This window comes from Mesobacillus maritimus (assembly GCF_044803185.1).
GTDB lineage: Bacteria > Bacillota > Bacilli > Bacillales > Cytobacillaceae > Mesobacillus_B > Mesobacillus_B maritimus_B.
The window spans coordinates 115,343-576,715 of the sequence record NZ_CP085225.1; the positions used below are offsets into that span (position 1 = coordinate 115,343).

The window sequence follows — 461,373 nt, forward strand, 5'->3', positions numbered from 1 at the left end:
CTCATCTAATTTGTGGGGCTAATCAAGGCGCTTGCGCTTTAGTATAAAGAAAGGAAATTAGAAAAGTTTTGACTTTGGGAGTTGTCTAGCTCCAGCGCCCTAGCAGCTAGTGTCCTTCGCTCTCCGAGTAAAAATCGGCCTTTGGATTTTTACCGCCCTACGATAAGTCAAGCACGAATGCGCTAACGCTCTTCGTGTTTCCTTTATCTCGGTTGGAGCGCTCCAGGCCATACGCCGCTGAACAGGATGCTTGCGCTTTTATTAATTTGGAGATACTGGGGGATGGTAATGATGTTTAAAGTACTGAAAGAAGATATTGAAGTTGTATTTGATCAAGATCCTGCTGCCAGAAGTCGTTTAGAAGTAATCTTAACCTATGCCGGCCTCCATGCAATCTGGTCTCATCGACTTGCCCATGCATTATTTAAAAGAAAGCTCTATTTTATTGCAAGAATCATATCGCAAATCAGTCGTTTTTTTACCGGAATTGAAATTCATCCTGGTGCTAAAATTGGCCGGCGGTTATTTATTGACCATGGCATGGGGGTTGTCATCGGGGAAACTTGTGAAATTGGTGATAATGTCACCATCTATCAAGGTGTGACATTAGGTGGAACAGGGAAAGAGAAAGGGAAACGTCATCCGACTGTTAAGGATAATGCCCTCATCGCTACCGGTGCAAAGGTACTAGGCTCCATCACGATTGGAGAGAATTCCAAAATCGGTGGCGGATCTGTTGTATTAAAGGATGTTCCTCCAAACTCGACCGTTGTTGGGGTACCTGGTCGAGTCGTTATCCAAGATGGAGTCAAAATCAGAAAAGACTTAAATCATTCAGATCTTCCAGATCCAATTTCTGACCGCTTTAAGACGCTTGAAGCCGAAGTTGCTTTTCTACAAGAAGAGCTTAGGGGATTGAAGGAAGAAAGGAGTAAGATGAATGCCAATTCAAATATATAACACATTGAAACGTGAAAAAGAAGAATTTATCCCGCTCGAAGAAGGAAAAGTAAAAATGTATGTGTGTGGGCCAACTGTTTATAACTATATTCATATTGGAAATGCGCGCCCAGCAATTGTTTTTGATACAGTCCGTCGTTATCTAGAATTTAGAGGCTATGATGTGAAATATGTTTCGAATTTTACGGACGTTGATGATAAGTTGATTCGTGCCGCCAAGGAACTAGGCGAAGATGTTCCTACTATTGCTAACCGCTTTATCAATGCTTATTTTGAAGATACATCGGCACTAGGGTGCAAACGAGCTGACGTTCATCCTCGTGTTACGGAAACGATGGATCTAATTATTGAGTTTATCAAAGCTTTAATTGACAAAGGATATGCCTATGAATCAAACGGCGATGTTTATTTTAGAACGAGAAAGTTCCCTGACTACGGGAAATTATCACACCAGTCCATTGATGAATTAAAAATAGGAGCAAGAATTCAAATTGGAGAAAAGAAGCAGGATGCGCTTGACTTTGCTCTTTGGAAAGAAGCGAAGGATGGTGAGATTTCCTGGGAAAGTCCATGGGGGCAAGGTCGACCAGGTTGGCATATTGAATGCTCGGCAATGGCAAAGCAATACCTTGGAGATACAATTGATATTCATGCAGGGGGCCAGGATTTAGCCTTTCCGCATCATGAAAATGAGATTGCTCAATCAGAAGCATTAACAGGAAAATCCTTTGCTCGATATTGGATGCATAATGGTTATATTAATATTGATAACGAGAAAATGTCCAAATCGCTTGGGAACTTTGTGCTTGTTCACGACATTATCAAGCAACATAATCCACAGGTATTGAGATTCTTTATGCTGTCAGTTCATTATCGAAATCCGATTAACTATAGCGAAGAGTTGCTTGAGAATACGAAGGCCGCTTTTGAAAGATTAACAACTTCCTATCAAAACCTAGAGCATCGTGTGAAATCAAGTACAAACTTAACAAACAATAATCAGGAATGGCTTGATAAAATAGCAGTTCTCCATCAGCAGTTTGTGAAAGAAATGGATGATGACTTTAACACAGCAAATGGTGTATCTGTATTATTTGAACTATCAAAGCTTGCGAACCTTTATTTAGTGGAGAAAAATACAAGCGAAATAGTAATTAAAGCCTTTATGAACGAATTTGAAGAGTTACTAGGTGTTTTTGGTATAACCCTAGGTACTAACGAACTCCTAGACGAAGAGGTCGAAGCTTTAATTGAAAAAAGAATTCAGGCTAGAAAAGATAGAGATTTCAAATTGGCTGATGAAATTCGAGATCAGTTAAAAGCGATGAACATCATTTTAGAAGACACTGCACAGGGTACCAGATGGAAAAGAGGATAGGGAATGCTATCAAATAATCAAAATGTGGATGAAAAGCAATTAAATAGCCTTGCACTTGCCTATATGGGGGATGCCGTATATGAAAAATATGTACGGCTTCACCTCCTGCAGAGTGGAAAGGTGCGACCGAATAAGCTTCATCGTGAAGCAACCAAATACGTTTCTGCAAAAGCACAGGCAATGGTCATCCATTCTTTTATCGACGAGCAAAAGTTATCTGAGGAAGAGGTAGCTGTTCTTAAGAGAGGGAGAAACGCAAAATCCGGAACGGTTCCAAAAAACACAGATGTTCAAACGTACCGATATAGTACAGCTTTTGAAGCATTGATTGGGTATCTGTTTTTAGGGGGAAAGGAGCAGCGGCTAGAGGAATTAATCGAGGCTGCTTTTGCAATTGTTGAAGAAGGAGGAAGGGTATCGTGAGCGAGGAATACATCGGCGGGAAAAACCCTATAATAGAGGCACTAAAGTCAAATCGGGATATTAATAAAATTCTAATTGCTGAAGGTTCCCAACGTGGACAAATGCAGCAGGTAATTGGACTTGCAAAAGAGGCTAATGTCATTGTTCAGTTTGTGCCGAAGAAAAAAATAGATCAGATGTATGAAGGAAGTCACCAGGGTGTTATTGCTCAAGTTGCAGCGTACGAATATGCGGAAATGGATGATTTATTTTCTGTAGCTGAAAAAAGAAATGAGACACCATTTTTTCTAATTTTAGATGAAATTGAGGATCCGCATAACCTTGGTTCCATTATGAGAACTGCTGATGCTTCAGGTGCGCACGGAATTATCATTCCGAAAAGAAGAGCGGTCGGATTAACGGCGACCGTTGCGAAAGCTTCTACTGGTGCAATCGAACATATCCCTGTCGTACGGGTTACGAATTTATCTAGAACAATTGATGAGTTAAAAGATCGTGGTATTTGGGTTGCAGGGACGGATGCAGCTGGGAAAGAAGATTATCGTGCTTTTGATGGGACAATGCCGCTCGCACTAGTCATTGGGAGTGAAGGAAAGGGCATGGGAAGAATTATTCGCGAAAAATGTGACTTTCTTCTACGTCTGCCGATGGTTGGAAAGGTTACGTCTCTAAATGCCTCAGTGGCAGCCTCTTTATTGATGTATGAGGTTTACCGAAAACGTCATCCCCTAGGGCAGTAAGATGGATATCCTGTTAGTTGATGGCTACAACATTATCGGTGCATGGCCGGAACTTAGAGTGTTGAAAACGAAAGACCTTGCTGCCGCAAGGGACCTCTTGGTTGAAAAGATGGCGGAGTACAAGGCGTATACTGGCTATCGTGTAATTGTTGTTTTTGATGCTCATTATGTACACGGGACGGAACAACGCTACAAGAATTATAAGGTTGAAGTGATTTACACCAAGGAAAATGAGACGGCAGATGAATGTATTGAAAAGCTGGCCATTGCACTAAGCAACCGTAAAACGCAAATTCATGTGGCAACTTCTGATTTTACCGAGCAATGGGCAATTTTTGGTCAGGGAGCCTTAAGGAAGTCCGCGCGGGAATTATATACAGAGATGAGCGTGATGGAGCAAAAGATTGAAAAAAAGGTACAAAAAATCCAGAAAAAAAAGCCGTTGAGTAGAATACCACTTAGCGATGAAATTGCTGAAATATTTGAAAAGTGGCGTCGTGGAGGGCAATAACTGGGTTGACGCTAAAAAAATTCCTGCTGTATAATATTTCTATCCTTGGAAAAGTCCGGTGGAGGGATCTAAGTGAAAGCAGATTTCGGATCAAAGCAGGCTAACAAATATAATGAGCTTGAAGATGAAGAAGTAGTAGAGGCTGTTCACAATGGAGATAGTGAGGCTCTAGATTATTTGATCAAAAAATACCGAAATTTTGTACGAGCAAAAGCTAGGTCTTATTTCCTGATTGGTGCAGACAAGGAAGATATTGTTCAAGAGGGAATGATTGGACTTTATAAAGCAGTGCGTGACTTTAGAGAAGATAAGCTTACCTCTTTTAAAGCCTTTGCTGAACTCTGTATTACGAGGCAAATCATTACCGCCATTAAAACCGCTACAAGACAAAAACATATTCCACTTAATTCTTATGTATCCCTAGACAAACCGATTTATGACGAGGAATCAGATCGAACCTTGATGGATGTGATCTCTGGAGCTAAAATTATGGACCCTGAGGAGTTAATTATCAATCAGGAGGAATACGTTCAAATTGAGGTAAAAATGGAAGAGCTTTTAAGTGACCTTGAACGAAAGGTGCTTGCTTTATATCTAGACGGCCAATCCTATCAGGAGATATCTGAAGAGTTGAATCGTCATGTAAAGTCAATAGATAATGCACTTCAGCGGGTTAAAAGGAAACTAGAACGCTACATTGACCTAAGGGAAATTTCGACTTAAAGTTGATAGAATATAGCCATAAACCTGCCTTGTATTCTATTCGACAGTTATTGACACTAACATCCTACCATGATAAAGTTTTAAAGACATAAATTAGTAGGTGCAATATGGCAAAAAAGATAACGCTTGCTTGTTCTGAGTGTGGAGCACGCAATTATACGAGCACAGCCAATCAAGAAAATCAAACAGAACGACGGGTACTTAAAAAGTTTTGCAAGAACTGCAATGCTCACACCGTTCATCGGGAAACAAAATAACGTTATAGATAGATTGTTTGCTATTCACAAGTTGGAGGTTACAGAATGAACATCACAAAGTTTTTACCTGAAGTTGCCCGTGAAATGCGGAAGGTTAGTTGGCCAAAGCGCAGGGAACTTGTTCGTTATACAATCGTTGTTTTAACGACAGTTGTTTTTATGGCATTGTTTTTTACTGTGATTGACCTCGGATTTTCTGAATTGATTCGCTTAATCCTTGAATAACCTATGTGGTCTCATGGTATAATGGAGAATAACGCAGGAATTTTTTACAAAAGCCCGGATGACGGGTTTTTTGTTTGCTGAAAAAAGGGAGGGACGGACGTTAAAGTCCTCTAAAATGGAAAAGAATTGGTATGTTGTTCATACGTACTCAGGATATGAGAATAAAGTTAAGACAAACCTTGAGAAACGTGTAGAGTCAATGGGTATGCAGGATAAGATATTCCGAGTTGTCGTACCTGAAGAAGAAGAGACAGATTTTAAAAATGGCAAAAAGAAAGTTGTTAAGCGAAAAACATTCCCAGGGTATGTTTTAGTCGAGTTGGTCATGACAGATGACTCTTGGTATGTGGTAAGGAATACACCAGGTGTAACAGGGTTTGTTGGTTCTTCGGGTCATGGATCAAAGCCGTCACCATTATTACCAGATGAAGTAGCGATGATTTTAAAACGTATGGGTGTGGACGAGCAACGTGTCGATATCGATTTCGAATTAGGCGAAACGGTACAAGTAAGCGAGGGACCATTTACAAACTTTACTGGGTCCATTGAAGAAATTGATAAAGACAAAGGAAAGCTAAAGGTTTTAGTAAATATGTTTGGCCGGGATACTCCGGTAGAACTTGAATTTTCACAGATAAAAAAATTATAACTTGAAATTAAAAACAAAAAGTGATAATATTTCATAGGTCAGTATGTCTCGTAACCGGGACAAACATATATTATGTTCTTTATCTAAGAGGATAAAGACTGAGCTGAGTGGGAGGGGAACACCCTATTACCACATCACGGACTTTAAGGAGGTGTGTCTCGTGGCTAAAAAAGTAATTAAAATTGTAAAATTACAAATCCCTGCTGGTAAAGCAAACCCAGCGCCACCGGTTGGTCCTGCACTAGGTCAAGCAGGTGTAAACATCATGGGATTCTGTAAGGAATTTAACGCACGTACAGCTGATCAAGCTGGTTTGATCATTCCTGTTGAAATTACGGTTTTTGAAGACCGTTCATTTACATTTATTACGAAAACTCCTCCTGCTGCCGTTCTTTTGAAAGTAGCAGCTGGAATTCAGTCTGGTTCTGGTGAACCAAACCGTAATAAAGTAGCAACAGTCAAGCGTGACAAGGTACGCGAGATTGCGGAGCAGAAAATGCCTGACCTGAACGCAGCTAGCGTTGAAGCAGCAATGCGCATGGTCGAAGGTACTGCCCGCAGCATGGGTATCACGATCGAAGACTAATTGCTAATGCAGGAGATGTAGGGGTTGCGACGATGAATAGATTTCTCTCGCAACCTTTAGTTTGTCTGTTCGTCCTACTGTTCGTTAGAACACTGGGCTTTTCTAGATGTCTGGCTGCGGCGCCTAGCCCCTCGGGTCATAAGTCAATCCGTCATTAAGGTTAAAGAACAACCTTTATGCCGGCTTGACTTATGCCTGTCGGGGCTGAACAGGCGCCTCCGCTTTTCAGAGTGGGAGGAAATTCCGCTAAAACCACAATCAAGGAGGAAATTATAATGGCTAACAAAGGTAAAAAATATCAAGAAGCCGTTAAGCTAGTAGATCGCACAAAGGCTTACGATGTTCAAGAAGCAATTGAATTAGCAAAAAAGACTAGCGTTGTTAAATTTGATGCTACTGTTGAAGCTGCTTTCCGTTTAGGCGTAGACCCTAAGAAAGCTGACCAGCAAATCCGTGGAGCAGTTGTGCTTCCAAATGGTACTGGTAAAACTCAACGTGTTCTAGTTTTCGCTAAAGGCGAAAAGGCAAAAGAAGCAGAAGCTGCTGGCGCAGATTATGTAGGTGATTCTGAATTCATCAATAAGATCCAACAAGGTTGGTTCGAATTTGATGTAATCGTAGCGACACCTGACATGATGGGTGAAGTTGGTAAGCTTGGACGTGTATTAGGACCTAAAGGCTTAATGCCAAACCCTAAGACTGGTACTGTAACTTTTGACGTAACAAAAGCTGTTAATGAAATTAAAGCAGGTAAAGTTGAATACCGCGTTGATAAAGCTGGAAACATTCATGTTCCAATCGGTAAGGTTTCTTTCGAAGATCAAAAGCTTGTTGAAAACTTCAACACAATCTTCGATACAATGATGAAGGTTAAGCCGGCTGCAGCAAAAGGAACATACATGAAGAATGTAACTGTTTCTACAACTATGGGACCTGGCGTAAAAGTTGACCCATCAACTGCAACTGCAAAATAATTCCAATTGACAACAACGAATATATTATCTATAATATATTTTGTTGCTAAAATAAAATAACATTTGTACCGCAGACAGCAGGTGCCCATAAAGCTTAATTTCCTGCCGAGGTCATACGATAGACTCAATTGTTTTACTATTGTATACTACCTCCTTGTCTGTTAGACTCGGAGGTTTTTTATTGACCGGTATGAGTGTAGATAAATCTACAGGAGGTGTAATGATGAGCACTGTTATTGAAAAGAAACAACTACTAGTTGACGAAATTGCTGATAAACTAAAATCTAGTGTATCTACAGTCGTTGTTGACTACCGTGGTTTAACTGTTGGTCAGGTAACTGAACTTCGTAAACAACTTCGTGATGCAGGTGTTGAGTTCAAAGTGTACAAAAACACTATGACTCGCCGTGCGGCTGAAGCTGCTGGCCTTGCTGGTTTAAACGAAGTGTTAACTGGTCCTAACGCAATTGCATTCAGCACAGAAGATGTTGTTGCTCCTGCGAAAATTCTTAGTGATTTCGCTAAGAAGAACGAAGCGCTTGAAATTAAAGCGGGTGTTATCGAAGGAAATCTTGCTTCCGTTGAAGATGTTAAAGCTCTTGCAGATCTACCATCTCGCGAAGGTTTACTTTCTATGCTACTCAGCGTGCTTCAAGCACCTATCCGCAATCTTGCTCTTGCTACAAAAGCTGTTGCAGAACAAAAAGAAGAACAAGGCGCGTAAGCTAATCTACGTATATTAAATAAAAACAAACAATCCTAAGGAGGAAAATTACAATGACTAAAGAACAAATCATTGAAGCAGTTAAAGCTATGACTGTTTTAGAACTTAACGATTTAGTAAAAGCAATCGAAGAAGAATTTGGTGTAACTGCTGCAGCTCCTGTAGCTGTTATGGGTGGAGCTGCTGGTGGAGAAGCTGCTGCTGAGCAAACTGAATTTGATGTAATCCTAGCTTCTGCTGGAGATCAAAAAATCAAGGTTATCAAGGTTGTACGTGAAATCACTGGCCTTGGACTTAAAGAAGCAAAAGAAGTTGTTGATAACGCTCCGAAGCCACTTAAAGAAGGTATCTCTAAAGAAGAGGCTGAAGAACTTAAAGCTAAACTTGAAGAAGTTGGAGCTAACGTCGAAGTTAAGTAATTTAAAACCTGGAAAAGCTCGCTATCAAGCGAGCTTTTTTTGGCTATATCCGTATAGTATGACGGGCTTTCAAGAATAATAGTTTTTGGGGAATAAGTCATATGCTTTTCAGGGTGGTGGATTCGTGTCAAATCATTATTATTCAAAGAATCCGGAAGTTGAAAGTAATCCTGTTTATTGGGACTTCAGTTTAAGGGAACATACCTTTCGATTCAAAACGGACCGGGGAGTCTTTTCTAAGAAAGAGGTTGACTTTGGATCACGATTGTTAATTGAGACTTTTAAGATTGATAAGAACGAAGGGAAGATCCTCGATGTAGGTTGCGGTTATGGTCCAATTGGGCTATCTCTAGCTAAGTCATTCCCTAAAGCGGTTATACATATGGTTGATGTTAACCAGCGGGCCTTAGACCTTGCTAAAGAAAACGCAAAACTAAATCAGCTTGAAAATGTTAAGATTTATGAAAGTGATCGCCTATTACAGGTTGAAGAGGGCGATTTTGACTCCATTCTAACCAACCCACCTATTCGGGCAGGAAAGAAAACGGTTCATGAAATTTTTGAACAAAGCTACGACCATCTAGCAGATTTTGGCGAACTATGGGTTGTCATTCAAAAGAAGCAGGGGGCGCCCTCTGCGATTGAAAAGCTTGAAATGATGTTTGGCCAAGTGGATGTAGTAGAGAAGAAGAAGGGGTACTTTATAATCAAAGCAAAAAAAGTTGACAGATAAATTTTGCCTATGATAGTATTATAAAATGCCATAGATTAGTTTTCTTTAAAATGCTAAAAATAAGCTTTATACGTATATTTTAGGATATTTGGGGAAAACTAACAAAATAATTGTACGTCAGAAAATGTGGTTTTTAAACGTGAAAACCCTTTTTCTTTTTGTCTTATGATTGTAGTATGCAGGAAGAACACGAATAGTGGAATAATTACGCTTGATTTGAGGGGTGAATCAGTTGACAGGTCAACTAGTTCAGTATGGACGACACCGCCAGCGAAGAAGTTACGCACGCATTAGTGAAGTTTTGGAGCTGCCGAATTTAATTGAAATACAAACAGCATCCTATCAATGGTTCCTTGATGAGGGATTAAGAGAAATGTTCCAGGATATTTCTCCAATTGAAGACTTTACAGGAAACTTATCGCTAGAGTTTATTGATTATAGTCTTGCCGAGCCAAAATATCCGGTAGACGAATCAAAAGAAAGAGATGTTACGTACTCTGCTCCATTAAGGGTTAAGGTGCGTCTTGTCAATAAAGAAACAGGTGAGGTAAAGGACCAAGATGTCTTTATGGGAGATTTCCCGCTTATGACAGAGACAGGTACCTTTGTTATTAATGGTGCCGAAAGGGTTATCGTATCTCAATTAGTGCGTTCTCCTAGCGTATATTACAGTGCGAAAATGGATAAGAACGGTAAGAAAGGCTTTACCGCTACTGTTATTCCTAACCGCGGAGCATGGCTTGAGTATGAAACCGATGCGAAAGACGTTGTATATGTAAGGATAGATCGTACGAGGAAACTCCCTGTTACGGTTCTTTTGCGTGCTCTTGGGTTTGGTTCAGACCAAGAAATCATTGATTTGATTGGTGATAATGAATATATCCGAAATACGCTTGAAAAAGACAACACAGAAAGCTCAGAGAAAGCACTTCTTGAAATCTATGAGCGTCTTCGTCCAGGTGAACCACCAACAGTCGATAACGCAAAAAGTCTCCTAGTCTCAAGATTCTTTGACCCAAAACGCTATGATTTAGCAAATGTTGGTCGTTATAAGATTAATAAGAAGCTTCATATTAAGAATCGCTTGTTTGGGCAGAAACTAGCAGAAACCCTTGTAGATCCTGAAACAGGAGAAATTGTTGCAGAGCAAGGTGTTACGCTTGATCGTAGAACCCTAGATAAAATTCTTGATAGCCTAGAGAAAAATGTTGGTTTCGAAACTCATAAGCCTTTTGGTGGAGTAGTAGAGGATGATATCCTATTACAATCTATTAAGGTGTATGCTCCGAATGATGATGGAGAAAAGGTTATTAACATCATCGGAAATGCGTATGTGGAAGAGCCAATTAAAAACATCACACCTTCTGATATTATTGCTTCGATAAGTTATTTCTTTAACTTATTGCATGGTGTCGGTGATACCGATGATATCGATCACTTAGGAAACAGACGTCTTCGTTCAGTTGGAGAGCTATTACAGAACCAGTTCCGTATTGGTCTTTCAAGAATGGAGCGTGTTGTTCGTGAAAGAATGTCTATTCAAGATACGAACACAATTACACCGCAGCAGTTGATTAATATTCGTCCGGTAATCGCTTCGATAAAAGAATTCTTTGGTAGCTCCCAGCTTTCACAGTTCATGGATCAGACGAATCCATTGGCAGAGCTAACACATAAGCGTCGTTTATCTGCGCTTGGACCTGGTGGTCTAACACGTGAACGTGCAGGCTTTGAAGTTCGTGACGTTCATTACTCCCACTATGGCCGTATGTGTCCGATTGAAACGCCGGAAGGTCCAAACATTGGGTTGATAAACTCGCTTTCTTCATTTGCGAAAGTGAATAAGTTTGGTTTTATTGAAACACCTTACCGTCGGGTAGACCCTGAAACAGGAAAAGTAACTTCTCATTTTGATTATCTGACTGCCGATGAAGAGGATAATTATGTAGTTGCTCAGGCGAATGCATTATTGTCTGAAGAGGGTGCTTTCCTAGATGAGATGGTTGTTGCCCGTTTCCGTGGTGAAAACACCGTAGTTCGCCGCGAGCGAATTGATTATATGGACGTATCACCAAAACAGGTTGTTTCTGCTGCGACAGCATGTATTCCTTTCTTGGAAAATGACGACTCCAACCGTGCTTTGATGGGCGCGAACATGCAGCGTCAAGCTGTTCCGTTATTACAACCTGAATCTCCAAGAGTTGGAACAGGTATGGAGCATGTTTCTGCAAGAGACTCTGGTGCTGCAGTTATTTGTAAGCATGAAGGAATTGTTGAACATGTTGAGGCACGTCAAGTTTGGGTCCGTCGAATTACAGAAGTAGATGGTCAAGAAGTTAAGGGTGACCTTGATAAATATAAAATGCAGAAATTCATCCGTTCTAACCAAGGTACTTGCTACAACCAACGTCCGATTGTGAGCGTTGGTAACCGTGTGACGAAAGGTGAAATTCTTGCAGACGGTCCTTCCATGGAAGCTGGAGAACTTGCACTTGGAAGAAACGTGCTAGTAGGCTTCATCAACTGGGATGGTTATAACTATGAGGATGCTATCATCATGAGCGAACGCTTAGTAAAAGATGATGTCTATACCTCCATTCATATCGAGGAATATGAGTCAGAGTCTCGTGATACAAAGCTTGGACCTGAGGAAATTACTCGTGATATTCCAAACGTTGGGGAAGATGCTCTGCGCAATCTGGATGAGCGTGGAATTATCCGCGTTGGGGCTGAAGTAAAAGACGGTGATTTGCTCGTTGGTAAGGTAACGCCTAAAGGTGTTACAGAATTAACGGCAGAAGAACGTTTATTACATGCAATCTTTGGTGAAAAGGCTCGTGAGGTCCGTGATACATCACTTCGTGTACCACACGGTGGTGGCGGGATTGTTCTTGATGTAAAAGTCTTTAATCGTGAAGACGGCGATGAACTCCCTCCTGGTGTGAATCAATTGGTTCGTGTATATATTGTTCAAAAACGTAAGATCCATGAAGGCGATAAAATGGCTGGACGTCACGGGAATAAAGGGGTTATCTCTCGTATCCTTCCTGAAGAGGATATGCCGTTCTTACCAGATGGTACCCCGATTGATATTATGTTGAACCCTCTGGGTGTTCCATCGCGGATGAATATCGGACAGGTGCTAGAGCTTCATTTAGGAATGGCTGCACGTTATCTTGGTATTCATGTTGCTTCACCAGTATTTGATGGTGCAACTGAGGAAGATGTTTGGTCAACAATCGAGGAGGCTGGTATGGCACGTGATGCCAAAACAGTCCTTTACGATGGACGTACAGGTGAGCCTTTTGACAATCGTGTATCGGTAGGAGTCATGTATATGATTAAACTTGCCCACATGGTTGATGATAAACTTCATGCGCGTTCTACAGGTCCATACTCTCTTGTTACGCAACAGCCGCTGGGTGGTAAAGCTCAGTTTGGTGGACAGCGTTTCGGGGAAATGGAAGTTTGGGCACTTGAAGCTTACGGTGCTGCCTATACGCTTCAGGAGATTCTTACTGTCAAATCTGATGATGTTGTCGGTCGTGTGAAAACTTACGAGGCTATCGTTAAAGGTGAGAATGTCCCTGAACCAGGGGTTCCAGAATCCTTCAAAGTATTAATGAAAGAGCTTCAGAGTCTTGGTATGGACGTTAAAATCCTTTCAGGTGATGAAAAAGAAATTGAAATGCGTGACTTCGATGATGACGAAGAGCTACAGCAACCTGAAACATTAACAATTGCGACTGAAACCGAGGATGTTGACTCAGAAAAAGTTGGTTCTAAGGAATAAAAGATATAAGGTGTGATGCCAAACTGTCTAAAAGTAGTTTGGCATCACATAATCATATTTTAATTTTAGCTAGTACTACTAGATGGTACATAAGCTTTGTCTAGCTGCAGCGCTTAGCCCCTCGGGGCTGACCAAAGCGCTTCTGCTTTTCATTCGGGTAAAACCCTAGATTAAAAGGGAGGTAGGCCCCTTGCTGGATGTCAATAATTTTGAATACATGAAGATCGGCCTTGCTTCACCAGATAAGATTCGTTCATGGTCCTTTGGTGAAGTGAAAAAACCAGAAACAATTAACTACCGAACATTAAAACCAGAAAAAGATGGTTTGTTTTGTGAACGGATATTCGGTCCAACTAAGGACTGGGAATGCCATTGTGGAAAATACAAGCGTGTCCGTTATAAAGGGGTAGTCTGTGATCGATGTGGTGTTGAGGTTACTCGTGCAAAAGTGCGTCGTGAACGAATGGGCCATATCGAACTAGCAGCACCTGTTTCACATATTTGGTATTTCAAAGGAATTCCAAGCCGTATGGGGCTTGTCCTTGACATGTCTCCTAGAGCGTTGGAGGAAGTTATCTACTTTGCTTCTTATGTAGTAACTGATACCGGTGATACGGCTCTAGAGAAAAAGCAGTTACTCTCTGAAAAAGAGTATCGTGCCTATAAGGATAAATACGGAAACAAATTCCAAGCATCCATGGGTGCGGAAGCGATTAAAAAGCTTCTTTCCGATATCGATTTAGATAAGGATGTCGACGGGTTAAAGGAAGAGCTGAAAACTGCTCAGGGTCAGCGTCGTACACGTGCGATTAAGCGCCTGGAAGTTCTTGAAGCATTCCGTAATTCTGGTAACGAACCATCATGGATGATTCTTGACGTTCTTCCAGTAATTCCACCAGAGCTAAGACCGATGGTACAGCTTGATGGTGGTCGCTTTGCTACATCTGACCTAAACGATTTATATCGTAGGGTAATTAACCGGAATAACCGACTCAAGCGTTTGCTTGACCTTGGAGCACCTAGTATTATCGTTCAAAACGAAAAGCGTATGCTTCAAGAAGCTGTCGACGCTCTAATTGACAATGGTCGCCGTGGCCGTCCGGTAACAGGTCCAGGAAATCGTCCATTAAAATCTCTTTCACATATGTTGAAGGGAAAACAAGGTCGTTTCCGTCAAAACCTACTTGGAAAGCGCGTTGACTATTCCGGTCGTTCGGTTATCGTTGTTGGTCCAAACCTAAAAATGTACCAGTGTGGTCTTCCGAAGGAAATGGCACTGGAGTTATTTAAGCCATTTGTAATGAAAGAGCTTGTTCAAAAAGGACTTGCCCATAACATTAAATCGGCTAAAAGAAAGATTGAAAGAGTTCAACCGGAAGTTTGGGATGTGCTAGAGGATGTTATTAAGGAACACCCTGTGTTACTTAACCGTGCCCCTACACTTCATAGACTAGGAATCCAAGCATTTGAGCCAACGCTAGTAGAAGGACGTGCAATTCGTCTTCACCCACTCGTATGTACTGCCTACAACGCAGACTTTGATGGTGACCAAATGGCTGTTCACGTACCTCTTTCAGCAGAAGCTCAGGCAGAAGCACGCTTGCTTATGCTTGCTGCACAGAACATCTTAAACCCTAAGGATGGGAAGCCAGTTGTTACTCCATCTCAGGATATGGTACTTGGTAACTATTACCTAACACTTGAGCGTGAGGGTGCAGTTGGAGAAGGAATGATCTTTAAAGATAGGAATGAAGCGTTAATAGCCTATCAAAATGGATACGTCCATCTTCATACACGTGTTGCTGTTCATGCAGGTTCATTAGGGAACCAGACTTTTACTGAAGAACAAAGCAATCAATTGCTTATGACTACAGTCGGAAAGTTAATTTTCAATGAGATTTTACCAGATACATTCCCGTACATTAATGAGCCGACAAAAACCAACCTTGAAGAGAAAACCCCTGAAAATTATTTCGTGCCAAAAGGAACCGATGTTAAGGCTGTTATTAAAGAGAGACCATTAGTCGATCCTTTTAAGAAAAAAATCTTAGGGAACATTATTGCAGAAGTCTTTAAGAAATTCCAAATTACTGAAACATCAAAAATGCTTGACCGAATGAAGGATCTTGGATTCCGTTATTCTTCTAAAGCGGGTATTACAGTTGGTGTTGCGGATATTGTGGTCCTTAAAGAAAAGGGAGAAATTATTAGTGATGCACAATCTAAAGTAGATAATGTCATGAAGCAGTTCAGACGTGGTTTAATCACCGAGGATGAGCGATATGACCGTGTTATCTCTATCTGGAGTGCAGCAAAAGATACGATTCAGTCTAAATTGATGAAATCCTTGAGTAAAACAAATCCTATCTTCATGATGAGTGATTCTGGTGCTCGTGGTAATGCATCGAACTTTACCCAGCTTGCAGGTATGCGTGGACTGATGGCCAACCCAGCTGGACGAATCATTGAGTTACCGATTAAATCAAGTTTCCGTGAAGGTCTTACTGTTTTGGAATACTTTATTTCCACACACGGTGCGCGTAAAGGTCTTGCTGATACCGCACTTAAGACAGCGGACTCTGGTTACTTGACTCGTCGTCTCGTAGATGTTGCACAAGATGTTATCGTTCGTGAGGATGATTGTGGAACTGACCGTGGCTTGAACGTTAAAGCGTTGCGAGATGGTACAGAGATCATTGAAGCTCTTGATGAGCGCTTAATCGGACGATATGCGAGAAAGACCATCAAACATCCAGAAACAAAAGAAGTGATTATCAGGGAAAACGATCTGATCACTGAAGATTTAGCAATTGAAATTGTTGATGCTGGATTCGAAGAAGTGTGGATTCGTTCTGCCTTCACATGTAACACTCGCCACGGTGTATGTAAGAAGTGTTATGGTCGCAACTTGGCTACAGGTCAAGAAGTTGAAGTTGGGGAAGCAGTTGGTATTATTGCTGCTCAATCCATCGGTGAACCAGGTACACAGTTAACAATGCGTACATTCCATACCGGCGGTGTTGCAGGAGACGATATCACTCAAGGTCTACCACGTATTCAGGAGATTTTTGAAGCTCGTAACCCTAAAGGGGTCGCGGTTATATCTGAAATTAGTGGGGTTGTTGTGGGTATCAATGAAGGTCGTGATCGCCAGCATGAGATCATCGTACAAGGTGATGTTGAATCACGTACGTATACTGCTCCATATACAGCAAGATTAAAAGTTGCAGTTAATAGTCAAGTAGAACGAGGCCAAGAACTTACTGAAGGTTCAATTGATCCAAAGGAATTATTGCGAGTTAAAGACGTGAAGTCTGTTCAAGAGTATCTCCTCAGCGAGGTTCAAAAGGTATACCGTATGCAAGGGGTAGAAATTGGCGACAAACACGTTGAAGTTATGGTCCGTCAGATGATGAGGAAGATTAGAGTCATTGATGCTGGTGAAACAAATGTTCTCCCAGGTACATTGCTTGAAATCCATCAGTTTACGGATGCTAACCGTCAGGCACTTCTAGAAGGTAGATTGCCGGCTACTGGACGCCCTGTTATTCTTGGGATTACAAAAGCTTCCCTTGAAACAGATTCATTCTTGTCAGCTGCTTCCTTCCAGGAAACAACAAGAGTTCTTACGGACGCTGCCATTAAAGGAAAGCGCGACGAACTTCTTGGCTTGAAAGAAAATGTTATTATCGGTAAACTGGTTCCTGCTGGAACGGGAATGCAACGATATCGTAAAGCAGAACCGGTCTTGGTGGAAGAGACGCCTGATGATGCAGTACCAGTTGAGTAGTTCTAAAGTGGTTGGATAGCTCAGTTAAAGAAAGCGGTACTTCCAACTCATAAGGGAGTACCGCTTTTTTATGAATGATGAACCACTTAAAATAATTTATGAATATAATGTTGACATATTATTTTTGAGATGCTATTATAGCAAAGGTGTTCCTACTTACTTGATATCTTGTTTTTGAAAGGTCAGGAAGTTTTATTGGGGAACAGTAAGTGTCTCTTTTACTCTGTAAAAACTGTTTTTGTGGCGTACAGATCCGCAAAGACTTTGTTTTTTAGCAAAAAATGAACCACCTGGATGTGTGGGTCTACCAAAGTAACGAAAGGAGGAAAAACAATGCCTACAATTAATCAATTAGTACGCAAACCTCGTAAGTCAGCCGAGGAAAAATCAAAATCACCAGCGCTAAACAAAGGCTACAACAGCTTCAAAAAAGCGCAAACCAACCTTACATCTCCACAAAAACGCGGTGTATGTACTCGTGTTGGAACAATGACACCAAAGAAGCCGAACTCAGCGCTTCGTAAATATGCCCGTGTTCGTTTAACAAACGGAATCGAGGTAACAGCTTATATTCCTGGTATCGGCCACAACCTACAAGAACACAGTGTCGTTCTTATCCGTGGCGGACGTGTAAAAGACTTACCAGGGGTACGTTACCATATCGTTCGTGGAGCACTAGATACAGCAGGCGTAAACAACCGTATGCAAGGTCGTTCTAAATACGGTACTAAGCGTCCTAAAGCAGCTAAGAAATAACAACAACTATTAAAAGCCTTTTTGAAAGGAGGAAATAATATGCCACGTAAAGGTCCTGTTGCGAAAAGAGATGTATTACCGGATCCGATTTACAAATCAAAGTTAGTTACTCGTTTGATTAACAAAATGATGGTTGACGGCAAGAGAGGTAAATCTCAAAAGATTTTATACTCTGCATTTGATATCATCGCTGAGCGTTCTGGAAAAGAAGCTATCGAAGTATTCGATCAAGCATTAAAGAACATTATGCCAGTATTAGAAGTTAGAGCACGCCGTGTTGGTGGTGCGAACTACCAAGTCCCAGTTGAGGTGCGTCCAGATCGTCGTACTACACTAGGTCTTCGTTGGTTAGTAAACTATGCTCGCCTTCGCGGTGAGAAGACAATGGAAGAGCGTTTAGCTAATGAAATTCTTGACGCTGCTAACAACACTGGAGCGTCTGTCAAGAAGCGTGAAGATACACACAAAATGGCAGAAGCAAACAAAGCGTTTGCTCATTATCGTTGGTAATCTAACCTTCAAAACTAAAACACTCATACATGGAAGGAGAAAGACCAAATGGCAAGAGAGTTCTCCTTAGAAAGAACACGTAATATTGGGATCATGGCTCATATCGATGCCGGTAAAACGACAACTACTGAGCGTGTCCTCTATTATACAGGCCGTATCCATAAGATCGGCGAAACACACGAAGGTGCTTCTCAAATGGACTGGATGGAGCAGGAGCAAGAGCGTGGAATCACAATCACATCTGCTGCGACAACAGCTTCTTGGAAAGACCATCGTGTAAACATCATTGACACTCCGGGACACGTAGACTTCACTGTTGAAGTTGAACGTTCCCTTCGTGTCCTTGACGGAGCGGTTGCAGTACTTGATGCACAGTCTGGTGTTGAGCCACAAACAGAAACAGTTTGGCGCCAAGCGACAACTTATGGAGTACCACGTGTGGTATTCGTTAATAAGATGGATAAATTAGGAGCAGACTTCTTATATTCTGTTAGCACAATCCATGACCGTCTTCAAGCAAATGCACATCCTATCCAGTTACCAATCGGAGCTGAAGATGAATTCAGCGGTATTATCGACTTGGTAGAAATGAATGCTAGATTCTATGCGAATGACCTTGGTACAGAGATTACTGAAGGTGAAATTCCAGAAGAATACAAAGCACAAGCTGAAGAATACCGTGAAAAGCTTCTTGAAGCGGTAGCAGAACTTGATGAAGAATTAATGGAAAAATACCTTGGCGGTGAAGAGTTAACGGTCGAAGAGATCAAAGCTGCAATCCGTAAAGGTACTACTAACGTTGAATTCTATCCAGTAATCTGTGGTTCAGCATTCAAAAACAAAGGTGTTCAGTTAATGCTAGATGCAGTTATTGACTATCTACCATCACCTCTAGATGTTCCTGCGATTCAAGGTCATCTACCGGATTCTGAAGAGGTAGTTGAACGTCATTCAGATGATAACGAACCATTCTCTGCTTTAGCATTTAAAGTTATGACTGACCCTTATGTAGGTAAATTGACATTCTTCCGTGTGTACTCAGGAACTCTTGATGCTGGTTCATACGTTAAGAACTCAACAAAAGGCAAACGCGAACGTGTTGGTCGTATCCTACAGATGCATGCAAACAGCCGTCAAGAAATCTCAACTGTATACGCAGGGGATATTGCTGCAGCGGTAGGTTTAAAAGATACAACAACTGGCGATACTCTATGTGATGAAAAGCAAGAAGTAATTCTAGAATCTATGCAGTTCCCAGAACCTGTAATTCAACTTTCTGTAGAGCCTAAGTCTAAAGCCGATCAGGATAAAATGACTACAGCATTACAGAAGCTACAAGAAGAGGATCCTACTTTCCGTGCACATACTGACCAGGAAACTGGACAAGTAATCATCGCCGGTATGGGTGAGCTTCATTTGGATATCATTGTTGACCGTATGAAACGCGAATTTAAGGTGGAAGCAAACGTAGGTGCTCCTCAGGTTGCATATCGTGAGACTTTCCGCGGTTCAGCTCAGGTTGAAGGTAAATTTGCGCGTCAGTCTGGTGGACGTGGACAATTCGGACACGTTTGGATTGAATTCTCTCCAAATGAAGAAGGAAAAGGCTTCGAATTTGAGAACGGCATCGTCGGTGGGGTTGTTCCACGTGAATACATCCCGGCTGTACAAGCTGGTCTTGAAGATGCTCTAGATCGTGGTGTTCTTGCTGGATACCCACTAGTGGACATTAAAGCTCGTCTATTTGACGGTTCATACCATGATGTTGACTCCTCTGAAATGGCGTTTAAGATTGCTGCTTCAATGGCACTTAAAAATGCCGCTTCAAAATGTCAACCTGTTATCCTTGAGCCTGTAATGAAAGTCGAAGTTGTTATCCCTGAGGAATACCTTGGAGATATCATGGGTATGATTACGGCTCGTCGTGGACGCGTTGAGGGTATGGATGCTCGTGGTAACGCTCAAGTAGTTCGTTCGATGGTTCCACTTTCTGAAATGTTCGGTTATGCAACTGCTCTTCGTTCAAGTACACAAGGACGTGGTGTGTTCTCAATGCACTTCGACCATTACGAAGAAGTTCCAAAATCCGTTTCTGAAGAAATCATCAAAAAAAATAAAGGTGAATAATTGATTTTCAACCTTTAATCAAGTATAACTACTAGTGTAGGACATAGCTATGGGGAAGGAACTCCTTTTCCATAGCCTAAAATATACTTAAAACTTTCCAAATAATAAGGAGGATTCCTAAAATGGCAAAAGCTAAATTCGATCGTTCTAAGCCACACGTAAATATCGGTACAATCGGTCACGTTGACCATGGTAAAACTACTCTAACTGCTGCTATCTCAACAGTTCTTTCAAAAGCTGGTGGCGGAGAAGCACGCGGATATGATCAAATTGACAACGCTCCAGAAGAAAAAGAGCGTGGAATCACAATCAATACTTCACACGTTGAGTATGAAACTGCTAATCGTCACTATGCACACGTTGACTGCCCAGGCCACGCTGACTATGTTAAAAACATGATCACTGGTGCTGCGCAAATGGACGGCGGTATCCTAGTAGTATCTGCTGCTGATGGTCCAATGCCACAAACTCGTGAGCACATCCTACTTTCACGTCAGGTTGGTGTTCCTTACCTTGTAGTATTCATGAACAAGTGTGATATGGTTGACGACGAAGAGCTACTTGAATTAGTAGAAATGGAAGTTCGTGACCTTCTTTCTGAATATGACTTCCCTGGTGATGACATTCCAGTAATCAAAGGTTCTGCACTTAAAGCTCTAGAAGGCGAAGCAGAATGGGAAGAAAAAATCATTGAACTTATGAATGCAGTTGATGAGTATATTCCAAACCCAACTCGTGACACTGATAAGCCATTCATGATGCCAGTTGAGGACGTGTTCTCAATCACAGGTCGTGGAACAGTTGCTACTGGACGTGTTGAGCGTGGACAAGTTAAAGTCGGTGACGTTATTGAAATCATCGGTCTTGCTGAAGAACCAAAATCTACAACTGTAACTGGTGTAGAAATGTTCCGTAAGCTTCTTGATTATGCTGAAGCTGGTGACAACATCGGTGCTCTTCTTCGTGGGGTTGCTCGTGAAGAAATCCAACGTGGACAAGTACTTGCTAAGCCAGGTTCAATCACTCCACACACAAACTTCAAAGCTGAAGTTTACGTTCTATCAAAAGAAGAAGGTGGACGTCATACTCCATTCTTCACTAACTACCGCCCACAGTTCTACTTCCGTACAACTGACGTAACTGGTATCTGTAACCTTCCTGAAGGTGTAGAAATGGTTATGCCTGGCGATAACATTGAAATGACAGTTGAGCTTATCTCTCCAATCGCAATCGAAGAAGGAACTAAGTTCTCTATTCGTGAGGGTGGCCGTACAGTAGGCGCTGGAGTAGTTGCAAGTATCCAAGAATAATCATTCTTAATTTATAAAAAGGTAGATGAGTCCGCTCATCTACCTTTTTTTAGTTCTGAGCCATTTCTAATTGATCCTGTTGGTGGGTATAAGCATGAATCACTTTATGTAGATTGAACTTTAGCATTAAATGAGGCGGTTTTTTTCATCTTAGTTCAGGATTTGTCTACTTTCTTCTATATATATAAAGCGCAAGAATGATTTATGTTTACTGGAAAGAGTTTCTGCTTATAAACTGAGGATTATATAGAAACTTTACTTGAATTCCGTGGTTTTTGCGTCTATAATAGAAAAAGTGTGTTAGACATACAAGAAAAATTAAAAGGTGTTGCAATCACCAAAGTTTTTCTGTATAATAGGCAATGTTGGTCTTTGACTGCGTTGATGCGGAAGGTTACCGACACACCCGGCCGCTTTGCCATGGCGAGTGTGCGGAAAATTTTCGCGGAGAATGTCTATTTTAAAATAGGCGAAAAGGAGGGAAAATAATGGCAAAACAAAAAATTCGTATCCGTTTAAAAGCGTATGATCATAGAATTCTTGATCAATCCGCTGAAAAGATTGTTGAAACAGCGAAACGTTCTGGTGCAGCTGTATCTGGACCGATTCCGCTTCCAACTGAAAAGAATGTTTACACAATTCTTCGTGCGGTTCATAAGTACAAGGATTCACGTGAGCAGTTCGAAATGCGTACGCATAAGCGTCTAATTGATATCATCAATCCAACACCACAAACTGTTGATTCATTGATGCGTTTAGACTTGCCGTCAGGCGTAGATATCGAAATCAAATTATAAGTGAAATAAATTAAAAAACAAATTGTAGGAGGTGTGACGAATGACCAAAGGAATCTTAGGAAGAAAGATCGGTATGACTCAAGTATTTGCTGAAAATGGTGATCTTATCCCGGTAACAGTTGTTGAAGCTACTCCAAACGTAGTACTTCAAGTTAAGAACGCTGAAACTGATAGTTACGAAGCTATACAGCTTGGTTTTGAAGATAAGCGTGATAAGCTTTCAAACAAACCGGAAAAAGGACATGTTGCAAAGGCTAATACTACTCCTAAGCGCTTCGTACGTGAATTTAACGGAGTTGACTTAGCAGAATATGAGGTTGGTCAGGAAGTCAAAGTTAATATTTTCGCAGAAGGCGATTTAGTAGATGTAACAGGAATTTCTAAAGGTAAAGGATTCCAAGGTGCAATTAAGCGCCACGGACAATCACGTGGACCAATGGCTCACGGATCTCGTTACCACCGTCGCCCAGGTTCAATGGGTCCTGTTGCTCCAAACCGCGTTTTCAAAGGAAAATTATTACCTGGACGTATGGGTGGAGAACAAATCACAGTTCAAAACTTACAAATCGTTAAAGTTGACGAAGAACGCAATCTTCTTCTAATCAAAGGAAATGTTCCTGGAGCTAGAAAAGCATTGCTTAAAATTAAGACTGCTGTAAAAGCAAAGTAACGTTTAGAGAAAGGAGGAAAAAGGAATGCCTAAAGTAGCATTATTTAACCAAGCTGGATCAAAAGTTGGCGATGTAGAACTTAATGATTCTGTATTTGGTATCGAGCCAAACAACCATGTAATGTTCGAAGCGGTTGTTATGCAAAGAGCTTCCTTACGCCAAGGAACTCATAAAACAAAAATTCGTTCTGAAGTAGCAGGCGGTGGTCGTAAGCCATGGCGTCAAAAAGGTACTGGTCGTGCCCGTCAAGGTTCTATCCGTTCTCCACAATGGCGTGGTGGTGGTACTGTATTCGGTCCTGTTCCACGCAGCTATAGCTACAAACTTCCTAAAAAGGTTCGCCGTTTGGCAATCAAATCTGCATTATCAACAAAAGTTGTTGCAGAAGAAATCTTGGTACTTGAAAGCTTAAGCTTTGATGCACCAAAAACTAAGGAATTTACAAATGTGTTAAAAGGACTTTCCGTTGACAGCAAAGCGCTAATCGTAACTGCTGGTCTTGACGAAAATGTTGCTCTTTCTGCACGTAACATTCCTGGTATCACAGTTGTTTCCGCTGAAGGAATCAATGTACTGGATGTCTTAAATCATGATAAGTTAATCATGACTAAAGCAGCAGTTGAAAAAGTAGAGGAGGTGCTTGCATAATGGATGCACGCGATATCATTAAGCGCCCCGTAATCACTGAACGTTCATCTGACCTTATGGCTGATAAGAAATACACGTTTGAGGTAGATGTCAGAGCAAATAAAACTCAAGTTAAAGATGCGGTTCAAGAAATCTTTGGTGTTACAGTTAAGAATGTAAACATCATGAACTATAAAGGTAAATTTAAGCGTATGGGTAAATTCGGTGGTTATACTAACAAGCGCCGTAAAGCCATCATTACGTTAACTCAAGATAGCAAAGAAATCGAATTATTCGAGGTCTAAATTAGCTAATTAGAAGAGGAGGGAAAAGAAATGGCGATTAAAAAGTACAAACCTACCTCCAATGGTCGTCGTAACATGACAGCGTCTGATTTCGCTGAAATCACTACTGACAAGCCCGAAAAATCGTTGCTTGCACCGTTGCATAGAAAAGGCGGCCGTAATAACCAAGGTAAGTTAACTGTTCGTCATCAAGGTGGCGGCCATAAGCGTCAATACCGTGTCATCGATTTTAAACGTAACAAAGATGGCATTCCAGGACGCGTTGCCACGATTGAATATGATCCAAACCGTTCCGCAAACATTGCGTTAATCAACTACGTAGACGGTGAAAAGCGTTACATCTTAGCACCTAAAAACCTAGTGGTTGGAATGGAAGTTATGTCTGGACCAACAGCTGATATTAAAGTAGGTAATGCTTTACCACTTGTAAATATCCCTGTAGGTACTGTTGTTCACAACATCGAATTAAAACCTGGTAAGGGTGGACAATTAGTCCGTTCTGCTGGAACAAGTGCACAAGTACTTGGTAAAGAAGGAAAATATGTTCTTATCCGTTTGAACTCTGGTGAAGTACGCATGATCCTTGCAGAGTGCCGTGCGACTGTAGGTCAAGTAGGTAACGAACAACATGAACTTATTAACATTGGTAAAGCAGGTCGTTCTCGTTGGTTAGGCAAGCGACCAACTGTACGTGGATCTGTTATGAACCCTAACGATCACCCACACGGTGGTGGTGAAGGTCGTGCTCCAATCGGACGTAAGTCTCCAATGTCTCCATGGGGTAAACCAACTCTTGGATTCAAAACTCGTAAGAAGAAAAATAAATCCGACAAGTTCATCGTACGTCGTCGTAAAAAATAACGGGATTGAGCTACGGTTCATAAGAACCGTAGGACAATCACGAAGGGAGGTTCAATCATGGGTCGTAGCTTAAAAAAAGGACCTTTTGTTGATGATCATTTAATGAAAAAGATCGAGAAGCTAAACGAGACTGAGGGTAAGCAGGTTGTAAAAACTTGGTCACGCCGCTCAACGATCTTCCCGCAATTCATCGGACATACAATTGCCGTTTATGACGGACGTAAACATGTTCCGGTTTATGTGACAGAAGACATGGTAGGCCATAAGCTTGGAGAATTCGCTCCAACAAGAACATACAAAGGCCATGCCGCTGACGATAAGAAAACAAGACGTTAATGAGAGGAGGCTATTCATATGCAAGCAAAAGCTGTTGCTAATACAGTTCGTATTGCTCCTCGTAAAGCTCGTTTAGTACTAGATTTAATTCGAGGAAAGCAAGTTGGTGAAGCGGTGGCGATTTTAAAACTCACCCCGAAAGCTGCTTCTCCAATCGTTGAAAAGGTTCTGAAATCTGCTCTTGCAAATGCAGAACACAACTATGAAATGGATGTAAACAATCTTGTAGTTTCTCAAGCTTATGCAAACGAGGGACCTACACTGAAGCGTTTCCGTCCACGTGCACAAGGTCGTGCAAGTGCAATCAACAAGCGCACTAGCCATATTACAATCGTTTTATCAGAAAAGAAGGAGGGATAATTAGTGGGTCAAAAAGTAAATCCTGTCGGTTTGCGTATCGGTGTCATCCGTGATTGGGAGTCAAAATGGTATGCAGGCAAAGACTACGCTGATCTTTTACACGAAGATATTAAAGTTCGTGAGTACATCACTAAGCGCCTACGCGATGCTTCTCTTTCTAAAATTGAAATTGAGCGTGCAGCTAACCGCTTAAATGTAACAGTACACACTGCTAAGCCAGGTATGGTAATTGGTAAAGGTGGAACAGAAGTAGAAGCACTTCGTAAAGCCCTAAATGCACTTACTGGCAAACGTGTTCATATAAACATCTTAGAAATCAAGAGAGCAGACCTTGATGCGAAATTAGTAGCTGAGAATATTGCTCGTCAACTTGAAAACCGTGTTTCATTCCGTCGTGCACAGAAGCAAACAATCCAACGTGCGATGCGTGCTGGTGCAAAAGGAATCAAAACGCAAGTATCTGGTCGTTTAGGTGGAGCAGATATTGCTCGTGCAGAACATTATAGCGAAGGAACAGTTCCTCTTCATACACTTCGTGCAGATATCGATTATGCTACAGCTGAGGCTGATACAACATACGGTAAGCTTGGAGTTAAAGTATGGATTTATAAGGGAGAGGTCCTTCCAACGAAGAAGAAAACTGAGGAAGGAGGCAAATAATATGTTATTGCCAAAACGCGTTAAATATCGCCGCGAACACCGTGGAAAAATGCGCGGACGCGCAAAAGGCGGCACTGAGGTAGCATTCGGTGAATACGGCCTACAAGCTACTGAAGCCTCCTGGATCACTAACCGTCAGATCGAAGCAGCTCGTATTGCGATGACTCGTTATATGAAGCGTGGCGGTAAAGTTTGGATTAAAATCTTCCCTCATAAGCCTTACACTGCAAAACCACTAGAAGTCCGCATGGGTTCCGGTAAAGGTTCTCCAGAAGGATGGGTAGCGGTCGTAAAACCAGGGAAAATTATGTTTGAAATCGCGGGTGTTTCTGAAGAAGTTGCTCGTGAAGCATTACGTCTTGCATCCCACAAACTTCCTGTAAAAACGAAGTTTGTAAAACGAGAAGAAATTGGTGGTGAATCCAATGAAAGCTAATGAAATTCGTGACCTTACCACTGCTGAAATCGAACAAAAAGTGAAATCTTTAAAAGAAGAGCTTTTTAACCTGCGCTTTCAATTAGCGACTGGGCAGCTTGAAAACACAGCTCGCATCCGTGAAGTACGGAAGGCGATTGCCCGTATGAAAACTGTGATTCGTGAAAGAGAGATCGGCGTTAATAATTGATAACCAGAGAGGAGGCCCTTCACAATGAGTGAACGCAACCAGCGTAAGGTCTATACTGGACGTGTAGTTTCTGACAAGATGGATAAAACAATCACTGTTCTTATCGAGACTTACAAAACACATCCACTATACGGCAAGCGCGTAAAATACTCTAAAAAGTTTAAAGCTCATGATGAGCAAAATGTAGCAAAAACTGGCGATGTTGTTCGTATTATGGAAACTCGTCCGCTTTCTGCGACAAAACGCTTCCGCTTAGTAGAAGTTGTAGAAAAAGCAGTTATTATCTAAATCGTTCGGATAAAGGCAATTCCGAAGGGAGGTTACTCGCATGATCCAACAGGAAACTCGTTTAAAAGTTGCTGATAATTCAGGTGCACGTGAAGTTCTTACTATTAAAGTACTTGGTGGTACTGGACGTAAGACAGCCAATATTGGTGATGTTATTGTTTGTACAGTCAAACAAGCAACACCAGGAGGCGTTGTTAAAAAAGGTGATGTTGTTAGAGCGGTTATCGTTCGTACAAAAACTGGCGCTCGTCGTTCCGATGGAACATACATCAAGTTCGATGAAAACGCATGTGTGATCATCCGTGACGATAAGAGCCCACGCGGAACTCGTATCTTCGGACCAGTTGCACGTGAACTTCGTGAAAACAACTTCATGAAAATCGTTTCATTAGCTCCAGAAGTAATCTAATTTAAATACAAATGGCTCTAAGGAGGTGCAGCAGATGCATGTCAAAAAAGGTGACAAAGTAATGGTCATCTCTGGTAAGGACAAAGGCAAAACTGGGAATATTCTTGCAGCATTCCCTAAGCAAAGCCGTGTTCTAGTTGAAGGAATCAATATCGTGAAAAAACACGCTAAGCCTTCACAAGAAAATCCGCAAGGCGGAATTCTTAGCCAAGAGGCACCTATTCATGTATCAAATGTTATGCCTATCGATCCGAAATCTGGCAAACCAACCCGAGTTGGTTATAAAGAGGAAGACGGTAAGAAGGTACGCGTAGCAAAAAAATCCGGTGAAGTTCTAGATAAATAGTTTATAAAAGAAGGGAGGTACTCATAAATGAACCGCCTAAAAGAAAAGTTCAACAAAGAAATTTCTCCTGCTCTAATGAGCAAGTTTAACTATAAATCCGTAATGGAAGTACCAAGATTAGAAAAAATCGTAATCAATATGGGTGTGGGCGATGCAGTTGCCAATGCAAAAGCATTAGACATTGCTGTTGAAGAACTAGCTTTGATCTCTGGTCAAAAACCAGTTGTTACTAAAGCTAAGAAATCAATCGCTGGTTTCCGTCTTCGTGAAGGTATGCCTATCGGCGCGAAAGTAACACTTCGCGGTGAGCGTATGTACGAATTCATTGACAAATTAATTTCAGTATCACTTCCACGTGTACGTGACTTCCGCGGTGTTTCTAAGAAATCATTCGATGGTCGCGGAAACTACACTATGGGTGTTAAAGAGCAATTAATCTTCCCTGAAATTGATTACGATAAAGTAAGTAAAGTACGTGGCATGGATATTGTTATTGTAACGACTGCTAACACTGATGAAGAAGCTCGTGAACTATTAACATCATTCGGAATGCCATTTAAGAAGTAATCTCTAAATAGAGGGAGGCGAAAACGTGGCTAAGAAATCAATGATTGCGAAACAAAAACGCACGCCTAAATTTAAGGTACAAGAGTACACACGCTGTGAGCGCTGCGGACGTCCGCACTCTGTATACCGTAAATTCAAGCTTTGCCGTATTTGTTTCCGTGAATTAGCATACAAAGGACAAATTCCTGGTGTGAAAAAAGCTAGCTGGTAAAACCCAAGTTATGGGAAGGAGGTAAAAACAATGGTCATGACAGATCCAATTGCAGATATGCTTACTCGTATTCGTAATGCGAATATGGTTCGTCACGAAAAATTAGAAGTACCTGCTTCTAATATGAAAAAAGAAATAGCTGAGATTCTTAAGCGTGAAGGTTTCGTACGTGATGTAGAATATATCGAAGACAACAAACAAGGTATTATCCGTATCTTCCTTAAATACGGTGCAAATAATGAGCGTGTTATTACTGGTCTTAAGCGCATCAGCAAACCTGGTTTGCGCGTTTATGCTAAGTCTAACGAGGTACCACGTGTACTTAACGGTCTAGGAATCGCACTTGTTTCAACTTCAAATGGCGTACTATCTGATAAAGAAGCCCGTGCTAAGCAAGTGGGCGGAGAAGTATTAGCTTACGTCTGGTAATAGAATTTTCAAAAGAATGGAGGTGCAATGAATGTCTCGCGTAGGTAAAAAACCAATTGAAATCCCTGCAGGGGTTACTGTTACGAACGAAAATAACTTTTTAACAGTAAAAGGTCCAAAAGGCGAATTATCTCGTTCTTTTAACCAAGATATCCAAATCGTGATTGAAGAGAATGTTATTACAATCTCTCGTCCAACTGATGCTAAAGAACACCGCGCGCTGCACGGTACAACTCGCGCAGTTCTTGCAAACATGGTAGAAGGTGTATCTAAAGGATTCGAAAGATCTCTAGATTTAATCGGTGTCGGTTACCGTGCTGCTAAGCAAGGTAAGAAGCTTGTATTAAGTGTGGGATATTCTCATCCAGTTGAAATCGAGGCTGAAGAAGGCCTTGAAATCGAAGTTCCTTCTAACACTAAGGTTATTGTTAAAGGAGCAGATAAAGAGCGTGTAGGTGCACTTGCTGCTAATATTCGCGGAGTACGTCCACCAGAGCCATATAAAGGCAAAGGTATCCGTTACGAAGGCGAATTCGTACGCCGTAAAGAAGGTAAGACTGGTAAGTAAGGCCTTATAGGTTAAACGAAAGGAGTGACGTAAATGATCACGAAGGCGGATAAAAACGCTACTCGCCGTAAAAGACATGCTCGTGTCCGTTCTAAAGTTAGCGGTACAGCAGCTCGTCCTCGTTTAAATGTGTTCCGTTCAAATAAACACATTTATGCTCAACTAATCGACGATGTTAATGGAGTTACTTTAGCGAGTGCTTCTACAATGGATAAAGAAGTTAATCTTGAATCTACAGGCAACCTTGATGCTGCAGTAAAGGTCGGAGAACTAGTAGCAAAGCGTGCAGTAGAAAAAGGCGTTAGCGAAGTTGTATTTGACCGTGGAGGATATCTATATCATGGCCGTATTAAGGCTTTGGCAGATGCTGCACGTGAAAACGGCTTACAATTTTAATATAAAAAGGAGGGACATAAATAGATGCGTCGCATTGATCCAAACAAACTTGAACTTGAAGAACGCGTAGTTACGGTAAACCGTGTAGCGAAAGTTGTTAAAGGTGGACGTCGTTTCCGTTTCACTGCTCTTGTAGTAGTTGGTGATAAGAACGGTTATGTTGGTTTCGGAACTGGTAAAGCGCAAGAAGTACCAGATGCTATTCGCAAAGCAATTGAAGATGCGAAGAAGAACTTGATTCACGTACCTATGGTTGGTACAACAATTCCTCACGAGGTAATCGGACATTTTGGTGCTGGTGAAATCCTTCTTAAGCCTGCTTCAGAGGGTACTGGAGTTATCGCTGGTGGACCAGTTCGTGCGGTATTAGAATTAGCAGGTGTTCAAGACATTCTGTCTAAGTCACTTGGTACAAATACACCAATCAATATGGTTCGTGCTACTATTGATGGTTTAACACAATTAAAGCGTGCTGAAGACGTAGCGAAGTTGCGCGGTAAATCAGTAGAAGAACTGTTAGGATAAGGAGGGAAATTAAATGGCAACTAAATTAGAAGTTACCCTCACACGCAGCTTGATCGGTCGTCCGCAAGATCAGCGTGAAACAGTTAAGGCCCTAGGATTGAAAAAAATGCACCAAACAGTTGAGCACCAAGATAATGCTGCTATCCGTGGCATGATCAATAAAGTGTCTCATCTTGTAAAGGTGAACGAAAAATAAATAATATAGTTTTAAGAACAAGGAGGTGCCAACATGAAACTTCACGAACTAAAGCCAACAGAAGGTTCTCGTCAAGAACGTAAACGTAAAGGCCGTGGTATTGGATCTGGTAATGGTAAAACAGCTGGAAAAGGTCATAAAGGTCAAAATGCTCGTTCAGGCGGTGGTGTACGTCCAGGATTTGAGGGTGGTCAAACACCTTTAGCTAGACGTCTACCTAAACGTGGATTTACGAATATTAATCGTAAAGAATACGCAGTGGTGAACCTTGATGCTTTAAACCGATTTGAAGACGGAACCGAAGTGACTCCAGAACTTTTGATTGAAACAGGACTAGTCAAAAAGGAACTTGCAGGAGTAAAGATTCTTGCTACTGGTAACTTGGAGAAAAAGTTAACTGTTAAAGCTCATAAGTTTTCCTCTGCAGCTCAAGAAGCAATCCAAGCTGCTGGGGGTCAAACTGAGGTGATCTAATGTTTCAAACAATCTCCAATTTTATGCGCGTGGGTGAAATCAGAAGCAAAATTCTCTTCACCCTTTTAATGTTGATTGTATTTCGCCTTGGTGCCTTTATTCCGGTCCCAGGGGTGAATTCTGATATATTAAAAGCACAAGATACTTTAAGTGCTTTCGGTGTACTAAATGTATTTGGTGGCGGTGCACTTCAAAACTTCTCCATCTTTGCGATGGGAATCATGCCATACATTACAGCATCCATTATCATTCAATTGTTGCAAATGGATGTTGTTCCAAAGTTTACTGAATGGTCTAAACAAGGGGACGTTGGTCGTAGAAAGCTTGCGCAATTTACGCGCTACTTCACGATAGTTCTTGGTTTTATCCAGGCTTTTGGAATGTCCTATGGATTTAATAATTTGGCTGGTGGTTTGCTGATATCTGACAGTGGAATTGCGAACTACCTACTAATCGCAACTGTATTAACTGCCGGTACTGCATTCTTAATGTGGCTCGGTGAGCAAATTACAGAAAAAGGTGCGGGAAACGGGATCTCAATCATTATCTTCGCAGGTATTGTTGCAGGACTCCCAACCATTGTAAACCAGATTTATACACAACAATTTGAAGGTGCTGGGGAAGCTATTTTCTTACGTATTCTTACGGTTGTACTAATTATTCTTGCGATCATTGCGATTATCGTTGGGGTAATTTTCATCCAAGAGGCGTTAAGAAAAATTCCAATTCAGTATGCAAAAAGGATGTCTGTTGGGAATAATCCTGTTGGGGCACAATCCACACATTTACCATTAAAGGTTAATGCTGCGGGTGTTATTCCTGTCATCTTTGCAATTTCGTTTATCATTGTACCTCCAACGATCGCTCAGTTCTTTGGTACAAATGATGTGACGATATGGATTCAAAATACATTTGATTATACGAGACCTCTCGGAATGATCATCTATGTTGCATTAATCGTTGCGTTTACTTACTTCTATGCCTTCATTCAAGTAAGCCCTGAAAAGGTAGCTGAAAACCTGAAGAAGCAAGGTGGGTATGTTCCTGGTATTCGTCCTGGTGCGAATACTCAAGAATACTTGACAAAGGTTTTAACTCGGTTGACTTTTGTTGGCGCAATTTTTCTTGCAGTCATTTCTGTATTGCCGGTATTCTTCATAAAAATTGCTGGTCTTCCGCAAAGTGTACAAATTGGAGGTACTGGTTTACTAATTGTCGTCGGTGTAGCACTAGACACAATGAAAAAACTAGAAGGCCAATTAGTGAAACGACACTATAAAGGTTTTATTAAATAGATGGTTTAGGGGACAGATGTTCCCTATTCCTTCATTAGAGAACTGGGGGGAATTCTTGTGAATTTAGTTCTTATGGGGCTCCCGGGTGCCGGAAAAGGCACACAGGCCGATAAAATTGTTTCAAAATACAACATCCCTCATATCTCAACAGGAGATATGTTCCGTGCGGCTATCAAAGATGGAACGGAACTTGGGCTGCAAGCTAAGTCATTTATGGACCAAGGTGCGCTTGTACCAGATGAAGTAACAATTGGAATTGTCCGTGAACGCTTAAGTAAGCCTGACTGTGATAATGGCTTTTTGTTAGATGGATTTCCTCGTACTGTTGCTCAGGCTGAAGCACTTGAACAAATTCTTGCAGACTTAAATAAAAAAATTGACTTTGTCATCAACATTGATGTTGACCAAAGTATTCTGATGGAGCGGTTGACAGGACGTAGAATCTGTAAAGATTGTGGCGCAACCTATCACCTTGTTTTTAACCCACCGGCTAATGAAGGTGTTTGTGATCGTTGTGGTGGAGAGTTATATCAACGCGCAGACGATAATGCAGACACAGTTCATAACCGTTTGGAAGTTAATATTCAACAAACCAAACCACTTTTAGACTTTTATGAAGGCAAAGGCTACTTGCGCAATATAAACGGTCAGCAGGAAATCAATACGGTTTTCACTGAAGTTGAAAAATTGCTTGGGAGCTTGTCTTAATGATTCATTGCAAAACTTCTCGTGAGATTAAAATCACGCAAGAAGCTGGGCGAATGACAAAGGAACACCTCCCATGCCATTCAATCATATGTGGAAACAAACGGCTTTCTGTTTGTGCGTGAGTATGTCGGACATGGAATCGGGCAAGAATTACATGAGGAACCACAAGTTTTTTAGATGATTGATTGGTCATTCGGGTTCGAACTAGCAATCAACAATTGCTAGCAACTTATTAGCAGACGGAATCAGACCAATATGATATAATCATAAGGTTGACGAATGCCCTGTTTGTAAACCACATATGACGTGAAGAAGGGAGACGAAGTTCAATGGCAAAAGACGATGTAATTGAAGTGGAAGGCACGGTGCTTGAGACTTTGCCAAATGCCATGTTTAAGGTAGAGTTAGAGAACGGTCATACAGTGTTAGCTCATGTTTCAGGGAAAATCCGGATGCATTTCATCCGTATCCTGCCTGGAGATAAAGTAACAGTTGAGCTTTCTCCATATGATTTGACTCGCGGAAGAATTACCTACCGCTTTAAATAAACTGGTTGCTCCGTACTATTAAGGAGGTTAGAGTAATGAAAGTGAGACCATCGGTTAAGCCAATCTGCGAAAAGTGCAAAGTAATCCGTAGAAACGGCAAAGTAATGGTGATCTGTGAAAACCCTAAACATAAACAAAAACAAGGCTAAATTAGAAGGAGGTGCGCATTAATGGCACGTATTGCTGGTGTAGATATTCCACGTGAAAAGCGTGTAGTTATTTCATTAACTTACATTTTTGGAATTGGCAGACCAACTGCTGAAAAGATTCTTGCTGAAGCTGGTGTTTCTGAAGATACTCGCGTTCGCGATTTAACAGAAGATGAGCTAACTAAGATTCGTGAAATCGTAGATAAATTAAAGGTTGAAGGTGACCTTCGTCGTGAAGTTTCCCTAAACATCAAACGTTTAATGGAAATCGGTTCATTCCGCGGATTACGTCATCGTCGTGGACTTCCTGTTCGTGGACAGAACACGAAGAACAATGCTCGTACACGTAAAGGTCCTCGTAAGACTGTAGCTAACAAGAAAAAATAATTGGTAAAGGAGGTCAACAGTTAAATGGCTCGTAAAACTAATACACGCAAACGCCGCGTCAAAAAGAATATTGAGGCAGGAGTTGCGCATATTCGTTCAACTTTCAATAATACAATCGTGACTATTACAGACGTTCATGGTAATGCAATTTCTTGGTCAAGTGCAGGTGCTCTTGGATTTAGAGGTTCACGTAAATCTACTCCATTTGCTGCGCAAATGGCTGCTGAAACTGCGGCTAAAACTTCTATGGAACATGGAATGAAGACTCTTGAAGTAACTGTAAAAGGTCCTGGTGCTGGTCGTGAAGCTGCTATCCGTGCGCTACAAGCTGCTGGACTAGAAGTTACTGCAATCAGAGACGTAACTCCAGTTCCACATAACGGCTGCCGCCCACCAAAACGTCGTCGTGTTTAATTTTTCTGTATAGAATTTGTATCTGTGTCAATAATGGGATATGATACAAAATATTCGTGCAGATAATTAGTTCAGTTGTTGTGCACATACGGGAACGTATACATGGGGACTTTCGGTTAGGATACTAGCCTGCCGGGGTTTCGACGTTTTGAAGGAGGGTATATTTGATGATCGAAATAGAAAAACCAAAAATCGAAACGGTTGAGATCAGCGATGATGCCAAGTACGGCAAGTTTGTCGTAGAACCGCTTGAGCGTGGATATGGTACAACTTTGGGTAACTCCTTACGTCGTATCCTATTATCCTCACTTCCAGGTGCCGCTGTAACATCCATTCAAATCGATGGAGTACTTCATGAGTTCTCTACAGTTGAGGGTGTTGTAGAAGATGTCACTTCTATCATTCTAAATGTAAAGAAACTTGCATTGAAAATTTACTCTGATGATGAGAAGACACTCGAAATTGATATGCAAGGCGAGGGAGCAGTAACAGCTGCCAACATCACTCATGATAGTGATGTTGAGATTTTAAACCCAGATCTTCATATTGCAACTCTTTCAAGCAAGGGTTCACTTCGGATGCGCCTAACTGCTAAAAGAGGACGTGGGTATACACCGGCTGATCAAAATAAACGAGAAGATCAACCGATCGGGGTTATCCCAATCGATTCCATCTATACTCCAGTTTCACGTGTTTCTTACCAAGTGGAGAATACACGCGTGGGACAGATGACCAACTTTGACAAGCTGACATTTGACGTATGGACAGATGGAAGCAATGGTCCTAAAGAAGCTGTCGCTCTTGGGGCAAAAATTCTAAATGAGCATTTAAACCTCTTCGTCGGTCTTACTGATGAAGCACAAAATGCTGAAATCATGGTTGAAAAAGAAGAAGATCAAAAAGAAAAGGTTCTTGAAATGACAATTGAAGAACTTGACCTTTCTGTTCGTTCATATAACTGCCTAAAGCGTGCTGGTATCAACACTGTTCAAGAGCTTGCTCATAAAACTGAAGAGGACATGATGAAGGTACGTAACTTAGGAAGAAAATCGTTAGAAGAAGTAAAAGCAAAACTAGAGGAACTAGGCTTAGGCTTACGTAAAGATGACTAGTTAATTGCGATTAACTAGGCATTTTACTGTCACCTCTGATATTACTTCTACTGAACTTCAAAAAAGGAGGGAAAACTCATGGGATACAGAAAGTTAGGACGTACAAGTTCACAGCGTAAAGCTATGCTGCGTGATTTAACTACAGACCTAATCATCAATGAGAAAATCGAAACAACTGAAACTCGTGCGAAGGAGCTTCGTTCAGTTGTTGAAAAAATGATTACTTTGGGAAAACGTGGTGACCTTCATGCACGTCGTCAAGCTGCTTCTTGGGTTCGTAATGAAGTTGCTAATGCAGAAACTAACCAGGACGCACTTCAGAAGTTATTTGCTGACATCGCTCCACGTTATGCGGAACGCCAAGGTGGATATACTCGTATCATGAAGATTGGACCACGCCGCGGTGACGGTGCGCCAATGGTTATCATCGAGCTAGTTTAATAATTTAAACTCTCAAAACAAGGGCGATGGACAGTTTATAGAAACTTGTTTCATCCCCCTTTTTTTATAGATAACCGAATTTAATAGATCGTACAAGCCAATACGAGCGTTACGATGAGCATACTGATAAAAAAGAAAAGTGAGGCTAGCTCTTATTTTTCCAAAACTTTGTTTCTACAAGTAGGCATTATTTCTTATAAGTCTAGCTGTGACTACTAGGAACTGTGTCATCGTTTATAGCCTTTTTAAAAATAGGAAATTCGATGTCGTTCCTCGTGTTGTTGCCTACACTATTCTTGTGTGTCTCGTCTAGCTCATGCACCTCTTCCCCATCCATTATGGATGTCATGCTATATTGCGGAATCTACTTTCCGCTGGGAATAGGTGCAGGCTTTTTTTGTATTTAGAGATATCTTCTGATTTATTTCAATTTTGTTAGTAATAGTAAAAGACTAGATGAGTTGAGGGGAGGAAGGCAATGAGATCACCTCTTGTTGTACTAAACGATGTAAGCTTTCAGTATGAGTCTCAAGAAACTCCCGCATTAAGTCACATTAGTATGGAAGTGTATGAGGGTGAATGGCTTGCCATTGTTGGTCATAATGGGTCTGGAAAATCTACATTAGCTAGATTATTGAATGGCTTACAATTTCCGAGAGAGGGAACCATTACTGTAGCTGGTATTACACTCTCAGAGGAATCAATTTGGGATATTCGCAAACATATTGGCATGGTTTTTCAAAACCCGGATAACCAATTTGTTGGAACGACCGTTCAAGATGATGTGGCTTTTGGGCTTGAAAATAATGGGATAGCTGTAGAGGTTATGAATGACCGTGTTGTAGACGCATTAAAAAAGGTTAATATGGAATCATTTCTGGATCAAGAGCCACACCATCTGTCTGGAGGACAGAAGCAAAGAGTGGCCATTGCTGGTGTACTCGCCCTAAGACCGTCTATTATTATTCTTGATGAGGCTACCTCTATGCTCGACCCTAGGGGCCGTGGTGAGGTAATCGAGACAATCATGAATTTACAAAAAGAAGAGAAGATTACGGTAATATCCATTACTCATGACCTTGAGGAAGCATCTAAAGCAGATCGAATCCTTGTGATGAATCAAGGGAAAATCTATCGTGAGGGAACGCCTGAAGAAATATTTCAGATGGATGAAGAGCTTGTAAAGCTAGGTCTTGATATTCCGTTCTCAGTTAAAATCAGTAAGAAGCTACGTGAAAAAGGAATAAGCCTTGATAGACATTATCTTACAGAAGAAGAGCTGGTGGCACAATTATGGACATCTCACTCAAAAATGTAGAGTATCGTTATTCCGCTGACACACCTTTTGAACGGTTAGCCATTAAAGATGTTTCAATTAACATCCCTTCAGGCTCCTATGTAGCGATTATTGGTCATACAGGCTCGGGGAAATCCACCGTCCTACAGCATCTTAATGCGCTGTTAAAACCGACTAAGGGAGCCGTATTAATTGGTAGCCGGGAGATAAAGGCTGGGCGGAAAGAAAAGAATTTAAAAGGGATCCGGGAAAAGGTTGGGATTGTTTTTCAGTTTCCTGAGCATCAGCTATTTGAAGAAACCGTTGAGAAGGATATCTGCTTTGGACCGATGAACTTTGGCGTTTCTGAGGCTGAAGCGAAAAGGCGGGCAAGAGAGGCCATTAAGCAAGTGGGTTTATCTGAAAATATTCTTGAAAAATCCCCATTTGATCTCTCTGGAGGGCAAATGCGACGGGTAGCGATTGCAGGGGTATTAGCGATGGAGCCGGAGTGTATCGTTTTAGACGAGCCTACAGCAGGCTTAGACCCTCGAGGTCGCAAGGAAATCATGGATCTATTTTATCGCCTTCACAAAGAACAGGGCTTGGCAACTGTCCTGGTCACTCACAGTATGGAAGATGCAGCTAGGTACGCAGATGAAATTGTGATCATGCATCAGGGGACGGTTTTGAAAAAAGGAAAACCGCTTGAAATCTTTTCGAATCCGGAAGAGTTATTAGCACATGGTTTAGACGTCCCTGAAGTATTACGCTTTCAAATGAAGTTAGAAAAAACCTTTGATACTAAATTTGACAAAATTTGTCTTACAGAGGATGAACTAACAGATGTAGTGGCTAATTATCTAACAGGGAGGATACCACGATGATGGAAAAAATGATTATCGGTCGGTATGTCCCCGCAGATTCGATTCTGCATAAAATGGACCCCCGTTCAAAATTAATCATCGTTTTTTTATTTGTTTGTGTTATTTTTCTTGCAAATAATTTTTGGACTTATGGAATTTTAGTTCTTTATACCTTTTTAATGGCTGGTTTTTCAAAAATACCTGCACGTTTTTTAATTGGCGGCTTGAAACCCGTGCTCTGGTTGGTTATTTTTACTTTTTTCCTTCATTTATTTTTAACAAAAGAAGGAGAAATCATCCTAGATTTAGGATGGCTTAAAATTTATGAAGAGGGATTAAGGCAAGGTATTTTTATCTCGCTGCGTTTCTTTTTGTTGATTTTAATTACTTCCCTGTTAACCTTGACGACTACTCCTATCGAAATTACGGATGGGTTGGAAAGATTGTTGGGACCGTTAAAAAAGTTGAAGTTTCCAGTTCATGAACTAGCATTAATGATGTCAATTGCTCTACGTTTTATTCCCACATTAATGCAGGAAACGGATAAAATCATGAAGGCTCAGACAGCAAGAGGAGTCGAGTATTCAAGTGGTCCAATCAAAGACCGTCTAAAGGCGGTTGTTCCCTTATTAATTCCCCTGTTTATTAGCTCCTTTAAGCGAGCTGAGGAGCTTGCTGTTGCAATGGAGGCACGCGGGTATAAGGGTGGAGAGGGTCGAACAAAATACCGTCAACTCTCATGGGCGGTTGCCGATACTTCAATGATCATTGGTTTATTATTCGTTACAATTCTATTATTGATATTTAGAGGATAATGAGGTTTGGTTATGAGGATAAAATGTACGATTGCTTATGATGGAACCGGCTTTGCTGGATATCAGGTCCAACCTAATAAACGAACTGTGCAGGGTGACATAGAGGCAGCACTTGCAAGGCTTCATAAGGGCCAGAGTATTAAAGTTAACGCTTCTGGTCGTACAGATGCTGGCGTCCATGCAAAAGGGCAAGTGATTCATTTTGACACCACTTTGAATATTCCAGAGGACAAATGGGTGGTAGCAATGAATGCCCACTTGCCTGACGATCTTGTCATTCTCCAGGCTGAAATGGTGGCTAGTGATTTCCATGCTCGTTTTGATGCTACTGGAAAAGAATATCGTTATTTTATCAGTCAAACAAAGCAACGAGACCCATTTTTGCGGCATTACGCCTATCATTACACCTATCCAATTAATGTTAATTTGATGGAAAAAGCAGCGGTTGCTCTAGTTGGAACACATGATTTTACTAGTTTTTGCTCAGCGAAAACAGAGGTAGAGGATAAAATTAGAACGCTAGAAACCATTGATTTTTTTGAAGAAAATGGGTTGCTAGTTGTCCGTTTTGTTGGGAATGGATTTTTATATAATATGGTTCGAATCCTTGTGGGTACGCTTCTTGAAGCAGGACGAGGCGAACGAGAGCCGAGCACGTTTAAGGAAATACTTGATAAAAAAGATCGGCAGTATGCCGGGAAGACAGCCCCTGGACATGGATTATATCTTTGGGAAGTATTTTATTAGGTTTTTTATAAAAAACCTATGACAACTAATCCTGGTGTTGACATTAGGACTCTAAAGTTATATCATATTCAGGTATGATATTTTTAAACCCACTGATAAGCCCCGGAACTTATCTGTGTAGTAATATATCAAATGACACGCGAAACGAAAAAAGATTTTTATGGATAATTTAGGAGGGACATTCATGCGTTCAACTTTTATGGCTAATGCCAAGAATATCGAGCGTAAATGGTATGTAGTAGATGCAGAAGGCCAAACTCTTGGTCGTCTTGCAAGTGAAGTTGCAGCCATCTTGCGCGGTAAACATAAACCAACTTTTACTCCAAATGTTGACACTGGTGACCATGTCATCATTATCAATGCTTCAAAGATTCATTTGACTGGTAATAAAATTAACGACAAAATTTACTACCGTCACACAATGCACCCAGGTGGTTTAAAGCAAAGAACGGCTCTTGAAATGCGTACAAACTACCCTGAAAAAATGCTTGAACTAGCAATTAAAGGTATGCTTCCAAAGAACTCTTTAGGACGTCAAATCTTCAAAAAGCTACATGTTTATGCAGGTAGCGAGCACCAAAATCAAGCACAAAAACCTGAAGTTTACGAACTTCGCGGATAATTATTAAGGAGGTTATACACTTGGCACAAGTTCAATATATCGGAACAGGTCGTCGTAAGAGCTCCGTAGCTCGTGTACGTCTAGTACCTGGCGAAGGCAAAGTTATCGTTAACAATCGTGAAATCGAAGATTATATCCCATTCGCAGCTTTACGTGAGGTTGTTAAGCAACCTCTAGTGGCAACTGAAACAGTTGGCGTTTATGACATTCTTGTCAACGTAAAAGGCGGCGGCTACACTGGTCAAGCTGGCGCAATCCGCCACGGTATCGCTCGTGCGTTACTACAAGTTGACCCTGAATACCGTCCAGCACTTAAGAGTGCAGGATTATTAACTCGTGACGCTCGTATGAAAGAACGTAAAAAATACGGTCTTAAAGGCGCTCGTCGTGCACCTCAGTTCTCAAAGCGTTAATTTTTACGCTACGGAAGACTCTCAACCGAATTGGTTGGGGGTCTTTTTTTATTTGTGGTGTTAAAATCTTAATTTGTTAGAATACGTGGAATGGAGTTGTGTACCTGATTTCCCTGAGATCATGGGATATCGGATGAGAGGTAACGGTGGAAGGTCTAGCGTGGGCGCAAAAGGGGTGGAGAGGCAGTAAAGGTAACGGTGGGGAATCCAGCGTGCCCGAAAAGAGGTGGAGAGGTTGGAAAAGGTAACGGTGGATAATCCAGCGTGCCCGAAAAGAGGTGGAGAGGCTATAAAAGGTAACGGTGGAAAGTCCAGCGTGTCCAAGAAAAGAGTAGTGAATAAAAAGTGCTCGATGAAAGGTTCATGAAGCCCAAAAAGAGTGAAGTAGAGGAAAAAAGTGGTCTATGAAACGTTCATGAAGCCCAAAAAGAGTGAAGTAGAGGAAAAAAGTGCTTCATGAAAGGTTCATGGAGCCAAAAAGGGTCCGTAAGAAGAAAAAAGTGCTCCATGAAATCCACCCATGAATCACATACGATATCTCTAATCCCTCACCTCAAGCGCCAACCTTAAATATTCAACAAACAAGATAGATTGTTCTTTCAGCTTTATATCTTCTTTTGGAAGAATGGCGTTATCTAGTGCGAGGCCATCTATGAAGGCTATTATTGATCGTGCAATCATCTCACTACTGTATTTGGTACTAAACTCTCCGCTTTGTTGGCCGGCTTTAATAATGTTAGCATAAAGCTTAAGTGCGTATGAATATCGTTCCTGGGCATAACTCCTTCTTCGCGGATTATTCCGTCCAGTGATAAAAAACTCTAAGTTACTAGCAGCCAACGGATCCATTTTATCGTCCGGTTCTTGGCCCTCACCAAATAGTCTTGTTAAAAGTAAGACCCAGTGAGATTCCACTGTATCCTTTAGTAATTCGTCCGTTTCCAATACCTGACTAGATAATTTTTCAGCTAAGATTGCTTCAAATAAATCCTCTTTATTAGAGAAGTATTGATACAAACCTCCTCTGCTAACCTCTGCTGCATCCATTACATGTTTCATGGTAGTCCGTTCGTAACCATGTTCGATAAAGACTTTTGTTGCCGCTTCTACTATTTTAGCTCGTCGTTGTTCTAGGTGTTCCTTGCTGACTTTTGGAGACATCTTGATTCCCCCGATTAATTTTGTTTTTAGCTAGATACCCGATTACTGCCCCTACTATTAAAAGTGATGCTGTAATAATAAAGGTCGGCACAACTCCTAATACCGTTGCAAGGTATCCGCCTAATAAAGGTCCGATAATCGTTGCAGTGGTCGTTACACTATTAATAACCCCAAATACTCTCCCAGTCAAATGAACAGGGGTATCGAGTTGAACGGCTGTTTGAAAGGGGACAAATACGAAAGTCGCTGTGAAGCCAGCTAGAAATCCTAAAACGGGTCCCCAAAGGATGCTATACCCTAATTCAAAATGTGTGAAAACAGCCATCAGACCAAAGCTTAGCCCAATACCACAAACTCCAGTCAACATCAAAGTATAGGCTTGATAATCAGTCTTTTTTGCTAACAACATACCGGACCCAAGCATGCCTATACCTGAGGCTGTCACGATATAACCGAAGAGGTCTGGAGATACTGAAGGAAGCTCCCTAAGTAAGACGATAATTTGCGAATCGGAAAGTTGTAGAATTAAAAGGCTAACTCCTAGAAAAACCATACCTACTAGCAAATGCAGCTTGGATTTAATAAAAGTAAACCCTAAAATCATTTCAGTTTTAAAGGAAGGCTGTGTTTCATTAATACTGTCCGTAGCTAAGGGAATCGACTGCATCGCCTTCGGTAACATCATGATTAAGCACGCTGAAGCGATAAACGTAAGTGAGTCAATAAAAAAGACTGTCTTTGCCCCAAACATAGTAACGAGGGCTCCACTTAATAAGGGACCGAGAATTTTGGTGCTGGAGTCGATCATTGAGGTTATCGCCATGGCACTTTTCATATCATCTTGAGGGACCAACTCTTTTAATTTTGCATTTTTTGCAGGAACAAAGAACGAAGAAAATACTCCAATTGTAAACAAGCAGATATACACAATCCAGATGGTGTCAGCTACAGCCAAAATAAGAATCAGTCCTGCCCGTACCAAGTCCGATAAAATCATTAATCCTTTACGGTTAAACCGGTCTGCGAGTGTTCCAGTAAACGGTCCAAATAAGGCCATAGGAATGGCCAAACATAATATGATGAAGGAAATTTCCATTGGTGAAGCATGCCACTTTATACCTACCAGGGTAATAACCGCGATCATACTTAGCCAGTCCCCGATACTAGATATAGCTTGAGCAACCATAAGTGTGATATATCCTTTGTTCCTCATTAATTCGTTTTTCATTAAGCCCAACTCCTCCTTTTAACGAAACAATTTCCCACTCGATAGCATTATAATGACATTAGTGTCGTTTATTTATCTTTATTATAACGACATTAATGTCGTTTTGATAACACTATTTATGGATTTTTATTTTAAATTTGGAAATGGAATACCAAGTGAAGTCTGTATTCTTCGGACATGCTGGTATCACACTAGTGGCAAGAGGTGAGTATCCATTGAATGTAGTAACGACTTTTAATGAGAAAAAGCGTGAAAAGCAAATCAAATATGAGCGCTCGTTGTTGCGTGAGTTATCCATTCAGAGATTACGTGAGAGTGTGAAGGGCTGTTTTGGTTCATCCCGCCTTGCATCAGGCCTCCTTATGAACTCTGGTATTGAAGAAGCTTGTTATGATGTTGCAATCGAGGCCTACTTGCTTGGAGGGAGATACAGTCGCTTTGGCTACTTTGGTGAATCACTTGAGATGGCTCGTAATCGATGCCGTGAAGAGGAAAAACATCTTGTTGACACCTTATATAACTTTTTCCTATTCTGGGGGAATGGTGATGAGGGTATTGCTGGTGAATCCCTTTATTACATGTGTGAACAGTATGTCGATGGCTGGTGGAGAGAAGGTTTCCAAAAAGGAGAGAAGCGACATAAGCTAAAAATGCACTAATACGGGGTTCTAAACAGCCTTCCTGTCCCATATATTTTTAAAAAATGGGACGAGTGAGTGGAAGGATGGTTAGTGCCTAATGAAGAAGTTTCGAGTATTGCTTTATGTAATTGGACTTATGTCGTTATTTATAATCCTGCAATACGATTTTGAAGAAGACGATGCATGGAAGATGCAGAACTTACCTCTTTCCGGTCAAATAATTGTTCTAGATCCTGGCCATGGTGGTCCAGACCCTGGGGCGGTTCAAGGAGAGGCGATTGAAAAGGATATTTCATTAAGCGTCAGTCTTAAGCTTCGTGACTATTTACAGCAACAGGGTGCCCTTGTTGTCATGACACGGGAGACCGATATTGATTTAGCCGATAAGGAGCTAAAAGGGTACAGCCGCAGAAAGGTACAGGATTTAAAAAGAAGGCTCGAGTTAATTAATCACTCTGAAGCTGACTTTTTTGCGAGCATACACCTGAATGCTATTCCTTCTTCAAAATGGAAGGGTGCTCAAACCTTTTATTCGGGTCAATTTAAAGAGAGTAAACGAGGGGCAAAGTTTATTCAAGAAGAACTTCGCCGAAATTTAGAAAATACAAATCGAGAAGCAAAAACATCGAACAGTATCTATATATTAAAAAACTCAGAAGTCCCTGGTGTTCTTGTTGAGATAGGATTTCTTTCAAACCCAACAGAAAGGGAAATGTTGAGGCAGGATGAATATCAGGAACAAGTTGCAGCCTCCATTTATCAAGGAATTATGAGATATTATACAAATGAGCGGAAAATATTTAAGTGAAGGAGAGCAATCTCCTTCTTTTTTATGAGATAAAAAAGTATATAAGTTTTGACTTAGAGAAATGTCCAGCTACTATCTTAAGGCTGCTTATCCCGATTCAAAACATAGCCAAACTAGACAGAATGCGTTAAGATAATGGAAAACGGTTTCAATGTGTGATTGGAATAACATCTTGCAACAATGACATTATGTTATACTGATAATTGAGACACTACAAGACTAGGAGGGTTTACTTTATGGTAACGGATACACAGGTAAGAGAACTTATAGGTGGATTAAATGAACCTTTTTTACATAAAACGCTTGGTGAATTAAATGCGATTGAAGAAGTAAAAATTAAAGAAGAAAAGAACCACGTTAGTGTTAAAATTGCTCTTACCAAAACAGGTACTGCCGAGCAATTGCAACTACAGACCCAAATCGTCAATCTTTTAAAGGAAGCGGGCGCTGCTACAGTTGGTCTAAGATTTATTGAACTACCACAAGAGGTTCTGGCGAAGTATCGTTCAGAAAGTGATAGCAATAGCAACGAGGAAGGACTTCTTTCTCCAGCAAGTAAGACAACCTTTATTGCCATTGCAAGCGGTAAGGGTGGCGTAGGTAAATCAACAGTTTCTGTTAATTTAGCGGTATCGCTTGCTCGTTTAGGAAAAAAAGTAGGACTAGTTGACGCCGATATCTATGGATTCAGTGTTCCTGATATGATGGGAATTACTCAACGACCTGTCGTTCGTGGCGAGAAAATCATTCCTGTAGATCGCTTTGGTGTTAAAGTCATTTCAATGGGGTTCTTTGTTGAAGATAATGCCCCAATCATTTGGCGTGGACCAATGCTAGGAAAGATGCTCAATAGCTTCTTTAATGAAGTAGAGTGGGGCGAGCTAGACTACTTGCTATTAGACTTACCTCCTGGTACAGGGGACGTAGCTTTAGATTTGCACTCAATGCTTCCTGCATGTAAAGAAATTATTGTCACAACTCCACACCCTACCGCAGCATTTGTAGCAGCTCGTGCAGGGGCGATGGCATTACGTACAGATCATGAGCTTCTCGGAGTCATCGAGAATATGTCCTATTTTGAAAGTAAGGTAACAGGTGAAAAGGAATACGTATTTGGTCAAGGTGGCGGTGACAAACTAGCGGATGAACTTAGTACGAAGGTATTAGGAAAGCTACCACTTGGACAACCTGATTGGAATACAGAAGATTTTGCTCCTTCCATTTACCAGGAAGACCATAAAATAGGCTCACTTTACCTTGATATTGCTAAGCAAGTTGTAAGTGATCTAGAAAAATAATCATGAAAAAGAAGCCTTTCCTTGTGGAAAGGCTTTTTTGAACTGATTTATCGCTCTCCAGGCCATACGCCGCTGACCAGAGCGCTTCCGCTTTTCTATTGTCCAGCTCCTGCGCCTAGGGGCTCGGGTCATAAGCCAACCCGTCAAGAAGGTTAAAGAACAACCTTCTAGCTGGTTCGTCTTATGCCTGTCGCCCCTGAACAAGGCGCTTCCGCTTTTCTATTTACTCCTCTTCTTTTTTCTTTTCTTGTTGTTTGCTTATATCATCTGCTGCGGTCACAATGATTTCCTGTATTTTAGCCTTAAATAGTGGGCTTTCGAAAGTCTCAGTGATTACAGTTTGCATTTGTTGACGATACTCACTGCTTTTTAGCAAGGTGAGCATTTCTTTTTCCAACTCAGGGTCCTTTAAGAGCTCAATCATCATGGTTCGATACTCAGGGTCCTTCATCAGATTTTTAATTAATTTCTCATGTTCTTTCTGCATGCTTTTTGCATAAGCTTCTGCAAATTTAGGATCCTCAAAGGCGGTCTTCCAAAACTCGGTTCCCTTTTCAGAAACGAGTGTTTTTTCAATTGTATCGGAAACCACTGATTGTTCCATAATGAGGTTCTGTTGCATTTCCTCTTCCTTCATCATTTCTTGTATTGCTTTTTTACCATCATCTGTTTTTAAGATATCGACAACCATTTTCTTAGTAGCATCGTAATCCATTTCCTCCCCGCTGGTTTCCATAGGTGCACAACCGGAAATGAAACCTAAGAATAATGCTGGGATTAGGAACTTAATGGCTTTAAACATATTCATTCCCCTTTCGCAAAAGACAACCTTACCTTTATAATGGATTGTTCTTTAAATATTATACAGGCTAGTGGTCTAAACCTAGATTTTTCTAGTGCTGATTGGTACAATCAAGGAGTGAATTTTATTATTGGGGGAAAATATAGTGACAAGTAGGAACTGGGTAAAATTATTTATTTCCACCTTACTAATTGGCGGCATTACGACAGGTATAACTGGTTTTATTGTGCGCTGGGATGAGTTTGCACCATTTTTTATTGATTTTAACATCGTCGAAATACTTGCTATCCTATTTTGGCTCTTTGGTGTCGGTCTTATTTTTAGCCTTTTAAGTCAGGCAGGCTTTTTTGCTTATCTTACCTTACACAGGTTTGGGCTTGGGATTTTTAAATCCAATAAACTTTGGAATGCGGTCCAATTAGTTTTGATTGCTGTTGTGCTATTTGATTTAGTCTACCTTAGATATGAAGTATTTGCGGGAGAGAACGAAAGTCTCCTTCCTTATATCGGTTTAGCGTTACTAGTTTTAATAGCGGGATCTTTAGTAGCCTATTTAAAATCGAGGCAGACAAATAAGACGGCGTTTATTCCGGCCTTATTTTTCATGATTGTTGTAACTGTAATAGAATGGGTTCCAGTCTTGAGAGTAAATGAGGAAAGTTGGGTTTACTTAATGGTTTTTCCATTATTAGTATGCAATGCCTACCAACTTTTAATGCTTCCTAGGTTAAATGAAAAATCACTTCAAGAACGTGAAAACATACAAAGAAGAGCGAATTCTAAAAAGAAAACTACACAGAAACCGTCCAATGCTTAATGGACGGTTTTTTATTTAACCTAATGCGATAAGATTGTTTTTTATTTATTTTACCTCTGATGATTTAGTCTGTCCGTTTGCAATCATCTCAGAAACAGTAACCATTTTTAGATTTTTGTTTTTAATTTCACTCAGTATCGCAGGGAGTGCTGCAGCTGTTTGTTTAGCTGAATCTGATGCGTGTAAAAGGACGATATCACCTTTTTTAGTCTTTTTAATATTTTCAACAATGGCTTCTACACCTGGATTTGTCCAATCTTTTGAATCTAGACTCCAATGAACGACGGTATAGCCCATTTTGTCAGCTATATTCAATGTTCGTTTATCAAAATGCCCAGTAGGTGCTCTCATCAACTCGATATCTTCAACATTTAACTTTTTAAACGCCTCTTTTGCTCGTGACAGATCCTGCCTAATTTTCGACTCTTCAATCTCTGTGTAATCCTTATAATCATACCCGAGGATTCCAATCTCATAACCTTCCTTGACAATTCGGCTAACTAAATCAGGATGCCTCTCAGCCCACGCTCCTGAGAGAAAAAAGGTTGCGGCAGGGATATTCTCCTTTTTCAAGGTATCTAGGATAGGCTCTGCTTTTTCATCTCCCCAGCCAATATTAAAGGTCAGTGCAACATCCTTTTCCCCTTTGTAGATTGCCTTTGGTCCATCTTCAGTTGAGAAAACAGGGACCTGGGCTATGCTTTCAACATAAAAAAACCAAGCGGTAAAAAAAGCAGCGATGAGAATGACTAATGCTTGTTTAATCGATTTTCCATTCAACACAAAAAAGAATTTCATTATTATTCACCTCGTCCATGGACTCCTTGTCTAATTTTTATGAGGAAATCGGGAGGATATGTATAAAATTTGTGAATTATAAAGCGACTAGAGGGAAAAGATACAATCACTAACAACTTGAATAGGAGTGTTGTTATGCTTGGATTTATAATTAACCAAAAGGAAAGTAAAGAATTAGAGTATCTAATAAAAAGGGAAATGGATGAAATATTATTTGATTTAAAGGATGAGCGTATTGATCACGTAGTAAAGAGGTCAATGAAGGAACGATACAAAATACTATTTTCTCTATTTAAAAGAGTAGCTTCGCCAGCAGAATGTATGAAATATATGTCTTCAGACAAAAAGGCTTCTAGGAAATCCTATTAAAATTAAAAAAAGGGTAAAAACCGTTGACATCTTTTTTATTAGCTGTTATATTAATAAACGTCGCTGCTAGGCAACGACAATAACGAAAAAAGTTATTGACTTAAATTTAATCTTGTGTTAAATTTTAAAAGTCGCTTTTGGGCGAAGATGTTCTTTGAAAACTAAACAAACAAGCGTCAACAAACAATATTTATCATGTCTTCTATTATAGAAGTTCATGAGCCAACGTTTTATTTTATGAGCTAATCACTCACTCTTTATTGGAGAGTTTGATCCTGGCTCAGGACGAACGCTGGCGGCGTGCCTAATACATGCAAGTCGAGCGAATCTGAGGGAGCTTGCTCCCAAAGATTAGCGGCGGACGGGTGAGTAACACGTGGGCAACCTGCCTGTAAGACTGGGATAACTCCGGGAAACCGGGGCTAATACCGGATAATTCATTTCCTCTCATGAGGGAATGCTGAAAGACGGTTTCGGCTGTCACTTACAGATGGGCCCGCGGCGCATTAGCTAGTTGGTGAGGTAACGGCTCACCAAGGCCACGATGCGTAGCCGACCTGAGAGGGTGATCGGCCACACTGGGACTGAGACACGGCCCAGACTCCTACGGGAGGCAGCAGTAGGGAATCTTCCGCAATGGACGAAAGTCTGACGGAGCAACGCCGCGTGAGCGATGAAGGCCTTCGGGTCGTAAAGCTCTGTTGTTAGGGAAGAACAAGTACCGGAGTAACTGCCGGTACCTTGACGGTACCTAACCAGAAAGCCACGGCTAACTACGTGCCAGCAGCCGCGGTAATACGTAGGTGGCAAGCGTTGTCCGGAATTATTGGGCGTAAAGCGCGCGCAGGCGGTCCTTTAAGTCTGATGTGAAAGCCCACGGCTCAACCGTGGAGGGTCATTGGAAACTGGGGGACTTGAGTGCAGAAGAGGAGAGTGGAATTCCACGTGTAGCGGTGAAATGCGTAGAGATGTGGAGGAACACCAGTGGCGAAGGCGACTCTCTGGTCTGTAACTGACGCTGAGGCGCGAAAGCGTGGGGAGCGAACAGGATTAGATACCCTGGTAGTCCACGCCGTAAACGATGAGTGCTAAGTGTTAGAGGGTTTCCGCCCTTTAGTGCTGCAGCAAACGCATTAAGCACTCCGCCTGGGGAGTACGGCCGCAAGGCTGAAACTCAAAGGAATTGACGGGGGCCCGCACAAGCGGTGGAGCATGTGGTTTAATTCGAAGCAACGCGAAGAACCTTACCAGGTCTTGACATCCTCTGACAACTCTGGAGACAGAGCGTTCCCCTTCGGGGGACAGAGTGACAGGTGGTGCATGGTTGTCGTCAGCTCGTGTCGTGAGATGTTGGGTTAAGTCCCGCAACGAGCGCAACCCTTGTCCTTAGTTGCCAGCATTCAGTTGGGCACTCTAAGGAGACTGCCGGTGACAAACCGGAGGAAGGTGGGGATGACGTCAAATCATCATGCCCCTTATGACCTGGGCTACACACGTGCTACAATGGATAGAACAAAGGGCAGCGAAGCCGCGAGGTCAAGCAAATCCCATAAATCTATTCTCAGTTCGGATTGCAGGCTGCAACTCGCCTGCATGAAGCCGGAATCGCTAGTAATCGCGGATCAGCATGCCGCGGTGAATACGTTCCCGGGCCTTGTACACACCGCCCGTCACACCACGAGAGTTTGTAACACCCGAAGTCGGTGGGGTAACCTTTTAGGGGCCAGCCGCCTAAGGTGGGACAGATGATTGGGGTGAAGTCGTAACAAGGTAGCCGTATCGGAAGGTGCGGCTGGATCACCTCCTTTCTAAGGATAATGCCGTAAGGGCATTCGGAATGCGAACTTTCGGTTCGTACTAAGCAAATTTAAAAATTTGCACTGTTGATTAGCTTGTTTGTTTAGTTTTGAGAGTGCAATTCTCTCAAAGCTTTTTAATTTGTTCCTTGAAAACTAGATAATCGTAAGTAAGAAGGCAAAAGTAAAACACACATTTGTATCGCTTTTTTAATTTTTCTCTCTTTTAATAAAAAGAGAAACCAAAGACATGATTGTCTTATAGAGACGAATAAATTCGTCCATAGGTTAAGTTAGAAAGGGCGCACGGTGGATGCCTTGGCACTAGGAGCCGATGAAGGACGGGACTAACACCGATATGCTTCGGGGAGCTGTAAGTAAGCTTTGATCCGGAGATTTCCGAATGGGGAAACCCACTGTTCGTAATGGAACAGTATCTTTACCTGAATCCATAGGGTATTGAAGGCAGACCCGGGGAACTGAAACATCTAAGTACCCGGAGGAAGAGAAAGCAAATGCGATTCCCTGAGTAGCGGCGAGCGAAACGGGATTAGCCCAAACCAGAAGGCTTGCCTTCTGGGGTTGTAGGACACTCAACATGGAGTTACAAAGGAACGGGGTAAATGAAGTGGTCTGGAAAGGCCCGTCAAAGAAGGTAAAAACCCTGTAGTTGAAACTTCGTTCCCTCCTGAGTGGATCCTGAGTACGGCGGGACACGTGAAATCCCGTCGGAAGCTGGGAGGACCATCTCCCAAGGCTAAATACTCCCTAGTGACCGATAGTGAACCAGTACCGTGAGGGAAAGGTGAAAAGCACCCCGGAAGGGGAGTGAAAGAGATCCTGAAACCGTGTGCCTACAAGTAGTCAGAGCTCATTAATGAGTGATGGCGTGCCTTTTGTAGAATGAACCGGCGAGTTACGATTACATGCAAGGTTAAGTCGAGAAGACGGAGCCGCAGCGAAAGCGAGTCTGAATAGGGCGAATAAGTATGTGGTTGTAGACCCGAAACCAGGTGATCTACCCATGTCCAGGGTGAAGGTAGGGTAACACCTACTGGAGGCCCGAACCCACGCACGTTGAAAAGTGCGGGGATGAGGTGTGGGTAGCGGAGAAATTCCAATCGAACCTGGAGATAGCTGGTTCTCTCCGAAATAGCTTTAGGGCTAGCCTCACGAAGTGAGAGTCTTGGAGGTAGAGCACTGTTTGGACTAGGGGCCCTCATCGGGTTACCGAATTCAGACAAACTCCGAATGCCAATGACTTATCCGTGGGAGTCAGACTGCGAGTGATAAGATCCGTAGTCAAGAGGGAAACAGCCCAGACCACCAGCTAAGGTCCCAAAGTATACGTTAAGTGGAAAAGGATGTGGAGTTGCTTAGACAACCAGGATGTTGGCTTAGAAGCAGCCACCATTTAAAGAGTGCGTAATAGCTCACTGGTCGAGTGACTCTGCGCCGAAAATGTACCGGGGCTAAACGTATCACCGAAGCTGTGGGTGGACATCTTACGATGTCCGCGGTAGGAGAGCGTTCTAAGGGCGTTGAAGCTAGACCGTAAGGACTGGTGGAGCGCTTAGAAGTGAGAATGCCGGTATGAGTAGCGAAAGATGGGTGAGAATCCCATCCACCGTATGCCTAAGGTTTCCTGAGGAAGGCTCGTCCTCTCAGGGTTAGTCGGGACCTAAGCCGAGGCCGAAAGGCGTAGGCGATGGACAACAGGTTGATATTCCTGTACCACCTCTTTATCGTTTGAGCAATGGGGGGACGCAGGAGGATAGGGTAAGCGCACTGCTGGATATGTGCGTCTAAGCAGTTAGGCTGGTAACGAGGCAAATCCCGTTACCGTGAAGGCTGAGCTGTGATAGCGAGGGAAATATAGTACCGAAGTTCCTGATTCCACACTGCCAAGAAAAGCCTCTAGCGAGATAAAAGGTGCCCGTACCGCAAACCGACACAGGTAGGCGAGGAGAGAATCCTAAGGTGAGCGAGAGAACTCTCGTTAAGGAACTCGGCAAAATGACCCCGTAACTTCGGGAGAAGGGGTGCTTTTTAGGGTGTTAAAGCCTTGAAAAGCCGCAGTGAATAGGCCCAGGCGACTGTTTAGCAAAAACACAGGTCTCTGCGAAGCCGCAAGGCGAAGTATAGGGGCTGACGCCTGCCCGGTGCTGGAAGGTTAAGAGGAGAGGTTAGCTCACGCGAAGCTTTGAATCGAAGCCCCAGTAAACGGCGGCCGTAACTATAACGGTCCTAAGGTAGCGAAATTCCTTGTCGGGTAAGTTCCGACCCGCACGAAAGGCGTAACGATCTGGGCACTGTCTCAACGAGAGACTCGGTGAAATTATAGTACCTGTGAAGATGCAGGTTACCCGCGACAGGACGGAAAGACCCCGTGGAGCTTTACTGCAGCCTGATATTGAATTTTGGTACAGCTTGTACAGGATAGGTAGGAGCCTTGGAAGCCGGAGCGCCAGCTTCGGTGGAGGCGTCGGTGGGATACTACCCTGGCTGTATTGAAATTCTAACCCGCACCCCTGATCGGGGTGGGAGACAGTGTCAGGTGGGCAGTTTGACTGGGGCGGTCGCCTCCTAAAATGTAACGGAGGCGCCCAAAGGTTCCCTCAGAATGGTTGGAAATCATTCGCAGAGTGTAAAGGCACAAGGGAGCTTGACTGCGAGACCTACAAGTCGAGCAGGGACGAAAGTCGGGCTTAGTGATCCGGTGGTTCCGCATGGAAGGGCCATCGCTCAACGGATAAAAGCTACCCCGGGGATAACAGGCTTATCTCCCCCAAGAGTCCACATCGACGGGGAGGTTTGGCACCTCGATGTCGGCTCATCGCATCCTGGGGCTGTAGTCGGTCCCAAGGGTTGGGCTGTTCGCCCATTAAAGCGGTACGCGAGCTGGGTTCAGAACGTCGTGAGACAGTTCGGTCCCTATCCGTCGTGGGCGCAGGAAATTTGAGAGGAGCTGTCCTTAGTACGAGAGGACCGGGATGGACGCACCGCTGGTGTACCAGTTGTCTTGCCAAAGGCATCGCTGGGTAGCTATGTGCGGACGGGATAAGTGCTGAAAGCATCTAAGCATGAAGCCCCCCTCAAGATGAGATTTCCCATAGCGTCAAGCTAGTAAGATCCCTGAAAGATGATCAGGTTGATAGGTCAGAGGTGGAAGCGCGGTGACGTGTGGAGCTGACTGATACTAATCGATCGAGGACTTAACCAATTATTGATACAAATCGTTTTACCTTTACTTCTTACACATTATCTAGTTTTGAGGGAATGAAAAATTTCTCTTGCAAAATCTGAAAAAGATATTATAATAATAATTGTCTTTTACAAATAGTCTGGTGGCGATAGCGAGAAGGTCACACCCGTTCCCATGCCGAACACGGAAGTTAAGCTTCTCAGCGCCGATGGTAGTTGGGGGTTTCCCCCTGTGAGAGTAGGACGTTGCCAGGCGTTATTTCTAATAACACTGTTCCGCAGTAGCTCAGTTGGTAGAGCATTCGGCTGTTAACCGAACGGTCGTAGGTTCGAGTCCTACCTGCGGAGCCATTTCTTTTAATTTTATAATAACCAAGCTATGCTTCCATAGCTCAGTAGGTAGAGCACTTCCATGGTAAGGAAGAGGTCAGCGGTTCGAGCCCGCTTGGAAGCTCTCGTATAAAATTTTTATCGGCCCCTTGGTCAAGCGGTTAAGACACCGCCCTTTCACGGCGGTAACACGGGTTCGAATCCCGTAGGGGTCACCATAGTATTTTCTCGATAGAGAAAATAACTTACCTTATTATTAAACAAGTTAAAACAAATAATTTTATTTTCGGAGGATTAGCTCAGCTGGGAGAGCATCTGCCTTACAAGCAGAGGGTCGGCGGTTCGATCCCGTCATCCTCCACCATATTTTTTACACAATAGTGTATTAGTTTTTCATAATGCCGGCCTAGCTCAATTGGTAGAGCAACTGACTTGTAATCAGTAGGTTGGGGGTTCAAGTCCTCTGGCCGGCACTCTTTGGAGGGGTAGCGAAGTGGCTAAACGCGGCGGACTGTAAATCCGCTCCTTCGGGTTCGGCGGTTCGAATCCGTCCCCCTCCACCATTATAGTTTTAAGCAAAACTGGACAAGATTATAATGTCCTTTTTATTTTGTTTTTGGGCTATAGCCAAGCGGTAAGGCAACGGACTTTGACTCCGTCATTCGTAGGTTCGAATCCTGCTAGCCCAGCCATTTCTTTGAGCCATTAGCTCAGTTGGTAGAGCATCTGACTTTTAATCAGAGGGTCGAAGGTTCGAGTCCTTCATGGCTCACTTTAAACACAAATTAAAATGGTTTTATCTAACTAAATTATCGAGGTTAACACCTTTATAAAGCGGAAGTAGTTCAGTGGTAGAATACAACCTTGCCAAGGTTGGGGTCGCGGGTTCGAATCCCGTCTTCCGCTCCATTTTAGTTTAGGGGGCCTTAGCTCAGCTGGGAGAGCGCCTGCTTTGCACGCAGGAGGTCAGCGGTTCGATCCCGCTAGGCTCCACCAATTACATACTATTACTACGTCATAAATCCTTGAATTTATGACGTTTTTTTATGAATAATTTTAGCTTATCGGAAGAGGCTTATAAAAAAAGGAATGCAGTAGTTGGCTTCAACTACTGCATTCCTTCTCACTATTTAAGAGCATTTGGTAGATACTTTAGAATACAGATTTAATAGATGGTCTAGACGTTTACTTGTTTCAATTACACGCTGGTCAGACATTGAGGTTTTTATAGCTAACTGCACCATTTCTTCTCGGCAATGTTCAATATCCCTCTTTAAGATAGATACGTTCATTTATCTTCACCACTTTTCACTGGTATATTATTTTTATATCCTTTTCAAGTCTTTTTAAACAAAAGAATCAAAAATTTGTTAGAATGTTACATATTGAGGTTTCTTAAAGTGAAACCTTTTTAGCTATCAGTTCGTAAATAGGATAGCCGCAGGTAGTAGAGCGGAGGTTTAGTATGGAAACAATCGTTAATTCGCGGATTAAACAAGTTTTAAAAGGTGACCAGAATGCATACGGGGAAATTGTTGAGCTATATAAGGATAAAATTTTTCAACTCTGTTACAGGATGCTAGGGAACCGTCATGAGGCTGAAGATGTTGCACAAGAAGCTTTTATTCGTGCTTATATAAATATTCACGGATTTAACCAAAGTAAGAAGTTTTCTTCATGGATCTATAGAATTGCGACTAATTTATGCATCGACCGAATTAGAAAGAAAAAACCTGATTACTTTCTCGACGCGGAGGTACCAGGAACAGAAGGATTGACGATGTATTCTCAAATAGCTTCGGATACAGATATGCCTGAAGATCAATTAGCTCGTTTAGAGCTTCAGGAAGTAGTGCAAAGAGAAATATCGAATCTTCCAGAAAAGTATAGAGCAGTTATCGTATTAAAATACATCGAAGAGCTCTCTTTAAATGAAATTAGTGAAATTCTAGATTTACCATTAGGGACTGTGAAAACCCGAATGCACAGGGGACGGGAGAACCTAAGGCAGCGATTAAAAAATCTTTAAAGCTGAGGTGAAGGAAAGTGAGTTGTCCGGAAAAATATTTTGCATATATGCATGATTTTTTAGATGAAGATATATCCGAGGAAAATGAAAAGGAACTTATGGAACACTTGCGGACCTGTCCGGCTTGTGAGCAACATTTTAAGGAATTGAAAAAGGCGATTGCCTTTGTCCAAAGTACCGCGCATATTAAAGCGCCAGATGATTTTACATCGGGAATTATGGCAAATCTTCCTAAGGAGAATAAAAAGATTGAAGTGAGTCGTTGGTTGAGAAATCATCCTTTGCTCTCCGCTGCTTCATTGTTTATATTGCTTATGGCTGGGAGTCTCTTTACGAGTTGGAATCAAGACGAGCAGTTTTCGTTTTCCAAGCAACCGAATTTAGTTGTTGAGAACAATACGGTAATTGTCCCTGAAGGAGAAGTGATTACAGGAGACATTGTTGTTCGCAATGGTAAAGTGCAAATTGAGGGTGAGGTCCAAGGGGATGTAACAGTCATTAATGGAGAGAAGTACTTGGCATCCGCTGGGCGAGTTACCGGAGAAATTAGGGAAGTGGATGCACTTTTCGAATGGATTTGGTATCATTTAAAAACGACAGCTAAAAAAACATTAAACCTAAATGATGATAGTGAGCAGTCACTCCAATATGAGTGGCTTTCTTTTTCGAAAGATAAGGAAGTATAAAATTTTTAACTTAGAAAACGGTCCAGCTCCAGCCCCCCTAGTCGCTAGTGTCCTTCGCCCTCCGAGTAAAAATCGGCTTTTGGATTTTTACCTAGTAAAAATCGGCTTTTGGATTTTTACCGCCGCAACGATTGCGTCAAGCACGAATGCGCCTCCGGCTCTTCGTGTTTCCTTTGTTGCGTTCTTACGGGCAGTAGCTTCTCAACTGCCCGTAAGAACCCGATTGATTTTTCTAAGGGCTGAAGCCCTTAGAAAAAACTTATCTCAGTTGGAGCGCTCCAGGCCATACGCCGCTGAACAGGGCGCTTGCGCTTTTCTATTTGGCTTCAAACACAGTATTCATAAAAGTATCATCCAATGTGATATAATAGTAAAGTTACAAATAATCTGGATACATTCAGAAAACTGTACATCGTGTTCTAACTAAACTTTTGGAGGAAAGGCAATGTCATTTGCTGATTATGATTTAGTAAAATATCTAGCCAATATTGTTGACATTCTCCTTGTTTGGTTTGTCATATATAAGGCGATGGGATATATACGTGGAACGAAAGCAGTGCAATTATTAAAAGGGATTTTTGTCATTCTGATTATTAAATTCACCAGTGACGTGTTTGGGTTAAACACACTAGGATGGATAATGGAACAAGCAATCACTTGGGGTTTTCTCGCGATCATTATTATCTTTCAGCCAGAATTTAGGCGTGCGCTTGAACAATTAGGAAGAGGTCGTCTGTTTTCAAGGTCAGCTGCTAACGAGGAAGAGAACGAAGGGAAAATGGTGGAGGCCATTATTAAGGCAACAGATTACATGGCCAAACGAAGAATAGGTGCCCTAATTTCCATCGAAAGAGAAACCGGAATGGGGGATTATATTGAAACTGGTATTCAGCTTGATTCAAAGATATCTTCTGAATTGCTTATCAATATCTTTATACCCAATACCCCACTTCATGACGGAGCGGTCGTCATTCAAAAGGGGCATGTAGCTGCAGCTGCTTGTTATTTACCCTTATCGGAAAGTCCTTTTATTTCTAAGGAACTAGGAACTAGACATCGGGCAGCACTCGGAATCAGTGAGGTGACCGATAGTGTTACAGTCATTGTCTCTGAGGAGACAGGAAATATTTCTCTTACAAAAAATGCGGAGTTATATCGGGATGTAAGTATGGAGCGTTTAACCGAGCTACTACAGAATGAATTAATGTCGTTTTCGAGGACGAATAGTGCGACTCCAACCCGGTGGAATTGGAGGGTGAAGAAGGATGGATAAATGGTTGGATAACCCATGGTTCCTAAGGGGTGTTGCCCTTCTTTTAGCCTTTTTATTGTTTGCATCCGTTCCAAAAACAGACCCGGACAAACCGGGAAATATAAATGTACCATCAAATGAAAATACAGAATTGATTTCTGAAGTACCAGTAAAAAGTTACTATGACTCGGAAAATCTTGTTGTTACAGGGATTCCAGAAACCGTTGATGTGACCATCCAAGGTCCAAGAAATATCGTACAACAGGCAAAGGCATTAAGGGATTTTGAAGTTTATGTGGATTTAACTGAACTAGAAATGGGCGAACACCAAATTCAAATTAATATTCGAGATATATCTGAACGGTTGACCGTGACAATCGATCCTTCTAACATCACCGTTTCTATTCAGGAGCGTGTAACGAAAGAGTATCAAGTAGATGCTGAATTTAATTCAGCGATGATTGCGGATGGATTTATATCAGGGGCTGCAAGCATAAAACCAGAGAAAGTAAAGATAACTGGGGCGAAAGATGTAGTGGATAGAATTAGTTATGTTAAAGCCAATGTCAATGTTGGGGAGAAAACCCGGGAAGCCATAGCCAAGGGAGCTGAAGTCTTGGTATTGGACAAGGACATGAATAAGCTTGATGTGACTGTGGACCCTAGAGTGGTTGAGGTAACAATTCCTGTAGAACGGTCAAGCAAAAAAGTACCCATAGATATTATTCCTAAAGGAAATCCGCCTGAAGGAGTAACAATCGATTCAATGACTTTGGATGTAGAGGAAGCTACAATAACAGCAAAGCCTGATATATTAGCAGAAGTGAAAAAAGTCAGGGTTGAAGTGGATATTAGTAATATTACAGAAGACTCAGAGGTAACTCTCCCAGTTATTATTTCAAATGGTGTCGTTGAGGTCTCTCCACAGACAGCTAAACTCACGATTAAGGTGAAAAGGCAGGAGGAGGTAACGATTTCTGATATCCCAATAAATGTTTCGGGACAGACTGAGGACCAAGAGATACAATTTATCAATCCGGTCAATGGTCGGACTAGCCTTCAGGCTAGTGGACAAACAGGGGTGGTAGAGTCTTTAGAGCCTTCCAATTTTGAATTGCTTATTGATATATCGGGTCTTGTCGAAGGAGAGCATAGTGTGGATATCCAGGTTTCAGCACCAGATGAAATTAGTTGGAAGTTAGCATCGCAAAAGGCAAATATCTCAATCACTAAAAAAGAAACTTAAAATGACTATTTCTATTTCTAAAACACAAATGATATAGAGAAGAAGGCTGGATTGAAAGTACGGCCGTTAAATAAGGAGCGATTAATAGAATGGGAAAATATTTCGGTACTGATGGAGTACGCGGAGTGGCAAATAGTGAACTAACTCCTGAGTTAGCTTTTAAACTAGGTAGATTTGGAGGATATGTTCTAACGAAGGATAAGGAAAGACCAAAAGTATTAATTGGTCGTGATACGCGGATTTCTGGCCATATGCTGGAAGGCGCATTAGTAGCGGGCCTCCTATCCATTGGCGCTGAAGTTATGCGACTGGGTGTCATTTCTACCCCTGGGGTCTCTTACCTGACGAAAGCTCTGGGTGCCCAGGCAGGAGTGATGATTTCCGCTTCTCATAATCCAGTTGCAGATAATGGAATTAAATTTTTTGGACCTGATGGCTTTAAGCTATCAGATGAACAAGAATTAGAAATAGAAGGTTTAATGGACCTCGAAGAAGATCAGCTGCCCCGCCCGGTTGGTGCTAACCTAGGACAAGTAAATGATTACTTTGAAGGTGGACAAAAATACTTACAATATTTAAAGCAAACAGTTGATGAAGAATTCTCTGGTATTCATGTAGCTTTAGATTGTGCTCATGGTGCAACATCTTCATTAGCCATGCATTTGTTCGCTGATTTAGACGCAGATATTTCCACGATGGGAGCATCTCCAAATGGTCTCAACATTAATGATGGAGTAGGTTCTACTCATCCAGAAGGACTTGCTGCGTATGTGAAAGAAAAGGGAGCAGATGTGGGACTTGCATTCGATGGGGATGGGGATCGACTCATCGCGATTGACGAAAATGGACAAGTAGTTGATGGAGACCAAATCATGTATATCTGCGCAAAGTATTTGAATGAAAAAAATCGTTTGAAGCAGAATACAGTTGTTTCAACAGTGATGAGCAACTTGGGCTTTTATAAAGCATTGGAATCAAAAGGAATTAAGAGTGTTCCGACAGCGGTTGGAGATCGTTATGTAGTCGAAGAAATGAAGCGAAATGGCTATAATCTTGGTGGGGAACAATCAGGACATATTATATTCCTTGATTATAATACTACTGGGGATGGCCTACTCACCGGCTTACAATTAGTTAATATTATGAAATTGACCGAAAAGAGATTGTCTGAGCTTGCGGCTGAAATGAAAAAATTCCCACAGGTTCTAGTGAATGTTAGGGTTGTAGATAAACATCATGTGACAGACAATGAGAAGGTAAGCGAGGTCATCAAGCAGGTAGAGGAAGAAATGAACGGCAATGGCCGTATCCTCGTCCGTCCATCAGGTACAGAACCTTTAGTCAGAGTAATGGCTGAGGCACCAACAGAGGATCAATGCAGAGATTATGTTAACCGAATCGTTGCTGTCGTTGAGCAAGAAATGGGCTTAAAAGAATAGCAAATCGTAACTAAAAAAAGGCATAGGAGGGCTATTAAGCCCCTCTAATGCCTTTTTATTTTGGCTGTTTACATTGGTTTGTCTTCGTCCTTTAACTTCTTATACCATAATGGGTGACGATGCTTAGCGTAATCCCTATCAACATACCCATGAAACATACCAGGTAATAGCTTGCGATTTGCCTTTATTCCAAAAGCCGCCAAGTGTGCAATGATTAGGAATATAAGGACAAATGTTGCAGCATTATGGATAGCGGTTGACCAGTAAACAATGGGGTGGGAGATAGCAATAAATGCCACGTTTTTTGCTACTTTCACCATTCCAGTTAGAACTAAAGCAAGAATGGTAAGACCGAGTGCTGCATAAGCAAGTCTTTGCTCAGCAAGGTATTTTTCACTTGGTGGCTCTTCTCCCTTTGTAAGCATAGCCTTGATAATTTTAATCGATTCTTTCCCATCTCCACGTTTTGGTACGGCATCAAATTGTTTTTGGAAGGTGTGAACAAAAATATGATAGAACACAACAAAAATGAGGACGATGGCCGCGATGTAATGCATGACAAGAGTCAATGAATATTCCCCTAGCCATTCAGCACCGGGGAGTTTCACGATATTATATCGTTTATACATAGGCATTTGACCAAAACCACTGATGATCAAGGCAAAAATGGAAATGGCTGTACCCCAGTGGACTAGGCGGTTGGATAAGCTTTGCCGATAAACCTTATTCTGTTTTTTCTTGTTCATGAGTCTTTTTTGGTCCTTTCAGTTTATTATAAGCGGCAAATCCGGCTGCTGCGATACCAGCAACAGGTGCAATTGCAGCACTTAGAGCCATTCCACTTAAAGTATCTAGTTTATTCTCGGCTTTCGCCCCCATAGTTGGACGCCCAGGCTTTATATCACCTTTTTCCTGTTTGCTTTGCTTTATCGCTGCATCAATCTTTTCAAAGGGTACCTTAGACACATAGAAAGTAGCTGTTCCGCCATTTTCTTTATCCCCATACACGTGGCCAGAAATTTCAGCTGCTCTTTTATATGAAAGCTCTCTCATTTCCTGTTTTTTACCAAATGAGATTGCACCTCTTGGACAAGCAGTTACGCAGGCAGGTTGTTTCCCCTCTGCAAGAAGGTCTGCACAGAAATCACATTTAAACATTACTCCTCCACCTAAGTAATCTGGTGCTAAGTTCATATAAATACCGACACCAGCTTGTCTTTGTGGGATATCCCAAGGACATACATCACGGCACTTTGCACCGCCCATACACTGATTTTCATTTATAACAACCGCACCGTTATTGTCCTTTTTAATGGCTGAGAACGGACAAAGCCCTGCACAAGTTGGATTTTCACAATGCATACATCTTCTCGGAACAAATACTTCTTCTTCCTTTCCTTCATGTTCAACAGTTACATGATCGATGAATGTCCAATTATATGGAGTCAAACGATTGGTGTTATCCTGTTGGTCAGACCAATCTTCGAAATTCTTTTGAGGCCAATAAGGCTTTAACTCACTTTTATTTACCTTAGGAAATTTGTCAGCATTTTTTGTCCGGCAAGCTAATACACATTCAGGAGTATCTTTTGCAGAGCAGCCATCACAGATTGTTAAGTCAATCATCGTTCCCTTTTCTTCGCTTAGATTACTGATTGCCAAGGCCTTATCCGTTCCGGATAGAATCACTGTTCCTACTGTAAGTGCTCCTCCCGATCTTTTCAGGAACTCTCTTCTTGATACTTCACTACTCATTTTCATCCCCCTCCAATACCTTATAGGGTATATCCCTTTACTTGTTTATACCATTAGGGGTATAATGTAGGCAAGGTCATTTACTCTATTGAAACGTTACTTTGTCCATGTTTTCACTAAATTGTCACAATAACTAGACACAATAGGATGATGACGAATGGGAAATAGTAAGGAAGTAAAGCAAAAGAGAGGGTGAGTTTTCTTGGAATTTCATTTTACATTAGAAACGAACAAGTCAGTGGATCAGGCTATTCAATCTTTAGAAACAAACTTAAAAGAAGAAGGTTTTGGGGTACTATGGACGTTCAACATCAAAGAGAAACTAGAGGAAAAAGGTTTTAACTTAGATGAGGAATTTTTGGTCCTAGAGGTTTGCAATCCGAAGGAAGCTGAGCGGGTAATAAAGGAGAACAAGCTGGTAGGGTATTTCCTTCCTTGTAAAATGGTAGTTTATAAAGAAGATGGTTCAACAAAAATTGGGATGCCCAAGCCAACTGCTCTTATGAGTATGATTGAGAATCAAGAATTGAAAGAGATGGCAGTGGATATTGAACAACGGTTGATAGGCTGTATGGAAAAGAGTATATAAAAAAGGTGTTAGCTTGACTGATTCAAGCTAACACCTTTTATTTCTGAAAGATTTTTCTAAACTTAACAATTAAGGATTCTCTCTGGGAATGCTCAAACATCAATTCAGGACTGTAAAATTGATAATTGCTCTTTCCATTGCTTTTCGCAGCATACATGGCCTTGTCCGCATGATCCACTAAGGAGTCTATCTCATCTCCATGCTCAGGGAATAAGGCGATGCCAATACTTGGCGTAACATGGGCCTTCTTTTCAGAGATATAATAAGGGTTTCCGATATTTTGAATAATTCGAGATGAGATAACCTCTAGTTCTTCCTTACTTGTTTCCTCAAATACGATGATAAACTCATCCCCTCCGATTCGGGAAACAAGATCTTCCTCTCGAACACTAGAGGTTAAGCGAACCGCCACATCTTTGAGGAGCGCATCTCCTACATCGTGTCCAAGCGTGTCATTTACATCTTTAAACCCATCTAAGTCTATAAACATAATGGCAAAATCATGGTCTTTCCGTTTCGCACGAGACAAGACCTTTTTTAAATGGTTTTTTAGCATTAACCGGTTGGGTAATTCGGTTAAATTATCATAAAAGGCCATTTGAGCTAACTTCTCTTCCTGTAACTTTCTATCAGAAATGTCAATGATAATACCTGAGATTCTTTCAACCTCATCAAAAGAATCCATAATCGGATATGGACGCAATTCTTTCCAATACACTTCTCCATTAGGCTGTAAAGTTCGGTATTCAAAGGCCGCAAACTGTCCAGAGAGCCATTGACTTGTTTTCTTTGTAAAATGCATCCTATCATTAGGGTGGACATTTTTTTCAATTAAGTACAATCCTTCATGAATATTATCCCGCGCTGCTTTACTATTGGCATCGGGAAAGATAGACCATTTGTTTTTTGTTAAATCGAAGGTAAAAGCAAAAGTGTCAAGGTCTTCAATGACGGTTTCATATTCTGATAAACGTTCTTGGAAAGACAGATTGTTTTTCGTTAATTCATCCATTTCAACTTGTAGTTCATGGTTGTGAGCAGATAGATGTTGATTCTTTTCCGATAAAATTTTAATCTTACGGTATTCTAATATAGATGGAATAAACAAGGAAAGAACAAGTAGGGAAAAAAAAGCTCAACCCCGAAAGTATTTATTTGAAAAAATTGTAAAAACAAAGTACTAGTGATTAACCCTACTGTAATGATTAATCTTTTTTTACTATCTGCCATTTCCACACCTCAATTAAAAAGATAATCCTAGCGTAGCATAAAACCATGGGAAATAAATCAGCGATTTTTGACAAACACATTTATTTGGACATGGTAAATCCTGTTTTAGTGCTGCCTTTTTCAGGCGAATTTCAAGGTGTGTATGATATTATAGGATAGGAAATTTTTTAGGGGGTTAGAGGGATGTTCTTCTTGGGGACATGGTATTCATATGAAGTATTAATAAACATAGCCATTTCAATTGGTATCTTTGTTTTATTTATGATCTTTAGGAAAATCTTTTCAAGGTATGTATTTAAGTTTTTGCTTTGGGCTGTGAAGAAAGCACCAAGTGACTTCTTTTCACAAGTGATGTTAGCTTTCGAAAGACCATTACAATGGGTTTTTCTAATATTGGGTATTTATCTTTCAGCCGAGTATCTTCCATATTTTAATGAATCGAATCCATTCTTTCTAAGCTTAATTAGGTCCTCACTAATCTTTTTGATAGGTTGGGGCTTAGTGAATTTATCTTCATCCTCCTCAGTATTTTTTAAAAGGTTTAATAGTAAATACAGCATGGAAATTGATGAGATTTTAATTCCATTTTTATCTAAAGCATTAAAAATTATTATCATCGCTATATGTTTCAGTATTATTGCTCAAGAGTTTGGCTACAATATCAGCGGCTTTGTAGCGGGATTAGGAATAGGTGGCCTTGCGATTTCGCTTGCAGCTAAAGATGCACTTGGCAACCTGGTTGGAGGCGTTGTGATTATTACAGAGAGACCCTTCTCCATTGGTGATTGGATTATGACTCCAAGTGTCGAAGGAACGGTAGAGGATATCAGTTTTCGTAGCACAAAAGTGAGAACCTTTGCCCAGGCACTTGTAACCGTCCCAAATTCAACTTTGGCTAATGAAAATATTACGAACTGGAGCAAAATGGGGAAGCGACAAATTAGCTTTAATTTAAGAATTGCTTATGATACGCCGAGGGAAAAGTTGGAAGATGTTGTTAAGCAAATAAAGTACTTAGTCAATCAACATGAGGATATTGATCCTGAAACGATTTTCGCGACCTTTGATAAATATAGCGAAAGTGGTTACGAAATCTTTCTATACTTTTTTACGAAGACAACTGTATGGGGAGAATTCCTACGAATTAAAGAAGAGATTAACTTTGATATTATGAGGATTCTGGAAAACGAAGGGGTGGCCATTGCTGTTCCAGCAAGAAAGCTGTATACGGAAACAGGTAGAGAAGATCAGTATAAAGCAAGAACGCTCTTAGGGAACGGTGAATAATTTAACAATAAAGCTTCATTTGGATTGATAACCAAATGAAGCTTTATTTATAAAAGGACTTGTTACTACATTTCTGAATTATTATTTTCCTTGGCTTCATGTACAATTTTCTTTATATGCAGAATCACTATTCTTCTTCCTTGTTAAGTTTTTTTGCAAATGTTCGCTCTTTTACATCTAGCTCTAATACAAACCCAATTGGATATGGTATGATAATAAATAAGAAAATATTGGTGGGTCTGGATAAAACTTCTTAAGGGGGATTTCATGAGAGCGCGTGTGAGAAGAAACAATGTTATTTCACTTGAAAAATTGAAGGACTTTTTTGCAACGGTTCTTTTGCATCTCACCTTTTATGCCTTCATTATTTTTCTTGTAATGTTTTTTATAAATAACTTTTCGTAGGTTTGACGCATACATAATTTGATAATAAAGAGCGCCTTTTATGGACAAAGGGCGCTCCTACTATTTGTAATAATAACACCTAAAAAAATGAGGTATTCAAAGTATTCACGATGTTCTATGGCAGAAATTATGATTATCAAACTGCTAACAATATTAGATTGGGTCAACATAAGAAAGAGACCAAGGAAAAATTAGCTTCAAAATGCTAGATGGAAGGCTAGGGGGATAACTTTGAAGAGAAATCATCCGAATAACCATGAACTCTTATATATTCATTTAAACGATAGGGATCAATACGTTTTATCATCCGGGATTGAGTTCTTTGAATTTGCTCGCTCCTTGTCTGATTCACTTAACTACATTCTGCTTTTAAAGCATCAATTTGAGGAAGCAGATTTTAATACTCATACGTTGCTTCATTATGTTACGGAAGATAGTCTAGAAAAGCTTATGGGAGAAAATATTGCAGGATATGGGGATTTTTGTTGGCTAGACTTCGAAGAAATAGAAGGACTTAACGTTCTCTCCGCTCAAGAAATTGCCGAGGTTTTGTACCTAGGACATACTAAACATCACCTAAAGCTTCCATTTTATAACCAACTTGGAAATAGATTTGCATACATGTCACATGATGATGGTTGGTTTAGCAAGGTGTATTACCGGAATATGAATGATTTTTATCGAATGCTTAGTCAGGTAATCTCCGGAAAACTTACGGGAATTAGAACGGAGAAAAATCTCCTTGGCTTTAGGAGAAAGCGGGAATATCCACCTGTTAGCAAAGAGGTTCTAAAATCCTTAACAAGTGTATTCAAGGAAGGTGCAGTATTCTCACTAAAAAAGGTCGAACAAAATCGCAACCGCTTGGATATTCCTCTCTGGGTTATTGGTGATTTTACCAATATGGATGATATGTTTGATGAGTATATAGAAGCAGGAAACAATCCTCCTGATGGGAGACTCGTCTTCGATAAGAAACTGAAGGAATGGAGCTTAGCGGCGGAGTAAGCAACGTCTATTTTTACTAATTTCATAATGATTCCATTCGTTTCGAAAAGAGTCGAGACAACTGTCATGTAAGTAAACAAGGAAGACGCTTAGGTAAATGACCTAAGCGTTTTTTGTTTACCTTTTTAAAGCGAAGTGCCTGGAGCAGAAATCAATCTATGGTAGGTATGCCGTATATATTCTAAAACCATGGTTGTGAATCAAGCTGGGTGGGTCATACGATAAAAGGGAAGAATAACTTAAATAGGTATAGATAAATGTAATAAGAATGTATCCCTATCTTATTTGAGATAGTGTTAAAATAGAAAAAGTGATTGATAAATTGGAGGTTCGATTTATGAAGATTAAAATCGGTTTGCTTTACGGTGGCAAATCAGCAGAACATAAAGTATCTATGCAGACAGCACTTGCTGTAACAAAAGCACTTGATTATGAAAAATTTGAAATACACCCAATCTATATATCAGTTGATGGAGAGTGGATTAAGGGGCCACAGTTAAATAGCCCCGCAGAAAACGTGGGAGCATTAGAATTTTCAACATCTGCCCATTCTTTAGGGTCACCTGGATTTAGTCCAGCCCTATTAAATGCAGAAGAGGAGAGACTGGATGTTATCTTTCCATTATTGCACGGACCAAATGGTGAGGATGGAACCGTCCAGGGAATGCTCGAACTGCTAAACCTCCCATATGTAGGTAATGGTGTACTTGCTTCAGCAGCAGGTATGGATAAAGTGATAATGAAGAATATTTTTGCACAGGCCGGTCTGGCTCAAGTTGACTATGTTTCATTCATTCGTAGTGAGTGGGAGAAACAACAGGAAACATCTTATCAGCAGGTTGAAACAAAGCTTGGTTACCCTTGCTTTGTGAAGCCGGCAAATCTTGGTTCAAGTGTAGGGATTTCAAAGTGTACAAATCGCGCAGAACTTGAGGAGGCCTTTAAAGAAGCCTTCCAATTTGACCGTAAAATTATTGTCGAACAAGGGGTTACAGCGAGAGAAATTGAAATTGGAGTACTTGGCAATGATGAGGCAGAATGTTCGGTTGCTGGGGAAATTGTTCCGAAAAAAGCTTTCTATGATTATAAGGCAAAGTATGAAGATGGAGATACAGGGTTAATTATTCCAGCTGATATATCTAAAAGTCAGTATGAAGAACTTAAAGAATTAGCCGAGAAGGCTTACAAAGCCTTAGACTGTTCAGGTCTAGTGAGAGCAGACTTTTTCCTTACAGCCAAAGGGGAATTTTTGATTAATGAAGTCAATACTATGCCAGGATTTACTCCATTCAGCATGTTCCCTCTCATGTGGAAACATACTGGTGTCGAATATCCACAGCTTATTGAAAGACTCGTAAATTTGGCGATAGAGCGCCACGAGGAAAAACAAAAGATTAAGTATACATTTTAACCATGAGGGAACACGGTAAGAAGGAGGTATTCTTCAACTGTGTTCCATTTATGATGTTGAAATTAGAAATTTTAGGAGGAAGATTTTGTGATTCAAAGATCACTCGCTGAAATTGCAGCCATGATTAAACATGAAGATGAGTTATCTTCAATTAAAGATGTCTCGGTACGAGGCGTGACGATTGATTCTCGTAACATTGAAGCTGGGAACCTGTTTATCCCATTTAAGGGGGAAAACGTCGATGGTCACCGATTTGTTGAGGATGCGATTAATAGAGGAGCGGCAGCTGCTTTATGGCAAAAGGATGTTCCGAACCCTCCCGTTCATCTCCCAATTTTGATTGTGGAAGACACATTAATAGCTTTACAAGAACTTGCCAGAAACTATCGCCAACAATTAACAATAAAGGTTCTTGGCATAACCGGAAGTAATGGCAAAACAACTACTAAGGACATGGCCGCAAGCCTTTTAGGTCAAAAATACCAAGTCCAAAAGACAGAAGGAAACTTCAATAACCATATAGGACTGCCATTAACCATTTTGCGTTTAAGAGCAGAAACTGAAATTGCTATCTTAGAAATGGGAATGAGTAGTAGAGGGGAAATTGAATTTTTATCCAAACTTGCTCAGCCAGATGCAGTAATCATAACAAATATCGGTGAATCCCATCTACTTGACTTAGGCTCTAGGGAAGCCATTGCAGACGCAAAGCTTGAAATTATTCTTGGTCTTCAAAATGAGGGATTAATTGTTTATCACGGTGATGAACCATTGCTTCAAGAGCGTTTAGATTCCTATGATGGAACTGGGAAGTTGCGAACTTTTGGAAGGTCAGCGCAGAATGATCTTTATCCGGTGGAAATTACGCAAACATCAGCTGGGAATACGTTTACGACGAACCGAAGTAGCATTTCATTTCACTTACCGGTCCTTGGAACCCATAATGTTTTAAATGCTCTTTCTTCGATGCTTGCTGCAGAGTTCTTCGGAGTTCCCTATGAGAAAATGAATGAAGGCTTCGCAAGCTTGAAACTGACAAATATGAGGATGGAGCTTGTGGAAGGAGCGGATGGAATCAATATTATTAATGACGCTTACAATGCAAGTCCTACATCCATGAAGGCTGCAATAGATCTTATCTCAAATCTTGAAGGATACGAAAGAAAAATCCTTGTGTTAGGCGATATGTTAGAGCTTGGACCTCTTGAAGAAAAGTATCATTATCAAATTGGTGCAACCCTTGATGAGAATCAGATTGACTATGTTTTCACATATGGAAAACTGGGTGCTTTTATGGCAGAAGGGGCTAAGAAAGTACTTGGAGAAAATAGAGTTTTCTCCTTTGATGACAAAGAATCTATTTCCAATAAAATAAAGCAGTTAGTACAACCCAATTCGACGCTAGTATTGATTAAAGCTTCACGTGGAATGAAGCTTGAAGAAGTTGTATCCCATTTACAAAAGAAATAGAACCAAGTCTCTGTCCTTATTTGGCAGAGGCTTATTTTCGTGTGTGAAATGAACGAGAATAGGGAACAATTATAGAAGCAATGGATGCTTTTTAATTGCAGTTGGTTTGCTTTTATCAGAAAATAAATAAAGAATAATGGGTTTTATGGCTGTTTATTCCAGTTATATACAGAGGTTTTACACACAAATAACTGCGCAAATCCCAACTAGATGCTGGGGGAGCCGTAGCACTAGCCTATAGGTTTATAGTTCTAGCGAAGATTAAGTTTGTCAATATATAAGGACGCATTGATTGCATTCACTTCCATCAGGTGGTAAGATTAACATCAAGTGTCTACGTAAGAAAATCCTGTAAAATGACAGGCTCAATCGTTTGGAGAGTATTTTTGCTCCTAGCTGAACGATACTTCTGGCGACCAGCCTCATTTGGACTCTCGCAGTGAACTACACCAAATCCTCCACCTAGGTGTACGAATTTACCAGATAAGGCAAATAGTTGAGATAAACTTAAACAGCCACTTAAAAAATATATCATTTGAACAAGAAAAAGGAGAATGAACAAATTTGACATTGTTTGAAGAATTGGGCATAAGTCCCGCCACACTAAAGTCTCTAAAAAATATGGGTTTTGAAGAAGCAACACCAATCCAGGCCGAAACAATTCCAATGAGTCTGCAAAATAAGGACTTAATTGGTCAAGCGCAAACTGGTACGGGGAAAACAGCGGCATTTGGTGTTCCTCTAATTGATAAGATTGAGAAGGAACGTCGCCAAATCCAAGGGATTATTATCGCCCCTACTCGTGAATTGGCTGTACAGGTTTCTGAAGAGCTTTATAAAATTGGTGCTGGTAAACGTATTGGCGTTCTTGCAATTTATGGCGGCCAGGATATTAACCGCCAAATCCGTGCTCTAAAAAAGGGACCACATATCATTGTAGGTACTCCAGGTCGATTACTTGACCATATTAATCGTAAGACCATTAATCTTGAGAATATCCATACAGTCATTTTAGACGAAGCGGATGAAATGCTGAATATGGGCTTCATTGAAGATATCCAAAGCATCCTTGCGAGTGTTCCTGAAGAGCGACAAACTTTGTTGTTCTCAGCAACAATGCCTGGTCCAATCCAAAAAATTGCTGAAAAGTTTATGAAAGAACCTGAAGTCATTCGTGTAAAAGCACGTGAAATGACTGTTCCATTAATTGAACAATATTATGTTGAAGTTCAGGAAAAAAATAAGTTTGACGTGTTAACAAGGTTACTCGATATCCAGTCACCAGAGCTTGCAATTGTATTCGGTCGTACAAAGCGCCGGGTAGATGAGCTTGCTGAGGCCTTGAATCTTCGCGGCTATACTGCAGAGGGAATCCACGGAGATTTATCCCAAGCAAAAAGGATGTCTGTCCTTCGTAAGTTTAAAGAAGGTTCAATCGATGTTCTTGTAGCAACGGACGTTGCAGCACGTGGATTAGATATTTCTGGCGTTACACATGTTTATAACTTTGACATTCCACAAGATCCAGAAAGCTATGTTCACCGTATTGGCCGAACTGGCCGCGCTGGTAAGCAGGGTATGGCATTGACATTTGTAACACAAAGGGAAAAATCTTATCTGTCAGTTGTTGAAAGAACAACAAAGAAGCGCATGGAACGTATGCAAGCCCCAACACTTGACCAAGCGCTAGAAGGACAACAAAAAGCGGTTCTAGATAAGATTGTTCAGACAATCGAGTCCAATAATCTGCAATATTACCGTCAAACTGCGGAAGAATTACTCCGTGATCATGATGCTACTACGGTTGTTGCATCAGTACTCAAGATGTTGACAAAAGAGCCTGATACAACACCAGTAAAACTAACAGAAGAAAAACCGTTACCTAACCGTGGCGGAAGAGATAAAAAGCCGCAAGATCGTAGAAGAAGTTCGGATTACAACCGCAACAAGAACTACAAACCGCGGACAGCGACGAAAAGAACAGGTGGTAAGCCTTCTCGCTCGTCAAGATAATAAGTAAAAGAAGAGAGCATTCGACATGCTCTCTTTTTTTTGGCTTTTTTTATGATTTTGTTTTATTGAAGGCATACTACGAAATAAAAGATTAAGGTCCATAGCCTATAAATCCTTCAGAGGGGAGACATAGTATGACAATCGTGAGACTTGGTTATGTTGCGATGAGTGTTGAACTTCAAAACTGTTCACCTTCACAAACCATGACCTTTAAACAATTCCAGAGCATTAAAGATCGAGATGCCGCTATCAGGAGGCTTGAACGAATTGCGATATCCAACCTTGAGAACTGTTTGCGTTTGCTTAAGCATAATACAGTAAATGATATTTCATTCTTTCGCTTGAGTTCACGGTTAATTCCGCTAGCAAATCACCCAGAACTAACGGACTGGAAGTATATGAAAGCTTTAAAAGCGCCCTTAAAGTCCTTAGCAGAGTACATAAGGATGAATTCCATGAGAATCGATTTTCACCCTGATCATTTTGTTCTTTTAAATACAACAAGTAAAGACACTTTAAATAATTCTATAAAAACACTTGCCATGCATGAAGCCCTTTTAAAGGGAATGGAGATCAAACCTCAGCATCGCTGTGTTCTTCATGTTGGTGGTGCGTATGATGATAAAGAGAAGGCCCTTGAACAATTCATCCACAACTGGGGGCTGCTCCCTTACCATCTTCAGGATTTAATCATGTTAGAGAATGATGATACCACTTTTACCATCAATGATACGTTGTATCTTTGTGAAAAGCTGGGGATTCCACTTGTGTTTGATTATCATCACCACCTTGCCAATTTTGAAAATGAAGATGATTGGGAAACAAATTGGGAGCGCGTGGTTGGAACATGGAGCCACTCCTCACTCCCCATAAAAATGCACATATCAAGCCCGCGGTCTGAAAAGGACTTTCGCGCCCATGCTGACCATATTGATCCCGATATGTTTATGACCTTTTTGCAAAAAGTACAGGGCAGTGTCCCTGAGATACACTGTATGATTGAAGCAAAACGAAAGGATGAGGCCCTGTTCAAATTGGTTGAAGACCTTAAAGGCAGGGACGGAATAGAGATGATTGATCAAGCCAGTTTTCAGGTACAGATTTAAGTAGGAGTGCTGTGGTTTAGATTGTAGTTCGATGCTGAAATTGCGTCTTCGTGAAAGGTAGGGTTTGTAGATAGCCGGGTAATTTACGTAGATAGAAGCTGGAATTGTGTAGATAGCGGACTGATTCGTGTAGATAGAACGTTGAAATTTGTAGATAGAACCGATAAACGTGAAAATAAAAGATAACTTTAATGATTTACAGGAATACCCTCTCTATTCCAACTAAATGGATTCGATTTTTCCCCATTACCGAAAATACATGTATACTAATAAGTACATAAAAATGGGAGATCTGGAGGAATGTGTTTATGGTGCCTGAGCCGCAAACAAGAATTTCAGAACGGGCGTTGGTGGTGTGGAGAATTTCTGGCGCCATTTCGTCTTTGTTTAGTGGGGTAGTAGGCGGTGGAATCGTCACGCTTGGCGTTCTTTTCGACTGGCCAATCTGGATTATTGCTGGTGTGATTGTCCTCGTTCTAATTTATAGCTATTTAAACATTTTTTTTATTCCGAAGCTAAGGTGGAAACGTTGGCGTTATGAAGTAAGAGAGCAGGAAATTGAGCTTGAGCGCGGTGTATTTATTATTAAAAGAACGCTTATTCCGATGGTAAGGGTCCAGCATGTTGATACACAACAGGGACCGTTATTAAGGAAATATCGGCTCTCAACAGTAATGATTTCAACGGCTGCGACGGTTCATGAAATCCCTGCTCTTGACATGGAAGAGGCAGAAGAATTGCGGCAATCGATATCACGATTGGCAAGGGTGGCGGATGAAGATGTCTGACCCGAAAAGATTACATCCGATTGCAGCAATTATTAATATGCTCCGACAGTTAAAGGAATTAATTGTCCCGATTTTATTCATCACGATTTTTGGAGGCAGAGGCAATGAAGGCCTTTTTTACTTCATTGCTGTTGGTGGGGGTCTTGGACTTGTCCTATTGTCAGGGTTTTTATCGTGGTATCGATTTACCTATCGAGTAGAAGAAGGGGAGTTAAGGATTGAACATGGACTCTTTGTCCGCAAAAAAAGGTACATTCCATTTGAGCGAATTCAAAGTATAGATGTATCAGAAGGGATCCTACAACGCCCGTTTGGACTCGTAAAAGTAAAGGTGGAAACAGCGGGTGGGGCAAGAACTGAGGATGCGGAAGCTGTTTTAACGGCAATACGAAAAGAAGAGGCAAACCATATCCATGAACTCTTGGTATCGGTGAAGAATTCCCAGTTGGGGAATGAATCTTCGGAAGAAGAGGTGCCTATTCGAGAATCAATAATCTATAAATTATCACCTGGAGACTTGCTTCTGCTTGCTTCAACATCCGGTGGTGTTGGCGTAGTGATTTCCGCTGTTATTGCCTTCTTTTTTCAGTTTGAGGAAATCATTCCTTATGAAAAGCTCTATAATGAAGTAGAACATTTCATCGCAAATGGAATCTTTTTCATTAGTATTGTAGTTTTTCTTGGGTTTTTAGTGGCTTGGGTGATTTCTGTTATTATGACTATGCTTAAATACGCGAATTTCACGCTAAAAAAAGTGGACCAAGATCTCATCATTACAAGAGGATTACTAGAAAAGCGGCAAATTACCATCCCATTGAAACGAATTCAGGCTATTCGTATAAGTGAGAACATACTGAGACAGCCACTGGGCATGGCCTCTGTTTATGTAGAAAGTGCTGGTGGTTCAGCGTTAAATGAAGAAGGCTCAAAAGTGCTTGTACTTCCCCTTATAAAAAAACAGCAAATTGCGAAAACCCTTGAGCCGTTTTTAGAGGGTTATCCGTTTAGAACACAGCTAAATAAACTTCCTAGTCGGGCTTTTAGCCGTTATCTAATAAAGGGTGTCGTGCTAGTTATTCCTATAGTAATCGTTGTTAGTTACCTTTTTAGGCCATGGGGTTATGCATCATCTTTATTAATCCTGCCCTCAGTCATCTGGTCAGCATTAAAGTTTAAGGATGCAGGATGGGCATTAGAAAAGGACTCTCTAACTTTAAGGTATCGAACGCTTGTGAAAAGTACAGTCCTTATGAGAAGAGAAAAGGTTCAATCATTAACAGCGCGCAAAAGCTTCTTTCAAAATAAAAAAAGGCTTGCTACCATTGAAGCTGTGGTGAAATCCGGGCATAGTGGTTCGGGAGGCTGTGTAAATGATCTAGAAGATAAAGATGTGGAAGTTATTTATCATTGGTTTTCTCGAGATGTGCACCATTAAAAATACGACCAAAAAAGCGCCGATTTCGGCGCTTTTTAAACAAGGTAAAGTGGGCTTAACTGATAGCTTTCGCTATCGTTTTAGAAAGAACACTCTTCCTGTTAAGAAACCGGCGATTAAGCCAAAAATGTGGGCGGTGATATTGATGTTTGATTGGACAAATGTCATGATGACGCCAATAACAGCGATGGTTACAATAATTTGCGAATTCTCTTTTGAAAGTAACTCTTTTCTAAACATACTAATCGCAAGGTAAAAACCAAATAAGCCAAAAATTGCGCCACTTGACCCCACGTGGGTATAAGTAGGTGGCTCAAGGATAAGAGTGGCTACATTAGCGGCAATTCCTGTCAATAAATAGACCAATAGGAATTTAGCTTTGCCCAGTATTCTCTCTAATGCAGGACCGAAAAGAACTAAGGAAAAACTATTGAAAAGTAGATGTGTGAAGCCAGAATGGACAAAGATGGGAGTGAAAATCCTCCAGATTTCTCCTTGTAAAATGTATAAATTAACTCCGGCTAATAAAGTGAAAATTTCTCTGCTTGGCAACAGTGGTAGTGTCGTGGCGAGGTATACCAGCAGATGAATAAATAGAATCAAGGTTATGAGTGGATAGAAACGAATAAATTCTCGAAAACTCTCGGTTCGGACGAACATATAATACCTCCTATTAACTTCCTTCGTAAGAAAATTCTTGGGCGAATTAAAAAAACAACTATTTTGTTTAGATTAACCTATAGTTAAAAGTATAAGTTGTGGCTTGGTTTATTGTCTACTCCAGTGACTAGCACTCATGTACCATGCTAGTGACTTTATCAATAATTTATTAGAAGGTGGCTGAAGATATGATTGCAGGAATTGGCCTGGATATTGTTGAACTTAGCCGGATTGCAGCATTACTTGAAAAACAAACGCGATTTCCGGAACGAGTTTTAACTGAGTATGAAAAAGATGTTTTTATAAAATTAAATAATAGAAGGAAGATTGAGTACCTAGCCGGTCGCTTTGCAGCGAAGGAGGCTTTTGCGAAAGCAAATGGTACAGGGATTGGTAGGGAATTATCGTTCCTAGATATTGAAATCCAAACAGACCAAAAAGGAAAGCCGTTCATTGTAAAACCACTTTCAGACGGAGTTCATCTTTCCATCACCCATAGCCGTGATTACGCTGCTGCTCAAGTAATCATTGAAAAAGGCTGATTTCGTAAACATGGATGTTAAAATCCTAAAGCCGATTTTAACGTAGCATACTCTTTTTGGTACGTTATAGTAAGTTTGAAAGCTCTTTTCTCAGAGAATAGCAGCTATTTTGGAGTGAAATAAAGCTTATATCATTCGATTTTTATATCAGTTAGCAACAACGTTTAAGAAAAGAGCCTTGAAAAAGGCTGATTTCGTAAAGATTGTTGTTAAAATCCTAAAGCCGATTTTAACGTAAGGTAAGCTATTTTGTACGTTATAGTAGGTTTGCAAGCTCTTTTCTCATAATTAAGAAGCTATTTTGCAGTGAAATAAAGCTTCATCCATCCTATTTTGTATCCAAGAGCAGCAAGGTTTGAGAAAAGAGCCTTGAAAAAAAATAAAACAGGCTTTCAGAAAGCTTGGTCATAAACCCTTAGGTTGTCTCATATATTCATAGTGCAACAGGGGAGACAAGACCAGGCGGCGGGAATATGGCTGTAGACTGTCTTTTCTTTCCCTTTCCACGTTGAAATTAGACTAAAAAGGGGTTGAAGGAATGAAGAAAAAGTTTTGGCTGTTTCTCGCTGGGGTGATGGTTATATTCGTTTTGGCTGCATGTGGTGCTAAATCACAGGAAACAGTGGTTAAGGACCTTGATAAGAACTTATCTGAGTTGAAGAGTTACAAGGCGAATGCAAAAATGACCCTCCAAATGGGGACAGATCCACAGGTGTATGAGGTTGAAATTTGGCATAAAGACCCATCCTATTATCGGGTAAACTTGAAAAATGCCGAGAAGGATCAAAGTCAGATGATCCTGCGTAATGATGAGGGAGTGTTTGTCTTAACTCCGGCGTTGAATAAGAGCTTCCGCTTCCAAAGCAGTTGGCCGCAAAATAGCAGTCAGGCTTACTTATATGAATCCTTAGTAAATGACATTCTTGAGGATAAAGAAGCAAAGTATACGGAGACAGAAAAACATTATGTCTTTGAAACAAAAACTCGCTATCAAAACAATCAGATGCTGCCAATTCAGGAAATTAAATTGAATAAGAAAGATTTGACCCCAGCAAGTGTAAAAGTCATGGATACTGACCGCAATGCTCTTGTTACAGTTGAATTCTCCGATGTGGAATTCGGGGCAAGCTTTGATGACGATGCTTTCGATATGAAGAAAAATATGACGGCTTCCCAATTAGAAGTGCCGGTTATGGCGGGCGGGGAAGATAACCAGTTTACAGTGAAATATCCTCTAGCTGAAATACCAGGCGTGAAGTTGTCCGATGAGCGGGAGATGAATACTGAAAATGGCAAGCGAATTGTCTTAACCTATGATGGGGAAAAGTCCTATACACTAGTTCAAGAAAAGGCGGACGTAATGAATGATGGTGCTCACCCAGTTTCGATGGATGGAAATCCAGTTGACCTAGGGTTTACAATTGGGGCGCAGTCAGATAATACCATTCGCTGGACACACTTAGGTGTGGAGTATATGCTAGCATCCTCCGATTTAACACCTGAGGAAATGGTAATGGTTGCGAAATCGGTTCAGGGTGATGTGATTAAATAATCGACCTAATAACAGGCTCATATAATGGGCCTGTTTTTTCTTGAAAAGATAAGAAAGTATATAAGTTTTGACATTGAGAATTGTCCAGCTCCAGCGCCCTAGCGCTTTTCTCATTATATAGAGTAGCTTCTTAGAATAAATGATGTCGGTAGGAGAAATGAAGGATCATAATGAATTTGTTTAGGGATTCACTGCTAAAAACTTTCTCTTTGGACAAAATGTTGTAGTATGCATTTGACATTTCCTACTTCCTGGTTCGATAATATTACAGATAAGCAATGGGACGTATTATAAGGAAGTGTATTTACGTGAATGAACAGGCTTTTTTTTACCGAGATACATGGGTGGAGGTAAACCTCGATTGTATCGCAGCAAATGTTTCCGCAGTTAGGGCAAGGCTTCCCCAAGGTGTAGCCATAATCGGCGTGGTCAAAGCAAATGCCTACGGGCATGGTGATTACCAGATAGCCAAAGCGGCCCTTGATGCTGGAGCTTCAATGCTCGCTGTAGCTTTTATGGATGAAGCGCTCTCCCTTAGAGGGAAAGGAATTTCCGCTCCAATTCTTGTGCTTGGAGCAACTCGGCCGGAGGATGTGAACATCGCTACGGCTGAAAACTTGACGCTCACTGTTTTTGAACCAGAATGGATTGAAAAGGCGAAAGAACATCTAGATTCAAATGAAACCTTGTTCTTGCATGTTAAAGTGGATACAGGAATGGGGCGTATAGGAGTTAGAAGTATAGAAGAATTATCAAAGATTGAAATGATGATTGAGTCGGATCCGCGATTGATGTTTGATGGCATCTTCACGCACTTTGCAACAGCGGATGAATTGGAAGATTCCTACTTTCATGAACAGCTGGTTCGGTTTGAGGCGATGGTTGCTAGCCTGCGCTCGCGCCCAGCCTGTATTCACAGTAGCAACAGTGCTGCTGCGCTTCGCTATGGAGAGGCAAACTTTAACGCAATCAGATTAGGAATCGTCATGTATGGACTTTCGCCTTCGCCAGAAATAAAACCCGAGTTGCCGATTCCATTAAAAGAAGCGTTTTCCCTGCATTCAAAGCTTACTCAAGTGAAAAGGGTAAACAAGGGTGAGAAAATTAGTTACGGTGGTACCTATGAAACCACTGAAGAGGAGTGGATTGGGACCATTCCGGTAGGTTATGCTGATGGTTGGATAAGAAAACTGCAGGGCCAAGAAGTGTTGGTTAATGGGGTTCGCTCTCCCATTGTTGGTCGTATCTGTATGGACCAATGTATGGTCAAGCTTCCTTACCAAGTACCTGTAGGGACAGTGGTAACCTTAATAGGGGAACAGCAGGGGTCAATTGTTCCAATTGATGAAATTGCCAGTAAATTAGAGACCATTAATTATGAAGTTCCATGCCTGATTGCTTCAAGAGTGCCAAGGTTGTACAAAAGAGATGAAAAAATCATCGATATGAAGAATCCGTTGCTTCCCTAAAGGTTGTTTTTGTGAAAATTGTTGTTAAAATCCTAATGCCGATTTTAATGCAGGAAAGGTAATTTTGTGCGTTAAATTAAATTTCTAAGCTCTTTTCTCGCAAATTAAGCTATTTGTAATGAAACATAAGCCCATCAATCACATTATTTTCCGTAGGCAACAAAGTTTGAGAAAAGAGCTTCCCTAAAAAATAACAAATGAAGGAATCTATGCATAAAATAATCTTTTCTTGGCGGATAATACAATAGAATTGCCAATGCATCTTTGCATCTGGCTGAATTAATGTTAATATTAGAAATGGTAAAGAAAAATAACAAAACGTGAAACGGTATGTAGTGATGATGGTGGAGGTGTATGTTTGTGTCTGAATCCAGCGCAACAACTGAAATCCTGGTAAGGTTACCGCAAAACCTATTAATGGAACTAGATGGCTTTGCAAAACAGGAAAACGTAAACCGAAGTGAATTCATTTACCAAGCAACAAAAATGTACCTGCGCGACAGGAAAAAGAGACAAATTCGTGAATCCATGAGACGTGGGTATATGGAAATGGCCAAGATCAACCTAACGATTGCATCTGAAGCATTTCAGGCAGAGTACGAGGCAGAGCACACTGTCGAACGTTTAGTAAGCGGAGGATAATCCGTTGATTGTAAAACGTGGTGACGTATATTTTGCGGACCTATCCCCAGTTGTTGGTTCAGAGCAAGGCGGCGTCCGCCCTGTACTTGTCATTCAAAACGACATCGGGAATCGGTTTAGTCCCACAGTAATAGTTGCAGCCATAACCGCTCAAATCCAAAAAGCGAAGCTGCCGACGCATGTTGAAATTGATGCGAAACGTTACGGCTTTGAACGAGATTCGGTCCTATTATTAGAACAGATTCGTACAATTGACAAACAACGCTTAACCGATAAGATTACCCATCTCGATGATGAAATGATGGAGAAAGTGGATGAAGCGCTTCAGGTAAGTTTAGGCCTTATCGAATTCTAATATATTCATTAAAAACGCTCTTATCAGGGGCGTTTTTTTATTTGGAAAATTTTAAAGTGGGATGATTGGTGCGACCGTTTTAATAGAAATAATATTTGACGTTCCCCCTAGATACCTTTAAATTGGTATATAATAACGATAATTTTCAATTGTTTAGCAATTTATTTGTTTAAGTTAATAGAAATCCGGGTAAAAGAAAAACTTGTAAGCATCTGTGGGGGGATGAGGAATGAATAAGTTGATTTTTGAATTTATCGAGGCCCATAAATTAGATATTCTTGATGAATGGATTAAAACAACAAAAGATGAAAATGACGACAGAGTCGTTAATGTTATTTCCGACCAAGTATTTAACAGTACAAGCCGTGAATTTGTCGATTTAATTATTACAAATTTAAAGGGGTCTAAAGGCGATTATCATTCAAGATTAAAGGAATTTGCAGAAAAAGTTGTTCGCCTTGGCTGGCCATTAACATTTGTATCGAGTGGGTTGCATACATTTGGAGTAATTGTATTTAAACGGATGGAACAAAGTGGTGTGATGACGATTGAAAACCAAAGGAGTCTTTTCCGTGAATTTGATGAATGGATGACGTCCTTGAATATCGAAATCATTGGGATTTATGCTACTACATGGGAAAAGACTGTTTCACTGCAGAAGATTGCTCTTCAGGAACTATCTGCTCCTCTAATTCCAGTGTTTGAAAGAATTACCGTTATGCCCTTAGTAGGCACGATTGATACAGAACGAGCTAAACAAATTATGGAGAACCTATTAAAAGGAGCTGTTAAGCATCGCTCTGAGGTTGTTTTAATTGATATAACAGGTGTTCCTGTAGTTGATACAATGGTTGCTCACCATATCATTCAAGCAGCAGAAGCTGTGAGGTTAGTTGGTGCGAAATGTATGCTTTGCGGCATTCGCCCAGAAATTGCCCAAACAATTGTAAGCCTAGGGATTGATTTAACGCAGTTTACAACCAAAAATTCTCTCCAAAAAGGGATTGAAGCGGCACTAGAATTAACGAATCGCAAAATAGTTAGTGTGGAGGGTGTAAAGTGAGAATACCCATTCTAAAATTATACAACTGTCTCTTGGTATCAATCCAGTGGGAATTAGATGATCAAACCGCCCTTCAATTTCAAGAAGACCTTCTCCAAAAAATCCACGAAACAAGTGTTAGCGGGGTTGTGATTGACCTAACCTCTATTGATTTTATTGATTCCTTTATTGCAAAGGTACTAGGTGATGTAATTGATATGTCCAACCTGATGGGAGCCAAGGTGGTTATTACAGGGATTCAGCCTGCGGTTGCTATCACGCTAATTGAGCTGGGTATTGGGCTTAATAATGTCCTAACGGCTATTGATTTAGAAAAAGGGTTGGAGAAATTACAACAGGAATTGGGGGAGTAATGAATGAGCATCCAATCCTGTGTGACAATCATTAATGAATGGGACATTGTGGCTGCAAGGCAGCTGGGGCGCAATGTTGCGAAAGAGCTTGGGTTTGGAACAGTTGACCAAGCAAGAATCACAACCGCAATTAGTGAATTAGCTAGAAATATTTACTTATACGCAGGGAAAGGACAAATCTGCATTGACAAATTATATGATGGGGGAAAACCCGGTGTGAAAATCAGTGCGATTGATAGTGGTCCTGGGATTAGTGATATACGCCAGGTTATGGAAGATGGCTACTCAACATCAGGTGGGCTTGGGGCAGGATTGCCTGGAGTCAAACGATTGATGGACCAATTTGAAATTGAGTCTATTCCTGGAGATGGAACAAAGATAAAAGCAACGAAGTGGCTTCGTTAGGAGGGGGTTTCATGGATTTTCGAGAAGTAATGGAACCAAAGTATCGAGAGCTTCTTGAAAACTATATAATGGATCAGTCGGAGCAGGCCCTCTATGCAGGTCAAAAGTTTAGTCGGAAATCGATTGAGCATAAAATCTCCCCTGAAGAAATTGTCAGTCTCCACAAAAGTCTGCTCATGCAGATGCAGCCTGATCTTCCAAAGACTGTGTTAAATTCATTTGATATCCTTCTTGAAGTGATGATTGGTTATGGTTTAGCTTATCGGGAGCACCAGAGTCTTCGCCATAAACAAGAAGAACTTAGATCGGAGATGGAAATCGCCGCCAATGTCCAACAGACGTTGCTCGGGACAAAAATTCCAGAAGTCGATGGGCTCGATATCGGAGCAATCAGTGTTCCGGCAAAACATATGAATGGAGACTACTTTCATTTTGTTCAGGATGAGAATAACTGTATAAGTGTGGCAATTGCAGATGTCATTGGGAAGGGAATTCCTGCTGCTTTATGTATGTCAATGATAAAGTATGCGATGGATAGTTTGCCTGAGAACAGAATGGGGCCAGGAAGTATCCTTGAAAATCTCAATAGAATTGTGGAGCAAAATGTTGATCCAAGTATGTTTATCACGATGTTTTACGGAATGTTTAATCCAGAAAACAACCTATTATCCTATGCGTCCGCAGGACACGAGCCAGGTTTTTACTATAATGCAGCTAAGAAGGAATATACCGAACTGAGTGCAAAAGGACTCCTTCTAGGAGTTGAAAAAAGAACGAAATATAGCAATTATCAAAAAGAGGTTCATCCTGGTGATATGATTATCCTTTTATCTGATGGTGTCACAGAGTGCAGAACAGATGAGGGATTTGTTGAGAGAGGAATATTAATTGACTATATTAACAAATACATTCATTTAAGTGCTCAAGACATTGTGAATAAGGTATTTAAGGACTTAGAAAAACTTCAACATTTTCAACTGCGGGATGATTTTACCCTAATTATCCTAAAAAGGAAGGTTTAATGCCTAATTTGAAGGGGTAATGATTAACAGCATGAATGTAAAAAGGTGGGTCTAATATGAATTTAACCATAAATATTAAAGAGACCGATATTTTACTGGAGATATCTGTAGAAGGTGAGATTGACGCATACACTGCTCCTCAGTTACGTGATCGGTTATTTCCGCTCTCAGAAAAGGTTGGAGTGAACATGGTTATAAACTTATCTGGTGTTTCTTATATGGATAGTACAGGACTTGGAGTATTTGTTGGCGTTTTTAAAAACGTTAAAGCGAATAACGGTCAATTTAAAATTAACGGACTTTCTGGGCGTCTACAAAGACTCTTCGAGATTACTGGACTTTCCGATATTATTGATGTGAACAGCCAAGTAGAGGGTGAAGTAAAATGAATAGGCCTTATGACTATGTCGAAATGAAAATCCCTGCAAAACCGGAATTTGTGGGTGTCATTAGGCTGACCTTGTCTGGTATCGCTAGTCGAATGGGCTTTTCCTATGATGAAATAGAAGATTTAAAAATTGCAACAAGTGAAGCATGTACAAATGCTGTACAACATGCTTATAAAAAAAATGAAAAAGGCGAGGTTGTGATTGGCTTTGGCCTCTATAAGGACCGTCTTGAGGTCATGGTAGCAGATAGTGGTCAAAGCTTTGATTTTCACTCAGCTCGTAAAAGTATTGGTCCCTATGATCAAAATGAATCCGTTGAATTCCTTCGAGAAGGAGGCTTGGGGCTCTACCTAATCGAAACTTTGATGGATGAAGTGAGAATTCATCATAAAGAGGGTGTCACGGTCTTCATGACCAAGTACCGAGAAGGAGAGCGGGTGGAGACTGATGCAAAAACAATCTCAACCTAATCATAATCCTAAGTCTGATGTGAATGAGTTAATTCATTCATATCAAAAAAATGAAGATGAGAGTGCCCTAAACGAATTAGTCATCCAGTATAAAGCGTTGGTAGAAGCCATTGCTAAAAAATATTCTAAGGGGCGTTCATTTCACGAAGATATTTACCAAGTGGGAATGATTGGTCTTCTCGGGGCAATCCGGAGATATGATGAATCATTTGGAAAAAGCTTTGAAGCTTTTGCAGTTCCAACCATTATTGGTGAAATCAAACGTTTCCTGAGAGATAAAACATGGGACGTTCATGTTCCTCGAAGGATTAAAGAGCTTGGACCTAAAATTAAAGTGACAGTAGAGCGTTTAACAACGGAGTTGCAACGATCTCCAAAAGTGGACGAAATAGCAAAAGCCTTGGGAGTTTCCGAAGAAGAGGTTTTGGAGGCTATGGAAATGGGGAAGAGTTATCAGGCACTTTCCGTTGATCACTCGATTGAAGCAGACTCTGATGGTGGGACAGTAACACTATTAGATATTGTCGGGAATATTGATGTTGGCTATGAAAAGATTAACCAGCGGCTAGTGCTTGAAAAGGTTCTCCATGTATTATCGGACCGGGAAAAACAAGTCATTCAATATACTTATCTAGAAAATATGAGTCAAAAAGAAGCTGGTGATAAGCTTGGAATATCACAAATGCATGTGTCGCGTATACAACGGCGGGCAATAAAGAAGCTTCAAGAGGCAATTAATGCTGAGAATAATAACCCGGAGTGTCCTACATGATTGAAAATGTTGGCAATAAACTTGAGTTGTTTGTCCACCAGACGACAAAGGCTGGAAATACAGAATGTGGAGATAGTTATTTTTATAAAGCCACGGACGAATACTTTATCTGCGTAATGGCAGATGGGTTAGGAAGTGGGAAGTATGCACATGAGGCTTCCTCTGCCGTTGTTTCAGTGGTTGAAGAATACCATCATGAAAATTTGGATAGCCTTATGTCCCGGTGTAATAAGGTTTTATATCAAAAAAGAGGAGCGGCCGTATCTATCCTAAAAGTCTTTTTTGAGAGAAAAGAGTTTGTCTATAGCGGTGTGGGGAATATTCGCTTCTATTTATATTCCCCTCAAGGCAAACTCACCTACCCTTTGCCGGTTAGCGGCTATCTATCAGGGAAACCCCAAGCATTTCATACACAGTGCTTTGCTTATGAGCCGGAATCAAAGTTCCTGATCTATTCTGATGGCTATGATATTCACGGCGCAAAGTCTTTGTTGGGAGGATATCGTTCTACCAAAGCGATTGCAGGTGAAATAAAACGAAACCATGTTGATGGAATTGATGATGCGACATTTATTCTAGGAAGCTTGCTGAATTAGTAGGCTTTTTTTTTATCATTAGAATTTCGATGAATTATCCAGTCTGAGGATTGCTAAAGTATTGCGCTAATTGTACTTCAGCTTTTCTATTTCATTATTTGGCAAGAACCCACGCGACTTCAGTCATGGGTTGTTGACATTCCTTAACTGATCTTTGGTAAACTATATAGGGAGTAAGGGTCGAATAAGGCTGATTGAGGAAGTCTTATACTAGTACTGGAGGATGGTCACTTTTGAATGAAACAATAGATAAACAAGAGCAATATATAAAGCTAATTGCAAATGAACAATCTCTTAATACAAAGCAAGTAAAAAATGTCATATCTATGATCAATGAGGGCAATACGGTCCCGTTCATTGCGCGGTATCGTAAGGAACAGACAGGGGCGTTAGATGAAGTTCAAATACGAGATGTCATTGAAAGATGGCAATACATACAAAACTTAGAACAGCGTAAAGAAGAAGTTATAAGATTAATTGACGAGCAGGGCAAATTAACACCCGAGTTAAAAGCAGGAATTGAAAAATCAGTTAAGCTACAAGAAGTGGAGGACTTATACCGTCCGTATAAGCAGAAGAGGAGGACGAAAGCGACTGTAGCGAAAGAAAAGGGCTTGGAGCCTCTAACGGAATGGATAGTAACATTTCCTATACAAGGTAGCCTTGAAGTAGAGGCTAGTAACTACCTCTCTGAAGAAAAGGGTGTTACTACTATTGAGGAGGCCATTTCAGGTGCCCAAGACATTCTTGCTGAAATGATCTCTGATGATGCGGGCAGTCGTAAATGGATTCGTACCGAGACATCTAAGCGTGGTATGGTTGAATCTGAGGTGAAAGACAAAGAGAAAGACGAAAAAAATGTTTATGAAATGTACTATGAATATGCAGAGCCGATTAGTAAAATTGTTCCGCATCGTATTCTTGCCTTGAACCGTGGTGAAAAGGAAGGGATTCTTCGTGTCGCAATTAAGGTGGAAACAGACTCTGTAATCAACTATCTAAAGCGCAAGTGGATCCATAACCCAAAATCCTTTACGGTTCCTACAGTAGAGGAAGCCATAAGTGATGCATATAAACGATTAGTGCAGCCTTCAATTGAAAGAGAGATAAGAAATGAGCTGACAGAAAAGGCTGAGGAACAGGCCATTCATATTTTTTCGGAGAACCTTCGTAAGCTATTGCTTCAACCGCCGTTAAAAGGGAAGATGGTTCTGGGGGTAGATCCAGCTTATCGTACAGGGTGTAAATTGGCATTAGTGGATGAGACAGGCAAGGTGTTAAAGATTGATGTAATCTATCCTCACCTTTCCGCGTCAAGAGTAGATGAAGCGAAGCGCAAATTTATACAAATTCTTAATGATTTCCAAGTGGAGATGGTGGCAATTGGAAATGGTACAGCATCACGAGAAACGGAACAGTTCGTTTCCGATATCCTCAAAGAATTCGATAGAGAAATATTCTATCTTATTGTAAATGAAGCGGGAGCTAGTGTTTATTCTGCATCGGACCTAGCGCGTGAAGAATTCCCTGATTTACAAGTTGAAGAAAGAAGTGCCGTGTCTATTGCACGACGACTTCAGGACCCGCTTGCGGAGTTAGTGAAAATCGATCCTCAGTCAGTCGGAGTTGGTCAGTATCAACATGATGTTAGCCAAAAGAAGTTATCCGAGTCATTGACCTTTGTGGTTGAAACAGCGGTTAACCATGTAGGGGTTAATGTAAATACAGCCTCTTCATCCCTGCTTCAGTATGTGTCGGGATTATCGAAAACGGTTGCCAATAATATCGTAAAAAAACGGGAAGAAGAGGGAAAGTTTTCAAGCAGAACGCAGTTAAAGAAAATCCCCCGTCTCGGAGCGAAAACCTATGAACAGGCCATTGGATTCCTCCGTGTTATGGATGGCAAGGAGCCACTCGACCGAACTGCTATCCATCCTGAGAGTTATGGAGAAGTAAAGCAGTTGTTAAGTAGTTTAGGTTTTAAAACGACTAGTCTTGGGTCATCGGAGCTAAAGGACAAGCTAGAAAAATTAGATATTCAGAAAACAGTAGAGGAATTGGGGATTGGTGAGCTTACATTGAAGGACATCATCGACGCCCTTGTTAGACCAGGGAGAGACCCGCGGGACGATCTCCCGGCACCATTGCTAAAAAAGGATGTACTTAAGTTAGAGGATTTAAAGCCGGGAATGGAATTGCAGGGTACGGTTCGAAATGTGGTTGATTTCGGTGCCTTTGTAGATATTGGGGTTAAACAAGATGGCCTCGTTCATATCTCAAAACTAAGCAAAAAATTTGTTAAGCATCCTTTAGACATCGTTTCAGTAGGGGACGTTGTGAACGTATGGGTTGATAGTGTCGATATGAAAAAAGGGCGTGTGGCACTAACTATGTTACCGCCAAGTGAATAAAAGAGAAGTCTGCTGTCGTGGCAGACTTCTCTTTTATTTGGACGATAAAGTCGCAAATGTTTGAGGTAGAACAATGGGGTGGGTGTAACATGTTGAGGCGTCTACGTTCTATGAACCTTGTTTTTCCCTATAAAAGAACCAACATTGGTTAAGCAGTTTGATTTGATAGCGATCTTTCTGTTGGAAAGCCCTCATCATTTGATTCTGAAACCAAACAGGCATAAACATACCTCCAGAATGGTAAATGGTATCTTAATATATGCTATAATAGGTTGTCATGTTCATAATATTGAAAGGTGATTTCCTATGGATGATAAGGAATTGCAGAATTTAGTTGAAAAAATTTCGCTTCATGAATTTGGGAAGCCGTTTCGCCATATAGCTACATTCAATTCGAAGCTGCGGACTACTGGAGGACGGTACCTACTCCAAAGTCATAATATCCAAATCAATAAAAAATATCTGGAGCAACTTGGCAGGCAGGAACTAGAGGGGATCATTAAACACGAGCTTTGCCATTACCACTTGCATCTTGAAGGAAAAGGATATCAACATCGTGATCGGGATTTTCGTGATCTTCTTACCAAAGTGAATGCGCCTAGATTTTGTTCAATGCTGCCAGAGCGGAAGGAACAGAAACGGTCGCAAAAAGTATTAATCTATCGTTGTACAGACTGTCAGCTGGTTTACCAACGTAAAAGAGCGATAAATACGAGTAAATATGTTTGTGGAAAATGTCGTGGGAAATTAAAATTCATAAAAGAGTTGACAAACAGTTAGAGTCATGGCAAAATAGGAAATCTGATTGAGTCCTTGTCAATTTTATTAAAAAATGATTGTTGACATATGGAATTCAAGTCATTATAATATGAAGAGTCGACAACAGACGTTGACTTAATTATCCATTTTCTATTCAGATAACGAGAGTGGTTATTATTCCGCAGTAGCTCAGTGGTAGAGCATTCGGCTGTTAACCGAACGGTCGTAGGTTCGAATCCTACCTGCGGAGCCAAATTATGGGGAAGTACTCAAGTGGCTGAAGAGGCGCCCCTGCTAAGGGTGTAGGTCGGGCAACCGGCGCGAGGGTTCAAATCCCTCCTTCTCCGCCATCTAAAAAATAAATAGGCCCCTTGGTCAAGCGGTTAAGACACCGCCCTTTCACGGCGGTAACACGGGTTCGAATCCCGTAGGGGTCACCAATAATAATGTAAGTTATTTTCAAACGAGTTTGAAAAAACTTTGGTCCGGTAGTTCAGTTGGTTAGAATGCCTGCCTGTCACGCAGGAGGTCGCGGGTTCGAGTCCCGTCCGGACCGCCATTTTTTAAAAAAATAACATTGGGCTATAGCCAAGTGGTAAGGCACCGGACTTTGACTCCGTCATTCGCAGGTTCGAATCCTGCTAGCCCAGCCATTTAAAGAGCCATTAGCTCAGTTGGTAGAGCATCTGACTTTTAATCAGAGGGTCGAAGGTTCGAGTCCTTCATGGCTCACCAAGATTTTTTCGCGCTAGCGAAAATGATCATCCATTTACTTCACGATAGTGAAAATATTATTTTGCGGGTGTGGCGGAATTGGCAGACGCACTAGACTTAGGATCTAGCGCCGCAAGGCGTGGGGGTTCGACTCCCTTCACCCGCACCATTGATTTCCTCACTCAGTTATAGTGTCTAAGATAGGATAACATGCGGTCGTGGCGGAATGGCAGACGCGCTAGGTTGAGGGCCTAGTGGGGGCAACCCCGTGGAGGTTCAAGTCCTCTCGGCCGCACCAAAAAAATACTTGACTTAAAACAAGTGCTTGTGTTATTATATAAAAGTTGCTTCTCGCAAATGCGCCCGTAGCTCAATTGGATAGAGCGTCTGACTACGGATCAGAAGGTTATGGGTTCGACTCCTTTCGGGCGCGCCATTTAAATTCCGATTAAATTTAGCAACAACGGGAAGTAGCTCAGCTTGGTAGAGCACTTGGTTTGGGACCAAGGGGTCGCAGGTTCGAATCCTGTCTTCCCGACCATTGCTTATTTTATAATCATATACGCGGGTGTAGTTTAGTGGTAAAACCTCAGCCTTCCAAGCTGATGATGAGGGTTCGATTCCCTTCACCCGCTCCAAAATTGTTCTTTGAAAACTAAACAAACAAGCGTCAACAAACAATATTTATTCATGACTTCTATTATAGAAGAACATGAGCCAACGTTTTATTTTATGAGCTAATCACTCACTCTTTATTGGAGAGTTTGATCCTGGCTCAGGACGAACGCTGGCGGCGTGCCTAATACATGCAAGTCGAGCGAATCTGAGGGAGCTTGCTCCCGAAGATTAGCGGCGGACGGGTGAGTAACACGTGGGCAACCTGCCTGTAAGACTGGGATAACTCCGGGAAACCGGGGCTAATACCGGATAATTCATTCCCTCTCATGAGGGAATGCTGAAAGACGGTTTCGGCTGTCACTTACAGATGGGCCCGCGGCGCATTAGCTAGTTGGTGAGGTAACGGCTCACCAAGGCCACGATGCGTAGCCGACCTGAGAGGGTGATCGGCCACACTGGGACTGAGACACGGCCCAGACTCCTACGGGAGGCAGCAGTAGGGAATCTTCCGCAATGGACGAAAGTCTGACGGAGCAACGCCGCGTGAGCGATGAAGGCCTTCGGGTCGTAAAGCTCTGTTGTTAGGGAAGAACAAGTACCGGAGTAACTGCCGGTACCTTGACGGTACCTAACCAGAAAGCCACGGCTAACTACGTGCCAGCAGCCGCGGTAATACGTAGGTGGCAAGCGTTGTCCGGAATTATTGGGCGTAAAGCGCGCGCAGGCGGTCCTTTAAGTCTGATGTGAAAGCCCACGGCTCAACCGTGGAGGGTCATTGGAAACTGGGGGACTTGAGTGCAGAAGAGGAGAGTGGAATTCCACGTGTAGCGGTGAAATGCGTAGAGATGTGGAGGAACACCAGTGGCGAAGGCGACTCTCTGGTCTGTAACTGACGCTGAGGCGCGAAAGCGTGGGGAGCGAACAGGATTAGATACCCTGGTAGTCCACGCCGTAAACGATGAGTGCTAAGTGTTAGAGGGTTTCCGCCCTTTAGTGCTGCAGCAAACGCATTAAGCACTCCGCCTGGGGAGTACGGCCGCAAGGCTGAAACTCAAAGGAATTGACGGGGGCCCGCACAAGCGGTGGAGCATGTGGTTTAATTCGAAGCAACGCGAAGAACCTTACCAGGTCTTGACATCCTCTGACAACTCTGGAGACAGAGCGTTCCCCTTCGGGGGACAGAGTGACAGGTGGTGCATGGTTGTCGTCAGCTCGTGTCGTGAGATGTTGGGTTAAGTCCCGCAACGAGCGCAACCCTTGTCCTTAGTTGCCAGCATTCAGTTGGGCACTCTAAGGAGACTGCCGGTGACAAACCGGAGGAAGGTGGGGATGACGTCAAATCATCATGCCCCTTATGACCTGGGCTACACACGTGCTACAATGGATAGAACAAAGGGCAGCGAAGCCGCGAGGTCAAGCAAATCCCATAAATCTATTCTCAGTTCGGATTGCAGGCTGCAACTCGCCTGCATGAAGCCGGAATCGCTAGTAATCGCGGATCAGCATGCCGCGGTGAATACGTTCCCGGGCCTTGTACACACCGCCCGTCACACCACGAGAGTTTGTAACACCCGAAGTCGGTGGGGTAACCTTTTAGGGGCCAGCCGCCTAAGGTGGGACAGATGATTGGGGTGAAGTCGTAACAAGGTAGCCGTATCGGAAGGTGCGGCTGGATCACCTCCTTTCTAAGGATAATGCCGTAAGGGCATTCGGAATGCGAACTTTCGGTTCGTACTAAGCAAATTTAAAAATTTGCACTGTTGATTAGCTTGTTTGTTTAGTTTTGAGAGTGCAATTCTCTCAAAGCTTTTTAATTTGTTCCTTGAAAACTAGATAATCGTAAGTAAGAAGGCAAAAGTAAAACACACATTTGTATCGCTTTTTTAATTTTTCTCTCTTTTAATAAAAAGAGAAACCAAAGACATGATTGTCTTATAGAGACGAATAAATTCGTCCATAGGTTAAGTTAGAAAGGGCGCACGGTGGATGCCTTGGCACTAGGAGCCGATGAAGGACGGGACTAACACCGATATGCTTCGGGGAGCTGTAAGTAAGCTTTGATCCGGAGATTTCCGAATGGGGAAACCCACTGTTCGTAATGGAACAGTATCTTTACCTGAATCCATAGGGTATTGAAGGCAGACCCGGGGAACTGAAACATCTAAGTACCCGGAGGAAGAGAAAGCAAATGCGATTCCCTGAGTAGCGGCGAGCGAAACGGGATTAGCCCAAACCAGAAGGCTTGCCTTCTGGGGTTGTAGGACACTCAACATGGAGTTACAAAGGAACGGGGTAAATGAAGTGGTCTGGAAAGGCCCGTCAAAGAAGGTAAAAACCCTGTAGTTGAAACTTCGTTCCCTCCTGAGTGGATCCTGAGTACGGCGGGACACGTGAAATCCCGTCGGAAGCTGGGAGGACCATCTCCCAAGGCTAAATACTCCCTAGTGACCGATAGTGAACCAGTACCGTGAGGGAAAGGTGAAAAGCACCCCGGAAGGGGAGTGAAAGAGATCCTGAAACCGTGTGCCTACAAGTAGTCAGAGCTCATTAATGAGTGATGGCGTGCCTTTTGTAGAATGAACCGGCGAGTTACGATTACATGCAAGGTTAAGTCGAGAAGACGGAGCCGCAGCGAAAGCGAGTCTGAATAGGGCGAATAAGTATGTGGTTGTAGACCCGAAACCAGGTGATCTACCCATGTCCAGGGTGAAGGTAGGGTAACACCTACTGGAGGCCCGAACCCACGCACGTTGAAAAGTGCGGGGATGAGGTGTGGGTAGCGGAGAAATTCCAATCGAACCTGGAGATAGCTGGTTCTCTCCGAAATAGCTTTAGGGCTAGCCTCACGAAGTGAGAGTCTTGGAGGTAGAGCACTGTTTGGACTAGGGGCCCTCATCGGGTTACCGAATTCAGACAAACTCCGAATGCCAATGACTTATCCGTGGGAGTCAGACTGCGAGTGATAAGATCCGTAGTCAAGAGGGAAACAGCCCAGACCACCAGCTAAGGTCCCAAAGTATACGTTAAGTGGAAAAGGATGTGGAGTTGCTTAGACAACCAGGATGTTGGCTTAGAAGCAGCCACCATTTAAAGAGTGCGTAATAGCTCACTGGTCGAGTGACTCTGCGCCGAAAATGTACCGGGGCTAAACGTATCACCGAAGCTGTGGGTGGACATCTTACGATGTCCGCGGTAGGAGAGCGTTCTAAGGGCGTTGAAGCTAGACCGTAAGGACTGGTGGAGCGCTTAGAAGTGAGAATGCCGGTATGAGTAGCGAAAGATGGGTGAGAATCCCATCCACCGTATGCCTAAGGTTTCCTGAGGAAGGCTCGTCCTCTCAGGGTTAGTCGGGACCTAAGCCGAGGCCGAAAGGCGTAGGCGATGGACAACAGGTTGATATTCCTGTACCACCTCTTTATCGTTTGAGCAATGGGGGGACGCAGGAGGATAGGGTAAGCGCACTGCTGGATATGTGCGTCTAAGCAGTTAGGCTGGTAACGAGGCAAATCCCGTTACCGTGAAGGCTGAGCTGTGATAGCGAGGGAAATATAGTACCGAAGTTCCTGATTCCACACTGCCAAGAAAAGCCTCTAGCGAGATAAAAGGTGCCCGTACCGCAAACCGACACAGGTAGGCGAGGAGAGAATCCTAAGGTGAGCGAGAGAACTCTCGTTAAGGAACTCGGCAAAATGACCCCGTAACTTCGGGAGAAGGGGTGCTTTTTAGGGTGTTAAAGCCTTGAAAAGCCGCAGTGAATAGGCCCAGGCGACTGTTTAGCAAAAACACAGGTCTCTGCGAAGCCGCAAGGCGAAGTATAGGGGCTGACGCCTGCCCGGTGCTGGAAGGTTAAGAGGAGAGGTTAGCTCACGCGAAGCTTTGAATCGAAGCCCCAGTAAACGGCGGCCGTAACTATAACGGTCCTAAGGTAGCGAAATTCCTTGTCGGGTAAGTTCCGACCCGCACGAAAGGCGTAACGATCTGGGCACTGTCTCAACGAGAGACTCGGTGAAATTATAGTACCTGTGAAGATGCAGGTTACCCGCGACAGGACGGAAAGACCCCGTGGAGCTTTACTGCAGCCTGATATTGAATTTTGGTACAGCTTGTACAGGATAGGTAGGAGCCTTGGAAGCCGGAGCGCCAGCTTCGGTGGAGGCGTCGGTGGGATACTACCCTGGCTGTATTGAAATTCTAACCCGCACCCCTGATCGGGGTGGGAGACAGTGTCAGGTGGGCAGTTTGACTGGGGCGGTCGCCTCCTAAAATGTAACGGAGGCGCCCAAAGGTTCCCTCAGAATGGTTGGAAATCATTCGCAGAGTGTAAAGGCACAAGGGAGCTTGACTGCGAGACCTACAAGTCGAGCAGGGACGAAAGTCGGGCTTAGTGATCCGGTGGTTCCGCATGGAAGGGCCATCGCTCAACGGATAAAAGCTACCCCGGGGATAACAGGCTTATCTCCCCCAAGAGTCCACATCGACGGGGAGGTTTGGCACCTCGATGTCGGCTCATCGCATCCTGGGGCTGTAGTCGGTCCCAAGGGTTGGGCTGTTCGCCCATTAAAGCGGTACGCGAGCTGGGTTCAGAACGTCGTGAGACAGTTCGGTCCCTATCCGTCGTGGGCGCAGGAAATTTGAGAGGAGCTGTCCTTAGTACGAGAGGACCGGGATGGACGCACCGCTGGTGTACCAGTTGTCTTGCCAAAGGCATCGCTGGGTAGCTATGTGCGGACGGGATAAGTGCTGAAAGCATCTAAGCATGAAGCCCCCCTCAAGATGAGATTTCCCATAGCGTCAAGCTAGTAAGATCCCTGAAAGATGATCAGGTTGATAGGTCAGAGGTGGAAGCGCGGTGACGTGTGGAGCTGACTGATACTAATCGATCGAGGACTTAACCAATTATTGATACAAATCGTTTTACCTTTACTTCTTACACATTATCTAGTTTTGAGGGAACAAAGAGTTTTGCGACAGCAAAATATCTACCCTTTAATTAAATAGTCTGGTGGCGATAGCGAGAAGGTCACACCCGTTCCCATGCCGAACACGGAAGTTAAGCTTCTCAGCGCCGATGGTAGTTGGGGGTTTCCCCCTGTGAGAGTAGGACGTTGCCAGGCTATATAATTGATTCGCAAATTTTGTGAATCATGCATATATAGTATTAGGTGCTAACATAGAGCATAAACAAAACTATGTAAATAATATTGCCGCGGGGTGGAGCAGTTCGGTAGCTCGTCGGGCTCATAACCCGAAGGTCGCAGGTTCAAATCCTGCCCCCGCAATTAAAGTTTTTTTCAAGCTTGCTTGAAGAAACTTCGGTCCGGTAGTTCAGTTGGTTAGAATGCCTGCCTGTCACGCAGGAGGTCGCGGGTTCGAGTCCCGTCCGGACCGCCATTTTTAATAGAATAATATTCTATTATAAACGGAACAATGTTTCGTTTTTTTTTATGCATAAATTTAAATTAAAAAGTCGAGAATGAGTAGCTGTCTCTGTGTTCTTCCTTTGCTCCCTCGAAAAAAAAAGTGTAAACTACATATAGATTGTTATTCCTTAGGAGAGGGATCCTAAGGTTTTTTTGTATTTTAGCAGCTCTATTAAGAGAATTGTGGGTAAAATGGATAGATAAAGAAGGAATAAGGTGATGATATATAATGACACCGTTTGAATTCGTAGCAGCTACACCTGAACAAACACAGGAGTTTGCTAAGCGGCTTGCTGGCCTCCTTCAACCAGGTGACGTCATTGCACTTGAAGGCGATTTAGGAGCTGGGAAAACAACGTTTACGAAAGGGTTGGCACAAGGTTTAGGAATTACCAAGAATGTCAATAGCCCTACCTTTACGATAATAAAAGAATACCAAGGAAAACTGCCATTATATCATATGGATGTATACCGGGTAGAGGACTCCTTTGAGGATTTGGGTTTTGAAGAGTATTTTGAAGGCAATGGAGTTACAGTTGTCGAATGGGCTCATTTAATAGAAACCCAGTTACCAGAAAACTTACTAACGATTCATTTATATCATGGAGATAATGGGATAAGAAGGATTGTTTTAGATCCCAAAGGTCCTAGGTTTGATCAGATATGTAAGGAGCTTTTTTAATGAAAATCTTATCAATTGATACATCTAATTATGCATTAGGTATTGGCTTATTAGACGATTCTCAAGTAATGGGTGAATATATTTCAAACATTAAGAAAAACCATTCTGTAAGGGTTATGCCTGCTATTCAAACGCTAATGAACGAATGTGGGGTAAATCCTAAAGACTTAACGAAAATTGTTGTTGCTAAAGGGCCGGGCTCCTATACTGGAGTTCGAATCGGGGTTACAATTGCCAAAACTCTTGCATGGACATTAAACATTCCGATGACGGGTGTTTCAAGCTTGGAGACATTGGCGGCGTCAGCAGGACGATATTTTAATGGGTATATATCTCCCTTATTTGATGCTAGAAGAGGTCAAATCTATACAGGATTATACCAGTTTAAGGATGGGAAACTTTTAACGGTTGAAAGTGATAAACTCGTAATGACTGCTGACTGGGCTCCGAAGTTAAAGGAACTGGATCGGGATATTTTATTCATTGGCACTGATTTGCCTTTACATCGTCAGGTTATCAAAGATTTATTAGGAACCAAAGCGCAGTTTGCGGAGGTAACCGAACATAATCCTCGACCAGCTGAGCTAGCACTTTTGGGAAGTGATAAACCGGCTGAAGACCCTCATTCATTTGTCCCTAATTATATCAGGCTAGCTGAAGCAGAAGCTAAGTGGCTTGAATCGCAAAAAAAACAATAATTGATTAGGAAGATGGAGATGAATAAAACGATCGCTTTTCGTCCAATGGAATTGCGGGATATCGACTCAATCTATAAGATTGAGTGCAAGGCCTTCTCAACACCTTGGAGCAAAGAAGCTTTTTATAATGAATTAACGAAAAATAAGTTTGCTTTCTATACAGTATTAGAAGTGGAAAATGAGGTTGTCGGATATTGTGGTTCATGGGTCATTGTTGATGAGGTCCATATTACCAATATTGCATTGCTCCCAGAATTCCGAGGAATTAAGCTTGGAGAGGCTCTGCTTTGTAAAGTGATGGATATCGTAAAAGGAATGGGGGCTAAGACGATGACGCTCGAGGTTCGCGTTAGTAATATCTCAGCTCAGTCTTTATATCGCAAACTAGGATTTCAAGAAGGAGCTATTCGGAAAAAATATTATACGGACAATATGGAAGATGCTATCGTGATGTGGGTGAATTTATGACAATAAAAAAAGATCAGTTGATATTAGGAATTGAAACAAGCTGTGATGAGACTGCAGTAGCTATAGTTAAGAATGGAAAAGAGATTGTCGCAAATATCGTTGCCTCCCAAATTGAGAGTCATAAAAGGTTCGGAGGCGTCGTTCCTGAGATTGCTTCAAGACATCACGTAGAACAGGTTACGCTCGTGTTAGAAGAGGCCTTTCGCCAAGGGGAAGTGGGGATTGAAGATATTGATGCAATAGCTGTGACCGAAGGCCCTGGCCTTGTAGGTGCATTGTTGATTGGGGTTAATGCAGCCAAAGCGCTGGCATTTGCCCATAATATTCCGCTTGTGAATGTTCATCATATTGCCGGTCATATTTATGCCAATCGTCTCGTTGAGGAAATGAAATTCCCACTTTTATCTCTCGTTGTTTCCGGAGGGCATACAGAGCTTGTTTTTATGAAGGAGCATGGACACTTTGAGGTGATAGGAGAAACAAGGGACGATGCGGCAGGTGAGGCATATGATAAGGTCGCTAGGGTACTAGGGTTACCTTACCCTGGAGGTCCACATATAGACTGTCTTGCACATGAAGGCACACCGGATTTGGACTTGCCGAGAGCTTGGCTGGAAACGGGATCTTATGACTTTAGTTTTAGTGGGTTAAAATCAGCGGTTATCAACAGTGTCCACAATGCAGAACAAAGAGGAGAGAAGATAGCACCGGAAACCCTTGCCGCTAGTTTTCAAGCAAGTGTAGTGGATGTACTAGTTACAAAGGCTGTACAGGCTGCGAAAGAATATAAAGTAAAACAAGTATTGCTTGCTGGTGGTGTTGCGGCAAATAAAGGGTTGAGGACAGCTTTAACTACTGCATTTAATGACTTAAAAGATGTTCAGTTGGTTATTCCACCTCTTTCGTTATGCACCGATAATGCAGCCATGATTGCTGCAGCGGGAAGTATTTTGTTTGATAAAGGAAAGCGTGCCGACCTTACGTTAAACGGAAATCCAGGTTTAGATATTTCTATCCACAATTAATAGGTTTAAATAAGGGTTATCCACTAAAATCGTGGATAACACCTAGGAATCCTGTATAAAACTCTTGGTCTTGTTGACAATGTGGATAATAAATACGTTTTCTGTGGATAATGTGGATAAATGAAAATAAAAACTGAATATTATTAGCTTACCCACAGAATTTCACTTGTGGATAACTTTTTTGCAGTGGATAATAAACAGATAGTTTTTAATAGTAAATAAAAAGTCCCGGGAGTTTTTACTCCCGGGACTTTTTCATTCAGCAAGCTCTGCCCATTCGTCCATAAGTTGTTCTATTTCTTGTTTAACTTTTTCTAAGTTTGTATTTAAATCGCTCACTTTTTCGTGGTCTTGAAAAATCGTAGGGTCACAAAGTTGTTCTTCGATTTCGGATGCAGTAAGCTCTAACTCCTCAATGGAAGACTCTATCTCCTCAATCCGACGTTTTCGTTGGCGCTCTAACTTCTTTGTTTCTTTATCTTGATGATAACTAGTTTTATCCGATAACACAGGTTCGTTTACGGCTTTATTACCTTGATTTAGATTTAGGGCTTCTAGTTCTTCTATTTCAAGTTTTTTTTCAAGATAATAATCATAGTCCCCTAGAAACTCCGTGATTCCGTTCCTTTCGAGTTCAAGAACCTTTGTCGCAATTCGATTAATAAAATAGCGGTCATGGGATACGAATAATATGGTACCTGGATAATCAATTAAGGCATTTTCAAGGACTTCTTTGCTGTCCAAATCAAGATGGTTGGTCGGTTCGTCAAGAATAAGGAAATTAGCCTTTTCCATCATTAATTTAGCCAAGGCAAGTCTAGCCTTTTCACCACCGGAGAGGGTGGACACTGATTTTAAGACATCGTCCCCTGAGAATAAGAAGTTTCCAAGGACAGTACGAATATCCTTTTCAGGTTTTAAAGGATAATCATCCCATAATTCATTCAATACTTTTTTATTTGAGTTGAGTTCTGCTTGTTGCTGATCATAATAACCGATAGAAACATTTGATCCAAGGTGAATTGAACCAGCTAGGGCTGGGAGTTTATCGACAATTGTTTTTAAGAGCGTGGATTTCCCTACGCCATTTGGTCCAACTAATGCTACGCTATCGGCTCTGTTAATACGGAAGGAGATTTGTTCGGAAACCTGCTCAGAACCATACCCAACAGCAACGTTCTCGGCTTTTAACACATCATTTCCACTTTGCCGTTCAATGTCAAAAGAAAAGGTTGCCGATTTTTCATCCCCAGATGGTCGATCAAGTCGGTCCATCCTTTGTAATTGTTTGCGCCTGCTTTGTGCTCTTTTTGTTGTCGAGGCACGAGCAAGATTGCGCTGGACAAAATCCTCTAACTTTGCTATCTCATCCTGTTGTTTTTCATATTGCTTTAAATCACGTTCATAATTCTCTGCCTTTTGATCTAAATAGGAGCTGTAATTCCCAATGAATCTTGTCATTTTCTGTCGTGAAAGTTCGAATACTTGATTCACGACCTTATCAAGGAAGTATCGGTCATGGGAAACAATTAAAATTGCTCCAGGATACCCCTGAAGGTACTGTTCTAGCCAAGATAACGTTTCGATATCAAGATGGTTAGTAGGCTCGTCCAATATTAGGATATCCGGACGTGACAGCAACAGTTTTCCTAAGGCTAATCTTGTCTTTTGTCCCCCACTTAACGTTGATATTTTCGTACTATAATCAAATGAGCCAAAGTGAAGACCGTGTAAGACAGAGCGAATATCGGCCTCATACTGATAACCACCATCATCCTTAAACTTCACCTGTAAATGATCGTACTCTTTTAGGATTTTTTCATATTGAGTATCATTAGAGAAAACTTTAGGGTCAGCCATTTGTCCTTCGAGGCTTCGTAATTCCTTCTCCATTTTACGAAGATGGTCGAAAACAGTCAGCATTTCGTCCCAAATGGACTTCTCTGATTCAAGCCCAGTGTTCTGAGCCAAGTATCCAATCGTAACATCCTTGGGTTTAATAATTTCGCCGTTATCATAAGACGATTGCCCAGCAAGGATTTTAAGGAGGGTAGATTTTCCTGCCCCATTTCTACCTACTAGTGCAATTCGATCTTGTGATTGTATTTCAAGCTTAATATTCGATAAAATAAGTTCAGCTGCAAAATATTTCGATAATTGGTTAACCTGTAATAATATCATGTTTTTCACCTCATATTGCCCTATTAAATAGTGTAACCGATTCAATATGTCCCGGCAACAGAGGGAAACTTCCAAATTTAGATGGTTCATTATGTGAAAAGTGATACAATGTCCATACACAAGCTTGTAAAAATAGTGTATAGTTTTGTTGAAAGGAGCTAAATCATGGCAGAGTTTACACACTTCAATGAAGAAGGTAGAGCAAAAATGGTTGACGTTAGTGAGAAACCGGAAACAGTTCGAACAGCCGTTGCCCATTCTAGCATAACGGTAAATAAGGAAATTTATGAAAAGATTACACATGATAAGATGAAAAAAGGTGATGTCCTAGCTGTTGCTCAGGTTGCGGGTATTATGGCATGTAAAAAGACATCCGAGATCATTCCTATGTGCCACCCCATCCCATTGACTGGGATTAATATAACTTTTGCTTGGGAACAGGATGGAGATAACTATAGATTAGAAATTACTGCTTCTGTGAAAACGAAGGGAAATACAGGTGTCGAAATGGAAGCGTTAACAGCCGCTTCTGCTACTGCCTTAACGGTCTATGATATGTGTAAGGCCGTTGATAAAGGCATGGTCATTGGTAAAACATACCTGGTCGAAAAGACCGGTGGAAAAAATGGCGATTTTAGTCGAAAAGAAAAACTTAGATAAAGAACAATAAATACTTAGAGAGGGGGGTTAGATATGGCGAATGAGACAATGAAAATCCCGCAGGCGACAGCCAAACGGTTACCACTCTATTATCGATTTCTATCAAATTTGCACTCTTCCGGAAAGCAAAGAGTATCTTCAGCAGAACTAAGTGAAGCAGTGAAGGTCGACTCCGCTACAATTCGTCGTGATTTTTCCTATTTTGGAGCCTTAGGAAAAAAGGGATATGGTTATAATGTTAATTATCTCTTGTCATTCTTTAGAAAAACTTTGGACCAAGACGAATTGACAAAGGTGGCCTTAATTGGCGTCGGAAATCTCGGAACAGCACTTTTGAATTATAATTTTTCTAAAAGCAACAATACAAAAATTGAGGTTGCTTTTGATGTTGAAGAAAGCAAGATTGGGACACAAGTTGGCGATGTGAAAATTCATCATATGGATGATTTGGAAAAGGTGGTTCGTGACGAAGACATTCAAGTAGCGATTTTAACGATTCCTTCAGGTGCAGCTCAAACCATCACGGACCGATTGGTAAGTGCAAATATAAAGGGGATACTTAATTTTACCCCTGCAAGACTAACTGTTCCGCCTGCTATCAGGATCCATCATATTGACCTTGCAGTCGAACTTCAGTCTCTAATTTACTTCCTAAAGCATTATCCAATAAGTGAAGAAGAATAATTAGAAAAGCGCAAGCGCCCTTTTCAGCTGCGTATGCCCTGGGGTAGACAATTCTCCAAGCTTTTTATCTTAAACAAAGGCCTCTTCCAATCGGAGGAGGCCTTTGTTTTGTTTACATGTGGCTAGTACTTAAGACTTTTTTTGTATTTGTTTAAGCTTGAAATGGAATTGAATCATCCGAATTCCGGATCCAATATCAAATGTTGCAAGTAACACTAATACATAAGAGAAAAAGCCCCAGCCTGTTTCACTAACAGTTGCAACAGCGAGATAGGTGAAAAGTAGACCTAGCGCAATATAGACAATGCCTGAAAATAAAGGCGATTGTTTCATAAAAAGAATCCTCCAATAAAACTTTGAATTTGTTCAGCTTCTTTAATCATTCTCTCCAAATCTTCGCGAAATACCGATTGCACGAGCACGACCATCGTATTCATCGCTACATGGGCAAAGATTGGAACTAAAATCCTCTTTGTTTTTACATACAGGTAAGCAAAGGTAAATCCCATTGCTGAGTATAGGATTACATGCTCCGGTTCAAAGTGGGCCAAAGCAAAAATCACTGAACTGATAAGCGCTGACAGGAAAAAACCCAATCGTTTATGTAGACTACCGAAAATAATTTTCCGAAAAACAATTTCCTCCAAAATAGGGCCAATAACAGAACTAATTAAAATCACAATAGGGAATGTCTCAATTAGTTGGATAATCTGTTCCGTATTTTCAGAACCCGTTTCAATTCCCAGTGCCAACTCAATATTAGCAGCAACAGTTTGAGCAAATAAAGCGAGGAATATGCCGAAAATCGCCCAGGATATAGAAGTTGGTACGGGTGCTACATTTCTAATTTCAGTCCCCGTTTTCATTTCATTCCTAAGGAGGTACAAGATAATGATTAAGGTAGTAGAGAAGCTAATCACTAGCCAGTAGGGTATGGAAAGAGATTGCATTTCAACCGTACTCTTCCCCATAAAAGTCCCGATTAATAACACGAGGGGAACCCCAATATAACTAGATAATTGCATAATGACATAGGCAATTAAAATAAACCCGTATTCCTTTTTCAATAGTTTTATCTCCTTTGCAAGGCTATTTATTTATTTTACAGGGAAAACAGGTTGAAGTTCAAATAATGTATGTTTCTCCACATATTATTTTTAACTGGTATGAAGTTTATCTTCTTGGCAATATTGATAGAGGGCAATGAAAAGTGATCTACTAGTCCTTAAACTGCACAATATTTACAAAAAAAGGTGGGAAAAATTAAAAAAATTTTAGCTTGAAGCTTGCAAAATTGTAGGCGATTATTTAATATATAAATTGTGTTAGCACTCTGCAGAGGCGAGTGCTAATAAATAAAAATATTACATATTATTTGAGGAGGTTGTTTAACTTGATCAAGCCACTAGGAGATCGTATTATTATCGAGCTTGTTGAGTCAGAAGAAAAAACGGCAAGCGGTATTGTTTTACCCGACTCAGCTAAAGAGAAACCTCAAGAAGGTAAAGTTGTAGCTGTAGGTTCTGGTCGTGTTCTAGAAAGCGGAGAGCGTGTAGCTTTAGAAGTTGCTGTTGGGGACCGCATCATCTTCTCAAAATACGGTGGTACAGAAGTGAAGTATCAAGGTACTGAGTACTTGATCTTACGTGAAAGTGATATTCTCGCTGTAGTAGGTTAATAATCTACCTGAATAAATAGACTAGAATTTTGACAATTTGAGGAGGTAAATAGTAATGGCTAAAGAGATTATGTTTAGTGAAGAAGCACGTCGCGCAATGCTACGTGGTGTTGATACACTTGCAGATGCAGTAAAAGTTACTCTTGGACCTAAAGGACGTAACGTGGTTCTTGAGAAGAAATTTGGTTCGCCACTTATTACAAATGACGGTGTTACCATTGCAAAAGAAATTGAATTAGAAGATGCATTCGAAAACATGGGTGCAAAGCTAGTTGCTGAAGTTGCTAGCAAAACTAACGATGTTGCCGGTGACGGTACAACAACTGCAACGGTTCTTGCTCAAGCGATGATTCGCGAAGGTCTTAAGAACGTAACGGCAGGCGCTAACCCAATGGGTATCCGCAAAGGAATCGAGAAAGCTGTTAAAACGGCTGTAGAAGAGCTTAAAGCGATTTCTAAGCCAATTGAAAGCAAAGAATCCATTGCACAGGTTGCAGCTATTTCTTCTGCTGACGAAGAAGTTGGCCAATTGATTGCTGAAGCAATGGAGCGCGTTGGCAACGACGGCGTAATCACAATCGAAGAATCTAAAGGCTTCACTACAGAATTAGATGTAGTAGAAGGTATGCAGTTCGATCGTGGATATGCATCTCCTTACATGGTAACGGATTCTGATAAAATGGAAGCTGTTCTAGATAACCCATATATCTTAATCACTGACAAGAAAATCGCGAGCATTCAGGAAGTTCTTCCTGTTCTTGAGCAAGTCGTTCAACAAGGCAAGCCATTATTGATGATTGCTGAGGATGTTGAAGGGGAAGCACTAGCTACATTAGTAGTGAATAAGCTTCGTGGAACATTCAATGCAGTAGCTGTTAAGGCTCCTGGTTTCGGTGACCGTCGTAAAGCTATGCTTGAAGACATCGCAGCTCTAACTGGTGGAGAAGTGATCACTGAAGAGCTTGGCCGTGACTTAAAATCAGCAACAATTGACTCTCTTGGACGCGCAGTGAAAGTTGTTGTTACTAAAGAAAACACAACAATCGTAGAAGGTGCTGGAGACTCTGCTGAAATCGGTTCACGTGTTAACCAAATTCGCGTTCAATTAGAAGAAACGACTTCTGAATTTGACCGTGAAAAATTACAAGAGCGTCTTGCTAAATTAGCAGGCGGCGTAGCAGTTATCAAAGTTGGTGCCGCTACTGAAACTGAATTAAAAGAGCGTAAACTTCGTATCGAAGATGCCCTAAACTCAACACGTGCTGCAGTTGAAGAAGGTATCGTATCCGGTGGTGGAGTTGCCCTTCTAAACGTATACAATAAAGTTGCTGAGCTAGAAGCTGAAGGCGACGTTGCTACAGGTATCAACATTGTTCTTCGTGCAATGGAAGAGCCAGTACGCACAATCGCTCACAACGCTGGTCTTGAAGGATCTGTTGTCGTTGACCGCTTAAAGCGTGAAGAAGTAGGCGTTGGTTTCAATGCTGCTACTGCTGAGTGGGTAAACATGATTGATGCTGGTATCGTTGACCCAACTAAAGTAACTCGTTCTGCGCTTCAAAACGCAGGTTCTGTTGCAGCTATGTTCTTAACAACTGAAGCAGTTGTTGCAGATAAGCCAGAACCAGCAGGTGCAGGCGGCGGAATGCCAGACATGGGCGCTATGGGCGGCATGGGCGGCATGATGTAATAAACGTTCCATCTGGAATGAATATTCTTCGGTGTTTATTCGAGAATATTAGTAGAGGCTTCTCAAAAGTTAAGCAAACTTTTGGGAAGCCTCTTTTTTATTTTTTTCGTTAGTCTGGAATTTTTTCGTAGGCCATTTTCCTGATTATATCCTTATGTTGAGGGTACTTTAGCAATAGTTCACTTTGTGTGAATAACTCAAAGTCCTTATATTCAAAACCTGGCGAAACCATACATCCAACTAAAGAGAATGTATCCTCATCCATAACGGATGATCCAAAGATGGAATTTTTCGGAACTAATGCTTGCGGGATTTCCCCTTCATCCAGATTTAATCCTAATTTCATTTCTTTATACTCCCCATTTTCCTCAATCATGTGAATCGTTAGAGGGCTTCCCGCATGAAAATACCATAATTCGTCCGATTTTAATCGATGAAAATGGGAAATATCATTCGAAGTTAATAGAAAATAAATACTTGTATATAGTCTGCGCTTCCCTTCGAAATCCACAATTAACTCTTTATCAGAAGTCATCTCTGTAGATTGAAATGTTTCTCTATAATATCCACCTTCTTGATGTGGGGTTAGTCCAAGTTTTGAGATATAAAATTGCGGGTCACGACGATTCAATGCAGATACCTCCAATTAGATAAGTAAGTTTTTTTAAAATAACAGAAAAATTATTTTTAGACAACATTCTATTCCGGGTTTTCAAGAATCAATTATTCCAGTAGCCATATTAATCCATATAATCCATGAATTCACTTGTTATTATTGGGGTAATGTTTTGTTATAATGAAAAATTTGTATTGATTATTAGCTTATATTCCTCTTTTTTTATGTCTCCCGTTCGTTTCCACCACATATGTGTTTCCACAAAGTCTTGTTGAATGTTGATCATCTTCAGTCCATTATCTAAGCGATCTAAAGGAACATAGACCCAGTTTACGGTTTACAAAAAAAATTCACTATGATATATTAAAAATGTTAAATATGTTAAATAAAAATTTAACAAAATTAACGACAGGGGTAAAATTTCCGTAAAATGGAAAAGGTTGAGGCTTATTCCGGAAAAACGAGTGAAATCACCTATATTTTACACGAGGTCAAACAGTCCGGTATTGGACGTAGAACAGGAAATCCGGATTGAAAGAATACATACAATTGAAACATATATCGGAATTGCAAGCCTAAGCCACTAATTGGTTTATGTGAATTTTAAATAAAATTCTAGCAAACTAGTAATTTCAACATCCAAGGAGGCCCAAATGATGAAAGAAACATATGATATTGTTATCGTAGGTGGCGGTAGTGCGGGTTCTGTACTCGGCGACCGTCTAAGTGCAGATGGGACACGCAGTGTTCTTGTTTTAGAGGCAGGACGTAAGGATTTTTCATGGGACCTATTGATCCAAATGCCAGCAGCCTTGCCATTCCCAGCAGGGAAGGCATTATACGACTGGAGATACCAATCTGACCCAGAACCTTATATGAATGGACGACGTATCAAGCATGCTCGGGGAAAGGTGCTCGGAGGTTCGGGTTCAATCAACGGCATGATTTTCCAACGAGGCAACCCACTGGACTATCAACGTTGGGGAGCAGACCCTGGTATGGAAACATGGGATTTTGCACACTGTCTTCCATATTTCAAGCGCATGGAGAATGCTTTAGCTTCGGACCCAGATGATGAGCTTCGTGGTCACGATGGTCCGCTTAAATTGGAACGAGGACCGGCTACTAATCCTTTATTCCAGGCCTTCTTTGACGCAGCTGTCGAGGCTGGCTACTCAAGGACCCCTGATGTAAACGGATTTCGACAAGAAGGATTCGGTCCGTTTGATAAACATGTATATAAAGGTCAAAGGTTTGGACCTTCACGTGCCTATCTGCATCCGGCTATGGAGCGGGAGAACCTCACGGTAAAAACTCGTGCTTTTGTTGCAAGTATCGATTTCGATGGTACCCGAGCAAACGGTGTGACCTATCAACGGGACGGAAAAACCTATCAAGTCACTGCAGGAGAAGTGATACTCGCTGGTGGTGCAATCAATACGCCTCAGCTACTTCAACTGTCAGGTGTAGGCGATGCTGAACACTTGCGTTCCCTTGGTATTAAACCAGTAGTTAATCTTCCGGGGGTAGGGGAAAACTTACAGGATCACCTTGAAGCCTACATCCAATACTCTTGTCCGCTACCAGTTTCTGAGCAGCCTAACTTAAATAAAGCGAAGATGCCTTGGATTGGTTTGCAGTGGATGCTAGGACGCAAAGGGCCAGCAGCAACCAACCATTTTGAAGGTGGAGGTTTTGTTCGTTCGAACGAGGACGTCGAATATCCTAATTTGATGTTCCACTTCCTACCGGTAGCAGTACGGTACGATGGAAAAAAAGCGGACACGAAACACGGATTCCAAGTACACGTTGGACCTATGTACTCTGATGCGCGCGGGTCATTAAAGATTCGTTCGACAGACCCTAAAGAACATCCGAGCATGGTCTACAACTATCTATCTACGGAGCAGGATCGACGAGAGTGGATTGAAGCGGTAAAAATTTCACGTGAAATCATGTCCCAGCCAGCTATAGCACCTTACAATTCGGGAGAAATCTCACCTGGTCCTTCCGTTCGTACAGACGAGGAGATTTTGGACTGGGTGGCGAAAGATGCCGAGACGGCACTTCATCCGAGTTGCACGGCGAAGATGGGGCCCGCCTCAGATCCAATGGCTGTCGTAGACCCGCTGACCATGAAGGTTCATGGGCTCGACAATGTACGAGTGGTAGATGCTTCTGCCATGCCATATGTCACGAACGGCAATATCCATGCACCGGTGTTGATGTTGGCGGAAAAGGCATCAGACATCATCCTTGGACGTAAACCTCTAGAACCGATTAAAGCCGACTTCTACCGTCATGGCGTACACCCAGCCGATGCTGGCACAGTAAAAGCTTAAACCTAAATAATACTTACCATGAGAAGGCCTTTTAAAATGTATTTGCTCCTCAAAGCAAACATTTTATGAAAGGGTGCCTTCTCTTTTTTTGTGCTATGCAATAAACTCAGCGAGGTTCTGAGAAAACAAGGAGGCAGGTTTGTCCATGAGAAGGGCCCTAAAGGACATTTTGAGCCAAATGGAGGAGATTTTTGTCCATGAGAAGGTCTCTAAAGGACAATTTGAGGAACAAGGAGGCAAGTTTTGTCCATGAGAAGGTCTCTAAGGGACAATTTGAGGAACAAGGAGGCAAGTTTTGTCCATGAGAAGGTCTCTAAAGGACAATTTGAGGAACAAGGAGGCAAGTTTTGTCCATGAGAAGGTCTCTAAAGGACAATTTGAGGAACAAGGAGGCAAGTTTTGTCCATGAGAAGGTCTCTAAAGGACATTTTGAGCAAAATGAAGGCGGATTTTGTCCGTGAGAAGGTCTCTAAAGGACAATTGGAGCCAAATGGAGGAGATTTTTGTCCATGAGAAGGGCTTTAAAGGACATTTTGAGCAACAGTGAGGCAAGTTTTGTCCATAAGAAGGCCTCTAAAGGACACTTGGAGCAACAAGGAGGCAATTATTGTCCATAAGAAGGGCTTTCAAGGCCATCCATACAGGCTTAAACAGACTCCAAACCGAAAAAAACAGACTTAGCTCTAAAAATAGAACTAAGTCTGTTTCTCCTGCTTTATTTTACCCATTCATCAACCAATTCTTGATTCTCTTCAATCCATTTCTTAGCGCCATCAAGAGGTTCTTCGGCACTTTCTACATAGTCGATTAACTGACCAATTTGTTGGTCATCCATCTTCCAGTTGTTCAACCATTCGCTCACTTCTGGATAATCTTCCTCGAATCCATGTCTTGTAGCATGATGAATTTTCTCGACGCCACCGTATGTATTTTTCGGATCTTCTAGAAATTTCAAGTCATAGTTGGCGAATACCGAGTGAGGACTCCAAAGTGGTGACACAATCGGTTTTTCATTTTCTACTGCCTTTCCAATCTCAGATAACATTGCAGGTTCTGAGCTTGATATTAATTCAAATTCAAGCTGATAATCTTTAATGATTTGTTCCGTAACTTCCATCGTACCTGCACCAGGATCAAATCCGACAATTTCGCCATTAAACAGTTCTTTATGTTCATTTAAGTCTTCTACACTATTAATATCTTCTAGATAGGTTGGAACAACAAGTCCTACTTTTGCCTGGTCAAACCAAGTAGATTCTGAGAAATTAACTGTATCGCTGAATTTTTCCAAGTAAACAGCATCTTGGACCGGCAACCATATTTCTAAACTAGCATCTAGGCTGCCACTTTCTAAGGCCTTCATCGTAGCACCCATGTTCAATACACTTAACTCTACGCTATAACCTTTTTCTTCTAAAATTGCTTTCCACATATTGGTTACTGCAATATTTTCAGCCCAGTTAATTTGGCCAATTGTCAATTCTTTATTACTTCCCCCTGTTTCTGAACCTTGCTCTCCATTTGTAGTGCTCCCGCATGCTGAAAGTACAGCAACCATTAGTAACGCTAAGATAAAACTAAGTTCTTTTTTCCATTTGTTCATGTAGAAAAGCTCCCCTTTGTTTTGTTATGTAATTTAAATTAAAAATACCTTAAACATTTAATCTGTTAAAAATATTTTTAACGATAACACAATACCAATTCATCCCTTATTTTTAAAAAAGGGATAGGTATACAGGTAGTCTATAGCCATCCTTTCTATAGACTACTTGTCATTACAGTTTCAGATTAATTCTGCTGTTGATCTTTTGGTAAAAACTCAAATATTTTTCCGCTTTTTATGCTTGCAACTAAGTCTTCCAACCAATGATAGTAGGTTTTAGATTCTTCTAACTGATCGTAGTATTGTTTTGCCTCTGCAACAATTTCTGGTGTGCTAGTGGAATCTTTAATGACATTTATGAAATCTTCTTGAGCTTCCTCAATTGCTTCCATATTCATTTTTACTTCTCGTTCCCACATCTGACAATAAAACACCATAAAAGACCGGAAGAAATTTTTCTCAGCTACATAGGTATGTTTTCTTGAACCGCGTGTAAATGTCTTTTTCACCATTTCTATTTCTTGGAGCTTACGGACACTAGTACTCATACTTGGTTTACTCATTCCAAGCTCCGTGCGCATTTCATCAAGAGTCATCTGGTCTTTAAAGTACATCGTCGCATATAAATTTGCAGCAGCGGGTGTTACACCATATAAGTCCATGGTCTCTGCAATAGCACCGATGACTTTATCCTTGGCCTCTTCTATTTTAATTCTAGATTTTTCAGTAGAATCGCTCATAAAGTCGCTCCTCCAATATAAAGTAAAGCGCGTTAAATACTTTTTAAATCTTCTTCACAAACTTTATGATACCGTGTTCAGATTAAATGTCAAATAGAAAACGGATTTTTAACCAATTTCAGATGTCGACTAACATAATCATTTCAAGGATTAAAGCAAATATAATACTTATAAAATTTGGTGGTAATGATTAGTTTTGACAGCCTTAAAAAGACATGTTACTATTTTAAGAACGTTAAATAAATTTTTAACAAACTTAATTTACATAAAAATTGGAGTTGATAGATTTGAGTCTAAACCAACAACAATACATTAATGGCAAATGGGTGGGAGCCATTTCAGGTAGTACGCGTGATATTATTAATCCATTTAACCAGGAGATTATTGCGACTGTTCCAGAAAGTGATGAATCAGATGCAAAGGCAGCTATCACTGCAGCGAGGGAGGCATTCGATAACGGTGAATGGTCTTCGACTCCAGCAACCGAGCGAGGGAGAATCGTTAGAAAAATTGCTGAATTGATAGAGAGAGATAAAGAAGAACTTGCTAGATTGGAATCTTTAGATACTGGTAAAACAGTAGAGGAAAGCCGTGGAGACATGGATGATATCGCTGGCGTATTTCGTTATTATGCCGAGCTTGCAGATAAAGATGGTGGGGAACTGATTAATTCTCCAGTAGCTAACTCAATCAGTAAAGTCGTTCGCGAACCTGTGGGAGTTTGTGGTCAAATTACCCCATGGAATTACCCCTTACTACAAGCATCGTGGAAATTGGCACCAGCATTAGCTACAGGTAACACACTAGTTATGAAGCCGAGTGAAATCACACCGCTTACTACGATAAAAGTATTCGAACTTATGGAAGAGGCAGGTGTGCCTGCCGGTGTTGCCAACCTAGTACTTGGTGCTGGCCATACAGTTGGGGCAGAGTTAGCTAGTAACGTTGATGTCGATCTTATTTCCTTTACAGGTGGACTTGTTACTGGGAAGAAAATTATGCAAGCAGCTAGCCGCAATGTGAAAAAGCTTGCACTTGAACTAGGTGGGAAAAACCCTAATATCATCTTTGCGGATGCAGACTTTGAAACAGCTGTTGACCAAGCATTGAACGGGGTATTCTTCCACGCAGGACAAATTTGTTCAGCGGGGACAAGACTGATTATAGAAGAAAGCATTCACGATGAGTTCGTGAACGCGCTAGTTGAGCGAGTGAAAAAATTTAAACTAGGAAGCGGATTTGCCGAAGAAACGCAAATGGGTCCACTTATTTCAGCTGAGCATCTTGCGAAAGTAGAAAAGTATGTAGAAGCAGGCATTAGAGAAGGTGCTACATTAGCAGTTGGTGGTAGCCGTCCAGAAGAGCCGGAACTACAAAAGGGTTTTTTCTTCCTACCGACGATTTTTACAGACTGTACAACAGATATGAGCATTGTTCAAGATGAAGCGTTTGGGCCAGTTATCACGGTTGAGAAATTCCGTACTGAAGAGGAAGCGGTAAAGATTGCGAATGATTCAATTTACGGACTTGCCGGTGGTGTTTGGACAAACGATATTGTAAAAGCTGAGCGTTGTGTAAAAAAGATGCGCATGGGCACGGTGTGGATTAATGACTTCAACCTCTACTTCCCACATGCACCATGGGGTGGTTTTAAACAGTCTGGTATTGGACGCGAACTAGGTAAACTAGGGATAGAAGAATATACCGAAACCAAGCATATATTCCAAAACCTTAAACCGGAACCAATCAACTGGTTTTAAGCTACCAATGATTTAATGCTAATGTTAAAATCATAGAGGAAGAACATAGTGTTTTTTGGTGATATAGTTTGGAACATTGAGCTTTTAACAGAGGCTTCTCACAAGTTGACTAAACTTATGAGGAGCTTTTTAGTTGGGATAATAGCAGGAAAGGGACAAGGGAACATCGTCTCAATTAGTTCAGAAATGTGGGACGTTGTACCTGTAATATCCCTGTCCCCCTCAATTCAATCATTCTGTCTACTCATTTCAAACACCCTTCGTGCTATTTCTTCTAGTATAAAGATAACTGGCATTTGCGTGGTAATATTCGAAGTGTCAAAAAATTCTTCCGTCACATAATAGGACACATTCTTATCAGAAAGTTTGGCAATCGTGGACTGTTGGTTGTTTGTAATGCTTAAAATCTTACTGCCTTTTTCTTTTAACTTGTGGATGTGGGAGATGGTAAACTCACTTTCTCCTGAGACAGAAAGAACAACGGCGATGCTATTGTGTAAGTCAGCGTGAATCGGCATATACCAGTCTTTTAAATACATAGAGAACTTGCCTAAACTTGAAAGATATCTTGAGCCATATTCGGCAAGGATTCCTGAACTGCCCATCCCAATGAAAAAAACATGATCCGCTTTAGAGATCGCTTCTGCGGCCTCCGCTAACTTTGAAATGAATTTCTCATTTTGAGTGCGTTCAAAAAACTCGGCTAACACATACTGGCCGCTTTTAACCGTATGGGTATTTTTTTCATCAAGTAAAAGCTTCAATTTTACTTTAAACTCCGAAAAACCTTCGCAATTTAACTTCCTACAAAACCTCATGATGGTAGAAGTAGAAACAAGAGCTTCATCCGCAAGATCCCGAATCCGCATATAAACAACTTTTTCTTTATTTTGCATGATGTATTTGTAAAGTAGCATCTCAAGTTCATTAAATGTTGCAATAACCTCATTCGTAAACAAATGCTTTTCTCCCTTCAGGTGAACGTTCTTCTTTCTGATAGTATACCCTATAGAGAAACACAGTGTTATTTTTATGAAACAAATTCCTTTCGGTGAAAAACAAATCTAACGCTTTCAAAACTATATCTAATTCGCTTGTTCACCTCTAGAATAGGGGATGTAAATATTCATTATTCATTAAGGAGGATGTTCCATGAGTAAAGGAATTAAGATCGTAACCATCGGCGGAGGTTCAAGTTATACTCCGGAATTAGTAGAAGGCTTTATTAAAAGATACGATGAACTACCTGTAAGAGAATTATGGTTGGTTGATATAGAAGCAGGAAAAGAAAAGTTAGAAATCGTTGGGAATCTTGCAAAAAGGATGATTGAGAAAGCAGGTCTTCCGATTAATGTTCATTTAACACTTAATCGAAAAGCAGCTTTAAAAGATGCAGATTTTGTTACGACACAATTTCGCGTAGGATTATTGGATGCTCGTGCGAAGGATGAAAGAATTCCTTTAAGCCATGGGGTATTAGGCCAAGAAACAAATGGACCTGGTGGACTGTTTAAAGGATTACGCACCATTCCAGTCATTTTAGACATTGTAAAAGATATAAAAGAACTATGTCCAGATGCTTGGTTGATCAACTTTACAAATCCTGCCGGCATGGTAACCGAAGCGGTTCTTCGTTACACGGACCATAAGAAAATTGTTGGTTTATGTAATGTTCCAATCGGAATTGAGATGGGAGTAGCTAAGCTATTGGATGTCGACCATTCTCGTATTCGAATTGATTTCGCTGGGTTAAATCATATGGTCTATGGGTTAGATGTGTATTTAGATGGAGTAAGTGTGAAAGATAAAGTCATCGAACTGTTATCGAATCCAGAGAACAGCAGCTTTGTGAAGAACGTAGAGGGACAAGGCTGGGAGCCTGAATTTATTCGCGCATTAAATGCTTTAACTTGTCCATATCACCTTTACTATTATAAGAGTGATGAAATGCTAGAAAAAGAGTTGAAAAACTTTAATGAAGGCACAACGAGAGCAGAAGTCGTCAAGAAATTGGAAGAGGAATTGTTCGAGCTGTACAAAGATCCTAACTTAGCGATCAAACCTCCGCAATTAGAGGAACGTGGCGGAGCATATTATAGTGATGCAGCGGTTCGTTTAATTTCATCGATTTATAACGACAAACGTGATATTCAGCCGGTTAACACCGTTAATAATGGAGCAATCGCTAGTATTCCATATGATTCTGCTGTGGAAGTAAGCTGTGTCATCACGAAGGAAGGGCCAAAACCAATCATAAATGGAGATCTACCAGTGGCAGTCCGTGGATTGGTGCAACAAATAAAATCGTTTGAACGGGTAGCGGCTGAGGCGGCTGTAACAGGAAACTATGATACGGCTTTACTTGCGATGACAATCAATCCACTCGTTCCTTCTGATAAAATAGGGAAAGCAATTTTAGATGAGATGCTCGAGGCGCATAAAGAGCATTTACCACAGTTTTTTCAAGCAGTAGAAGTGTAAGTTAGATTTTTTATGATCATATTTTAGGATTGTTACTGATCCTACAGGCAAAACCTAAATTGTACCTTATCCGTTTGAAGGGCAATTTAGGTTTTTTTGCTTTTATTAGTATTCTTGTATTTTGTCTAAAACTAGTAGGGACTTGAAAAAAGTAGTTAGAAGGTGTAAATATGCAAAAAGTTATTTTCATTGATGTGGATGGTACGCTGATTAATGATTATGGTGTGGTTCCAGAGTCGGCTAAACATGCCGTTCGAAAGGCTAGGGAAAATGGCCATCTTGTTTTTTTATGTACGGGGAGGTCTAAAGCCGAACTATTTCCTGAAATCCTAGAGGTTGGATTTGATGGGGTTATCGGTGCAGCTGGCGGTTATGTCGAGATTGACCAAGAAGTCCTGTTTCATGAAAGAGTAAAAAAAGAGGACGTTCAACATTTGGTAGAGTTTTTTAACAAGCATGGCATAGATTTTTATTTAGAATCCAACGGAGGATTATTTGCTGGTGGAAACTGTAAAATGCGAATCCGTTCCATTATAGAAAATTTATTAACCGAAAAACCTGAAGCTAAAGAAGAAATTGAAAAAGGGCTTCAGCCATTTCATGATATTTTGATTGAGGATGAAGACTTAATTAGAGAGGATATTAATAAAATATCTTTTTTAGGGTCAGATTTACCGTACGAGACGATTCGAAAAGAATTCGAATCAACATTCACTGTCATCCCCAGTACGGTATCTTTTTTCGGCAACAACAGTGGAGAGTTATCTATTCCTGGTATCCACAAAGCAACAGCTATTGCGAAGCTGCTTCAACATTTGAAAATAAGGAAAGAAGATACATTCGCATATGGTGACGGCTTGAACGATTTAGAAATGCTTGAATTTGTCCAACACGGTATTGCTATGGGGAATGCAAAAGAAGTGGTTAAAGAAGCAGCCGATGATATTACAAATTCACATGATGAGGATGGTATTTATAATAGCTTTAAGAAGTATGGAATAATCTAAAACCTAAAAAAAAGTTATTGAAAACGTTTTACTAGCATGCTATACTCTGGTTAAATTCAATAAAACATTTAGGAATGTTACCAATTACGGGCATAACCTGAATGGATAGAAATGCACTATGTGTGTTTTCTATCCATTCAGGTTTTTTTATTTCCTAAAAACAATACAATACAAAAATCATAATAGAAAGAAGGTATCAATGATGAAATACGAACAATTAGCCAAAGATATTATTAAAAATGTCGGTGGAAAAGAAAACGTTAACAGTGTTGTACATTGTATTACTCGTTTGCGTTTTAAGTTGAAAGATGAAAGTAAAGCACAAACAGAGGTTTTGAAAAACATGGACGGTGTTGTAACCGTAATGAAGAGCGGTGGGCAATACCAAGTAGTTATTGGAAACCATGTATCAGATGTTTTTAAAGCTGTTGTAGAAATTGGAGGCTTTGCTAATAGCCAAAGTCAAGATGATGTAGAGGAAAAAAAGGGGAGTTTATTTAACCGATTTATTGATATGATTTCTGGTATCTTCACTCCAGTACTTGGGGTGTTGGCTGCATCTGGTATGATTAAAGGTTTTAATGCTTTATTTGTTGCACTTGGTTGGCTTGATAATACAGGCGGAACGTACCAAATTTTAAATGCAATCGGAGACGCACTATTTTACTTCTTACCAATCATTTTAGGATATACAGCGATGAAAAAGTTTGGTGGAACACCATTCTTAGGTATGGTTATCGCAATGGCACTGGTTTATCCAGCGCTTGAAGGAATACCTTCAGCGGGAGATCCTTTATATACACTATTTGCAGGAACCATTTTTGAATCACCTGTTTATATTGAATTTTTCGGAATTCCTGTTATTTTAATGACTTATTCAATGTCCGTTATACCGATTATTGTATCTGCGTTCTTCGGAGCAAAGCTAGAAAATTTCTTAGCAAAAGTTATCCCATCAGTTGTTAGAATGTTCTTAGTTCCAATGTTTACTTTATTAGTCATTATTCCTTTAACATTTATTGTAATCGGTCCAATCGCAACTTGGGCAAGTCAACTATTAGGACAAGCAACTGTTGCAGCTTATGCATTAAGCCCTATTATTGCAGGAACCTTTGTAGGCGGTTTTTGGTTAATATTTGTTATGTTCGGATTGCATTGGGGACTTGTCCCGATCGCAATCAATAACTTCACAAGTCAAGGTTTTGATCCAATTTTAGCAGTAGTATTCGCTCATTCCTTTGCTTTAGCAGGTGCTATTTTAGCAGTATGGATTAAAACAAAAAATCAAAAAACAAAGTCACTTAGTGCACCAGCCTTTATTTCTGCTATCTTTGGTGTTACTGAACCAGGGATGTATGGTATTGCTCTTCCACTTAAGAAGCCGTTTATCTTCACGATTATCTCATCAGCAATTGGTGGCGCTTTACTAGGATTCTTTGGTTCAACTGGATATGTAATGGGTGGCCTTGGTGTATTCCAACTTCCAAGTTTTATTCCACCAACAGGGATTGATATGTCAGTTATCGGAGCTATTATCGCAGCTGTGGTTGGAATGGTTTTAGCTTTCGTATTAACTTACTTCTTTGGTGGTATTAATAAAGTTGAAAACACAGTTGTAAGTAATGAAGCAAAAGCTGAAATTGCTGCAACTTCATTGGAAAAAACCGAAAAAATAGAAATTGTTAGCCCGTTAAAAGGTGAAATTATCCCATTGAATGAAGTTGCTGATGAAGCATTTGCATCAGGTCTTCTAGGGAAAGGGATTGCAGTTGAACCTACAGAAGGTAAATTAATTTCGCCAGTATCTGGCACAGTAAGTGCATTATTCCCAACCAAGCATGCACTTGGTCTTACAACCGATGAAGGAGTAGAATTATTGATTCATATCGGAATGGATACGGTTAATCTTGGAGGTAAATTCTTCACGGGGCATGTAGCACAAGGGGACCGCGTGGAAAAGGGAGCATTACTTGTAGAGTTTGATATTGCTTCTATTAAGAAGGCTGGTTATAAACTTACGACACCTGTACTTGTAACGAATCATGACGTTTATGAGCTGACAACTACAGATCAAAAACAAGTTAATGTAGATGATTTATTAATCTTAGTTGAAAAGGTGTAAAACGCTCTATATAAAATAAGGAATAGATCAGCGAGCTTCCTTGCTGATCTATTGCTTTATTAAAACAAAATAGTAGGGGGATAAACCATGACGAATAAATTAAGGTTTCCAGAAAATTTCCTTTGGGGTGGCGCTATTGCGGCAAATCAGGTTGAAGGAGCTTACCTAGAAGGTGGGAAAGGCTTAACAACGGTAGATCTTTTACCAACTGGTGAAGAGCGTTTTAATATTATGCTAGGAAATATTGACAATTTTGTGCCTAAAGAAGGTGTTTATTATCCTTCTCATGAAGCAATTGATTTTTATCATCGTTATAAAGAAGATATTGCCCTTTTTGCAGAGATGGGATTTAAGAGTTTTCGTATGTCGATTGCATGGTCTAGAATATTTCCGACGGGTGAAGAGGAAGTCCCAAATGAAACTGGTCTGCAGTTTTATGATGATGTATTCGACGAACTTTTAAAATATAATATTGAACCTGTCGTAACCACTTGCCACTTTGATGTGCCTGTGCATTTGGTAGAGAAGTATGGTAGTTGGAAAAATAGAAAAATGGTCGAGTTATATGAAAAGTACACAAGAACCATTTTTGAACGCTATAAAGATAAAGTGAAATATTGGATGACGTTTAATGAAATCAATATGTTGCTACACCTTCCATTCATCGGAGCAGGAATTGTTCTAAATGAAGGTGAAGATAAAAATCAAGTCCTTTATCAAGCAGCACACCACCAATTAGTGGCAAGTGCATTAGCGGTTAAAGCCTGTCATGAAATCATTCCAGATGCCCAAATAGGCTGTATGCTAGCAGCGGGCATGACGTATCCATTTTCATCGAACCCAGAGGATATATGGGCTGCAATGGATAAAGATAGAGAATCATTCTTCTTTATTGATGTGCAATCAAGAGGTGAATATCCTGGATATGCAAAAAGATTTTTCGAAGACCACAATCTTGATATAAAAATGCAGCCTGGTGATGAACAAATCCTAAAGGAAAACACGGTGGATTATATTGGTTTCAGTTACTATGCTAGTCGTTGTACAAGCACAGATCCTGAAGTGCTAAGTGATCAAACAGCCGGTAATGTATTCGGTTCTGTTAGAAATCCATATTTGGAAGCATCAGAGTGGGGTTGGACGATTGATCCTAAAGGTCTTCGAATTACTGCGAATCAGTTACACGATCGGTATCAAAAGCCTTTGTTTATTGTGGAAAATGGTTTAGGTGCTATTGATGTGGTGGAAGAGGATGGTTCGATAAACGATGATTACAGAATTGATTATCTACAACAACATTTTGTTGAAATGGCTGAGGCAATCAAAGATGGTGTAGACATTATCGGCTATACAAGCTGGGGACCAATAGACCTCGTTAGCGCAAGCACTGGAGAAATGAAAAAGCGATATGGTTACATTTATGTAGACCGTGATAATCAAGGAAACGGAACATTAAAAAGAACGAAAAAGAAAGGTTTTGATTGGTTAAAGCAAGTGATTCAAACCAACGGTGCCAGTATTTTAAATAAATAATAAATAATGCCTCCATGAATAATGGAGGCTATTTGTATTGAGAATAAGGAAGGAATTATCATTGACAATAGCTTTATAGAATGATATAAAAGTGTAATAGAGGTAACCGTTTACAAAATATTGGATTGTTACTGTTCGGCAGGCAAAACCTAAATTTGTAGAAGAATATTGATTTTCGATATTCTTTATACTTATTTGGGTTTTTTTATTTCAGAATAACTAATACTATAAAGTACTTGACTATTGAATTTTTAATAAAAGCAAAAACGATAGCGTCTAGCATTTGTAAAATTTTAAAAAACGTAAATTTTAGCTACAATAAATTTTTTGCAAGGGCTGATTATAATGGAAATCAAAAAAATATTTAATAATAATGTGGTTTTAACCGAGAATGACCAGCAACAAGAAATGGTCGTAATGGGGAAGGGATTAGCGTTTCAAAAGAAGGTTGGACAACCGATTGATTTGGAAAAAATCGAGAAAAAATTTGTGTTAGAGGATCAAGGGTTGTCAGATAAATTAGCTGTTTTACTAGTAGATACGCCAGAAGAGTACTTAGAGCTTTCACATCGTATTTTGGATTATGCAAAGTCCCAGTTATCATATAAACTCGATGATTATCTTTACGTAGCTTTAACCGATCACCTTCATTTTGCTGTTATAAGACAAAAAGAGGGAATTGAGCTTAAAAATCCACTAGTTTGGGAAATTAGAAAGTATTATAAAGAAGAATTTCAGATTGGATTAAAAGCCCTTGATTTTATAGAAGAGGAGACAGGGGTAAGGTTTCCTGAGGATGAAGCTGGGTTAATCGCATTACACCTTGTAAACAGTCAGTTGACTGGGGACAATATGGATGCTGCCATCCAAGTAACCAAGATGGTCAATAATATATTAAATATAGTCAAATACCATTTCCATATGAAACTTGATGAAAGCTCTATTAATTACGAAAGATTTTTAACTCACCTGCGCTTCTTTGCCATGCGTTTTGTTCGTAAAGAAAAGGAGCAGGAGAGTCAGACGGATGAATTTTTATTTGAGCAAGTGAAAAAGAAATATGAGCAAGCTTATTTGTGTAGTGAGAAAATTGCCAAGTATGTTGCGAAAACGTATGATTGGGATATTTCAAACGATGAAAAAGTATATTTAACCTTGCATATCCATCGCGTAACAAACCGTCAAGAGTGGACTAATAAATAAATTATAGAATGACTCTATAGAAACTAAATTGGCTTTTTAAGTATAGGTAAAAGGGGACATACCTTTACTGATACTTGGAAAAGTCAGTTTAGTTTTTTGTATGTGACAAATTACTCTTGCTTCCCTAAAATTGAAATAATACAAAAGGAGGAACGGTACGGTAATGGACCATGCTCAATTAGCTAAAGATATAGTAAGGTATGTAGGTGGAGAAGAAAATATAATTTCATTAGTGCATTGTACAACTCGCCTAAGATTTAAACTAAAAAATGCTGACTTAGCTGACAAATCCCTAGTTAGTAAATTAACAGGCGTTATTAAGGTGAAGATTATAGCTGGCCAATTTCAAATTGTAATAGGAACAGAAGTCAATGATGTTTATCGAGAGATAATGAAGCTGACACAACTAGAAAATACGATTAAAAAGCACAATAGCGACGAAGGAAAAGTATCTCTATTTAATGAAGCTATTGATATCATATCAGGTATTTTCACGCCTTTATTAGGGGCGATGGCTGGTGCAGGTATTTTGAAAGGACTCTTAATCGTAGCGGTATCGCTAGGTGTTTTAACGGAGGTCGATGGAACGTATATCATTTTGCATGCTGCAGCAGATAGTCTATTCTACTTTTTGCCAATTCACCTTGCCTATACAGCTGCTAGGAAATTTGGTGCTGACCCGCACGTGGCGGTTGCGATTGCAGGTGCACTATTTTATCCAGATATCATTAATGCGTATAATCAGGAGGTACACCTCTCATTCTTAGGCATCCCTGTTGCGTTAATGAAGTATGCCACTTCGGTTATCCCGATTATACTAGCGATTTATGTTACATCTAAGCTTGAGTCAGTTTTGAATAAAGTATATCCGAAAACCATAAAGAAATTCTTCACACCCTTAACCTTAATCGCGATTATGGTCCCTTTGACTTTATTAATATTTGGTCCAATTGGAAATACTGCCAGCGAATGGCTAGGTATCGGTTATTCCTTCATTTATGAAAGTAGTGCACTAGTTGCTGGAGTATTATTGGGATCTTCTTGGCAAATTTTAGTCATATTTGGATTACACTGGGGTCTTGTCCCAGTTGCCCTGAATAATCTAAGTCAATTTGGACAAGACACATTTACCGCGATGATTACACCAGCTATTTTTGCCCAAGCAGGTGCTGCTTTGGGTGTTTGGCTAAAAACGAAATCAAGGAAGATAAAGTCCATTGCTGCACCCGCGGCGATTGCGGGTTTATTTGGTGTAACAGAGCCAGCAATCTATGGAATCACGTTGCGTTTTAAGAAACCATTTATCATTGGTTGCGTTGCTGGCGCAATTGGTGGTGCAATCGTAGGTGTCTCAGGTGCAGGATCTAAATCAGTTGGGGTACCAGGTATTACTACATTACCTATTTTCTTTGGTGAAGGATTTATGTTGTTTTTATTTGGCGTAATCATTTCCTTTTTACTGGCGATGATCGGTACTTATCTCTTAGGTTTTCAAGAGCATATTGAAAATGAAAAGGGTAAGGAAATTGACGAGGGTTTCAAAAGTGAGAGCAAAAAGATTGATGACTCGATTGTACTTAGTCCACTAACCGGTGCAGTCATTAGCTTAAAAGATGTAAAAGATGATGTATTTTCCTCGGAGGCGATTGGACCAGGCGTTGCTATCGTTCCAATTAATGGGGATTTACATGCGCCATTTACAGGGTCAGTCACATCCGTGTTCCCAACGAATCATGGCATTGGTCTCACTTCAGATGCAGGTATTAAAGTTCTTATCCATATTGGTATCGATACAGTCCAATTAGACGGTAAGTTTTTTGATATGAAGGTACATTATGGAGAAAGGGTGGAGCAAGGACAGTTGCTGGGGACGTTTGATCTTGAGGCAATTACGAAGGAAGGTTATGATATCACTTCTCCAGTTGTCATTACAAACTCTCATCAATACTTAGATGTAATTAGTGGAGACGATGAAAATATAGCGGCTGGCGACCGTTTATTGACAGTAATAACACAATTATAAAAAGTTGTTTTGTATAATAGAAATTAGGAAGTAAACCTTTACATTGTAAGGGTAGAATGCTATATTAGGTTTATAAATTAATATAACTTTTGGATTGTTACTGATGAGCAGGCAAAACCTAAGTTGCTTTAGAAATGGGAAGATATCCTTCTGATTTTCTTAAGCAACTTAGGTTTTTTTATTGAGAAAATACTGTTTCTATTAGTTAATAATCAACTAACTCTTTAAAGCTAGAGAAAAATATTATATGAGGTGAGGAACAATGACAGTTAAATTTCCAGAAGGATTTTTGTGGGGCGGTGCAACTGCTGCTAACCAACTAGAAGGCGCATACAATGAAGGTGGGAAAGGGCTTAACTTAGCTGATGTACTACCTGGTGGTAAAGAAAATAGATTAAAACTTCTAGCATCAACTGGATTCGATTTTGAAATTAACAAATCAAAATACACTTATCCAAATCATGAAGGGATTGACTTCTATCACCGCTATAAAGAAGATATTGCCTTATTTGCAGAAATGGGCTTCAAAACGTTCCGTTTGAGCATTGCTTGGTCTCGTATTTTTCCGAATGGGGATGAATTAGAGCCAAACGAAGAAGGCCTCGCATTTTACGATCGCGTGTTTGATGAACTTGCGAAATACAATATTGAACCATTAGTTACAATTGCGCACTACGAAACACCATTACACCTAATCAAAGAATATGGTGGTTGGAGAAATCGTAAATTGGTTGAATTATTTGAGCGTTATGTAACAGTGCTTTTCAATCGATACAAAGATAAAGTGAAATATTGGTTAACGTTTAATGAGATCAACGGCGCTACACACATGCCGTTACTCGGACTTGGTTTTTCACCTGAAAGTGAAGAAACACGTCTTCAAGACAGTTTCCAAGGACTTCATCATCAATTTGTAGCAAGTGCCAGAGCTGTACAACTTGGACATGAAATGATTCCTCGTTCGCAGATTGGATGTATGCTCATCTATGCACCTGTTTATTCTTTTGATAGCAATCCTGAAAATGTGCTATATGCACAGCAAGAGGCGCTTTTATTCAATAATTTCTGTGGAGATGTACAGGTTCGTGGTGAATATCCAAGCTTCAGCGAGCGTTACTTCAGAGAAAACAGCATCAACATCAACATGGAAGATGGCGACCTTGAGTTAATTAAAGAAGGTACGGTTGATTTCATTTCATTCAGTTACTATATGTCTCGTACAGACAAAAAGAACAAAACGCCAGAAGAGATCGGCCAAGGAAATTTAATTGGTGGCGTGAAAAATCCATTTTTAAAAGCAAGTGATTGGGGATGGGAAATCGACCCAGTTGGCCTTCGTATTGCTTTAAATGAATTATATAATCGTTATCAATTACCTTTATTCGTAGTTGAAAACGGATTAGGTGCTTACGATAAGGTTGAAGAAGATGGAAGTATTAACGATGATTATCGCATTAATTATTTAAGAGAACACATCAGAGCTATGGGCGAGGCCGTTGACGATGGTGTTGAATTAATGGGTTATACTTCTTGGGGATGTATTGACTTAGTAAGTGCATCTTCAGGTGAAATGTCTAAGCGTTATGGTTTCATCTATGTAGACAAGCATGATGATGGTAGTGGTACACTTGAGCGTAGTAGAAAGAAATCTTTCTACTGGTATAAAAACGTTATTGCTACAAATGGAAAAGAGCTTTAAGAGGATTGGAAGAAATGTTGTAGACTGTTAGACAGAAAATCAATTCTATCGGTTTGACGACGTGAATCGTTCTAATTTTTTACCAGGGACTTTCTAAGAGAGAATAGATATTCTATTCTCTCTTTATTCTTAAATCTTTTAGAAGAAATTTAGTAAACTTTAAATGAGGAGAGATAGAAATGGTTCAAAAGACAATTACGATTACAGATAATACAGGAATTCATGCAAGACCGGCGACACTTCTAGTAAATAAAGCAGGAAGTTTTAATTCTAACCTTACAATAGAGTATAAAGGGAAATCAGTAAATCTAAAATCAATCATGGGTGTTATGTCTCTTGGTATCCCTAAAGATGCAGAGATTACAATAAAGGCTGAAGGCCCTGACGAGCAAGAAGCTATAGATGAAATGTATACGCTGGTTAAACAAGCAGGACTAGGAGAGTGATTTTTAGATGAGGAAAATAAGCGGAATAGCAGCATCAAGCGGGATTGCGATTGCTAAAGCATATGTTTTGGCAACTCCTGACCTTTCTTATAATAAACTGCAAGTTGATAATCCAGATTCTGAAATTCAACGTTTAAAAGAAGCTTTAGATATTTCAAAGCAAGAATTAGAAAAAATTAAAGAAAATGCTAGAAAATCATTAGGGGATGAGCATGCAGAAATCTTTTCTGCGCACCTATTAGTACTAAGCGACCCAGAAATGATTCATCCAATTCAAGATAAGATTAAAACGGAAAATGTGAATGCAGAGGCTGCACTTGATGAGACTGCAAATATGTTCATTGATATGTTTAAAGCGATGGATAATGAATATATGAGAGAACGTGCAGCTGATATTCAAGATGTAACGAAACGTGTAATGGCACATTTGTTAGGTGTTACATTCCCTGACCCTGCATTAATTGATGAAGAAGTAGTGATTATTGCAGAGGACCTTACCCCATCTGACACGGCCCAGTTAAATAAACAATTTGTAAAAGGTTTCACAACAAATATCGGAGGACGTACATCCCACTCTGCTATTATGGCAAGATCACTTGAAATTCCAGCAGTAGTTGGAACGAAAACAATCATAAGTGATGCTTCTGAGGGGGATCTGATTATCGTTGATGGTATGGACGGTAAAGTAATCATTAACCCAAGCGAAGAAGAACTTGCCACTTATAGAAAGAAACAAGAGGACTTTGAAGAACAGAAGCGTATTTGGGCCGAACTGAAAGGTGAACCAACTGTTTCAGCGGACGACGAACATGTGGAGCTAGTTGCAAACATTGGTACACCTGAAGATGTTGTTGGTGTAATAAACAATGGTGGTGAAGGTGTTGGACTTTACCGTACTGAATTTTTATACATGGGTAAAAGTGAGTTGCCGACGGAAGAGGAGCAGTTTCAAGCTTATAAATCTGTTCTAGAACAAATGTGCGAAAAGCCAGTCGTTGTACGTACATTGGATATCGGAGGCGATAAGGAACTTAGTTACTTAAAGCTTCCAGAAGAGATGAACCCATTCTTAGGTTTCCGTGCAATTCGTTTGTGTTTAGAGCGTGAGGACATTTTCCGTACACAGCTACGAGCATTATTACGAGCTAGTACATATGGGAATTTGAAAATAATGTTTCCGATGATTGCGACATTAGATGAATTCCGTCAGGCTAAAGCGCTTCTTTTAGAGGAGAAAGCTAATCTTTTAAATGAAGGTGTCGACGTATCAGAAGACATTGAAGTAGGGATTATGGTTGAGATTCCATCAACTGCTGTAACTGCTCGTCAATTTGCTAAAGAGGTTGATTTCTTTAGTATTGGAACGAATGACCTAATTCAGTATACGATGGCAGCTGACCGAATGAACGAACGTGTATCATACTTGTACCAGCCATATCATCCTGCAATTCTAAATCTAGTTAATAATGTCATTGAAGCTGCACATGCTGAAGGCAAATGGGCTGGTATGTGTGGAGAAATGGCCGGAGATTCCATTGCCATTCCAATTCTTTTAGGTTTAGGTCTTGATGAATTTAGTATGAGTGCTACTTCGATACTACCTGCACGTACACAAATTAAGGACTTATCTAAGGGAGAAATGGCTTCTTATAAAGAACAGCTTCTTTCTATGAGTACGGCAGATGAAGTAGAAGCATTTATAAGAAGAGTGACTAAACAGTAAATGGTAAATCCCCAACTAAGTGTGGGGATTTATCATTTAGATGGGAATTATCACTCTCGATTTCGCCGTGCACTAAGATAAAAATTGACTATTAGAGGAGGCTATATGATGGCAAAAGTGATAGGATATGTGGGTACTTATACAAAAGAGGCTAGTAAAGGAGTCTATCAGTTCACGCTAGATTCAGAGAAAAAAGAGATTATTGATGTAAAACTAGCAGCTGAATTGAGCAATCCTACATATATTACTGTAAGTGATGATAATAAAAATTTATATGCAGTAGCTAAAGAGGGAGAAAATGGTGGAGTTACTTCCTTTTCAATAAATAATGATTCAGGTAAGCTAACAAAGCTGAATAGTCAAACTTCTGCAGGTGCGCCTCCATGCCATGTTAGTGTCAATCAACATAAAAGCAATGTAGTAACTGCCAATTATCACACAACGAAAATTACATCCTATGTAATAAACGAAGATGGATCACTAAATCCGGCTACTTCGGTAATGGAACATGAAGGTTCTGGCCCACATGAAAGACAGGAAAAGCCACATATGCATTTTGCCGGCTTTACTCCAGATGAAAAGTACGTTATAGCAATTGATCTGGGGAGCGATCGTATCTTAACTTATCGATTAAATGATGGGAAATTAGAGATAGTACAAGTGTATACGACAAGTCCAGGAAGTGGACCTAGACATATTACCTTTCATCCAAATAAAAAGTTCGCCTACGTCATGACCGAGCTAAGCTCAGAAGTCCTTGTGCTTCATTATGATAAAAACGATGGAAGTTTTACAAAACAGCAATCCATTTCTACTATTCCTGAGGATTTTGAAGAAACAAATGATGGAAGTGCCATCCATATTTCTCCTGATGGGCAATATGTCTATGCTGGAAATCGTGGTCATAACAGCATCGCCGTGTTTAAAGTGAATCAAGATACTGGTCAATTAACCTTTATAGAATGGACATCAACAGAGGGCGATTGGCCTCGTGATTTTGTTATAGATCCTTCCGGAAAATTTCTCGTTGCTACCAATCAAAAATCAAACACAATGACTTTGTTTAACAGAGATCAAACAACAGGAAAGCTCGAATTAATCCAATCTGATGTAAAAGTCCCAGAACCAGTTTGTGTGAAGTTTTTAAATCTGTAGAGAGAGTGGAAAAACTATCATTGTTGTTTTAACTGATGCCTGCGCGTGGATCTTCTGACAATATAAGCTTATTCTGGAGGAATATTTTCTATTATGACTGCAACCGCTTGGTGTCTCTGATTGTTTAAATAAGGGGAATTTCTACCGTTATCCTGCAGAATAGAGCTAGGTTCGGGGGATATAAGGGGAGTTTTTCCCGTTAAGGCAAAGCAAAATGGTCCAATTTCATGCTTTTGGAGTAAATAGGGGGAATTTTTCCCTCTATTTAATCTATTTTTCGTGCAATTTCCTTAATAAGGGGAATTTCTCCACTTATTTTAAAGTAGCTTATTTGCTGCAATTCTTGAAGATTTGGAAATCGCAAACCGTGCCTATCTAGGGATAAAAAATGCTTGGAGCAAGCATTTTTCTTTTTTGATTTACTTGCCAAATTGTTTTTAATTTTGATGCAAATTACCATACGAGAAGCAATGTTAATTCATGTTTTATACTTCAAAATAGAACCCGTTAAACTACAGCAGTGCGTTTTCTTATTGTGGAATTCACTGCTTTTATATTTGTTATTATACATAGGTAACCTACTTGGCTACCCCAAAAGAGACGGGTTATTACAAAATGGGACTAGCTTTAAAATGATGAGTAGCCTTTAGGTTGGGAATGATAAAATCAGCAGAAACTATTAAATGAAAAGGGACTGAAGAAGATGGATCAAGAAGTAGTCGTTATTACTGGTGCTGGAAGTGGTTTGGGTTCCGCTTTGGCAAAAAAGTACTCTGAAATGGGTGCATATGTGTGCTTGTTGGGACGCAATGAAGCAAAACTAAAGAACACTGCTAACGTTTTACATAATGAGTATTCTATTTACCAACTGGATGTATCGGTAAAAGGAGAAGTAGATAAAGTCTTTCAGGCGATTTATCAAGAGGTGGGACCAATCGATTTATTGATTAATAACGCGGGTACCGGTACTTTCGCTTTAGCGGAACAAATTGATGAGAAATCAGTTCATGATATGATTGACGTAAACTTAAAAGGAACCATATTTTGTTCCCAGGCAGTTCTACCAAATATGAAAGAAAGAAACAAAGGCATCATTGCCAATATTGTCTCAACTGCTGGTTTAGAAGGAAAAGTAACTGAATCCGTTTATTGCGCTAGTAAATTTGGTGTCAAAGGCTTCACTGAAAGTTTATTAGCAGAACTAAAAGATACTTCTGTAAAGGTATATGGCGCATATATGGGCGGGATGAAGACAGAATTTTGGGATGGTATCTACAGTGAGGAGCAAACTGAAAATCTAATGGATCCAGATGACGTAGCAGATATTATTATTGATAATTTAAAACCAAGAAGAAATATGTTCGTACCCCAAGTTGTAATTAAAAATAAATTCTAATATCTAAGAAAGATATTAAAAACTCCTCTTGATGAGGGGTTTTTTGTTTAGGCTGATTAAATGCACAATTTGATTTAACAAACTGTTGATTGGAGCGGAAGGCACGCAGACTCCTCGAAAATGAACTACACATTTTCTCGTGCGTGGGTCTATTCAACGATGTAATTCAGTGTCCTGCGGGAGTGCAAGTCCAAGGGAGACCTAGGTTGAATTGGTCCACGTGAGGGACCAATTAACCCCGCAGGAGCAGAGCGACGAGGAGATAGAAAAGCGGATGCGCCTTGTTCAGCCCCGACAAGCGCTGGAGGTCCGGCAGATGAAGTCGTTTTTTGACTTCAACTGCCGGACTGAAGCGACTCGAGGGGCTAGGTGCCGGAGCTGGCCAGGCTCCCGGACTGCCCGCGAACCGCTCGTGCCTGGAGCGGAAATCAACACCCACGTTTAACATCGGGTTTGTTTAAGGAAAGGCATTTTATTTTCAAAAATTATTATTCTAGTTTATGGTTAATTTAACAGAAAATAACGAAAATGGCGTATAATTAAAGAGAAAAAAATTATAACCTTAAAGCTATTTTATATAAACGTTAGGGGAGGAACAGAATTGAGTACTCAAATCAACCCTGCAATCGAAAGAATATTAGAGAATATCGATAAAGTAATGACAGGAAAGCGCGATGTGGCTGAATTGAGTCTTGTGGCACTGCTTTCCGGTGGACATGTTCTTCTTGAAGATGTACCAGGAGTAGGGAAGACGATGATGGTCCGCGCATTGGCAAAATCAATCAGTGCTCAACTCCGACGGATACAGTTTACTCCGGATTTGCTTCCTTCAGATGTTACGGGGGTTTCAATCTACAATCCGAAGGAAATGGAATTCCAATTTCGTCCGGGTCCCATTATGGGGAATATTATTCTCGCAGATGAAATTAATAGAACCTCACCCAAAACTCAGTCAGCGCTCCTAGAGGGGATGGAAGAAAACTCTGTTACGGTCGATGGAGTTACCCATAGGCTTGAAAAGCCATTTTTTGTTATGGCAACCCAAAACCCTATCGAGTATGAAGGGACCTATCCGCTTCCGGAAGCACAGTTAGATCGATTTCTACTTAAAATGAAAATGGGTTACCCAACGGTAAACGAGGAAATTGAAGTGTTAAATAGGGCACAAAAGGTTCCGCCAATCGATGAGTTAGAGCCTGTTATTGATCTATTTGAGCTTCAACAATTACAAAAAGAGATGATGGAGGTCTATGTAGATTCTTCGATTAGACGTTATATTGTGAACCTTACAACTGAAACCCGTTCCCATCCTAAAGTCTATCTGGGAGTCAGCCCACGTGGGTCGATTGCCTTGATGAAAACGGCCCAAGCCCTAGCTTTTATAAGAGGAAGGGATTATGTTCTCCCTGATGATATCCAATATTTAGCCCCATTTGTCTTTTCCCACAGAATTATTTTAAAGTCAGAATCCCGGTACGAAGGTATCTCTACAGAGGATGTTGTAAATGAAGTCTTATCTTCAGTCCCAGTACCGATACAAAGGCTAGTGAAGTAAATGAGACAACTATCTCAGAAGGTGAAGGAAGTCTGGAAGTTGATCCTCCTGTTGTTATTCAGTACCCTAACTTTCTCGTATGCGATGTTCGAAGGTGGATTTGGCAGTTGGTTTCTTTTTTATAGCTTTTTGCCATTTGCACTTTACTCTTTTTGTCTTGCCTTCTATCCTCTAGCTGATTTTTTAGGAAAGAGGGAGTTTAATCATAAGGTCTTTAACTTTGGAGAGAGAGTCACGGTAAATCTAACTCTTAAAAGAAAATTTCCATTTCCGCTTTTCTATCTCATTGTTGAAGAACGGGTGAATGGAACCATTTCCTTAACTGGAGAACAAACACAGGGAAAGAAACTAATATTTCCTTGGTTTAGGAAAGAGCTTCATGTTCCATACTCCATAGACAAGCTTAATAGAGGAGAGCATGTCTTGAAAGGGATACGGATTAAAACGGGGGATTTGTTTGGAATTATTGAGAAAGAGCACTATATCCCGCTTGAGGATAAAATAATTGTCTATCCTGCCTACGAGGAAATGCTGTTCAATCCAAAAAATAGCCAGTTCGACCAGGGTACTGCTACTTCAAATGATCAAGTTCACCGTGATACGACTATGTCAGTCGGTGTTCGTGAATACCAACCGGGTGACCGCTTTTCTTGGATTAACTGGAAGGCAACAGCAAAGCGGAATGACTTTATGACGAAAGAGTTTGAACAAAGGAAGTCGCAGGCGGTGTTACTGGTGGTGGATTGTACACCCGACCCACACTTTGAAGGGATCGTTACCTTCTCAGCATCTATGATTAGGTCCATCCTAAAAAAAGGGGGGCAAATAGGGCTACTTGCTAGTAGTGAAGAACGGTTTCGTTCCCAAATTAGAGGTGGACAGAATCAGCATAGGCAGCTTTTTTACCAGCTAGCAAAAATCCAAAGTGGATGTACCATTCCCTTTGATCAGGTGCTTGTAAGGGAAGATTTAAATAGTCAAAATAACACAATCATGCTTGTAACAGCAAAACTGACTGATAAGTTAATTGATCATTTAGCCTTTAATGCAAGCAGAACTGGGAACAATGTCATATTTTTAATTAAAGGCAAACACGACGTAGTTAGTAAGGAAGAACATCGTTTACTCAGTGTAGCACGTGCTAAGGGGATACATGTTACGCATATGCAGGAAGGTCACTTTGCAGAGACGATTTCGGAGGTGAGTGGAGGATGAGTTCGAAAAAGGGTCCAAAGAACTTTGCCACTTTTCTCCTTTACATTTTATCCTTTTTCTTGCTTTGGGAGTGGTTAAGACCTGTAGGACAACTTACAGATACAGGAAACCTTGGAGTATTTTTAGGGTTTGTTATCATAGCTCTCCTACTAGCCTTTCTAAAAGTACCGACGCTTTTAAAATGGACAATCAAAATGGTCTATATCCTGTATCAAATTCAGTTTGTTTACTATGAGGGATCCGTTTTTAATCTCTCATGGATTCGTTCTTTTTTTACAGACGTAATTAGGAATCTAGGTTTAGTTTGGAATGGGGATTTTATTACCTTATCCAACCCGTTCCGTACGTTCTTATTCTTTATTCTTCTTTGGATTATGGCTTATCTTATCCACTATTGGCTACTTAAAACTAGGCGAATCTTAATCTTCTTTTTTATGACAATCGTTTTTATTACGGTACTTGATACCTTTACTCCGTATAAGGGGGATATGGCCCTTGTAAGAAGTGTGATTGTTGGATTTACAATAATGGGGATGCTAACGTTTTATCGGTTGGTTGAGAAGGAAAACATCCGAATGAACTATCTCCCTACTAGAAAATGGATGATTCCACTTGCTGTTATGGTTGCTGGCAGTGCCTTGATCGGATATACATCCCCAAAGTCAGAACCAATTTGGCCAGACCCAGTTCCTGCTTTCTTAATGGGAGAGAATGGAAATGGAGGAGCTGGTGCGAGGCGAGCGGGGTATGGGAGTGATGATTCGAATTTAGGTGGTCCGTTTGTGGGGGATAATACGGTTGTGTTCAGGGCAGAGGTGGAACAACGCCACTACTGGAAGGTAGAAACAAAGGATCTTTACACTGGTAAGGGGTGGAATGTACTTGTACCAGAGTCATTTAATGAAAATGCCTTTATTGATTTTAGTAATGGTTCTCCTATTCAAATAACATCCTTTTATTCAGAAGACCCTGAAGATGCGAAAACAAGTAAGGTCTATAATCAACTTGATTATGGACATATTCAATATCCTCACGGTGTTGTGAAGTTGGAAACAGAAGACTTATACTTGTATAGGCTAAATCCTCTAACCGAAAGGATTTCCTCCTTTAAAGACTTTGAAGCTGAAGCTCCTTCTTCTTACACTGTTCAGTACAAGGTGCCTTCCTTCCAAGTGGAGACATTACAAAATGGTAAACCTTCTGAAGATGAGTACTTTACAAACTATATTATAAAAAACTATACTCAGCTGCCTGAAGACTTACCCGCTAGTGTAAGAGAATTGGCTTTGGAAATTACAGAAGGCAAGGAGAACTGGTTTGATAAAGTAGATGCGGTTGAGAATTATTTTCAAAGCAACGGGTTTGTATATGATCAGGTTAATGTAGAGGTTCCAGAAGAAGGAGAGGATTATGTAGCTCAATTTTTGTTTGAAACAAAGCGAGGCTATTGTGATAATTTTTCTACTTCGATGGCCGTCTTATTAAGGACGCTTGATATTCCAACAAGATGGGTCAAGGGCTATACCTCTGGTGACTACGTCAAGGTCCTTGATTCGGGAAATCGCATGTATGAGGTAACTAATAATCATGCCCATTCCTGGGTTGAAGTCTATTTCCCTGAAGTAGGCTGGGTTCCTTTCGAACCAACAAAGGGCTTCTCTAACAATATCGCGTTCCGCTCAGAGACAAACACAGTTCCCCAGGTGGAATTCGAAGAAGAAGTTCAAGAGACAATTGCACCTACACAAGAGCGGCCGGAATTACAAGAGGCGGGAAGATCGTCTACTTTTACAAATAATATAAGCAATAAGATGGGGGATCTAGGGAGCTTTTTTAAGGCCCAACATAAGGGGATTATCATCCTAATCGCTTTTATCCTAATAATAGGAGTTTATTTTACCCGAGGGAAATGGCTTCCTTTCTATTATATTTTTATTTTTAAATCGCAAAAAGAGGATAAGCATTTTCCATCTGCCTATCTGGCTTTATTAGCCCAACTCGAACGTTTCGGGTTAAAGCGAAAATCTGGTCAAACATTAAGAGAGTACGCTCGAGAAGTAGATTCTCAACTGGTAGGAAGAGAAATGAGGGTTTTAACAGACCAGTATGAACAATTTTTGTATCGTGGTAAATTAAAAGAAGGTACATGGTTAGAAACGAAAGAAGTATGGGAAGAATTGATGAAAAAAATAGCTACTTGACCTGAAAATTAATATATTGGTACAATGTTTTAGTAATTTAATAGGTTTTCCTTCGTATATACTCGATAATATGGATCGAAAGTTTCTACCAAATCACCGTAAATGATTTGACTATGAAGGCAGAGCGTGTTTTAGTAACTAGAATTCTGCCTTTGTCGTATGATGAGGAAGGGTTCTAGTTTTTTTTATTAGTTTTGCGGAAAATATATAAATGTACTGGGTGTGGTTAACCGTAAATGTTGTCTGCATCCAGCTCCAGCGCCTAGCCCCTCGGGTCATAAGATTGTCTAGTTGCGGCTCCTAGGGCCTCGAGACATAAGCCACTCCCTGCATGAAGGTAAAGAACACCTTCTTGCAGGGCGCGTCTTATGCTTGTCGTCCCTGTACAGTCGCCTCCACATTTCAGACAATCCGTCAAGAAGGTTAAAGAACAACCTTCTGGCCGGCTCGTCTTATGCCTGTCGGGGCTGACCAAGACGCTTGCGCTTTTGTACTTAACTGTAGGAGATTTTAACTTAACTAATTGGGGTGACCGACTTTGTCAAACAAATTGGAATTACAGAATCAGGAAATGATTGTCGTCTTAGACTTTGGTAGTCAATACAACCAACTGATTACGAGAAGAATTAGAGAGTTTGGGGTCTATAGTGAACTTCATCCCCATACAATTACAGCAGCTGAAATCAAAAAGTTGAACCCTAAAGGGATTATTTTCTCCGGTGGCCCAAATAGTGTTTACGATGAGGGTTCGTTCCGTTGCGATGAAGAGATTTTTGAGCTAGGTTTGCCGATATTGGGAATTTGCTATGGAATGCAGCTCATGACAAAGCACTTCGGAGGCAAAGTAGAACCAGCAACCAATCGTGAATATGGAAAAGCTTTGTTGACATTAGACCATGTTAGTACAATATTCCAAGATACTCCAGTTGAACAAACTGTATGGATGAGTCATGGTGATTTGGTTACCGAGGCACCTCCTGGATTCAGAATTGATGGTGTTAATCCTTCTTGTCCAATTTCGGCCATGAGTGATGAGGACCGAAAATTATACGCTGTCCAATTCCATCCAGAAGTACAGCATTCTGTTTATGGAAATAACTTGTTGAACAACTTCGTTTTTAAAGTGTGCGACTGTACCGGTGATTGGTCGATGCAAAATTTTATTGAAATTGAAATGGAGAAAATCCGTCAAGAGGTCGGCGATAAAAAGGTCCTCTGTGCTCTAAGCGGTGGCGTGGATTCCTCAGTGGTCGCGGTTCTGATTCACAAAGCAATAGGTGACCAACTAACATGTATTTTCGTTGACCATGGCCTGCTTCGCAAGGATGAGGCAGAAGGGGTTATGAAGACATTCGCTGAAGGTTTTAATATGAATGTCATTAAAGTTGATGCTAAGGATCGTTTTCTTAGTAAGTTAGAAGGAGTCTCGGATCCAGAGAAGAAGCGCAAAATCATTGGTAACGAATTTATCTATGTATTTGATGATGAAGCTACTAAGCTAAAAGGAATTGATTTCTTAGCGCAAGGGACATTGTATACCGATATTATCGAAAGTGGTACGGCAACCGCACAAACAATAAAATCACATCACAATGTTGGTGGTTTACCTGAAGATATGCAGTTTAAATTGATTGAGCCATTGAACACGCTGTTTAAGGACGAAGTGAGAGCTCTTGGTACTGAACTAGGGATTCCGGACGAAATTGTTTGGCGTCAACCTTTTCCAGGTCCAGGCCTTGGAATCCGTGTCTTAGGGGCTATTTCCGAAGAAAAGCTTGAAATTGTCCGCGAATCGGATGCTATTTTAAGAGAAGAGATTAGAAAGGCTGGCCTTGAACGTGAAGTGTGGCAATACTTTACTGTTTTACCGGACATCCGCAGTGTTGGGGTGATGGGGGATGCCAGAACGTATGATTACACAATTGGAATCCGTGCCGTTACTTCAATCGATGGCATGACATCGGACTGGGCAAGAATTCCTTGGGACGTACTCGAGAAAATATCAACAAGGATTGTAAACGAAGTGCAGCATATTAATCGCGTTGTTTATGATATCACTAGCAAACCACCAGCAACGATTGAGTGGGAGTAGAAGAGAAAAAACATTTATACGAACAATTAGTGACGAACATTTAATAATGTTCGTCTTTTTTATTGACCTAGGTCGAATTACCTGTTAAAATAAAGATGAATTTAATAAATAACCACAATATCGTCGTATAATGTTGGGGATATGGCCCAAAAGTTTCTACCGAGCTACCGTAAAGAGCTTGACTACGCAGATTGTGATCAGGGACTGTATGTCTATTGTGTATTCCCTGTTTCACAGCTATTAGTCAACGCTCCGGTTCTTTCGGAGCGTTTTTCTTTTGGGTTAATTACAAAAAATAAAAGACGATTAGAATACCAATCAGGGGGAAATAAAATGAAAAAGTACTTTCAGTTTGAGGAATTAGGTACAAACTATCGTCGTGAATTCATCGGTGGGATGACGACCTTCCTGGCGATGGCGTATATTTTGGTTGTAAACCCATTGATCTTAACATTAGCGGATGTCCCGGACTTACCAGATGCAATGCGGATGGATGCAGGAGCGGTGTTTGTAGCTACAGCTTTATCTGCCGCTTTAGGTTCACTCATTATGGGGATTTGGGCGAAGTATCCAATTGCACTCGCACCAGGGATGGGCTTAAATGCTTTCTTCGCTTATACGATTGTTTTAGGAAGTGGAGCTCCATGGCAGCATGGTCTAGCAGCTGTTTTTGTTTCAGGGATTTTCTTCTTAGTATTAACCTTTTCAGGCTTGCGTGAAAAAATTATTAATGCGATTCCAGGAGAGTTAAAGTATGCAGTCAGTGCGGGGATTGGACTATTTATTACGTTTATAGGTCTTAAAAATGCTGAGTTAATTGTAAGTGACCCGGCAACCTTTGTGGCGCTAGGAGATTTATCAAACCCTAACACTTTATTGGCCATCTTTGGTCTGATCGTAACAGTCATTATGATGACTCGTGGAGTAAATGGTGCGGTATTTTTCGGAATAGTCATTACGGTTATTGTAGGAATGATATTCAATCTGATCCAAACTCCTGAAAGTGTAGTTGGACCAGTACCAAGTATAGAGCCGACTTTTGGAGCGCTTTTCTCAGCCTTTGGTGATCCATCTTTTTATACAACAACAATGTTAGCAACAATCCTGACTTTCATGTTTGTCGATTTCTTTGATACAGCTGGTACACTTGTAGGAGTGGCTAACCAAGCGGGTATGATGAAAGACAATAAACTTCCAAGAGCCGGAAAAGCTTTAGCGGCCGATTCAACAGCAACGATTGTAGGCTCAATCCTTGGAACATCCACTGTAACATCCTATGTTGAATCTTCATCAGGTGTGGCTGCGGGTGCTAGAACAGGTTTTGCTTCAGTTGTTACAGCAGGATTTTTCTTGCTAGCTATGTTTTTCTTCCCGGTATTATCGGTCATTACGTCGCCTGTTACAGCTCCAGCTTTAATTATTGTCGGTGTTCTAATGGTATCTTCATTAGGAAAGATTGATTGGTCTCGATTTGAAATTGCTGTTCCTGCCTTTTTAACGATCATTATTATGCCGCTTTCCTATAGTATTGCAACAGGAATAGCTGCTGGATTCATTTTCTACCCTATTACGATGATTATCAAAGGTCGGGCTAAACAGATTCACCCAGTCATGTATCTTTTATTCATCATTTTTATACTGTACTTTATATTTTTAGCTTAAAACTTCAAAGGATTCAGCTCATAAAAGCTGAATCCTTTTTTCGATTATCTGTGTTAAAGTTTATAGTTTCTTTATTGTTTGGGATAGAGATTAACAGTCAAGGTAACACAGCACCTCATTTGGAAGCGGTTCAGTTTTCCAATTGACTTCTCAATAGGGCTTCCTATACTATAAACTATTATGCCCAGGTTCTATAGAAGAGGGATTGATTATGTCTAATTTAGTAATTAACAAAGTGTTAAATAATAATGTCCTCATTGCCTCAGACCTTGAATACGGGGAAGTCGTATTGATTGGAAAAGGAATTGGGTTTAATCGCAAGCCAAATGAGGAGATTGCGTCTGAGAATGCTGAGAAACTCTATGTATTAAAAGATGAGAAAGAACAGAAAAATTATATTAAATTGATTCCTTATTTAGAGGATAATCTTCAAAAAGCAATTATTTCGGCGATAGACTTGATTAAAAGAAGAACGGATGAAGGTTTGAGCGAGCACATACACGTAGCTTTAACGGACCATTTATTATTTACAATTACCCGATTATCTCAAGGGATGGAAATTCGGAATCCGTTTTTAATTGAGACAAAAACTTTATATCCGGTAGAATATAATATTGCGATAGAGGTACTTGAGTTATTCAGGGAGAAAATGCAGGTGCAGTTACCGGAGGGAGAGGCAGGTTTTATTGCTCTCCATATCCATAGTGCCATTTCAAATAAACAGCTCTCAGAAATCAACCAGCATTCCCAACTTGTCACAAGTTTGGTCAATATGATTGAGGAACAACTTGAAACTACCATTGATAAAGAGGGAATCGATTATATGAGGCTTGTCCGACATCTGCGTTTTGCCATCGAACGTGTAAAAAGTGGAGAGAAAGTAGAAGAACCAGAAAAGATTACTTCCCTATTGAAAGAAGAATACCCGCTGTGCTATAATCTCTCATGGAAACTCATTAAAGTCATGCAACAAACGTTGAAAACACCTGTTTTCGACGCAGAAGCCGTTTATCTAACAATGCATTTGCAACGGCTCCAAAAAAAAGTCAAATAGCCATCATAACTTTTTTACGTGTTACTGATTCGATCAGGCATGAGTAAAGAAGATAGTTAAGTGAAGTTACTAGGGGAATAGACTACCCTGAACAAGGGGACATTACCCATAACTTCCTTTAATTGTTTTCTTGCTCATGCCTTTTTTATTTGCTCTTTTTGTTAAAGCTTTATGAGTTACAAACCTACAAGGAGGATTTAAAATGTTTAAAAATGCTTTTGGCGTCTTGCAAAAAGTCGGTAAAGCGCTAATGCTTCCGGTTGCTCTTTTACCTGCAGCAGGTATTTTACTGGCACTCGGAGCTGCGCTTAGAAACCCAGCTTTAATAGAATTAGCTCCATTTTTAGATAACAGTGGTGTTGATTTGGTCGCAACCGTTATGCAAAGAGCAGGGGACATTGTCTTTAGTAACTTGCCCTTATTGTTTGCTGTTGGTGTCGCGGTAGGTCTTGCTGGTGGAGAAGGGGTAGCCGGTCTAGCTGCGATTATCGGATACCTTATTATGAACGTGACAATGGGTGCGGTCTTGGGGCTTACACCTGAGGATGTTAATGGACTAAACTACGCCAATATCCTAGGTATCCCTACTCTACAAACGGGAGTATTTGGCGGGATTATAGTTGGTATATTAGCAGCATCAATGTATAACAAGTTCTTTGAGATTGAATTGCCATCCTATTTAGGTTTCTTTGCCGGAAAACGTTTTGTTCCTATTATTACAGCGGCAACGGCGATTCTTTTAGGTCTTGCAATGTTAATCGTTTGGCCACCAATTCAAAATGGATTAAATGCCTTTTCACAAAACATGGTACATGCAAATTTAACTTTATCAGCATTTGTCTTTGGTGTAATTGAGCGTTCGTTAATTCCATTTGGTTTGCACCATATTTTCTATTCTCCATTCTGGTATGAGTTTGGTCAATATACAACATTAGCTGGGGATGTAGTACGTGGAGATCAACGGATTTTCATGGCGCAGATTACAGATAATATTCAGGAATTAACAGCTGGTACATTCATGACAGGTAAATTCCCGTTCATGATGTTTGGTCTTCCAGCGGCTGCGCTTGCTATTTATCATGAAGCACGTCCTGAGCGTAAGGTTGTTGTCGGTGGTTTAATGGTATCCGCTGCACTAACATCCTTCTTAACAGGGATTACGGAACCACTTGAGTTCTCATTCTTGTTTGTTGCACCAGTTTTATTCGGAGTTCATGCGATTTTTGCTGGTTTATCTTTCATGACCATGCACATTTTAAACGTTAAAATTGGGATGACATTCTCTGGTGGTTTAATTGACTATGTTCTATTTGGGTTAATTAATCCACAGACAAATGCTTGGTTGGTTATTCCAGTTGGGCTAGTATTTGCTGTTATTTATTACTTTGGTTTCCGTTTTGCTATTCGCAAATTCAACCTAATGACACCAGGTCGTGAGGAAGTGGAAGAAGAAGCAGAAGGTACTAAAGGACAAGCTGGAGATCTTCCGTATAATGTTCTTGAAGCAATGGGTGGACAATCAAATATCGCTCACCTTGATGCGTGTATTACTCGTCTTCGTGTATCCGTAAATGATATTAAGCAAGTGGATAAAGATCAGTTGAAAAAATTAGGCGCAGCGGGTGTATTAGAGGTTGGGAATAATATTCAGGCTATCTTTGGACCACGTTCTGAAACGATTAAGGGTCAAATGCAAGATATTATAAAAGGTAAGAGACCTCGTCCAGCTGAAACAAAACAAGAATTAGAGGTTGAACAACAAATTGAAGAAGTAAATCCAGAAGCATTACAGACTGAACATCATCACGATGATGCTAAGACATCCTTTACCTCACCTATTAAAGGAGAAATCAAACCAATTACGGATGTTCCAGATGCAGTATTCTCAGGGAAAATGATGGGCGATGGCTTTGCGATCATTCCATCTGAAGGGGTTGTTGTTTCTCCTGTTGACGGTAAAATAGTGAACCTGTTCCCAACAAAGCACGCGTTAGGAATCCTTTCTGATACGGGCCGTGAAATATTAATTCATGTTGGGATTGATACGGTTAACCTTAAAGGAGAAGGGTTTGAAACCTTAGTTGGCGAAAACGATAAAGTTGAAAAGGGTCAGCCTTTATTGAAGGTCGACTTAGACTTCATTAAAAAGAATGCAACGTCCATTATCACTCCGATAGTGTTTACTAATCTTTCTGAGGGTGAAAGTGTCACACTCAAGAAACAAGGTAATGTTGAATTGGCGGAAGAAAGCATCATTGAAATTACAAAAGGGTAAGGAAGGCAGGCTCCTGAATTCAGGGGCCTGTTTTTTTAAAAAAAATATCTGCTAAACTTAGTTGACTCTTTGGATTGCAGGTGATATTATATTTAAGCAGTCGCAGCGAATTACATGTTGTGATTGGGTGAGACAGTTTAACGACATAAAGGATGTAGAAAGTTGTTGACAGTCACTATCAACCGTGATATATTTATAAAGTCGCTAACAACGACAACCTAAATTGCTCTTTGAAAACTAAACAAACAAGCGTCAACAAACAATATTTATTCATGACTTCTATTATAGAAGAACATGAGCCAACGTTTTATTTTATGAGCTAATCACTCACTCTTTATTGGAGAGTTTGATCCTGGCTCAGGACGAACGCTGGCGGCGTGCCTAATACATGCAAGTCGAGCGAATCTGAGGGAGCTTGCTCCCAAAGATTAGCGGCGGACGGGTGAGTAACACGTGGGCAACCTGCCTGTAAGACTGGGATAACTCCGGGAAACCGGGGCTAATACCGGATAATTCATTCCCTCGCGTGAGGGAATGCTGAAAGACGGTTTCGGCTGTCACTTACAGATGGGCCCGCGGCGCATTAGCTAGTTGGTGAGGTAACGGCTCACCAAGGCCACGATGCGTAGCCGACCTGAGAGGGTGATCGGCCACACTGGGACTGAGACACGGCCCAGACTCCTACGGGAGGCAGCAGTAGGGAATCTTCCGCAATGGACGAAAGTCTGACGGAGCAACGCCGCGTGAGCGATGAAGGCCTTCGGGTCGTAAAGCTCTGTTGTTAGGGAAGAACAAGTACCGGAGTAACTGCCGGTACCTTGACGGTACCTAACCAGAAAGCCACGGCTAACTACGTGCCAGCAGCCGCGGTAATACGTAGGTGGCAAGCGTTGTCCGGAATTATTGGGCGTAAAGCGCGCGCAGGCGGTCCTTTAAGTCTGATGTGAAAGCCCACGGCTCAACCGTGGAGGGTCATTGGAAACTGGGGGACTTGAGTGCAGAAGAGGAGAGTGGAATTCCACGTGTAGCGGTGAAATGCGTAGAGATGTGGAGGAACACCAGTGGCGAAGGCGACTCTCTGGTCTGTAACTGACGCTGAGGCGCGAAAGCGTGGGGAGCGAACAGGATTAGATACCCTGGTAGTCCACGCCGTAAACGATGAGTGCTAAGTGTTAGAGGGTTTCCGCCCTTTAGTGCTGCAGCAAACGCATTAAGCACTCCGCCTGGGGAGTACGGCCGCAAGGCTGAAACTCAAAGGAATTGACGGGGGCCCGCACAAGCGGTGGAGCATGTGGTTTAATTCGAAGCAACGCGAAGAACCTTACCAGGTCTTGACATCCTCTGACAACTCTGGAGACAGAGCGTTCCCCTTCGGGGGACAGAGTGACAGGTGGTGCATGGTTGTCGTCAGCTCGTGTCGTGAGATGTTGGGTTAAGTCCCGCAACGAGCGCAACCCTTGTCCTTAGTTGCCAGCATTCAGTTGGGCACTCTAAGGAGACTGCCGGTGACAAACCGGAGGAAGGTGGGGATGACGTCAAATCATCATGCCCCTTATGACCTGGGCTACACACGTGCTACAATGGATAGAACAAAGGGCAGCGAAGCCGCGAGGTCAAGCAAATCCCATAAATCTATTCTCAGTTCGGATTGCAGGCTGCAACTCGCCTGCATGAAGCCGGAATCGCTAGTAATCGCGGATCAGCATGCCGCGGTGAATACGTTCCCGGGCCTTGTACACACCGCCCGTCACACCACGAGAGTTTGTAACACCCGAAGTCGGTGGGGTAACCTTTTAGGGGCCAGCCGCCTAAGGTGGGACAGATGATTGGGGTGAAGTCGTAACAAGGTAGCCGTATCGGAAGGTGCGGCTGGATCACCTCCTTTCTAAGGATAATGCCGTAAGGGCATTCGGAATGCGAATCTTTCGATTCGTAATGTTTGACTGCTTGTTTGTTTAGTTTTGAGAGTGCAATTCTCTCAAAGCTTTTTAATTTGTTCCTTGAAAACTAGATAATCGTAAGTAAGAAGGCAAAAGTAAAACACACATTTGTATCGCTTTTTTAATTTTTCTCTCTTTTAATAAAAAGAGAAACCAAAGACATGATTGTCTTATAGAGACGAATAAATTCGTCCATAGGTTAAGTTAGAAAGGGCGCACGGTGGATGCCTTGGCACTAGGAGCCGATGAAGGACGGGACTAACACCGATATGCTTCGGGGAGCTGTAAGTAAGCTTTGATCCGGAGATTTCCGAATGGGGAAACCCACTGTTCGTAATGGAACAGTATCTTTACCTGAATACATAGGGTATTGAAGGCAGACCCGGGGAACTGAAACATCTAAGTACCCGGAGGAAGAGAAAGCAAATGCGATTCCCTGAGTAGCGGCGAGCGAAACGGGATTAGCCCAAACCAGAAGGCTTGCCTTCTGGGGTTGTAGGACACTCAACATGGAGTTACAAAGGAACGGGGTAAATGAAGTGGTCTGGAAAGGCCCGTCAGAGAAGGTAAAAACCCTGTAGTTGAAACTTCGTTCCCTCCTGAGTGGATCCTGAGTACGGCGGGACACGTGAAATCCCGTCGGAAGCTGGGAGGACCATCTCCCAAGGCTAAATACTCCCTAGTGACCGATAGTGAACCAGTACCGTGAGGGAAAGGTGAAAAGCACCCCGGAAGGGGAGTGAAAGAGATCCTGAAACCGTGTGCCTACAAGTAGTCAGAGCTCATTAATGAGTGATGGCGTGCCTTTTGTAGAATGAACCGGCGAGTTACGATTACATGCAAGGTTAAGTCGAGAAGACGGAGCCGCAGCGAAAGCGAGTCTGAATAGGGCGAATAAGTATGTGGTTGTAGACCCGAAACCAGGTGATCTACCCATGTCCAGGGTGAAGGTAGGGTAACACCTACTGGAGGCCCGAACCCACGCACGTTGAAAAGTGCGGGGATGAGGTGTGGGTAGCGGAGAAATTCCAATCGAACCTGGAGATAGCTGGTTCTCTCCGAAATAGCTTTAGGGCTAGCCTCACGAAGTGAGAGTCTTGGAGGTAGAGCACTGTTTGGACTAGGGGCCCTCATCGGGTTACCGAATTCAGACAAACTCCGAATGCCAATGACTTATCCGTGGGAGTCAGACTGCGAGTGATAAGATCCGTAGTCAAGAGGGAAACAGCCCAGACCACCAGCTAAGGTCCCAAAGTATACGTTAAGTGGAAAAGGATGTGGAGTTGCTTAGACAACCAGGATGTTGGCTTAGAAGCAGCCACCATTTAAAGAGTGCGTAATAGCTCACTGGTCGAGTGACTCTGCGCCGAAAATGTACCGGGGCTAAACGTATCACCGAAGCTGTGGGTGGACATCTTACGATGTCCGCGGTAGGAGAGCGTTCTAAGGGCGTTGAAGCTAGACCGTAAGGACTGGTGGAGCGCTTAGAAGTGAGAATGCCGGTATGAGTAGCGAAAGATGGGTGAGAATCCCATCCACCGTATGCCTAAGGTTTCCTGAGGAAGGCTCGTCCTCTCAGGGTTAGTCGGGACCTAAGCCGAGGCCGAAAGGCGTAGGCGATGGACAACAGGTTGATATTCCTGTACCACCTCTTTATCGTTTGAGCAATGGGGGGACGCAGGAGGATAGGGTAAGCGCACTGCTGGATATGTGCGTCTAAGCAGTTAGGCTGGTAACGAGGCAAATCCCGTTACCGTGAAGGCTGAGCTGTGATAGCGAGGGAAATATAGTACCGAAGTTCCTGATTCCACACTGCCAAGAAAAGCCTCTAGCGAGATAAAAGGTGCCCGTACCGCAAACCGACACAGGTAGGCGAGGAGAGAATCCTAAGGTGAGCGAGAGAACTCTCGTTAAGGAACTCGGCAAAATGACCCCGTAACTTCGGGAGAAGGGGTGCTTTTTAGGGTGTTAAAGCCTTGAAAAGCCGCAGTGAATAGGCCCAGGCGACTGTTTAGCAAAAACACAGGTCTCTGCGAAGCCGCAAGGCGAAGTATAGGGGCTGACGCCTGCCCGGTGCTGGAAGGTTAAGAGGAGAGGTTAGCTCACGCGAAGCTTTGAATCGAAGCCCCAGTAAACGGCGGCCGTAACTATAACGGTCCTAAGGTAGCGAAATTCCTTGTCGGGTAAGTTCCGACCCGCACGAAAGGCGTAACGATCTGGGCACTGTCTCAACGAGAGACTCGGTGAAATTATAGTACCTGTGAAGATGCAGGTTACCCGCGACAGGACGGAAAGACCCCGTGGAGCTTTACTGCAGCCTGATATTGAATTTTGGTACAGCTTGTACAGGATAGGTAGGAGCCTTGGAAGCCGGAGCGCCAGCTTCGGTGGAGGCGTCGGTGGGATACTACCCTGGCTGTATTGAAATTCTAACCCGCACCCCTGATCGGGGTGGGAGACAGTGTCAGGTGGGCAGTTTGACTGGGGCGGTCGCCTCCTAAAATGTAACGGAGGCGCCCAAAGGTTCCCTCAGAATGGTTGGAAATCATTCGCAGAGTGTAAAGGCACAAGGGAGCTTGACTGCGAGACCTACAAGTCGAGCAGGGACGAAAGTCGGGCTTAGTGATCCGGTGGTTCCGCATGGAAGGGCCATCGCTCAACGGATAAAAGCTACCCCGGGGATAACAGGCTTATCTCCCCCAAGAGTCCACATCGACGGGGAGGTTTGGCACCTCGATGTCGGCTCATCGCATCCTGGGGCTGTAGTCGGTCCCAAGGGTTGGGCTGTTCGCCCATTAAAGCGGTACGCGAGCTGGGTTCAGAACGTCGTGAGACAGTTCGGTCCCTATCCGTCGTGGGCGCAGGAAATTTGAGAGGAGCTGTCCTTAGTACGAGAGGACCGGGATGGACGCACCGCTGGTGTACCAGTTGTCTTGCCAAAGGCATCGCTGGGTAGCTATGTGCGGACGGGATAAGTGCTGAAAGCATCTAAGCATGAAGCCCCCCTCAAGATGAGATTTCCCATAGCGTCAAGCTAGTAAGATCCCTGAAAGATGATCAGGTTGATAGGTCAGAGGTGGAAGCGCGGTGACGTGTGGAGCTGACTGATACTAATCGATCGAGGACTTAACCAATTTATTGATACAAATAGTTTGCTTTTACTTCTTACACATTATCTAGTTTTGAGGGAACAAAGATTTTTGCGACAGCAAAATATCTACCCTTTAATTAAATAGTCTGGTGGCGATAGCGAGAAGGTCACACCCGTTCCCATGCCGAACACGGAAGTTAAGCTTCTCAGCGCCGATGGTAGTTGGGGGTTTCCCCCTGTGAGAGTAGGACGTTGCCAGGCAAAATGAAAACAACCATTGTTGGTTGTTTTTTTGTTATATGTCCGCAAGGACTTTGTATCAGTCGAGAACTAAATAAGCGGAGAAATTTCTCTTAATTAGAAATTAGCACTGAAAATAGCTTAAATAGAGGGAGAAATTTCTCCTATTGACCCAAAAAATGTGAAAATAGGCAATTTTGCATGGCATAAGCGGAAAATCTCCCTCTATATCCCCCGGAACGAGCTCTATTTTGCACCTTAACGGGAAAATCTCCCCTTATTTTAAATATCCCTGGTTACTCAGTTAAGGATAAGACTTCTTATGTTTCAAAAAAGCTATATGAGCCTCATTTAGATGCTCTACAGGAAGCCTTCCAGATGAAGGGGTCTCCACAGCTGAAGAAATCTGTCCGTTTTTAAGTTTAACATCATAAATATCTACCTATAACGTACTTTTTTCTATACATTTTTTTTCTATATATTTTTTGTAAAATAATTTCCATATGAAATTGAGGGTGAAATTGTCGGGGGACAATGGCTGTTGTACCCTACAATTTGGGTGCATTTTCCTATGCAAATTGGCACTCATTTTAAGTTTTATTTTTAATGTTTGTGATAAGAAACGAAACGGAACTCTTATGATTATCGGCTGTTCTTTTTTGTGCTTTTATCTAAAAATAGGTCATCTTTACTTTATCATGTATTAGTTTAAGGATATAAAACAGTTCCCGTCAACCCAACTCATTCTAACCGAACCCACCTTAGTTTTAATCCCTACAAAGAAGTAAAGACTAACCTTAAGTTTCACCACTGTTGTAGGGAGGAAATGAACATGCTTGAAAATGGTTTAGTCATGATTACAATCATTCTTGTCATAAACATCGTATATGTCTCTTTTTTTACGATTAGGATGATCTTGACCTTAAAAGGTCAACGCTATATGGCTGCAGCAATTAGCACGGTAGAAGTAGTCATTTATGTGGTTGGTCTTGGGCTTGTTTTAGATAATCTAGATCAGATACAAAATTTAATTGCTTATGCTGCTGGCTATGGAATTGGTGTTATTGTAGGGATGAAGATTGAGGATAAGTTAGCACTAGGTTATATTATGGTTAACGTCATCACGAAGGAATACGATCGCGATCTACCAAAAACCCTTCGCGGGCAGGGCTATGGGGTGACGAGCTGGGCGGCACACGGACTTGAAGGGGACCGTATGGCGATGCAGATTCTGACCCCCAGAAAATTTGAACTAAAGCTATATGACCAAATAAAAGAACAAGACCCGAAGGCATTCATTATTGCCTATGAGCCTAAATCCATTCATGGTGGATTCTGGGTTAAGAATGTAAGGAAAGGAAAGTTATTTAAGAATGAAAAAGAATAATAAAAAGAGATTATATGAAGTGAATGAAAACGAAACGTTAAGCGAGTGTTTAGACAGGATAAGCAAAGAAGGCTATACCCCAACTCGAAGGCTGGAGAAGCCAATATTTAAGGAAATAATGAAAAATGGTGAAATCGACTATGAACCGGCAGGGAGACAAATTATTTTCGAAGCGAAACCCATCGACGCATAACTTAGTCAAAATACGAACAATAGCACTAAACATCTAGTTATCGTTCGATTATTGATTGACAAAGGTGGTTTTTTGTTGTTAAAATGTAGGTGTCATTAAATAAAAATTAAATTTTTTCCTTCGTATAATATTGGGGATATGGCCCATGAGTTTCTACCTAATGACCGTAAATCATTAGACTATGAGGGAAAGTAGTTTCTTTAGGGAAGGGAAAGAAACGTACCGGCATTAGGTATGGTTTCTTTGTCATCATGAGACCCGGACAGACTGCTTTCTCTTCAATTTAAGAGAAGCAGATACTGTCTGGGTTTTTATTTTTCATAAAAAAAGAACAGGGGATGAAACCATGAGACCGTCAGTTGGTGTAATTATGGGGAGTAAATCGGACTGGGAAACAATGAAGTTTTCTTGTGAGATTCTTGAACAACTAGATATCCCTTTTATAAAAAAAGTTGTATCGGCACATCGAACACCTGATTTAATGTTTGACTTTGCTGAAAAAGCTCGGGAGGCAGGCTTAAAGGTGATTATTGCAGGTGCAGGTGGGGCGGCCCATCTTCCTGGAATGGTGGCAGCGAAGACGACCTTGCCGGTTATTGGAGTTCCTGTTCAATCAAAGGCATTGAATGGCTTGGATTCTTTATTATCCATCGTGCAAATGCCAGGAGGTGTTCCAGTCGCAACCGTGGCTATTGGAACAGCAGGAGCAAAAAACGCAGGACTTTTGGCGGCACAAATCTTAGCGGCTTTTGACGAAAGAATCGCTGGAAGGCTGGAAACTCTGAGAGAAGAAACGAAAAAGGCAGTCTTGGAAAGTAGTGAAGAACTTGATTAAAACCATTTTACCGGGTCAAACAATCGGAATCATTGGTGGAGGACAACTGGGGAAAATGATGGCACTAGCAGCGAAAGCAATGGGCTTTCGAGTTGTTGTTCTTGATCCTGTTCCCGACTGCCCCTGCGGTCAAGTGGCTGATGAGCAAATTATTGGGGCATATGACGATCTTCGAGCAATCGAACAGCTTGCACAAAAAAGTGATGTCATCACTTATGAATTTGAAAATATTCATGCAGAAAACCTTGATTGGCTAGCAAAACATGCTTATGTCCCACAGGGAACCAACCTTTTAAAAATGACTCAAGACCGTGTTCTTGAAAAAAGAGCGATTCAATCAGCAGGCGTTGAGGTTGCGCCATTTGCGGTCATTGAGGATATTGAGCATGTTCACTTAAGTATCAGTGATACCGGATTACCAGCCGTACTAAAAACGGCTCGTGGTGGGTATGACGGGAAAGGGCAAGTCGTCATCCAACATCCCGATGATTTGTTAAAAGCTGAAGCATTAGTTGAGCAGGGAAGATGTGTTTTAGAGAAATGGATTGAATTTGAAAAAGAAATTTCGGTCATCATAACGAGAAATCCTCAAGGAGAAGTAGCGGTTTTTCCTGTAGCAGAAAATATCCATCGAAATAATATCCTGCATCAAACGATTGTTCCAGCTAGAATTAGCAAGGAAGTAGAAGCAAGAGCGATTCAAGAAGCACAAAAGCTTGCTAACTCCTTTCACTTAGTCGGAACGTTGGCTGTGGAAATGTTTGTCACGAGGGATGGAAAAATATATATTAATGAATTGGCTCCACGACCACATAACTCGGGGCATTACACCATTGAAGCCTGTGAAACCTCGCAGTTTGAGCAGCATATTCGGGCCATTGCCAACTGGCCGCTAGCTCGTACGGATATATTAAAACCAGTTGTGATGGTCAATGTTTTAGGGGAACATCAGGCTAGGCTTTTAGAAGAAATTCCAGGGCTTAAAGACTGGAAAATTCACTTGTATGGTAAAAAGGAAGCAAAGCTACACCGGAAAATGGGCCATGTTACTCTCCTAAGAGAAACTGTAGAACAAGGGATTCAGGAAGCAGAGGAGAGCGGAATTTGGCATCCTGTAGAGATTGAGAGCGGTAATCTCACCTAACTAGGATACAATACTAAGGAGTAGAAAAAGAACGGGGGACAAAAATCAATGATAGATCGTTATACAAGACCTGAAATGGGTGCTATTTGGACAGAAGAAAATCGATTTCAAGCATGGCTAGAGGTTGAAATTCTTGCGTGTGAGGCTTGGTCCGAACTTGGGGATATCCCAAAAGAAGATGTAGAAAAAATAAGAGAAAACGCTAGCTTTGACGTGAATCGCATTCAAGAGATTGAAGCAGAAACTAGACATGATGTTGTAGCCTTTACAAGAGCAGTTTCTGAGACCCTTGGTGATGAGCGCAAGTGGGTTCACTATGGCTTAACGTCAACAGATGTTGTAGATACAGCTTTATCTTATCTATTAAAGCAAGCCAATCAGATTTTACTAAAGGATATTGAAAACTTTGTTGAGATTTTAAAACAAAAAGCGCAAGACCATAAATACACGGTGATGATGGGGCGTACTCATGGTGTTCATGCCGAGCCAACTACTTTCGGATTAAAGCTTGCCCTTTGGTATGAGGAAATGAAGCGAAACCTTGAGCGTTTTAAGCAAGCAGCGGATGGAGTAGAATTTGGAAAGATCTCTGGAGCGGTAGGGACCTATGCGAATATTAACCCATTTGTTGAGCAATATGTATGTGAAAAACTCGGCTTAAAAGCTGCGCCAATTTCGACACAAACCTTGCAGCGTGACCGTCATGCACATTACATGTCGACGCTTGCGTTAGTAGCGACTTCGATTGAAAAGTTCGCTGTGGAAGTTCGCGGACTACAAAAGAGTGAAACACGTGAAGTAGAAGAATACTTTGCTAAGGGTCAAAAAGGTTCTTCGGCCATGCCACATAAGCGTAATCCAATTGGTTCTGAAAATATGACAGGATTGGCTAGAGTAATCCGTGGTCACATGTTGACAGCCTACGAAAATGTTCCACTTTGGCATGAACGAGATATCTCACATTCATCAGCGGAACGAATCATCTTACCGGATGCGACGATTGCACTTAACTACATGTTAAACCGTTTTGCAAACATTATTAAAAACTTAACGGTCTATCCAGAAAACATGAAGCGCAATATGGATCGTACCCTCGGACTTATTTACTCTCAACGTGTACTGCTAGCGCTGATTGATAAGGGAATGGCACGTGAGGAAGCTTACGATACAGTTCAGCCTAGAGCGATGGAAGCTTGGGAGAAGCAGGTAGCTTTCCGAGGCTTAGTGGAAAGTGATGAGAAGATTACAGCACTCCTAAATACAGAAGAAATCGATGACTGCTTTGACTATAACTATCATTTGAAGCATGTTGACACCATTTTTGAAAGACTTGGTTTGTAAAAATAAAAATGAGAAAGGCAATATTTCTTGCCTTTCTACAAGAAGTCAAGACTGAATATTTCTAATCTTCTCGTTAAGGGAGCGGTAAAATTGGAGAAAAAAGAGCTGTTATATGAAGGAAAAGCGAAGCGGGTTTATTTGACGGACGACGAAAACACCGTTTGGATTGAATACAAAGATTCAGCGACAGCTTACAATGGCGAGAAAAAAGCTGAGATTGTTGGCAAAGGGCGTTTGAATAACGAGATTACCAGTTTACTATTTTCAAAGTTAGCGGAAAAAGGAATTCTGTCTCATTTTATCAAGAAGGTATCGGAAACCGAGCAACTTGTAAAACGGGTCAACATTATTCCACTAGAGGTGATTGTCCGAAACTACACAGCTGGAAGCTTCTCGAAACGATTAGGAGTCGAAGAGGGTCAAAAGCTAAAGTATCCATTAGTAGAGTTTTGCTTAAAAAACGATGATCTAGGCGACCCATTAGTCACAGACGACCAGATTGATGTCCTCGACATTGCTGCTCCAGATGAGGTGTTACTTTTAAAGGAAAATGCCAGAGAAATTAACACTGTATTAACGGACTTTTTCAAAGAAATTGACGTACGGTTAATTGACTTTAAACTCGAGTTCGGAAAAGATGCGGATGGACAGATTCTGCTTGCAGATGAGGTTTCACCGGACACATGCCGACTTTGGGATATCCATACAAATGAAAAGCTTGATAAAGATGTTTTTCGCCGTGATTTAGGCAACTTGACGAATGCTTACGAAACCATTTTGGGACGATTGGGAGGTCCAACACATGTATAAAGTAAAGGTGTATGTGACATTGAGAGAAAGCGTACTAGATCCGCAAGGGACGGCTGTTAAAAAATCATTGGATACAATGGGATATCAGGCTGTAGAAGATGTTCGAATTGGAAAGTATATGGAATTAACACTAGAAAAAACGGATCGTGATGTAGAAGAAGTGGTAAAAGAGATGTGCGAACGTCTCCTTTCGAACCCTGTCATTGAGGATTACCGTTACGAGATTGAGGAGAGTGTTGTCCTGTGAAGTTCGCAGTCATAGTCTTTCCTGGTTCCAATTGCGATGTTGATATGTATCATGCAGCCAAAGATGAGCTTGGCGAGGAAGCAGAATATGTTTGGCATGATGAGACCAGTCTAGATGGGTTTGATGCGGTCCTTCTTCCAGGAGGTTTCTCGTTTGGGGACTATTTGCGCACAGGAGCAATTGCTCGGTTTAGTCCAATTATGAACGAGGTCGTCAAAGCAGCTCAAGCGGGAAAGCCAATATTAGGTGTTTGTAACGGATTTCAAGTGTTACTGGAGGCAGGTCTTTTACCAGGAGGAATGCGTCGCAACGAAAGCCTTAAATTTATTTGCCGGCCAGTGAACCTGACTGTTAAAAATAATGAAACAATGTTTACTTCTCTTTATAACAAAGACGAAGTGATTCAGATTCCGATTGCCCATGGTGAAGGCAATTATTATTGTGATGAGGCAACGCTAGCCACTTTAAAGAAAAACAACCAAATTATTTTTACTTACCAAGGAACAAATCCGAATGGGAGTATTGAAGATATCGCAGGGATCATCAATAAACAAGGGAATGTCCTTGGGATGATGCCACATCCTGAACGTGCAGTTGACCCACTATTAGGTGGAGCAGACGGATTAAAGCTTTTCAAGTCAATCGTCAAACAATGGAGGGAAACCTATGCAGTTAAAGCTTGAGCCAAGTCCAGAGCAAATTAAGTCAGATAAAATTTATCAAGAGATGGGCATCTCTGACGAAGAGTTCAAGCGCATCGAAGAGATTCTTGGGCGCCTGCCAAATTACACGGAAACGGGTCTTTTCTCGGTTATGTGGTCCGAACATTGTAGTTATAAAAACTCTAAGCCAGTCCTTAAAAAATTCCCAATCTCAGGTGAACGTGTATTACAAGGACCTGGAGAAGGTGCGGGAATCGTTGATATCGGCGATAACCAAGCGGTTGTCTTTAAAATTGAAAGCCATAATCACCCTTCTGCAATTGAACCTTATCAAGGAGCAGCAACAGGTGTCGGCGGCATCATTCGTGATGTTTTTTCAATGGGGGCTAGGCCGATTGCTTTGTTGAATTCTTTACGATTTGGCGAGCTTCAGTCTGCGCGTGGAAAATATTTGTTTGAAGAAGTCATTGCTGGAATTGCTGGTTATGGGAACTGCATTGGGATTCCTACTGTTGGTGGAGAGATTCAATTCGACCCTTGTTATGAGGGCAATCCACTAGTCAATGCGATGTGTGTGGGAGTGATTGACCATAAGGACATTAAAACAGGTCAGGCCCACGGGGTTGGCAATACAGTGATGTATGTTGGGGCGAAAACGGGACGCGACGGCATTCATGGAGCAACGTTTGCTTCTGAAGAATTAAATGAACAGTCTGAAGAGAAACGTCCTGCGGTCCAAGTTGGCGATCCTTTTATGGAGAAACTATTACTTGAAGCATGTCTTGAAGTGGTTCAGTCAGATGCCCTTGTTGGAATTCAGGATATGGGCGCAGCTGGACTAACAAGCTCATCTGCTGAAATGGCGAGTAAGGCCGGTTCTGGAATTGAAATGAATCTTAATCTAGTTCCTCAACGTGAAACAGGGATGAATCCTTATGAAATGATGCTTTCTGAGTCGCAAGAACGAATGTTATTGGTTGTTCAAAAAGGTAGAGAACAAGAGATTGCTAGTTTATTTGAAAAGTACGGCCTTGAGGCAGTCGCTGTTGGTCACGTGACCGATGATAAAATGCTTCGCTTAACCCATAACGGGGAAGTAGTCGCTGAAGTACCTGCAGATGCACTTGCAGAAGATGCACCGGTATATCATAAACCTTCAAAAGTGCCAGCATACTATCAAGAGTTTCAAGCAATGGACAATGAAGTACCTGCCGTTGAGAATGTCTCTGAAACCCTTTTAAATCTATTAAAACAACCTACGATTGCTAGTAAAGAATGGGTGTATGACCAATACGATTATATGGTTCGTACCAATACGATTGTAGCGCCTGGCTCAGATGCGGCATTGGTTCGGATTCGTGGGACGGAAAAGGCATTGGCGATGACGACGGACTGTAATTCCCGTTATATCTATTTAGACCCTGAAACAGGTGGGAAAATTGCAGTAGCGGAAGCTGCTCGAAACGTTGTTTGTTCTGGTGCTGAGCCCCTAGCGATTACCGACTGTTTGAATTTTGGTAACCCGGAAAAACCAGAGATTTTCTGGCAACTTGAAAAGGCAGCAGACGGTATGAGTGAGGCTTGTCGGACGTTCAATTCACCGGTTATTAGCGGAAACGTTTCTTTATACAACGAAACAAATGGTACAGCTGTTTACCCGACTCCGGTCATTGGCATGGTAGGATTGGTACAAAACTTAAAAGATGCAACGACTCAAGAGTTTAAACAGGCTGGAGATTTAATCTATCTTTTAGGTGAAACAGCTGCAGAATTTGGCGGAAGTGAGTTGCAAAAGCTTGTTCATGGAGAAATCTTCGGAAAAGCACCTGCGATTGATTTAGCGAAAGAGAAAAAGTACCAAGATCAAGTATTAACAGCAATTCGTACGGGAATTGTAGCTTCGGCGCATGATGTCGCGGAAGGTGGAATTGGGGTTGCCTTAGCGGAATCAGTTATCGGTGCTAACGGCTTAGGAGCTGAAGTAACACTTGACGGGGAAGCTGTAACGGCCCTATTCAGTGAATCCCAATCAAGGTTTATTTTATCCGTAAAAGCGGAACAACAGGAAGAGTTTGAAAGTTTAACAGATGCCGTCCTTATCGGAAGAGTCATTGATACACCTGTGTTGAAGGTGGCGGTTGCTGGAGAACCGGTCATCCAACTTGAAGTGGAAGAAATGAAAGATGCTTGGAAAGGAGCTATTCCATGCTTGCTGAACTAAAAGGGTTAAACGAAGAGTGCGGATTGTTCGGGATTTGGGGCCATGAAAATGCAGCACAGATTACCTATTATGGATTACACAGTCTGCAACACCGAGGACAAGAAGGAACAGGGATTGTCGTCACCGACGGAGGCAAACTGAATGTAGCCAAAGGTGAAGGTCTTGTAACAGAGGTGTTTAACTCAAAAGTGATTGAACAATTGCCAGGCACAAGTGCAATCGGGCATGTTCGTTATGCAACGGCGGGCGGCGGTGGTTACGAAAATGTTCAACCACTGTTGTTCCGTTCTCAAGGCAGCAGCCTCGCGCTTGCCCATAACGGAAACCTTGTTAATGCGACAGCATTAAAACATCAGCTTGAAGCACAAGGTAGCATTTTTCAAACCAGTTCAGATACAGAAGTGTTAGCTCATTTAATTAAACGAAGTGGGTTTCCTCAGCTGAAAGATCAAGTGAAAAATGCCTTGACGATGCTGAAGGGTGCCTATGCATTTTTAATCATGACCGAAACCGAAATGATGGTGGCTCTCGATCCGAATGGACTAAGACCCTTATCGCTTGGGATGTTAGGTGATGCTTATGTGGTTGCCTCGGAAACCTGTGCCTTTGATATCGTCGGAGCTGAGTTTATCCGTGACGTGTTACCAGGGGAACTCTTGGTGATTAATGATGAGGGCATTCAATCAGAAATGTTTACCTTAAGCTCTAATTTAACACTTTGTGCCATGGAATATGTCTACTTTTCCAGACCGGACAGTAACATCAATGGCATCAATGTTCATACCGCGCGTAAAAATCTCGGCAAGCAATTGGCGCTTGAAGCACCAATCGAAGCGGATGTCGTTACAGGAGTGCCGGATTCCAGTATTTCTGCAGCGATTGGTTATGCAGAAGAGGCAGGGATTCCCTATGAACTGGGATTAATTAAAAACCGCTATGTAGGGAGGACGTTCATTCAGCCTTCTCAATCCCTAAGAGAACAAGGAGTGAAAATGAAGCTCTCTCCTGTTCGTGGTGTCGTGGAAGGGAAACGTGTGATCATGGTGGATGACTCGATTGTTCGAGGAACCACGAGTCGCAGAATTGTCTCAATGCTAAAAGAGGCGGGAGCCACAGAAGTGCACGTTGTCATCAGTTCACCGGCCATAAAAAATCCATGCTTCTATGGGATTGATACTTCTTCTCGTGAAGAACTGATTGCCTCAGATAAATCGGTAGAGCAAATTAGAGAAATTATCGGCGCAGATTCTTTAACCTTTTTAAGTGTGGATGGGCTAATCAACGCCATCAATAGTAAGGGTGAGGGAGAAACAAAAGGGCATTGTCTTGCTTGTTTTACCGGAAAGTATCCTACTGAAATTTATCCGCAGGAACAGGGTGTTACGGCAGCAAAGTGCTAAAACATAAGTAAAAAGATAAAGCGGATAATCAATACGGAGGGATAGAAATGGCAAACGCTTATAAGCAGGCTGGAGTAGATATAGAAGCAGGATACAAGTCAGTTGAACGAATGAAAAAACATGTTCAGCGGACCGTTAGACCAGGGGTACTCGGTAGTTTAGGTGGCTTTGGTGGGATGTTTGATTTGTCTTCCTTGGGATTAAAGGAACCGGTACTCATTTCAGGTACGGATGGGGTCGGAACCAAGCTCCTTCTTAGTATGATGATGGACCGACATGATACGATTGGCATTGATGCAGTGGCAATGTGTGTGAATGATATTGTTGTTCAAGGTGCCGAGCCACTGTATTTTCTTGATTATATCGCTTGTGGAAAAGCGGAACCGGAGCGGATTGAAGCAATTGTTAAAGGGATCGCAGATGGCTGTGAGCAGTCAGGCTGCGCCCTAGTCGGTGGTGAAACAGCCGAAATGCCAGGGATGTATGAGGAGACGGAATATGATTTAGCTGGTTTTGCGGTTGGTGCGTGTGAAAAATCAGCCCTTGTAACAGGTGAAGCAATCGAAGCTGGAAATGTCCTAATTGGTCTTGCTTCAAGTGGCATTCATAGCAATGGGTACTCACTTGTTCGGAAGGTATTTTTTGAAGAAGCTGGTTTGAAGCTTGATCAATTTGTGGGTGATTTAGGCTGCACACTTGGCGAAGAGTTATTGAAGCCAACAAGAATCTATGTAAAACCAATTTTGTCCGCTTTAAAACAGTTTACTATTAATGGTATGGCCCATATAACGGGTGGCGGTTTTATTGAAAATATTCCAAGAATGCTTCCAGCTGGCTTGGGTGCTATGATTGAAGAAGGCAGTTGGGAAATACCAACAGTATTCACACTTTTAGAAACACTTGGTAAACTTGAAAGGCAGGAAATGTACAATATCTTTAACATGGGGATTGGAATGGTGGTTGCTGTACCTGCAGAAGAAGCGGCAGATGTAGTTTCGCATTTTCAAGCATGTGGAGAAAAGGCATTTGTGATTGGCTCTGTGACCGAAGCAGCCGGAGTGAAGGTGCACCTAAACGGAGAACCATCATGAAAAAGATAGCAGTGTTCGCTTCGGGCAACGGAAGTAATTTTCAGGTACTCCTTGATGCAGTGACTAAGGGAGATTTCCAAGCAGAGGTAAGCTTGCTTGTTTGTGATCGCCCAGGAGCCTTTGTGATTGAGCGGGCCGAGAACGCAGCGGTCCCTCTCTTTGTTTTTAACCCAAAGGAATTTAAGGATAAGGCCGAATATGAATCTCAGATTCTATCCCGCCTGAAACAAAAGAATGTTGAGTGGATTATTCTAGCAGGATATATGCGACTGATTGGGACGACACTTTTACAAGCTTATGAGGGAAAAATCGTGAACATCCATCCATCCTTGCTTCCGGCCTTTCCAGGAAAAGATGCCGTTGGACAGGCCTTGGAGGCTGGCGTGAAAGAAACAGGGGTCACGGTTCATTATGTGGACGCTGGAATGGATACGGGTGAAGTCATTGCTCAGGAAGCAGTCGAGATTATTCCGGGTGAAACAAGAGAGTCCTTGCAAGCAAAGATTCAAAAGGTAGAACACAGGTTATATCCAGCAGTAGTTAAGACGCTTTTGAATGGAGAGAAGGAGGTAACTTCAATATGACGAAAAAACGTGCATTAATTTCAGTATCAGATAAAAACGGAATCGTTGAATTCGCGCGCGAACTCATTGAATTAGGCTTTGAGATTGTTTCAACAGGAGGAACGAAAAGTGCCCTTGCACAGGGAGGTGTCCCAGTTATTGGGATTAGTGAAGTAACAAACTTCCCGGAAATTCTTGAAGGACGTGTTAAAACACTTCATCCTAATATTCATGGCGGATTGCTCGCTAAAATTGGGGAAGAAAGTCATCGTCAGCAGCTTGAGGCACATGGCATTACACCGATTGAATTGGTTTGTGTTAATTTGTATCCTTTCCAGCAGACAATCGCAAAGCCTGATGTATCAGTTGAAGATGCAATCGAAAACATTGATATTGGCGGTCCTGCTATGCTTCGTGCATCCGCAAAAAATCATGATTATATAACGGTCGTTGTGGATCCTGAGGATTATAAGGTCGTTGTTGACGAATATAAGAAAACCGGACGGACTGAGGCGGCCACACGGCGTAAGCTCGCAGCGAAGGTATTTCGTCACACTGCTGCCTATGACAGCATGATTGCTGAATATATGACAAACCTTGTTGGGGAAGAAAAACCTGAAAAGCTAACGGTCACATATGAGTTAAAGCAAAGCCTACGCTATGGCGAAAACCCTCATCAAAAGGCTGCTTTCTACCGGAAGCCACTGGGCTCCTCGTTTTCCGTTGCAAATGCTGAGCAACTACATGGGAAAGAGCTTTCTTACAACAATATCAACGATGCTGATGCTGCCCTACAGATTGTGAAGGAATTTTCTGAGCCAGCAGCTGTTGCTGTTAAACATATGAACCCATGCGGTGTGGGGACAGGAAGCAATGTATACGATGCCTTTTTAAAGGCTTTTGAAGCAGATCCAGTTTCCATTTTTGGGGGAATCATTGCGTTCAATCGTGAAGTTGACGCTGAGACGGCAAGAAAACTTTATGAGATTTTCTTAGAAATCGTTATTGCTCCGTCTTTTAGTGCGGAGGCAAATGAAATTTTAACTGGGAAAAAGAACCTTCGCCTTTTAACACTACCTTTTGGTCAAGAGGATAAAAAGGAAATGAAGTTAACCTCTATTGAAGGGGGATTGTTGGCCCAGGAATTTGATCAATATGGGCTTGAACAAGCAACCGTTACGGTTCCAACAAAACGGGAGCCAACTGCAGAAGAATGGGAAGCGCTCAAGCTTGGCTGGAGTATTGTGAAGCACGTGAAATCAAACGCAATTGTGGTAACAGGAAAAGATCAAACTTTAGGAATTGGAGCTGGCCAGATGAACCGTGTCGGAGCAGCGAAAATTGCCTTAGAACAAGCTGGAAAGAAAGCAGAAGGAGGCGCTTTGGCATCAGATGCTTTCTTCCCAATGGACGATACCGTTGAGGCGGCAGCAAAAGCGGGAATTACTGCAATCATTCAACCTGGCGGATCCATTCGTGATGAAGACTCAATTAAAAAAGCGGATGAGTATGGAATTGCGATGGTATTTACGGGAGTAAGGCATTTTAAACATTAAACATGAATCTACAATTTTAATTGAAGTCTTTTTCGTGAAAATTGTTGTTAAAATCATAAAGCCGATTTTAACGTAGGAACAGCTATTTTGTACGTTTGAAGTAAATTTGCAAGCTCTTTTCTCATAATTGTTGGCTAGTTTCAAGTATTAAGATAGTCATAACAATTAACTTTCATATAGAAAACCAGCAAAGTGTGAGAAAAGAGCCTAATAAAATGCTTGGAGGTGGAGGAATGAAGGTTCTTGTGGTTGGAAGAGGCGGCCGGGAGCATGCAATATGTCAGAAAGCAAGCGAAAGTATCAAGGTGGATACCGTTTATGTGGCTCCAGGAAATCCAGGGATGGAAGACTGCGCGGTTTGCATAGCCATTTCAGAAAACAATCAGGATGCGTTGGTCGATTTTGCTAAAAAGGAAAATATCCAATTAGTGATTATTGGGCCAGAGGTGCCACTCCTCGAAGGGCTAGCTGACCGCTTTTTAGAAGAAGGCATTAAGGTGTTCGGTCCATGTAAACTGGCTGCGGAAATAGAAGGAAGCAAGTCATTTGCAAAGGATTTAATGAAGAAGTACGATATTCCAACAGCTGATTCAGAGGTTTTTACTGATTTTGAGAAAGCAAAGCAATACATTGAGATAAAAGGGGCGCCAATTGTCATTAAGGCAGATGGGCTCGCAGCGGGCAAAGGTGTAACCGTTGCGATGACAAAAGAAGAGGCCGTTAAGGCGCTTGAGGAAATGCTAATTGACGCGAAATTCGGGAAAGCTTCATCAAGTGTATTGGTGGAGGAATTCTTAGCAGGCGAGGAGTATTCACTGATGGCATTTGTCAACGGTGAAACAGTGATTCCGCTTGAAATTGCCCAAGACCATAAACGTGCATTTGACGGGGATCAAGGACCGAATACAGGTGGAATGGGTGCGTATTCGCCTGTCCCTTTTATTGATAAAGGAATGGTCGCAGAAGCAGTCCAAACTATCGTAAAACCGGCTGCTCAGGCATTAGTGAAGGAAGGACGTTCCTTCACCGGAATCTTGTATGCAGGTTTAATTCAAACAGAACAAGGGCCAAAAGTGATTGAGTTTAATGCACGCTTTGGGGACCCGGAAACGCAAGTAGTGCTTCCACGTTTGAAATCTGATTTAGTTGAAGTGATTTTAGATCTTCTAGAAGGCAAAGAGCCAATGCTTAGTTGGGATGAACAGACTATGCTTGGAGTAGTCATTGCAGCAAAAGGCTACCCGGAGGCTTACGAAAAAGGCGCCCAATTAACGGGATTAGAAAGCTTAGCAGACGAATTACTCGTGTATCATGCGGGGACAGCTTTAAACAATGAAGGGCAGCTTGTTACGAATGGCGGCAGGGTGCTCCTAGCAGGAGCTAAGGCACCGACCCTTGAAGAGGCACAGGATAAAGTCTACAAAGAACTTGTTAAGTTAACAACTGACCAGGTTTTTTACCGCAAAGATATTGGCAGTCGTGCGATTAAGAGTGTGCAGGCATAACAGGGCAAAGTGAATATGGATTTTAATAAGGGTAAAAAGGTGTCCAAAGTAGTCTTGGACACCTTTCCTAATTGTTGTTTATAACTTAGGTTGGATTGATTGGTACTATCTCTTCGGCATCAGTTTGTTCTCGGTCACTGTTTTGACGATTGTTTTCGATCATCTCTTGACCTTCTTCAAATAGTGCAGTGACGGGACAGAATCGAACAATTCCCTCTGCTATTTTCATTGCACTTAAAAACGCAACAAGCAAATAGGAATCCTTCCACGGTCTTTTCACCATTTTTGCAGTTGCCCAACTTAAGAAAGTAAAACCACAGGTAATTCGTATAAGCGCGTTAACAATTCCAATATTTTGCTTCACCTTCAACGTTCATACCTCCTTCAAGAAATTTTCCAAATTTGGGTTTTCTTTAATGCGTTAAAACGTAAAATATGTTACGATAAGATATAACAATGAAAAGGCTTTCTTTTTCTATAGAGGAAAGCTCACTTATTAACAATTAAAAGACTAATAAATATATAGATGGAGAGGGAAAACCAGATGGAACAGCGATTCAGATGGAAGAACAAGCAATTACGAGACCATGTAGCCGTTTTAGATGGTACCCTTTCACCGACGATTCTATTGAAAAATGCAACCTATTTAAACCAAACCTTCCGCAAATGGATGACCGCAAATATTTGGATTTACAAGGATCGAATTGTCTATGTCGGTGAAAAGTTGCCAGCCCTTACAGATAAATGTGAGACGGTTGATTGTAGCAAAGGCTACATCGTTCCTGGTTATATCGAGCCTCATGCTCACCCGTTTAAATTATATAATCCCCAATCATTAGCGACGTATGCATCCCAACATGGGACAACAACAATGATTAATGACAATATGGTGCTTGCTTTACAGTTGAACAAAAAGAAAGCGTTTTCTTTTATAAAAGAATTACAGCATCACCCTGTTACGATGTACTGGTGGTGCCGCTATGATAGTCAATCTGAAACACATGATGAGGAAATCATCTTTTCCAATCGAAATATTAAATCATGGTTAGAGCAGGATTTTGTCGTCCAAGGTGGGGAATTAACAGGCTGGCCAAAGCTGGTTGATGGAGACGACATGATGCTCCATTGGATGCAAGAAACGAAAAGACTAAATAAAAAAATTGAAGGACATTTTCCGGGGGCTTCAGAGAAAACATTGGCGAAAATGATGCTGTTTGGAACCGATTGTGACCATGAGGCCATGACAGGGGAAGAAGTCCAACGACGTCTTATGCAGGGATATATGGTATCACTCAGGCATTCGTCTATTCGTCCCGATCTGCCGAACCTACTAGATGAAATTCATCAAATGGACATCGCTGTATATGATCGCATGATGCTAAATTCAGATGGCTCATCATGTGCTTGCTACGAAAATGGTATGACAGATAAGTTGATTAAAATTGCGATTGATCATGGCGTTCCTGTTATCGATGCTTATAATATGGCAACGATTAATATTGCTCGCTATTATAATTTTGACCACTTACATGGAAATATTGCTACAGGAAGAATCGCTAACTTGAACTTCCTGAGTGAAAAGGATGAACCGACACCAATTTCTGTTTTAGCAAAAGGACAATGGGTGAAACGCGATGGAGTTCAGATGAATGGTTTTCAGGAGGTGGACTGGAATCAGTTTGACCTAGGTCCTTTGAACATTGATTGGTCCCTTGACAGTGATGACATGCAGTTCTCGATGCCATTCGGGATTAAGTTGGAGAACTCTGTTATTACAAAACCTTACTCGATCGGCATTGATGTTTCCACAGAGAGCTTATCTACAGAGCATGATGAATGCTTCTTTATGCTTCTCGATCGTAACGGAAAGTGGCGCATCAATACGTTGCTAAAAGGATTTGCCAATAAGCTAGGTGGGTTGGCAAGTACTTTTTCAAGTACAGGTGACATTATTCTAATTGGAAAGAACAAGCAGGATATGCAAAGTGCATTTAATCGGATGAAGGAAATCGGTGGAGGAATTGTGGTTTGTGAAGAAGGTCAATCCATTTATGAATTGCCTTTAACATTAAAAGGAACGATGTCTGATCAGCCTATCGAAGAATTGATTGGTCTTGAAAAGAATCTATTCTCCTTGTTAAAAGAGAAGGGGTATCCTTTTATCGATCCAATTTACTCATTGATGTTCTTCTCTGCTACACATCTTCCATATATTCGCGTTACGCAACATGGGATATATGATGTTATGAAGAAAACGGTACTCTTTCCAACGATAATGCGTTAAAATATAAAAGTATCTTAACATTGTGCCGGTAGGTTATAGGGGTGTTATATGTGTTAAAGAAATGGATAGTCGTGGCGGTGGCTGCTATGATCTTCACTTCAGGATGCAGTCAGGAAAAGAATGTAGTGGAAGATCAACCTAAGAAACAGGTAGAAGATATTGTAAAAGACGAACAAGTACCTGCTTTTCAGTATCCATTGACAGGAGTTAAAACGGAAGAGGAACCAAGTGCACGTGCTGTCGCGGTAGTAGTGAATAACCACCCAAAGGCACGCCCACAGTCTGGGTTGCATCAGGCTGATCTTGTTTACGAAGTACTTGCAGAAGGAAATGTGACGAGATTCTTGGCTATCTTTGAAAGTGAACAACCTAAGAATATTGGCCCGGTACGGAGTGCGAGAGATTATTATCTGGACCTTGCTAAGGGATATGACAGCCTTTTTATCGCTCATGGATATAGTCCGGAAGCAAAGGAAATGCTTGATAGTGGCTATATCGACCATTTAAATGGGATACAGTATGATGGATCGCTTTTTAAAAGGGCCGACTTCCGCCAAGCCCCTCATAACTCCTATATTACTTTTGATAATATAGAAAAGGGTGCAGAAAACAGCGGCTATTCATTAACGCAAAAACCTGAGGATCTTCGGTTCTATACAGAAGAACAACTAGAAAAGCTATCAGGTGAAGAGGCAAAAAAAGCGCATATTTCCTATGGGACTTCCACCTTTGACGTATATTATGAATACGACGCTGAAGCCAATAAATATCATCGCTATTCAAATGGTGAGGATACGATTGACCTAGAGTCCAAGGAATCGGTGCTATTAGATAATATCTTGATTGTTGAAATGGACCATCAGGTTATTGACAATGCTGGACGTAAGGCGATAAATTTAACCTCCGGTGGCAGTGGTTATCTTTTGCAAAAGGGAACTAGAAGTGACGTGACTTGGGAAAATGTGGATGGTCGGATTCTTCCATATATAAACGGGGAAGAGGCGCAACTGGTTCCAGGCAAAACATGGATTAATATCGTTCCAAGTCTTAATAGAGTCAAGTTTGAAACACAATAATATACAATTGATTATCTATTTTATAGGATTAATAGAATAAGGAGTATGGTGGATGCAAATTGAAAAATTAAGAGGGAAAGAACTGGATCAGCTATTTAACGCCGTTTTATCTCTAAAAGACATGGATGAATGCTACCGTTTTTTTGATGACCTTTGTACTGTAAATGAAATACAATCACTTGCTCAACGTCTTGAAGTGGCGCGGATGCTTCGCGAAAAGAATACCTATCATAAAATTGAGACGGAAACTGGAGCAAGTACAGCAACCATATCCCGAGTTAAGCGTGCCCTTAACTATGGAAATGATGCCTATGAAATGGCACTAGAAAGAATTAAACCCACCGAAAAAGAATCAGGGGATGAATAAGGAAACCGGAGCGAAGTCAGACCGCTCCGGTTTTTTGTTTTTCTAAACCATTTCCTCTTAATCTTTCCTTAGCTTTCCTTTTTGATTGAATGTAACAAATGCTATAATGGTTTAATGGAATTAGAGTGAATGGGGGCAACATTAGGATGTATGATATTCGTCAATGGCGGCATGTGTTTAAACTTGATCCGAACAAGGATATTTCTGATAAGGACCTTGAGAAAATCTGTGAATCGGGAACAGACGCCATAATAGTGGGGGGAACGGACGGCGTCACAATTGAAGGAGTGTTGGATTTGATGTCCCGGGTTCGTCGCTATACGGTTCCGTGCATCCTAGAGGTATCAGATGCAGAAGCAATAACGCCAGGATATGATCTGTATTTTATCCCAACGGTCTTAAACAGTACGAAAACGGAGTGGGTGACAGGCCTTCACCACGAAGCTGTAAAAGAATTCGGCGACATTATGGACTGGGATGAAATTTTAATAGAAGGATATTGTATTTTAAATGGTGACTGCAAAGCGGCTCAACTTACACAATCCAAGACCGATTTAACCGTTGAGGATGTCCGTGCCTATGCCATGATGGCGGAAAAAATGTTCCACTTGCCGATTTTTTACCTTGAGTATAGTGGGACATACGGAGACCCTGTGTTAGTTCAACAAGTGAATGAAACACTGGAAAAAACTGTCCTTTTTTATGGGGGAGGCATCCATTCCTATGAACAGGCTGTTGAGATGGGAAAAGCAGCGGATGTTATTGTTGTCGGCAACTCCCTCTATGAAAATTTGGAGGAAGCCTTAAAAACGGTTCAAGCAGTAAAATAAATGGTTGGAAAGCTAGTTGTCCATAGGTAGGTATTTGCGATAAAATAAGAACAAATGTTTGTATGGTGGTGAGCAGTTAATGCAATTTTTAACAGATAAATTATTAAATGGTTTAAACCCGCAACAACAGCTTGCGGTGAAAACGACTGACGGTCCACTGCTATTGATGGCGGGAGCTGGTAGTGGGAAGACAAGGGTACTAACGCACCGAATAGGTTATTTAATGGTGGAAAAAAGGGTTAATCCTTATAATATCCTTGCGATTACGTTCACAAATAAAGCGGCCCGCGAAATGCGTGAGCGGATTCAAAATGTAATGGGCGGCGCCGCAGATGATATCTGGATTTCGACCTTCCACTCGATGTGTGTAAGGATTCTTCGTAGAGACATTGACCGCCTAGGGTATAACCGTAATTTTACGATTCTTGATTCGGGTGATCAGCAATCGGTTATTAAAAATATCTTAAAAGAAAAAAATATCGATCCGAAAAAACATGATCCGCGTGCAATCCTCGGTGCTATTTCTTCTGCTAAAAATGAGCTGATTGAACCAGAGGAGTTTTCTAAAAATGCTGGTGATTACTATGCAAATGTGATTGCTGATGTATACAAAGAATATCAAAAACAACTGCGTAAAAACCAGGCACTTGATTTTGACGATCTGATTATGAAGACAATCGTTTTATTTCAGCAGGTCCCAGAGATATTAGAATATTACCAACGTAAGTTTCAATACATTCATGTCGATGAGTATCAGGATACAAACCGGGCACAGTATATGCTCGTTAAATTTCTAGCGTCTCGCTTTAAAAATTTATGCGTTGTTGGTGACTCAGATCAGTCGATTTACCGCTGGCGTGGGGCGGACATTACCAATATCCTTTCCTTTGAAAAGGATTATCCAAATGCGAGTGTCATTTTACTTGAACAAAATTATCGTTCGACAAAGAAAATTTTACTTGCAGCCAACAAGGTAATTGAAAACAACCTCAATCGTAAAGCGAAAAACTTGTGGACTGAGAATGCCGAAGGAAATACAATCGTTTACTATCGTGCTGATAGTGAACAAGGCGAAGCGCAATTTGTGATTGGAAAAATTCAGGAGCTCGTTCGTTCAGGAAACAGGAAGCTCTCAGATATCGCCATCTTATATCGCACAAATGCCCAATCCCGTGTGATTGAGGAATCATTCTTAAAGTCAAATCTTGAATATACAATTGTCGGCGGCACGAAGTTCTATGACCGCAAAGAGATTAAAGATATCCTTGCTTACTTACGTTTGATTTCAAATCCAGACGATGATATCAGCTTGCGTCGAGTCATTAACGTGCCGAAGCGGGCGATTGGCTCGACTTCGGTTGATAAAATTGCCAATTTCGCGCTAATGCATGACATTTCGATGTATCAGGCCCTTGATAGTGTGGAATTGATTGGTTTAAGTCCAAAAGCAACGAAAGCAACAGCTGGTTTCCGTGATTTAATTAAAAATTATACAAATATGCAGGAGTTCCTTTCGGTCACGGAGCTAGTCGAAGAAATCCTAGAAAAATCTGGCTACCGGGAAATGTTAAAAGCAGAGAAATCGCTTGAATCCCAGAGTCGACTTGAAAACTTAGATGAATTTTTAACCGTTACGAATGCCTTTGAAGAAACAAGTGAGGATAAAAGCTTAACAGGCTTCTTGACTGACCTTGCGTTAGTTGCCGATATTGATAAGCTTGATGACGAGGAAAAGAGCAGTGAGGCAGTAACGTTAATGACGCTTCACTCAGCAAAAGGACTTGAGTTCCCAGTTGTATTTTTAATAGGGATGGAAGAAGGCGTGTTTCCTCATAGCCGCTCCCTCATGGAGGACGCTGAAATGGAAGAAGAGCGTCGGTTGGCTTATGTTGGAATCACACGTGCGGAGGAAGAGTTGTTTATTACCAATGCACAGATGCGTACCCTCTTCGGTCGGACAAACATGAATCCTGAATCTCGATTTATAAAAGAAATTCCAGATGACCTCATTGAACAAGTTGTCCTTGGTGGAAACAGGAGGTCGGCGTCTAGACAGTCCTCGCCATTTGGATCATCCGGAGGTACATCCTTTGGAGGGGCTTCTAGAGGGGCCTCATCATTCGGTGGAGCAACAGGAGGACAGGCATCAAGAGGCCAAGGGTCGACATTAAATTCCCAGACAAGGCAGCCAAGAAGTGCGGTCACAAGGCCGGCCGCTTCAACGGGCGGAGATCAGCTTGATTGGAAGGTTGGCGACAAGGCCCAGCATGGGAAATGGGGAACAGGGACGGTCGTTAGCGTAAAAGGGTCTGGTGAAGGAACAGAGTTAGATATTGCCTTCCCAAGTCCAACCGGTGTGAAACGCTTATTAGCTAAATTTGCACCCATTACAAAAGCCTAATTATACGTTAGATTGTTATCGTAAGATTGTTGTTAAAATTGTAAAAATCTTAAAGCCGATTTTTACTACCTAAAACCGATTTTAACGTAAGATAAGCTATTTTATACGGTATAGGAAATTGCAAGCTCTTTTCTCATAAATGGAGTCTAAATTACTGTAAAAAGCGCCAACACTCATTTTTCTTTTTAAAAGCAAAATAGTTTGAGAAAAGAGCTTACCGAAAAGATGAAAGGGTTGAATCTATGGACCTTCAAACCGCAGAAAAAAGAGTAACTGAGCTGCATAATCTCTTGAATCAATATGGCTATGAATATTATGTCCTTGATAAACCATCTGTTCCAGATGCTGAATATGATAAATTACTACAGGAATTAATGGAGCTTGAAACACAATTCCCAGAATTGAGGACACCCGACTCTCCGACACAGCGTGTAGGTGGGGAGATTCTTGATATGTTTAATAAAGTTGAACATCAATCACAGATGCTCAGCCTAGGAAATGCTTTTAATGACCAAGATTTGCGGGACTTTGACCGTCGAGTTCGTCAAGCTGTAGGAGATGACGTTTCTTATGTTTGTGAATTAAAAATAGATGGTCTAGCCGTTTCCCTTCGTTATGAAAATGGGGTATTTACGCTTGGCGCGACCCGAGGAGATGGAACCATTGGCGAGGATATTACGTCAAATTTACGGACAATCCGCTCCATTCCTCTACGCCTAAACGAGCCCGTAACTCTCGAGGTCCGTGGCGAGGCGTTCATGCCCAAACGTTCCTTTAAGGCATTGAACAAGGCGAAATCCGAGAAAGGCGAGGAGCCATTTGCGAACCCACGCAATGCGGCGGCAGGATCATTGCGCCAGCTTGACCCGAAAATTGCAGCCTCAAGAAATCTGGACATCTTTTTATATGCGATTGCTGAGCTCGGAGAAATTGGGGTTTCTTCACATAGCGGTGGTTTGGATTATCTTGAAACATTGGGATTTAAAACAAACCCTGAACGACGTAAAGCAGCAAATATTGAAGAGGTCATCGATTTCATCGGTGGTTGGGTCGAAAAACGCCCGCATCTACCATATGAGATTGATGGGATTGTAATCAAAGTAGATTCGCTTGAGCAACAACGCCAACTTGGTACAACAGCAAAAAGTCCTCGCTGGGCGATTGCTTATAAATTTCCTGCCGAGGAAGTCATCACGACCTTGAAGGATATTGAATTAAATGTTGGGCGCACAGGAGTGATAACGCCGACAGCCATTCTTGAACCTGTTCAGGTCGCAGGAACAACGGTTCAACGAGCTTCTCTTCATAACGAAGATTTGATTCGTGAAAAGGATATAAAAATTGGTGACCAGGTTGTGGTCAAAAAAGCGGGCGATATCATCCCAGAAGTCGTGAACGTCCTGGCTGACAGGCGTACTGGTGATGAAGTGGAATTTAAAATGCCCACTCATTGCCCAGAATGTGAAAGTGAGCTTGTCCGCATTGAAGGCGAGGTAGCGCTACGCTGCATCAATCCAAAATGCCCAGCGCAAATCAGGGAAGGATTAATCCATTTCGTTTCACGGACGGCCATGAATATTGACGGCCTTGGTGAAAAGGTAATCTCCCAACTATTTGCTGAGAAGCTGATTGAGGATGTCGCTGACTTGTACAAGCTGACGAAGGAGCAGTTGCTCGGACTTGAACGGATGGGCGAGAAATCCGCCAATAACCTTTTGAATGCTATCGAAGCATCAAAGACGAACTCATTAGAGAAACTTGTCTTTGGTCTAGGTATCCGCCTTGTCGGGGCAAAGGCCGCTAAAACACTGGCCCAAGAATTTGGAACAATGGATCGTTTAATGGAAGCATCATTAGAAGACCTAGTTGCCATCAATGAGATTGGCGATAAAATGGCGGACTCTGTTGTCACTTTTTTTGAAAGTGAAGAAGTCCGAGAGTTGGTATCAGAATTAAAAGCAGAAGGTCTTAACATGGAATACAAAGGTCCAAGGCCTGTTGCCGCGGAAGAGTCTGATTCCTTCTTTGCAGGTAAAACAGTTGTGCTAACAGGTAAGCTTGAACAAATGGGCCGAAATGAAGCGAAAGAGAAGATTGAGGCTCTAGGCGGCAATGTCGCCGGAAGTGTCAGTAAGAAAACCCACCTAGTGGTTGCGGGTGCCGATGCTGGATCTAAGCTTGCTAAAGCCGAGAGCCTTGGAATCGAAGTGTGGGATGAAGAGAGGCTGCTTGAGGAATTGAAGAAATAGACTAAAGCATGCTTTGATAAAAAAATAATGTTTGGTCGATAAAATGAGGTGGAAACGGCATGAATAAATTCTTTACGATAATCGCTGTTTCTGTAGTCCTGCTCCTCACAGCTTGTGCGCCTAATTTTCAAAAAGAAGATAAAATCGTTCAAGAAGAGGACGCGGAAACCAATGAAAAAGCGATTATTCCTAAATATAAAATATCGGATGACTATTACCGGACTTTTATGCCTTTTGAACCAGGGGAAGCACGTGGTTTGGTCGTAAATAATCTAAATACTCGTTATGATATTCATGAGTTTGAAACAGGTTTGTTGCGAATTGCGCAAAATACCTTTGATACAAACAAATTTGTTTTTAAAGAAGGGCAGTACCTTGATAGCAGTACGGTTAGTTCTTGGCTGAATCGTAAATACACAGAAGCACAGTTAAAAGAGCGGAATTTAAAAGAAGAGAACAATCTTGGATTAAACCCGGTTGATCCTGGGACTGGGGATATAGATACCCGTAACGAGGAAAATCCCATCTACCTCGCTCACATCCTTGAGCATAATTATCTTGAGGAAGTTGGCGGGAAAGAAGGAACCTATAAGCTCGGTGGAGTAGTTATTGGTCTTGCGATGAATTCCATTCATTATTATCAAAAAGAAGCATATGGAGCAACGTATGAGACAGATATTCCGAAGTCAGAGTTGGTAGCAGAAGGAAAGAAAATTGCTTCAGAAGTCATTAAACGACTAAGGAAGATGGATGAATTAAAGGATGTTCCAATTACCATCGCCATGTTTGAACAGAAAAGCAGGTCGTCCGTTGTCCCAGGGAACTTTTTTGCCTTTGCAGAAGTGGGGAAGGGAAGCAGTGAAATTGGCAGCTGGCAGGATGTAAAGGAAAAGTATGTTTTATTCCCTTCTGACACGGCCTTGCAAAATCACCGTGAAGACATGACCTGGTTCCAGAACTTTAAGCAAGATGTGGAAGAGTTTTTCCCGAATTATAACGGTGTCGTCGGCAAAGGCTTTTATCTCGATGATCAATTGCAAACTTTAACGATCAGCATTCCTATCCAATTTTATGGGAAATCTGAAGCAATTGGATTCACGCAATATGTAACGGGATTAGTAATGGAACACTTCCCCGATTATATCGCTGTCGAGGTTAATGTATCCTCAGTCTACGGACAAGAAGCCGTAATCGTAAGGAGTCCTAACCAAGACGAACCATTTGTACATGTATATCAATAAAGTGAAAGAGCCTGACTTTTTGTTGGGCTCTTTGTTTTTTCTGAAAAAGGTATTTTTTAATTATTTTTAAAAAGTACATAGAAGTACTCAGTGAATAGAAAGGTGATTTTGCGTGAATAGAACCCAAGATGACGTAAATAGAAATGGCTCGTGAGAATAGAAAGGTGATTCGCGTGAATAGGAGGGTGAAATACGAGAATAGAAGGTTAGATTTCGTGAATAGGAGGGTGAAACGCGAGAATAGAAGGCAAGTTTTCGTGAATAGAACCCCAAATGACGTGAATAGAAATGGCTGGTGAGAATAGAAGGCAAGTTTTCGTGAATAGAACCCTAAATGACGTGAATAGAAATGGATGGTGAGAATAGAAAGGTGATTCGCGTGAATAGGAGGGTGAAACGCGAGAATAGAAGGCAAGTTTTCGTGAATAGAACCCCAAATGAAGTGAATAGAAATGGCTCGTGAGAATAGAAAGGTGATTCGCGTGAATAGGAGGGTGAAACGCGAGAATAGAAGGCAAGTTTTCGTGAATAGAACCCCAAATGAAGTGAATAGAAATGGCTCGTAAGAATAGAAAGGGAATTCGCGTGAATAGGAGGGCAGAACGCGAGAATAGAAGGCAAGTTTTCGTGAATAGAACCCCGAATGACGTGAATAGAAGAGCCAACGCAAGAATAGAACCCTAATATCCACGAAAGTAATAATCCAATTTCAACAATAAACAAGAATAATTCCTATTTTGTTCATACTTTTACATATATTAGTGCAGGTGGACATCAATCTAAGGTCGAACTTTCCATAGTGAAAAAAAGGAGGTTAATATTTTGATTGTTAAACCAAGAGGTGTGCCAATTACCATTCAGAAATTACAAGCTATACTTCACCGCCTGCCAGAATCTCATCCGTCCCGTCCCGAGATTGAACAAGAATACTCGCGGAGAAAGGCGGGATATAAAGGAGAACTTGAGATTGACTATTTTATTAGTCTGCTGCCGGAAGAAGATTACCTCATCTTTTGTGCTATTCGTTTACCGTACGGATCTAACTATTTTCAGATAGATACACTCCTTCTTTCCCCGCAATTTGCCCTTCTCATAGAGACTAAGAATCTAGCTGGAGATCTATTTTTTAATCCGGAATCCAATCAACTAATAAAAACTGTTAATGGAAAGGAAGAAATAATGCCTGACCCGTTATTACAGGTTAAGCGGCAAAAGTATCAATTCAAGCGGTGGCTATCACAGGTATTACCGAACAATCTACCCTTGGAACATATAGTGGCAAACAGTAATCAGACAGCCAAGTTAAGAACCATTCCTGGAGCAGAGTCGATTTTCAAAGAAGTAATGGTTGGTGGAAATCTTTTATTTAGAATTTCTGAGATGGAAGCTATTCATAAAAAGAAACATTTGACTCCAGCTCAACTCGAAAAGGTGAAAGAAAGTTTACTTAACGACCACCAGCCGCTTATTCAAGATATACTAAGTCAATATTCCATTAAAAGACAAGATATCAAAACTGGTGTTAGGTGTCCGAAATGCAATCATATTGGAATGAGTTGGATTGGGGGAGTGTGGAATTGTTCTAAATGTGAACATCGCTCAAAAACAGCTCACCTAAACACGATAAAAGACCATGTTCTTCTTTATAATACCCCGTTTAAAAACTCTCAAATTCGTGAGTTTCTCAATATTCCTTCTGTGCAAACTACCTACAGATTTTTATCCAAGGCCAATCTCCCCTCCACCGGCCAAAACAAACACCGTACCTATCACCTAGAACTTACGGATTAAAAATTATTCCAAAATTGCCCCCTTTGAAACGAGAATTTGTCCCATGCTACACTAAAAGTGGGGAAATGGAAACGTTTTAAACAACAGGAGGGGATCAAGTGGTTCAGCCTTATAGACACGAACCTTTTACAGATTTTACGATTGATGAAAATCGGAAAGCTTACTTGGAAGGCTTAAAGACTGTTGAAGGGTATTTAGGCGAGGATTATGATCTTTTAATTGGTGGAGAACGGGTGACAACGGAGAAAAAAATAGTTTCCTATAATCCTGCAAAAAAGAATGAAATAATTGGCCGGGTTTCTCAGGCAAATAGAGACCTAGCGGAGACGGCGATGCAGGAGGCTCTAGAAGCCTTTAAAACTTGGAGAAAAACGAAGCCAGAATTGCGTGCGGATATCTTGTTTAAGGCAGCTGCGATTATTCGCCGTCGAAAGCATGAATTTTCCGCGTTACTAACAAAAGAAGCCGGAAAGCCTTGGCGTGAGGCTGATGCCGATACGGCTGAGGCAATCGATTTCCTTGAGTATTACGCAAGGCAAATGTTAAAGCTCAAGGACGGTGTCAAAATCCAAAGTCGTCCTAATGAATATAACCGTTATAACTACATTCCCCTTGGAGTTGGAGTGATTATCCCTCCTTGGAACTTTCCGTTTGCGATTATGGCAGGAACCACCGTGGCTGCAATTGTTTCGGGTAATACTGTTCTTTTAAAACCTGCATCAAATACGCCTATCATAGCAGCCAAATTTGTTGAGGTCCTTCAAGAAGCTGGTCTTCCAAAGGGAGTACTCAACTTTATTCCTGGGAGTGGTTCGGAAATTGGCGACTATCTAGTTGACCATAAAAACACTCGATTTATCTCATTTACTGGCTCACGTGATGTCGGGGTTCGTATCAATGAGCGTGCCTCCAAAGTTCAAGAAGGACAGATTTGGCTAAAGCGTGTGATTGCTGAAATGGGTGGAAAAGACACAATCGTAGTAGATGATGAAGCAGATTTGGAATTAGCGGTGCAATCAATCGTCGCGTCCGCATTTGGCTTTGCTGGTCAAAAATGTTCGGCATGCTCCAGAGCCATTGTAGTTGAAGGGGTCTATGATCAGGTATTACACCGTGTTATTGAATTAACAAAAGCACTAAATGTTGGCGACCCGACCAAAGTCACCAATTTCATGGGACCGGTTATTGACCAGAGTGCCTACGAAAAAATTATGGACTACATTGAGATAGGGAAAAGCGAAGGGAGACTCGTTGTCGGTGGAAAAGGCGACCAATCAACAGGGTACTTTATTGAACCAACTGTTTTTGCGGATTTAACGCCAGATTGCCGTCTTATGCAAGAAGAAATATTCGGGCCGGTTGTTGGTTTTACAAAAGCCAAGAGCTTTGAAGAGGCGATACAAATGGCCAACCAAACTGACTATGGTTTAACTGGAGCCGTTATCACGCGAAACCGTGAGAAAATACAAATGGCCCGCGAAGACTTTCATGTGGGGAATTTATACTTTAACCGAGGTTGTACCGGGGCTATTGTTGGTTACCAACCCTTTGGAGGATTTAATATGTCTGGTACGGATTCAAAGGCAGGAGGACCAGATTATCTTCTCCTTCATATGCAAGCACAGACCACCTCGGAAACGTATTAATAGTAGAAAAGAGGGCTGTTGGGGAATATCCTCAACAGCTTTTCTTTTATCAGAAATTTATTAAAATATTGAATGATTAACAAAATTAAAATATAATGGTAGTTATATTTAAAAAATTCTGTCACTATACCTTCCACTGGTCCGCTAAAAAAAGAGCGTCTTTGGAAGATAGGTTCTTAACTACTTCCAGGTACTCAGAAAGGAATCGGGCTACGTCCCATCATCCTAGATAGGATTGAGGAAATGACACTTAATCTATCAAAATAGTACCCCCTTTCACCTAAAAGGGTACTTGCCCTCGACTATTTGACTCTTTTACTCATACTTAATCATTACTATTTTTATGAAAGGCGTGTTGTTATGAAGAAAATTAATAAGGTTTTAGTAGCGAATCGTGGTGAAATTGCCATCCGGGTGTTCCGAGCGTGTACAGAGTTGCATATTCGCACGGTAGCTATTTACTCAAAGGAAGATTTAGGAGCTTATCATCGTTATAAGGCGGATGAAGCATATCTTGTTGGGGAAGGCAAAAAGCCGATTGATGCCTATTTGGATATCGAAGACATTATTCGAATTGCTAAACAGGCCCAAGTGGACGCCATTCATCCTGGCTATGGATTTCTTTCTGAGAACATTGAGTTTGCGCGAAGATGTGATGAAGAGGGAATCATCTTTATTGGTCCTAAAACAAAGCATTTAGACATGTTTGGCGACAAAGTCAAAGCTAGAACGCAGGCACAAATGGCTGATATTCCTGTTATCCCAGGAACGGACGGACCGGTTTCCTCTGTGGATGAGGTCATTTCCTTTGGTGCTCAACATGGTTTCCCAATTATCATTAAAGCTTCACTCGGTGGCGGTGGCCGAGGAATGCGTATCGTAAACAAAATTGAAGACGTCAAGGAAGCATATGCTCGTGCAAAGTCAGAAGCCAAGGCTGCTTTCGGCAACGATGAAGTGTATGTTGAAAAATTAGTGCAAAATCCAAAGCATATTGAGGTTCAAATTTTAGGAGATCATGAGGGCAATATTGTCCACCTTTATGAGCGCGATTGTTCTGTTCAACGCCGCCACCAAAAGGTGGTTGAAGTGGCTCCGTGTGTATCTTTGCCTGAGAATTTACGGAATGAAATTTGTGCTGCAGCCGTTAAACTAATGAAGAATGTTGACTACTTAAATGCCGGAACAGTGGAGTTCCTTGTGTCTGGAAATGAATTTTTCTTTATCGAAGTAAATCCACGTGTTCAGGTCGAGCATACGATTACGGAAATGGTTACTGGAATTGACATTGTTCAATCTCAAGTTTTAATTGCGCAAGGACATGCGTTACACAGTGGAAAGGTCGGCATACCAGAGCAAAAAGATATCTTTACACATGGCTATGCCATCCAATCGCGTGTGACCACAGAAGATCCATTGAATGACTTTATGCCAGATACAGGTAAAATTATGGCGTACCGTTCTGGTGGTGGCTTCGGAGTTCGTTTAGATGCAGGAAATGGCTACCAGGGTGCGGTTATTACCCCTTATTACGACTCGCTTCTTGTAAAAGTGTCTACACATGCAATGACATTTGAGCAAGCGGCTTCTAAAATGCTAAGAAATTTAAAAGAGTTCCGGATTCGCGGAATCAAGACGAATATCCCGTTCCTTGAAAATGTAATGCTTCATGAGAAGTTTATTACTGGGAATTATGATACATCCTTTATCGATACGACTCCGGAACTGTTTATTTTTCCTAAGCGAAAAGACCGTGGAACCAAATTGCTTAACTACATTGGAAATGTTTCGATTAACGGCTTCCCAGGGATTGAAAAGAAGAAAAAGCCTGTTTATGATGAGCTCTACATTCCAAAGGTTGAAACCTTAGATCCTGCGCCAGCAGGGACAAAGCAAATTTTAGATGAAAAAGGGGCAAGGGGACTTGCAGAATGGGTGAAATCGCGCCAAGAAGTGCTATTAACAGATACGACCTTCCGTGATGCGCATCAATCCTTACTTGCTACTCGTGTACGGACAAATGATTTAACCCAAATTGCTGAGCCAACATCGAAGTTGCTACCTGATTTATTTTCACTTGAAATGTGGGGTGGGGCAACGTTTGATGTTTCCTACCGATTCTTAAGTGAGGACCCGTGGAAGCGGCTGATTACATTACGACAGCAAATTCCGAATGTGCTGTTCCAGATGCTTCTTCGTGCATCGAACGCTGTAGGATATAAAAATTATCCAGACAATGTCATCTATGAGTTCGTCAAACAGTCAGCAGATGCCGGAATTGACGTATTCCGTATATTCGACAGCTTAAACTGGGTGAAAGGGATGGAGACAGCCATTGATGCGGTACGCCAAACAGGCAAAATTGCTGAGGCTGCTATCTGTTATACAGGGGACATCGATGATCCAGCTCGTCCAAAATACAACATCCAGTATTATAAAGACATGGCAAAAGAGCTTGAAAATCAAGGCGCGCATATTTTAGCTATTAAGGATATGGCAGGGTTGTTAAAACCACAGTCGGCCTACAGGTTAATCTCAGAGTTAAAAGATACTGTTGATCTTCCGATTCACCTTCATATGCATGATACGAGCGGGAATGGTATTTACACTTATGCAAAGGCGATTGATGCGGGCGTAGATATCGTCGATGTCGCTGCTAGCTCAATGGCTGGAATGACGTCGCAACCAAGTGCAAACTCCCTTTATTATGCGCTAAAAGGCACCGAGCGTGAGCCAGCTTTAAATATTGACAACCTAGAACAAGTCACAAAATATTGGGAAGGTGTCCGGAAATATTATCAGGATTTTGAAAGCGGCATGATTGCTCCACATCCTGAGGTCTACCAGCATGAAATGCCTGGTGGGCAATATAGTAATCTGCAGCAACAGGCAAAAGCTGTGGGTCTTGGTGAACGCTGGGAAGAAGTAAAAGATATGTATAAGCGCGTTAATCTAATGTTCGGCGATATTGTAAAGGTAACCCCATCGTCAAAAGTGGTCGGAGATATGGCTTTATTTATGGTTCAAAATGATTTAACAGAACAAGACGTCCTAGAGAAGGGAGATAAGATTGACTTCCCTGACTCTGTCATCGAAATGTTTGAAGGATATTTAGGGCAGCCGGCAGGAGGTTTCCCTAAGGAACTTCAAAAGGTCATTTTAAAAGGCAAGCAGCCAATTACGGTCCGACCTGGGGAGCTTCTTGAGGATGTTGATTTTACCGCACTCCGAAATCAGCTTTATCAAGAGCTTGGTCGTCAAGTAACAGACCATGATGTTATCACTTATGCCTTGTATCCGAAGGTATTCCAGGATTACACAAAGAAAATCGAAGAATTTGGTGATGTATCTAAGCTTGATACACTAACGTTCTTCTATGGGATGAGTTTGGGAGAAGAAATTGAGGTTGAAATCGAAACAGGGAAGACCTTAATTGTAAAATTAGTTTCAATCGGTCAGGCCCATGCCGACGGTACCCGTATTGTTTATTTTGAATTGAACGGGCAACAGCGGGAAATTGTCATCAAGGATGAGAGTGTGAAATCCTCTGTTACTTCTAAAATTAAAGCAGATCCTAAAAATGAGCAGCATATTGCTGGTACAATGCCTGGAACAGTCATTAAAGTACTCGTTGAAAAAGGTGAAAGTGTCAATCAAGGAGATCATTTAATCATTACAGAGGCAATGAAAATGGAAACAACGATTCAGGCACCTTTTTCTGGTGTAGTAAAAGATATTTACGTCCAAGGTGGAGATTCGATCTCACCTGGAGATCTGCTTATAGAGGTGGATAAACAAGCTCAAGCGGAGGCAGGAACATCGTCTTCCTTGAACCAAGATGTACTAAGTACACTTTAAAAGTTTTATAGATAGCCAAAAAAAAGCGTGTAAGGGACTCCCTTATGCGCTTTTTTTATTGCCGAATAGCATGATATCAACGATTAAAGTTTTCCCCTAATTGAAAATTGTTTCCCTAATCCAAACAATTGTCGAATGAATATTCAAAAAAATTACCGTAAAACCGTTGCATTTTAATTTCGCTGTTATATAATACAAATAGTTAAACGATTCACTGTAGTATAACAACACGAACTTGCTAATCAGTTGGTTAATTCAAACAGAGACCTTCAGACGTTTCTGTATTTTAACCAAGATTAATAGAATTATATTTTGTTAGGAGGAATTATTGATGACAGATTTAAGAGCAAAGCAGTTACAAGAAAGCTGGGAAATGGATGCACGTTGGAAAGGAATTGAAAGGCCTTATTCAGCTGAAGAGGTTATTAAATTACGAGGATCAATTGACATTGAATATACATTAGCGCGTCGTGGTGCAGAGAAGCTATGGAAGCTTGTGAACGAAGAGGACTTCGTAAACGCACTTGGCGCTTTAACAGGAAATCAGGCTGTTCAGCAGGTGAAAGCTGGGCTGAAGGCCATTTACTTAAGTGGGTGGCAGGTAGCTGCCGATGCAAACCTCTCAGGAAATATGTATCCAGACCAAAGCTTATATCCAGCAAACAGTGTTCCATCTGTAGTAAAGCGAATCAACCAAGCACTTCAACGTGCTGACCAAATCACCCATTCTGAGGGAGACGATTCCATCGACTGGTTCGCTCCAATCGTGGCTGATGCTGAAGCAGGCTTCGGGGGTCAGTTGAACGTTTTCGAATTAATGAAAGGGATGATTGAGGCAGGAGCAGCAGGCGTCCACTTTGAAGATCAGCTTTCTTCTGAAAAGAAATGTGGTCACCTTGGTGGAAAAGTATTGCTTCCAACTCAAACAGCGGTTCGTAACTTAATCTCTGCCCGCCTTGCGGCTGATGTAATGGGAACCCCAACACTTGTTGTTGCACGTACAGATGCCAATGCAGCAGACTTAATCACTAGCGATGTGGATCCAATTGATGCACCATTTATCACTGGCGAGCGTACTCCTGAAGGCTTCTTCCGCACAAAAGCTGGTCTTGATCAGGCAATTGCTCGCGGGCTAGCATATGCACCATATGCAGACTTAATCTGGTGTGAGACTTCTGAACCAAGTCTTGATGAAGCAAAACGTTTTGCTGAAGCCATCCATGAGAAGTTCCCTGGTAAACTTCTTGCTTATAACTGTTCTCCTTCATTCAACTGGAAGAAGAAATTGGATGATGAAACCATTGAAAAGTTCCAAAGAGAGCTTGGGAAAATGGGTTACAAGTTCCAATTCGTTACACTTGCAGGTTTCCATGCACTAAATCACAGCATGTTTGAATTGGCTCGTGGCTACAAGGATCATGGAATGGCTGCTTACTCTAAGCTTCAGCAAGCTGAGTTTGATAGCGAGCAATATGGCTATACTGCAACAAGACATCAGCGTGAAGTTGGAACAGGTTATTTTGATCAAGTAGCTATGACCATCACTGGCGGAACCTCTTCAACAACCGCCCTTAAAGGCTCAACAGAAGAAGAGCAATTCTCGACTTCTTCTAAGTAATATTCTCGTCTGATTTAACTGTTTTACCATCACTACGTTGTGTTGATTTTCACCTATATATCTCCTTTTTGCCTTCTCCAGATTGGAGAAGGTTTTTTTTCTTCTTTTATAGGTTAAAATTAGGAAGCAAGGGGAGGGTTAGAGACTCCTATAAATCAGATTCTTTGAAGTAGAGTGCTTGAACAGCGAAAAGATGTTAAGTAAGGGCCTAAAATAGAGTGAAGGTAGGGGAAACCCGCTTCATAAAGCGAATGAACCCGGAATCCAGCTGAGAATGACGCCAAACCCCGCTTCATAAGGGGAATGAACCCGGAATCCAGCTGAGAATCCCGCCGAACCCCGCTTCATAAAGCAGATGAGACCAAAATGTTTGGATTAGGATCTGGGGAAGGAGCACATTCGGGCGGTGACTCGAGTTGAACCTGATTAGTTGAAGGTTCGCACCTTTTTCGTTTATCGTCATAAATAATTAGGAGATATTAGGGGGTGATCAATATGGGTAAGCAAAATCTAGATGATATCCTGCAGCAGGGGATTCATGGAGCGAAGCAAACAAAACCAGACGAAAGACGGAAATTCCTCGGAACAATCCGTGAGAGGGTTGTCGTCGCACTAACAAAAGCTGAGGTTAGAAAAAAGCAAATTGAACCTGAGTTTAAACAACTTTTAGAAAGTAACAAAGGTGCCCAGATTTATCTAAATGGGAATATGAATTATAGTTTTTATTCGAAATACATTACGTTAGCAGATGGAATGAAGATGCCCTATAAAATTGTTACCAATAAAGAGCATGACTCTGAGTACGGTCTTGTATTAGCGTATGATTATGCGATTGATAAAGAAGATATAACTTTATCAAAGAAGCCGAATCTAAAACTAGACGGTGTACTCAATGAGAATGAAGGTACTGGTATCTTTTCCAAAGTGAAAACACTGTTTAGCAAAAGATAAGAGTAGACCTCTCCCTGGCCTAGCGAACGATGCCGGGGATATTTTTTTAAAACGTAAAGAAGTTCAAAGTAAATAGTGAGAATAAGGCTGATTATATTGCTTTAGTGCGGAAAAGTCTGCTATTATCATTATTATTGCGTATTGTGCGAATATTCAAGGAGGTGGCATTTTATGTCAAGAATTTCAACGGATCAAGTAAAACATGTTGCGCATCTAGCGAGGTTAGCGATAACAGAGGAAGAGGCAAGTCGTTTCACTCAGCAGCTAGATAAAATTATTACATATGCCGAGCAGTTAAATGAAGTAGACACGGAAAATGTAGAGCCGACTTCTCATGTCCTCGAAATTAAGAATGTTATGAGAGAAGATGTTGCAAAGCCAGGCCTTCCAAATGAAGAAGTATTGAAAAATGCTCCAGATCATCAGGATGGTCAAATAAAAGTACCACCGATTATTGAGTAAGGAGGAGGAGCCATGAGTTTATTTGATCAGAAGGTATCAGATCTTCACGAACTATTACATAAAAAAGAAATCACGGTTACAGACCTTGTTGAGACTTCCTATAAGCGAATCAACGAGGTAGAGGGGAAGGTCCAGGCCTTTTTAGCACTAGATGAAGAAAATGCTCGTGCTAAGGCAAAGGCATTAGATGAAAAAATTGGACAAACGGATGAAAAGGGTCTTTTATTTGGGATGCCAATTGGGATTAAGGATAATATCGTGACCAAGAATTTGCGGACAACCTGTGCGAGTAAAATTCTTGAAAACTTTGACCCTATTTATGATGCGACAGTTATGGGGAAATTGCATCAGGCTGAAACCGTAACAATCGGAAAGCTGAATATGGATGAGTTTGCAATGGGTTCTTCAACAGAAAACTCAGGCTTCAAAGATACACGGAATCCGTGGAATCTTGACCGCGTTCCTGGCGGCTCTTCGGGTGGTTCAGCTGCATCTGTTGCTGCTGGTGAAGTATTATTTTCATTAGGATCTGATACAGGAGGATCCATCCGTCAGCCGGCATCGTTCTGTGGGGTAGTCGGAATGAAGCCAACATACGGGCTTGTTTCCCGCTTCGGACTTGTTGCCTTTGCGTCCTCTCTAGATCAAATTGGACCGGTGACAAGAACGGTGGAGGATAACGCTTATCTTTTAAAAGCGATTGCTGGCCATGATGAAATGGACTCTACCTCCGCAAATGTCGCCGTTCCGGATTATGTGAAGGCTCTGACAGGTGATATAAAGGGCTTGAAAATTGCCGTTCCGCAAGAATACATTGGTGAAGGGGTCAACGAGGAAGTTAAACAATCTGTCCTTGATGCCCTAAAGGTGTTGGAGAAGCTAGGCGCTACTTGGGAAGAAGTATCACTCCCTCATTCGAAATATGCATTATCAACTTATTATTTATTATCCTCTTCTGAGGCATCGGCGAACCTTTCCCGTTTTGACGGAGTTCGCTATGGCTATCGTACGCCGGATGCGCAGAATTTATTGGATATGTATAAAATGACACGTGAGCAAGGCTTCGGAGATGAGGTCAAACGTCGGATTATGCTCGGAACCTTTGCGTTAAGCTCAGGCTATTATGATGCCTACTATAAAAAGGCGCAAAAGGTACGTACCCTAATCAAAAAGGATTTTGAAGATATTTTTCAAAAGTATGACGTGATTATTGGACCAACAACTCCAACTCCTGCTTTTAAAATTGGCGAAAATCTTGCAGATCCAATGACGATGTATGTAAATGATATTTTAACGATTCCGGTCAACCTTGCTGGTGTACCGGGAATCTCTGTTCCATGTGGATTTGCTGATGGACTTCCATTAGGGCTACAGATTATTGGGAAGCATTTTGATGAAAGCCTAGTCTATAAAGTAGCGCATGCATTTGAACAAGCAACAGACTATCATAAACAAAAACCACAATTGTAAGGGGTGAGAAGCAATGGAATTTGAAACGGTGATTGGACTCGAGGTCCACGTTGAATTAAAAACAAACTCAAAAATCTTTTCAAGCAGCCCAAACCATTTTGGCGCAGAGCCGAATACCAATACAACGGTTATTGACCTCGGATATCCAGGGGTATTACCTGTTGTAAACAAAAAAGCGGTTGACTATGCCATGAAGGCTTGTATGGCATTGAATTGTGAAGTCGCAACGGAAACGAAGTTTGACCGGAAGAATTATTTTTATCCAGACAATCCTAAAGCTTATCAGATTTCCCAATTTGATAAACCCATTGGCGAGCATGGCTGGATTGAAATTGAAGTAAACGGTGAAAAAAAGAAAATTGGTATCACCCGCATTCATATGGAAGAGGATGCAGGAAAATTAACCCACGGAAATGGCTATTCCTTAGTTGATTACAATCGACAAGGAACACCGTTAGTGGAAATCGTTTCTGAGCCAGATATCCGCACTCCTGATGAAGCATATGCCTATCTTGAAAAATTAAAATCAATTATTCAATACACAGGAGTTTCCGATTGTAAAATGGAGGAAGGTTCGCTTCGTTGTGATGCCAATATCTCGCTTCGACCAGTAGGTCAAAAAGAGTTTGGTACAAAGACAGAGTTGAAAAACCTAAACTCATTTAACTTTGTTCGTAAGGGGCTAGAGTATGAGGTAAAGCGTCAAGCTGAGGTTCTACGTGCAGGTGGTGTCATCGAGCAGGAAACACGCCGGTTTGATGAAGCAACAAATACAACCATCCTAATGCGTGTAAAAGAAGGCTCTGATGACTATCGTTATTTCCCTGAGCCTGATCTAACCGACCTTTATATTGATGAAGAGTGGAAGGCGCGTGTTCGTGCCGAAATCCCTGAACTTCCAGACGCTCGTAAAAAGCGTTATATTGAGGAACTTGGTTTGCCTGCATATGATGCAAATGTTCTAACCGTTACCAAGGAAATGTCTGATTTCTTTGAAGCAGTATGTGCAGCTGAAGCAGAGCCGAAACAAGCTTCAAACTGGGTGATGGGGGATGTTTCAGGTTACTTAAATGCAGAAGGCAAGGAACTGCATGAAGTACCATTAACACCTGAAGGGTTAGCTGGAATGATCAAGTTGATTGCGAACGGTACCATTTCATCTAAAATTGCCAAAACCGTTTTTAAGGAATTAATTGAAAATGGCGGCGATGCGGAGAAAATTGTAAAAGAAAAAGGACTTGTTCAGATTTCTGATGAAGGCGAATTAACAAAAATCATCAACGAAATCATCGATGCCAACCCAAAACCATTAGAGGACTTTAAGAGTGGCAACGAAAAGGCGAAGGGCTTCTTTGTTGGCCAAATTATGAAAGCGACAAAAGGTCAAGCCAACCCACCACTTGTCAATAAGCTATTGGTACAAGAGTTAAATAAAAGGTAAAAGAAACAGGCTGGCTAAAATTAACGGGTTCTGTTTTGAAGTACAAAATAGGAATGAACATTGCTTTTCGTATAGTAATTCGTACCAAAATTAAAAAGCAATTTGGCAAGTGAATCAGAAAAGAAAAATGCTTGGAGACATATGATATGCTCCAAGCATTTTTTATCTTAAGATAAGCACCGGTTAGTTAGCGATCTCCGAATCTTGAAGAATTTCCAGCATATAAGCCACTAAATAAGGGGAGAAATTCCTCTTATTATGGAAATAGCACGAAAAATAGAGTAAATAGAGGGAAAGATTCCCTCTATTTGATTGAAAACCATGAAAATGGCCCATCTTTCTTTGCCTTAACGGTAAAAATTCCCCTTATATCCCTCGAACCTAGCCTTATTCTGAAGGTTAACGGTAAAAACTCCCCTTATTCAAATAATCAGAGGATCCAAAGAAGGATCCGGCGCTTTCCAAACCCGTCAATTGGAGCGGAAGGCAAGAAAACCTTCAATTAGATTAGAATTTCAAGTTCAAATTGAATGATAATGATTATCAACATCTAAAATGATTACTAAATTGTAATAATTATTGTCTATTACAAAATGCTGTGTTAAAATAAACCTACTAAAGCTTGTTATTGTCACTTTGTTGTGGTGATATCATTTTATTAATATAAAAATCAAAAGAAGTTAAACAATAATGATTCTCAATTAAAAATATTTAAATGAGAATATTGGGCGGTTTAGAACAGGTAAAGGAGGAATCTTCGTGCTCGCAGAAACGAAATCATTACATCAACCAACAGAAGTAGATGCGAATAGGTTTGAAAAAGTGAAACCACATCTTGAATTGATTGCTGCACTCTTAAGTGGGGTGTTAATTTTCATAGGCTGGCTTCTGTCGAAATACGACCTTGGAACGGCATCTGTTATGGTCTATGTGGCGGCTTATTTCATCGGCGGATTTGCAAAAGCAAAAGAAGGTATTGAAGATACAATCGCTAACAAAGAATTGAACGTGGAAATGCTGATGATTTTTGCGGCAATCGGGTCAGCAATTATCGGCTATTGGACAGAGGGTGCCATCTTGATTTTTATCTTCGCCTTGAGTGGTGCTCTTGAAACGTATACGATGAATAAAAGTCACAAAGAAATTTCCGCTTTAATGGATCTACAGCCAGAGGAAGCATTGCGAGTTAAAAATGGAATAGAAGAAGTTGTCCCTGTTGCTGCTTTAACTGTTGGGGACCACATTTTAGTTAAACCTGGTGAAAGAGTTCCTTCAGATGGAAAAATTATTGAAGGGCATACAAATTTAGATGAAGCCGCGATTACGGGAGAATCCATCCCGGTTAGTAAATCCCTGAATGATGAGGTTTTTGCTGGAACCGTAAATTTGCGAGGGTCAATTACCGTAGAAATTACCAAACCTAACCATGAGACTTTATTTCAGAAAATCATCAATCTTGTGCAAACGGCCCAAAGTGCAAAATCACCTTCCCAACAATTTATCGAGCGCTTTGAAGGGAAGTACGTTAAAACAGTGTTGGTAGTCGTTGGGTTAATGATGTTTGTTCCGCACTTTGCGCTTGGTTGGAGTTGGCAAGAAACATTTTACCGTGCAATGATTTTACTAGTAGTTGCATCTCCATGTGCACTAGTAGCTTCGATTATGCCAGCCACGTTATCAGCCATTTCCAATGGAGCACGTCATGGAATTTTATTTAAAGGCGGAATGCATCTTGAGAATCTCGGAAACTTAAAAGCTATTGCTTTTGATAAAACCGGTACATTAACCAAGGGGAAACCTGAAGTAACGGATGTGGTTGTAAGAGAAGATTTAACTGAGGAAGAATTGCTTCAGCGCGTGGGTTCCATTGAAAAATTTTCAAATCATCCTCTCGCTTCGGCGATCGTGAGCTTTGCAAACGCAAAAGGTAGCGTGCTGATCAAACCTGAAAATATGCAGGATGTTGCCGGTTTTGGAGTTCAGGCAAGTTTTGATGGTGTTGAGTGGAAGGTTGGGAAAGCGGACTTTGTTGGTCGAAATGAAGCTGAGCAGTTCCAGAATGGAAAGGCTCTGACCTTTGCTGAGCAAGGCAAAACAGTTGTCTTTGCTAGAGATGAAAAAGGAATTGCTGGGGTACTTGCATTAAAGGATACTGTCCGTGAAGAGACGATTCGAGCGATTCAAGCCTTAAAGCAAGAGGGTATTCACACTGTTATGCTGACAGGTGATAGTAAAAAAACAGCGATAGCCATTGCTTCTGAGACCGGAATAGATATGCATATTGCTGAGTGTCTTCCTGAGACAAAGGTCGAGGAAATGAAAAAGTTAAAAGAAAGATTTGGAACTGTAGCAATGGTTGGGGATGGGATTAATGATGCTCCAGCGTTAGCGACAGCCTCAGTTGGGATTGCGATGGGTGAAGGAACAGATGTTGCCTTAGAAACAGCGGATATCGTATTAATGAAAAATGATTTGCCTAGAATTGCCGAGGCGGTTAAGCTCTCCAAGAAAATGAACAGAATCATCAAACAAAACATTATCTTCTCCATTACTGTCATAATGATTTTGATTGCTTCAAATTTTATGCAATCCTTGGCCTTGCCAATGGGAGTGATTGGGCATGAAGGAAGTACAATCTTAGTAATCTTGAATGGGCTAAGATTGTTACGATTATAGAATAGTAAACGGTGGCTATTAGCTGCCGTTTTCTATTTTTAAGTTGAGTATGTAGGTCGATAAACGTTGTCTTATCAAGATGATTTCAATCAAACGTTTGATTAGCGAGAATGAATGAAGAAATAGTAGGATAATAATTCAAATGCATTCTTCACAATAGGTAGGCTCGGAACCATGACTTTAAAGGCTAATGGTAATCCAATATACATAGAATATTGAAAAGAGAACAAGATTGAAAATTGCTAAATAGGCAACTTTTAGGATATGATGAAATGGATGAAAAGAATAGGGTCAAATAAAAAACAATTCATTTATTAGGATGATGGGATATGAAAAGAGCGAGAATTATATATAATCCTACATCGGGACGGGAAATCTTCAAGAAACATTTGCCTGAGGTTTTAATGCGGTTGGAACAAGCAGGTTACGAAACTTCCTGTCATGCTACTACTGGTGGAGGCGATGCTACCTATGCTGCCCGAGTAGCGGTAGAAAGACGATACGATTTAGTCATAGCTGCTGGAGGAGACGGAACGATTAGTGAAGTGGTCAATGGGCTTGCAGAACAAGAATACCGCCCTAGACTTGGGATTATCCCAACTGGGACAACCAATGACTTTGCCCGTGCCCTTCATATTCCGCGAGATATCGAGCAAGCTACAGATATTATTGTTAAAGGTGAGAGTATCCCGGTCGATGTTGGTCGAATGAATGATAGATATTTTATAAATATTGCCGGAGGCGGACGGATTACGGAATTAACGTATGATGTTCCCATAAAATTAAAAACAATGCTTGGCCAACTTGCCTATTATTTAAAAGGGGTCGAGATGTTGCCGTCGATTCGAGCAACAGAAGTGAGCATTGAATATGATGGGAAGTTGTATGAAGGGGAGACAATGTTATTCCTTATCGGCTTGACGAATTCAGTTGGCGGCTTTGAAAAGCTTGCACCGAATGCTTCGATTAATGATGGAATGTTTACGCTCCTCATTTTAAAGAAAACGAATCTTGCTGATTTTATCCGTATCGCAACGCTTGCCCTTCGAGGAGAACATCTCAATGATTCGAAAGTCATCTACACAAAGGCCAATCGAATTCGAGTGAACTCAAAAGATCGTGTTCAGATTAACTTAGATGGTGAATATGGTGGCGACATCCCCGCTGAATTTGAAAATCTTTACCGCCATATCGAAGTATATGTACCACTTGATCAGATTCGTCCGGAAGACCGACCGGAATCCCTGGAGGACATTGCAAAGGAAGAATAGCATGCGAGCCGCTCCTAATGGGTGCGGTTTTTTCTAATCAGCAAGTTATTAGCAGACTATTAAAAAGCGAAAGATAGGGGAAATTAAAAATTAAGGAGTAAAAAGGGAGTGGCTGATATGGGGAAGAAGGCATTGATCAATATCGATTACACATTTGACTTTGTTTCGGATGAAGGTGCGCTAACATGTGGCCAACCTGGTCAGGCTATTGAAGGGGAACTTGTTCGATTAACAGAAGCTTTCATCGAAGACGGAGATTATGTTGTCTTCGCAGTAGATGTACATGATGAAGGCGATCAGTTGCATCCCGAAACAAAACTTTATCCTCCTCATAACATTCGGGGAACAAAGGGTCGAGAATTATATGGAAGCCTAAAGGATTTATACGAGAACCATTATGATAAAGCTCATGTTCATTACTTAGATAAAACACGTTATTCGGCATTTGCGGGTACAGACTTGGAAATAAGGCTGCGTGAACGTGGGATTACAGAAATTCATCTTGTCGGTGTTTGCACCGATATTTGTGTCTTACATACGGCTGTTGATGCTTATAATCGGGGATTTAAGATTGTTGTCTATAAGGATGCCGTTGCATCGTTTAATCAGGATGGACATCAATGGGCATTGGGGCATTTTGAAAGTGCGATGGGGGCAATGGTAAAATAAGATTTTCAACTAGAATGGAAGCCGAAGTTGACGTGGAATCGGAGGAGTATTTATGGCTACGAAATATAATGATGATAGCTTTTTAATTCATACAGACTTATATCAAATTAATATGGTCGAAACTTACTGGCGGGATGGGATGCATAATCGCAAGGCAGTATTCGAACTATTTTTCCGAAAGCTTCCTTTTGGAAATGGATATGCCGTGTTTGCTGGTCTAGAGCGAATGATTGATATCGTAAAGGACTTTAAATTCAGTAATGATGACATCGAATACCTACGCACAGAAGGCGGTTTTCAAGAGGATTTCCTAGAGTATTTAAAGAACTTGCGGTTTACAGGAAATATTCGCTCGATGAAAGAAGGGGAAATTGTTTTTGCTGGAGAACCATTAGTGCGGGTGGAAGCACCTTTGGCAGAGGCCCAGCTGATTGAGACGGTACTTTTAAATATTGTAAATTACCAAACACTCATTGCGACCAAGGCATCGAGAATCAAACATGTGATTCCAGATGAGTCTGCCTTGGAATTTGGGTCGCGCCGAGCACAGGAGCTGGATGCCGCTGTATGGGGTGCGCGTGCGGCATATATTGCCGGCTTTGATGCTACAAGTAATGTTCGAGCTGGGAAGTTATTTGGGATTCCAATTTCAGGGACACATGCCCATTCCATGGTGCAAGCTTATCGTGATGAATATACAGCCTTCCATAAATACGCGGAGACTCACCGGGATTGTGTTTTTTTAGTTGATACATACAATACGCTCAGTTCAGGAGTTCCGAATGCCATCCGAGTTGCCAAGGAATTTGGGGATGAAATTAATTTTATCGGCATCCGTCTAGATAGTGGTGATTTGGCTTATTTATCAAAAGAAGCTAGAAGAATGTTAGATGAAGCAGGGTTTACAGAAACCAAGGTCGTAGCTTCGAGTGACCTTGATGAATACACCATCATGAACTTAAAAGCCCAGGCAGCCAAAATTGATGTTTGGGGTATCGGAACCAAGCTTATTACGGCATTTGAACAGCCAGCACTTGGAGCTGTCTATAAGGTTGTCTCGATTGAAGACGAGCATGGGCAAATGAACGATACAATTAAAATTTCCTCCAATCCGGAAAAGGTGACGACTCCCGGTTTGAAAAAGGTATATCGAATCATTAATGGAACAAATGGAATGTCTGAGGGCGATTATATTGCCATGGAAGATGAAAACCCACAAAAGGAAGTACGTCTAAAGATGTTCCATCCAACCCATACGTATATTAGCAAATTTGTTACTGACTTCGAGGCAATAGATCTTCATCATGATATCTTTGTCGAAGGGAAGCTGGTTTATGATCTGCCTTCCTTAGAAGCAATAAAAAATTACTCTAAGGATTCGCTTGGATTGCTTTGGGACGAATACCAGCGCTCCTTGAATCCAGAAGAATACCCTGTCGACCTGAGTGAAAAATGCTGGGAAAATAAAATGCACAACATTGAAGAAGTTAGGAAGAAGGTCAAGGCGTTAAAAGGGAATAAGTGATAACGGCGGTTTTATATAAAGTCCTCATGACTTAAGTTCATGGGGGCTTTTATTTTGTCTCAAGGACAATATTCACTTCGTTGTTTCTGGTATTGTCCTTTAGGAGGGGTTTCAAGGACAAAACTGAGCCGAAGCCCCCCTTATTTGTCCTTGAGAGGGGGTTTCAAGGACAAAAATCAGCCAAAGCATCACTTTTTTGTCCTTGAGAGGGGGCTTCAAGGACAAAACTGAGCCGAAGCCCCCGTTTTATCCTAGAAACTGACTCTAAATTAGGCACCGCTTATCAGGAAAACTAGTATTGAATCCATTAGGACCTCTTCAAACATGATAGAGAATTGCTAAAGCTATCCCCACCCCATAGTGATTAAAGCTATTCCATGTTAGAATAAAGCAGTAAAAACTTATAGTATCTCCTCATCCTAATCTCCCCCAAAAAGAAAGGAGCCTATCATTTTGTTAGAAAAAGCTCGTGAATTACTACAAACCTATTTTGGTTATCCTTCCTTCCGTATCGGTCAAGAACAGGCTATTTCATCCGTACTCCAAGGGAACAATACGGTCTGTGTCATGCCTACCGGTGGCGGAAAATCAATTGTCTATCAAATTCCAGCACTCATACTACCAGGAACAACACTAGTGGTCTCGCCGCTCATTTCCCTCATGAAAGATCAGGTTGATACACTACATCAATTAGGAATCCCTGCTGCTTTTATCAATAGCTCGCTTAGTCCCCAGGAGGCTGCTGCAACAATGGAGGAGGCTGTACACGGTGGATACAAGCTACTCTATGTTGCCCCGGAGCGGCTAGAGTCTTACGAATTTCAGGAAATGCTAAATAGCATCCAAATACCACTTGTTGCCGTGGATGAAGCGCATTGTATATCCCAATGGGGACATGATTTCCGCCCAAGCTACTTGCAGATTGCCCGTTTGATGGACAAGCTTCAAGATAATACGGTTGTGCTTGCTTTAACAGCAACAGCGACACCAAGGGTTAGGGAAGATATTTGTGATTCACTAGCCATTGATTCTGCGAATTCAGTTTTGACTGGGTTTGAACGAGAAAACCTATCCTTTTCCGTGATTAAAGGGCAGGACCGATTAGCTTTTTTAAAGGATTATGTTAAAAAGAACCATAATGAAGCGGGTATTATTTATGCGGCGACTAGGAAAACCGTTGACCAGTTATACGAATGGCTCAAGAAAGAAGGCATAGATGCTGTACGCTATCATGCGGGGATGCGGGATGTTGATAGAGCTAGTGAACAAGAACGATTTCTTAAAGACCAGGCAGATGTTATGGTTGCCACTTCTGCCTTTGGGATGGGAATCGACAAGTCCAATATACGATATGTAGTACATTACCAAATGCCAAAGAACATGGAAAGCTATTATCAAGAAGCTGGTCGTGCAGGTCGGGATGGTTTGCAAAGTGAATGTACGATGCTTTATTCGCCGCAGGACGTGCAGATTCAACGGTTTTTAATTGATCAATCATCAGAGCAGGGGAGAATGTCACAGGAGCTGGAGAAGCTGCAGCAGATGGCAGATTACTGTCATACGGAGAGCTGTCTTCAAGCCTATATTCTCGAATACTTTGGCGAAGAAGAGGCAGAACCTTGTGGGCGTTGTGGAAATTGCACGGACACCCGTACCAGCGTTGAAGTAACAAAGGAAGCCCAAATGGTATTAAGCTGTATTATTCGTATGGGACAAAAATTTGGGAAAGCGATAACGGCTGCCGTGCTAACGGGCTCACGAAATAAAAAAGTACTGGATCTTGGGTTTAACAAGCTTAGCACTTATGGAATTTTAAAAGAGCACAGTGCTAAACAGGTTACAGAGCTCATTGAATTTTTAATTTCTACCAATCTAATTGGCGTTGAACATGGCGCGTATCCAACCATTTATGTTGCTCCGGCGGGCAAGGAGGTCCTTACGGGCAAACAGCAGGTTTTCCGGAAGGAAGCCGTTCAGATTAAACAGGTCTCAAATGATGACCCATTATTTGAAGAGCTTCGCCAATTACGTAAGTCTGTTGCGGAAGCAGAACATGTCCCACCATTTGTGATTTTCTCTGATTCCTCACTAAAGGATATGTGTGCTCGTTTGCCACAGACGGAAGAAGAGTTTTTGCAAGTCAGTGGTGTTGGTCAACACAAGTTGGAGAAATATGGAGAAACCTTTATTCAAGCGATTGTTGAATACGCAGAGGCAAATCCGGACAGGGAAAAAGTGCTTATTACAGCCACTCCTTCAGTTAAGCCAGCCAAACCAGCTAAAAAAGCCATGAATAACTCTCACTTAGAAACGTATAAGCTTCATCAAGAGGGCCTAACGGTTGGTGAAATCGCAGCAAAACGAGAATTAGCTGTGAGCACAATGGAAAATCATCTAATCCAATGCATACAAAATGGAATGGATATGGATTTCTCCCTGCTTATTCCAGATGAATTTCTTGCTGATTTAGAGAAGGCTGTTTCAGAAGCAGGGCGTGAAAGGTTAAAACCTATTAAAGAATTACTACCAGATGAAGTCAGCTATTTTATGATAAAAGTATTTTTGTATCGATTAAGAAAACAGGAAAAGGCTATCGTAGAATAATCGGGAGTTGAGCGCATTTCGCAATCTAGGCGCGACTGTGTTAAAATCTTCCTTAGCCAAATCTCTGAAAAGGAAGATCATATGAGCAAAACATTGCCAGTTCAAAAAAACGATTATATAGATGTAGAATTTGAGGATTTAACACATGACGGTGCAGGAGTCGCCAAGGTAGACGGATATCCAATATTCGTACAAGGCGGACTGCCGGGCGAAAAGGCCCAGATTAAAGTGATTAAAGTAAACAAAGGCTATGGCATTGGCCGACTAATTCAGCTTTTAGAACGAAGCTATTTTAGAGTGGAAATCGAAAAAGAAGAGAGTCACAAATTTGGTGGCTGTCAGCTTCAGCATATCAGCTATGAAGGGCAGCTGAAGTTCAAGGAAAACCAAGTTCGTCAAGTACTGACGCGAATTGGAAAGCTTGAAGATGTGACCGTACATCCTGTGCTAGGAATGGAGCATCCATGGCAATATCGTAATAAAGCTCAAGTTCCTGTTGGAGAAAAAGACGGGAAGTTGATTTCTGGTTTCTTTAAACCACGCAGTCATGAGATTGTAGATACGAATGAAAGTTTAATTCAGCTGGCGGAAGTGAACGAAGCGATTCAGGCTGTGAAGGAAATTTGTAGTGAGCTAGGTGTCAAAGCGTACAATGAGGAAACCCATAAGGGCGACCTCCGCCATATCATGGCTCGTTATGCGAAGCAAACTGGTGAGTTAATGGTTGTGATCATCACAAGAACAGCGGACCTTCCCTCTAAAAATAAGCTCCTTGAGAAAATTGTAGCTCGTCTACCAAAGGTGAAATCAATTGTCCATAATGTTAATTCAAAAAAAACAAATGTCATTATGGGTGACAAAACGAAGGTCCTTTGGGGCAATGAAGTCATCTACGATTATATCGGTGATGTAAAATTTGCAATTTCGGCTTTGAGCTTTTACCAGGTTAACCCTGATCAGACAAAAGTGCTCTATGATAAAGCTTTAGAATACGCGGGCTTAAATGGTGATGAAACTGTGCTGGATGCCTATTGTGGAATCGGTACGATTTCGTTGTTTCTCGCTCAAAAAGCCAAAAAGGTGTTTGGAGTCGAAATCGTCCCTGAAGCGATTGAGGATGCAAAGCGAAATGCGGAACTTAATGCGATTACCAATGCTGAATTTGCTGTTGGTAAAGCGGAAGAGGTTATCCCAAAATGGTACGAACAAGGTGTTAGAGCCGATGTCCTTGTCGTTGATCCGCCACGTAAAGGCTGTGACGAAGCCTTGCTACAAACCATCATCGAAATGCAACCTAAAAAAGTCGTCTACGTTAGCTGTAACCCAGCGACACTCGCAAGAGACCTCCGTATTCTAGAAGACGGTGGATACAAGACACTAGAAGTACAGCCTGTGGATATGTTCCCGCAGACAACACATGTGGAGTGTGTGGCAAAGCTTATTTTAAATTAATTCGTTACATTATTTGGTCCAGGAAAACTATCCTGGGCCTTTTTAATTTGATATTTCTTGGGGTGTTAGATTACATCTACTCTGGATAGTTTACTGACGAACGGTAATTCTAAAAAAAGATAGCAAACGGAAAGGGGTGTAAAAATGTCGGAACCAAGTGCTACTACAGAAAACCAATTCATTCATAGGTCAAAAATCTGGCAAGTTGGCTTTTTTTCACTCAATAATGCAGCGACAAACCTATATTTCTTTTTAATTGGCTTAGTTTCTTATTATGCAACAGGCATTGCTGGGCTGGCGGTTGTCGTTGTGAGTACCATTTTGACGGCGTTAAGGATTTTTGATGGAATTACAGACCCTATTATAGGGTTTATTATTGATCGTACAAATACAAGGTTTGGGAAATTTAGACCTTTTATGGTGTTAGGAAATAGTATTCTTGCTGTTTCCACAATCATTATGTTTATGGTAACCCATCATGTGCCAGAGGGTTTGCGTTTGATGTTCTTTATCGGAATGTATGCAATCCATATTATTGGATATACGTTCCAGGCAGTTTGTACAAGGGCAGCCCAAACAGTGTTAACCAATGACCCTAAGCAACGTCCGCTTTTTTCAGCCTTTGATGCAACTTTTACAACCCTCATTTTTGTTGGTGGGCAAGTCGTGCTTGCTTCATATCTAGTTCCGAAATATGGAGGGCAGTTTTCTGAAGCTTTATTTACTGAGTTAGTAACGTATGGAGTAACAATAGGGGCTATTTTTACGATTCTAGCTGTTATTGGTATTTGGAAGAAAGACCGACTTGAGTACTTTGGTTTTGCAGAAAAGTCGGTGAAGACCAAGTTTAGTGATTATTGGCCGGTGATTAAAAGAAACCGACCGCTCCAAATGCTCGTCATTGCAGCATCGACGGACAAGCTTGCTAATAGTGTCTTAAGGCAACCCGCAGTCCCCGTCATGTTTTTTGGAATCTTGATAGGGAATTATGCATTGAGTGGAACAATCCAAATGATTACCATCCTTCCAACTTTGCTGATAACATACATAGGAATTGGGATTGCAAGGAAAGCTGGCATGAAAAGGATTTTTGTGTATGGGACTTGGGCGGCGCTTCTTTGTTTCGCTGGTGTCCTAGGCTTGCTGATGATTATTGATCCCGCAACCATTTCTCTTATTAATATGGGCTTGAATACATTTCTTTTTTTAGCTTTATATGGATTAGGAATGGGGTTTGCCGGGTTAACTGGGAATATGGTCATTCCGATGATTGCTGATACTTCAGATTATGAAACTCATATTACAGGTAGGTATGTACCGGGGATGATTAGTACCATCTTTTCTTTCGTTGATAAACTAATATCTTCTCTAGCAACAACCATTGTTGGGTTCTTATTAGCATCCATTGGGTTTAGAGAAGTTTTCCCACAAGTAGGGGATGAGATGACATCCTCTCTACTAATAATGACCTTGGTTTTCCAATTTGGGTTTCCAATGTTCGGTTGGGTGGCGTCACTTTTAGCGATGAAATTTTACGAATTGAATGGCAAGAGGATGAATGAGATACAAGACGAAATTGCGGGTGTTAAAAAAATACTTGTGGCTAAGAATCAGATTACGATTCCTGAACCTGAATGATTTCAATAAAACAGTCTTTTCTAGTGATAAAGATAAGTGCAAAAAAATTGGAGGTCGGGCGTTATGGTCCCGACCTCTCGCTCATTCTATTTTAATCATTCTTCTTTATTGGAACAAAGTTTAGAATTTCCTTTGTCTCAAAGCTGTCGATAAGTCTATCCTGCCAATCGTAATAATCCATTCTATCTTTTAGTTTATTAACATCTTTAAGTGCTTGTTCACGGATGTCTTCGGAGGTTTCTGGGTCAGCAATCAGTTCTTGTAATTTGTTTAGAGATTTTCCCATGGCGCTGCTATTCGTCGTAATCGCGGTTCGCCATTTGATTGTAAAGTAATCAAAAAAGCACTGGTACCAATCTTCTTTGATTGTATATAGATCCTTTCTTTCACCCTTTACCCATACCTTTTCTACCATATTTAAGTCAAGTAAGCTTCTGACTGAATTACTCATACTTGTTTTACTCATCCCGAGTTCTTCTTTCATTTCATCTAGTGTCAGTGGTTTATCTGAAAAGAAAAGGAGTCCATATAACCGTCCAGCAGAGGGCGTGATTCCGTAAAGGTGCATATTCTGTGCAATTGCATCTATAACAATCTTTCGTGATCTATCTAATGATTCATTATCCTCCAATTATTTCACATCCTTCATATAGAGTTGCTAATTGATTAATTAAAGTCTAGATTACATATTCATCCAACAAAAGTAAAGTTCTTACCTACCATGGATAAAGGAGCATATGGGAGGATTTATAAGGGATCCCTTTATATAATATGTACAGTTTTTACTGTATGTATTATATGACCAATTATAGCAGAATACACTGTTTGAATTAAAATAAGTGGTTAGTCTATAATTAAGGAAGTCCACAGCGGCAAATTAAATGAGGTGAAAAAATGGAAGAAAGCCATATAAAGATAAAGGTCAGTGATGTTACCAAGATTTTTGGAAAATCATCTAAGAAGGCCTTGCAGTTAATCAAAGAAGGAAAATCAAAGGAACAAATTCTAAAGGAAACAGGTTCAACGGTTGGTGTTAATCGAGCATCCTTTGAAGTGAAGTCTGGAGAAATATTCGTAATTATGGGTTTATCCGGGAGTGGTAAATCTACCTTAGTACGCTTGCTTAATCGTTTGATTGAACCAACAATCGGTCAGGTTCAAATTGATGGCAAAGACGTAGTGAAGATGAATAAGGAAGAATTAAGGGAAGTTAGAAGAAAGAAAGTAAGTATGGTCTTTCAAAAGTTTGCCCTATTTCCTCATCGAACAGTGCTTGAGAACACTGAGTATGGTTTAGAGATTCAGGGTGTTGAAAAGGCTGATAGGAGTAAAAAAGCATTAGAAGCATTAGAACTAGTGGGACTTAAGGGTTATGAAAATCAATACCCTAGTCAACTAAGTGGTGGTATGCAGCAACGTGTGGGACTAGCGCGAGCACTGGCAAATGATCCTGATGTTCTTTTAATGGATGAGGCTTTTAGCGCATTGGATCCATTAATTCGCAAAGATATGCAGGATGAGTTGCTAGAGTTACAATCCAATATGGAGAAAACAATTGTCTTTATTACTCATGACTTAGATGAAGCCCTTCGTATTGGGGACAGAATTGCCTTGATGAAGGATGGAAACATTGTCCAAGTAGGAACACCTGAAGAAATCCTAATGCATCCTTCAAATGAATATGTTGAGAGATTCGTAGAGGACGTAGACCTTTCGAAGGTACTAACTGCCGGGCATGTTTTGAAGCGTGCTGAGACGGTTCAAGTTGATAAGGGCCCACGTGTGGCACTTAAATTAATGAAGAATTTAGGAATCTCATCTATATATGTAGTGGATAAACAGCAAAAGCTTCTTGGTGCCATTACCGCTAAAGATGCTTCAAGTGCTGCAGAAAAAAATCAACCATTAAATGCTATCTTAGAAAAAGATTTCAATGTGGTTGGAACAGATACTTTATTAATCGACTTATTTGATAAAGTATCATCGGCAACTATACCTGTTGCGGTGACAGACGAAAAAAATCGATTAAAAGGTATTCTAATTAAAGGCGCGGTTATCGGTGCTCTTACGGGTAACGAGCAATATATAAATGAGGTTGCGCTGCCTGAAGCAGCAGTAGCTAAGGAGGTGATGTAAGATGGAAGGAATGTTACCGAAGCTCCCCATAGCAAACTGGATCGATGCTTTAGTTGATTGGATGACTGCGACGTTTGAAGGCTTGTTTGACGGTATTTCTAATGGGGTTGGATTTTTTGTTGAAGGAATCGTTTCAGGTTTAGGCTTTATCCCTTCTATTTTATTAATCATAATTATGAGTTTACTAGCTTGGAAGATTTGTGATTGGAAAATTGGTTTATTTGCCTTACTAGGGTTATTTCTAATTGATAACTTAGGTTACTGGGAAGAAATGTTAGAAACGGTAGCTCTTGTATTAACGTCGGTACTGATATCCATCGTGATAGGGATTCCAATGGGCATATGGGCATCACAAAGTGAAAGAGTAAGAAAAGTAGTTACACCGATACTTGATTTGATGCAAACGATGCCAGCTTTTGTTTACTTATTACCTGCAATCTTCTTCTTTAGTATAGGAGTGGTACCAGGGGTTATTGCATCCGTTATTTTTGCAATGCCGCCAACCATTCGTTTAACGATACTTGGAATTAAGCAAGTACCAGCAGACCTAATTGAGGCAACAGAAGCATTTGGCTCCACCACCAAGCAAAAGCTTTTAAAGGTGCAACTACCACTAGCGATGCCAACAATCATGGCAGGGATTAACCAAAGTATCATGCTAGCTTTATCAATGGTCGTTATCGCCTCGATGGTTGGGGCTCCAGGGCTCGGTACAGAGGTCTACCGTGCCGTTACACAAATTAAAACAGGTGTCGGATTTGAGGCTGGTTTGGCCATCGTTGTTATTGCGATTTTACTAGACCGCATCACTCAAAATATAGGAAAGAAAAAACAAGGGGGAACTGTGTAATGTTAAAAAAAATCGTAGGAATTACTTCGGCGTTAGCACTAACGCTAGGTTTAGCTGCTTGCGGAGGAAATGAAACGTCTTCAGATTCAGAAGGTTCAACTAAATCAGTAGGAGAACAGGTTGATTACAAAATTATTGGAATTGATCCAGGTGCTGGATTAATGAATTTAACAATCAACGATGTTTTACCTGGATATGAATTAGATGACTGGGAAGTAGTAGAGGGGTCAGGCTCTGCAATGGCAGCAGCTTTGAAAAAAGCATATGATAAAGAGGAGCCAATCATTGTAACTGGATGGAGCCCACACTGGAAGTTTGCAAGCTATGACTTAAAATATCTAGAGGATCCAAAAGGGATTTATGGTGGAGCTGAAGATGTTAACACGATTGTACGTTTAGGGTTAAAGGATGACCATCCTGATGCTTATAAGCTTCTTGATCAGTTTAACTGGGAACCAGAACATTTAGAAACAGTTATGAATATGATTCAAGAAGGTAGTGAACCTGCTGATGCCGCAGCACAATGGGTAAGCGAAAATGAAGAGTTGGTTAACACTTGGACTGAGGGTGTTAACGAGGCTGACGGTGAAGAGATAAAGATTCTTTATGTAGCATGGGATGACGTAATTGCAAGCTCACACGTCGTTGAAAGTGCACTTGAGAGTGTTGGCTACGATGTAAACTTAATTCAGGTTGATGCAGGTCCAATGTGGGCTGGTGTGGCAGACGGAAGCGGTGATGCATTGGTAGGAGCATGGTTGCCAACAACACACGCTGAATATTATGCTGAATACGAAGGTAAGTTTGAAGACTTAGGCGCAAACCTTACTGGAACGAAGCTAGGTTTAGTCGTACCTGCTTATATGGATATTGACTCAATTGAAGATTTAAAAGAATAAATAACTAAACCGAAAAAAAGAAGCGGATCCTATTGGGTTCTGCTTCTTTTTAACTGTGCAGCCTGTTTTAACGAAAGATAAGCTGCTTTATACGTGTGTTATAGGAAGGTTGTATGCATTTTTCTTATGATTAAAGGGGCTACTTTGTAGTGAAACCAAGCTTAGTTCCGCCTATTTTCATTCAAGAGGCAACAAAGTTTGAAGAAAGATATTTTAAATAAGAAGGCTTGTCCTTACTTGATTAACTAGCAATACTAAAATAAGCGGAGGTTTTTCCGTTAATTGCAGTTTTGGGTTCGTTTCATTGGATATAAGGGGAGCTTTTCCCGTTAAGTAAACAAAAACACCCTATTTTTATGTGTTTCTAGTTAAATAACCGGAATCTCTCCCTTTATTTATGGTATTTTCAATGCAAGCTACTAATTAAGCGGAATTTTTCCGTCTATTATTGTAGTGTCAAAGAGGACAAGCAGGAATAACGTTAAGAATAGGGCAAATTCCAATCTGGTTGCCCTGCTTATTTTAGGCTTAAATGTTTTTTCTAACTCAATCGTTCATCAAACCAACCAATTAAATGTTCTAAGCGTTCTATACGATGCTTCGGCTTACCTGAGCGTGACAGGTTATGGTTTTCATCTGGGAAGCGAACTAGCTTTGTTTCTACACCTAAACGCTTCAGGGCAACATACCATTGCTCCGCCTGTTCCATTGGACAGCGTAAGTCTTCTTCACTGTGTAGGATGAGCGTCGGTGTTTTCACATTCCGAGCATGGTGGAGAGGGGAAAGCTGTAATAACCTCTCTGCATCCTCCCACAAATCAGCATGTCCATGTTGCCAGTCTGTGAAATAGAACCCGATATCACTAGTTCCGTAAAAGCTATGCCAGTTACATATACTACGCTGGGTAACGGCTGCTTTAAAACGGTTTGTACGAGTAACGATGACATTGGTCATATAGCCGCCGTAACTTCCTCCAGTAACAAATAATTGATTGTGATCAATATAGGGGAAGGTTTTCAATGAATAATCGACACCAGCCATGATATCCTCATAATCCATGCCACCATAATCACCGATTACAGCATTTACAAAATCATGACCATAACCTTGGCTTCCTCGAGGATTTGTATAAAGAACAGCATAGCCTTTAGAGGCCATTACTTGCATTTCATGGTGTAAGCCATTGCCATATGCCGTTGCAGGCCCACCATGGATTTGAAGAATCATTGGGTATTTTTTACCATCCTCAAAGCCAAGAGGTTTTAAAATCCAGCCCTCAATTTCCTGACCGTCCGTACTCTTGTAGTGGAAATTTTCAGGAGTAGATAAATGAACCTCTTTATAAAGCTCTTGATTCCAATCCGTTATCGACACAACCTTTTTCTTATTGGTTAGGTCATGTGTTACTAAATCTCCTGTGGAATGGGGTGTAGCTAGAACCAGGACAGCTTGATGATCATTTATGAGACTAAAAGAAGTAACCGATGCGACGGAAGGAGATAGGGCTTTCGAAACCTGACCTTCTAAATCTACTTTGAATAATTGACAATCACCGCCAACCGTTGCCGTAAAATAAAGATAGCTGCTAGAAGAGTCCCAAATGAGTCTCTCTTCCCCCGTGTCATACTTCGCATCCACTCCAACCAGATTGCCGACTGTGTAATCAAAGCCTTCTGTTAAGTTCATCTGCTTCTCTGTTTCTATCGAAAGGAGAAGGACATTTGTATTTCCTTGCTGTCTTTCACCCCTAGTATGACCTGCGAAGGCCAGCCATTTCCCGTCTGGTGAGACGGAAGGGGCGAAAATATATCCTTTTCCTTGATAAAACAAGGTTTCTACCTTTGCGGTAATATTATATTTCCAAATCGCGGGAAGGTAGCCCCACTCTTTGTCTTCGGCTTTTGTCCCAACGTAGAATAGACTTTGTCCATCAGGAGAGAAACAAGCTTGTGAAAAATCATGGTCTCCTTCAGTTATTTTCATATACGACTTTGTCTCAAGGTCGAATAAGTATAAATGCTTGCGATCAGCGTTATAAATACCAACTCCGTCTCCTTTATAACGAAGTCTAGAGATGACCTTAACGTCACTTTTTTCCTCCTTCTGATTCTCATCCTTATCAGAAGGTAGTTTTAATTCGCCGGTAATCGTCAGAGCGAGCTGTTTTCCGTCTGGAGACCAGACAAAGTCACCAACTCCTTGCTTTACGTCTGTTAATTGAACGGCCTCACCGCCATTGTTATGTAAAAGCCAGATTTGATTTTTACCACTACGGTTTGAAAGGAAGGCAAGTAGGCTTCCATCTGGTGACCACTTTGGAGAAGTATCTTTTACGATACGATCCTTTGAATAATACGAGGTAAACTGTCTCCCTGAATCTTTTAAATCGGTTACATAGATAGAAGAAGTGTATCCATCCTTTTCTTTATCTATATGAGTTAAGACATAGGCGGCTTTGTCTTTAGTAGGTGCAACCTGAGGATCTCCTACGAACTTAAAATGGTATAAATCTTCTGGCGTAATTGGACGTTTTGTCATGTCTTCTTCCTCCTTGTACATCCTTTTATGATTATCTTAACACTTCGGTAGCCGAAGTAAGTGAGGTTTTATCTATTAGGAATCCATTGCCATCATAATCTTTTTGTAACCTTCTCGTAAAATTCTACATAAAGTTACAATTATATTACATTATCGACTCTTTCATTGTTTTTTAGGCTACTAGGAAGATAAACTAGGAATATGGAATTTTATAGAATGATAGGAAACAAGAGGAGACAATATCATGATAAAAAAACTTATTAAATATACGGTTTCAGCAGCTATTCTCGCCACAATGATTCATGCCACTCCAGCTTTTGCCACTCCGGACGCTTCACAAGTGACACAAGAACAAATAACTAACACACAAGGGAAAATCCAAGAATTCGAAACTAAGATTCAACAATTAGACGACCGAATCATTGTTTCAATGGATAAAAGTCAAAAGTTAAACGATCAAATTAAAGAACAGCAAGGCAAAATAGTTGAAGCAGAGGCAGAGATTGAAAAGTCAAAAAAGGATCTAGCTTCTCATGAACAAATTCTTGCTGAACGACTAACAAGCCTACAGTTGGATGGGCAAACGTCAATGGTTGCTTACGCAGAAGTCTTGTTATCATCAGGCAGTCTTTCTGAGTTTTTCACTCGTTTTACAGCCATTTCGCAAATAATTCAAAGTGACACAGATTTAATGAGTGGTTTAAAGGAAAAACAGGAAGCATTTGAAGCTGCTGAGGGTCAATTACTTAAAGAACTTGAACAACTAGAAAAGAGTCAAGATGAATTAGCGTCTGAACAAAGAAGTATTGAAGAAGACAAAAAGAAAATTGAGAAAGAATTAGCGGATACGGAGAAATTATTACAAACGCAAGAGGCTAAACTTGCACAACAAGCTCTCGAAGCGCAACAGGCTTTAGAGGCTCAACAAGCGCTAGAAGCACAACAAACACAAACACAACAAACACAAACACAACAAACACAGCAAGTCCAACAACAATCTCAACCGGCATCTTCAGAAAGTAACACTACCAATTCAGTCTCAACGACATCTGTTGCTGCGGTCAAACCAACAAACTCCGACTCGGCAAGTCAGGTGATTGCTTATGCAAAGCAATTCTTGGGTGTTCCTTATGTTTGGGGTGGGTCAAGCCCAAAGGGATTTGATTGTTCTGGGTTTGTACAATATGTGTATCGCAATTCAGTTGGCACTAGTTTACCGAGAGTATCACGTGATCAGCAAAATGCGGGGACAAGAATTTCTCCTAGTCAAGTTCAACCCGGAGATTTAGTATTCAATGGATCTCCTGCCTATCATGTCGGAATCTATATTGGCGGGGGACAATATATCCATGCGCCGCAAACGGGCGATGTTGTAAAAATTGCTTCATATAATCCATCTAAGTTTTCTAGTGCTGCTAGAGTATTGCGTTAAGGTCAATATTCTACTCGTAAAAGCCAATTACCAAAGGATAAAATTTCTATATTTGCTCGCTCGTGTAAAGCTAAAAAAGGCTCTGAGGTCGCAAAAATACTTTGCGATTTCAGAGTCCTTTTACTTTTTTCGGTATTGTTAGTTACGAAAAGAAACACATGAAAAACCTACCCTTTTTAAAACAATGATTAGCTATGGAATTTAAAAGAGTTAAAAATGATTATACTTAAGGCTAGAGGCGCCATAATAAAATATTTAAAAAACAGGTGAAAAAATGGACCGGAATAAAATAAAAGAGGATAATTACAAAGTATTTGCTTTGTTAAGTCATTACTTAAACAATGCACCTGACTTTGTTGACAAAGAAGAAATTGGTGAAATTGTTCAATATGGTGTATCGTATGAACATGCATTTGGGGTAATCTTAGCTGCTGCTTTTGGACTTGACATCATTGATAGTGAAGATGATAAAACCTTTTACAACCGATATTTTACCAAAATGATTCATCATCTTGATGAAAAGGAATATTACGACAATCCGTATTATCAAAACATCACGATCCCCACTATTAAAATTGGGAAAAGTGAACTAAAGTATGAAAAGTATAAACCCTTCGAAGGGTTTGTTTGCAATGATATTATCCAAACAATAGAGGGGAGACAGATTCCGCAAATAGGATTTTTTCAGACGGAATTTAAGTTTCCGGCGGTGTTAGAAGAGGACAGAATCTGGATGACCATTACACCGAATGAAATCGAAACGATGAAAGAACCGGTTGAGCAAGCTTTTGGTCATGTTCTAACTTATGGACTAGGTCTCGGTTATTATGCCTATATGGTCTCTGAAAAGGCTAACGTTGAAAGCGTCACAATAGTTGAGGCCAATGAAGATGTAATCCATTTATTTACCCAGTACGTGTTGCCACAATTTGAAAATGCTCAAAAGATTAAGACTATCAAAGCGGATGCTTTTGAATATGCACAAAACCACATGTCTAAGGGAAATTATGATTTTGTGTTTACCGATTTGTGGCATGATGTTTCTGATGGAATCGACATGTACTTAAAAATGAGAAAATATGAAAAACAAACACCGAATACTGTGTTTACTTACTGGATTGAAAAATCGATTTTATGCTATTTATAGGGACAGGCCGTGTCCCGCTTAGGAGGATTAAACATGGAGAATAATGATATATTGATTCGTTTAAGATATGCTCTGGATATTAAGAATAAAGATATGGTTGAAATCTTTAAACTTGGTGGCGTTGAAGTAACAAAAGAAGAAGTGTTAAAGATTCTTACTAAATCAGCGGACAGCTACGATTATGAAGAAGACAATGATGAAGATATAGCTGAAAATGAGGACATAATAAAATGCAATAATCGGATGTTTGAGTCTTTCTTAAATGGTCTTATTACCTTTAAAAGAGGGAAACAAGATCCCAAGCCAGGGCAACCTGAACGACCAGCATTTTCGAGTGAAAGTGTGAACAATATCCTTCTCAAAAAGGTGAAAATTGCATTGGCCTTAACGAGCGAGGAAATGATTGATATTTTAGCCGCAGCGGGAGTTACAATCACCAAAGGTGAGTTAAGCGCAATTTTAAGAAAAAAAGGACATAAGAATTATAAAGAGTGCGGCGATAAATATGCCAGGAATTTCTTGAAGGGATTAGCAATAAGATATAGGGGATAAGGATGCTCCTTTAGGTGACTAAATTTCTAAGAACCCATTCCATTTATAAAAATAAATCGACCCAGTTTCTGACTGGGTTTTGGTTTGTTTTCGACCAACTCCCTAGTGCCACAGTTGTGACAGAAGCCAAAATCCTTCCGCCCAAAAATTGAACGATTTAGGTGTTTTAACCATAAATTACAATGTTCAGTTATATAACAAGGCTGTTTTCGTAATGATTGTTGGTAAAATTGTAAAAATCTTAAAGTCGATTTTTACTACCTAAAGCCGATTTTAACGTGCGAAAAGCTTTTTTTGTAAGGTAAAAGTAAGTTTGCAAGCCCTTTTCTCATAATTGTTAGCTGGTTCCTGCAAGATAGCCCCAACAACTAGTATCATCTTAAAACGGAACAAGGTTTGAGAAAAGAGCCTAAAACGAAGAGGTGAAGCGAGTGTCGAAACAGATTACCCCGATTGCTTACAAATCCAAGTTGGGTTTAGTGGAAACAGAAATGGCCATTAAACAGGTAAAGGATTATTTTGAAAGTAAATTATCTGAAGTGTTAAAGTTAGTTCGAGTTTCTGCTCCATTATTTTTACAAGAGGGAACAGGGCTTAATGATAATCTGAATGGAATCGAGCGTGTCGTGTCCTTCGATGCGTTAGACGTGAAAAATGAGAAACTAGAAATTGTCCAATCGCTTGCAAAATGGAAAAGGAGTGCTCTTGCCAAATATCAGTTTCCAGTTGGAACAGGCTTGTATACAGATATGAAGGCAATCAGGAGGGATGAAATCCTCGATAACCTGCATTCCATGTTTGTGGATCAATGGGATTGGGAAAAAGTCATAGCACAGCAGGACCGTACAGTTGAGACATTGAAAACAGAGGTAGAAAAAATATATAAAGCCTTAATAGCTACTGAACAATATGTACACCGATTGTATCCATCCCTTCAACCAGTACTACCAAAATCGATTCACTTCATTACCTCTCAAGAGCTTGAAACCATGTATCCTTCCCTTACTCCTAAAGAAAGAGAAGATAAAATAGCGAAGAAACATGGAGCTGTTTTTCTTATGCAAATTGGAGGCATGTTGAATTCAGGAGAAAAGCATGACGGACGTTCTCCAGATTATGATGATTGGTCATTAAACGGAGATATCATCGTATGGTTTTCTACACTTGAAAGAGCATTCGAATTATCTTCAATGGGTATAAGAGTGGATAAAAAGGCATTGTTAAAGCAACTCAGAGAGTCAAATTGTGAAGAACGTAAGGAATTAGCCTATCACCAAGCCATTTTACGAGGTAAGCTTCCGTTTACAATTGGCGGGGGAATCGGCCAATCAAGATTATGTATGTTCTTTCTTCAAAAGGCTCATATTGGGGAAGTTCATGTGTCTGTTTGGAATGAAGAAATCCTTAAAGAATGTAAAGACGCAAATATTCAGCTTTTATAAAGGGAAAACTAAAAGGGTCTTGTGCGTTGATATCGAATAGTAAAAGAATACACACAACTACCTTAGAGTCAAAGTAGAAAAGGAGATACAATGACAACCAATAATGAACCAGGATGGAATTTTGATAATAGTTATACTCGACTACCACAACCCTTCTACACTCGCCAGAACCCGACGCCTGTTCGCTCACCAGAACTCATTATGTTTAATGAATCGTTAGCAAAGTCTTTAGGGCTAAACGTTCAGATATTACAAGGTGAAGCAGGCGTTGAAGTTTTTGCTGGAAACCAGGTTCCAGAGAACTCTGCCCCTCTTGCCCAAGCCTATGCAGGTCATCAGTTCGGGCATATCAATATGTTGGGCGATGGTCGCGCAATTCTCCTTGGCGAGCAGATTACTCCCAAGGGAGAACGAGTGGATATCCAGCTAAAAGGCTCAGGCAGAACACCATACTCACGAGGAGGCGATGGTCGAGCGACCCTTGGACCAATGCTTCGTGAATATATCATCAGTGAAGCCATGCATGCGCTGGGAATTCCGACTACGCGAAGTCTAGCGGTGGTGTCAACTGGAGAGCTGGTGCAACGTGAGACTCAACTCCCTGGGGCTATTTTGACCCGTGTCGCCGCTAGTCATCTCCGCGTCGGGACCTTCCAATATGCTGCTGGAAAAGGTGGAGAGGACAATGGTGAAGACCTTAAAGCTCTCGCGGATTATACGATAGATCGCCATTATCCAGAAATCAAAAAGGATGAACATCGATACCTGAGGTTTCTACAAGAAGTCATTAAGCGACAGGCACAGCTGATTTCAAAATGGCAACTGGTCGGTTTTATCCATGGCGTGATGAATACCGATAACATGACGATAAGCGGTGAAACCATTGATTATGGTCCTTGCGCTTTTATGAATGAGTATGACCCGAAAACGGTATTCAGTTCGATTGATACTCAAGGTCGCTATGCTTATGGCAATCAACCAGCTATTGGTGGTTGGAATCTTGCGCGATTTGCTGAAACACTCATCCCGCTATTGCATGACAATGAGGAAGAGGCTGTCAAACTGGCCCAGGATTCAATCTCAGAATACCCTGAACAATATCGTAGAAACTGGTTCAAGGGGATGAGAGCGAAACTAGGTCTTATTCATGAGAAACCAGAAGATGAAGCCTTAATCGAAAACCTTCTTAGTATGATGGAAAAACATCGTGCCGACTTTACGAATACGTTCCGAGCTTTAACTTATGATCAGAAGGAACCTTCGAGTCTTTTTCAATCCGAGGAATTTACTCAATGGAACCAGCGCTGGCAGGAAAGTTTGAGTAGACAGGAGGAATCGGAAGAAGCTGTCCGACAGTTAATGCGGAGCAATAACCCAGTGGTTATTCCGCGTAATCATAAGGTAGAAGAGGCACTTGAAGCGGCCGTGAACGATGGAGATTATCATGTCATGGAGAAGCTTCTTAAGGTTCTTTCAAGTCCCTATGAGCCAACGCCTGATATGGATGAATATTGTACCTTGCCTGCACCTTCGGCAAGACCATACCGAACATTTTGTGGAACTTAAAATAGACCTAAAAGTAAGCAGGGATTCAATCATAGAGTCCCTGCTTTTATTGTGAAAAATAGGGTATTTAAAGAGGAGAGTAGGGGACATAGTTAGAATTGTACTAGATGAAGTATTACATATGTTATTGTTAGGTAATAAATGACCTAAATATAGGGCAAATAGCATAAAATTATGGTTAAATTGCTAATGTAATAAATGTTGATACTGTTTTGATAGAGTATCACTTAAATTAGTTGGACTATAGAACAGTTTGGACGAGGACATTTTTAGTAGGGGTAGAGGGTGGATAGTATGAATGAGGAGATAATGAACAATGCAGATGCATGCTATCAGTTAGCGGAGCAGAGGGCTGCTGAATATTTTAGGACGCTACAGACCCAGGTAAAGGAAAAAAAGTATGTCGATACACTGACAGAGGATTTTCAATCATGGAAGAAAAACCATATCCGTCATCCATTACTATCCTTGTTTTCGCGTAGAAAGGGAAACCCTACGTCTAAGGAATATAATCAATATATCCAATGGCTAGATTACAGAGGTAAACTCGAACCCTATCTGGATAGAAGTATATCCTATATTTATATGCGAGACTTAGGTAAATCCTTGGAATCAGCTGACACACAGACTAAAGTTCAACGGAAAGTAGCTTATTTGAAAAAACACTTAACCAACGACCGTGGGAATAAAAGCTTTAACATGGCGGAGTTGTACAGGTGGGCTCAAAAGGAAGACATTGAATCCACGGTCATTTGGCTTGTTAGCAAATTAAAAAGTGTTACGAGGATGATTCCCGAGGAGATGGACGCTGAACATGCCCAGCGGAAATTAATCAAAATTATTGCCGGAGTCATCATGCATGTGTACGAAGAACTTGAGGGTGAAACTTCACTCGAAAAACGAAGGATGAAACTGGAAAGAGCGGTTAGGCTAGGATATTCCTATGGGTTGACCTATCCCTTTATCGACGACCTTTTGGATGCCAAGGTCCTATCGGAAGATGAAGAGAGAAAGTATACGGACTTAATTAGGTCGACTCTAATTACAGGGACTGTGCCAAAATTGGGTGTGTGGACTGGGAAGAACGCAGACCTAATTAGGTTTATCCATTTAGAACTCCGAGAAGCCTTTGAATACATACGCTCCAATCAGCCTCAAGAAACATTGAAATCCTTTTATGAGCAATCTTATATTTTTTTTCATTCACAAGAAGTAGATCGAAACAAGAAATTATCCAAGGATCATTACAGTAATGAAGAGATTTTTATACCGGTGATTTTAAAATCTGCCTCTTCACGATTGATTGTTCGTTCTGTGATTGGAGCATCTGAGGATGAAGGCTTTGACAAGCGGACCTTCTTTTATGGGATTTACAACCAACTTGCTGATGACTTTGCTGATATGTTTGATGATTTCAAAGAGGGAGCGGTAACACCTTATACGTATTATCTAAAACATCATGAAACTCGGCCGGATCTTATTAATCCGTTCGAGCTTTATTGGACAGTTATATCTTATCTCATTCATAACGTATATCATTCCAATTATAAAACGAGGGAAATCATATTAACTCGTGCAATAAATGGGCTTAAACGCTTCAAAGAGCGGTTAGGAACCAAAAAGTACAACGAAGTGATGGACCTTTTCGCTTCAGGGAATCCGGAATTCAATTATATTATCCAGCAGATGGTCCGAAAAGGTGATGATGTGGATTTCTTTGATAAGCTCCTTCGGGACCAAATCATTACCACTCTTAGAAACGACCGAAGCGAGCAGGAGCACTTCTTAGATACAATTAAAACTGTTCGTCATCAAGTTAATAATCTTTTAGGGATTGCAAAAACCGGGACACATACTCTATTAGAAGAACCCATCATTGATGCAGCAAATTATAGTTTAATGGGCGATGGGAAACGCTTAAGGCCCATTATGACATGGGTGATAGGCATCAACCATTATGGGCTAGAAAAGTCAGCTATTGCTCCACTTTTAAGATCGTTGGAATATATGCATACGGCCTCATTAATCTTTGATGACCTGCCATCACAGGATAACGCATCTACCCGCAGAGGACGTCAAACGCTTCATCAAGTCTATAATATTGCCATCGCTGAATTAACCGGCCTGTTCTTAACGCAAAAGGCAGTAGAAGAACAAGCCTCACTTGAACAGTTTGATTCGAAAACGGTTCTAAAACTTGTTCAATACTCTGCACAAATAACGACGAAAATATGTAACGGCCAGGTGATGGACCTCGAATCAAAAGGTAAAAGTTTGACGCTAGAACAATTAAATACCATGTGTTTCTATAAAACTGGGATTGCGTTTGAAGCCTCCCTCATTATGCCTGCTATACTTGCTCAAGCAAATCAAGTGGAAATGGAAGCATTGAAAAAATTCTCCTACCATGCCGGAATTGCCTTTCAAATTAAGGATGACCTCCTTGACGTTGAAGGGGATCAGAATCTGCTCGGAAAACCTAGCGGCAAAGATGCGGAAAATAAAAATTCTACGTTTGTGTCGATTATGGGCAAGGAAGGTGCTAAAAAAGCAATGTGGGAGCATTACTGCCTTGGAATGGAAATACTGAAAGAGGTACCACTTAAAACATCTTTTCTAAAACACTTACTAAACTATAATGTAAATCGAGATTATTAACACCCGCTTAAATAAAAATAAATAGCAGGGCAACCTCACTTGGTTACTCTGCTATTTAACTTGTGACAATATTTCTTTTACCTTTGAAACAACTTCGCCAGGACTAAATGGTTTGGATATAAACCCACTTGCCCCTAAATCGAGACCACGCCTTTGATCATTTGTTGCACTCTGAGCAGAAAGAAAAAGGACAGGGGTATTTTTATGCTTTCGCAGTTCTTCTAGAACCATGAACCCGTCTTTACCGGGCATAAAGACATCTAAAATAATTAAATCATAGTTTTTTTGCATAGCTAGGTTTAATCCCTCATTTCCGTTTGCAGTGACATCAACATGGAAGGATTCCCGCTTTAAATACATTGTTAATAGATTGCTAATCCTGACCTCGTCTTCTACAATAAGAATCTCCAACAGATTTTTACCCCCTTTAAAACTTTCCCCATTCATTTATATTTCCTATAAGAACAATGTTTATGTTGTAAATTAACTATCTCCTCCCAACATAACAAAATTGTAATAGTCTAGTAAACAATTTTTAACAATTTACTAATTGATTCTATGGGTATTCCCATCCGGTTATGTTGCCTTAATTTGATGTTTTTAGAAAATACAGTAAGCTTGGTTGAAAGTTTGTTCAATAGAGGGTATCATAAGGAGTGGATAGGAGAAAAAAAGCTCCAGTCTATTTAACTATGAACTCAATTTTTAATAAGATGGAAATGATTTTCTAGAATGATGCTAGAAATTAAAGCCAAAGTAAGGGTTAGCCATGTCTAATCTTACTTTGGCTTTTTTATTTTTAAAAGAAATGGAGGACCTTATCAGATGGTAACAACTCATGACGAGCAAAACAGCAATCTTTTACAATTATACATAGAGTCAAATATAGATAAGGAATTCTTCATTTTATCCAATAAAAAGAACGCTTTTTTAATCATAGATCTGCAAGGGAAAGTTGCTTATGCGAACAAACTTTGTAAGGATAAGCTCGGTTACTCATCTACAGATTTGCTCTCTATGAGAATAGGAGATCTTTTTGCTGCAACTGAGTTGGATAAAAGCCAGACGTTTTTTAAAGACAAGGTCCCTGAAACACTGAGTACTTTTAATACTCAAATCTACCCCGGCAAGGATGAAAGTTTATGGGTAAAGCTAACCTTTTTCCCTATCTACTATAGTGGAGAATATCTCGGAACTTTTATCATCTTGAGGACGCCCCAGTCGAATTGAATATAGCTGAACCCCAGAGTAAATCCCCTTTGGAAAGAAGAACGGATATCGGTTTTGTTGCTGTTAGGAAACAATTATGGTAAGATAAAATATGTCTGATGTCTAGCAGTCATTAGAATAGCAGAATTTAATGGTTAAAGAATTAAGAGTTAGTTTAATATATTTTGTTTGGTAAATGGAAGAAACTATAGAAATAGTCGTCTTAGCCGTGGCCTAACTTCTTTAAAATAAGGAGTTAGGCCTTTTTTATTTTTAAGGGGGATAAGGATAACAATGGGTAGTGCCACTCAAGATGATTTGCTTTATCTTAGCAGCAAGTTCAGCAAAACATTAAAAAGCAAGTTCGGAAAAGGGCCTGAAACTTGTTATGTGGTGTTTAAAGAAAATAGACTTTTTATTTATATAAGTAGTTTTATGACAACTGCAGAGGAAGTTTTAGTAGAAAATGACCAAGTGAATTTGGCTAATAAATTTCGAACGGCTGTAATCGATTTGATTTGTAAGGAATTCCTTCCAGAAGCATCAAAGGTGATGGATCTGTCTTTTCATACTTTTTATCATGACTGGAACTATGATACGAATAAAGGAATTATTATTATTGAACCAAGACATATTCGGTCAGGGGTGTCCAACGATTTCTTTTTTAGGGAAAAGGATTTGTTTAAGCTAATGGAACAGGTATGCACGAAGGTACATAAAGTCCCAGAAGAATATAAAATTGTAAAGTGCAATCAAAACGTCTGCATTGTGGAATGTAAGGGTGTTTTGCTATCGATGGATAGGTATCTTTTTCAGCAAGGTTTAACAGATATTTTGGTAGAGCACTCAAGGGAAATGAAATCGTACTATTTAAACCGTAAAGACCAGTTTGAGACTGTGTTTAACCGCGTTATTGATGATTTATTTATTACCTGGGACTATGAACAAGATAAAAACTATATTGTCTTTAATTTTAGGTAATTACCACGTATTTATCTTTTGTTTGGATGTTTTTGGTCAATACTAGAAATATTGGATGTATTCATTGACCAATCTGAACGAAGGAAGGTGGAAATGATTGATAAAAATAAATTAGATTATATAAGTAGCTATATTAGTAAGTTATTGAGAAAAAAATTCGGAAAAGGTCCACAATCTTGTCAAACAAACCTAAATGGAAAGTATCTGGTTACTTATTTACGTGGGTTTGTGTCTCCGATGGAAGATATTTTATTGGAGCAGAGGCAGAAAAAGACTGTTAACGATGCACGAACCTTGATTATGGACCATCTGTTAGAGGAGATAAAAGGGGTTGTCCAAGTCTCGATTAATGTGGAGGTTACCGAGTATTATCATGACTGGAACTTTCCGAACAACTCAGGCATCATCATTTTTATATTAGAAGAGGGCATTTCGGAAGAAGCTCCAGAGCCCAGCGTTGATAAGGTTGGCTTGGAGGAGGAGATAGCAAGAATCAGTATGCTCGTTCAAAAAGTGCCTGATCAAATCTATATATATCCGATTTCACCTACGGTGTTTTTAGTTGAACGGGTAGGCATATTGGTTCAAATTGAAAAAGCGTTAATATCAAAAGGATTTCAGCAAGAATTGAAATTTACTAAGGACGAGTTAGAAAAAGAATACTTTCATCGTGATGGCAGGTTTGAGGTTCTATTTCAAAAGTCTGTAAAGGATATTTTTATTGATTGGAATTTTAAAGACGATAAGTCGATGATGGCTTTTATTTTGGACAAGTGAAGGGGACATCTATGTCCGGCGAACAGATACAAAAAGCCCAGTCTAAAACACTTAGACTGGGCTTTTTGTGTAGGGATTAATCTATACAAAGGTCATGTGAATGTTACTTTCATTAGGGTTGTATAACCACATGGGTTCCGATTGGAATGGTCCTAGCCAATTCCTCTACATCTTGGTTGTACATTCGGATGCAACCTCTTGATACTGCTTTTCCAATCGAACTGGGGTCATTCGTTCCGTGGATTCCATAATGTTGCTTGGATAAACTCATCCACATCGTGCCAAAAGGTCCTCCGGGATTAGGGGCTTTATTGATGATAATAAAAATACCAATTGGTGTATTGTGAAGGATTCTTCCGACAGCAATGGGATATTGCTTTTGAAGTACGCCATCTTTAAATAATCTAAGGTAGCGATTACTGACGGACACGACAATCCGATATGGAAGGGTAGTAGGGTCAGGAAACCCTGGGATGACAATCGATTGCCCAGGATAAATAATATTTGGATTAACCGACGGATTGGCGTTAATGATTGCGGAAAGGGGTGTGCGATAATCCCTTGCAATCTGATTTAGAGTTTCACCAGGTTTAACCGTATGAATCAGTGTAAACACCTCCATAGGGCTTTAGTTTATAACCATATAGTGTATGACGGAGCTAAAAAGAGTGTCATCAGTTTTCAAACGTTTAACAATCTTGGATTTGCAAATTCATTCTGCAATTTTGTAGTTTTCATGAACTTTAGCTCATTAGACAGAAAGCACCAATATTCTCAACATCATTTGACAATCTCTGAACATACCAGTTGGTATCTTTACAAAAGAAAGAAATTTTTACCTAAAAAGTTCTTCATGCAAATTGGGAGGGAATGTAAATGGCAGTTGATGAAAAAGTGTTGAAACAGAAACAGTATGTTGGAGAAATGGTAGAAAGCTTGGCTGCAAAGGGTGAGGTTGCACTTCGAGAGTTTCGGAGGCTCGATCAAGTTAGCGTCGATGAAATCGTCAGGGAAATGGCGCTTGTTGCCCTTGAGAATCATACACTTCTTGCAAAAATGGCTTTTGAGGAAACAGAAAGAGGAATCTACGAGGATAAGGTTTCAAAGAATATGTTTGCAACCGAGATGATTTACAATAGCATTCGCGACTTAAAAACAGTCGGAGTAATCAGTGAAAATGAGCATGAAGGTACTTGTGAGATTGCTGAACCGGTGGGGGTCATTGCAGGTCTTGTACCCGTGACAAACCCTTCTTCTACCGTTATTTTTAAATCCTTAATTTCCTTGAAAACGAGAAACCCAATCATCTTTTCATTTCATCCAGTTTCCCAAAATACAGGGAAGCTAACAGCTAAGTTGCTCCGCGATGCAGCGATAAAGGCTGGAGCTCCTGAAAACTGTATCCAATGGTTGGAAACACCAACCCTTGAGGCAATAAATCTATTAATGAAGCACCCAAAAGTATCGCTTATACTTGCTACTGGTGGAAGTACGATGGTCAAGGCTGCTTATAGTTCAGGAAAACCTGCGATTGGAGTCGGACCTGGAAATGTCCCTTGTTATATTGAGAAATCCGCTGACACTAAGCGTGCAGTCAACGACTTGATCCTTTCCAAAACATATGATAACGGAATGATTTGTGCGTCTGAACAGGCCGTTATCATCGATCAGGAAATTTACGATGATGTAAAAAATGAAATGCTGGCAAATAATTGTTATTTCCTCAATAAAGAAGAAAAGCAATTGCTCGAAAAGGTGGCTATAAAGGAAGAAATCGGTTCTTTAAATCCAATGATTGTAGGGTTATCGGCAGGTAAAATTGCAAGAATGGCTGGAATTGGTGCCCCTGAAGACACAAAAGTACTAGTTGCAGAATTACAGGGTGTTGGACCGAATGAGCCGCTTTCATGCGAAAAGTTAAGTCCTATTCTTGCCTGCTACAAGGTAAGTAGTCTTAAAGAGGGACTAACCATTGCGGAAGAAACTTTGGAGTATAGTGGACTTGGACATACAGCATCGATTCATACGGAAAACCAAGCAATTGTGGAAATGTTTGCGATGCGCATGAGAGCTGGGCGAATCCTAGTGAATACTCCATCAGCTCAAGGTGCAACGGGCAATGTCTATAACGACTTTTTACCAACATTGACGTTAGGATGTGGAACATATGGAGGAAATTCAGTTTCTCAAAATGTTGGAGCAGCCAATTTAATCAATATTAAAAAGGTAGCGATTAGAAAGAGTAACCCACAAGTATTAAGAACACCGCCACAAATCTATTATAAGAAAAACTCTATTCAAGCTTTAGAAACAATCCCTAACCTTTCTAGGGTTTTTATTGTAACAAGCCCAAGTTCCATAAAAAATGGCTACGTTGAAAAAGTACTTCATTATCTGAAAAAACGTCCGGATTTTGTTCGTTATGATGTGTTCTCTGAAGTGGAGCCTGATCCTAGCATTGAAACCGTCATGCGGGGGGCGGAACAAATGAGCCAAGTCCAACCGGATGTCATTCTTGCTCTTGGTGGTGGTTCGGTCCTTGATGCGGCAAAGGGAATGTGGTTATTTTACGAGCATCCAGAGGCAGATTTTCATAAATTAAAGCAAAAGTTTATGAATCCGCGGAAGCGTGTGTTCCAATTTCCTAAACTTAGGGAAAAAGCGAAGTTTATTGCGATTCCGACTACTTCTGGTACAGGTTCAGAGGTTACTTCCTTCGCTGTTATATCAGACAAGCAAAACAATATAAAATATCCGATTTCGGACCCGGAACTTTTACCGGATATTGCGATCATTGATCCGCAATTTACGATGAGCGTTCCAAAACATATCACCGCTGACACGGGTATGGATGTGTTAACACATGCACTTGAAGCGTATGTTTCAGTGGTAGCCAATGAATTCTCGGATGGTCCCATTATTAAGGCAATTCAGCTTGTATTTGAATATTTACCAAAAGCATACCATAACGGGCAGGATGAGGTGGCACGAGAGAAAATGCACTATGCCTCAACAATCGCAGGGATGAGCTTTAACAATGCATTTTTAGGGATTAATCATAGCCTTGCCCATGCGCTAGGTTCAGAATTTAATATTCCTCATGGTCGAGCCAATGCAATCTTCTTGCCGCATGTGATTACTTTCAATGCTAAAAAGCCAACAAAATTCACACCGTTTGCTGGTTATGAGCATTATATTGCAGACAAGCGTTATGCAGAATTGGCAAGGATGCTTGGACTGCCAGCTAAGACAACAGAAGAAGGGGTTGAAAGCTTAATACAGGCAATTGTTCACTTAGCAAACCAGCTCGAGATGCCTCTGACTGTGAAGGATTGTGGCATCACCAAAGTTGACTATGATAACAAAATGAACATAATGGCCGACCATGCCTATAATGATCCAGACACAAATGTCAATCCAAGACGTCCATTAATGAACGAGCTTGTAGATATTCTTCGTATGGCTTACAGCGGTATATAATAAAGGCTGTTTTCTTAAAGATTGTTGTTAAAATTGTAAAAATCTTAAAGCCGATTTTTACTACCTAAAGCCGATTTTAACGCAAGATAAGCTATTTGGTACGTGATAAGAAGTTTGCGCGCTCTTTTCTCATTAATAAAAGGGTACTTTGAAGGGAAACAAAGCTTAATTCAACCGAATTTGTATCCAAGAGCAACAAAGTTTGAGAAAAGAGCCATAATAAAAAACCATAGAAAAAACAGCGACTTGTTCTTTCAGTCGCTGTTTTTTGATGATAAACGGATTATATATCGTGAAAAACACTTTCTAAATCGTTGTATCCTTTTAAATCCTCTTTGTCCGGTTCATCTGGTTCCGCTGTCCAGGACTTTTGCTGGCTAGCCAATTGTCCGTGTTCATTTTTATGATAGGGAGTATGAATATGATAGGTTTTTCCGTTTTTCTTCACAGTATACCCTATATAATAAACATCCCCTTGCCCTTGCTCTTCGTATAGGCCAATATCGTCTAAATTATATTGATCGATAAAAGCTGGCATAGATTGCTGTAAATTATTCAAAATTTCTTCACGTGATAAAAATTCCATCTAAATATCCTCCTTCCGATTAAATACTATCCTTAATATGTCTTTCTTTATTTTTATTAAACACTTCCTCTAGGTTAAGTTTGTTAATTTGAGATAAATTAGATAAGGCTCTTTTCTCATGCTTTGCTGATTTTGGATACAAAATAGGACGGATGAAGCTTTTGTTTCAATGCAAATAGCTTGCAAACTTACTACAACGTACAAAAATAGCTTACCTTGCGTTAAAATCGGCTTTAGGTAGTAAAAATCGGCTTTAAGATTTTTACAATTTTAACAACAATCTTTACGAAAACAAATATAGATAAAAAAGCTGATGAACAGGAAGAAGGGATGGACTTGAAAATAAGCGTCTTGGATCAATCGGTGATTCGTAAAGGAGATCATGCTAGCATAGCTTTGCAAAATACAGTAAAACTTGCGCAAATCACGGAAGAGCTAGGATATCACCGTTTTTGGGTGGCTGAACATCATAATACTATCGGCGTCGCTGGTTCTTCTCCCGAAGTATTAATATCTCATATTGCTTCAAAGACAAGAAAGATACGCGTTGGTTCAGGTGGGATTCTGCTCCCACAGTATAGCCCTTATAAAGTAGCTGAAAACTTCAAGATGTTAGAAACGCTATTTCCTAACCGTATCGATTTGGGCATCGGCCGTTCTCCAGGTGGATCTCCTGCTACACGATTAGCTTTAACAGATGGAGTAAGGAGAAGTCTGAACGATTTTCCTCGACAAGTTAAAGATTTGCAAGGGTTTTTAAACAACGAGTTGCCAACCGATCATCCGTATCACGAAGTGGCGGCTTATCCGGTACCGGAGAGGGCTCCAGAAATGTGGGTTTTAGGGGTTTCCCACCGAGGTGCACGAGTAGCGGCGGAAAACGGAATAGCTTTTACGTATGGTCACTTTATTAATCCTGAGAATGGGCAAAAGGCAATCGATTATTATTATGAACATTTTCAGCCTTCGAATTTGCTCTCGAGGCCCAAGGTCAATGTTTGTGTTTTTGTAATTTGTGCTCCTAAACAGGAGAAAGCAGAAGAAATGGCTCTTAGTCTTGATAGGTGGTTGTTGCTAGTTGAAAGGGGACTGGATACGAGAATCCCTTCCATAGAAGAAGCAAAAAGAATGAATTTTACACAGGAAGAACGAAAAAGAATCCAAGAGAATCGAAAGCGGATGGTGATTGGAACACCGGCGAAGGTGAAGGACGATTTGCTAAGATTGAGTGAACTGTATCAAACAGATGAGCTGATGATTATCACCAATGTGTATGATTTTCACGATAAGATTCAGTCCTATACCTTATTGGCTGAGGCTTTGAAATAGTCAAAAGGGTAGTTGTTCATACCCACTAACATCCTCTTACAAACTTTAGCTTCCTGACAAATGAGGAACCTATGATAAAATTATTGTATAAATTCATGGGGAAGGGAATCTAAGGTGTATGACGATAAAAACTGTTTCGATTGTTGGGTTAGGGGCACTTGGAATTTTATTTGGCCATCATTTATCAAAGAGGATGCCAAAAGGAAGTTTGCGAATCGTTGCAGATAAGGGGCGAGTGGAAAAATACCGTAACGAACATGTTTATTGTAATGGTAAACGCTGTGATTTCCACTTTATAACACCAGAAGAAATCGTGGAACCAGCAGATTTAGTTTTGTTTACTGTTAAGAATGAGGGCTTAAATGACGCGATCCACGCGGTTAGAAACCATATAGGTAAAAACACCATTATCTTATCGGCTTTGAATGGAATAACCAGCGAGGCTGTAATCGGTGAGACTTATGGAATGGACAAGATTTTATACTGCGTCGCTCAAGGAATGGATGCCGTAAAAGTGAAAAATGAACTAACCTACGAAAATATGGGGATGCTTTGCTTTGGGGAGCGTAATGCTGAAATGAATTCGGAGAAGGTACAGGCAGTTGCTGCTTTCTTTGACGAAATGAGCGTTCCTTATGAGGTTGTACCTGACATGTATAAGCACCTCTGGAGTAAATTCATGCTGAATGTAGGAGTAAATCAAACTGTTGCTGTGCATGAAAGCAATTATGGAGAGATTCAAAAAGCAGGAAAAGCGAGAGACATGATGATCGCGGCGATGCGAGAAGTTATGCTGCTTTCTGAAAAAGAGGGCATTCCCTTAACTGAAGAGGATATCGATTATTGGTTAGAGGTATTAAGCAAATTGAGTCCAGAGGGGAAACCATCTATGGCACAGGATGTAGAAGCCAAGCGCTACAGTGAAGTCGAGTTGTTTTCTGGCACCGTATTGAAGATGGGAGAGAAACATGGGGTATCCACACCTGTTAATAAAGAATTTTATGAACGAATAAAGGCAATTGAGAGCAACTACAACTAGATGATTTTATTAAGGCAGCCAGACCTGGTTGTCTTTTTTATTGGATAAAGATTTAAAACTTGATATAGGTCAATTTTTATTGAGTGAAACTGTCTTAAAATAAAGACATAAACACGAGGGAGGAATTGAACATGTTAAAAGCAGTATTCCAATTAGAACCATTAACTTGCCCTTCTTGCATTAAAAAAATTGAAACCACACTCAATAAAATGGTCGGGATGCAGACGGTAAGAGTATTATTCAACTCAAGTAAGGTCAAAACCGAGTTTGATGCCACAATCATACAAGCAACTGAAGTAGAGAACATTCTGCAAAAGCTAGGCTACCAAGTGATATCAGCGAAAGTATCGTAGTTTCGTTGCAATCAAAAACTTATCTCCTGCTACAGTTAGTGGCGTGAAGATAAGTTTTTTCTATTTACGCCAAGTGCTCTGACATATTTCTCAAAACTTGATGCTAGTCAATTTTTTATTAGTAAAAGAGTCTTATCCTTTAAGTATAGGGAATGTAGAGGGGGAATGGACATGATTATCACATTACAAAAACATCGAAATGATTTGATGAAGCTATCAGGTATCTTAATCATATTTGGTTTCATCACAGGTTTAATAGGCAATGATAGCATGAAGCACGGAGCGTTCCTGGCTGCAACCGTTATTGCTGGTATCCCAATTTTTATCAAAGCGTATCAGGCGCTCAGAATGAAAGCTTTTAGAAAAAGGGAAAGATAAGGGGGGAGTTACAGACTGCACATATTTAGCTAGTGATATGTTAATCTTAGGATAAAAATGAACGGAGGCTCAATATGGAAGCGGAGGGACAACAAAGTTGCCATCATCACAGGGAAGATCAACATTCATTAGGGACACACAAGGGATGTGTTTCAATGGTCCCGATTTTTAACCACCTAGAAGAAAAACAAATGGATGAAATCATGAAGACAACTCATGCTGCCTCATATAAAAAAGGGGAAATCGTCTACCATGCAGGTGACCAATCAGATTCGTTATACATCGTAAGTAAAGGGAAAATTCGGATCTATCGTCTTTCGGAATCAGGAAAGGAACAACTTGTTCGCATATTACTTCCAGGAGAATTTACGGGAGAACTTGCTTTGTTCAAAGAAGGCATTCACGAAGCCTTTGCGCAGGCAATGGAAGATACAAGGGTATGTATGATAAAACGAACGGACCTACAGCAATTTCTATTAAGATATCCATCGATTTCATTAAAAATCCTCTCTGAGTTTTCAAGTAGATTAGAGCAGTCAGAGAAACAAACAGCACGGTTTGCGACAGAAAAGGTAGAGACAAGAATTGCCCTCTTTCTCGCAGAATGCCTAGAAAATGAGGGTTCTTCAAGTGAATTTGCTCTCCCAATGAACAAAAAGGACTTGGCTTCTTACTTAGGAACGACTCCAGAAACCATTAGCCGAAAATTAACCGAGTTAGAGTCCCAAGGTTATATTAAACAAAAAGCACGTAAAAGAATTGAGATTTTAGACTTAGACGGGTTGCTACTAATTTAATGGAACCTGCCTATTTACACAAAAAAAGAAGCATCTACCAAGTGGTAAATGCTTAATATGAGGGGGAATACGTTACTAGAATACCCAAGTTTTAATAGATTCATACAAATAAATTCTATTTTTATAGGAAATTTTAAAATGAATGACATTTTATTATTTTCAATGTATAAAAGGTTTCCGCCATGGAGATAATGCAAATATAGTAAAAGGAGGGGTCCTGATGGGCAGTAATGAAAAGAAATTAATAGACTTTATGAATCATAATCAATTTGAACTTCAATCTTATCTAACTTATTTAATCGGGAAACAGAGACAAACTGAAAGAGATGATAGAGGTGCAATCCTTACGACTGGATGATGCTCCTCTTTTTTTTGACCATAAAGATAGTTTTCATATCTGTATTCATCTAGCTGGAGGGACCTCTCCTTTTTCTTATTGTTTGAATGGTGTATCCTAATAGAAAACAACTAAGTGAAAGTGGACAGACAGGAGCACGAAACGAATGGTGAACGAATATCATTATGAGAAATTGCTGAATATCAATACGGGGGAAGACATGAGAAAACTTCATCCAATCACTCATTATCATCCCTATGAACCTACACCATACAGTGCTTTGGAGGAACTATTTCAGCATTATGAAGTGAAAAAAGAAGAGCGTATTGTGGATTTTGGCTGCGGAAAAGGTAGGTTAAACTTTTTTATCCATTATTTTTATGATGCAAATGTAACTGGGATTGAAATGGATGAAATCTTTTATCATGAGGCATTAAGAAATCGGGAGCGATATTTTGAAAAGAATAAAAAAAAGAAGTCTTCTATTCAATTCCATTGTTGTCTGGCAGAAGAATATCAAATCAATGGTTTAGAGAACCGCTTCTATTTCTTTAATCCGTTTTCTGTCCATATTTTTAAGAAAATCATTCATAATATCTTAAGTTCCCTAGAAATGAACCCTCGAGAAATGGAAATTGTCCTATATTATCCATCTGAAGACTATATCCTCTTTTTAGAAAACCAAACCGTCTTTGAATTAAAACAAGAAATCATTTTACCAGATGTCTATTCAAGGAATCCTAATGAACGGTTCTTGATTTATCGGTATGGGTTTTAATAGAAAAGGCACTCGAATGAGTGCCTTTTTAGTTTAAAACCGTACGTAGTTTTTGGTTGAGCACGCTGAGTTCCTTTTCAATCTCAGCAATTTGTTTTTCCAAAGGTGATAGTTTCCCGTCCACATACTCTAATTTTTCTAAATCATTTTGGAGGCGAACATATTCTGCCTTTAGTTCTGTTATTTGATATTCAATTTCTTTCTTAGTCATACTAGCACCTCGTTTCATTACAGGAGTTTAAACTTATTATATCATCTACTCTGTGACTCGCCTAAGAGTTGAAGTAAAAGACATGGGACTTGTAAACCAAAATCAAATTAAAACATCAGGTGTACATGGAATCAATGTCATCGGGCCACAAAGCATTCAAGTTATCGTTGGAACTCATGTTCAATTTGTCGCAGATGTGATTGAAAAATTCGTCATCATAGACCTTCTGCTTAGTGTAAATACATGATGAAACGCCAGCTCTGGTTACAGGGCCGGCGTTTCTTTACTAATAGACTTATTCAATAGAAATAGACTTCCGTTGTGAAATGGTTGGATTTGCCTTCTCTAGGGTTATTTTTAAAACACCGTCTTCGTATTTAGCGCTAGATGAATTTGTTATTACTTCCGCTGGAAGAGGAATCACTCGCTCTACGCTTCCATATTGACGTTCCCGCCTATAATATTTCTCGCGTTTCTCTTCACTTTCTGTGCTGCGGATAGCTTTGATGGTAATGGAGTAATCGTCTAGGTCAACTTGAATGTCCTCTTTTTGAAACCCTGGCAAGTCAGCCTCGATTGAAATTGACTTTTCGGATTCCTTGACATCAACATCGAACCCTTTTCCCCATAGTCACGAACTATCAAAGAAATCCTCTAATTCTGTTGCTCTTCTGTTCCAAATCTTAGGTAGCAAATCATGTAGGGCTGGCATAATGATCAACCTCCCAAAATTATTTACTACTCTATTATTTTATCATATTGGCTATGAATCGTATGGTTAGAAGTGGTTTGTTCAACTAATTGTTAGAAGTGTGTAAAAAGTTTGATGACAGCTGTTTTTATAGAGTTAAATTTCAGTAACAATTCTCATTTGCTTGGGGGGTACCTTGGTTAAACGTTGATATACCAAGGGCAATTTAATCAAACGTTTGATTGAAGTACATTTTGGTAAAGAAACAAAGGACACCCCCTTAAAGGGAACGCTGGAGGTTTAAACGTGTCCAAACTGAAGGGGACGCCACGCAATAGATAACGCTGGAGGTTTCAACGTGACCAAATGAAGAGGGAATATATCAAAATGGTCACGCTGGAAGCCTCAACGTGCCCAAACTGAAAGGGAGACCACGCAAAAGGTAATGCTGGAAGCTCCAACGTGTCCAAAGCAAGAGGAAATCAACAAAAAGGTAACGCTGGGAGCCCCAACGTGACCAAATCAATAGAGAAATCATCAAAACGGTCAAGATGAAAGCTCCAACGTGCCAAATTCAAGAAGGAAGTCATCGAAAACGTCACGATAAAGCTCCCAATATCCCCAAACCTAAAGCAAATCCATCATTACGAATCAACTTAGCTTATAATATAAAGTAATAAAAAATACTCGGAGGTGTGGGTCATGTTCGTAGCAGGTCAAAAGGACATGCAGTTACTGGATCAGTACACGATGGAGAGTCTTGGGTTGCCAGGTGTTGTGTTAATGGAGAATGCGGGTTCAAGGATTGTCGAGGAAATCGTTGCTAACTCTAAAAGCCTCACCAGTAAAAAGCCAAAAGTGCTCATTTTGGCCGGGGGCGGAAATAACGGCGGAGATGGCTTTGTTGTGGCACGGAAGCTTGTTGATCTAGGATGGGAGCCTCAGCTTTGGCTGTTGGTCCCAGTTGAAAAAATAACCGGGGACGCCAAGGTCCACCTCAACGTCTATCTGAAACGAGATCTAACACTATTCACCCTAAAACAGTTTGACGAATTCCAGCACCAACTAACCCAAGCAGACCTCATTGTAGATGCCATCCTCGGAACAGGAGTAAAAGGGGCAGTACGAGAACCGCTCGCACGAATCATAAAAATGGTCAACAATCGCGAAAATGATTCCATCCCTGTCATTTCTGTAGATATTCCTTCAGGTGTGAACAGTGATGATGGCAAAGTGGTTGGCGAGGCCATCAAAGCCACAAAGACAGTGACCTTTGTATGCCCGAAAAGTGGATTTTTCCTCCAAGATGGTCCTATGTACGTCGGAGAATGGAAGGCAGTTGATATTTCTGTTCCACCGTCTATTGCCAGAGACCTCCACCTTCAGCTCCCACAAATAATCACAGAATCGCTCATAAAAGAATCTATCCCAGTGCGCCCACAAAACGGTCACAAAGGAACCTTTGGACACGCTCTTGTAATTGGCGGTTCTCGCTCCTATGTTGGAGCTCCGATTTTTACGGCAAAGGCAGCTTTACATAGTGGTGCGGGGTTGGTGACGTTAGCCATTCCTGAAGGCATCTACCCTATGGCGGCAACGCAGTATCCTGAAGCATTATTTTTACCATTACCTGAAGAAAAAGGTGGACACTTTTCAAGGGAGGCCATTGAAGAGTTAGTTCCACGTCTTCAACAATACGACAGCATTGCAGTTGGACCGGGGATGAGTCGGTTTCCAGACGGAGAAGAATGGCTAGCAAAACTATTCGCTGCCCTAACAGACCAGCCAATTGTCGTTGATGCCGATGCTCTTTACCTACTTAGAAATAATTTTAAGCAACTCAAACAACATAGAGGACCCGTCATTTTTACCCCTCACCCAGGTGAGATGGCGGCATTAATTCAGAGATCAGTAAAGGAAATAGAAGGAAATAGGATTGAGATTGCTCGGAAATTTGCAGTGGAGCATCAAGTGTTGCTACTATTGAAGGGGCACCGTTCGATTATTGCGACACCAGGCGGAGAGGTATACATAAATCCTTATGGACATGATGCACTTGGTAAAGGTGGAAGTGGTGATGTATTAACTGGTCTCATCACTTCGTTCTTAGCTCAAGGTGCTTCCCCACTACAAGCTCTACTTTCAGCGAGTTTCCTGCACGCGAAGGCCGGGGAGGATAAGCCAAAAGCTTTATCTCATTATGGTGTCATGCCTGTAGATCTAATCGACGGAGTGAAAGACCTGTTAACCAACTACACGATATAACTCACATAAAAATATAATTCAAAACAAAAAGGATGATTCTAAAAGAATGGTGAATCCAAGATTTCGTACAAAGTTATTAGAGATTGTTGAAAATCAACTAAAAGAAAATAACCCTCCATGTACAGGAGAAACCTTAAACAGGTTAATGGAGATGGGAAAAACAGAGGAAGAATCAAAATTGCTGATTGCTGGAATATTAGTAGAAGAGATGTACGATATTATGAAGAATAAGGTTCCTTTTAATGAGAGTCGCTATGCTGAAAAATTAGCGAATCTGACTTCCTAATTCTTTTTTCAATGATTTTATTACACTTGAATCTAAAGCTGTATCGCCGATTGTCCATTTAAGCAAGCTTAAGCAATTGATTTATCACAGCTTAGTCTGTAAAATTGATTGTGTATAAATTTAATTTTACGGAGTGTGAGTTTTTTTGGCTGAAGTGCCCATAGGTTTAATTATTTTTCTAATCGTTCTAATTATTTTGTCTGCTTTTTTTTCGTCTGCAGAAACAGCTTTTTCAAGTGTAAATAAAATTAGGTTAAGGAATTACGTTAGTGAGAACAAGGCTGGTAGCAAAAAAGCCTTACACATTACTGAGAACTTTGACAATGCCTTATCCACGATCTTAATAGGAAATAATATCGTCAATATCGCAGCTTCCAGTATTGCAGCGAGTGTTGCAACGGGTATTTTTGGAGCAGGTACTGGGCTATTGATAAGTACTTTAGTCATGACCATTTTGGTGCTTATCTTTGGTGAAATTTTACCAAAGTCGATTGCCAAAGAGAATGCAGAAAATTACTCATTAAAGATATCTGGAATTCTCTTCTTACTTATAAAACTTTTAACACCCTTCAATTTTATATTTGGTAAGCTTAAGGACTTTGTTTCAAGGACTTTTTCAAAGAATGAATCAACCCCATCTATCACTGAAGAAGAAATCAAGGTTATGGTTGATATCAGTGAAGAAGAAGGTGTCATTGATAAAGAGGAAAAAGAACTTGTTCATCGTTCATTAGAATTTAATGATGTCATTGTAGGTGAGGTCTTAACTCACCGTATGGATATGATCGCAGTTGAGTTAAACCAACCGATTGAAGAAATCAAAGATCTCTTTTTAACAGAGCGGTTTTCGCGAGTCCCTGTTTATAAAGACAATATAGATAATATTATTGGAATTTTATCCGAGCGTGAATTCTTCTCGGAACTTATCCAGCATAATGATGCAAACGTAGAGGCTTTATTACGAAAGCCAGTGTTCGTGGTTAAATCGATGAAAGTAGCCACACTCTTGCCTGAACTACAGAGGTTAAAAAGTCATATGGCTATCGTTGTCGACGAATTTGGGGGAACTTCTGGATTGATTACCCTTGAAGACATTCTTGAAGAATTAGTAGGCGAGATTTGGGACGAACATGATGAGAAGATTAATATCATGACCAAACTTAGTGAAACTTTATATGAATTCGATGCTCAATTTCAACTAGATGACTTTTCCGACTTATTGCGTGTGCCGATGCCAGAAAGCTCAAGTCATAGTCTTGGTGGCTGGTTGTTTGAAACGTTGGAAAGAATTCCGAAAGAAGGAGAAGGCTTCCAGTATGAGAATCTTCATATCAGTGTTCAAGAAGTCGACAATCACCGTGTACGTAAAGTAAGGGTAGAAATTTTACCAAAGGACCAAAACGAAGAATCAGAAGATAACTAATAAGCATAAAAAAATTGCATCTGCCCAAGTGGCAGATGCTTTTTAAATAAAGGGGGGGAATACATTAAGCATTTTTGACAGCATTCTTAGTCCATAAACGTCATTTTTAAAATACAGTTCGAATTTCCTATATAAGACCTGTTTGTATCTTATTGAAAAACTTACCCTCTATACTTTACTACCCAATACTCAAATAGTTAGTCTTTCATGCTTTTAGATTTCTCTACACATGCATTAAGAGCTTGAATCACACTCGAGCGGAATCCGCTTTTTTCAAGACTAGCAACCGCTTCAATGGTGGCACCACCAGGAGAGCAAACTTGATCCTTCAATTCGCCAGGGTGAAGCTCTGTCTCTAATACCATCTTCGCAGCTCCTAATAATGCTTGTGCAGCAAAGGTGTAGGCTTGCTTCCTTGGCATACCCTGTAACACAGCTCCATCGGCAAGTGCCTCAATAAACATGTACCCATAGGCAGGAGAAGCACCGCTAACCCCGCTAGCCGTATCCATTAACTGTTCATCGATAAATTCTACTTTTCCAAAGCTCTCAAAAATGTTTTGGACTACCTGTTTTTCTTCCACTGTTACTAAATCGTTCGTGCTCACAGCTGTCATTCCTTCACCGACAAGGGAAGGAGTATTGGGCATTGTTCGGACCATTTTCATTCTTTTGCCAAAACGCTGCTCGTTCTGTTTAATGGTCTGGCCAGCTGCTATCATAATAATAAGTGCATTTTCTGAAACCATCTCTTTGATCTCTTCGATAACAAGACTATATTTATTAGGCTTCACAGCTAAAAAAAGAACCTCACATTGACGGGCCACATCGAGATTATTCTGGGAGACGACAATCCCATATTTTTGGTTCATTTCTTCAAGATTGCCGTAAGAGCGGTTTGAAGCATGAATATTTTCAGCACTGGTGAAACCTGATTGGATCATTCCACCGATGATTGCTTTTGCCATATTGCCACAGCCAATAAAACCAATTTTACGATTCATAAAAAAATTCCTCTCTTAATAAGACATTAATGTCTGCTTAGTTTTAAATGATTATATCACGATGTGAAATCAAAGCTAAACAACCAGCACAGGGGATCCGTCTGATTGTGGAAATCCCATTATTTTGGTAGTATTGGTAACAAACAATATTCCTTTTAGGGGGAGAATACATGGAGTGTGTAGATCCCATTAAAGATGTCGGGAAGATTAATGAGATGAAAAAGTTATTAAAAAAACAGTCCCAACGAGATTTATTGTTTTTTATATTGGGGATAAATACCGGAATGAGAGTAAGTGATTTGTTAGCACTTAAGGTAAGCGATGTATGGGATGGGACTGCATGCAAAGAGTTTCTCTATATTCCCGACCCTAAAAGTGATGGGGAGAAGTCTTTTTACTTGAATAATAGCGTACGTCGCGAATTAAAGGATTATCTAGTTGATCAAAATTTACAACAAGAGGATTACCTTTTTAAATCGAAGAGAAATAACCAACCGATCACACGCCAGCAGGCTTATCGAATCATTAATCATGCAGCAAAGGAAGTGGGGGTTCCGGGGAAGATTGGGACGCACACCCTACGAAAAACGTTTGGTTACCATGCATATCGGAAAGGGATTGCCATCTCCATTATAAAGTCCATTTATAATCACACTACCCCAACCGAAACCTTGCGTTATCTAGGCATCCAAAAGGAAGAAAACAAGCCGATAAAGGTGGACGTGAATCTATGATAGGTTAAATTCGTTTCGTAAGGGGGATGAACCCGAAATCAAGCAGGAACTTGGTTGGAAACCCGCTTCATAAGGCCGCTGAACCCGATTCTTTTTCTAGTAACAAAAATACAAAAAAGTTAAACTAATAGTAGAGAATATAGTTACTTTTGATTTTAGAAGGGTGGGTGCTAGGATGCAAAGTATAACACTTAGTTCGCTGCTCGATGTTATTGGCGAATTGTTTTCAGATGAAATCTCAATCGCAGTATCGAATACAAAAGAGTATATTTATTACCGACCGAGTAAACGAATTGATTTAAAAATAAAGCCAGGGGACCCATTAAAGAAGGGGACCATTGCCTATAAAGCAGTTGCCACGCAGCAAAAGGTCTCAGAGTTTATTAATCGAGATATGTTTGGCGTACCTTACCACGGGATGGCGGTTCCGTTTCTTTTTAATGGAGAAGTGGAGGGCTGTGTAACGGCCATCTCACCTGCATTAACAGAGGGAAAGTCGGTTGTCACCGTGAAAACATTAGATGGGTGGAACCCCATTCCATTTTCGAACGTTGTCTTTTTAGAAGCGAAGGAAAAAAAGACTCATGTCTACACCGATGTTTATTGTGGCTCACATAAATACTCCCTTCAGGAATTTGAATATTTGCTCCCAAAGGATTCTTTTATCCGTTGTCATCGATCTTTTATCGTCAATGTTAATCATATAAAAGAGATATTTCCAGATTCGCATTCTACTTTTCTATTAGCAATGGACAACGGTGAGCGTGTTCCTGTGAGCCAATCGTATTCGAGTTATTTTAGAAAATTATTAGGTTTTTAGGACTTTTCCTGCTCTTTACGACTTTATCCTTAAATTTGCTGGATTCTTACGATTTCTTCTGTTTTGTACTATGAATATGCTGTTTTATCAAAGAATCTCGTATTGTATTCGGAAAATTAAAACTTCTCTCTCTCCTTGGGTAAAATAATGGTAAATCGATTTAAGGAGAGGTCTAAGAATGGAGAATAAATTCGCACGGATACGAAATGAGCGCTTGCATGAGCGCGTAGTAACTCCAGAGGAAGCAGCATCATGGATTGAAGACGGAATGACCTTAGGCTTAAGTGGCTTTACACGTGCAGGTGATGTGAAAGCGGTCCCATTCGCGTTGGTTGATCGTGCTAAACATGAATCCTTTAAAGTGAACGTCTATACAGGGGCATCATTAGGTTCAGATGTTGATAAATTATTTGCAGAAGCTGGAATCTTAGGAAAGAGACTACCATTCCAGGCTGATCCAACGATGCGCAGAGGCATTAATAACGGGGACTTTTTATTTGTCGACCAGCACTTATCCCATACAGCAGAGTTGGTACGAGCAAACGTCATTGACCCAGTGGACTTCGCAATATTGGAAGCGGTTTCGATTACAGAGGATGGAATGATTATCCCAACCACTTCAATTGGAAACTCCTTAAGCTTTGCTGAGCATGCGAACTCCATTATTGTTGAAATCAATATGGCGCAAGCGACCAACCTTGAAGGGTTGCATGATTTATATGACCCTGGTAAACAAGGAGAAAGAAATCCAATAGCATTAACAAAGGCCGACGATCGTATCGGTTCCTTGGGAATCAAAGTTGATCCAGAGAAAATCAAGGGGATTGTTTTTACGGATCAGCAAGATTCTCCGTCTACAATCGTGGCACCGGATGAAGAAACGAAAGTGATGGCCAATCACTTATTAAACTTCCTCTGCAAGGAAATCGAACATGGAAGATTGACTGAAAAGCTAGCTCCACTTCAATCAGGAATTGGTTCTGTTGCCAATGCGGTCCTTCACGGAATGCTAGATTCGGAGTTTGAGGACTTAGAAGTTTATTCAGAAGTCTTGCAGGATGCAGTCTTTGATTTAATGGATGCGGGGAAAGTTCGCTTTGCTTCGTGTTGCTCGATTACTTTATCAGATGCAAAAATGAAGCAGGTTTTCTCCAATTTTGAACAATACCGCGATCGTTTAATTATGCGTCCACAGGAAATTTCGAACCACCCAGAAATCATTCGTCGCCTCGGGTTGATTTCCATTAATACAGCTTTAGAGCTAGATATCTATGGAAATGTAAACTCAACCCATGTTCTCGGTACAAAAATGATGAATGGAATCGGGGGCTCAGGTGACTTCGCGCGAAATGCACGCCTAGCCATTTTTGTCACAAAGTCCATTGCAAAAGATGGGAAAATCTCGAGTATTGTTCCATTCGTTTCCCATGTCGATCATACGGAGCATGATGTTGATGTCATCGTCACCGAACAAGGCTATGCAGATGTACGCGGACTTGCTCCAAGGGAACGAGTTGAGATTATTATTGAGAATTGTGTACATCCAATGTATCGCAAACAACTTTGGGACTATTATCAAGAGGCATTAACCAGAGGTGGACAAACGCCACATGTGTTGGAGAAAGCATTCTCTTGGCATACCAATTTTGCGAAAAACGGTACGATGCTGGATGCATCCTTAGTTGAAGTAGAATAAGTGAGCTGAATTATTTGACAATTTATCGTTTCTACCTAAAGATAATAGTATTAGCATTTTAACAGGAGTGGTAGAAATGGGATTACCAGATGATTATCATGAACACGCTACACCTACGGAATCTCGGCAATGGAAAGGGATTTTTCGAGATTTAAACAGCCAAAATATTTCAGCGGGGTTGGTCTCAAGTGTCTTAGTGATGACCGGCCCCGCCATTATTATATTACAAGCAGCGGCAGCTGGAGGGTTTACAGACCAGCAAACGATCAATTGGATGTTTGCGGTATACTTTTTCGGTGGTGTTTTTAGTATCATCATGCCACTCCTATACCGTATTCCCATTACCGGAGGACACTCGATTACGGGGGTAGCCTTTTTAGCCACGGTAACGGCACAGTTTACATACCCTCAACTGATCGGTGGGTATGTGATGTCAGGACTCATTATTCTCTTAGTTGGGTTCAGTGGATTTTTTACTAAGATTATTAAATGGGTTCCGAAAGAAGTCATTTCAGCTATGCTTGGTGGGTTGGTAACCGGATATGTCGTTCAGATAGTCCCAGCTGTTAAAGAAATGCCGATGGTCGGGGGAGCAGCTGTTTTGAGTTTTCTACTCTGTACAAAATATGTGAAAAAAGTGCCTCCGGTTGTTATCGCAATTGGCGTTGCTTTTGTTGTATTGTTTTTAACAGGGAACTTTAAATTTGGCCATGAGCAAATGGCGTTTTTCTTGCCGAGTTTACAAATACCAGAGTTTACTGGGATGGGGTTCTTGACATTGGCACTGCCTCTAGCGATGCTGATCTTAAGCAATGACGCAGCTCCAGGGATTGGTGCCTTGGAAAGCTCGGACTTTAAGCCACCGATCCGGAAAATAGTTTCGACTAGTGGGGCTTTTTCAATCTTATCAGGTTTCTTTGGAGGTCAATGCGCCAATATTGCAGGAATGATGACGGCAATCTGTTCTGGTCCAGATGCTGGTCCCCGGACGAAGAGGTATATGGGATCTGTTGTCTCTGGGGTTGTAACGCTTCTCTTCGGTATTTTTGCCTGGAAAATCGTGCCCTTCATTTATTCACTCCCAGGGGCTTTTATCTCCCTAGTTGCGGGGTTTTCGTTAATTGCGGTTCTTCACAGTAGTTTGCAAAAAGGCTTTTCGGAAAATCGCTATCGCCTAAGTGCATTAGCAGCTTTTATTGTGACTCTATCAAATGTCAGCTTCTTTCATATTAGTGCGCCTGTTTGGGGCCTAATAGTCGGGGCAGTGTTAGCGAGGACTATTGAAAAAGCATGATTTCAGTTAAAAATAGGAAATGTAAGAAAATTGCCACATAATTTTCAATTCGCGATTAAGATTAAAAATTATAATAAAAGTATCAATGCGGAACGGCACCTCAGGAACCAGTCTAAATGAATAAAAAGTTTAGGCTGGTTTTTTATGTGTCAAGAAGTACGGCCATTTAGGAGGCGAAACCATGAAGGTTTTGATTGTTTATTGCTCTTCACATGGTACGACGACAAAGGCAGCCCTGCTGTTAAAAAAGCAAATAAAGGGGGATGTGATTGTTTTAAACCTAAATAAGGCGAAGTTGCATTCAGATGTGGATTTATTTGATGCCGTTATTATTGGGGGATCCATCCATACGGGAAGTATTCAAGGGCGAGTGAAAAAGTTCGTAAAAGAAAATCTATCAGTGTTAAGAACGAAAAGAATTGGTCTGTTTCTTTGCTGTATGCGAGAAGGTCAAATTGCCTTAGAACAATTTGAAAATGCTTTCCCGATAGAACTACGTAAACAGGCCACAGCTACAGGCATATTTGGAGGAGAATTTTTAGTTTCGCAAATGAATTTCTTCGAAAAACAACTAGTGAAAAGAGTAGGGGGAGTAACAACAGATACGTCTCGAATCGATGAAGAAGCAATCGGGGAATTCGCTGATGTGTTTAATACAAAACAGAACGTAACCTTATGTACTACCCAATCTCCCTATTTAGTAACTGAAGAAATGCGGTTGTAGGTTAGATGAGCTGATCAAAATAATGGTCAGCTTTTTTATTTGGCTGAAAAAGGTGCTCGGTCGGTACGTTTTAACGCGGGTTCTCTTAAATGGTGTAAAACAATAAATTAGAGTGCTGAATCTCAACGAATAACTAGTGAGAGTAACATAAGGGGAATTTTTCCCGTTATATGCAGAATGGAGCTTGTTTCGGTGAAAATAAGGGAGGACTTTCCCTCTATTTAAATAAAAAATCCTCTTTTTTACGTTTTTCGAGTGAATAGAGGGAGTTTCTCCCTTTATTTAACCTAATTTCAATGCTATTTACAATTTAAGGGGAATTTTTCCCTCTATTCTAGTTAAGACCTAAAGGGGATAGGTCAAATTGGTCTGTTCCAATATAAAATATTTGATTATTTGCTATAATTTAGGTAACCTGTAATAATCTACCACGATTAAATGATTCAAAAACTTCATATAAGTAAATGAAGAGGTGTAGTGAATGACGTATATATTGTTGTTAGTAGGCTTTGCTTTGCTCATCAAAGGGGCCGATTTCTTTGTAGAAGGTTCTTCCAAGATTGCACGGCTTCTAAAAGTGCCTCCTATGTTAGTTGGGTTAACGATTGTCGCATTTGGGACAAGCTCACCAGAGGCGACCGTCAGTATTATTGCTGCCATGGAAGGGAACAGCGCGGTTTCCCTAGGGAACGTCATAGGAAGTAATATTTTTAATATCACTTTAGTTGTCGGAATCACCGCAATCATCAATCCACTGATAGTAGAGAGTGAAACCATCCGAAAGGAAATTCCGTTTACGCTTCTAGGAAGCGTAGCTCTTTGGGTACTTATCAGTGATATTGCTCTTCAAGGGGAAAGTGCAAACATAATTACAAGAAGCGAAGGAATAATCTTGCTCCTCTTCTTTGCTATTTTTCTCTACTACATATTTGAAGTTGCCCGGAATAACCGCGAAAAGGGCAATGTTGATACCGGGGATACGACAGGGATTACCTGGGGGAAAAATATTCTTTACACTCTCGGCGGACTTGCTGGGATTATCTTCGGTGGGGACCTTGTTGTAAGTAATGCAACGGATATCGCTCTATCGGTTGGAATGAGTGAAACACTCGTCGGGTTAACCATCGTTGCAGTCGGAACATCATTGCCGGAGCTCATCACTTCCATCACCGCAGCTTTGAAGAAAGAAAGTGAGATTGCTCTTGGAAATATAGTCGGAAGCAACATCTTCAATATCTTGCTTGTAATCGGTGCATCCGCAACGATTTCTCCATTAGCTGTTGATTCAAAAATCTTTTTCGATTTAATCTTTATGATTCTGTTTACCATTGTTTTATTAATTTTCTCTAGATCAAGATACAAGATATCGAAAAAAGAAGGAGCAATCTTAGCGGTTGTATATATTGCTTACCTAACCTATATCATCATCAGAAACTAATTAAATGGTGCTTGACCACTTTAACGCACTGGGGGTCAGGCACCATTTTTGTATTTTTGGAAATAGACTCCCTATTTCGACTTTCCGTTTACCCCTTCCTTTCGTCTAGCTTCTTCCGTATAATCACTTATGTTCTATTTTTTATATTGTAAGAAAATTATAAAAAGGAAAGGGAGTATTATTTTTCCAATGTCTAATCAAAAAAAGCAAGGTTTTGTTATGCGTTCCTTGAATACCATTGAACGTGTTGGAAATAAATTACCTGACCCCGTTACACTGTTCGCGATTTTTGCCTTAGCTGTTGTCGTCCTTTCTGCAATATTCTCTAGCATGGGGATGAGTGTGCCAGACCCAATGAATGAGGGAGAAGTAATTGAAGTTAGAAACCTCCTTAGCTCAGAAGGAATTTTATACTTGTTCCAAAGCATGGTCGGAAACTTCACTGGCTTTGCGCCATTAGGAACCGTCCTTGTTACAATGCTTGGAATCGGGATAGCTGAACGTTCTGGATTAATTTCAGCTGCCCTGCGTGGCCTTGTTACATCTGTTCCAAAACAGCTGATTACAGCTGCCTTAGTCTTTGCTGGCGTTATGTCTTCTATGGCCTCAGATGCTGGTTATGTTGTATTGACACCACTTGGTGCGGTATTATTCGCAGGTTTGGGTCGTCATCCACTTGCTGGTTTAGCAGCCGCATTTGCTGGTGTCTCTGGCGGATATAGTGCCAACCTGCTCCTAACATCTTTGGACCCGTTACTTGCTGGTCTAACCCAAGATGCAGCATCGATGTTGGATCCAGAGTATGCTGGTCAGATGAACGTGGCAATGAACTATTATTTCATGATTGCTTCTGTATTCTTAATTACCATCGTCGGTACAATCGTTACCGATAAAATTGTTGAACCTAGACTTGGTACGTATAAAGGGGACGTCAAGGAAGAAGTAGACTACTTGCGCCCAGAGGAAAAGAAGGGATTATGGGCTGCGTTCATTTCCCTGATTGTTGTAGGTATTGGAGTTGCCTTGCTTGCTCTACCTGAGTGGGGACCACTACGAGCTGGTGCCGATAGTATTATTGACTCACCATTCCTTCAAACCTTAGTTCCAGTTATCTTAATCATGTTCTTTGTCCCAGGATTTGTTTATGGGAAAGTCACGAAGTCGATTAGAAATGATAAAGATGTTGCCAATCAATTATCTGAAACAATGTCAACAATGGGTTCATATATTGTACTTGCCTTCGTTGCTGGTCAATTCGTCGCTTATTTCAGCGAGTCTAAGTTAGGAATTGTTTTAGCCGTGAATGGTGCAGAGTTCCTTGAATCTACTGGATTTAAAGGAATTCCATTGATTTTAACCTTTATTGCGATTTCTGGATTTATTAACTTGTTTATCGGAAGTGCATCTGCGAAATGGGCGATCATGGCTCCTGTTTTCGTTCCGATGATGATGGGAATTGGCTATTCTCCAGAGTTGACTCAGCTTACGTATCGTATCGCTGATTCCACTACCAACATCATCTCTCCATTGATGCCTTACTTCGCTATCGTGATTGCCTTTGCACAGAAGTATGATAAAAAAGTTGGGATTGGAACACTTATTTCTACGATGCTTCCATATTCCATCGCGTTTACAATCTTCTGGGTAATCATGCTGGTCGTTTGGATGCTAACTGGTTTAGATTTAGGACCAGGATCTCCGATTTTCTATACGAAATAAAATTGAGAAACTTCTCTCCTTTAATAGGAGGGGAGTTTTTTCATTTTGTTGAGTCTCTCTGATAATTTCAGGAATGCTTTTAAGGGCAGAAAACATGTTTACTTTTACCCAAGGTGGGTTAAACCGTTGATACAATCACCTCTGTTTAATCAAACGTTTGATTAAAAGGACTTCCACTGACTATTGGGGAAGATAGGAGTAACGTACTAGTAATGGTAGTCTAAATCGCAGGGATATAGGAATTGATGGTGATATACATGGTAAAATGAAACCGTTATGATGTTAGAGGGGATATAGCATATAGGACTCCCCAGTACAGTTATCGTTGGAAGATTGAATAGGCTAATTAAAGAAATTATTTATTAGGAGATAGTATGAAATACATAGGAAGAATCACTGCAACATTCCCTTTTTTGATCATTAGTCTATGGCTTTTACAACATATCCACCGTGAAGATGGGCACTTACTTTTTATTATTAGTGCTCTCACTGCTATTATTGGAATCGTTGTCACTTGGACCTTGGGAGGTCAGTATGATAAGTCACGCTTTTATTACAAGGAATTATTAATAAGTCAAAAAGAGTTGCAAGATCAGAAGGAATTCCTTCAGCAAATTTTTGATAGTGTCGATGCAACCATTTGGTCAAATGATATCGTGAACCAAAGAGTTTATGTCTCTAAGGGGATTGAAAAACTTTCGGGGTATACGATGGAACAATTTTACGAGGGTTACTCCTTTTGGACAGGGATTTTCCATCCTGATGATAGTCAAAGGGTATTGGAATTTTATGATAGGGTTCTATCCGGAGAATCTAGTACTGTTGAAGTCCGCCTTATTAATGCGCATAAAGAAGCGGTTTGGGTATATTTATCAGGTTCCCCAATTTTTAAGGAAAATTCTACCGAAGTTGTAAAAATCAACGGTGTTGTGGTTGATATTTCAGTAAGGAAAAAGACAGAAGCACAGTTACAGGAAAGTGAAAGTCGTTATAGGAGTGTAGTGGAACTCTCACCGAATATGATCTTGATTCATCAGGACGAGGAAATTGTCTACGCAAACCCTGCGACATTTCAACTATTGGGCTTATCTCATCCTTCCGAAATAATAGGAAAATCGATTTTCGAATTTGTCCATCCTTCGGAAAAAGAGAAAGTTCATACTCGAAATAGAGAAATTCACGGAAATAAAATCGCAAAAGGTTATATTGAATATAAAATTGTCAGGCCACATGATGGCAAAATTATTTATCTAGAAATGCTAGGGAAAGAAATAAACTATAATGGAACACCAGCCATAATGGTAGTAGCAATTAATGTGACGGCCAAAAAAGAATATCAAGAAAAGATTAAATTTATGGCCTATCATGATGCGCTAACCGGTCTGCCCAATCGGCATATGTATAACGAATACCTAGAAAAAACCTTGGAGAGAAGTCGTGATCAGGATCAGATTTTAGCCGTGATGTTTATCGACTTAGATCGTTTCAAATTTATTAATGATACGATGGGACATGATGCAGGAGACGAACTTTTGAAACTAGTTTCAATTCGCTTACAGGAAAGCGTTCGAGAAAGAGACCTTGTGTCTCGTCTAGGTGGAGATGAATTTGCTATCTTAATGGAAGAGGTTGATGAAGCAACAATCCGGAGAATTTCAAATCGGATTATTGAAGCTTTTTCAACACCGTTTATGATAAAAAATAAGGAGTTTTATACCACACCTAGCATTGGAATTAGCTTATATCCCCAAGACGGTCAAGTTAAAGAAACCCTTAATTCTAAGGCGGATACCGCGATGTATTTAGCTAAAAAGCGAGGAAAGAACAATTATCAATTCTACATTCACGAGCAAGGTGACATGCTAGATCGAAAGTTTAAACTGGAGCAAACTCTAAAACACGCAATTGAGCATGATGAGTTTTATCTAGAATATCAACCTAAGCTTGAATTGAAAACAGAAACTATTTATGGCGTTGAAGCCTTGGTTCGTTGGAAGCATCCAGAGTTAGGCATCATTTCTCCAATGGAATTTATCCCAATCGCTGAGGAAAGCAGCTTGATTGTTCCTTTAGGAAGGTGGATCTTTCATGAGGCTGGTAAACAAAATAAAAAGTGGCACGATGCCGGTATAAGAGTGAAGATGGCTGTGAATGTCTCGGCAAAACAGTTTGAGGATCCACAATTTGTAGAAACGGTTCATCAAGTCCTCACTGAATACCAGCTCCCTCCACGATATTTTGGTTTAGAAATCACCGAAAGTGTAATGCAGAACATCAATCAATCATCCATTATCATTCAAGACTTAAAGAAACTCGGTGTGAAAATATCAATCGATGATTTTGGCACAGGGTATTCTTCTTTAAGCGTCTTAAGCAAGCTACCGATTGATTATGTAAAAATTGATAAATCTTTTGTACACGAGAGTACGACTAATCCAAATGCAGCCTCATTGGTTAAGACCATCGTCGAAATGGGCAAGAATCTAAACTTTGAACTGATTGCCGAGGGCATTGAAAAACAGGAACAAGCTGAATTTCTCATTCAAAATGGATGTTACCGTGGTCAAGGGTATTTCTATAGTCCGCCACTCTCAGCAGCAGAGGTGGAAAAGTTACTAAACAAGAAACAAAAAGGAAGCTAGGGAGTTCCTTTTTATAGGGTGCTCGATTATAGGTGTCTGGATTAAAGGTGATTTTACCCCTCCCAACATTTGAGTGATATAATAGAACTCGTGAAAGGTGCACGGGAGGGAACTACCATTAAACTCATCAAACTTTTATATATAGTATTAGGATTTTTGTTTATGGGGTTAGGAATGCTAGGAGTCATCCTGCCATTATTGCCAACAACACCACTCCTGCTTCTAGCTTTATTCTTCTTTGTCAAAGGATCCCAACGATTTGAAGTCTGGTTTAAAGAAACCAACATTTATAAAAAGCATCTCGAAGGCTTTGTCAGAGATCGGTCGATGACCCTGAAACAGAAGATGACAATCAACCTGTTTGCTGACGTAATGATTGCCATCCCGTTTATTATCTTGGATAATCTTTGGGTTCGGTTGTTGTTGCTGGGGGTTGTGGGGTATAAGTATTATTATTTCTTTACTAAAATTAAGACCGTTATAAGGTAGAAGGAAAGGCCATCCATTGAGGTTGAAGTGGGTGGCCTTTTTGTGTTGGAGTTGATACTTTCCGAAACTTACTAGTAATTTATTCCTATAGCTACTTTGTAGAAATACACGATTTTTGTCAAGTGGTTTATATTTCCAGACAAATCTTTATACATTATGATAGATTATGAAAATAATTGTAAAAAAAGGAGGATGAGAGTTTGAAGCGTTATACGATTGTGTTGGTTGTTATGCTGTTATTTAGTACTTTTTTCTCAGGTTTTGCACTTGCAAATGAAGATGGTGTTGAACAGCCACATAAATTAGTGGCGTTAGGTGATTCCATTACATACGGTTCTGGCCTAGGCAACCCATCAAGTGAGGCGTTTCCTTATTTAATAGGAAATGCTGCAAGTCTTGATGTAACAAACCTGGGCAAACCAGGCTGGACGTCTGGTCAATTATTGACGGCAGTTAAAAGTGATGTTAGTTTCATGGAAGCCATTGCGGCTGCAGATGTTATTACTCTAAATATTGGTGGCAATGATTTATTTCAAGCGGTCGGAGTGCAAGAGGCATTAGCGACTGGTAAATTTGAAAGCACCCCAGAATTAGAGGAAAAGGTTAGGGCAGCAGGTCTTCAATTAGGGAAAAACCTGGGAGAGATTATTGGAGCAATACGTGCACAGGCACCGACAGCACCAATTGTTCTTTACAACATTTATAACCCGTTTGGACCAAGTGAAGTTCCTTCTCTACAAACTCTTTATGAATATGGAGAGCAAGTGAATAGTATGGTTATTGGGCCAATTCAGACAGCAACTGGAAGCATTTTGGCTAACGCCTATTCGGCTTTCAGTGGAAACCAAGCTTCTTACATCATCCCAGGAGATGTCCATCCAAACGTAGCAGGACACCAAGCATTGGCTTCATTGGTGAATAACATCTTATTTGATCTATTACCTGAAGAAGACCCAGGAACGGAAAACCCTGATCCTGATGAAACAGGAAGAGCCGGGTGGTGAGGAACCAGGCGACAATCCGGGAGAAGAAGATCCTGAAGGAGAAAACCCTGATGAGGACAAGCCAGTTCTTGTTGCTTTAGGCGATTCAATCACATACGGCTATAACCTTGAAGAAAATAACGAATTACCATCAAACAGAGCTTTTCCAAACCTAATTTCCAATGGTCGTTACCAAGTCATCAATCATGGCTATCCAGGCTGGACGTCTACGGATTTATTAAACGCACTAAAAGAAAATCCCGAGTTTGACACAGCCCTGCAATCAGCAGATGTCGTTACCTTAAACATCGGAAGCAATGACCTATTACGGGTTTTACGTCCGCCAGTTACAGCCGCGGCAACAGAGTTCCATAGTGAAAGTGAAAATGACAGTATTCCGTCAGAGCTAGAAGAGCAGATGCTCAAAGCGGTGCAACAACTAACCCTAAACTTACAACAAATTATTGAGGATATTCGTGAGCAAACATCCGCTCCAATTGTCCTATACACCCTCTATAACCCATATGGTGAAAGCGAAGATCCATACGAGGCATTCATGCATGAACTAGGGGAAGAAGTATTGAACGCGGTAAATGAAGGAGTAATCCTACCAATTGGTAACTATTACGAGACCTTACTAGCAGATGCTTATCCAGCATTTGCAGGCAAGCAAGCTGAATTGATTTTACCAGGAGATATCCATCCAAATGTTGAAGGACACCGGGTGCTCGCTAACCTTGCGGATGTCGCATTAGGCTTTCAGGCTCCAGAAGAAGAGCCACCAGCTGAAGAAGAACCTCCGGTGGATGAAGAACCCCCGGTGGATGAAGAACCTCCAGTAGAAGAAGAGCCAGGTGATGAAGAACCACCAGTCAATGAGGACCCAAATGACGAAGAAGATCCAGCTGGTGAAAAACCAGAAGACAAAGAAGAAACAGACAAAACTCCACTTGCTCCTAAAACAAACAAAGGAAACAAGCTGCCACTTACAGCTACTTCTATGTTTAATTTCTTAGCGATTGGGACACTACTGACCGTACTTGGTGCTGGTATTTGGGTGATTCAGGATCGAAGGAATAAAAAAATGGTAAATATATAGGAAAGTACCTATTTAATCTGTAACGGTTAACTTTCACGGTATTAACAACGAATTACCACATGGTGAAACACACGACAATTCATATATCGTGTGTTTTTTCTTGTTTAGACAAGGTTTTAGACAGTATTTAAATAATACATAAGAAAGATAGGGTGATGTGTCGTATTTTATTAAGAACGATTTTCCGAAAATCTATTTACAAGTTAGGATAAATCTTTTATTATAAGTCCATAAGGTTCTTTATTTAGAACGAAGTGCGACAAAATTGTTAATTATAAAGAACTTAGCGCGCTGAATGGTATAACGTTTTTGGGTGATATGTTCTTTATACCTAAATTTTATAGAGATCATGACAAATACGGCCTTATTGTTCTTTATTAAGAATTTAACAAAATAAATGATTGTTAGGAAGTTGATGAAAATGAATAAACGAATCACCAACTTCGTTCTTAAACTGATAGAAAAATTCGATTCATCAAGTGGAATGGACGAGGAGGGGAGAAAGTTGCGAAGAACACGCCTTAAAAAGTTCAAGAAGAAAAGCAAGGGTCTAGTCATCGCAGCCCAACTGATTTCAATCTGGTATCTCCTAATTATCACTGGTTCATATCTTTCTTCTAATACTGGGGCTTATTTTAATGATATTGAGGTCATAGAAAATTCATTACATGTTGGTGAATGGGATATGGACGAATGGGATAAAAGTTCACTCGATTTTGATGGTTCAACTGTAAGGGTTGATGGTTGCAATGTCTATTCAACCATAAGTAATTCAGGTGAAGATATGACCTTTTCAACATGGCGGTACTACTTATATAAAGCAGATGAATACTTAACTGGGGAACCCGTTGCTACTGGAACAGTACCGAAGCTTGCTGCCAAAGAAACTGGAGAAATTTCGGCAGAGGTACTTGAACCTGGTGAATATAAATTTGCTGTTCGAAGACCTTTGGGTCACCAAGGAAAAAACAAAAAGGATGAGGATGGGTACAGCTATATTCCGTCAAAAAAAATAACCGTAAATAGTTGTAATACTCCTGAAGAAAAAGCAGAATTTGATGAACTGGAAAATATAGAAAAAACACAAACGACATTTAAAGAGTCCGAAGAAACGGAAAAAACACAAACGACATCTAAAGAGTCCGAAGATACGGAAGAAAGACAAACGACATCTAAAGAGTCCGAAGATACGGAAGAAAGACAAACGACATCTAAAGAGTCCGAAGATACGGAAGAAAGACAAACGACATCTAAAGAGTCCGAAGATACGGAAAAAACACAAACGACAACTAAAGAGCCTGAAAATACGGAAGAAAGACAAACGACAACTAAAGAGCCCGAAGATACGGAAGAAAGACAAACGACCTCTGACAATAATAAAGGTTCATCAAGTGAATAATAGTCTCCATAATATACTTAACAAATTATAGGTGGTGTTTCAAATGGCTACAAAGAAAGTTTTGAAGATAGTTAGTAGTTTAATAACTTGGATTCTATTCTTGCTATTAATCTTTATGGTTTTCGTTGTAATTTCATCAAAAGCCTCTGGGGGAGAACCTCAGTTTCTAGGATATCAGTTAAAAACCGTACTATCGGGTTCAATGGAACCAACGTTTAAAACAGGATCAATTATTGCGGTGGAACCAATAGAAGATCCAGCCGCACTGAAAAAAGGTGATGTTATTACCTATATGCAAGAGGGTGGAGAGCTAGTTACCCACAGAATTATTGAAGTAATGAACCAAAATAATCAAATCATGTTCCAAACCAAAGGGGATAACAACGAGGATTTAGACTCTCAATTAGTTCTATCTCAAAACGTAATTGCAAAATATACAGATGTGACAATTCCTTACTTAGGTTATTTAATAGATTTTGCAAAATCAAGCAAAGGTATGGCGATTCTACTAATTACTCCAGGTGTTTTATTAATCCTTTATTCAGTAGTCACTATTAGGGGAGCTCTTAGAGAGATTGATAAGCCGAAAACAGAAGTTCAAGATACTGGGAAACCAGCGTAATTAATGGTTGTATTCCCTATTAAACATAGGGGTTCAATAAATAAACTACATACCCTTAAATATATAAGGGGAAAATGAGGAGGAAACTAGAATGTCAGTAAAAAAGAAATTAGGATTGGGATTAGCATCCGCAGCTCTAGGTATTTCATTAGTCGGTGGGGGAACTTGGGCAGCATTTAACGACACAGCGACAGTTAACAACCATTTTGCGGCTGGGACGTTAGATCTTCAAGTTGGAAAAAGCGGTAATAAGCCAATTAGCTTTGACTTAACGAATCTTAAGCCTGGTGATAATATCCAACGTATTTTCACACTAGACAATGTTGGTACTCTTGCAATTAAAGAAGTTCTATTAAGCGGAACTGCGGCCAACTTTGAAGGAAATGGCGATTCTAGTCGAGATGATTTCTTATCTCAATTTGAAGTTGACTTCATGCAAGTAGACTCTGAAACTAGTCAATGGCAACCAAGACAAGATGTTGTTACTGGAGACTTTACTTTAGCAGACCTTATTAATGGTGATGTATCAGATATTGATTCAGATCATGTTGTAAATGGACAAATTAACTTAGCTTCTATTGCTGCAGGTACCGATGGAAGAATTGGAATTCCTGTTGATCCAGATGATAAAGATGATGTATTTATTCAAATTACATTTAAAAATGACCCTGCCAAAAAAGCAAATGGTGAATATGTACAAAATAAATATATGAACGATTCTGTAGACGTCTTCTTCAACCTGGAAGCCACTCAGTGGGATGGAGTACATGTTGATACTAACCATGGTAACGGCGCTGTAAACAATGGTGTTCAAAACTCAGCAGATGGATCTAACATGCCTAGCCCAAGAACAACAGGTGGCCCAACTCATACTGAAGAAGTAACTGACTAATTTAATATTGGTAATATCTAATATAGAAAAGGTGGGTTTCCCACCTTTTCTATAATTCACTTAAATATAAATGAGGTATTAATATGAAACTTATTCCTCCATTACTCTTAATCTTTGTTCTGTTATTCCCAATAGGTGCCGCTGCTAATATTAATAATGGCGAAATCGATTTAACCACTAGACCTGCGAAAATCCTTTTCGATTTATCCAATGTAAAGCCTGGGGACTCGGTTGCCCGCGACTTTGTAATAATCAATAATGGCATCCAAGATTTTAACTATATTACTTCAAGTAAATTTCTCTCTGGATCCGAGCACTTTTATAATCAGTTGGATTTAATGATTGAAGATGCTAATGGAATCCTTTACGAAGGCAAGTTGAAAGATTTAACCGGTCTAGAGCCTAAATTTCTAGAGGGCCAGCAAAGCGAAAATCTCCTGTTTGTCATCAAGGTTCCGATAGAACTAGGAAATGAGTTCCAAGGAGTGAGTACTGAGTTCCAATTAAAACTATTCGTTGAAGGCACTTTAGGTGGTGTTCTCCCAGCAGATGGACCAATGCTTCCAAATACCGCTACTGATATGTTCAATTTAATCATAGCTGGTGCAGTTTTAGTTCTAGGTGGAGGAATCTATTACTTTAAGAATAAAAGAAAAATAGCGGATATAAAAAAATAGTAATGACCTTGATGAACTGCCAAAAACTAAATCAAGGTCATTTTTGTGTTTATCAGTGAATACCTTAAATTTGATAGGGTTAATGATTGAACTTTGGGAAATAACTTATAGAGTGTGAAGTCTTAGATTATTTACTTTTTAAAATGAAAAAGAGGTACTTAAATGAATAAGATATTCTACTATTTATCACTTTTAAATATATTTGATGCTTTTGTGACTTACTACGGCCTAAAAAACGGCCTAATCACTGAAATGAATCCATTCATGGACAAACTCTATCAAGCAAACTCAAGCCTGTTTATCCTTATGAAATTGTCACTATCACTCTTCCTCTACCTATTTATTCTCTTTAAAGTGGTTCCGTCATCAAGATTAGTAAAGAGTGTTGCGTTTATGGCTTCGGGTATGTATACCATCGTTTTTGGGCTTCATTGTTTTTGGCTCTTTCTACTATAACCTAGGACATTTTCAAGCGGTGACAATAAAGCTGTCCTCAATCCTGAAATTAGTGGTTTTGATTCTCATGCCAGAAAAGCTATAGTATATAGTAGAAACTAGGTAAAGAAGGGAGTAATGACCATGAGACTTGCTTTTATCTCCGACATCCACGGGAATGCAAACGCCCTGGATGCAGTACTATCAGATATTAAGGAAAGAAATGTCGACAAGGTCTATGTACTTGGCGATCTTTGTTATCGAGGACCAGAGCCGCAGCGGTCTTTGGATCTTGTTCGTTCGCTGAATACGGACGTGATTAAAGGAAATGCCGATGAGTGGGTGGTTCGTGGGGTGAATCAGGGCGAGGTGCCAGAACAAGCTTTAGACATGATGAACAAAGAGCGTGATTGGATTTATTCAAACCTAAATGAAGAAAGCATTGATTATCTTCGCAATCTCCCAACAGAGTTAAACATAGAGATAGAAGGAATGAAAATCCACGCATACCATGCAACCCCATCTAGTCTATTTGAAGTCGTTCTTCCAGACGAAAAGGAAGAAATGCTAACAACGAAAATGATGACTCAAGACGCAGATTTATACATATATGCCCATATTCATAGGCCGTATATCCGTTATATTAATGGCAAATGCATTATGAACATTGGAAGCGTAGGTTTGCCGTTTGATGGGTTAAAGAAAGCGTCCTATGCCATTGTTGATTTAAAAGAAGGTATTTTTCAAACATCAATCGTTCGCGTTGGCTATGATATTCCGCAAACGATTGAGCAATTTAAACAATCCGATTATCCAAACCGAGAACAGCTTGTGAAAATACTCCAAAATGCCTCCCTATAACCAGGTAGTAGAAACTGTTTAGCTATAAGAGAACCACCATAGTTGGTGGTTTTTTGTTTTGAAAAGGTAGGTCGTTCTCAATTAAGAATAAATGAGAAAATAGTAGTAATTTACCGAAAAGTAAAGATTTACTGGTAAAAACGGCCCAAAACAAGGAATTTCGGATATTGTGTTCTGGTTAGAAAGAGGTTATGTTCATTATAGTGAACAAAATCCAACTAATTAAACAATCCTAATGATAGTAGTTTGTGATAGAAAAATTACTCCGAAAATAAGGAGGTCAATCCTATGGATGGTAAGAAGCTGAAGGAGCTTCGTAGAAGAAAAGGGTTCACTTTAGATACATTAAGTGAGCGAACTGGTATCTCAAAATCTTATTTAAGTTTGATTGAAAGAGATATTCAAAGCAATCCTAGTTTAGATATCTTACATAGAATTGCAAAAACGTTTGGGGTAGAAGTTGAGGAATTAGTTAGGACGAAGAGGGAAGGTAATGGGGAGACCTTTTCTATTTCAACTTCGGCCGTAAAAAGTACCTTTAAAATAGAGGTTGAGCTTCCAATAGATGAGTTGAATCCGCAAAAGTTAGAACAGATAAAAGAATTTATCCAGGCACTTAAGAAAAATTAACCTTGCTTTTTATTAATAAAAGGTTAATGGTATACAAAGCTTATAGGAATTTAGGTGTATTAGTATGGACTTTTAGTTCGTTACCGTTAATTAAAGGAGATTCAGACTTCACGGCTGATACTGGTGGCTTCTCAATCTCCCCGATTTTGATAATTATTCTCCAATACTAGAGACGGCATCCTCCTTAATCATTTAGTTAAACTCAGCCACTACTTTAATCCTCGAATGGAATCTATCTTTTCTGTTAAAATCACAGTGTATAAATATAAGGAAAAATAATATTCAATCGCTATCTTCCCTAATTGCAGTTCTTTTCCTTAGCCTAATGTTATGCAAATTATGGTGTTTTCATTATTCGTCTACCCAAACAGAATCAGATATAATAATATATACTGGTTAAGAGTAGTCTATAATTACTACTATGGGAACATTATTATGTTGTCTCATTAGAGTTCAATGGGTTACGATATGTCAAAAAAGTGCCAAAGGAGATCCCGAAGTATGAATGATGGTACCAGGGAAGAAGTTTTAAGAGTAGAAGAGATAAAGGCGGTTAAATTGTTTACCCTTCTCTTTTATTTTGTTTTTATAGGATATGATTTTGTCTATTATTATTTGTTTCCATATTTAAAACATGAGCCAATGGGGTTGCCGGATAAAGGGTTGGGCTATTATATGTATGGAGCGCTTTTCTTGCTGCTTCCTCTTGTTCTTTTCCTAATAAAAAAAGAGCAGCCATTTCTCATTAAGTATATTTATTTTTATGCTTTTCTATTGCTGGACGCTATCAATAATATACTAATCTATTGGGGTACTGATTCACCTTATATGAATGGCAATCTAGTCGAAGTCTTATTTTTAATCTTTTCTCCTATTTTTGTAAATAAGCGTTTCTTTTGGATTATTACCGTATCTATGGTTTTGAAATATGTCGCTTATGGGCTGCTATTCAATAGTGTTACAGTCCTTCTTCCAATTATGTTATTACTCTTTTTAGCATTATTCGGGTGGATTGTGTTAACTCGCTTTATTTCTTATATAAACGGTATGATTTTGGCGTACGAGGACGGCAAACGAAAGGAAAAGCTTGCTGTGGTTGGTCAAATGGCTGCTTCTATTGCACATGAAATTAGAAACCCCTTGTCTGCGCTAAAGGGGTTTACTCAACTACAGTTGGAGAAAGATAAGTCAGAAGAAAATTTTTATCCCATCATGTTAAATGAGATTGACCGGATTAACCTAATTGTCTCTGATTTACTAATCTTAGGAAAACCGAGTGGGGCAACTAAGATACAGGTTAGCATTGAAGAGATACTAAAGTACGTTGTTTCAATTATTGAACCACAGGCTTCCAGACAAAATATCACTATACGGACCGAAATAGGTGGTCCTTTTCCGTATATCTATTGTGATGAGAACCAATTAAAACAGGTTTTTCTAAACTTAATAAAAAATTCAGTTGAATCAATGTTGGACGGTGGCAATATAGATATCAAGGCCCAGTTTATAAAGAATCGATTTATCATTAGTATTCAAGATGAAGGGGAAGGTATTCCTCAAGAGCAGATTGATAAACTAGGGGAACCTTTTTATACCACTAAACCAAATGGAACAGGTCTTGGCTTGATGGTGACAAAGAAAATAATCGAAGAGCATAAAGGAAAACTAGAAATCTCTAGCGTTCCAAAAAACGGAACAAAAATTAATATTTTGTTACCGGAACGTTAGATTATCACCAAATCTTAATAAATATATACCATATGGTCTATTCTTGTAGTAGTACTTTTGGTTTATAATAAATATGAGAGTGTCGATTTATGGCGTTTTTGCTTGGGATATTTATTTGTTTGGTTAAAAACAAGAGAAATATTCAAATCTTAATGTATTGGGGTACTAAAAATGCAAAAAGAATTTCTTAACCCGAGCCTAAGGCATGAGGAGCAACGTGCATTAAAGTGGTTCCTTATAATGTTTTATCTGATTTCTGTTCTTTATGACTTATTTTTTTACTTTTTCTATAAAACATACGTTTATAATCTTGAACCGGGATTACCTGGTTTTGGCTATATTTATTATTTATTACTTTTCGCTTTAATTCCAGTAGTCATTTTATTAAGTAAAAAAGTGAAATTGAGTTCAATAAAATATGTATTTATCGTAGCCTATTTAGTACTTTCAACAATGAATGATGCGGTTTATTACTTGGGGTCAGATATAGAGTACCAAACTGGTAATGTTGTTGAAATCTTTATCGTTTTATTTACCCCACTGTTTGTTAATAAGAACTTTTTCAATTTTGTATTTATAGGAATGATCATTAAATACGTAGTTATCGGATTATTAATGCAATCAAGTACTGTATTACTTCCTCTTGTCTTATATTTATTTTTATCGGGTGTTGCTTACGTACTGCTTAAACGATTTCAAGCTTATTTACAGGCCTATAAAAACTCCTATGATGAGCAGTTAAGAGGTATTGTTAAAGGCGTTATTGCGACTATTGAATTAAAAGACCCGTATACGAGAGGACATAGTGAACGGGTTGCTCAATATGCTCGGATACTGGCAATTGCAACAGGAAAGTACAATGAGGATGAGTTAAACTCCTTCCATTATGCTTGCTTGTTACATGATGTCGGCAAGGTGAATATTCCTGATCAAATTTTAATGAAACCCGGAAGGCTGTCATGTGACGAATTTGAAGTCATAAAGACCCATCCAGTAGTCGGAGTTGAAGCAGTAAGGAAAGTTCAAGGGCTTGATCAGAGTCTCGATGTGATAAAATCCCACCATGAAAGATGGGACGGCAAAGGTTATCCTGATCAGTTGAAAGGTGAGGAGATTTCACAATTAGCACGTATTGTTTCGATTGCTGATGCATTTGATGCGATGACTTCATCGCGTTCCTACCGTTCTGCTCTCCCTGTTAAGGAGGCATATAATAGAATTATAGATGGTAAGGGGACACAGTTTGATCCTGAGTTGGTTGAACTGTTCAAAAAGGTTTATCCAGATTGGGAAGAATTCCATAAAAATTATGATTGGTCTATCAGTCTCCATTATCAACAAAATTAACTTAATTTGAGAGGAGGTGACATCATGAAAATCCGCAAGCTTAAAAAAATTAAAACAACTTGTTGGTTTTGTGCCTTTTTTCCTAAGTATTAATTTTAGTTAAGAGTTATTTAGTCTCGTTCCCTAATTCTTATTAAATGGGGGTCTATATGGTCATAACTAAACATTCTAATATCAGCCTATATCCCTTGCGTATAAATCAAGATAAGAAATATTTCATTGTTGAGGATATACTCACAGGTGAATTCTTTGAAATGCCTGGGATCTGTATTGAGGCGATTACAATGATTAATGAGGGCCAACCACTTTATCTAATTGAGGAGATCCTAAAAGACAGATATCCCAATGAAGAAGTGGACATGCAAAATTTTGCTGGGGATCTCCTTGAATTAGGTCTTGTCAAAAGCTTGGATGGGAAAACATTCCCAAAAGAGGTTGAGAAAAAAAGTGGTGGCCTAGAATGGATACCTGCAAACGTGGGTCACTTCTTTTTTAATCGTTATTCGTCTATCTTTTATTCCTTAGTTTTTTTAGTTAGTATCATTTTGTTTGCATTAAAACCCGATTTATTTCCGGTTTACGATGATGTATTTCTATTTGATTTGATGATTTATAATATATTAGTTTTCCTCAGTTTATCCTTCATATTTGTAGTCGTTCATGAATTGGGTCATGTTCTTGCCATTCGTGCAGAGAACTTGCCTACTAAAATCGAACTTGGACATCGCCTGTTTTTCATTGTTCTTGAAACAGATATGTCTCGAGTGTGGTCGCTCCAACCGGAAAAAAGAAATCGCCTATACTTAGCGGGCATGAATTTTGATGTAGTCGTTATGTTCATAGCCTTAATTGTTCAAATTCTTTTTGTTAACCATTTCATTGTCGTTGGTATTGCTAAAATGGTGGTTATCAGCACTTTTATCAGGATTATCTATCAATTCTGTGTATATATGAAAACAGATATGTACTATGTGTTAGAGAATTGGTCAGGCTGCCACAATCTTATGGAAAGTGGACAGATGTTTTTAAAACGGTGGATCCCATTTTTACCTACTAGTGGAAATAGCACGACGTTCAACGGAGAAGAAAAGTTGGTTCGTCCTTATGCTCTATTCTATCTTTTTGGGGTTATGATTACCGTTACGATTGCAATCTTTTACAATTTCCCACTAATTATTCATGCAGGGATCTTAGTTTTACCGGGTTTTTTAGAGCCGGCTAGCAGTATTTATTTTTGGGACGCTACCGTCTTCTTTCTTCAATTTATCCTCATGTTTGGTTTACTAGCTTATTCTTGGTCAAAAAAATATCGTGAAAAGCAAACAAGGCAGCCTATGTAGGTTGCCTTGTTTGCAGTTAATACAATTTTTGAGGTGAGAATAGAAGCCCTCTCCTCCCAATAGAAACCCATTAACCCGTACCTCAAGGGTTCATCAGAGCCAAACTATCGAACAGCACCCACACTGTTCTTCTTTTATGTCTAAAAAAGGAAATTTTCGTAAGAATAGTTGTTAAAAATCCTAAAGCCGATTTTAACGTTAGATAGGCTATTTTGTGCGTTTTAGTAAGTTTGCAAGCTCTTTTCTCATAAACATGGTCTGAGATACAAGTTAAAGGGTGTTAAAAAATTTTTCTAACTTTTAAAAGGTAATAAGGTTTGAGAAAAGAGCCTTAAAAAGGAAATTTTCGTAAGAATAGTTGTTAAAATCCTAAAGCCGATTTTAACGTTAGATAAGCTATTTTGTGCGTTTTAGTATGTTTGCAAGCTCTTTTCTCATAAACATGATCTGAGATACAAGTTAAAGGGTGTTAAAAAATTTATCTTTCTTTTAAAAAGTAACAAGGTTTTGAGAAAAGAGCCTTAAAAAACAGGGAATACTGGACTTGAATGAGGTTTTTAGGCTAGTATTCATCTTAGAACTCGGCTATTTTCGTAAAGCTTGTTGCTAAAATCTAAGAGCCGATTTTAGCGTAAGAACCGTTAGTTATGAGGTTTAACATACGTTTGCAAGCTCTTTTCTCAAATATAGTAAAGTTTTTTTACGGTAGTTATGAGTTAAGAGCAAAGGTCTTTGATCTTCAAAAGCAATAAAGTTTGAGAAAAGAGCCTAGAACTTAGAAAGTGTTTTAAAGGAGACGGAAATGACTGAAAATCAATCTATTATTCAAGAGTTGAAACCATTTATACAGGAAGCGTGGAGCAAGGCTGAGTTTTCGATGCCAACGGATGTACAAGCAAGCACGATTCCGCTTATCATCGCTGGACAGGATGTGATTGCTGAATCGCCGACTGGTACTGGAAAAACGTTAGCTTATTTGTTACCTGTTTTAAATAAAATTGATACGAAAAAACAAAATACCCAGGCAGTCATTTTAGCTTCTTCGCAGGAGTTAGTGATGCAAATTCTTGCTGAGGTACAAAAATGGGGCACAGGCAGCGGGATTACTTCCACCTCAATTATTGGTGGTGCCAATCCAAAACGACAATTAGATAAGCTAAAAAAGAGCCCTCACCTGATTGTTGGTACTCCTGGTAGGGTCAATGAGCTTATCAAACAAAAGAAAATTAAAATGCACGAAGTGAAAACTGTCGTTCTGGATGAAGGCGATCAGCTGCTTACTCCTGAACACCGGAACACCGTTGAAAGCATCGTCAAATCGACACTCGCGGACAGCCGTCAGGTGCTTTTATTTTCAGCTACTCTTCCAGACCATACGGAACAAGCTGCAAGAGAGCTCACAAAGGACCCGGAAGTGATTAAAATTAAACAAGATTCAACAATTGCTACTGGAACCGTCGAGCATATTTATTTTATCAGTGAACAGCGTGATAAAATTAAGGTTCTTGAGAGGTTGTCCCGCCTTGATGCGTTTAAAGGTCTTGTTTTTATTAAAGATATTGGTACTCTTCAGGTGACAACTGAAAAGCTTAATTTTAATGGGATTCCGGCAATGATGCTACATAGTGAGTTAACGAAACAGCAGCGGCAAGCAAACATGAAGCAGTTCCGTGAAGGGAAAAATGAAATGTTACTTGTGACCGATATTGCGGCGCGTGGCCTTGATATTAAAGGGGTGACACATGTGGTTCACTTTGACTTCCCTCGTGACCGTGAGCAGTATATTCATCGCTCAGGTCGTACCGGTCGTTTCGGAGCTGAGGGGACGGTTATTAGCATTGTGAATGAACGTGAAGAGCGGGAGTTAAAGAAATTCTGTAAGGAATTAGGAATTACTCCGGCTCAGAAAGATTTTTATAGTGGGAAAATTGTTGATGTGAGAAGCTAGCTATGGTATTTTACCATAGCTTTTTTTTCTGTGAATTTTAGAGGGATTTGCATGATAATAAAAGAACTTAATAATCAATGACTCCACTAGAAAGGACAGAAACCAAATGGAAAATCCCAAATTACAAGACCTATTGGAAAATTGGCTTCCTGAGGCGACAATCGATGATATGCAAAACAAAATGGCAAGTGGAGAGTTATCCTCAAAACAGCTTGTGTTGATGTATTTAAGCCGGATTGCAAATTTTGATAAAAGTGGACCATCCATTAATGCTATATTAGAAATCAATCCAGATGCACTTCATATTGCTGAGGCTTTAGATGCTGAGCGTAACGAGCGGGGGCCCCGAGGTCCGCTGCACGGAATTCCGGTACTATTAAAGGATAATATTGATACCTATGACAAAATGCATACTAGCGCTGGTTCACTTGCACTCGAACATTCTTTTGCACCGGAGGACTCTTTTGTCGCCTCGCAGTTAAGGAAAGCGGGTGCCGTCCTTCTGGGCAAAACCAATATGACGGAATGGGCCAATTTTATGGCGGAAAATATGCCAACTGGATACAGCTCAAGGGGTGGCCAAGTGCTGAATCCTTATGGTCCACAAAAGTTCATTGTCGGCGGGTCTAGTGCTGGTTCGGGTGCAGCGATTGCTGCAAACTTTGCCGCTGTTGCTGTAGGGACGGAAACTTCAGGGTCGATTTTAAATCCGAGTGGTCAAAACTCACTGGTTGGCATCAAACCTACTGTTGGTCTTATTAGCAGGAGAGGGATTATTCCGATTTCACATACGCAAGATACGGCCGGACCGATGGCAAGAACGGTAAAAGATGCGGTGTATCTGCTAGCTGCGCTTTCCGGTGTGGATGAACGCGATCCAGTTACGCTGACTAACAAGAATGTTCAAGGTTTCCAAAGTGCCCTAGATAAAAGTGACTTGCAGGGAGCCAAAATAGGTGTTCCCCGGGACTCTGTTTATTACGAAGGCCTTACAGAGGAAAAACGGAAAATTTTCGAAGACTCTGTTGAGAAATTGAAACAGCTCGGTGCAGAAATTAAGGATGTAGAAATTCCTGCGGGAAAAATAGACTGGGGATACGATGTGCTTACCTATGAGTTCAAACCTGGTCTGAATGCCTATTTGAGCCAACTCCATCCATCAGTCAAAGTCCGTAACCTAACCCAACTCATTGCATTTAACAAACATCATCTTGAGAGAACGTTGAAATATGGTCAAGCCGTGTTGCTTGAGTCTGAAACAACAAGTGGCACGCTTACGGAGAAGCAGTATATTCAAGCGCTTGAGCATGATCAATACATGTCTAAAGAACAAGGAATTGATTATACCTTAAACAAGTATGATGTGAGTGCATTGGTTTTTCCGCATGACCATGGCAGTGCCATTGCCGCGATTGCTGGTTATCCTTCGATTACAATACCAGCCGGCTATACCGCTGAAGGGGAACCGTTTGGAATTACTTTTACAGGAACAGCTTACAGCGAAGACACACTGATTCCACTGGCATATGGGTTTGAACAAGCAACAAAGGTCCGAAAGCCACCAGTATTGGCGCTTAATTCATAAGCATAATACTTTTAAAATGGCTCATACTACACGTGTAATCCCTAAAAAAGGAGTCGAGTGAGATGGGCAGGCAAAAGTATGGTAATCCAGGCGCACAGCGCAACAATAATAGAAAAAAAGGCCAGAGTGTAAGTGAAGAATTGGTCGAGTGGACAACAAGTGATAAGAAAAAGAATGAACCAAGCAATCCATCTGATTAACCCTTAAGGCTAGCACATGGCTGACTATAGAAATTTTAGGTGCTTTCCGTGCTAGCGGAGGCACCTTATGTGCTTTTTCCTCGATTTAAGGTACAATAAATGGACATGCACTTCATCACTTGGAGGGAAACGTCTTGGAGAAGAAAATCGAAAGAACGCAATCTGGTCAGTTTGAAGTCGCCTTTAATCGTATACATAGATGTTTAAAAGACATGGTGAAGGATGCTCATAACGATTCCTTTGTGGAACTCTTAAATGTCGGGCAAAAAAGCCACTCAATTATTCGTAAATATAAAGATGAGCTCTATCAGTTTGCCAGGCTTCGCAATGCCATTGTCCATGAGAAGGTGGATGTTGATTATTATATTGCCGAGCCGCATACAAAAGTGGTTCGTCGGATTGAAGACATTGCGACGAATTTTGAAAAGCCCCCATTAGCGATGGCGATTTCATCCGCACCTATTTTTTATTATTACGAAGATGCCTATTTAAAGGATGTGCTCAAGGCCATCAATAAATTCGATTTCACTCGGTTTCCGATTTATGATAAAAATTATCAATACGTAGGGCTACTGACTGCTTCTGATATTATTCGATGGATGGCAAAGGAAATGACAAGTAATGTGATTTCGCTTGGAGACGTAAAGGTCCGGGAATTGTTAAACAATACGAAAGAATACTACGTTGATTTTATTAAAGAAACAACAAACCTGTACGAGGTAGAGGAGCTTTTTGACCAATATCATGCTCAAGATAAAAAACTACAGGCGGTTATCCTTTCCGAAAATGGAAAGTCCAACAGCAAACCGAAAGCGATTTTAACTCCTTGGGATTTACTTGATCCTGAGCCGAACGGATGAATAAAATGGACAAGGCTTCCGATTACAGGAGGCCTTGTTTTATTTTTAACCTTCCCAAACATACTAAGGAAAAAGATGTAGGAAAGGGGCTGCGGTAGATGCCAGAATTGCCGGAGATGGAAACATATAGAAGGTTGTTAAGTGACCGAATTGTTGGGAAGCCGATTACAGAAATTGAAGTGAACCGTGAAAAGTCGATTAATATCCCGCCTAGTCAATTTATTCAGGAGCTTCAAGGGAAGACCATCACACATATTGACCGCCGAGCAAAACACCTGATTTTTCAGCTGAGCTCTGGGAAAAGTTTGCTACTCCATTTAATGCTTGGGGGCTGGATGTATCTTGGGAATGATGAGGATAACCCTGACCGAACCAAGCAGGTAATTCTATCTTTTGGGAACGAGAAGCTATATTTTATCGGCCTGCGGCTGGGGTTTCTTCATTTTTATAACGCAAAGGAACTTGCATCTGAACTGAGTGAACTTGGCCCTGAGCCACTTGATCCTAATTTTACTATTAGTCAGTTTCAAGAGATTTTTACAGAGAGGCGTGGGATGATTAAAACAACGCTCGTTAACCAGGAGGTTATTGCGGGAATTGGGAACTGCTATTCAGACGAAATTTGTTTTGAGGCAAAGATTAAGCCAATCAGAAAGTTTGATGAGCTCGAATCCTCCGAATTTCAGGCCTTATTTAATGGGATGAAGACCGTGTTCCATAGAGCGATAGAAGCCGGTGGATACATGGACAATCCTCTTTTTAAAAACGACCAGAAAACCGGTGGATATGACAAGGTTTGTAGGGTTTATGACCGAGAAGGCGATTCGTGTTTTAGGTGCCAGACCCCTATCATAAAAGAAACCGTTTCTTCGCGAAAGACATTTTATTGCCCTAATTGCCAGAATTAATGATTGCTTACTATTCATTTCCTATAAAAAAGAGGAGAAAACAGAATGTTTAGAGAACTATTTCAAAAAAGGAAACTATAGGGGTGAATAGGATGAGCTTTAAAACAGCCGATATTTGTGATGATTTTGCGAGCAAGCTGGAGGTTTGTCAAAGTGAGTTTAAATCTTATGGGAAAAAGCCGAAATTTTTTGGTCCAATTTCGACGGTAAAGGTTTTTGAGGACAATGTTCTTGTTGTAGACTTGTTAGAATCTATTCCAGCGGGAAGTGTCCTTGTGGTCGATGGCGGAGGCTCTCGACGCTGTGCCTTAATGGGGGACAGACTTGGTGGGATTGCCGAGTCTCGGAAGCTTGCCGGAGTTATTATTAACGGATGTGTGCGTGATTCCGAGGATTTGGCTAAGTTGGATGTCGGAATTTTTGCCCTTGGGACCAATCCGTTAAAAAGTAAGAAAGAGGGAAAAGGCGAAAAGCATGTGACCGTTACTTTTGGTGGGATTGACTGGAAGCCAGGGTCTTATGCTTATGCAGATCAAGATGGTGTGGTTGTTTCCGACCAGAAACTTTTATAGTAAAAAATTTTAAAATGTTGTTGGTATAAATTTACTCTTTTTTCTCATCCTAATCGAGGAAAGGAGGAGTGAATTTATGCTGAAGAAAATATTGTTAACACTAGTTCTACTTGTCATGATTCCTACTGTATCGTTTGCCCAGCAGGTACATACGGTAAGTCGAGGGGATACCATGTGGAAAATTTCCGTTTGGTATCAGGTAGGATTGTCAGAAATCATTGGAGCCAATCCACATATTAAAAACCCTGCTTTGATTTACCCTGGTCAAAAAATTACGGTACCGAATCTCGATGCAACGAAGAGCATTGAGAGTCAGGTTATTCAGTTGACCAACCAAGAACGTGCCAAGCATGGCTTGAAGCCTCTAGCAGCTGACTGGCAGCTTTCGCGTGTAGCACGGTATAAGTCTGTGGATATGAGGGACAAGAACTACTTCCAGCACAATAGTCCAACATACGGTACTCCGTTTGACATGATGAAGAGCTTCGGAATCTCATATCGAAGTGCTGGCGAAAATATTGCCGCAGGACAGCGTACTCCACAAGAAGTCGTAAAAGCATGGATGGACAGCCCAGGACATCGCGAAAATATTTTAAAGAGTGGCTACACCCATATTGGCGTCGGCCATGCATCAGGCGGATCCTACGGACATTATTGGACCCAAATGTTTATAACGAAATAATAGAAAGAACACCGGCGAAAATGTTGTCGGTGTTTTTTTGATTTATAGAAGGCGACATAGGGTCGATTGATGCCCTAAGTGGGTGAGAGAAGAGGAAGAAAGGTCACCAATACAATCAAATCTCACTTCAAAAAACGGTCAAATTCTACTAACGCAATCCCCTCCTTTATACACCCTCAAGTATATAGAACATCCCCAAAACGTTGATATAATTCGCCCAGTCCTACCCCCAATCAGCCTCAGGTCCTAGTTGAAAATCAAGCTGAGGCTCGTTATGACGAAATCTTAATCGAGGTAAGATGATATCAAGAAGAAAGGAGGAAACGTAAATGAAGAAATTTGGTTTACTACTCGCAGGAGGGATTGCCGCGCTGGTGCTGTTTTCAAACCTTGGTCCACTGTTCGGGCTAGCGCTTAGTCTGGTGGTTCTATACTTTATCCTTAAACAGTTTTTAAAAACAGATTCCACTTTTAAAAAGATTGCATGGGGTACATTCGGACTCTTCGTCCTAATGGCAACAGCTTCTAACGTGCCAGCAATCTTGGCTATCGTAGCCGCTTATATTCTCTACCTTGTTTATAAAAAATGGAACGAGGAAGAAAGCACTAGTTATAAAAACGATGATCCATTCGCGAACTTTGAAAAGCAATGGTCAGAACTAAAAAAGTTCTAAGCAAATGAAACGCTAACCTCAAAAGCAGATAGCAAGCTAGCCATAAAAAACGCAAGCACAAATCAATTTTAAATAAAAGGAGAGAATCAAGAATGACTAATTTATTTACTCGCATCAAAAACACTGTAATGGCGGACCTTTATGAAACACTTGATAAAAAGGAACGGAAGAACCCAATCGCGATGCTTAATCAGTATCTTCGTGAATGTGAAGTCGAAACTGAAAAAGTGCGCAAGCTACTTGAACGCCAACATCAATTAAAGGATCAGTTTACTCGTGAGTACCACCAGGCGTTAGAAATGGCTGAAAAGCGTGGTCATCAGGCTGAAATTGCACAAAAAGCAGGTGAAACGGACCTTTATACATTCGCAGCCCAAGAGCAATCCCATTTTGCAGACAGAGCCTCTCGATTAAAAGAAGCACTTGCCAATGCTACAAAGCAGCAGGATGAATTAGAGCATAAATATGAGGACATGAAGCACAAGTTAAAGGATATGCATATTCGCCGCTTAGAGTTAATGGGTAGAGAAAATGTTACACGTGCGCATCATCAGATGGATCAAGTAATCGATAACAATCTATACTCAGATAAATCATATTCCCGCTTTGCAGAAATCGAATCTTATCTAGACCGTGTTGAGCAGGAAGTTAACAGCTCTTATTATCGGAACACCATTGATGGTAGAATCGCTACACTTGAAAAAGAAATGAAAAAGGAAGAATCTCATACTATATCTTAATCCAAACATGGTATGCTAAAAGAGGCGCAGTTGTTGAAACAGCGCCTCTTCCTTAAAATAAAAGTAAACAAGTCATTGATAGCCCGCTAGAAAGGAGGAAAAGATTATGTTGAATAAATTTGAAAAAGATTCGTTCAGTTGGATTGTCTTAATCGGTGTATTGTTGTTATTGGTAGAGATCACGTTTTTTAATCAGGGCCTAATCTTTTCCCTCTTTGTATCGGGGGCAATGATCTATTTTGGACGAAAGCTCTATCATCGAACAACAGGAAAGGTATTATTTTGGATTGGAGCTTTTAGTTTAGTTAGCAGTGTTATCGGGATGATGACGTTTCGATTATTCTTACTCGCTATTTTAATTTATTTCATCATGCAGTTTGCTCAGTCTAAAAAGAAACCGGAAGTGATTCGACCAATTCTAGAAGAGCCGACCCCTAACTCATCAGAAACCACTGTGATTGAGCAATCCTCTCTTTTTAAAAATAGTATATTTGGCCATCAAAGCACCCCGCAGCATGTTTATGAATGGGATGATGTCAACATTCTGACAGGGGTAGGAGACACGACCATAGATTTAAGCTATACCGTTCTCCCAAAGGGTGAGACAGTTATTTTTATTAGAAATATTGTTGGGAATATTAAAATCTTTATCCCATATGATACCGAAGTCAGTCTTCGTCATTCCGCGCTTGCCGGTTCTGCAGAAGTCCTTGAATTTCAGAAGGACCGTAGCTTTAATCAAATGCTCGCTGTAAAAACTCCTGGCTACGATCAAGCGGAACAAAAAGTTAAGATTCTCACCTCGATGATGATAGGAGACATAGAGGTGAAAAGACTATGAACACGGTTCAACGGCAAATGGGATGGGGAATCGCTTTTAGTTTTTTGTTGTTTCTTTTTTTAACAGGCTCTTATTTTTATGTTCATCCTCTGGGGCATTGGTCGGAGCTCTGGGAACGAGAACTAATGGATATACCGTTTATCCTGTTGACGGCTACCGTTAGCCTAAGCTTTGGGCTGCTTTTTGGGTTGTTATTAGGGATTTATTGGCGGAGGCAACTGCAAACGGTTGAGAATTGGCTGTTTCAACTTGAAGAAGGCAGGCTTACTGAGCCAAGTAGTGGGGAGTTACCGGAAGTAGAGGTCATTTCTGAGCGAGTCCAACGGGTTCAAAAGCAAATTGCTGAAAAAGCTAAGCTTGCCCAAAGACTTGCAAATGAAAAGGCAGAAGAGCAGGAATCCAAAATCCAAGAAATGATCTCACAAGAACGAAATCGCCTTGCGCGTGAGTTGCATGACTCCGTTAGTCAGCAGCTATTTGCAGCGTCGATGATGATGTCGGCGATTAATGAAACGAAGGCGGCCATGGCTGCTCAGGAGGTAGTTTCTTACGAAGGTGCGGACCAGACGGTTAAAAATAGAGCAGCTGAGCGGGAAGCAAAGCAGTTAAAAATGGTGGAAGAAATGATTCATCAGTCTCAGCTTGAAATGAGGGCCTTGCTCCTCCATCTTCGTCCGGTTGCATTGAAAGGGAAGTCCATACAAGAAGGAATTGAGGAACTGCTCCTCGAACTGCAACAGAAAGTCACGATGGACATTCATTGGAAAGTAGAAGAATTTCAGGTTGATAAGGGTGTCGAGGATCATTTATTCAGAATTCTCCAGGAATCGGTTTCCAACACACTTCGTCATTCAAAAGCCTCCAAATTAGAAGTGTTGCTTATTAAACGAGATGAACTGGTGATCATGAGAATTTCCGATGATGGGGTTGGATTCAATGTTGAGGAATCAAAAGCTGGAGCTTATGGACTGCAGAACATGTATGAGCGCGCTGGCGAAATTGGTGGGACACTGAAAATCGTTAGTGTAAAAAATAAAGGAACAAAGCTTGAGGTAAAGATACCAATTTTAAATAGTGGGAGGGAGAGCAAGCATGATTAAAGTCGTTTTTATCGATGATCACGAAATGGTCAGAATTGGGGTAGCATCGTATTTGTCAGCGCAGCCTGATATTGAAGTAATTGGGGAGGCAGACAATGGGCGTACGGGAGTTGACCTTGTCTTAGAGCTAAGACCTGACATCGTGTTGATGGACCTTGTCATGAAGGAAATGGATGGGATTGAGGCGACTGCGAAGATTATTGAGCAATGGCCGGAAGCAAAAATCATTGTCGTGACAAGCTTTTTAGATGATGAAAAGGTTTATCCCGCGCTAGAAGCAGGTGCGACAAGCTATATGTTAAAAACCTCAAAAGCAAGCGATATTGCCAATGCGGTTAGGAATACATATTCTGGTCAACCTGTTCTTGAGCCAGAAGTGACTGGGAAAATGATGATGAAAATGCGCCAAAAACAACCTGTCCTCCCACATGAAGAATTAACGGAACGAGAAATGGAAGTTCTATTGTTAATGACAGAAGGAAAGAGCAACCAAGAGATTGCCGATGAATTGTTCATTGCCTTAAAAACGGTGAAGACCCATGTAAGCAATATCCTCAGCAAGCTACAAGTTCAGGACCGGACGCAAGCTGTTATTTATGCGTTTAAGCACTCGTTGGTGAAGTAGTATGGGAGAAGCAACCACTCGAAAATCACCTCTTTAAACATTAATCCGCCTTGGGATACCATTACAATTTAAATAAGAAAAGTCGAGGCCCGAATCTGGTCTCGATTTTTTTATGCCTACTAATTAATCGGTACCGCTTTTGTAAATATAGCATTGTGTAAGTACCCTCCCGCGTTTAATCAAACGTTTGATTAAACACAGAAACAACATTTCATAAAATAATTCCTAGACTTGTCTCATATGTATCTAAAGTAGGAAAAGTACAGAGGTGAGGCAGCTTGAAGTTATTTATAAAAGGTACGATGGTTTTGGTATTAGCCGCTTTTATTGGAGAGTGCGCAGAGTTTCTAATTAACATGATATTGGCAAGGGAACTCGGCGAGGGCGGCATGGGAACGTACATGACCATTTTACCGTTGATCTTCCTGATTATGATGCTAGCAAGCTTTGAGTTACCTGTATCTCTTTCGAAGCTTGTGGCAGAGAGAGATTCGACTTATCATCAAAAAATGCTAAGAGACGTGCTCCACCTTACGATTATTTTATCGGCAGTCTTGTTCGTAGTGGTCGCTGTCATCCTTCCGAATGTGTCCATCTTTCAAGATTATCATCCGATGCTAAAATGGATTGTTCTTTCGATGATCCCGTTGATGTCGTTTACCTCCATTGCAAGAGGCTATTTTATGGGGAAACACCATATGGGGAAAATTGCCATCGCCAATCTGTTGCGGCGGTTGGTCCAGCTTTTACTTTTAGCGACTGTCTATCAGTTTTTTGACTTTGAACGTTCCACTGCGGTTTTAATTGCCTTTTGCACCTTAGCAGCGAGTGAACTGATTGTTTTTATGTATCTATTTCATTTGTTTTTATTAAACTATCGCAATTTGAAACAGATTCCGGGTAAAAATGTGGACAAAAAGGACCTTAGGAAAAATCTGTTGGCCATTTCAGGTCCCACCACTGCGATGAGAATTTTTCATTCCCTAACCCATGCAGCACAGCCCTTTTTAATAAAGGCAGCGGTTATCCATGCTGGCGTTCCAGCGGAAATGGCCAATGAACAGTTTGGAATGCTAGCTGGAGTAGCGATGTCGATTGGATTCTTCCCAGCGTTCATTGCCCATTCCTTTATGATCGTTCTAATTCCAACAGTTGCGAAACATCACTCTCTCGGAGAGTTGCATAAACTACAAAAGCTTTTACAACACGTCATGCTTTTAACCATGTTATACGGTGTTCCAGCAGTAGCTATTTTTTACTTTTTTGCAGAGCCACTGACGAGTATGTTTTTCCACTCATCTAATGCGGCGTACTTTCTCCAAATACTCTGGCCGTACTTTCTGCTACACTTTTTTGTCATCCCGATGCAAGCCTATTTAATTGGGCTAGGACTAGTAAAGGATGCGTTTTACCATATTATTTGGTCAACCATTGTTTCTTTTACGGTCATTTATTTCTTGGGTTCGCGACCGGATTGGCAAATGTCGGGTGTGATTATTGGGATGAACGCTGGTACCGTCCTTTTAACCCTTATGCATATTGTAACGATTAGTAAAAAAATTGGGGTGGTTTGGCCAACCAGGGCTTCAGAACGAAAAGTCTAAAAGGGATTTTTCTAGGATACAACGAATTAACTAGAAAAATAGTTAAATGGAAGTGATAACGTGAATAAGGTATTACGCGGACACCATCTCCTTTGTGTCCACGGTTTCAGGGGGATGGGCTATAGCCCTGATTTTATCAAGAAGATGGGATCAATTGTAGAGGATGTTCGGGATGTTGATAGGGATTTTGAAATTAAAGTGGTGGCAGCATTTGATGATGCCTGTATGGCCTGTCCTCACAGGGGCCAAACAGAGTGTGTAGCAAATGAAGGTTCCAATGAGCATGTACTTTCTATGGACTGGAAAGTGATAAAACACTTGGGGCTAGTGGAAGGGAAAGGCTATAAGAAATCAGAGTTGTTGAATTTAACGGCAGCCAAGGTGGAGCCAGCTGATCTTGATTTTCTATGCGAAGGATGCTCGTGGCTTTCTTACGGAGTTTGTAAGGAAGGTATTGGAGAGCTGCGGAAAGCACATGGAAAACTAACCATGAGCAGTGAATGAGATAGTGGCGCCATTAACATATTTGCTAGTAAAAACAGCTTGCGGTCCATCTAGGATCGCAAGCTGTTTTTTTACATGTATTTCATTTTCTATTGAAGTGTTTCATTAAAGTAATTCACTCCGTATACGGAGCCTTCACTCACCATATCGTTATTATCGAAATCATAAGGGTCTGGGTTTGCAGCTTGCTGTATTGGCACAAGATTTTGCTCTTTATTTGGGATAAGTCTTTCTTTAATTCCAGCGGCCATATTTCTAACCCTTGCGCTATTTTCCCTTGGATTCGTAGCCACCCAAACGGCTGCTGCACCTGCACCGATTAATAGGAAAGATTTAAGTGGGGTTGTTTGCATGAAATGTGTCCTCCTTGTATGCTTGGTTTCTAACAGCGTCTTATTTATTAACTTCCCCAACTTCCTATAGCTAAAACATTAGCTTGTAAAAAGCGCGTTGATTGCCGGTAAAATGAAATAAGCTTGCGAACCAAATTAGGTTATGCAAGCTTTTTATTGAATAAGATAGGCATTTTCTTGTTCAATTGGCGAAGTTAGAAATTACTTTGCTTGGTTTTTGAGCAGATCACGAATCTCAGTTAACAGTTCTTCTTTCACATCTACCTTAATTTCCTCTTTTTTCTCTTCAATGACTTCTTCCTTGCGTTTGAATCGATTGATGAATCGAATGGCTAGGAAGATTGAAAAGGCAATGATGAAGAAATCGACAACACTTTGAATAAAAGCACCGTATTTTAAGCCTTCATCACCTGCTCCAGCTGGATAGGTAAGAGTCGAAAAATCAACGCCACCAAATAGTAATCCAAATAAAGGCATAATGATATCATTTACCAATGATGTGACAATTTTACCGAAGGCGCCACCAATGACCACCCCGACAGCTAGGTCTAACACATTTCCTTTTAAAGCAAACTTTTTAAACTCATCCCACATATTTATTCCTCCCAGTATTCAGTTTTCCTTCCCTATTTTCATGTCTTTTTGTTAATAAAGCAAGATGGTAGGAGAAAATGAACATATTTTCACATATAAAACAAAAAACTGAGTGCGCTTTTGGCTCTCAGTTCTCTGTTCAATATTTAATCGTAAAAGATTGATACTTCTCGCCGGTTGAGATTTCACTAATCTCGATCTGGTCTACTGTTGAGAAGGGGTTGCCTCTCTGTATTTCCTCGATGAATAAGTCCAAATTTTCTTTTGTTCCGGTGGTCACCATTTCAACTGCTCCATCTGAGCGATTCTTTACCCATCCAGTTATTCCAAACTGAACTGCCTTCATTTGGGCAAAGTATCGATAGCCAACACCTTGAACTTTTCCTGAAACAACAATCTGTAATTGTAACAAGATTTCGCCCCCAGATTTTTCTTGTAGGCTCTTTTCTCAACCCTTTGTTGTTTTTTAGATGAAAACTAAGTGTTGGGCCATCTTTTACTGTAAACAGCCAACAATTATGAGAAAAGAGCTTGCTAATTTACTGCTATCGTACAAAATAACTTTTCCCACGTTAAAATCGGCTTTAGGATTTTAACAACAATCTTTACGAAAACAGCCTTCTTGTAAGAACCTTAACTATGTAAAATTACCTATGCCACTTTATTATAGCAACAATAGTAGACCGAGTATAGAGCGTAAAAGGGAAAAGGACAATCCCGACCCACTCAGAATTGTCCTTTTTCCTTTTCAGTTTATTTAGAAGGAGGATTAAAACGCCCAATCGCCGTTACGGAAAACTGGTTCAGAGGATTCGTCACCCTTGATTCCATCGATATCCATTTCTGCAGAACCGATCATAAAATCAACATGTGTAATGCTTTCATTCAAACCATGTGCTTCAAGCTCTTCTTTAGACATTTTCTTTCCACCGTCTAGGCAGAAAGAATAGGCACTGCCAATAGCCAGATGGTTTGAAGCGTTCTCGTCAAAGAGTGTGTTGAAGAATAGAATGTTTGATTGTGAAATTGGTGAGTTGTAAGGCACTAACGCTACTTCCCCTAAGAAATGGGAGCCTTCATCTGTAGCAACAAGCTGTTTTAAAATCGCTTCGCCTTCTTCAGCTTGGACTTCAGTGATACGACCATTTTCAAAAGTAATTTTGAAACGGTCAATGATGTTTCCGCCATAGCTTAGTGGCTTCGTGCTAGAAACATAGCCGTTTACGCCTGTTTTCAATGGTACAGTAAATACTTCTTCTGTAGGCATATTCGCCATAAACTCGTGACCTTGTTCATTTACACTTCCAGCTCCAACCCATAAATGCTTCTCAGGAAGTTCGATTGTTAGGTCGGTACCTGGTGCTGTGTAGTGAAGCTTTTTATACCGCTTTTCATTTAAGTAACCCACTTTTTCGTGAAGGTTGGCATCATGCTGCTTCCAAGCTTCAACAGGGTTTTCTGTATCCACACGAATCGCGGTAAAAATAGCATCCCATAGCTTTTGAACAGCATTTTCAGTGGATTCATTAGGGAAGACCATTTTCGCCCAGCCCTCGGATGGTGCGGAAATCACAGTCCAGCTAACTTTATCAGACATCATATATTGACGGTATGTAGAAAGGGCTTTTCCAGCAGCCTTTTGGTTGTTGGCAATTCGCTCAGGATTAATTCCTTTTAATAGGTCTGGACTTGAAGAAACAATTGACATGAATGCTGCACCTTGCTCAGCTAATTCAGTTACTTCTTTCGCACGCCATTCAGGGAACTCATTAAACACTTCATCTGGTGCTAGTTCATATTTCGTTCTAGTAACGATGTCATCGTTCCAGTTGACAACCACATTTTTAGCACCGACTTCGTACGCTTTTTTGGTAATAAGGCGGACAAGTGCTGCTGCATCAATCGATGCATTTACGACTAGCGTTTGGCCCGTTTGTACGTTCACGCCGACTTTAACAGCCAAAGCTGCATATTTTTCAAGATTAGTTTGGAAATCGCTCATTTTCATTCTCCTTTTCAGAGTCTTCTCTTTCATTTTAACCATTGTCTATAAAAAAAGATACCGATGAGGTTTTAGAACGGCTACTTAAAGATTTATTCGTAATAGCTATAAAAAAGAACGTCCCTACTATTAGGAGACGCTCTTTTGAATGATTTTCTGCTTTTCATAAATGGTAAACATCATGTTGTAGAGGAGTGCGCTTAGAAGAGCGAGGGCACTCAAAATCATAAAGGTCCATTCATATCCAACCCAGACGGTAAGTGGGATCGATATTGGGGCGATTGTCCGTCCCACTGTGTGTCGAAGACCTGCGGCCGCGAAGTATTGACCTCTCATATGGTCAGGAGCAAGTTTTGAGATAAAACTTTGGGCAAGTCCAGCTGTCATCAGTTCAGCAAGTGTAAAGACAGCCATGGCAATCATCATTCCCCAAATCATTTCTGTTCGGCTGAATAGGAGCATCGAAATGGCATAGATGATGGAGGCAACAACGAACACATTTCGTTCCCGGTACTTTGTCATCCATCTTGTCACTACAACTGTAAATAAAGCCACCAAAAGACCATTTTCCGACAGGATTAAGCCAAAGGCCTGCTCCCCATGAAGAGTTAGTTTCCAACTTCCAATATCTAATAACGTTTGATGGTCCACTTTTTCTTTTATATAAACAGGAAGCAGGAGGTCTAGTTGCATAAAGGTTTGTGCAACTAAAATACCAGCAGTGATGTATAAAAGAAAGACTTTATCTTGGATAATTATTTTATAGTCAGCGACCTGGTTCTTTAAAAAGGAATACCATTTTTCATTATGTTGAACCTTCTTTGTATGAACAGGGAGTGTTTCGCGAGCAAGCTTTGTTAATAGGAGCGCCAAAAGAATGCAAATGATGGCAACTGCCACTAAAAGCTGAAAACGGTAATGAACATAGAATATCGCCCCGAGAATTGGCCCAATCACGACAGCGATATTAATAGATGTATAGAATACGGCAAAGATGTTGCTTCGTTCTTTCTCATCGACAAGGTCGGCAATCATCGCTTGGCTTGCTGGATAATAGAACGAGCTAAAGATTCCAACCACGGTGAACGAGATAAAACCAATGATCGGTGAGGTGAACCAAGGAGAAACGGCAGCAGAAAAGAGGAGGTAGGAGACCCCTTGACCAACTGCTGCAACGACCATCATTCTTTTTCTCCCAAATCGGTCGGCAAAATATCCGCCCAATAAACTAGCAAGTACGGAAAATACCTGTGAAAAGATAAGTAAAAACCCAGCCAACCCTTTACCGAAGCTTTCCGCAAAGTAGATCGTTAAAAACGGAAAAAACATCCAAAAGGTTATATTAAGTAAAAACTCACCAAAAAGGCGAACCTTCAAATTTCGATCCCAATCTCTGATTCTCATTGTTTGTCCTCTTTTGTTAAATTTAAGTTTCCTAGTGGTTGCCGTTGAAGAGTCGGCAAGTTCCAAGATGTATCATACTATTCTATAGACAAATTTCGCAAGATAAATTGCCAACATAATTTATTGTTTGACATAGCCCTCAATGTGACCAAACAGCAAGTGAAATCATTGAAACGGTCACATTGGAAGGCTCAATGTGACCAAATAGTAAACGAAACCAGAGAAACGGTAACATTGAGGGGTCCAATGTTACCAAATAACACACGAAACCAGAAAAACGGTCACATTGAAGGATTCAATGTGACCAAATAGCAAGTGAAATCTTGAAACGGTCACATTGGAGGGTTCAATGTGACCAATAGCAAAACGAAACCAAAGAAATAGTTATATTCGAGGTTTCAAATGCCCAAAAACACGTTAGTTATAGCGACTTAACCTCAAATCTCTTAATCCTTCTCTTCCATTGCTGCTTTCAGCAAATCTCCAAGAGAGGTACCGAAGTTGTCGTTTTCAGCACTGTATTTTTGCTTAAGCTTGCGTTCTTCGTGTTTGGAAACCTTTTTGTTCTTCTTTTGATCGTCCGCTTTCTCAACAATATTACAGCGGCGGCACTGGAAGTACAGCCCGGCTTTCCCATTATGCATTTCCATTTTCTTTTTGCATTGCGGGCAGCGCTTATTGGATAGCTTTGGATCCTTATGCTTGCGGTAGCTACATTCTCTGCTAGAACAAACGAGAACTCGGCCATCCTTTGTTTTACGTTCCTTGAGGAATTCGCCACACTCAGGACATTTTGAGCCGGTTAGGTTATGAGCACGATAGGTTTTTTCGCTCGCCTTGATTTCTGACACAAGCTGGGCGGTTTGCTTACGAATGCGTTCTTTAAATGCCTTTGGATTTCCCTTGCCACGAGAAATTTCCTCTAGCTCTTTCTCCCACTTGGCTGTCAACTCTGCTGAAGTCAGTTCATCATTCACAAGGTCAATCAACTGCTTACCCTTTTTAGAAGGGTAGAGGCGTCCATTCTGCCGTTCGACTGATTCAGAAGAAATCAGCTTTTCAATGATATCAGCTCGTGTTGCCGGAGTTCCTAGTCCGAATTTCTCCATCTTACCAAGGATATCAGCCTCTGAATAACGCAATGGTGGCTCGGTTAATTTTTTATTTAACGTGACCTCGCCAACATTAAACGTTTTGCCTTTTGATAGTTGGCCTAAGCTTTGCTTGCGTTCCCCAGTGTCTTCCTCTTTTCCTGTCACCTTTTTAAAGCCTGGCTCGAGGATATTTGTTTCACGAGCAGTCAAGGTTTCACCCTCAACATCAAACAAGGCGTGAATCGTTTCGTATTCATAAGCAGGGTAAAAGAGCGCAAGAAAACGGCGAACAATCAGATCGTAAAGCTTCCGCTCATCGGACTCAAGGTCGCCCAAACGAAGTCTTTCTTCAGTTGGAATTATCGCATGATGATCAGTGACTTTTTCATTATTAAACACACGACGGGCAAGCACTTTTCCCTTTTGATTCAATGCAGGGCGTGCTTCGTCCTTATAACCAGAAAGGATGCCTTGGAGCCGGTCAACCATAGTCGCTTCCATATCCGTAGTTAAATATCGTGAATCTGTTCTTGGGTAGGTGACAAGCTTATGTTGTTCATATAACCCTTGTAAAACATTGAGTGTTTTTTTAGCGGAAAATCCAAAGCGTTTATTCGCATCTCGTTGAAGCTCGGTCAAATCGTATGGAAGTGGCTGTGGCTCGCTTTTCTTTTTACGATCAACCGACTTCAAAGTCGCTTTTTTACCAGAGAGTTTAACCTTCAAATTATCCGCTTTATCAGCAGTGAAAATTCGTTTTTCCCCGTTGTGGTCCCACTCAGCTGATAGGGGACCGACTGCTGCTTGAATGGTCCAATACTCTTTCGGAACGAAACTGTTGATTTCCTTTTCCCGCTCAATCATCATCGCCAATGTAGGAGTTTGCACTCGTCCAGCCGAAAGTGGATCTTTGTATTTTGTGGTTAGGGCCCTTGAAACGTTTAACCCGATTAGCCAGTCGGCCTCAGCACGGCATACGGCCGATTCATACAGGGCGTCGAATTGTTGACCTGGCTTCAACTGCTTAAAGCCATCCTTAATTGCCCGGTCAGTTTGCGAGGAAATCCACAAACGCTTAATCGGTTTTCGCCAGCCTGCTCGTTCAAGAATCCAACGTGCAACTAACTCACCTTCGCGTCCAGCATCGGTTGCGATAATGACTTCCTTTACGTCTTTTCTTTTTAATAAGCTTTCAACAGCCTTATATTGAGCACTTGTCTGCTTAATGACTTTAAGGCCCATTTTGTCAGGAATAATCGGGAGGTCTTCTAGGCGCCAAGTAGTATATTTGGTATCGTAATGCTCAGGCATTTTTAACTCGATTAAATGCCCTAATGCCCAGGTTACAATATATTGGCTTCCTTCAATATAGCTTTTATTTTTTTGATTGCAGCCGAGCACTCTAGCAAGTTCTCGTGCTACACTCGGTTTTTCTGCAAGAACTAAAGATTTCATAGGAGCTCCTTTCAAGGTTGTGGTACTTACACTAGTATAGCGGAACTGGCGGGATTTTTGTAATGTAGGCCCTTTACGAAGAGTAGTGAAAAATAAAAAAGGGGTTTCACACAAGGTGAAACCCCTTTAATGTAGAGCAATTCGATATTGATGCAAATGTTCTTGGTGGGGTGGTTGAATTGAATCAATGCGATTAAAAGGTAACTTCAACTCAACCATTGTTCCGTTGCCGGTACTACTATATTGGATACGGCCATGATGGTTCTCAATGATTTGTTTACTAATCATTAGACCAAGTCCGGTACCTTTTTCTTTTGTTGTAAAGAATGGTTCCTCAATTCGTTTCAAAAGATGTTCCGGTATTCCGCATCCTGTGTCGATAAAACGCACTTGGAGGTAGTTGGATGGTTGCGGTTTAACCTCGATGGTAATGGAACCTCCGTTAGGCATAGCTTCAATACTATTTTTTATAAAATTAATAAAGACTTGTTTAAGCTGATTTTCATCACAGAGGATGTTAGGAATTTTAGAGTCATAAATGGTTTTTATCTCAACATTATTCATCAGAGCCTCTGTATCTAGTAGAGTAATGGTATCTTCAAGAAGCTGGAGAATATCGTTTTGTTTGTACTCCATGTTCTTAGGCTTGGCTAGTGTTAATAGTTCAGACAGAATGGTTTCAATTCGATTGATCTCAGAACAGATAATTTCAAAATAGGTTTTATCATCTTTAAAATTATGTTCGAGTAGTTGGAGGAAGCCTTTTATAGCTGTTAATGGATTTCTGACTTCATGTGCAATCCCTGCTGCAAGCTGTCCTGCAATTAATAACTTTTCAGATTGTAAAAGAAACTTCTCCGTCTTTTTCCTTTTTTCAATATCCCTAAGTATTAAATGGATGGCCGGTTTGTTTTCAAAGGTCGTTTGGATGCCTTTTAGTTCAGCCTCAAAGCTAGATCCATCTAATCGAAAGAGCTTTTGATTGGTAAATCCTTTAGGGGACCCGTTATGAATCTCTGTTAGATATTTGTGGAAAGACTCAAAATATCCAGAGGTAAGAAAGTCATAGAAACCTTTACCTACTAATTCACCTTTCGACATGGCACCTAGAAGTTCTACTCCAGTATCATTGACATATAAAATAACTCCAGACCTGATGATAATCACTGCATCTGGTGAGTGTTCCACAAGATTCTTATATGTTTCTTCCTGCATCTTAATCACCTCGTATCCTTTTCTACTTAATAGACTCATCTTGCAAATTTAGGGGAATTTCGAACGATTTCACCTGAATTAACTTTATGATTCACTTTGTTGTTTTATGTCAAAAAAGAAAAGATTGAAGTTCAAATAACTAGATGTAAATAATCCATTTGAGGTAATTATTGGTATGCACACCACTCTCTTTACCCGATAATTTTTAAAGTAAACTCATTTTTATAAAAAAATGAGAGTTATTTGGTTAGATTTGTTTGAAAGACAGAATAATGTGACAATTCGGTGCGTTTGCTCCGTTTTAATTTCGTCTTAATATGTCATGATAGGGAAACAAATCATGACATAGTTTTAGATTTACGGAAGGATGTCAATACCGATAATGACAAAATACGATATTGGTGGAGGTATTGAGTTGTACGGGACGATTTTCTTTGAGATAGTAGGAGGATATATTGTCCTTTTTATTATCGTTCGTTTATTAGGAAAGAGCCAGATAAGCCAAATTTCACCGTTTGACTTCATCTCTGCTCTCGTATTAGGAGAATTAGTAGGAAATGCAATTTATGATAACGAAACAGGCTTTAGTATTATCGTTTTCTCCATTGGTATCTGGGGGATTCTAATTTACGTAACCGAGTTTTTAACACAAAAGTCAAGAAAACTACGTTACCTTTTAGAGGGTCGAGCGTCCATTGTCATCCATAAAGGGAAGCTAGATTGGAAGCAAATGAAGCAGAATCATATAGATATTGACCAGCTTCAGCAACTCCTAAGAGATAAAGGGGTTTTTTCCCTACAAGAGGTGGAATTTGCTATTCTCGAAAACAATGGGGGAATTAGTGTGCTTAGAAAAACTGAAGCGGATCAACCAACGCTAAGCGATTTAAAAATAAAAGGTGAAAAAAGAGCGATACCATTTACAATAGTGAGTGATGGGGAAGTATTAAATCAAAATCTTCAAGCTGCTGGGGTCGATGAAGAATGGCTTTACAAAGAGTTAAAGCAAAAAGGAGTTCGAAGCCCAGAAGACATAAGCTATGCCGAATATGTACCAGGGAAAGAAATCTTTATCCAAAAATACTAAGGTGACTAACTAGTACCTGACCCCCAGGCTGTTAACGCTGCAAAGCGGTGGGGGTCGGGCACCTTTACGTGGAGGGGGCGGAAAATTGAGAAGTAACGGATATGGAGAACAGATAAGGAAGTTAGATATAACGGATGCTAAAATCGCTAGTCAGGTTTTCGCTTTGCAAAAAAATTCTTATCGGGTGGAGGCAGAAATTATTGGGAGTCATGAGATTCCTCCTTTGATGGAATCACTTCAAGAGTTAATGACAAGTGGGGAAACCTTTCTGGGTTGTTATGAAAGAAGAGAGATAGTTGCTGTTTTATCGTATAAGCGTGATAGTAAGCTTGTAGATATCCACAGAATGATGGTTCATCCAAACCACTTTCGAAAGGGAATTGCAAGACATCTTCTCGCGCATTTAGAAGAAAACGAAACCGGTGTTCATGAACTGACCGTCTCAACAGGTTCGGCCAATATACCGGCAATAAACCTTTATGAGAAATTAGGCTTCAAAAAGGTAGGGAATACAGTGGTTGGAGAGGGATTATCCCTTACCCAGTTTTTCAAAACAATAGGGTGACCATGGTTGGTCACCCCATATCTAAACGCATAGACGTCCCAATTTATTTCGGCACGAACAATCAAGGCGCCATCTAAATATTAGGCTTCTTCATCCTCAATTCGGTTTTTGAAAGCCTCTTGAACGACTAATAATTCTTCGTCCTCCTGAGCCTCAGTTGTATGCCTCTCAACGAGTGTCTCTTTAGGGAAGTCACCGGGATGACCTTTCTTTTTATGTTCAAAGCCTTTGCCTCTGCCCATCGTTTTACCTCCTTTCTTTTTCCAAGGTAGTTTTCCCATATGAGGACTGATTATGAAAGCTTTCAGTGATAATGCAAGTTAACAACTAAACGAGCATACCTATAGTAAAAGCAAGATAAGTAATCCCTCTACGTAAGGTAGAGAGGTGAAACTAGGGGTCCCCTATATTGCAGAAAGTATTGACCATAACCTTATGTACCGAGAGGAGAGATAGCGTGAATGAAGATCTTTATGTAAAATCAGCCAAGCATACAGAATTCTATGCGACTAGAGATGATAGTGCGCCATTGTTTTCTGCGGATGCGGTGGATGGGAGTGAAATCCGCAGGATTCGCTTGGAAGAGTTCAAAGGGAAGTGGTTGCTGCTGTTTTTTTATCCTAGTGATTTTACAGCTGTTTGAATGACTGAATTGGCGGCGGTCGCTGCCATTTATCCCAATATAAAAAGTATCGGTGCAGAAGTATTAGCCATTAGTACCGATAGTGTCCATTCTCATCACGTGTTTAAACAAATAACACCAGCTATCAAGGAACTTGCATTTCCACTTGTTAGTGACCGGACACATGAAATTAGTGAGTCCTATCGAGTTCTCGACCCCACATTAGGAGCTGCATATCGGGCTTCTTTTTTCATCAGCCCTGACCAAATTATTCATGCGAAGATGATTTATCCAAAAGCAATCGGTCGAAATATACCAGAGCATTTTCGGCTTTTACAAGCATTACAATCTAATAAAGAGACGGGGCAAGCTGTGCCTGCAAATTGGATGCTTTGATAAGTACTATCTAGAGCTTTCGGTCAGTTTAGACTATAATGGGTGTATAAAAGTTTGAATCTAGGGAGTGAAGAGATGGACTTTTCTACCATTGTCTCCGAGGATCGAATAAAGAAGGCGTATGAGGATGGGGCATTTTCTAGGATGCCTGGTTTCGGAAAACCCTTAAAGTCGGATGACCTATCTGCTGTTCCACAGGAATTGCGAATGGCTTATCGAATGATGAAAAATGCAGGATATTCTCCAGAAGAAAGTGTATTGCGCCAAGAGGTTTTGACCATAGAAGATTTGATAAAAAAATGTCAGGATGACACTGAACTCAATCAGCTTAAAAACCAGTTAAGCCAGAAACTCTTTGAGTACAATAAAATGATTTCTCAACGTGGGGTAAAGACGAACTCTGCTTTCTTTAAGAACTATGAACATAAAATAGAACAAAAGTTGTTAAGTAAAAAATAACGAATAACCCTGCTGGGAAAGCAGGGTTATCTTATTCTCTACCTTCTTCTTTCTGTTTTACAGGTTTACACATTTTATCTAGAGCGAGCCCAATTAGGGCAATACAGGTAATGGGAATAACAAAGTTTAAGATGTGGATGACGGTCAAGGTTATGGCCTCCTTTAGAAAACACTAAAAACATTGTATTAACATTATAATTCACCTAAAAGATAAATTCAAAGACTATTTTAAATATTCAGTAAATTATTAAGGGGTAAAAATAAGCCATTTTATAAAGTGGCTTATTTTACAAATGAAATTTTAATAAACGATATGTCTGTAAGGAGCGTTGATCTACTAGGTAGTATTTTTCTTATATTTCATAAAATCAATATAAAAAGCGAAATCTTCCTTGCTTACTCCATTTTGAATTGCCTCATCTATCATCTCTAACCATTCTGGGTCAATTGGTGGGAGGGAATCTTCACCGTGTTCGTTAAGGGGGTGTCCTGTTAAATCCTCTAGGGAGACTTCAAGTGTTTTGGCCAATCGAGATAAGACATGTAAAGATGGATTTTCCTGAATACCTCTCTCGATATAGCTTAAGTAGGATTTTGAAACTTGGGCTTTATTGGATAACTCAGTAATGGAGTATTTTTTTTGAATTCTAAGTTTTTTTATTCTTTCCCCTACGCGCATTTACCTATCTCCTTAGAAAAACAATATATAATTCATTATAACGAACAAATCAAAAGATTTAAATATAATAAATCGCGTTAGTAGGTTTTGTTGTTCTTTTTTAGGAACACTTCCGAAAAACTGAACTTTTTTATTTGCCTATTATATGGATATTTTTATGGGGGTAGCTTATAATAAAAATAATGACAATGTTTTACAATTACCGATGGCATTCTTGTCTTATTCCTATAATTCCCAACAAAAACTTGCTAATATGATGAAAAGTTGTCCTTTTTTGAATTAATTTTTACAATTAACATTTGAAAAAAATGACAATTTTCTACACCATCCGTTAAAAAGAACAGATAAAATGAGAATATAGGGAGCAAGAAATAGGAAAGTTGTAACAGAAAAAGGCAAACTTGTTGAAAAACAAGGGCGCAAAGTCACGGGCCTAAGGGGTTTGAAAAATTCTAGGGTAGCCGGATTGCCTGGAATACGAATTCGTATTTTAGGGGGAGAATGGTGTAATGGAAACAGATAATTATGGGGAACTTGACATCGAATGGATACAACTTATTAAAGAAGCATTAGATTTAGGTTTAGAGAAAGAAGAAATTCGCAGTTTCTTAGCCAATGGGAGTACACAACATTTAGTTCTAGATAAATAGGACTTAAGATATACATAAATTGATTTAGCCCTAACTAGGGTTTTTTTTGACTCATAAAAAGGATGAACAAGCTTTCCTTAGAGGTTTGTCTTGTTCATCCTATTTTCTGATATAGCTATTCTATTTTTCTTGTTTTGACCTCCATTTATTGAATTCAAGGAACTCTTTAAATTGCTCTTTTGAGATTCCTGAATCCATTGCCTCACGTACAAGTTCTACCCAGTCTGAATCTACAGTTTGGTTATTCGGCTCATCATGGATTAGACGATCTATAGAAATATTAAGAACCGATGCAATTTTTTCTAAAAACTGTATCGACGGGTTGGTTTGGAGGTTTCTTTCAAGCGAGCTTAAATAAGATTTGGCAACACCTGCTTGTTCGGCAAGTTCCGATAAGGACATTTTTCGTTCTTGACGTAATTTCTTTACTCGTTCACCTATCATTGTTTCACACACCTTATCATCATCTTCTTCATTTATCATAACAAAACAAACTCTCAAGTTCCATATCAAGAACATCTATAGAACAAAATAGTTCTTTGTCATTATATAATTGTTTCCATTTTGCGAGTGTGCTAAAAGTTACATTAATTCAACAATTCAGTCGAATAACTATACTTGAGCCTAAATAACGTATATCTAAGCCTAATAAAGTATTTTTTACACTGGCCATTGTATAAGCTAATATAGAAGATAGCTAATGTTTTTTTCAGGGAGATGAAGGGATGATTGTTTTAAAGTCAGCACGAGAAATTGAAAAAATGCAGGAAGCTGGGAAACTACTTGCTGCTATCCATAAAGAAATTGCAAAACTGCTGAAACCTGGAATAACCACTTGGGAAATTGATGAATTTGTTGAAGGGTATCTTGCTAAACATGGTGCGAAGCCTGAACAAAAGGGGTACCGTGGATATCAATATGCAACATGTGCAAGTATTAACGATGAGGTTTGCCACGGTTTTCCACGAAAAGAGCCCCTAAAAGAGGGGGATATCGTTACCATTGATATGGTTGTAAATCTTAATGGTGCCCTTGCCGATTCTGCTTGGTCCTATTCAGTTGGAAATGTTAGTGAGGAGGCGGAGAACCTTCTTAAAGTGACGAAAGAGGCTTTATATCGCGGAATTGCACAATGTGTGCCGGGGAACAGAGTTGGTGATATTGGACACGCGATTCAGACTCTAGTAGAAGGGGAAGGAATGTCTGTTGTACGGGAATTTATCGGTCATGGAATTGGAGCGTCCATTCACGAAAAACCTGATATTCCTCATTTTGGGCTTCCTGGTAAAGGTGCTCGCTTAAAAGAAGGTATGGTATTTACGATTGAACCAATGGTCAACCTTGGTGAGTGGAGAACGAAAATGGATTCCAATGGTTGGACGGCTCGTACCATAGATAATAAGCTTTCCGCACAGTATGAACATACGATTGCTATTACGAAAAACGGTCCTATTATCTTGACCGAACAAGATTAGAAGAGTAGCTTACCTATAGCGAAAACAAAAACCAGCTGTTACCAAGCAGCTGGTTTTTTTGTTATAAAAGATAAGAATAACTTATGCAGCATGCACCCCGCGAAGAAAAGGCGGTAGTTTTTTCGAGGAGGCCATACGCCTCTGAACAGGGCGCTTGCGCTTTTCTATTTGTCCAGCTCCAGCGCCCTAGCGGCTAGTGTCCTTCGCTCTCCCCCCTACGATAAGTCAACATCGAATCGCCTCCGCCTCTTCGTGTTTCCTTTATCTCAGTTGGAGCGCTCCAGGCCATACGCCGCTGAACAGGGCGCTTCCGCTTTTCTACTTGTCCAGCTCCAGCGCCTAGCCCCTCGGGTCATAAGCCACCCCTGAATTGAAGGCAAAGAACGCCTTCTATCCAGGTGCGTCTTATGCCTGTCGGGCCTAATCAAGGCGCTTCCGCTTTTCTATTTATTGCTTCCGTAAGTTGCCTAGTTCTTCGACAATCGCTTGCATTTCATTAATACTGAAGGAGCCTTTTTTCATGATCATTTCATAAATATCTCGAAGCTCTTCGTACATTTCTTCATCAAAATGGGTAGGCTTAATGGCACCTGCGTTGACCACATTTAACTTTTCTTTAATTTTTTCAATCATATATTCAACATTTTCAACTGATTTTACCGATAAATCCACTTTTCTCATCCTCCCACCGAACACTTTGTACCAACATCTTTCCATTTTCCATCATAAAAGTCAATTGAATTTAAACTGTTTTCTAATGAATGAACGGTCTCTATGTTATTTTACACTTGAAAAAGGAAAATATAAGGACACTAGACTTGCAACAAGGGATGAAATTCAAGAAAATGAAGTGGAGGAGGAGTTCGTAATGATAAAAGTATTATTTGTGTGTCTCGGCAATATTTGTCGTTCTCCAATGGCCGAGGCAATGTTTCGTGAAATGGTAAAAAGGGAAGGACTGGAAGGGAAGATTGTCGTCGATTCAGCCGGAACGGGTGACTGGCATGTTGGCAAACCTCCTCATGAAGGGACAAGGAATGTACTTGCAAAATATGGAGTCGACTCAGAAGGGCTAAAGGCTAGACAAGTTTCGATAGCTGATTTTAATGAGTTCCATTATATTATTGGTATGGATGCTACCAATATAGAGAACCTTAATAAGCTAGCAACGACAAAGAATCAAACGGTTGTGAAAAGGCTGATGGACTTTGTGGATCAAGAGACTAAAGAAGATGTCCCAGATCCATATTTTACTGGAAACTTTGATGAAACCTATGACCTTGTAACGGCAGGTTGTCAGGCCTTATTGAGATATATAAAGGTAGTACATAAGCTATAAAATGATTAAGTTGGAAGAATATTTGTTTGTACAGAGCTTAATAAGAAAGGGTGAGATCATGGCGAGTTCTAGAAAATTCTGGCTTGGAATGGTGTTTGGTGCTCTTGCAGGAGGGGCAATCAGCTTATTGGACCGAGAAACAAGACAGGGAGTTAAGGGGGATTTTAAAAAGGCTTCCAGTACGGTTACATACATTGCAAAACATCCTAATGAATTTATTGAAGAGGTACAGGATACGGTAAATAAAGTGAGATCTACTGTGGAACAAGTAACGGAAGATGTTGCATTTATTACAGAAAAGGTTGAGGAAATTAAGGATGTTCCACCACAGGTGGCTGAAATGGTTCAAGAATCAAAGGAAGCGTTTAGCCATTTAACAACCGAAAAGGCTAAGGTGTAGAGGGAGGATTTGGTGATATTTTGTCCTAGTACAGAATATCTTTGGGATAAAGGGAATATTACATGGGGACATCTGAGAGGGAGTGTAGGCATCAGTCTATAAAAGGGAAGGTGTAAGAATGGTCGATGTTTCTTTTTTTAGGAGAATTTGGCACAGGATTTATGAAGATGATGTCCCAGCCTTAGCTGCACAATTAGCATACTTTTTATTGCTGAGTCTGTTTCCGCTATTGATTTTCCTTGTTTCTCTTTTACCATATCTACCAATAACGCATCACGATATTATTGCTTTCATCCAAGATCACACACCCGTAGAACAAGCAGGAATCATTAATACCAGTGTTGAAGAAGTGTTAAATAAGAATAATACCATTCTTTCCTTTAGTATTCTTGCTACTCTTTGGTCGGCATCAAATGGAATCAATGCCATTGTTAGAGCGTTTAATAAAGCATATCGGGTAGAGCAAGCGCGGTCTATAATGGTCCGGTTTAAATCGATGTTCCTCACATTGGGGATGATTTTCGTGTTTATCGTGGCCTTGCTGCTACCTGTGTTCGGCAAAGAAATTGGAGAGTTTTTATTTTCTCAGTTTGGTTTAAGAAGCGAATTTCTTTCGGTTTGGGAAGCGCTCCGCTGGTTAATCTCCTTTTTCGTCCTACTGATCGTATTTACCGGTCTGTATTGGATTGCCCCAAATGTAAAAATGAAATGTAGAAATGCCCTACCAGGAGCGATTGTCTCAACAATTGGCTGGGTAGTCGTATCTTGGGGATTTTCCTTTTATGTTAGTAATTTTGGTCAGTATACGGTCATTTACGGCCAAATTGGCGGGGTCATTGTTCTCTTAATTTGGTTGTACTTAGCTGCTTTCATCATCATTTTAGGTGGCGAAATCAATGCGTATTTCAAAGAACAAACCAAGGTTTGCTAAAACTTCTAAGGATGTCTACTATGGTGGGCATTCTTTTTAATTGCCCGATCGAGGTTAGAATAGAGATGAACGGTAGATTAAGGGGCCTAATTGCCCGAACGAGGTCAGGAAAGCGGAGAACGGTAAAATATAGTACCCCTATTTGCCTGTGCGAAGTCAAAAAAGCAGCAAACAGTAAATTAGAAAGCCATCATGTAGCGAAACGACCATACTCTCCCCTTTAAAACACAAAAGCTGTCATCAAAATGATGACAGCAAAAAAAAGGCCAATTCAGTGAAGGTCATTCAAGGCTTTGTTTTTACTTTGCCTTTGTAATATATATTCGTTGGCTCCTCTTTCATTCCAATTATTTACAACATAGAATCGCTTTTTTACACAGAATGTAGTTTTTCCTGATAAGAACCTGCTCTTCGGAAAATTAATAACGCGAAAAAGATCAATAGTAACATGCCGCTGATAACATAGAAAAAGCTTGCTCCTTTTAAGTGTTCGATTGCGAGGCCACCGATATAAGGACCGCTTATGCTTCCAAATGAAAAGAAGATGGAAACCATCAAATTACCTGCAGGCAACAGTTGTTTTGGTAATAAATCGGCCATGAAACTGATTCCAAGGGAATAAGTGGAGCCTACGAGCATACCCGCAATAAAGAAACAAAGAAATAGTCCAGTCACAGACCCTTGTAGAAACCCTGCTACAGTAAAACAAATGAATCCAGATAACATAACGATAAGAAGGATGTTTTTCCGACCAAAACGATCACTAAGCATGCCTAATGGCAATTGAAACACGATGCTGCCTGCTGCAAATGCAGGGAGGATAATTGATACTGCTCCAATCTCTATTCCACTTCTTAAAGCATAGACAGGGAAGTTTCCGTTGAGCGAAGCCTCAAGAAAGCCGTATCCAAACGGGGGTAAGAAAGCAACCCAAGCATATTTAAAAACCCTCCCAAATCTTTTCATCGTACCAAAAAAGGAAGTACCTCCTGTGTCCGTTTCAGGAAACTCATTTTTCAAAAACCATACAAATGCCCAAGCTACTAAACTGATACTACAGGAAATGATAAACGGAAGCGTTTCATTTACTTCCAGAAGCCTAGTCATCATTGGCCCTACAGTAAAACCAATTCCAAAAAATAGTCCGTAAAGAGCAATATTACGGCCTAGTTTTTCCTTAGGAGAAGACGATGTAATCCAGGTTTGGGTCCCAAAGTGAAGCAATTGGTCGCCAATGCCTATTAAGAGCCTTAGTAAAAACCAAAACCAAAAGGATTTCCAAAGTGGAAAAAACGCAAGCGAGCTTACAACCAAGAGTCCTCCTACCAGAATAATGGGCTTGTAGCCGAATTTTCTTAAAGGGCCCTCCATGAATGGGGATGCTAATAAGACACCGATATACAAACCAGTTGCATGTAAGCCATTCAGTGATGAGGAAACTCCATCCTGTTCAAAAATAATCGCTATGAGGGGAAGAAGCATTCCTTGTGAAAATCCCGAAATAGCAACGATGCTAACTAAAATCCAAAAGCGAAACGTGGTGTTCTTATTCATGAATAATCTCCTATTTTCTTTATGCTTTGATGGTAACCGAGTGGGATTTTTTCGGCAAGAGAAACGGTTCCAAAATATAGAAGATGGATACAGAACATGAGGGATTAGAAATATCCCTATCTATTGAAGGAATAATAATAAAAAAATTCACTGGTTTTCATAACGATAAAAGTAGTATACTCAAGTGTCTGACAAGGCAATACGTTAATTAATTCATGAAGAAATTCATGTAAGGGAACTGTAAGATTGAATCAATTTGCACATTAAATTTGGCAATCACTTATTTTTAAACAACGAAGAGATGTAAGGAGAAGAAGGAATGAAATTATTTTATCGCATACTATTTTTTCTTATCGGGTTGCTTAGTCTATCTTTCGGTATAAGCTTGGCGATTGTATCGGGTTTAGGCTCAGGTGCTTGGGATGCTTTAAATGTAGGGCTATCTGAAACAATTGGGTTTACACCAGGTACATGGGTTATTCTTGTGGGGATTTTTTTAATTATCCTTAATGCGTTCTTATTACAGACTAGACCAGATATTGGAGCAGTGATAACCCTTTTCATTACAGGGGTTTTTATTGACTTCTGGCTGTTGCAAATTTTTGATGATCTCGTATTGAACGAATTTCTTAGTAAAATGATCATTCTATTAGCGGGATTACTCGCAATGGGAATTGGGATATCAATCTATATGCAGGCAAAATTCCCATTAAGTCCCATCGATAACTTGATGTTGGCCTTGCGGAAAAGGTTTGGTTTTAGTTTTATGGTGGCAAAGACAGTTGGAGAAATTACTGCACTAATCCTCGCTTTTATCTTTGGTGGACCGATTGGAATAGGAACACTACTGGTAACATTTGCTGTAGGGCCGTTAATACAACTTTTTTCGCCTAGGTTTGATGGTTTGTTTAATCGGCTTACAGCCGTTCAAAGATAATTTTTAAAAGCGTGGATAATATATGAGGACTACGAAAAAACTACAAACAAATGCAGAACTTTGTCGTTTTGAAAGGAGTCCAACACCATGAAAAAAAACTTACTCATTCTTCTAAGTATGGTTTTCCTATTATCCTCTTTTACCCCTGTTTCTGCTGAAAAGCCAGCGGAAAAAGGGGAGAAAAAAGCTGCACCTGCGAAGCAGGAAGAGAAAGCAAAGTATACGATTCCCGGTTCAGTAATGAACATTACAAAGGAAAACACGTATCCTAACCCAACTGAGGATTTGCCATTGTTACAACCAAGTGATTTAACAAAGGATCTTATCGCTACTTCTAAGGTAAAAATTGAAAACCCAGATCTTATTCGGATGCTTAATGAAACTACGATTAATAGCACACCTTTTGCACTTGGATACAGGGCAATCGTTTATCTTGGGGAGTGGCCGCTTAACTATGAATCAACAGAAACCTCGCCAAATTGGGAATACCAAAAAATCAATACCAATTACTATGACAACCGGGGTGGAAAGAGCCCTTATCAAATTCATTATGTCCAAGAGCAGCAAAAGACTGTGAAGGGCGGACTCACAGCCAAAATTAAAAATGCAGAAGATGTTCAAAAAATGATGATGTTAACGGCTGCAAAGAAAACCGGTCTGCCACTGGCCTTTGAAACCATTGTTGGCGCAGGAACAAAAAAAGATCAGATCTATAATATCCAACCAAAGCGCCTCGGTTATCTGTATGGCTATGCACCAGCCATCAATGAAAAAGGGAAGGTAACCTTTGGGGAAGTTTACCTCATGTTAAAAGGAAATAAGAAATTAATCGTTGTCAAGAACGTAACTTCACAAGGAATTGGTGCTTGGATTCCAATTCAGGACCATGTATCATTTGGGTTCGTTGCAAGTGAACGCCCGAGATAAAAAGTCATATTCAGAAAATGGTTAACAAATAATAGGCTTAATTCTGAATAGCTCACTGAAAAACTTGCTAAAATAGTCAATATCAAAGAGCAGGTAAGTGCCTGTTCTTTTTTTCTGCTTAATTGTTGGTGATTCTTAATTTAAGACAGCACTCGCATTGGACCCGACCAAGTAAGAAACTTCTTTAATCAAACGTTTGATTAAGATTGCACAAAGTCCATATATTCGGTAGGATGAGAACGGATAGTGAAAGGAGAGAGTAGTTTGGGAAGCCCGATTAAAGACTCTGGAACTCAAGTTGTATTTTTGAAACATCGTTTAAATGCCTTTATGGATTTGTTAGAGGCAATTGACCCGGAAGAGGCGGATTTAGAGGATATCGATCGCATGATAGCCATTGTTGAAGAAATGGATGCAAAATGCCGCGAGTTCAAAAACCGTGATCTGTAAAAGAGGCCTAAATAGGGTCTCTTTTTTTTATGAACAAGGTAGTCCAAGGACGTCAAATTTCGTATCCGCTTCCCTTTTTTACCAAGCAATTCACTGAATAAGAACCGGACTTTTAACTTTAAAAAGACCATTTATAGGAGTATAATGAAAGCGGTATTGTAAAAGAAAATTCGAAAAATAAACATGAACAGAGGGAATTAAGAGGAGAGGGGTTAGACAATGAATATCGAAAAGTTTCAAGAAAGTATGTACAAGTTGATTGTAGAAACTTCCACTAAATTGCCAAAGGATGTTCGTAGAGCAATCAAAATTGCAAAGGAACAAGAAAGTGCTGGAACACGTTCTGCGATGAGCCTTGCAACGATTACCAATAATATTAAAATGGCTGATGATAACGTTTCACCTATTTGCCAAGATACAGGACTTCCGACATTTAAAATTAAGGTTCCAGTTGGTGCAAACCAGCTAGAGATGAAAAAAGCGATTTATGAAGCGATCGCTTTGGCTACAAAAGACGGAAAACTACGTCCAAATTCGGTTGACTCGCTAACAGGGGATAATAGCGGGGACAATCTTGGGGGCGGTACACCGGTTATTAAGTTTGAACAATGGGAAAAAGACTATATTGATGCCCGCTTAATTTTAAAAGGTGGCGGTTGTGAAAATAAAAATATCCAGTACAGCTTACCATGTGAGCTTGAAGGTCTTGGCCGAGCAGGTCGTGATCTTGATGGAATCCGCAAATGTATCATGCACTCAGTTTATCAAGCCCAGGGACAAGGCTGTAGCGCTGGGTTTATCGGTGTTGGGATTGGGGGAGACCGTTCTTCTGGATATGACTTGGCTAAGGAACAATTATTCCGTTCCAATGATGATGTCAATCCAAACGAAGACCTCCGCAAACTAGAAGAGTATGTGATGGCAAATGCAAATAAGCTTGGTATTGGGACAATGGGCTTTGGTGGAGAAACGACATTATTAGGTTGTAAGGTGGGCGTGATGAACCGTATTCCTGCAAGCTTCTTTGTTTCGGTTGCTTATAACTGCTGGGCGTTCCGTCGTCTAGGTGTCAATGTTAACCCAGAAACTGGTGAAATCAAGGAATGGTTCTATCAAGAAGGCGAGAATATCGACTTCGCTGAGCAAGAGAAAAAACATGCAGAGGTTGAAATTGCTGCATCGGTTGAAGCGGCGGGGTCTTCTTCAAACCAAGATGCAATTACGTTAACGGCTCCAATTATGGAAGAACAGATTCGTCAGTTAAAAGTTGGCGATGTTGTCAAACTTACCGGCAGAATGTATACGGGCCGTGATGCTATCCACAAGTATTTAATGGATAATGATGCACCAGTTGATTTAAATGGCCAGGTTATTTACCACTGTGGTCCGGTTATGTTGAAGGATGAGGACGGGAACTGGCATGTAAAAGCTGCAGGTCCAACAACTAGTATTCGTGAAGAGCCTTATCAGGGCGATATTATGAAAAAGTTTGGCATCCGAGCTGTCATTGGTAAAGGTGGAATGGGGCAGAAAACTCTTGCCGCTCTAAAAGAACATGGTGGCGTATATTTAAACGCTATCGGTGGAGCTGCTCAGTATTATGCTGAGTGTGTAAAGAGTGTGGATGGTGTTGATTTAATGAACTTCGGTATTCCTGAAGCAATGTGGCACTTACAAGTAGAAGGATTTACGGCTGTTGTGACAATGGATTCACATGGGAACAGTCTTCACGAAGATGTAGAGAAGTCTTCATTAGAGAAGCTTACTCAATTTAAAGAGCCTGTTTTTAAATAAAATTGTAAAAAGTGGAAGAGGCAGTGCGAACGAATTCGCACTGCTTTTTTGTTTAATTTTTACCTTTCAACAAACAATAAGAAAAACATCTTTGGAGGGGCAGAATGAAAAAATTTATTCAACTAGTTCTGGCATTAGGAGTTCTGTTTTTCATTGCAAGTCCGCTTGTTCAGGCAGAGGTACCAAACACCCCAATAAATTGGGGATTTAAGAAGGGGCAGGAAGGTAGGCCAGCAGATGCTGGGAAGGAACGCGAAAAGCTTATAGAAAGGTATGGAGCGGTCTATAAAGGGGACCCAAACAAGAAAGAAATTTACTTAACGTTTGATAATGGCTATGAAAATGGGTACACCAATCAGATTCTAGATGTTTTGAAAAAGGAAAAGGTACCCGCTACGTTTTTTGTTACTGGTCATTATTTAGAAAGTGCAGAAGACCAAGTAATCAGGATGGTTGAAGAGGGACATATTGTCGGGAATCATTCCTACTATCATCCGGATTTAACACAAGTTGATGATGCACGAGTCAAAAGGGAGTTAGAAAAAGTACAAGCATTAACCTATGAGCTAACAGGTCAGAAGCATATGTCGTATTTAAGGCCCCCGCGGGGAGTTTTTAGTGAACGGACCATGAAGCTGGCCAAAGATGCTGGCTATACTCATGTGTTTTGGTCCTTAGCTTTTGTAGACTGGAATAGAGATCAACAAAAGGGATGGGAATATTCCTATAACAACATCATGAGACAAATTCATCCTGGAGCAATATTATTGCTGCATACTGTCTCAAAGGATAATGCAGATGCCCTTGAAAAAGTGATAAAAGACTTGAAAAAGGATGGCTATACCTTTAAAAGCTTAGATGACCTTTTTGCTGATAAGGAATTGGATCACCCTATGCTGCACAAGAAATAGTCAGAGTCACATTTCTTAAGAGAAATTTCTAAAGCTCAGAGTCCGAACTAGTTAGATGGTTCGGGCTTTTTGTTGCTCAGGTTAATTTTTAGAAAGAGTTCGCCTAAACATGCTATAATACGGGGAAAATAAGGATGGAAGCAGAAAGTAATACATCTATGAGGGATCACACCAAATTAGCGCCATCTACCCGAAGGGCGGATTTTTGTATGTGGCAAGAAACCATTTCAATTTCAGGACCGTACGACTTTGATTTAGCCTTGGATAGGTTAAAATTAGATCCCTTACATTATGTGGATGTTAAAAATAAAAGTGTAAAGGTGCCTATTATTCTTGACTCGAGACAGCTGGTAACAGAAGTAAAAGGGGTGGGAAGTCTTCAGGAGCCGGAGTTTATCTTAAAAGGCACCGATTTGAAGGATGAGTCGTTGAATCGTCTTTCAGAAATATTTGGCTGGAACGTTGAACTAATAACGGTTCATGAACATTTTCAGAATACGGAGCTAAGCTCCTTGTTTCAGCAGCATTATGGAACACCGTTAGTGCTTGATTTCGATCCGTTTTCATGCTTGTTAAAATGCATTATTCATCAACAGTTAAACCTATCCTTTGCCCATACCTTAACCGAACGGTTCGTAAAAACATTTGGAACCGAGCTTGAGGGAGTCTGGTTTTATCCAACACCCGAAAAGGTTGCTAGCTTAACGGTCGAACAGCTACGTGAACTGCAGTTTAGTGGTCGAAAAGCAGAGTATGTGATTGGGATTGCAGAGTTAGTCGCCTCTGACAAGCTCAATTTTAATAAAATGAATCATATGTCTGATGAGGAAATTGCAATTGAGTTAACGAAGATTCGAGGAGTTGGTCCGTGGACCGCTCAAAACTTTTTAATGTTTGGTCTTGGGAAACCGAACTTATTCCCGCTGGCTGATATCGGACTGCAAAATGCTTTGAAGCAGTACTATCAGTTAGAGCAGAAACCAACGGCAGAAGAAATGGAAAAGCTTAAAAAGCCCTGGGAGCCGTACCTTAGCTATGCTTCGCTTTATTTGTGGAGAAGCATAGAATAAATGGAGTGAATAAACGTTGAAAAATGAACAAAAAACCTTTGAAAATAGATCAGGAAAAAAGAGTAGCCAGTTTCCTAAAAACAAGCAAAATAACAAACAGAATTTTAAACAGCAGAAAGGTCCCAACCGGAAACAAGAGCAGTCTGTCCAGATGGAACTTAAACAAACTTTCCCTCTGACAATCAAGCGTCTAGGCATTAATGGGGAAGGGGTCGGTTATTTTAAGCGGCAGGTTGTCTTTGTTCCAGGAGCATTGCCTGGTGAAGAAGTCGTTGCGGAAGTTACGAAGGTTCATCCGAAGTTCACAGAAGCTCGGATTAAGAAAATCAGAAAGCCTTCTGAACATCGTGTGAAGCCTGTTTGTCCTGTCTACGAGGAATGCGGTGGCTGTCAATTGCAGCATTTGCATTACTCACAACAATTGAAAGAGAAACGGGATATTATCATTCAATCACTTGAGCGTCATACGAAGCTACCAGTTAGTGAGCTTTTGATTAAGGATACGATTGGCATGGACAATCCATGGGGATACCGAAATAAAAGTCAGTTTCAAGTTGGAGAACAATCTGGAAAAATCCTCGCTGGTTTATATGGGATAAATTCACATAAAATCATCAATATTGAACAATGTGCGGTTCAGCATCCTGCAACAAGCAAGGCGACGGAAGTGGTTAAAGGAGTCCTTCAAGATTTAAAGGTGACGGTTTATAACGAAAAAACAGGTAAGGGCTTGGTGCGTACCATCGTAGCTCGTACAGGTGTTCAATCTGGAGAGCTACAAATCGTTTTAATTACAAGTAAAAAGGAATTGCCTAAGAAAGACCTGATTATCGAAGAAATTAAAAAACGTCTTCCTGAAGTAACTTCTATTGTTCAAAATGTGAATGGTCAAAAGACATCACTCATCTTTGGTGACGAGACCAAGACATTGGAAGGAAATGATTTTATCCAGGAAACGTTAGGCGATTTGCAATTTGAACTATCGGCGAGAACATTTTTTCAATTAAATCCTGAGCAGACAGTAAAACTATACGATGAAGTCAAAGTTGCAGCAGAACTAAGCGGGAAAGAAAAAATTGTAGATGCCTATTGTGGAGTCGGAACAATTGGGTTGTGGCTTGCAGGAAATGCCGGGGAGATAAGAGGAATGGATATTATCCCTGAATCGATTGAAGACGCTCGTAAAAATGCGGCCCGACATGGCATCAAGCACGCAAGATATGAGGTAGGAAAAGCAGAACAGTGGATGCCTAAATGGGCAAAAGAAGGCTGGCGCCCCGATGTCATCGTCGTTGATCCACCGCGAACAGGATGTGACGCTGAGTTTCTCAATACAGTTTTAAAAGTAAGGCCGAAAACGTTTGTGTATGTATCATGCAATCCATCTACCTTAGCAAAAGACATTGCTACTCTTGGTAAATTATATAAGGTTGAATATATCCAGCCAGTCGATATGTTTCCACATACAAGCCATGTCGAGTGTGTAACAAAGCTTGTTTTACAATAAAAAGTTAGTTAGGTCCAGTAAATGCATACTGGGCCTTTTTTTGCACTCAAGCAATTAACTGTAGAAAGTCATTGATGGTTGGGGGTTAAGGTTAAGCACCGATCTGATAAGTAGGGGGGAAAATTCCCCTTAAATAGCAAATAGCACTGAAAATAGCGTAAATAGAGGGAGAAATTCCTCTTATTTGGCTCGAAAAACGTGAAAACAGGTAATTTGCTTTGTATAGGGGGAAAAACTCCCCCTATTTACCCCAAAACGAGCTCTAATCTGCATTTAACGGAAAAATCTCCCCTTATTTTAATAGGGACAGGGGGACAGGTTCCTCGTCCCACCTATTTAACAATAAGTTTATTATAAAGTTTTGCAGGAACTATCAATAAAGGTGGAGAATATTTCTAATAGATTAATCAAGGTAAAAAGAGAACCTCACACTTTGAAAGGAAAGGTTAGTGTGGAGTCATTCAAAGACATCCGCTGGAAACAAAGATACGAAAAATTTGAGAAGTCAAATTTCAAAATGGAAATGATGAACCGGGTTGTCCGGCTGATGTGTTAGAAGAAAATAAGCATTAATTAACGTAATAATCCGATAAAACTATTTTGGATATTGGGAAAATCCGAAAAACCTTATTCCTACGATGGTTTAAGGTTTTTTGTTTGTATTCTCAGTATTTTAATCTTTTAAACGAATCAAAAGTAAAGGGAGGATGATGATAAAATGGCTAGTGTAGAAGTGAACAAACAAGCACCAGATTTTGAGTTGAATGATTTTAAGTGGAATGCATTTAAGCTTTCTGACTATAGGGGCAAAAGCAATGTATTGATTGTCCTAAATAGAGGGTTTGTATGACCGTTTTGCAGAAAGCATATGATGCAGTTGCATCGTGATTATAATAAATTTGTAGAAAAGGATACGGAAATCGTCGCAATTGGACCTGAAAATGCAAATAGCTTCAGAACTTACTGGGAAGTGCATGGTCTTAAGTTTCACGGAATTCCCGATGAAAAACATTCAGTGCTTAACCTATATGGGCAGAAGGTGAATCTGTTTAGGCTAGGGAGAATGCCGGCACAGATGTTGGTGGATAAAGAGGGAGTACTGAGGTATGTTCACTATGGACACAATATGAGGGATATCCCTCTAAATACTGAGTTATTTAAGCTTATTGATACACTTTAAATAACAATTCGTTTGAATTTTGGCAGGGTGACATACAACTAGCTGGTGCACTGTCACCTGTTATTAGCAACTCATTTTAAAAAGGCAACTACCCAATTGGGTGTTGTCTTTTTACGTTTTTTCAAACTGATTACAGAACTGTATTGTATATGAAAATATCAACAATAATTTATCTGTTCATTCCCGACACCCCACTAAAGCTTTATAGTCTTCGTATAACCTTGCTTAAGCTCCTTCGTCCTTTTATGAAAACGATATCATTGTTATAGTATCAATATTTCTCTGGATAACCCGAAAACTAAAAAATTGGTACCATAAGCAAAATTATATGGCTTATAAACGCTAGTCCAATTTTTTAATATAAAGATATAGAAAGTACAAAGCAACTAAGGTGGTGAAGAAATGGAAGTCAAGATTCAACAGCCTGTACAACAACAAGTCAGTGACACCATAATTGATAAGCCAACAAAGAAAGAGAAATACAAAAAAATTAAAAAGACAATCATTTCTCAAAAGTATTTGCAGACAATGGCACTTCTCGGTGTAGTGTGGATGTTCATCTTTAACTATATCCCAATGTATGGGTTGATCATCGCCTTTAAGGAGTTTAGCATCATCAAAACAATCTCAGAAGCACCATGGGTAGGATTGATGCAGTTTAAGGAATTCCTACAGGATGAGAATTTCTGGATTGTCCTGAAAAACACTCTTGGAATCAGCTTGATTAAATTACTCATCGGTTTCCCGCTGCCAATCATTTTTGCACTTATGCTTAATGAGCTAACATCAATGAAGTTTAAGAAAGCGGTTCAAACAATTTCTTATTTGCCACACTTTATCTCATGGGTTGTGCTTGGGGGGATTTTGACTACATGGCTGGCAGATATCGGTGTCATCAATGATATTTTGCTAGGTTTGGGGTTAATCAGTGAACGTACGAATTTCCTAGCAGAACCTGATAACTTCTGGGCAATCGTCATTCTCTCGGATATATGGAAGGAACTTGGATGGTCAGCAATCATTTATCTTGCAGCAATTGCTGGTGTATCTCCAGAATTATACGAATCGTCAACGATTGATGGGGCAAATCGTTTCCAAAAAATGTGGCATGTCACATTGCCGTCCATTCGCCCAACAATCACAATTCTGTTTATCCTTGCTGTAAGCGGTGTCTTGAATTCAAACTTTGATCAGATTTTAATTCTGCGAAACTCGTTGAATGAAAGCGCTAGTAATGTAGTTGACATATATGTTTATCAGATGGGACTACAGAATGGCCGCTATTCTTACGCAACAGCAGTTGGGTTGCTGAAAGCAATCATTGCCTTCATCCTGCTACTATCTGCTAACAAGATTACTAAAAAACTCAGTGGAACATCTTTATTCTAAGGAGGTGGGGTTGTGTTTAAGCTTTTTAAACGAAACCGGCGAACAACGAGCGAATATATTTTCGACAACATTAACATTATGATAATGCTTTTTATCTGTGCGATTACGATTTACCCGATTTGGTATGTTATCGTCAATTCACTGAATGATGGTATTGATGCGATGAGAGGCGGGATTTACTGGTGGCCGCGAGAATTTACTTTAGAAAACTACAAGGCTGTTTTTGAAACACCGGGTATTGTCACTTCATTTGGCGTAACAATTGCCAAAACGGTAATCGGAACAATCACCCATGTATTCTTTACAGCGATGGTGGCCTATGCTATATCAAGACGAGACCTTTATGGCAGAAACTTCTACATGCTTGTTGGTGTCATCACTATGTTTTTCAGCGGTGGATTGATTCCTTACTTCCTACTAATTAGGGACCTTGGGTTGTTTGATAACTTCCTAGTGTATATTATTCCAACAATGTTTAACTTCTTCCATTTGATTATCTTTGTATCCTTCTTCAGGGAATTGCCAACTTCTCTGGAGGAAGCAGCGAAATTAGATGGGGCAAATGACTTTATGATTTTTATTAAAGTAATCATCCCACTTTCAATGCCGGTTATTGCAACAATCGCATTGTTCCAGGGAGTATATCAGTGGAATGATTATTTTGCTGGAGTCATCTTTGTAAATAATCCAGACCTGCAGCCAATCCAGACCTATTTATATAAGGTTGTAGCTGAGTCAAGCTCAAACCAAATGATGACGAATGCATCAGGGTCGATTGCTACGAAGACGGTAACATCACAGTCTATCAAACTGGCAACGATGGTTGTAACAACACTTCCAATTATGTTAGTCTATCCATTCCTTCAAAAGTACTTTGTAAAAGGAATGCTAATTGGATCAGTAAAAGGTTGATTTAATTAACTTCGATTTAAATTTTTCTTCTCTGAAGAAATTTAAATAACAGGCTTCATTATCGAATGCCCTGCTTAATTAATGGAGAGAACCCCCTCTTGGGGAAGGCTAGAAATTAGAAAAAAAGCCTTTCCCGCTTTTTCAAAGCAGTGTACATTTAATAATGTGGCCCAAAATAACACAAAATCACACAAAAGAGAGAGGGTCAAAAATGGGGAGAAAATTCTTATCCAAAGGCTTTGCACTATTGCTTGTTCTGTCATTGGTTTTAGCATTGTTTTCAGGATGTTCCGGTAAGGTAAATGAAAACGCTTCCGACAAAAAGGACGCGGACAAACCAAAGGCGACGGCTGATGCACCAGGCTGGCAATCCAATAAGGAACCAATTACATTTGATTGGTATGTGAACTTTTCCTGGTTCGCACATAAATGGGGCGACGATGCTGTTTCCAAGTATGTGACGGATAAAACGGGTGTTTCTGTCAATTTCATCTCACCAGCAGGAAACGAAGCAGAGAAAATGAACACCATGATCGCTTCTGGCAAGCTTCCAGATTTCATCACAATTGGCTGGTGGGAAGATGCTGTTAAGAAGATGATTGAAGGTGAGCTAGTCCTTCCATTAAATGAACTTGCAGATCAATATGATCCATATTTTTATAAAGTAGCAGATGGAGCAAAGATCGAATGGTATAAACAAGAAGATGGCAATACGTATGGATACCCAAATGCTTCATCTTCGCCTAAAGACTTTGACAAATATAAAGACCTTAAGCCATCAAACCAGACATTCCTTGTGAGAAAGGATATGTATGAAGCAATCGGCAGCCCTGACATGAGCACTCCTGAAGGATTCCTAAATGCTCTTGAAGCTGCTAAGAAGAAATTCCCTGAGGTGAACGGTGCACCTTTAATTCCGTTCGGTTTGAATGAGTTTACTGATGTAGGTAATACTTCTCTTGAAGCCTATCTTCAAAATTTCCTTAATATTCCAATGGATAAAGATGGGAAGGTTTATGACCGCAGCCAGGATCCGGAGTATCTTGCATGGTTAAAGACTTTCAGAGAAGCAAATGACAAGGGACTTCTTGCGAAGGATATCTTCATTGATAAACGCCCGCAAATGGAAGAGAAAATCTCACAGGGCCGATACTTCGCAATGCTTTACCAGCGCAGTGACCTTGCAGCACAACAGCACGCATTGTATGCGAAGGATCCAAATTCAGTGTATATTGCAGTAGACGGACCAGCAAACTCTAATGGAGACGGCCCTGCGTTAGCAGGTGACAGCATCTCAGGCTGGACAGTGACATTGATTTCTAAAGATGTAAAAGACAAAGAAAGAGCTATTCAATTTTTGACTTACATGATCAGTGAAGAAGGACAGATGGATCTTTACATGGGTAAAGAAGGCGAAACGTATGACATGGTGAACGGCAAGCCCGAATTCAAGCCTGAGATATTGGATTTATTAAATAAGGATCGCGCAGCATTTGACCAGCAGTATGGAGCTTCTTTCAAATACTGGATGCTTATGGATACAAACATGAGCCTTGCATGGGCACCTCCTGCTTCTGAACCATTCAAGCAAATGGAAGACTGGACAAAAGGAAAAACAGTCAGCTATGCGGAATTTGATGGGATCAGCCCGACTGGAACTTCTGCAGAAGGTGTAGCAGCAAGCAAGATCGCACAGGAATGGGGCAAAACACTGCCTAAGCTTCTTCTGGCAAAATCCGAAAAAGAATTCGATGAAATTTTTGAAGGATTCCTGAAGAAACGTGATTCATTCGGCTATGAAAAAGTAGAAAAGTATCAGCAAGAAATTTATGAAAAGAACAAAGAGAAACTTGATGCAGCAAATTAAATAACACTTGGAAAGACTGTTCCTTTGAGAATTAAATTTCTTGAAGGGGCAGTCTATTCCTGTTTTGAATAGTGTAAGTTTCCTGCTAAATTTCAATATATTGAAACCCTTTACCACATTATGTACCATAATTAAGGTTTATAATTTATATGTGGATAAATGATGGAAGTGATAACAAATGAATTTGAAAAAAATTAAAGAGGCCGCAAATTTGCTAGAGCGACTTTCCATGCAACAAAAGCTGATTGCCTTATATATCATTATTATCATCATTCCTATTATCATTTTTACTTCTATATATTTCAGGAATGTATACGACAGATCGATTGACGAAATCAGCATCAAGAGCGAAAATGCTCTGGAAATCGAGAAAATCCACATAAAGAATAATATAGAGACGATGAGGCGGACTGCTCAAATGGTCGTTTCTGACTTCGAATTCATTGACTTTATTAAAAGTAGGAACGAAGCTAATATTGATCAGTTAATTGACTTTAGAATGAATGAGCTATCGAATGTAACCAGGCTGCAGACTAATAACCCGGCAATTGAAAATATCCGCCTGTATACCACCAATCCATATATAACCGAAATGTGGCCAATTCTTTTTAAAGAGGAAAGAATCATGCAAAAGCCGTGGAGAGAAGAGGTCATTAACAGGAATGGTATGGAGGTGTGGTGGTTTGACCAGCAGACAGATGATGTCCTTGAGAGACTGCCATCGCAAAACACAGCGAAAATTTCATTGTTACGGGAACTGGATTATCCAAAGGATGAACACCTGGGCATCATAGAAATCAATATGTTCTTGAAAAACTTTTTCCCTAAGATGTTCGGAACGGTGCAGGACCCTGATTCGGTCTATGTGGTCATTGATAAGGATAACAACATGATCAGGAATTTCTATCACACCTATTTTGAAGATGAGGGCATTGACCCTGAAGATCTCAAACTTAAATTCAACAAATCAAAACATGAAGGTACTGGCAGTTTTCAATTTGAAAACAATGAAACTCCATATCTTGTCATCACTGCCTATATTGATGATCTGGATGCATATCTGCTGAATGTTATTTCGCTTGAAGGTCTTTATGCTGAAACTTCCAAGACGAGGAATGTTATTTTTATCGGAATAATCTTTCTTGTTATTATTCTTTCTTTTGTAACCTATGTTCTGGTTTCGTTGCTACTGAAGAAAATGTACAAATTGAAAGATTCAATGAAGCGGGTAGAACAAGGCGACTTTTCTGTTGATGTTGAGATTGATGGAAAGGATGAGATTTCGGAGCTGGCATTTCATTTTAAAAGTCTCCTTGGTAAAATGAATGGATTGATAGCCGAAGCTGTCAACAAGCAGGCGACTGCTAAAGAAACAGAACTAAAGGCTCTGAAAACCCAAATTGATTCGCATTTTCTTTATAACACATTGGAAAACATCAAGATGATGGCAGAAATAGAAGGGCAGTACGCTATTTCTGATGCTGTGACCTCCCTTGGTGAAATGATGCGTTACAATCTTAAATGGAAGAATGACTTTGTAGTTTTAGATGAAGAGCTGAATTATATAAAAAACTATGTGGATATCATGAATTTGCGTTTGGATGGTTTGCTAACCTTGAAAATTGATGTCCCTCATGAACTGCATGATCATGAAGTACTGAAAATGTCGCTGCAGCCAATTATGGAGAACGCGATTAAACATGGAATCATTCCCAAGCACCAGAAAAACGAAGGCATCCTGCAGGTGAATGCGAGATGTTCAGAGGATTATATCATCATTGAGATAAACGATAATGGTGTGGGCATGACAAAAGAAGAGTGTGAGTTGCTTAACTTATCCATTCAAACAGGGGCGGGAAATCAAAATCTCAGCTCTAAAGGTGGAAATGGCATAGGAATACACAATGTAAATGAGAGAATCCAGCTTTACTATGGAACGGAGTATGGAGTGTTTGTTACAAGTGAGAAAGGCGAATTCACGATGGTGACGGTAAAATTGCCTTGTAAAATCATGAGAGGGGGCAGCCGAAGTGTATAAAGTTCTTATAGCTGACGATGAGAAAAATATTCGAATGGGTATACAAGCGATGATAAAGCGAGAATATCCGGATTTTGAAACCTTTATTGCTGCGGATGGTCAGGAAGCCCTTGATGGCATTTTGGAAAACAAACCGAATATCGTCATCACAGATATTAAGATGCCAAGGCTGGACGGTATCCAATTAATCAAAGAGCTCCAACAAAAAGAAATAGAAACATCGATTGTAATCCTCAGCGGATATGATGATTTCACGTATGCCAAGGAAGCGATCAAACATAAGGTAAAGGATTACTTATTGAAGCCGGTAAACCGGGCGGAGTTATTCAAAACCTTGAATACCCTTATAGAAGAACTGGAAAACAGCCAGAAAATGACCTACCAGCTCCTAGATGAGTATCGCGCCAATCAATTGAATTACATTTTGCTTAACCCTAATATTCAACAAGAGGTTGTGGAAGATCTTTATAAGAAAATGAAAATCCAATCTTATCCGGATGGATACTATGTGGGAATCATTCAGATGGATGGAGATGTAGAGGGAGAGGATTTTCTTAATAAGATCAATCAGCTGCTCCATTCGAGCAGTGACAATATTCCATTTCTTGATAAAGACGGCCGAGTGACGATCATTTCAGCAGACTTTGAGCAATTCTCCATTCTGAAAGAACAGCTTGGCAGGGACAAACAGTCAATTTTCACTATTGGAATTAGCGAAAAGGGGCAGGATATAAGAGAATTGAAAAAAACATATGGTCAGGCAGCCACTGCGATCAAGTATCATTTCCTTTATCCGCGTCGACAGATTATTTTATATGAAAATATAAAGGAGAAACAGGACGTATCCTCTCTCCCATTGGATCTAATCAATAAAATTTCCAATATGCTAGGAACAGAACGTGAAATGGAAATTAAAGCGAACCTGAGACAGGTTATGGACTTCGATGTCATTGCTCACAGTAGCATTAGCTATCTTGAAGACCTTAACGAGGAAATCAATGAGAGGATTTTTAAAAGCTTTTTTAAGAGGCTGGGGGAAGAATCTCTAGTAACTTTCGAGCTTTTAAATAAGATAGATAATATCTATAACTTTGACAACTTCCACGAATACCTCCATGCCCTCGAGGATTTACTGATGAGAATCCATGAATACAATAAACAGGTAAAAGCAGTGTATTCAGAGCAAAAGTACATGGACCGGGCAATAGCATATATTAGGGAAAATTACCATAAGGATTTGAATTTAGCTGTAGTTGCCAATTACATTTCATTGAATTATTCCTATTTCAGCCATATGTTCAAGGAGTATATTGGACAAAACTTTGTCGACTACTTAAAAATGGTCAGGGTAGAAAGTGCAAAGCGGCTGCTGAAGGAGACCGATTTTAAGATACTGGAAATTAGTGAGATGGTAGGCTACAAAAATCCAAAGCAATTTGCGCGGGTGTTTCGTGATGTAGAAGGAATTTCTCCAAAAGAATATCGGGAGATGAATGGATGAAGAGGGCTCAATAGGCTCTCTTTTTTTTTGTGTAGGTTTTTGGGGGAAGTGTTTTCACAGGGAAGTACGCTGTTCTAAAATATTGACACCCTAAACAAAATTCTCTATCTCAAGATACAAGACTGGCAAAGGTAGAATAGGAATTGAGATATGTTTTGTTCGACTCAGTCAGTTTTTCAGAAAGGGGCGGTTTAGGTGGAGTCAAAAAATCAGGAAAAATTAAGCAAAGAAATGATGACGCTTTCAAATACTGAAGCGGAGTGGAAGTTAGTTTGGGAAGAGAACTTTAATCTTTCTGAGATAGATGAAAACAAATGGAATTTTGTTGAGGCTGGCACTGGTTTCGGGAATGAAGAATCCCAGTACTATACAAGACGGAAAGAAAACGCGCGAATCGAAAATGGCATGCTCGTTCTTGAGGCCAGGAATGAAGAGTATAACGGGATGGGTTATACATCCGCTAAATTGACGACCAGAGGCAAGGCAGCCTGAAAATACGGACGATTTTCCTTTCGGGCTAAATTGCCTGAAGGCCATGGAATCTGGCCTGCAATCTGGATGATGCCAGAGGATATGGAAAAGTATACTGGATGGCCAGCCTGCGGTGAAATTGACATCATGGAGCTGATCGGCCATCAACCAGGTACTGTTTATGGAACGCTTCATTATGGCATGCCTCACACCTACACAGGAGAAAACTATACGCTTCCTGAAGCTAAAAAGTTCTCCGATGACTTTCATGTTTTTACTCTTGATTGGGAACCAGGCGAATTCAGATGGTATGTAGACGATATCCTGTACGCAAGGCGGACTGAATGGTTCAGCAAGGCTCTCGAATCAGAGGAACAGCAACCTGGATTTGCACCGTTTGACCGGGAATTTTACCTCCAGCTGAATCTTGCTGTTGGAGGGAAATGGCCTGGATATCCTGATGAAACAACTCAGTTTCCTCAGCGGATGACAGTTGATTACATCAAAGTTTATGAGAGAGTAGATAAATAAAATTAGAGGTGAATAATGAATGAGATTTTCAAAGAATTTTATTTTTGGCACAGCAACATCATCCTATCAAATTGAAGGTGCCTATCAGGAAGATGGCAGAAGCCTTTCCATTTGGGATACGTTTTCCCGGACACCTGGAAAAGTCATTAATATGGATAACGGGGATATCGCATGTGACCATTACCATTTATACGAAAAGGACATCGAGATATTAAAGACATTAGGCGTTGATTCATATCGCTTCTCGATTGCCTGGCCAAGGATTTTTCCCGAGCAGGGAAAATATAACGAAGCGGGTATGGACTTTTACAAGAATTTAATCAAACGTTTGATTGAAAATGGAATCAAGCCTGCTGTTACACTCTACCATTGGGATTTACCGATGTGGGCTCATGAACAGGGCGGATGGACAAATAGGGAATCTGTGAATTGGTTCATTGAGTACGCAGAAAAATGCTTTGAGGAACTTGATGATCAAGTAGATATGTGGATCACCCACAATGAGCCATGGTGTGCAGGATTCCTTGGTTACCATCAGGGAATTCACGCCCCAGGGCACACCAATATGGATGAAGCGTTAAAGGCAGTCCATCATATTTTGCTTTCGCATGGTGAAGCGGTTGAGCTTTTAAAAAGGAAGTTTGCTTCGGCAACACCAATTGGCATCACACTGAACCTTTCGCCGATGTATCCTGCGAGCAGTTCAGCCAACGACCAACTTGCGGCTAATAATGCGGACGGTTATTCTAATCGCTGGTTCCTTGATCCAGTGCTAAAAGGCTCTTATCCTGCAGACATGATGAATTTGTTCTCCAAATATGTCCACTCCTACGACTTTATCCAGGAAGGGGATTTGGAGAGGATTTCAATCGCATGTGATTTATTCGGTATCAATTTTTACAGCCGCGGCTATGTTGAGTTCAATGCTGCCTCAGATTTCCTGTACAAGAATGCGTATTCTGACTATCCGAAGACAGGGATGGGCTGGGATATTTCGCCTGCTGAATTCAAAGACTTGATTCGCCGACTGCGTAAAGAGTATACGAAACTGCCAATCTATATCACTGAAAATGGTGCTGCCTTCGAAGATCAGGTTTCTGAGGACAATCATGTTCATGACCCTGACAGGCAGGACTATATTGAAAAGCATATCCAAGCGGTTGCAGAGCTTAATGAAGAGGGCATGAATATCGCCGGCTATTACTTATGGTCATTACTCGATAATTTTGAGTGGGCATTTGGTTATGAAAAACGGTTCGGTATTACCTATGTCGACTTTGAAACACAGGAGAGAGTCCTAAAGGACAGCGGTTACCGCTATGCTGAAATCATCAAGGAACGTTCAATTTAAATCCAATACCTTTGGAGTGATAATAATGGAAAAATACCGATTTGATGAAAATCAATACCTTGTAATTGAGGAATTCGATCAGGCAAAAACCTTCTCGAGCTTCCTTCCTGGATTAGCAGGACTATACGGGATACCGATTTGGGCTTTTTACGTAAACCGCGGACAGGGAATGGTCAGCTTCGGTGTCCAGGATAAAAATCATGCCATCACAGAGTTTTTCCCGGCCAACCAGGCGTATCAACGTGTAGCAGCCAATGGTTTCCGCACCTTTTTTAAATTGAATGGAGAGAGCATCATTGAACCGTTCTCGTCTTTTGGAGGCAAGAAAGAACGAACGAGAACGATGTATATAAAAGAAAATGAGTTGAAAATAGAGGAAGTCAATCACCGATACGGTTTGAAAACACTTATTACGTATTTCACATTGCCTAACGAGAACTTTGGTGCTTTGGTAAGAAAGGTTGAAGTTGAAAATCTTTCTGAAGAATCAATCAAACTGGAGTTGCTTGATGGACTGCCGGCGATCATTCCATTTGGCATTGACGATGCAGCTTACAAAGCAGTTGGAAATACGCTGAAAAGTTGGATGGATGTATTCAATCTTGAAAACCGGATTCCATACTATAGAGTCCGTTCATCAACAAATGACTCAGCAGAAGTTGAAGAGATTTCGAAAGGACACTTTTACTTGAGTTTTACTGATGAAGGTCATTTGATCACCCCAATTGTCGATGCCGACCTTGTTTTTGGGTCTAACAGTTCACTCTCTTATCCTGATGAGTTTGAATGTAAGTCAATTGAAGAGATTTCAAGTGCTACTCCAGTTACATCCAATAAAGTACCGTGTGGTTTTTCTGGTGTTAGCAGAGTGCTTGGCAAAAGGGAGGAAATATCCTTCCATACTCTGGTTGGCCATGTGAAGGATATTGAAATTATCAATGAAAAAGCAGCAGAAATAATGGCGAACGGATATATGGAAAGAAAATTTGAAGAAGCCCAAAGTCTTGTAACCGGGATTACGAAGGATGTGCAGACAAAAACGGCTTCACCGCTATTTGATGCTTATGTTAGCCAAAGCTATCTCGATAATGTGCTGCGTGGCGGATTCCCAATTAGCTTGGAAACAGACGATTCTCCGTTTACTTATTATGTATTTTCCCGCAAGCATGGAGATCTTGAGAGGGACTATAACTTCTTCTCGCTTGCACCTGAATTCTTTTCACAGGGCAATGGAAACTTCCGGGATGTCAACCAAAACCGACGGAATGATGTGTTTTTCCATCCGGAAACCAGAGATTACAATATCAAGTTGTTCATGAGCCTGATTCAGGCAGATGGATATAATCCGCTTGTGGTAAAAGGAGCGAGCTTTGAACTGAAGGATCAGTCCGACTGGTCATGGCTGGATGAACTTGTATCGGATGAAACGGGAGCTGAATTCATCAAGAAGAAGCTAAATGGAACTTTTACACCAGGTGATTTGCTACAAACCATTTCTGACAGTGATATTCATTTGGCTGTATCACTTCCAGATCTTTTGAAAAACATCCTTTCAAGAAGCACCCAAAACATTGAGGCTGAGTTTGGAGAAGGCTACTGGATGGACCACTGGACGTATAATCTGGATTTAATTGAAAATTATTTGAAGGTTTACCCAGAAAACAAAACGGGTCTTTTATTTGAAGATTCCAGCTACAAATATTTCCACAGTCCTGTATTTGTGAATCGGCGTTCGGAAAAATATGTCCAAGCAAACGGTAACGTCCGCCAATACGATGCCGTTACTGAATTCGGACATCAGCAAGGCTCAAATTGGGTGACGACGCCAAAAGGGGAATTTTACACATCAAACCTTTACAGCAAACTCTTCTCACTGGCACTGCTAAAGTTTTCTACATTGGACCCTTATGGAATGGGTGTGGAAATGGAAGCAAATAAGCCTGGATGGAATGATTCAATGAATGGTCTTCCTGGATTATTCGGTTCAGCCATGAGTGAGACATTGGAGCTTAAACGTCTTCTTGACTTTGTCATTGCCTCCGGAGAAAGTGGAGAAATTGAGATTGCACTGCCTGTAGAGGTATCTGAATTGATTGAATCTGTTCATTCAATTCTTGTTCAGTTTGAAAATGACGAACTGGACGATTACAACTATTGGGACCAGGTATCGACTGCTCGTGAGAAGTACCGCGAAGCAGTGAAACACGGCTTTGAAGGTGCGGAAAAGAATATCCCGTTACAAAAGCTAACAGGATATGCAAGACAAATGCTTTTGAAGACAAAGGCAGGAATTGAAAAAGCAACAGAGCTTGGTGATGGACTGATTCCAACCTATTTCTTCTTTGAAGCTGTTAACTGGGAAAAGGTTGTTGATGTGAACGGGAACGAACAGTTGAGCAAAAAAGGACTTCCGTTCGTCAAGGTCAACGAATTCAAAGTGTCTGTGCTGCCACATTTCCTTGAGGGTCCAGCAAGGGAATTAAAGAGTGCTGATAAACAAAAAGCTCAGTCGACTTATCAACATGTGAGGAAGTCTGAGATATATGATCCAAAGCTTAAAATGTATAAAACATCAGGGTCATTGGAAGAGCAAACTTATGAAATCGGTCGAGCGAGAGCATTTACCCCCGGCTGGCTTGAGCGCGAATCCATCTTCATGCATATGGAATTCAAATATCTGCTCAGTGTCCTGAAATCAGGATTATATGAAGAGTTTTTTGAGGATTTGACCTCTGTGCTGCCACCATTCATGGATGCGGAAGTATACGGAAGAAGTATTCTTGAAAACTCCTCCTTTATTGCCAGCAGTGTTAACCCGGATGAAGGCGTGCATGGACAGGGATTTGTCGCCAGGTTAAGCGGGACAACTGCAGAATTTTTAAGCATCTGGCAAACGATGATGATGGGCAAAGAGGTTTTTGCATTCAAAGAAGAAGAGCTTACATTAAGCCTGCAGCCAATATTGCCGTCATGGCTTTTCGATGAAGAGGGAAATGTACAGTTTACTTTGCTGAGCAAGACTCAGGTAACCTACCATAATCCATCCGGGAGAAACACTTTCGGAATCGATGGTGCCAAGACCGTAAGATATGTGATTCATATTAATGGTGAAGAGGTCACAATAGATGGCACACACTTGACTGAACCGTATGCAAATGCTGTCCGAGATGGAGAAATTACAAGAATAGACGTTTATTTAGACTAATGAGAATGAGGTGCTGATAGATGAAAATCAAAGTAATCCAAACTGCCAAAAACACCGGTGACCGCTTTGCTGACAAGGGTTACGCATCTGTTGCGGACCAGAATGACGAACAAAAGAGCGTCATGAACCTTGATCCAGAAACGAAGTATCAAAGCTTCATGGGATTTGGGGGAGCTTTTACTGAGGCGGCTGCCTATACTCTTGCGCAGATTCTGGAAGAAGACCGCCTTAAAATAATAGATAGCTATTTTAACAAGGAAACAGGACTTGGCTACAGCCTGGGCAGAACCCATATCCATAGCTGTGACTTTGCTTTAGAGAACTACACTTATGTTAAAGAGAATGACGTTGATTTAAAGACTTTTTCAATCGAACGGGAACAGAAATACGTATTGCCGCTCATAAGGGATGCGGTGAAGGCGAGAGGAGAAGAGCTTACGATTCTCTCATCTCCATGGAGCCCTCCAGCTTGGATGAAGACAAACAATGAAATGAATAACGGTGGAAAGCTGAAGCCTGAGTTTTATAGCATATGGGCTTTGTATTACACGAAATACATCAAGGCGATGGAATCAGAAGGAATCCCGATTTGGGGAATCACCGTTCAAAATGAACCTGAGGCAACTCAGGTTTGGGATTCGTGCAGATATACGGCAGAAGAAGAACGTGATTTCGTTAAAAATCATTTAGGGCCTGTCATGGAGAAGGAAGGACTGGGTGATAAGGAAATCATCATCTGGGACCACAATCGTGATGTTGCTTATGAGCGGGCAAAGACGATTTTATCAGATGCTGAAGCTTCAAAATATATTTGGGGTACTGGGCTACACTGGTATGTTTCTGAGGAGTTCGAGAACTTAAGCAAGGTCCATGAAGATTTTCCGGATAAGCATCTGATTTTTACCGAAGGATGTATCGAGGGTGGAGTCCAGCTTGGTGCCTGGCACACAGGAGAACGGTATGCCAGGAACATCATGGGTGATATCAACAACTGGCTCGAAGGCTGGATTGACTGGAATATTGTCCTGAATGAACAGGGCGGGCCGAACCATGTAGGCAATTACTGTGATGCACCGGTAATTGCTGATACAAAAACCGGTGAAATCCACTATAATAGTTCCTTTTATTATATTGGACACTTCAGCAAGTACATTAAGCCAAACGCAGTAAGAATCGCACATGAACTTAATCATGAATCTTTAAAAGCGGTATCCTTCCAAAATGAAGATGGCACCATTGTCGCAGTGGTGATGAATGATGCAGATAAGGCAGAAACTTTTACAATCTCCCTTGAAAGTCAGACTGCCGACATCGAACTGCCGGAACATTCAATTACCACCTTCATTATAAAAAGCTAGAAACCTATAGTTAGAGACTGAAATAAACCGCCTCCTTGTCATAACAAAATCGATTTTAATTTAATTGTTGTTACGTAAAGGGGGTGGTGTTTTTTTAGGGTAATCTATATTTTAAAAAATGATGGAGGAGGAATTGGATTGAAAAAAACACTGGCCATTTTATTGAGTGCCTTTCTTGTTTTGCCGTCTACAGGATTCGCGGGAGCCGACGGGAAGCAAAGCAATGAAAATGCTGCAGGGAAGCAAACGGTTAAGTCTGACAAATCAGAATGGTCCCTCGTCTGGTCAGATGAGTTCAACGGCCCAGAAATCGACCGAAGTAAATGGACCTATGATATTGGGAACTGGATCGTGGACGAGGATGGAAATGGGATTACCTCAGGCTGGGGAAACAATGAAAAAGAGTATTATACGGATTCAAGTGAAAATGCCTTTATTGCTGATGGCAAGCTGGTGATAAAAGCGAAAAAAGAGCATGTTACTGATCAATTCGGCACTTATGATTATACTTCTGCTAAGTTAAAGACCAAGGGCCTGTTCAGCAAAAAATACGGCAGATACGAAATCAAGGCGAAGCTGCCTACAGGTAAAGGACTCTGGCCGGCGATCTGGATGCTTCCTGAGGAAGATAAATACGGAACCTGGGCGGCTTCAGGAGAAATCGATATCGTCGAAGCATGGGGTAGCAAGCCTAATAAAGTTGCCGGGACAATTCACTATGGCGAAGGCTGGCCAAACAACAAGCATACCGGCAAGGAATTTGAACTTCCTAAAAATAGAGGCATCGACAAGTGGCATACATATGCGCTTGAGTGGGAACCGGGAGAGTTGCGCTGGTATGTAGATGGAGAACTCTACCAAACTCAGAACAAGTGGTATTCAAAAGGAACGGATAATGCAGCAAACTTTTCCTATCCTGCTCCTTTCGACCAGGAATTCTATTTAGTTATGAACCTCGCAGTTGGCGGCTGGTTTGACGGGGAAGTTGACGAGACAACGAAATTCCCTAGCCAAATGGAAGTAGATTATGTCAGAGTATACGACCTGAAAAAACGTGACTACCGTGAGGCAGTTGAACCTGTAACAGGACCGGTGATATTGCCTGAAGATGCGAAGCAGCCTCTTGAGGATGGTAACTTGGTTTATGATCAAAACTACCAAAAGCCAGTTACAATAGTGGATCAGCCAGGCGTAGAACTTGATCCTATGTATTGGAACTTTGTGAATCTTCCAGAGTTCGGAGGCGCTGGCAGCCTTTCAGTCGGGGACATTAATGGCACTAATTTTGCAAAAACGGATATCGTGAATCCTGGGGAACAGCTTTACTCCTTGCAAATGATCCAAAACATCTCGCTTGCCAATGGCGGAAAGTATAAAGTCAGCTTTGACGCTAAATCAACGGCACCGAGGAATATCATGGTCAAAGCTGGGGCTGGTGCTTCACGTGGCTGGGTGAAATATTCGAATGAAGTGTCATTCAACCTTACGAGCGAGCTCAAATCCTATGAATTCACTTTTGATATGCTGAATGAAACGGACATCTCGTCAAGGCTTGAATTCAATCTTGGCGGGAACGGGACGAACCCAGTCTGGATCGGCAATGTAAGAGTCGAGGATATCACTGGGGCACCTGTAGACGTAGATGGACCAAAACAGCCGCTTCCAGATGGAAATCATGTCTATAATGGCACGTTTGACCAGGGCGACATGGATCGGCTGATGTTCTGGAATTTCTCAATCGATGATGCAGCTGCAGCGGCATCTGTTTCTGAAAACGCTCGAGAGCTCCATGTGGCGATTGAAGATGGAGCCGAAAACCCTGAAGCAGTACAGCTTAACCAACAAGGGATGTATCTAGTTAAGGGAAATGATTATAAGGTTACTTTGAAAGCAAGGGCAGACGAACCAAGAACGATTCAAGCCAGCCTTTTGAATAAGGACGGCACGGCTAATTACTCAGGAATTATCACAATTGAGCTCACTTCCAATATGGAAGAAAAAACATTTGAATTTACAATGCCTGAGGATCTAACTGATCCAGAAGCACAAATTGTCTTTAATCTTGGTGATGGGAACGGCAATATCTACTTGGATGATGTAGTTTTGCTTAAGACATCAAACATACCGGATTATGGAAACATTGATTTGTACCCATTGAAGAATGGTGATTTTTCAAACGGTTTGTCATCATGGGGACATTATGTGCACTTTGATGCCAGTGCCCAAATCGCGCCAGAAAGTGGCGAAGTAAAAATGGCTATTGCCAGTGAAGGCAATGAAGCATGGAGTGTCCTGTTGGAACAGAGTAATTTAAGGCTTGCTAAAGGAGTAGTCTACGAACTTTCCTTTGCGGCTCGCTCTACACAAGAGAGAGAGGCTGAGGTTACGGTTGAAAACGCACAGTACCACAGGTATTTCAGTGAAGTGATTACACTTAGTGACCAAATGCAGCAATACACACATCAATTCAAGATGCCTGTCGATGACGCTGCTGCCTTCAAGATGCTGCTAGGCAAAAATGCTCTCTCGCCAGTCGGCATACATGATGTATTCATAGATGATGTCGTGTTAAAAGTAAAGGACGCACCGTCCCAGCAGGAGCCCGAGCCTGTGTCCGTTTCTACACCTGGTATTGATAATGGGACATTTTCAGAGGGAATAACTGATTGGTCCGCATGGTGGGGCGACCAGTGGAGCGGATATGGTGTAGGTGAAATGACTGCTGAAAACGAAGAACTAAAGGTTGAAATTTCTCAGGTTGGCGGTGCTGCATATGCTCCACAGGTATATCAAAAGGGACTGCTTTTTGAAAATGGTGCCAGCTATACAGTCGAGTTTGATGCAAGGGCGGACGTGCCAAGGAAAATGAATGTGAATATTGGTAAGGAATTAAGTAATGACCCCTGGTTCATTAACTATGTGCCAGTTCAAACAGTGGATTTAACTTCAGAGATGCAAACGTATAGCTTCACCTTTATCATGAATGAAGAAACCTTTGATGATGGAAAGATCGTTTTTGAGCTAGGCAATATTTTAGGTGGAAACGCGGCAACAAATGTCTTTCTGGACAATGTAAGCATCACAAAAAATTAAGTTCTCAAGTGGCAGAACAGCAACTTTTTTCTGCCTCTTTTCCTTCATTTCCTTTGCGTCGCTTTACAATTTTAACAATCACAGTTAAATGAGCCGAGGCCAGCGTAATATACCCCCTTTTGCGAAACATAGGGAACTTTTAAAGGTGGAAAAGCAAGATGAATTTACAGAAAAACAACAGCCTGTCTCAACAGGTTGGCCTATTAGCACTTACCTGGCCAATTTTTATAGAATTATTTTTGCACATGCTAATGGGCAGCACGGATACATTCATGTTATCCCATATTTCGGATGAAGCTGTTGCGGCTGTAGGAGTAGCCAATCAGCTCATATTTTTCATGATTCTGATCTTTGGATTCGTTGCAGCAGGTACTGCTGTTCTTGTATCTCAAAATCTGGGAGCCGGGTTAAGGGAGGACGCACGGAGAGTCTCAGGTATCTCTCTTTCTCTTAACCTAATATTTGGGGTGCTGGTCAGTGTTATTGTTATCGGTTTCAACGATTCATTTTTACAGATGTTCAATCTGACTCCAGAAATACACCGTCTGGCTCAACAATATCTGGTGATTGTTGGCGGAACCTTGTTTACCCAGGCGCTCCTTGTTACTGCGTCGGCAATCCTGCGGGCAAATGGGTTGACGAAAGAGGCGATGATGGTTTCGATTGTCATGAATATCATCCACCTTGCCGGAAACAGTATATTTATTTACGGACTATTCGGTGTTCCAGAAATGGGTGTTCAGGGTGTAGCTATTTCAACGGCCATATCCCGCGCGATCGCAGTGCTTCTGATCTTTCGATTACTATACCGCAGGCTTCCAGTAAAAATTGCTTTAGAAGATTACTTGAACTTCAATAAATCTTTTATTAAAAAAATCCTAAAAATCGGCATTCCTTCAGCTGGGGAAAACGTTCTTTACAACACCAGCCAGATGGCGATTACAGTCATTATTGGTTTGCTGGGGGCTTTTGCGCTGACAACAAGGGTATATACATTTAACATCATGTCATTCATGATGCTTTTCGGAATAGCGATAGGCCAGGGCACGCAAATATTGATCGGATACAAAGTGGGGGCCAGAGAGTTTGATAAAGCCTACCTTCAGTTATTAAAAAGCTTGAAACTAAGTATCATCATTACCATGGCAATCACCGTGGTAATCGTTGCAATCAGAGAACCAATTCTAGGGGTCTTCACCGACAATAAGGAGATCATCAAGGAAGGAAGCAAGGTTCTGCTCCTGTGTTTAATCCTTGAACCTGGGAGAACCTTCAACATAGTCGTAATCAGTTCTCTCCGCGCAGCTGGAGATGCGGTATTCCCGGTGAAGATGGCTCTTGTCTCGATGTGGGGGATCAGTGTTCCACTCGCCTATTTTTTAGGAATCACAATGGGCTTTGGCCTTTCGGGCATATGGATGGCCTTTATCATTGATGAATGGTTCAGAGGAATCATCATGTATATCAGATGGAGAAGCCGTGTCTGGGAGAAGAAGGTCCTGGTTGATGACGGGGTTCAAACAGCATGAGCCTCTTAGGCGGAAAAAGTAAAGAAGTTAGAATATGGGAAGAAAATCAGAAAGCCGCCACGTTGGGATGGTAGAAAAAACAATATAGAATTTTCGGAGGTTTTAAATAATGGCATATCAACCAGATAGTAATCGCTATGAATCGATGACATATAACAGGTGCGGCAAATCAGGCCTTAAATTGCCGGCATTTTCCCTGGGACTATGGCACAACTTCGGCGGTCAGGATACATTTGAGAATGGTCGTTCGTTAATTAGAAGAGCTTTCGATCTCGGGATTACCCATTTTGATCTTGCGAATAATTATGGTCCCCCACCAGGTTCAGCAGAAGAGAACTTTGGTGTTATTCTCAGAAAGGATTTTTCTGGATACCGTGATGAGATGGTGATTTCGACCAAAGCTGGCTATGGTATGTGGGCGGGGCCATATGGCGATTGGGGCTCAAGGAAATATCTCTTTTCGAGTCTTGACCAAAGTCTGAAAAGGATGAAACTTGATTATGTCGACATCTTTTACCATCACAGACCGGATCCGGAAACTCCATTAGAGGAAACAATGGTGGCACTTGACCATGTCGTCAGGCAAGGGAAAGCGTTGTATGTAGGACTGTCCAATTATGGTGTAGAGGAAACGAAGCAGGCAATCGGAATTTTAAAAGACCTCGGCACTCCTTTGCTGATCCATCAGCCTGCTTATTCTATGTTTAATAGGTGGATAGAAAATGGCCTGACAGATTTATTAAAAGAGGAAGGAGTCGGGGCGATTGCATTTGTTCCATTGGCTCAGGGGTTGCTGACCAATAGGTACACAAATGGAATCCCAGGAGACTCCAGAGCCTTGAAGCCGAACAGTTTCTTGAACGAAGGAGATGTAACTGAAGAAGTTCTGATAAAAGTAAGAAGGTTAAATGAAATTGCCCAGGTACGCGGACAGTCCCTTGCTCAGATGGCCCTTGCGTGGGTGCTAAGGGACCAGAAAATCACCTCAGCCCTTATTGGAGCAAGTAAGGTGAGCCAAATTGAAGAAAACGTTACTGCACTGAACAATCTTGAGTTGGATAAAGAAGAACTGAAGATGATTGAAGAAATTCTAAATGATAAATAGGTTTAATGAATAGGCTGTGTTAAAGTGCATTGTTGATTTTTCACACGTTGATTGGAGCGGAAATCAACCATGTTTAACAGAGCCAATGAATAAAACAGTCATTCGCTTGCTCTAACAAAAAGCTCCTCAATTATTTTATGTATCAATGAGGAGCTTTTAAATTTTACGTTACCGAATTTTGTTAAGGCAACTTATTCCCTGCCGCGCGGTAAATCTCATACCATTCTTCTCTCGTAAGAAAAACATCAGACGCTTTGGCTATTTTGGTAAGTCGTTCTGGAGTCATTGTGCCGACAATGGTTTGAATCTTGGCAGGGTGGCGTAAAATCCAAGCGACCGCAACAGCCGATTTGTTGATCCCGTACTTGTCGCCAACCTCTTGAAGCTTTGCATTCAGCTCTGGGAAGTCATCATTATCGATGAAAAGACCTTCGAAGAGCCCATATCTAAATGGGGACCATGCTTGTATCGTCATATCGTGTAAGCGACTGTAATCAAGGATACTGCCATCCCTATTACTTGCCTGATCGTTATTGTTGTTTACTTGAATCCCAGCGTCAATCATTCCGGTATGCATGACGCTAAGTTGTAGCTGGTTGATAATCAGGTCCTGTTCCACATGTTTCTTTAATAGTTCTATTTGCATTGGATTATGGTTGCTAACCCCAAAATGGCGAACTTTTCCACTTTCCTTCAGGATGGTAAATGCCTCGGCAACTTCTTCAGGCTCCACTAAGGCATCAGGCCGGTGAAGGAGAAACACATCAATATAATCTGTTTTTAGTCGTTGGAGGCTACCATCAACAGAAGCTAAAAGATGTTCCTTCGAAAAGTCATAATATCCTTTTCGGATCCCCGCTTTGGTTTGAAGCGTGATGTTCTCACGAATAGAGGGCTTCATTTCAATGGCCTCCGCAAATACTTCTTCTGATTGTCCTTTTCCGTAAATATCGGCGTGGTCGAAAAAATCAACACCAAGTTCTAACGCATTATGTATCACTTTTGCTGTAGCCTCTTTCGAAAGCTTCCCCATTCCCATACAGCCCAAGGCAATGGATGAAACTTCTAAATCGCTCGTTCCTAATTTTATTTTTCTCATAGATATCACCTCATTATTAGTTTAGGACAAAACGGATTCAGGCACCACCCTGTTATATACTGGATGGTGCCTGAAAACTGTTCATATAGAAAAGCTAATGTCGCCATCTTCGCTTATTTCAACGGTAGAGTAGCTTTCAAATGTCTCCGGATTTGTAATTTCATGTCCTTCCGTTTTTGAAAAGCTCTCCATATACTGTTGGTAGACTTCAGGATTTTTGACGACATGATAAAAGTAAACTCTTTTTCCTTCGAGAGTATCCTCACTCCTTAGGAGAAAACGATTAGGGAATTGTGAGGTAAACCACTCTCTAGCTTCTAGATGATTATTAAAATCTGGCATTTGTTCGGTCATTGAAGTTAAATCGAAGTTCAATTCCTATCCACTCCTTTCGCTTCATACCGTAGTATGTCCGTTCAAGGTAAGGATTAACAGGTGGTTAAAGCCCGTTAATAATTGAATAGGATTTTACGACCTAAAGATCATTAATTAATCAAGGATTGTAGTGGTGCAGGAATCCGTCCGCCTCGACGAATCATTTTTTCTGAACTAAACGGATTCACGCCCATTACTGGTGCGCGACCGAGTAAACCACCGAATTCGACCATTTCCCCTTCGTTTCTACCAGGTACAGGAATGACTCGGACAGCCGTTGTTTTTTTATTAATCATCCCAATTGCGGCTTCATCGGCAATAATCGCTGACAGAGTTGAAGCCGACACATCTCCCGTTAACGCAATCATATCTAGACCGACAGAGCAAACACATGTCATCGCTTCAAGCTTAGAAAGAGTAAGGGCGTTGTCTTCAATGCCGCGGATCATTCCGTTATCTTCACTAACTGGGATGAAGGCGCCACTTAGTCCACCTACATAAGAACTGGCCATTGCTCCACCTTTTTTCACTGCATCATTCATTAAAGCTAAAGCGGCAATTGTACCATGTGTACCAACTCGCTCTAAGCCAATTTCTTCAAGAATCTCGGCAACGCTATCGTTGAGTGCGTTTGTAGGAGCGAGGGATAAATCCATAATTCCAAAAGGAACATTTAGTCTTTTGGCAACTTCACGACCAACTAGCTCACCAGCACGTGTGATTTTAAAGGCGGTTTTCTTAATGATGTCTGCAACTTCACCGAGATCAGCATTTGGGTAGCTCTTTAAGGCATTCAATACAACCCCTGGACCGCTAACTCCGACACTGACCACTGCTTCGCCTTCTCCGGCACCATGGAAGGCACCCGCCATGAAGGGGTTGTCCTCAACAGGATTACAGAAGACAACAAGCTTCGCACAAGCAAGTCCGTTTTGATCTTTCGTTCGTTCAGCAGCGTCCTTCATGATAACACCCATTTGCCGAACCGCATCCATATTGATTCCAGCACGAGTGGTTCCAACGGAAATGGAAGCGCAAACGCGTTCCGTTACGCTCAGTGCTTCAGGAAGAGCATCTAGTAAGGTTTGGTCTCCTTTTGAAATTCCTTTATGTACAAGGGCAGAATAGCCTCCGATAAAATCGACGCCAAGTGTTTTCGCCGCCTCGTCGAGCGTTTTGGCAAGCTGAACGGCTTCTTCACGAGTAGCATTGCCGAGGATTTCAGCAATTGGCGTTATCGAGATGCGTTTATTAATAATCGGAATCCCAAATTCTTTACTAGCTTTTTCAGCTGTTTCTTTTAAGTCTTTTGCATAAGTAGTGATTTTTTCGTATACTCTTTTGTTCATTTTTTCAAAATCTGAATCGGCACAATCGCGTAAGCTGATTCCCATAGTAACTGTGCGGATATCTAGATTTTCGATTTGTACCATACGGATGGTTTCCATCATTTCATTTAAGGCAATATTCATAATGGTTTCTCCTCTCTTTAAACACGATGCATCGCATGGAAGATTTCTTCAAGCTGAACGTTGATGGTTAAACCAAGCGGGTCCCCGAGGTCGCTCAGCTTCTGTTGTAGAGCTTCAAGGTTGTCTAAATTCGTTACATCAACAATCATCATCATTGTGAAAAAGTCTTGTAGAATGGTTTGACTAATATCAAAAATATTTACATTTTCGTTTGCGAGGACTGTGGTAACCTTTGCGATAATGCCTACTTGGTCCTTTCCGACTACACTTACGACTGCTCTTCTTTGACTCATTGCACTCACCCCAAAAATAATTTTTTTAAATACAAAAAAAGAGATTGGTTTTTTTCTCCAATCTCATCAGGCATCAGAATAACAAATAGTGATGTTACTCTTCTGTCCTTTTGCCTGAGATTGTGAATCCTTCGGCGCCGCAAACTGCGGTCTCTCCAGAAGCTGCTCCAGTTATAGTGTTACCCATAACCTTCATCGCTTGCTCATTTAGTTGTAGAAAATTTATTTATGTATCCTTTTTAAACCGTATCCTTCTAACATGAAATAATTTAACAATAATTACAGGTTTGGTCAACAAAAAAAACGCTGAGAGGCTCAGTACTATCCAAAATATTGATGGTGCAGGGTACTTTCTCTTGTTTTAATAAAAATAAGAGTTATTTTGAAACTATCTTTTATTTACCTGCATCTATATAGTACAGGTTTCGGAAAAAGGAGGTGGGCCAGTTTGGATGTTGTGGAGGGGTTAAAGGGAAAAGAGGAATCTGCCTTAGTTGAGCTGATGAATATTTATGGTGATTATTTGCTGAGAACAGCGATTTTACTATTGAAGGATAAACAAATTGCGGAGGAAGTTGTACAAGATACGTTTATAACGGCCTTTGATAGAATTTATCAGCTCGCAGACCCTGGGAAATTAAAAAGCTGGCTGACCTCTATACTCGTGAATCACTGCCGGTCACAGCAACGAAAACGAAGCTGGAAGGAAGCTTTTCTTCCCTTTAGTTTAATTGAACGTTTTCAGGAGGGTGAAGAGTTTTTAGGACCGGAAGAACATTTACTCAACCTGATGAAAAATCAACAATTGGGTGCTGCCATACATGAATTGGATTATAAATATCGGGAAGCAATCATCTTATTTTATTTTAACGAAATGAAAATTAATGAGATTGCTCATTACCTAGATGTCAATGAAAATACGATAAAGTCACGGTTAACAAGGGGCCGGTCTCATTTGAAAGAGATTTTAAAGAGAGGAGAAGGTGTAAATGAATCGGGAAAAAGAAATAATCAAACAAAAGCTCGATGATGAGCTTCGATATGTAAAATTTACAAAGCAAGAAGATGTTCTCAACCGAATTAACCCCGTTACGTGGAAAAATAAGCTCTCTGGCATCTGGAATAAAGAGTTTGAAGTCCCTTTAATGCCTATTTTCACCGCTGTCACCTTACTCTTTTTATCGTGGGGAATATGGAAGTTTACAAATGAAAATGATCCGCAACCTCTTTTATCTCACCAAGAGTTAGTGGAAGCTGGAGGCAACATCTACTGGAAGGATCAACTAGAAAGAGCGGTGGTTCTTCATGAAAATTAGATTAAAAGTGAAGCATATCATCCTTACAGTTGTTGGCTTTCTCTTTTTTATTCCTATCACAACAGTTTTCATTATTCCGCAAGCCCAATTGTATGTAGGCGGAAAGCAGCTTGCAGCAGGAGAAATGAATGGAAAAGAAAAGATTCTTAGAGTATTAGAAAAGTCGCTATTTCCAGAACAAAGGTGGGGAATCATTCAAAAATATATGATTGATGGTGGAATTTCTCATCAGTTTGATGTATATGTAGGGCCATCATCCACTCAAGTAAACCATCAATCACATGAAATAAATTTTACTTGGGATGAAAAGTTGCCGTTTTTAAATGAGTATTTGGCGAAAGGACCGATTGATGGTTATTTGACCACAGCAGCATCTCAGTTGTCTTACTATTATCAGCGCGAAGCCAACTTTGAAAAAGCCGATGAAGTATTAAAGCAGGCCTCAGCACGTTATTCAAGTAGTCAATATTCGTTTAATCTAGAAGAGCTGGAACTCGAGCGAATTAAATTGCACATCAAGCAGTCAAACTATGAAGCCGCTGAGGAGCTCATTGATGAGTTAAAGACAAAGGTTACTCCTGGAAATCATCATATAGTCGGCTCGCTCGCTAGCCTTGAAGCGGAAGTGATGCTTCGCGAAGGCCGATTAGAAGAGGGGTATGAGTTGGTCACTCATCAATTACAGGAGTTTAACGAGCAATGGGAAGAAGAAAAACGAGCTCATCCAGAGGATACAGATGTGGGAACGCCTGTCGCTCTTGAGCAACTGTTGTCCTTGAAGGAGTATTTAGAGCGAGCGCTGGAAAAGCAAAACAATGGGGTGACTACAGTTAAAGGGAAGATTGTCCGTAGTGATGGAAAATCGGTTCCTTCTGCAGGAGTGTTTTTACGTCAAGAACTGGCTGTTAACCACAGTGTGTTGGAGGATGAGCCTTATCAAGTGATAACAGATGAGGATGGAAACTTTGAGTTTACCGGAGTCATCCCTGGAAACTACCAGCTTTATTTAGGGTTAACCTTTGACCAAATTGATGGCTGGACATGGCCAGTTGAATATGGAGATTGGATCCAAATTGACGGGCAAGAAACTGAGCGTTTGGAGGTAACCTTTCATCCCTTGCTCGAGCTACATTCGCCTGTTAACCAGGAAGCTATCGAAACAGACACAATGGAGTTCAAATGGGAACCGGTCGAGGGTGCCGCTTATTACGATATTCATTTAGGCGTAGAACTTGATTCAGGTTCGATAGGAACAGTGTTTAAAACTGGCATTACAGGAAATACCCTAACAGTTCCACTAGAAGAGCTGTATAACCAGCAGGTTGGGGTCATGTTTGAAGATACAGAAGATTGGTCATCAGTTGATCCCATTTCAATTCTCGCTTTTACAAACACAGAAAATAAGTTTTCCTGGTCTGTAAAGGCCTATAGTCAAAATGGTGAGATGATTACGCAAAGTAATGGATATCGGCTTAATGAAGATAGTATAGGGAATCTCCCATTCTTTTATTTGCACGCTAGGGACATGACAGAAGCGGATGAACTATTTTTAGATAAAAAAGTGGAGCAGGCGTTTGAGAAGTATAAGGATGAGTATGCGAATAATCCAAATGATTATCATAGTCTAAGGATGATTGTTCGAATGATGGGTATTGAAGCCGCGCAAACAGGAAAGACGAGGGCGGAAGCAGTCTTACCTTATCTAATCAAGTGGGCTGAGGTTTCAAAAGACCCAGATGTTACTTTAGAACTCGCAGACTATTATCATAAAGAACGCAACTGGGAGGAATACGATTATTGGTATGAAAAGTACTTAAAATTAAAGGATTCAAACTAAAAACGATCATAATAGGTCGTTTTTTTGTGCGTAGCAAGTTGTAAAAACTAGTCTAGTAAAAAATACAAAAAGTAATAATAAATCATTGACCTTTACGCAGCGTAAACGTTTATTGTTGAATTAAGGAGGTGAGCGGATGGAGTACACCGTGCAAAAACTCGCAAGTTTGGCGGGCATCAGTACCAGAACCTTACGCTATTACGATGAGATTGGGCTATTAAAACCTGCCAGAGTGAATTCATCTGGCTATCGTATTTATGGGCAAAACGAGGTTGATAGGCTCCAACAAATTCTCTTTTACAGGGAGTTGGGTGTGGGGTTAGATATGATAAAAACGATTGTCACTGCGTCAACATTTGACGAAGCAAGTGCACTGAAAGAACATCGGCAACAACTTATTGAGAAACGGAAGCAATTGGATTTATTAATTACAAATGTCGAAAAAACAATTGCATCATCAGAGGGGAGAATCGAAATGTCGAATAAGGAGAAATTCAAAGGCTTTAAGAAGAAATTGGTTGACGATAATGAAAAGAAATATGGAAAAGAAGCTCGTGATTTATATGGCGACGAGGCTGTGGATCAATCGAACGCAAAACTGATGAATATGAGTCAAGAAGATTATGAAAAAGTGACAAAACTAGAGGCAGAAGTGAAAGAAACACTAGCAAAGGCGCATGCAATTGGTAATCCAGCAAGTGAATTGGCCCAAAGGGCGGCTGACCTTCATAAACAGTGGCTATGCTTTTATGAAGAAGCCAAGAACACCCGTGTCTTTAGACATGGGTGTTCTTGGCGGTTTTTAATCCAAAAAGGGTTTGCATCATCACACAAACGAACTTATGTTTGGTATAATATACGGGAATAGACCGAAAGGAGCATGTGGAATGAAGAAAGTATACTTTTCTAATCGAATTTACAAACACTCATTAACCGAAAAGTATGTTGAAGCCATTTCACATGCTCTTTTAGTGTTCAATCAAGCGAAGCATTTTTGCTTCCAACTTCAAGTAAAAGAAAAACGTTCCGGTCAGAGCTTTCGCTCTGAAAGCATGCATAAAACAGTGAAATCGAAATACAACTTAAAAGATTACTATGCAAATAGCGCGGTTCAAGAAGCGAATGCACTTATGTCTTCACAACAAGAATTGAAAAATCTTAACGTTTCGAACAGAACAGAACAAATAAAGTCTGTTAAAAAGAAGATTAAAACAACTAAAAGTCGTTTGACGACATTGAATAAAATCAAAAACTCCTTTGTGCAAGGGAAACCTAAATTCAATAAGACTTCCCGCGAACAGCGAAAAGGGAGCTTTTTCGTTGTTCAATTTAAAAAGAAAACGGATATTTACTATCACGAATACCAATTTGAACACGAATATCTTGATAAGGAAATTGCCTTCTTGAAGTCTCGTTTAGGTAGATTAAATTTCCGTTTAGATAGACTAGAAAAGTTGCTCGCTTCTTTAGAAAAGAACATCAAAAGTGTGGTGTTTGGAGGAAAGAAGCTGTTTAAAGGTCAACATACACTCGAACAATATAAAACCAACCACTCGCTCTGGAAGCGTAAATTCGAGCAGGCTCGATACAATCAAATGCTCATAAGTGGTCGAAAAGACTCCGCGAACGGTAACTTCGTTTTTATATATGGTACAAATACGAATAGCCTGTCCTTTCAAACACCGAACGGTGTTCGTGTGAACATTGAAGGGCTTGTGTTTCCTTATGGACAAGAAAAAGTGAACGACGCTGTTGATACGCAGTTATCAACCAAAGATAAGAAAAATTATGGTAAGGCTATCTCATGGTCAATTGAGGACCATGGAGATTATTATATTTTCAAGTGCATCGTAGATGTACCTGAAAATGAAATTAAAAATTTCAGTAAAAGCGCCGGTATGATAGGTGTTGATTTAAACGTGGACCATATTGCTTGGAGCAATGTAAATTCAATTGGCCAACTCACTAAATCAGGTACACTCAACTTCTCTTTAGAAGGGAAAACAAGTGGCCAAATTACTAAGCTTATTGAGACTGAAGCTATTGTTTTAGTTGATATTGCAGTTCGTTGTAAAAAGCCTATTTCCTTAGAAAAGCTGGATACTACTAAATCAAAAGTGTCTGGTGCATATGGCAACAAAAAAGCGAACAGGAAAATGTCCATGTTCGCTTACGAAAAATTAATATTAGCTACCAAAAGTCGAGCTGAAAAGATGGGTGTTGCGGTGTTTGATATTAACCCCGCTTATACATCACAAATCGGTAAAATGAAATATATGAAGCGTTTCGGTATCAGTATTCACGAAGCAGCTTCTTATGTCATTGCTCGTAGAGCAATGGGATATAAAGAGAAACTCCCACCAGTTTTGCATTCCTTGTTACCAGAGAAGATAACAAGTCTACATCACTGGGCGCAATGGGGAAAAGTTTCGACGCTCCTGAAAAGTATTAGAACCAAAAACTATTACCAATCAGAACTTTTTGACAGAAGGCAGTTCCGGGAAACTGGACTCTTGTTTTGTTGTGCTTTGACAGATGATGAAACAAAAGCGTTGTCGAAGTTAAATAAGTAGGAAATCCTAGACCTAGTTGAACGGGTTTAGGTACGCCGTAAGGCGTTCTGTTCTTCAGAATCTTGGCACTTTAGTACCGAGTAGTTCAATGGAAAGAGTACAGCAAGGAAGCGCATGCCGGACTGGCACAAATGTATGTGGCTGACGAACGCTTTACGGCCTATTATGACAAAGAGCAACCCGGAACAGCAGAGTTCCTACGAGATGCTATTCTTATTTATACAAAGTGAATGGAAATACTCCTACTAGTTAGTGATTTGGGGAATACTACCAAACCTAGTTGGTAGGAATTTTTTTTTTAGTAAAATAAAGTAAGTTTTGATAAATTCATTAGGTACAATTAAAATAAGCATATCTTGGAAGAACTAAAGGATATGGATAATGAATAGGGTAGGAGGGTTTGAATGGGAAAACGGGAGGTCTTTTGGGGAGTTATAAGTTGTGTCATTATCATACTTGCTTATATTATTCCCTATACATTTCTGACAAACATGGCAAACTGGTATGGGAGCTTTCTGCTTTGGATTGGTGTTGCCTGTGTGATCATCATCATTAACCTCATGATCACAAAAGACTGGGGGTCATAATTTGAGTAATAGTTTAATTTGGTGGGGGATCAGTATCTATACGGTTGCATCCTTATATATCGCCTATTTGTCTCGGAGTGGACAGGAAGTCAGTATGTCAGGCTATTTCCTCGGGAACCGAAAAATGAATGGTTTTGTTTCCGCCTTAAGTTATAGTGCGACCACCTATAGTGCTTTTATGATGGTGGGGTTAGCTGGGTTAACTTATCGAGGCGGAGTAGGAGCATTAGGCTTCGAAATTATTTATTTTGCGGGAGTAACCCTAGTTGCTTTTTTTGGCCCAAGATTCTGGTTAGCAGGGAATAAATATGGTTATGTAACACCCACTGAAATGTTGGGTGACCGCTACGATAATAAAATGGTCTCGGTTGTTATTGCGATATCAACTTGTATTTTTCTTATTCCTTATAGTGCTGTTCAATTAGCAGGGGTAGGTTACCTGGTTGAGGGGATGACAAACGGTAGAATTTCTTTCACGACGGGCGTCATCATAGCCACTGTATTAGCCATTGTATTTTCATTTATCGCTGGAATCCGCTCTGTTATGTGGACAGATTCCTTACAGGCTTTAATGATGATTGTAGCTTCTACTATCGTTGTATTATTGATTATTCAAGGTTTGGGTGGATTTAGTAGCTTTTTTGGTTCTTTGGAGGCAAACTATCCAGAGTCTTTGACGGTGCCTGGGAATGGATTTTGGAGTTTTGCTACGTTTTTATCCATGACGGTTCCATGGTTGTTCTTTAGCCTTTCCAACCCACAAGTAAGCCAAAGGATGTTTATGCCATCCTCCTTAAAAAGCTTAAGAGGAATGCTATTAGGATTCTTAGGGTTTGGACTTGTCTACACCTTGGTTTCAGTTTTATGGGGATTCTCAGCAATCATCATGTTTCCTGGGCTTGAAAATCCGGATGTGGCTACTCCAAGGTTATTATCTTCGGAGTTCGTTCCCCCGGTTTTAGGAATTATCGTTATGATTGCGATTATTGCAGCAGCAATTTCTACGATTGACTCTATTATGCTGACACTTGCATCGCTCTTCGCAAGAGATGTTTACGGGAATATAAAACAAAATGTGAGCGAGAGACGTCAGTTAGCAATAGGAAAATTAGTCATGCCAATTATTGCTATCATGGCCTTTGCTTTTGCTGAACTGCAATTAGATTTAATAGCCGTGTTATCGGTGGCTTCGTCTGCAGGTTTGACCGTGACAGTACCAGCGATAATCGGAACATTCTTTTGGAAAAAGGGAACAGCCGCAGGTGTCATCACCAGTGTAACAGTAAGCGGGCTTTTAGTCCTTATCCTAGAACTGTTTATGATTAAGCCTTATGGTATCGGCTCTGGTGTTTGGGGATTATTGCTATCTACCCTTTTGTTTGTTGGGGTAAGTTTAGTGACAAAACCACCAGCAGAAAAGGCAGAAGAATTTTTGACCTATATTAATAGCGAGCTGAAACGAAAGCTTAAGTCCTCCAATAAATCAAAGGGTGAAACGGCAAATAAAGGATAGTAGGCTTCCCTGAAAAAGATATTGGAAGCTTTAAATTGAACAACGCTTTGTTACATAAAAAAGAAACGGCAATCCACATTTTGATGGGATTGCCGTTCTGTTTTTTTATAGTCATGACGAACAATAAGTCCGTTTTTAAAGCCATCTGAAAAACTATTTCATAAAGAGTCTAAGCGATTTCTTTAAATTTCTCAACCGCCTTTTCGATTTCTACTGTGTTTCCTAACTCAATTAGGGTTTCACCTATAAGAACTACTGCTTTTTCTAGCATCTCTTCGGTTGTATTTCCCATATGTCCAATGCGGAAGGCTTTGCCTGCTAAATGGGCCAATGCTCCAGCGACAATCAGACCTTTCTGGGCGAGGGCAGCACGGAAAGCAACGTCGTCAAGTCCCTCGGGATATAGAATGCAGCTTAATGTTGCAGCGGCAGCATTCTCCTCTGCTAAAGCATTCATACCATAGACAGTAAGTGCTGCTCGTACAGCTTTTCCATATGCAGTATGACGCTTATAGCGGTTTTCCATTCCCTCCTCAAGAACTATCCGCATTCCTTCATCGTAGGCATAGATGAGATTTACAGGTGGTGTCGCAAAGTATTTTTGTGGGTCATGCATGATTGGAATCCAATTATAAATATCACTATAATAAGCTGGGATACGCTCTAGTTGTTTTCGTGCCGCTAAGGCGGTTTGGTTGAAAGCAACAATGGCAAGGCCAGGAGGTACGCCAATTGCTTTTTGAGAGCCTGTTAAAATAACATCAATCTTGGCATCCTCGCTGCCATAGGTTTTGCTCATGTTTTCTTCCATTGCTGCTGTTGCACAGACTCCATCAAGAATAACAAGTGCGCCGTGCTTTTTTATAATAGGTACTAATGTTTCTAAATCAGCGGCAACTCCTGTTGATGTATCAGCATGTGTAATGGTAACCGCTTTAAATTGCCCTTGAGCAAGTTTTTCCTCTACTTCAATAGGGTTGACCTGTTTACCCCATTCAGAATGGATGACTTCCACTTGGAGTCCAAACGCTTCACTTAGCTTTATAAACCGATCTCCAAAAAAGCCTTGGCTGATGACTAGAATCTTTTCACCAACGGCAACGGTGTTTAGAAGAGCCATCTCCATGGAGAGCGTTCCTGAGCCGGAAATTACAAACACTTCACCATCCGTTTTAAACATTGCCTTTGTTTTTTCAATAGCATTACGGTAAATAGCAGCAAATCGTGCATCAGTATGGCTTCTAGTTTCTTGACCTAAAGCATCATAAATCGAATCTACTACCGGTGTTGGTCCTGGTATAAGTAGCATTTCCTCGTTACGCAATCCAACCATCCCCTAATCTATTATTGATATAATTTTCCATTCTATCTTCTATTTTACATAAAAGATTCCATTAAATCTCAAATACTTTTATCAACTTTTTTACATTATTCGTTGTTTTTTTTATAAGGCTCTTTTCTCAAACTTTGTTGCTTGTGGATACAAAATAGGATGGATAAAGCTTTGTTTCACTGCAAATAGCTTTTTATTATGAGGAAAGAGCTTGCAAACTTACTATACCGTACAAAATCCATTGCCTTGCGTTAAAATCGGCTTTAGGTAGTAAAAATCGGTTTTAAGATTTTTACAATTTTAACAACAAACTTTACGAAAACAGACTTTTATAAAGAAGCTAAGTGGGTGATTAATTGGTTCACGATTGTTCAAAATTTCCAAAGCACAATCTTATGGTGTGCCCATACCTTATTACTGAACAAACTGAATCGCCGAAGCATATGATTAAGTGTGGGGATAACTGTTGCAAAGCTGTTGACGGATTGCTTTTCCTCATGTATGATAACTCTGTTTTACATTATTTTGCAGGGAAAGGTGGGTAGGGAAATTAGGTTCAACTTAAAGCGCCAGGACTAATTCTGTTCGGAAAGAGAGTTAGTTGACGAGGTGGAGGTTTATCGAGTTTTCGGCGGATGCCTCCCGGCTGAAGAGCACAGCCGCAATTCCTGCTTTAAAACATTAAGGCAACTTAATGCACAAAGAGTAGGGAATGCTAGCAATTAGATAGGTTGGATACGTGCCAACCACCCATTTTACAGAGATAAGGGGGCAAAGAGCCCCCGAGGCTTCTTGCCCCCTATCCATCAGGGAGGAACGAAGTTTATGTGTGGTATTGTTGGATATATTGGATATAACGATTCAAAAGAAATTTTATTAAAAGGGTTAGAAAAACTTGAATATCGGGGCTATGATTCTGCAGGTATCGCGGTAATCAATAATAATGGTGTTCAAGTCTTTAAAGAAAAAGGCCGTATTGCGGACTTGCGAGAAGCAGTAGATCCTAGTGTAGAGGCACAGACTGGAATTGGACATACACGCTGGGCAACCCACGGGGTACCAAGCAAGACAAACTCACATCCACACCAAAGTGCTTCTGAAAGATTTACGCTTGTTCATAATGGTGTAATTGAAAATTATGACATCCTTAAGCGTGAGTATTTGCAAAATGTGGAATTAAAAAGTGAAACCGATACAGAAGTCATCGTACAGTTAGTTGAACTGTTTGCAAACGATGGATTAACGGTAGAAGAAGCGTTTCGCAAAACGTTGACACTTTTACATGGTTCTTATGCACTTGCTCTTATCGATGAACAAGATAAAGAAACTATTTATGTAGCGAAAAATAAAAGCCCACTTCTTGTCGGACTTGGCTTTGGCTTCAACGTAGTGGCTAGTGATGCGATGGCAATGCTACAAGTTACGGATAAGTATGTTGAATTAATGGATAAAGAAATGGTTATCGTCAGGAAAGATGAAGTTACCATTCAAAATCTTGAGGGTGAAGTCATCAAGCGCGAACCATATACTGCTGAACTTGATGCAAGTGATATCGAAAAGGGAACATACCCGCACTATATGCTGAAGGAAATTGATGAGCAGCCAGCAGTTATGCGTAAAATCATCCAAAACTATCAGGATGCAAATGGTGAGCTTGAGATTGATTCAGATATTGTCTCAGCAATGAATGAAGCTGACCGTATTTACATTATCGCTGCCGGAACCTCTTATCATGCAGGGCTTGTTGGGAAGCAGTTTATTGAAAGGCTAGCTCAAATCCCAGTAGAAGTGCATATCTCTAGTGAATTTGGCTACAATATGCCACTTTTATCTAAAAAGCCATTGTTTATCTTTATTTCTCAAAGTGGGGAAACTGCGGACAGCCGTCAAGTTCTTGTTCAAGTCAAAGAAATGGGGCATAAATCCCTAACGATTACTAATGTCCCTGGTTCCACATTATCTCGTGAAGCCGACCATACGATGCTTCTTTATGCTGGTCCTGAAATCGCCGTTGCTTCAACAAAGGCTTATACAGCTCAGCTTGCTGTTTTAGCTATTTTAGCTGAAGTTACAGCAAAAAGCCGTGGCATGGAGGTATCATTTAACCTTGTACAGGAGCTTGGTATTGTTGCGAATGCAATGGAAGTACTCCGTGACTCTAAAGAAGAGTTTGAAATGATTGCTCGTGAGTATCTATCTACTACGCGTAACTGCTTCTTTATTGGTCGTGGAATTGATTTCTATGTAGGCCTTGAAGGTGCCTTGAAGTTAAAAGAAATCTCTTACATCCAGGCAGAAGGTTTTGCTGGTGGAGAGCTAAAGCATGGAACAATTGCTTTGATTGAAGAAGGAACACCTGTGGTAGCACTTGCAACCCAGAAATTTGTAAACTTAAGCATTCGCGGAAATGTAAAAGAAGTGGTAGCCCGTGGGGCAAACCCATGCATCATTTCGATGGATGGTTTGAACATGGAAGATGATCGCTTCGTCATTCCAGAAGTGCATGAGCTATTAACACCCCTTATCTCTGTTATACCAATGCAGTTGATTTCTTACTATGCGGCACTGCACCGTGATTGTGACGTTGATAAGCCAAGAAACTTGGCAAAATCGGTTACAGTTGAGTAAGGAGTAGATTGAGCTATATCTAAAACTTAAATCCGAAGGTGAATCTGAGAGCAGATTCAAGCCTTCGGATTTTTTTTGCAAATGAATGAATATTTATTGAAAGTTTTCCCAAGTGATTTTTTTGTCGATTCCTGTTGCATTTTATTTCATAAAGTATTATGATAATTAAATCGTTATTATATTGAAAAAATATTCTAGCAATTTAAAAAAAGGGATAAATTGCTGTAACATATGGGGGAACAAATAATGAATGATGAAAAAAAGTTATCCTTTTCAGCCTATGCAACGATTGGAGTCATGCTATTTGCTTTATTTTTTGGCGCTGGTAATCTCATCTTCCCGGCACAATTAGGTCAAAATGCAGGTGCGAATTTGTGGCCAGCTATAACAGGGTTTTTAATTACAGGAGTTGGCTTGCCATTGCTGGGGATATTAGCGATGAGCTTTTCTGGGAGTCGTGATCTACAAGAGCTTTCTAGTAGGGTCCATCCTATTTACGGAATCTTTTTCACCTCCCTGCTTTATCTAACAATAGGGCCTTTCTTTGCTGCTCCTCGTACGGGGACAGTTGCCTATGAGGTGGGGATCTCTCCATTTATAAGTGAGGGTTCGCAACAAGTGGCACTGATCGTTTTCACCCTTATATTCTTTGGTGTCACGCTCTTATTTTCATTGAACCCTGCTAAAATTGTTGATAATGTTGGTAAAGTTTTAGCTCCAGGGCTTGTCGGGCTAGTCGCTATTCTTTTAATTATTGTTGTCATTAATCCAATGGGGGCAATTCAAGCTCCGCAAGAGGGTTACCAGAGTGGTGCTTTTGTTAAAGGCTTTCTTGAGGGATATAACACAATGGACGCATTAGCCTCTCTTGTGTTTGGGATTATTGTCATTAAAGCGATTCGAGGGATGGGGGTTACTTCAACCAAAGGAATCCTTGTATCGACTGCGAAGTCAGGGGCAGTTGCAATATCATTGCTAGGAGCGATCTATGTAGGAATTGCCTATTTAGGCGCAACAAGTGTAGAAGTGATTGGGATTGCGGCGACAGGCGGACCGGTATTAAGCAGTGCTGTTTCCTATTACTTCGGAACAATCGGTTCAATCTTCTTAGCATTGATGATCATCTTGGCATGCTTAACAACAGCAATTGGCCTAACGATTGCTTGTGCCGAATATTTTCATACATTGCTTCCCAAGTTTAGCTATAAAACACTAGTCATCTTCTTTACAAGTGTGACCTTTGTGATTGCTAACTTTGGATTAGCAAACATCATTGCCTTTTCAATTCCTGTTCTGATGTTCCTTTATCCACTTGCGATTGTCATTATGCTTTTAGCCTTTTTATCACCAGTGTTCAACCATGCTCGCATTGTGTATGCTTCGACCATTGCAGTTACATTTATCATTAGTCTTTTCGATGGTTTAAAGACGCTTTGTGACTCCCTAGGGATTGAATATTTTAACTGGATGGTTTCCTTGATTAGTGTCTATGAACAAATCCTACCATTCTATAACCAAGGACTTGGATGGCTGATTCCTGCATTGATTGCAATTATCTTATCTACCTTAATCTCGCGAGTGGCAAATCTTTCAACTGTAAAAGCATAATCTCGATACTAAAATTAAAATGAGCCAATTGATTATCTTTCTGCTACCATAGTGTGAAGTTTTCCTTCTTCATTCTATGCTAGGATAGATGGGAATCAATATTGGCTCATTTTTTATTTTTAAAAAAATCAGGAACTACTGTAACATATAAAGCTTTATTTCGTTATCTTTGGTGACTTTGTAAAAGGGCCATTTTCGTAAAGATTGTTGTTAAAATTGTAAAATCATAAAACCGATTTTTACTACCTAAAGCCGATTTTAACGCAAGATAAGCTATTTCGTACGTTATATAAAGTTTTCACGCTCTTTTCTCATTATTAACCGCAAATTTGTAGTGAAACAAATTTAAATCCAACCTATTTTGATCCAAGAGCAACAAAGTTTGAGAAAAGAGCCTTGTAAAAAGGGGCAGAAGAATGGATTATGGACATAATGACAGCCTGGAGGATCTATATCGAAAATATGCAAAACCTCTTTATTATTTTCTACTAAAAATGTCCGGTTCCCCTCATGTAGCAGAGGACTTAACCCAGGAGACCTTTGTGAGGGCAACCGTTTCTTTGCCTTATTATCAACAGGAGGAGGCACGCGCCTGGCTGTTTAAGGTTGCTAGAAATGCCTATTTGGATGAGTGGAGACGGCGCCAAAAAAGGAAATGGGTGCCATTTGCTGATTATTTTTTCTCGAGAGACGACATGATTAGCCCATATGGATTGCCTGAGCAAGAGGCGATTGAGGAAGAAACAAAAGAAGACTTGAAAGACCTTTTGGATTATTTGCCAGAACAATATCGAACCTTATTGTATTTGCGAGAATACGAATCCTTTAGTTATCTGGAAATTCAACACGCACTTGATATGACAGAAAGTCAAGTCAAGGTGACGTTGCACCGAGCTAGGAAAAGGTTATCACAGTTAGCTGAAAAGAAAGGATGGAGGAATGACAATGGCGGAATGGAATAAAGAAAAAGAAAAAAAGATCTTGTTCAAATATCGTTTCACGTTAACGGTAAGAGTCATCAGGGTATTGCTTGCTTGTCTATTTCTCTTTTGGGTCTATATGCTTGTTGTAACCATCAGCTATGATGCGCTTCATCTTGATAAAAAACACGCTTTTTATAGTAAACTAGCGATGGATTGGACTACGCCAAATTTGTACGAGGAGTTTGGGGAGGTTACCCAGAGTGAGATTACCCCCTTTTTAACTCAAAAAATATCCTTCCCTGTCTCGCGTATGGTTGGAAAGGAGCCTAAAGTTGTTGGTGAAATGGAGATAAAGAAAACATTTTTGAATATGTTTTCGAGATCTAGTGTGGATTTTTACCAAAACAATCAAGATAATAACTATCGATTTTTCTTACCTGAACATCCTAAAACAGGTGAAAGCTTAGGAGCAGAAGATAACGATCGTGTTTGGAAGCTATTGGAGAAGATACACGAAGGAACAGTAGCAGAACTGAGCTTTTCTACCTCTGGATTTATGTCACCGGAAGAGCTGCTTGAACTGTTAGCACCCTATGATGTTGACCTTTTGTGGGCCCCGCTTTATACGGGGGAGTTTAAAGAGTTCGAGCCGAGCAGTTATGGAGGTGGCGGTAGCGATTTATCGATTCATTATATCTTTGGATTATCTGGCGGCCGAGAAATTAGTGATGATTATATGTCTGAAGGGAAAATTCAGTATCTAAATACAGAACTTCTTGCTGATAGTAAAAAAATGATGCTCGCTAATATGAAGAACTTACTTGAAGAAGAGTCTAAAAGTTACATTGAAACCTTTTTAGGGCTACACAAGCTTGAAGAGCGTTACCTTTATTTAAAGGACAATGAGTTTACCGTATATGGTGCGGTCGTAACTGGTCCAGTAAAGGAGCTATTAAAGCTTCAAGAAGTAGAAGAAATAAGAGGAGCCCAACTTGGGGAAATGGATTATTGGAACTGGGAAGAAGAATGAATTGTAATCAAAGGCTGTATTCGTAAAGATTTAAGGACAAAACCTAGTAAGAAAGCAGGAAAAATGTCCATGAGAAGTCCGCTCAAGGAAAAAATCTAGTAAGAAAGCAGGAAAAGTGTCCATGAGAAGCCCGCTCAAGGACAAAACCTAGGTAAGATAACAAGAAAAATGTCCATGAGAAGCTAAAAGACCTAATATCAAACAAAGGAGAGCCATTAAGTGGTCTCCTTTATTCATCATTCATAGCTGATCTAGTAACTTTACAACCTCATCAATTTCCTGTTTTGTTGTGTATCTTCCTAGACTAAAGCGAATAGCCCCCATGCCAGCAGATTCGTTAACGCCCATTGCTTCTAAAACGGGTGATAAGGATACTTCGCCAGCGTGGCAAGCAGACCCAGTTGATGCGGCAACTTGTGGCAAGGCAGTGAGGATTTCCTGACCAATTCTGTTTTCAAAGTTTACACTGAGAGTATTTGGTAGTCGGAATTCTGGATGGCCATTAAGTGAAACGTTAAACAGTGAGAGCTCTTTTAGCTGATGCCAGAAGTCCTCTCTTAACCTCAAAATCCTTTCGTTTTCCCCGATATTCTTTTGTGCTAATTCACAGGCCTGACCTAACCCAACCACCAGAAGGACATTTTCTGTACCAGCCCGCCGTCCACTCTCATGCCCGGCACCATGAATAAGAGGTTCAATTTCAATTCCTTCCCGCACGTACAACGCTCCTACTCCCTTGGGAGCATATACCTTATGGCCGGCTATTGTTAAGAAATCAACATGAAGCTGCTCGACATTGAGGGGTACTTTTCCTGCAGATTGAGAAGCATCTGTATGAAAAAATACATGATGTTTTTGAGCAATTCGACCAATCTCTTCAATAGGTTGGATTGTACCAACCTCGTTATTGGCGTGCATGACAGTAATCAGAATCGTCTGGTCCGTGATTGCTTTTTCAATATCCTCAGGATTTACCCTCCCATATTGGTCTACCTCTACATATGTAATTTCAGCTCCAAGCTTCTCAAGATATTTACATGGATTGAGTATGGCTGGATGTTCAATTTTGGTTGTGATAATATGCTTTCCTTTTTCTCTATAGGTCTGAAACACTCCTTTAAGTACGTGATTATTAGATTCACTTCCACCGCTTGTAAAGATGACTTCCTGTGCGGAACAGTTTAACATTGCTGCTGCTTGGCCTCTGGCATATTCGACAGCCTTCTTTCCTTGTACTCCAGCAAAGTGAAGGGCAGAAGGATTTCCGTAATACTCTTCTAAATATGGTTGCATGACTGCCTTAACCTCTGGGGCTATGGGTGTGCTTGCATTATAATCCAAATATATTTGTTCCATTTTCAAACTCCTCACTGTCCTTTGGTTATACTTTTGTTTTTTTACAGCCTCTTCTATCATTCTATACGATAATTATTCTAAATGTATGTTACATACGTATTTACCTATTGGATATTGATTTAGCTAAAAAATAAAGGGACACATGAAAGAGTAAATTCTTTCCTGCGTCCCTTTAGGTTCATAAATAAAGTTTTCTTATCTAAGAACACACAAAGAAGTATTGGCCCCACCTACGCCGAATACTATGATGGCCACGCATGCCACCCGCCTGTTATTATTATAAATGGAAACGCTTACAAATTTCAATGAATTTCATCCGACATATTTCGTGCATAACGATAATTAATACTGAATAATCTCCAACACATACTATGGCAGAAAGTTCACACCCTTTCAATGATATTATCTTAATAAAATAACGCTTATGGAGTGAAGGTTTGCTAGTTAATCTTATCGATACTGGTTTTATAATCTCAAAAAAGTTTAATATCTGAGCGTTTTTGAAATTAAGTTTGGGGTGAGACAACCTGAGCCTTGTTTTAATAAGGGCAAATTAATCAAACGTTTGATTAATATGTTAGGTGATGGCTTTATATGAATAATGGGAACTGTCCTAACTTTGTTGGATACGGTTTAAATATTAAAGGGGACCATATGTTATCTTTTTTATGCAAGGATAGTAAATCTAGCTTTAAAGGAGGTTTACGGCATGACAAACCAAATACGGCAACGAAATAACGGTCCGAACATACAAAAGGAAAAGGATACTGTCTCGAGAATGATTAAGTTGTATTGTCGGAAGAAGCATCGCGGCAAGGAGCTTTGTCAGGATTGCATGGAATTAAAGAACTATGCTAATAAAAGGCTCGCACTTTGTCAATTTGGAGAAGGTAAAGGAGCTTGTTCAAATTGTTCAGTTCATTGTTACAAGCCAGAATACCGTACAAGAATAAAAGCTGTCATGCGCTATACAGGTCCATGGATGTTGGTTTACCACCCTTTGTATTCAGTGAAACATTTAATCAGTAACCACCGAATTGGAAAGTAAGTCAGTTATTCTAATATTCCCCTGTTCCTTTGTTCAAAGTGTCACAAAATTGATACATATTAAACCCAACATTAAGCCTAAAATAAGGGATAGGTTTAGAACATAGATGTTTTCGTAAAAATTGTTGTTAAAATTGTAAAAATCTTAAAGCCGATTTTTACTACCTAAAGCCGATTTTAACGAAAGATAAGCTTTTTTGTGGATTTAAAATATAGTTTACATGCTCTTTTCTCACATATTTCAGCTAAGGCAACAAAGTTTGTTTTGAGAAAAGAGCCTAGAACATAACAGGGAAGAAGGCTTTGAATTTTGGTTAGTTCATTATTAGAAGATCAGTTATTATTACTATTTGTTATTTTATTTTTAGGATCGGTACTTGGAAAAGTGAGTATAAAGGGGCTTAGTTTAGGTTCTTCGGGTGTCTTACTAGTTGCAATGATTTTTGGTCACTTTGGCTACCAAATCTCTGGAACTGTTCAGCAATTAGGTCTGAGCTTATTTATTGTCGCTGTTGGATTACAAGCAGGACCTAGATTCTTTAGAATGATGCGAACGAGTGGGATTGTGTTTGGAATCATTGGGTTATTGATTGTCTTAATTGCAGCAGTTGTAACCATTATTGTCTCCAATTTATTTCACTTTTCACCCGCATTAAGTATCGGTTTGATGACTGGGGCTCTAACGAGTACGCCTGGACTTGCGGCAGCTCTACAGGCGACAAATGACCCGCTCGCGTCTGTTGGTTATGGAATTGCCTATCCCTTTGGAGTCATCGCAGTGGTGTTGTTTGTTCAGTTGTTACCGAGAGTGTTAAAGGTTGACTTAGATAAGGATTTAAACGAGGCAAATGGTCCTATTCGTAATGAAGAGTCACCTGAAGTCATGACTATTGAGGTTACCAATACAACCTATAATAAAAAAACAATTAAGGAAATTCACTTTGAGCGGTATCATTCTATCGTTATTAGTCGGGTTATTCGCCGAGATCGTAACATAATCGCTCTTAACGATACAGTCATCCTGAAGGGAGATCGACTTGTTGCCGTAGGATTGAAGGAAGAGCTAGATAGGCTCTGCCATGACATTGGGAAAAAGGTTGAAATAGACTTCCATAATTCAGACCACGTAAAATTACGGAAGGTTACCGTTGATTCAGAAGAGGTAATTGGCAAAAACCTGAAAGAACTAGGGTTAAGATCAGCGTATGGAGTAACTGTAACTCGAATTGAACGTGGTGGTTTTGAGTTTAGTCAGAATCCCAAATGGAGGCTAGAACGAGGAGATGTATTAACCATTGTTAGTAGTGAAGACCGGATAAAAGAGGTTGAAGCACTATTTAGTAGAAAACACCTAACTGTCACTAACGTGCATATATTGTCTTTAAGTTTAGTGTTGTTAATAGGAATTGCCGTTGGGATGATTCCTATCCATTTACCTGGATTAGGGACAATTACTTTAGGAGTTGCTGGTGGACCGCTATTTGTGGCCTTGATCATTGGGCACTTTGGCAAACTAGGACCGATTCGTGCACGCTATTATCAACCGTCAACAAGAGTTGTCAGTGATATTGGGTTAGTCTTATTTCTTGCTGGTGCCGGTACAACGGCAGGTCAAGGTATTGTCGAAGTGGTTAAAGCGGAAGGACTGGGCCTTGTATTTGGAGGTTCACTCATTACATTAACACCTATTCTTGCGGGTTATTTTATAGCTAAGAAATGGTTCCGCTTGAATACAATCCACTCTCTAGGGGCGCTATGCGGAGGAATGACGAGTACACCCGGCTTAGGCGCTGTGAATCAATTAGTAGAATCGGAAGAACCCGCTATTGCCTATGCAGCAGCCTATCCCTTTGCCCTCATATTTGTGGCAATTACATCGCAGTTACTAATTTTCTTCCTTTAGGTAATATCGTTATTTTAAAGAGTAGATAAGTTGAAAAAGTGCCAGGAAACGCTTTCTTGGCCCTTTTTTTATATTCTTGTGCTGTAATCATTCCATACCATACTTTCTTTCCAGAAAAGTACAAAAATTGTCAAAGAACGGTCACTTTTCCGAATATTTAAGGTGTTATAGTGGAAATAGGCATAGTAAAAGGGGGAGGGAACTGTATGAAAGCAACATTCATTACCTCTGTTGACCAAATCACTGAGCTGTCATCAGTAGAAAAGGAAAACCTTAAACCGATTACCGACCAGTTTGTGTTTCGGTCAAATGACTACTATCTTAATCTAATTAATTGGGATGACCCTAATGATCCAATCCGAAAAATCATTATACCGAATGAAGGAGAACTTCTTGAGTACGGACATTGGGACGCTAGTGATGAGGAAACAAATTATGTAGTGCCAGGCTGTCAGCATAAATATAAGACGACCGCATTATTAGTTGTCTCTGAAGAATGTGGAGGCTACTGCCGTTTTTGCTTTAGAAAAAGGTTGTTTATTCATAAGGAAAAAGAGGCTATGGTTAATCCGCAACCAGGTCTTGACTATATCCGCCAACATCAAGATGTTACCAATGTATTGTTAACAGGTGGAGATTCGTTAATGCTCTCAACTAAAAAGCTCCGATCTATTCTTGAACAATTGAATGAAATAGAACATGTTAAAATCATTCGCTTAGGTTCAAAACTTCCTGCCTATTACCCAATGAGAATTTATGAAGATGAAGCACTTTTAGAACTTATTAGGACTTACTCTAACTCGGAAAAACGAATTTATATTATGACACATGTGAACCATCCTAATGAGCTAACACATCAAGCAAAGAAAGCATTTGACGCACTCAATCAGGCTGGTGCAATTGTTTTAAATCAAACGCCGATTTTAAAAGGAATAAACGATAATCCAGAAGTATTGGCAGAGCTTCTTGATAAGCTAACCTATGCCGGTGTAAATCCCTATTACTTCTTTATCAATAGACCAGTTGCGGGCAATTACGAGTTTGTGCTTACTTTGGAGCAGGTTTATAAAGTCGTCGAGCAAGCGAAGGCAAAAACCTCTGGCATTGGTAAGCGAGTGCGCTTGGTCATGAGTCATAGCTCTGGAAAAATTGAAATCCTTGCGATAGAAAATGGGAAAGCTTATTTAAAATATCATCAATCAAGAGAAGGTAATTATGGTCAAATCATGATTCTAGACTGTCCCTCAGATGCCGCTTGGTTTGATGACTTACCTGAAAATGAACAGTATTGGAGTAAAAAGGAGAAAACACTCCGTTAACCTCCACTTAAGCGGTAAACAACAGCTCCTTACTTGTATCTTCATCTATGACAGGTATCAATTTGTCAAAGTAGCTTTTAATGAGTAGCCAGCGAGCTGGATAAGAATAAATAAAGTCCTCTAGTACTGTTTGTGAGTAATAGGCAAAACAGTCCATTTGTGCTCCAACTGATTTTAAATCATATAAAAGTGCGTGTAATACTGTGTAGTAGTTATTAAGTTGATAAGGATTTAATGCGAAAACTTGAATTTCGTTATTTTTTATTACCTTTATCAGTGACTGTTTTTGTAGCATGAGGCTTTCTTCCTTGGATAAATCATTTAACTGGATCTGGTCGTTAATAAAATAAACGCCTTTCATTTACACCCATCCCTTCTGCAACCTTATTTTAGTTATGGACAAGATTTGTAATTTTCATAATTTAATCATCTGTGTAATTCTGTAGACAAACGAAAAAAGACGCAAAAAATCCAAGCAGAAACCCCGCTTGGATTTTTTGTTTTTTAATTTTTTATTGTAATGGCTTGGTTTCCCATCTGCTCCCAGCCAGCGATAAATTTCTGCCTGGGAAGTTTGCGATTTTTTGCTGAAAGTGGGTCGTTTACATATATATAGTCTTTATCGTACCCGGTAACTAAAACGGAATGCATTTTAAACGTGATTTTTAACGGGCCGCTGCTTGTTTTCCAAGTCTCCCAATGGGTTTCAGGTACTACATCATAAGTACTTGTAACAACCACCCAGACAGGACGCTTTTGGTCTAATTGAGCAATAACTTCGTCAAACTCCTTGCCTGTAAAATCAATTACTTTTCCTGGTAGGTAAGACTCAGCTAAATCTTTCATTGGACCATGGTAAACTCCAATACCAGGCTGATCAAAGGTCCGCATATTGCCCACAAAACCATCATTTAAATTTCCTCTAAGCCCGTTTTTTTCATAAGGAACCTTTTTAACCTTATGGGCTAAGGTCATTTTATCAACAGACACCCCTGAATGGTTCAAAAGCATCGCCATGCTAGTGACCTCACAGCCTCTAGCCAATTCAGGCTTTTGTTTAATATGGGGAGCGTTAATGAGTACCTTTTGGTTTTCCTTCTTTTGTGTCACTTTCGGAATGCCGAAGGGCGCACTCTCATTATTCAAGCTGTTTCTCTGATGACCTGAAGCTTTATTGCTCTTGCGGTTTTCCATCTGGATTTTAGATGCTTCTTGTTTGTCATTTGCAGAGTTCGCAGGCGGTTTTGCTTCATCTGTTCCACAACCGGTTACCATAAACAAGCTTAGTGTCAATTTGAGTGGTGTCATTTTTGTCCATCTAAAAGAGAAGAAAGGCACAGCCTTTAAACGCATACCTACAATCAACTCCCTTATAGAGGTGTAGGATTATTTTTACCTATTCCTTAGAAAGGACCTTGTGTTATTGCATCCAATTCTGCATTGAAATAGGGGAAAAGGAACTCCATTGTCCAATCTCCACAATTTGGTTATTAAAATTTTTTTGTAATCATTAAAATTTTATTTGAAATGTATTAAGAATGTGGTACTATGAACTATGTTGAAATACTATTTAAATAATAATATTTTGCCAAAGGATTTATTTTTTTTGGATGAGCTTGAAAACGCTTACTAGTGAGGGGTTGAAGGTATGTATAACGGAGAGAATGCCCAAATATTTGACCATGCAAAGCGGACCGCAGATATGCTGGTAAAAATGTTTGGGAGTCGCTGTGAGGTGGCAGTTCATGATTTCAAAAATCTAAAAAAATCACTCGTTTATATTGCTGGGAATGTAACAGGGCGTAAAATTGGGTCTCCAATCACAGACTTAGTTCTAACAGAGCTCAGAAAAGACCCAACTGAGATAGAGGATATCCCTAACTATAAAACGCAAGCCAAGAATGGCACAGTAATGAAATCATCCACTGTTTTTTTACGTGATTCTAATGGAAAAGTAATGGGTGCTCTTTGTATGAATTATGATATCTCTCAAATGTTGCTTTTCGAAGCAGATATGAAGGAATTTCTTTCGTTTGATTCCAATCATCACAGATCCGAAAATTTCTATTCCACGGTTCAAGATGTCATTCAGGATATGGTGGATCAAGTATTGTCAGGTTTTAAGAAAGCGCCTACACAACTAACTTTAGAAGAGAAGATTGAAGCTGTGCGGTTACTAGAAGAGAAAGGTGCTTTCTTAATTAAAGGGTCTACAGAGTATCTGGCTTCAGTACTAGGTGTATCTAAGTTTACGATTTACAATTATCTAAATAAAATTAGAACGCAAAATGAGTATCACCTTGAAGATTCAGTATAAAAAATTATATTTGAATAATTTAAAACCGGGGGAGAGATTGTCGTGGAAATTATTAAAGGTACAGCATTGCTACTATTGGTATTAGGACTTTTTTCTTTGTTCAGTTATAAAGCTCCAAAAGGAATGAAGGCGATGGCAGCCTTAGCAGGAGCTGCCTGTGCAGCCTTCCTTGTAGAAGCATTTCAATTGTATGTAGGTGGAGACTTATTGGGAATCGAGTTTCTTGGTGAAGTTGGAACAGCGGCAGGCGGTATGGGAGGCGTTGCGGCGGCTGCGTTAGTAGCACTTGCAGTTGGAGCTTCCCCGGTGTATGCTTTATTACTTGGGGTTAGCGTTGCTGGACTAGGTTTATTGCCAGGTTTTATTGCAGGATATTTAGTAGCCTTCCTAGTTAAATTTATTGAAAAAAAGGTTCCTGGCGGCTTAGATCTTATCGTTATCATCGTGATTTGTGCACCGTTAGTACGTCTTATTGCTGAATTTATGACCCCTGTTGTAAATGCAACTCTATTGAATATCGGTGGGATTATTACCGAGACGGCTAATAGCAATCCAATTTTAATGGGAATTATCTTAGGTGGAGTTATTACTGTGGTTGCGACAGCACCGCTAAGTTCAATGGCATTAACTGCAATGCTTGGTTTAACAGGTGTTCCAATGGCTATTGGTGCCCTTGCAGTATTTGGCTCATCCTTCATGAACTATGTTCTTTTTGACCGTATGAAGTTTGGTGATCGTAAAACAACCATTTCTGTTGCAATTGAACCATTAACTCAAGCACATATCATTTCGGCTAACCCGATTCCTGTATATGTGACGAACTTTGTTGGTGGAGCTACTGCAGGTGTTATTATTGCGATGTCAGGCTTAATAAATAATGCAACTGGTACAGCAACTCCGATTGCAGGACTAGCTGTCATGTATGGATTTAATGACCCAATGAAAGTCACCCTTGTTGCTGTAGCTTGTGCAGCTGTAGGGTTAGTATGTGGATATTTAGGCTCTATCGTATTTAAGAATTATAAAATCAAAACTGTTGACCATTTGCAAAAACCAGACGCAAATGAGGAAGCAGCAGCGTAAACATAGACAAGCCTACTGGATAACATAAAGTAAGAAGGTAAAAGGAGAGTTTAGAATGAAATATCGTTCGGCTTTTGACATTATTGGTCCGGTGATGATTGGACCTTCCAGCTCTCATACTGCTGGTGCTGCGCGAATTGGGCGTGTTGCTCGAACACTATTTGAAAAACAACCGAAGAGAGTGGTTATTTCCCTATACGGTTCATTTGCTAGTACCTATAAGGGACATGGAACCGATTTGGCACTTGTAGCCGGTCTTTTAGATTTTGATACGTTTGATGAACGGATTCCGAATTCATTAGAACTAGCTAAAGAATTGGGGATGGAGGTTATTTTTCAAACAGAAGAAGCAGTGCCTGAACATCCGAATACAGTGAAAATAAATTTATTTGATGATGATAACGAGATGGAGGTTATCGGGATTTCTATTGGTGGCGGTACGATTGAAATTACCGAGATCAATTCGTTTAAGCTAAAGTTATCAGGTGACCCAGCAATTCTCGTCATTCATCGCGATCGATTTGGAATTATTTCAGCTGTTACCGCTGTTTTAGCTAAACATGAAATAAATATTGGTCATATGGAAGTGGCACGTAAGGAAAAGGGCGAAATGGCGATTATGGTCATCGAGGTTGACCAAAAAATAGATGATGAAGTTATCGAGGAATTGAAGGGCCTTTGTAACGTAACAAGAGTCATCCGGATGGTAGAATAAAGTGATATATACTAAAAAATTCGTTCAGAAAAAAAGACATCAGGAGGACAAGCAATGTTTCGAAATGTAGCGGAACTTGTTGAGTTGGCAGAAAAACATCAAGTGAAAATAGCCGAAATTATGATTCGGCAAGAGATTGAAGTTTCTGGATTAACACGTGAGGACATTCTTTCTAAAATGGATACGAATCTTACCGTGATGGAAAAGGCAGTTGAACGTGGACTTGGCGGAGTAAAGTCACGAACAGGTTTAACAGGTGGAGATGCAGTCTTATTACAAAATTATATTAAAAGTGGCAAATCTTTAGCAGGACCGCTTTTATTAGATGCGGTTAGCAAGGCCGTAGCGACCAATGAAGTAAATGCAGCGATGGGAATTGTTTGTGCTACTCCAACAGCGGGGTCAGCTGGTGTGGTCCCAGGGACTTTATTCGCAGTGAAAAATCAGTTGAACCCTACTCGGGAGGAAATGATTGAATTCTTATTTACAGCAGCGGCTTTCGGTTTTGTAGTTGCTAATAATGCCTCAATCTCTGGTGCGGCTGGTGGATGCCAAGCAGAAGTAGGGTCGGCGGCAGGAATGGCAGCTGCTTCCATTGTCGAAATGGCAGGCGGCACGCCGCAACAAGCAGCAGAGGCCATGGCGATTACGTTGAAAAATATGCTTGGTTTGGTTTGCGACCCTGTAGCTGGCCTAGTTGAGGTGCCGTGTGTAAAACGGAATGCCATGGGTGCATCCAATGCCATAACGGCTGCAGATATGGCACTTGCAGGAATCACTAGTAGAATTCCTTGTGATGAAGTAATTAGTGCGATGTACGCAATCGGTCAAACGATGCCTTCCGCTTTAAGAGAGACAGGAGAAGGTGGGTTGGCAGCAACCCCAACGGGTCGAAGATTAGAAGCTGAAATATTCGGCGAACCCAAAGCCAAACTTAAAGATTATCTGGTATAATATAAATAAGCAACCACACCAAGAATCTAAGGATTCTTGGTGTGGTTTTTATTTGTACCTGAATCTTACATGTTCCAAAAATGCCACTCGCCTTAAGGTGGAACTGCTAAAATCAGGTGATTTATTTTTGCCTATGCGAGTTTTAAGTGAACGGTTATCATCTAGCTCATCCTTGTTTTCAACTTCCATGTCATGATCAGCCATTATTTATCCCTCCATATCATCTAGAATCTCCAGTGGAAGAATATCATATAAATAAAATCGCACGGATAATGATAAATTTCTAAAAAACTTGTGATACTAAGCTGAAGGAAACAAGATGTCTTTGTATTGGTTGAGTGGCTGTGGAAGGAGAATAGGAAAAATGAGTGATTTTTTTAGGAAATCGTCTGCTGAAGTTTTAAAGGACTTAAATGTTACTGAAAAAGGCCTTACCACTGATGAAGTAAATAAAAGGTTAGAACAGTTCGGCTACAATGAACTGGCAGAAGGAAAACGAAAAACAACACTAGAAGTATTCTTTGAACAATTTAAAGACTTTCTAGTGATTATTCTAGTGGTTGCGGCGCTTATTTCTGCCTTTTTAGGTGAGTTACACAGCACGATTGTTATCGTAATTGTCGTTATTCTAAACGCGATTCTTGGTACGGTTCAGCATCAAAAGGCACAACAAAGCTTAAATAGCCTTAAAGCTCTCTCTTCCCCAACAGCAAAGGTTCTACGAAATGGTGGGACGGTCGAAATCCCTTCTAGAGAGGTTGTCGTAGGAGACATCCTTTCCCTCGATGCTGGTGATTTTGTTAGTGCTGATGGGAGAATCATTCAAAATTACAGCCTACAAATTAATGAGAGCTCGTTAACTGGTGAATCATTAAGTGTGTTAAAGGATGTTGAACCAATTAATGAGGAAGAAGTAGCCATTGGTGATAAAAAAAATATGGTGTTTTCTGGTAGCTTTGTTACATATGGCAGAGGAGTAGTTGTTGTTACAAATACCGGAATGAAAACCGAAATCGGAAAAATCGCCAACTTGTTGGAATCAGCCGGTGATAAAAAAACACCACTTCAAGCAAGCTTAGACCAATTTGGTAAAAGGCTTGCTATCGGCATTATTGCGATTGCCATTATTATCTTTGGGCTAGATTTATTTAGAGGAAATGACCTCGTAGAATCTTTTATGTTTGCGGTTGCGCTCGCAGTAGCGGCCATTCCAGAAGCCTTAAGTTCCATCGTTACGATTGTTCTTGCTTTTGGTACTCAAAAGATGGCAAAGGAAAATGCGATCGTTAGAAAGCTTCATGCTGTTGAAAGCTTGGGAAGTATCTCTGTCATCTGTTCAGATAAAACAGGAACGCTGACGCAAAATAAAATGACCGTTCAAAAGGTTTATGTTGATAACAAGGTGATTGGACACGATGAATTAAACATGGAAAATCCGTTAGAGAAACGAATTCTCTTAATGGGTTTGCTGTGTAATGATTCGGTAACAACAGATAAAAAGGAAATTGGTGACCCAACGGAGATTGCCCTTGTAAACTTCGGTGAGGATTATCAATATGACGAACTCACAATTAGGGAAGAGTACCCTCGGTTAGCTGAACTGCCTTTTGATTCTGACCGAAAGCTAATGAGCACCGTAAATAAATACGAGGGCAAGAGTTACTTGGTTACAAAGGGAGCATTGGATGTTCTTCTTTCTAGAATTGTAAAAATCGTATCTTCTCAAGGAGTTGTGGATTTCACCAAAGAACAACAACAAGAGATTGAACAGATTAATAAAGATTTTTCTATGAATGGCTTACGTGTACTTGGTTTTGCTTATAAAGAGGTACCTGAAGGGAAGACAATAGACTTTGAAGATGAAAATGGCTTAACCTTTATTGGCTTGATTTCTATGATGGATCCGCCACGAAATGAGTCATATGATGCCGTGGCAGCTTGTATTGAAGCAGGGATCAAACCGGTGATGATTACGGGGGATCATAAAATTACAGCCGCCGCGATTGCAAAGGAAATTGGAATATTAAAAAATGAGTCAGAAGCCATAGAGGGTTCTGAAATTGAAAAATGGACAGACGAAGAGCTGAAGGAAAAGGTGGCCGACCTTTCCGTGTATGCTCGGGTCTCTCCTGAACATAAAATTAGAATCGTTCGGGCTTGGCAGGAAAACGGAAATGTCGTTGCCATGACCGGGGATGGAGTTAATGATGGGCCTGCTTTAAAGCAAGCGGACATCGGTGTGGCAATGGGGATTACTGGAACAGAGGTTGCCAAGGAAGCGTCATCTATGGTTCTTACGGATGATAACTTCTCAACCATAGTAAAAGCCATTTCAAATGGTCGCAGTATCTACGCAAACATACAAAACTCTATCCGTTTTCTTTTATCAGGAAATACGGGTGCTGTGCTTGCGGTCCTTTATGCTTCTATCCTTGCCCTGCCAGTTCCCTTTGCAGCCGTACACCTGCTGTTCATCAATCTCTTAACAGACAGCCTACCGGCAATTGCCATTGGCCTTGAGCCACATAGTAAAAACATTATGAAAGAGAAGCCTAGGGATGTGGATGTACCGTTATTGAATAAGGTATTCGTTCGTCGAGTGCTTGTCGAGGGGATTTTGATTGCGGCCTCAACCTTGATAGCTTATCATATTGGTTTATCAACTGGAGATCATCTGATTGCAAGTACGATGGCCTTTGCAACACTCTGTTTGGCTAGGTTATTTCATGGATTCAATGCACGAAGCAAGCATTCTGTATTCAAAATAGGACTATTCAGCAATAAGTTTCTCTGGTATGCACTGATTATTGGTGCGGTGCTCTTGCATATCGTGTTATTACTTCCACCATTAATGGGTGTGTTTGAAGTTGCTGTCCTAAACGGGGCGCAGTTTGGAGCTATATACGGTTTAGCCTTAATGCCGTTTGTATTGATACAGCTTTATAAATTAATTTTTGTAAAATAAGCGAGGAAAGGAAAATAAGGGGAGATTTTCCGGTTAAATGCAGATTGGAGCTCGTTTCAGTGAATATAAGGGGAGGTTTTCCGCTTATGCAAATAAAAATCCCCCATTTTCACGTTTTTCGAGTTAATAGGGGGAATTTCTCCGCTTATTTAAGCTATTTTCAACGCTATTTACGAATTAAGCGGAATTTTTCCCTTTATTATTTTTATGCTTCAAAGAAGGCAAGTGAGAATAACGATAAAAGCAGGGCAAATTCCAATATGGTTTGCCCTGCTTTTTCTTTTTTACTTTTAGCACATTAAAGAGAACACATTACTCTTTGATATTACACTCCTTTATATGCATTCCGATAAATCTCTGACAGCTCAGTTACAAGCGGCATTTTCGGGTTGGCAATCGTATCTTGATCATCAAAGGCGTGCTCGGCAAGCTCACTAACTCTGCTTTCAAATTCAATTTGATCAACACCACAAGCCTCAATGCTCATTGGAATCTCAATTTCGTTTGCGAGATTGACGATTGCCTGAATTAAACTTTCAACACCTTCCTCCGTAGTTCGAGCAGGCAATCCAAGCACTTGCGCGATCTCAGCGTAACGTTCGTTGGCAATAAAATACTCGTATTTTGGATAGGTCATAAACTTGTTTGGTTTTGAGGCATTATACCTAATCACATGTGGCATTAAAAGCGCATTGGCACGTCCATGAGGAATATTAAACTCTGCTCCAAGGGCGTGTGCCAGACTGTGGTTAATTCCTAGAAATGAGTTGGCAAAGGCCATGCCAGCGATGGTTGAAGCATTATGCATTTTTTCGCGAGCCAATTCATCGTCTCCATTATGGTAAGCAGCTGGCAAGTATTTAAAGACAAGCTGTATTGCTTTTAATGCAGGACCATCGGTAAAATCATTGGCTAAAACGGAAACATAGGACTCTATCGCATGGGTGAGAACATCCATCCCCGTATCGGCTGTCACATGCTTAGGAACGGTCATAACAAATTGTGGGTCGATGATCGCAACATCTGGTGTTAATTCAAAATCAGCAAGCGGATATTTTAGGTTTGTCTTCTTATCTGAAATGACGGTGAAGGCGGTAACCTCAGACCCTGTACCCGAAGTGGTTGGGATTGCAATAAGCTTTGCCTTTCCACGAAGCTTAGGGTACGTAATTACCCGTTTGCTAGGATCAAAAAACTTTTGTCTTAACGCTTCAAAGTCTGTATCGGGGTGTTCATAATAAAGCCACATCGCCTTTGCAGCATCCATAACAGAACCTCCACCAAGTGCAATAATGACATCAGGCTGGAACTTTCTCATCATTTCCGCGCCGTACTTGACCGTTTCAATGCTTGGCTCTGGTTCTACCTCGGTAAAGATTTCACTTTTCACTTGAGCAGGATGTTTTTTTAGCTGATAAAGAACACGATCAAGGTTTCCGTTATTGACTGAACTTGGGCTAGTTACAATGAACGCCCGCGACAAATCAGGGAAGCCTGTCAGGCACTGAACCGAATTCTTTTCAAAGTAAATTTGTGGAGGGATCTTAAACCATTGCGTATTCACTTGTCTTTTAGCCACCTTTTTAATATTGATTAAATGGGTGGCGCCGACATTGGTGGATACAGAATTCCCACCATAAGTCCCGCAGCCCAATGTCAATGATGGGAGCGATGAATTGTAAATATCCCCGATTGCCCCATGGGTCGAAGGTGTATTGATTATAATACGCCCAGCTTTCATCCGCGAAGAGAACTCATCAATGACACCTTGATTTGTTGAATGAATAGCAGCTGAATGTCCTAGACCACCATACTCTAGTGTTTCCTCACATATTTTTAGCCCATCTTCAAGGTTTTTGGCTTTGTAACATGCAAGAACCGGACTTAATTTTTCACATGATAGAGGGTGTTTAGGACCGACGCTCTTTAACTCAGCAATTAAAATTTTCGTTTCTTTTGGTACATTGATGTCAGCCATTTTGGCTATTTGATAGGCAGATAAGCCAACAATAACCGGATTAAGACTATGGTTGTCATTAATTGCTACACTTTCCAGTTGTGATTTTTCCTCTTCATTTAAGAAATAGCAATTGTTTGCTAGCAATTCTTTCTTAACTTCCGTATAAATCTCCTTATCAATAACTACTGCCTGTTCAGAAGCGCAAATCATGCCATTGTCGAAGGTTTTTGATAGAATAAGGTCGTTTACCGAACGTTTAATATTCGCAGATTTTTCGATATAACAAGGAACATTTCCAGGTCCGACTCCAAGGGCAGGTTTACCTGAACTGTACGCAGCTTTGACCATACCGGTACCACCTGTTGCGAGAATAATGGAGGTCTTAGGATGTCTCATAAGTGTTTGGCTAGCCTCGAGGGAAGGGATTTCAACCCACTGAATACAGTTTTTGGGTGCACCAGCACGAACTGCTGCTTCTTGCATAAGTCTTGCGGCTTCACTACTACATTTTTGGGCAAAAGGGTGGAAGGCAAAGATGATCGGATTTCTTGTTTTCATGGAAATAAGGGATTTGAAGATTACGGTTGACGTTGGGTTCGTAATCGGAACGACTCCAGCAATGACACCGACAGGTTCAGCCATTTCGACCATTCCCTCGTACTCGTTTTCACTAATAATCCCTACTGTTTTCAAGTTTTTAATATTATTGTAGATGAATTCTGTCGCAAACATATTTTTGAAGACTTTATCTTCGTATACTCCTCTTTGTGTTTCTTCAATCGCCATTTTTGCTAACTGTTTGTGATGCTTAAGAGCCTCTAAGGCCATTTCCTTAATGATTCTATCGACCATTTCTTGACTATAGCTTCGGAAATCTGCCAATGCCTTCGTTCCATTTTCTGCGAGAAGATCAACCATTTCTACTGCATGTTGTTTCTTCTCTAACACTTTTTCATCAATCGCCATTTTTCATCCCTCCAAAAATTAATAGTTCAGCTCAACTTTTTAGGACTTAGAATTGCTTTTACCATCACCAATGGCAGTAATATAGCATGGACAAAGGGGGAGTTTTGTTGAAAAATGTCGCGAAAATTGTAGAATCTTGTATTATGAATGAGTATTCATTTTTTTGTCACAAAAAGGACTCAAAAAGTGTCAGACCCCCGTTACGTTAAAATAACGGGGGTCTGGCACCAAAATTAAACTCCTTTGTATGCTTGGCGGTAAATCTCTGCTAATTCGGTTACAAGTGGTAGCTTTGGGTTAGCGGTTGTACATTGATCTTCAAAGGCTTTATCTGCAAGGTAATCAACTTTATTCTCAAACTCTGATTGATCGATTCCATTTGTTTCTAGGCTCATTGGAATATCAAGTTCTTTCGCAAGCTTGATAATCGCTTGAACAAGACTTTCCACACCTTCTTCTGTCGTACTTGCTGGAAGGTCAAGCATTTTTGCAATTTCTGCGTAGCGCTTATCTGCAATATAATGCTCGTATTTCGGGAATGCAGCAAACTTCTTAGGCTTGGTTGCATTGTATCGGATAACATGTGGCATCAAGACAGTGTTTGCACGTCCATGGGCAATATGGAACTCTGCACCAAGTTTATGAGCTAAACTATGGTTGATTCCTAAGAATGCATTGGCAAACGCCATACCGGCAATCGTTGAGGCATTATGCATTTTCTCGCGAGCCACTTCATCACTACCATCACGGTATGCTCTTGGTAGATATTCAAAGACCAACTGGATTGCTTTCATCGCTAAACCATCGGTATAGTCATTGGCCATAACAGAAACATATGCTTCAATGGCATGAGTTAAAACGTCCATTCCTGTATCTGCAGTAACTACTTTAGGAACTGTCATGACAAACTGTGGATCAATAATCGCCACATCTGGTGTCAACTCATAGTCTGCTAATGGATACTTAATATTCGCCTTTTTATCGGTAATAACAGAGAAGGAAGTAACCTCTGAGCCTGTTCCGGAAGTAGTTGGAATGGCAACAAACTGTGCCTTGTGACCTAGCTTTGGATATTTGACGATACGCTTTCGAATATCTAGGAATTTTTGCTTTAAGCCATGGAAGTCAGCATCAGGATACTCATAAAATAGCCACATACCCTTTGCAGCATCCATTGCGGAACCTCCACCAAGAGCGATGATGGCATCCGGCTGGAAGTTAGCCATTAACTCAGCACCCTTTAGGACTGTTTCGATGCTTGGGTCTGGTTCTACCTCTGAAAAGATTTCGCAGTGAACATAATCTGGGCGTTTTCTCAAATAGTAGAGAACCTTGTCAACGTAACCAAGCTTCACCATCCCAGGGTCTGTAACAATAAGAGCTTTCGAGATATTGGGCATTTTCGCTAGATACTGCGTAGCATTTTTCTCAAAATAGATTTTAGATGGGACTTTAAACCATTGCATATTTGTATTCCTTCTCGCGACTTTTTTGATATTAATAAGGTGAATAGAACCAACGTTTGTCGACACTGAGTTTCCACCATACGTACCACAACCGAGGGTAAGTGAAGGCATATAAGCATTATAAATGTCCCCGATTGCACCTTGAGATGAAGGGGCGTTCACAATAATCCGGCCAGCTTTCATTCGTAAACCGTATTCCCGAATCACCTCTTCGTTGGTTGTATGAATGACAGCGGAGTGTCCAAGACCACCAAAGTTCAGCATTTCCTCAGCTCTTTGCATTCCTTCTCCGCGACTCGCTACTTTGTAACAAGCTAGGACAGGGCTTAATTTTTCCCTTGATAGTGGAAACTCTGGGCCAACTCCTTCAAGCTCTGCTACTAAAATTTTGGTATCTTTAGGTACTGTTACTCCCGCCATTTCAGCAATTCTAAAAGCAGGCATTCCGACAATATCGGCATTAACTGCACATGTATTCTCATTAATAACAAGTTTTTCTACCTTTTGTATTTCAGCCTCGTTCAAGAAGTAACAGCTATGTGAAATCATTTCTTGTTTAACTTCAGAATAAATCTCTTGATCTATGATAACGGCCTGTTCTGATGCACAAATCATCCCATTATCGAAGGTCTTAGATAAAATCAAGTCATTAACAGAGCGTTGAATGTTAGCCGATTTTTCGATATAACATGGAACGTTCCCAGGCCCAACCCCTAGAGCAGGCTTTCCTGAACTATAGGCGGATTTCACCATTCCAGAACCACCGGTAGCAAGAATAAGCGATAATTTATCGTGATTCATAAGAGCCTGAGTAGCTGCAACCGAAGGAGTTTCAATCCACTGAATACAGTTCTCCGGTGCTCCTGCCTTTATTGCAGCATCACGTAAAATTCGAGCAGCCTCACTGCTACATTTTTGAGCAGAAGGGTGGAAGGCGAAGATAATTGGGTTTCTCGTTTTGATTGAAATCAAAGCTTTAAACATGGTTGTAGACGTTGGGTTAGTAACGGGTGTGACTCCAGCAATAACTCCAACAGGTTCAGCTACCTCGATGATTCCTTCGTGTTCATTTTCGTGGATGATTCCCACTGTTTTATCGTATTTGATATTATGATAAACGTATTCAGTCGCAAACATATTTTTAATGATTTTATCTTCATAGACACCGCGCTTCGTTTCTTCAACAGCTAACTTTGCTAGCGGCATGTGCTGATCAAGGCCTGCTAAAGCCATTTGCTTAACGATGTTGTCAATTGATTCCTGCGTGAAGCTACGAAACTCCTCTAAAGCCTTTAAACCATTTTCAACAAGATGATCAATTGTTTCTGTAACGTTTTGCTTGTCTTTTACCAACTTCTCAGTAACAGCCATTCTGATTCCCTCCATTATCATTAGTGAATAGTTTCACATAAGTGGTTTGAAAAAATTTACTCGCAAACTGGGTTTCTAGGGATTTTTTCAAAATAGATTTCATTAGTTATTCTTGATATTTTCTTTACGATGATTACGTAGTTAAGAGTCCATATGACAGTGGGAATACTATCATTATCCTTAAACATCATCGCCTCAAACTCATCTCCGACAGCTTCCTCGAAGGCTTCAAGAGTGTAGGTTTCAGTATCAGTTGAAAAGGATTTCCAGTTGCAAAGAATCATTACAATCACTCCTTGGTGGTTAATTCTTCCTTATGGGTTAAATATACCACGGATACTAAACAATACTTTGTGAAATGTTGAACAAAGTTTGACGGTTTTTAAAGCGCTTACAGTGTAAACGTTATCATAAAACAAATTTATATAGCATACCAATAGTGGTTGGTCCTAATTACCCACACCTATAAAAATCAAAACGCTAGAATAAATAAAATTTTTCGACAATTATCAACATTGTTTTCTAGGACCATTAGACTATTTCTGGCGTAAAATGGGCGGAAAATAGGGTGAGTTCGATAAAAAACGACAAGATTACCTAAAAAAATAAAAAATATGTCAGAATGGCACCGTTTACAAAAAAGTGTTTTATAACAATAATTTAGATGTTAGAATATTCAATTCCAAATTCTGATCGGCGTAAAAGAAAAAACATCTTGGGGGTAGGAGTATGGTATATCAGCAAAAACCTTGGTTGAAGTTATATGATTCGAAGGTTGGTGAAAATGTATCTGTAGAGTATAGTTCTCTATTTGACTTGCTAGACCGTTCTTCCGCCATTTATGGTGAAAAACCGGCTCTAACTTTCTACGGAAGATCTTGGAATTTCAATGACCTTAAATCAGTAGCAGAAGCATTTGCAGCATCTTTACATAACAATGGATTTACAAAAGGCGACCGCATGTCAATTATGTTGCCTAATAGTCCTCATTATATCTTTAGCTTATTCGGTAGTTTCCGTTTAGGTGGGATTAACGTTCAGGTAAATCCCATGTATGTTGAAAGAGAAATCGAGCATGTCCTTGCTGATTCAGGTTCTGAGTTTATTGTTGTCTTGGATACCTTATATCAAAAGGTTAAGGCAGTTCAACCGAAAACGAATCTAAAAGAAATTATCGTTGTCACCCTTGGTGGCGAGAGAATGACTCTAGAAGATGGTGACCGCTATTTTGAGGATTTCCTTGCAGAAGGCAAAACTTTACCAGAAACATCTATCGATCGCTACGAAGACGTTGCCATGTTGCAATATACAAGTGGAACAACGGGACTTAGTAAAGGGGTAATGCTAACCCACCAAAATTTATTAGCAAATGTTGTTCAAGTATGTGATTTCGTCTATAGACCTTGTGAGGAGATAATCCCGGACGACTTCAAAATCATCAGTGTACTCCCAATGTTCCATGTATTTGGACTTTCATGTAATGCAATTGCTGGAATTAGAGAGGGAGCTAACCAGTTAGTGTTGCCACGTTTCGACCCGAAGGAACTAATGGAAGTGGTTAGGACTGAAAAGCCATTTCAAATGTCTGCCGTTCCAACAATGTACTTTGCGTTAAATAGCCAACCAGGAATTGAAGAATTCGGATTTGGCGATATTCACTACATGAGTAGTGGCGGGGCACCACTTCCTGTCGAGCAAATAAAAATATTTGAGGAAAAAACAGGCGGAAAACTCCTAAATGGCTATGGACAATCAGAGCTATCTCCTTCACCTATTTTTACGCCACCGTTCCTTGAATCTAAGCCAGGGAGTGTGGGGATTCCGATTCCTAGCACAGAAGCGAGAATAGTAGAGATAAATGAAGATGGAGAAATGGTCGATGTTCCAGTTGGGGAACCAGGTGAATTAATTATAAAAGGCCCTCAAGTAATGAAGGGCTACTGGAACCGTCCTGAAGAAACGGAAAAAACCATTAAGGATGGTTGGCTTCTTACTGGGGACATCGCGAGAATGGACGAAGACGGGTATTTTTACATCATGGACCGAAAGAAAGACATGATTATTGCGAGCGGTTATAACGTTTACCCTGCTGAGGTAGAGGATGTGTTATACCAACTTAAAGGTGTAGAGGAAGCCATTGTGATTGGAGTACCTGATGAATATCGAGGGGAAACGGTTAAGGCATTTTTGAAGATAAAAGATGGGGATACCTTGTCAACTGACGATATTATTGCTTTTGCTAAAAAGAATTTAGCTCCATATAAAGTGCCAAAGCAAGTAGAAATTCTAGAAGAGCTTCCTAAATCCTCTGTAGGAAAATTGCTACGGAGAGCATTAAGAGAACAGGAATTACAAAAAGTAGGAGTCTAACAGGAGGGGAAATATGACGATGATTCAAGAATTATTTAATCTAAAAGGAAAAACAGCAATTGTTACTGGTGGAGGTAGAGGACTTGGTGAACAAATCGCCACTGTCTATGCCGAAGCGGGAGCAAACGTAGTTGTCTGCTCAAGAAATGAGGAAGCTTGTCAGAAGGTAAGTGAATCCCTTAAGGAAAAGGGAGTTGGCTCACTGGCATTTAAATGTGATGTTTCTAATGAGGAAGATATTAATCATGTAGTCAATGAAACTATGAAGGAATTTGGAAGAATTGATATTTTGGTTAATAACAGTGGAATAAGCTGGGGAGCACCGGCTCTTGAGATGCCTGTAGATAAATGGGACAAGGTAATGGATATTAACTTGAAGGCAGTGTTCCTGTTTTCTAAGGCTGTTGGGAAAATCATGAAAGAGCAGCGTTCAGGGAAAATCATCAATATTGCATCAGTTGCCGGCTTAGGTGGACAGGATACAAGAATGATGGATGCAATTGGATACTCAACAAGTAAAGGAGCGGTAATCGCTTTTACACGTGATCTTGCTGTTAAGCTGGCTCCATATAATGTCCATGTTAACGCAATTGCACCTGGGTTCTTCCCAACTAAAATGACAAATGCATTACTCGATCATGTGGGTGAATTCATTCTTGAACGTACTCCAGCCGGAAGATTTGGCTCTGACCATGACATGATGGGGCCAGCATTATTTCTTGCTTCAAGTGCTTCTGATTATGTCTTTGGGCATATCCTTTCAGTTGATGGAGGAACATCTGCACTAACTTAATAAGCTTAAAATAATTTAAAAAGGAATGCCGATTTTCGGCATTCCTAATGGATTATACTTTTGCTGTTAGAAATTCAAGTACTGTTTTATTCACGGTATCTTGTGCCTCTGTCACATAAAGGTGTCCGGCTCCAGGTACTACACAAAACTGTGCTCCTTTAATCCTTTGGCTGAGGGTTTGCCCATTTTCAAACGGAACCAGTTTATCGTCATCGCCATGGATTACTAGTGTAGGAACTGAGATTTTATCAAGTTCTGCATGCGTATCATGTGCCAGGCACGCCTGGAGTTGGAGCATGTATCCATGAGGTGGAGTTGGAATTTGCAGTCTAACATCGATATCTTCTTTGATTTCGTCACGATGGTTATCAATGAAGTCTTGACTGTAAAGAATCGGTACGGCAGCCCAGGCAGCTTCCTCTGGTGTAACTGAGGCTCTAGAGAGCATGGCCATTCCGATCTCTGCACTAGGTTGGACGTGGTTAACACCGCCTGATGTGGTACATCCAAGGACAAGTGATTTTACTCGCTCAGGATAAGCGATGGCAAGTCTTTGGGCAATCATTCCACCCATTGAAATGCCATAAACGTTTGCCGTTTGGACATTGGCGGCATCTAAAACAGCCTTCGCATCTTCAGCCATTAGTTCAATCGAATAAGGAGTTTCGGGCTTTGAACTACGACCGGTTCCGCGATTATCAAAAATAATTACTTGGAAGCTTTTCGATAGGGTTGACAAGCTTCTTTTCCAGGATAAACAGTTGTGTGACAAACCCATAATTAGTAGCAAAGGTTCACCTTTCCCATGAATCTCGTAATATAGTTCAATACCATTTGCTTGGGCTATAGGCATATATCCATCTCCTTTAAAATTTATGATGGTAAAATATATGGAATTTTCGTATAATTAAGAACATAATTCAGAGATTTAATACGAGGCTTTTTCAATACAGCCAGGTGTTAGCGTGGGGGAGAAAAATGTGGACTTTTGATGAAGAGTCAGCAAAAACATATAAGAAATTAGAAGCAGACTATAATCGTCAAGTCCTTTCCATGACTAACAATTTACAATATGTTACAAACATTGGAAAAGCCTTTAATGCTCATTTGGATTATGTGGTTGCTGTAAGAAAGCTTACGAAGGAATTGCTGGACTCATTAAACCTGCCTGACAGGGATGAAATTGCTGCAATTGCTAAGAGAGTTAGAGCTTTAGAAACTAGACTGGATGATTTAGATGAGCAAATAGAAGAATCCATGAACCAAATGAGAAAACACCAAAACCAAATTAGAAAATTCTCAGAAGAGATTGCTGAATTATTGGTGGATTCAGAGTAACTCTATAATCGTTATTTTCTATTTAATTTTAAATAAAAGGTGGAGAGAGAAATGGCTGAAAACAAAAAGACTTCTAAAAAAGAAGAAGAAGTACAGGTGAAAAACGAACAACAAGCACCTGTGGTTGAGGAAAATCAAACGCAAGAAGAGCAAACCGAACAAAATTTATCGAGTTTAGAACTTTTATGGGGCAACGCATACCAGGAGCTAGACAAATGGGCTGAGCGTGGGAATTTCCGCGATGAAGTCTTCCTTAAAGCGGTTAAAGACTACTCTGAGAGTGTTCAGCGAAATCGTGATAACCTCAAAGAAGTTACGGAGCAATTCAATAAGGAGCTAGTTGAATGGCAACGTACAGCTCGTGAAGAGTTCTTAATGTCGACAACTGCGATTCAACATTTCTTCCCAGTAAAATCATATGAGGAAATCAATCAACTGTTTGATAGAATTCAAAAATCTACTGCAGGAATTCTCAGTGCACCATATCGTGCAATAAATCCAGATCAGGCTATCGAAAGATATGTTGGAATGGTAGAAAAATACATTGAGCTTCGTAAAAAGGGTAGAAATGATTATGTTAGCACTGTAAAGAAGACTACCAATATCGTTCAACAAAATCAGCGGGTCTTTGTGAACCTTTTTTCTAAACAGGTAAAATCTTTATTCCCATTCAATAAACATATGGAAAAGCCAGAAGACGCAGTTAAATCATAAAAATAGATTAGGAGCGATTACGGATGTCAAAAGAAAAATACGATCCATATAAAGGGTTTAGGGAACTAACCGGTATGTGGGAAAAACAAATGAATTCCCTTTTGTTATCATGGTCTGATAACACTGACTATATCAAACTATCTAATGTGGGTTTACAGACACATACCCGTTATATTGAGATGTTAAAAAGAAATCAGGAAATCATGGCTAGTTTTATGAATATGCCTACTAAAACAGATGTGAAAAATGTTGCTAAGTTAACCATTCAGGCAGAAGAAAAAATCGACGCTCTTGAAGAGCAGATTTGGAATTTGCAGGATAGTTTTTCTGCAATTAACAAGGAAAATATGGAATTTTTTGGCGAGCTTGTTGGCCTATCCAAGCAAATGAAAGAAGAACTTGATAAGAATGTAAAAGAACTACGTGATGCAAAAAAAGTTAAATCTGACCTTCAAAAATTACGCAAAGAGCTTTCTGATACGAATGAGTTGAGAGCAGAGCTTCAAGAGTTAAAACGTGAGTTATCAGAAGTAAATGGACTTAAGATGGAACTACAAGAATTGAAACAAGAGTTGGTTCAATATAAGGAAACGAAGAATAAAGAAGCAGTAAAGGAAAAAAAAGAATTAGAACTGGCAGGAGCCGGAACAGGTAAATAATTTAGGAAGTAGGGGAAAAAATGGCAGTAGAAACACCAGTAAAAATTCCAGCCTTAGATTATGAAAAAGAAATGAAGCGCTGGACACAGGTTTATAAAATCCTAACTGAAGATGCACCTAAAATCGAGCATTCACCTCGACAAATGGTCTGGAGAAAAAATAAAACGGTCCTTTGGCATTATCCAGCAAAGGAAAAAAAATATAGCACACCGTTGTTCTTTGTTTATTCACTTTTAAATAAACCTTATATTTTAGATATAAGTCCGGATACAAGTGTAATTGCTGGTCTAACTAAACGGGGATATGATGTTTATTTACTTGATTGGGGTAACCCAGGATACGAAGATGATGATATAAGTTTTGATAGCTATATTCTTGACTATTTAGAAAAGGGTGTAAAACGTGCTTTACGTCACTCCGGGGCTGAAGATATTTCTGTTGTAGGGTATTGCTTAGGGGGAACAATTGCAGCCATTTTCGCGGCTATTACTGATCTACCAATTAAAAACCTAATCGTTGCAACTGTGCCTATTGATTATAGTGTGGGAGTAGCACCTGAAAAATGGCTTGAAGGTCTTCAAAATGGAGCTATTAGTGTTGATCGTTGGGTCGATGTTTATGGGACAATTCCTCCGGCAGTGGTAGAGGCGATGTTCAAGACCTTAGCACCTATTAACATATCTCCATATGTTGGTTTAATGTCTCGAGCGCATGATACCCGATATGTGGATAAGTGGAGAAGAATGGACAAATGGCTTAATGATGCGGCGCCTTTTGCAGGAGCTGCATTAAAGCAAATGTTCAATGATCTTATGAAGGATAATAAGCTTGTTAAGGGTGAAATGGTGATTGGTGGGAGAAGAGTAGATCTTAGCAATATAGATTGCAACTTCTTTGCTGTTTCTTCTGCAAACGATGGGTTAATTGCTGAGGGACAAAGCTTACCAATTATGGACCTTGTTTCTAGTGATGATAAAACCTATAAGGTTGTTCAAGCAGGCCATGTATCTCTAGCTTTAAGTGGGTTGTTCGCGCCAATTGTTGACGAATGGCTGGCCACACGTTCGGACCTTGCATAAGAATAGTTAAATAAAGGGGGGGAAGGGGTGTCCCTTCCCATTCTTTTTGGCATTCTATGCACTTTCTCGAAAGCCTTTTTGCTTTTTTTGCTTATTAATAAAGTTAGTAACCAGTCGGTTAAATCTGTCTTTAGCTTCAAATTTAGGCACATGCCCGGTATTTCGCATAATGATGAATTCGGAATTTGGTATCAGCTTATGCATCCACAATTGTAGCCAAGGAGGCAGGACAGAATCATATTGACCGGCGATAACAAGCGTCGGAACCTTAATCTTTGGTAATAATTTAAGGTTATTTACCTCCATACAAGCTTTACCTGATGCTAAAAAGGCATTACGTTCAGGTCGATAACTTTGGTTGAACTTCTGGACAGCTTCCTCATTCCAAGAATACAAACATTTTTTGGCGGCAATGTCTCTTCTTTCTGTTACTGTTAATTCTTCAATCTGTGATTCTCTAAACTTCATGTAAAGTTTCCCAAGCCTTTTAGGAATGTAATGGAACGTGCAAGTTAAGATGAGGGAACGACATACTTGCGGCGCTTGACGATAAATTTCTTGTGCCACAGCTCCTCCCATGGATAGGCCAAGTATGTGAGCGCTTTCAATTGAGAGCTCATCTAACAATCCAATTACATCTTTAGCGAAGTTTTCAATTGAGATTCCTTCTATGTTTGTATGTTCACCATGGCCTCGTAAGTCAGGAATAATGAGTTCATAATATTCTGACAATTCATATTGACTTTGCCATCCTTCTTTAACTTCGCCTAGACCATGAATCAATACTAATGGTTCTCCGCTTCCAAAGTGCAGATAAGGCATACCTGTTTTACTTAACTTTGCGTTTTGCATCCTCAAACCACCTCTTCTGTTTTTTATTCTGTATTCCCAAACAAGAATCATTCTAAACCTTCACAAATTGTTCAAAAACTTTTTACAATTTATGTATATGTTGTTTTTACACAAAGTTTACTATCTATGTGTAAAATACATCTAGTTGGATAAATTAGGTTGACAGGTTATTGTATATAGGTGTAAAATACATGTAGAGAAGCAGTAATAAGATTGCTGTTTTCCTCTATGTGTATTTTACATATAGGTGAGGTGTTGAGTGTGGTAAATAATGATAACAATCAATCGGTAAATCCATCTAAGAATTTCGTACTACCATTCATATTATTGCTTCTAAGTAGAGTGTCCCTTCACGGGTATGAGCTTAGTCAGAAACTTCAAGCATTTGGTTTTAAAAGTATTGATCAAGGAAACCTTTATCGCTTACTAAGGAAGCTTGAAGCGGACGAGCTAGTATCATCCGAGTGGGATACATCAGGAAATGGTCCTGCTAAAAGAAAGTATTCAATTACGAAGGCTGGTATTACTTACTTAAAAGGTTATGCGAATCAACTTGAAACATATCAAGCCATGTTGGATCAGTTTTTCTCAATGTACAGTAGTTTTTTAGAGCTCTATATCCCTTCTTTTTCGACAAGGGATTCCATAGAGAAAAAAAGAAGTGAAAAGAGGAGGAACGATGATGGCAAAAAAGAATGAAACAACTGAAGTACTTGAAAAAAATACGAGTGTAGAAGTGAATCCAACTGATTTATTCGTTAACACTCTATGGGATCAGTACGAACAGTCACTTGCAAGAGCAAGACAATTGCGCGAGGCACAAGAAGAGGCTCTTCTAAAATCCTTTAAGGAAGTGCTTAAATTTAATAAGGAATACAGAAAGTCAGTTGGTAGCTTGTACCAGCAGACTAAAAAGACAAACTTAGAACTTGCTAAGGGTGTAGTTCAAAACGTGTCTAACAGAGAAGAAGGCAAAGAAATTAAGGCCGTTGCGAAGTTAAAAGAATACGATGAGGTTACAAATCAACTAAAAGAAATTACTGAACAAATGGAAAAGCTTGCTTTAACACCAGTTCAGTCTACCTTTAATTTTATTAACGAACTTGAAGAAAACTTAGAAAAGAACGCAGAATCCTATCTTGCTTATTCTCGCGAGCGTCGGAAAGCTTGGCAACAAGTTACAGACGAATATGTAAAACAAGCAAGAAAAACAAATCATGAAGCAGTTGGCTTTGTCAGAGACAAGTCAAAGGAGCTTATCAAGTCAGCAAAATCACATGAGCTTGTAAACAGCTAATATAAATACAAAGAAAGACCACCATCAGCATACTAGATACTGTGGTGGTCTTTAATAATGGCAAAAATCCTTGATGTTGAGGCGTAATCCCCCTTGGGTAATTACCCAACTCCCCAACCTTTATATCATTTGACCGAATTTTACTCGTTTGTTGATTGCGTACATAATTGGTATACCTGCAGCAAGGACAGCTAATTCACCGGCAGCTGTAGTAAGCCAAGTGAAGAAAAATGGTAATTTAAAAGCTAAGTTTAGTTCAATTGCAATGATAAACATATTGAAAGTGAAAACAACTGTGTTTACAGCCATTAAGCCAATAATGCTTTTAATATACCTACCGGCCACAATCGTAATGAGTAAAGAGATGACTGAGTGTGCAACTCCAAACACTAAATCATAGGCTATAAGCGGCGAAAAGAATAAATTTGTCAGGAATACCCCAAGGACAATCCCATAGAAGTAGTTCTTATTAAATACAATCAGATGATTAAACATTTCTGATACTCGGAATTGCACGTTCGTAAATCCAAAGGGTTGGACTACAGCAGAGACAGCAATGTATAAAGCCGCTACAATTCCATTTCCAACAATTGTTCTGATATTCAAGGTCATCTCTCCTTAGTTTTTTTCCGTGGGAGGGTTTCGAACCACGTCAAGCACAATAATAAAGTATATGTGATAATCAGTGAGATCACAATACATTTTTTCTAGCTAAGCGGTGGTGAAATTTTCCCCCTTATTCATTGACAAATAAACCTTGAGTAGATATATTAAAAATAATATTTTGAATAGTTCTCCTAAAGGGGAGTAGCTTTAACAGCAGTGTCGTCATTTCGGAGGGAATCATCTCCCGGTGCTGTTGGCAACGAATATGTCGTTGTTAGCAAGACCTTTACCTAGTAGTGGTAAGGGTTTTTCTGTTTTTTTAAACCTTTACCGTCTGTGGTAAGGGTTTTTTTTGTTTATCTTGGTTGCTGTTGTTAAGAATAGTAGTTAACCTGCTTGTTTAAAAAGGGGAATGATGAGATGAAGTTCTTTGAGAGATTGCGTTTTGTTTTTAAATTTTGGAAATCTATTCCCTTTGTTGTAGAATTCTTTCTTTCACGGGAAGTTGATGCCTATAAGAAGGTACTTAGTATTCTGCTGATTCTAACTTATATCCTCTTTCCTTTTGATTTAATTCCAGATTTTATCTATTTACTTGGGATTTTTGACGATATCGTAATCACAAGTTTTATCGTGGAGAGAATGGTAAAGTGGGCTCCGGATACACTAAAAGAAAAATATCGTCTCCATGAAAAGATATAGAATGAGGAGGAATTAATTCGGTGGAAGCCTCGATTTTATTAGAATATGGCTGGGTGTTGTTAGTTCTAATTGCTCTTGAGGGACTTTTAGCTGCGGATAATGCTCTTGTCTTGGCGATTATGGTGAAACACCTTCCTGAGGAGGAGAGAAGAAAAGCTCTATTTTACGGGCTTGCAGGTGCCTTTGTTTTCAGGTTTGCTTCTTTATTTATTATTTCCTTCCTTGTTGATGTATGGCAAGTACAGGCAATTGGTGCCCTTTATCTTCTGTTTATAAGCATCAATCATATTGTAAGGAAACTGGTAATTAAGGATAAAGCGGATGAAATAAAGACTGAAAAGAATAAGAAACAATCTGGGTTTTGGGTGACGGTGTTAAAGGTTGAAGTAGCAGATATTGCGTTTGCGGTGGATTCAATTTTAGCGGCGGTTGCACTTGCTATGACCTTACCAAACACAGCTCTACCTACAATTGGTGGAATGGACGGAGGGAAATTCCTTGTTATATTTGCAGGAGGGTTAATCGGTGTGATTATCATGCGATTTGCTGCTAATCTTTTCGTTAAACTGCTTCATGCTAGACCTGGTCTTGAGATTGCGGCTTTTTTAATTGTTGGTTGGGTAGGGGTCAAATTAGCTGTATTAACTCTAGGACATCCAGATGTCGGAATTATTTCATATGAGTTTGCTCATTCAAAAGTGTGGAAGCTCACCTTCTATTTCGTACTAATAGCAATTGCAGCCTCCGGCTGGTTTTTGTCCAAAGAAAAGGCAGAAAAAAAATCAGCCGCGTAAAACTTAATATTGATAACCAACATGAGTTACTCTCGAAGGGGTGGCTCATGTTTTATTTTAGGTTTTTATTGGGAGGGGAGAATTAAATCTGCTTGAATAATGAAAAATAAGAAGGTTCGACAAATATTCATTCGAGTGTTGTATTTACTTGATGAATTGGGGGTTGGTTCTTTTGAGCTTTGAACTGTTATTATTAGTATTTCTAATTGTGCTAAATGCATTTTTTGCTGCTTCTGAAATGGCGCTAGTGTCTTTAAATGACAATAAAATAAAATTAATGGCTGAGTCTGGGGATAAGAAAGCAATATTAGTCCACAACCTATTGTCAGAACCTAGCCGATTTCTAGCGACTATTCAGATAGGGATTACATTAGCTGGATTTTTGGCAAGTGCATTTGCCGCAGGTAGCTTCGCTGGGAGGTTGGGGGAGTATTTATGGCGTATGGGTATTCCCCTTAGCCAAACCATGCTTGAAACGATTTCTACTGTTGTTATTACTCTAATCTTATCTTATTTTACCTTAGTGCTAGGAGAGCTAGTTCCCAAAAGACTTGCTTTGCAAAAAGCGGAGGCAGTCTCATTTTTTGCAGCGGTACCTTTAACATGGCTTTCTAAACTAGCCCTGCCATTTGTAAAGCTTTTGACTTGGTCAACGAATATAGTTGTCCGGTTGTTTGGGGTCGATCCTAATGCAGATGATGAAAATATCACAGAGGAAGAAATACGAATGATGGTAGACGTCGGCCAGGAAAAAGGAACGATTCAGGAAACAGAAAAACAAATGATTAATAATATTTTTGAATTTGACAATAAAACTGCCTCCGATATTATGACACATAGAACCAATATCTTGGCAATTCCTGCCCATAGTGACTTAAAAGAAACGGTTCATATCGTAAACGTCGAAAAGTATACTAGAATTCCTGTTTTCGAGGACGATCTTGATCATATCCTTGGCATTCTTCATGTGAAGGATTTAATTCAGTTTATTGAAAGTGGAGATAAAGATTCTTTTGATTTAAAGAAAATGGTTCGGGACCCTTATTACGTACTTGAATCAGTCACCATCGATCATCTTTTTAGAGATATGCAAAAAAATAATGTTCATATTGCCATTGTAATTGATGAATATGGTGGGACAGATGGGATTATAACGATAGAAGATATGATTGAGGAAATTGTGGGGAATATCTTTGACGAATACGATGAACCAGAATTAGACGAGAATGAGATAGAGAAAATCGATGAATATAACTATTATATGATTGGAACGACAAACCTTTACGAAGTAGAGGATATTCTTGATACAGAACTTCCGACCAAAGAATATGATACCTTAAGTGGGTTTATTATTGGCCAGTTAGGCTATATCCCTAGGGTAGATGAACGTCCAGCTATTCAGTACGACAATATTGTGTTCGCTGTTGATGAAATGGACGATAGGCGAATTGTAAAAGTGAAGGTAAGTGTGCTGGAATCAATGGAACAGAGTGAATAGGGTGGCGGTGCTTATTTGAATTATGCTCTATGAAAGCTTCATAGAGCATGTTTTAAATTATCTTATCCTTTTCGAAAATGGGAACGGAAGGTGGGCAAACGTTAAAAAGGGTCTCTCCACCACATTATTGCAGTAGAAGCTGTAAATATAAAACGTTTTGCCATTCTCCAAATTTAAAGCCGACTTCTTTTAGTTTGCCAGCAAACTCAAATCCGTATTTTTCATGGAGGCGGACGCTAGCGTCGTTTCCTTCGGTTATACCCGCAATGATTGTATGATATCCAAGCTCCCTAGCCTGATCAATAATGTTCTTCATTAAGGCATTTCCAATACCTTTTCCGCGATGCTTATCCGAAAGGTAAATGGAAATCTCCACGGTTTTTGCATAAGCCTCCTTTGCATTATAGGGTGTAATACCACAATATCCCGCAATTTCTCCATTCACATCAGCAACAATTAAAGGATACTGATTTCCAAATTTGTAAAACCACTGCTCTCTTTGTTCAATGGTCTGCTCGACTAGATCAAACGTTGCGGTAAGATTTAAAATGGCTGAATTATAAATATCCAGCATTGCTGGTAAATCTGCTATGTTTGCTTTCCTAATAATCAAAATTAATCCATCCACCTTCCAAATTTTAACACTATAAAGGTATGTTTCTTGATAAAATAAAAGTAGAACAACGTGTCAATATTATCACCTCTAATGACATAATTTTAAAGCGTTTTTTTTGTGATGGAAATAAAAATTTCATTTAGGAAAGTAGCTTGCAAAATTACTAACTATTCCTGAAGGTGGGTGACTCAAAAAGTATATAGAGATAACAATAAGATGAGAGGTGTGAAAGGTCATGTCCAAACGCAGAGTAAAGTATAGTGAACTGCAGTTTTTAAAACGAGAACTATACTTTTTGGAAAAATCAGGTGTTATACAGGCCGGTAAAAGTGAAGAGATAGATAACATCTATGAAGCTGAACAGATTTCTTTTACGAAAACACTCCTATATGTAGGATCTGTTTTAATTGGGATAGGCATCTTAAGCTTCGTTGCAAGCAATTGGGCAGAGATAGGGAAGTTAACTAAATTCTTACTTATACAAGGTTTGTTTATTGGCAGTATGTTTACCGGTTACCGGATGGAAAGGAATTTCCCAAAAACAGCAAAAAGTTTTTATTATTTAGGGGGCATCGTTTTTGGTGCAGGGATTTTCCTTGTTGGCCAAATGTTTCATTTTGGAGGCGACTTTCAGGATGCATTCTTATGGTGGTCCTTAGGACTTCTCCCATTAGCCTTGGTTCTACGGGATAAATGGATACTCCTTGGTTCATCTATCTTAATTCTCTTTTACATGACAGATGGGCTAATCTTTAGTGGTCAAATGATTCCGTTTTGGATTCTTCTCTGGATTATAGCCATCCACTTCCTAAATAATAAAATGGGATTTTCACCTGCGGTAGGTCTTGTAAATGGGTTTCTTGTACTTGCTTTTATCGCCTCTGTACTCAACTTTTTCCTAAAGGGACTCTCTGATGTTGAATATATCTACGGTCTTTGTTACCTTGCTATTGGAATTATGCTCATAAATATGAAGGAGAAACTCCATGAAATATACGTCATGTTAGGATTTCTTGTCCACGGGGCAGCTGCACTGCTGTTGTCTTTTCCAGATAGCTGGCCAAATGAGTGGGTGTATCTTCCTTTTTCGATTCTATATTTATCGCATCTATTATGGTTAATTAAAAGAGGCAGTCTGTTTAGTATCATTATTCTTTGTATCATGATTTTTCGCTTTTATCTCGATTACACCTTTGATTTCCTACCAAAATCGCTTGTCTTTATCATAGGCGGAATTCTCTTGCTTGGATTTGGATTTTACTTTGAAAAGCAAAGGAAAAAAGGGAGGGAAAATCATGTCTAAACGTGCCAAACAAATCATACTAGCTTGTTTAGTACCAATTGGAATTTTAATAGGCATGACGGTAACTCCGTTATATACGTTGATGACCGGTGAAGAGATTACCCTTCGTACAATTCCGGTTGACCCGACAGATTTGTTCCGCGGGGATTATGTAGTTTTAAGATATGAAGCCGAAGAGATTCCAAGTTCATTAATCAGTAAGGAAGTCCGAACCGAATTAGATAATGGGTGGTATGATACGGAAGTATATGTACCCCTAGAGTTTAAGGATGGTGTTCATACTCCAACAGAAGTTGTTCTAACTAAACCTGATACGGGCTTGTATCTAAAAGGAAAACTAAATTACATTGGTCCTTCATGGAATGGTGGGGTAGAAGGAAGGGAAGTTGCTAATATCACCTATAGTCTTGATAAGTACTTCGTTGAAGACAACACGGGACTAGACTTGGAGGAGGCTTCTAGGAACGGAAATATTTTAGCGAAAGTAAAGGTAAAAAAAGGATATGCCTATTTAGTAGACCTTACAATCGTAAAATAACTCAATAAATTAAGGCTGCACTATGGGGGAATCCTTTTAGGCAGCCTTTTTTCCTATTGGTTGGATGGGCTAGGAGTAGGATGAATATCGATGAAACTTGGTTTGTTTTGTGTATCAAACATAATAGTCTTTGTCCTATTAAACAGGCGATTATAAAACATACTAAGAAGATTTGATCTCTAGATTTAAGACTGAGAACCACCGAATATCAAATACTGTATCTAAATACCTAGTAAGTAATCTAATTTTGAGAAAAGTAGTATATAAATCCTAGTGAAATATTTTTGAAAACAGGTCTATATACCATCGAAAACTATTACGAGATAAGCTTTATTATTAATAGTACAAATAGTTCCACTTTTGTAAAAACTTAGATTAGATAAATTAGGGGGATGATGTGAGAAATGGGAAAAAAGTCGTTTAAAACTATTCTTGCAAGCACAGCAGTTGTACTTGCTCTATCTGGGGCAGGCTCAGCTGCAGCAGCACCTGTAAATGTCATGCAAACTCCGAAGGTTGCAGAACTGGTTGGAAACTTTGATTTTTCATCTTCAGCCAAAACAACAGTAATTGTTGAAATGACTGAACCATCGATTGTCGAGGCGAAGCAAAAAGGGCAAAAGCAATCGAAAGCAAATCTCTCTAAGGCTCGTAAACAGGTAAAATCAGATGTAACCAAGGCAGTAAAAGAAGCGAAAGTAAATCGTGAATACGATTATGTCTTTTCAGGATTCTCTGTTGAACTTCCCGAGGAGGGTGTACCAGCACTATTGGCCGTTCCCGGAGTTAAAGCTGTCTATCCAGAGGTTACCTACACAACCACAAGTGTTGTGGAAACGAAAGCAGTTTCTGATGAAGCATTCAGCCCAGCGATGTTTGACAGTGCACCGTTCATCGGCTCGGAAGAAGCATGGGAATCTGGGGTTACTGGAGAAGGTGTAACAGTGGCGGTAATTGATACGGGAGCTGATTATACTCACCCAGACTTAGCGCATGCTTTTGGCGAAAATAAAGGCTATGATTTTGTCGATGATGACCCAGATCCACAAGAAACACCAGAAGGGGATTTAAGAGGGGAATCCACTCAGCATGGTACCCACGTGTCTGGTACGGTTGCTGCGAATGGACAAATAAAAGGAGTAGCTCCAGAAGCTGAATTGCTGGCATATCGTGTACTTGGACCTGGTGGTAGTGGGACAACCCAAAACGTTATTGCCGGAATTGAGCAAGCAGTTGAAGATGGAGCTGACGTTATGAATCTTTCACTAGGAAACTCGCTGAACGATCCTGACTATGCTACTAGTATTGCATTGGATTGGGCAATGGCTGAGGGAGTGGTTGCGGTAACTTCCAACGGAAATAGCGGTCCAAACAACTGGACAGTTGGATCACCAGGAACCTCTCGTGAAGCAATTTCTGTAGGTGCTACGCAGCTTCCATACAATCTCTATGATTCTAGTATTTCTACCGCAGAGGGTGTGGAGTACCCAACGGCAAAAGTTATGGGCTTCCCTAGTGATAAAGAATTATTAGCTCTTAATGAAAAAGAATATGAGTTTGTTGATGTTGGTTTAGGTGCGCCAGAAGACTTCGTAGGCAAAGACCTTACAGGTAAAATTGCCTTAATTAGTCGTGGTGGCTTTGCTTTTGTTGATAAGGCAACAAATGCTAAGAATGCAGGAGCAGTGGGAGCAATCATCTACAATAATGTAGCTGGTGAGCATGCAGATGTCCCAGGAATGGCGGTTCCAACGATTAAGACAGAGAAAGCTGATGGAGATAAGCTTTTAGCTGAATTAGCAAAAGGGAATAACAAAGTGTCGTTTAATATTGAATTTAATTCAGAAGTAGGGGAATCAATGGCTGATTTCTCATCTCGCGGACCGGTAACAGGCACTTGGATGATCAAGCCAGATGTTTCTGCTCCTGGGGTAAATATTACAAGTACTGTTCCAACTCATAACTCAGAAAATCCACATGGATATGCCGCAATGCAGGGAACTAGTATGGCGTCACCTCACGTAGCCGGTGCGGCTGCTTTAGTACTTCAAGCGAATCCTGACTGGGGTGTTGAGGATGTAAAGGCGGCACTTATGAACACAGCAGAAGAATTAATCAATCCTGCTACTGGAAAAGCTTATCCACATAACACCCAAGGTGCTGGAAGCATTCGTGTTGTTGATGCTATTCATACAGATACTTTAGCTGCTCCAGGAAGTCATTCATTTGGAACTTTCCTTAAAAATAAAGGAAAGCAAGTGGAAAAACAGCAGTTTACGATTAAAAATCTGTCTGAAGAAAAGAAGAATTATAGCTTTGAAGTAAACATGGGCAAACACTCTGATACTATTAAGGTTTCAACAAGCAATAACTTGGAAGTAAACGCTGGTCAGTCACAGCAAGTGAACTTAAATGTACAAGTGGATGCCGGAAAGCTAGCACCAGGATATTATGAGGGTTCAATCACCATTAGTGATGGCGAAGGTTCAATTGACGTACCAACCATTTTGTTTGTGCAAGAACCAGATTATCCACGTGCAGAATACGTGGGAATTTCTCAATTAGCTGATGGGCAGTTTGAGATTCAAGGGCTATTCCCTGGCGGTGCAGAAACAGTCGAGTTGTTTGTTTATCTTTCTAATAAGGATGGCGCTCCTGTAGGATATTTAGGCGACATTGCAACATATGAAAATGTCTCTGCTGGTTACAGTACTTTTAAATGGGATGGAACAGTAAATGGTTCTAAACTCCCTGCGGGAAATTACTACAATGTCTATGCTTATGCAACCTATAAAGGACAAAGTGACCTTAGTGGAGTGAATTTCTTACTTCGATAAGGATAAAAAACAAAATACATTTATTGACCCGCTTGGACTTAATAATCCAAGCGGGTTTTCTACTTGTGGTAATTATTACCTGCTAGTTATGAAGCTCACCTGTATTTACCTTGTTGCATACGATGACATGAAATGACAAGGAGGGGTGTAAGCTTTGGGTAAATTTAAGATCTTGCCAGTTGTCCTAGCTGCTTTTTGTACGGTGCTCATTTCGTTCTTTGTATTCTCCTTCATTGATTCTAATGCTTCAGGAGGTACAAACCCTGTAAATGAACAAGAGAATAATTCAGAAGAGAACAATTCAGAAGAGAATAACTCCGAAGGAAATACAAATAGCAAAGATTCAACCGGTAACAGCGATATCTCTAACAACGTTCAAAATAACGTTAACGGCAATACAGCGGACATTTCGAATGATGTTGAAAACAATGTCACAGGTGAAAACGCAGATGTAAGCAATACAATTGATAATAACTTGGAAAATAGCAACGATAATAAAATTGAAAATAATGTAACAAATAATCTCGAAGTCAATGTGAATGTAAATCTCTCGAATAATATTAGTAATAATACTGATGCCCCTGAATCTAGCTCAGGTGAAGGCAATAATGAAGGGAATAATAACGGCAAGAATGAAAATAACGGTGACAACAATAATGGCGATAAAGAGGAAGAAGCAAACAATGAAGAGAAAGACAGCATTATTTGGGGTGTTGATTCCGCAAGCTTGACTACCGAAGAGATGCTTGCATGCGTAGGAGATAATTTTGGCTCTCCAGATATATGGGGGCGCTATTTAGGCGATAAAGATGGCGTATCTAAAGGGTTAACATCTGATGAAATCGAACTCCTACACTCAAATGATATTAAAATCCTATTGATTTGGAACCACTTCGAAGATGCAAGAGGGTATGAAAACGGACAAAATCAAGCACAGGCAGCGATACAAATGGCACAGGATTTAGGAGTCCCTGAAGGAGTTGCGATTTTTGCTGATATTGAGCCGGATTATCCAGTGGACTCTGAGTTTATTAGAGGATGGTTTGAAACGATGAATGAGTCAGCATATCCTCCGGGTGTCTATGGTGTTTTTGATGCAGAGCAAGAACTATATGCAGTCCTAGAACAAGCAGGCCAAAATAATGGTGATTTATTAGAAAATACTTATGTTTGGACAGCTGCTCCAAACATAGGGATTACAACAGAGAAAGAAGCCCCAGAATATCAACCAGAGGCACCGGATAATGCCCTTATCGGCGGATGGCAGTATGGGCTAGAAGCACAGGCTTGTAATATTGATACAAATTTATTCCACAGTGATCTTTTAGAGGTGCTTTGGTAACTACAACTAAAAAATGTGCCTTAGATTAAGGGAAAACGTTATGTGAAGAAACTCCTAACGTTTTCCCTTTTTTTAAAAAAAACATAGGAAGGTATACTAGGTTTGACTTAGAGAAATGTCCAGCTCCAGCGCCCTAGCGGCTAGTGTCCTTCGCTCTCCGAGTAAAAATCGGCTTTTGGATTTTTACCGCCCTCCGATAAGTCAACATCGAATCGCTAACGCTCTTCGTGTTTCCTTTATCTCAGTTGGAGAGCTCCAGGCCATACGCCGCTGCAGGGCGCTTGCGCTTTTCTTATTACTTATTTCGGTTAGTAGGAAGCTTTTCACTAGGGTTATTTTTCCCTTGACGTTTACGATTTGTTTCATCCTTATGCTGTTTATCATGCAACTTATTTAAAAATTCATTTGTACTTTCCATATTTGCCCCTCCTTCATCATCATTCATTTTTACTTTATCCATATAAAATGAAATCATACAGGATGAGAATGATAACGTATGGTTTGGAAAAAATAGAAATGTTCGATTAGGTTCGAATTGCAACATGTACAGAGAAATACTGAAATTGAAGGAGCTATGGAATGGAAGATACACAAATTTTACGTGCTACTTATGAGGATGTTCCTGTTATAACGGAGATGTTCGAGGATTGTAAGTCTTATCTGGAACAACGTGGTATCCTTCAATGGGACGAGCACTATCCTAGTCAAGATTATTTTGAGACTGCGTTTAAGGGTGAAAACCTATTTATTTTAAAAATAAACGATGAAATACAAGGAGCAATGGTACTCGATGAATGGCAGACGGACGAATGGAAGCAAGCACAATGGTCCGAAGTGGAAGGGAGCCCGTTAATCCTCCACTCCTTTTGTGTTCATCCCTCGGTACAGGGTGGAGGACATGGCGGTAGGATGCTGGAGTTTGCAGAGAACTTCACAAGAGAAAACGGATATCCTGCTTTACGTCTCGATGCTTTTTCGGGAAATGAGGCAGCAGTCAAATTTTATGAAAAAAGAGGGTACAAAAGTACAGGTGTAGTTGAGTTGGATGGAAAACCAGCAGGACATGAAAAATATTATTGCTTTGAGAAACTTTTCAAATAATAAGTGCCTGTACGCCTTGGGTGGTACAGGCACTTATTTCGTCGTAGGAAAAGAAATAAATCCCATTAATTAACGCATTGTGTGGAGGAGTTTGGCATAATAAAATGGAGGTAATGTTTTTTTTACGCTAGGGAGACTGGAGACCTAACTTACATGGATAAAGAAAAATTAACTACGTTTGAAAAATGGAAGCTTCCATCTGTTTTTGTATTAATACTTTTATTGGGCATGGTTGATCTAGCTTTCACATTCATGTTTACTTTGAATGTTGTCCTTCGATTATTAATTGAAGTACTTGTCACGGTCATTATGTTTTTTATTATTTGGAGAGTATCTAAGAAAATTATTGAGTCTACGAATGAACTAAAGGATAACCGGAAGAGGTTAAAAAACATCTATGAAACATTGGATGTGGCCATATGGTCACATGATTTGAAATCAAATACCTTACTGGTTACTTCCGGCATTGAAAAGCTTTATGGATATACGGCAGAGATGTTTTATCAGAACAAGGATTTATGGAGCAAGGTGATTCATCCAGAGGATGTAAGCGTGTTATCGGAACGTGCCGAAAAGATTGCTAATGGAGAGCCGGTGACGAGTGTATATCGAATCATCCGTGCTGATGGAGAAGTACGGTGGATTCAGGATAGAGGCATTCCTACATTAGACCACTCAGGGCACCTAGTGGATTTTAACAGCGTATTGTTCGATATTACGGATCGAAAAGAGAGTGAGGGGCTATACCATAGCTTAGTGGACATGTCTCCAGATTTAGTGGCTGTTTACAGCAGAGGGAAGTTAGATTATGTTAACGAGGCAGGGGTTAAGCTGCTAAAAGCTGAAAGTCAAAATGAATTATTAGGACAGCCGATATCAAAAATTATCCCGCCTGAAATACTAGCTCAAATAAATACGGATTGTCCCGAAAAAAGGTTGTTTGAATTTCAAGTTATCGGGCAGGATGGACAAAAGCTTGATTTAGAAATGTCGGCCGTCCCTATTTTGTACGAGGGGAGAATGGCAGAGCAGATTGTTGGCAGAGACATTTCTCAACGTAAACAGGTTGAGGCGACAATAAAGCGAATGGCTTACTATGATGTTCTTACGAGCCTTCCGAATCGATTTATGTTGAGAAGTTATATAGAGTCGGCTTTGAGAGAGAATTATGGGGAGACAATTGCGGTACTATTTCTTGATTTAGACCGATTCAAAATAATAAATGATACAAAGGGGCATACAACTGGAGATCAGGTATTAAAAAAAGTAGCGCTCATGCTGGAAAAGGCAGTGGGTGATGAAGGACTAGTAGCACGAAACGGCGGAGACGAATTTATCATCGTGTTAAGGAATACAGATAAACTAAAAACAGAAAAGGTTGCTAAACGTATCTTATTCGAATTTTCATTGGGGATAAAAATAGATTGCCACGAGTATTTTTTGACAACGAGTATCGGAATTAGTTTGACGCCCGAAGATGGAAAAGATGAAGAAACCTTGATTAAACACGCAGATACAGCGATGTATTCGGCAAAAAAAAGAGGCAAAAACAACTATCAGTTTTATACTTGTCAGCTAGATAGACAGTCTAATAGAAAATTAGAATTAGAAAACGGATTAAGAAAGGCGTTAGAACTTAATCAATTGGAGCTCCATTATCAGCCACAGGTGGAATTGGTTTCAGGAAATGTCGTAGGGGTAGAGGCACTAGTACGCTGGAAACACCCTGAGCAGGGGCTAATTTCCCCTGCAGAATTTATCTTATTAGCCGAGGAAACAGGTCTTATTATCCCACTAGGAGAGTGGGTACTAAAAACTGCATGTAAACAAAATAAAATTTGGCAGGGTAACGGCCTGACCTATATTCCCGTATCAGTCAATATTTCTGTACGGCAGTTACAGGATGAGAAATTTGTTGAAATGGTTAAGAATATACTTGTTAAAACGGGTCTTGAGCCATGTTATTTAGAGCTTGAGATTACAGAAAGTATGATGCTCGATTATGATCGTTCTCCCGATCTTCTTAATCATTTGAAAAATATCGGTGTCTTAATCGCTATTGACGATTTTGGTACAGGCTACTCATCCATTAGCAGCTTAAAGCATCCCAATTGATAGAATTAAGATCGATAAGTCATTTGTTGACGATATCATTCAGCATCCTAGTCGCGGTTCTTTAGTGAAGACGATTATTGAAATGGGATACAATTTGGGTTTCGAGGTGGTGGCAGAAGGAATCGAGTCTCAGAAACAGGTTGATTTCCTTCTAGAAAACAACTGTCATATTGGACAAGGCTTCTACTATAGCATGCCAAAGTCATCTTCGTGTATTAGCCTTGAGCCAATTGTAAAAGTATGAATGGAACTTGAATAATCAAAAATCCCCTACTGTTACAGTGGGGATTTGTTCTGTTATAAAGCTTCAGGTTTTTGTTCAGATTTGATGATTTTATTTTTCTTTTTAGTGATAATGAGGTTCAAAATACAAGCAGCCAATGCCCAAACAAGGAGCCCACATCAATCTTATAGTTAACGGGTTCTCCTGACCCAAAAGCTTTTTTATTTAACCTCTCCTAGATTAAGAAGGCTTGTCCTTAATTGAATAACTAGCGAAAGGAAAATAAGCCGAATTTTTCCGCTTATTTAAGCTAATTTCAATGCTCTTTACTAAAATAAGCGGAATTATTCCGTCTATTTTTGTTAAGTGTCACAGGAGGCAATAGGAATAACTAAAAGAGCAGGGCAAATTCCAATATGGTTGCCCTGCTTTTTCTTTTGTGAATGGCTATGCTTTATTGCTATTTACACCTCAAAAGAGAACCTACATCCTATTAGGTGTGGGATTTAATCTCTTACTCCCAATTCCCTCTTTTCCAACTTCATTTTCAGGCCAGGCTTTGGCCTAAGGGTAATAAGTGGCTGGGGTTTAATAGTCTCATGATGTCCAATTAGCCTGAGCCGATACCGTTGAGCAATACAGGCCAGCACAAGGACCATTTCCATAAAGGCAAAGTGATTCCCGATGCAAACTCTCGGACCACCTCCGAATGGAAAGTAGGCATAAGTAGGCAATGTTTTCATAAAATTATTTTCAAATCTTGCTGGCCTAAAATCTTCTGGGTCCTCAAAGTAGTCTGGGAGTCGATGGATAACGAATTGGCTCATGAGCACGGTTTCTCCTTTTTTGAATAGGTAGCCACCGATTTCAACATCCTCGTCCACCTGCCGGCCAATTACATAGGCAGGAGGAAAGAGACGTAGAGATTCCCAGATTACGTTTTGTGTGTAAGATAGCCTTTGGAAGTGTTCTAGTTTTAGTGATTCTGAGCCAATGACAGAGTCAATTTCATTATGAAGTTCTTCCTCTACTTCTGGATGCTGCGACAAAAGGAAAATCGTCCAGGATAAAGCATTTGCCGTTGTTTCATGGCCAGCTAGGAAAATAGTCATGAGTTCGTCGCGAAGCTGCTGGTCAGTCATGCCGGTTCCGTGCTCATCATCCCTAGCGTTCATTAGGATTCCAAGCAGATCCTCCTTATGGCTGTCATTCTGTCTTCTGTTCCCAATGATGCTAAAAAGCACTTGGTCAAGTGCTTGTGCAACCTGTTTATATTCTCGGTTGGTTTTGGATGGTACCCATAAAGGAAGCGGAAGGATAGATCTCATTCGCTTTATAGCAAGCTTCATCCCGTTTTCAACGGAATCTCCTAACAGTTCATGCCCCTCTTTGAAATCCATGCTGAACATCGTTTTGCTGATAATTCCTAAAGTAATATCTAACATATCCTTAGTGATTTCGGTTTCCATTCCATCATTCCACTTGCTCATATATTCCTCTGTTAAATCAATCATATCTTGAGCATAAGCGTTTATATGTGTTTTCTTGAAAGCTGGCTGTATCAATCTTCTCTGCTGCATATGCATATCCTTTTCACTCGTTAGAAGCCCTTCACCAACGAGTGTTTTTAAAGACTGGACCTCCCTCGATTTAATGAAGCATTTTTGTTTAGTCACGAGTACTTCTTTTATTAATTCAGGATCCGAAAGTAGGATCACTTTATGAAGTGGGCCTAAGCGAAATCGAACAATATGTCCGTATTTACTAGCAAGAGTTTGCATAAACCGTAGCGGATTTCTTTGGAAATCGTTTAAATGTCCTGTGAAATAACTACCGTTCGGAGCTAGAGGTATTTTCTTTTGATTAAATGCATCGTCCAAATAACATGTCCTCCTTTCATGATCATATGGCCAACGGATGGGAGCAAGGTTTTACTCCGTATATGATAAGCAAGAATTACCGAAATTGTGTGTAAATTGGTGGAAAAGCCCTGGTTTAAGTTTCCATTCTTGAATAGATTCAACCTTGATAGTAAGACTTCTAATTTCTTTTTAAAAAACTAGTCATATCAACCATTTTTAGCACCCTTAATGTACGGATGTATAAGATATAAGGAGCTTGTTTTATGTGGAAAAACCGTATGGTTCTAGGCTTTGATAGTCTAAAGGGAAGGAGAATATATGAGTAATAAATCTATGAAACTAAAGGATTTAACATCGCTTGTTGCCAAATATGAGAAGGAAATAAATAATCTTATACAGGAAAGGTTAAACGATAATGATTTAATAGCTAGCGCTAATGAAGGGATACAAAAGCACCTTAGTACGCTAAAAAAGCTTCGTAGATTCAATGAACTAGTTGCACAGCAATTGAATCTTCCCACGAAGGATGATGTAGCAGCTATTGCGAGATTGGTTATGCAGCTAGAAGAAAAATTGGATCGTATTGAAGACTTGCTTATGCAGCTACTTGATGAAAGTCCATCAGAGTTGTCTCTAGAGAGTAACAATAATGATTCTGAAAATCAGCATTCAGAAACTGTAGAGAACGAAGGCCAGGAGTTGGAGGGAGCATTAGATGAGGACTTCCCTCAAACGCTGAAAACCCAAATAGTTCATTTCCTATCTGAAATGGGAATGAAAGTATTAAAGGATGCCGTGAGAAATGCCCTTGCTCAAAGGGGTAACAATGGTGCTTGAAGGCCCACGTAAACCAAAAGGCTTAAGGCTGTTCGGTTCTTTGTCGAATCATTCAGATCCACCAGTGGGACCAACTCCAAGAAAAGCAATTTGGAAAAAGAACAAAGCTACTCTCTGGTATTATCCAGCTCCAGCTAAGAAGTATAAAACTCCGCTATTCCTTGTTTATTCACTTGTAAATCAAGCCTTTATACTAGACCTTGGACCTGGGTCTAGTATGATTGAAGGGTTCACTAATGAAGGCTATGATGTCTACTTGTTGGATTTCGGTATTCCAGGTTATGAGGACAAACATCTCTCTCTCGGAGATTATGTTTTTGATTATATTCAAACAGGCGTACGTAGGGCACTTCGCCATTCAGGTGCAGAGGAAATCACAATAATCGGGTATTGCCTTGGTGGTACGTTAGCGCTAATCTATGCGGCTGTGGCAAATGAACCAATTAAAAACTTAATTTTGTTTGCCACTCCAGTTGACATAAGTGAGATTCCTTACATGGACAAATGGGCTAAAGCTTTTAAACGTGGAGAGCTGAAGATGGACGAATTAATTGACGAATACGGGGTTATTCCAGCACAAGTAATGGAATTCTGGTTGCGTCTTATTACAGCTCCGGTAAATGTTACCCCGTATTTAGCTTTGCTAGGAAGAATGAATGACAAGAGGTATCTTGAAAAATGGAAGAGGTTTGACAAATGGGTGAAAGGCCATGTTCCGTTTTCAGGTGCGGCTTTTAAAGAGTTAATCAACGAGCTCCTTATTAAAAATAAACTGATTAAAAATAAGCTAGAACTAAGGAATAAAAGGGTTAATTTGAAGAAAATCAAAGCAAACCTTCTTGTCGTTTCAACAGAAGCTGACGAGCTCATCCCAGAAGAAATGACAAAGCCGTTGATGTCGAAGATCTCCTCTCGAGATAAGACGTACAGGCGAGAAAGAGGAGGGCATGTCAGCCTTGCCATTAAAGGAGGCTTACCTGATTTTCTTACTGAATGGTTACAGAAGAGGTCATAAATAGTTAATTTTAGATATAACCAGCCACCTAATAAGTATAGGTGGCTAAAATGTTTTAAAAGACTAAAACTAACTAAAACCATTTCATTGTTTAAAAGTCTAATATATAGAAAGATATAAATAAACCATATAAAAAGAGGGAATAATGTCTTTTTCCTCGTACTTGCTAGAAAATTAAGGAGGGAAGAGACTTGAATGCAGAAGAGTTGCTTGTGAAACGTGCCGTAAGTGGTGATGACCAGGCATTTGTGAAAATTATGCAATTGTACAAGGAAGAGCTTTATAAAACAGCTCTAGCTTATTTGAAAAACGGTGATGAGGCGTTAGAGGCTATTCAGGAGGTTACATATCGCGCATATAAAAGTATCCACCAAGTTCGGGATGCATCATATGTGAAAACATGGTTGATCCGAATCATGATTAATTATTGCAATGACCAACTTAAAAAGAACAAACGTGAGGTATTGGGTGAGGAGCTTCTCCAGGTACAAGAAATCTCCGAAGATCATTCTGGATTAGAGATTAAGGATGCGATGGAGGATTTGGATGATCGGTCAAGAGAAATTTTGACACTTAAGTACTTCCATGACTTAAAGATAAAGGAAATTGCCGCCTCGATGCAGTGCCCTGAAGGAACAGTGAAGACGTGGCTAAATAAGGCGCTAAAGGCGCTTAAAGGGAGACTTGAAGAGAAGGGAGGAAACCAAAGTGTATAACCGTGAAGAGGAAAAGCTGGCTGAGTATAAAAAGAAATTTGTAAATATCTCAATCCCAACCGTATTGTTAGATGAGCAGATTCACTTAGGTTTACAACGAGCAAGGAGTGAAGCGAGACGCCAGAAGTCCAGAAAGCGTAGAGTGATTTCACTTGTTGCCGCGGCGGTCTTGATCATAGGTTTCTTCACAACCATTCGGGTTTCTCCAACATTTGCTCATTACATCACGATTATTCCTGGGATGGAAAAGTTAGTAGAACTAATCCGCGACGATAAGGGAAGAATGCTAGCGGTTGAAAATGAGTATTATCAAGAGATTGGGGTTTCAGATGAAGCGGAGGGTCTAAGGCTGACGATTGACGGAGCCATTGCTGATGAGCAGGGGCTGGTCTTATTTTATACTTTAGATTCAGAAGAAAAGCGGAAAGAGTTATTGGTAGATCGACCTCAGTTAACCAGTCAGGACGGTTCGAAACTAGATTGGGGAACGATTTCATCAGGAGGACCCCATTATTCAGAGACTGGAGAAAAATCATTTAGCGGAACAGTTGAATACTTTTTCCAATCTCCTTATGAAGCGAGGGAGTTTGAGTTAAGTCTACAAGTAAGTGGTGATGGGAATGAATGGAGTTTCAACCTGCCTTTCTCCATTGAGGAAGAGCTTGCGAAGAAGAAAACTTATGATATTAACAAGAATGTTACCATTGAAGGTCAAGCAATTGAATTTATTGAGGCAACGGTTTATCCACTAAGGGTGGCTGTTCATATAAAGATGGATGATAACAACACGAAAAAGTTGCTTGAATTTGAAGATTTAAGATTGGTTGATGAAAATGGCGAGAGTTGGACGAAAATTGCTAACGGAACAACAGCAAGCCAAATTTCTGATAATGAGAAGATTATCTATCTACAAAGTAACTATTTTAAGCAGCCTGAAGAGTTGTATCTTGCTGTTAATAAAATTCAGGCAGTGGATAAGGATGAAGCCAACGTGGTGATCGACCCGAAGAACGAGGAAATCTTGAAGCAACCAGCAGGAGAGAAGCTGAGTCATTTAAGAGTGGAAGAGAATCAGGCTGTGTTCCGTTTTCAGAATAAAGAAGAGTTTAATTACTTCTTATTTGGTCTCATAAGGGATGAAAATGGTAAAGAGTTAGAATCTCCTTCTTCGTTTAATAGTGGACCAGATCAGGACGGGATTGAGGAGTATGGAGTTGTAATTTCTAACTTGAGTAGCGTGAAGGGACCGATTTCACTGGAGCTAAGCTTTTACCCTTCTTGGATTGAAGGAACTGAGAAAGTGAGGATTAAGTAATCTTCGTTCATTAATGATAAAAATAAAAAGTGTTTAGCTCATCGATAGCTAAACACTTTTGTTTTATTGATCTTCGTAGATTTCTAGATTAGCATATATGGTGCTGATAACAGGAGTACTAAGCTGTTTTTCCTTAGAAATTTTTAGAAGGTAACCAAAAAAGTGATCTGCTTCTGTCTTTAATCCTTTCTCCATATCGCGCTGAAGAGAGGATTTCATATTGTACCCCATCTGCATGATCTTTTCGAATTGGTTAGCCTCGATTTCATCGGCAAGAGGTGCAGCAACACTCCGCATCACCCCGCCGACTTCTTGGAGTAAAGTCTGAATGGTGTTGACCCCATATTCTTGATCGCGGATTGGTCCGATCGGAGACCGGAAAATAGAAGTAACGCCACTAAGAGTAGCGATAAACTGATATTTATGCCACATGTCTTGCTCAATATTTTCTGAAAGACGGAAACTAGCTTTTGTTCCTTGGAAAGTAGCCTGGAGTTTTTGGATCCTGTCGGTTTTCTCCCCAGAGAACTCACCAAAAACTAAATCATGAATTGGGCTAGTTTGAATCACTTTCCCTTGTTCATCAAGAGTCGTTTCAATAAAGCATAACCCACCAATTACCTTATCATCCCCAAAAGCTGCTCTTAATTCATCCACATGGGCAATGCCATTTAAGAGTGGTAAAATCATTGTGTTTTCTGTGACATAAGGTTTCGTGCTTTTAATCGCACCTTGCAAATGGTAGGCTTTCGTTGATAACAAGATAACATCGAAAGGCTCAGCAGGTTCTCCACTTAATAATGTTTTCGGTTTAAACTCCATATTGCCGTGAACACTCTCTATCACCAGTCCGTTCTCATCTAGTTGTTGCTTTCTATTATGGCGGACAAGGAATGTGACATCTTCGCCTTTTTCTACTAAACGACCACCAAAATAACCACCAATACCACCCGCACCAACAATCAATACTCTCATGGAAAATAGCCTCCTTATGTAATCAATCTCTTAATCAAATTTACTCGATCAGACATGTATCTGTTTATAATTTACCATTTTAAGGGTTTCATTGCTTTAGTTTAAACTTAAAGTCTATAAGGAAGTTCAGCTAATAAAAGAAGTGCACGCCTGTCAAACCGCGTACACTTCTTTTTGTCCAGCTCCAGCGCCCTAGCGGCTAGTGTCCTTCGCTCTCCTAGTAAAAATCGGCTTTTGGATTTTTACCGCCGCAACGATTGCGTCAACATCGAATCGCTATCGCTCTTCGTGTTTCCTTTATCTCAGTTGGAGCGCTCCAGGCCATACGCCGCTGAACAGGGCGCTTGCGCTTTTCTTCCTAGATGAGAGCAATCCCAAGCGCCCCGGCAATAATCAAGAGACTGATAATTTTAACGAAAAGGGGAAGGGAGTCCTTTCCCTTTTCATTAACCTTTTTTTCCTCCTCGTTGACAACCTTGCGATATTCCGGACTGCAGCAACTCATTATGCCACCTTGTTCCAGTTTGAAATATCCTCTTCAAGTGGAAGATTATTTGCGCGATTTTTCTTAGCTGCTACGAAGAAGAGGACAACGAGTATGGCTGCTCCGATAAATCCACCAATCCAAGCAATGTTCATAGATAAGCCAAATCCTATCTGTGCATTTAAGATATAGGTGATAACCATGACTAACATAAACGTTCCCGGAATGAGTGGGATAAAATAGTTTTTCTTAGCGATGTACAAGTACATAGCACCAACAAATAGAGCAATAACAGCTGTAGCTTGGTTCGCCCAGCTAAAGTATCTCCATAAAATATTGAAGTCAATTTGTGTTAGGACCATAGAAATTACGAATAATGGAACCGCAATCCATAAGCGACTTGAAAATTTCTTCTGTGCAATATTTAAATATTCCGCAATAATCATACGAGCACTACGGAAAGCGGTGTCTCCAGATGTGATTGGAAGAACAACGACACCAAGGATTGCTAAAGTACCACCAATAGCACCAAGCATTGTAGTTGATACTTCACTTACAACCGCTCCAGGACCACCAGCTGCTAATACCTCATTTAAACCGCCATAGCCGTTAAATAAGCTCATTGCCGCAGCAGCCCAGATCATAGCAATAATACCCTCTGCAATCATCATACCGTAGAAAATTTTACGACCTTGCTTTTCTTTTTGTGTAGTACGAGAAATGATTGGCGTTTGTGTAGCATGGAATCCTGAAAGTGCCCCACATGTAATCGTAAAGAAGATTAATGGGAAGATCGGCGCATTGCTAGGATGGAAATTTGTTAATGAAAGTTCAGGAATTGGAGCTCCTGTAACCACTAGACCGATTCCTACTCCTACAGCACTAATGATTAATAATGCTCCAAAGTACGGGTATAAGCGGCCGATGATTTTATCAACTGGTAAAAGCGTAGCTAGAACATAATAAACAAATATAGCTCCAATAAGAATACCTAGTGCTACTTTCCCGTCCATAAGAACGTGGAGTAAGCTAGCAGGTGTGGAAACGAATACTGTACCAACCAGTAGAAGAAGAAGGACAGCAAAGGCATTAACCACGTGCTTCATTACCTTACCTAAAAACTTACTTGCAAGTTCAGGCAAGTGCGCACCGCGGTTACGGATGGAAATCATTCCAGTAAGATAATCATGAACAGCACCAGCGAAAATACAGCCGATAACAATCCAAATGAACGCTACAGGTCCGTAAAGCGCTCCCATAATGGGACCAAAAATAGGTCCTGTACCAGCAATGTTTAAAAGCTGAATCAAGGAGTTTTTTGGCGTGCTCATTGGGATGTAATCGACGCCATCACCATTTACATAAGCAGGTGTAGTACGATCTTCCTTCACCCCAAAAACTTTCTCAATAAATTTACCATAAGTAAAATAACCAATAATTAAAAGGGCAATCCCCGCTAAAAATGTATACATATGTTTTCCCCCTTTTTCCCTATAAGACAATGAATGCGTTTACATAACTATTATAAGAGAGTTATAGAATAAATAGGGGGATTTTAGTTTATGAAGTCGAAAATTAGGATTAACATGCTTTATTTCATGATTAAGATGCATTTATCCAGAATGGATATGTGACAGATTTTAAAATTTTGTTTCGATTATAAGAACCTGTACTCATTAAATTTCCAACCTTGAACGTAGAGCTTTAACATAATTCCGGCTAACGGAAAGTAAATCTTCTCTTCCTTCAATTTCTAATTGATAGGCCCCATTAAACCACGGGGTAAGTCGAGTTACATGCTCGAGGTTCACTAAATAGCTTTTATGGATGCGAAAAAAGCTATAATTATTAAGTCGACTTTCTAAGTCTTTAAGAGGAGTTTTGATTTCAAACTCCCCATTTCTAGTGATAATTTTCGTAACCTTTTCCTCTCTAAACATGTAAAGGATTTCCTTTGGTTCTAGGTAAAAAATTTCTCCCTCTGATTCTACTGCTAGCTTCGCAGCACCTTTCCCAACATCATGTCCGACTGGAGGGGAAAACTTCTTCTCAATTCTCTCGACTGTTTCTTGTAAAAGTTCTTCATCATAGGGTTTTAATAGGTAGTCAACGGCATCGTAGCGGAATGCCTCTGCAGCAAATTGCGGATATGCTGTGGTAAACACTACTAATGGTGACTTTTTAAGTTCCATTAGCGCCTTTGCCGCAGCCATGCCATTCATTTTTGGCATCTCAACATCTAGGAATACAACATCTGGCTGAAACTGGAGTGCTTTCATAATGGCAGCCTCCCCAGATTCTGCCTCTCCGACAATCTGAATGGAAGGAAAGGATTGCAATAAATGCTTTAATTCATCACGGCTATATCGTTCATCATCAACTATCAACGTTTTTATGGTTGTTTCCATCTAATTTGCCACCTTTATATAAGGGATAGAAAAGGTAATTTCAGTACCATTATCTACATCACTTTTTATCTTAAGAGCTGCGTCATCCCCGTATGTCATGGTAAGTCTGCGGTTAACATTATAAAGGGCGAGTCCAGTTCCTTTATCAGAATGGAGGAGTTCTTTCCCAATCTGCTCTGCGCGCTCCTTACTCATTCCTTGACCATTATCTGTTACGTTCACGAAGATAGAGCCATTCCTTTTTTTAACCGTAACCTTTATGATGCAATTCGTTTCTTTATTTTTAAAACCGTGTTTAATTGAGTTTTCAATTATAGGCTGCAATGTTAGCGGCGGGATGTTTTGAGAAAGTGCCTCTTTATCAATATCATAAATCACTTCTAATTTATCAACAAATCTTGCTTCTTCAATGGTTAAATAAGCCTTCGTATGTTTCATTTCTTGTTCAAGTGTAGTCATACTGTGTGTAGTCACAGTGAGATTTTGACGTAAAAAATGCGACAGGGAAACGAGCAATTTCCTGGCCTTTGCAGGGTCAAGCCGAATGAGTGAAACAATGGTGTTCAGTGAATTGAACAGGAAGTGTGGACTGATTTGTGCTTGAAGTGCCATGACCTCAGCTTCCTTAGCTAGTTGGTAGGCACGATCCGCCTCAGCAATTTCAAGTTGGTTACTAATCATCATACTGAGACCGGAAATAAGCTCCATTACCACATTGTTTATTTCTTTTTCAGAACGGAAATAAAATTTCAAGGTACCGATTGTTTTTCCACGTAATTTTAGTGGTGCGATTATCGCAGCACCAAGGGGGCAACCCTTTTCTCGACATTGGATGGATTCTTGGTTGGCAACAACGATTTCACCTTTATGAATGGCATCCAAAGTAATTTGAGTTTGGATTGGCCTTTCTGATCGATGATGATCATCCCCTAGCCCAACGTGGGCTAAAATTTCAGTCATGTTCGTCATCGAGACTGCACTTGCCTTAATCTCTTTATGTAAAATGTGACAAACTGCATGCGCAGACTGAGGGTTCATCCCATTTCGTAGGTGAGCAAGTGTTTGATCTGCAATCCGAAGAATTTTCTGTGCTTGGACGGCAACGACCTTTTCCTCTTCATTTACAACATTTCTAATCACTAGTAAAAAGAGCGCGCAACCGAGTCCGTTTGCAATAATCATTGGTAAGCCGATTATCTCAACCAAGGTCTGAGCTTGTTCAAATGGGCGCGATAGGAACAAAATAATCAGCATCTGTACCGCTTCAGCCAATGCCCCAATGAAAAAAGCAGATTTGAGTTTTATGTGTCGGTTCCTTTTATGGAAAAAACCTGCTAAAACACCGGCAATAATGGATGCAAGTCCACAAGAAAGGGAAGTAAAACCACCTAAAGTAAAACGATGAACTCCAGCAATTAAACCAGCGCCAATCCCAACCTTATATCCGCCAAGCAAGCCTGCTATCACGACGCCAATTACACGCGAGTTGGCAATCGCTTCATCCGCAGCCAGGTCAGAGGTCCAGCGGTTAAAATGTAAACTTTCGGTGCTCAAACTAAGTCCAGTATAGGTGCCAATTATCCCAAAAAAACCAAAAAAGAGAATCGCCGTATATTGTTGATGACGGTTCAACTGTTCTTGATAAATCATATCTCTAAAGAATTGAAACCTTGTTAAAATAAAGGCAATCGTAACAATGATACCGAGTCTTTCAACCATAGTAGTCAGAAGTTCAAACATATAGAAAGCTCCTTTAACCCATAAGACATAGAATCTTTAAGCTCATTTTATGCCAACTCTTCTTATTTTAAAAGAACAAAAAGGTGCCTGACCCCCGGTGGTGTGATGCGGTGAAGCATCACCACGCCGGGGGTCAAACACCTCTTTTTATGCACTTTTCTTAGTATAGACGTATGTTTCCACTTGAAACTTGTAAATCTAGTTTGTATTTACCTGTGCCGTATTTGCCTTCTAGACGATTTTTACTTATGTTTTCGTCTGTAAGGTCGAATTCAGAGTTGATTGTCCCGCTACTAGTTTTACCCATCAGTGTGAAATCAGCATCATCTGGCAAATCGAGGTTTATCCTGCCTGAACTAGCTTTGACGCTAGAGTGTCCATTTAATTCATCGATTTGGATGTTCATTTCTCCAGAGGAAACCTCCGCATCAATAGCTCCTGAATAGTTATGGATGTTCAATTTTCCTGAGCTCATATCAAAAGAGCTTGCAGTTGACTGAATATTGTCAACGTCTACCTTGCCAGATGAACCCTTATGATCAATATGATTCACAATTAAATTTCTAAGCTCTAACTTGCCTGATCCAAGAGTAATTTCAAGTTTATCAAGCTTCATTGGATTTTCTTTCGAAGGTCCTGAAAGCTCTAATGTCCCAGAGCCAACTTTAATTTCCATGTTTCGATTATAGTCTTCAGGGATAAAAATCTTCAAATTAGCATTTCGATTGATACTGAAAAAACTGAATGTTGGACCAGTAACTTCTACTTTTACCGTATCACCTTTATGGTCAATCTTTACAGTTCCTTTTCCATCATAGTCGACACTCAGATCTTCTCTATTTTCAGGAATAATGGTTGTAGGAACACTAGTAGTTTGTATCTCGATGCTGTCGATTCTTTCTGTTATTTCAGCAGACTGGTTGTTGGTAGAATTAAAACCTAACAAACTTAACACTGGAAAATTTGAAAAAATAATGTATATCCCAGTAATCACCAAAAAAATAACGAGTATCCTTTTTATCATTTCGCCCACTCCATTTCGTTTACTTTCCGCTTTATCCTCTTGATACCATCTTATTCCAAATCCGATAAGCCCTCAATGAACTATAGAATGAATTACGAGTCAGACTTAAGGCTGAAACAGGATGGACCTTCATGAATATAGGGGTAAAGGAATCGTGATCGAAGATTACGGGTTCTCTCTCGAGGTGCAAAAAGCAAAAAAGGCAAGGCAACCATATTGGTATTTACCCTGCTTTTCCCGTTAATCCACTATCTTCTTTGACTCTAAAAAAATAGAAGAAAAAATTCCTCTTATTAAGTAAAAAGCATTGAAATTAGCTTAAATAAACGGAGAAACTCCCGCTATTCACTCGAAAAACGTGAAAATGGAGGATTTTTAATTGCATAACCGGAAAATCTCCCCTTATTTTATTTGCGTTACTTATTCGATTAAAGACAAGCCTTCTTAATATTTCCAATTTGTCGTGAGTTTTGTTGTTTTACACTGTTAAAGAGAACCCGTAAACTTGAAGAAAGAGCTCTTTATTATAAAAAAGAGTACTTGACTCGTTTGCCTCATGAAGGAAACGAACCAGATACTCTTTTTATGTTAGTATCTATTCAGATTTTAACTTGGGATTCCAAGAGCAATTTTTGCGTAACGCGACATCCTATCTTTAGACCAAGCAGGGGACCAGACGATGTCGATTTTAATTTCTTTTAATTCTTTAATGTTAGCAGAAAGCTTCATATGTGCATCCGTCATAATCTGTGGTGCCATCGGGCAACCCATTGATGTCATCGTCATGTTTACTAGGAGATTGTTTTCTTCGTCTAAAATAACATCATAGATAAGACCTAAGTTAACGATATCAATCCCAAGTTCCGGGTCAATTACTTCTTCAAGAACTTCATAAATTCTTTCTGTTAATTCATTTGTCATTTGAAATTCACCTCATTAATATTTAATAGGCTTTGTTAAAGGTAGCTGTTGATTTCCGCTCCAGGCACTTCGCTTTCCGCGGGCGTTGCGGGGAGCCTCCTCGGCGCTAAAGCGCCTGTGGGGTCTCCCCAGCCCCATACTCCCGCAGGAGTCTTCGTGCCTTCCGCTCCAATCAACCTGTGAAAATCAACAACGTAATTTAACATAGTCATTTAATAAAAGTAAAACAGTTTAAAAGTTTAAACTTCGAGAATTGTCCAGCTCCAGTGCCTAGTCGCTCGGGTCTGATTAAGGCGCAATAGCTTTTCCTCTAAGATAAGATTCGTTTTTCGCCTTCGATTGCTTGAATAGGGTCAATATTCTGGGTGAATTCAAGTGTACCCATGTATTCGCCATTTTCGTCGCGCACTGCAAAATAGCGGATATAAACATATTTATCACGGAACTTGATATAGAAATCTTCAAGGTCCTTTTCTCCAGCCTTGAAATCACGGAGTAAGTCTTCGACAACGTGCACACTTTTTGGGGGGTGACAGTTTTGAACAGTTCTTCCGATAACCGCTTTCGTTCTATGGAAAATGCGCTCTTTTCCGTGTGAAAAATACCGAACTACATCATCTTGGTCAATGAAAGTAATATCTACTGGCAAATGATTTAACATAAGCTCTAATTGTTTTAAGGATAAAAGGCCTGTTTCCATTTTAATGAAGCCATCAGACATAGCAGCAGCTTTAACCTCATTGCGTTCTGGCTTCCAAACACCTGCAGGTCCTGTTAAGCAATAGCCGATATCTTCACCATCATGGGCAATCTTTACCCATTCATCTTCCGTTAGCGTTTGTAGTGCCATTGGGAAAAGGATGTTCTCTTCTTTATAAATCATTTCGCTAGTTTCTTTGATTACAAAGTAAACAGCTGAACTAATAGCCTTTTTTTCTCCGTTATAATTGATTAATTTTTCCTTAGCTCCCTTGATTGCAGCGCGAATGCCATCATCGACGCCCCACATGACTTGGGTTGGACCCATAATGCCATATTTCTCAAGATAAGGGAAAAGGAGATTTTCTTTGCGTGTGTAATGCTTATCCACATCATAAAGTAGGTTTAAATCCTCGATTAGTTTGTTAATATTTTCTTCGCTATCGTCTTTTTCAAAACGCTCAAGGTGGAGTTGCATTTTAAAATTAATAAGGAGATCAATTTCTTTATTTTCTAGCTTGAAAGTATGAATAGGGTGACCAGGCTGGTCTTCTGGTTTCTCCGAGCGATGAATTTCTTCAATTGACCCTTTGAAAATAGCGGTATGAACTGAGCAAAGGCGTTGAACCTCGGATACAGGAATTCCTTCTTCTTCCATTAATGCTTGCTCCAACTTTGAAATTTCCGCAACTGTTATGTTCCCAACGGCATCTTCAAATTGAGCTTTTACTTCATCAACACTTTTTCCGTTGTGCAAATCTTTGATGATTTGTTTTAGAGTTTCCTGACGTTCTGTTTGATTTTCAATTACTTGTTCACGATTATTAATAATTTCGCTCATATTCATTCTCCTTTTGGAAATTTATTTTATTTATAGTCGAATATATTTTCACGATGTTTATAGTTAAAAATCATTGATAACTTTTCTCATTAACAATGTAACACATCTAAATTCATGGGTTTGTGATGTAGGTCACAGGAGTAAAAATGTTACATAAATCCTCTTAAACCCGAATATGGCGGGGGTTAGGCTAGTAAAATCTTATTTTGAATGGTCCCCTTTTGCTCACTACATCCGGGCTCTTTCACAAATTCGCAATAGATATTCTGAATCTAGAAAACTTCTGGCTATCGAGGAATCTGTCGAATAGGTCATGTTGAGTACACCGTGGGGGTATAGTAAAATAAAGGAAAGGAGGTTTTTAGTTGGATATCCTTAATTCAGATGGAGAAATAACGGAATCTGATGACCAATGTTGTGCTACAGACAGAAAAAGTCATCATTCTGATAAAATGAAGAAGAACTTAGTCACAAGATTGAACCGAATTGAAGGGCAGATTCGAGGAATAAAGGGACTCATTGAAAAAGATACATATTGTGATGATGTCATTACCCAGATTTCCGCCACTCAAGCCGCATTAAATAGTGTCGCAAAGCTATTGCTTGAAGGTCATATGAAAACCTGTATTGTTGAGCGAATTCAAGAGGGCGACCAAGAGGTTGTTGATGAACTATTAGTGACGATACAAAAATTAATGAAGAAATAAAATAATAATTCAGCTCAGAACTACCCCAAAGCGTTGTCTCTTTTGGGGTTTTTATTTTTTCTTATCTATTATGTTTTTTCAGAGTCAAAAGAGGGAGGGCGTAAGATGAAAAAGGCATTAGTGCTTGGGGCTTCAGGAGGGATGGGGTATGCAATTGTAAAGGAGTTATCGGCCAGAGGAATTGGTGTAGTCGCCTTTGCCCGGACGAAGGAAAAGTTAGAGAAACTATTCAATAAGGACTCTAATGTAACCATTTTTTGTGGGGATATCTTTTCAATTGCCGATTTACAAGACGCAGCAACGGGGGTCGATGTCATTTTTCACTCAGCTAATATTCCCTATCCTGAATGGGAAGAGAAACTTCCGGTGTTAGTCAATAATATCTTAACGGTTGCGATTAATGAGCAGAGTAAATTAGCTATTGTAGATAATATTTACGCCTATGGAAGATGCAAAGGAAAAAAGGTGAAGGAAGATGCGGAAAAAAGTCCTCATACTAAAAAGGGGAAAATCCGTCTTCGGTTAGAAAAAATGATTAAGGAGTCAGGTGTATCAGCGTTAATCGCTCATTTTCCTGATTTCTACGGACCTAATGCGGAGAACTCTGTTTTACACTATACTCTGGCAAACGTGGTTCAAGGGAAAAAATCAGGTTTTGTTGGGAAACAAAACGTTGCCCGTGAATATATTTTTACACCGGATGGTGCAAAGGCAATTGTTAATTTGGCTTTGGACGAAAGTGCTTACGGGCAAAATTGGAATATACCAGGAAACAGTGTGGTTACAGGGGAAGAATTGATTCAAACCATTAGGGAGCTGACAGGCTATCAAAAGGGGTTATCAACTGTTTCTATAAACATGATTCGTGTACTAGGTCTTTTTAATGCAAATATGCGCGAGGTTGTGGAGATGTTTTATCTATTTGAAGAACCAGTGGTGTTGGATGGTCAGAAATATGAAGCGATGATTGGCCCACTTCCTAGGACCCCTTACAAAGAAGGGCTACGCCAGACGATAGATTATATGAAACAAGATAAAGAAGGAGGTAAAAAAGCTTAAGGTGTTCGAATATCTGGAGAAAATGGTAAAGCATATCTATTAATTAGAGCCTAACTCGCGTAGAGTTTGGGCTTTTTATAATCCCTTGTTGGCGTGTTCATTTTTAGGACAGTTCGACTGTGGTTGATGAGCGTTTTGTCTGTGAGTACATCTCAAGAACGGTATGGTGATTATTGAGGGGTGTTTTGTCCGTGAGAGCATGTCTCAAGGACAGATTTATAGTTATTTAAGAGTATTTTGTCCGTGAGAGCATGTCTCAAGGACAGATTTATAGTTATTTAAGAGTATTTTGTCCGTGAGAGCACACCTCAAGGATAGACCGATAGCTATTGAGAGCATTTTGTCCGTGAAAAAATACTAACTATGGGGTGGGTTCGCAACAGAGTCACCTTAGTTTTGCTAGATGTTCGTAAACCTCTCCAAGAGTAGTAAAGCCTTCCTTCTCAGCCTTTTGGAGATAATGCCCCCATAATTCAGCAGTCATTAATGCATCTCCAAGCGCGTTGTGGCGATTTTTTATCTCGATACCGCAATCTATACAAACTTTTTCTAATGGTTGGGACCCTGATGAGGGATCAAAAAGTCTAGTTAAAAAAGAGGTATCAATTATCCGATGTTGAAATTTTGTTCTGGTGTGGTCCCAGGTCGCTTTCTGCATAAAGCTTTGCTCGTGTTTGCTATGATGGGCAATAAGAATTCTACTTGAGGTAAAATGGAAAAATTTCATTAGGGCGTCAGCTATTTCGGGAGCAGATTGCAAATCTTCATCATGAATACCCGTTAAGATTGTGATTTCGTGAGGAATTGGGTTATTTGAACGGATTAAAGAATAGAATGTTTCCTGTGGTAGTATATCGCGCCCCTGCATTTTTACAGCTCCAATTGAGATGATTTCATCCCCTCTGTCGGGAAAAAAGCCAGTCGTTTCTATATCAAATACCACAACTTCAAGTTGGTTTAATGGAGAGGACAAATCGTCTTTTTGACGTACTTCTTTCTCGAGTTGGCGTAAAAAGGATATGCTCTGCGCGGTAGAGTGTCGATGCCCTGCTAAAACATTTGACCCTATTTTTTTTGTGCCCATGCCTCTGAAAAACTGGATAAAGTCATTCATGCCCATGTTGGTCATCCTTTTCTACTAGTTTTTTGACATAGTCAAAAAGACTGATTCCGTCTTTCAGTATTTCTTTTAGCTCTTTTCGTTGTTGTTTAGATAATCGACCGATAGCAACGTAATGTCCTGAATCATAGCCGGTGTGAATTCCGTATTGAAGACGATAGCTTTGTAGGGTTAAGAATTGCTTTGCATATTTTTCTTTTAGAACGGAATCAGGTAAAAGGTGAAGCCGTTCGTAAGTAGAAGTTATTAAGGAACTCTCGCGGATGGCCATTACTCTAGCTGCATTAACGTATGGAAATATCGCAGTTTCTTTTAGGTTAAATGAACCGGTCATGTGCCCGTGAGTATCAACAAGAAATTGTCCTAAGACGTTAACCCCTTTTTTAACATGCATTGTGTTTTCAAGGATTCGAGAAAGCAATTGCTTCTGATGAATAAATGGGTAGATTGATTGTTTTAGATGACCAATCAAATCTTCTCCATAAAGGCATCTTCCATCGATAAATGTTAACAAATGACGAATATATTCCCAAGAAGCTTCGAGTACCCAACTCTTTAGCTGCTTATCCCAATCCTCAAAAGACTTACACCACAAACGGTTACTTGCCATCACGTTGCCGTCACATTTTTGATAACCAGTTTCAACCAAACCTTCGGAGATTTCTTTGCCAAGTGTTAGGAAGTACTCTTGGGCTTTTACATCTCTCGTTTCATTAAAAATAATGCCGTGGTCCTGATCACTCCAAATACCTTGTTCAGATCTTCCAGCACTCCCCATAACAAAGAAACAAAATGGTGAAGGTGGGGGACCGAATTCAGACTGGAATGATTCAACTGCAAGATTTACGGTTTGCTTGATGATTTCATCATGAAGTAAATTTAACTGTGATGAACTGGACCAAACATGGCTCATTTCCTGGTCCCGGAATGCCTTTATCTGTGCATACTTGATGTTCATTGCCATGCCATTAACACCCCGTCTCTTAAAATAGCATTTCCCCTTGAACCAAGGCTCAAGGGGAGAATAAATATTTTAATCACTTCTATTAAATAAGCTAAGCTTTAAGCGTGCCGCCGTCATTTCCAAGATTAAGTGATTGATCTTTGTTTGCAGTTTTTTCTGCTTCAAGCAACTCAGGATACCCATAAGCGCCATGTTCACTAATATCAAGACCCATGATTTCCTCTTCTTCCGTAACGCGTAGACCACCCATAATGCCTTTCATAGCGGCTAATAGTACGTAGGAAACGATGAAGGCGAATGCGCCACAGACAACAACACCTAGAGCTTGAACGCCAAGTTGCTCAAAACCGCCACCGTAGAATAATCCCGGCTGCCCGACAGAAGCGAGTTCTGGTGTTGCAAATAGACCGGTTGATAAAGTCCCCCAAACACCAGCTACTCCGTGTACAGATAAAGCGTAAATCGGATCGTCGATTTTACGAGCTTCAAAGAAACGAATGCTATAGAATACAAGAATACCGGCGACGAAACCAATGACTACAGATGCCCAAGTATCAACGAATGCACATGATGCCGTAATGGCAACCAAGCCAGCTAAAGCGCCGTTTAACATCATAGAAACATCTGCTTTCCCCATCACTACCCAAGAGATAATCATTGCAGCAATTGTACCAGCTGCAGCAGCGAGGTTGGTGTTTACTGCAACAAATCCAAAGAATCCATCGTCAACAGCGACTGTACTACCAGCATTGAATCCAAACCAACCTACCCATAAAAGCAATACACTTAAGGCGGTATAAACTTGGTTGTGTCCATAAAGATTATTTGCGGAACCATCTTTATTGTATTTGCCAATCCGAGGTTTTAATAGAATGGTAGCAGCAAGTGCAGCCATTGCACCAGTTAAGTGAACAACAGTTGATCCTGCGAAGTCCTGTTTTCCGTGCTCTGCTAACCAGCCGCCGCCCCAAATCCAGTGAGCGATTGGTGGGTAAACCAATAGTGAGAATAAAACTGCGAATACAAGGTAAACTCCCATTTTTGCTCTTTCAGCAAAGCCACCAAAGGCGATGGTTAGTGAAATTCCAGCAAATGCTGTTTGGAATAAGAAAAATACTGCTCCGGAAAGTCCTAAGCCTTCTACGTCATAACCTGAGTAAAAGAAATCCGACAAACCAATTAATGCATTTCCTTCACCGAAGATTAACCCGTAACCGAATGCCCAGAATACAATGGAACCAATCCCAAAGGTGAGGATCGTTTTTCCGGCAATATGACCGGCATTTTTCATTCTCGTTGAACCTGTTTCTAATAGGATGAAGCCCCCAATCATTAAAATGACCAATACTGCAGATACCATAACCCAAACACTGTTTAATAAAAATGTAGTATCCAAATTCATTTCTCCCCTTCCAAATTGGTTTATTTGGCTTTCTGTAATTGTATTTTCGCATCGGTGTAAGGTTATTTCTACAACAGTGTCAGAAATCCTAACACATATTTTGGGAGGAGAGAGAATGTATTCCTTTGCTTTTTAAAATACAGGTTGGGAAATAAAACATGGGCGCACAATCGAGTTATGGATGTGAAGTGGATCTAAGGCTTTCGTATACCAAACTGAGCGTTAAGCTGCCCTTGAATCATTTTTTTGCGAAGTTTCGCTTGTTCTGCCTTTTTCTTATCTTTAATCATTTCTTGGCGAATTTCGAATGTCTGAACTCCATCCTCAATTTTTTCGGCGATGTCCATTAGCAGCTCAATATCTGAAAAAGAGTACTTTCTGCTTCCTCCAGGAGTGCGCTCTGGAAAAATCAATTTTCGTTCCTCGTAATATCGTATCTGTCTCTCGGATAACCCGGTAAGTTCCCTAACAATCCCAATTGTTATCACTTTTTTATCTTTATAAGAAGCTTCTTGGCTCATTGTTTGTTCCCCCCACCTTTCTTAATTGAAAAATATGTTATATTATCTCACATCACTAAAAATATGGATAGTGAATAGTCAAAAAATTTAAATATAATTAATACTGTTTTACATTACTATATTCCTAGTTAATGAAAATGATTGTAAGGACATCTCCCAATAAAGTTGAGAAAACCAATAAATCATCCATAATCAACAGTAATAGTAGTAAATCTCCTAGACTATGTCAGCGAGGAGGGAGCAATGTCATCCTATAAAGAGAAAAAAGTCATTTCAATTGGAATCGTTAGTGAACTTACAGGATTATCACTCCGGAAAATCCGTTATTATGAAGAGCGCGGTTTGCTTTCACCGGGGCGGACAGGGAAAGGGGGGAGAAAGTATTCATTTGAAGATGTTGAAACATTAATGAAGATTGCCGAAAGAAGAGAAGAGGGGGTGCAAACAGCAGAAATAAAAAAAGAATTGAACAAGGAAAAGAATAAACAAAAAATTCGCGATGAAATGATAAAAGGACAGTTGAATGCCCACTTCAGAATGAGAAAATGATTTTAATAGAATTCTTTATCGATTGAAAAGAAGAAAACCGCCAATTGTTGGCGGTTTTTGAATTTGCGCTTTTTAACGACTTTTAATGTATTTAAGGATTTCTCGAAGGTCACTTAATGGGAGGCGGTATAATTCTTGGGTGGAAGATGGAGTGACTTTTTGTTGGATAATCTTCTTGATATAATGCTGCTTTGCTTTCTCCAATCCTTCTCTTAAAAATTTTGCCACGCTATTCCTCTCCTTCGTGTTTTATGAGCGGTATGATGAAAGAGGCAATTAGTTGGAATAGACTTCATTTTTCCATTGAGCATCATGATGAGTTTCGGTAGTCTTCATCCTATTGGGGGAGTGGTCAATAAATTGGCTGTTCTGTACAGCCCGAAGGAATTCCTGGGCTCTCCAACCAAAGGTTACTAACAATTCTTCATATAATTCGTCGCGCAATAAATCTAACTGGATAATCCTTTCTGCTAATTGAACTTCTCTTGTGTTCTTCATGGTTTATTTCCTCTCCATTCTCGTTTTTTCTTTGCTTTTTCTTGGTTATTTCTTCTAGAGTATGGGAAACATTCCTTAGTGTCACGGAAGTTGGCATATATCCTTACGCCCTTTTTGAATTGGGAAAACGAAAAGCCCCCCTATTTTCTAAAGGGGGACAAACATTATAAAACAAAAAGATATACGCTTAAATAATGGGCTAGGCTTCCCAGTAAAATGAAGATGTGAAAAATCTCGTGAAAACCCATATATTTAGATTTCATGAACTTAGGCTTGAAGCCATAAATTAATCCACCTATGGTGTAGAGAAGGCCTCCTACCACTAATAAACTTAATCCTGCTGACCCAAGGTTTTCGGCAAGAGGACCTGCTGCGAATATAATCATCCAGCCCATGGAGAGATATAGGCCGGTTGATACCCATCTTGGACAATCAAACCAGACCATCTTAAAAACAACACCTGAGAGTGCAATGGCCATAATGATAGAAAATAAAATTGAACCAGTGGGTCCATCTAAGGTGATTAAGCAAAATGGAGCATACGTACCGGCAATGAGCACAAAAATCATTGAGTGATCAAGGCGACGTAAAAAGGCGATAATGGCGTCTCGGGCCATAACCATATGGTAGGTAGCAGAAGCGCTGTAAAGGAGAATCATGCTTACACCAAAAATAATGACTGCTGTGAGAGCAAGAGAAGAAGCTGACTCGGTGGCTGCCTTAATAACTAATGCCAGCAGACCAGCAAAGGAAAGGATTGCTCCTGCAAGATGGGTGAACCCGTTTATAGGTTCGCGAATGAGTTGATTCATAATATCGACTCCTTATGTGTTGATATGTAGTTTATTATACTACATACAATTATATTGATAATATATAATGTAGTCAAGGTTTACCTTTGGGGCGGATGTCGGTATAATAAAGCTAATAAAACTTGAGAAGTGAGGCAGGAAATGGATATAGCTGAGATGATCGATAAGCTAGATGACAATGAAAATATTTCTTTAGAGGATATTCCAAGCATTGATTTATATATGGATCAAGTGATTCAGTTATTTCAGAAAACATTCGGAACAACCAAACGAAATGATGCTGAAAAAATTCTAACGAAGACAATGATTAATAATTACGCTAAAGGAAATTTATTCTTACCGGTGAAGAATAAGAAATATTCCAAAGAACACATCATTTTAATAGCACTTATATATCAGTTGAAGGGTGTACTTTCCATCGGGGATATAAAGACTGTTTTAAATGGGATTAATGAGAAACTACTTGTGGACGAGGTAGATCTTGAACAGTTTTATAAAAGCTATCTAAATCTTCACCAAAAAAATATCGACAGTTATAAAGAAAACTTAAGAGAAAAAGCAAACGAGGCAAAAAATGAGCTAGTCCAAACGGAAGGGGATACTAATGATCTTGAAAAAGTCCTCTTAATTGCCTCGTTGGTTAATATGAGCAATCTATACAGAAGAACAGCTGAAAAACTAGTCGACACTTTGAAAGAATAAGGCTGGTTTCGTACTGATTGTTGTTAAAATTATAAAAATCTTAAAACCGATTTTTACTACCTAAAGCCGAATTTAACGCTAGATAAGCTATTTTGTACGATGTAGTAAGTTTGCAAGCTCTTTTCTCATAAAATAATAGATTATTGGAGTGAAACATAGCTTAACCCCCAATAATCTATATTCAAAAACAACAAAGATTGAGAAAAGAGCCATGAATAAAAAGGGCCTGACCCCCGGTACGGTGTTGTAGGAAAGGATGAGTATGGATGTATTTGACTATTAAAGAGACAGCTGAATTTTTATCTATTCCGGAGAATCAAATTGAGAGTTTGGTTAGACAGAGGAAAATACGAGCGCTTTATGATGGTGAGGAGTACTTAATTTATAAGGAGCAGTTCGCGACCCATTTAAAGCAGTTAGAAAAGTATAAAAAGTTAGTAGAAGAAAGACTAAACGAACCAATCCCAGAAGATATTGATATCAAGGATGAGGATTAGCTACAAGTTGATAACAAACTAAAGGCCCGTCTCCTTTTTAGAACGGGCCTTTTCCTATAAAAGGTTTTTCTGATATTATCCGACAGATACGATTTCATCGGCAGGACACTTATGTTTGCTTTTTATTGGTAAATCAATTTGAACCACGGTTCCCTTGTCCTGTTCACTGGTAAATAGAATTTTTCCATTATGGGATTGAACAATGTTAAAGGAAACCGTCAACCCAAGACCAGTGCCTTTTTCTTTTGATGAATAGAAAGGCTCACCTAAACGTTTGAGACGTTCATTAGAAATCCCGCAACCATTATCCTTAATAATAATTGAAATATTTTCTCCAACTTGATCAAGTGAAATCGTAACAACATCGCCCTGACTAGAGGCATCAATTGCATTTTTAATAATGTTAATAAATAACTGTTTAAGTTGGTTGGGTTCACATTCAATCTTCATTTGGTCTTCACTACTCATCAGATCAATCTCGATATTATACAGACTAGCTTCGGTCTTAAGCAGAGAAACAACATCAGATAAAATGTTCTGGATGTCTACTTTTTTGTACAGTACTTTCTGTGGTTTTGCGAGCAGCAGTAACTCCCCCACAATATGATTGATTCGGTCAAGTTCGTCCAGCATGATCTTATAATAAAGATGATGCTTTTCATCTTCCATTTTTAGTAACTGCACAAAACCCTTCAGAGAAGTAAGTGGATTTCGGATTTCATGCGCGACACTTGCTGAGAGTTCTCCAACGACTGATAGCTTTTCTGTTCTACGCAAGCGCTTCTCTGTTTCCCTTATTTGAGTAACATCCTTCCCGTATCCAATAATCCCTGCAATCTTGCCGTTAATAACCATCGGTACAGATGTACAATTAAGTGTAATGTTTTTTCCGTTTCTATGCTTAACATTAAGTTCGAACATTTCTGACTTATGATTTGCAATAACAGATGAATGTGCTTTTAAAATTTCTTCTTTATGCCGTTTTTTAACGAGGTGTTCCAATCTTCTACCTATTGTCTCTTCGGGGCTGAAGCCTGTAATTGACTGAAACTGCGGATTTAAATTGGCAATCACTCCGTTTAAATCAATCATGTAAACGATGTCTGGATTATAATCAAACAAAGATTTATAACGTTGTTCACTTTCCTCGAGTAGCATTTTTACTTGCTTTCTTTCCGTAATATCTCTTCCAATTACGACGAAGCCTCGTCTACTCCCATCCGGATGAAAAAGAGGAACTTTTATCGTATCAAATGTCTTCGCAGTGCCGTCCGGATTGGTAATAACTTCTTCTACACGTGTGACAATGCCATTTTTCCACGTTTCTTCATCGGTTACTTCACAACTTCGAAGAGCATCGCCGAAAAACTCCGTGTATTCAGCCAGCTCAGAATCCTTTTTACCACGGTAGTCAACACCTTCAAGTTGAAAAAGCTTTAAGCCAAATTGGTTTGCTTCAATCCAGCGGCCCTGTCCATCCTTAAAGATAACGACATCCACCATGGAGTTAATGAGTGTGGATAAGCGCCGTTCCTCCTCTATAGCTACAGTAAGCTGTTCTGATTTCAACACATAAAAATAAAAGAAACACCCTGTTACTAGTACATAGAATAACTCTTTGGCATTTTCAAATATTTCCGCAAGGTGACCAGGAGCGTAGTGGTCAACAAGATGGTTTGTCCCAAAAATCCATGCAAGACTAACGAAGATAAATATCATAAACAGTTTCTTTTTCTGCATTTAATCAGTCTCCTGTCATCTGTGAATCCTAACAAATATAACAAATCATAACATGTTATGGACTGATAATCTTATATAAAATCAGACCAATTTCGATTTTAATCGTAGCATAAATTTGATTCAATGTGAGGATGTAGATTTAGGAAGAATGTTAAGGAAAAATATAAAGGGAATATATCTAATCTAAATAGATTCTAAAGATATGCATAAAAATAAGAGTCAGAAATTAAGAAAACTATTATGTATGTTTAATAAACAAACTTTTATTAGCAAAAACGTTCTATAAGTTTTCAATGTTTTATTGCATATAAATACAAACGTAGTTATAATATATTCAAAATAAGAATTTATAAAATATTTTTGTGGATTCCGTGCATACTGATTTTAAACGATTAAAAAAGGGGGAAATGAAGTGAAAAAAAAATTATCGATTATTTGGGGCATTGTTTTAATGCTTACTGTAATTTTGGCAGCCTGTGGCACCCCTGAAGAAAAGGGTAGCGACACTGAGACAAATAAGGAAGAAGAGAAAAAGACTTTAAGAGTAGTGACAGATGCGGCATACGCACCTATGGAGTATCAAGATAAGGGTGAAGTTGTTGGATTCGATATTGATTTTGTAAAAGCTGTGGCTGAGGAAGCAGGTTATGAACTTGAAATTGAGCACGTTGGCTGGGATCCAATATTCGTTGAGATTGGCGGCAACCGTGCGGATTTAGCGGTTTCTTCTATTACAATTAATGATGATCGCAAACAAACCTATGATTTTTCAGTTCCTTACTTCCAATCTACTAATAAAATTTTAGTTCCAGAGGGAAGCGATATAAAAAGTGCTGAAGACCTTAAGGGGAAAAAAGTAGCTGTTCAAAACGGTACAACCGGACAAATGGCAATGGATGCGTTGCTAGGAAAAAACCATGAAGATATCAAGAAATTTGAAGACAACAACCTTGCTATTATGGAAATGGAAAGCGGCGGTGCTGATGCAGTTGTTGCAGATAATATGATTGTCGAAGAGTATGCAAAGAACAACCCAGATAAAAACCTTACAGTCGTTGAAGACGGTACGTTCGAATCTGAATTTTATGGAGTATTGTTCCCTAAAGATAGTGAGTTAGTAGATGAGGTTAATACAGCGATTAATGCAATACTTGCTAATGGAACCTACTCTGAGATTTATCAGAAGTGGTTTGGTAATGAACCAAATATAGAGGTATTAAAGGAACAGCAATAAGGGTAGTTAATTGCGTAACTGTTTTATAGTTACGCAATTTTTATCTAATTAACCGTGGACGTTTACAGACCAATTTTCGCTTTTATCTGTATTCTAATTTCAAAAAAAGAGGGAAGGGACACCGGATGGATTTTCGTTTTGATATTATCGCAGAATATGCGCCTTTCCTATTAAAAGGGACATTAGTAACGATTGGTCTTTCAATCGCAGGAATTTTAATAGGAACGGTGCTTGGATTATTTATTGGCCTAGGAAAAATGTTAAAAAATAAACTTTTGGCTTTTCCATTTACTATTTATATTACCTTCTTTAGAGGTACGCCTTTATTTGTGCAAATTTTATTGGTTCATTTTGGAGTGGTCCCCCTATTAATAGGTGAGACCAATGCAATTTATGCAGCCATTATTGCTCTATCTTTGAATTCAGCGGCATATTTAGCAGAAATCTTTCGTGCCGGAATTGAATCAATCGATAAGGGGCAGATGGAAGCTGCTCGCTCCCTTGGAATGAATCATGTACAAGCCATGTGGAATGTCATCCTCCCGCAAGCATTTAAACGGATGATTCCGCCACTTGGGAATGAATTCATTGTATTGATTAAGGAATCTTCGCTTGCAGCTGTCATAACGGCACCAGAAATAATGTACTGGGGACGCGCCATGGCCGGTCAATATTACAAGGTATGGGAGCCCTACTTGACTGCTGCTGTTATTTATCTCATTTTAACTATAAGCTTAAGCTTCTTATTGAATAGGCTTGAAAGGAGGTTGAAGACAGATTGATTAAGGTTGAAAATCTCAAAAAGTCCTTTGGGGACAATGAAGTGTTAAAAGATATCAATCTATTGATTGAACCTCAGGAGGTTGTTGTTGTAATCGGACCTTCTGGCTCAGGGAAGTCTACGTTATTAAGATGTATTAATTTGCTGGAGTCGATTACGGCTGGCCATATTTTAATTGAAGGAAAAGACATTACTGATAAAAAGAATGATATTAATAAAATGCGACAAGAAGTTGGAATGGTTTTTCAGCATTTTAATCTCTTTCCACATAAGACCGTTATTGAAAACCTTATGCTTGCTCCGACAAAGGTCCGAAAAGTTTCGGCCGAGGTTGCCCGCAATAAAGGAATTGAGTTGTTACGTAAGGTCGGACTTGAGGAGAAGGCGGATGCCTATCCTAGCTCATTGTCAGGTGGACAGAAGCAACGTGTAGCAATTGCGAGAGCATTAGCGATGGAACCAAAGATAATGCTATTTGATGAGCCGACTTCCGCACTAGACCCAGAAGTGGTGGGGGAAGTACTAGAGGTTATGAAGCGGTTGGCTAAAGAGGGAATGACAATGGTTGTGGTTACACATGAAATGGGTTTTGCTCGCGAGGTTGGTGACCGAGTAATCTTCATGGATGGAGGATACATCGTCGAAGAAAACGAGCCAAAGCAATTGTTTGAATCACCGCAGCAAGAAAGAACAAAAGCTTTTCTTAGCAAAGTACTATAAATTGCGAAAGAGGTTCCTGATGCCCTAGCGATCAGCTAGAGGTCAGGAGCCTCCTTTTATATTCTATACAAAGTAAAACCGTTAGTAAGAAATTAGCTGTGACATGGAAGTTTAGTATTGTAAAAAAACATTTTCAGAAAGATTTTATTTTTATATTATTGTATATTAATGCAAGTAGAGTTATAATAATACCATTATTAAAATATGAATCTTGAAAGATTTGAACCTTTCAACGAATAAACAGGGGGATGTAAAATGAAAAAGAGTGTGATTTTACTATGGAGTCTCGTTCTTACAGTAGTTTTATTTGTATCTGCTTGCGGAACAGCGAATGAACCAAGTGGAGAAGAAACAGAGTCAAATGCAAGCGGAGAAAAGAAAACATTGCGAGTGGTTACAAATGCGGCATATGCACCAATGGAATACCTCGATAAGGGTGAAGTGGTTGGCTTTGACATTGACTTGATCCAAGCGGTCGCTGAAGAGGCAGGCTACGAAGTAAAAGTTGAACATCTAGGCTGGGATCCTATTTTCGTCGAAACTGAAAGTAAACGTGCAGATTTAGCGGTTGCGGCAATCACGATTAATGATGACCGAAAACAAACGTATGATTTTTCAGTTCCTTACTTCCAATCAACAAATAAAATTTTGGTTCCAAAGGATAGCGATATCCAATCTGCTGAGGATTTAAAGGGGAATGCAGTGGCTGTACAAAATGGAACAACTGGCCAAGCAGCAATGGATGCTTTACTTGGAAAAAATCATAAAGATATTAAGAAATTTGAAGATAATAACTTAGCGATAATGGAAATGGAAAGTGGTGGCGCAGCTGCCGTCGTTGCAGATAATGTCGTTGTGGAAGAATACGCAAAGAATAATCCAGACAAAGACTTAACCGTTATTGCAGATACAAGCTTTGATTCCGAATTCTACGGCATTTTATTCCCTAAAGGCAGCGAGCTAGTTGAGGAATTTAACACGGCTTTAAATACTGTCCTTGATAACGGAACTTACACAAAGATTTATCAAGAGTGGTTTGGGATTGAGCCGAATATTGAAATTTTAAAAGAACAACAGTAATAAGCACTATTAAAATATTGAAACAACCGTCTTCCGAGCTATAAGAAGACGGTTGTTTTTATTATTAAAGAATTTGGGGATTGGAGCCCTAAGTGGTGGGGGAACCGGGAGAAAGGCCATCAATAAGCCGGATGAGAGCCCATAAGAGATGACGGAAAACAGAAGAAAGGTCAATAATAAGAGAGTACGCAATAATGAATGCTAGTGAGAGTAGATCCAACAATTAAAAAGGGCATCTGCCTCCCCTCGATAAAAACACTCCTCGAGCAGGTCAGATGCCTCCAAACTATAATTTAAAAGAACTCTTAAGAGAAACGATACGGTTAAATACGAGCTTTTCCTCTGTTGTATGCTTAAGATCTACATTGAAGTAACCGTGGCGGAAGAATTGGAACTTATCTTGCGCCTTGGCCTCTTTCATATTTGGTTCTATGAAGCCTTGAAGGATTTCCAGCGAGTTCTGGTTCACGTAATCAAGGAACGTTTTGTCTTCGCCTTCTTCTTCGGATGCTTCTTTATCAGCATCAAGGATAAGTGGCTCGTACAGGCGGAATTCAGCAGGAATCGCATGTGTAGCATCCACCCAATGCAAAGTTCCTTTTACTTTACGACCAGTAAATCCTGTACCGCTTTTGGTTTCAGGATCATAGGTACAACGTAGTTCGACTACATTGCCCTTTTCATCCTTAATTACCTCTTCACACTTAATAAAGTAAGCATGCTTTAGGCGGACTTCATTTCCTGGGAACAATCGGAAGTATTTTTTAGGTGGATCTTCCATGAAGTCATCCTGTTCAACATATATTTCGCGAGAAAAAGGAATTTTTCTTGTGCCCATCTCAGGATTTTCAGGGTTAATTTCAGCATCTAGCCACTCTACTTCGCCCTCTGGATAATTGGTGATGACGACCTTTAATGGTTTAAGGACACCCATTGTTCTCGGTGCCTTCAGCTTAAGGTCTTCACGAACAAAGTGCTCAAGCATTTGGGCATCAACAGTGGAATATCCTTTGGAAACACCAGCAGCTGCAACAAACTCACGGATTGCTTCAGGTGTAAACCCGCGTCTCCTTAACCCAGAGATAGTTGGTAGGCGTGGGTCATCCCAACCATCCACATAATTTTCTTCAACAAGCTGTTTAAGCTTACGCTTACTCATAACTGTATTGGTAATGTTCAAGCGGCCGAACTCAATTTGTTGAGGAATATTTTCCATATCGCATTCAGCTACTACCCAGTTGTAAAATGGGCGCTGATCCTCAAACTCAGTTGTACACAGGGAGTGGGTAACTCCTTCAATGGCATCCTCTAGCGGATGTGCAAAAGCATACATCGGATAAATACACCACTTATCACCAGTATTATGATGACTTGTATGGGAAATACGATAGATTACAGGATCGCGCAAGTTGATATTTGGAGAAGCCATATCAATCTTTGCTCGAAGAACTTTTTCCCCATTCGCAAATTCGCCCTTACGCATGCGTTCGAACAAATCAAGGTTTTCCTCAATACTGCGATTTCGGAACGGACTTTCTTTACCGGGCTCAGTAAGAGTCCCTCGATATTCACGAATTTGATCTGCAGAAAGGTCATCAACAAAGGCTTTTCCTTTCTTAATTAAAAGAACTGCACGCTCGTACATTTCCTCAAAGTAATCTGACGCATAGCGTAAATTCTCCCATTCATATCCAAGCCAAGCCACGTCTTCTTTGATGGAATCCACAAATTCTTGGTCTTCCTTTAGCGGATTGGTGTCATCAAAGCGAAGATTGGTTTGCCCATTAAATTCATCCGCTAAACCGAAGTTAATCACAATAGATTTGGCATGCCCGATATGTAAATAACCGTTCGGTTCAGGTGGGAACCGGGTAACTACTTTGTTTCGCTTGCCAGATTCTAAGTCCTCTTTAATGATTGTTTTAATAAAATTAGAATTCTCTTCCAACCGATATCAGCCTTTCCGTTTCTTTTTATGTAAAGTATTATCCTTCATTATACCTTTCTATAGACCTTTATAGTAATAAGAAATGAGTAGAAATACAAGTATATCGTAGATTAATGGGTAGGACACATCTATAGTGCCAAAAAGGTATGAGGGATAAAGGCGGTTTTATAAACAATTTTAGGTTTTTCTGTTATTTTTAATATAGAAGTTAGTGACATGGGAGGGAGTTAAGTGGATTTTCATAAGGCTAGATCAATAGAAGAACGTCTTCAGTTCATGGATCATCTCGCTGTGAAATTTAGAGAACGTGCAAACAACATAGATGAAGAGGGAAGATTTCCATTTGCGAACATGAAGGAATTAAAAGAAGCGGGATATACAAGTTTAACTGTACCTACTGAATATGGTGGAAGTGCGATATCACTTTACGAGCTTCTTCGACTGCAGGAAAAATTGGCCGAAGGCGATGGCTCGACGGCGCTTTCAATAGGCTGGCATATGGGCATCATAAAAAACTTGAGTGAAAAGCGCATTTGGAAGGAAGATATTTTTCGCAAAGTTTGTGATGAAGTTCGGAAAGGTGCACTTATAAACAGTGCGGCTAGTGAAGCGCAGACGGGAAGTCCAACAAGAGGAGGAAAACCACAAACGACCGCCCGTAAAGAGGGCGACTTCTGGGTTATAAGCGGTCGGAAGATCTTTACAACATTGTCTCCGATGCTTGACTTTTTTATTGTCAGCGCATCGATAGAAGGGCAGAATGAAGTAGGGAATTTTCTCATTCCCCGTTCCACAGAAGGTGTGAATATTGAAGAGACTTGGGATAGTGTAGCGATGAGTGGTACGGGTAGTCATGATTTAGTCCTTGATAATGTAAAAGTTAGAGCAGAAAACATGGTGGAAAAAATTGTGCCCGGTAAAAAAGGAGCGAATGGTTGGTTATTACATATTCCCGCTTGCTATCTAGGTATAGCTGGGGCAGCTCAAAATTATGCAGTACAATTTGCAAAGGAATATTCGCCAAATAGTATCCAAGGAACGATTAGTGATATTCCTGCTGTTCGTCAAAAAATTGGCGAAATGGAGCTTGAATTAATGAACGCACGTCATTTTCTATATTCTGTTGCTAAACAATGGGATGCTACTAATGATGAGGAACGAAAGCAAATGTCTGCTGAACTTAGTGCTGTGAAACTAGCTGTCACCAATGCAGCGATTATAGTAGTAGATTTGGCGATGAGGGTTGTTGGTGCGCGAAGTTTATCGCGCCAGAACCCATTACAACGTTATTATCGTGATGTCCGAGCAGGCCTTCATAATCCTCCAATGGATGATATGACGATTGAATTATTAGCAAAAAATGTGATTGGTCGTTAATATCATAATTGATTGAGCATTGAATTATTTCAGTGCTGTCTTTAGAATGATAAATACGTACGTGAAATTGGGATTTTTTAAGTGAGATGACCTTATGAAAAATCGTGAAGAAACCTATGAAATAATGGACGCTTGTCTTCTAGCGGGCAAGATTATGCTACGAAGTGGGGCAGAAACCTATCGAGTCGAGGATACGATGCAGCGGATGGCATCTGCACTTGGTATTGAACAAACGCATAGTTATGTGACGCCAACCGCGATATTATTCTCAGCGGAAGACAGAAGACCAGAAACAACGCGGCTGGTTCGAATATCTGACCGAACTACCGACTTGAAAAAGGTAGTGCTGGTAAATGATGTTTCAAGAAGAATTAGTAACGGAATTATTGGACTAGAGGAGGCTTATAGACAACTAAAAGAAATTGAAACCTCCCAAATGATGTTTTCTCTTTGGCTACAAGTGCTTGCTGCGGCACTAGCAAGTGGCTGCTTTGTTATAATGTTTCAAGGAGGCTGGTATGATTTCCTCCCTACCTTCATTGCTGGCGGTGCGGGTTATTATTCCGTTGTACTTTTTCATCGACTTATCCCAGTTAAGTTTTTTGCTGAGTTTTTAGGGTCCGTAATTATCGGTATGGTTTCCTATCTTTTTATCCTACTCCACCTTGGGGTAGAGCTAGATAAAATTATTATTGGAGCAGTCATGCCGTTAGTGCCTGGACTATTGATTACCAATGCGGTCCGGGATTTAATGGCGGGTCATTTAGTTTCGGGAATATCAAAAGGAGCAGAAGCATTTTTAACGGCATTTGCCATTGGGTCGGGAATTGCAGTAGTGTTGTCGTTGCTATAAGTACTTGGAGGAATCATATGATCTACGTTGAACAACTCGTAACAAGCTTCATTGCCTCAGCAGCGTTTGGCGTTTTATTTAATGCACCTAGGGAATCACTCGTAAGATGTGGTCTATCCGGGATGTTCGGATGGATTGTCTACTTTACCCTAACCTACTATGGGTTTGGGCCAGTGTTAGGAACACTGGCAGCATCCTTTCTTATTGCATTTATAAGCCAAATCTTTGCTAAACAATATAAAATGCCAATGATTATTTTCAGTGTCGCCGGAGTGATTCCACTCGTTCCCGGTGGTCTCGCATACGATACAATGAGGAATTTTGTTGAGAACAATTATAATACTGGCATTGCCTTAGCTGTAAAAGCATTGATGATTTCAGGAGCGATTGCGGTGGGGTTAATATTCTCTGAAGTGCTCAACCATGTTATTCGTAAGTCCAGTAATCAACCATATAAACAACAGTAGTCATTGTATGGGGAAACTAAGGGACTAGAGGAAAAAGTCGAATCACCAACATCAAATTACTGTTATCACTATTAATTTGATGTTTTTCGACTTAAAATAGCTAAACCGACTGCTATTCTCTACTAGATGAATCATTTCTCGGGAAATAGCGACAAAGGTTTTAGAAAAATAAGAAGTAAAATATTTGTCTATATAGTCAGAAGAAGCGCTCCTTTTTAAGCTAAAAGGGCGCTTCTTTCATGTTCTTTAATTAAATTTTAACAATTGTTCTACCTCGAGCTGCCCCCTTTAGTATATCTGATAAAGTTGCAGGGAGATTCTCTAAGGTAACTACCTGTTTGATCGTATGTAGATGTTCCTCGGGTTTAAGGTCGGTTGCCATTCGTGACCATAATTCCCTTCTTGTTACCATTGGACAATATACAGAATCAATCCCTAAAATATTTATCCCACGTAGGATAAAAGGGAAGACAGTAGTAGGGACGTCTGTCCCCCCAGTTAACCCGCTCACAGCAACTGATCCATTGTATTGAAGTTTGCTTACAATACTACTTAGTGTTTTCCCGCCAACTGGATCCACCGCTGCCGCCCAAAGTTGTTTATCTAGCGGGCGATACTTCTCTCCTGTTACTTCCTCTCGGGAAATAACTTCAGCTGCGCCGATTTCCTTTAAATACTCATGCTCGCTTTCTTTTCCGGTACTTGCCATGACATGGTATCCTCGTTTGGCCAGCATAGCAACAGCGATACTGCCAACACCTCCAGTAGCCCCTGTTACAAGGATAGGTCCCTTTTCAGGTCTCAAACCATTCTCTTCAAGACGGTGAACAGATAAAGCGGCTGTAAATCCAGCGGTACCTAAGATCATCGCTTCTTCCAATGACAAACCATCGGGTAAGGGAACAATCCAATCTGCAGGTACTCTTGCATATTCACTATAGCCACCAGTATGAGAAACGCCTAGTTCATAGCTGGTAACAATAACGCTGTCTCCCTCAGAAAAACGGGCATCATTTGAATTCACCACGGTGCCAGCAAGGTCAATTCCAGGGATGAAAGGATATGAAGTGACAATTTTTCCATTTGGGATACTAGCAAGCCCATCCTTAAAATTTACACTTGAATACGAAACTTTAATCGTTACCTCGCCTGGAGATAGATTATCCATCGTCACCTTTTGGATACTAGCTGAAAAATCCTCTTCTGTTTTGTTAACAACAAATGCTTTAAAATGTGTCTCCATACCAAGCCCTCCTTCTACTTACTAACATTAGTATATGGCAGATTGCGTTGAGCATCTAGGGAAAAATTTCCTTGTAATACAGAAATGCTAGGTCCAAGTTTGAGGTGAAAAAGGAAAAAAATTCAGGTGTGACGTACTTCACATACGTTAGATTTCTCCATCTATTAGTATTTAGGTATAAATAATGCATCGAAAAATAGGACGAAGGGTGAGTGGACGGATAAACAGAGAAGGATTTTGTTGAGGTAGAAATCCCGTTGGTTGTCACAGAAATTTCACAAACAATAGTCAAGTTAACACTATTCACAAAGTGTTTACATTTAAAACGTAAAGAGGCTTTTTCAAATGATAAGATGAATTTCACGGACCTAGAAAACTCGCAGGGAGGTAATCAATATGTTTAAACTGGAGAAATCCTTTTACTCAAAAACTAGTATGTATTCATTTTTTACAATCTTAATCTTATTCTTTCTAATGTGGGTATCCACGGCTCAATTCCTTCATATCGATATGGCCCTACTTGGCTATATGATTGGCACGGCTGTCTTTGCTATTGGGCTTGTTATCCGGATGAGCTTCTGGATTTATCGAACAGCAACGAATCAAGTAACCTCACGTAGTATTAAGAATTTACTTACAAAAGAACGCATGAAGCGTAATGTAAAATCACTAACTAAGACACTCATAGATAATATACTCCTGCAAAAATTCATTTTTAAGCGTGGCCTATATCGTGGAATCCAACACATTATGATTTCATGGGGCTGTATCATCTCGTTTGCTTTCACTTTTGGTCTAACCTTTGGTTGGTTTCGATTTGACCTAGTTGATCCTGATACCTATCAGATGGTTGCTTTTAATATCCCACTTATTAACATGGCAGCAGATGGCTGGATCGCAGAAATCTTCTATAACATGCTCAATATCGGTGCAGTTATGGTTTTAATTGGGGTGTCAATGGCACTATATCGTCGGGTCAGGGATTATGATGTAAAAGTCACACAGCGTTTTGAGTTTGACCTATTACCTTTATATATTTTACTAGCAGTAACAGTTACAGGATTAGTTCTAACACTCTCTTATAAATTCCTTGATGGTTGGATGCACCCTCATATTTCACTAGTACATCAAATAACTGTTGTCATCATGCTGATGTACTTCCCATTCGGAAAGCTGTTTCACGTACCAATTCGTCCACTCGCAACAGCAGTTCCAATGAGTTATCAAGAAACATTAAAAGTAGATACAAAGTCTTGTAAGAGTTGTAATCAACCGTATAGCAATGATGATCAAATTGCAGACGTTCAAGCAATTTTGAAAGCACAAAGCTTTGACTTACAGCTTGCGGATGGAACATATCTATCGGATTATTGCCCGTCCTGTCGTCGTCGGATGAGAGCCCTGAAACAAATGAATCTAGAGGCTCCAAAGGGAAATCCATATGGCCCGGTAAATACAAACAATGGAATTCATATATCTGGTTTTGGTAAAAAACGTTCAGAAGATTTTTATGGAATCGAAGAGGATAAAAAGAAAGACTTGGGGGAGGAAAAGGAACATGAGCCAGTTTCTCGTTAAAGAAGGCGTTAAGAACCAAATTCGTAAAGGTGAAAAATTAGTTACCACACATTGTTGTTATTGTGGAATGCAGTGTGGAATGCATATTCGTGTGAACGAAAAAACCAATAAAGTTGTTGGCGTAGAACCTCGGTATGATTGGGTATTAACCAAAGGGAAAATGTGTCCTAAAGGGGTTACCGCTTACCAAACAGTGGATCATCCTGACAGAATTAAACGCCCACTTATTAAAAAGAACGGGAAGTTTGTTGAGTCTTCATGGGAAGAAGCACTTGATTTGATTGAACGTAAATTTAAAGAACTTCAAGGAACATATGGGAAAGATTCTGTTGGGGTTTACGGTGGCGTTTCAATGACCAATGAGAAATGCTATCTTGTTGGTAAATATGCACGTGTAGGCTTGGGAACTCGTTATATTGATTATAATGGTCGATATTGTATGAGTTCAGCAGCAGGTGGCTTTAATAAAACGCTCGGTATGGACCGAGGGTCAACGCTACCATGGACGGAGCTTGAGCATACAGATTGTTTCTTCATGGCTGGCTCAAACACAGCTGAGTGTCATCCCACAAGTATTCAATGGTTCTGGAAAGCAAAAGACAAAGGAGCAAAAATTATTGTTGCGGACCCACGTGAAACTCCGACTGCTCGCGTTGCGGACGTCCATCTTGATTTGCTTCCAGGAACTGACACAGCTTTGGCTAACGGAATCATGCATCTGCTAATTAAACATGACTATGTAGATTATGAATATGTTCAAGAACGTACCAATAACTTTGCAGAATTAAAAGAAATAACGGCGAAATTTACGCCTGAGTATACTTCGAAAATTACTGGTGTAGCTGTAGACAAAATCATTCAAGCAGCTCATATTTTCGGTAAATCGCCTCGCTCAGTTGTCATGTTTGCTCGTGGAGTAGAGCAACAGACATCGGGTGTAGACAATGTTAGTTTGTATACCTCAATGGCACTTTTAAGAGGACAAATCGGGAAATTTGCTTCAGGTGTTGCAACCTTTACAGGTCAAGGAAATGGCCAAGGCGGACGTGAACATGGTCAAAAGGCTGATGCACTTCCTGGCTATCGTAAAATTAACAATCCAAAACATGTTGAGTATATCTCTAGTGTTTGGGGTATTAAACCAGAAGAAATGCCTAAAGAAGGTGTATCTGCATATGAAATGTTTGATTTGATGAAAGACAAGACCATTCGTGCGATGCATGTAATCTGTTCAAATCCAGTTGTCTCTTCTCCAAACATCAATCATGTGACTGAAGCATTCAAAGAATTGGATTTCCTAGTTGTAAACGACTTCTTCCTTTCAGAAACAGCTGAACTTGCGGATGTAGTGCTGCCTGCTACAACATGGGCTGAGGATGAAGGAACGACAACAAATATTGAGGGACGTGTTATCCGTATTCGCAAGGTTGTTGAGCCTCTAGGTGAATCAAAGCCTGATTGGGAAATCATTAAGCTAGTTGCAGAGCGAATGGGAAGAGGAAGCTATTTTCCATATAAAGAACCTAGAGAAATTTTTGATGAGCTACGAATTGCGTCTAAAGGCGGAAAAGCAGATTACTTTGGGGTTACTTACGAAAAAATCGATGAACAGGATGGCGTATTCTGGCCAGCTCCGACAGAGGATTCAACAGGTACACCAAGTATTTTTAAAGATAAATTTGAAACGGAAGACGGCAAGGCAAATCTTGCAGTCTGCGAATATAGAGGTCCTGCTGAAGTGAAAACAAAGGAATATCCTTTGTGGCTCACAACAGGACGTGTGGTCTTCCACTACCTTTCTGGAAATCAAACTAGACGTGTTGGGTTCTTAATGGAACAATGTCCAGAGCCGTTTGTCGAAATGCATCCAGAATTAGCAAGCCAGTATCAAGTTGAAAATGGCGAAAAGGTTAAATTGACTACACCTCGTGGTGACATGACTGTCCCAGTTAAAATAACAAAGGCGATTCGAAAAGACGTATTATTTGTTCCATACCATTGGGGCAAACATCAAGCAGTTAATCAGTTGACTAGTCCAGCATTAGACCCAATTTCACGGATGCCTGAATTTAAAGTTTGTGCGGTTAAGTTAGAAAAACTTGCGAAATAAGGAGGAACGGCCATAATGAATAAAATTATGTACCTTGAATTTGAACGTTGTATTGGATGCCGTGCCTGTCAGGCGGCTTGCCGTGAGTGCGGGGACCACGATGCGAAAGAACGTAACTATGTAGAATACGTTGATTTTACAGAATCTCGTCAGACATTCCCAATGCTTTGCATGCAGTGTAAAGATCCAGCTTGTGCTCGTGTTTGTCCGGCAAATGCTATTCAAATTACGGATGAGGGCGTAGTACTATCGGCTATGGAAGAGAAGTGTATCGGCTGCCGTAACTGTACATTTGGCTGCCCATTCGGAATTCCTAAGTTCGACTTTGAAAAGAATAAAATGTACAAATGTGATATGTGCTACGACAGGACAAGAGAAGATATTGCGCCAATGTGTGCCTCTGTTTGTCCAAGTGATGCAATCCGCTTCATCGATTTTGATGAGATGCAACAATTAAGAAGAAGACGTACCCAAATGAACCTTGTTGAGGGTAAAAAGCCTCAGGAAGGAAATAAATGGGATTATGTTCCAGAGTTCTTCGGGGTATATACAGATTCACAATCCTAATAAAATTTCCGTACATGTTTAAATAGGAGCTGTTTCAGGTGAGCGCTAAAGTTCTTAGGGACAGCTCCGCTTTATTAAGTTCCATATCAATGGGGTATTGCCGAGGGTTTTGCCTTTTTAGAATGTTTAAAATGGAACAGCTTATACTACGGGTAAAGTGTATCGTTTTGTGCTTAATAAAACCGAATTCCAAACCCAATAAAAAGAGGTGCTTTACATGTTAAAAGGCAATGTCCTCGCTGTCACTAGTGGCAAAGGAGGAGTCGGAAAATCATCTTTGTCGGTCAATCTTGCACTTGCACTCCAGAAATTAGGGAAATCGGTGGCTATCATTGATTTAGACATATATGGATTTAGTGTTCCCAAAATACTTAATATTGATTTTAAGCCTAAGACGTTTAATGGAAAAATCATTCCTGTCGAAACGCACGGAATTAAAGTCATGTCAATGGGGTTTCTTGTTAATGGAAATGACCCGATTGTTTGGCGTGGACCTATGTTAGGAAAAATGATTGAGCATTTTACAAAAGACGTCTTATGGGGAGAACTCGATTACTTTATTCTCGACATGCCACCGGGAACGGGAGATGTAGCCCTAGACATGCATTTAATGATTCCAGAAAGCAAAGAGATTGTCGTGACAACCCCGCATAAAGCAGCTGCATTTGTAGCGGAGCGCGCTGGGACAATGGCAATTAAAAGCAACCATGAAGTGATTGGTGTTGTTGAGAATATGTCCTATTTTACTCCGCCAGAAGGCAAAGAGAAGTATTTTATCTTTGGAAAAGGTGGGGGAGAGGAACTAGCATCGCAACTGGGTGTGGATTTATTAGGTCAACTTCCAATTCAAGAGCCGGATGAGAGTCTAGACACTCCAGCAATCGCACCAGAAGGTTCGCCGCTTCAAGAGGAATACGTAAAGCTTGCTCGGACAATTGATTCAAAGTTTGCCTAACTTAGGTATTGAGATAAAGTAATGAAACTGGAGGATTCAGTAATGACCGAGGATAAAAAGAACAAAAACCGTCCAGACAATGACCAAGATATGATGAAGTTGGTTGATAACTTAAATCGAAAAGAGGATGTAAATCTTAATAAGCGTGCATTCTTAAAAGCATCCTTTGGAACGACAGTAGCACTTGGTTTAGCCACGACACCTTTTGGAGTAATGTCTGCTATAAGCAAGGATGAAGAGGATTCCGAAAGAATTGAAATTGCGAATGCTGACGAATTAGCTGTTGGTGAGGCTAAAAATTTCAATTATCCAACAGAAGAGGATACAGCTGTTTTGGTAAGGACACCGGATGATCAATATGTGGCCTACAATAACAAATGTACGCACCTTCAGTGCCCGGTTTTCTATGAACATAAAGACAATGTATTATTATGCCCATGCCATAAAGGGTACTTCGATGTAAATTCCGGTCACCCAATCGCTGGACCACCCCAACGTGAATTACCCAAAATCCTCTTGGAAGTAAAGGATGGGAAAGTATTTGCGGTTGGAAGGGAGTATCGCCATGGATAAAAAACGTGTGACGTTTCTATCTATTTTCCTGTTTTTAGCGATAAACGTGGTCTCTCTTTCGAAGGTGATTGAAGGGTACTATGGGAAAGAGTATGACCATGTCTATACCTTTATGGTGGTGGCACTCATTTCAACTGGTTTAGCAACAATTGCTTTTTTCCTTTGGAGAAAAGAAGAGTATAAGAACGAGTCAAAACGCTAATCTTAAGAGAAAAAGGAGGCTTGAAACAATGAGCTCCCATTCTCACGATAAAGATAACCTTCAAAATGTGCTTAAAAACTCGCTAGAGGCTGAGGAAGATTTAATGCGTACCTATTTAATTACCGCTGAAAGGGTACACGACGATGATGAATTAAAAGAACGCCTACAAAACTTTGCTGAAGGTAATGCAAAACGCACGAAGCAATTACTTGATGAATTAAAAAAACATTAAAAAATCGGGGATTATTTTCCCCGATTTATTTGTTTTTACCCGAATTGGTTTGTAGGTTCAATTGAAAGAGCTTCACCCTCAAACTTTCGTTCACCAAATATAGTAATAATCGTGCAAGAGGTTATTCTAAATGGCTCAGATTCAATTTTATATTCTGCAAGTAAGCCGTTGCCAAGTTCTTCACCTTTCTCGTTTTTTAAAATGACATTTTGTCCTTCTAAGGTTCGAAGTTTGGCCTTCATTAAAAATTCCTTCCAAGGCTCCCAGTTTTTAATTAAATAGGCAGCTTCCCCATTTTCAAGGTATCCTAACTGGCACCCCGTTTCATCCAGTTCAACCTTGTTACCTTCCGTAATCTCTAAAATTACTTGTCTTAGCACCTCATATTGGTGCATTTCCAATTGAGGATGTATCGAAAAAACCACTTCGTCCTCATTAGATTTAAGTGTTGCTAATGTTTTTTCATGATAAATGACAGATTTTCCTTTTATGTATTCTGATTTTATCTGATCTATTCGTAATCCTCGTAAAATTAATGCAAGCATTTCTGAACTCCTTTTCCCTCCAAAGAGGCTAGTTTCTACTATTATATAATATGACCGGTGTAGTAAAAGGGCAAACATCACAAATTCTAAATATACCCATAAAAGAAATTGGTTTTGCGTATTGTATATAAGAGTGCCTACTGAAAAAAGAGGATTCTCCTACGCGAAGTTTCACTTTATTACAATTTTCGTGTTATTTGTTACAGAACGGAAAGTTATTTGACATTTTTTGCAGGAGAAAGTTTGATAGAATATAAAGTAAAACTCACATAGAGTACACGTGTCCATTACCGTGGAGAATTCGTGGAATAAGCCTCAGAGGCTAAATATTTCGTATTTGAAATACACATATCGGAGGATGCCAAATGAATTTAGAAGAACAGTTAATAAAAAAGGCGTACTTTGAGGAACTGATAGAGAATTCAACAGACCACCCTGTCCAAATTCTAAGTGAGCTTTATTTAGAAGAAAACAAAAAAGAGGTAGCAGATTTTAGCTATATTCGTTTTGCTCAGGGTGAGGTTTATTTTCATCATAAAGATTATGAAGCGGCCATTTTTAAATGGGAGAATATTCAAAATGAGTTAGGTCCTTGGGCAAAGAAGAATATGGCCGACGCTTATCTTGAGCTAGGAATGCCTGAGACGGCCGAAAGGATTTACCTTTCAATTGAAGATGCTAATACGCCTTTGAAAATGGAAACGAACCTTCAGTTGCTTTCCATTTATATTGAACAGGGAAGAATGGAGCATGTAATTGAAATCATTCAGTCGGCGGTTACACTTGATCCAGACTACCCGGAAATAACGGAGATTGCGCGTAATTTTTTCGAGGAGCATGGAGAATGGAATCACGCAATTAGTCTTGCGTTAGATGAAGCGGTGCGAACAAGTTCCCTTCGTTGGTTTTCGATTTTAGAAGGATATATTACCGCCGGGCAAACAATCGGAAAGCATCCAATGTATTTTAACCAAGCCATTACCATTTTATTTTCTATAGATAGTTCACGATTTGAACAGTTCGTTAGTGTTCTTTGGAATCAATATAAAGATAAGGAAGAGTATTTAGACTGGCTAAATAACTTTAATTCTTTGTTCCTTGATATGGATGTAAGCAGTGAGGATTCCTGGCGATTGCTATCCAACCTATATCAAGAAGCATATTTTGAGCTAATAAACGGCACACATTTAATTAAAGAACTTACGCGAATGATTCCGATTCACTTAACCAATTGGTTAAAAATCACTAATACCTCTAACGCCTTGTTTGCTTCTGCCGCAGTGATGGCATGGAGCGAGCGGTTCCCTTCAACGGTTTCTTCTACAGTAGTACGAGGTGCAGAAGAGCTGATTTTAAATGCTCAGAAGTATCCAACTGCCAAGGAGGATAGTATTCAACTCTTTTATACCGTATTGAAATGGGCAGAAGAGAATGGAATTGAATCTGGAAATCTCATTAAATGGAATATTGAAGAACTAGTCGACCAAGAATCTCATCATCTACTATTAGCGGGAATTGCAAATAGTTCAAAGGATGGTTTTATCAATGTAGCGCTAGGGGATGATATCCTACCTGGGCCAACCTCTTCCATTATTGCTTTTAAAAATGGAGAAGAAACGGCAATAAGAGAAGTAACTGACACAGAAATGACTGATATAGAAAATAGTGAACAATTTCACCAAGCGATTGGCGTACGTAGACAAAACCTGAAAAAAGAAACCATTATTGACTTTACGTTCCCAAATGAATTTTTAAGTGTAAATCAACTCAAAATGATTGACCTACCAGAGGTTCATCACAATCAGGTTGGGAACCATGTTATTTATAAGTACATTCACTTTGCGGATAGTTTGCTCTATTTCATCAATGCAGAACAAGGACTAACAGACAGCGATAAAGAAGTTTTAAAGCAAGTGAATATTCAGGTGCCTACTTTACCGATTCATTTCGTATTAACGAAACTTGAGGGTCTTTCTAATGAAGAAGAAAGCAGAGTGATTGAAAAAACCCTTAGTCGCATACAGGTTTATTGTCCTGAAGCACAGCTATTTGTCTATTCTACCAATAGTAGAAGGGATAGGGTTGTTAAGGATTTTACCGAGTTTCTACAATCCTTTTTGAATAGTAAAACCATATCGGATGAGAGAGTGACTAAGCTTCAGCATTTCGTTAGAAAATCGATTCATTATTTGCTTGATAAGCGGTTAGAAATGGAAAATAATTTGATTGAATCGGTCCGTTGGAATGAAGAAATGGTTTCAAAACTAAACGGGGCGATTAATCAAATCCATGATTTAGAGGATGAAAAGAAGCGGACGATAATGGAAGCATACATGCTGATCAAGGATGAGGTAAGAACGGAAATCCTTAAAGACGTCCCGAATATTCTTCGGAGTAGCGCTGAAATCATCAAGGCAGATAGTGATTTTAGTAAAATTCATATACAGTTAAACGAAGAGATGAACAGTCGTATTCAAGATTATCTTGAGGAAACGGTTATGAAAAAGTTCTATAGGGAACTGAATAATTGGATTGCCTCCTCGAAGTCCGAATTTGATCAAGCACAGTATACCCTTGACGAAATGTGTGAAGGGTTCAATATGATGTATGGCGAGGAACGGATCAAACAAGAGTGTGACTTTAAAATACTAGATGATTGGCAACGGGATGCAGATCGGATGACGAGTGGCATCCAATTAGAAAAAATGAACTTTCTACTTCGCTATACACCAGCACAGGTTTTTCTGAAAAGCGCAGGAAAGTTATTTGCGGTAATGCCACAAAATAATACGCTGCTGTATAATAAATACAAATCTTATATAGAAAATGAGGATTATCAAGAGGCGGCAGACAAAATTTCTGCAAAATTTTTCAAGCAATTTGAGATGTTTGAGAAAGCCCTTGGTCGTGATGTCACCCTTTTCTTCAAAGAACCACTTAGAATTTTAAATGCAGCAGTTGATGAGGCGCATCAGCATATCGAGACTAACAAAGCAGAGCTTGAAAAAATGAGGGTTAAACCGGAAGTGTACCGGGATCCGCTAAATCTATTTGAGGTTCAACTTCGCCAATATGAATGGATGGCCGCAGCGGGGAAACAACATTAGGGCTAAGATTGGAATAAACCAAACCAAGTATAATTTTCTTGATTCAATTAAGTATGCTTGACCCTAATTGAATATTTAGCGAAAGGAAAATAAGGGGAGATTTTCCCGTTAAATGTAGATTAGAGCTTGTTTCGGGGTAAATAAGGGGAGTTTTTCCGCTTATCATACCAAAATTACCTATTTTCACGGTTTTCGAGCCAAATAAGAGGAATTTCTCCCTCTATTTAACCTATTTTCAATGCTATTTACTATTTAAGCGGAATTTTTCCCTCTATTACTGTCAAGAGTCAAAGAGGGATAGTAGGAACAAAGATAAAAGCAGGGCAAAATCCAATAAGGATGCCCTGCTTTTCCTTTTGGTGAATTGTATGCATTTTTGCTTTTTGCACCTAATAGACGAACCCGTTACTTTTTCGTAGTTGGTCCTTTTATCTCCTTTCCTTTACAATTTTTCTTCGTCAGAAAAAAAAGGCTTATTGGCATAATGGTACATCCATCCCATCATCAGTGAACCGCCAATCATATTGCCAATTGTAACAGGAATTAAATTATGTATAACGCCTGCTGCGGAGATGGTACCAGGGTGGTTAAGCACTAAGGCAATGGCGAAGGTACACATATTGGCAATACTATGCTCATAACCCGAGATAAAAAAACAGAAAACAAACAGAATCATGGCGAACATCTTAGGTCCGTCTCCTTTTAACGCCATCGGAATAAAAAAGGCCATGCAGACTAGCCAGTTACAAAGAATCGCGCGAAAAAACAACTCACTTGTCGGGTCGTTCATTTTCTTTTCGGTGACACTTAATAGGAAGCTATTCACAGAGGAATCATCGAATAATCCCGTTGTAAAGATTAAAAAAGCAAATGCCGTGGCTCCAAGTATATTGCCAGAGTAGCTATAAATCCACATTTTTACGACTTCTGACCAATTCATCTTCTTTCGTAGTGCAGCAAATGTAAAATAAAAGGTATTTCCTGTAAACAGATCTCCACCACCATAAGCAATTAAAATAATGGCGGCACCAAAAGTGATTGCAGCCATAGGGTACGTAAAAGGTGAATGCTCTAAATAAAAAAAGTTGCCAGTTTTGAACGCAACAATGACGCCAAAACCAATAAACATTGAGGCTAGCGCGGCTCGGGCCAGGTATCTAGTGCGGCTTTGGCGGAAGATCTTTTGTTTCTTTAATGCAAGCTGTTCGGCTTCAAGTAACGGGTTGACTTCCATTTGTTTCACCAACATTCCCTATAATTTCCTTCGAGATGTAGTTTTACCAGTTTTCTTTCATGTATGTAAGGGATACGAACCCGAAGCGATTGTTCTTGGGCCAGTGGGTCACGGTTATCTAATAAAACAAAGAGCAGCTCAATCTAGAGAGCTGCTCTTTGTAAACTGTTTTTTATGGGGCGATGAGAATTACCTGTTAATGGTTTCTTACCAACTCAGGATGACGCTGCATGGAAGCGATTAGAATAAATCCGCTTACTAGCAGAAGCGAGCTTGTGATATAGAAGACTGATGAGATTCCAAACCATCCGGATAAAAAACCACCGAGTAACGGTCCGATGATATTGCCAAGAAACCGAAGACTTGTGTTATAGCCAAGAACTTCCCCTTGCATTTCAATAGGAGCTTCCTGACGAATATAGGCTACCCTGACTGGAATGACTCCACCAAGAGTTAACCCAAGGGCAAATCGAATCAGAACTAATTGCCAGATATTTGTAACAAAGGCACCAGGTAAATAAATTACCGCCGATAACAGGAGAAGGATCACTAATATTTTTAGATACCCAATTCGATCCGCAAGGGCTCCCCATTTTCTTGCCATAAACAAGTTGCCAAGACCTGCTGCAGAAAAGGCAATTCCGGAGAAAAGAGCAATGTTTTCTAATCCGTGTAATTCAACAACATAAAGCGATAGAATCGGCTGAATGCTGAAATTGGCAATTTGAACTAGAGTAGAGATCAACATCACATTTAGTAGGAGTGGATTTTTAAGGATGTGATACCAAACCTCTTTACTGCTATAGTGTTTCTTTGTTTTTTCAGTAATTCCAATTCGATATTCTTTTACCGTAAAGACGAGCATACCCGACAGTAGAATAAAAAATGAAGTGGATTGAAAGGTAAATGCGTAGCCCATTGTATCTGCTAGTACTCCACCAATCATGGGCCCAATTAATGAACCTGTTATACTACCAGTTTGAAGAGTCCCTAGTACACGCCCAGCGATTTCTTTAGGAGTTTGTGTGGAGATGAAAGCTTGCGAAAGGGGAATGAAACCAGAGAAAAACCCCATAAGCAATCGCAAGATAAATAACTCCATCACTGTATTCGCGAGGCCGAGGAGGAACATGGATATCCCCATGCCTATTCCCATAAAAATGAGAATCTTCTTCCGCCCAAATTTATCACCCATTCTCCCAATGATAGGTGAGAAGAGGAGAGCTGTTACAAAAGTGATACCAAAAGTAATCCCAGACCAATTTTTGACGTACTCATCTGAGAAGTTACCGAATGTTTCAATATATAATGAAAGGAACGGCATGACCATTGTCATGCTGCCAGCTACAAAAAAATTGGCAAACCACATAATTGCCAGGTTCCGTTTACCTACTTGTTGTTGCTGGGTCATAAAGTATACACTTCTTTCGCTTTTATTTCGGATTACTAAATATTATAACAAGTAAATGAAAAGATTAGAACTAAAGAGGCCCACTTGAAATTATTACTAGTTTAATATAAGGGGATTGTCGGGTATGTCTTGTTTTTATTTCTAAATAGGATATGGTATTTTTAGGAGGAAGAAATCAATAAACGTATTTGCATTTTGTAGGATAGAAAGCTTATTTTATAGTAAAAAAATGTATAGGGGTATGAGAGATGAAAAAGATTGCATGTTTAATGGCTATTTTATTAGTCGCTGTACTAGGCGCCTGCGGAAATGATGGAGCAAATGATCAAAATCACGAGATTCCAGAGCTTCTTGAAGTGGAAATAAATTTACCAGAGGAAAACCTTCAGGTAGGAGCAGAAATCAACCTAGAAGCCTATGTTTCACAGGGTGGAGAAGCAGTTGAGGATGCTAATGAGGTAAAGTTTGAGGTCCTTAAACAGGGTGATCCAGAATCGGAAATGCTTGAAGGGGAGCATCAAGGTGAAGGGATCTACACAGCAAAAAAGAAATTTGATGCTGAAGGTGTCTACGCAGTGACGGCACATGTCACCGCAAGGGATATGCATAATATGCCAAAGAAGGAGTTAATTGTGGGGAACCCTAGTGACTCCGCTGGCTCTGAAGACCAGGAGGTTGACTCTCATGAAGGAACAAATGATGATCATTCTCACGACAATTCTGAATCGAATGGACATGGACATGGACATGACGATGAGGGAGATGTAGTGGTTGATTTACAGTCAGGGTTCGATATGGTTGTAAAAGAGGAAACGGAGTTGTCTGTCCTAATTAAGGAAAAGGGCAATCCCTTAACTGGTGCAAAAATTAGCTTTGAAATTTGGAAGGAAGGTCAAGAGCAGCATGAGTTTATTGATGCAGCCGAAGATGGAAACGGAATTTATCATGCAACGAAGACCTTTGACACAACTGGTACTCATTTAATTAATGTTCACATCTACAAAGATGATCTTCATGAACATCAACTGTTTTCAGTATCGGTAAACTAAAACCACATATATATAAGGGAGCTGGGTGCAGAGTTTTGCGCCCGGTTTTTTATTGGGTTAAGCAAGTATAAAAGTTTTAACTTAGATAATTGTCCAGCTCCAGCGCCCTAACGGCTAGTGTCCTTCGCTTTCCAAGTAAAAATCGGCTTTTAGATTTTTACCGCCGCAACGATTGCGTCAAGCACGAATGCGCCTCCGGCTCTTCGTGTTTCCTTATCTCAGTTGGAGAGCTCCAGGCCATACGCCGCTGAACAGGGCGCTTGCGCTTTTCTAATTACAGATTCATCCATAAGAGCCCTTTTGATATATATTCTTGGCTTTCATCATATGTATATATAGATGCGATTCTGAACAGTGGGAGGAGCAGATATGGACGTATTTGTAAGACGAGGAGATACTCTTTGGTATTATAGCCAAATTTTCAACATCAATTTGCAATTGATCTTTGATTCAAATCGAGATATCCAATCAGGGAGCTTATCCATTGGACAGCGCGTGCGAGTTCCAGGATTTGTCGCTGTTGATTATCGAATCAATTCTGGTGATACTTTGTGGAGTATCGCAGCGAGGCGTAACCTATCACAGGATGCATTATTTTTAGTGAATCCAAATATCGACCCCAATCGGTTACAGGTTGGGCAAACAATTAAGATTCCCCAAAGAATTACCTGGAGGCTTGTTCAGGGGAAGCAAGAATATGACTATAGTACGATGATGACAGATTTGGCTCGACTAGAGCGGGTGTACCCTTTTATCCGAACGCCTTCTGCGGGTAATTCAGTCTTAGGAAATGATATACCGGAAGTTTTGATTGGCAATGGGCCAAAGCGGGTGCACTATAACGGCTCATTCCATGCGAATGAATGGATTACCACCCCAGTCATTATGACATTTTTAAATGACTATTTATTGTCCTTGACCAATTATAATCCAATCCGCGGGCTTTCGATGCAACCTCTTTATGGGGAAACCACTTTGTCGATTGTCCCAATGGTCAACCCCGACGGTGTTAATCTAGTTTTAAATGGACCACCACCTAATGAACCTCATCGAAGTAGGGTGGTCGAATTAAATAGTGGAAGCACCGATTTTACCGGCTGGAAAGCAAATATTAGAGGAGTAGATCTTAACGATCAGTTTCCAGCCCGGTGGGAGTTGGAAAAGGAGCGAAATCAGGTAGGGCCAGGACCGAGGGATTATGTGGGGGAGCGCCCTTTAAGCGAGCCGGAAGCAATTGCAATGGCTGAGCTGACAAGACGGCGTGATTTTTCGAGGGTATTAGCCTTCCATACACAAGGGGAAGTCATCTATTGGGGCTTTGAGAATCTGGAGCCCCCAGAGGCAGAACCAATGGTCCAAGAATTTGGCAGAGTAAGCGGGTATGAGCCTGTTAAAACGATTGAGAGTTATGCTGGGTATAAAGATTGGTTTATTCAAGATTGGCGTCGCCCTGGTTTTACAGTAGAACTTGGTTTTGGTGTTAATCCACTTCCATTGTCTCAGTTCGATGAGATTTATCAGGAGTCGTTGGGTATCTTTTTGGCAGGGTTATATATGTGATACTGATTAAAAGCCCGGCACTCATACTCGCCGGGCTTCAAATTTACGTTATTTTGTAAAAATTGTATTCGATAGTAGACGGAACAGGTAATCAGTGTGGTCACGGAAGCCTGCTTCGAGACCGATGAGCGTAACGTCCTTGTTTTGTTCTTTTACAATGATAGCTTGGCCTTGCGCTTCAGCCTTCTTTGGAAGACGTTCATTATTATCTGCCCAGTGTCCTGCAACGAAGAAGTCTTCTGAATCGGCGATTGTTGCTGCGACTTCATCACCATTTAACTCGGTGTACCAAACAGGGCGGTAAACGAAACCTAAATCATCTTGTGAATAGCCTGCAGTTAATCCTTCACCATTGTAATCAACCTTTACGATTCCGTTGCTATTAGAGCCTGCAGTCTTAATCTCATTGTCTGTAAGGCCGAGCGTTTTTGTTGCACGGGATGCTCCAGCACCAACAGCAATGTATTTGCCGCCATTATCTAAAAATGTATTCACATTCTCTTTAAAAGTCGCTAGTTGCCCAGCGTTTTCAAATCCGAACTCTTTGTTCGCTGTGCTAAGGTTCGTAGAAATTAAGCTTTCAGTTCCACTATAAACAAACACATCAAACCCAGTTAGTCCTGTAGTCGCAACCTCAATAGGCGTCACTTCAGTCACATTAAAGCCGAGACGTTTCAATGCTAGTTTTGTTCCGGAGTGAGACTGAACTTTCCCCATGCCACCATCTTTTAAAATCGCAACATTCAAGCTTTCTATTGCTTCCGCATCTGCTGGTACTTTCGCAGTACCAATCTTTAAGCCTGACTCTTTAACTGCTGCAGAAATCTTATTTGCCGCTGCATCCGCATAGAAGTTTCCTTCTGCATCACGATTAACTGTTACGCCTTGGCTTAAAAGGGTATTTGCAAGTTCAACTGCTTTTACAGAACTATTCGGAATTAAGAATGGTCCATTACCTGAAACTGAACCCTGACCGACTACTTTATTAACCTTAGAAGCTACTACATTTACAGCCTCATGGACTGCATTTGCTTCAAAGCCCCATAGTTCAGGAAGACTCCATGCAGAAATATCGTACATTGATGGAGTGTCATTCGAGATATCTTCTCCATCCCAAAGCATGGTATTCGCAAGTCCAGCTTTTGCTTGGTCCATTTGAACGATATACGTTCCCTTAGCATAATCCTTTCCATCAGCGATAAAAGCTTTCGAAGCTTGAACAACTTCAATATCATTTTTCAGCAAATGATTAACCGCTTTTTCTGTCACAGTAGGATCGTTCTCACCAACTGGAAGGATGTAGGCATTTGGAAAATGACCTTCGTCATGGAAGGGGTGGTCAAAATTAATGCCGCGCTTGAACATTTCGATTTGATCGGTAATCATTTCTTGTTTGTTCTCTGTTGCGTATTTCAAAGAACCCATGATGGCGTTATACATCCAGCGAACACCATCTTCATCATTAGTCGGAGCCTCTAATGTATGGCCGTAGGCACCATGATACATTGCATACATTGGCGTAAAGATTGGTGGATAATCGTCCCAACCTGCAGCATCGTCACGTTGTGGGATGTAGGAGCCTTCCATAGATTTATAAAGATTCCCTTCGAATGAGTCTTTATCTGCCATAATTTCCGCTTCCATCGCTTTTGCCTGGCTCATAGCCCAATCTTCATATAAGTCATATTCATAGTTTGGATTATGTGGCGGCGTACAAGGTTCAATCAGTCCCTGTAGGTTTGGACCATAATTTTTCACATAGCCATGGGTATCAAGGAACACCATTGGATTCCATTCTGTTAGTAGTTCTACGGTTTGCTGTGTTTCTGGTTGTGACTGAGTAATGAAGTCACGGTTTAAGTCAATTCCTTCTCCATTAAAACGGGTTGCATCTACTCGACCGTCAGGGTTTTGAACAACGTTAAAAATAAGAATGTTATTTTCTAAGATTTCTTTTGTTTCAGCATCGTTATCAAGAGCAAATCTCTCAATCAACTGCATGACTGCATCGGTTCCGACAAATTCAGTTCCATGAATTGACCCATTGATCATAATCGGCACCTTAAAATCAGGGTTATTCGCAATCCAATCCTGAGCTTTTTCAGGGTTTTTAAACATTTGCTTTCTTAAAGATTGGATTTTTCCGAACTTCCCTTGTGATTTAGGATCGGCGATTGTTACAACGTAAAGCGGGTATCCTTGTGAGGAAGTTCCTGTAACCTCCACCTTCACACGATTCGACTGCTTATTAATTTCCTCTAGTTTTTTACCAATCTCAGAGAACTTCATAAAGTCATAGTTTTCACTATTAAATAGGCTGCCATCTTGTTCTTCATTTACGTTTACGTTGACCCATTTTATAGGACCTGCTAGAGCAGGCGTGATGGGAACAGACACGAAAAGACTAGCTGCTAGTAAACCTGTTATCACTTTTTTCTTTTTCAACTCAAACCCTCCAATAGTATTAAAATAAAATATTATGTATAAATATCCAGTAAACAGTATTTTATTACAAGTCGTTTGAAGTGACAATAGTGAAATAAGACTATAATTCCTACATTCAAAATGAGTTTAATATGCAAACTAGTGCTCTTGGCCTAATTTTTTTAATAAGGAGTGTGTGAAACAAATCTGGCCCTGCTAAAAATATGACACATTTGTGAAATAATGAACAAGTGTTAGTTTCTGTGATATTTTTCACAAACTTATTCTCACGAAAGAAATACAATCTAATCATAAAGAAAATAATATAAACGCTTAATAACGTGCAAATAGATGATTAGGGGGAGACCAATATGAGTAAGAAAAAATTGGTGATGATTGGGAACGGTATGGCGGGAGTTAGAACAGTGGAAGAAATCTTGAAACTTGCCCCTGAGGCTTTTCAGATTACGATATTTGGTCATGAACCACACCCAAACTATAATCGCATACAGTTATCAACGGTTCTTCAAGGAGACACAACTGTAGATGACATCATCATGAATAGCTGGAATTGGTATAAAGAAAATCAAATTGAATTGTTTACAAGTGAGGCCATCGTTAGCATAGATACTGACCAAAAAGAGGTTATTTCTGATAAAGGGCGCGTAGTAGCCTATGATGAACTTATCATTGCAACAGGCTCTAGTTCATTTATTCTTCCAATACCGGGTGCAGATAAGCAAGGTGTAACAGGGTTTCGTGATATCCAAGATTGTGAAGCGATGATCAAATCTGCCGAGAAATATAAAAAAGCAGCTGTAATTGGTGGTGGCTTACTAGGGCTAGAGGCAGCTCGTGGCTTATTAAATCTTGGCATGGAAGTAGATGTTATCCACTTAATGCCCGATTTAATGGAACGTCAGTTGGATTCAATAGCTTCAAAAATGCTGAAAGACGAACTAGAAGCCCAGGGCATGCATTTTATCATGGAAAAGCAAACTGCTGAAATTTTAGGGGAAGAGCGAGTAACTGGCTTACGATTTACGGACGGGACTGAAATTGATGCCGACTTAGTGGTCATGTCAGTGGGGATTAAACCAAATGTCCAAGTTGCGGAAGAGAGTGGTATTTACGTAAACCGTGGAATCGTGGTGGACGATTTTATGCAGACTAGTGTTCCAAATGTATTTGCAGTCGGTGAGTGTGCCGAGCATAGGGAGATGGTTTACGGACTAGTTGCCCCGTTATATGAACAAGGAAAAGTTCTCGCGTCTGCTCTATGTGGTGCTGAAACAAAGCCGTATGAGGGTTCAATTGTCGGGACTGGATTAAAGGTCTCTGGTGTCGATCTCTTTTCCGCTGGGGAAATTGAAGACGATAAGTACACAAAATCAATCAAGGTTCATAACGAATTTGACGGTGTCTATAAAAAAATTGTCATCAGGGATAATCGTATCTCCGGTATCGTTCTTTACGGTGATACAAAAGATAGTTCGAGATTGTTTAAAATGCTCGTAAATAAAGAGGATGTTAGCGGAATGACGAGCGTTTCGATTCTAGAATCTGGCTGTTGCGGTGGTGCTTCTGATTCCAATGATGTCGCTAGTATGGCCGACGATGAAATTGTTTGTGGCTGTAACGGGGTTTCGAAGGGAACCATTGTCGAGGCGATTCAGACAAAAGAACTTACTTCTGTTGATGAAGTCGGTGCCTGTACGAACGCTGGACGTTCTTGTGGTCGCTGTAAATCACAGATTGCTGATATTCTAGCTTATACTCTTGGGGATAAGTTTAAAGAAGCTGAAAAGAAAACCGCCCTTTGTGGATGTACAACTTTAAGCCGGGATGAAGTCGTAGCAGAAATAAAGGAAAAAGGGTTAACAAGTGTTAAGGAAGTGATGAGTGTCCTTGAATGGAAGCAGGAGGAAGGCTGCACAAAATGTCGTCCTGCAGTGAATTACTATTTAGGAATGATTCTTCAGGATGAATATCAAGATGATCGGGATTCACGTTTAGTGAATGAAAAAATGCATGCGAATATCCAGAAGGATGGAACTTATTCTGTTATCCCGAGAATGTATGGTGGGGTAACTTCAGCTATGGATCTAAAAAGAATCGCTGAGGTAGCCGAAAAATATGAGGTTCCACTTTTAAAGCTAACAGGTGGTCAACGGATTGGGTTATATGGAGTTAAGAAAGAGGATCTACCTGCGGTTTGGGAAGATCTAGGAATGGATTCAGGTTATGCTTACGGAAAAACATTACGTACGGTTAAAACTTGTGTTGGTGCAAAGTTCTGCCGCTTTGGTACTCAGGATTCAATGGGGCTTGGCATCGAGCTAGAAAAGAAATTTGAACGTCTTGATACACCGCATAAAGTAAAAATGGGTGTGTCAGCTTGCCCAAGAAACTGTGCGGAAGCAGGTATTAAAGATTTCGGTGTCGTTGGGATTGCTGGTGGCTGGGAAATCTATGTAGCAGGAAATGGTGGAACAGACCTTCGTGCTGGAGACTTATTAGAAACTGTTAAAACAAAAGAAGAGGTCATTGAGTTGATTGGAGCATTTATGCAATATTACCGTGAAACAGCCCATTACCTTGAACGAACTTCAAAATGGGTAGAACGAGTTGGATTAGATCACGTGAAAGAATTCTTAGCAGATGAAACCACAAGAAAATCTTTGAATGAAAGATTAGACAAAACGCTTCTAAAATACAACGAACCTTGGAACGAGGCAATCAAAAGTAAAGAGATTCAGGAAAAATACTATCAAAAACGCGAAGTTCCAGTATTAGTTTGAAAAAAGGGAGGGATGGGCAATGACAAAAATTTATCTCACAGACTACGACGCATTGCCAGAAAGAGTAGGACAGGTTTTTCAGCTTGATGGGGAAGAAATTGTATTGTTTCGATTGTCAAACGGAGAAGTAAAAGCGATTGAAAATAAAAGCCCACATCCAAAGGGTGGTACGCTTAGTGAAGGGCTAGTCAGCGGAGAATATGTATTTTGTCCAGTATATGACTGGAAAATATCCTTGCAGGGTGGGAAGGTTCAGGCTCCTGATGAAGGAAAAGTAAAAAATTATCAAATAGAGCGAGACAAAGAGCAGGTTTTTATCGTAAAGTAATGATTAACAGTAAGAGAGAACAACCTGTTCTCTCTTTTTTTAGAGATTCGGAAAGAGAGTCAGTTTTAATTCAAGCAAATTTGGAAGGATGACGTGGCCATGAAGACGGGAAAAGTGTATTTAGTTGGAGCAGGTCCTGGGGATGTAGGGCTTATAACCGTAAAAGGAATGGAGGCAATTAAGCAGGCAGATGTTATTTTATATGACCGGCTTGCGAATCCAAAACTTCTTGAATATGCCCCTGCTGGCTGTGAACTAATTTACTGTGGAAAGCTTCCCGATCGTCATGTTTTACGACAGGAAGCCATCAATTCTTTGTTAGTCGAAAAAGGATTACAGGGTAATGTGGTTGTCCGCTTAAAAGGCGGTGATCCAGGGGTGTTTGGAAGGGTAGGAGAAGAGGCAGCTGCTCTAGCTGAACATTCTATTCCTTATGAAATGGTTCCTGGCATAACCTCAGGAATCGCTGCCCCATTATATGCGGGGATTCCAGTTACGCACCGGGAGTTTGGTGAAAGTTTCGCTATCATTACTGCCCATGATAAGTCAAAGGAAGGGCAACCAAACCTCAATTGGGCCAGCCTTGCAACCGGGATAGACACCATTGCCTTTTACATGGGAATTTCTAACCTTCCATATATCTCTGAAAATCTTATTAAGCATGGAAAACCTGCAGATACCCCTGTAATATTAGTACGTTGGGGTACTTTTAGCCGGCAGCAAACCCTTGAGGGTACGCTCGAAAATATTGCTGAAAAGGCTAAGAAGGTAAATTTTAAAAACCCTGCGATTACGTTAGTCGGCGATATTGTTTCGGTCCGGAAAAGATTGAGTTGGTTTGAACAAAAGCCGTTGTTTGGCCGGCAAATTCTCCTAGCCAGAACCGGTACAAATGAAAGCCCGTTAGCAAAAGAATTAATCAATCAAGGGGCTGATGTGATTGAATTTCCGAGATGGACTAGAACAAAAATGCCAGTTAATGCCGAGATTTTAGATAAAATCTCTTCTTATAAAAATATTCTTTTCACCTCGCCTGAAAGTGTGACAGAATTTTTTGGAGATCTTCTGGACCAAAGGATTGACATTCGTTCTATCACGGCCACCCTTTTTGGTGAATCAACTAAGTCAGTAAATGCGATTCATGAAAAAGGATTACTTGCTAGACATTTGGACGAATTGAACGAATTGGAACATTTACTTGTTGTCGGGGACAATTATAAGCAACAGCAATATGTACAGCGTGACTTTTATCTGACAAGTTATAAGAAAGTCGACGAAAGCTTTCTTCCTTTAATTGCGAGAATGCTTGATGAGGCACAAGTTAATACCATTTTGCTCCCATCTTCTGGTGCCGTGAAGGTGTTTATGGAAGAAGGAGTAGATAAAGGTTTCGTTGGAAAAGAGCTTCTAGAAAAAGCTCAAATTGTTTGTCTAGGTGACAAATCGAAAGCCAGCTTACAAGAGTTTTCTTATCAAGCTGATCTTGTTCCAGAAACCCCATCTAAAGAAGGGGTTATCAACTGTTTGCGAAAATAAATGAATGAACATTTCAATCATAGGATTGAAAGTCTATTAATAAGATAAACAAGTAAAGAGAAGCAGTGTCATGCTTCTCTTTTGCTTTTACATATAAATAAGTAGATTAACGCATGAAAGACTGTAAATAATTATTTGAATTTTCTATCTTTAATGTTGCCAGGTCTGATGCTATTCGATAGGATGGATATAGAGTACCAAATAGATTGAAGGGGGAATTCAATTGAAAATGGAAGCTGTAAAGGCGATTGTGACTGGGGGTGCTTCAGGCCTAGGGGAGGCCACCGTGAGGAGAATTGTACAAAATGGTGGGCAAGCCGCTATCTTGGATTTATCGGAAGAACGTGGCAATGCACTTTCAGAAGAACTTGGTGGGAACGTCCTTTTTATAAAAACAGATGTTACCAGTGAAACTGAGGTGAGCACGTCAATTGAAAAAGCAACGAATGCTTTTGGTAGCATCAATACTGTTGTGAATTGTGCTGGGATCGGCGCGGCTAGTAAGGTTCTTGGAAAAAAGGGGGTTCATGACCTTGGAATCTTTTCTAAGGTAATTTCTATTAATCTCATTGGGACTTTTAATGTAATTCGTCTCGCTTCTGAAGCCATGTCGAAAAATGAGGCCAATGCTAACGGGGAGAAGGGGGTAATCATCAATACTGCCTCAGTAGCTGCTTTTGAGGGTCAGATTGGTCAAGCTGCTTATAGTGCTTCAAAGGGTGGAATTGTCGGGATGACCTTGCCGATTGCCAGAGAGCTTGCTGCTCATGGAATTCGTGTCATGACCATTGCCCCGGGATTATTTCATACGCCGATGTTTGATACCCTCCCAGAAGAAGCAAGAGACGCACTAGGTAAAATGGTTCCATTCCCATCTCGTCTAGGGGTCCCCGAGGAATACCCTCAACTAGCTTCTAGCATCATCGAGAATCCAATGCTAAACGGCGAAACCATTCGTTTAGATGGGGCCATCCGCATGCAGCCGAAGTAGGATGGAGGGTTGCATCTATTGCCCGAACGAGTCCAGAAAGAAAGAGAACAGTAAAATAGAGGGCTTCTAATTACCCGAACGAGTTCAGAAAGAAGGAGAACGGTAAAATAGAGAGCTTCTAATTACCCGAACGAGTTCAGAAAGAAGGAGAACGGTAAAATAGAGAGCTTCTAATTGCTCGAACGAGCCCAGAAAGAAAGAGAACAGTAAAATAGAGGGCTTCTAATTGCCCGAATGAGTTCAGAAAGAAGGAGAACGGTAAAATAGAGAGCTTCTGATTACCCGAACGAGCCCAGAAAGAGGATAAACAGTAAAATAGAAGCCTCATTCGAAGGCATACCCTAAACTATTATCCTAAAATGCTTTAATTTCCCATAAGAAATACAAAAAAATCTTGAAATCACTAAAAACATTTTAAATTTTCAGTTAAAATAAAGATAATGGCCAAGATAGACTTTGTTTCACATAGGCTCACCATCAATATGGTTGTACCTTAGGTGTGAAAAAATGCCTTTACTCAGATTTGAAAGCGATTACAGGTGAGGGGGACAAAAAGATGAAGCATCCATATTTAAACAAGGAACACGAAATTTTTCGTAAATCTATCAGAAAATTTTTAGAAAAAGAAGCATATCCATATTATGAAAAATGGGAAGAGGAGAGAATGATCCCAAGGTCGTTCTGGACCAAAATGGGCGAACAGGGTTTTTTATGTCCGGATCTTGACGAAGAATATGGCGGTAGCAATGTTGATTGGGGCTATGCTGTAGTCATTAATGAAGAACTTGAACGGGTAGGTTCTGGGCTTGTTGGTCTTGGTCTACATAATGATATTGTCGTTCCGTACATCAATTCCTTCGGGACAAAAGAGCAAAAGCAGCGTTGGTTGCCTCGTTGTACGACAGGCGAACTCATCACGGCGATTGCCATGACAGAACCTGGGACCGGCTCGGATTTAGCCAATATTAAAACGACTGCTATTCTTGAAGGAGACCACTATCTCCTGAATGGACAAAAAACATTTATTACGAACGGAATTCAATCAGATCTAATTGTGGTAGCCTGCAAAACAGATTCAAAAGCGGAGCCAAAACATAAGGGTGTAAGCTTACTCGTTGTTGAGCGTGATACACCAGGATTTTCAAGAGGAAGAAAGCTAAACAAAGTAGGCCTCCACTGCCAAGATACCGCCGAGTTGATTTTCGAAGATTGTCGTGTGCCAAAGGAGAATCTGATAGGGGAAGAGGGGAAGGGATTCCTTTACCTAATGGATAAGCTTCAGCAAGAAAGATTGGTTGTTGCGATTGCAGCCCAGATTGCTGCTGAGGTAATGTTTACTCATACACTAGAATATGTAAAAAGTAGAGAAGCGTTTGGAAAGCCGATTGGAAAGTTTCAAAATACACAATTTAAACTGGCCGAAATGGCCACTGATCTTGAAATGGGGCGTGCATTTCTAGATCAGTTAATTGCTGAGCATATCGAAGGCAAAGATGTCGTCACAAAAGTATCGATGGCCAAATGGAAGCTAACTGAAAACGCAAGAAAGATGGCGACTGATTGTATGCAGCTTCACGGTGGATACGGCTATATGGAAGAATACGAGATTGCGAGAAGATTCCGAGATATCCAAGTGGCAAGCATTTATGCGGGTACCAATGAAATTATGAAAACGATTATTGCTAAAAACCTAGGGTTATAGAGAAAACAACTGCATTATAAAAAGGAGGATAAAAGATGAGAGACGTCGTGATTGTTGAAGCAGTAAGAACTCCCGTAGGAAGAAGGAATGGGGTTTTAAAAGATATTCGTCCTGATGTTCTTGCTGCAGAGGTGCTTCAGGAGCTTGTTAAACGAGCTGGTATTGAGGCTGGACTTGTGGAAGATGTCATCTTTGGGTGTGTATCACAAGCGGGTGAACAAGCAGGAGATATTGCGAGAGTTGCAGCACTAACTGCAGGCTTTCCAATTGAAGTGCCAGGAACGACAATCGACCGTCAATGTGGTTCAAGTCAACAAGCGGTCCATTTTGCAGCACAAGCTATTTTAGCTGGAGACATGGATGTCGTCATTGCCGGTGGAGTCGAAAGCATGTCGCGAGTTCCAATGGGTTCAAACTATGGCGATGCACAGCCATTTAGTCCACAGTTGCGTGAAAAATATGAAATGATTCACCAAGGGTTATCCGCAGAGCGGATTGCTGAAGCCTATGGTTTTACAAGAGAAGAACTTGATGAATTTTCGACAGAAAGTCATCAGCGTGCTTTAAAAGCTCAAGCTGAAGGGTATTTCGATCGAGAAATCATGCCGTTAGAAGTGACGCTTGAGAATGGAGAGACAGTTTTGATTCGGGAGGACTCGGGTCCACGAGAAGGAACTAGCGTAGAGGTATTGGCCGGATTAAAGACCGTGTTTAAAGAAGATGGTGTCATCCATGCTGGAAATTCGAGCCAAATAAGTGATGGAGCGGCTGCTCTCCTTCTTATGTCGAGGGAAAAGGCAGAAGAGTTAGGGTTAAAACCTCGGTTCCGGGTTCATAGTAGAGTTGTTGTTGGCTCAGATCTAACGATGATGCTTACAGGTCCAATTCCTGCGACCCAAAAGGTTCTCCAAAAAGCGGGTCTTACGGTTGATGATATTGATGTTTTTGAGGTGAATGAAGCCTTTGCCTCTGTACCTATGGCATGGTTGAAAGAAATTGGCGCAGACCCGGAGAAGCTAAATCCAAACGGTGGAGCCATTGCTTTAGGACACCCTCTTGGAGCAAGTGGGGCGAGGTTAATGGTGACGATGATGCATGAACTTGAACGAGCTGGAGGTCGCTACGGATTACAGACCATGTGTGAAGGTCATGGAATGGCGAACGCAACCATCATTGAACGGATTCGGGGATAAACTATCTCAGGACTTTAAGCCTGTTTAATAGTTTCTAAACAAAGGAGGCAAGCCAATGACCACAACGATTGGCAAAATTTTTGATTTAACTGTTCAAAAGTATCCGGAGAAAGAAGCCGTCTATGATGTTCGTAAAAATTTGCGTATGACTTACAGCGAATGGAATGTTGAAGTAAATAGACTGGCGAATGCGCTTTTGGATGAAGGAGTCAAAAAAGGAGATCTTGTTTCAACTTACTTATTTAATACGGAAGAGCTAGCAACAACCTTTTTCGCTTGTGCCAAAATTGGTGCAGTGTTCAACCCAATCAACTTCCGCTTAATGGCAGAGGAAGTTGCTTATATTCTTGAAGACGCAAAACCAAAGGTGGTTATTTTTGAAAAGGCCCTAGAGAATACCATCACTGCGATTGAACAACGCTTTCCGAAAAGTGCCTTCTGGTTTATCGATGATAACACCCCTGATTATGCAGCTAGTTATCATGAAAAGGTCCAATCATCTAAAAGAACAACGATAAATGCTGAAGTTTTTGAAAACGACCTATATGCCATCATGTACACGAGTGGAACAACTGGGCGTCCAAAGGGCGTAATGCACCTACACCGTGATATGGCCGAACAAAGCTTAATTGTCATCAATGCCACCAAGTTAAATCCTCATGATATTGGACTAGTAACTGCCCCAATGTTTCATTGCGCTGAGCTGCATTGCGCATATCTCCCTCGTGTTCACGTAGGGGCAAAGAATGTTATCCTTCATCAATTTCAAGCACAAAGAGTACTAGAGTTAGTGGAATCAGAAAATATCACAAAGCTGTTTGCCGCTCCAACAATGTGGAACATGCTTTTACAGGAAGACTTAAGTAAATACAAGCTTGATAGTCTTACATTAGGTTTATATGGAGCAGCACCAATGGCTCCAGCGCTTGTTCGTGCTTGCCAAGAACAGCTAGGTGTCGCACTCGTTCAAGCTTATGGGATGACTGAAATGGGACCTGCTATTTCCTTCTTATCAGAGGATGACCAACTAACAAAAGCAGGATCAGCTGGTCAGGCTTGTTTAAATCATGAGATTCGTGTAGTCAAACCATGTGAAGATGGCCCTTCAGACCCTGACAATCGGATGCCACCTGGTGAAAATGGTGAAATCATTGTCCAAGGACCCTGCATGATGACTGGATATTATAATCGTCCGGAAGCGACTGAACATGCATTATACAAAGGGTGGTACCATTCTGGGGATATTGGCTATCTTGATGACGACGGCTATTTATGGGTAAAAGACCGCGTCGACGATATGATTATCTCAGGTGGTGAAAATATTTATCCCCGTGAGGTTGAGGACATTCTCTATGAGCATAAAGGTGTGTTAGATGTTGCTATTATTGGTCAACCGGATGAACGCTGGGGTGAACTGGTCACGGCGTTCGTTGTAAAAAAAGACCCAACGTTGACAGAAGATGAGCTGGAGGCACTTTGTAAAAATAGTGATAAGTTAGCAAACTATAAGCGGCCACGTAAATATATTTTCGTAGATGCATTGCCAAGGAATGCGAGTGGGAAAATACAAAAATTCATGCTACGTAAACAATTGGAGGAATTATACTCATAAAACCAACCTAGAAAAGGCAGTTACTGTTTATCGGAAGGCAAAGATTCATAGAAAAGAGAGAAAGCTTTTCAGATGATTGGCATATGATTGAGAGGGAAAAGCATGTTAGAGGGAATTAGAGTCATTGACTTTACAAACTATCTTCCCGGACCTTATGCAACATTAAGAATGGCCGATATGGGGGCGGAGATTATTAAAATTGAACCGCCAACAGGAGATCCTGCTAGAAGTACAGGAGTTTCTCCAAATGGGGAAATAGGGCCAGTTTTTCTTGCTCAAAATCGCGGGAAGAAGAGCATTTCACTTAATTTAAAAACGGAACAAGGTAGAAATACGGCGTTACAGCTAATTTCCAATGCAGATGCAGTGATTGAAAGCTTCCGTCCTAAAGTGATGGAGAAATTTGGGCTAGGTTATGATGAGGTAAAAAAAATTAACCCAAGGGTCGTCTATGTTTCGATAACAGGGTACGGAATGGAAGAGCCGATGGCAGAGTTGGGAAGTCATGATTTGAATTATATGGCTTTAAGTGGCATCCTTGCTCAACTGAAGGATCGAGAGGGTCGACCTATTCACCCATCGAATACGTTTGCTGACTTTATTGGCGGGATGGCTGCAGCTGAACGGATCCTTGCTGGGCTCGTTTCTCGTTCCAAAACGGGGGAAGGCAGCTATCATTGCCTTTCTCTAACAGATACGATGGTGTCATTTATGACCAACCATGTTTTGATTGAACAAAAAACAGGCTATTCACAGGGAGTAGCTGTTTTAAATGGCACGATTGTCTCCTATGGCTTATACGAAACGAAGGATGGAAGGTACGTAAGCATGGGAGCGCTAGAACCGAAGTTTTGGCATCACTTTTGCCATGCAGTTGGACGTGAGGATTGGGTGGTAGCTCATTTTTCAAAAACCATTCCACAAAACCCGGTATATCTAGAACTACAGGAATTATTTAAAAGTAAAACTCTAGCAGAATGGACAGAGTTTGGCCAACGGTTCGATTGTTGTTTAGCCCCAGTTTTAGAAGCGGGGGAATTAGCTGAATATCCTTACTTCCGTGAGCGCGGGATTATTTACGATTCTCCATTGGGAGAAAGACAAGTGAAGATGCATAGCGATTTAGAAGGGGATTCACAAGCGTTACCCCCAGCAGTAGGGGAGCATAACTTTGAAGTTATCAAAGATTAATAGTCTTAATAATGAGTTGAATACGAAAGGAGTATGAATGCCAATGATGAATGTTCCATTGACGGTAGGGTCACTTTTAGAGAGAGCGGAGAAATTTTTCCCCAAAAAGATGGTTGTTTCAAGAACACTTTCTGGAATTCACCGGTTCACTTATAAGGAAATCGGTGAACGAACTCGTAGACTTGCAAGCGCCCTAGAGAAGCTAGGGGTCGAGCAGGGAGATAAGGTAGGTACATTCGCATGGAATCATCACCGACATTTAGAGGCCTATTTCGCAGCACCAGGGATGGGAGCTGTATTGCATACAATCAATATTCGCTTATCACCTGAACATATCTCTTATATTATCAATAACGCCGAAGATAAAGTTTTAATGATTGATGAAGACTTGTTACCTCTGGTAGAGAGGGTAAATGAAAAGTTTAAATCGGTAAAAGCCTATATCATCATGACTGATAAAGATGAATTACCAGAAACGACCCTTTCACCTGTATACTCCTATGAGGAATTAGTAAAAGAAGGAGATCCGGGTTTTGAGTTTGTAAAGGATATTGATGAAAATGCTCCAGCTGGAATGTGCTACACATCTGCAACGACTGGAAATCCAAAGGGCGTTATCTATTCGCACCGCGGTATTGTTCTCCATAGTTATACTATGGGGTTAGCAGATACGGTTGGGCTTTCGGAAAGTGATGTTTGTTTGGCTGTCGTCCCAATGTTTCATGTAAATGCCTGGGGTCTACCATTTGCTGCAGCATGGTTTGGGTCCACTCAGGTTATGCCAGGGCCACAGTTCACCCCAAAATTGTTAACCGAACTGATTGAGCAAGAGAAAGTTACCTTGACAGCAGGTGTTCCAACAATTTGGCTCGGTGTACTGAATGAGCTTGAAAACGGAAACTACGATACTTCATCTTTACGAGCAGTCGTTTGTGGTGGGTCAGCAGCACCGCGTGGAATGATTAAAACATTTGAAACCAAATACAATATTCCGTTCCTACATGCATATGGGATGACAGAAACAGCACCGCTCGTTACGGTTTCTAGGTTAAAAAGCTATCAGGAAAATCTTGATATTGAGGAAAAACTTGATATCCGCTCGAAACAAGGGCTACTCGTACCAGGGCTTGAGATGAAGGTCATTAGTGCGGATGGCGAAGTAGAGTGGAACGGGCAAGAAATGGGTGAATTATTAATCCGTGGTCCATGGATTGCTGATGAGTACTACCGTGATGAACGCACGAAAGATGCATTCCGTGATGGCTGGCTTTATACTGGCGATGTTGCAACCGTTGATGAAGAAGGGGTTATTAAGCTTGTTGATCGGACAAAGGATTTAATTAAAAGTGGTGGAGAATGGATTTCATCTGTTGACCTTGAAAATGCCTTGATGGCCCATGAAGCTGTGTTTGAAGCCAGTGTGATCTCTGTTCCACATCCACAATGGCAAGAACGACCACTTGCTTGTGTCGTGTTAAAAGCTCCTTATAAGGACAAAGTCGAGAAACAGGAAATTCTAGACTTTATTGCACCACAGTTTGCAAAATGGTGGCTCCCGGATGACGTTATTTTTATGGATGAAATTCCAAAAACATCAGTCGGAAAGTTTTTAAAGCGCGCCCTTCGTGACCAGTTAAAAGATCATCTTGTTAAAAATTCGTAGTACCTTATTGCTTTTCACAGGGTTGATTGGAGCGGAAATCAACAGCCACGTTTAGCAGAGACTTAAAAAACTAGTGAGGTGAATGGGAATGGTATTAAAGCAATTGAATGAAACAAGAGATGAAGTGTTAGCTAGCATTAATGGTTTATCCGATGATGAATTAAATAAGGCACCTGACACAGATAGTTGGAGTATCGCTCAGGTATTACATCATTTACAACAAATCGAATCGTACTTTTTATCTCTAATAGATGCAGCCCTGCAAAGTCCAAGTGAGGAAGTAAAGGAAAAGAACCTTTCTTACGTGACCGACCGTTCCCATAAGGCAAAATCTCCAATTGAGCCATCTTCGGAATTTAAAACGAAAGAGGAGCTTACTTCTAGGTTGAATCATTCTAGGGAAAAAGTAGTTGCTTTGTTAGGGAATACAAATCCTGATATACTTGCAGAAAAGCCTCTGTCACATCCGGTTTTTGGAAAGCTGAGTGTGAAACAGACATTGGAATTTATTGCTAATCATGAAAAACGTCACCTTGAGCAAATTGAAGAGATTAAGAAGACCTTATTAGTAAGATAACTAAAAGGAGGTGCCTTCAGGGGTACCTCTTCATTTTTAGAATGGAGGAGATGAAAAAATGAAAACACTTAATGAATGGTTCCTACATGGAATGACACAAAATGAATACATAGCGAGCATGCAAAGAAATAAAGAAGAAATGCTTGGTGTATATAATGAATTTCACTTGGAGGATTCGTACAAGGCTTTGCTTCAGGAATTTCAACCATCGGGACTACGAGCTCTAATTTTAACAGCTGATTGGTGCGGAGATGCAATGGTGAACCTTCCAATCTTCATGAGAATAGCAAATGAAGCATTAATCGAGCCAAGATACTTTGTTCGCGATGAAAATTTAGATTTAATGGACAGGTATCTCACAAATGGTAAATCACGCTCCATACCAATTATTGTTCTCATTGATAAAGAAGGAAACGAAGTTGTAAAATGGGGTCCTCGTGCTCCAGAAGCCCAAAGGTTAGCGGATGAGTTATTTGGTTCATTGCCACCAAAAGGCACACCAGAATTTGAAGAAGCTTTTAAAAAAGCAATTCCAGACTTCCAGCAAAATCTAACAAAAAACAGAGAGCTATGGTCAGCAATTGCAAGAGACCTCATTCATACGATAAAAGAAGCACAATCTGTCCGTTAAAAGGCAGATTGTTTTTTTTGTAAGGCTCTTTTCTCACACTTTGTTGCTTTTGGATACAAAATAGGATGGATAAGGCTTTGTTTCTCTAATAAATAGCATTTTAATTATGAGAAAAGAGCTACAAACTTACTATAACGTACAAAATAGCTTATCTTGCGTTAAAATCGGCTTTAGGTAGTAAAAATCGGTTTTATGATTTTTACAATTTTAACAACAATCTTTACGAAAACAGCCTTTTATAAAAAGACTTCTCCATTTTCACAAAAATGATAATTTTTTTGCGGATTGATAGTATAATACATTTTATACCATACCTTTCGTTAAACGAAATAATTATATCCAAAACAACTGATGTTTATGCTGGAGGTTCACAATCATGAAAGTGCTATCTTTATTAAAACAATACCGCTTTCCCATGATAATCGCTATTTTGCTTATGCTTGTTGAGCTTGGAGTAGAGCTTTGGCAACCACTGCTAATGGCGCAAATTATTGATGATGGAATTGTGCAAAATGACTTGCAAACTGTGCTAGAAATTGGTGGGTTGATGCTTGGACTCTCGTTGCTAGCTTTTGGGGCGGGAATTGCAAATTCATTTTTTGCGGCCTATGCAAGCCAGAACTTCGGCTTTGATATTCGAAAAAGTCTCTTTGAAAAAGTCCAGGCCTTTTCGTTTTCGAACTTTAATCATTATCCTACTTCCTCATTAATTACCAGGATGACCAACGATGTAAACCAGCTCCAAATGACATTGTTTATGTGTTTAAGGATTGCGTTGCGTGCCCCTTTACTAGTCATCGGTGGGATTGTTTTGGCATTAACCGTAAATATAAAGCTTGCGCTCGGTTTTATTTTGGTGATCCCTCCACTGTTATTTTTTTTAATTTGGATTATGAAGAAATCGACAAAATTGTTTAAAATCGTTCAGGGAAAATTGGACCGTGTAAATATGGTCATGCGCGAAAATCTCACCGGTATTAGACTGATCCGTGCCTTTTCAAGAGGAGAGCATGAATCAAAAAGGTTTAAACAATCCAATCAAGACTTAAGGGAACGGACAGTCTTTGCCTTGAGGGTGACGGAAACAGCGATTCCAGTTTTATTATTTTTTATGAATCTGACAGTCCTTGCTGTCCTTTGGTTCGGAAATATAGATATACAGAATGGAAATGTTACCGTCGGGGAAGTGGTTGCTGTAGTGAATTACACAGCAAGGATTACCCAAGCATTTTCGATGTTTTCATGGATTATCATGGTGTTTTCCCGAGCTATGGCTTCTACTGATAGGATTGAGGAAGTACTCGTAACTGAGTCAGACCTACCAGACGGGAACAACAAACTGGAAACAGCCGATCTTGCCGGTGGAAAAATTGAGTTTAAACATGTTTCTTTTCGCTATCCAGGTACCAAAACCGACGTTTTAAGGGATATCAACTTTTGTGCGAACCCAGGTGAGACAGTCGCATTGTTAGGAGCAACTGGTTCTGGTAAGTCCTCTCTATTTCAATTGATTCCAAGATTGTACGATTCAACCAAAGGTAAGATTGAAATTGACGGTGTAGACGTTAGTACTCTTGAGTTTGATCACTTACGCAAACAAATTGGCTATGTACCTCAGGAGGCGTTACTTTTTACAGGGACAATTAAAGAGAACCTTGCTTGGGGTAAAGAAGATGCCACTTATGATGAAATGATGAAAGCGACCAAGGATGCTCAAATTCTTGAAACGATTGAAACACTTCCTCAAAAATATGAAACCATGCTTGGACAAAAGGGAGTGAATCTATCAGGTGGCCAAAAGCAGCGTTTATCAATTGCACGAGCGCTGATAAAAATGCCCCGAATCTTACTTTTAGATGATAGTACCAGTGCCCTAGATTTAAAAACGGAAGCAAAATTACTCGAGGCCATAAAGCCTTATAAATGTACTACATTGATTATTACTCAGAAGATTAGCACTGCAAAAGAAGCGGACTCCATTCTCCTTCTTGAGGATGGGGAAATCATTGCAGCTGGTAATCATGACGATTTACTAAAAGAATCCAAGCTTTATCAAGATATCTATCAGTCCCAACTAGGTTTAGCAGAATCAAGCTGAAGGATTAAGCTGAAATAAGAGAGGTGAGTTGGTGTGAAACAGCAGAAAGAAACATCTAATGAGGTAGATAGGGGAAGTGTTACGAAAACAGTAAGAAGAATCTGGAGATACCTCGCCGTTCACAAAAAACTTTTGAATGCCGTTCTAATTATGGTTGTATTGAGCTCTGCTCTAGCCTTACTTGGCCCCTTTATTATTGGTAGAACAATCGATACCCATCTTTCTACCCAAGATGCCAGCGGTTTAGGCATCGTTTTAGCTGGTCTCGCTTTAGTTTATCTAATGCATTCACTTTCACTTTGGTTGCAAAATTACTGGATGATTGGGATTGCCCAAGAAACTGTTTTTTCAATGAGAACTCAGCTGTTTTCAAAGCTCCATAAACTCCCGATTCGTTTTTTTGATAAGCGGCAATCTGGAGAGTTGATGAGTAGAGTCACGAATGACATCGAAAATGTCAGTACAACTTTGAACAGTTCGGTCATACAAATCTTTGCTAGTGTACTCACCCTGATCGGGACACTTGCCGTAATGCTGTGGCTGAGTCCTTTGTTAACACTAGTGACGATGACCATTGTACCGTTAATGTTTCTCGGAATGAAATGGATTACAAACCGGACAGGAAGATTATATAAAGAGCAGCAAAAACACTTAGGTGAACTGAATGGCTTTATCGAGGAAAGCATTTCAGGGCAAAGGATTATTAAAGCCTTCTCCCAGGAGCAGAAAGTCATTTCAGAATTGCTTGTTAAAAGTGAAAATGTAAAAAAAGCTGGATATTGGGCACAGGTTTATGCAGGTTTTATCCCTAAGCTAATGAATGTACTCAATAATTTGAGTTTTACATTTGTTGCAGCCGTTGGTGGTTTTTTTGCTCTAAGAGGGATGGTCACAATTGGTACCATTGTCATTTTTACCGAATATGCAAGACAGTTCACACGACCGCTAAATGATCTCTCCAATCAGTTTAACACCTTGCTTTCGGCTGTTGCCGGCGCTGATCGTGTATTTGACATTATTGATGAACATGAGGAAACCTCTGATGAAAAACATTCAATGGCTATTTCTACCCTTAAAGGAAAAGTGGAATTTCGTAATGTTTCGTTTGCCTACGAGCAGGATGGAGACACTGTACGTGATTTAACTTTCATAGCTAAACCAGGGGAAAGTGTCGCACTTGTCGGTCCTACGGGTGCAGGGAAGTCGACGATTATTAATTTGATTACTAGGTTTTATGAACCAGTTAGCGGTAAAATTCTCTTTGATGACCAAGACAGTATAAAGATACAAAGAGAGAGCCTAAGGAATCATATGGCGTTCGTGCTACAGGATTCGTTTTTATTCCAAGGGACAATCCGTGAAAATATCCGGTATGGACGGCTCGATGCAACGGATGAGGAAGTGGAGAAGGCAGCGATTGCGGCGAATGCCTATTCTTTTATAAAGAGAATGCCTAAAGGGTTTGATACGGAGCTCAGCCAGGATGGTTCTGGCATTTCCCAAGGTCAAAAACAGCTATTGTCGATCGCACGAGCCATTCTTGCAGATCCATCTATTTTAATATTGGATGAAGCAACGAGTAGTATCGATACAATTACTGAAATAAAAATTCAAGAAGCTTTAAAGCTGCTAATGAAAGGAAGAACTTCCTTCATTATTGCCCATCGCTTGAATACAATTCAACAGGCTGACCAAATTCTTGTGGTCGATAGCGGACAGATTATTGAACAAGGTTCACATGATGAATTACTTAAGAAACGGGGATTCTATCACAGCCTTTATCAAAACCAGCTTAGGAAGGATCATGCTAGAGCACTATAAAGTATTTGACACTTGGAAAAATCTATAATACAATCAGTTTTAATTGAATTATCGAATAATATGAATATATATAATACTCTTATCGAGAGCGGCGGAGGGACATGGCCCGATGAAGCCCGGCAACCATCAAGGAAATTCCTTGAAAAGGTGCTAATTCCTGCAGGCAGTTTTTCTGCCTGAAAGATAAGGGGAGGGCGGGATCCTCTTCTTATGAAGAGGGTCCTGTTTTTTTTACAATTTTAATTGTCTATGCTAGTGGGCGCATTTTCGCTTTTTTTAATTCCTCACTGAAACGAATGAAAGGGATGTGACATAAATGTCTTCAATAAGAGTAGCTATTTTGGGGTTTGGTACAGTGGGGGAAGGGGTCTATAAAACCATTAACTCTCACAAAGAGAAATTATCAAAAGTTCTTGGGAAAAGAGTAGAAGTTGCGGCAGTTTTGGTGAAAAGTAAAAATAAAAACCGTGAAATAGATAATAGAGTCCTTGTTACCGATGATTTTGAGGAAATTCTTAATTTAGAGAAACTTGATGTTGTTGTTGAGGCAATTGTGGGCCAAGAACCAGCTCTTACATATTTACAAAAGGCAATCCAAAAAGAATGCCATATTATTACGGCTAATAAAGAGATGTTTGCTGTACACGGAAGTGAGTTACAAAAACTTGCTAAGGAGAACGGCGTATCTGTTGGTTTTGAAGCTACAGTAGCAGGGGGAGTACCAGTTATCCAAACACTGCAGCAGCTACTAAATATTAATCAGATCAAAAAAATTGAAGGAATCTTAAATGGGACTTCCAATTATATTCTTAGTGAAATGAGAACGAATGATTTATCCTTTTCTGCAGCTCTTCAGGCAGCACAGGAAAAGGGGTATGCTGAAGCAGACCCAACAAACGATGTAGAAGGGTACGATGCTTTTTATAAATTAATGATTTTAAGTGAGATAGCTTTCGGAGGCAAACCTGAGTGGGCAATGGTACCTCGGGAAGGGATTACTGGGATCACTGAGGAACAAATAAAAGGGGCCGAGAAGCTAGGGCTGCGCTTTAAACTGATTGCCTCTATTCAGTTAGTTAACGGTACTATTATAGGATCTGTCCGCCCTACACTGGTTACCGAAACGCATCCTCTTTTTAATATCGAAGGTGTTGAGAATTCTGTCTCTATTGAAGGGGATATTGTAGGTCGGATAACGTTACAAGGGCCTGGGGCTGGCATGTTGCCTACTGCTAGTGCAGTGATAGAGGATTTAATTCATGTTGTTCGAGGAAATCAGAATACCGTTACGCTCTGTCCTCTATCAAATGGGGAGGATGAGCGCGCAGAAGATAAAGGTAACCAAAACTGGTTAATGATTCATCCAGGCGAAGCACAGTTAACAAGTGTACCTGTCTCAGTTGTTACCCAGACAGATAATCACGTATATCTAAAGGCTGATGAACCAACAATTTCAACGCTGCGGAAACGAAATCATCAGGCGAGCTTTTTTGAAGTATTAGGTGAATTTCAGTTAAAAAAATCTGTATAAGGAACATGAAACTGTCGGGGAAACCTGGCAGTTTTTTTGTGTTCTCTAACCAAAAGGTGGACTAAGGTTATAAGTTGATCGTTTGTAGATATAGGGGAGATTTGTGTAGATAGAACTCTTAATGATGTGGATAGACTACTAAATTGTTTAGATAGAACGCTGTAGTTTGTAGTTAGAATCCTATATTTTGTAGATAGACGCTAAATTTGTGTAGATAGAACTCTAGATTATGTAGATAGACTACAAAATAATGTAGATAGAATGCTGTAGTTTGTTGATAGAACCTAAAGCAAAAACTGAAAAAACCAAATTAGTTACCTAAGTAACTAATTTATGTTATAATATAACATGTTGCATAAAAAAACAGATGTCTAAGGTGGTTCTATGTTAAATAATACTCATACTTTATTTCATGGTGTTCATCAGCTCTCAAGAGAGCTATCTAAGCAATTGAATGAGGTACTTGAACCTTTTGGTTTGTATAATGCTCAATGGGCTGTGCTATTTGTACTGAAGCAACAAGGAACGTTGACACAAAAAGAGCTTTGTCAATATCTCGCTGTAGAAGCACCACCAATGACAAGGACAATTCAGAGGCTACTAAAGCAGGAGTATATTGAACAGCACTCTGGACAGGACAGACGGAAAAAATATATTCAATTATCTAAGAAAGCATTAAAAGAATATCCGAAGTGGGAAGAGGCAGTTAATAAAGCCAATCAAGCGTTATTAACCTCGTTCCCGAAAGATTCTCAAGAAGAACTGCAAAGTTTAATCACTGAATGGCTTGGCTACATCAAGCAAAGTGAACATTAAACTTCAAAGAAATCACTAAAGGGGAGATATATGCTTCATGCAAAGTCATCAACCAAAACTTTGGACCAAAAATTTTATGAGTGTTTCAATCAGTAATTTCTTTTTATTTATGACGTTCTATTTTTTACTTGTGACCATGCCGGTATATGTTTTAAATGAAATGGATGGAAAAGAATCGGAAGCAGGTCTTGTGACAACGGTTTTCTTATTATCCGCCATTATCATTCGTCCGATTGCAGGTCGTTGGATAGAAAAAATTGGCGCAAGAATGATTCTGCTAGTGTCCTTACTGATTTTTTCAGGAGTTACCCTTGTTTATTTTAATGTAGATACGATTTGGGCGTTAATGGTGACGAGATTTATCCACGGAATCGGTTTCGGAATGGCGACAACAGCAACTGGTTCAATTGTTGCGGCAATTATACCTGATTCGCGAAGGGGAGAAGGAATGGGGTACTTTGTTTTATCCTCAAACCTTGCGATGGTTGCTGGACCCTTTCTAGGCTTAACCGCCATGCAACAGTGGGGAGTATCGACCATGCTCTTAATGGGTGTTCTTTCGGCATTCATCGGGTTAATGGCAGGTTTATTTATTAGCGTTCCGAAAAAACAAGTCAAAACCAACAAAGAAGTTCATGTAAAGGGGTCATTTCGTTTTAAGGAGCTTTTTGAATTTAGTGCGATTCCAATTGCTGTTACTGGAGCCTTTTTTGCTATCGTCTATTCGTCCATTCTTTCATTTGTATCGATTTATGCAGTTGAGATTGGAGTTGGTCATGTTGCTAGTTACTTCTTTGTCGTGTATGCGGTTGTCTTGCTCATTTCTAGACCATACACGGGTAAATGGTATGATTTGCTTGGTGCCAATGCGATTGTCTATCCAGCCATCATTCTGTTCGCCGTTGGAATGTTTATTTTAGGAATTGCAGACTCAGCCATACTATTCTTAGTTGCAGCTGCATTTGCCGGTTTGGGGTGGGGAACCTTATTCCCGAGCTTCCAAACAATAGCGATTACGGTAGCTCAACCTAAACGTAGACCAGTAGCCACTGCAACCTTCTTGTCAATCTATGATATCGGAATTGGTTTAGGGTCATTTCTAGTTGGTTTAGCTGCGGCAAGAGTTAGCTTAGGAACTTTATATATGTTCAGCTCGATATATATTTTAATTGGTGTTGTACTTTATTATCTTATTCAAGGACGTCGTTTTAGTGAAGAAAGACAGAAACAGAAACAAGTTGTTGACATTTAAGTTGGAATTTTATATAATTAGGGTTCAGCTTCACTAATTGGAAGAAATATGGCAATAAACTTATGGCATTCTGCTTATAACTTTTATATTGTAAAACTTATTCACACTGGATCGGCTTCGGAGCCGTAAGGATGTAAGAGAGGTAGGGCTTACGTCGTTTAGGTTAAAGATCATCAAGTGGAATATAATGTACCGCGGCGGTTTATTATAAAGAGTCACATATACATCTTGTGAAGTTGCAAGTTACTATATCTAAAAGCGAACTGCATTGGTAGTTCGCTTTTTCTAATGGTTGAGACGTTATATAGTTTTGGGTTGTGGATAAGTTTATAAAATTTATGTACCATTTTCTTGAAAACTCCAATCTTAGGCCCACCGCTGAGGTTGTCCTCAATAGCAAAACTCGCCTAAATAGTTATACACAATTAAAAACCCTAGTTATCAAGTACTCCACAGACTTATTCACATTGTCCACAAGGAAACGTATGATTATCCACAGAAATTCATCCACACCTCAGTCTTTTGACCTAAGCGCATTTACATACAGTTATTAACATTATCCACAAAGTTGTGGGTAAATGTGGATAAACAGCAGAAAATACTATTATGAACACTTTGTGAAAACTATTGTCTTTGTAGGGGAAATGACGTATATTTAGTACATGAAAGTTAGTGAAATGATTCACAAACTTCCACCCTTTCCCAATTAATAATAGAAAAACCCCTACCCCCTTACTAAAAGCAGGATCAAAAGATCCTGCTTTAGGTTTGTTCATTTTAACGCTGTCGTCCTTTAACTCGAGCATCTGCAGCTTTTGAACGGGCCATTGCTTCGAGGTCTTCGTGGTCAGCGAGGTCTCGGTCGAACTCAACATCTAATCCATCAGATTTCATATTTTTAGGCACTTGAGGTAATTTTGCTGTGTTTTTATCTCGACTTCTTTGCCCACGTGAACGTCCCATTTTTGAAAACCCCTTTCAAATAATAGTAAAGAGCACGGAAATTCAAAACATTTCCGTGCTCTTAGCTTTTGCATTAAACTATGGGGTATAAGTGGTAATAAAAGTTTAGCTCGGTTCAGAATGAGCTAGTTAAAACGATCATGTAAAGTAAGCTTATTTATTGATCTCTTTTCTTATTTGCAAAACCTGCAGCCCTATCAGCGGCTCTAAATTCATGACTATAGGTTACTTCTTGCATGCTTGATAATGTATGTCTTCGTTTTTCTTTTCGCTTTTTATCTGCCATCCTTATCACCCTTCCTATGGTTTTCGTTTAACAGTATTTCCATTATTGGAAGGATTAAACAAGAATCATTTTTTATAAATTTCTTTAAGTGCTGGAAATAGATGTGGATATTGAAACGAAAATCCATGATGGAGTAATGCTTCAGGGAACACTCTTTGTCCCTCTAATATCAGTAAACTCATCTCTCCGAGGAGCAACTTAAGAGCGAAACCGGGCAAAGGGAGCCAATGAGGGCGATTCAATACAGTTGCTATTGTTTTGCCAAACTCCTGCATTTGTACAGGTTCAGGTGCGGTAAAATTAACTGGACCTCTTACGTCATTATTTTCGATAGCAAATACTATGCCTCTTACAATGTCTTGTATATGAATCCACGAAAGCCACTGCCTGCCATTGCCAATCGTTCCTCCAATGAATAAGCGATAAGGCAATCCCATCTGAGGCAGGGCTCCGGCATTGGAATCTAAAACAACACCGAAACGGCAATAAACCGTTCTAACTCCAAGATCTTCAATCTTTCTGACTGCAGATTCCCATTTTACAACTGTCTGCGCTAAAAAATCGGTACCAGGCTTTATGGAGCTTTCAGTAAAGGTTTCTTCCTCAGAAGTACCATAAAAGCCGACTGCACTTGCATTTATGAGTACCTTTGGTTTTACAGTAAGGGTGCGAATCAATCTGTATAGTTCTTCTACTACATGAAGGCGACTTTCAACAATTTGTTCTTTTCCTTTTTCTGTCCACCGGGTATTAATTGTAGAGCCGGCAAGGTTGATAAAAGCATCGACTTCTGTGAGTTCTTCAACTATTGAGGAGCTATCTTTATTAAGCCATGAGATGTAACGAGGACTCCCTGAAGATGAGTTGCTTTGTGTTTGTCTAGTAAGAATGATGACTTCATGACCATTTTTATGCAAATAATCAACAAGAGCCTTGCCGATGAGACCAGTACCGCCTGCAATTGCTATCTTCATTTCTCCACATCCCTTTTGAAATTGTCACTTAATCATACAGTACGCCTTCTGTACCCAAAATCCTTTCAACTTATGGTAAATTAATTTTAGAGGTGGATACAATGCCAGTCATAACAAAGATTAGTGTTCAAAAAAATAATAAAAATAGATATAGTATTTTTTCGGAAAGTGGTAAGGGGGAAGAATACGCTTTTAGCGTAGATGAAGACGTCCTCATTAAATACCAATTAACAAAAGGGATGGAACTTGACGATTTACCAGTAACAGAAATTCTTTATCAAGATGACATCCGTAAAGCTTATAATTTGGCCCTTCACTATTTAGCTCATCGAATGAGATCTGAAGGAGAGGTTAGAGAGTACTTAACCAAAAAGGAGGTAGCAACTCCTATTATTCAGGAAGCGATAAACCGTCTTTATAAATATAAGTTCTTGGATGATGATGAATTTGCAAAAGCATTTGTTCGAACTCAAATGAATACAACAGATAAAGGGCCAGAGGTTGTCAAAATAGGCCTCAAAGAAAAAGGGATTAATGAAAAAATAATGGATGATGCCATTCGGGAATATCCTTTTGAAAAGCAGGTAGAAAAAGCCGAACAGCTTGCTAGTAAATTTGTCATTAAAAATAGAAAAGATTCTTCACGGATACTAAAGCAAAAGCTTGAACAATTTCTTATTCGTAAGGGATATCCGTTTAGTGTTATCCAACTTGTGATGGAGGATAGCGTAACAGAAAAGGAAGTAGATGAGGAACTAACTGCTCTTCGTTTTCAAGGAGAAAAGCTCCAAAGGAAACACTCAAAATTGACTGGCTTTGAGTATAAACAGAAAATTAAGCAGGGTCTATATAATAAAGGATTTTCTATAGATCTTATTAATCGATATCTGGAAGGACTATCTGGGAGAGAAGAGGACTTCCTTGAATAGACGAGCTTTCCCTTTATTTATAATGGTAATTTCGCTATCATAGGACAGAGACAGGGAGTGAAACATGATGCCGGAAAAACGATATAGCCAATATACTGAACATGAATTGAAACAAGAAATTGCAACCCTTACTGAGAAGGCTCGAAAAGCAGAACAACTAGGTATGGTTAATGAATATGCTGTACTTGAGCGAAAGATGGCAATGGCCAAGGCTTACTTATTAAACCCTGAGAATTTTAAAGCTGGAGAAATTTATGAGGTTGAAGGCGATCCTGGTAGTTATTTTAAAATAAATTATATGAACGGTGTTTTTGCATGGGGACACCGAATCAATAGTCCAGAGAATGAAGAAGCTTTACCCATTAGCTTGCTAGGAAAAATCAGGCAAAACCAGGAATAACCTGATTTTACCCGATAAAAATGTTTAAAAATCTGGGGTATCGCTTTCTCTATTTGTAGAAGCACGCATTCTTTCTTGAGGATGGGTATTAATCGTGCCATCGGCTCTTCTTGATGCATATTCTGCTTTCGCACGAGGTTCTCCTTCGAAACGATTGTGATTCATATTAGGGAAATTCTTTGCTTTGTTTCGCATAACGGCCTCCTTGAGGGTTTTTCTACGTGCCGTTTAGCAACACGCTTTCATAGTATTTATCTTTTATGGTGCCTTTAGCCACGGATAAATTTGCAAGGAGGAAAATCAAATGAATGATTATCATGAAAGACTGGCGAACCTATTAGTAGAAAAAAATAAGCATATTAGCTTTCAAAAGGCTCTTACATGGGTGGAGCTTATGTGGGAGGATTTTGAAACGACTTCAGCAAAGGCTGGAAGAGAATATCTGGGGAATGAAATGACCGAAAAAGTGGTTCGCCAATGGATTCAACATTATGGAGATAGGCTGCATGAATTCGTTGCAAGAAATCCAAAGTACAAGCACTTTTTAGAGCGGGATGAAGAACTAAATTAATTAGAAAAGCGATGCTAAGGCAGCATCGCTTTTATTCTTCAATTCGGAATCACTTCAAGTTTTTTCTGGAGTTTTTCTTCACTATAAATCCAACCAGTATAAGAACTAAGTATCTCAAGATTGTTATCAAGTTTGACAACCGCTACGAATGGATAATGACCGTTACTACGGTACCTTAGATCAATAAACCGAACTTCATAATGATCGTCATATTCATCCATCTCCCAACGGTATACAGGTGAAAAAGACAAAAACGCAGCAAGATTATGGTCTTCCATTGCGGCTGTAAGCACCGCCGTCTCCGGAACGGGAACCCGATTAAATTGATCTAGTATGTTTACTGTTAACCCTTTAGCCCTTCCAACGAAAAATTGATGGTCATTCATGACGGCAATTCGCCATTCACTGTTCTTCATCGTGGGTGCAATAATCACCTCAGATGCATCTGGAATCATCTCGTTTACAATCTTTAGTAATTTTCGCTTTAATACAAACCGATGTATATAGTAGGCGACAATCACAGCGTACATTCCGAGGAATAGATACCCTGGTGAAGCTCCGAATACCCAGAAAATAATCGCAGCAACGTGTAAGATGAAAATAAAAGGATCGAAGGTATTGATAATCCCTAAAGCAAGCCACTTGCTGGAGAACGGTCTTAGTGCTTGGGTACCATAGGCATTGAAAATATCGACAAATACATGAAGAAAAACAGCTAATTGGGTCCACATCCATAAGTGAGCCAAGTTTACTTCTGGTTGAAATAAATAAATTGTACCTACAATTAACATTGGCCAGAGAATTACCGCAGGAATGGAATGAGTAATACCGCGATGATTTCTTATATAAACAGCATTATTTTTTAATTTTAGCACAGTATCAATATCTGGTATTTGTGAACCAACAATCGTTGCGATAATGACGCTTGTTGCAGTAACAGAACTCTCAGTCACTACAGGGTCAAGAGTAGCGATACCCCCAATAGCGACGCCCATTACAATATGTGTTCCTGTATCCAAGGAAAAACCCTCCTTTTCAGGAAATTATTATATAGATTTATTCCCTTGTAACGTTGCAATTTATAGTTTACGTTAATAGGGTTAAAAAAATTAGCGTTAGCACGTCCAGTTATTAGTATATTCCCAAAAAGTTTGAATGTTTAACATGTGGAGGCCTAAAATTGACGAACAACAGTTTGAAAATAGTAGAGGAAATGGATATAGAATCCTTTCAAACAGATTTAATTGACTGGTTTGAAATGGAGATGCGTGATTTGCCTTGGCGTAAAGATCAAGACCCTTATAAAGTATGGGTTTCTGAAATCATGCTCCAACAGACAAGAGTAGATACGGTTATACCTTATTTTACTAGATTTTTAGAAAAATTTCCATCCATTGAAGTGTTAGCTAAGGCCGATGAGGATCAAGTTTTAAAGGCATGGGAAGGTCTGGGGTATTATTCAAGAGTGCGAAATTTACAAAGTGCTGTAAAGGAGGTTCATGAAAAGTACGCTGGCCAAGTACCTGATGACCCAAATGAAATTGCATCTCTGAAAGGGGTAGGTCCTTATACTGCAGGGGCTATCCTAAGTATTGCCTATGGGAAGCCTGAGCCGGCTGTAGATGGGAATGTGATGCGTGTCCTTTCGAGAATCTTGTTGATTTGGGACGATATCGCTAAACCTTCCACTAGAAAAATTTTTGAAACAGCCGTCAGAGGCTTAATTTCGCATGAAAAGCCTTCCTACTTTAATCAGGCTTTAATGGAACTGGGAGCGCTAATCTGTACTCCTACATCCCCATCATGCTTATTATGTCCCGTTAGAGACCACTGCCAAGCCTTTGAAGCTGGAGTCCAAAATGAATTACCAGTAAAAACTAAAAAGAAAAAGCAACGGCTAGTTGAAATGGTTGTAGCGGTAGTAAAGGATAAGCAGAATCGAATTTTAATCCGTAAGCGACCTGAATCAGGATTACTTGCGAACCTATGGGAATTTCCAAGTGCTGAAATAGTCCTTGGATATAGAAGTGAAAAGGAACAGTTTGTGGATCACTTCCATGAAACGTATCAAGTCAACCTTTCTTTAGGCGACATGGTAGGAAGGATTGAACATGTTTTTTCACACTTAATCTGGAATATTCATGTCTTTAAAGGGGAATTGCATGGAGATATCCAAGAAGGTCCAGGATTGAAGCTAGTTAAAGCAGAAGAATTAGAAGAGTATGCGTTCCCGGTTTCGCATCAAAAAATAATTAAACAATATCTTGGTGTATAAAGTGTTTGTAATGAAGGTTCAAGGGTAACTCTTTCACGCAAATTCTGAAGGAGGCAACCTTAAGGACATTTTGATGGTCATTGTAGTGAGTATTGTCCATGAGAGCCGGTCTCAAGGACACTTCGGCGGAAAGTGAAGCGAGAATTGTCCATGAGAGCTTGTCTCAAGGACACTTCGGCGGAAAGTGAAGCGAGAATTGTCCATGAGAGCTTGTCTCAAGAACACTTCGGTGATGATTGAAAAGAGAAATGTCCTTGAGATTCTTCTCAAGGACATCTAATTAATCATAGCTTACTCTTGTACCGTGAGTATAGTCTGCCTCATTACGTTTCAACCCGCCACGTCTTTCAATTTCTTCAACAATCTGTCTGTGAAGGGATTGTCCTTCTACGTTTAAGTAAGGCACAACCTGTTGCATAGAATGATGGAAAAAAGCGAGTTCACTATCCTTCCATTCTGTTTTTGACATCATGGTCAACTCAGTCATATCTCTGCCAACGTACATAAACCTCTTCCTTTCTAAGGAAATTAACTATAAGGTAGTTTGAGTTCTTATATTGTCTTATATACCTATAACAGCTAAAATAAAACCAAATTAAACTGAAGGGAAATTGGTATGATGACAAATAAAGTTGCACTAGTAACGGGGAGTAGCCGTGGAATTGGGAAAGCAATCGCTCTTAGGCTAGCCAAAGAAGGATATGACATTGTAATTAATTATGCTCGTAGTAAAAATGCAGCGATTGAGACAGCCGCAGAAATTGAGGCACTTGGCAGAAAAGTGTTAGTTGTGAAGGCAAATGTTGGGGATGTCGATAAAATTAAAAGTATGTTTGAACAAATCAAACAGGAATTCGGCAGACTTGACATCTTTGTTAATAATGCAGCTTCAGGTGTACAAAGACCTGCGATGGAATTAGAAGAAAAGCATTGGGATTGGACAATGAATATCAATAGTAAAGCTCTTTTATTCTGTGCACAGCAAGCAGCAAAATTAATGGAGAGTACGGGTAAGGGAAAAATCGTGAGTATTAGTTCGTTAGGATCTATACGGTATTTAGAAAATTACACAGCTGTAGGAGTCTCAAAAGCGGCATTGGAGGCTTTAACTCGCTACCTTGCAGTAGAATTTTCGCCTAAAAATATTGTAGTGAATGCAGTGTCTGGGGGAGCTATAGACACAGATGCACTAACGCATTTTCCAAACAGAGAAGAAATGTTAGCAGATGCGAGAGCTAAAACTCCTGCAGGAAAAATGGTGGAAACGGATGATCTTGTCAATGCTGTTATGTTTCTTTTAGGTGATGGCTCCGATATGATTCGCGGCCAAACGATTATTGTAGATGGTGGAATTTCGTTGCTTGTGTAGGGTCCCATTCCTCATAAAATTATTCTAAAATATTTTATTTTTTTTTAGGATATCACCACATCTCGATGGTTACATTAATATTCGTGGAGGTGATAATGATGGCAAACAGACCAAACCAAACTCAATCTGGTACAAACATTCAACAAGTAAGACAACAAAACGCTCAAGCTTCTCAAGGTGGAGCTGCAGGTGCAGGTCAATTTGGCACTGAGTTCGCTAGTGAAACAAATGCTGCAGAAGTAAGACGCCAAAATGCTCAAGCTTCACGTGGTAGCCAGCAAGGCCAATCAGGTCAATTTGGCACTGAATTTGCGAGCGAAACAAATGCACAAGAGGTAAGACGCCAAAACCAACAAGCTGAGGCAAGAAAGTCTCAAAATGCTGGACAAAATGGCCAACAATAATTAGGATTAACAAAAAGACACTTTCCCTTTGGGGAGAGTGTCTTTTTTAGGTGGTGAACATTTTTATTGAAGTGCACCAGAGTTCTTTTCATGTGACTTTCATTCATGAAGCCCAAACCAAGCTTCATTTCTTTAAAACGGGCTCCATGAAGCGTTCATGAAGCCCAAACCAAGCTTCATTTCTTTAAAACGGGCACCATGAAGCGTTCATGAAGCCCAAACGAAGCTTCATTTCTTTAAAATGGGCACCATGAAGCGTTCATGAAGCCCAAACCAAGCTTCATTTCTTTAAAACGGGCACCATGAAGCGTTTATGAAGCCCAAACCAAGCTTCATTTCTTTAAAACGGGCACCATGAAGCGTTTATGAAGCCCAAACGAAGCTTCATTTCTTTAAAATGGGCACCATAAAGCGTTCATAAGGCCCAAACTAAGCTTTATATCCTTTAGACAGGCTTCATGAAGCTTTCATACTGGTGTAGGCAGTGATTCTTAATGCCTGTCGGGCCTGACCGAGGCGCTTCCGCTTTTCTTTTGTCCAGCTCCAGTGCCTAGCCCCTCGGGTCATAAGTCACCCCTGAATTGAAGGCAAAGAACGCCTTCTATTCAGGGGCGTCTTATGCCTGACGCCCCTGATCAAGGCGCCTCCGCTTTTCTAGTTGTCCAGCTCCAGCGCCCTAGCGGCTAGTGTCCTTCGCTCTCCGCCCTACGATAAGTCAACATCGAATCGCTCCGCTCTTCGTGTTTCCTTTATCTCAGTTGGAGCGCTCCAGGCCATACGCCGCTGAACAGGGCGCTTCCGCTTTTCTTACATTCGACAAAGATTAACAGAACTAGTCAAAGGAAGTATTTGTTTCATCTCGAATACATAGAATAGAAAATTTATTACAGGCGGTGGCAGACCATGGATCAGTTTAATGAATTGGTATCGATGCAAATGAAAACAATGGATAAGCTTTTATACTTGCAGTCTGAACTTGAACGCTGCCAACATATTGAACAACAGCTTGTGACATTAAGGCAGAATACTGAGCTGATAGAAATCCGAGAAGAAATTGATAGGATGAAGGAAGAATTACAGGATATTCATCGGACTTTTGAGGAACAAACAGAGGAAGTCATTCGTTCTTACCAAGAAATGAATATCGTAATACGTTGACAAAATTAGGACTTTAAGCAACGAATCGAGCCTCCTATTTGAAAATCGGTGGCTCTTTTGTTTTAAATTTTTACCTTAACCGTTATAATAGTAACAAAAAGGAATCGTTTTGTTGCCTTTTGTCGGTTATTTTTTGATTCATATACATGATAGGTTGCAAAAGCTCCAAGAAAGGAAAGTAGGGGAGAAGATATGGGCGTACCCAATGAAGGTGAATCAGTCCAAATACATAGCTATAAACATAATGGGCACATCCATAGAGTCTGGGACGAGACAACTGTCTTAAAGGGAACGCAGAACCTTGTGATAGGTGGTAATGATCGGACCATCGTAACGGAGTCAGATGGAAGAACGTGGATTACCAGAGAGCCTGCAATATGTTACTTTCATTCTCAGCACTGGTTTAATGTAATTGGAATGATACGAGAAGATGGAGTGTACTATTATTGCAATCTAAGTTCACCTTTTATATATGACGATGAGGCTTTGAAGTACATTGATTATGATCTGGACATTAAGGTGTTCCCTGATATGACATTTAATCTGTTAGATGAAGACGAGTATGAACGCCATCGTCAAGAGATGCAATATCCTGAAGTGATTGATACGATTTTAAAATTTAATGTAGAGAAGCTCATTCGTTGGATCAGACAAAGGAAAGGTCCGTTTGCGCCTGATTTTATTGATATTTGGTACGAGCGGTATTTGACTTACAGACGTTAATCGCTAGAACCTGTTGAATCGCTCAACAGGTTTTTATATGTTAGATACAAAGAATGTAATTTTAGGGGGAATATCTTCTTGGGCAGTGTAAACAGATATCTACATTTTGTAAAACCTTATCGTTGGCAAATTGTTGGAACCATTATTATTGGAGTTCTAAAGTTTGCGATCCCCCTGCTAATCCCACTACTTATTAAATTTGTCATTGATGATGTAGTTCAAAATGATGCCTTATCCACAACGGACAAATCGAGTAAGTTGTTAACCGTAATGGGCATCATGATTATTATATTCGTCATTTTACGTCCACCTATTGAATATTATCGCCAATATTTTGCCCAGTGGACAGCTAGTAGGATTTTATATGATATCCGTGATAAGTTATTTAGCCATCTTCAAAAGCTTAGTTTTAAGTATTATTCGAATACGAGAGCTGGAGAGGTTATTTCTAGGGTCATCAATGATGTTGAACAAACGAAGACCTTTGTCATCACGGGATTAATGAATCTCTGGCTTGATGTAGCGACTATTATTATTGCTGTGAGTATCATGTTTACAATGGATGTGAAACTTACATTTGTTTCCTTGGTGTTATTTCCGTTATACGCTTTTTCAATTCGTTACTTCTTCGGAAATCTACGCAAGCTGACAAGAGTTCGGTCACAGGCGCTTGCTGAGGTACAAAGCTATTTACATGAACGCGTTGCGGGAATATCATTAGTGAAAAGCTTTGCCCTTGAGGATCATGAACAAAAACAGTTTGATAAGCAAAATAGTAACTTCTTGCAAAAGGCTTTGGAACATACAAGTTGGAATGCTAAGGCCTTCGCAGTTGTTAATACAATTACAGATGTAGCTCCTTTAATTGTCATTGGCTATGCAGGCTACCAGGCAGTGAATGGAAATATTACAATTGGAACCATGATGGCTTTCATTGCGTATATAGACAAGCTCTACAATCCATTGCGCCGACTGGTAAACTCATCGACGACACTTACCCAATCAATTGCATCCATGGACAGAGTATTTGAGTTTATGGATGAAAAATATGATATTACCGATGCAAAGGATGCCGTTGAGTTAAAGAGGGTTCATGGTGATATTCGCTTTGAAGGGGTAAGTTTTGCCTATGAAGAAAATGGGGAACATGTTTTAAAAGATATTAACTTAGATGTGCAAAAAGGGGAAACTATTGCTCTAGTTGGCATGAGTGGAGGCGGGAAATCTTCCTTTGTTAGTTTAATTCCTCGGTTTTACGATACGACGAAAGGGAGAATCTTGCTTGATGGGCAAGACATCCGTACATTTAAAACCCAATCTTTGCGTGATAAAATCGGTATGGTTCTACAAGATAATATTTTGTTTAGCGAGTCAGTTAAAACAAATATTCTTCTTGGCAATCCTGAGGCAAGCGATGAGGAAGTAGTTGCTGCCGCTAAAGCAGCAAATGCCCATGAGTTTATAACCGCTCTTCCAGAAGGGTATGATACGAAGGTTGGTGAGAGGGGAGTTAAGCTATCAGGGGGGCAAAGGCAGCGCGTAGCGATTGCTAGAGTCTTCTTGAAGAATCCACCAATCCTAATTCTTGATGAGGCAACATCCGCGTTAGATCTTGAAAGTGAGCACCTAATCCAAGAAGCACTTGAGAAGCTTGCGAAGGAGCGGACAACCTTTATCGTTGCTCACCGCCTCTCAACCATAACGCATGCTGATCGGATTGTTTTAATTGAGCATGGGAAAATTGTTGAGGTAGGTACCCATGAGGAATTAATGAACTTCGAGGGTGGCTATCATAAGCTGTTCCAAGTTCAACAGCTTGAAAATTAAGTAGAAAAGCGGAAGCGGCTCGTTCAGGGGCGACAGGCGTAAGACGAGCCGGCGAGAAGGTTGCTTTTTAACCTTCTTGGCGGATTGGCTTGTGACCCCGAGCCCCTAGCCGCTGGAGCTGGACAATTCTGAAAGTCTAAACTGATTTTTTTTTTATCTATGAAAAACAGCAGCTATTCTCAGCTGCTGTTTTTTAGTCTTCAGTTGCTGACTCAACCATTACTAGTTGATCATCTTTATGGTAAGAATGAAAGCTTGTTATGAGTGTATCCAAGTGTTCCACCTGCTC

The 461,373-nt window shown here is 40.3% G+C and carries 408 protein-coding genes, 23 tRNA genes, 9 rRNA genes, 7 pseudogenes, 7 riboswitches and 1 other annotated feature (1 of these 455 running past the window's edge); of the genes and pseudogenes, 363 read left to right on the plus strand and 84 right to left on the minus strand.

What is annotated here, in order from left to right:
* The first annotated feature begins 291 nt into the window (after nucleotides 1-291).
* The 56 genes and pseudogenes from cysE to rpsI all read left to right on the plus strand — a co-directional run bounded on the left by cysE (nucleotide 292) and on the right by rpsI (nucleotide 41,033).
* Nucleotides 292-960, plus strand: a complete 669-nt coding sequence (gene cysE / locus LG336_RS00575) for a serine O-acetyltransferase (RefSeq protein ID WP_404333061.1) — start codon at nucleotides 292-294, stop codon at nucleotides 958-960.
* Nucleotides 941-2,338, plus strand: a complete 1,398-nt coding sequence (gene cysS / locus LG336_RS00580; protein WP_404330687.1) for a cysteine--tRNA ligase — start codon at nucleotides 941-943, stop codon at nucleotides 2,336-2,338. Before cysE ends, cysS begins: the two co-directional genes overlap by 20 nt.
* A gap of 3 nt (nucleotides 2,339-2,341) precedes the next feature.
* Entirely contained in the window at nucleotides 2,342-2,761 is a 420-nt protein-coding gene (locus LG336_RS00585; protein ID WP_404330688.1) for a Mini-ribonuclease 3, read from the plus strand.
* Entirely contained in the window at nucleotides 2,758-3,501 is a 744-nt protein-coding gene (gene rlmB, locus LG336_RS00590) for a 23S rRNA (guanosine(2251)-2'-O)-methyltransferase RlmB (RefSeq protein ID WP_404330689.1), read from the plus strand. The genes LG336_RS00585 and rlmB overlap by 4 nt, the downstream gene beginning before the upstream one ends.
* A 1-nt stretch (nucleotide 3,502) precedes the next feature.
* The gene (locus LG336_RS00595; protein WP_404330690.1) at nucleotides 3,503-4,012 is read left to right on the plus strand and encodes an NYN domain-containing protein; all 510 of its coding nucleotides are present in this window, start codon (nucleotides 3,503-3,505) and stop codon (nucleotides 4,010-4,012) included.
* 72 nt (nucleotides 4,013-4,084) lie between these two features.
* Entirely contained in the window at nucleotides 4,085-4,735 is a 651-nt protein-coding gene (gene sigH / locus LG336_RS00600) for an RNA polymerase sporulation sigma factor SigH (protein WP_404330691.1), read from the plus strand.
* Between the two features lie 107 nt (nucleotides 4,736-4,842).
* On the plus strand, nucleotides 4,843-4,992 hold the full coding sequence (gene rpmG, locus LG336_RS00605; protein ID WP_404330692.1) for a 50S ribosomal protein L33: 150 nt from the start codon (nucleotides 4,843-4,845) through the stop codon (nucleotides 4,990-4,992).
* A 45-nt stretch (nucleotides 4,993-5,037) separates the two neighbouring features.
* Nucleotides 5,038-5,217, plus strand: a complete 180-nt coding sequence (gene secE / locus LG336_RS00610; RefSeq protein ID WP_404330693.1) for a preprotein translocase subunit SecE — start codon at nucleotides 5,038-5,040, stop codon at nucleotides 5,215-5,217.
* A 115-nt stretch (nucleotides 5,218-5,332) separates the two neighbouring features.
* The gene (nusG, locus tag LG336_RS00615) at nucleotides 5,333-5,866 is read left to right on the plus strand and encodes a transcription termination/antitermination protein NusG (protein ID WP_404330694.1); all 534 of its coding nucleotides are present in this window, start codon (nucleotides 5,333-5,335) and stop codon (nucleotides 5,864-5,866) included.
* 160 nt (nucleotides 5,867-6,026) lie between these two features.
* On the plus strand, nucleotides 6,027-6,452 hold the full coding sequence (gene rplK / locus LG336_RS00620) for a 50S ribosomal protein L11 (protein ID WP_139195424.1): 426 nt from the start codon (nucleotides 6,027-6,029) through the stop codon (nucleotides 6,450-6,452).
* A gap of 275 nt (nucleotides 6,453-6,727) precedes the next feature.
* Complete coding sequence (rplA, locus tag LG336_RS00625) at nucleotides 6,728-7,426, plus strand: 50S ribosomal protein L1 (RefSeq protein WP_404330695.1); 699 nt, start codon at nucleotides 6,728-6,730, stop codon at nucleotides 7,424-7,426.
* A gap of 50 nt (nucleotides 7,427-7,476) precedes the next feature.
* Nucleotides 7,477-7,615 (plus strand) — a sequence feature (ribosomal protein L10 leader region).
* A gap of 34 nt (nucleotides 7,616-7,649) precedes the next feature.
* The gene (gene rplJ, locus LG336_RS00630; RefSeq protein WP_404333062.1) at nucleotides 7,650-8,150 is read left to right on the plus strand and encodes a 50S ribosomal protein L10; all 501 of its coding nucleotides are present in this window, start codon (nucleotides 7,650-7,652) and stop codon (nucleotides 8,148-8,150) included.
* Between the two features lie 53 nt (nucleotides 8,151-8,203).
* Nucleotides 8,204-8,569: a 50S ribosomal protein L7/L12 gene (gene rplL / locus LG336_RS00635; RefSeq protein WP_404330696.1), complete on the plus strand. Its 366-nt coding sequence runs from the start codon at nucleotides 8,204-8,206 to the stop codon at nucleotides 8,567-8,569.
* A gap of 124 nt (nucleotides 8,570-8,693) precedes the next feature.
* The gene (locus LG336_RS00640; protein ID WP_404330697.1) at nucleotides 8,694-9,302 is read left to right on the plus strand and encodes a class I SAM-dependent methyltransferase; all 609 of its coding nucleotides are present in this window, start codon (nucleotides 8,694-8,696) and stop codon (nucleotides 9,300-9,302) included.
* A gap of 232 nt (nucleotides 9,303-9,534) precedes the next feature.
* Entirely contained in the window at nucleotides 9,535-13,095 is a 3,561-nt protein-coding gene (rpoB, locus tag LG336_RS00645) for a DNA-directed RNA polymerase subunit beta (protein ID WP_404330698.1), read from the plus strand.
* Between the two features lie 190 nt (nucleotides 13,096-13,285).
* The gene (gene rpoC, locus LG336_RS00650; RefSeq protein WP_404330699.1) at nucleotides 13,286-16,885 is read left to right on the plus strand and encodes a DNA-directed RNA polymerase subunit beta'; all 3,600 of its coding nucleotides are present in this window, start codon (nucleotides 13,286-13,288) and stop codon (nucleotides 16,883-16,885) included.
* A gap of 333 nt (nucleotides 16,886-17,218) precedes the next feature.
* Nucleotides 17,219-17,641, plus strand: a complete 423-nt coding sequence (rpsL, locus tag LG336_RS00655) for a 30S ribosomal protein S12 (RefSeq protein ID WP_404330700.1) — start codon at nucleotides 17,219-17,221, stop codon at nucleotides 17,639-17,641.
* A gap of 39 nt (nucleotides 17,642-17,680) precedes the next feature.
* A complete protein-coding gene (gene rpsG, locus LG336_RS00660) occupies nucleotides 17,681-18,151 on the plus strand; it encodes a 30S ribosomal protein S7 (protein WP_404330701.1) in 471 nt (156 codons plus the stop codon).
* A gap of 48 nt (nucleotides 18,152-18,199) precedes the next feature.
* Nucleotides 18,200-20,278 carry an elongation factor G gene (gene fusA / locus LG336_RS00665; RefSeq protein WP_404330702.1) on the plus strand — a complete coding sequence of 693 codons (2,079 nt, stop codon included), beginning with the start codon at nucleotides 18,200-18,202 and terminating at the stop codon, nucleotides 20,276-20,278.
* Nucleotides 20,279-20,400: 122 nt separating this feature from the next.
* On the plus strand, nucleotides 20,401-21,588 hold the full coding sequence (tuf, locus tag LG336_RS00670; protein ID WP_404330703.1) for an elongation factor Tu: 1,188 nt from the start codon (nucleotides 20,401-20,403) through the stop codon (nucleotides 21,586-21,588).
* Between the two features lie 488 nt (nucleotides 21,589-22,076).
* A complete protein-coding gene (rpsJ, locus tag LG336_RS00675; protein WP_046524765.1) occupies nucleotides 22,077-22,385 on the plus strand; it encodes a 30S ribosomal protein S10 in 309 nt (102 codons plus the stop codon).
* Between the two features lie 40 nt (nucleotides 22,386-22,425).
* Nucleotides 22,426-23,055, plus strand: a complete 630-nt coding sequence (gene rplC / locus LG336_RS00680; RefSeq protein WP_404330704.1) for a 50S ribosomal protein L3 — start codon at nucleotides 22,426-22,428, stop codon at nucleotides 23,053-23,055.
* Between the two features lie 25 nt (nucleotides 23,056-23,080).
* On the plus strand, nucleotides 23,081-23,704 hold the full coding sequence (gene rplD / locus LG336_RS00685; RefSeq protein WP_404330705.1) for a 50S ribosomal protein L4: 624 nt from the start codon (nucleotides 23,081-23,083) through the stop codon (nucleotides 23,702-23,704).
* Nucleotides 23,704-23,988 carry a 50S ribosomal protein L23 gene (gene rplW, locus LG336_RS00690; RefSeq protein ID WP_221870371.1) on the plus strand — a complete coding sequence of 95 codons (285 nt, stop codon included), beginning with the start codon at nucleotides 23,704-23,706 and terminating at the stop codon, nucleotides 23,986-23,988. Before rplD ends, rplW begins: the two co-directional genes overlap by 1 nt.
* A 30-nt stretch (nucleotides 23,989-24,018) precedes the next feature.
* Entirely contained in the window at nucleotides 24,019-24,849 is an 831-nt protein-coding gene (rplB, locus tag LG336_RS00695) for a 50S ribosomal protein L2 (protein WP_404330706.1), read from the plus strand.
* Nucleotides 24,850-24,906: 57 nt separating this feature from the next.
* Nucleotides 24,907-25,185, plus strand: a complete 279-nt coding sequence (gene rpsS / locus LG336_RS00700) for a 30S ribosomal protein S19 (RefSeq protein WP_221870376.1) — start codon at nucleotides 24,907-24,909, stop codon at nucleotides 25,183-25,185.
* 18 nt (nucleotides 25,186-25,203) lie between these two features.
* Entirely contained in the window at nucleotides 25,204-25,545 is a 342-nt protein-coding gene (rplV, locus tag LG336_RS00705; protein WP_221870378.1) for a 50S ribosomal protein L22, read from the plus strand.
* A gap of 3 nt (nucleotides 25,546-25,548) precedes the next feature.
* Nucleotides 25,549-26,205 (plus strand): 30S ribosomal protein S3, encoded by a 657-nt coding sequence (rpsC, locus tag LG336_RS00710; RefSeq protein ID WP_221870380.1) that lies wholly within the window; start codon nucleotides 25,549-25,551, stop codon nucleotides 26,203-26,205.
* 1 nt (nucleotide 26,206) lies between these two features.
* Entirely contained in the window at nucleotides 26,207-26,641 is a 435-nt protein-coding gene (rplP, locus tag LG336_RS00715; RefSeq protein WP_221870382.1) for a 50S ribosomal protein L16, read from the plus strand.
* Nucleotides 26,631-26,831 carry a 50S ribosomal protein L29 gene (gene rpmC / locus LG336_RS00720; RefSeq protein ID WP_090749663.1) on the plus strand — a complete coding sequence of 67 codons (201 nt, stop codon included), beginning with the start codon at nucleotides 26,631-26,633 and terminating at the stop codon, nucleotides 26,829-26,831. Before rplP ends, rpmC begins: the two co-directional genes overlap by 11 nt.
* Nucleotides 26,832-26,855: 24 nt before the next feature.
* Nucleotides 26,856-27,119, plus strand: a complete 264-nt coding sequence (rpsQ, locus tag LG336_RS00725; RefSeq protein ID WP_404330707.1) for a 30S ribosomal protein S17 — start codon at nucleotides 26,856-26,858, stop codon at nucleotides 27,117-27,119.
* Nucleotides 27,120-27,159: 40 nt separating this feature from the next.
* Entirely contained in the window at nucleotides 27,160-27,528 is a 369-nt protein-coding gene (rplN, locus tag LG336_RS00730) for a 50S ribosomal protein L14 (RefSeq protein ID WP_404330708.1), read from the plus strand.
* Between the two features lie 34 nt (nucleotides 27,529-27,562).
* Entirely contained in the window at nucleotides 27,563-27,874 is a 312-nt protein-coding gene (rplX, locus tag LG336_RS00735; protein ID WP_221870387.1) for a 50S ribosomal protein L24, read from the plus strand.
* 27 nt (nucleotides 27,875-27,901) lie between these two features.
* Nucleotides 27,902-28,441 (plus strand): 50S ribosomal protein L5, encoded by a 540-nt coding sequence (gene rplE, locus LG336_RS00740; RefSeq protein WP_404330709.1) that lies wholly within the window; start codon nucleotides 27,902-27,904, stop codon nucleotides 28,439-28,441.
* Nucleotides 28,442-28,466: 25 nt separating this feature from the next.
* Complete coding sequence (gene rpsN, locus LG336_RS00745) at nucleotides 28,467-28,652, plus strand: 30S ribosomal protein S14 (protein ID WP_001085700.1); 186 nt, start codon at nucleotides 28,467-28,469, stop codon at nucleotides 28,650-28,652.
* A gap of 30 nt (nucleotides 28,653-28,682) precedes the next feature.
* A complete protein-coding gene (gene rpsH, locus LG336_RS00750) occupies nucleotides 28,683-29,081 on the plus strand; it encodes a 30S ribosomal protein S8 (RefSeq protein ID WP_221870391.1) in 399 nt (132 codons plus the stop codon).
* Nucleotides 29,082-29,112: 31 nt separating this feature from the next.
* Nucleotides 29,113-29,649 (plus strand): 50S ribosomal protein L6, encoded by a 537-nt coding sequence (gene rplF / locus LG336_RS00755; RefSeq protein ID WP_404330710.1) that lies wholly within the window; start codon nucleotides 29,113-29,115, stop codon nucleotides 29,647-29,649.
* 33 nt (nucleotides 29,650-29,682) lie between these two features.
* Entirely contained in the window at nucleotides 29,683-30,045 is a 363-nt protein-coding gene (gene rplR, locus LG336_RS00760; RefSeq protein WP_404330711.1) for a 50S ribosomal protein L18, read from the plus strand.
* Between the two features lie 24 nt (nucleotides 30,046-30,069).
* Nucleotides 30,070-30,570: a 30S ribosomal protein S5 gene (gene rpsE / locus LG336_RS00765; RefSeq protein WP_404330712.1), complete on the plus strand. Its 501-nt coding sequence runs from the start codon at nucleotides 30,070-30,072 to the stop codon at nucleotides 30,568-30,570.
* Nucleotides 30,571-30,583: 13 nt separating this feature from the next.
* On the plus strand, nucleotides 30,584-30,766 hold the full coding sequence (gene rpmD / locus LG336_RS00770) for a 50S ribosomal protein L30 (RefSeq protein ID WP_221870399.1): 183 nt from the start codon (nucleotides 30,584-30,586) through the stop codon (nucleotides 30,764-30,766).
* 33 nt (nucleotides 30,767-30,799) lie between these two features.
* On the plus strand, nucleotides 30,800-31,240 hold the full coding sequence (gene rplO, locus LG336_RS00775) for a 50S ribosomal protein L15 (RefSeq protein WP_404330713.1): 441 nt from the start codon (nucleotides 30,800-30,802) through the stop codon (nucleotides 31,238-31,240).
* Nucleotides 31,240-32,535 carry a preprotein translocase subunit SecY gene (gene secY, locus LG336_RS00780; protein WP_404330714.1) on the plus strand — a complete coding sequence of 432 codons (1,296 nt, stop codon included), beginning with the start codon at nucleotides 31,240-31,242 and terminating at the stop codon, nucleotides 32,533-32,535. Before rplO ends, secY begins: the two co-directional genes overlap by 1 nt.
* Nucleotides 32,536-32,592: 57 nt before the next feature.
* Nucleotides 32,593-33,243 (plus strand): adenylate kinase, encoded by a 651-nt coding sequence (locus LG336_RS00785; RefSeq protein WP_404330715.1) that lies wholly within the window; start codon nucleotides 32,593-32,595, stop codon nucleotides 33,241-33,243.
* A gap of 63 nt (nucleotides 33,244-33,306) precedes the next feature.
* A pseudogene (locus LG336_RS00790) lies at nucleotides 33,307-33,414 on the plus strand (M24 family metallopeptidase); the annotation flags it as partial.
* 158 nt (nucleotides 33,415-33,572) lie between these two features.
* Nucleotides 33,573-33,791 (plus strand): translation initiation factor IF-1, encoded by a 219-nt coding sequence (gene infA / locus LG336_RS00795; protein WP_025909748.1) that lies wholly within the window; start codon nucleotides 33,573-33,575, stop codon nucleotides 33,789-33,791.
* Between the two features lie 35 nt (nucleotides 33,792-33,826).
* Nucleotides 33,827-33,940 carry a 50S ribosomal protein L36 gene (rpmJ, locus tag LG336_RS00800; RefSeq protein ID WP_017473641.1) on the plus strand — a complete coding sequence of 38 codons (114 nt, stop codon included), beginning with the start codon at nucleotides 33,827-33,829 and terminating at the stop codon, nucleotides 33,938-33,940.
* Nucleotides 33,941-33,961: 21 nt separating this feature from the next.
* Nucleotides 33,962-34,327, plus strand: coding sequence for a 30S ribosomal protein S13 (rpsM, locus tag LG336_RS00805; protein WP_404330716.1), 366 nt, complete (start codon nucleotides 33,962-33,964; stop codon nucleotides 34,325-34,327).
* 24 nt (nucleotides 34,328-34,351) lie between these two features.
* Nucleotides 34,352-34,741, plus strand: coding sequence for a 30S ribosomal protein S11 (gene rpsK / locus LG336_RS00810; RefSeq protein WP_071458971.1), 390 nt, complete (start codon nucleotides 34,352-34,354; stop codon nucleotides 34,739-34,741).
* 167 nt (nucleotides 34,742-34,908) lie between these two features.
* Nucleotides 34,909-35,853, plus strand: coding sequence for a DNA-directed RNA polymerase subunit alpha (locus tag LG336_RS00815; RefSeq protein WP_404330717.1), 945 nt, complete (start codon nucleotides 34,909-34,911; stop codon nucleotides 35,851-35,853).
* 78 nt (nucleotides 35,854-35,931) lie between these two features.
* Nucleotides 35,932-36,294 (plus strand): 50S ribosomal protein L17, encoded by a 363-nt coding sequence (gene rplQ, locus LG336_RS00820; protein ID WP_404330718.1) that lies wholly within the window; start codon nucleotides 35,932-35,934, stop codon nucleotides 36,292-36,294.
* A 478-nt stretch (nucleotides 36,295-36,772) separates the two neighbouring features.
* Entirely contained in the window at nucleotides 36,773-37,612 is an 840-nt protein-coding gene (locus tag LG336_RS00825) for an energy-coupling factor ABC transporter ATP-binding protein (RefSeq protein WP_404330719.1), read from the plus strand.
* Nucleotides 37,588-38,457: an energy-coupling factor ABC transporter ATP-binding protein gene (locus LG336_RS00830; RefSeq protein WP_404330720.1), complete on the plus strand. Its 870-nt coding sequence runs from the start codon at nucleotides 37,588-37,590 to the stop codon at nucleotides 38,455-38,457. Before LG336_RS00825 ends, LG336_RS00830 begins: the two co-directional genes overlap by 25 nt.
* On the plus strand, nucleotides 38,454-39,251 hold the full coding sequence (locus tag LG336_RS00835; RefSeq protein ID WP_404330721.1) for an energy-coupling factor transporter transmembrane component T family protein: 798 nt from the start codon (nucleotides 38,454-38,456) through the stop codon (nucleotides 39,249-39,251). Before LG336_RS00830 ends, LG336_RS00835 begins: the two co-directional genes overlap by 4 nt.
* A gap of 12 nt (nucleotides 39,252-39,263) precedes the next feature.
* Nucleotides 39,264-39,998: a tRNA pseudouridine(38-40) synthase TruA gene (gene truA / locus LG336_RS00840; protein ID WP_404330722.1), complete on the plus strand. Its 735-nt coding sequence runs from the start codon at nucleotides 39,264-39,266 to the stop codon at nucleotides 39,996-39,998.
* Nucleotides 39,999-40,182: 184 nt separating this feature from the next.
* The gene (gene rplM, locus LG336_RS00845) at nucleotides 40,183-40,620 is read left to right on the plus strand and encodes a 50S ribosomal protein L13 (RefSeq protein WP_404330723.1); all 438 of its coding nucleotides are present in this window, start codon (nucleotides 40,183-40,185) and stop codon (nucleotides 40,618-40,620) included.
* Between the two features lie 20 nt (nucleotides 40,621-40,640).
* A complete protein-coding gene (rpsI, locus tag LG336_RS00850; protein WP_404330724.1) occupies nucleotides 40,641-41,033 on the plus strand; it encodes a 30S ribosomal protein S9 in 393 nt (130 codons plus the stop codon).
* 540 nt (nucleotides 41,034-41,573) lie between these two features.
* Here rpsI and LG336_RS00855 read toward each other — a convergent pair.
* Nucleotides 41,574-42,194, minus strand: a complete 621-nt coding sequence (locus LG336_RS00855; protein WP_404330725.1) for a TetR/AcrR family transcriptional regulator — start codon at nucleotides 42,192-42,194, stop codon at nucleotides 41,574-41,576.
* Nucleotides 42,148-43,422: an MFS transporter gene (locus tag LG336_RS00860; protein ID WP_404330726.1), complete on the minus strand. Its 1,275-nt coding sequence runs from the start codon at nucleotides 43,420-43,422 to the stop codon at nucleotides 42,148-42,150. Before LG336_RS00860 ends, LG336_RS00855 begins: the two co-directional genes overlap by 47 nt.
* Nucleotides 43,423-43,637: 215 nt before the next feature.
* On the opposite strand from LG336_RS00860, the gene LG336_RS00865 reads away from it, so the two are divergent.
* The 3 genes from LG336_RS00865 to LG336_RS00875 all read left to right on the plus strand — a co-directional run bounded on the left by LG336_RS00865 (nucleotide 43,638) and on the right by LG336_RS00875 (nucleotide 46,169).
* Nucleotides 43,638-44,081 carry a YbaK family protein gene (locus tag LG336_RS00865; RefSeq protein ID WP_404330727.1) on the plus strand — a complete coding sequence of 148 codons (444 nt, stop codon included), beginning with the start codon at nucleotides 43,638-43,640 and terminating at the stop codon, nucleotides 44,079-44,081.
* Between the two features lie 79 nt (nucleotides 44,082-44,160).
* Nucleotides 44,161-44,871 carry an N-acetylmuramoyl-L-alanine amidase CwlD gene (gene cwlD, locus LG336_RS00870; RefSeq protein ID WP_404330728.1) on the plus strand — a complete coding sequence of 237 codons (711 nt, stop codon included), beginning with the start codon at nucleotides 44,161-44,163 and terminating at the stop codon, nucleotides 44,869-44,871.
* A gap of 236 nt (nucleotides 44,872-45,107) precedes the next feature.
* Nucleotides 45,108-46,169 (plus strand): P-loop NTPase, encoded by a 1,062-nt coding sequence (locus LG336_RS00875; protein WP_404330729.1) that lies wholly within the window; start codon nucleotides 45,108-45,110, stop codon nucleotides 46,167-46,169.
* 223 nt (nucleotides 46,170-46,392) lie between these two features.
* Here the strand turns inward: LG336_RS00875 and gerD are convergent, their stop codons facing one another.
* Nucleotides 46,393-46,971, minus strand: a complete 579-nt coding sequence (gene gerD, locus LG336_RS00880) for a spore germination lipoprotein GerD (protein ID WP_404330730.1) — start codon at nucleotides 46,969-46,971, stop codon at nucleotides 46,393-46,395.
* Between the two features lie 145 nt (nucleotides 46,972-47,116).
* On the opposite strand from gerD, the gene LG336_RS00885 reads away from it, so the two are divergent.
* On the plus strand, nucleotides 47,117-47,788 hold the full coding sequence (locus tag LG336_RS00885; RefSeq protein WP_404330731.1) for a KinB-signaling pathway activation protein: 672 nt from the start codon (nucleotides 47,117-47,119) through the stop codon (nucleotides 47,786-47,788).
* 45 nt (nucleotides 47,789-47,833) lie between these two features.
* On the opposite strand, the gene pdaB is transcribed toward LG336_RS00885, so the two are convergent.
* Nucleotides 47,834-48,586 carry a polysaccharide deacetylase family sporulation protein PdaB gene (pdaB, locus tag LG336_RS00890; RefSeq protein ID WP_404330732.1) on the minus strand — a complete coding sequence of 251 codons (753 nt, stop codon included), beginning with the start codon at nucleotides 48,584-48,586 and terminating at the stop codon, nucleotides 47,834-47,836.
* Nucleotides 48,587-48,721: 135 nt separating this feature from the next.
* On the opposite strand from pdaB, the gene LG336_RS00895 reads away from it, so the two are divergent.
* From LG336_RS00895 to LG336_RS00960, 14 genes are all read left to right on the plus strand, one after another.
* Nucleotides 48,722-48,955 (plus strand): hypothetical protein, encoded by a 234-nt coding sequence (locus LG336_RS00895; protein WP_404330733.1) that lies wholly within the window; start codon nucleotides 48,722-48,724, stop codon nucleotides 48,953-48,955.
* A gap of 257 nt (nucleotides 48,956-49,212) precedes the next feature.
* A 16S ribosomal RNA gene (locus tag LG336_RS00900) occupies nucleotides 49,213-50,763 on the plus strand.
* A 274-nt stretch (nucleotides 50,764-51,037) separates the two neighbouring features.
* Nucleotides 51,038-53,974, plus strand: a 23S ribosomal RNA gene (locus LG336_RS00905).
* 120 nt (nucleotides 53,975-54,094) lie between these two features.
* Nucleotides 54,095-54,210 (plus strand): 5S ribosomal RNA (gene rrf, locus LG336_RS00910).
* Together the 16S, 23S and 5S rRNA genes with 10 tRNA genes alongside form the textbook arrangement of a ribosomal RNA operon.
* Nucleotides 54,211-54,230: 20 nt before the next feature.
* Nucleotides 54,231-54,306, plus strand: a tRNA-Asn gene (locus tag LG336_RS00915).
* 30 nt (nucleotides 54,307-54,336) lie between these two features.
* Nucleotides 54,337-54,409, plus strand: a tRNA-Thr gene (locus LG336_RS00920).
* A 19-nt stretch (nucleotides 54,410-54,428) separates the two neighbouring features.
* Nucleotides 54,429-54,503 (plus strand) — tRNA-Glu (locus tag LG336_RS00925).
* 70 nt (nucleotides 54,504-54,573) lie between these two features.
* A tRNA-Val gene (locus tag LG336_RS00930) sits at nucleotides 54,574-54,649 on the plus strand.
* 36 nt (nucleotides 54,650-54,685) lie between these two features.
* Nucleotides 54,686-54,758, plus strand: a tRNA-Thr gene (locus tag LG336_RS00935).
* Between the two features lie 6 nt (nucleotides 54,759-54,764).
* Nucleotides 54,765-54,848 (plus strand) — tRNA-Tyr (locus LG336_RS00940).
* A 54-nt stretch (nucleotides 54,849-54,902) separates the two neighbouring features.
* Nucleotides 54,903-54,977 (plus strand) — tRNA-Gln (locus tag LG336_RS00945).
* A gap of 7 nt (nucleotides 54,978-54,984) precedes the next feature.
* Nucleotides 54,985-55,057: transfer RNA gene (locus LG336_RS00950), tRNA-Lys, on the plus strand.
* Between the two features lie 62 nt (nucleotides 55,058-55,119).
* Nucleotides 55,120-55,194 (plus strand) — tRNA-Gly (locus LG336_RS00955).
* A gap of 11 nt (nucleotides 55,195-55,205) precedes the next feature.
* Nucleotides 55,206-55,281: transfer RNA gene (locus tag LG336_RS00960), tRNA-Ala, on the plus strand.
* Nucleotides 55,282-55,415: 134 nt separating this feature from the next.
* Here LG336_RS00960 and LG336_RS00965 read toward each other — a convergent pair.
* Nucleotides 55,416-55,577 carry an aspartyl-phosphate phosphatase Spo0E family protein gene (locus LG336_RS00965; protein WP_404330734.1) on the minus strand — a complete coding sequence of 54 codons (162 nt, stop codon included), beginning with the start codon at nucleotides 55,575-55,577 and terminating at the stop codon, nucleotides 55,416-55,418.
* A gap of 173 nt (nucleotides 55,578-55,750) precedes the next feature.
* On the opposite strand from LG336_RS00965, the gene sigW reads away from it, so the two are divergent.
* The 5 genes from sigW (at nucleotide 55,751) to glmM (ending at nucleotide 60,937) form a co-directional block, all read left to right on the plus strand.
* A complete protein-coding gene (sigW, locus tag LG336_RS00970) occupies nucleotides 55,751-56,314 on the plus strand; it encodes an RNA polymerase sigma factor SigW (protein ID WP_404330735.1) in 564 nt (187 codons plus the stop codon).
* Between the two features lie 17 nt (nucleotides 56,315-56,331).
* On the plus strand, nucleotides 56,332-57,000 hold the full coding sequence (locus tag LG336_RS00975; protein ID WP_404330736.1) for a zf-HC2 domain-containing protein: 669 nt from the start codon (nucleotides 56,332-56,334) through the stop codon (nucleotides 56,998-57,000).
* A 445-nt stretch (nucleotides 57,001-57,445) separates the two neighbouring features.
* On the plus strand, nucleotides 57,446-58,273 hold the full coding sequence (gene cdaA, locus LG336_RS00980; protein WP_404330737.1) for a diadenylate cyclase CdaA: 828 nt from the start codon (nucleotides 57,446-57,448) through the stop codon (nucleotides 58,271-58,273).
* The gene (locus tag LG336_RS00985) at nucleotides 58,266-59,498 is read left to right on the plus strand and encodes a YbbR-like domain-containing protein (RefSeq protein ID WP_404330738.1); all 1,233 of its coding nucleotides are present in this window, start codon (nucleotides 58,266-58,268) and stop codon (nucleotides 59,496-59,498) included. Before cdaA ends, LG336_RS00985 begins: the two co-directional genes overlap by 8 nt.
* A gap of 89 nt (nucleotides 59,499-59,587) precedes the next feature.
* Entirely contained in the window at nucleotides 59,588-60,937 is a 1,350-nt protein-coding gene (gene glmM, locus LG336_RS00990) for a phosphoglucosamine mutase (protein WP_404330739.1), read from the plus strand.
* Between the two features lie 68 nt (nucleotides 60,938-61,005).
* On the opposite strand, the gene LG336_RS00995 is transcribed toward glmM, so the two are convergent.
* Nucleotides 61,006-61,683 carry a formate dehydrogenase subunit gamma gene (locus LG336_RS00995; protein ID WP_404330741.1) on the minus strand — a complete coding sequence of 226 codons (678 nt, stop codon included), beginning with the start codon at nucleotides 61,681-61,683 and terminating at the stop codon, nucleotides 61,006-61,008.
* Nucleotides 61,661-62,692, minus strand: a complete 1,032-nt coding sequence (locus LG336_RS01000; RefSeq protein ID WP_404330742.1) for a 4Fe-4S dicluster domain-containing protein — start codon at nucleotides 62,690-62,692, stop codon at nucleotides 61,661-61,663. The genes LG336_RS00995 and LG336_RS01000 overlap by 23 nt, the downstream gene beginning before the upstream one ends.
* 202 nt (nucleotides 62,693-62,894) lie before the next feature.
* Here LG336_RS01000 and LG336_RS01005 point away from each other — a divergent pair, with 202 nt between their 5' ends.
* Nucleotides 62,895-63,281 carry a DUF302 domain-containing protein gene (locus LG336_RS01005; RefSeq protein WP_404330743.1) on the plus strand — a complete coding sequence of 129 codons (387 nt, stop codon included), beginning with the start codon at nucleotides 62,895-62,897 and terminating at the stop codon, nucleotides 63,279-63,281.
* A 37-nt stretch (nucleotides 63,282-63,318) separates the two neighbouring features.
* On the opposite strand, the gene LG336_RS01010 is transcribed toward LG336_RS01005, so the two are convergent.
* Nucleotides 63,319-64,389 carry a diguanylate cyclase domain-containing protein gene (locus LG336_RS01010; RefSeq protein ID WP_404330744.1) on the minus strand — a complete coding sequence of 357 codons (1,071 nt, stop codon included), beginning with the start codon at nucleotides 64,387-64,389 and terminating at the stop codon, nucleotides 63,319-63,321.
* Nucleotides 64,390-64,694: 305 nt separating this feature from the next.
* Here LG336_RS01010 and LG336_RS01015 point away from each other — a divergent pair, with 305 nt between their 5' ends.
* The 8 genes from LG336_RS01015 to LG336_RS01050 all read left to right on the plus strand — a co-directional run bounded on the left by LG336_RS01015 (nucleotide 64,695) and on the right by LG336_RS01050 (nucleotide 75,434).
* Entirely contained in the window at nucleotides 64,695-65,798 is a 1,104-nt protein-coding gene (locus LG336_RS01015; protein WP_404330745.1) for a mechanosensitive ion channel family protein, read from the plus strand.
* A 636-nt stretch (nucleotides 65,799-66,434) separates the two neighbouring features.
* Complete coding sequence (locus tag LG336_RS01020) at nucleotides 66,435-67,211, plus strand: hypothetical protein (protein ID WP_404330746.1); 777 nt, start codon at nucleotides 66,435-66,437, stop codon at nucleotides 67,209-67,211.
* A 337-nt stretch (nucleotides 67,212-67,548) separates the two neighbouring features.
* Nucleotides 67,549-68,622 carry a D-alanine--D-alanine ligase gene (locus tag LG336_RS01025; protein ID WP_404330747.1) on the plus strand — a complete coding sequence of 358 codons (1,074 nt, stop codon included), beginning with the start codon at nucleotides 67,549-67,551 and terminating at the stop codon, nucleotides 68,620-68,622.
* An 87-nt stretch (nucleotides 68,623-68,709) separates the two neighbouring features.
* Nucleotides 68,710-70,092 carry a UDP-N-acetylmuramoyl-tripeptide--D-alanyl-D-alanine ligase gene (gene murF, locus LG336_RS01030; RefSeq protein ID WP_404330748.1) on the plus strand — a complete coding sequence of 461 codons (1,383 nt, stop codon included), beginning with the start codon at nucleotides 68,710-68,712 and terminating at the stop codon, nucleotides 70,090-70,092.
* 621 nt (nucleotides 70,093-70,713) lie between these two features.
* Entirely contained in the window at nucleotides 70,714-72,105 is a 1,392-nt protein-coding gene (locus LG336_RS01035; protein WP_404333063.1) for a DEAD/DEAH box helicase, read from the plus strand.
* Between the two features lie 134 nt (nucleotides 72,106-72,239).
* On the plus strand, nucleotides 72,240-73,211 hold the full coding sequence (gene uvsE / locus LG336_RS01040) for a UV DNA damage repair endonuclease UvsE (RefSeq protein ID WP_404330749.1): 972 nt from the start codon (nucleotides 72,240-72,242) through the stop codon (nucleotides 73,209-73,211).
* 308 nt (nucleotides 73,212-73,519) lie between these two features.
* A complete protein-coding gene (locus tag LG336_RS01045) occupies nucleotides 73,520-73,999 on the plus strand; it encodes a PH domain-containing protein (RefSeq protein ID WP_404330750.1) in 480 nt (159 codons plus the stop codon).
* Nucleotides 73,992-75,434, plus strand: a complete 1,443-nt coding sequence (locus tag LG336_RS01050) for a PH domain-containing protein (RefSeq protein ID WP_404330751.1) — start codon at nucleotides 73,992-73,994, stop codon at nucleotides 75,432-75,434. The genes LG336_RS01045 and LG336_RS01050 overlap by 8 nt, the downstream gene beginning before the upstream one ends.
* A 72-nt stretch (nucleotides 75,435-75,506) precedes the next feature.
* Here the strand turns inward: LG336_RS01050 and LG336_RS01055 are convergent, their stop codons facing one another.
* Nucleotides 75,507-76,094 carry a rhomboid family intramembrane serine protease gene (locus tag LG336_RS01055; protein WP_404330752.1) on the minus strand — a complete coding sequence of 196 codons (588 nt, stop codon included), beginning with the start codon at nucleotides 76,092-76,094 and terminating at the stop codon, nucleotides 75,507-75,509.
* A gap of 188 nt (nucleotides 76,095-76,282) precedes the next feature.
* Here LG336_RS01055 and acpS point away from each other — a divergent pair, with 188 nt between their 5' ends.
* From acpS to LG336_RS01125, 14 genes are all read left to right on the plus strand, one after another.
* Entirely contained in the window at nucleotides 76,283-76,636 is a 354-nt protein-coding gene (gene acpS, locus LG336_RS01060) for a holo-ACP synthase (RefSeq protein WP_404330753.1), read from the plus strand.
* Nucleotides 76,637-77,174: 538 nt separating this feature from the next.
* Entirely contained in the window at nucleotides 77,175-78,188 is a 1,014-nt protein-coding gene (locus LG336_RS01065; protein WP_404330754.1) for an outer membrane lipoprotein carrier protein LolA, read from the plus strand.
* A 278-nt stretch (nucleotides 78,189-78,466) separates the two neighbouring features.
* Nucleotides 78,467-79,657, plus strand: a complete 1,191-nt coding sequence (gene alr / locus LG336_RS01070; protein ID WP_404330755.1) for an alanine racemase — start codon at nucleotides 78,467-78,469, stop codon at nucleotides 79,655-79,657.
* A gap of 360 nt (nucleotides 79,658-80,017) precedes the next feature.
* Complete coding sequence (locus LG336_RS01075) at nucleotides 80,018-80,299, plus strand: YlcI/YnfO family protein (RefSeq protein ID WP_221875774.1); 282 nt, start codon at nucleotides 80,018-80,020, stop codon at nucleotides 80,297-80,299.
* Between the two features lie 4 nt (nucleotides 80,300-80,303).
* A complete protein-coding gene (gene ndoA, locus LG336_RS01080; RefSeq protein ID WP_221875775.1) occupies nucleotides 80,304-80,654 on the plus strand; it encodes a type II toxin-antitoxin system endoribonuclease NdoA in 351 nt (116 codons plus the stop codon).
* A gap of 229 nt (nucleotides 80,655-80,883) precedes the next feature.
* Nucleotides 80,884-81,717 (plus strand): RsbT co-antagonist protein RsbRA, encoded by an 834-nt coding sequence (locus tag LG336_RS01085; RefSeq protein WP_404330756.1) that lies wholly within the window; start codon nucleotides 80,884-80,886, stop codon nucleotides 81,715-81,717.
* Entirely contained in the window at nucleotides 81,714-82,070 is a 357-nt protein-coding gene (locus tag LG336_RS01090; protein ID WP_221875777.1) for an STAS domain-containing protein, read from the plus strand. Before LG336_RS01085 ends, LG336_RS01090 begins: the two co-directional genes overlap by 4 nt.
* Before the next feature lie 3 nt (nucleotides 82,071-82,073).
* The gene (locus LG336_RS01095; protein ID WP_404330757.1) at nucleotides 82,074-82,475 is read left to right on the plus strand and encodes an anti-sigma regulatory factor; all 402 of its coding nucleotides are present in this window, start codon (nucleotides 82,074-82,076) and stop codon (nucleotides 82,473-82,475) included.
* Nucleotides 82,476-82,486: 11 nt separating this feature from the next.
* On the plus strand, nucleotides 82,487-83,497 hold the full coding sequence (locus LG336_RS01100; RefSeq protein WP_404330758.1) for a PP2C family protein-serine/threonine phosphatase: 1,011 nt from the start codon (nucleotides 82,487-82,489) through the stop codon (nucleotides 83,495-83,497).
* Nucleotides 83,498-83,553: 56 nt separating this feature from the next.
* Complete coding sequence (locus tag LG336_RS01105; protein ID WP_404330759.1) at nucleotides 83,554-83,886, plus strand: anti-sigma factor antagonist; 333 nt, start codon at nucleotides 83,554-83,556, stop codon at nucleotides 83,884-83,886.
* Entirely contained in the window at nucleotides 83,883-84,356 is a 474-nt protein-coding gene (gene rsbW, locus LG336_RS01110; RefSeq protein ID WP_404330760.1) for an anti-sigma B factor RsbW, read from the plus strand. The genes LG336_RS01105 and rsbW overlap by 4 nt, the downstream gene beginning before the upstream one ends.
* Nucleotides 84,334-85,128 carry an RNA polymerase sigma factor SigB gene (gene sigB, locus LG336_RS01115; RefSeq protein ID WP_404330761.1) on the plus strand — a complete coding sequence of 265 codons (795 nt, stop codon included), beginning with the start codon at nucleotides 84,334-84,336 and terminating at the stop codon, nucleotides 85,126-85,128. Before rsbW ends, sigB begins: the two co-directional genes overlap by 23 nt.
* Nucleotides 85,125-85,724 (plus strand): PP2C family serine/threonine-protein phosphatase, encoded by a 600-nt coding sequence (locus LG336_RS01120; protein ID WP_404330762.1) that lies wholly within the window; start codon nucleotides 85,125-85,127, stop codon nucleotides 85,722-85,724. Before sigB ends, LG336_RS01120 begins: the two co-directional genes overlap by 4 nt.
* Nucleotides 85,725-85,957: 233 nt before the next feature.
* Entirely contained in the window at nucleotides 85,958-88,135 is a 2,178-nt protein-coding gene (locus LG336_RS01125) for a Tex family protein (RefSeq protein ID WP_404330763.1), read from the plus strand.
* Nucleotides 88,136-88,243: 108 nt separating this feature from the next.
* Here LG336_RS01125 and cmpA read toward each other — a convergent pair whose 3' ends face one another.
* Complete coding sequence (gene cmpA, locus LG336_RS01130; protein WP_404330764.1) at nucleotides 88,244-88,357, minus strand: cortex morphogenetic protein CmpA; 114 nt, start codon at nucleotides 88,355-88,357, stop codon at nucleotides 88,244-88,246.
* An 84-nt stretch (nucleotides 88,358-88,441) separates the two neighbouring features.
* Between cmpA and LG336_RS01135 the strand changes: the two genes are divergently transcribed.
* The 21 genes from LG336_RS01135 (at nucleotide 88,442) to tsaD (ending at nucleotide 98,519) form a co-directional block, all read left to right on the plus strand.
* On the plus strand, nucleotides 88,442-88,915 hold the full coding sequence (locus LG336_RS01135) for a SprT family protein (protein WP_404330765.1): 474 nt from the start codon (nucleotides 88,442-88,444) through the stop codon (nucleotides 88,913-88,915).
* Between the two features lie 157 nt (nucleotides 88,916-89,072).
* Nucleotides 89,073-89,147: transfer RNA gene (locus LG336_RS01140), tRNA-Asn, on the plus strand.
* Nucleotides 89,148-89,153: 6 nt separating this feature from the next.
* A tRNA-Ser gene (locus LG336_RS01145) sits at nucleotides 89,154-89,244 on the plus strand.
* A 15-nt stretch (nucleotides 89,245-89,259) separates the two neighbouring features.
* Nucleotides 89,260-89,334 (plus strand) — tRNA-Glu (locus LG336_RS01150).
* A 42-nt stretch (nucleotides 89,335-89,376) separates the two neighbouring features.
* Nucleotides 89,377-89,453 (plus strand) — tRNA-Asp (locus LG336_RS01155).
* Nucleotides 89,454-89,472: 19 nt separating this feature from the next.
* A tRNA-Gln gene (locus LG336_RS01160) sits at nucleotides 89,473-89,547 on the plus strand.
* Nucleotides 89,548-89,553: 6 nt separating this feature from the next.
* Nucleotides 89,554-89,629 (plus strand) — tRNA-Lys (locus LG336_RS01165).
* Nucleotides 89,630-89,692: 63 nt separating this feature from the next.
* Nucleotides 89,693-89,777, plus strand: a tRNA-Leu gene (locus tag LG336_RS01170).
* Nucleotides 89,778-89,820: 43 nt separating this feature from the next.
* Nucleotides 89,821-89,906: transfer RNA gene (locus LG336_RS01175), tRNA-Leu, on the plus strand.
* Between the two features lie 61 nt (nucleotides 89,907-89,967).
* Nucleotides 89,968-90,044: transfer RNA gene (locus tag LG336_RS01180), tRNA-Arg, on the plus strand.
* A 28-nt stretch (nucleotides 90,045-90,072) separates the two neighbouring features.
* A tRNA-Pro gene (locus LG336_RS01185) sits at nucleotides 90,073-90,149 on the plus strand.
* Between the two features lie 23 nt (nucleotides 90,150-90,172).
* Nucleotides 90,173-90,246, plus strand: a tRNA-Gly gene (locus LG336_RS01190).
* A gap of 114 nt (nucleotides 90,247-90,360) precedes the next feature.
* Nucleotides 90,361-91,911: ribosomal RNA gene (locus LG336_RS01195) — 16S ribosomal RNA — on the plus strand.
* A gap of 274 nt (nucleotides 91,912-92,185) precedes the next feature.
* A 23S ribosomal RNA gene (locus LG336_RS01200) occupies nucleotides 92,186-95,122 on the plus strand.
* Between the two features lie 102 nt (nucleotides 95,123-95,224).
* Nucleotides 95,225-95,340 (plus strand): 5S ribosomal RNA (gene rrf / locus LG336_RS01205).
* Nucleotides 95,341-95,431: 91 nt separating this feature from the next.
* Nucleotides 95,432-95,505: transfer RNA gene (locus tag LG336_RS01210), tRNA-Met, on the plus strand.
* A 35-nt stretch (nucleotides 95,506-95,540) separates the two neighbouring features.
* Nucleotides 95,541-95,617, plus strand: a tRNA-Asp gene (locus LG336_RS01215).
* Nucleotides 95,618-95,875: 258 nt separating this feature from the next.
* Complete coding sequence (gene tsaE, locus LG336_RS01220) at nucleotides 95,876-96,328, plus strand: tRNA (adenosine(37)-N6)-threonylcarbamoyltransferase complex ATPase subunit type 1 TsaE (RefSeq protein WP_404330766.1); 453 nt, start codon at nucleotides 95,876-95,878, stop codon at nucleotides 96,326-96,328.
* Nucleotides 96,328-97,026, plus strand: coding sequence for a tRNA (adenosine(37)-N6)-threonylcarbamoyltransferase complex dimerization subunit type 1 TsaB (gene tsaB, locus LG336_RS01225; protein WP_404330767.1), 699 nt, complete (start codon nucleotides 96,328-96,330; stop codon nucleotides 97,024-97,026). Before tsaE ends, tsaB begins: the two co-directional genes overlap by 1 nt.
* 18 nt (nucleotides 97,027-97,044) lie before the next feature.
* A complete protein-coding gene (gene rimI / locus LG336_RS01230; protein WP_404330768.1) occupies nucleotides 97,045-97,494 on the plus strand; it encodes a ribosomal protein S18-alanine N-acetyltransferase in 450 nt (149 codons plus the stop codon).
* Nucleotides 97,491-98,519 (plus strand): tRNA (adenosine(37)-N6)-threonylcarbamoyltransferase complex transferase subunit TsaD, encoded by a 1,029-nt coding sequence (gene tsaD, locus LG336_RS01235; RefSeq protein ID WP_404330769.1) that lies wholly within the window; start codon nucleotides 97,491-97,493, stop codon nucleotides 98,517-98,519. The genes rimI and tsaD overlap by 4 nt, the downstream gene beginning before the upstream one ends.
* A gap of 255 nt (nucleotides 98,520-98,774) precedes the next feature.
* Here the strand turns inward: tsaD and LG336_RS01240 are convergent, their stop codons facing one another.
* On the minus strand, nucleotides 98,775-100,700 hold the full coding sequence (locus LG336_RS01240) for an ABC-F family ATP-binding cassette domain-containing protein (protein WP_404330770.1): 1,926 nt from the start codon (nucleotides 100,698-100,700) through the stop codon (nucleotides 98,775-98,777).
* A 165-nt stretch (nucleotides 100,701-100,865) separates the two neighbouring features.
* Between LG336_RS01240 and moaC the strand changes: the two genes are divergently transcribed.
* Together moaC and LG336_RS01250 are read left to right on the plus strand one after the other, a co-directional pair.
* A complete protein-coding gene (gene moaC / locus LG336_RS01245) occupies nucleotides 100,866-101,360 on the plus strand; it encodes a cyclic pyranopterin monophosphate synthase MoaC (RefSeq protein ID WP_404330771.1) in 495 nt (164 codons plus the stop codon).
* A gap of 33 nt (nucleotides 101,361-101,393) precedes the next feature.
* Nucleotides 101,394-102,044 (plus strand): redox-sensing transcriptional repressor Rex, encoded by a 651-nt coding sequence (locus tag LG336_RS01250; protein ID WP_404330772.1) that lies wholly within the window; start codon nucleotides 101,394-101,396, stop codon nucleotides 102,042-102,044.
* Between the two features lie 129 nt (nucleotides 102,045-102,173).
* Here LG336_RS01250 and LG336_RS01255 read toward each other — a convergent pair whose 3' ends face one another.
* Both LG336_RS01255 and LG336_RS01260 read right to left on the minus strand, forming a co-directional pair.
* Nucleotides 102,174-102,377, minus strand: coding sequence for a YdiK family protein (locus LG336_RS01255; RefSeq protein WP_404330773.1), 204 nt, complete (start codon nucleotides 102,375-102,377; stop codon nucleotides 102,174-102,176).
* On the minus strand, nucleotides 102,374-103,111 hold the full coding sequence (locus LG336_RS01260; protein ID WP_404330774.1) for a lysostaphin resistance A-like protein: 738 nt from the start codon (nucleotides 103,109-103,111) through the stop codon (nucleotides 102,374-102,376). The genes LG336_RS01255 and LG336_RS01260 overlap by 4 nt, the downstream gene beginning before the upstream one ends.
* A 326-nt stretch (nucleotides 103,112-103,437) precedes the next feature.
* Between LG336_RS01260 and groES the strand changes: the two genes are divergently transcribed.
* Entirely contained in the window at nucleotides 103,438-103,722 is a 285-nt protein-coding gene (groES, locus tag LG336_RS01265; protein WP_221875745.1) for a co-chaperone GroES, read from the plus strand.
* Nucleotides 103,723-103,777: 55 nt separating this feature from the next.
* Nucleotides 103,778-105,412: a chaperonin GroEL gene (gene groL / locus LG336_RS01270; protein WP_404330776.1), complete on the plus strand. Its 1,635-nt coding sequence runs from the start codon at nucleotides 103,778-103,780 to the stop codon at nucleotides 105,410-105,412.
* 109 nt (nucleotides 105,413-105,521) lie between these two features.
* On the opposite strand, the gene LG336_RS01275 is transcribed toward groL, so the two are convergent.
* A complete protein-coding gene (locus LG336_RS01275) occupies nucleotides 105,522-106,043 on the minus strand; it encodes a cupin domain-containing protein (RefSeq protein WP_404330777.1) in 522 nt (173 codons plus the stop codon).
* Nucleotides 106,044-106,684: 641 nt separating this feature from the next.
* On the opposite strand from LG336_RS01275, the gene betA reads away from it, so the two are divergent.
* Nucleotides 106,685-108,370: a choline dehydrogenase gene (betA, locus tag LG336_RS01280; protein WP_404333064.1), complete on the plus strand. Its 1,686-nt coding sequence runs from the start codon at nucleotides 106,685-106,687 to the stop codon at nucleotides 108,368-108,370.
* A gap of 715 nt (nucleotides 108,371-109,085) precedes the next feature.
* On the opposite strand, the gene LG336_RS01285 is transcribed toward betA, so the two are convergent.
* Complete coding sequence (locus LG336_RS01285; RefSeq protein WP_404330778.1) at nucleotides 109,086-109,973, minus strand: glycine betaine ABC transporter substrate-binding protein; 888 nt, start codon at nucleotides 109,971-109,973, stop codon at nucleotides 109,086-109,088.
* Between the two features lie 185 nt (nucleotides 109,974-110,158).
* Nucleotides 110,159-110,713, minus strand: coding sequence for a choline uptake/conversion transcriptional regulator CudC (gene cudC / locus LG336_RS01290; RefSeq protein ID WP_404330779.1), 555 nt, complete (start codon nucleotides 110,711-110,713; stop codon nucleotides 110,159-110,161).
* Nucleotides 110,714-111,000: 287 nt separating this feature from the next.
* Between cudC and betB the strand changes: the two genes are divergently transcribed.
* The gene (betB, locus tag LG336_RS01295; RefSeq protein WP_404330780.1) at nucleotides 111,001-112,473 is read left to right on the plus strand and encodes a betaine-aldehyde dehydrogenase; all 1,473 of its coding nucleotides are present in this window, start codon (nucleotides 111,001-111,003) and stop codon (nucleotides 112,471-112,473) included.
* 227 nt (nucleotides 112,474-112,700) lie between these two features.
* Here betB and LG336_RS01300 read toward each other — a convergent pair whose 3' ends face one another.
* Nucleotides 112,701-113,432 (minus strand): MurR/RpiR family transcriptional regulator, encoded by a 732-nt coding sequence (locus LG336_RS01300; protein ID WP_404330781.1) that lies wholly within the window; start codon nucleotides 113,430-113,432, stop codon nucleotides 112,701-112,703.
* A 193-nt stretch (nucleotides 113,433-113,625) separates the two neighbouring features.
* Here LG336_RS01300 and LG336_RS01305 point away from each other — a divergent pair, with 193 nt between their 5' ends.
* From LG336_RS01305 to purD, 35 genes are all read left to right on the plus strand, one after another.
* Nucleotides 113,626-114,954, plus strand: coding sequence for a 6-phospho-beta-glucosidase (locus LG336_RS01305; protein WP_404330782.1), 1,329 nt, complete (start codon nucleotides 113,626-113,628; stop codon nucleotides 114,952-114,954).
* A gap of 170 nt (nucleotides 114,955-115,124) precedes the next feature.
* A complete protein-coding gene (locus LG336_RS01310; protein WP_404330783.1) occupies nucleotides 115,125-115,961 on the plus strand; it encodes an HAD family hydrolase in 837 nt (278 codons plus the stop codon).
* Between the two features lie 202 nt (nucleotides 115,962-116,163).
* On the plus strand, nucleotides 116,164-118,083 hold the full coding sequence (locus LG336_RS01315; protein WP_404333065.1) for a beta-glucoside-specific PTS transporter subunit IIABC: 1,920 nt from the start codon (nucleotides 116,164-116,166) through the stop codon (nucleotides 118,081-118,083).
* Between the two features lie 87 nt (nucleotides 118,084-118,170).
* Nucleotides 118,171-119,616 (plus strand): 6-phospho-beta-glucosidase, encoded by a 1,446-nt coding sequence (locus LG336_RS01320; protein ID WP_404330784.1) that lies wholly within the window; start codon nucleotides 118,171-118,173, stop codon nucleotides 119,614-119,616.
* A 345-nt stretch (nucleotides 119,617-119,961) separates the two neighbouring features.
* On the plus strand, nucleotides 119,962-120,819 hold the full coding sequence (gene licT, locus LG336_RS01325) for a BglG family transcription antiterminator LicT (RefSeq protein WP_404330785.1): 858 nt from the start codon (nucleotides 119,962-119,964) through the stop codon (nucleotides 120,817-120,819).
* A gap of 163 nt (nucleotides 120,820-120,982) precedes the next feature.
* On the plus strand, nucleotides 120,983-122,842 hold the full coding sequence (locus LG336_RS01330; protein WP_404330786.1) for a beta-glucoside-specific PTS transporter subunit IIABC: 1,860 nt from the start codon (nucleotides 120,983-120,985) through the stop codon (nucleotides 122,840-122,842).
* Nucleotides 122,843-123,104: 262 nt separating this feature from the next.
* Nucleotides 123,105-124,541, plus strand: coding sequence for a glycoside hydrolase family 1 protein (locus tag LG336_RS01335; RefSeq protein ID WP_404330787.1), 1,437 nt, complete (start codon nucleotides 123,105-123,107; stop codon nucleotides 124,539-124,541).
* A 179-nt stretch (nucleotides 124,542-124,720) separates the two neighbouring features.
* Complete coding sequence (locus tag LG336_RS01340) at nucleotides 124,721-124,987, plus strand: phosphocarrier protein HPr (protein WP_404330788.1); 267 nt, start codon at nucleotides 124,721-124,723, stop codon at nucleotides 124,985-124,987.
* A gap of 7 nt (nucleotides 124,988-124,994) precedes the next feature.
* Nucleotides 124,995-126,710 carry a phosphoenolpyruvate--protein phosphotransferase gene (gene ptsP, locus LG336_RS01345; RefSeq protein WP_404330789.1) on the plus strand — a complete coding sequence of 572 codons (1,716 nt, stop codon included), beginning with the start codon at nucleotides 124,995-124,997 and terminating at the stop codon, nucleotides 126,708-126,710.
* Nucleotides 126,711-126,818: 108 nt separating this feature from the next.
* Nucleotides 126,819-127,865, plus strand: a complete 1,047-nt coding sequence (locus LG336_RS01350) for a lactonase family protein (protein WP_404330790.1) — start codon at nucleotides 126,819-126,821, stop codon at nucleotides 127,863-127,865.
* A 703-nt stretch (nucleotides 127,866-128,568) separates the two neighbouring features.
* Nucleotides 128,569-129,261: an SDR family oxidoreductase gene (locus LG336_RS01355; RefSeq protein ID WP_404330791.1), complete on the plus strand. Its 693-nt coding sequence runs from the start codon at nucleotides 128,569-128,571 to the stop codon at nucleotides 129,259-129,261.
* Nucleotides 129,262-129,862: 601 nt separating this feature from the next.
* On the plus strand, nucleotides 129,863-130,816 hold the full coding sequence (locus LG336_RS01360) for an AAA family ATPase (protein ID WP_404330792.1): 954 nt from the start codon (nucleotides 129,863-129,865) through the stop codon (nucleotides 130,814-130,816).
* A complete protein-coding gene (locus LG336_RS01365) occupies nucleotides 130,817-132,031 on the plus strand; it encodes a DUF58 domain-containing protein (protein ID WP_404330793.1) in 1,215 nt (404 codons plus the stop codon). It begins immediately after the preceding gene.
* Entirely contained in the window at nucleotides 132,028-134,232 is a 2,205-nt protein-coding gene (locus tag LG336_RS01370) for a DUF4129 domain-containing transglutaminase family protein (protein WP_404330794.1), read from the plus strand. Before LG336_RS01365 ends, LG336_RS01370 begins: the two co-directional genes overlap by 4 nt.
* A 32-nt stretch (nucleotides 134,233-134,264) precedes the next feature.
* Nucleotides 134,265-134,366, plus strand: a riboswitch (purine riboswitch).
* Nucleotides 134,367-134,770: 404 nt separating this feature from the next.
* A complete protein-coding gene (guaA, locus tag LG336_RS01375) occupies nucleotides 134,771-136,324 on the plus strand; it encodes a glutamine-hydrolyzing GMP synthase (protein WP_404330795.1) in 1,554 nt (517 codons plus the stop codon).
* 103 nt (nucleotides 136,325-136,427) lie between these two features.
* Nucleotides 136,428-136,529: riboswitch (purine riboswitch) on the plus strand.
* Between the two features lie 128 nt (nucleotides 136,530-136,657).
* Entirely contained in the window at nucleotides 136,658-137,986 is a 1,329-nt protein-coding gene (locus LG336_RS01380; RefSeq protein WP_404330796.1) for an NCS2 family permease, read from the plus strand.
* 211 nt (nucleotides 137,987-138,197) lie between these two features.
* On the plus strand, nucleotides 138,198-139,040 hold the full coding sequence (gene glcT, locus LG336_RS01385) for a glucose PTS transporter transcription antiterminator GlcT (RefSeq protein ID WP_404330797.1): 843 nt from the start codon (nucleotides 138,198-138,200) through the stop codon (nucleotides 139,038-139,040).
* A gap of 202 nt (nucleotides 139,041-139,242) precedes the next feature.
* Nucleotides 139,243-141,315 carry a glucose-specific PTS transporter subunit IIBC gene (gene ptsG / locus LG336_RS01390; protein WP_404330798.1) on the plus strand — a complete coding sequence of 691 codons (2,073 nt, stop codon included), beginning with the start codon at nucleotides 139,243-139,245 and terminating at the stop codon, nucleotides 141,313-141,315.
* A 334-nt stretch (nucleotides 141,316-141,649) separates the two neighbouring features.
* A 16S ribosomal RNA gene (locus tag LG336_RS01395) occupies nucleotides 141,650-143,200 on the plus strand.
* 252 nt (nucleotides 143,201-143,452) lie between these two features.
* A 23S ribosomal RNA gene (locus tag LG336_RS01400) occupies nucleotides 143,453-146,389 on the plus strand.
* A gap of 102 nt (nucleotides 146,390-146,491) precedes the next feature.
* A 5S ribosomal RNA gene (gene rrf / locus LG336_RS01405) occupies nucleotides 146,492-146,607 on the plus strand.
* Nucleotides 146,608-147,418: 811 nt separating this feature from the next.
* Nucleotides 147,419-147,973, plus strand: coding sequence for a DUF2179 domain-containing protein (locus LG336_RS01410; RefSeq protein ID WP_404330799.1), 555 nt, complete (start codon nucleotides 147,419-147,421; stop codon nucleotides 147,971-147,973).
* Nucleotides 147,960-148,166 (plus strand): NETI motif-containing protein, encoded by a 207-nt coding sequence (locus tag LG336_RS01415; RefSeq protein WP_404330800.1) that lies wholly within the window; start codon nucleotides 147,960-147,962, stop codon nucleotides 148,164-148,166. Before LG336_RS01410 ends, LG336_RS01415 begins: the two co-directional genes overlap by 14 nt.
* A gap of 100 nt (nucleotides 148,167-148,266) precedes the next feature.
* Nucleotides 148,267-148,368, plus strand: a riboswitch (purine riboswitch).
* Between the two features lie 144 nt (nucleotides 148,369-148,512).
* On the plus strand, nucleotides 148,513-149,001 hold the full coding sequence (gene purE / locus LG336_RS01420) for a 5-(carboxyamino)imidazole ribonucleotide mutase (protein WP_404330801.1): 489 nt from the start codon (nucleotides 148,513-148,515) through the stop codon (nucleotides 148,999-149,001).
* Nucleotides 148,985-150,145, plus strand: a complete 1,161-nt coding sequence (purK, locus tag LG336_RS01425) for a 5-(carboxyamino)imidazole ribonucleotide synthase (protein WP_404330802.1) — start codon at nucleotides 148,985-148,987, stop codon at nucleotides 150,143-150,145. The genes purE and purK overlap by 17 nt, the downstream gene beginning before the upstream one ends.
* 48 nt (nucleotides 150,146-150,193) lie before the next feature.
* A complete protein-coding gene (purB, locus tag LG336_RS01430) occupies nucleotides 150,194-151,486 on the plus strand; it encodes an adenylosuccinate lyase (protein WP_404330803.1) in 1,293 nt (430 codons plus the stop codon).
* A 90-nt stretch (nucleotides 151,487-151,576) separates the two neighbouring features.
* A complete protein-coding gene (purC, locus tag LG336_RS01435; protein ID WP_404330804.1) occupies nucleotides 151,577-152,296 on the plus strand; it encodes a phosphoribosylaminoimidazolesuccinocarboxamide synthase in 720 nt (239 codons plus the stop codon).
* Nucleotides 152,289-152,543 carry a phosphoribosylformylglycinamidine synthase subunit PurS gene (gene purS / locus LG336_RS01440; RefSeq protein WP_404330805.1) on the plus strand — a complete coding sequence of 85 codons (255 nt, stop codon included), beginning with the start codon at nucleotides 152,289-152,291 and terminating at the stop codon, nucleotides 152,541-152,543. Before purC ends, purS begins: the two co-directional genes overlap by 8 nt.
* Nucleotides 152,540-153,226 carry a phosphoribosylformylglycinamidine synthase subunit PurQ gene (purQ, locus tag LG336_RS01445; protein WP_404330806.1) on the plus strand — a complete coding sequence of 229 codons (687 nt, stop codon included), beginning with the start codon at nucleotides 152,540-152,542 and terminating at the stop codon, nucleotides 153,224-153,226. The genes purS and purQ overlap by 4 nt, the downstream gene beginning before the upstream one ends.
* Nucleotides 153,210-155,426: a phosphoribosylformylglycinamidine synthase subunit PurL gene (purL, locus tag LG336_RS01450; RefSeq protein ID WP_404330807.1), complete on the plus strand. Its 2,217-nt coding sequence runs from the start codon at nucleotides 153,210-153,212 to the stop codon at nucleotides 155,424-155,426. The genes purQ and purL overlap by 17 nt, the downstream gene beginning before the upstream one ends.
* Nucleotides 155,411-156,826, plus strand: a complete 1,416-nt coding sequence (gene purF, locus LG336_RS01455; RefSeq protein ID WP_404330808.1) for an amidophosphoribosyltransferase — start codon at nucleotides 155,411-155,413, stop codon at nucleotides 156,824-156,826. The genes purL and purF overlap by 16 nt, the downstream gene beginning before the upstream one ends.
* Nucleotides 156,827-156,873: 47 nt before the next feature.
* Nucleotides 156,874-157,917 carry a phosphoribosylformylglycinamidine cyclo-ligase gene (gene purM / locus LG336_RS01460; RefSeq protein ID WP_404330809.1) on the plus strand — a complete coding sequence of 348 codons (1,044 nt, stop codon included), beginning with the start codon at nucleotides 156,874-156,876 and terminating at the stop codon, nucleotides 157,915-157,917.
* Nucleotides 157,914-158,501 (plus strand): phosphoribosylglycinamide formyltransferase, encoded by a 588-nt coding sequence (gene purN / locus LG336_RS01465; RefSeq protein ID WP_404330810.1) that lies wholly within the window; start codon nucleotides 157,914-157,916, stop codon nucleotides 158,499-158,501. Before purM ends, purN begins: the two co-directional genes overlap by 4 nt.
* On the plus strand, nucleotides 158,498-160,036 hold the full coding sequence (gene purH, locus LG336_RS01470) for a bifunctional phosphoribosylaminoimidazolecarboxamide formyltransferase/IMP cyclohydrolase (protein WP_404330811.1): 1,539 nt from the start codon (nucleotides 158,498-158,500) through the stop codon (nucleotides 160,034-160,036). The genes purN and purH overlap by 4 nt, the downstream gene beginning before the upstream one ends.
* 233 nt (nucleotides 160,037-160,269) lie before the next feature.
* Nucleotides 160,270-161,541, plus strand: coding sequence for a phosphoribosylamine--glycine ligase (gene purD / locus LG336_RS01475; RefSeq protein ID WP_404330812.1), 1,272 nt, complete (start codon nucleotides 160,270-160,272; stop codon nucleotides 161,539-161,541).
* 85 nt (nucleotides 161,542-161,626) lie between these two features.
* On the opposite strand, the gene LG336_RS01480 is transcribed toward purD, so the two are convergent.
* Nucleotides 161,627-161,911 (minus strand): DUF2892 domain-containing protein, encoded by a 285-nt coding sequence (locus LG336_RS01480; protein WP_404330813.1) that lies wholly within the window; start codon nucleotides 161,909-161,911, stop codon nucleotides 161,627-161,629.
* A 174-nt stretch (nucleotides 161,912-162,085) separates the two neighbouring features.
* On the opposite strand from LG336_RS01480, the gene LG336_RS01485 reads away from it, so the two are divergent.
* The 22 genes and pseudogenes from LG336_RS01485 to LG336_RS01590 all read left to right on the plus strand — a co-directional run bounded on the left by LG336_RS01485 (nucleotide 162,086) and on the right by LG336_RS01590 (nucleotide 197,061).
* Nucleotides 162,086-163,825, plus strand: coding sequence for an adenine deaminase C-terminal domain-containing protein (locus tag LG336_RS01485; protein WP_404330814.1), 1,740 nt, complete (start codon nucleotides 162,086-162,088; stop codon nucleotides 163,823-163,825).
* Between the two features lie 50 nt (nucleotides 163,826-163,875).
* Nucleotides 163,876-164,901 carry a DUF3048 domain-containing protein gene (locus LG336_RS01490; protein WP_404330815.1) on the plus strand — a complete coding sequence of 342 codons (1,026 nt, stop codon included), beginning with the start codon at nucleotides 163,876-163,878 and terminating at the stop codon, nucleotides 164,899-164,901.
* 52 nt (nucleotides 164,902-164,953) lie between these two features.
* Nucleotides 164,954-165,268, plus strand: coding sequence for a YerC/YecD family TrpR-related protein (locus tag LG336_RS01495; RefSeq protein ID WP_404330816.1), 315 nt, complete (start codon nucleotides 164,954-164,956; stop codon nucleotides 165,266-165,268).
* A 146-nt stretch (nucleotides 165,269-165,414) separates the two neighbouring features.
* Nucleotides 165,415-166,098: a heptaprenylglyceryl phosphate synthase gene (locus LG336_RS01500; protein WP_404330817.1), complete on the plus strand. Its 684-nt coding sequence runs from the start codon at nucleotides 165,415-165,417 to the stop codon at nucleotides 166,096-166,098.
* 79 nt (nucleotides 166,099-166,177) lie between these two features.
* Complete coding sequence (gene pcrA, locus LG336_RS01505) at nucleotides 166,178-168,499, plus strand: DNA helicase PcrA (RefSeq protein ID WP_404330818.1); 2,322 nt, start codon at nucleotides 166,178-166,180, stop codon at nucleotides 168,497-168,499.
* A 242-nt stretch (nucleotides 168,500-168,741) separates the two neighbouring features.
* Entirely contained in the window at nucleotides 168,742-170,748 is a 2,007-nt protein-coding gene (gene ligA, locus LG336_RS01510; protein ID WP_404330819.1) for an NAD-dependent DNA ligase LigA, read from the plus strand.
* Between the two features lie 59 nt (nucleotides 170,749-170,807).
* Complete coding sequence (locus tag LG336_RS01515) at nucleotides 170,808-171,989, plus strand: CamS family sex pheromone protein (RefSeq protein ID WP_404330820.1); 1,182 nt, start codon at nucleotides 170,808-170,810, stop codon at nucleotides 171,987-171,989.
* An 822-nt stretch (nucleotides 171,990-172,811) separates the two neighbouring features.
* Nucleotides 172,812-173,780 (plus strand): nuclease-related domain-containing protein, encoded by a 969-nt coding sequence (locus LG336_RS01520; RefSeq protein WP_404330821.1) that lies wholly within the window; start codon nucleotides 172,812-172,814, stop codon nucleotides 173,778-173,780.
* Nucleotides 173,781-173,878: 98 nt separating this feature from the next.
* Nucleotides 173,879-175,426, plus strand: coding sequence for an L-glutamate gamma-semialdehyde dehydrogenase (pruA, locus tag LG336_RS01525; protein WP_404330822.1), 1,548 nt, complete (start codon nucleotides 173,879-173,881; stop codon nucleotides 175,424-175,426).
* 360 nt (nucleotides 175,427-175,786) lie between these two features.
* Nucleotides 175,787-179,221 (plus strand): annotated as a pseudogene (gene pyc, locus LG336_RS01530) (pyruvate carboxylase); the annotation flags it as partial.
* A 394-nt stretch (nucleotides 179,222-179,615) separates the two neighbouring features.
* Entirely contained in the window at nucleotides 179,616-180,902 is a 1,287-nt protein-coding gene (aceA, locus tag LG336_RS01535; protein ID WP_404330823.1) for an isocitrate lyase, read from the plus strand.
* A gap of 495 nt (nucleotides 180,903-181,397) precedes the next feature.
* Complete coding sequence (locus LG336_RS01540) at nucleotides 181,398-181,853, plus strand: YueI family protein (protein WP_404330824.1); 456 nt, start codon at nucleotides 181,398-181,400, stop codon at nucleotides 181,851-181,853.
* A 171-nt stretch (nucleotides 181,854-182,024) separates the two neighbouring features.
* Entirely contained in the window at nucleotides 182,025-182,315 is a 291-nt protein-coding gene (gene gatC / locus LG336_RS01545; protein ID WP_404330825.1) for an Asp-tRNA(Asn)/Glu-tRNA(Gln) amidotransferase subunit GatC, read from the plus strand.
* Between the two features lie 12 nt (nucleotides 182,316-182,327).
* A complete protein-coding gene (gene gatA / locus LG336_RS01550; protein WP_404330826.1) occupies nucleotides 182,328-183,785 on the plus strand; it encodes an Asp-tRNA(Asn)/Glu-tRNA(Gln) amidotransferase subunit GatA in 1,458 nt (485 codons plus the stop codon).
* Nucleotides 183,786-183,798: 13 nt separating this feature from the next.
* Complete coding sequence (gene gatB / locus LG336_RS01555) at nucleotides 183,799-185,226, plus strand: Asp-tRNA(Asn)/Glu-tRNA(Gln) amidotransferase subunit GatB (protein WP_404330827.1); 1,428 nt, start codon at nucleotides 183,799-183,801, stop codon at nucleotides 185,224-185,226.
* Nucleotides 185,227-185,985: 759 nt separating this feature from the next.
* A complete protein-coding gene (locus tag LG336_RS01560) occupies nucleotides 185,986-187,902 on the plus strand; it encodes a heavy metal translocating P-type ATPase (RefSeq protein ID WP_404330828.1) in 1,917 nt (638 codons plus the stop codon).
* A 329-nt stretch (nucleotides 187,903-188,231) separates the two neighbouring features.
* The gene (locus LG336_RS01565; RefSeq protein WP_404330829.1) at nucleotides 188,232-189,173 is read left to right on the plus strand and encodes a diacylglycerol kinase; all 942 of its coding nucleotides are present in this window, start codon (nucleotides 188,232-188,234) and stop codon (nucleotides 189,171-189,173) included.
* A gap of 117 nt (nucleotides 189,174-189,290) precedes the next feature.
* Entirely contained in the window at nucleotides 189,291-189,842 is a 552-nt protein-coding gene (locus tag LG336_RS01570) for a cysteine hydrolase family protein (protein ID WP_404330830.1), read from the plus strand.
* A 52-nt stretch (nucleotides 189,843-189,894) separates the two neighbouring features.
* A complete protein-coding gene (locus tag LG336_RS01575) occupies nucleotides 189,895-191,367 on the plus strand; it encodes a nicotinate phosphoribosyltransferase (protein ID WP_404330831.1) in 1,473 nt (490 codons plus the stop codon).
* 453 nt (nucleotides 191,368-191,820) lie between these two features.
* A complete protein-coding gene (gene recQ / locus LG336_RS01580; protein ID WP_404330832.1) occupies nucleotides 191,821-193,971 on the plus strand; it encodes a DNA helicase RecQ in 2,151 nt (716 codons plus the stop codon).
* Nucleotides 193,972-194,052: 81 nt separating this feature from the next.
* Nucleotides 194,053-195,423 (plus strand): 23S rRNA (uracil(1939)-C(5))-methyltransferase RlmD, encoded by a 1,371-nt coding sequence (gene rlmD, locus LG336_RS01585; protein WP_404330833.1) that lies wholly within the window; start codon nucleotides 194,053-194,055, stop codon nucleotides 195,421-195,423.
* A gap of 144 nt (nucleotides 195,424-195,567) precedes the next feature.
* A complete protein-coding gene (locus LG336_RS01590) occupies nucleotides 195,568-197,061 on the plus strand; it encodes an MFS transporter (protein ID WP_404330834.1) in 1,494 nt (497 codons plus the stop codon).
* 91 nt (nucleotides 197,062-197,152) lie between these two features.
* On the opposite strand, the gene LG336_RS01595 is transcribed toward LG336_RS01590, so the two are convergent.
* The gene (locus LG336_RS01595) at nucleotides 197,153-197,692 is read right to left on the minus strand and encodes a GbsR/MarR family transcriptional regulator (RefSeq protein WP_404330835.1); all 540 of its coding nucleotides are present in this window, start codon (nucleotides 197,690-197,692) and stop codon (nucleotides 197,153-197,155) included.
* Between the two features lie 263 nt (nucleotides 197,693-197,955).
* Between LG336_RS01595 and proV the strand changes: the two genes are divergently transcribed.
* The 3 genes from proV to LG336_RS01610 are packed head-to-tail and all read left to right on the plus strand — an operon-like array spanning nucleotide 197,956 to nucleotide 200,946.
* Nucleotides 197,956-199,197: a glycine betaine/L-proline ABC transporter ATP-binding protein ProV gene (proV, locus tag LG336_RS01600; RefSeq protein ID WP_404330836.1), complete on the plus strand. Its 1,242-nt coding sequence runs from the start codon at nucleotides 197,956-197,958 to the stop codon at nucleotides 199,195-199,197.
* A gap of 10 nt (nucleotides 199,198-199,207) precedes the next feature.
* Complete coding sequence (locus LG336_RS01605) at nucleotides 199,208-200,047, plus strand: ABC transporter permease (protein WP_404333066.1); 840 nt, start codon at nucleotides 199,208-199,210, stop codon at nucleotides 200,045-200,047.
* Nucleotides 200,047-200,946, plus strand: a complete 900-nt coding sequence (locus LG336_RS01610; protein ID WP_404330837.1) for a glycine betaine ABC transporter substrate-binding protein — start codon at nucleotides 200,047-200,049, stop codon at nucleotides 200,944-200,946. Before LG336_RS01605 ends, LG336_RS01610 begins: the two co-directional genes overlap by 1 nt.
* A 541-nt stretch (nucleotides 200,947-201,487) precedes the next feature.
* Here LG336_RS01610 and LG336_RS01615 read toward each other — a convergent pair.
* Complete coding sequence (locus LG336_RS01615; RefSeq protein WP_404330838.1) at nucleotides 201,488-203,485, minus strand: S9 family peptidase; 1,998 nt, start codon at nucleotides 203,483-203,485, stop codon at nucleotides 201,488-201,490.
* Nucleotides 203,486-203,729: 244 nt separating this feature from the next.
* Here LG336_RS01615 and LG336_RS01620 point away from each other — a divergent pair, with 244 nt between their 5' ends.
* The 6 genes from LG336_RS01620 (at nucleotide 203,730) to LG336_RS01645 (ending at nucleotide 212,282) form a co-directional block, all read left to right on the plus strand.
* Complete coding sequence (locus LG336_RS01620; protein ID WP_404330839.1) at nucleotides 203,730-204,917, plus strand: NlpC/P60 family protein; 1,188 nt, start codon at nucleotides 203,730-203,732, stop codon at nucleotides 204,915-204,917.
* A 274-nt stretch (nucleotides 204,918-205,191) separates the two neighbouring features.
* On the plus strand, nucleotides 205,192-206,064 hold the full coding sequence (locus tag LG336_RS01625) for a hypothetical protein (RefSeq protein WP_404330840.1): 873 nt from the start codon (nucleotides 205,192-205,194) through the stop codon (nucleotides 206,062-206,064).
* A gap of 33 nt (nucleotides 206,065-206,097) precedes the next feature.
* On the plus strand, nucleotides 206,098-206,616 hold the full coding sequence (locus tag LG336_RS01630) for a DUF1456 family protein (protein WP_404330841.1): 519 nt from the start codon (nucleotides 206,098-206,100) through the stop codon (nucleotides 206,614-206,616).
* Nucleotides 206,617-207,107: 491 nt separating this feature from the next.
* Entirely contained in the window at nucleotides 207,108-208,058 is a 951-nt protein-coding gene (asnA, locus tag LG336_RS01635) for an aspartate--ammonia ligase (RefSeq protein WP_404333067.1), read from the plus strand.
* A gap of 90 nt (nucleotides 208,059-208,148) precedes the next feature.
* Nucleotides 208,149-209,624, plus strand: a complete 1,476-nt coding sequence (locus LG336_RS01640; protein WP_404330842.1) for a YdiU family protein — start codon at nucleotides 208,149-208,151, stop codon at nucleotides 209,622-209,624.
* A gap of 294 nt (nucleotides 209,625-209,918) precedes the next feature.
* Nucleotides 209,919-212,282, plus strand: coding sequence for a polyprenyl synthetase family protein (locus tag LG336_RS01645; RefSeq protein WP_404330843.1), 2,364 nt, complete (start codon nucleotides 209,919-209,921; stop codon nucleotides 212,280-212,282).
* Nucleotides 212,283-212,333: 51 nt separating this feature from the next.
* On the opposite strand, the gene LG336_RS01650 is transcribed toward LG336_RS01645, so the two are convergent.
* Entirely contained in the window at nucleotides 212,334-212,693 is a 360-nt protein-coding gene (locus tag LG336_RS01650; RefSeq protein ID WP_404330844.1) for a response regulator transcription factor, read from the minus strand.
* Between the two features lie 414 nt (nucleotides 212,694-213,107).
* On the opposite strand from LG336_RS01650, the gene LG336_RS01655 reads away from it, so the two are divergent.
* From LG336_RS01655 to LG336_RS01665, 3 genes are all read left to right on the plus strand, one after another.
* On the plus strand, nucleotides 213,108-213,512 hold the full coding sequence (locus tag LG336_RS01655; protein WP_404330845.1) for a PAS domain-containing protein: 405 nt from the start codon (nucleotides 213,108-213,110) through the stop codon (nucleotides 213,510-213,512).
* A gap of 273 nt (nucleotides 213,513-213,785) precedes the next feature.
* Nucleotides 213,786-214,472: a Na-translocating system protein MpsC family protein gene (locus tag LG336_RS01660; RefSeq protein WP_404330846.1), complete on the plus strand. Its 687-nt coding sequence runs from the start codon at nucleotides 213,786-213,788 to the stop codon at nucleotides 214,470-214,472.
* Nucleotides 214,473-214,565: 93 nt separating this feature from the next.
* A complete protein-coding gene (locus tag LG336_RS01665) occupies nucleotides 214,566-215,249 on the plus strand; it encodes a Na-translocating system protein MpsC family protein (protein WP_404330847.1) in 684 nt (227 codons plus the stop codon).
* A gap of 112 nt (nucleotides 215,250-215,361) precedes the next feature.
* Here LG336_RS01665 and LG336_RS01670 read toward each other — a convergent pair whose 3' ends face one another.
* A complete protein-coding gene (locus LG336_RS01670) occupies nucleotides 215,362-215,856 on the minus strand; it encodes a L,D-transpeptidase family protein (protein WP_404333068.1) in 495 nt (164 codons plus the stop codon).
* A 269-nt stretch (nucleotides 215,857-216,125) separates the two neighbouring features.
* On the opposite strand from LG336_RS01670, the gene adhE (LG336_RS01675) reads away from it, so the two are divergent.
* Nucleotides 216,126-218,729 (plus strand): bifunctional acetaldehyde-CoA/alcohol dehydrogenase, encoded by a 2,604-nt coding sequence (adhE, locus tag LG336_RS01675; protein WP_404330848.1) that lies wholly within the window; start codon nucleotides 216,126-216,128, stop codon nucleotides 218,727-218,729.
* 283 nt (nucleotides 218,730-219,012) lie between these two features.
* Here the strand turns inward: adhE (LG336_RS01675) and LG336_RS01680 are convergent, their stop codons facing one another.
* The gene (locus LG336_RS01680) at nucleotides 219,013-219,315 is read right to left on the minus strand and encodes a DUF5634 family protein (RefSeq protein WP_404330849.1); all 303 of its coding nucleotides are present in this window, start codon (nucleotides 219,313-219,315) and stop codon (nucleotides 219,013-219,015) included.
* A 330-nt stretch (nucleotides 219,316-219,645) separates the two neighbouring features.
* Here LG336_RS01680 and LG336_RS01685 point away from each other — a divergent pair, with 330 nt between their 5' ends.
* From LG336_RS01685 to LG336_RS01715, 7 genes are all read left to right on the plus strand, one after another.
* Entirely contained in the window at nucleotides 219,646-220,644 is a 999-nt protein-coding gene (locus LG336_RS01685) for an LLM class flavin-dependent oxidoreductase (RefSeq protein WP_404330850.1), read from the plus strand.
* A gap of 118 nt (nucleotides 220,645-220,762) precedes the next feature.
* A complete protein-coding gene (locus tag LG336_RS01690) occupies nucleotides 220,763-221,683 on the plus strand; it encodes a ketopantoate reductase family protein (protein WP_404330851.1) in 921 nt (306 codons plus the stop codon).
* Between the two features lie 131 nt (nucleotides 221,684-221,814).
* Nucleotides 221,815-222,036 carry a heavy-metal-associated domain-containing protein gene (locus LG336_RS01695; protein ID WP_404330852.1) on the plus strand — a complete coding sequence of 74 codons (222 nt, stop codon included), beginning with the start codon at nucleotides 221,815-221,817 and terminating at the stop codon, nucleotides 222,034-222,036.
* 171 nt (nucleotides 222,037-222,207) lie between these two features.
* Nucleotides 222,208-222,414: a hypothetical protein gene (locus LG336_RS01700; protein WP_404330853.1), complete on the plus strand. Its 207-nt coding sequence runs from the start codon at nucleotides 222,208-222,210 to the stop codon at nucleotides 222,412-222,414.
* A gap of 74 nt (nucleotides 222,415-222,488) precedes the next feature.
* Complete coding sequence (locus tag LG336_RS01705; protein ID WP_404330854.1) at nucleotides 222,489-223,211, plus strand: Crp/Fnr family transcriptional regulator; 723 nt, start codon at nucleotides 222,489-222,491, stop codon at nucleotides 223,209-223,211.
* Nucleotides 223,212-223,431: 220 nt separating this feature from the next.
* Complete coding sequence (locus LG336_RS01710) at nucleotides 223,432-223,569, plus strand: hypothetical protein (RefSeq protein ID WP_404330855.1); 138 nt, start codon at nucleotides 223,432-223,434, stop codon at nucleotides 223,567-223,569.
* Nucleotides 223,570-223,717: 148 nt separating this feature from the next.
* Nucleotides 223,718-224,326, plus strand: a complete 609-nt coding sequence (locus LG336_RS01715; protein WP_404333069.1) for a class I SAM-dependent methyltransferase — start codon at nucleotides 223,718-223,720, stop codon at nucleotides 224,324-224,326.
* Nucleotides 224,327-224,354: 28 nt separating this feature from the next.
* Here the strand turns inward: LG336_RS01715 and LG336_RS01720 are convergent, their stop codons facing one another.
* On the minus strand, nucleotides 224,355-224,537 hold the full coding sequence (locus LG336_RS01720) for an SE1832 family protein (RefSeq protein WP_404330856.1): 183 nt from the start codon (nucleotides 224,535-224,537) through the stop codon (nucleotides 224,355-224,357).
* 52 nt (nucleotides 224,538-224,589) lie between these two features.
* Here LG336_RS01720 and LG336_RS01725 point away from each other — a divergent pair.
* Nucleotides 224,590-224,784, plus strand: a pseudogene (locus LG336_RS01725) (hypothetical protein); the annotation flags it as partial.
* 48 nt (nucleotides 224,785-224,832) lie between these two features.
* On the opposite strand, the pseudogene LG336_RS01730 reads toward LG336_RS01725, so the two are convergent.
* Nucleotides 224,833-225,132, minus strand: a pseudogene (locus tag LG336_RS01730) (Hsp20/alpha crystallin family protein); the annotation flags it as partial.
* Nucleotides 225,133-225,930: 798 nt separating this feature from the next.
* Here LG336_RS01730 and LG336_RS01735 point away from each other — a divergent pair.
* From LG336_RS01735 to LG336_RS01745, 3 genes are all read left to right on the plus strand, one after another.
* Nucleotides 225,931-227,493: an NAD(P)H-hydrate dehydratase gene (locus LG336_RS01735; protein ID WP_404330857.1), complete on the plus strand. Its 1,563-nt coding sequence runs from the start codon at nucleotides 225,931-225,933 to the stop codon at nucleotides 227,491-227,493.
* Between the two features lie 46 nt (nucleotides 227,494-227,539).
* Nucleotides 227,540-227,779: a hypothetical protein gene (locus tag LG336_RS01740; protein WP_404330858.1), complete on the plus strand. Its 240-nt coding sequence runs from the start codon at nucleotides 227,540-227,542 to the stop codon at nucleotides 227,777-227,779.
* Between the two features lie 145 nt (nucleotides 227,780-227,924).
* Entirely contained in the window at nucleotides 227,925-229,202 is a 1,278-nt protein-coding gene (locus LG336_RS01745; RefSeq protein ID WP_404330859.1) for a hemolysin family protein, read from the plus strand.
* 197 nt (nucleotides 229,203-229,399) lie between these two features.
* Here LG336_RS01745 and proC read toward each other — a convergent pair whose 3' ends face one another.
* Complete coding sequence (gene proC / locus LG336_RS01750) at nucleotides 229,400-230,206, minus strand: pyrroline-5-carboxylate reductase (RefSeq protein ID WP_404330860.1); 807 nt, start codon at nucleotides 230,204-230,206, stop codon at nucleotides 229,400-229,402.
* Nucleotides 230,207-230,376: 170 nt separating this feature from the next.
* On the opposite strand from proC, the gene LG336_RS01755 reads away from it, so the two are divergent.
* From LG336_RS01755 to LG336_RS01925, 35 genes are all read left to right on the plus strand, one after another.
* A complete protein-coding gene (locus LG336_RS01755) occupies nucleotides 230,377-230,940 on the plus strand; it encodes a tyrosine-type recombinase/integrase (protein WP_404330861.1) in 564 nt (187 codons plus the stop codon).
* A 175-nt stretch (nucleotides 230,941-231,115) separates the two neighbouring features.
* On the plus strand, nucleotides 231,116-231,760 hold the full coding sequence (locus tag LG336_RS01760; protein WP_404330862.1) for a LytTR family DNA-binding domain-containing protein: 645 nt from the start codon (nucleotides 231,116-231,118) through the stop codon (nucleotides 231,758-231,760).
* Nucleotides 231,761-231,938: 178 nt separating this feature from the next.
* Complete coding sequence (locus LG336_RS01765) at nucleotides 231,939-233,456, plus strand: acetyl-CoA hydrolase/transferase family protein (RefSeq protein ID WP_404330863.1); 1,518 nt, start codon at nucleotides 231,939-231,941, stop codon at nucleotides 233,454-233,456.
* 76 nt (nucleotides 233,457-233,532) lie between these two features.
* A complete protein-coding gene (locus tag LG336_RS01770) occupies nucleotides 233,533-234,750 on the plus strand; it encodes a benzoate/H(+) symporter BenE family transporter (protein ID WP_404330864.1) in 1,218 nt (405 codons plus the stop codon).
* 181 nt (nucleotides 234,751-234,931) lie between these two features.
* Nucleotides 234,932-235,474 (plus strand): flavodoxin domain-containing protein, encoded by a 543-nt coding sequence (locus LG336_RS01775; RefSeq protein WP_404330865.1) that lies wholly within the window; start codon nucleotides 234,932-234,934, stop codon nucleotides 235,472-235,474.
* Between the two features lie 481 nt (nucleotides 235,475-235,955).
* A complete protein-coding gene (locus LG336_RS01780) occupies nucleotides 235,956-236,912 on the plus strand; it encodes a calcium/sodium antiporter (protein WP_404330866.1) in 957 nt (318 codons plus the stop codon).
* 189 nt (nucleotides 236,913-237,101) lie between these two features.
* Complete coding sequence (locus LG336_RS01785; RefSeq protein WP_404330867.1) at nucleotides 237,102-238,631, plus strand: AbgT family transporter; 1,530 nt, start codon at nucleotides 237,102-237,104, stop codon at nucleotides 238,629-238,631.
* 374 nt (nucleotides 238,632-239,005) lie between these two features.
* Nucleotides 239,006-241,273, plus strand: a complete 2,268-nt coding sequence (locus tag LG336_RS01790) for an EAL domain-containing protein (RefSeq protein WP_404330868.1) — start codon at nucleotides 239,006-239,008, stop codon at nucleotides 241,271-241,273.
* 90 nt (nucleotides 241,274-241,363) lie between these two features.
* Nucleotides 241,364-241,762: a YbaN family protein gene (locus tag LG336_RS01795; protein WP_404330869.1), complete on the plus strand. Its 399-nt coding sequence runs from the start codon at nucleotides 241,364-241,366 to the stop codon at nucleotides 241,760-241,762.
* 200 nt (nucleotides 241,763-241,962) lie between these two features.
* Nucleotides 241,963-242,766, plus strand: a complete 804-nt coding sequence (locus tag LG336_RS01800) for an SGNH/GDSL hydrolase family protein (RefSeq protein WP_404330870.1) — start codon at nucleotides 241,963-241,965, stop codon at nucleotides 242,764-242,766.
* The gene (locus tag LG336_RS01805; RefSeq protein WP_404330871.1) at nucleotides 242,741-243,844 is read left to right on the plus strand and encodes a GDSL-type esterase/lipase family protein; all 1,104 of its coding nucleotides are present in this window, start codon (nucleotides 242,741-242,743) and stop codon (nucleotides 243,842-243,844) included. The genes LG336_RS01800 and LG336_RS01805 overlap by 26 nt, the downstream gene beginning before the upstream one ends.
* Before the next feature lie 421 nt (nucleotides 243,845-244,265).
* Nucleotides 244,266-245,243, plus strand: a complete 978-nt coding sequence (gene tapA, locus LG336_RS01810) for an amyloid fiber anchoring/assembly protein TapA (protein ID WP_404330872.1) — start codon at nucleotides 244,266-244,268, stop codon at nucleotides 245,241-245,243.
* Nucleotides 245,244-245,286: 43 nt separating this feature from the next.
* A complete protein-coding gene (gene sipW / locus LG336_RS01815; protein ID WP_404330873.1) occupies nucleotides 245,287-245,865 on the plus strand; it encodes a signal peptidase I SipW in 579 nt (192 codons plus the stop codon).
* Nucleotides 245,866-245,956: 91 nt separating this feature from the next.
* Entirely contained in the window at nucleotides 245,957-246,757 is an 801-nt protein-coding gene (locus LG336_RS01820) for a TasA family protein (protein ID WP_404330874.1), read from the plus strand.
* 83 nt (nucleotides 246,758-246,840) lie between these two features.
* Nucleotides 246,841-247,434, plus strand: a complete 594-nt coding sequence (locus LG336_RS01825) for a TasA family protein (protein ID WP_404330875.1) — start codon at nucleotides 246,841-246,843, stop codon at nucleotides 247,432-247,434.
* A gap of 162 nt (nucleotides 247,435-247,596) precedes the next feature.
* On the plus strand, nucleotides 247,597-247,890 hold the full coding sequence (locus tag LG336_RS01830) for a DUF5658 family protein (RefSeq protein WP_404330876.1): 294 nt from the start codon (nucleotides 247,597-247,599) through the stop codon (nucleotides 247,888-247,890).
* A gap of 123 nt (nucleotides 247,891-248,013) precedes the next feature.
* Complete coding sequence (locus tag LG336_RS01835; protein ID WP_404330877.1) at nucleotides 248,014-248,730, plus strand: metallophosphoesterase family protein; 717 nt, start codon at nucleotides 248,014-248,016, stop codon at nucleotides 248,728-248,730.
* Between the two features lie 288 nt (nucleotides 248,731-249,018).
* Entirely contained in the window at nucleotides 249,019-249,360 is a 342-nt protein-coding gene (locus LG336_RS01840; protein ID WP_404330878.1) for a helix-turn-helix domain-containing protein, read from the plus strand.
* Between the two features lie 501 nt (nucleotides 249,361-249,861).
* Nucleotides 249,862-251,088 (plus strand): ATP-binding protein, encoded by a 1,227-nt coding sequence (locus LG336_RS01845; RefSeq protein ID WP_404330879.1) that lies wholly within the window; start codon nucleotides 249,862-249,864, stop codon nucleotides 251,086-251,088.
* 171 nt (nucleotides 251,089-251,259) lie between these two features.
* On the plus strand, nucleotides 251,260-252,435 hold the full coding sequence (locus tag LG336_RS01850) for an HD-GYP domain-containing protein (protein WP_404330880.1): 1,176 nt from the start codon (nucleotides 251,260-251,262) through the stop codon (nucleotides 252,433-252,435).
* Nucleotides 252,436-252,584: 149 nt separating this feature from the next.
* Nucleotides 252,585-253,775, plus strand: a complete 1,191-nt coding sequence (locus LG336_RS01855) for a hypothetical protein (RefSeq protein WP_404330881.1) — start codon at nucleotides 252,585-252,587, stop codon at nucleotides 253,773-253,775.
* Between the two features lie 802 nt (nucleotides 253,776-254,577).
* Nucleotides 254,578-255,723, plus strand: a complete 1,146-nt coding sequence (locus LG336_RS01860) for a DEAD/DEAH box helicase (protein ID WP_404330882.1) — start codon at nucleotides 254,578-254,580, stop codon at nucleotides 255,721-255,723.
* A gap of 106 nt (nucleotides 255,724-255,829) precedes the next feature.
* Nucleotides 255,830-257,308 (plus strand): amidase family protein, encoded by a 1,479-nt coding sequence (locus LG336_RS01865; protein ID WP_404330883.1) that lies wholly within the window; start codon nucleotides 255,830-255,832, stop codon nucleotides 257,306-257,308.
* Nucleotides 257,309-257,370: 62 nt separating this feature from the next.
* Entirely contained in the window at nucleotides 257,371-257,508 is a 138-nt protein-coding gene (locus tag LG336_RS01870; protein ID WP_404330884.1) for a hypothetical protein, read from the plus strand.
* A 134-nt stretch (nucleotides 257,509-257,642) separates the two neighbouring features.
* Complete coding sequence (locus LG336_RS01875) at nucleotides 257,643-258,368, plus strand: CBS domain-containing protein (protein ID WP_404330885.1); 726 nt, start codon at nucleotides 257,643-257,645, stop codon at nucleotides 258,366-258,368.
* Between the two features lie 98 nt (nucleotides 258,369-258,466).
* Nucleotides 258,467-259,276 (plus strand): bifunctional DNA-formamidopyrimidine glycosylase/DNA-(apurinic or apyrimidinic site) lyase, encoded by an 810-nt coding sequence (gene mutM, locus LG336_RS01880; protein WP_404330886.1) that lies wholly within the window; start codon nucleotides 258,467-258,469, stop codon nucleotides 259,274-259,276.
* 92 nt (nucleotides 259,277-259,368) lie between these two features.
* Nucleotides 259,369-259,848: a ribonuclease E activity regulator RraA gene (rraA, locus tag LG336_RS01885; RefSeq protein WP_404330887.1), complete on the plus strand. Its 480-nt coding sequence runs from the start codon at nucleotides 259,369-259,371 to the stop codon at nucleotides 259,846-259,848.
* A 76-nt stretch (nucleotides 259,849-259,924) separates the two neighbouring features.
* Complete coding sequence (gene safA, locus LG336_RS01890) at nucleotides 259,925-260,530, plus strand: SafA/ExsA family spore coat assembly protein (RefSeq protein WP_404330888.1); 606 nt, start codon at nucleotides 259,925-259,927, stop codon at nucleotides 260,528-260,530.
* A gap of 329 nt (nucleotides 260,531-260,859) precedes the next feature.
* Nucleotides 260,860-261,204, plus strand: coding sequence for a flagellar basal body rod protein (locus LG336_RS01895; RefSeq protein WP_404330889.1), 345 nt, complete (start codon nucleotides 260,860-260,862; stop codon nucleotides 261,202-261,204).
* 92 nt (nucleotides 261,205-261,296) lie between these two features.
* Nucleotides 261,297-261,944: a PspA/IM30 family protein gene (locus LG336_RS01900; RefSeq protein ID WP_404330890.1), complete on the plus strand. Its 648-nt coding sequence runs from the start codon at nucleotides 261,297-261,299 to the stop codon at nucleotides 261,942-261,944.
* A gap of 106 nt (nucleotides 261,945-262,050) precedes the next feature.
* Nucleotides 262,051-262,785 (plus strand): cell wall-active antibiotics response protein LiaF, encoded by a 735-nt coding sequence (gene liaF, locus LG336_RS01905; RefSeq protein ID WP_404330892.1) that lies wholly within the window; start codon nucleotides 262,051-262,053, stop codon nucleotides 262,783-262,785.
* A complete protein-coding gene (locus LG336_RS01910; RefSeq protein ID WP_404330893.1) occupies nucleotides 262,782-263,885 on the plus strand; it encodes a sensor histidine kinase in 1,104 nt (367 codons plus the stop codon). Before liaF ends, LG336_RS01910 begins: the two co-directional genes overlap by 4 nt.
* The gene (locus LG336_RS01915) at nucleotides 263,878-264,510 is read left to right on the plus strand and encodes a response regulator (protein WP_404330894.1); all 633 of its coding nucleotides are present in this window, start codon (nucleotides 263,878-263,880) and stop codon (nucleotides 264,508-264,510) included. Before LG336_RS01910 ends, LG336_RS01915 begins: the two co-directional genes overlap by 8 nt.
* Nucleotides 264,511-264,788: 278 nt before the next feature.
* Nucleotides 264,789-266,114, plus strand: a complete 1,326-nt coding sequence (locus LG336_RS01920) for a polysaccharide biosynthesis protein (RefSeq protein WP_404330895.1) — start codon at nucleotides 264,789-264,791, stop codon at nucleotides 266,112-266,114.
* A 114-nt stretch (nucleotides 266,115-266,228) separates the two neighbouring features.
* Nucleotides 266,229-266,618 carry a DUF1284 domain-containing protein gene (locus LG336_RS01925; RefSeq protein ID WP_404333070.1) on the plus strand — a complete coding sequence of 130 codons (390 nt, stop codon included), beginning with the start codon at nucleotides 266,229-266,231 and terminating at the stop codon, nucleotides 266,616-266,618.
* An 89-nt stretch (nucleotides 266,619-266,707) separates the two neighbouring features.
* Here the strand turns inward: LG336_RS01925 and LG336_RS01930 are convergent, their stop codons facing one another.
* From LG336_RS01930 to LG336_RS01960, 7 genes are all read right to left on the minus strand, one after another.
* Nucleotides 266,708-266,971, minus strand: a complete 264-nt coding sequence (locus LG336_RS01930; RefSeq protein WP_404330896.1) for a hypothetical protein — start codon at nucleotides 266,969-266,971, stop codon at nucleotides 266,708-266,710.
* Between the two features lie 201 nt (nucleotides 266,972-267,172).
* On the minus strand, nucleotides 267,173-267,565 hold the full coding sequence (gene mscL, locus LG336_RS01935; RefSeq protein WP_404330897.1) for a large conductance mechanosensitive channel protein MscL: 393 nt from the start codon (nucleotides 267,563-267,565) through the stop codon (nucleotides 267,173-267,175).
* A gap of 139 nt (nucleotides 267,566-267,704) precedes the next feature.
* Nucleotides 267,705-267,977 (minus strand): acylphosphatase, encoded by a 273-nt coding sequence (locus LG336_RS01940; RefSeq protein WP_404330898.1) that lies wholly within the window; start codon nucleotides 267,975-267,977, stop codon nucleotides 267,705-267,707.
* A gap of 357 nt (nucleotides 267,978-268,334) precedes the next feature.
* Nucleotides 268,335-269,567 (minus strand): aminopeptidase, encoded by a 1,233-nt coding sequence (locus tag LG336_RS01945; protein ID WP_404330899.1) that lies wholly within the window; start codon nucleotides 269,565-269,567, stop codon nucleotides 268,335-268,337.
* 129 nt (nucleotides 269,568-269,696) lie between these two features.
* Entirely contained in the window at nucleotides 269,697-270,971 is a 1,275-nt protein-coding gene (locus LG336_RS01950) for an MDR family MFS transporter (protein WP_404330900.1), read from the minus strand.
* Between the two features lie 446 nt (nucleotides 270,972-271,417).
* The gene (locus LG336_RS01955) at nucleotides 271,418-273,520 is read right to left on the minus strand and encodes a DNA topoisomerase III (RefSeq protein ID WP_404330901.1); all 2,103 of its coding nucleotides are present in this window, start codon (nucleotides 273,518-273,520) and stop codon (nucleotides 271,418-271,420) included.
* Between the two features lie 126 nt (nucleotides 273,521-273,646).
* Nucleotides 273,647-274,735: an ATP-binding protein gene (locus LG336_RS01960; RefSeq protein WP_404330902.1), complete on the minus strand. Its 1,089-nt coding sequence runs from the start codon at nucleotides 274,733-274,735 to the stop codon at nucleotides 273,647-273,649.
* A gap of 382 nt (nucleotides 274,736-275,117) precedes the next feature.
* On the opposite strand from LG336_RS01960, the gene LG336_RS01965 reads away from it, so the two are divergent.
* Both LG336_RS01965 and LG336_RS01970 read left to right on the plus strand, forming a co-directional pair.
* The gene (locus tag LG336_RS01965) at nucleotides 275,118-275,822 is read left to right on the plus strand and encodes a DUF421 domain-containing protein (protein WP_404330903.1); all 705 of its coding nucleotides are present in this window, start codon (nucleotides 275,118-275,120) and stop codon (nucleotides 275,820-275,822) included.
* 85 nt (nucleotides 275,823-275,907) lie between these two features.
* A complete protein-coding gene (locus tag LG336_RS01970) occupies nucleotides 275,908-276,387 on the plus strand; it encodes a GNAT family N-acetyltransferase (RefSeq protein WP_404330904.1) in 480 nt (159 codons plus the stop codon).
* Nucleotides 276,388-276,467: 80 nt separating this feature from the next.
* Here the strand turns inward: LG336_RS01970 and LG336_RS01975 are convergent, their stop codons facing one another.
* Nucleotides 276,468-276,629, minus strand: coding sequence for a hypothetical protein (locus tag LG336_RS01975; RefSeq protein WP_404330905.1), 162 nt, complete (start codon nucleotides 276,627-276,629; stop codon nucleotides 276,468-276,470).
* 215 nt (nucleotides 276,630-276,844) lie between these two features.
* On the opposite strand from LG336_RS01975, the gene LG336_RS01980 reads away from it, so the two are divergent.
* Both LG336_RS01980 and LG336_RS01985 read left to right on the plus strand, forming a co-directional pair.
* Nucleotides 276,845-277,405 carry a peroxiredoxin gene (locus LG336_RS01980; protein ID WP_404330906.1) on the plus strand — a complete coding sequence of 187 codons (561 nt, stop codon included), beginning with the start codon at nucleotides 276,845-276,847 and terminating at the stop codon, nucleotides 277,403-277,405.
* Nucleotides 277,406-277,459: 54 nt separating this feature from the next.
* On the plus strand, nucleotides 277,460-277,864 hold the full coding sequence (locus tag LG336_RS01985; protein WP_404330907.1) for a DnaJ family domain-containing protein: 405 nt from the start codon (nucleotides 277,460-277,462) through the stop codon (nucleotides 277,862-277,864).
* A gap of 337 nt (nucleotides 277,865-278,201) precedes the next feature.
* Here LG336_RS01985 and LG336_RS01990 read toward each other — a convergent pair whose 3' ends face one another.
* Nucleotides 278,202-278,543, minus strand: coding sequence for a helix-turn-helix domain-containing protein (locus LG336_RS01990; protein WP_404330908.1), 342 nt, complete (start codon nucleotides 278,541-278,543; stop codon nucleotides 278,202-278,204).
* A 384-nt stretch (nucleotides 278,544-278,927) separates the two neighbouring features.
* Nucleotides 278,928-279,017, plus strand: a riboswitch (cyclic di-GMP riboswitch).
* A gap of 35 nt (nucleotides 279,018-279,052) precedes the next feature.
* Between LG336_RS01990 and LG336_RS01995 the strand changes: the two genes are divergently transcribed.
* Nucleotides 279,053-279,193 (plus strand): anti-repressor SinI family protein, encoded by a 141-nt coding sequence (locus tag LG336_RS01995; protein ID WP_404330909.1) that lies wholly within the window; start codon nucleotides 279,053-279,055, stop codon nucleotides 279,191-279,193.
* Nucleotides 279,194-279,313: 120 nt separating this feature from the next.
* Here LG336_RS01995 and LG336_RS02000 read toward each other — a convergent pair whose 3' ends face one another.
* Entirely contained in the window at nucleotides 279,314-279,637 is a 324-nt protein-coding gene (locus tag LG336_RS02000) for a helix-turn-helix domain-containing protein (protein WP_404333071.1), read from the minus strand.
* Nucleotides 279,638-279,918: 281 nt separating this feature from the next.
* Here LG336_RS02000 and map point away from each other — a divergent pair, with 281 nt between their 5' ends.
* Nucleotides 279,919-280,668, plus strand: a complete 750-nt coding sequence (map, locus tag LG336_RS02005; protein ID WP_404330910.1) for a type I methionyl aminopeptidase — start codon at nucleotides 279,919-279,921, stop codon at nucleotides 280,666-280,668.
* A 447-nt stretch (nucleotides 280,669-281,115) separates the two neighbouring features.
* Here map and LG336_RS02010 read toward each other — a convergent pair whose 3' ends face one another.
* Nucleotides 281,116-281,340, minus strand: a complete 225-nt coding sequence (locus LG336_RS02010) for a DUF1128 domain-containing protein (RefSeq protein ID WP_404330911.1) — start codon at nucleotides 281,338-281,340, stop codon at nucleotides 281,116-281,118.
* A 196-nt stretch (nucleotides 281,341-281,536) separates the two neighbouring features.
* Here LG336_RS02010 and LG336_RS02015 point away from each other — a divergent pair, with 196 nt between their 5' ends.
* From LG336_RS02015 to LG336_RS02025, 3 genes are all read left to right on the plus strand, one after another.
* Nucleotides 281,537-282,007: a low molecular weight protein-tyrosine-phosphatase gene (locus LG336_RS02015; RefSeq protein WP_404330912.1), complete on the plus strand. Its 471-nt coding sequence runs from the start codon at nucleotides 281,537-281,539 to the stop codon at nucleotides 282,005-282,007.
* A 58-nt stretch (nucleotides 282,008-282,065) separates the two neighbouring features.
* Nucleotides 282,066-282,407, plus strand: coding sequence for a YtxH domain-containing protein (locus tag LG336_RS02020; protein ID WP_404330913.1), 342 nt, complete (start codon nucleotides 282,066-282,068; stop codon nucleotides 282,405-282,407).
* A 118-nt stretch (nucleotides 282,408-282,525) separates the two neighbouring features.
* Nucleotides 282,526-283,338, plus strand: coding sequence for a YihY/virulence factor BrkB family protein (locus LG336_RS02025; RefSeq protein WP_404330914.1), 813 nt, complete (start codon nucleotides 282,526-282,528; stop codon nucleotides 283,336-283,338).
* A 372-nt stretch (nucleotides 283,339-283,710) separates the two neighbouring features.
* Here the strand turns inward: LG336_RS02025 and LG336_RS02030 are convergent, their stop codons facing one another.
* On the minus strand, nucleotides 283,711-284,970 hold the full coding sequence (locus tag LG336_RS02030; RefSeq protein WP_404333072.1) for an MFS transporter: 1,260 nt from the start codon (nucleotides 284,968-284,970) through the stop codon (nucleotides 283,711-283,713).
* Nucleotides 284,971-285,211: 241 nt separating this feature from the next.
* Between LG336_RS02030 and LG336_RS02035 the strand changes: the two genes are divergently transcribed.
* From LG336_RS02035 to mgrA, 21 genes and pseudogenes are all read left to right on the plus strand, one after another.
* Entirely contained in the window at nucleotides 285,212-285,829 is a 618-nt protein-coding gene (locus LG336_RS02035) for a YitT family protein (protein ID WP_404330915.1), read from the plus strand.
* A gap of 87 nt (nucleotides 285,830-285,916) precedes the next feature.
* Nucleotides 285,917-286,756, plus strand: coding sequence for a YfkD family protein (locus LG336_RS02040; RefSeq protein WP_404330916.1), 840 nt, complete (start codon nucleotides 285,917-285,919; stop codon nucleotides 286,754-286,756).
* Nucleotides 286,757-287,020: 264 nt separating this feature from the next.
* Nucleotides 287,021-287,206: an SE1561 family protein gene (locus LG336_RS02045; RefSeq protein ID WP_404330917.1), complete on the plus strand. Its 186-nt coding sequence runs from the start codon at nucleotides 287,021-287,023 to the stop codon at nucleotides 287,204-287,206.
* 219 nt (nucleotides 287,207-287,425) lie between these two features.
* Nucleotides 287,426-289,000, plus strand: a complete 1,575-nt coding sequence (locus tag LG336_RS02050) for a fumarate hydratase (protein ID WP_404330918.1) — start codon at nucleotides 287,426-287,428, stop codon at nucleotides 288,998-289,000.
* A gap of 104 nt (nucleotides 289,001-289,104) precedes the next feature.
* A complete protein-coding gene (gene pdaA, locus LG336_RS02055; protein WP_404330919.1) occupies nucleotides 289,105-289,911 on the plus strand; it encodes a delta-lactam-biosynthetic de-N-acetylase in 807 nt (268 codons plus the stop codon).
* A 209-nt stretch (nucleotides 289,912-290,120) separates the two neighbouring features.
* The gene (locus tag LG336_RS02060) at nucleotides 290,121-290,981 is read left to right on the plus strand and encodes a DNA-3-methyladenine glycosylase family protein (RefSeq protein WP_404330920.1); all 861 of its coding nucleotides are present in this window, start codon (nucleotides 290,121-290,123) and stop codon (nucleotides 290,979-290,981) included.
* A 151-nt stretch (nucleotides 290,982-291,132) separates the two neighbouring features.
* A complete protein-coding gene (rlmD, locus tag LG336_RS02065) occupies nucleotides 291,133-292,488 on the plus strand; it encodes a 23S rRNA (uracil(1939)-C(5))-methyltransferase RlmD (protein WP_404333073.1) in 1,356 nt (451 codons plus the stop codon).
* A 718-nt stretch (nucleotides 292,489-293,206) separates the two neighbouring features.
* Nucleotides 293,207-293,668, plus strand: a complete 462-nt coding sequence (locus LG336_RS02070) for a peroxiredoxin family protein (protein ID WP_404330921.1) — start codon at nucleotides 293,207-293,209, stop codon at nucleotides 293,666-293,668.
* A gap of 402 nt (nucleotides 293,669-294,070) precedes the next feature.
* Entirely contained in the window at nucleotides 294,071-295,057 is a 987-nt protein-coding gene (locus LG336_RS02075; RefSeq protein ID WP_404330922.1) for an ABC transporter permease, read from the plus strand.
* Nucleotides 295,058-295,135: 78 nt separating this feature from the next.
* Nucleotides 295,136-295,969, plus strand: a complete 834-nt coding sequence (locus LG336_RS02080; protein ID WP_404333074.1) for a carbohydrate ABC transporter permease — start codon at nucleotides 295,136-295,138, stop codon at nucleotides 295,967-295,969.
* 211 nt (nucleotides 295,970-296,180) lie between these two features.
* The gene (locus LG336_RS02085) at nucleotides 296,181-297,836 is read left to right on the plus strand and encodes an ABC transporter substrate-binding protein (RefSeq protein ID WP_404330923.1); all 1,656 of its coding nucleotides are present in this window, start codon (nucleotides 296,181-296,183) and stop codon (nucleotides 297,834-297,836) included.
* 178 nt (nucleotides 297,837-298,014) lie between these two features.
* On the plus strand, nucleotides 298,015-299,874 hold the full coding sequence (locus tag LG336_RS02090; protein ID WP_404330924.1) for a histidine kinase: 1,860 nt from the start codon (nucleotides 298,015-298,017) through the stop codon (nucleotides 299,872-299,874).
* Nucleotides 299,867-301,375, plus strand: a complete 1,509-nt coding sequence (locus LG336_RS02095; protein ID WP_404330925.1) for a response regulator — start codon at nucleotides 299,867-299,869, stop codon at nucleotides 301,373-301,375. The genes LG336_RS02090 and LG336_RS02095 overlap by 8 nt, the downstream gene beginning before the upstream one ends.
* Before the next feature lie 195 nt (nucleotides 301,376-301,570).
* A complete protein-coding gene (locus tag LG336_RS02100) occupies nucleotides 301,571-301,867 on the plus strand; it encodes a hypothetical protein (RefSeq protein ID WP_404330926.1) in 297 nt (98 codons plus the stop codon).
* Nucleotides 301,868-301,882: 15 nt separating this feature from the next.
* Nucleotides 301,883-302,377 (plus strand): annotated as a pseudogene (locus LG336_RS02105) (glycoside hydrolase family 16 protein); the annotation flags it as partial.
* A gap of 19 nt (nucleotides 302,378-302,396) precedes the next feature.
* The gene (locus tag LG336_RS02110) at nucleotides 302,397-303,728 is read left to right on the plus strand and encodes a GH1 family beta-glucosidase (RefSeq protein WP_404330927.1); all 1,332 of its coding nucleotides are present in this window, start codon (nucleotides 302,397-302,399) and stop codon (nucleotides 303,726-303,728) included.
* 25 nt (nucleotides 303,729-303,753) lie between these two features.
* Nucleotides 303,754-306,933: a cellobiose phosphorylase gene (locus LG336_RS02115; RefSeq protein ID WP_404330928.1), complete on the plus strand. Its 3,180-nt coding sequence runs from the start codon at nucleotides 303,754-303,756 to the stop codon at nucleotides 306,931-306,933.
* Between the two features lie 20 nt (nucleotides 306,934-306,953).
* Entirely contained in the window at nucleotides 306,954-308,291 is a 1,338-nt protein-coding gene (locus LG336_RS02120) for a glycoside hydrolase family 30 beta sandwich domain-containing protein (RefSeq protein ID WP_404330929.1), read from the plus strand.
* Between the two features lie 138 nt (nucleotides 308,292-308,429).
* Nucleotides 308,430-311,384: a carbohydrate binding domain-containing protein gene (locus LG336_RS02125; RefSeq protein ID WP_404330930.1), complete on the plus strand. Its 2,955-nt coding sequence runs from the start codon at nucleotides 308,430-308,432 to the stop codon at nucleotides 311,382-311,384.
* A gap of 158 nt (nucleotides 311,385-311,542) precedes the next feature.
* On the plus strand, nucleotides 311,543-312,913 hold the full coding sequence (locus LG336_RS02130) for an MATE family efflux transporter (RefSeq protein ID WP_404330931.1): 1,371 nt from the start codon (nucleotides 311,543-311,545) through the stop codon (nucleotides 312,911-312,913).
* A 109-nt stretch (nucleotides 312,914-313,022) separates the two neighbouring features.
* Nucleotides 313,023-314,018 (plus strand): L-glyceraldehyde 3-phosphate reductase, encoded by a 996-nt coding sequence (mgrA, locus tag LG336_RS02135; RefSeq protein WP_404330932.1) that lies wholly within the window; start codon nucleotides 313,023-313,025, stop codon nucleotides 314,016-314,018.
* A gap of 181 nt (nucleotides 314,019-314,199) precedes the next feature.
* On the opposite strand, the gene LG336_RS02140 is transcribed toward mgrA, so the two are convergent.
* The 4 genes from LG336_RS02140 to LG336_RS02155 form a co-directional block, all read right to left on the minus strand.
* Nucleotides 314,200-315,117, minus strand: coding sequence for an aldo/keto reductase family oxidoreductase (locus tag LG336_RS02140; protein WP_404330933.1), 918 nt, complete (start codon nucleotides 315,115-315,117; stop codon nucleotides 314,200-314,202).
* A gap of 81 nt (nucleotides 315,118-315,198) precedes the next feature.
* Nucleotides 315,199-315,492 (minus strand): hypothetical protein, encoded by a 294-nt coding sequence (locus LG336_RS02145; protein WP_404330934.1) that lies wholly within the window; start codon nucleotides 315,490-315,492, stop codon nucleotides 315,199-315,201.
* Nucleotides 315,493-315,602: 110 nt separating this feature from the next.
* Nucleotides 315,603-316,964 (minus strand): PFL family protein, encoded by a 1,362-nt coding sequence (locus LG336_RS02150; protein ID WP_404330935.1) that lies wholly within the window; start codon nucleotides 316,962-316,964, stop codon nucleotides 315,603-315,605.
* Between the two features lie 17 nt (nucleotides 316,965-316,981).
* Nucleotides 316,982-317,257, minus strand: a complete 276-nt coding sequence (locus LG336_RS02155; RefSeq protein ID WP_404330936.1) for an ACT domain-containing protein — start codon at nucleotides 317,255-317,257, stop codon at nucleotides 316,982-316,984.
* Between the two features lie 92 nt (nucleotides 317,258-317,349).
* A riboswitch (glycine riboswitch) is annotated at nucleotides 317,350-317,426 on the minus strand.
* A gap of 288 nt (nucleotides 317,427-317,714) precedes the next feature.
* Between LG336_RS02155 and LG336_RS02160 the strand changes: the two genes are divergently transcribed.
* The 8 genes and pseudogenes from LG336_RS02160 (at nucleotide 317,715) to LG336_RS02195 (ending at nucleotide 325,083) form a co-directional block, all read left to right on the plus strand.
* Entirely contained in the window at nucleotides 317,715-318,287 is a 573-nt protein-coding gene (locus tag LG336_RS02160; protein ID WP_404333075.1) for an RNA polymerase sigma factor, read from the plus strand.
* Complete coding sequence (locus LG336_RS02165; RefSeq protein WP_404330937.1) at nucleotides 318,247-318,573, plus strand: hypothetical protein; 327 nt, start codon at nucleotides 318,247-318,249, stop codon at nucleotides 318,571-318,573. Before LG336_RS02160 ends, LG336_RS02165 begins: the two co-directional genes overlap by 41 nt.
* The gene (locus LG336_RS02170) at nucleotides 318,563-320,410 is read left to right on the plus strand and encodes a hypothetical protein (RefSeq protein ID WP_404330938.1); all 1,848 of its coding nucleotides are present in this window, start codon (nucleotides 318,563-318,565) and stop codon (nucleotides 320,408-320,410) included. Before LG336_RS02165 ends, LG336_RS02170 begins: the two co-directional genes overlap by 11 nt.
* A 136-nt stretch (nucleotides 320,411-320,546) precedes the next feature.
* A complete protein-coding gene (locus tag LG336_RS02175) occupies nucleotides 320,547-321,278 on the plus strand; it encodes a MerR family transcriptional regulator (protein ID WP_404330939.1) in 732 nt (243 codons plus the stop codon).
* Nucleotides 321,279-321,297: 19 nt separating this feature from the next.
* Nucleotides 321,298-322,983 carry an IS200/IS605 family accessory protein TnpB-related protein gene (locus LG336_RS02180; protein ID WP_404330940.1) on the plus strand — a complete coding sequence of 562 codons (1,686 nt, stop codon included), beginning with the start codon at nucleotides 321,298-321,300 and terminating at the stop codon, nucleotides 322,981-322,983.
* Nucleotides 322,984-323,072: 89 nt separating this feature from the next.
* Nucleotides 323,073-323,213: pseudogene (locus LG336_RS02185) on the plus strand (TipAS antibiotic-recognition domain-containing protein); the annotation flags it as partial.
* A 174-nt stretch (nucleotides 323,214-323,387) separates the two neighbouring features.
* The gene (locus LG336_RS02190) at nucleotides 323,388-323,570 is read left to right on the plus strand and encodes a hypothetical protein (RefSeq protein WP_404330941.1); all 183 of its coding nucleotides are present in this window, start codon (nucleotides 323,388-323,390) and stop codon (nucleotides 323,568-323,570) included.
* 1 nt (nucleotide 323,571) lies between these two features.
* Entirely contained in the window at nucleotides 323,572-325,083 is a 1,512-nt protein-coding gene (locus LG336_RS02195) for a sodium:solute symporter family protein (protein ID WP_404330942.1), read from the plus strand.
* Between the two features lie 169 nt (nucleotides 325,084-325,252).
* Here the strand turns inward: LG336_RS02195 and LG336_RS02200 are convergent, their stop codons facing one another.
* Nucleotides 325,253-326,407 (minus strand): pyridoxal-phosphate-dependent aminotransferase family protein, encoded by a 1,155-nt coding sequence (locus tag LG336_RS02200; protein WP_404330943.1) that lies wholly within the window; start codon nucleotides 326,405-326,407, stop codon nucleotides 325,253-325,255.
* 834 nt (nucleotides 326,408-327,241) lie between these two features.
* Here LG336_RS02200 and glmS point away from each other — a divergent pair.
* From glmS to LG336_RS02220, 4 genes are all read left to right on the plus strand, one after another.
* The gene (gene glmS / locus LG336_RS02205) at nucleotides 327,242-329,044 is read left to right on the plus strand and encodes a glutamine--fructose-6-phosphate transaminase (isomerizing) (RefSeq protein WP_404330944.1); all 1,803 of its coding nucleotides are present in this window, start codon (nucleotides 327,242-327,244) and stop codon (nucleotides 329,042-329,044) included.
* A gap of 246 nt (nucleotides 329,045-329,290) precedes the next feature.
* Nucleotides 329,291-330,652: a branched-chain amino acid transport system II carrier protein gene (brnQ, locus tag LG336_RS02210; RefSeq protein WP_404330945.1), complete on the plus strand. Its 1,362-nt coding sequence runs from the start codon at nucleotides 329,291-329,293 to the stop codon at nucleotides 330,650-330,652.
* Between the two features lie 416 nt (nucleotides 330,653-331,068).
* The gene (locus LG336_RS02215; RefSeq protein WP_404330946.1) at nucleotides 331,069-331,614 is read left to right on the plus strand and encodes a sigma-70 family RNA polymerase sigma factor; all 546 of its coding nucleotides are present in this window, start codon (nucleotides 331,069-331,071) and stop codon (nucleotides 331,612-331,614) included.
* On the plus strand, nucleotides 331,598-332,605 hold the full coding sequence (locus LG336_RS02220; protein ID WP_404330947.1) for an anti-sigma factor: 1,008 nt from the start codon (nucleotides 331,598-331,600) through the stop codon (nucleotides 332,603-332,605). The genes LG336_RS02215 and LG336_RS02220 overlap by 17 nt, the downstream gene beginning before the upstream one ends.
* 240 nt (nucleotides 332,606-332,845) lie before the next feature.
* On the opposite strand, the gene LG336_RS02225 is transcribed toward LG336_RS02220, so the two are convergent.
* Nucleotides 332,846-333,961 (minus strand): cysteine desulfurase family protein, encoded by a 1,116-nt coding sequence (locus tag LG336_RS02225; RefSeq protein ID WP_404330948.1) that lies wholly within the window; start codon nucleotides 333,959-333,961, stop codon nucleotides 332,846-332,848.
* Nucleotides 333,962-334,670: 709 nt separating this feature from the next.
* Here LG336_RS02225 and LG336_RS02230 point away from each other — a divergent pair.
* The 3 genes from LG336_RS02230 to LG336_RS02240 all read left to right on the plus strand — a co-directional run bounded on the left by LG336_RS02230 (nucleotide 334,671) and on the right by LG336_RS02240 (nucleotide 338,230).
* On the plus strand, nucleotides 334,671-335,009 hold the full coding sequence (locus LG336_RS02230; protein WP_404330949.1) for a nitrous oxide-stimulated promoter family protein: 339 nt from the start codon (nucleotides 334,671-334,673) through the stop codon (nucleotides 335,007-335,009).
* A gap of 309 nt (nucleotides 335,010-335,318) precedes the next feature.
* Nucleotides 335,319-336,911, plus strand: coding sequence for an aspartate:alanine exchanger family transporter (locus LG336_RS02235; RefSeq protein ID WP_404330951.1), 1,593 nt, complete (start codon nucleotides 335,319-335,321; stop codon nucleotides 336,909-336,911).
* 206 nt (nucleotides 336,912-337,117) lie between these two features.
* A complete protein-coding gene (locus LG336_RS02240; RefSeq protein WP_404330952.1) occupies nucleotides 337,118-338,230 on the plus strand; it encodes a KamA family radical SAM protein in 1,113 nt (370 codons plus the stop codon).
* 7 nt (nucleotides 338,231-338,237) lie between these two features.
* Here the strand turns inward: LG336_RS02240 and LG336_RS02245 are convergent, their stop codons facing one another.
* The gene (locus LG336_RS02245; protein ID WP_404330953.1) at nucleotides 338,238-338,591 is read right to left on the minus strand and encodes a hypothetical protein; all 354 of its coding nucleotides are present in this window, start codon (nucleotides 338,589-338,591) and stop codon (nucleotides 338,238-338,240) included.
* Between the two features lie 143 nt (nucleotides 338,592-338,734).
* Nucleotides 338,735-339,538 carry a C39 family peptidase gene (locus LG336_RS02250; protein WP_404330954.1) on the minus strand — a complete coding sequence of 268 codons (804 nt, stop codon included), beginning with the start codon at nucleotides 339,536-339,538 and terminating at the stop codon, nucleotides 338,735-338,737.
* Nucleotides 339,539-339,878: 340 nt separating this feature from the next.
* On the opposite strand from LG336_RS02250, the gene LG336_RS02255 reads away from it, so the two are divergent.
* Genes LG336_RS02255 through sdaAA form a run of 4 tightly spaced genes read left to right on the plus strand, consistent with a single transcriptional unit; the run spans nucleotide 339,879 to nucleotide 343,299 of the window.
* The gene (locus tag LG336_RS02255; protein ID WP_404330955.1) at nucleotides 339,879-340,547 is read left to right on the plus strand and encodes a transcriptional regulator; all 669 of its coding nucleotides are present in this window, start codon (nucleotides 339,879-339,881) and stop codon (nucleotides 340,545-340,547) included.
* Nucleotides 340,548-340,589: 42 nt separating this feature from the next.
* Complete coding sequence (locus LG336_RS02260) at nucleotides 340,590-341,630, plus strand: PTS sugar transporter subunit IIC (RefSeq protein ID WP_404330956.1); 1,041 nt, start codon at nucleotides 340,590-340,592, stop codon at nucleotides 341,628-341,630.
* A gap of 55 nt (nucleotides 341,631-341,685) precedes the next feature.
* Nucleotides 341,686-342,345: an L-serine ammonia-lyase, iron-sulfur-dependent subunit beta gene (gene sdaAB, locus LG336_RS02265; protein WP_404330957.1), complete on the plus strand. Its 660-nt coding sequence runs from the start codon at nucleotides 341,686-341,688 to the stop codon at nucleotides 342,343-342,345.
* Between the two features lie 54 nt (nucleotides 342,346-342,399).
* Entirely contained in the window at nucleotides 342,400-343,299 is a 900-nt protein-coding gene (sdaAA, locus tag LG336_RS02270; protein WP_404330958.1) for an L-serine ammonia-lyase, iron-sulfur-dependent, subunit alpha, read from the plus strand.
* 48 nt (nucleotides 343,300-343,347) lie between these two features.
* Here the strand turns inward: sdaAA and LG336_RS02275 are convergent, their stop codons facing one another.
* Nucleotides 343,348-343,503: a hypothetical protein gene (locus tag LG336_RS02275; protein WP_404330959.1), complete on the minus strand. Its 156-nt coding sequence runs from the start codon at nucleotides 343,501-343,503 to the stop codon at nucleotides 343,348-343,350.
* 160 nt (nucleotides 343,504-343,663) lie between these two features.
* On the opposite strand from LG336_RS02275, the gene LG336_RS02280 reads away from it, so the two are divergent.
* Nucleotides 343,664-346,264 (plus strand): calcium-translocating P-type ATPase, PMCA-type, encoded by a 2,601-nt coding sequence (locus LG336_RS02280; RefSeq protein ID WP_404330960.1) that lies wholly within the window; start codon nucleotides 343,664-343,666, stop codon nucleotides 346,262-346,264.
* Between the two features lie 325 nt (nucleotides 346,265-346,589).
* On the opposite strand, the gene adhE (LG336_RS02285) is transcribed toward LG336_RS02280, so the two are convergent.
* The 3 genes from adhE (LG336_RS02285) to LG336_RS02295 all read right to left on the minus strand — a co-directional run bounded on the left by adhE (LG336_RS02285) (nucleotide 346,590) and on the right by LG336_RS02295 (nucleotide 352,311).
* Nucleotides 346,590-349,190, minus strand: coding sequence for a bifunctional acetaldehyde-CoA/alcohol dehydrogenase (adhE, locus tag LG336_RS02285; RefSeq protein ID WP_404330961.1), 2,601 nt, complete (start codon nucleotides 349,188-349,190; stop codon nucleotides 346,590-346,592).
* Nucleotides 349,191-349,423: 233 nt separating this feature from the next.
* Nucleotides 349,424-352,027, minus strand: a complete 2,604-nt coding sequence (gene adhE / locus LG336_RS02290; RefSeq protein ID WP_404330962.1) for a bifunctional acetaldehyde-CoA/alcohol dehydrogenase — start codon at nucleotides 352,025-352,027, stop codon at nucleotides 349,424-349,426.
* A 56-nt stretch (nucleotides 352,028-352,083) separates the two neighbouring features.
* Nucleotides 352,084-352,311 (minus strand): hypothetical protein, encoded by a 228-nt coding sequence (locus tag LG336_RS02295; RefSeq protein WP_404330963.1) that lies wholly within the window; start codon nucleotides 352,309-352,311, stop codon nucleotides 352,084-352,086.
* Between the two features lie 445 nt (nucleotides 352,312-352,756).
* Here LG336_RS02295 and LG336_RS02300 point away from each other — a divergent pair, with 445 nt between their 5' ends.
* Nucleotides 352,757-354,397 (plus strand): long-chain fatty acid--CoA ligase, encoded by a 1,641-nt coding sequence (locus tag LG336_RS02300; RefSeq protein WP_404330964.1) that lies wholly within the window; start codon nucleotides 352,757-352,759, stop codon nucleotides 354,395-354,397.
* 13 nt (nucleotides 354,398-354,410) lie between these two features.
* Nucleotides 354,411-355,190, plus strand: a complete 780-nt coding sequence (locus tag LG336_RS02305) for an SDR family oxidoreductase (protein ID WP_404330965.1) — start codon at nucleotides 354,411-354,413, stop codon at nucleotides 355,188-355,190.
* Between the two features lie 52 nt (nucleotides 355,191-355,242).
* Here the strand turns inward: LG336_RS02305 and LG336_RS02310 are convergent, their stop codons facing one another.
* The gene (locus LG336_RS02310) at nucleotides 355,243-356,043 is read right to left on the minus strand and encodes an alpha/beta fold hydrolase (RefSeq protein ID WP_404330966.1); all 801 of its coding nucleotides are present in this window, start codon (nucleotides 356,041-356,043) and stop codon (nucleotides 355,243-355,245) included.
* A 125-nt stretch (nucleotides 356,044-356,168) separates the two neighbouring features.
* Between LG336_RS02310 and LG336_RS02315 the strand changes: the two genes are divergently transcribed.
* Genes LG336_RS02315 through LG336_RS02330 form a run of 4 tightly spaced genes read left to right on the plus strand, consistent with a single transcriptional unit; the run spans nucleotide 356,169 to nucleotide 358,980 of the window.
* Nucleotides 356,169-356,528: a hypothetical protein gene (locus LG336_RS02315; protein ID WP_404330967.1), complete on the plus strand. Its 360-nt coding sequence runs from the start codon at nucleotides 356,169-356,171 to the stop codon at nucleotides 356,526-356,528.
* 51 nt (nucleotides 356,529-356,579) lie between these two features.
* Nucleotides 356,580-357,242, plus strand: coding sequence for a hypothetical protein (locus LG336_RS02320; protein ID WP_404330968.1), 663 nt, complete (start codon nucleotides 356,580-356,582; stop codon nucleotides 357,240-357,242).
* Between the two features lie 23 nt (nucleotides 357,243-357,265).
* Entirely contained in the window at nucleotides 357,266-357,901 is a 636-nt protein-coding gene (locus LG336_RS02325) for a polyhydroxyalkanoate biosynthesis repressor PhaR (RefSeq protein ID WP_404330969.1), read from the plus strand.
* A gap of 20 nt (nucleotides 357,902-357,921) precedes the next feature.
* Entirely contained in the window at nucleotides 357,922-358,980 is a 1,059-nt protein-coding gene (locus LG336_RS02330; protein ID WP_404330970.1) for an alpha/beta fold hydrolase, read from the plus strand.
* A gap of 54 nt (nucleotides 358,981-359,034) precedes the next feature.
* Here LG336_RS02330 and LG336_RS02335 read toward each other — a convergent pair whose 3' ends face one another.
* Nucleotides 359,035-359,832 (minus strand): alpha/beta fold hydrolase, encoded by a 798-nt coding sequence (locus tag LG336_RS02335; RefSeq protein WP_404330971.1) that lies wholly within the window; start codon nucleotides 359,830-359,832, stop codon nucleotides 359,035-359,037.
* 261 nt (nucleotides 359,833-360,093) lie between these two features.
* On the opposite strand from LG336_RS02335, the gene phaQ reads away from it, so the two are divergent.
* On the plus strand, nucleotides 360,094-360,531 hold the full coding sequence (gene phaQ / locus LG336_RS02340) for a poly-beta-hydroxybutyrate-responsive repressor (RefSeq protein ID WP_404330972.1): 438 nt from the start codon (nucleotides 360,094-360,096) through the stop codon (nucleotides 360,529-360,531).
* Nucleotides 360,512-361,129 (plus strand): hypothetical protein, encoded by a 618-nt coding sequence (locus tag LG336_RS02345; RefSeq protein WP_404330973.1) that lies wholly within the window; start codon nucleotides 360,512-360,514, stop codon nucleotides 361,127-361,129. Before phaQ ends, LG336_RS02345 begins: the two co-directional genes overlap by 20 nt.
* A 120-nt stretch (nucleotides 361,130-361,249) precedes the next feature.
* On the opposite strand, the gene LG336_RS02350 is transcribed toward LG336_RS02345, so the two are convergent.
* On the minus strand, nucleotides 361,250-361,735 hold the full coding sequence (locus tag LG336_RS02350; protein ID WP_404330974.1) for a QueT transporter family protein: 486 nt from the start codon (nucleotides 361,733-361,735) through the stop codon (nucleotides 361,250-361,252).
* 6 nt (nucleotides 361,736-361,741) lie between these two features.
* Nucleotides 361,742-361,786: riboswitch (PreQ1 riboswitch) on the minus strand.
* A 369-nt stretch (nucleotides 361,787-362,155) separates the two neighbouring features.
* On the opposite strand from LG336_RS02350, the gene LG336_RS02355 reads away from it, so the two are divergent.
* The 3 genes from LG336_RS02355 (at nucleotide 362,156) to LG336_RS02365 (ending at nucleotide 364,729) form a co-directional block, all read left to right on the plus strand.
* Nucleotides 362,156-362,437 (plus strand): YkvA family protein, encoded by a 282-nt coding sequence (locus LG336_RS02355; protein ID WP_404330975.1) that lies wholly within the window; start codon nucleotides 362,156-362,158, stop codon nucleotides 362,435-362,437.
* A 20-nt stretch (nucleotides 362,438-362,457) separates the two neighbouring features.
* Nucleotides 362,458-363,231 (plus strand): TerC family protein, encoded by a 774-nt coding sequence (locus tag LG336_RS02360; protein WP_404330976.1) that lies wholly within the window; start codon nucleotides 362,458-362,460, stop codon nucleotides 363,229-363,231.
* 172 nt (nucleotides 363,232-363,403) lie between these two features.
* Nucleotides 363,404-364,729 carry a hemolysin family protein gene (locus tag LG336_RS02365; RefSeq protein WP_404330977.1) on the plus strand — a complete coding sequence of 442 codons (1,326 nt, stop codon included), beginning with the start codon at nucleotides 363,404-363,406 and terminating at the stop codon, nucleotides 364,727-364,729.
* A gap of 124 nt (nucleotides 364,730-364,853) precedes the next feature.
* Here LG336_RS02365 and LG336_RS02370 read toward each other — a convergent pair whose 3' ends face one another.
* Complete coding sequence (locus LG336_RS02370; protein ID WP_404330978.1) at nucleotides 364,854-365,342, minus strand: GNAT family N-acetyltransferase; 489 nt, start codon at nucleotides 365,340-365,342, stop codon at nucleotides 364,854-364,856.
* A 238-nt stretch (nucleotides 365,343-365,580) separates the two neighbouring features.
* Between LG336_RS02370 and LG336_RS02375 the strand changes: the two genes are divergently transcribed.
* From LG336_RS02375 to LG336_RS02390, 4 genes are all read left to right on the plus strand, one after another.
* The gene (locus LG336_RS02375) at nucleotides 365,581-366,648 is read left to right on the plus strand and encodes a DUF2157 domain-containing protein (protein ID WP_404330979.1); all 1,068 of its coding nucleotides are present in this window, start codon (nucleotides 365,581-365,583) and stop codon (nucleotides 366,646-366,648) included.
* A complete protein-coding gene (locus tag LG336_RS02380; RefSeq protein ID WP_404330981.1) occupies nucleotides 366,641-367,186 on the plus strand; it encodes a GDYXXLXY domain-containing protein in 546 nt (181 codons plus the stop codon). The genes LG336_RS02375 and LG336_RS02380 overlap by 8 nt, the downstream gene beginning before the upstream one ends.
* Before the next feature lie 404 nt (nucleotides 367,187-367,590).
* Nucleotides 367,591-370,023: a S8 family serine peptidase gene (locus LG336_RS02385; RefSeq protein WP_404330982.1), complete on the plus strand. Its 2,433-nt coding sequence runs from the start codon at nucleotides 367,591-367,593 to the stop codon at nucleotides 370,021-370,023.
* Between the two features lie 154 nt (nucleotides 370,024-370,177).
* Nucleotides 370,178-371,365, plus strand: coding sequence for a glycoside hydrolase domain-containing protein (locus LG336_RS02390; RefSeq protein ID WP_404330983.1), 1,188 nt, complete (start codon nucleotides 370,178-370,180; stop codon nucleotides 371,363-371,365).
* Between the two features lie 295 nt (nucleotides 371,366-371,660).
* On the opposite strand, the gene LG336_RS02395 is transcribed toward LG336_RS02390, so the two are convergent.
* Nucleotides 371,661-371,783, minus strand: a complete 123-nt coding sequence (locus LG336_RS02395) for a DUF4023 domain-containing protein (protein ID WP_404330984.1) — start codon at nucleotides 371,781-371,783, stop codon at nucleotides 371,661-371,663.
* Between the two features lie 161 nt (nucleotides 371,784-371,944).
* Here LG336_RS02395 and LG336_RS02400 point away from each other — a divergent pair, with 161 nt between their 5' ends.
* On the plus strand, nucleotides 371,945-372,466 hold the full coding sequence (locus LG336_RS02400; protein ID WP_404330985.1) for a GNAT family N-acetyltransferase: 522 nt from the start codon (nucleotides 371,945-371,947) through the stop codon (nucleotides 372,464-372,466).
* 309 nt (nucleotides 372,467-372,775) lie between these two features.
* A pseudogene (locus LG336_RS02405) lies at nucleotides 372,776-374,825 on the plus strand (EAL domain-containing protein).
* A gap of 485 nt (nucleotides 374,826-375,310) precedes the next feature.
* Here the strand turns inward: LG336_RS02405 and LG336_RS02410 are convergent.
* Nucleotides 375,311-376,684: a cytochrome P450 gene (locus LG336_RS02410; protein WP_404330986.1), complete on the minus strand. Its 1,374-nt coding sequence runs from the start codon at nucleotides 376,682-376,684 to the stop codon at nucleotides 375,311-375,313.
* Nucleotides 376,685-376,984: 300 nt separating this feature from the next.
* Between LG336_RS02410 and LG336_RS02415 the strand changes: the two genes are divergently transcribed.
* The 4 genes from LG336_RS02415 (at nucleotide 376,985) to LG336_RS02430 (ending at nucleotide 380,549) form a co-directional block, all read left to right on the plus strand.
* On the plus strand, nucleotides 376,985-377,503 hold the full coding sequence (locus tag LG336_RS02415) for a hypothetical protein (RefSeq protein ID WP_404330987.1): 519 nt from the start codon (nucleotides 376,985-376,987) through the stop codon (nucleotides 377,501-377,503).
* Entirely contained in the window at nucleotides 377,469-378,518 is a 1,050-nt protein-coding gene (locus tag LG336_RS02420) for an alpha/beta fold hydrolase (protein WP_404330988.1), read from the plus strand. The genes LG336_RS02415 and LG336_RS02420 overlap by 35 nt, the downstream gene beginning before the upstream one ends.
* A 191-nt stretch (nucleotides 378,519-378,709) precedes the next feature.
* Nucleotides 378,710-379,234: a sigma-70 family RNA polymerase sigma factor gene (locus tag LG336_RS02425; RefSeq protein WP_404330989.1), complete on the plus strand. Its 525-nt coding sequence runs from the start codon at nucleotides 378,710-378,712 to the stop codon at nucleotides 379,232-379,234.
* Nucleotides 379,227-380,549 carry a DUF4179 domain-containing protein gene (locus LG336_RS02430; RefSeq protein WP_404330990.1) on the plus strand — a complete coding sequence of 441 codons (1,323 nt, stop codon included), beginning with the start codon at nucleotides 379,227-379,229 and terminating at the stop codon, nucleotides 380,547-380,549. Before LG336_RS02425 ends, LG336_RS02430 begins: the two co-directional genes overlap by 8 nt.
* Nucleotides 380,550-380,612: 63 nt before the next feature.
* Here LG336_RS02430 and LG336_RS02435 read toward each other — a convergent pair whose 3' ends face one another.
* The 7 genes from LG336_RS02435 to LG336_RS02465 form a co-directional block, all read right to left on the minus strand.
* Complete coding sequence (locus tag LG336_RS02435; protein ID WP_404330991.1) at nucleotides 380,613-381,524, minus strand: ketopantoate reductase family protein; 912 nt, start codon at nucleotides 381,522-381,524, stop codon at nucleotides 380,613-380,615.
* Between the two features lie 504 nt (nucleotides 381,525-382,028).
* Nucleotides 382,029-383,480, minus strand: coding sequence for a carbon starvation protein A (locus LG336_RS02440; RefSeq protein WP_404330992.1), 1,452 nt, complete (start codon nucleotides 383,478-383,480; stop codon nucleotides 382,029-382,031).
* A gap of 204 nt (nucleotides 383,481-383,684) precedes the next feature.
* A complete protein-coding gene (locus LG336_RS02445; protein ID WP_404330993.1) occupies nucleotides 383,685-384,416 on the minus strand; it encodes a LytR/AlgR family response regulator transcription factor in 732 nt (243 codons plus the stop codon).
* On the minus strand, nucleotides 384,417-386,156 hold the full coding sequence (locus tag LG336_RS02450) for a LytS/YhcK type 5TM receptor domain-containing protein (protein WP_404330994.1): 1,740 nt from the start codon (nucleotides 386,154-386,156) through the stop codon (nucleotides 384,417-384,419). It lies immediately after the preceding gene.
* A gap of 160 nt (nucleotides 386,157-386,316) precedes the next feature.
* A complete protein-coding gene (locus LG336_RS02455; protein WP_404330995.1) occupies nucleotides 386,317-387,180 on the minus strand; it encodes a DUF4097 family beta strand repeat-containing protein in 864 nt (287 codons plus the stop codon).
* 606 nt (nucleotides 387,181-387,786) lie between these two features.
* A complete protein-coding gene (locus LG336_RS02460; protein ID WP_404330996.1) occupies nucleotides 387,787-388,101 on the minus strand; it encodes a metal-sulfur cluster assembly factor in 315 nt (104 codons plus the stop codon).
* 310 nt (nucleotides 388,102-388,411) lie between these two features.
* The gene (locus tag LG336_RS02465; RefSeq protein ID WP_404330997.1) at nucleotides 388,412-389,641 is read right to left on the minus strand and encodes a DUF438 domain-containing protein; all 1,230 of its coding nucleotides are present in this window, start codon (nucleotides 389,639-389,641) and stop codon (nucleotides 388,412-388,414) included.
* Between the two features lie 371 nt (nucleotides 389,642-390,012).
* Between LG336_RS02465 and LG336_RS02470 the strand changes: the two genes are divergently transcribed.
* On the plus strand, nucleotides 390,013-390,348 hold the full coding sequence (locus tag LG336_RS02470; protein WP_404333076.1) for a metal-sensitive transcriptional regulator: 336 nt from the start codon (nucleotides 390,013-390,015) through the stop codon (nucleotides 390,346-390,348).
* 105 nt (nucleotides 390,349-390,453) lie between these two features.
* Entirely contained in the window at nucleotides 390,454-391,407 is a 954-nt protein-coding gene (locus tag LG336_RS02475; RefSeq protein ID WP_404330998.1) for an SDR family NAD(P)-dependent oxidoreductase, read from the plus strand.
* Nucleotides 391,408-391,792: 385 nt separating this feature from the next.
* Here LG336_RS02475 and LG336_RS02480 read toward each other — a convergent pair whose 3' ends face one another.
* The 4 genes from LG336_RS02480 to LG336_RS02495 form a co-directional block, all read right to left on the minus strand.
* The gene (locus LG336_RS02480) at nucleotides 391,793-392,527 is read right to left on the minus strand and encodes an exonuclease domain-containing protein (protein ID WP_404330999.1); all 735 of its coding nucleotides are present in this window, start codon (nucleotides 392,525-392,527) and stop codon (nucleotides 391,793-391,795) included.
* Nucleotides 392,514-393,491, minus strand: coding sequence for a DUF294 nucleotidyltransferase-like domain-containing protein (locus LG336_RS02485; RefSeq protein WP_404331000.1), 978 nt, complete (start codon nucleotides 393,489-393,491; stop codon nucleotides 392,514-392,516). The genes LG336_RS02480 and LG336_RS02485 overlap by 14 nt, the downstream gene beginning before the upstream one ends.
* Before the next feature lie 91 nt (nucleotides 393,492-393,582).
* The gene (locus LG336_RS02490; protein WP_404331001.1) at nucleotides 393,583-394,887 is read right to left on the minus strand and encodes an ammonium transporter; all 1,305 of its coding nucleotides are present in this window, start codon (nucleotides 394,885-394,887) and stop codon (nucleotides 393,583-393,585) included.
* A 200-nt stretch (nucleotides 394,888-395,087) separates the two neighbouring features.
* Entirely contained in the window at nucleotides 395,088-395,414 is a 327-nt protein-coding gene (locus tag LG336_RS02495) for a MerR family transcriptional regulator (protein WP_404331002.1), read from the minus strand.
* Between the two features lie 243 nt (nucleotides 395,415-395,657).
* On the opposite strand from LG336_RS02495, the gene LG336_RS02500 reads away from it, so the two are divergent.
* A complete protein-coding gene (locus tag LG336_RS02500; protein ID WP_404331003.1) occupies nucleotides 395,658-395,963 on the plus strand; it encodes a MerR family transcriptional regulator in 306 nt (101 codons plus the stop codon).
* A gap of 72 nt (nucleotides 395,964-396,035) precedes the next feature.
* Here LG336_RS02500 and LG336_RS02505 read toward each other — a convergent pair whose 3' ends face one another.
* From LG336_RS02505 to LG336_RS02515, 3 genes are all read right to left on the minus strand, one after another.
* Nucleotides 396,036-396,191: a hypothetical protein gene (locus tag LG336_RS02505; RefSeq protein WP_404331004.1), complete on the minus strand. Its 156-nt coding sequence runs from the start codon at nucleotides 396,189-396,191 to the stop codon at nucleotides 396,036-396,038.
* Nucleotides 396,192-396,239: 48 nt separating this feature from the next.
* Nucleotides 396,240-396,461 (minus strand): hypothetical protein, encoded by a 222-nt coding sequence (locus LG336_RS02510; protein ID WP_404331005.1) that lies wholly within the window; start codon nucleotides 396,459-396,461, stop codon nucleotides 396,240-396,242.
* Nucleotides 396,462-396,625: 164 nt separating this feature from the next.
* Nucleotides 396,626-397,273 carry a hemolysin III family protein gene (locus tag LG336_RS02515; RefSeq protein ID WP_404331006.1) on the minus strand — a complete coding sequence of 216 codons (648 nt, stop codon included), beginning with the start codon at nucleotides 397,271-397,273 and terminating at the stop codon, nucleotides 396,626-396,628.
* Nucleotides 397,274-397,414: 141 nt separating this feature from the next.
* Here LG336_RS02515 and LG336_RS02520 point away from each other — a divergent pair, with 141 nt between their 5' ends.
* The gene (locus LG336_RS02520; RefSeq protein ID WP_404331007.1) at nucleotides 397,415-397,975 is read left to right on the plus strand and encodes a DUF1836 domain-containing protein; all 561 of its coding nucleotides are present in this window, start codon (nucleotides 397,415-397,417) and stop codon (nucleotides 397,973-397,975) included.
* Between the two features lie 266 nt (nucleotides 397,976-398,241).
* On the plus strand, nucleotides 398,242-398,472 hold the full coding sequence (locus LG336_RS02525) for an excisionase family DNA-binding protein (protein ID WP_404331008.1): 231 nt from the start codon (nucleotides 398,242-398,244) through the stop codon (nucleotides 398,470-398,472).
* A gap of 75 nt (nucleotides 398,473-398,547) precedes the next feature.
* On the opposite strand, the gene LG336_RS02530 is transcribed toward LG336_RS02525, so the two are convergent.
* Nucleotides 398,548-400,212, minus strand: coding sequence for a PAS domain S-box protein (locus tag LG336_RS02530; RefSeq protein ID WP_404331009.1), 1,665 nt, complete (start codon nucleotides 400,210-400,212; stop codon nucleotides 398,548-398,550).
* A 412-nt stretch (nucleotides 400,213-400,624) separates the two neighbouring features.
* Between LG336_RS02530 and LG336_RS02535 the strand changes: the two genes are divergently transcribed.
* The 4 genes from LG336_RS02535 to LG336_RS02550 all read left to right on the plus strand — a co-directional run bounded on the left by LG336_RS02535 (nucleotide 400,625) and on the right by LG336_RS02550 (nucleotide 404,027).
* A complete protein-coding gene (locus tag LG336_RS02535) occupies nucleotides 400,625-401,446 on the plus strand; it encodes a basic amino acid ABC transporter substrate-binding protein (protein WP_404331010.1) in 822 nt (273 codons plus the stop codon).
* 125 nt (nucleotides 401,447-401,571) lie between these two features.
* On the plus strand, nucleotides 401,572-402,228 hold the full coding sequence (locus LG336_RS02540; protein ID WP_404331011.1) for an amino acid ABC transporter permease: 657 nt from the start codon (nucleotides 401,572-401,574) through the stop codon (nucleotides 402,226-402,228).
* The gene (locus LG336_RS02545) at nucleotides 402,225-402,947 is read left to right on the plus strand and encodes an amino acid ABC transporter ATP-binding protein (RefSeq protein ID WP_404331012.1); all 723 of its coding nucleotides are present in this window, start codon (nucleotides 402,225-402,227) and stop codon (nucleotides 402,945-402,947) included. The genes LG336_RS02540 and LG336_RS02545 overlap by 4 nt, the downstream gene beginning before the upstream one ends.
* A 255-nt stretch (nucleotides 402,948-403,202) precedes the next feature.
* The gene (locus LG336_RS02550; RefSeq protein ID WP_404331013.1) at nucleotides 403,203-404,027 is read left to right on the plus strand and encodes a basic amino acid ABC transporter substrate-binding protein; all 825 of its coding nucleotides are present in this window, start codon (nucleotides 403,203-403,205) and stop codon (nucleotides 404,025-404,027) included.
* A 286-nt stretch (nucleotides 404,028-404,313) separates the two neighbouring features.
* Here the strand turns inward: LG336_RS02550 and LG336_RS02555 are convergent, their stop codons facing one another.
* Entirely contained in the window at nucleotides 404,314-405,975 is a 1,662-nt protein-coding gene (locus tag LG336_RS02555; protein WP_404331014.1) for a glutamine--tRNA ligase/YqeY domain fusion protein, read from the minus strand.
* A gap of 276 nt (nucleotides 405,976-406,251) precedes the next feature.
* Between LG336_RS02555 and LG336_RS02560 the strand changes: the two genes are divergently transcribed.
* The 3 genes from LG336_RS02560 to LG336_RS02570 all read left to right on the plus strand — a co-directional run bounded on the left by LG336_RS02560 (nucleotide 406,252) and on the right by LG336_RS02570 (nucleotide 408,672).
* Nucleotides 406,252-407,352, plus strand: coding sequence for an acyl-CoA dehydrogenase family protein (locus LG336_RS02560; protein ID WP_404333077.1), 1,101 nt, complete (start codon nucleotides 406,252-406,254; stop codon nucleotides 407,350-407,352).
* Between the two features lie 94 nt (nucleotides 407,353-407,446).
* On the plus strand, nucleotides 407,447-408,205 hold the full coding sequence (locus LG336_RS02565; protein WP_404331015.1) for a threonine/serine exporter family protein: 759 nt from the start codon (nucleotides 407,447-407,449) through the stop codon (nucleotides 408,203-408,205).
* 17 nt (nucleotides 408,206-408,222) lie between these two features.
* Entirely contained in the window at nucleotides 408,223-408,672 is a 450-nt protein-coding gene (locus tag LG336_RS02570) for a threonine/serine exporter family protein (protein WP_404331016.1), read from the plus strand.
* A 250-nt stretch (nucleotides 408,673-408,922) separates the two neighbouring features.
* Here LG336_RS02570 and LG336_RS02575 read toward each other — a convergent pair whose 3' ends face one another.
* Nucleotides 408,923-409,915, minus strand: coding sequence for an acryloyl-CoA reductase (locus LG336_RS02575; RefSeq protein WP_404331017.1), 993 nt, complete (start codon nucleotides 409,913-409,915; stop codon nucleotides 408,923-408,925).
* A 396-nt stretch (nucleotides 409,916-410,311) separates the two neighbouring features.
* Between LG336_RS02575 and LG336_RS02580 the strand changes: the two genes are divergently transcribed.
* The 7 genes from LG336_RS02580 to LG336_RS02610 all read left to right on the plus strand — a co-directional run bounded on the left by LG336_RS02580 (nucleotide 410,312) and on the right by LG336_RS02610 (nucleotide 416,132).
* Nucleotides 410,312-411,493 (plus strand): MFS transporter, encoded by a 1,182-nt coding sequence (locus LG336_RS02580; protein ID WP_404331018.1) that lies wholly within the window; start codon nucleotides 410,312-410,314, stop codon nucleotides 411,491-411,493.
* Nucleotides 411,474-413,603 (plus strand): formate dehydrogenase subunit alpha, encoded by a 2,130-nt coding sequence (gene fdhF, locus LG336_RS02585; protein WP_404331019.1) that lies wholly within the window; start codon nucleotides 411,474-411,476, stop codon nucleotides 413,601-413,603. The genes LG336_RS02580 and fdhF overlap by 20 nt, the downstream gene beginning before the upstream one ends.
* A 15-nt stretch (nucleotides 413,604-413,618) precedes the next feature.
* The gene (locus LG336_RS02590) at nucleotides 413,619-414,170 is read left to right on the plus strand and encodes a 4Fe-4S dicluster domain-containing protein (RefSeq protein ID WP_404331020.1); all 552 of its coding nucleotides are present in this window, start codon (nucleotides 413,619-413,621) and stop codon (nucleotides 414,168-414,170) included.
* Between the two features lie 217 nt (nucleotides 414,171-414,387).
* Nucleotides 414,388-415,125: an Mrp/NBP35 family ATP-binding protein gene (locus LG336_RS02595; RefSeq protein ID WP_404331021.1), complete on the plus strand. Its 738-nt coding sequence runs from the start codon at nucleotides 414,388-414,390 to the stop codon at nucleotides 415,123-415,125.
* 42 nt (nucleotides 415,126-415,167) lie between these two features.
* Nucleotides 415,168-415,698 carry a Rieske 2Fe-2S domain-containing protein gene (locus LG336_RS02600; protein WP_404331022.1) on the plus strand — a complete coding sequence of 177 codons (531 nt, stop codon included), beginning with the start codon at nucleotides 415,168-415,170 and terminating at the stop codon, nucleotides 415,696-415,698.
* Nucleotides 415,691-415,900 (plus strand): hypothetical protein, encoded by a 210-nt coding sequence (locus LG336_RS02605; RefSeq protein WP_404331023.1) that lies wholly within the window; start codon nucleotides 415,691-415,693, stop codon nucleotides 415,898-415,900. Before LG336_RS02600 ends, LG336_RS02605 begins: the two co-directional genes overlap by 8 nt.
* A 28-nt stretch (nucleotides 415,901-415,928) precedes the next feature.
* A complete protein-coding gene (locus LG336_RS02610; protein ID WP_404331024.1) occupies nucleotides 415,929-416,132 on the plus strand; it encodes a hypothetical protein in 204 nt (67 codons plus the stop codon).
* Between the two features lie 35 nt (nucleotides 416,133-416,167).
* Here the strand turns inward: LG336_RS02610 and LG336_RS02615 are convergent, their stop codons facing one another.
* Nucleotides 416,168-416,677: a hypothetical protein gene (locus LG336_RS02615; protein WP_404331025.1), complete on the minus strand. Its 510-nt coding sequence runs from the start codon at nucleotides 416,675-416,677 to the stop codon at nucleotides 416,168-416,170.
* Nucleotides 416,678-417,042: 365 nt separating this feature from the next.
* Here LG336_RS02615 and LG336_RS02620 point away from each other — a divergent pair, with 365 nt between their 5' ends.
* The gene (locus LG336_RS02620) at nucleotides 417,043-419,784 is read left to right on the plus strand and encodes a GTP-binding protein (protein WP_404331026.1); all 2,742 of its coding nucleotides are present in this window, start codon (nucleotides 417,043-417,045) and stop codon (nucleotides 419,782-419,784) included.
* 442 nt (nucleotides 419,785-420,226) lie between these two features.
* Here the strand turns inward: LG336_RS02620 and LG336_RS02625 are convergent, their stop codons facing one another.
* Together LG336_RS02625 and LG336_RS02630 are read right to left on the minus strand one after the other, a co-directional pair.
* Nucleotides 420,227-421,018, minus strand: coding sequence for a formate/nitrite transporter family protein (locus tag LG336_RS02625; RefSeq protein ID WP_404333078.1), 792 nt, complete (start codon nucleotides 421,016-421,018; stop codon nucleotides 420,227-420,229).
* A gap of 196 nt (nucleotides 421,019-421,214) precedes the next feature.
* The gene (locus LG336_RS02630; protein WP_404331027.1) at nucleotides 421,215-422,429 is read right to left on the minus strand and encodes an MFS transporter; all 1,215 of its coding nucleotides are present in this window, start codon (nucleotides 422,427-422,429) and stop codon (nucleotides 421,215-421,217) included.
* Nucleotides 422,430-422,677: 248 nt separating this feature from the next.
* Between LG336_RS02630 and LG336_RS02635 the strand changes: the two genes are divergently transcribed.
* Together LG336_RS02635 and LG336_RS02640 are read left to right on the plus strand one after the other, a co-directional pair.
* Entirely contained in the window at nucleotides 422,678-423,478 is an 801-nt protein-coding gene (locus LG336_RS02635; RefSeq protein ID WP_404331028.1) for a FixH family protein, read from the plus strand.
* 369 nt (nucleotides 423,479-423,847) lie between these two features.
* A complete protein-coding gene (locus LG336_RS02640) occupies nucleotides 423,848-425,038 on the plus strand; it encodes a M14 family metallopeptidase (protein WP_404331029.1) in 1,191 nt (396 codons plus the stop codon).
* A gap of 48 nt (nucleotides 425,039-425,086) precedes the next feature.
* Here LG336_RS02640 and LG336_RS02645 read toward each other — a convergent pair whose 3' ends face one another.
* Nucleotides 425,087-427,483: a M14 family zinc carboxypeptidase gene (locus LG336_RS02645; protein WP_404331030.1), complete on the minus strand. Its 2,397-nt coding sequence runs from the start codon at nucleotides 427,481-427,483 to the stop codon at nucleotides 425,087-425,089.
* A 350-nt stretch (nucleotides 427,484-427,833) separates the two neighbouring features.
* Here LG336_RS02645 and nirB point away from each other — a divergent pair, with 350 nt between their 5' ends.
* From nirB to LG336_RS02725, 16 genes are all read left to right on the plus strand, one after another.
* Nucleotides 427,834-430,263 carry a nitrite reductase large subunit NirB gene (nirB, locus tag LG336_RS02650; RefSeq protein WP_404331031.1) on the plus strand — a complete coding sequence of 810 codons (2,430 nt, stop codon included), beginning with the start codon at nucleotides 427,834-427,836 and terminating at the stop codon, nucleotides 430,261-430,263.
* 19 nt (nucleotides 430,264-430,282) lie between these two features.
* Nucleotides 430,283-430,591, plus strand: a complete 309-nt coding sequence (gene nirD, locus LG336_RS02655; protein WP_404331033.1) for a nitrite reductase small subunit NirD — start codon at nucleotides 430,283-430,285, stop codon at nucleotides 430,589-430,591.
* Between the two features lie 99 nt (nucleotides 430,592-430,690).
* Nucleotides 430,691-432,127: a uroporphyrinogen-III C-methyltransferase gene (gene cobA / locus LG336_RS02660; RefSeq protein WP_404331034.1), complete on the plus strand. Its 1,437-nt coding sequence runs from the start codon at nucleotides 430,691-430,693 to the stop codon at nucleotides 432,125-432,127.
* A gap of 223 nt (nucleotides 432,128-432,350) precedes the next feature.
* Nucleotides 432,351-433,118 (plus strand): 3-hydroxyacyl-CoA dehydrogenase, encoded by a 768-nt coding sequence (locus LG336_RS02665; protein WP_404331035.1) that lies wholly within the window; start codon nucleotides 432,351-432,353, stop codon nucleotides 433,116-433,118.
* 556 nt (nucleotides 433,119-433,674) lie between these two features.
* The gene (locus tag LG336_RS02670; protein ID WP_404331036.1) at nucleotides 433,675-434,820 is read left to right on the plus strand and encodes an acyl-CoA dehydrogenase family protein; all 1,146 of its coding nucleotides are present in this window, start codon (nucleotides 433,675-433,677) and stop codon (nucleotides 434,818-434,820) included.
* A 35-nt stretch (nucleotides 434,821-434,855) separates the two neighbouring features.
* The gene (locus tag LG336_RS02675) at nucleotides 434,856-436,013 is read left to right on the plus strand and encodes a thiolase family protein (protein ID WP_404331037.1); all 1,158 of its coding nucleotides are present in this window, start codon (nucleotides 434,856-434,858) and stop codon (nucleotides 436,011-436,013) included.
* Nucleotides 436,014-436,068: 55 nt separating this feature from the next.
* Nucleotides 436,069-437,625 carry a fatty acid--CoA ligase gene (locus tag LG336_RS02680; RefSeq protein ID WP_404331038.1) on the plus strand — a complete coding sequence of 519 codons (1,557 nt, stop codon included), beginning with the start codon at nucleotides 436,069-436,071 and terminating at the stop codon, nucleotides 437,623-437,625.
* 102 nt (nucleotides 437,626-437,727) lie between these two features.
* Complete coding sequence (locus tag LG336_RS02685) at nucleotides 437,728-438,816, plus strand: CaiB/BaiF CoA transferase family protein (protein WP_404331039.1); 1,089 nt, start codon at nucleotides 437,728-437,730, stop codon at nucleotides 438,814-438,816.
* Nucleotides 438,817-438,859: 43 nt separating this feature from the next.
* Nucleotides 438,860-440,479: a long-chain fatty acid--CoA ligase gene (locus tag LG336_RS02690; RefSeq protein WP_404331040.1), complete on the plus strand. Its 1,620-nt coding sequence runs from the start codon at nucleotides 438,860-438,862 to the stop codon at nucleotides 440,477-440,479.
* An 88-nt stretch (nucleotides 440,480-440,567) separates the two neighbouring features.
* Nucleotides 440,568-441,056 (plus strand): DinB family protein, encoded by a 489-nt coding sequence (locus tag LG336_RS02695; protein ID WP_404331041.1) that lies wholly within the window; start codon nucleotides 440,568-440,570, stop codon nucleotides 441,054-441,056.
* Nucleotides 441,057-441,114: 58 nt separating this feature from the next.
* A complete protein-coding gene (locus tag LG336_RS02700; protein WP_404331042.1) occupies nucleotides 441,115-441,687 on the plus strand; it encodes a thioredoxin family protein in 573 nt (190 codons plus the stop codon).
* Between the two features lie 373 nt (nucleotides 441,688-442,060).
* On the plus strand, nucleotides 442,061-443,785 hold the full coding sequence (locus LG336_RS02705) for an ABC transporter ATP-binding protein (protein ID WP_404333079.1): 1,725 nt from the start codon (nucleotides 442,061-442,063) through the stop codon (nucleotides 443,783-443,785).
* A gap of 33 nt (nucleotides 443,786-443,818) precedes the next feature.
* The gene (locus tag LG336_RS02710; protein ID WP_404331043.1) at nucleotides 443,819-445,606 is read left to right on the plus strand and encodes an ABC transporter ATP-binding protein; all 1,788 of its coding nucleotides are present in this window, start codon (nucleotides 443,819-443,821) and stop codon (nucleotides 445,604-445,606) included.
* 76 nt (nucleotides 445,607-445,682) lie between these two features.
* Nucleotides 445,683-445,796: riboswitch (SAM riboswitch) on the plus strand.
* Nucleotides 445,797-445,922: 126 nt separating this feature from the next.
* Nucleotides 445,923-447,137, plus strand: a complete 1,215-nt coding sequence (locus LG336_RS02715; RefSeq protein WP_404331044.1) for a homoserine dehydrogenase — start codon at nucleotides 445,923-445,925, stop codon at nucleotides 447,135-447,137.
* Between the two features lie 384 nt (nucleotides 447,138-447,521).
* Nucleotides 447,522-447,953 (plus strand): MarR family winged helix-turn-helix transcriptional regulator, encoded by a 432-nt coding sequence (locus LG336_RS02720; RefSeq protein WP_404331045.1) that lies wholly within the window; start codon nucleotides 447,522-447,524, stop codon nucleotides 447,951-447,953.
* Nucleotides 447,954-447,990: 37 nt separating this feature from the next.
* Nucleotides 447,991-449,205, plus strand: a complete 1,215-nt coding sequence (locus tag LG336_RS02725; RefSeq protein ID WP_404331046.1) for an MFS transporter — start codon at nucleotides 447,991-447,993, stop codon at nucleotides 449,203-449,205.
* Nucleotides 449,206-449,982: 777 nt separating this feature from the next.
* Here LG336_RS02725 and LG336_RS02730 read toward each other — a convergent pair.
* The 3 genes from LG336_RS02730 to LG336_RS02740 form a co-directional block, all read right to left on the minus strand.
* Nucleotides 449,983-450,168, minus strand: coding sequence for a YfhD family protein (locus tag LG336_RS02730; protein WP_404331047.1), 186 nt, complete (start codon nucleotides 450,166-450,168; stop codon nucleotides 449,983-449,985).
* A 157-nt stretch (nucleotides 450,169-450,325) separates the two neighbouring features.
* Nucleotides 450,326-450,454: a YfhE family protein gene (locus LG336_RS02735; RefSeq protein ID WP_221874246.1), complete on the minus strand. Its 129-nt coding sequence runs from the start codon at nucleotides 450,452-450,454 to the stop codon at nucleotides 450,326-450,328.
* Between the two features lie 65 nt (nucleotides 450,455-450,519).
* Nucleotides 450,520-451,428 (minus strand): TIGR01777 family oxidoreductase, encoded by a 909-nt coding sequence (locus tag LG336_RS02740; RefSeq protein WP_404331048.1) that lies wholly within the window; start codon nucleotides 451,426-451,428, stop codon nucleotides 450,520-450,522.
* Between the two features lie 101 nt (nucleotides 451,429-451,529).
* Between LG336_RS02740 and recX the strand changes: the two genes are divergently transcribed.
* Nucleotides 451,530-452,357, plus strand: coding sequence for a recombination regulator RecX (gene recX / locus LG336_RS02745; protein ID WP_404331049.1), 828 nt, complete (start codon nucleotides 451,530-451,532; stop codon nucleotides 452,355-452,357).
* Nucleotides 452,358-452,424: 67 nt separating this feature from the next.
* Nucleotides 452,425-452,757 (plus strand): YfhH family protein, encoded by a 333-nt coding sequence (locus tag LG336_RS02750; RefSeq protein WP_404333080.1) that lies wholly within the window; start codon nucleotides 452,425-452,427, stop codon nucleotides 452,755-452,757.
* Between the two features lie 24 nt (nucleotides 452,758-452,781).
* Here the strand turns inward: LG336_RS02750 and LG336_RS02755 are convergent, their stop codons facing one another.
* Entirely contained in the window at nucleotides 452,782-452,952 is a 171-nt protein-coding gene (locus tag LG336_RS02755; protein ID WP_404331050.1) for a small, acid-soluble spore protein K, read from the minus strand.
* Between the two features lie 109 nt (nucleotides 452,953-453,061).
* Here LG336_RS02755 and LG336_RS02760 point away from each other — a divergent pair, with 109 nt between their 5' ends.
* Entirely contained in the window at nucleotides 453,062-453,328 is a 267-nt protein-coding gene (locus tag LG336_RS02760) for a YfhJ family protein (RefSeq protein WP_404331051.1), read from the plus strand.
* Nucleotides 453,329-453,366: 38 nt separating this feature from the next.
* Here LG336_RS02760 and LG336_RS02765 read toward each other — a convergent pair whose 3' ends face one another.
* Nucleotides 453,367-454,347: a metal-dependent hydrolase gene (locus LG336_RS02765; RefSeq protein ID WP_404331052.1), complete on the minus strand. Its 981-nt coding sequence runs from the start codon at nucleotides 454,345-454,347 to the stop codon at nucleotides 453,367-453,369.
* Nucleotides 454,348-454,541: 194 nt separating this feature from the next.
* On the opposite strand from LG336_RS02765, the gene mutY reads away from it, so the two are divergent.
* Nucleotides 454,542-455,603 (plus strand): A/G-specific adenine glycosylase, encoded by a 1,062-nt coding sequence (gene mutY / locus LG336_RS02770; RefSeq protein WP_404333081.1) that lies wholly within the window; start codon nucleotides 454,542-454,544, stop codon nucleotides 455,601-455,603.
* Between the two features lie 280 nt (nucleotides 455,604-455,883).
* On the opposite strand, the gene LG336_RS02775 is transcribed toward mutY, so the two are convergent.
* Nucleotides 455,884-456,108, minus strand: coding sequence for a hypothetical protein (locus LG336_RS02775; RefSeq protein WP_404331053.1), 225 nt, complete (start codon nucleotides 456,106-456,108; stop codon nucleotides 455,884-455,886).
* 114 nt (nucleotides 456,109-456,222) lie between these two features.
* On the opposite strand from LG336_RS02775, the gene fabL reads away from it, so the two are divergent.
* The 5 genes from fabL to LG336_RS02800 all read left to right on the plus strand — a co-directional run bounded on the left by fabL (nucleotide 456,223) and on the right by LG336_RS02800 (nucleotide 461,084).
* The gene (fabL, locus tag LG336_RS02780) at nucleotides 456,223-456,972 is read left to right on the plus strand and encodes an enoyl-[acyl-carrier-protein] reductase FabL (RefSeq protein WP_404333082.1); all 750 of its coding nucleotides are present in this window, start codon (nucleotides 456,223-456,225) and stop codon (nucleotides 456,970-456,972) included.
* Between the two features lie 98 nt (nucleotides 456,973-457,070).
* A complete protein-coding gene (locus LG336_RS02785) occupies nucleotides 457,071-457,376 on the plus strand; it encodes a gamma-type small acid-soluble spore protein (RefSeq protein WP_404333083.1) in 306 nt (101 codons plus the stop codon).
* Nucleotides 457,377-458,279: 903 nt separating this feature from the next.
* Nucleotides 458,280-458,534, plus strand: a complete 255-nt coding sequence (locus tag LG336_RS02790; RefSeq protein WP_404331054.1) for a YgaB family protein — start codon at nucleotides 458,280-458,282, stop codon at nucleotides 458,532-458,534.
* A gap of 192 nt (nucleotides 458,535-458,726) precedes the next feature.
* Complete coding sequence (locus tag LG336_RS02795; RefSeq protein ID WP_404331055.1) at nucleotides 458,727-459,257, plus strand: DUF402 domain-containing protein; 531 nt, start codon at nucleotides 458,727-458,729, stop codon at nucleotides 459,255-459,257.
* Nucleotides 459,258-459,335: 78 nt separating this feature from the next.
* Entirely contained in the window at nucleotides 459,336-461,084 is a 1,749-nt protein-coding gene (locus tag LG336_RS02800) for an ABC transporter ATP-binding protein (protein WP_404331056.1), read from the plus strand.
* Nucleotides 461,085-461,277: 193 nt separating this feature from the next.
* Here LG336_RS02800 and LG336_RS02805 read toward each other — a convergent pair whose 3' ends face one another.
* Nucleotides 461,278-461,373 carry the end of an aromatic acid exporter family protein gene (locus LG336_RS02805; RefSeq protein WP_404331057.1) on the minus strand. 987 nt of this gene lie beyond the right edge of the window, so the window shows 96 of its 1,083 coding nt (coding positions 988-1,083); its start codon lies beyond the right edge, outside the window; its stop codon occupies nucleotides 461,278-461,280.

What these genes read in the sequence shown, in the direction of transcription:
- cysE (WP_404333061.1), top strand. Translation starts at nt 292, where the DNA reads ATGTTTAAAGTACTGAAAGAAGATATTGAAGTTGTATTTGATCAAGAT.
- cysS (WP_404330687.1), top strand. Translation starts at nt 941, where the DNA reads ATGCCAATTCAAATATATAACACATTGAAACGTGAAAAAGAAGAATTT.
- LG336_RS00585 (WP_404330688.1), top strand. Translation starts at nt 2,342, where the DNA reads ATGCTATCAAATAATCAAAATGTGGATGAAAAGCAATTAAATAGCCTT.
- LG336_RS00595 (WP_404330690.1), top strand. Translation starts at nt 3,503, where the DNA reads ATGGATATCCTGTTAGTTGATGGCTACAACATTATCGGTGCATGGCCG.
- rpmG (WP_404330692.1), top strand. Translation starts at nt 4,843, where the DNA reads ATGGCAAAAAAGATAACGCTTGCTTGTTCTGAGTGTGGAGCACGCAAT.
- secE (WP_404330693.1), top strand. Translation starts at nt 5,038, where the DNA reads ATGAACATCACAAAGTTTTTACCTGAAGTTGCCCGTGAAATGCGGAAG.
- nusG (WP_404330694.1), top strand. Translation starts at nt 5,333, where the DNA reads ATGGAAAAGAATTGGTATGTTGTTCATACGTACTCAGGATATGAGAAT.
- rplA (WP_404330695.1), top strand. Translation starts at nt 6,728, where the DNA reads ATGGCTAACAAAGGTAAAAAATATCAAGAAGCCGTTAAGCTAGTAGAT.
- rplJ (WP_404333062.1), top strand. Translation starts at nt 7,650, where the DNA reads ATGAGCACTGTTATTGAAAAGAAACAACTACTAGTTGACGAAATTGCT.
- rplL (WP_404330696.1), top strand. Translation starts at nt 8,204, where the DNA reads ATGACTAAAGAACAAATCATTGAAGCAGTTAAAGCTATGACTGTTTTA.
- rpsL (WP_404330700.1), top strand. Translation starts at nt 17,219, where the DNA reads ATGCCTACAATTAATCAATTAGTACGCAAACCTCGTAAGTCAGCCGAG.
- rpsG (WP_404330701.1), top strand. Translation starts at nt 17,681, where the DNA reads ATGCCACGTAAAGGTCCTGTTGCGAAAAGAGATGTATTACCGGATCCG.
- fusA (WP_404330702.1), top strand. Translation starts at nt 18,200, where the DNA reads ATGGCAAGAGAGTTCTCCTTAGAAAGAACACGTAATATTGGGATCATG.
- tuf (WP_404330703.1), top strand. Translation starts at nt 20,401, where the DNA reads ATGGCAAAAGCTAAATTCGATCGTTCTAAGCCACACGTAAATATCGGT.
- rpsJ (WP_046524765.1), top strand. Translation starts at nt 22,077, where the DNA reads ATGGCAAAACAAAAAATTCGTATCCGTTTAAAAGCGTATGATCATAGA.
- rplC (WP_404330704.1), top strand. Translation starts at nt 22,426, where the DNA reads ATGACCAAAGGAATCTTAGGAAGAAAGATCGGTATGACTCAAGTATTT.
- rplD (WP_404330705.1), top strand. Translation starts at nt 23,081, where the DNA reads ATGCCTAAAGTAGCATTATTTAACCAAGCTGGATCAAAAGTTGGCGAT.
- rplW (WP_221870371.1), top strand. Translation starts at nt 23,704, where the DNA reads ATGGATGCACGCGATATCATTAAGCGCCCCGTAATCACTGAACGTTCA.
- rplB (WP_404330706.1), top strand. Translation starts at nt 24,019, where the DNA reads ATGGCGATTAAAAAGTACAAACCTACCTCCAATGGTCGTCGTAACATG.
- rpsS (WP_221870376.1), top strand. Translation starts at nt 24,907, where the DNA reads ATGGGTCGTAGCTTAAAAAAAGGACCTTTTGTTGATGATCATTTAATG.
- rplV (WP_221870378.1), top strand. Translation starts at nt 25,204, where the DNA reads ATGCAAGCAAAAGCTGTTGCTAATACAGTTCGTATTGCTCCTCGTAAA.
- rplP (WP_221870382.1), top strand. Translation starts at nt 26,207, where the DNA reads ATGTTATTGCCAAAACGCGTTAAATATCGCCGCGAACACCGTGGAAAA.
- rpmC (WP_090749663.1), top strand. Translation starts at nt 26,631, where the DNA reads ATGAAAGCTAATGAAATTCGTGACCTTACCACTGCTGAAATCGAACAA.
- rpsQ (WP_404330707.1), top strand. Translation starts at nt 26,856, where the DNA reads ATGAGTGAACGCAACCAGCGTAAGGTCTATACTGGACGTGTAGTTTCT.
- rplN (WP_404330708.1), top strand. Translation starts at nt 27,160, where the DNA reads ATGATCCAACAGGAAACTCGTTTAAAAGTTGCTGATAATTCAGGTGCA.
- rplX (WP_221870387.1), top strand. Translation starts at nt 27,563, where the DNA reads ATGCATGTCAAAAAAGGTGACAAAGTAATGGTCATCTCTGGTAAGGAC.
- rplE (WP_404330709.1), top strand. Translation starts at nt 27,902, where the DNA reads ATGAACCGCCTAAAAGAAAAGTTCAACAAAGAAATTTCTCCTGCTCTA.
- rpsH (WP_221870391.1), top strand. Translation starts at nt 28,683, where the DNA reads ATGGTCATGACAGATCCAATTGCAGATATGCTTACTCGTATTCGTAAT.
- rplF (WP_404330710.1), top strand. Translation starts at nt 29,113, where the DNA reads ATGTCTCGCGTAGGTAAAAAACCAATTGAAATCCCTGCAGGGGTTACT.
- rplR (WP_404330711.1), top strand. Translation starts at nt 29,683, where the DNA reads ATGATCACGAAGGCGGATAAAAACGCTACTCGCCGTAAAAGACATGCT.
- rpsE (WP_404330712.1), top strand. Translation starts at nt 30,070, where the DNA reads ATGCGTCGCATTGATCCAAACAAACTTGAACTTGAAGAACGCGTAGTT.
- rpmD (WP_221870399.1), top strand. Translation starts at nt 30,584, where the DNA reads ATGGCAACTAAATTAGAAGTTACCCTCACACGCAGCTTGATCGGTCGT.
- rplO (WP_404330713.1), top strand. Translation starts at nt 30,800, where the DNA reads ATGAAACTTCACGAACTAAAGCCAACAGAAGGTTCTCGTCAAGAACGT.
- secY (WP_404330714.1), top strand. Translation starts at nt 31,240, where the DNA reads ATGTTTCAAACAATCTCCAATTTTATGCGCGTGGGTGAAATCAGAAGC.
- infA (WP_025909748.1), top strand. Translation starts at nt 33,573, where the DNA reads ATGGCAAAAGACGATGTAATTGAAGTGGAAGGCACGGTGCTTGAGACT.
- rpmJ (WP_017473641.1), top strand. Translation starts at nt 33,827, where the DNA reads ATGAAAGTGAGACCATCGGTTAAGCCAATCTGCGAAAAGTGCAAAGTA.
- rpsM (WP_404330716.1), top strand. Translation starts at nt 33,962, where the DNA reads ATGGCACGTATTGCTGGTGTAGATATTCCACGTGAAAAGCGTGTAGTT.
- rpsK (WP_071458971.1), top strand. Translation starts at nt 34,352, where the DNA reads ATGGCTCGTAAAACTAATACACGCAAACGCCGCGTCAAAAAGAATATT.
- LG336_RS00815 (WP_404330717.1), top strand. Translation starts at nt 34,909, where the DNA reads ATGATCGAAATAGAAAAACCAAAAATCGAAACGGTTGAGATCAGCGAT.
- rplQ (WP_404330718.1), top strand. Translation starts at nt 35,932, where the DNA reads ATGGGATACAGAAAGTTAGGACGTACAAGTTCACAGCGTAAAGCTATG.
- LG336_RS00825 (WP_404330719.1), top strand. Translation starts at nt 36,773, where the DNA reads ATGAGATCACCTCTTGTTGTACTAAACGATGTAAGCTTTCAGTATGAG.
- LG336_RS00830 (WP_404330720.1), top strand. Translation starts at nt 37,588, where the DNA reads ATGGACATCTCACTCAAAAATGTAGAGTATCGTTATTCCGCTGACACA.
- LG336_RS00835 (WP_404330721.1), top strand. Translation starts at nt 38,454, where the DNA reads ATGATGGAAAAAATGATTATCGGTCGGTATGTCCCCGCAGATTCGATT.
- truA (WP_404330722.1), top strand. Translation starts at nt 39,264, where the DNA reads ATGAGGATAAAATGTACGATTGCTTATGATGGAACCGGCTTTGCTGGA.
- rplM (WP_404330723.1), top strand. Translation starts at nt 40,183, where the DNA reads ATGCGTTCAACTTTTATGGCTAATGCCAAGAATATCGAGCGTAAATGG.
- LG336_RS00855 (WP_404330725.1), bottom strand. Translation starts at nt 42,194, where the DNA reads ATGTCTCCAAAAGTCAGCAAGGAACACCTAGAACAACGACGAGCTAAA.
- LG336_RS00860 (WP_404330726.1), bottom strand. Translation starts at nt 43,422, where the DNA reads ATGAAAAACGAATTAATGAGGAACAAAGGATATATCACACTTATGGTT.
- cwlD (WP_404330728.1), top strand. Translation starts at nt 44,161, where the DNA reads ATGAAGAAGTTTCGAGTATTGCTTTATGTAATTGGACTTATGTCGTTA.
- LG336_RS00875 (WP_404330729.1), top strand. Translation starts at nt 45,108, where the DNA reads ATGGTAACGGATACACAGGTAAGAGAACTTATAGGTGGATTAAATGAA.
- gerD (WP_404330730.1), bottom strand. Translation starts at nt 46,971, where the DNA reads ATGTTTAAAGCCATTAAGTTCCTAATCCCAGCATTATTCTTAGGTTTC.
- pdaB (WP_404330732.1), bottom strand. Translation starts at nt 48,586, where the DNA reads ATGAAATTCTTTTTTGTGTTGAATGGAAAATCGATTAAACAAGCATTA.
- LG336_RS00895 (WP_404330733.1), top strand. Translation starts at nt 48,722, where the DNA reads ATGCTTGGATTTATAATTAACCAAAAGGAAAGTAAAGAATTAGAGTAT.
- LG336_RS00965 (WP_404330734.1), bottom strand. Translation starts at nt 55,577, where the DNA reads ATGAACGTATCTATCTTAAAGAGGGATATTGAACATTGCCGAGAAGAA.
- sigW (WP_404330735.1), top strand. Translation starts at nt 55,751, where the DNA reads ATGGAAACAATCGTTAATTCGCGGATTAAACAAGTTTTAAAAGGTGAC.
- cdaA (WP_404330737.1), top strand. Translation starts at nt 57,446, where the DNA reads ATGTCATTTGCTGATTATGATTTAGTAAAATATCTAGCCAATATTGTT.
- LG336_RS00985 (WP_404330738.1), top strand. Translation starts at nt 58,266, where the DNA reads ATGGATAAATGGTTGGATAACCCATGGTTCCTAAGGGGTGTTGCCCTT.
- glmM (WP_404330739.1), top strand. Translation starts at nt 59,588, where the DNA reads ATGGGAAAATATTTCGGTACTGATGGAGTACGCGGAGTGGCAAATAGT.
- LG336_RS00995 (WP_404330741.1), bottom strand. Translation starts at nt 61,683, where the DNA reads ATGAACAAGAAAAAACAGAATAAGGTTTATCGGCAAAGCTTATCCAAC.
- LG336_RS01000 (WP_404330742.1), bottom strand. Translation starts at nt 62,692, where the DNA reads ATGAGTAGTGAAGTATCAAGAAGAGAGTTCCTGAAAAGATCGGGAGGA.
- LG336_RS01015 (WP_404330745.1), top strand. Translation starts at nt 64,695, where the DNA reads ATGTTCTTCTTGGGGACATGGTATTCATATGAAGTATTAATAAACATA.
- LG336_RS01025 (WP_404330747.1), top strand. Translation starts at nt 67,549, where the DNA reads ATGAAGATTAAAATCGGTTTGCTTTACGGTGGCAAATCAGCAGAACAT.
- LG336_RS01035 (WP_404333063.1), top strand. Translation starts at nt 70,714, where the DNA reads ATGGGTTTTGAAGAAGCAACACCAATCCAGGCCGAAACAATTCCAATG.
- uvsE (WP_404330749.1), top strand. Translation starts at nt 72,240, where the DNA reads ATGACAATCGTGAGACTTGGTTATGTTGCGATGAGTGTTGAACTTCAA.
- LG336_RS01045 (WP_404330750.1), top strand. Translation starts at nt 73,520, where the DNA reads ATGGTGCCTGAGCCGCAAACAAGAATTTCAGAACGGGCGTTGGTGGTG.
- LG336_RS01050 (WP_404330751.1), top strand. Translation starts at nt 73,992, where the DNA reads ATGTCTGACCCGAAAAGATTACATCCGATTGCAGCAATTATTAATATG.
- LG336_RS01055 (WP_404330752.1), bottom strand. Translation starts at nt 76,094, where the DNA reads ATGTTCGTCCGAACCGAGAGTTTTCGAGAATTTATTCGTTTCTATCCA.
- acpS (WP_404330753.1), top strand. Translation starts at nt 76,283, where the DNA reads ATGATTGCAGGAATTGGCCTGGATATTGTTGAACTTAGCCGGATTGCA.
- LG336_RS01065 (WP_404330754.1), top strand. Translation starts at nt 77,175, where the DNA reads ATGAAGAAAAAGTTTTGGCTGTTTCTCGCTGGGGTGATGGTTATATTC.
- alr (WP_404330755.1), top strand. Translation starts at nt 78,467, where the DNA reads ATGGGACGTATTATAAGGAAGTGTATTTACGTGAATGAACAGGCTTTT.
- LG336_RS01085 (WP_404330756.1), top strand. Translation starts at nt 80,884, where the DNA reads ATGAATAAGTTGATTTTTGAATTTATCGAGGCCCATAAATTAGATATT.
- LG336_RS01095 (WP_404330757.1), top strand. Translation starts at nt 82,074, where the DNA reads ATGAGCATCCAATCCTGTGTGACAATCATTAATGAATGGGACATTGTG.
- LG336_RS01100 (WP_404330758.1), top strand. Translation starts at nt 82,487, where the DNA reads ATGGATTTTCGAGAAGTAATGGAACCAAAGTATCGAGAGCTTCTTGAA.
- LG336_RS01105 (WP_404330759.1), top strand. Translation starts at nt 83,554, where the DNA reads ATGAATTTAACCATAAATATTAAAGAGACCGATATTTTACTGGAGATA.
- rsbW (WP_404330760.1), top strand. Translation starts at nt 83,883, where the DNA reads ATGAATAGGCCTTATGACTATGTCGAAATGAAAATCCCTGCAAAACCG.
- sigB (WP_404330761.1), top strand. Translation starts at nt 84,334, where the DNA reads ATGCAAAAACAATCTCAACCTAATCATAATCCTAAGTCTGATGTGAAT.
- LG336_RS01120 (WP_404330762.1), top strand. Translation starts at nt 85,125, where the DNA reads ATGATTGAAAATGTTGGCAATAAACTTGAGTTGTTTGTCCACCAGACG.
- cmpA (WP_404330764.1), bottom strand. Translation starts at nt 88,357, where the DNA reads ATGCCTGTTTGGTTTCAGAATCAAATGATGAGGGCTTTCCAACAGAAA.
- LG336_RS01135 (WP_404330765.1), top strand. Translation starts at nt 88,442, where the DNA reads ATGGATGATAAGGAATTGCAGAATTTAGTTGAAAAAATTTCGCTTCAT.
- tsaE (WP_404330766.1), top strand. Translation starts at nt 95,876, where the DNA reads ATGACACCGTTTGAATTCGTAGCAGCTACACCTGAACAAACACAGGAG.
- tsaB (WP_404330767.1), top strand. Translation starts at nt 96,328, where the DNA reads ATGAAAATCTTATCAATTGATACATCTAATTATGCATTAGGTATTGGC.
- rimI (WP_404330768.1), top strand. Translation starts at nt 97,045, where the DNA reads ATGAATAAAACGATCGCTTTTCGTCCAATGGAATTGCGGGATATCGAC.
- tsaD (WP_404330769.1), top strand. Translation starts at nt 97,491, where the DNA reads ATGACAATAAAAAAAGATCAGTTGATATTAGGAATTGAAACAAGCTGT.
- LG336_RS01240 (WP_404330770.1), bottom strand. Translation starts at nt 100,700, where the DNA reads ATGATATTATTACAGGTTAACCAATTATCGAAATATTTTGCAGCTGAA.
- moaC (WP_404330771.1), top strand. Translation starts at nt 100,866, where the DNA reads ATGGCAGAGTTTACACACTTCAATGAAGAAGGTAGAGCAAAAATGGTT.
- LG336_RS01250 (WP_404330772.1), top strand. Translation starts at nt 101,394, where the DNA reads ATGGCGAATGAGACAATGAAAATCCCGCAGGCGACAGCCAAACGGTTA.
- LG336_RS01255 (WP_404330773.1), bottom strand. Translation starts at nt 102,377, where the DNA reads ATGAAACAATCGCCTTTATTTTCAGGCATTGTCTATATTGCGCTAGGT.
- groL (WP_404330776.1), top strand. Translation starts at nt 103,778, where the DNA reads ATGGCTAAAGAGATTATGTTTAGTGAAGAAGCACGTCGCGCAATGCTA.
- betA (WP_404333064.1), top strand. Translation starts at nt 106,685, where the DNA reads ATGAAAGAAACATATGATATTGTTATCGTAGGTGGCGGTAGTGCGGGT.
- LG336_RS01285 (WP_404330778.1), bottom strand. Translation starts at nt 109,973, where the DNA reads ATGAACAAATGGAAAAAAGAACTTAGTTTTATCTTAGCGTTACTAATG.
- cudC (WP_404330779.1), bottom strand. Translation starts at nt 110,713, where the DNA reads ATGAGCGATTCTACTGAAAAATCTAGAATTAAAATAGAAGAGGCCAAG.
- LG336_RS01305 (WP_404330782.1), top strand. Translation starts at nt 113,626, where the DNA reads ATGAGTAAAGGAATTAAGATCGTAACCATCGGCGGAGGTTCAAGTTAT.
- LG336_RS01310 (WP_404330783.1), top strand. Translation starts at nt 115,125, where the DNA reads ATGCAAAAAGTTATTTTCATTGATGTGGATGGTACGCTGATTAATGAT.
- LG336_RS01315 (WP_404333065.1), top strand. Translation starts at nt 116,164, where the DNA reads ATGAAATACGAACAATTAGCCAAAGATATTATTAAAAATGTCGGTGGA.
- LG336_RS01320 (WP_404330784.1), top strand. Translation starts at nt 118,171, where the DNA reads ATGACGAATAAATTAAGGTTTCCAGAAAATTTCCTTTGGGGTGGCGCT.
- licT (WP_404330785.1), top strand. Translation starts at nt 119,962, where the DNA reads ATGGAAATCAAAAAAATATTTAATAATAATGTGGTTTTAACCGAGAAT.
- LG336_RS01330 (WP_404330786.1), top strand. Translation starts at nt 120,983, where the DNA reads ATGGACCATGCTCAATTAGCTAAAGATATAGTAAGGTATGTAGGTGGA.
- LG336_RS01335 (WP_404330787.1), top strand. Translation starts at nt 123,105, where the DNA reads ATGACAGTTAAATTTCCAGAAGGATTTTTGTGGGGCGGTGCAACTGCT.
- LG336_RS01340 (WP_404330788.1), top strand. Translation starts at nt 124,721, where the DNA reads ATGGTTCAAAAGACAATTACGATTACAGATAATACAGGAATTCATGCA.
- ptsP (WP_404330789.1), top strand. Translation starts at nt 124,995, where the DNA reads ATGAGGAAAATAAGCGGAATAGCAGCATCAAGCGGGATTGCGATTGCT.
- LG336_RS01350 (WP_404330790.1), top strand. Translation starts at nt 126,819, where the DNA reads ATGGCAAAAGTGATAGGATATGTGGGTACTTATACAAAAGAGGCTAGT.
- LG336_RS01355 (WP_404330791.1), top strand. Translation starts at nt 128,569, where the DNA reads ATGGATCAAGAAGTAGTCGTTATTACTGGTGCTGGAAGTGGTTTGGGT.
- LG336_RS01365 (WP_404330793.1), top strand. Translation starts at nt 130,817, where the DNA reads ATGAGACAACTATCTCAGAAGGTGAAGGAAGTCTGGAAGTTGATCCTC.
- LG336_RS01370 (WP_404330794.1), top strand. Translation starts at nt 132,028, where the DNA reads ATGAGTTCGAAAAAGGGTCCAAAGAACTTTGCCACTTTTCTCCTTTAC.
- LG336_RS01380 (WP_404330796.1), top strand. Translation starts at nt 136,658, where the DNA reads ATGAAAAAGTACTTTCAGTTTGAGGAATTAGGTACAAACTATCGTCGT.
- glcT (WP_404330797.1), top strand. Translation starts at nt 138,198, where the DNA reads ATGTCTAATTTAGTAATTAACAAAGTGTTAAATAATAATGTCCTCATT.
- ptsG (WP_404330798.1), top strand. Translation starts at nt 139,243, where the DNA reads ATGTTTAAAAATGCTTTTGGCGTCTTGCAAAAAGTCGGTAAAGCGCTA.
- LG336_RS01410 (WP_404330799.1), top strand. Translation starts at nt 147,419, where the DNA reads ATGCTTGAAAATGGTTTAGTCATGATTACAATCATTCTTGTCATAAAC.
- LG336_RS01415 (WP_404330800.1), top strand. Translation starts at nt 147,960, where the DNA reads ATGAAAAAGAATAATAAAAAGAGATTATATGAAGTGAATGAAAACGAA.
- purE (WP_404330801.1), top strand. Translation starts at nt 148,513, where the DNA reads ATGAGACCGTCAGTTGGTGTAATTATGGGGAGTAAATCGGACTGGGAA.
- purB (WP_404330803.1), top strand. Translation starts at nt 150,194, where the DNA reads ATGATAGATCGTTATACAAGACCTGAAATGGGTGCTATTTGGACAGAA.
- purS (WP_404330805.1), top strand. Translation starts at nt 152,289, where the DNA reads ATGTATAAAGTAAAGGTGTATGTGACATTGAGAGAAAGCGTACTAGAT.
- purL (WP_404330807.1), top strand. Translation starts at nt 153,210, where the DNA reads ATGCAGTTAAAGCTTGAGCCAAGTCCAGAGCAAATTAAGTCAGATAAA.
- purF (WP_404330808.1), top strand. Translation starts at nt 155,411, where the DNA reads ATGCTTGCTGAACTAAAAGGGTTAAACGAAGAGTGCGGATTGTTCGGG.
- purM (WP_404330809.1), top strand. Translation starts at nt 156,874, where the DNA reads ATGGCAAACGCTTATAAGCAGGCTGGAGTAGATATAGAAGCAGGATAC.
- purN (WP_404330810.1), top strand. Translation starts at nt 157,914, where the DNA reads ATGAAAAAGATAGCAGTGTTCGCTTCGGGCAACGGAAGTAATTTTCAG.
- purH (WP_404330811.1), top strand. Translation starts at nt 158,498, where the DNA reads ATGACGAAAAAACGTGCATTAATTTCAGTATCAGATAAAAACGGAATC.
- purD (WP_404330812.1), top strand. Translation starts at nt 160,270, where the DNA reads ATGAAGGTTCTTGTGGTTGGAAGAGGCGGCCGGGAGCATGCAATATGT.
- LG336_RS01485 (WP_404330814.1), top strand. Translation starts at nt 162,086, where the DNA reads ATGGAACAGCGATTCAGATGGAAGAACAAGCAATTACGAGACCATGTA.
- LG336_RS01495 (WP_404330816.1), top strand. Translation starts at nt 164,954, where the DNA reads ATGCAAATTGAAAAATTAAGAGGGAAAGAACTGGATCAGCTATTTAAC.
- LG336_RS01500 (WP_404330817.1), top strand. Translation starts at nt 165,415, where the DNA reads ATGTATGATATTCGTCAATGGCGGCATGTGTTTAAACTTGATCCGAAC.
- pcrA (WP_404330818.1), top strand. Translation starts at nt 166,178, where the DNA reads ATGCAATTTTTAACAGATAAATTATTAAATGGTTTAAACCCGCAACAA.
- ligA (WP_404330819.1), top strand. Translation starts at nt 168,742, where the DNA reads ATGGACCTTCAAACCGCAGAAAAAAGAGTAACTGAGCTGCATAATCTC.
- LG336_RS01515 (WP_404330820.1), top strand. Translation starts at nt 170,808, where the DNA reads ATGAATAAATTCTTTACGATAATCGCTGTTTCTGTAGTCCTGCTCCTC.
- aceA (WP_404330823.1), top strand. Translation starts at nt 179,616, where the DNA reads ATGACAGATTTAAGAGCAAAGCAGTTACAAGAAAGCTGGGAAATGGAT.
- LG336_RS01540 (WP_404330824.1), top strand. Translation starts at nt 181,398, where the DNA reads ATGGGTAAGCAAAATCTAGATGATATCCTGCAGCAGGGGATTCATGGA.
- gatC (WP_404330825.1), top strand. Translation starts at nt 182,025, where the DNA reads ATGTCAAGAATTTCAACGGATCAAGTAAAACATGTTGCGCATCTAGCG.
- gatA (WP_404330826.1), top strand. Translation starts at nt 182,328, where the DNA reads ATGAGTTTATTTGATCAGAAGGTATCAGATCTTCACGAACTATTACAT.
- gatB (WP_404330827.1), top strand. Translation starts at nt 183,799, where the DNA reads ATGGAATTTGAAACGGTGATTGGACTCGAGGTCCACGTTGAATTAAAA.
- LG336_RS01565 (WP_404330829.1), top strand. Translation starts at nt 188,232, where the DNA reads ATGAAAAGAGCGAGAATTATATATAATCCTACATCGGGACGGGAAATC.
- LG336_RS01570 (WP_404330830.1), top strand. Translation starts at nt 189,291, where the DNA reads ATGGGGAAGAAGGCATTGATCAATATCGATTACACATTTGACTTTGTT.
- LG336_RS01575 (WP_404330831.1), top strand. Translation starts at nt 189,895, where the DNA reads ATGGCTACGAAATATAATGATGATAGCTTTTTAATTCATACAGACTTA.
- rlmD (WP_404330833.1), top strand. Translation starts at nt 194,053, where the DNA reads ATGAGCAAAACATTGCCAGTTCAAAAAAACGATTATATAGATGTAGAA.
- LG336_RS01590 (WP_404330834.1), top strand. Translation starts at nt 195,568, where the DNA reads ATGTCGGAACCAAGTGCTACTACAGAAAACCAATTCATTCATAGGTCA.
- proV (WP_404330836.1), top strand. Translation starts at nt 197,956, where the DNA reads ATGGAAGAAAGCCATATAAAGATAAAGGTCAGTGATGTTACCAAGATT.
- LG336_RS01605 (WP_404333066.1), top strand. Translation starts at nt 199,208, where the DNA reads ATGTTACCGAAGCTCCCCATAGCAAACTGGATCGATGCTTTAGTTGAT.
- LG336_RS01610 (WP_404330837.1), top strand. Translation starts at nt 200,047, where the DNA reads ATGTTAAAAAAAATCGTAGGAATTACTTCGGCGTTAGCACTAACGCTA.
- LG336_RS01615 (WP_404330838.1), bottom strand. Translation starts at nt 203,485, where the DNA reads ATGACAAAACGTCCAATTACGCCAGAAGATTTATACCATTTTAAGTTC.
- LG336_RS01620 (WP_404330839.1), top strand. Translation starts at nt 203,730, where the DNA reads ATGATAAAAAAACTTATTAAATATACGGTTTCAGCAGCTATTCTCGCC.
- LG336_RS01625 (WP_404330840.1), top strand. Translation starts at nt 205,192, where the DNA reads ATGGACCGGAATAAAATAAAAGAGGATAATTACAAAGTATTTGCTTTG.
- LG336_RS01630 (WP_404330841.1), top strand. Translation starts at nt 206,098, where the DNA reads ATGGAGAATAATGATATATTGATTCGTTTAAGATATGCTCTGGATATT.
- asnA (WP_404333067.1), top strand. Translation starts at nt 207,108, where the DNA reads ATGGCCATTAAACAGGTAAAGGATTATTTTGAAAGTAAATTATCTGAA.
- LG336_RS01640 (WP_404330842.1), top strand. Translation starts at nt 208,149, where the DNA reads ATGACAACCAATAATGAACCAGGATGGAATTTTGATAATAGTTATACT.
- LG336_RS01645 (WP_404330843.1), top strand. Translation starts at nt 209,919, where the DNA reads ATGAATGAGGAGATAATGAACAATGCAGATGCATGCTATCAGTTAGCG.
- LG336_RS01655 (WP_404330845.1), top strand. Translation starts at nt 213,108, where the DNA reads ATGGTAACAACTCATGACGAGCAAAACAGCAATCTTTTACAATTATAC.
- LG336_RS01660 (WP_404330846.1), top strand. Translation starts at nt 213,786, where the DNA reads ATGGGTAGTGCCACTCAAGATGATTTGCTTTATCTTAGCAGCAAGTTC.
- LG336_RS01665 (WP_404330847.1), top strand. Translation starts at nt 214,566, where the DNA reads ATGATTGATAAAAATAAATTAGATTATATAAGTAGCTATATTAGTAAG.
- adhE (WP_404330848.1), top strand. Translation starts at nt 216,126, where the DNA reads ATGGCAGTTGATGAAAAAGTGTTGAAACAGAAACAGTATGTTGGAGAA.
- LG336_RS01680 (WP_404330849.1), bottom strand. Translation starts at nt 219,315, where the DNA reads ATGGAATTTTTATCACGTGAAGAAATTTTGAATAATTTACAGCAATCT.
- LG336_RS01685 (WP_404330850.1), top strand. Translation starts at nt 219,646, where the DNA reads ATGGACTTGAAAATAAGCGTCTTGGATCAATCGGTGATTCGTAAAGGA.
- LG336_RS01690 (WP_404330851.1), top strand. Translation starts at nt 220,763, where the DNA reads ATGACGATAAAAACTGTTTCGATTGTTGGGTTAGGGGCACTTGGAATT.
- LG336_RS01695 (WP_404330852.1), top strand. Translation starts at nt 221,815, where the DNA reads ATGTTAAAAGCAGTATTCCAATTAGAACCATTAACTTGCCCTTCTTGC.
- LG336_RS01700 (WP_404330853.1), top strand. Translation starts at nt 222,208, where the DNA reads ATGATTATCACATTACAAAAACATCGAAATGATTTGATGAAGCTATCA.
- LG336_RS01705 (WP_404330854.1), top strand. Translation starts at nt 222,489, where the DNA reads ATGGAAGCGGAGGGACAACAAAGTTGCCATCATCACAGGGAAGATCAA.
- LG336_RS01710 (WP_404330855.1), top strand. Translation starts at nt 223,432, where the DNA reads ATGGGCAGTAATGAAAAGAAATTAATAGACTTTATGAATCATAATCAA.
- LG336_RS01720 (WP_404330856.1), bottom strand. Translation starts at nt 224,537, where the DNA reads ATGACTAAGAAAGAAATTGAATATCAAATAACAGAACTAAAGGCAGAA.
- LG336_RS01735 (WP_404330857.1), top strand. Translation starts at nt 225,931, where the DNA reads ATGTTCGTAGCAGGTCAAAAGGACATGCAGTTACTGGATCAGTACACG.
- LG336_RS01740 (WP_404330858.1), top strand. Translation starts at nt 227,540, where the DNA reads ATGGTGAATCCAAGATTTCGTACAAAGTTATTAGAGATTGTTGAAAAT.
- proC (WP_404330860.1), bottom strand. Translation starts at nt 230,206, where the DNA reads ATGAATCGTAAAATTGGTTTTATTGGCTGTGGCAATATGGCAAAAGCA.
- LG336_RS01755 (WP_404330861.1), top strand. Translation starts at nt 230,377, where the DNA reads ATGGAGTGTGTAGATCCCATTAAAGATGTCGGGAAGATTAATGAGATG.
- LG336_RS01760 (WP_404330862.1), top strand. Translation starts at nt 231,116, where the DNA reads ATGCAAAGTATAACACTTAGTTCGCTGCTCGATGTTATTGGCGAATTG.
- LG336_RS01765 (WP_404330863.1), top strand. Translation starts at nt 231,939, where the DNA reads ATGGAGAATAAATTCGCACGGATACGAAATGAGCGCTTGCATGAGCGC.
- LG336_RS01770 (WP_404330864.1), top strand. Translation starts at nt 233,533, where the DNA reads ATGGGATTACCAGATGATTATCATGAACACGCTACACCTACGGAATCT.
- LG336_RS01775 (WP_404330865.1), top strand. Translation starts at nt 234,932, where the DNA reads ATGAAGGTTTTGATTGTTTATTGCTCTTCACATGGTACGACGACAAAG.
- LG336_RS01780 (WP_404330866.1), top strand. Translation starts at nt 235,956, where the DNA reads ATGACGTATATATTGTTGTTAGTAGGCTTTGCTTTGCTCATCAAAGGG.
- LG336_RS01785 (WP_404330867.1), top strand. Translation starts at nt 237,102, where the DNA reads ATGTCTAATCAAAAAAAGCAAGGTTTTGTTATGCGTTCCTTGAATACC.
- LG336_RS01790 (WP_404330868.1), top strand. Translation starts at nt 239,006, where the DNA reads ATGAAATACATAGGAAGAATCACTGCAACATTCCCTTTTTTGATCATT.
- LG336_RS01805 (WP_404330871.1), top strand. Translation starts at nt 242,741, where the DNA reads ATGAAACAGGAAGAGCCGGGTGGTGAGGAACCAGGCGACAATCCGGGA.
- tapA (WP_404330872.1), top strand. Translation starts at nt 244,266, where the DNA reads ATGAATAAACGAATCACCAACTTCGTTCTTAAACTGATAGAAAAATTC.
- sipW (WP_404330873.1), top strand. Translation starts at nt 245,287, where the DNA reads ATGGCTACAAAGAAAGTTTTGAAGATAGTTAGTAGTTTAATAACTTGG.
- LG336_RS01820 (WP_404330874.1), top strand. Translation starts at nt 245,957, where the DNA reads ATGTCAGTAAAAAAGAAATTAGGATTGGGATTAGCATCCGCAGCTCTA.
- LG336_RS01825 (WP_404330875.1), top strand. Translation starts at nt 246,841, where the DNA reads ATGAAACTTATTCCTCCATTACTCTTAATCTTTGTTCTGTTATTCCCA.
- LG336_RS01830 (WP_404330876.1), top strand. Translation starts at nt 247,597, where the DNA reads ATGAATAAGATATTCTACTATTTATCACTTTTAAATATATTTGATGCT.
- LG336_RS01835 (WP_404330877.1), top strand. Translation starts at nt 248,014, where the DNA reads ATGAGACTTGCTTTTATCTCCGACATCCACGGGAATGCAAACGCCCTG.
- LG336_RS01840 (WP_404330878.1), top strand. Translation starts at nt 249,019, where the DNA reads ATGGATGGTAAGAAGCTGAAGGAGCTTCGTAGAAGAAAAGGGTTCACT.
- LG336_RS01845 (WP_404330879.1), top strand. Translation starts at nt 249,862, where the DNA reads ATGAATGATGGTACCAGGGAAGAAGTTTTAAGAGTAGAAGAGATAAAG.
- LG336_RS01850 (WP_404330880.1), top strand. Translation starts at nt 251,260, where the DNA reads ATGCAAAAAGAATTTCTTAACCCGAGCCTAAGGCATGAGGAGCAACGT.
- LG336_RS01855 (WP_404330881.1), top strand. Translation starts at nt 252,585, where the DNA reads ATGGTCATAACTAAACATTCTAATATCAGCCTATATCCCTTGCGTATA.
- LG336_RS01860 (WP_404330882.1), top strand. Translation starts at nt 254,578, where the DNA reads ATGACTGAAAATCAATCTATTATTCAAGAGTTGAAACCATTTATACAG.
- LG336_RS01865 (WP_404330883.1), top strand. Translation starts at nt 255,830, where the DNA reads ATGGAAAATCCCAAATTACAAGACCTATTGGAAAATTGGCTTCCTGAG.
- LG336_RS01870 (WP_404330884.1), top strand. Translation starts at nt 257,371, where the DNA reads ATGGGCAGGCAAAAGTATGGTAATCCAGGCGCACAGCGCAACAATAAT.
- mutM (WP_404330886.1), top strand. Translation starts at nt 258,467, where the DNA reads ATGCCAGAATTGCCGGAGATGGAAACATATAGAAGGTTGTTAAGTGAC.
- rraA (WP_404330887.1), top strand. Translation starts at nt 259,369, where the DNA reads ATGAGCTTTAAAACAGCCGATATTTGTGATGATTTTGCGAGCAAGCTG.
- safA (WP_404330888.1), top strand. Translation starts at nt 259,925, where the DNA reads ATGCTGAAGAAAATATTGTTAACACTAGTTCTACTTGTCATGATTCCT.
- LG336_RS01895 (WP_404330889.1), top strand. Translation starts at nt 260,860, where the DNA reads ATGAAGAAATTTGGTTTACTACTCGCAGGAGGGATTGCCGCGCTGGTG.
- LG336_RS01900 (WP_404330890.1), top strand. Translation starts at nt 261,297, where the DNA reads ATGACTAATTTATTTACTCGCATCAAAAACACTGTAATGGCGGACCTT.
- liaF (WP_404330892.1), top strand. Translation starts at nt 262,051, where the DNA reads ATGTTGAATAAATTTGAAAAAGATTCGTTCAGTTGGATTGTCTTAATC.
- LG336_RS01910 (WP_404330893.1), top strand. Translation starts at nt 262,782, where the DNA reads ATGAACACGGTTCAACGGCAAATGGGATGGGGAATCGCTTTTAGTTTT.
- LG336_RS01915 (WP_404330894.1), top strand. Translation starts at nt 263,878, where the DNA reads ATGATTAAAGTCGTTTTTATCGATGATCACGAAATGGTCAGAATTGGG.
- LG336_RS01925 (WP_404333070.1), top strand. Translation starts at nt 266,229, where the DNA reads ATGGGCTATAGCCCTGATTTTATCAAGAAGATGGGATCAATTGTAGAG.
- LG336_RS01930 (WP_404330896.1), bottom strand. Translation starts at nt 266,971, where the DNA reads ATGCAAACAACCCCACTTAAATCTTTCCTATTAATCGGTGCAGGTGCA.
- mscL (WP_404330897.1), bottom strand. Translation starts at nt 267,565, where the DNA reads ATGTGGGATGAGTTTAAAAAGTTTGCTTTAAAAGGAAATGTGTTAGAC.
- LG336_RS01945 (WP_404330899.1), bottom strand. Translation starts at nt 269,567, where the DNA reads ATGAGCGATTTCCAAACTAATCTTGAAAAATATGCAGCTTTGGCTGTT.
- LG336_RS01950 (WP_404330900.1), bottom strand. Translation starts at nt 270,971, where the DNA reads ATGAGAATCAGAGATTGGGATCGAAATTTGAAGGTTCGCCTTTTTGGT.
- LG336_RS01955 (WP_404330901.1), bottom strand. Translation starts at nt 273,520, where the DNA reads ATGAAATCTTTAGTTCTTGCAGAAAAACCGAGTGTAGCACGAGAACTT.
- LG336_RS01960 (WP_404330902.1), bottom strand. Translation starts at nt 274,735, where the DNA reads ATGCAGGAAGAAACATATAAGAATCTTGTGGAACACTCACCAGATGCA.
- LG336_RS01965 (WP_404330903.1), top strand. Translation starts at nt 275,118, where the DNA reads ATGACAAAATACGATATTGGTGGAGGTATTGAGTTGTACGGGACGATT.
- LG336_RS01975 (WP_404330905.1), bottom strand. Translation starts at nt 276,629, where the DNA reads ATGGGCAGAGGCAAAGGCTTTGAACATAAAAAGAAAGGTCATCCCGGT.
- LG336_RS01990 (WP_404330908.1), bottom strand. Translation starts at nt 278,543, where the DNA reads ATGCGCGTAGGGGAAAGAATAAAAAAACTTAGAATTCAAAAAAAATAC.
- LG336_RS01995 (WP_404330909.1), top strand. Translation starts at nt 279,053, where the DNA reads ATGGAAACAGATAATTATGGGGAACTTGACATCGAATGGATACAACTT.
- LG336_RS02000 (WP_404333071.1), bottom strand. Translation starts at nt 279,637, where the DNA reads ATGATAGGTGAACGAGTAAAGAAATTACGTCAAGAACGAAAAATGTCC.
- map (WP_404330910.1), top strand. Translation starts at nt 279,919, where the DNA reads ATGATTGTTTTAAAGTCAGCACGAGAAATTGAAAAAATGCAGGAAGCT.
- LG336_RS02015 (WP_404330912.1), top strand. Translation starts at nt 281,537, where the DNA reads ATGATAAAAGTATTATTTGTGTGTCTCGGCAATATTTGTCGTTCTCCA.
- LG336_RS02020 (WP_404330913.1), top strand. Translation starts at nt 282,066, where the DNA reads ATGGCGAGTTCTAGAAAATTCTGGCTTGGAATGGTGTTTGGTGCTCTT.
- LG336_RS02025 (WP_404330914.1), top strand. Translation starts at nt 282,526, where the DNA reads ATGGTCGATGTTTCTTTTTTTAGGAGAATTTGGCACAGGATTTATGAA.
- LG336_RS02035 (WP_404330915.1), top strand. Translation starts at nt 285,212, where the DNA reads ATGAAATTATTTTATCGCATACTATTTTTTCTTATCGGGTTGCTTAGT.
- LG336_RS02040 (WP_404330916.1), top strand. Translation starts at nt 285,917, where the DNA reads ATGAAAAAAAACTTACTCATTCTTCTAAGTATGGTTTTCCTATTATCC.
- LG336_RS02050 (WP_404330918.1), top strand. Translation starts at nt 287,426, where the DNA reads ATGAATATCGAAAAGTTTCAAGAAAGTATGTACAAGTTGATTGTAGAA.
- pdaA (WP_404330919.1), top strand. Translation starts at nt 289,105, where the DNA reads ATGAAAAAATTTATTCAACTAGTTCTGGCATTAGGAGTTCTGTTTTTC.
- LG336_RS02060 (WP_404330920.1), top strand. Translation starts at nt 290,121, where the DNA reads ATGTGGCAAGAAACCATTTCAATTTCAGGACCGTACGACTTTGATTTA.
- rlmD (WP_404333073.1), top strand. Translation starts at nt 291,133, where the DNA reads ATGGAACTTAAACAAACTTTCCCTCTGACAATCAAGCGTCTAGGCATT.
- LG336_RS02075 (WP_404330922.1), top strand. Translation starts at nt 294,071, where the DNA reads ATGGAAGTCAAGATTCAACAGCCTGTACAACAACAAGTCAGTGACACC.
- LG336_RS02080 (WP_404333074.1), top strand. Translation starts at nt 295,136, where the DNA reads ATGATAATGCTTTTTATCTGTGCGATTACGATTTACCCGATTTGGTAT.
- LG336_RS02085 (WP_404330923.1), top strand. Translation starts at nt 296,181, where the DNA reads ATGGGGAGAAAATTCTTATCCAAAGGCTTTGCACTATTGCTTGTTCTG.
- LG336_RS02090 (WP_404330924.1), top strand. Translation starts at nt 298,015, where the DNA reads ATGAATTTGAAAAAAATTAAAGAGGCCGCAAATTTGCTAGAGCGACTT.
- LG336_RS02110 (WP_404330927.1), top strand. Translation starts at nt 302,397, where the DNA reads ATGAGATTTTCAAAGAATTTTATTTTTGGCACAGCAACATCATCCTAT.
- LG336_RS02115 (WP_404330928.1), top strand. Translation starts at nt 303,754, where the DNA reads ATGGAAAAATACCGATTTGATGAAAATCAATACCTTGTAATTGAGGAA.
- LG336_RS02120 (WP_404330929.1), top strand. Translation starts at nt 306,954, where the DNA reads ATGAAAATCAAAGTAATCCAAACTGCCAAAAACACCGGTGACCGCTTT.
- LG336_RS02130 (WP_404330931.1), top strand. Translation starts at nt 311,543, where the DNA reads ATGAATTTACAGAAAAACAACAGCCTGTCTCAACAGGTTGGCCTATTA.
- mgrA (WP_404330932.1), top strand. Translation starts at nt 313,023, where the DNA reads ATGGCATATCAACCAGATAGTAATCGCTATGAATCGATGACATATAAC.
- LG336_RS02140 (WP_404330933.1), bottom strand. Translation starts at nt 315,117, where the DNA reads ATGAGAAAAATAAAATTAGGAACGAGCGATTTAGAAGTTTCATCCATT.
- LG336_RS02150 (WP_404330935.1), bottom strand. Translation starts at nt 316,964, where the DNA reads ATGAATATTGCCTTAAATGAAATGATGGAAACCATCCGTATGGTACAA.
- LG336_RS02155 (WP_404330936.1), bottom strand. Translation starts at nt 317,257, where the DNA reads ATGAGTCAAAGAAGAGCAGTCGTAAGTGTAGTCGGAAAGGACCAAGTA.
- LG336_RS02165 (WP_404330937.1), top strand. Translation starts at nt 318,247, where the DNA reads ATGAATCGGGAAAAAGAAATAATCAAACAAAAGCTCGATGATGAGCTT.
- LG336_RS02170 (WP_404330938.1), top strand. Translation starts at nt 318,563, where the DNA reads ATGAAAATTAGATTAAAAGTGAAGCATATCATCCTTACAGTTGTTGGC.
- LG336_RS02175 (WP_404330939.1), top strand. Translation starts at nt 320,547, where the DNA reads ATGGAGTACACCGTGCAAAAACTCGCAAGTTTGGCGGGCATCAGTACC.
- LG336_RS02180 (WP_404330940.1), top strand. Translation starts at nt 321,298, where the DNA reads ATGAAGAAAGTATACTTTTCTAATCGAATTTACAAACACTCATTAACC.
- LG336_RS02190 (WP_404330941.1), top strand. Translation starts at nt 323,388, where the DNA reads ATGGGAAAACGGGAGGTCTTTTGGGGAGTTATAAGTTGTGTCATTATC.
- glmS (WP_404330944.1), top strand. Translation starts at nt 327,242, where the DNA reads ATGTGTGGTATTGTTGGATATATTGGATATAACGATTCAAAAGAAATT.
- brnQ (WP_404330945.1), top strand. Translation starts at nt 329,291, where the DNA reads ATGAATGATGAAAAAAAGTTATCCTTTTCAGCCTATGCAACGATTGGA.
- LG336_RS02215 (WP_404330946.1), top strand. Translation starts at nt 331,069, where the DNA reads ATGGATTATGGACATAATGACAGCCTGGAGGATCTATATCGAAAATAT.
- LG336_RS02220 (WP_404330947.1), top strand. Translation starts at nt 331,598, where the DNA reads ATGGCGGAATGGAATAAAGAAAAAGAAAAAAAGATCTTGTTCAAATAT.
- LG336_RS02225 (WP_404330948.1), bottom strand. Translation starts at nt 333,961, where the DNA reads ATGGAACAAATATATTTGGATTATAATGCAAGCACACCCATAGCCCCA.
- LG336_RS02230 (WP_404330949.1), top strand. Translation starts at nt 334,671, where the DNA reads ATGACAAACCAAATACGGCAACGAAATAACGGTCCGAACATACAAAAG.
- LG336_RS02240 (WP_404330952.1), top strand. Translation starts at nt 337,118, where the DNA reads ATGAAAGCAACATTCATTACCTCTGTTGACCAAATCACTGAGCTGTCA.
- LG336_RS02245 (WP_404330953.1), bottom strand. Translation starts at nt 338,591, where the DNA reads ATGAAAGGCGTTTATTTTATTAACGACCAGATCCAGTTAAATGATTTA.
- LG336_RS02250 (WP_404330954.1), bottom strand. Translation starts at nt 339,538, where the DNA reads ATGACACCACTCAAATTGACACTAAGCTTGTTTATGGTAACCGGTTGT.
- LG336_RS02255 (WP_404330955.1), top strand. Translation starts at nt 339,879, where the DNA reads ATGTATAACGGAGAGAATGCCCAAATATTTGACCATGCAAAGCGGACC.
- sdaAB (WP_404330957.1), top strand. Translation starts at nt 341,686, where the DNA reads ATGAAATATCGTTCGGCTTTTGACATTATTGGTCCGGTGATGATTGGA.
- sdaAA (WP_404330958.1), top strand. Translation starts at nt 342,400, where the DNA reads ATGTTTCGAAATGTAGCGGAACTTGTTGAGTTGGCAGAAAAACATCAA.
- LG336_RS02275 (WP_404330959.1), bottom strand. Translation starts at nt 343,503, where the DNA reads ATGGCTGATCATGACATGGAAGTTGAAAACAAGGATGAGCTAGATGAT.
- LG336_RS02280 (WP_404330960.1), top strand. Translation starts at nt 343,664, where the DNA reads ATGAGTGATTTTTTTAGGAAATCGTCTGCTGAAGTTTTAAAGGACTTA.
- adhE (WP_404330961.1), bottom strand. Translation starts at nt 349,190, where the DNA reads ATGGCGATTGATGAAAAAGTGTTAGAGAAGAAACAACATGCAGTAGAA.
- adhE (WP_404330962.1), bottom strand. Translation starts at nt 352,027, where the DNA reads ATGGCTGTTACTGAGAAGTTGGTAAAAGACAAGCAAAACGTTACAGAA.
- LG336_RS02295 (WP_404330963.1), bottom strand. Translation starts at nt 352,311, where the DNA reads ATGATTCTTTGCAACTGGAAATCCTTTTCAACTGATACTGAAACCTAC.
- LG336_RS02300 (WP_404330964.1), top strand. Translation starts at nt 352,757, where the DNA reads ATGGTATATCAGCAAAAACCTTGGTTGAAGTTATATGATTCGAAGGTT.
- LG336_RS02305 (WP_404330965.1), top strand. Translation starts at nt 354,411, where the DNA reads ATGACGATGATTCAAGAATTATTTAATCTAAAAGGAAAAACAGCAATT.
- LG336_RS02310 (WP_404330966.1), bottom strand. Translation starts at nt 356,043, where the DNA reads ATGCCTATAGCCCAAGCAAATGGTATTGAACTATATTACGAGATTCAT.
- LG336_RS02315 (WP_404330967.1), top strand. Translation starts at nt 356,169, where the DNA reads ATGTGGACTTTTGATGAAGAGTCAGCAAAAACATATAAGAAATTAGAA.
- LG336_RS02320 (WP_404330968.1), top strand. Translation starts at nt 356,580, where the DNA reads ATGGCTGAAAACAAAAAGACTTCTAAAAAAGAAGAAGAAGTACAGGTG.
- LG336_RS02325 (WP_404330969.1), top strand. Translation starts at nt 357,266, where the DNA reads ATGTCAAAAGAAAAATACGATCCATATAAAGGGTTTAGGGAACTAACC.
- LG336_RS02330 (WP_404330970.1), top strand. Translation starts at nt 357,922, where the DNA reads ATGGCAGTAGAAACACCAGTAAAAATTCCAGCCTTAGATTATGAAAAA.
- LG336_RS02335 (WP_404330971.1), bottom strand. Translation starts at nt 359,832, where the DNA reads ATGCAAAACGCAAAGTTAAGTAAAACAGGTATGCCTTATCTGCACTTT.
- LG336_RS02345 (WP_404330973.1), top strand. Translation starts at nt 360,512, where the DNA reads ATGATGGCAAAAAAGAATGAAACAACTGAAGTACTTGAAAAAAATACG.
- LG336_RS02355 (WP_404330975.1), top strand. Translation starts at nt 362,156, where the DNA reads ATGAAGTTCTTTGAGAGATTGCGTTTTGTTTTTAAATTTTGGAAATCT.
- LG336_RS02375 (WP_404330979.1), top strand. Translation starts at nt 365,581, where the DNA reads ATGTCCAAACGCAGAGTAAAGTATAGTGAACTGCAGTTTTTAAAACGA.
- LG336_RS02380 (WP_404330981.1), top strand. Translation starts at nt 366,641, where the DNA reads ATGTCTAAACGTGCCAAACAAATCATACTAGCTTGTTTAGTACCAATT.
- LG336_RS02385 (WP_404330982.1), top strand. Translation starts at nt 367,591, where the DNA reads ATGGGAAAAAAGTCGTTTAAAACTATTCTTGCAAGCACAGCAGTTGTA.
- LG336_RS02395 (WP_404330984.1), bottom strand. Translation starts at nt 371,783, where the DNA reads ATGGAAAGTACAAATGAATTTTTAAATAAGTTGCATGATAAACAGCAT.
- LG336_RS02400 (WP_404330985.1), top strand. Translation starts at nt 371,945, where the DNA reads ATGGAAGATACACAAATTTTACGTGCTACTTATGAGGATGTTCCTGTT.
- LG336_RS02415 (WP_404330987.1), top strand. Translation starts at nt 376,985, where the DNA reads ATGAGTAATAAATCTATGAAACTAAAGGATTTAACATCGCTTGTTGCC.
- LG336_RS02420 (WP_404330988.1), top strand. Translation starts at nt 377,469, where the DNA reads ATGCCCTTGCTCAAAGGGGTAACAATGGTGCTTGAAGGCCCACGTAAA.
- LG336_RS02435 (WP_404330991.1), bottom strand. Translation starts at nt 381,524, where the DNA reads ATGAGAGTATTGATTGTTGGTGCGGGTGGTATTGGTGGTTATTTTGGT.
- LG336_RS02440 (WP_404330992.1), bottom strand. Translation starts at nt 383,480, where the DNA reads ATGTATACATTTTTAGCGGGGATTGCCCTTTTAATTATTGGTTATTTT.
- LG336_RS02445 (WP_404330993.1), bottom strand. Translation starts at nt 384,416, where the DNA reads ATGGAAACAACCATAAAAACGTTGATAGTTGATGATGAACGATATAGC.
- LG336_RS02450 (WP_404330994.1), bottom strand. Translation starts at nt 386,156, where the DNA reads ATGTTTGAACTTCTGACTACTATGGTTGAAAGACTCGGTATCATTGTT.
- LG336_RS02455 (WP_404330995.1), bottom strand. Translation starts at nt 387,180, where the DNA reads ATGATAAAAAGGATACTCGTTATTTTTTTGGTGATTACTGGGATATAC.
- LG336_RS02460 (WP_404330996.1), bottom strand. Translation starts at nt 388,101, where the DNA reads ATGACAAATGAATTAACAGAAAGAATTTATGAAGTTCTTGAAGAAGTA.
- LG336_RS02465 (WP_404330997.1), bottom strand. Translation starts at nt 389,641, where the DNA reads ATGAGCGAAATTATTAATAATCGTGAACAAGTAATTGAAAATCAAACA.
- LG336_RS02475 (WP_404330998.1), top strand. Translation starts at nt 390,454, where the DNA reads ATGAAAAAGGCATTAGTGCTTGGGGCTTCAGGAGGGATGGGGTATGCA.
- LG336_RS02480 (WP_404330999.1), bottom strand. Translation starts at nt 392,527, where the DNA reads ATGGGCATGAATGACTTTATCCAGTTTTTCAGAGGCATGGGCACAAAA.
- LG336_RS02485 (WP_404331000.1), bottom strand. Translation starts at nt 393,491, where the DNA reads ATGGCAATGAACATCAAGTATGCACAGATAAAGGCATTCCGGGACCAG.
- LG336_RS02495 (WP_404331002.1), bottom strand. Translation starts at nt 395,414, where the DNA reads ATGAGCCAAGAAGCTTCTTATAAAGATAAAAAAGTGATAACAATTGGG.
- LG336_RS02500 (WP_404331003.1), top strand. Translation starts at nt 395,658, where the DNA reads ATGTCATCCTATAAAGAGAAAAAAGTCATTTCAATTGGAATCGTTAGT.
- LG336_RS02510 (WP_404331005.1), bottom strand. Translation starts at nt 396,461, where the DNA reads ATGAAGAACACAAGAGAAGTTCAATTAGCAGAAAGGATTATCCAGTTA.
- LG336_RS02515 (WP_404331006.1), bottom strand. Translation starts at nt 397,273, where the DNA reads ATGAATCAACTCATTCGCGAACCTATAAACGGGTTCACCCATCTTGCA.
- LG336_RS02520 (WP_404331007.1), top strand. Translation starts at nt 397,415, where the DNA reads ATGGATATAGCTGAGATGATCGATAAGCTAGATGACAATGAAAATATT.
- LG336_RS02525 (WP_404331008.1), top strand. Translation starts at nt 398,242, where the DNA reads ATGTATTTGACTATTAAAGAGACAGCTGAATTTTTATCTATTCCGGAG.
- LG336_RS02530 (WP_404331009.1), bottom strand. Translation starts at nt 400,212, where the DNA reads ATGCAGAAAAAGAAACTGTTTATGATATTTATCTTCGTTAGTCTTGCA.
- LG336_RS02540 (WP_404331011.1), top strand. Translation starts at nt 401,572, where the DNA reads ATGGATTTTCGTTTTGATATTATCGCAGAATATGCGCCTTTCCTATTA.
- LG336_RS02550 (WP_404331013.1), top strand. Translation starts at nt 403,203, where the DNA reads ATGAAAAAGAGTGTGATTTTACTATGGAGTCTCGTTCTTACAGTAGTT.
- LG336_RS02560 (WP_404333077.1), top strand. Translation starts at nt 406,252, where the DNA reads ATGGATCATCTCGCTGTGAAATTTAGAGAACGTGCAAACAACATAGAT.
- LG336_RS02565 (WP_404331015.1), top strand. Translation starts at nt 407,447, where the DNA reads ATGAAAAATCGTGAAGAAACCTATGAAATAATGGACGCTTGTCTTCTA.
- LG336_RS02570 (WP_404331016.1), top strand. Translation starts at nt 408,223, where the DNA reads ATGATCTACGTTGAACAACTCGTAACAAGCTTCATTGCCTCAGCAGCG.
- LG336_RS02575 (WP_404331017.1), bottom strand. Translation starts at nt 409,915, where the DNA reads ATGGAGACACATTTTAAAGCATTTGTTGTTAACAAAACAGAAGAGGAT.
- LG336_RS02580 (WP_404331018.1), top strand. Translation starts at nt 410,312, where the DNA reads ATGTTTAAACTGGAGAAATCCTTTTACTCAAAAACTAGTATGTATTCA.
- fdhF (WP_404331019.1), top strand. Translation starts at nt 411,474, where the DNA reads ATGAGCCAGTTTCTCGTTAAAGAAGGCGTTAAGAACCAAATTCGTAAA.
- LG336_RS02590 (WP_404331020.1), top strand. Translation starts at nt 413,619, where the DNA reads ATGAATAAAATTATGTACCTTGAATTTGAACGTTGTATTGGATGCCGT.
- LG336_RS02595 (WP_404331021.1), top strand. Translation starts at nt 414,388, where the DNA reads ATGTTAAAAGGCAATGTCCTCGCTGTCACTAGTGGCAAAGGAGGAGTC.
- LG336_RS02600 (WP_404331022.1), top strand. Translation starts at nt 415,168, where the DNA reads ATGACCGAGGATAAAAAGAACAAAAACCGTCCAGACAATGACCAAGAT.
- LG336_RS02605 (WP_404331023.1), top strand. Translation starts at nt 415,691, where the DNA reads ATGGATAAAAAACGTGTGACGTTTCTATCTATTTTCCTGTTTTTAGCG.
- LG336_RS02610 (WP_404331024.1), top strand. Translation starts at nt 415,929, where the DNA reads ATGAGCTCCCATTCTCACGATAAAGATAACCTTCAAAATGTGCTTAAA.
- LG336_RS02615 (WP_404331025.1), bottom strand. Translation starts at nt 416,677, where the DNA reads ATGCTTGCATTAATTTTACGAGGATTACGAATAGATCAGATAAAATCA.
- LG336_RS02620 (WP_404331026.1), top strand. Translation starts at nt 417,043, where the DNA reads ATGAATTTAGAAGAACAGTTAATAAAAAAGGCGTACTTTGAGGAACTG.
- LG336_RS02625 (WP_404333078.1), bottom strand. Translation starts at nt 421,018, where the DNA reads ATGGAAGTCAACCCGTTACTTGAAGCCGAACAGCTTGCATTAAAGAAA.
- LG336_RS02630 (WP_404331027.1), bottom strand. Translation starts at nt 422,429, where the DNA reads ATGACCCAGCAACAACAAGTAGGTAAACGGAACCTGGCAATTATGTGG.
- LG336_RS02635 (WP_404331028.1), top strand. Translation starts at nt 422,678, where the DNA reads ATGAAAAAGATTGCATGTTTAATGGCTATTTTATTAGTCGCTGTACTA.
- LG336_RS02640 (WP_404331029.1), top strand. Translation starts at nt 423,848, where the DNA reads ATGGACGTATTTGTAAGACGAGGAGATACTCTTTGGTATTATAGCCAA.
- nirB (WP_404331031.1), top strand. Translation starts at nt 427,834, where the DNA reads ATGAGTAAGAAAAAATTGGTGATGATTGGGAACGGTATGGCGGGAGTT.
- nirD (WP_404331033.1), top strand. Translation starts at nt 430,283, where the DNA reads ATGACAAAAATTTATCTCACAGACTACGACGCATTGCCAGAAAGAGTA.
- cobA (WP_404331034.1), top strand. Translation starts at nt 430,691, where the DNA reads ATGAAGACGGGAAAAGTGTATTTAGTTGGAGCAGGTCCTGGGGATGTA.
- LG336_RS02670 (WP_404331036.1), top strand. Translation starts at nt 433,675, where the DNA reads ATGAAGCATCCATATTTAAACAAGGAACACGAAATTTTTCGTAAATCT.
- LG336_RS02675 (WP_404331037.1), top strand. Translation starts at nt 434,856, where the DNA reads ATGAGAGACGTCGTGATTGTTGAAGCAGTAAGAACTCCCGTAGGAAGA.
- LG336_RS02680 (WP_404331038.1), top strand. Translation starts at nt 436,069, where the DNA reads ATGACCACAACGATTGGCAAAATTTTTGATTTAACTGTTCAAAAGTAT.
- LG336_RS02685 (WP_404331039.1), top strand. Translation starts at nt 437,728, where the DNA reads ATGTTAGAGGGAATTAGAGTCATTGACTTTACAAACTATCTTCCCGGA.
- LG336_RS02690 (WP_404331040.1), top strand. Translation starts at nt 438,860, where the DNA reads ATGATGAATGTTCCATTGACGGTAGGGTCACTTTTAGAGAGAGCGGAG.
- LG336_RS02695 (WP_404331041.1), top strand. Translation starts at nt 440,568, where the DNA reads ATGGTATTAAAGCAATTGAATGAAACAAGAGATGAAGTGTTAGCTAGC.
- LG336_RS02700 (WP_404331042.1), top strand. Translation starts at nt 441,115, where the DNA reads ATGAAAACACTTAATGAATGGTTCCTACATGGAATGACACAAAATGAA.
- LG336_RS02715 (WP_404331044.1), top strand. Translation starts at nt 445,923, where the DNA reads ATGTCTTCAATAAGAGTAGCTATTTTGGGGTTTGGTACAGTGGGGGAA.
- LG336_RS02720 (WP_404331045.1), top strand. Translation starts at nt 447,522, where the DNA reads ATGTTAAATAATACTCATACTTTATTTCATGGTGTTCATCAGCTCTCA.
- LG336_RS02725 (WP_404331046.1), top strand. Translation starts at nt 447,991, where the DNA reads ATGCAAAGTCATCAACCAAAACTTTGGACCAAAAATTTTATGAGTGTT.
- LG336_RS02730 (WP_404331047.1), bottom strand. Translation starts at nt 450,168, where the DNA reads ATGGGACGTTCACGTGGGCAAAGAAGTCGAGATAAAAACACAGCAAAA.
- LG336_RS02735 (WP_221874246.1), bottom strand. Translation starts at nt 450,454, where the DNA reads ATGGCAGATAAAAAGCGAAAAGAAAAACGAAGACATACATTATCAAGC.
- LG336_RS02740 (WP_404331048.1), bottom strand. Translation starts at nt 451,428, where the DNA reads ATGAAGATAGCAATTGCAGGCGGTACTGGTCTCATCGGCAAGGCTCTT.
- recX (WP_404331049.1), top strand. Translation starts at nt 451,530, where the DNA reads ATGCCAGTCATAACAAAGATTAGTGTTCAAAAAAATAATAAAAATAGA.
- LG336_RS02750 (WP_404333080.1), top strand. Translation starts at nt 452,425, where the DNA reads ATGCCGGAAAAACGATATAGCCAATATACTGAACATGAATTGAAACAA.
- LG336_RS02755 (WP_404331050.1), bottom strand. Translation starts at nt 452,952, where the DNA reads ATGCGAAACAAAGCAAAGAATTTCCCTAATATGAATCACAATCGTTTC.
- LG336_RS02760 (WP_404331051.1), top strand. Translation starts at nt 453,062, where the DNA reads ATGAATGATTATCATGAAAGACTGGCGAACCTATTAGTAGAAAAAAAT.
- mutY (WP_404333081.1), top strand. Translation starts at nt 454,542, where the DNA reads ATGGATATAGAATCCTTTCAAACAGATTTAATTGACTGGTTTGAAATG.
- LG336_RS02775 (WP_404331053.1), bottom strand. Translation starts at nt 456,108, where the DNA reads ATGTACGTTGGCAGAGATATGACTGAGTTGACCATGATGTCAAAAACA.
- fabL (WP_404333082.1), top strand. Translation starts at nt 456,223, where the DNA reads ATGACAAATAAAGTTGCACTAGTAACGGGGAGTAGCCGTGGAATTGGG.
- LG336_RS02785 (WP_404333083.1), top strand. Translation starts at nt 457,071, where the DNA reads ATGGCAAACAGACCAAACCAAACTCAATCTGGTACAAACATTCAACAA.
- LG336_RS02790 (WP_404331054.1), top strand. Translation starts at nt 458,280, where the DNA reads ATGGATCAGTTTAATGAATTGGTATCGATGCAAATGAAAACAATGGAT.
- LG336_RS02795 (WP_404331055.1), top strand. Translation starts at nt 458,727, where the DNA reads ATGGGCGTACCCAATGAAGGTGAATCAGTCCAAATACATAGCTATAAA.